This is a genomic window from Pedobacter sp. B4419 (assembly GCF_059693725.1).
This window is the reverse complement of record NZ_JCASSL010000002.1, coordinates 173,015-530,882: the sequence shown is the minus strand read 5'-3', so window position 1 is coordinate 530,882 and position 357,868 is coordinate 173,015. Positions and strand designations below refer to the sequence as shown.

Annotated in this window: 320 protein-coding genes, 1 tRNA gene and 1 pseudogene (1 of these 322 only partly in view); 177 read left to right on the top strand and 145 right to left on the bottom strand. The window is 41.7% G+C overall.

Features of this window, described 5'->3' with window-relative positions; all coding sequences use genetic code 11:
* From AC570H_RS13980 to AC570H_RS13955, 6 genes and pseudogenes are all read left to right on the top strand, one after another.
* Window positions 1-2,974: pseudogene (locus AC570H_RS13980) on the top strand (hypothetical protein); the annotation flags it as partial.
* Window positions 2,975-2,993: 19 nt separating this feature from the next.
* On the top strand, window positions 2,994-4,559 hold the full coding sequence (locus AC570H_RS13975; protein ID WP_497355824.1) for an L-type lectin family protein: 1,566 nt from the start codon (window positions 2,994-2,996) through the stop codon (window positions 4,557-4,559).
* 110 nt (window positions 4,560-4,669) lie between these two features.
* Window positions 4,670-5,872: a T9SS type B sorting domain-containing protein gene (locus AC570H_RS13970; protein WP_497355822.1), complete on the top strand. Its 1,203-nt coding sequence runs from the start codon at window positions 4,670-4,672 to the stop codon at window positions 5,870-5,872.
* Between the two features lie 37 nt (window positions 5,873-5,909).
* Window positions 5,910-6,890 carry a PorP/SprF family type IX secretion system membrane protein gene (locus tag AC570H_RS13965; protein ID WP_497355820.1) on the top strand — a complete coding sequence of 327 codons (981 nt, stop codon included), beginning with the start codon at window positions 5,910-5,912 and terminating at the stop codon, window positions 6,888-6,890.
* Between the two features lie 22 nt (window positions 6,891-6,912).
* Entirely contained in the window at window positions 6,913-8,874 is a 1,962-nt protein-coding gene (locus AC570H_RS13960; RefSeq protein WP_497355818.1) for an OmpA family protein, read from the top strand.
* 78 nt (window positions 8,875-8,952) lie between these two features.
* Window positions 8,953-9,258 carry a hypothetical protein gene (locus AC570H_RS13955; protein WP_497355816.1) on the top strand — a complete coding sequence of 102 codons (306 nt, stop codon included), beginning with the start codon at window positions 8,953-8,955 and terminating at the stop codon, window positions 9,256-9,258.
* A gap of 145 nt (window positions 9,259-9,403) precedes the next feature.
* On the opposite strand, the gene AC570H_RS13950 is transcribed toward AC570H_RS13955, so the two are convergent.
* Entirely contained in the window at window positions 9,404-9,838 is a 435-nt protein-coding gene (locus AC570H_RS13950) for a carboxymuconolactone decarboxylase family protein (RefSeq protein WP_497355814.1), read from the bottom strand.
* A gap of 84 nt (window positions 9,839-9,922) precedes the next feature.
* Window positions 9,923-11,386: a MocR-like pyridoxine biosynthesis transcription factor PdxR gene (gene pdxR / locus AC570H_RS13945; protein WP_497355812.1), complete on the bottom strand. Its 1,464-nt coding sequence runs from the start codon at window positions 11,384-11,386 to the stop codon at window positions 9,923-9,925.
* A gap of 76 nt (window positions 11,387-11,462) precedes the next feature.
* On the opposite strand from pdxR, the gene AC570H_RS13940 reads away from it, so the two are divergent.
* Both AC570H_RS13940 and AC570H_RS13935 read left to right on the top strand, forming a co-directional pair.
* Complete coding sequence (locus AC570H_RS13940; protein WP_497355810.1) at window positions 11,463-12,104, top strand: FMN-dependent NADH-azoreductase; 642 nt, start codon at window positions 11,463-11,465, stop codon at window positions 12,102-12,104.
* Window position 12,105: 1 nt separating this feature from the next.
* A complete protein-coding gene (locus tag AC570H_RS13935; protein WP_497355808.1) occupies window positions 12,106-13,002 on the top strand; it encodes an EamA family transporter in 897 nt (298 codons plus the stop codon).
* Window positions 13,003-13,340: 338 nt separating this feature from the next.
* On the opposite strand, the gene AC570H_RS13930 is transcribed toward AC570H_RS13935, so the two are convergent.
* Window positions 13,341-14,351, bottom strand: coding sequence for a bestrophin family protein (locus AC570H_RS13930; protein ID WP_497355806.1), 1,011 nt, complete (start codon window positions 14,349-14,351; stop codon window positions 13,341-13,343).
* Window positions 14,352-14,495: 144 nt separating this feature from the next.
* On the opposite strand from AC570H_RS13930, the gene AC570H_RS13925 reads away from it, so the two are divergent.
* From AC570H_RS13925 to AC570H_RS13905, 5 genes are all read left to right on the top strand, one after another.
* Window positions 14,496-14,720, top strand: coding sequence for a hypothetical protein (locus AC570H_RS13925; RefSeq protein WP_497355804.1), 225 nt, complete (start codon window positions 14,496-14,498; stop codon window positions 14,718-14,720).
* Window positions 14,721-15,188: 468 nt separating this feature from the next.
* Window positions 15,189-15,896, top strand: coding sequence for an RNA ligase family protein (locus tag AC570H_RS13920; RefSeq protein WP_497355802.1), 708 nt, complete (start codon window positions 15,189-15,191; stop codon window positions 15,894-15,896).
* Window positions 15,883-16,989 (top strand): AAA family ATPase, encoded by a 1,107-nt coding sequence (locus AC570H_RS13915; RefSeq protein WP_497355800.1) that lies wholly within the window; start codon window positions 15,883-15,885, stop codon window positions 16,987-16,989. The genes AC570H_RS13920 and AC570H_RS13915 overlap by 14 nt, the downstream gene beginning before the upstream one ends.
* Before the next feature lie 188 nt (window positions 16,990-17,177).
* On the top strand, window positions 17,178-18,623 hold the full coding sequence (locus AC570H_RS13910) for a sulfatase family protein (protein ID WP_497355798.1): 1,446 nt from the start codon (window positions 17,178-17,180) through the stop codon (window positions 18,621-18,623).
* Between the two features lie 215 nt (window positions 18,624-18,838).
* The gene (locus AC570H_RS13905) at window positions 18,839-20,683 is read left to right on the top strand and encodes an ATP-binding protein (protein ID WP_497355796.1); all 1,845 of its coding nucleotides are present in this window, start codon (window positions 18,839-18,841) and stop codon (window positions 20,681-20,683) included.
* Between the two features lies 1 nt (window position 20,684).
* On the opposite strand, the gene AC570H_RS13900 is transcribed toward AC570H_RS13905, so the two are convergent.
* Entirely contained in the window at window positions 20,685-21,281 is a 597-nt protein-coding gene (locus AC570H_RS13900; protein WP_497355794.1) for a YceI family protein, read from the bottom strand.
* A 50-nt stretch (window positions 21,282-21,331) separates the two neighbouring features.
* On the opposite strand from AC570H_RS13900, the gene AC570H_RS13895 reads away from it, so the two are divergent.
* Both AC570H_RS13895 and AC570H_RS13890 read left to right on the top strand, forming a co-directional pair.
* Window positions 21,332-22,297, top strand: a complete 966-nt coding sequence (locus AC570H_RS13895; RefSeq protein WP_497355793.1) for a winged helix-turn-helix domain-containing protein — start codon at window positions 21,332-21,334, stop codon at window positions 22,295-22,297.
* Between the two features lie 575 nt (window positions 22,298-22,872).
* A complete protein-coding gene (locus AC570H_RS13890) occupies window positions 22,873-23,757 on the top strand; it encodes a PorP/SprF family type IX secretion system membrane protein (protein WP_497355791.1) in 885 nt (294 codons plus the stop codon).
* A 59-nt stretch (window positions 23,758-23,816) separates the two neighbouring features.
* Here AC570H_RS13890 and AC570H_RS13885 read toward each other — a convergent pair whose 3' ends face one another.
* The 5 genes from AC570H_RS13885 to AC570H_RS13865 are packed head-to-tail and all read right to left on the bottom strand — an operon-like array spanning window position 23,817 to window position 28,378.
* On the bottom strand, window positions 23,817-24,494 hold the full coding sequence (locus tag AC570H_RS13885; RefSeq protein ID WP_497355790.1) for a MarC family protein: 678 nt from the start codon (window positions 24,492-24,494) through the stop codon (window positions 23,817-23,819).
* Window positions 24,495-24,525: 31 nt separating this feature from the next.
* A complete protein-coding gene (locus AC570H_RS13880) occupies window positions 24,526-26,934 on the bottom strand; it encodes a TonB-dependent receptor (protein ID WP_497355788.1) in 2,409 nt (802 codons plus the stop codon).
* Between the two features lie 31 nt (window positions 26,935-26,965).
* A complete protein-coding gene (locus AC570H_RS13875; RefSeq protein ID WP_497355786.1) occupies window positions 26,966-27,463 on the bottom strand; it encodes a DUF4252 domain-containing protein in 498 nt (165 codons plus the stop codon).
* 2 nt (window positions 27,464-27,465) lie between these two features.
* Entirely contained in the window at window positions 27,466-27,897 is a 432-nt protein-coding gene (locus tag AC570H_RS13870) for a PG0215 family putative anti-sigma factor (RefSeq protein ID WP_497355785.1), read from the bottom strand.
* A complete protein-coding gene (locus tag AC570H_RS13865) occupies window positions 27,878-28,378 on the bottom strand; it encodes a GFO_1088 family ECF-type sigma factor (RefSeq protein ID WP_497355783.1) in 501 nt (166 codons plus the stop codon). Before AC570H_RS13865 ends, AC570H_RS13870 begins: the two co-directional genes overlap by 20 nt.
* Window positions 28,379-28,455: 77 nt before the next feature.
* On the opposite strand from AC570H_RS13865, the gene AC570H_RS13860 reads away from it, so the two are divergent.
* Entirely contained in the window at window positions 28,456-28,827 is a 372-nt protein-coding gene (locus AC570H_RS13860) for an iron chaperone (RefSeq protein ID WP_497355781.1), read from the top strand.
* Here AC570H_RS13860 and AC570H_RS13855 read toward each other — a convergent pair whose 3' ends face one another.
* The 3 genes from AC570H_RS13855 to AC570H_RS13845 all read right to left on the bottom strand — a co-directional run bounded on the left by AC570H_RS13855 (window position 28,828) and on the right by AC570H_RS13845 (window position 31,840).
* On the bottom strand, window positions 28,828-30,006 hold the full coding sequence (locus AC570H_RS13855) for an MFS transporter (protein ID WP_497355779.1): 1,179 nt from the start codon (window positions 30,004-30,006) through the stop codon (window positions 28,828-28,830).
* 104 nt (window positions 30,007-30,110) lie between these two features.
* Entirely contained in the window at window positions 30,111-30,824 is a 714-nt protein-coding gene (locus AC570H_RS13850) for a LytR/AlgR family response regulator transcription factor (protein ID WP_497355777.1), read from the bottom strand.
* Complete coding sequence (locus tag AC570H_RS13845; RefSeq protein WP_497355775.1) at window positions 30,821-31,840, bottom strand: sensor histidine kinase; 1,020 nt, start codon at window positions 31,838-31,840, stop codon at window positions 30,821-30,823. The genes AC570H_RS13850 and AC570H_RS13845 overlap by 4 nt, the downstream gene beginning before the upstream one ends.
* A gap of 183 nt (window positions 31,841-32,023) precedes the next feature.
* Here AC570H_RS13845 and AC570H_RS13840 point away from each other — a divergent pair, with 183 nt between their 5' ends.
* Window positions 32,024-32,827 (top strand): DUF3108 domain-containing protein, encoded by an 804-nt coding sequence (locus AC570H_RS13840; protein WP_497355773.1) that lies wholly within the window; start codon window positions 32,024-32,026, stop codon window positions 32,825-32,827.
* A gap of 10 nt (window positions 32,828-32,837) precedes the next feature.
* Window positions 32,838-34,259, top strand: coding sequence for a hypothetical protein (locus tag AC570H_RS13835; protein ID WP_497355771.1), 1,422 nt, complete (start codon window positions 32,838-32,840; stop codon window positions 34,257-34,259).
* A 641-nt stretch (window positions 34,260-34,900) separates the two neighbouring features.
* Here AC570H_RS13835 and AC570H_RS13830 read toward each other — a convergent pair.
* Window positions 34,901-35,653 carry a hypothetical protein gene (locus AC570H_RS13830; RefSeq protein ID WP_497355769.1) on the bottom strand — a complete coding sequence of 251 codons (753 nt, stop codon included), beginning with the start codon at window positions 35,651-35,653 and terminating at the stop codon, window positions 34,901-34,903.
* Window positions 35,654-35,869: 216 nt separating this feature from the next.
* On the opposite strand from AC570H_RS13830, the gene lacZ reads away from it, so the two are divergent.
* From lacZ to AC570H_RS13805, 5 genes are all read left to right on the top strand, one after another.
* Window positions 35,870-39,031: a beta-galactosidase, LacZ type gene (gene lacZ / locus AC570H_RS13825; RefSeq protein WP_497355767.1), complete on the top strand. Its 3,162-nt coding sequence runs from the start codon at window positions 35,870-35,872 to the stop codon at window positions 39,029-39,031.
* Window position 39,032: 1 nt separating this feature from the next.
* Entirely contained in the window at window positions 39,033-40,238 is a 1,206-nt protein-coding gene (locus tag AC570H_RS13820; protein ID WP_497355765.1) for a glycoside hydrolase family 27 protein, read from the top strand.
* Between the two features lie 226 nt (window positions 40,239-40,464).
* Window positions 40,465-41,979 (top strand): M60 family metallopeptidase, encoded by a 1,515-nt coding sequence (locus AC570H_RS13815; RefSeq protein ID WP_497355763.1) that lies wholly within the window; start codon window positions 40,465-40,467, stop codon window positions 41,977-41,979.
* 12 nt (window positions 41,980-41,991) lie between these two features.
* Complete coding sequence (locus AC570H_RS13810) at window positions 41,992-44,262, top strand: glycosyl hydrolase family 95 catalytic domain-containing protein (RefSeq protein WP_497355761.1); 2,271 nt, start codon at window positions 41,992-41,994, stop codon at window positions 44,260-44,262.
* Between the two features lie 10 nt (window positions 44,263-44,272).
* Window positions 44,273-46,318, top strand: coding sequence for a sulfatase-like hydrolase/transferase (locus AC570H_RS13805; RefSeq protein ID WP_497355759.1), 2,046 nt, complete (start codon window positions 44,273-44,275; stop codon window positions 46,316-46,318).
* 421 nt (window positions 46,319-46,739) lie between these two features.
* Here the strand turns inward: AC570H_RS13805 and AC570H_RS13800 are convergent, their stop codons facing one another.
* The 4 genes from AC570H_RS13800 to AC570H_RS13785 all read right to left on the bottom strand — a co-directional run bounded on the left by AC570H_RS13800 (window position 46,740) and on the right by AC570H_RS13785 (window position 52,621).
* Complete coding sequence (locus AC570H_RS13800) at window positions 46,740-48,416, bottom strand: sodium/sugar symporter (protein WP_497355757.1); 1,677 nt, start codon at window positions 48,414-48,416, stop codon at window positions 46,740-46,742.
* Between the two features lie 234 nt (window positions 48,417-48,650).
* Window positions 48,651-49,979 carry a xylose isomerase gene (gene xylA / locus AC570H_RS13795; RefSeq protein WP_497355755.1) on the bottom strand — a complete coding sequence of 443 codons (1,329 nt, stop codon included), beginning with the start codon at window positions 49,977-49,979 and terminating at the stop codon, window positions 48,651-48,653.
* Window positions 49,980-49,998: 19 nt separating this feature from the next.
* On the bottom strand, window positions 49,999-51,477 hold the full coding sequence (locus AC570H_RS13790) for a xylulokinase (protein ID WP_497355753.1): 1,479 nt from the start codon (window positions 51,475-51,477) through the stop codon (window positions 49,999-50,001).
* Window positions 51,478-51,598: 121 nt separating this feature from the next.
* The gene (locus AC570H_RS13785; RefSeq protein WP_497355751.1) at window positions 51,599-52,621 is read right to left on the bottom strand and encodes a LacI family DNA-binding transcriptional regulator; all 1,023 of its coding nucleotides are present in this window, start codon (window positions 52,619-52,621) and stop codon (window positions 51,599-51,601) included.
* Between the two features lie 320 nt (window positions 52,622-52,941).
* Here AC570H_RS13785 and AC570H_RS13780 point away from each other — a divergent pair, with 320 nt between their 5' ends.
* The 10 genes from AC570H_RS13780 to fabF all read left to right on the top strand — a co-directional run bounded on the left by AC570H_RS13780 (window position 52,942) and on the right by fabF (window position 67,732).
* Window positions 52,942-53,676, top strand: coding sequence for a hypothetical protein (locus tag AC570H_RS13780; RefSeq protein ID WP_497355749.1), 735 nt, complete (start codon window positions 52,942-52,944; stop codon window positions 53,674-53,676).
* Between the two features lies 1 nt (window position 53,677).
* Entirely contained in the window at window positions 53,678-56,416 is a 2,739-nt protein-coding gene (locus AC570H_RS13775; protein WP_497355747.1) for a TonB-dependent receptor, read from the top strand.
* Between the two features lie 3 nt (window positions 56,417-56,419).
* Window positions 56,420-57,595: a DUF4249 domain-containing protein gene (locus AC570H_RS13770; protein ID WP_497355745.1), complete on the top strand. Its 1,176-nt coding sequence runs from the start codon at window positions 56,420-56,422 to the stop codon at window positions 57,593-57,595.
* A gap of 10 nt (window positions 57,596-57,605) precedes the next feature.
* Window positions 57,606-59,969: a hypothetical protein gene (locus tag AC570H_RS13765; protein ID WP_497355743.1), complete on the top strand. Its 2,364-nt coding sequence runs from the start codon at window positions 57,606-57,608 to the stop codon at window positions 59,967-59,969.
* Window positions 59,970-60,041: 72 nt separating this feature from the next.
* On the top strand, window positions 60,042-63,383 hold the full coding sequence (locus AC570H_RS13760; protein WP_497355741.1) for a caspase family protein: 3,342 nt from the start codon (window positions 60,042-60,044) through the stop codon (window positions 63,381-63,383).
* A 146-nt stretch (window positions 63,384-63,529) separates the two neighbouring features.
* A complete protein-coding gene (locus tag AC570H_RS13755; protein ID WP_497355739.1) occupies window positions 63,530-64,183 on the top strand; it encodes a GDSL-type esterase/lipase family protein in 654 nt (217 codons plus the stop codon).
* A gap of 342 nt (window positions 64,184-64,525) precedes the next feature.
* Window positions 64,526-65,113: a TetR/AcrR family transcriptional regulator gene (locus AC570H_RS13750; RefSeq protein ID WP_497355737.1), complete on the top strand. Its 588-nt coding sequence runs from the start codon at window positions 64,526-64,528 to the stop codon at window positions 65,111-65,113.
* A gap of 38 nt (window positions 65,114-65,151) precedes the next feature.
* A complete protein-coding gene (locus AC570H_RS13745; protein WP_497355735.1) occupies window positions 65,152-65,637 on the top strand; it encodes a PaaI family thioesterase in 486 nt (161 codons plus the stop codon).
* Window positions 65,638-65,661: 24 nt separating this feature from the next.
* Window positions 65,662-66,429: an SDR family oxidoreductase gene (locus tag AC570H_RS13740; RefSeq protein ID WP_497355733.1), complete on the top strand. Its 768-nt coding sequence runs from the start codon at window positions 65,662-65,664 to the stop codon at window positions 66,427-66,429.
* A 52-nt stretch (window positions 66,430-66,481) separates the two neighbouring features.
* Entirely contained in the window at window positions 66,482-67,732 is a 1,251-nt protein-coding gene (gene fabF, locus AC570H_RS13735; RefSeq protein WP_497355731.1) for a beta-ketoacyl-ACP synthase II, read from the top strand.
* An 85-nt stretch (window positions 67,733-67,817) separates the two neighbouring features.
* Here the strand turns inward: fabF and AC570H_RS13730 are convergent, their stop codons facing one another.
* The 5 genes from AC570H_RS13730 to AC570H_RS13710 form a co-directional block, all read right to left on the bottom strand.
* On the bottom strand, window positions 67,818-68,186 hold the full coding sequence (locus tag AC570H_RS13730) for a response regulator (RefSeq protein WP_497355729.1): 369 nt from the start codon (window positions 68,184-68,186) through the stop codon (window positions 67,818-67,820).
* A gap of 22 nt (window positions 68,187-68,208) precedes the next feature.
* Window positions 68,209-70,767 carry a PAS domain-containing protein gene (locus AC570H_RS13725; RefSeq protein WP_497355727.1) on the bottom strand — a complete coding sequence of 853 codons (2,559 nt, stop codon included), beginning with the start codon at window positions 70,765-70,767 and terminating at the stop codon, window positions 68,209-68,211.
* 264 nt (window positions 70,768-71,031) lie between these two features.
* Window positions 71,032-72,156: a fatty acid desaturase family protein gene (locus tag AC570H_RS13720; protein ID WP_497355725.1), complete on the bottom strand. Its 1,125-nt coding sequence runs from the start codon at window positions 72,154-72,156 to the stop codon at window positions 71,032-71,034.
* 148 nt (window positions 72,157-72,304) lie between these two features.
* Entirely contained in the window at window positions 72,305-72,940 is a 636-nt protein-coding gene (locus AC570H_RS13715) for a response regulator (protein ID WP_497355723.1), read from the bottom strand.
* Window positions 72,927-74,849: a sensor histidine kinase gene (locus tag AC570H_RS13710; protein ID WP_497355721.1), complete on the bottom strand. Its 1,923-nt coding sequence runs from the start codon at window positions 74,847-74,849 to the stop codon at window positions 72,927-72,929. The genes AC570H_RS13715 and AC570H_RS13710 overlap by 14 nt, the downstream gene beginning before the upstream one ends.
* A 148-nt stretch (window positions 74,850-74,997) precedes the next feature.
* Here AC570H_RS13710 and AC570H_RS13705 point away from each other — a divergent pair, with 148 nt between their 5' ends.
* The 4 genes from AC570H_RS13705 to AC570H_RS13690 all read left to right on the top strand — a co-directional run bounded on the left by AC570H_RS13705 (window position 74,998) and on the right by AC570H_RS13690 (window position 81,066).
* Window positions 74,998-76,896 carry an alpha-amylase family glycosyl hydrolase gene (locus AC570H_RS13705; RefSeq protein ID WP_497355719.1) on the top strand — a complete coding sequence of 633 codons (1,899 nt, stop codon included), beginning with the start codon at window positions 74,998-75,000 and terminating at the stop codon, window positions 76,894-76,896.
* A 1-nt stretch (window position 76,897) separates the two neighbouring features.
* Window positions 76,898-78,157 carry an alkaline phosphatase family protein gene (locus AC570H_RS13700; RefSeq protein ID WP_497355717.1) on the top strand — a complete coding sequence of 420 codons (1,260 nt, stop codon included), beginning with the start codon at window positions 76,898-76,900 and terminating at the stop codon, window positions 78,155-78,157.
* 170 nt (window positions 78,158-78,327) lie between these two features.
* On the top strand, window positions 78,328-79,908 hold the full coding sequence (locus tag AC570H_RS13695) for a S10 family peptidase (RefSeq protein WP_497355715.1): 1,581 nt from the start codon (window positions 78,328-78,330) through the stop codon (window positions 79,906-79,908).
* A gap of 192 nt (window positions 79,909-80,100) precedes the next feature.
* Complete coding sequence (locus AC570H_RS13690; RefSeq protein ID WP_497355713.1) at window positions 80,101-81,066, top strand: acetyl-CoA carboxylase carboxyltransferase subunit alpha; 966 nt, start codon at window positions 80,101-80,103, stop codon at window positions 81,064-81,066.
* Between the two features lie 485 nt (window positions 81,067-81,551).
* Here the strand turns inward: AC570H_RS13690 and AC570H_RS13685 are convergent, their stop codons facing one another.
* On the bottom strand, window positions 81,552-84,659 hold the full coding sequence (locus AC570H_RS13685; protein WP_497355711.1) for a glycosyltransferase family 117 protein: 3,108 nt from the start codon (window positions 84,657-84,659) through the stop codon (window positions 81,552-81,554).
* A gap of 373 nt (window positions 84,660-85,032) precedes the next feature.
* Between AC570H_RS13685 and AC570H_RS13680 the strand changes: the two genes are divergently transcribed.
* From AC570H_RS13680 to pth, 3 genes are all read left to right on the top strand, one after another.
* A complete protein-coding gene (locus AC570H_RS13680; protein WP_497355709.1) occupies window positions 85,033-85,974 on the top strand; it encodes a ribose-phosphate pyrophosphokinase in 942 nt (313 codons plus the stop codon).
* A 105-nt stretch (window positions 85,975-86,079) separates the two neighbouring features.
* Window positions 86,080-86,658: a 50S ribosomal protein L25/general stress protein Ctc gene (locus AC570H_RS13675; protein ID WP_497355707.1), complete on the top strand. Its 579-nt coding sequence runs from the start codon at window positions 86,080-86,082 to the stop codon at window positions 86,656-86,658.
* Between the two features lie 205 nt (window positions 86,659-86,863).
* Window positions 86,864-87,424: an aminoacyl-tRNA hydrolase gene (pth, locus tag AC570H_RS13670; RefSeq protein ID WP_497355705.1), complete on the top strand. Its 561-nt coding sequence runs from the start codon at window positions 86,864-86,866 to the stop codon at window positions 87,422-87,424.
* A gap of 14 nt (window positions 87,425-87,438) precedes the next feature.
* Here the strand turns inward: pth and AC570H_RS13665 are convergent, their stop codons facing one another.
* From AC570H_RS13665 to AC570H_RS13635, 7 genes are all read right to left on the bottom strand, one after another.
* On the bottom strand, window positions 87,439-89,025 hold the full coding sequence (locus AC570H_RS13665) for a hybrid sensor histidine kinase/response regulator (RefSeq protein WP_497355703.1): 1,587 nt from the start codon (window positions 89,023-89,025) through the stop codon (window positions 87,439-87,441).
* Window positions 89,026-89,029: 4 nt separating this feature from the next.
* Window positions 89,030-89,869: a CheR family methyltransferase gene (locus tag AC570H_RS13660; RefSeq protein WP_497355701.1), complete on the bottom strand. Its 840-nt coding sequence runs from the start codon at window positions 89,867-89,869 to the stop codon at window positions 89,030-89,032.
* A 7-nt stretch (window positions 89,870-89,876) separates the two neighbouring features.
* Window positions 89,877-93,320, bottom strand: coding sequence for a hybrid sensor histidine kinase/response regulator (locus AC570H_RS13655; protein WP_497355699.1), 3,444 nt, complete (start codon window positions 93,318-93,320; stop codon window positions 89,877-89,879).
* 139 nt (window positions 93,321-93,459) lie between these two features.
* On the bottom strand, window positions 93,460-94,137 hold the full coding sequence (locus AC570H_RS13650; protein WP_497355697.1) for a LytR/AlgR family response regulator transcription factor: 678 nt from the start codon (window positions 94,135-94,137) through the stop codon (window positions 93,460-93,462).
* Between the two features lie 96 nt (window positions 94,138-94,233).
* Window positions 94,234-95,742, bottom strand: coding sequence for a TlpA family protein disulfide reductase (locus AC570H_RS13645; RefSeq protein WP_497355695.1), 1,509 nt, complete (start codon window positions 95,740-95,742; stop codon window positions 94,234-94,236).
* A 3-nt stretch (window positions 95,743-95,745) separates the two neighbouring features.
* A complete protein-coding gene (locus AC570H_RS13640; protein WP_497355693.1) occupies window positions 95,746-96,558 on the bottom strand; it encodes an alpha/beta hydrolase in 813 nt (270 codons plus the stop codon).
* An 81-nt stretch (window positions 96,559-96,639) separates the two neighbouring features.
* Window positions 96,640-98,142 carry a sensor histidine kinase gene (locus tag AC570H_RS13635; RefSeq protein ID WP_497355691.1) on the bottom strand — a complete coding sequence of 501 codons (1,503 nt, stop codon included), beginning with the start codon at window positions 98,140-98,142 and terminating at the stop codon, window positions 96,640-96,642.
* Window positions 98,143-98,429: 287 nt separating this feature from the next.
* On the opposite strand from AC570H_RS13635, the gene AC570H_RS13630 reads away from it, so the two are divergent.
* The 11 genes from AC570H_RS13630 (at window position 98,430) to AC570H_RS13580 (ending at window position 107,572) form a co-directional block, all read left to right on the top strand.
* Window positions 98,430-98,777 (top strand): Spx/MgsR family RNA polymerase-binding regulatory protein, encoded by a 348-nt coding sequence (locus AC570H_RS13630; protein ID WP_497355689.1) that lies wholly within the window; start codon window positions 98,430-98,432, stop codon window positions 98,775-98,777.
* A 191-nt stretch (window positions 98,778-98,968) separates the two neighbouring features.
* On the top strand, window positions 98,969-99,364 hold the full coding sequence (locus AC570H_RS13625) for a DUF1573 domain-containing protein (protein WP_497355687.1): 396 nt from the start codon (window positions 98,969-98,971) through the stop codon (window positions 99,362-99,364).
* A gap of 171 nt (window positions 99,365-99,535) precedes the next feature.
* Window positions 99,536-100,264, top strand: coding sequence for a hypothetical protein (locus AC570H_RS13620; protein ID WP_497355685.1), 729 nt, complete (start codon window positions 99,536-99,538; stop codon window positions 100,262-100,264).
* Window positions 100,265-100,385: 121 nt separating this feature from the next.
* Window positions 100,386-102,638: a M1 family metallopeptidase gene (locus AC570H_RS13615; protein ID WP_497355683.1), complete on the top strand. Its 2,253-nt coding sequence runs from the start codon at window positions 100,386-100,388 to the stop codon at window positions 102,636-102,638.
* A 624-nt stretch (window positions 102,639-103,262) separates the two neighbouring features.
* Window positions 103,263-104,381: an adenylate/guanylate cyclase domain-containing protein gene (locus AC570H_RS13610; protein WP_497355681.1), complete on the top strand. Its 1,119-nt coding sequence runs from the start codon at window positions 103,263-103,265 to the stop codon at window positions 104,379-104,381.
* A gap of 29 nt (window positions 104,382-104,410) precedes the next feature.
* Window positions 104,411-104,626: a VF530 family protein gene (locus tag AC570H_RS13605; RefSeq protein WP_497355679.1), complete on the top strand. Its 216-nt coding sequence runs from the start codon at window positions 104,411-104,413 to the stop codon at window positions 104,624-104,626.
* Between the two features lie 141 nt (window positions 104,627-104,767).
* Window positions 104,768-105,178: an MmpS family transport accessory protein gene (locus AC570H_RS13600; RefSeq protein ID WP_497355677.1), complete on the top strand. Its 411-nt coding sequence runs from the start codon at window positions 104,768-104,770 to the stop codon at window positions 105,176-105,178.
* A gap of 59 nt (window positions 105,179-105,237) precedes the next feature.
* Entirely contained in the window at window positions 105,238-105,954 is a 717-nt protein-coding gene (locus AC570H_RS13595; RefSeq protein ID WP_497355675.1) for a peptidase associated/transthyretin-like domain-containing protein, read from the top strand.
* A gap of 26 nt (window positions 105,955-105,980) precedes the next feature.
* A complete protein-coding gene (locus AC570H_RS13590) occupies window positions 105,981-106,718 on the top strand; it encodes a ThuA domain-containing protein (RefSeq protein WP_497355673.1) in 738 nt (245 codons plus the stop codon).
* 274 nt (window positions 106,719-106,992) lie between these two features.
* Window positions 106,993-107,175: a hypothetical protein gene (locus AC570H_RS13585; RefSeq protein ID WP_497355671.1), complete on the top strand. Its 183-nt coding sequence runs from the start codon at window positions 106,993-106,995 to the stop codon at window positions 107,173-107,175.
* A gap of 184 nt (window positions 107,176-107,359) precedes the next feature.
* Window positions 107,360-107,572 carry a hypothetical protein gene (locus AC570H_RS13580; RefSeq protein ID WP_497355669.1) on the top strand — a complete coding sequence of 71 codons (213 nt, stop codon included), beginning with the start codon at window positions 107,360-107,362 and terminating at the stop codon, window positions 107,570-107,572.
* A gap of 54 nt (window positions 107,573-107,626) precedes the next feature.
* Here the strand turns inward: AC570H_RS13580 and AC570H_RS13575 are convergent, their stop codons facing one another.
* Complete coding sequence (locus tag AC570H_RS13575; protein WP_497355667.1) at window positions 107,627-107,944, bottom strand: MmcQ/YjbR family DNA-binding protein; 318 nt, start codon at window positions 107,942-107,944, stop codon at window positions 107,627-107,629.
* 77 nt (window positions 107,945-108,021) lie between these two features.
* On the opposite strand from AC570H_RS13575, the gene AC570H_RS13570 reads away from it, so the two are divergent.
* Window positions 108,022-108,204 carry a hypothetical protein gene (locus tag AC570H_RS13570; protein ID WP_497355665.1) on the top strand — a complete coding sequence of 61 codons (183 nt, stop codon included), beginning with the start codon at window positions 108,022-108,024 and terminating at the stop codon, window positions 108,202-108,204.
* Between the two features lie 8 nt (window positions 108,205-108,212).
* On the opposite strand, the gene AC570H_RS13565 is transcribed toward AC570H_RS13570, so the two are convergent.
* Window positions 108,213-109,436 (bottom strand): MFS transporter, encoded by a 1,224-nt coding sequence (locus AC570H_RS13565; protein WP_497355663.1) that lies wholly within the window; start codon window positions 109,434-109,436, stop codon window positions 108,213-108,215.
* Window positions 109,433-109,879 (bottom strand): MarR family winged helix-turn-helix transcriptional regulator, encoded by a 447-nt coding sequence (locus AC570H_RS13560; RefSeq protein ID WP_497355661.1) that lies wholly within the window; start codon window positions 109,877-109,879, stop codon window positions 109,433-109,435. Before AC570H_RS13560 ends, AC570H_RS13565 begins: the two co-directional genes overlap by 4 nt.
* A 248-nt stretch (window positions 109,880-110,127) precedes the next feature.
* Here AC570H_RS13560 and AC570H_RS13555 point away from each other — a divergent pair, with 248 nt between their 5' ends.
* The 4 genes from AC570H_RS13555 (at window position 110,128) to AC570H_RS13540 (ending at window position 117,907) form a co-directional block, all read left to right on the top strand.
* Window positions 110,128-113,445 carry a DUF5977 domain-containing protein gene (locus tag AC570H_RS13555; RefSeq protein WP_497355659.1) on the top strand — a complete coding sequence of 1,106 codons (3,318 nt, stop codon included), beginning with the start codon at window positions 110,128-110,130 and terminating at the stop codon, window positions 113,443-113,445.
* 10 nt (window positions 113,446-113,455) lie between these two features.
* Window positions 113,456-117,004 carry a DUF6443 domain-containing protein gene (locus AC570H_RS13550; protein WP_497355657.1) on the top strand — a complete coding sequence of 1,183 codons (3,549 nt, stop codon included), beginning with the start codon at window positions 113,456-113,458 and terminating at the stop codon, window positions 117,002-117,004.
* Window positions 116,992-117,342 carry a hypothetical protein gene (locus tag AC570H_RS13545; protein ID WP_497355655.1) on the top strand — a complete coding sequence of 117 codons (351 nt, stop codon included), beginning with the start codon at window positions 116,992-116,994 and terminating at the stop codon, window positions 117,340-117,342. Before AC570H_RS13550 ends, AC570H_RS13545 begins: the two co-directional genes overlap by 13 nt.
* A gap of 106 nt (window positions 117,343-117,448) precedes the next feature.
* Entirely contained in the window at window positions 117,449-117,907 is a 459-nt protein-coding gene (locus AC570H_RS13540) for a hypothetical protein (RefSeq protein ID WP_497355653.1), read from the top strand.
* 174 nt (window positions 117,908-118,081) lie between these two features.
* Here AC570H_RS13540 and AC570H_RS13535 read toward each other — a convergent pair whose 3' ends face one another.
* Both AC570H_RS13535 and AC570H_RS13530 read right to left on the bottom strand, forming a co-directional pair.
* Window positions 118,082-118,459, bottom strand: a complete 378-nt coding sequence (locus AC570H_RS13535) for a VanZ family protein (protein ID WP_497355651.1) — start codon at window positions 118,457-118,459, stop codon at window positions 118,082-118,084.
* A gap of 7 nt (window positions 118,460-118,466) precedes the next feature.
* Window positions 118,467-118,859 (bottom strand): RDD family protein, encoded by a 393-nt coding sequence (locus AC570H_RS13530; protein ID WP_497355649.1) that lies wholly within the window; start codon window positions 118,857-118,859, stop codon window positions 118,467-118,469.
* Between the two features lie 492 nt (window positions 118,860-119,351).
* On the opposite strand from AC570H_RS13530, the gene rpsL reads away from it, so the two are divergent.
* The 5 genes from rpsL to AC570H_RS13505 all read left to right on the top strand — a co-directional run bounded on the left by rpsL (window position 119,352) and on the right by AC570H_RS13505 (window position 123,538).
* Window positions 119,352-119,765: a 30S ribosomal protein S12 gene (gene rpsL / locus AC570H_RS13525; protein ID WP_008244597.1), complete on the top strand. Its 414-nt coding sequence runs from the start codon at window positions 119,352-119,354 to the stop codon at window positions 119,763-119,765.
* A 16-nt stretch (window positions 119,766-119,781) separates the two neighbouring features.
* The gene (gene rpsG, locus AC570H_RS13520) at window positions 119,782-120,249 is read left to right on the top strand and encodes a 30S ribosomal protein S7 (RefSeq protein ID WP_199141130.1); all 468 of its coding nucleotides are present in this window, start codon (window positions 119,782-119,784) and stop codon (window positions 120,247-120,249) included.
* 95 nt (window positions 120,250-120,344) lie between these two features.
* The gene (gene fusA, locus AC570H_RS13515) at window positions 120,345-122,459 is read left to right on the top strand and encodes an elongation factor G (protein WP_497355646.1); all 2,115 of its coding nucleotides are present in this window, start codon (window positions 120,345-120,347) and stop codon (window positions 122,457-122,459) included.
* A 135-nt stretch (window positions 122,460-122,594) separates the two neighbouring features.
* On the top strand, window positions 122,595-122,900 hold the full coding sequence (rpsJ, locus tag AC570H_RS13510; RefSeq protein ID WP_008244591.1) for a 30S ribosomal protein S10: 306 nt from the start codon (window positions 122,595-122,597) through the stop codon (window positions 122,898-122,900).
* A 137-nt stretch (window positions 122,901-123,037) separates the two neighbouring features.
* Window positions 123,038-123,538: a hypothetical protein gene (locus AC570H_RS13505; RefSeq protein ID WP_497355644.1), complete on the top strand. Its 501-nt coding sequence runs from the start codon at window positions 123,038-123,040 to the stop codon at window positions 123,536-123,538.
* An 80-nt stretch (window positions 123,539-123,618) separates the two neighbouring features.
* Here the strand turns inward: AC570H_RS13505 and AC570H_RS13500 are convergent, their stop codons facing one another.
* The 3 genes from AC570H_RS13500 to AC570H_RS13490 form a co-directional block, all read right to left on the bottom strand.
* Complete coding sequence (locus tag AC570H_RS13500; protein WP_497355642.1) at window positions 123,619-123,903, bottom strand: hypothetical protein; 285 nt, start codon at window positions 123,901-123,903, stop codon at window positions 123,619-123,621.
* A 62-nt stretch (window positions 123,904-123,965) separates the two neighbouring features.
* Complete coding sequence (locus tag AC570H_RS13495) at window positions 123,966-124,262, bottom strand: hypothetical protein (RefSeq protein WP_497355640.1); 297 nt, start codon at window positions 124,260-124,262, stop codon at window positions 123,966-123,968.
* A 230-nt stretch (window positions 124,263-124,492) separates the two neighbouring features.
* A complete protein-coding gene (locus AC570H_RS13490; RefSeq protein ID WP_497355638.1) occupies window positions 124,493-125,179 on the bottom strand; it encodes a hypothetical protein in 687 nt (228 codons plus the stop codon).
* 191 nt (window positions 125,180-125,370) lie between these two features.
* On the opposite strand from AC570H_RS13490, the gene AC570H_RS13485 reads away from it, so the two are divergent.
* The 33 genes from AC570H_RS13485 (at window position 125,371) to dnaK (ending at window position 145,457) form a co-directional block, all read left to right on the top strand.
* Window positions 125,371-126,207 (top strand): sulfite exporter TauE/SafE family protein, encoded by an 837-nt coding sequence (locus AC570H_RS13485; protein ID WP_497355636.1) that lies wholly within the window; start codon window positions 125,371-125,373, stop codon window positions 126,205-126,207.
* Complete coding sequence (locus AC570H_RS13480; RefSeq protein ID WP_497355634.1) at window positions 126,204-126,599, top strand: DUF1634 domain-containing protein; 396 nt, start codon at window positions 126,204-126,206, stop codon at window positions 126,597-126,599. The genes AC570H_RS13485 and AC570H_RS13480 overlap by 4 nt, the downstream gene beginning before the upstream one ends.
* A 269-nt stretch (window positions 126,600-126,868) precedes the next feature.
* On the top strand, window positions 126,869-127,486 hold the full coding sequence (rplC, locus tag AC570H_RS13475) for a 50S ribosomal protein L3 (RefSeq protein WP_497355632.1): 618 nt from the start codon (window positions 126,869-126,871) through the stop codon (window positions 127,484-127,486).
* Between the two features lie 4 nt (window positions 127,487-127,490).
* A complete protein-coding gene (gene rplD / locus AC570H_RS13470) occupies window positions 127,491-128,120 on the top strand; it encodes a 50S ribosomal protein L4 (protein ID WP_497355630.1) in 630 nt (209 codons plus the stop codon).
* 1 nt (window position 128,121) lies between these two features.
* Window positions 128,122-128,412, top strand: coding sequence for a 50S ribosomal protein L23 (gene rplW / locus AC570H_RS13465; protein WP_199141824.1), 291 nt, complete (start codon window positions 128,122-128,124; stop codon window positions 128,410-128,412).
* Window positions 128,413-128,435: 23 nt separating this feature from the next.
* Window positions 128,436-129,260, top strand: coding sequence for a 50S ribosomal protein L2 (rplB, locus tag AC570H_RS13460; RefSeq protein ID WP_497355628.1), 825 nt, complete (start codon window positions 128,436-128,438; stop codon window positions 129,258-129,260).
* Window positions 129,260-129,526, top strand: a complete 267-nt coding sequence (gene rpsS, locus AC570H_RS13455; protein ID WP_008244581.1) for a 30S ribosomal protein S19 — start codon at window positions 129,260-129,262, stop codon at window positions 129,524-129,526. Before rplB ends, rpsS begins: the two co-directional genes overlap by 1 nt.
* A gap of 7 nt (window positions 129,527-129,533) precedes the next feature.
* Window positions 129,534-129,896 carry a 50S ribosomal protein L22 gene (rplV, locus tag AC570H_RS13450; protein WP_012780780.1) on the top strand — a complete coding sequence of 121 codons (363 nt, stop codon included), beginning with the start codon at window positions 129,534-129,536 and terminating at the stop codon, window positions 129,894-129,896.
* 5 nt (window positions 129,897-129,901) lie between these two features.
* The gene (gene rpsC / locus AC570H_RS13445; RefSeq protein WP_497355625.1) at window positions 129,902-130,738 is read left to right on the top strand and encodes a 30S ribosomal protein S3; all 837 of its coding nucleotides are present in this window, start codon (window positions 129,902-129,904) and stop codon (window positions 130,736-130,738) included.
* A 35-nt stretch (window positions 130,739-130,773) separates the two neighbouring features.
* On the top strand, window positions 130,774-131,196 hold the full coding sequence (gene rplP / locus AC570H_RS13440; protein WP_199141819.1) for a 50S ribosomal protein L16: 423 nt from the start codon (window positions 130,774-130,776) through the stop codon (window positions 131,194-131,196).
* Window positions 131,197-131,268: 72 nt separating this feature from the next.
* Complete coding sequence (gene rpmC, locus AC570H_RS13435; RefSeq protein WP_497355623.1) at window positions 131,269-131,478, top strand: 50S ribosomal protein L29; 210 nt, start codon at window positions 131,269-131,271, stop codon at window positions 131,476-131,478.
* A 14-nt stretch (window positions 131,479-131,492) separates the two neighbouring features.
* Window positions 131,493-131,747, top strand: coding sequence for a 30S ribosomal protein S17 (rpsQ, locus tag AC570H_RS13430; protein WP_113638059.1), 255 nt, complete (start codon window positions 131,493-131,495; stop codon window positions 131,745-131,747).
* A gap of 1 nt (window position 131,748) precedes the next feature.
* Entirely contained in the window at window positions 131,749-132,117 is a 369-nt protein-coding gene (gene rplN, locus AC570H_RS13425; RefSeq protein WP_041878524.1) for a 50S ribosomal protein L14, read from the top strand.
* A 1-nt stretch (window position 132,118) separates the two neighbouring features.
* A complete protein-coding gene (gene rplX / locus AC570H_RS13420) occupies window positions 132,119-132,457 on the top strand; it encodes a 50S ribosomal protein L24 (protein WP_330108061.1) in 339 nt (112 codons plus the stop codon).
* Entirely contained in the window at window positions 132,457-133,023 is a 567-nt protein-coding gene (rplE, locus tag AC570H_RS13415; protein ID WP_497355620.1) for a 50S ribosomal protein L5, read from the top strand. The genes rplX and rplE overlap by 1 nt, the downstream gene beginning before the upstream one ends.
* Window positions 133,023-133,292 carry a 30S ribosomal protein S14 gene (gene rpsN / locus AC570H_RS13410; RefSeq protein ID WP_497355618.1) on the top strand — a complete coding sequence of 90 codons (270 nt, stop codon included), beginning with the start codon at window positions 133,023-133,025 and terminating at the stop codon, window positions 133,290-133,292. The genes rplE and rpsN overlap by 1 nt, the downstream gene beginning before the upstream one ends.
* Window positions 133,293-133,444: 152 nt before the next feature.
* The gene (rpsH, locus tag AC570H_RS13405; RefSeq protein ID WP_199141335.1) at window positions 133,445-133,843 is read left to right on the top strand and encodes a 30S ribosomal protein S8; all 399 of its coding nucleotides are present in this window, start codon (window positions 133,445-133,447) and stop codon (window positions 133,841-133,843) included.
* Between the two features lie 14 nt (window positions 133,844-133,857).
* Window positions 133,858-134,415, top strand: coding sequence for a 50S ribosomal protein L6 (rplF, locus tag AC570H_RS13400; RefSeq protein WP_497355616.1), 558 nt, complete (start codon window positions 133,858-133,860; stop codon window positions 134,413-134,415).
* Window positions 134,416-134,420: 5 nt separating this feature from the next.
* Complete coding sequence (rplR, locus tag AC570H_RS13395; RefSeq protein WP_497355614.1) at window positions 134,421-134,771, top strand: 50S ribosomal protein L18; 351 nt, start codon at window positions 134,421-134,423, stop codon at window positions 134,769-134,771.
* A gap of 17 nt (window positions 134,772-134,788) precedes the next feature.
* Complete coding sequence (gene rpsE / locus AC570H_RS13390) at window positions 134,789-135,307, top strand: 30S ribosomal protein S5 (RefSeq protein WP_199141332.1); 519 nt, start codon at window positions 134,789-134,791, stop codon at window positions 135,305-135,307.
* A gap of 4 nt (window positions 135,308-135,311) precedes the next feature.
* Window positions 135,312-135,491, top strand: coding sequence for a 50S ribosomal protein L30 (rpmD, locus tag AC570H_RS13385; protein WP_497355611.1), 180 nt, complete (start codon window positions 135,312-135,314; stop codon window positions 135,489-135,491).
* A gap of 108 nt (window positions 135,492-135,599) precedes the next feature.
* Window positions 135,600-136,046 carry a 50S ribosomal protein L15 gene (gene rplO / locus AC570H_RS13380; RefSeq protein WP_497355609.1) on the top strand — a complete coding sequence of 149 codons (447 nt, stop codon included), beginning with the start codon at window positions 135,600-135,602 and terminating at the stop codon, window positions 136,044-136,046.
* Window positions 136,047-136,049: 3 nt separating this feature from the next.
* Window positions 136,050-137,384: a preprotein translocase subunit SecY gene (gene secY / locus AC570H_RS13375; protein ID WP_497355607.1), complete on the top strand. Its 1,335-nt coding sequence runs from the start codon at window positions 136,050-136,052 to the stop codon at window positions 137,382-137,384.
* 8 nt (window positions 137,385-137,392) lie between these two features.
* Window positions 137,393-138,178, top strand: coding sequence for a type I methionyl aminopeptidase (gene map, locus AC570H_RS13370; RefSeq protein ID WP_497355605.1), 786 nt, complete (start codon window positions 137,393-137,395; stop codon window positions 138,176-138,178).
* A gap of 71 nt (window positions 138,179-138,249) precedes the next feature.
* Window positions 138,250-138,468 carry a translation initiation factor IF-1 gene (gene infA / locus AC570H_RS13365; RefSeq protein ID WP_010599888.1) on the top strand — a complete coding sequence of 73 codons (219 nt, stop codon included), beginning with the start codon at window positions 138,250-138,252 and terminating at the stop codon, window positions 138,466-138,468.
* Window position 138,469: 1 nt separating this feature from the next.
* Window positions 138,470-138,586, top strand: a complete 117-nt coding sequence (rpmJ, locus tag AC570H_RS13360) for a 50S ribosomal protein L36 (protein WP_107214554.1) — start codon at window positions 138,470-138,472, stop codon at window positions 138,584-138,586.
* Between the two features lie 74 nt (window positions 138,587-138,660).
* Window positions 138,661-139,038, top strand: coding sequence for a 30S ribosomal protein S13 (gene rpsM, locus AC570H_RS13355; protein WP_497355601.1), 378 nt, complete (start codon window positions 138,661-138,663; stop codon window positions 139,036-139,038).
* Between the two features lie 111 nt (window positions 139,039-139,149).
* Entirely contained in the window at window positions 139,150-139,539 is a 390-nt protein-coding gene (rpsK, locus tag AC570H_RS13350; protein WP_497355599.1) for a 30S ribosomal protein S11, read from the top strand.
* Window positions 139,540-139,605: 66 nt separating this feature from the next.
* Complete coding sequence (rpsD, locus tag AC570H_RS13345) at window positions 139,606-140,214, top strand: 30S ribosomal protein S4 (protein WP_497355597.1); 609 nt, start codon at window positions 139,606-139,608, stop codon at window positions 140,212-140,214.
* Between the two features lie 77 nt (window positions 140,215-140,291).
* The gene (locus AC570H_RS13340; RefSeq protein ID WP_497355595.1) at window positions 140,292-141,284 is read left to right on the top strand and encodes a DNA-directed RNA polymerase subunit alpha; all 993 of its coding nucleotides are present in this window, start codon (window positions 140,292-140,294) and stop codon (window positions 141,282-141,284) included.
* A 138-nt stretch (window positions 141,285-141,422) separates the two neighbouring features.
* The gene (gene rplQ, locus AC570H_RS13335) at window positions 141,423-142,019 is read left to right on the top strand and encodes a 50S ribosomal protein L17 (protein ID WP_497355593.1); all 597 of its coding nucleotides are present in this window, start codon (window positions 141,423-141,425) and stop codon (window positions 142,017-142,019) included.
* A gap of 98 nt (window positions 142,020-142,117) precedes the next feature.
* Window positions 142,118-143,308 carry a class I SAM-dependent methyltransferase gene (locus AC570H_RS13330; protein ID WP_497355591.1) on the top strand — a complete coding sequence of 397 codons (1,191 nt, stop codon included), beginning with the start codon at window positions 142,118-142,120 and terminating at the stop codon, window positions 143,306-143,308.
* A gap of 238 nt (window positions 143,309-143,546) precedes the next feature.
* Window positions 143,547-145,457, top strand: coding sequence for a molecular chaperone DnaK (gene dnaK / locus AC570H_RS13325; protein WP_497355589.1), 1,911 nt, complete (start codon window positions 143,547-143,549; stop codon window positions 145,455-145,457).
* A gap of 67 nt (window positions 145,458-145,524) precedes the next feature.
* Here dnaK and AC570H_RS13320 read toward each other — a convergent pair whose 3' ends face one another.
* The 9 genes from AC570H_RS13320 to AC570H_RS13280 form a co-directional block, all read right to left on the bottom strand.
* Entirely contained in the window at window positions 145,525-146,217 is a 693-nt protein-coding gene (locus AC570H_RS13320) for a TMEM175 family protein (RefSeq protein ID WP_497355587.1), read from the bottom strand.
* Between the two features lie 40 nt (window positions 146,218-146,257).
* Window positions 146,258-147,331, bottom strand: a complete 1,074-nt coding sequence (locus tag AC570H_RS13315; protein ID WP_497355585.1) for a phosphotransferase enzyme family protein — start codon at window positions 147,329-147,331, stop codon at window positions 146,258-146,260.
* A complete protein-coding gene (locus tag AC570H_RS13310; protein WP_497355583.1) occupies window positions 147,322-148,221 on the bottom strand; it encodes a nucleotidyltransferase family protein in 900 nt (299 codons plus the stop codon). Before AC570H_RS13310 ends, AC570H_RS13315 begins: the two co-directional genes overlap by 10 nt.
* 51 nt (window positions 148,222-148,272) lie before the next feature.
* Complete coding sequence (locus AC570H_RS13305) at window positions 148,273-149,844, bottom strand: helicase HerA-like domain-containing protein (protein ID WP_497355581.1); 1,572 nt, start codon at window positions 149,842-149,844, stop codon at window positions 148,273-148,275.
* A 54-nt stretch (window positions 149,845-149,898) separates the two neighbouring features.
* The gene (locus AC570H_RS13300) at window positions 149,899-150,300 is read right to left on the bottom strand and encodes a hypothetical protein (protein WP_497355579.1); all 402 of its coding nucleotides are present in this window, start codon (window positions 150,298-150,300) and stop codon (window positions 149,899-149,901) included.
* Between the two features lie 488 nt (window positions 150,301-150,788).
* Window positions 150,789-151,415 carry a CatA-like O-acetyltransferase gene (locus AC570H_RS13295; protein WP_497355577.1) on the bottom strand — a complete coding sequence of 209 codons (627 nt, stop codon included), beginning with the start codon at window positions 151,413-151,415 and terminating at the stop codon, window positions 150,789-150,791.
* Window positions 151,412-152,104 (bottom strand): HAD family hydrolase, encoded by a 693-nt coding sequence (locus tag AC570H_RS13290; protein ID WP_497355575.1) that lies wholly within the window; start codon window positions 152,102-152,104, stop codon window positions 151,412-151,414. The genes AC570H_RS13295 and AC570H_RS13290 overlap by 4 nt, the downstream gene beginning before the upstream one ends.
* A gap of 509 nt (window positions 152,105-152,613) precedes the next feature.
* On the bottom strand, window positions 152,614-153,345 hold the full coding sequence (locus AC570H_RS13285; RefSeq protein ID WP_497355573.1) for a LytR/AlgR family response regulator transcription factor: 732 nt from the start codon (window positions 153,343-153,345) through the stop codon (window positions 152,614-152,616).
* Window positions 153,338-154,387 carry a sensor histidine kinase gene (locus AC570H_RS13280; RefSeq protein ID WP_497355571.1) on the bottom strand — a complete coding sequence of 350 codons (1,050 nt, stop codon included), beginning with the start codon at window positions 154,385-154,387 and terminating at the stop codon, window positions 153,338-153,340. Before AC570H_RS13280 ends, AC570H_RS13285 begins: the two co-directional genes overlap by 8 nt.
* 201 nt (window positions 154,388-154,588) lie before the next feature.
* Between AC570H_RS13280 and AC570H_RS13275 the strand changes: the two genes are divergently transcribed.
* Window positions 154,589-156,967 carry an outer membrane beta-barrel protein gene (locus AC570H_RS13275; protein ID WP_497355569.1) on the top strand — a complete coding sequence of 793 codons (2,379 nt, stop codon included), beginning with the start codon at window positions 154,589-154,591 and terminating at the stop codon, window positions 156,965-156,967.
* Between the two features lie 236 nt (window positions 156,968-157,203).
* Here AC570H_RS13275 and AC570H_RS13270 read toward each other — a convergent pair whose 3' ends face one another.
* From AC570H_RS13270 to AC570H_RS13210, 13 genes are all read right to left on the bottom strand, one after another.
* Window positions 157,204-158,967 carry an SGBP N-terminal domain-containing protein gene (locus tag AC570H_RS13270; protein WP_497355567.1) on the bottom strand — a complete coding sequence of 588 codons (1,764 nt, stop codon included), beginning with the start codon at window positions 158,965-158,967 and terminating at the stop codon, window positions 157,204-157,206.
* Between the two features lie 5 nt (window positions 158,968-158,972).
* Complete coding sequence (locus tag AC570H_RS13265) at window positions 158,973-161,792, bottom strand: M16 family metallopeptidase (protein ID WP_497355565.1); 2,820 nt, start codon at window positions 161,790-161,792, stop codon at window positions 158,973-158,975.
* Window positions 161,793-161,803: 11 nt separating this feature from the next.
* Window positions 161,804-162,271 carry a hypothetical protein gene (locus tag AC570H_RS13260; RefSeq protein WP_497355563.1) on the bottom strand — a complete coding sequence of 156 codons (468 nt, stop codon included), beginning with the start codon at window positions 162,269-162,271 and terminating at the stop codon, window positions 161,804-161,806.
* Between the two features lie 85 nt (window positions 162,272-162,356).
* Complete coding sequence (locus tag AC570H_RS13255) at window positions 162,357-163,808, bottom strand: RagB/SusD family nutrient uptake outer membrane protein (protein ID WP_497355561.1); 1,452 nt, start codon at window positions 163,806-163,808, stop codon at window positions 162,357-162,359.
* A 17-nt stretch (window positions 163,809-163,825) separates the two neighbouring features.
* Complete coding sequence (locus AC570H_RS13250) at window positions 163,826-167,014, bottom strand: SusC/RagA family TonB-linked outer membrane protein (RefSeq protein WP_497355559.1); 3,189 nt, start codon at window positions 167,012-167,014, stop codon at window positions 163,826-163,828.
* A 228-nt stretch (window positions 167,015-167,242) separates the two neighbouring features.
* On the bottom strand, window positions 167,243-168,400 hold the full coding sequence (locus AC570H_RS13245) for a FecR family protein (RefSeq protein WP_497355557.1): 1,158 nt from the start codon (window positions 168,398-168,400) through the stop codon (window positions 167,243-167,245).
* Between the two features lie 63 nt (window positions 168,401-168,463).
* Window positions 168,464-169,012 (bottom strand): RNA polymerase sigma-70 factor, encoded by a 549-nt coding sequence (locus tag AC570H_RS13240; protein ID WP_497355555.1) that lies wholly within the window; start codon window positions 169,010-169,012, stop codon window positions 168,464-168,466.
* Between the two features lie 523 nt (window positions 169,013-169,535).
* Complete coding sequence (locus AC570H_RS13235; protein WP_497355553.1) at window positions 169,536-170,654, bottom strand: M42 family metallopeptidase; 1,119 nt, start codon at window positions 170,652-170,654, stop codon at window positions 169,536-169,538.
* 165 nt (window positions 170,655-170,819) lie between these two features.
* Window positions 170,820-171,236, bottom strand: coding sequence for a GNAT family N-acetyltransferase (locus AC570H_RS13230; protein WP_497355551.1), 417 nt, complete (start codon window positions 171,234-171,236; stop codon window positions 170,820-170,822).
* Window positions 171,237-171,833, bottom strand: a complete 597-nt coding sequence (locus AC570H_RS13225; RefSeq protein ID WP_497355549.1) for a hypothetical protein — start codon at window positions 171,831-171,833, stop codon at window positions 171,237-171,239.
* A 15-nt stretch (window positions 171,834-171,848) separates the two neighbouring features.
* Entirely contained in the window at window positions 171,849-173,012 is a 1,164-nt protein-coding gene (locus AC570H_RS13220; RefSeq protein WP_497355547.1) for an MFS transporter, read from the bottom strand.
* Between the two features lie 95 nt (window positions 173,013-173,107).
* Window positions 173,108-174,649: an acyl-CoA carboxylase subunit beta gene (locus tag AC570H_RS13215; protein ID WP_497355545.1), complete on the bottom strand. Its 1,542-nt coding sequence runs from the start codon at window positions 174,647-174,649 to the stop codon at window positions 173,108-173,110.
* A gap of 32 nt (window positions 174,650-174,681) precedes the next feature.
* Entirely contained in the window at window positions 174,682-175,917 is a 1,236-nt protein-coding gene (locus tag AC570H_RS13210; protein WP_497355544.1) for a porin, read from the bottom strand.
* Between the two features lie 199 nt (window positions 175,918-176,116).
* Between AC570H_RS13210 and AC570H_RS13205 the strand changes: the two genes are divergently transcribed.
* The 3 genes from AC570H_RS13205 (at window position 176,117) to AC570H_RS13195 (ending at window position 178,789) form a co-directional block, all read left to right on the top strand.
* Window positions 176,117-176,455 (top strand): hypothetical protein, encoded by a 339-nt coding sequence (locus tag AC570H_RS13205; protein ID WP_497355542.1) that lies wholly within the window; start codon window positions 176,117-176,119, stop codon window positions 176,453-176,455.
* Window positions 176,456-176,546: 91 nt separating this feature from the next.
* Window positions 176,547-178,148 (top strand): SulP family inorganic anion transporter, encoded by a 1,602-nt coding sequence (locus AC570H_RS13200; RefSeq protein WP_497355540.1) that lies wholly within the window; start codon window positions 176,547-176,549, stop codon window positions 178,146-178,148.
* 5 nt (window positions 178,149-178,153) lie between these two features.
* Entirely contained in the window at window positions 178,154-178,789 is a 636-nt protein-coding gene (locus AC570H_RS13195; RefSeq protein ID WP_497355538.1) for a carbonic anhydrase family protein, read from the top strand.
* A gap of 70 nt (window positions 178,790-178,859) precedes the next feature.
* Here AC570H_RS13195 and AC570H_RS13190 read toward each other — a convergent pair whose 3' ends face one another.
* Window positions 178,860-179,894, bottom strand: a complete 1,035-nt coding sequence (locus AC570H_RS13190; protein WP_497355536.1) for a DUF2157 domain-containing protein — start codon at window positions 179,892-179,894, stop codon at window positions 178,860-178,862.
* Window positions 179,895-180,072: 178 nt separating this feature from the next.
* Between AC570H_RS13190 and AC570H_RS13185 the strand changes: the two genes are divergently transcribed.
* On the top strand, window positions 180,073-180,978 hold the full coding sequence (locus tag AC570H_RS13185; protein ID WP_497355534.1) for an AraC family transcriptional regulator: 906 nt from the start codon (window positions 180,073-180,075) through the stop codon (window positions 180,976-180,978).
* Window positions 180,979-181,069: 91 nt separating this feature from the next.
* Entirely contained in the window at window positions 181,070-184,303 is a 3,234-nt protein-coding gene (locus tag AC570H_RS13180; protein ID WP_497355532.1) for a DUF8487 domain-containing protein, read from the top strand.
* Between the two features lie 58 nt (window positions 184,304-184,361).
* Here AC570H_RS13180 and pruA read toward each other — a convergent pair whose 3' ends face one another.
* Both pruA and AC570H_RS13170 read right to left on the bottom strand, forming a co-directional pair.
* Entirely contained in the window at window positions 184,362-185,996 is a 1,635-nt protein-coding gene (gene pruA / locus AC570H_RS13175) for an L-glutamate gamma-semialdehyde dehydrogenase (protein WP_497355530.1), read from the bottom strand.
* A 487-nt stretch (window positions 185,997-186,483) separates the two neighbouring features.
* Window positions 186,484-187,623 carry a sterol desaturase family protein gene (locus tag AC570H_RS13170; protein WP_497355528.1) on the bottom strand — a complete coding sequence of 380 codons (1,140 nt, stop codon included), beginning with the start codon at window positions 187,621-187,623 and terminating at the stop codon, window positions 186,484-186,486.
* 228 nt (window positions 187,624-187,851) lie between these two features.
* Here AC570H_RS13170 and AC570H_RS13165 point away from each other — a divergent pair, with 228 nt between their 5' ends.
* The 5 genes from AC570H_RS13165 to AC570H_RS13145 all read left to right on the top strand — a co-directional run bounded on the left by AC570H_RS13165 (window position 187,852) and on the right by AC570H_RS13145 (window position 193,386).
* Complete coding sequence (locus tag AC570H_RS13165) at window positions 187,852-188,460, top strand: hypothetical protein (protein WP_497355526.1); 609 nt, start codon at window positions 187,852-187,854, stop codon at window positions 188,458-188,460.
* Between the two features lie 11 nt (window positions 188,461-188,471).
* Window positions 188,472-189,236, top strand: coding sequence for a leucine-rich repeat domain-containing protein (locus AC570H_RS13160; protein WP_497355524.1), 765 nt, complete (start codon window positions 188,472-188,474; stop codon window positions 189,234-189,236).
* A 292-nt stretch (window positions 189,237-189,528) separates the two neighbouring features.
* Window positions 189,529-190,590, top strand: coding sequence for a tetraacyldisaccharide 4'-kinase (gene lpxK, locus AC570H_RS13155; protein WP_497355522.1), 1,062 nt, complete (start codon window positions 189,529-189,531; stop codon window positions 190,588-190,590).
* On the top strand, window positions 190,553-191,368 hold the full coding sequence (locus AC570H_RS13150; RefSeq protein ID WP_497355520.1) for a purine-nucleoside phosphorylase: 816 nt from the start codon (window positions 190,553-190,555) through the stop codon (window positions 191,366-191,368). Before lpxK ends, AC570H_RS13150 begins: the two co-directional genes overlap by 38 nt.
* Window positions 191,368-193,386, top strand: a complete 2,019-nt coding sequence (locus tag AC570H_RS13145) for a putative porin (protein ID WP_497355518.1) — start codon at window positions 191,368-191,370, stop codon at window positions 193,384-193,386. The genes AC570H_RS13150 and AC570H_RS13145 overlap by 1 nt, the downstream gene beginning before the upstream one ends.
* Window positions 193,387-193,607: 221 nt before the next feature.
* Here the strand turns inward: AC570H_RS13145 and AC570H_RS13140 are convergent, their stop codons facing one another.
* Window positions 193,608-194,789, bottom strand: a complete 1,182-nt coding sequence (locus AC570H_RS13140; RefSeq protein WP_497359153.1) for an asparagine synthetase B — start codon at window positions 194,787-194,789, stop codon at window positions 193,608-193,610.
* Window positions 194,790-195,051: 262 nt separating this feature from the next.
* Here AC570H_RS13140 and AC570H_RS13135 point away from each other — a divergent pair, with 262 nt between their 5' ends.
* Together AC570H_RS13135 and AC570H_RS13130 are read left to right on the top strand one after the other, a co-directional pair.
* A complete protein-coding gene (locus AC570H_RS13135; RefSeq protein ID WP_497355517.1) occupies window positions 195,052-195,510 on the top strand; it encodes a peptidylprolyl isomerase in 459 nt (152 codons plus the stop codon).
* A 136-nt stretch (window positions 195,511-195,646) separates the two neighbouring features.
* Complete coding sequence (locus AC570H_RS13130) at window positions 195,647-196,189, top strand: DUF5606 family protein (protein WP_497355515.1); 543 nt, start codon at window positions 195,647-195,649, stop codon at window positions 196,187-196,189.
* 269 nt (window positions 196,190-196,458) lie between these two features.
* Here the strand turns inward: AC570H_RS13130 and AC570H_RS13125 are convergent, their stop codons facing one another.
* Genes AC570H_RS13125 through rlmH form a run of 3 tightly spaced genes read right to left on the bottom strand, consistent with a single transcriptional unit; the run spans window position 196,459 to window position 197,820 of the window.
* Window positions 196,459-196,593, bottom strand: coding sequence for a hypothetical protein (locus AC570H_RS13125; RefSeq protein WP_497355513.1), 135 nt, complete (start codon window positions 196,591-196,593; stop codon window positions 196,459-196,461).
* A gap of 50 nt (window positions 196,594-196,643) precedes the next feature.
* Window positions 196,644-197,354 carry a tetratricopeptide repeat protein gene (locus AC570H_RS13120; protein WP_497355511.1) on the bottom strand — a complete coding sequence of 237 codons (711 nt, stop codon included), beginning with the start codon at window positions 197,352-197,354 and terminating at the stop codon, window positions 196,644-196,646.
* Window positions 197,347-197,820 (bottom strand): 23S rRNA (pseudouridine(1915)-N(3))-methyltransferase RlmH, encoded by a 474-nt coding sequence (gene rlmH, locus AC570H_RS13115; RefSeq protein ID WP_497355510.1) that lies wholly within the window; start codon window positions 197,818-197,820, stop codon window positions 197,347-197,349. Before rlmH ends, AC570H_RS13120 begins: the two co-directional genes overlap by 8 nt.
* A 131-nt stretch (window positions 197,821-197,951) precedes the next feature.
* Here rlmH and AC570H_RS13110 point away from each other — a divergent pair, with 131 nt between their 5' ends.
* Window positions 197,952-199,769 (top strand): MutS-related protein, encoded by a 1,818-nt coding sequence (locus AC570H_RS13110; RefSeq protein ID WP_497355508.1) that lies wholly within the window; start codon window positions 197,952-197,954, stop codon window positions 199,767-199,769.
* On the opposite strand, the gene AC570H_RS13105 is transcribed toward AC570H_RS13110, so the two are convergent.
* Window positions 199,766-202,309 carry a PKD domain-containing protein gene (locus AC570H_RS13105; protein WP_497355507.1) on the bottom strand — a complete coding sequence of 848 codons (2,544 nt, stop codon included), beginning with the start codon at window positions 202,307-202,309 and terminating at the stop codon, window positions 199,766-199,768. The two genes, AC570H_RS13110 and AC570H_RS13105, sit on opposite strands and share 4 nt — an antisense overlap.
* Before the next feature lie 70 nt (window positions 202,310-202,379).
* Between AC570H_RS13105 and AC570H_RS13100 the strand changes: the two genes are divergently transcribed.
* The 7 genes from AC570H_RS13100 to AC570H_RS13070 all read left to right on the top strand — a co-directional run bounded on the left by AC570H_RS13100 (window position 202,380) and on the right by AC570H_RS13070 (window position 211,690).
* Complete coding sequence (locus AC570H_RS13100; protein ID WP_497355505.1) at window positions 202,380-203,747, top strand: GH1 family beta-glucosidase; 1,368 nt, start codon at window positions 202,380-202,382, stop codon at window positions 203,745-203,747.
* A gap of 200 nt (window positions 203,748-203,947) precedes the next feature.
* Window positions 203,948-206,683 carry a DUF1553 domain-containing protein gene (locus tag AC570H_RS13095; protein ID WP_497355503.1) on the top strand — a complete coding sequence of 912 codons (2,736 nt, stop codon included), beginning with the start codon at window positions 203,948-203,950 and terminating at the stop codon, window positions 206,681-206,683.
* Window positions 206,684-206,688: 5 nt separating this feature from the next.
* Window positions 206,689-208,200: a DUF1501 domain-containing protein gene (locus tag AC570H_RS13090; RefSeq protein WP_497355501.1), complete on the top strand. Its 1,512-nt coding sequence runs from the start codon at window positions 206,689-206,691 to the stop codon at window positions 208,198-208,200.
* Between the two features lie 58 nt (window positions 208,201-208,258).
* Entirely contained in the window at window positions 208,259-209,191 is a 933-nt protein-coding gene (locus AC570H_RS13085; RefSeq protein ID WP_497355499.1) for a sugar phosphate isomerase/epimerase family protein, read from the top strand.
* A 1-nt stretch (window position 209,192) separates the two neighbouring features.
* A complete protein-coding gene (locus AC570H_RS13080) occupies window positions 209,193-210,599 on the top strand; it encodes a c-type cytochrome domain-containing protein (RefSeq protein ID WP_497355497.1) in 1,407 nt (468 codons plus the stop codon).
* Between the two features lie 322 nt (window positions 210,600-210,921).
* Window positions 210,922-211,335 (top strand): hypothetical protein, encoded by a 414-nt coding sequence (locus tag AC570H_RS13075; RefSeq protein WP_497355495.1) that lies wholly within the window; start codon window positions 210,922-210,924, stop codon window positions 211,333-211,335.
* A gap of 118 nt (window positions 211,336-211,453) precedes the next feature.
* Complete coding sequence (locus tag AC570H_RS13070; protein WP_497355493.1) at window positions 211,454-211,690, top strand: hypothetical protein; 237 nt, start codon at window positions 211,454-211,456, stop codon at window positions 211,688-211,690.
* A gap of 163 nt (window positions 211,691-211,853) precedes the next feature.
* Here AC570H_RS13070 and AC570H_RS13065 read toward each other — a convergent pair whose 3' ends face one another.
* Both AC570H_RS13065 and AC570H_RS13060 read right to left on the bottom strand, forming a co-directional pair.
* Window positions 211,854-214,136 (bottom strand): aconitate hydratase, encoded by a 2,283-nt coding sequence (locus AC570H_RS13065; RefSeq protein ID WP_497355491.1) that lies wholly within the window; start codon window positions 214,134-214,136, stop codon window positions 211,854-211,856.
* Window positions 214,137-214,587: 451 nt separating this feature from the next.
* On the bottom strand, window positions 214,588-215,262 hold the full coding sequence (locus AC570H_RS13060; RefSeq protein ID WP_497355489.1) for a polysaccharide deacetylase family protein: 675 nt from the start codon (window positions 215,260-215,262) through the stop codon (window positions 214,588-214,590).
* A gap of 83 nt (window positions 215,263-215,345) precedes the next feature.
* Between AC570H_RS13060 and AC570H_RS13055 the strand changes: the two genes are divergently transcribed.
* From AC570H_RS13055 to AC570H_RS13035, 5 genes are all read left to right on the top strand, one after another.
* Window positions 215,346-216,707, top strand: a complete 1,362-nt coding sequence (locus AC570H_RS13055; protein WP_497355487.1) for a TolC family protein — start codon at window positions 215,346-215,348, stop codon at window positions 216,705-216,707.
* Between the two features lie 30 nt (window positions 216,708-216,737).
* Complete coding sequence (locus AC570H_RS13050) at window positions 216,738-218,099, top strand: efflux RND transporter periplasmic adaptor subunit (protein ID WP_497355485.1); 1,362 nt, start codon at window positions 216,738-216,740, stop codon at window positions 218,097-218,099.
* A gap of 136 nt (window positions 218,100-218,235) precedes the next feature.
* Entirely contained in the window at window positions 218,236-219,234 is a 999-nt protein-coding gene (locus AC570H_RS13045; protein WP_497355483.1) for an NAD(P)H-dependent glycerol-3-phosphate dehydrogenase, read from the top strand.
* 3 nt (window positions 219,235-219,237) lie between these two features.
* Entirely contained in the window at window positions 219,238-220,062 is an 825-nt protein-coding gene (locus AC570H_RS13040) for an alpha/beta fold hydrolase (protein ID WP_497355481.1), read from the top strand.
* A gap of 1 nt (window position 220,063) precedes the next feature.
* Window positions 220,064-220,702, top strand: coding sequence for a lysophospholipid acyltransferase family protein (locus AC570H_RS13035; RefSeq protein ID WP_497355479.1), 639 nt, complete (start codon window positions 220,064-220,066; stop codon window positions 220,700-220,702).
* Between the two features lie 148 nt (window positions 220,703-220,850).
* Here the strand turns inward: AC570H_RS13035 and AC570H_RS13030 are convergent, their stop codons facing one another.
* Window positions 220,851-221,936 (bottom strand): sulfatase-like hydrolase/transferase, encoded by a 1,086-nt coding sequence (locus tag AC570H_RS13030; RefSeq protein ID WP_497355477.1) that lies wholly within the window; start codon window positions 221,934-221,936, stop codon window positions 220,851-220,853.
* A 134-nt stretch (window positions 221,937-222,070) separates the two neighbouring features.
* Between AC570H_RS13030 and AC570H_RS13025 the strand changes: the two genes are divergently transcribed.
* Window positions 222,071-222,412, top strand: coding sequence for a hypothetical protein (locus tag AC570H_RS13025; RefSeq protein ID WP_497355475.1), 342 nt, complete (start codon window positions 222,071-222,073; stop codon window positions 222,410-222,412).
* A gap of 52 nt (window positions 222,413-222,464) precedes the next feature.
* On the opposite strand, the gene AC570H_RS13020 is transcribed toward AC570H_RS13025, so the two are convergent.
* From AC570H_RS13020 to AC570H_RS12990, 7 genes are all read right to left on the bottom strand, one after another.
* Window positions 222,465-224,339 carry a DEAD/DEAH box helicase gene (locus tag AC570H_RS13020; protein WP_497355473.1) on the bottom strand — a complete coding sequence of 625 codons (1,875 nt, stop codon included), beginning with the start codon at window positions 224,337-224,339 and terminating at the stop codon, window positions 222,465-222,467.
* Window positions 224,340-224,712: 373 nt separating this feature from the next.
* Window positions 224,713-225,261 carry a hypothetical protein gene (locus AC570H_RS13015; RefSeq protein WP_497355471.1) on the bottom strand — a complete coding sequence of 183 codons (549 nt, stop codon included), beginning with the start codon at window positions 225,259-225,261 and terminating at the stop codon, window positions 224,713-224,715.
* Between the two features lie 111 nt (window positions 225,262-225,372).
* Complete coding sequence (locus AC570H_RS13010) at window positions 225,373-225,831, bottom strand: DoxX family protein (protein WP_497355469.1); 459 nt, start codon at window positions 225,829-225,831, stop codon at window positions 225,373-225,375.
* Between the two features lie 15 nt (window positions 225,832-225,846).
* Window positions 225,847-226,536, bottom strand: a complete 690-nt coding sequence (locus AC570H_RS13005) for a hypothetical protein (RefSeq protein WP_497355467.1) — start codon at window positions 226,534-226,536, stop codon at window positions 225,847-225,849.
* Between the two features lies 1 nt (window position 226,537).
* Entirely contained in the window at window positions 226,538-227,332 is a 795-nt protein-coding gene (locus tag AC570H_RS13000) for a hypothetical protein (protein WP_497355465.1), read from the bottom strand.
* 212 nt (window positions 227,333-227,544) lie between these two features.
* Window positions 227,545-227,994 carry a VOC family protein gene (locus tag AC570H_RS12995; protein ID WP_497355463.1) on the bottom strand — a complete coding sequence of 150 codons (450 nt, stop codon included), beginning with the start codon at window positions 227,992-227,994 and terminating at the stop codon, window positions 227,545-227,547.
* A gap of 8 nt (window positions 227,995-228,002) precedes the next feature.
* On the bottom strand, window positions 228,003-228,461 hold the full coding sequence (locus AC570H_RS12990) for a DUF4293 domain-containing protein (protein ID WP_497355461.1): 459 nt from the start codon (window positions 228,459-228,461) through the stop codon (window positions 228,003-228,005).
* Between the two features lie 106 nt (window positions 228,462-228,567).
* Here AC570H_RS12990 and truA point away from each other — a divergent pair, with 106 nt between their 5' ends.
* Entirely contained in the window at window positions 228,568-229,371 is an 804-nt protein-coding gene (gene truA / locus AC570H_RS12985) for a tRNA pseudouridine(38-40) synthase TruA (protein ID WP_497355459.1), read from the top strand.
* Between the two features lie 85 nt (window positions 229,372-229,456).
* Window positions 229,457-231,250: an ABC transporter ATP-binding protein gene (locus tag AC570H_RS12980; protein ID WP_497355457.1), complete on the top strand. Its 1,794-nt coding sequence runs from the start codon at window positions 229,457-229,459 to the stop codon at window positions 231,248-231,250.
* Window positions 231,251-231,311: 61 nt separating this feature from the next.
* On the opposite strand, the gene AC570H_RS12975 is transcribed toward AC570H_RS12980, so the two are convergent.
* On the bottom strand, window positions 231,312-231,743 hold the full coding sequence (locus AC570H_RS12975; protein ID WP_497355455.1) for a hypothetical protein: 432 nt from the start codon (window positions 231,741-231,743) through the stop codon (window positions 231,312-231,314).
* Between the two features lie 177 nt (window positions 231,744-231,920).
* On the opposite strand from AC570H_RS12975, the gene dctA reads away from it, so the two are divergent.
* From dctA to AC570H_RS12940, 7 genes are all read left to right on the top strand, one after another.
* Window positions 231,921-233,216, top strand: a complete 1,296-nt coding sequence (gene dctA / locus AC570H_RS12970; protein WP_497355453.1) for a C4-dicarboxylate transporter DctA — start codon at window positions 231,921-231,923, stop codon at window positions 233,214-233,216.
* 22 nt (window positions 233,217-233,238) lie between these two features.
* Window positions 233,239-234,009, top strand: a complete 771-nt coding sequence (locus tag AC570H_RS12965) for a hypothetical protein (protein WP_497355451.1) — start codon at window positions 233,239-233,241, stop codon at window positions 234,007-234,009.
* 147 nt (window positions 234,010-234,156) lie between these two features.
* Entirely contained in the window at window positions 234,157-235,029 is an 873-nt protein-coding gene (sucD, locus tag AC570H_RS12960) for a succinate--CoA ligase subunit alpha (RefSeq protein ID WP_199139227.1), read from the top strand.
* A 368-nt stretch (window positions 235,030-235,397) separates the two neighbouring features.
* Window positions 235,398-235,877: a methionine-R-sulfoxide reductase gene (locus AC570H_RS12955; protein ID WP_497355449.1), complete on the top strand. Its 480-nt coding sequence runs from the start codon at window positions 235,398-235,400 to the stop codon at window positions 235,875-235,877.
* 569 nt (window positions 235,878-236,446) lie between these two features.
* Window positions 236,447-236,830, top strand: a complete 384-nt coding sequence (locus AC570H_RS12950; RefSeq protein WP_497355447.1) for a septal ring lytic transglycosylase RlpA family protein — start codon at window positions 236,447-236,449, stop codon at window positions 236,828-236,830.
* Between the two features lie 438 nt (window positions 236,831-237,268).
* A complete protein-coding gene (locus AC570H_RS12945; RefSeq protein WP_497355445.1) occupies window positions 237,269-238,246 on the top strand; it encodes a ribonucleoside-diphosphate reductase small subunit in 978 nt (325 codons plus the stop codon).
* Between the two features lie 125 nt (window positions 238,247-238,371).
* Window positions 238,372-240,756 carry a ribonucleoside-diphosphate reductase subunit alpha gene (locus AC570H_RS12940; protein ID WP_497355443.1) on the top strand — a complete coding sequence of 795 codons (2,385 nt, stop codon included), beginning with the start codon at window positions 238,372-238,374 and terminating at the stop codon, window positions 240,754-240,756.
* Between the two features lie 101 nt (window positions 240,757-240,857).
* On the opposite strand, the gene AC570H_RS12935 is transcribed toward AC570H_RS12940, so the two are convergent.
* On the bottom strand, window positions 240,858-241,613 hold the full coding sequence (locus AC570H_RS12935; protein ID WP_497355441.1) for an SDR family oxidoreductase: 756 nt from the start codon (window positions 241,611-241,613) through the stop codon (window positions 240,858-240,860).
* A 217-nt stretch (window positions 241,614-241,830) separates the two neighbouring features.
* Between AC570H_RS12935 and AC570H_RS12930 the strand changes: the two genes are divergently transcribed.
* The 7 genes from AC570H_RS12930 (at window position 241,831) to fabG (ending at window position 249,680) form a co-directional block, all read left to right on the top strand.
* The gene (locus AC570H_RS12930) at window positions 241,831-242,046 is read left to right on the top strand and encodes a cysteine-rich CWC family protein (protein ID WP_497355439.1); all 216 of its coding nucleotides are present in this window, start codon (window positions 241,831-241,833) and stop codon (window positions 242,044-242,046) included.
* A 106-nt stretch (window positions 242,047-242,152) separates the two neighbouring features.
* Complete coding sequence (locus tag AC570H_RS12925) at window positions 242,153-243,532, top strand: TlpA family protein disulfide reductase (RefSeq protein WP_497355437.1); 1,380 nt, start codon at window positions 242,153-242,155, stop codon at window positions 243,530-243,532.
* 463 nt (window positions 243,533-243,995) lie between these two features.
* The gene (locus tag AC570H_RS12920; RefSeq protein ID WP_497355435.1) at window positions 243,996-245,954 is read left to right on the top strand and encodes an SPFH domain-containing protein; all 1,959 of its coding nucleotides are present in this window, start codon (window positions 243,996-243,998) and stop codon (window positions 245,952-245,954) included.
* A gap of 410 nt (window positions 245,955-246,364) precedes the next feature.
* Complete coding sequence (locus tag AC570H_RS12915) at window positions 246,365-247,240, top strand: carbon-nitrogen hydrolase (protein WP_497355433.1); 876 nt, start codon at window positions 246,365-246,367, stop codon at window positions 247,238-247,240.
* A gap of 94 nt (window positions 247,241-247,334) precedes the next feature.
* Window positions 247,335-248,411, top strand: a complete 1,077-nt coding sequence (locus AC570H_RS12910) for an agmatine deiminase family protein (protein WP_497355431.1) — start codon at window positions 247,335-247,337, stop codon at window positions 248,409-248,411.
* A gap of 180 nt (window positions 248,412-248,591) precedes the next feature.
* Window positions 248,592-248,891 carry a GIY-YIG nuclease family protein gene (locus tag AC570H_RS12905; protein WP_497355429.1) on the top strand — a complete coding sequence of 100 codons (300 nt, stop codon included), beginning with the start codon at window positions 248,592-248,594 and terminating at the stop codon, window positions 248,889-248,891.
* A 45-nt stretch (window positions 248,892-248,936) separates the two neighbouring features.
* Window positions 248,937-249,680: a 3-oxoacyl-[acyl-carrier-protein] reductase gene (fabG, locus tag AC570H_RS12900; protein WP_497355427.1), complete on the top strand. Its 744-nt coding sequence runs from the start codon at window positions 248,937-248,939 to the stop codon at window positions 249,678-249,680.
* A gap of 142 nt (window positions 249,681-249,822) precedes the next feature.
* Here the strand turns inward: fabG and AC570H_RS12895 are convergent, their stop codons facing one another.
* Entirely contained in the window at window positions 249,823-250,476 is a 654-nt protein-coding gene (locus AC570H_RS12895) for a L,D-transpeptidase family protein (protein WP_497355425.1), read from the bottom strand.
* A gap of 106 nt (window positions 250,477-250,582) precedes the next feature.
* Between AC570H_RS12895 and AC570H_RS12890 the strand changes: the two genes are divergently transcribed.
* Entirely contained in the window at window positions 250,583-252,667 is a 2,085-nt protein-coding gene (locus AC570H_RS12890) for a hypothetical protein (protein ID WP_497355423.1), read from the top strand.
* Complete coding sequence (locus AC570H_RS12885; protein WP_497355421.1) at window positions 252,667-253,278, top strand: trimeric intracellular cation channel family protein; 612 nt, start codon at window positions 252,667-252,669, stop codon at window positions 253,276-253,278. Before AC570H_RS12890 ends, AC570H_RS12885 begins: the two co-directional genes overlap by 1 nt.
* Here AC570H_RS12885 and AC570H_RS12880 read toward each other — a convergent pair.
* Both AC570H_RS12880 and AC570H_RS12875 read right to left on the bottom strand, forming a co-directional pair.
* A complete protein-coding gene (locus AC570H_RS12880; RefSeq protein WP_497355419.1) occupies window positions 253,275-253,775 on the bottom strand; it encodes a hypothetical protein in 501 nt (166 codons plus the stop codon). The genes AC570H_RS12885 and AC570H_RS12880 overlap by 4 nt on opposite strands.
* A 122-nt stretch (window positions 253,776-253,897) precedes the next feature.
* The gene (locus AC570H_RS12875; RefSeq protein WP_497355417.1) at window positions 253,898-254,200 is read right to left on the bottom strand and encodes an FtsB family cell division protein; all 303 of its coding nucleotides are present in this window, start codon (window positions 254,198-254,200) and stop codon (window positions 253,898-253,900) included.
* 244 nt (window positions 254,201-254,444) lie between these two features.
* Between AC570H_RS12875 and AC570H_RS12870 the strand changes: the two genes are divergently transcribed.
* On the top strand, window positions 254,445-256,598 hold the full coding sequence (locus AC570H_RS12870) for an alpha-N-acetylglucosaminidase (protein WP_497355415.1): 2,154 nt from the start codon (window positions 254,445-254,447) through the stop codon (window positions 256,596-256,598).
* 61 nt (window positions 256,599-256,659) lie between these two features.
* On the opposite strand, the gene eno is transcribed toward AC570H_RS12870, so the two are convergent.
* From eno to carA, 5 genes are all read right to left on the bottom strand, one after another.
* The gene (gene eno / locus AC570H_RS12865; protein WP_497355413.1) at window positions 256,660-257,955 is read right to left on the bottom strand and encodes a phosphopyruvate hydratase; all 1,296 of its coding nucleotides are present in this window, start codon (window positions 257,953-257,955) and stop codon (window positions 256,660-256,662) included.
* Window positions 257,956-258,405: 450 nt separating this feature from the next.
* Window positions 258,406-258,963: an NADPH-dependent FMN reductase gene (locus AC570H_RS12860; protein ID WP_497355411.1), complete on the bottom strand. Its 558-nt coding sequence runs from the start codon at window positions 258,961-258,963 to the stop codon at window positions 258,406-258,408.
* A 335-nt stretch (window positions 258,964-259,298) separates the two neighbouring features.
* Window positions 259,299-260,390, bottom strand: coding sequence for an ABC transporter permease (locus AC570H_RS12855; protein WP_497355409.1), 1,092 nt, complete (start codon window positions 260,388-260,390; stop codon window positions 259,299-259,301).
* Window positions 260,391-260,550: 160 nt separating this feature from the next.
* Window positions 260,551-261,318: an ABC transporter ATP-binding protein gene (locus AC570H_RS12850; protein WP_497355407.1), complete on the bottom strand. Its 768-nt coding sequence runs from the start codon at window positions 261,316-261,318 to the stop codon at window positions 260,551-260,553.
* Between the two features lie 219 nt (window positions 261,319-261,537).
* A complete protein-coding gene (gene carA / locus AC570H_RS12845; protein ID WP_497355405.1) occupies window positions 261,538-262,650 on the bottom strand; it encodes a glutamine-hydrolyzing carbamoyl-phosphate synthase small subunit in 1,113 nt (370 codons plus the stop codon).
* A gap of 311 nt (window positions 262,651-262,961) precedes the next feature.
* Here carA and panB point away from each other — a divergent pair, with 311 nt between their 5' ends.
* Window positions 262,962-263,777: a 3-methyl-2-oxobutanoate hydroxymethyltransferase gene (gene panB / locus AC570H_RS12840; protein WP_497355403.1), complete on the top strand. Its 816-nt coding sequence runs from the start codon at window positions 262,962-262,964 to the stop codon at window positions 263,775-263,777.
* Between the two features lie 77 nt (window positions 263,778-263,854).
* The gene (locus AC570H_RS12835) at window positions 263,855-264,541 is read left to right on the top strand and encodes an RluA family pseudouridine synthase (RefSeq protein ID WP_497355401.1); all 687 of its coding nucleotides are present in this window, start codon (window positions 263,855-263,857) and stop codon (window positions 264,539-264,541) included.
* Window positions 264,542-264,543: 2 nt separating this feature from the next.
* Here the strand turns inward: AC570H_RS12835 and AC570H_RS12830 are convergent, their stop codons facing one another.
* The 15 genes from AC570H_RS12830 to AC570H_RS12760 form a co-directional block, all read right to left on the bottom strand.
* Complete coding sequence (locus tag AC570H_RS12830; protein WP_497355399.1) at window positions 264,544-265,284, bottom strand: DUF2185 domain-containing protein; 741 nt, start codon at window positions 265,282-265,284, stop codon at window positions 264,544-264,546.
* A gap of 36 nt (window positions 265,285-265,320) precedes the next feature.
* Complete coding sequence (locus tag AC570H_RS12825; protein ID WP_497355397.1) at window positions 265,321-265,791, bottom strand: hypothetical protein; 471 nt, start codon at window positions 265,789-265,791, stop codon at window positions 265,321-265,323.
* 117 nt (window positions 265,792-265,908) lie between these two features.
* Complete coding sequence (locus tag AC570H_RS12820; protein ID WP_497355395.1) at window positions 265,909-267,372, bottom strand: glycoside hydrolase family 30 protein; 1,464 nt, start codon at window positions 267,370-267,372, stop codon at window positions 265,909-265,911.
* Window positions 267,373-267,375: 3 nt separating this feature from the next.
* A complete protein-coding gene (locus tag AC570H_RS12815; RefSeq protein ID WP_497355393.1) occupies window positions 267,376-269,688 on the bottom strand; it encodes a glycoside hydrolase family 3 N-terminal domain-containing protein in 2,313 nt (770 codons plus the stop codon).
* A gap of 286 nt (window positions 269,689-269,974) precedes the next feature.
* Window positions 269,975-271,393 carry a RagB/SusD family nutrient uptake outer membrane protein gene (locus tag AC570H_RS12810; protein WP_497355391.1) on the bottom strand — a complete coding sequence of 473 codons (1,419 nt, stop codon included), beginning with the start codon at window positions 271,391-271,393 and terminating at the stop codon, window positions 269,975-269,977.
* 11 nt (window positions 271,394-271,404) lie between these two features.
* The gene (locus tag AC570H_RS12805; RefSeq protein WP_497355389.1) at window positions 271,405-274,317 is read right to left on the bottom strand and encodes a SusC/RagA family TonB-linked outer membrane protein; all 2,913 of its coding nucleotides are present in this window, start codon (window positions 274,315-274,317) and stop codon (window positions 271,405-271,407) included.
* Window positions 274,318-274,560: 243 nt separating this feature from the next.
* Window positions 274,561-276,465, bottom strand: coding sequence for a 7TM diverse intracellular signaling domain-containing protein (locus tag AC570H_RS12800; protein ID WP_497355387.1), 1,905 nt, complete (start codon window positions 276,463-276,465; stop codon window positions 274,561-274,563).
* Window positions 276,466-276,599: 134 nt separating this feature from the next.
* Window positions 276,600-277,337 carry a DNA alkylation repair protein gene (locus AC570H_RS12795; protein ID WP_497355385.1) on the bottom strand — a complete coding sequence of 246 codons (738 nt, stop codon included), beginning with the start codon at window positions 277,335-277,337 and terminating at the stop codon, window positions 276,600-276,602.
* Entirely contained in the window at window positions 277,318-277,902 is a 585-nt protein-coding gene (locus tag AC570H_RS12790) for a DUF1572 domain-containing protein (protein WP_497355383.1), read from the bottom strand. The genes AC570H_RS12795 and AC570H_RS12790 overlap by 20 nt, the downstream gene beginning before the upstream one ends.
* Before the next feature lie 44 nt (window positions 277,903-277,946).
* Window positions 277,947-278,663, bottom strand: a complete 717-nt coding sequence (locus AC570H_RS12785; protein WP_497355381.1) for a DUF1028 domain-containing protein — start codon at window positions 278,661-278,663, stop codon at window positions 277,947-277,949.
* 9 nt (window positions 278,664-278,672) lie between these two features.
* Window positions 278,673-279,413 carry an ankyrin repeat domain-containing protein gene (locus AC570H_RS12780; protein ID WP_497355379.1) on the bottom strand — a complete coding sequence of 247 codons (741 nt, stop codon included), beginning with the start codon at window positions 279,411-279,413 and terminating at the stop codon, window positions 278,673-278,675.
* A gap of 56 nt (window positions 279,414-279,469) precedes the next feature.
* The gene (locus tag AC570H_RS12775; protein WP_497355377.1) at window positions 279,470-279,934 is read right to left on the bottom strand and encodes a VOC family protein; all 465 of its coding nucleotides are present in this window, start codon (window positions 279,932-279,934) and stop codon (window positions 279,470-279,472) included.
* A 66-nt stretch (window positions 279,935-280,000) separates the two neighbouring features.
* Window positions 280,001-280,798: an AraC family transcriptional regulator gene (locus AC570H_RS12770; RefSeq protein WP_497355375.1), complete on the bottom strand. Its 798-nt coding sequence runs from the start codon at window positions 280,796-280,798 to the stop codon at window positions 280,001-280,003.
* Window positions 280,799-280,810: 12 nt separating this feature from the next.
* The gene (locus tag AC570H_RS12765) at window positions 280,811-281,260 is read right to left on the bottom strand and encodes a nuclear transport factor 2 family protein (RefSeq protein ID WP_497355373.1); all 450 of its coding nucleotides are present in this window, start codon (window positions 281,258-281,260) and stop codon (window positions 280,811-280,813) included.
* A 136-nt stretch (window positions 281,261-281,396) separates the two neighbouring features.
* A complete protein-coding gene (locus AC570H_RS12760) occupies window positions 281,397-282,050 on the bottom strand; it encodes a class I SAM-dependent methyltransferase (protein WP_497355371.1) in 654 nt (217 codons plus the stop codon).
* A gap of 151 nt (window positions 282,051-282,201) precedes the next feature.
* Between AC570H_RS12760 and AC570H_RS12755 the strand changes: the two genes are divergently transcribed.
* Entirely contained in the window at window positions 282,202-282,666 is a 465-nt protein-coding gene (locus tag AC570H_RS12755; protein ID WP_497355369.1) for a hypothetical protein, read from the top strand.
* A gap of 52 nt (window positions 282,667-282,718) precedes the next feature.
* On the opposite strand, the gene AC570H_RS12750 is transcribed toward AC570H_RS12755, so the two are convergent.
* On the bottom strand, window positions 282,719-283,066 hold the full coding sequence (locus AC570H_RS12750) for a hypothetical protein (RefSeq protein ID WP_497355367.1): 348 nt from the start codon (window positions 283,064-283,066) through the stop codon (window positions 282,719-282,721).
* 209 nt (window positions 283,067-283,275) lie between these two features.
* Between AC570H_RS12750 and AC570H_RS12745 the strand changes: the two genes are divergently transcribed.
* Complete coding sequence (locus AC570H_RS12745) at window positions 283,276-283,620, top strand: single-stranded DNA-binding protein (RefSeq protein WP_497355365.1); 345 nt, start codon at window positions 283,276-283,278, stop codon at window positions 283,618-283,620.
* 40 nt (window positions 283,621-283,660) lie between these two features.
* Here the strand turns inward: AC570H_RS12745 and AC570H_RS12740 are convergent, their stop codons facing one another.
* Both AC570H_RS12740 and AC570H_RS12735 read right to left on the bottom strand, forming a co-directional pair.
* A complete protein-coding gene (locus tag AC570H_RS12740) occupies window positions 283,661-285,715 on the bottom strand; it encodes a TonB-dependent receptor (protein ID WP_497355363.1) in 2,055 nt (684 codons plus the stop codon).
* Between the two features lie 180 nt (window positions 285,716-285,895).
* Entirely contained in the window at window positions 285,896-286,333 is a 438-nt protein-coding gene (locus tag AC570H_RS12735; protein ID WP_497355361.1) for a hypothetical protein, read from the bottom strand.
* Window positions 286,334-286,547: 214 nt separating this feature from the next.
* Between AC570H_RS12735 and AC570H_RS12730 the strand changes: the two genes are divergently transcribed.
* From AC570H_RS12730 to AC570H_RS12720, 3 genes are all read left to right on the top strand, one after another.
* Entirely contained in the window at window positions 286,548-288,488 is a 1,941-nt protein-coding gene (locus tag AC570H_RS12730; protein WP_497355356.1) for a sensor histidine kinase, read from the top strand.
* Window positions 288,478-289,113, top strand: a complete 636-nt coding sequence (locus AC570H_RS12725) for a response regulator transcription factor (protein ID WP_497355354.1) — start codon at window positions 288,478-288,480, stop codon at window positions 289,111-289,113. The genes AC570H_RS12730 and AC570H_RS12725 overlap by 11 nt, the downstream gene beginning before the upstream one ends.
* 62 nt (window positions 289,114-289,175) lie before the next feature.
* A complete protein-coding gene (locus AC570H_RS12720) occupies window positions 289,176-291,143 on the top strand; it encodes a sensor histidine kinase (RefSeq protein WP_497355352.1) in 1,968 nt (655 codons plus the stop codon).
* Window position 291,144: 1 nt separating this feature from the next.
* On the opposite strand, the gene AC570H_RS12715 is transcribed toward AC570H_RS12720, so the two are convergent.
* The 6 genes from AC570H_RS12715 to AC570H_RS12690 form a co-directional block, all read right to left on the bottom strand.
* Window positions 291,145-291,948, bottom strand: coding sequence for a DUF1444 domain-containing protein (locus AC570H_RS12715; RefSeq protein ID WP_497355350.1), 804 nt, complete (start codon window positions 291,946-291,948; stop codon window positions 291,145-291,147).
* 45 nt (window positions 291,949-291,993) lie between these two features.
* A complete protein-coding gene (locus tag AC570H_RS12710; RefSeq protein ID WP_497355348.1) occupies window positions 291,994-292,707 on the bottom strand; it encodes a hypothetical protein in 714 nt (237 codons plus the stop codon).
* A 39-nt stretch (window positions 292,708-292,746) separates the two neighbouring features.
* Window positions 292,747-293,253, bottom strand: coding sequence for a GNAT family N-acetyltransferase (locus AC570H_RS12705; RefSeq protein WP_497355346.1), 507 nt, complete (start codon window positions 293,251-293,253; stop codon window positions 292,747-292,749).
* Between the two features lie 7 nt (window positions 293,254-293,260).
* On the bottom strand, window positions 293,261-293,752 hold the full coding sequence (locus tag AC570H_RS12700) for a DinB family protein (protein ID WP_497355344.1): 492 nt from the start codon (window positions 293,750-293,752) through the stop codon (window positions 293,261-293,263).
* A gap of 196 nt (window positions 293,753-293,948) precedes the next feature.
* The gene (locus AC570H_RS12695) at window positions 293,949-296,030 is read right to left on the bottom strand and encodes a M48 family metallopeptidase (protein ID WP_497355342.1); all 2,082 of its coding nucleotides are present in this window, start codon (window positions 296,028-296,030) and stop codon (window positions 293,949-293,951) included.
* Between the two features lie 188 nt (window positions 296,031-296,218).
* Complete coding sequence (locus tag AC570H_RS12690) at window positions 296,219-296,617, bottom strand: GNAT family N-acetyltransferase (protein ID WP_497355340.1); 399 nt, start codon at window positions 296,615-296,617, stop codon at window positions 296,219-296,221.
* Window positions 296,618-296,848: 231 nt separating this feature from the next.
* Here AC570H_RS12690 and AC570H_RS12685 point away from each other — a divergent pair, with 231 nt between their 5' ends.
* Entirely contained in the window at window positions 296,849-299,068 is a 2,220-nt protein-coding gene (locus tag AC570H_RS12685; RefSeq protein ID WP_497355338.1) for an NADP-dependent isocitrate dehydrogenase, read from the top strand.
* 114 nt (window positions 299,069-299,182) lie between these two features.
* On the opposite strand, the gene AC570H_RS12680 is transcribed toward AC570H_RS12685, so the two are convergent.
* From AC570H_RS12680 to AC570H_RS12670, 3 genes are all read right to left on the bottom strand, one after another.
* Complete coding sequence (locus AC570H_RS12680; RefSeq protein WP_497355336.1) at window positions 299,183-299,587, bottom strand: hypothetical protein; 405 nt, start codon at window positions 299,585-299,587, stop codon at window positions 299,183-299,185.
* A gap of 482 nt (window positions 299,588-300,069) precedes the next feature.
* Complete coding sequence (locus tag AC570H_RS12675) at window positions 300,070-301,194, bottom strand: helix-turn-helix domain-containing protein (protein ID WP_497355334.1); 1,125 nt, start codon at window positions 301,192-301,194, stop codon at window positions 300,070-300,072.
* A gap of 64 nt (window positions 301,195-301,258) precedes the next feature.
* The gene (locus tag AC570H_RS12670; protein ID WP_497355332.1) at window positions 301,259-301,783 is read right to left on the bottom strand and encodes a hypothetical protein; all 525 of its coding nucleotides are present in this window, start codon (window positions 301,781-301,783) and stop codon (window positions 301,259-301,261) included.
* A gap of 98 nt (window positions 301,784-301,881) precedes the next feature.
* Here AC570H_RS12670 and AC570H_RS12665 point away from each other — a divergent pair, with 98 nt between their 5' ends.
* Window positions 301,882-302,295, top strand: coding sequence for a hypothetical protein (locus AC570H_RS12665; RefSeq protein ID WP_497355330.1), 414 nt, complete (start codon window positions 301,882-301,884; stop codon window positions 302,293-302,295).
* A gap of 9 nt (window positions 302,296-302,304) precedes the next feature.
* Here the strand turns inward: AC570H_RS12665 and AC570H_RS12660 are convergent, their stop codons facing one another.
* From AC570H_RS12660 to AC570H_RS12645, 4 genes are read right to left on the bottom strand one after another with little or no spacing between them, the layout of a single operon-like run.
* Entirely contained in the window at window positions 302,305-302,949 is a 645-nt protein-coding gene (locus AC570H_RS12660; RefSeq protein ID WP_497355328.1) for a response regulator, read from the bottom strand.
* A 1-nt stretch (window position 302,950) separates the two neighbouring features.
* Window positions 302,951-303,727 carry a sensor histidine kinase gene (locus AC570H_RS12655; RefSeq protein ID WP_497355327.1) on the bottom strand — a complete coding sequence of 259 codons (777 nt, stop codon included), beginning with the start codon at window positions 303,725-303,727 and terminating at the stop codon, window positions 302,951-302,953.
* Window positions 303,703-304,413, bottom strand: coding sequence for a hypothetical protein (locus tag AC570H_RS12650; RefSeq protein WP_497355325.1), 711 nt, complete (start codon window positions 304,411-304,413; stop codon window positions 303,703-303,705). Before AC570H_RS12650 ends, AC570H_RS12655 begins: the two co-directional genes overlap by 25 nt.
* Window positions 304,364-305,008: a hypothetical protein gene (locus AC570H_RS12645; RefSeq protein WP_497355323.1), complete on the bottom strand. Its 645-nt coding sequence runs from the start codon at window positions 305,006-305,008 to the stop codon at window positions 304,364-304,366. The genes AC570H_RS12650 and AC570H_RS12645 overlap by 50 nt, the downstream gene beginning before the upstream one ends.
* Before the next feature lie 507 nt (window positions 305,009-305,515).
* On the opposite strand from AC570H_RS12645, the gene AC570H_RS12640 reads away from it, so the two are divergent.
* The 4 genes from AC570H_RS12640 (at window position 305,516) to AC570H_RS12625 (ending at window position 308,186) form a co-directional block, all read left to right on the top strand.
* Window positions 305,516-306,190 (top strand): hypothetical protein, encoded by a 675-nt coding sequence (locus tag AC570H_RS12640; RefSeq protein ID WP_497355321.1) that lies wholly within the window; start codon window positions 305,516-305,518, stop codon window positions 306,188-306,190.
* Window positions 306,191-306,341: 151 nt separating this feature from the next.
* Window positions 306,342-307,256 (top strand): HTTM domain-containing protein, encoded by a 915-nt coding sequence (locus AC570H_RS12635; RefSeq protein ID WP_497355319.1) that lies wholly within the window; start codon window positions 306,342-306,344, stop codon window positions 307,254-307,256.
* On the top strand, window positions 307,240-307,755 hold the full coding sequence (locus AC570H_RS12630) for a hypothetical protein (protein ID WP_497355317.1): 516 nt from the start codon (window positions 307,240-307,242) through the stop codon (window positions 307,753-307,755). The genes AC570H_RS12635 and AC570H_RS12630 overlap by 17 nt, the downstream gene beginning before the upstream one ends.
* A gap of 32 nt (window positions 307,756-307,787) precedes the next feature.
* A complete protein-coding gene (locus AC570H_RS12625; protein WP_497355315.1) occupies window positions 307,788-308,186 on the top strand; it encodes a thiol-disulfide oxidoreductase DCC family protein in 399 nt (132 codons plus the stop codon).
* A gap of 21 nt (window positions 308,187-308,207) precedes the next feature.
* Here the strand turns inward: AC570H_RS12625 and AC570H_RS12620 are convergent, their stop codons facing one another.
* Both AC570H_RS12620 and AC570H_RS12615 read right to left on the bottom strand, forming a co-directional pair.
* On the bottom strand, window positions 308,208-310,103 hold the full coding sequence (locus AC570H_RS12620) for a DNA polymerase III subunit gamma/tau (protein WP_497355313.1): 1,896 nt from the start codon (window positions 310,101-310,103) through the stop codon (window positions 308,208-308,210).
* Between the two features lie 226 nt (window positions 310,104-310,329).
* The gene (locus tag AC570H_RS12615; RefSeq protein WP_497355311.1) at window positions 310,330-311,202 is read right to left on the bottom strand and encodes an AraC family transcriptional regulator; all 873 of its coding nucleotides are present in this window, start codon (window positions 311,200-311,202) and stop codon (window positions 310,330-310,332) included.
* Window positions 311,203-311,374: 172 nt separating this feature from the next.
* Here AC570H_RS12615 and AC570H_RS12610 point away from each other — a divergent pair, with 172 nt between their 5' ends.
* From AC570H_RS12610 to rplI, 4 genes are all read left to right on the top strand, one after another.
* Window positions 311,375-311,965, top strand: coding sequence for a hypothetical protein (locus AC570H_RS12610; protein WP_497355309.1), 591 nt, complete (start codon window positions 311,375-311,377; stop codon window positions 311,963-311,965).
* Between the two features lie 215 nt (window positions 311,966-312,180).
* The gene (gene rpsF, locus AC570H_RS12605) at window positions 312,181-312,543 is read left to right on the top strand and encodes a 30S ribosomal protein S6 (protein WP_497355307.1); all 363 of its coding nucleotides are present in this window, start codon (window positions 312,181-312,183) and stop codon (window positions 312,541-312,543) included.
* Window positions 312,543-312,806: a 30S ribosomal protein S18 gene (gene rpsR / locus AC570H_RS12600; RefSeq protein WP_199140649.1), complete on the top strand. Its 264-nt coding sequence runs from the start codon at window positions 312,543-312,545 to the stop codon at window positions 312,804-312,806. The genes rpsF and rpsR overlap by 1 nt, the downstream gene beginning before the upstream one ends.
* Before the next feature lie 10 nt (window positions 312,807-312,816).
* Entirely contained in the window at window positions 312,817-313,260 is a 444-nt protein-coding gene (rplI, locus tag AC570H_RS12595) for a 50S ribosomal protein L9 (RefSeq protein ID WP_497355305.1), read from the top strand.
* A 193-nt stretch (window positions 313,261-313,453) separates the two neighbouring features.
* Here the strand turns inward: rplI and AC570H_RS12590 are convergent, their stop codons facing one another.
* The 3 genes from AC570H_RS12590 to AC570H_RS12580 form a co-directional block, all read right to left on the bottom strand.
* Entirely contained in the window at window positions 313,454-314,254 is an 801-nt protein-coding gene (locus tag AC570H_RS12590; protein ID WP_497355303.1) for a 3-keto-disaccharide hydrolase, read from the bottom strand.
* A gap of 71 nt (window positions 314,255-314,325) precedes the next feature.
* On the bottom strand, window positions 314,326-314,730 hold the full coding sequence (locus AC570H_RS12585) for a DUF1801 domain-containing protein (protein WP_497355301.1): 405 nt from the start codon (window positions 314,728-314,730) through the stop codon (window positions 314,326-314,328).
* Between the two features lie 5 nt (window positions 314,731-314,735).
* On the bottom strand, window positions 314,736-315,023 hold the full coding sequence (locus tag AC570H_RS12580) for a DNA-directed RNA polymerase subunit alpha C-terminal domain-containing protein (protein WP_497355299.1): 288 nt from the start codon (window positions 315,021-315,023) through the stop codon (window positions 314,736-314,738).
* Between the two features lie 116 nt (window positions 315,024-315,139).
* Between AC570H_RS12580 and AC570H_RS12575 the strand changes: the two genes are divergently transcribed.
* Entirely contained in the window at window positions 315,140-317,791 is a 2,652-nt protein-coding gene (locus AC570H_RS12575) for a glycoside hydrolase family 3 protein (protein WP_497355297.1), read from the top strand.
* A 9-nt stretch (window positions 317,792-317,800) separates the two neighbouring features.
* On the top strand, window positions 317,801-319,120 hold the full coding sequence (locus AC570H_RS12570) for an alpha-L-fucosidase (RefSeq protein ID WP_497355295.1): 1,320 nt from the start codon (window positions 317,801-317,803) through the stop codon (window positions 319,118-319,120).
* Between the two features lie 103 nt (window positions 319,121-319,223).
* Here AC570H_RS12570 and AC570H_RS12565 read toward each other — a convergent pair whose 3' ends face one another.
* Together AC570H_RS12565 and AC570H_RS12560 are read right to left on the bottom strand one after the other, a co-directional pair.
* Complete coding sequence (locus AC570H_RS12565; RefSeq protein WP_497355293.1) at window positions 319,224-319,580, bottom strand: MmcQ/YjbR family DNA-binding protein; 357 nt, start codon at window positions 319,578-319,580, stop codon at window positions 319,224-319,226.
* 62 nt (window positions 319,581-319,642) lie between these two features.
* Complete coding sequence (locus AC570H_RS12560; protein WP_497355291.1) at window positions 319,643-320,170, bottom strand: STM3941 family protein; 528 nt, start codon at window positions 320,168-320,170, stop codon at window positions 319,643-319,645.
* A 75-nt stretch (window positions 320,171-320,245) separates the two neighbouring features.
* Between AC570H_RS12560 and mtgA the strand changes: the two genes are divergently transcribed.
* Window positions 320,246-320,974: a monofunctional biosynthetic peptidoglycan transglycosylase gene (gene mtgA / locus AC570H_RS12555; RefSeq protein WP_497355289.1), complete on the top strand. Its 729-nt coding sequence runs from the start codon at window positions 320,246-320,248 to the stop codon at window positions 320,972-320,974.
* A gap of 228 nt (window positions 320,975-321,202) precedes the next feature.
* On the opposite strand, the gene AC570H_RS12550 is transcribed toward mtgA, so the two are convergent.
* Complete coding sequence (locus tag AC570H_RS12550; protein WP_497355287.1) at window positions 321,203-323,629, bottom strand: AsmA family protein; 2,427 nt, start codon at window positions 323,627-323,629, stop codon at window positions 321,203-321,205.
* A 75-nt stretch (window positions 323,630-323,704) separates the two neighbouring features.
* Complete coding sequence (locus AC570H_RS12545) at window positions 323,705-324,190, bottom strand: ABC transporter ATPase (protein WP_497355285.1); 486 nt, start codon at window positions 324,188-324,190, stop codon at window positions 323,705-323,707.
* Window positions 324,191-324,241: 51 nt separating this feature from the next.
* Between AC570H_RS12545 and AC570H_RS12540 the strand changes: the two genes are divergently transcribed.
* Complete coding sequence (locus AC570H_RS12540; RefSeq protein ID WP_497355283.1) at window positions 324,242-324,724, top strand: hypothetical protein; 483 nt, start codon at window positions 324,242-324,244, stop codon at window positions 324,722-324,724.
* A 225-nt stretch (window positions 324,725-324,949) separates the two neighbouring features.
* On the opposite strand, the gene AC570H_RS12535 is transcribed toward AC570H_RS12540, so the two are convergent.
* Together AC570H_RS12535 and AC570H_RS12530 are read right to left on the bottom strand one after the other, a co-directional pair.
* On the bottom strand, window positions 324,950-325,738 hold the full coding sequence (locus tag AC570H_RS12535) for a (Fe-S)-binding protein (protein ID WP_497355281.1): 789 nt from the start codon (window positions 325,736-325,738) through the stop codon (window positions 324,950-324,952).
* 92 nt (window positions 325,739-325,830) lie between these two features.
* Window positions 325,831-327,126 (bottom strand): 4Fe-4S dicluster domain-containing protein, encoded by a 1,296-nt coding sequence (locus AC570H_RS12530; protein WP_497355279.1) that lies wholly within the window; start codon window positions 327,124-327,126, stop codon window positions 325,831-325,833.
* A gap of 235 nt (window positions 327,127-327,361) precedes the next feature.
* Here AC570H_RS12530 and AC570H_RS12525 point away from each other — a divergent pair.
* From AC570H_RS12525 to AC570H_RS12515, 3 genes are all read left to right on the top strand, one after another.
* Window positions 327,362-327,434: transfer RNA gene (locus AC570H_RS12525), tRNA-Phe, on the top strand.
* A gap of 103 nt (window positions 327,435-327,537) precedes the next feature.
* Window positions 327,538-328,158, top strand: coding sequence for a hypothetical protein (locus AC570H_RS12520; RefSeq protein WP_497355278.1), 621 nt, complete (start codon window positions 327,538-327,540; stop codon window positions 328,156-328,158).
* Between the two features lie 92 nt (window positions 328,159-328,250).
* Entirely contained in the window at window positions 328,251-328,931 is a 681-nt protein-coding gene (locus AC570H_RS12515) for a hypothetical protein (protein WP_497355276.1), read from the top strand.
* Between the two features lie 190 nt (window positions 328,932-329,121).
* Here AC570H_RS12515 and AC570H_RS12510 read toward each other — a convergent pair whose 3' ends face one another.
* Window positions 329,122-329,652, bottom strand: coding sequence for a ferritin (locus AC570H_RS12510; RefSeq protein ID WP_497355274.1), 531 nt, complete (start codon window positions 329,650-329,652; stop codon window positions 329,122-329,124).
* Between the two features lie 99 nt (window positions 329,653-329,751).
* Window positions 329,752-330,117 carry a hypothetical protein gene (locus AC570H_RS12505; protein ID WP_497355272.1) on the bottom strand — a complete coding sequence of 122 codons (366 nt, stop codon included), beginning with the start codon at window positions 330,115-330,117 and terminating at the stop codon, window positions 329,752-329,754.
* A gap of 219 nt (window positions 330,118-330,336) precedes the next feature.
* Between AC570H_RS12505 and AC570H_RS12500 the strand changes: the two genes are divergently transcribed.
* Together AC570H_RS12500 and AC570H_RS12495 are read left to right on the top strand one after the other, a co-directional pair.
* On the top strand, window positions 330,337-330,942 hold the full coding sequence (locus AC570H_RS12500; RefSeq protein ID WP_497355270.1) for a magnetosome magnetite crystal formation protein family: 606 nt from the start codon (window positions 330,337-330,339) through the stop codon (window positions 330,940-330,942).
* 33 nt (window positions 330,943-330,975) lie between these two features.
* The gene (locus AC570H_RS12495) at window positions 330,976-332,247 is read left to right on the top strand and encodes a hypothetical protein (RefSeq protein WP_497355268.1); all 1,272 of its coding nucleotides are present in this window, start codon (window positions 330,976-330,978) and stop codon (window positions 332,245-332,247) included.
* Window positions 332,248-332,261: 14 nt separating this feature from the next.
* Here AC570H_RS12495 and AC570H_RS12490 read toward each other — a convergent pair whose 3' ends face one another.
* From AC570H_RS12490 to AC570H_RS12480, 3 genes are all read right to left on the bottom strand, one after another.
* Window positions 332,262-332,708: an SRPBCC domain-containing protein gene (locus AC570H_RS12490; protein WP_497355266.1), complete on the bottom strand. Its 447-nt coding sequence runs from the start codon at window positions 332,706-332,708 to the stop codon at window positions 332,262-332,264.
* An 81-nt stretch (window positions 332,709-332,789) separates the two neighbouring features.
* A complete protein-coding gene (locus AC570H_RS12485) occupies window positions 332,790-333,203 on the bottom strand; it encodes a VOC family protein (RefSeq protein WP_497355264.1) in 414 nt (137 codons plus the stop codon).
* Between the two features lie 228 nt (window positions 333,204-333,431).
* Complete coding sequence (locus AC570H_RS12480) at window positions 333,432-334,007, bottom strand: thymidine kinase (protein ID WP_199139772.1); 576 nt, start codon at window positions 334,005-334,007, stop codon at window positions 333,432-333,434.
* A gap of 94 nt (window positions 334,008-334,101) precedes the next feature.
* Between AC570H_RS12480 and AC570H_RS12475 the strand changes: the two genes are divergently transcribed.
* Complete coding sequence (locus AC570H_RS12475) at window positions 334,102-335,193, top strand: DUF8457 domain-containing protein (RefSeq protein ID WP_497355262.1); 1,092 nt, start codon at window positions 334,102-334,104, stop codon at window positions 335,191-335,193.
* A 147-nt stretch (window positions 335,194-335,340) separates the two neighbouring features.
* Here the strand turns inward: AC570H_RS12475 and rodA are convergent, their stop codons facing one another.
* From rodA to AC570H_RS12425, 10 genes are all read right to left on the bottom strand, one after another.
* Window positions 335,341-336,603: a rod shape-determining protein RodA gene (gene rodA, locus AC570H_RS12470; RefSeq protein ID WP_497355260.1), complete on the bottom strand. Its 1,263-nt coding sequence runs from the start codon at window positions 336,601-336,603 to the stop codon at window positions 335,341-335,343.
* Window positions 336,587-338,578, bottom strand: a complete 1,992-nt coding sequence (gene mrdA, locus AC570H_RS12465) for a penicillin-binding protein 2 (protein WP_497355258.1) — start codon at window positions 338,576-338,578, stop codon at window positions 336,587-336,589. Before mrdA ends, rodA begins: the two co-directional genes overlap by 17 nt.
* Entirely contained in the window at window positions 338,578-339,093 is a 516-nt protein-coding gene (locus AC570H_RS12460; protein WP_497355256.1) for a rod shape-determining protein MreD, read from the bottom strand. The genes mrdA and AC570H_RS12460 overlap by 1 nt, the downstream gene beginning before the upstream one ends.
* On the bottom strand, window positions 339,083-339,922 hold the full coding sequence (mreC, locus tag AC570H_RS12455) for a rod shape-determining protein MreC (RefSeq protein WP_497355254.1): 840 nt from the start codon (window positions 339,920-339,922) through the stop codon (window positions 339,083-339,085). The genes AC570H_RS12460 and mreC overlap by 11 nt, the downstream gene beginning before the upstream one ends.
* A 79-nt stretch (window positions 339,923-340,001) precedes the next feature.
* The gene (locus AC570H_RS12450) at window positions 340,002-341,024 is read right to left on the bottom strand and encodes a rod shape-determining protein (protein WP_055132282.1); all 1,023 of its coding nucleotides are present in this window, start codon (window positions 341,022-341,024) and stop codon (window positions 340,002-340,004) included.
* 278 nt (window positions 341,025-341,302) lie between these two features.
* On the bottom strand, window positions 341,303-342,829 hold the full coding sequence (gene purH / locus AC570H_RS12445; RefSeq protein WP_497355252.1) for a bifunctional phosphoribosylaminoimidazolecarboxamide formyltransferase/IMP cyclohydrolase: 1,527 nt from the start codon (window positions 342,827-342,829) through the stop codon (window positions 341,303-341,305).
* 103 nt (window positions 342,830-342,932) lie between these two features.
* Complete coding sequence (locus AC570H_RS12440) at window positions 342,933-343,595, bottom strand: ATP-binding cassette domain-containing protein (RefSeq protein ID WP_497355250.1); 663 nt, start codon at window positions 343,593-343,595, stop codon at window positions 342,933-342,935.
* Window positions 343,592-343,936 (bottom strand): hypothetical protein, encoded by a 345-nt coding sequence (locus tag AC570H_RS12435; protein WP_497355248.1) that lies wholly within the window; start codon window positions 343,934-343,936, stop codon window positions 343,592-343,594. The genes AC570H_RS12440 and AC570H_RS12435 overlap by 4 nt, the downstream gene beginning before the upstream one ends.
* Before the next feature lie 22 nt (window positions 343,937-343,958).
* Complete coding sequence (gene purN, locus AC570H_RS12430) at window positions 343,959-344,537, bottom strand: phosphoribosylglycinamide formyltransferase (protein ID WP_497355246.1); 579 nt, start codon at window positions 344,535-344,537, stop codon at window positions 343,959-343,961.
* A 249-nt stretch (window positions 344,538-344,786) separates the two neighbouring features.
* Window positions 344,787-346,412 (bottom strand): DUF4139 domain-containing protein, encoded by a 1,626-nt coding sequence (locus tag AC570H_RS12425; protein ID WP_497355244.1) that lies wholly within the window; start codon window positions 346,410-346,412, stop codon window positions 344,787-344,789.
* 304 nt (window positions 346,413-346,716) lie between these two features.
* Between AC570H_RS12425 and rpsT the strand changes: the two genes are divergently transcribed.
* The 10 genes from rpsT to AC570H_RS12375 form a co-directional block, all read left to right on the top strand.
* Entirely contained in the window at window positions 346,717-346,971 is a 255-nt protein-coding gene (gene rpsT / locus AC570H_RS12420; RefSeq protein WP_497355242.1) for a 30S ribosomal protein S20, read from the top strand.
* Window positions 346,972-347,025: 54 nt separating this feature from the next.
* Window positions 347,026-348,072: a redoxin family protein gene (locus tag AC570H_RS12415; RefSeq protein ID WP_497355240.1), complete on the top strand. Its 1,047-nt coding sequence runs from the start codon at window positions 347,026-347,028 to the stop codon at window positions 348,070-348,072.
* Between the two features lie 5 nt (window positions 348,073-348,077).
* On the top strand, window positions 348,078-348,776 hold the full coding sequence (radC, locus tag AC570H_RS12410; RefSeq protein WP_497355238.1) for a RadC family protein: 699 nt from the start codon (window positions 348,078-348,080) through the stop codon (window positions 348,774-348,776).
* Window positions 348,777-349,014: 238 nt separating this feature from the next.
* A complete protein-coding gene (locus tag AC570H_RS12405) occupies window positions 349,015-349,854 on the top strand; it encodes an endonuclease/exonuclease/phosphatase family protein (protein WP_497355236.1) in 840 nt (279 codons plus the stop codon).
* Window positions 349,855-350,034: 180 nt separating this feature from the next.
* On the top strand, window positions 350,035-352,431 hold the full coding sequence (pheT, locus tag AC570H_RS12400; protein ID WP_497355234.1) for a phenylalanine--tRNA ligase subunit beta: 2,397 nt from the start codon (window positions 350,035-350,037) through the stop codon (window positions 352,429-352,431).
* A 112-nt stretch (window positions 352,432-352,543) separates the two neighbouring features.
* Entirely contained in the window at window positions 352,544-352,834 is a 291-nt protein-coding gene (locus tag AC570H_RS12395) for a hypothetical protein (RefSeq protein WP_497355232.1), read from the top strand.
* A gap of 31 nt (window positions 352,835-352,865) precedes the next feature.
* Complete coding sequence (locus tag AC570H_RS12390) at window positions 352,866-353,156, top strand: cell division protein ZapA (protein ID WP_497355230.1); 291 nt, start codon at window positions 352,866-352,868, stop codon at window positions 353,154-353,156.
* Window positions 353,157-353,413: 257 nt separating this feature from the next.
* Window positions 353,414-354,976 carry a ribonuclease Y gene (gene rny, locus AC570H_RS12385; RefSeq protein WP_497355228.1) on the top strand — a complete coding sequence of 521 codons (1,563 nt, stop codon included), beginning with the start codon at window positions 353,414-353,416 and terminating at the stop codon, window positions 354,974-354,976.
* 102 nt (window positions 354,977-355,078) lie between these two features.
* Window positions 355,079-355,591, top strand: a complete 513-nt coding sequence (locus tag AC570H_RS12380; RefSeq protein WP_497355226.1) for an Mpo1 family 2-hydroxy fatty acid dioxygenase — start codon at window positions 355,079-355,081, stop codon at window positions 355,589-355,591.
* A 151-nt stretch (window positions 355,592-355,742) separates the two neighbouring features.
* Window positions 355,743-357,868, top strand: partial view of a TonB-dependent receptor gene (locus tag AC570H_RS12375; protein ID WP_497355224.1) — the 5' portion only. 640 nt of this gene lie beyond the right edge of the window; 2,126 of the gene's 2,766 nt are visible here — the first part of the coding sequence; the start codon lies at window positions 355,743-355,745; its stop codon lies off the right edge, out of view.

Here is a 357,868-nt window from a genome sequence, read left to right as displayed (position 1 = left end):
CATTACTGTGGTGACCAACGACAGCGGCACCTGGGTATACAATCCGACAACAAATACATGGACGAACATCAACGGCGCGAAAGGCGACAAGGGAGATAAGGGCGATGCGGGCGTAGTGGGCGTTCAGGGTCTTCCCGGCACTTCGGGTACACCTGGTACACCTGGTTCGGGCCAGCCTGGCGCACCTGGAGCGGGCATCACTGTGGTAACCAACGACAGCGGCACCTGGGTTTATAATCCGACAACCAATACATGGACGAACATCAACGGTGCCAAGGGCGATGCGGGCGTAGTGGGCGTTCAGGGACTTCCGGGTACATCTGGTACTCCCGGCACTCCGGGTTCTGGCCAGCCCGGCGCACCTGGCGCGGGCATTACTGTGGTTACGAATGACAGCGGCACCTGGGTTTATAATCCGACAACAAATACATGGACGAACATCAACGGTCCAAAAGGCGACAAGGGCGATAAGGGTGATGCGGGAGTAGTGGGCGTTCAGGGGCTTCCGGGCACATCTGGCACTCCGGGCACACCTGGTTCAGGCCAGCCTGGCGCACCTGGCGCGGGCATTACTGTGGTTACCAACGACAGCGGCACCTGGGTTTATAATCCTACAACGAATACATGGACCAACATCAACGGTGCAAAAGGCGACAAGGGCGATAAGGGCGATGCGGGAGTAGTGGGCGTTCAGGGGCTTCCGGGCACTTCTGGTACTCCTGGAACACCTGGTTCAGGCCAGCCTGGCGCACCTGGTGCGGGCATCACTGTGGTAACCAACGACAGCGGTACCTGGGTGTACAATCCGACAACAAATACATGGACCAACATCAACGGTGCAAAGGGCGATAAGGGTGATGCGGGAGTAGTGGGCGTTCAGGGGCTTCCCGGCACTTCCGGTACTCCTGGAACACCTGGTTCAGGCCAGCCTGGCGCACCTGGCGCAGGCATTACTGTGGTAACCAACGACAGCGGCACCTGGGTTTATAATCCGACAACAAATACATGGACGAACATCAACGGTGCAAAAGGCGACAAAGGAGATGCTGGCGTGGTAGGCGTTCAGGGGCTTCCGGGCACTTCCGGTACTCCTGGAACACCTGGTTCAGGCCAGCCTGGCGCACCTGGTGCGGGCATTACTGTGGTTACGAACGACAGCGGCACCTGGGTTTATAATCCGACAACGAATACATGGACGAACATCAACGGTGCAAAAGGTGATAAGGGGGATATTGGTTTAACCGGTGCAACAGGCCCTGCTGGTGCTACTGGTTCGCAAGGCTTGAAAGGTGACAAGGGAGATAAAGGCGATGCTGGAGCAATCGGTGCAACAGGTGCTACTGGTGCTCAAGGCTTAAAAGGCGATAAAGGAGATATTGGTGCAACCGGAGCGGTAGGTCCTCAGGGTCCGATCGGATTAACCGGTGCAACAGGCCCTGCTGGTGCAACTGGTTCGCAAGGCTTGAAAGGTGACAAGGGAGATATTGGTGCAACCGGAGCTACTGGTGCTCAAGGCTTAAAAGGGGATAAGGGCGATAAAGGAGATATTGGTGCAACTGGAGCTGTAGGTCCTCAAGGTCCGATCGGATTAACCGGTGCAACAGGCCCTGCTGGTGCAACTGGTTCGCAAGGCTTGAAAGGTGACAAAGGAGATAAAGGCGATGCTGGAGCAATCGGTGCAACAGGTGCTCAAGGCCTAAAAGGGGATAAGGGTGATAAAGGAGATATTGGTGCAACCGGAGCGGTAGGCCCTCAGGGTCCAATCGGATTAACCGGTGCAACAGGCCCTGCTGGTGCAACTGGTTCGCAAGGTTTAAAAGGTGACAAAGGAGATAAAGGCGATATTGGTGCAGCCGGAGCAGTAGGCCCTCAGGGTCCAATCGGTTTAACTGGTGCAACAGGCCCTGCAGGTGCTACTGGTTCGCAAGGTTTGAAAGGCGACAAGGGAGATAAAGGCGATATTGGTGCAACCGGAGCAGTAGGTCCTCAGGGTCCGATCGGTTTAACTGGTGCAACAGGCCCTGCTGGTGCAACTGGTTCGCAAGGTTTGAAAGGCGACAAAGGAGATATTGGTGCAACTGGAGCGGTAGGTCCTCAGGGTCCAATCGGATTAACTGGTGCAACTGGTTCGCAAGGTTTAAAAGGTGACAAAGGTGATGCTGGAGCAATCGGTGCAACAGGTGCTACCGGTGCTACTGGCGCTCAAGGTTTAAAAGGTGACAAAGGCGATACGGGTGCGGCAGGTCAAGGCGGTGCATCAAAGGCTGGAACAGGTATTTCAATTAGCGGTACCGGAACAGCTGCAGATCCTTACGTAATCAATAACACCGTAATCGACACCGATAAACAAACCATTACCGATTTCAGCTATAATTCCACAACCAATGTATTAACGCTTACGCTAGAAAGAGGGAATACCAAAACAGTTGATTTAACTGCTTTGTACTCAACAAGTACCGCTGATAACGGTTTAAGCAAGTCAAGTGCTGCCAACACCCAGTTGGGAGGTGCATTGAACAAAGCCACTACCATTACCACTACTTCGGCCTTTACATTGGCCATCCCAGGTTTGCAAACCGGTTCAGAAACTGATAAGGTAGTAACTGTTACTTCTACGGGAGTGTTGCAGGCACTTAAAGGTGCATTGCCAAAATTCTTTTATGCACCATCGGTGGTGGTACAAACACATGATTCGAATGGCAATCCGCTTACAGGCAGTCAGACATTAAATATCTATAGCATGTATGCACAGCAATTTGGTTTTAGCGGGGGCATCGGACAGGCCAGAAGCAATACATCTTCTACCTTACCGGTATTGCCAGCAAACGAGTTGGATTATTTCATCACCTATTTCGATAACACGGTATTTAACACCGTAAGCATTTCGGCAGCAGGTGTAATTACCTATACCGTTAAATCAACCGCTGTAGCTACAGAGGCATCTTTCATGAACATTGTATTTAAGGTTAAGTAGCAAGATGATGATAAAGAAAATGAGCAATAAGCTATTTAATTCAAGTATTTTAGGTAAAGGCGTTAAGCTAGGGCTAATATTTTGCTTCATTCTTTTAAACAAGGAATCGGCAAAGGCACAATCTTTATATGGCGATTTTCCCTACGCGCAGTCATTTACATCGGGCACTAAACCTGCCGAAGTATCTGTGCCAACAGGTGCTGGTACCAACGACGTTGCCTTTACCACCAGTGGCTTAAGGTTAACACGAGCTGTAAATAGCCTTTTCGGAGCTGTATTTATTAACAATAGGCAGTTTTCCTCTAAAAACGGGATCAAGATTGCTTTTGAATTTGGCATGTATGGAGGTACTGGTGCCGATGGGATTTCAATGTTTTTATTTGATGCGGCGGTCACCAATCCAGTAATTGGATCACAAGGTGGAGGTTTGGGCTATAACTTTGCCCGCGCCAACGATTCTTATGCTTCAAACCGAAAAGCAGGTCTTACCGGTGCTTATTTGGGTGTAGGTATCGATGCCTTCGGAAACTTTAAGGTAAAGCAATTTCAAACGGATAAAAGATCCAATGGCGTTAACCTGACCGGAGCGAGCCATGTGACCTTAAGGGCAGCACCTGGACCGTTTATCAACAATACAGGTCAAGGCTCAGGCTTTACGGGCTACCCGGTAATGATTACCCAATCTACCCTGGCAGTACCATCTGGAAATGGTGGCGCGGTGTTGAACCAAACTGGTGGGGGCTATACTTTTTCTACTGGTCCATCTACTGGTTTTGATCTTAAAACAACAAGCGTGGGCACTAGTCCAACCGATGCAAACTATAGAAAGGCATTTATCGACCTGATCCCAAACAACGATCTGCTGGGAAACAACAACGGTTTTTATGTTACGGTTAAGATACAGCACGGAAGCACGGTTACTACAATTATAGACAGGTACCTCTATCGTACATCTTTCACCTATACGGAAAATGCCAACGCAGCTAACAATACTGATTTTAATACAAGCAGTAGTGCAGGAGCCGATGTCCAAAAGACCTTAACCGCTACTGTGCCCAGTTTTTTACGCATCGGTTTTGCTGCGAGTACAGGAGGTTTCAATAACACGCACGTGATTAAAAACCTATCAATTACCCTGCCTTATGCCGCAGAAACAGCAGACGATGTGGCTTCAACCTGTAGAAATTCAACAGTAGTGATAGATCCTTATGATAATGATGTGGCTTATGCCGGATTGATCATTCTATCGCCAGTGCCAACTGCATCAAAAAATAATATTGATGCCAGCCAATTCAGGTTTTTGAATAGCGATGGTACTACGGCAACCAATCCCTTTTCGGTAACCAACAGCCAAGGCACCTTTACCTATAGCGCTACTACAAAGAAAGTTACATTTAAGCCTGCCCTAGGTTTCGTGGGCACAGCTTCCATCAATTATAACATCAAAGGGATAACAGTTCCGATTGTGGGCGGACCATATGGGGATGAGGCTTATCGTTCGCAAGATGCGACCATCAGTGTGCGGGTTTCCAAATGCCAGGTCATTACCAATCCATCAATGCCTACAAAAAGTAACAATCAATAATTATGGATGCTGCTATGTTTTTATCTCGACTTTTTAAACGGCTGATTGGCTTATTGCCGATAGCATTTTTAGCTATTAATAGCCTCTACGCCCAAACAGGCGCAAGAAGCATGACTACAGACAATTCTGAAGTATATATTGCCAGCGGTACTACCGAAACGCGCTTTGCCGAAGGCAGCTATTTTGGTCCAAAGGCCAACTGGACCATCGATGGTACCTTGGAAATCTACAGCAGAAACATCTGGATTGCCAATGGTGCAACTTTTAGTGGCAAAGGCAAAATTATCATCTATAATCCTGGCGACAATCCATTCTATGTGGATATGACTGCTGGACCAACCCGTATCGACGGAAATAATAGTGCTTTTATTAACCTGATTGTTGAGCATCGCAATAACAACAATGCGGTACTTACCGATGTAGAAGATCCAGGCTATAACAGCAATGAGCCAACAGGGGCCGAATCGGCTGCGCTAAACATTGGCGGCAACTTGGATTTGGCCATTGATGGAGCCAATATTATCCTTAACAACCATAACCTGGGCTTTAATGCCGCAGGAAAAATCAGCAGCTACAATGCAAATAGAATGGTAGTAACCGGCAACAGTAGCGGTGGGCATATGATCAAAGAATATTTAGCTCCTGGTTCATTTGTATTCCCTATTGGGATTGCCGAAAAGGATTATACGCCGGCAACAATCGCTGCCAAGATGGCAGGAAAGATATTTGTAAGTGTGGAAGATTTTTCAGAATCAAGCGCAGGCATTGATCCAAACAAAGGGATGAACCGCAACTGGCAGATTTATGCCCAGGCCCCTATCCGCGTAGACCTTACCCTGCAACATAACCAATCTACCAACGGTGCCTTGTTCAGAGATGCCAATGCAGGTATTGCACAATTTGTAGGAGGCAGCAAATGGGACGTAGTTAAAGGCGCCAATCCAAGTATGGGCGTACATACCCGTTTCAATGTAGATCTGTTGGCCAATAATATTGCCAATGGCATCTGGTTTACCAAATTGGCGGTTGCTGGGTCTGCCTTGCAAATCCCTAACCTGTTTACGCCAAATGGCGATGGCACGAACGACACCTTCGAAATCAGAGGGCTTGACCTTTTTGCCCAAAACGACCTAGTGATCGTTAACCGCTGGGGCAATGAGGTATTTAGAGCCAACGGCTACCAGAACAACTGGACAGGCGAAGGCCTGAACGAAGGCACCTACTTCTATGTATTGCGTGTAAAAGAAAGCGCTGGTTCAGAATGGCAGGTATTTAAGGGCGCTGTAATGTTTGTCAAATCATTTAAAAAGTAAGCACGAGCCGATGCCTTTTAATCATAAAAAGAGTACAATGAAATCAGCTATAAAGAAAATATTAATGTCCATTGTGTTGTTGCAATTTGCAGCGATCGCAAGCTATGGGCAACAGGATGCGCAGTTTAGCCAATACATGTTCAACGGTATTTACATCAATCCGGCCTATGCCGGCTATCGCGAACAGCTGAATATGCATGCCTTTTACCGTAACCAGTGGACAGGTATTGAGGGTTCGCCCAAAACATTGTCGGTAGCTGTAGATGCCATCGCCAACAATGGCAATGTGGGACTTGCCCTGCAAATTTCTAGCGATCAGCTGGGTGCACAGCGCAACCTTGCTGGCTATGCCAATTATGCCTACCGTTTACGCACCAATGCAGATGGTACCTCGAGGTTGGCTTTTGGTTTCGGTGTTGGAGCAGTGCAGTTGGGCATAAATGGCGCCCTGCTTAATCCAAACGATCCGGAAATTTCGCAACCCATCGGCATGCAAACTACCGTTGTGCCCGATGCAAGGGTAGGGATCTATTTCTCGAACGATCGGTTTTATGCCGGCATCAGTGCAGATAACCTGGTTTCTCAATACATCGACATAGACAGGTATGCGCTCATTCCACAGCCTAAGCCACATTATTATGTAACAGCTGGAATGTTGGTGCCTCTTTCTCAAGATATGTTGATCAAGCCTTCCTTTTTGCTAAAAGACGATAGGGGCGGACCAACCAGCTTAGACATTAATGCCTTTCTGATTATGGGCGATAGGATTTGGCTGGGAGGCTCGTACCGTACGGGTGTAAAGCTTTACAATAAAGATTACCTGCAAAAGGATTTGAGTAGCCTTAACTCTGTAGTAGCCGCTGCGCAATTTCTGCCAACTGAAAACTTTAGGATCGGTTATGCCTACGATTTCTCAATCGGACCCTTGCGTGGCTACAGTGGCGGTACCCACGAAATTTCATTCAGCTATTTCTTTAACAAGAAGAATACAAGAATGCTAAGCCCAAGATATTTTTAAGATCAAAATAGAATTTATTCAAATGAAAAGAGCCTTATTTATAGGTGTTATAATTGTTTTTTGGAGCTGTTCGGCAGCAAAGGCACAATATGTAGTCAATGAAGCCGATAAGCAGTATGCCCTGTTCAACTTTGCAAAAGCCATTGACCTTTACGAGCAGGCCTGGAAGAAAAAAGAAACCCTTCATACTGCCGAGCGTTTGGGCGAATGCTATTTAAACCAGAACAACTACCGCGAGGCCGAAAGCTGGTATGCCATTGCATCGGCTATGCCCGAGAGTGGCCCAAAAAATACCCTTTATTATGCCAATGCCCTGCGTAGCAATTCTAAGTACCTGGAGGCAAAAGCCCAATACCAAAAGTATACAACCTTGGATAAATCGGTTACTCCATTGCAACAAAATCTGTGGCTCGCAGGTTGCGATTCGGCCATGCGCTGGATGAAAAGCCCAACAGCATCGCTGATCAGCAATGAAAAAGCGCTCAATACCGGCCAATCAGACTGGGGTGCCGTTAAGTTGGGCAATGCCACTATTTTTTCATCAGACAGGGGAATGGAAACAAGTGATGTACAGGGCGAAAGCCGTCCTTTTTTGAAGTTCGATGGAGCCAATGTTCCCGATAAAAAGATATATGGATGGACTGGAAATCGTTACCTGCGCCTTTACCAAAAGAATGAAAACGAGGAGATCAAATTGTTTCCGATCGCAGTTGGTACCGATTACCATATCGGGCCGGCAAGTTTCACTGCCGATGGCAAGCAACTGTATTTTACCTTGACCCGGATCCCAAAAGATGCCAAATATGAAAAAGTGAAGGGCCTAAAAGGAAAATTGGCTACCATTAATATAGAAATCTATTCAAGCGTTAAAGATGCAGATGGAAAGTGGAGCGAACCGGTAGCGTTTAAATACAATGATGTAAACAACTTTTCGGTAGGCGACCCTTTTATTGCGCCTGATGGGCAGACCTTGTATTTTGCCTCGAACAAACCGGGTGGCAAAGGCGGAACTGATCTTTACGTTTGCCATAAAACAAGTGCTGGAGACTGGGATGCGCCTATCAATTTAACAGCTGTGAATACCGAAGGAAACGAACGAAGCCCATCGGTTGCAAACGATAAATTTTATTTCAGCAGCGATGGCTTGATCGGTATGGGTGGCTTGGATATCTACAGTGCAACATTTTTGGCTGGACAAATAGGTAAGCCGCAAAACCTGGGTTATCCCACCAATTCGCCACAAGATGATTTTGCTTACAACAGAACTACTTCCACCAATGGCTATCTATCTTCTAACAGAACCGATGGGCTTGGTGAAGATGATATCTATAGCTTTGCAGAACAGCTGATCCTTGCCTTCAAGCTGAGTGGCACGGCATATAACAAAAAAACCAATGAGCCTTTAGGCAATGTATTGGTAACGTTAGGCAATGCAAAGGGCAACACTTTAAAAGTGCAGACAGATGCAGACGGAAAATTCAGCTTTAATTTGGAAAAGGAAACCGATTATGAACTTATTGGTGATAAAACCGATTTCAGAAGCGACAAGGCAAGCCTGAGCACCAAAAACCTCCTGGCCTCAACCGCGTTGAAGCAAGACCTTTACCTCGAACAGATTGAAATGAATAAGGGAATCAGGTTGGAGAACATCTACTATGATTTCGACAAGTCGAACATCCGGGCAGATGCGGCCATTGAGCTGAATAAATTAGTTAAGATTATGCAAGACAATCCAACCATTTGGATAGAACTGGGCTCGCATACCGATAGCCGTGGCAACGATCAATATAACCAATGGCTGTCGCAAAGCAGAGCCAATGCGGCTGTGCAATACATCATTGACAGGGGCATTGCCAAAAACAGGATTACAGCCAAAGGCTATGGCGAAAGCCAGTTGCTGAACCGCTGTGCAAATGGGGTAAAATGTACCGAGGCCGAGCACCAGCTGAACCGCAGAACCGAGTTTAAAATTGTAAAACAATAAGATTAAAACCATGCCCTGTAGGATGAGAACCATCTAAATTTCCGCTCTCCGCTCTCATAAATTCAAACTACCTTGAAAATGGAAGAGATTTCAGTAAAACAAATTATAACAGCCATTGAAAATTATTACAATGGCAAACAGATCGAGCAAATTTGCGGCGAGTACGAGATAGAACGATTTGTTTTCGATAACTGGTTAAAGGAGTTTAAGCAGATCGCTCTAGAATTGATGGAGATGAAGAACGAGAACGAGCGGCTGCGAAAACTCTTTGTAGATGCGAGCCTTAAAAACGAATCGCTGAGCCAGCGCCTTGAAAAACTTGTTTTGTTAAGACGGAATAGGGTAAGGCATAGGTGTATTGTCAAATCGGCCAAAAAAAAGTAGTTGCACAGCCCCTATCAAAGAACAGGCTGGTACAACAAGACTAAATAAAAAAGAACCACGAAAAGATTTTAAATTCCGTGGTTCCATAGATCACCCAGTGGTGTTCAATCACTGAGATTTTTTCTTGGCAATTGCCCTACAAATGTTAAGCGGGTATCAGTTTCGTAGTGATCCCAATCCTATTCCATACATTGATGGTAATGATTGCCAAGATAACTTGTGCAAGGTAGCTTTCGTCGAGAACGCTAGCCGCACGGTCATAAGTCTCATCGCTCACATGGTTGCCAATCAAGGTAACTTCTTCGGTTAAAGCTAATATGGCCTGCTCTTCGGGCGTAAAAAACGGAGTGTCTCTCCAGGCGTTTAAGGCATAAATACGTTGTTCTGTTTCTCCGGCTTTGCGTGCCTCCTTGGTATGCATATCGATGCAAAAAGCACATCCATTAATTTGTGATGCCCTGATTTTGATCAAATTTTTATGTGTTTTGGTCAGCGGAGTACTTTCTATAAATTTCTCCAATCCAAGTACGGCGGCATATCCAGCCGGTGCAACCTGGTCAATTTTAATTCGTGTTTTCATCTGTTTAAAAATCTGCCACAAAATTAAGCCAAGTTTGGGTGCCTAAATTAGACCAGCTTTTAAATAATAGATGGCCCAGTTGGGCTAAAGAATTAAGCTTTGGAGAATAGCCAATGCTTTGGTCATTTCGGCTTCGTTAAGCGAAGCAAAACCCAGCCTCATGGCATTGGTATGAAAGGATTCGTTCTTGTAAAAATTACCGTTGTCGATGTAAAGCCCTTTCTTGGCGGCGTTTTCCGATAGCTTGATCAAGTCTATTCTTTCCTCAAAATTGGCCCATACCGCAAGTCCGCCTTCAGGTACCTTAAATTTGATGGCATCCTTAAAATCAGACTTCAGTATCTCGCAAAAAAGGTCTCGCCGTTGTTTGTAGATTTTGAGCGATTTTCTAAAATGCCTTTCCATTTCACCACTGTTGTACAGCGACGCAAATGCTTCTTCCAATGGCGTATCACCTTGTTTGTCGATCAGTTGTCTCAAAGAAGCCGCCGCTTCGATAAATGCCGGTGGCCCAACCATAAACCCGATCCGCAACGCAGGCGCAAAGGTTTTGGTAATCGAGCCGATGTAAATTACATTTTGGTTATGATCTATGCTGGCCAGTGGCAGATAGGGTTTGTTATTGTAGTGGAAATCAAAATCGTAGTCGTCTTCTATAATGGCAAAGCGATGTTCTTTGGCCAGATTCAATAATTTGAGCCTCCGCTCCATGCTCATGGTTACCGTGGTGGGGCAATGGTGATGGGGGATAATGTATACCGCTTTTATTTTTTGATGTTGCAACACGCCCGCCAAAAAATCTATGTCCATGCCGTGGTCATCAACGGGGATGCGTATAAGTTTGGCTCCAGCATGTTTAAAACTATCGTCGGCCAGGGCATAATTCGATAAGCCAACGGCAATATGATCCGATGTACCCAATAAGAGTTGCGAAGCAAGGTATATGCCCATCTGGCTCCCTTTGGTAATCAGGATATTTTCAGGCGAAACAGTTAATCCCCGCGTGGTGGAAAGGTAGTGGCAAACGGCTTGGCGCAAATGTGCAGAACCTTTCGAAGTGCCATACTTAAGAAAATTTTTTCCGTAAAATTTTCTTGATAAGCTTCGGTATTCCCGCATCAGCTGATCAACAGGCGCCAAACGCACGTCGGGAAAGCCATCGTCTATGCCCAGCATGGTGTTTTGCAGGTCGATACTAGGTGTTGCATTTTCAAATTCGTTGGCCCAGGAAAAAGCTTCGCCCTGTTTAACAGTCTTATTGGTTTCGGGCAGTTTCCGCTTCGAAATAATGGGAAGCTTTGACAGCACAAATATCCCTTTTCGTTCCAGGGATTCGGCCCAGCCCTGGCTCATCAGTTCCTCAAAGGCCAGCTTCACCGTATTTCTGTTAATGCCGATCAGCTGGGCCAGTACCCGCGAGCTGGGCAGGGCATCAGATGGCTGCAAGGTACCATTGGTAATCAGTGCAATGAAGCTGTTGCAAACCTGGATATGCAATGATACCGACGCGTTTCGATCAAGTTGGATTAACGATTTATAAGGTAACATCTGGGCCGTTGTTTTTGTGTAAACTGGTATACAAATATAATCCAAATCGCCTCTACTTTTGCCTAAAATTATTGAAATGAAAAAAGTACTCATCATCAATTCAAGTGCGAAAACGCTTGATTCTCATAGCAGAAAGCTCACCAGCCTATTTTTGGAACAACTGAAAAAAGTACAGCCCGATACACTGTTTAGCTTTCGCGAACTGACCCCCGCAAAAGTCAATCATATTAATGAAGATTGGATTGCGGCTGCTTCTAAGCCCAAAGCCTCGCGATCAGAAGAAGAAACAGAAACTTTAAGGATCAGTGATGCCTATATTGCCGAGCTGCGCGAAGCGGATGTGATTGTTTTGGGTGCGCCAATGTATAACTGGTCTATCCCGAGTACGCTAAAAGCTTACGTTGACCATGTGCTCCGCGTAAACGAAACATTTAAGGTAGATCCGAGCAACCAAGCGCAACCTTATGTTGGCTTATTGCCAAACAAAGCCTTGTTTCTGTTGCTCTCGAGGGGCGGACAAGGTTATGAAAAAGGCGAACCTAACGAGCACATGAACTTTCAAAACACGTATTTGAAGACCATTTTCAATATGATGGGAATCAGTAATATCCAAACGGTGGCCATTAATGGGGCATCTTCGGCTCCCGAAAGGCTCAAAAATTCGATGGAAATAGCCGAGCAAAGCATCAAAGAGCTGATCGATACAACAGCTTGGTAAGGTGAAAAACGGCATACTCAAAGGAAGTATTTTTATTGCGCTTGGGGCTTCAAGTTACGGAATGCTCGGCACTTTTGTGAAAATGGCTTATCGCGAAGGCTATTCTACAGCCGAAGTAACCATTGCCCAGTTTGTGTTGGGTTTTACAGGTCTCTTGCTTTTAAACTTCATCTGCAAAAAAGGAAAAGAACCGAAAGCCTCCAAGTCCAGTTTTAAAGGCAGAGCCAAGTTAATGGCAGCAGGAATATCCTTGGGCTTGACCAGTATTTTTTACTACAAAGCGGTTCAGTACATTCCGGTGAGTGTTGGCATCGTATTGCTGATGCAAACGGTGTGGATGGGAGTAGTACTGGAAATGATCTTGCATCGAAAGGCTCCAAGTTTGAGCAAAATAACCGCTGTCTTTATCGTACTTGTAGGAACGGCATTGGCTGCCAATCTGCTTGGTCAATCCATCCGCATCAATTGGCTTGGTATGGGCTGGGGGCTTTTAGCAGCATTTACCTATACGGCAACTTTATATTCTTCAAAGCATATCGAAGCCCATCAGCCTCCGCTTACCAGAAGCTTGTACATGATATTGGGAGGCTTATTGGTGGTTTGTGTTAGCTTTCACTCGGCCCTGAACAGCAATTTTTCATTTGGCATATTGTTGCATTGGGGTTTGTTGATCTCCATATTCGGAACAATTTTGCCACCTATTTTGCTCACGCGTGGCATGCCTTTAACTGGTATTGGATTGGGCTCTATTTTGGCATCCATAGAAATTCCAATAGCGATTTTAACAGCTTATGTTGTGCTTAAAGAGCCAACAAGTCTATTCCAATGGATAGGTGTCGGGCTTATTCTTTTTGCGGTGGTACTCCTGAACAGGAGCAAGCCAGAAAAAAATAATTAACGCTCTCCAACTTCGTAGGCAATTCAATTTGTCGTATGAAATCAGATTGATGCGTTTTAAACGGAGGAGCATCGAATAGGCAGGATTGCCTATGATCCCTTTTGTTGCATCAATATACTGAATTTTTTTGTTTAAGTAACCGGGCCTTGATGGCCTGGTTACTTTGTTTATTGGTTCCCGTCAACCATAAGGATAGATTTGAGGATTCAATTGTAATCGGAGTGTCACAGTAGAAATCAACTATTTAGAATTATTCTAAACAATGTATATTTGATCAGTTTTCTTACAAAGTCCTGTTTACCCATGCCAGCTGTAGGCATGGGTGAATCAGGCACCAATTACAATACAATATTGTTTTTAGGCTGTAGCGCCGGTGGCAAAACAGTTTCTCCCAGCATTTCTCGCATATCTATTTCTATGGTCCGGCTCATTTGAGAGATGGGTACATCGTTGGCATTGCCCTCAAACGGATTTTCTGTACTCTCGCCAACTACTTCAAGCGAAGTATAAACCCAAGAAATCAGCACGCTGAAAGGCACGACCAGCCAAACCATATGGCCTTTCATCAGCCCCTCTACATTGGCATTGAGTTTATCAAATTCGGCCAGCATGCCAAAAGGCAATAGGAAGCAGAAAATTTTGATAAAAAAGGTATTGATGGTAGCAAATTGCCTCGGATAAGGAAAGTTTTTGATCCTTTCACTTTTGCCTTGCTGATCGTACAAATCTTTAACCATATTTTGCATGGCTACCAATTGGTTGCTGTCTATTTCTTTGGCAAGGTAGAGCTCCTTGATTGTCTTTGATTGCAGGCTGATTACCTGTGCGGCCCTGTTTTTGGTCGATAAAATATATTCAAGCTCTGTGGCCGAAAGGTATTTGGCCAGTTCGTTTTCGAGCGGGGTCTCTTTTTCGGGAATGGAATAGAACTGTTTGTATTCTTCATTGGGTGCCTTGCCGCTATTTTCCCAAACCCTGCTTTCGCGCATCTGGTAGCGGAGTGCAGTAAGCCAGGCAAAATGGCGATGGAATAAAAGCTGTACGGTTTCTGGTTTGCGATGGGCAAAGTCTCGACACATGGTGCCCCAGGCGCGGCTGCTGTTGAGGATGGAGCCCCATATTTGCCGGGCCTCCCAGGTTCTGCTATAGGTTTGCGTGTTCTTAAAGCCCACAATAAAGGCAGTGGCCGTGCCGAGCAGGGCTACAACCGTCCATGGAATAGCTAGCCACTTGAAACCGAATGCCTGATATAAAATAGGTGGGGCAAAGCCGATGATGAGCAGTGCGTAAATGGTACGTCTGGTCCAAACCAGAAATTCTTTTAATCTATAGGAGGTGCCTACGTGCATAGCAAATGTTTTTTAGGGGGTAGAATAGGGAATACGATAATAATAAAAATTAAGCTAAAAAATTAAAACTTTTTTGGTCGATAACTGCTTAATAGTTAGGTAATAATATAAGAGGCGATTTTGCCTTTTTTAAATCTAAATGTTATGAACAATCAAGAACAACCTGGCGCAAACCAACGTTCAGAAGAAGATAAAAAGAAAAGCAATCAGGCCGAGATTGATAGTGCTACCCATTTGGAAGATGAGGAAACCAATGGGGTAACCACAACGCCTACGCCAAAAGCGGTAGAAGGTTCACAACCTTCAATCGAAACCCCAAAACAAGACGATCCGAACCATGGCAAAACTGTTGCTTCGGATGAAGATTAGACTAGAAAATTGATGAGAGAAAATGTAAGATGAAATCGTCATTGCGATCCCGATTTTTCATCGGGAGAAACCATCTTTTTCGATAAGTTTCTGTCAATAATCAGCCATTGCCTTAACAAAAGAAGTATGCTCTTGTCTGCTAAACCTTAAAGAATAGTTGCTAAGATTTGGAGCGCTTGTTTATTGCAACTATCAAAGTCAGTCCCGCTATCCGCTATAGCCCTCGTACCTCGGGGCTGTCGCTCTTATCGGGGCTAAAGGGCAACGCTTCAGTTAACAATTAAGCAATTCGGTATTTCAGCTTTAATCGCTAACAATTAGCAATTCAATTAATTATATTATATTTGCATCAAATCAAACGCATTAAGTCTTGAGCCATGTAATCGCTAGCGCATAAAATTATTTATGATCTTTCCCAGCTCTGGGGAGGAAGCGAAATTCTATTTTCTTAATTTTAATATTGAAAACATGGCTATATCACAAAAATATGGTCGTACCTATCATTACCCGTTTTCGCCTGGCACAACCAGCGACGACAGGATAGCGCACGACTACTGGGAACATATACAGGCAATTCCCAACTTAATACATACAGAAAAACTGGACGGCGAAAATAACTGCCTGTCAAAGCTAGGCGTTTTTGCGCGTTCGCACGTGGCGCCCACTACTTCCCCATGGACAGAAAGTCTCAGGCGTTTTTGGCAATTGGTCAAATTCGATTTGGGCGACTTGGAAATCTTTGGCGAAAATTTATATGCAATCCATTCTATCGAATACCGTAAGCTCGATCATCATTTTTATGTGTTCGGCATCCGGGAGCATGACCACTGGCTAAGCTGGGAGGAAACCCGGTTTTATGCGAATATGTTGGAACTGCCAACCGTTCCGGTAATTAAAATGGAACAAACACCCTTAGACAGGCAGGCGTTCGAGGCCGAGATGCTCGGGCTTGTAAAGGGTTCGGGTGCTTTTGACCCCTATGATGCAATGGAGCAAAAGCCGGCAACAATGGAAGGCATCGTAACCAGAAATGCCAATAGCTATCCAGTAGCTGATTTTGCCCAGAACGTATTTAAATACGTAAGAAAAGGGCATGTTAAAACTGATGAACACTGGACGCGCAGCTGGAAGCGTGCGCCATTAATAAACGAAGGAGGTAAACATGTGGACCTTTAGCAAAAATAAAGAATGGACTTACCTGGAAGAGCAATTTGACTGGGTAAAACGAATGCAGGAAGTACCACAGGATTCTCGTTACCATGCAGAGGGCGACGTGGCCATCCATACCCAAATGGTGCTAAAAGCCTTACAGAACGAGCCTGCTTTTCAAGGATTGTCTGAAGAGGAGCAGGAGATTCTGTGGACTGCTGCCTTGCTTCACGATGTGGAAAAATACAGCACCACGGTACACGAGCCTGATGGGAGCATAACTTCGAACGGACATGCACGTAAAGGGGCGCAGTTTGCTAGACGGTTGTTGTATATTGACAAACCGGCCCCTTTTGCCATCCGCGAACAAATCGTTGCTTTGGTAAGGTACCATGGCTTGCCGATATGGCTGTTTGAAAAGCCAGATCCCTTAAAGGCCTTAGTAAAAGCAAGCATGGAAGTAAATACACAGTGGTTAGCTTTGTTGGCCCGGGCTGATATGCTGGGCCGGATATGCGATGACCAAGAAGAGATGCTTTACCGCATCGATTGTTTTGAAATGTGTTGCAAAGAAAACAACTGTTGGGGAAAATCACGCGAGTTTACAGTTGGCGAAGCTAAAATGTATTACCTCCAACACGAGGATGCTTATTTGGATTATGTTCCATTTGAACAGCCAAAGGTTGAAGTAGTGCTGCTCAGTGGGCTACCGGGTGCCGGTAAGGATACTTTTGTCAAAAAGAACTATCCAGATTGGTCGGTAATTTCTTTAGATGCCATTAGGACTGAAAGAGGTATTTCGCCAACAGATAAAGCAGGCAATGGACAAGTGATCCAAGAAGCAAAGGAACAAGCCAGGGTTTATTTGCGCAAGCAGGAATCTTTTGTTTGGAATGCAACCAATACCACCAGTCAGATGCGCATGCAACTGATCGAATTGTTCATGACTTACAAAGCCAAGGTCAAAATTGTCTACATCGAAATGCCTTACCAGCAATTGCATGGACAAAATAAAAACCGTGATGCTGTTGTTCCCGCAGCAGTGCTGGATAAACTGGCCTACAAATTGGAAATTCCAACCTTGTGGGAAGCGCATGAAGTCGCTTTTCATGTTGGCTAAACAAAACCGCTTCCCTAAAAGAAGCGGTTTTGTTTTTATTCGCAGGGCGGGCGGGTTAAACAATTTAGCAACAGCAACAATTGAAACTTCTTACAAGCAAACCTTTGCTAACGAAATCATTACACAGCCGAAGATCTCTTTTTTAAATGCTGTTTTATATTTGAGCTGTACATCAATCGAATAGCGTTATGAGAAGAATCCTCCCCGTTTTGTTAGTGCTCCTTGCTATTACTGTGGCTAATGCCCAAACCAAAAGACCTCCAAATGTAATCATTGTCTATTTCGACGATATGGGCTATGGCGACATCGAGCCCTCTGGGATGACAGGAATCCCGACGCCCAATTTTAACCGTTTGGCCAAACAAGGTACCCGATTTACACATTTCAATGCCGGTCAGCCTATTTGTACCGCTTCGAGAGCGGCATTGCTAACGGGTTGTTATCCGAACCGTATTGGTATCTCTGGCGCAATTTTGCCGGGCTCTACTATGGCTTTAAACCCGAAAGAAGAAACCATTGCATCGATGTTAAAAAAAGCAGGCTATAAAACAGCTATGCTAGGCAAGTGGCATTTGGGCAATCGGCCACCTTATTTTCCGATTCATTATGGCTTTGATAGCTTTTTGGGAATTCCTTATTCCCATGATATTTGGCCTCGCGATTACCAGGGCAATAAAATAACCGATCCAAAAGATACACGCTATAGCTGGCCCGAACTGGTATTGTTAAATGGCGATCAGGCCGTAGATACCATCAAAACCCACGAACAGCAAAGCAAATTCACCGAACTGTTTACCGATAAGGCCGTATCGTTTATCAAGGAAAACAAAGCCAAGCCTTTCTTTTTGTACATCGCCCAGCCTATGCCACATATTCCTTTAGCACCTTCGGCCAGGTTTAGAGGCAAGAGCGAGATGGGGCCATTTGGCGATGTAATTATGGAAATGGATTGGTCGATTGGTCAAATCCTGAATACCTTGGCAGCCTTGAAACTAGATAAGAATACTTTGTTGATTGTAGCCAGCGACAATGGCCCGTGGCTAAACTTTGGTGATCATGCCGGTTCTTCGGCTGGCTTTAAAGAGGGCAAGGCCACTACTTCAGAAGGTGGAACCCGTGTACCCATGTTTATGCAATGGCCAGGAAAAATAGAAGCTGGAGGTATTTATAGTCAGCTGATGACCAATATGGATATCTTACCCACTATTGCTTCGGTTACTGGTGCTTCGCTCCCAAAAAACAGGATCGATGGATTGAATTTCTGGCCGTCCCTACTGTCGCCATCCACGAAAAAAAGCCCTCGCGATGTATTTTACTATTATTTTAAAAAGAACAATTTAGAGGGCATCCGCTATAAGAATTGGAAACTGGTACTGCCACATCCGTCAAGTTCGTACGATCTTGTTCACGGCAAAGATGGGAAGGGTGGCAAAATATTAAAAATCGAGGTGCCTCAGGCCTTATATGACTTGGCCCACGACCCAGGCGAACGCTATGATGTGCAGACCTTGTATCCAGAAATCTTGCAAAAATTACTGGCTATTGCCGAGGATGCTCGAAACGACCTTGGCGATGACCTTACGAACAGGCCGGGAAAAAATACTAGGGAAGCAGCTGTGGTGCCAAAGCCCTAATCGCATGCTAGCAGATACAGGTAAAGCCACTCCAATGAGCGAGGCTTTAATCTATAGTTAAATTTCAAAAGCTTCTTTATTGCCGAAACTAATTTAGGTATTCAATAGATAAATACTTAAATTGGTTGTATATCAACATTAGTAGAGACTGAGACGAGAGTCTTCAGGCAAATTTCATCTGTCAAGATTAATTTTAGAGAAACCTATTGGACGATATGAAAAAAGGGCTGCTGTTTATTTATTTGCTATTGCTTTCGTGGAATTTATGTGTTGCACAGTCGACAGAATTAAAGAGCATTCAAGTTGCTCTTCCTAAAATCAGCGATAGCCTGCGCTATGTAGATGCCCTGAATCGAATGGCCATGTTGCTTTACGAAAAGAATGTTGATAGCACTTTTTATTACACCAAAATAGCCCGAGAAATTGCCAATCGCCACCACTATGAAAAGGGCAAGGCTGATGCTATGAATAATTTGGGTGTTTTTTTCGATATCAAAGGCAATTTTCAGCTGGCATTGCGCTATTATAACGAAGGGTATTTGGGTTACAAGAAATTGAAGGATTCGGCCAATTGTGTACAGGCGCTCATGAATATTGCTATGGTTTACCAGGAAATGGGCAAAGATGATCGCGCCATCCAACGCTACGACCAGGCATTTAGCCAAGCAAAACAGTTACAGCGAGACTCCATTAGGTCTTTTGCCATATATAATTACCTGCTTTCATATCCTGCCAAGTTCACCAGGGATTCTACCCAATATTATATCGCCATTGCCAAGCGTATTGCTACAAAATACAAAGACGAAAGGCTGTTGGTCGCCTTAGATCAATTAATAGCGGATGACATGATCAGCCACGGTAAGCGCAGCGAGGGATTGGCTTTACTGAAACAGGCAATTACAACGGCACTTAACAAAAAGCTGTACTATGTATCGATGGATATGCTCATCGATATGGCCGAACAGCTTCAGGCTACAGCGCCCCAGCAAACGGTGATCTACTATAAACAAGCTTTAGCAATAGCAGACCGCAACGATTACCTGTTCTATAGCGAAATACTGACCCGCAAATTGTTTGATTTTTACGATTCTCGAGGCGAACATGCAACAGCAGCGATCTATAGCAAAAAGCTCATCGGCATACATGATAAAAAGGCTGAGCAAAACAATGCTTCGGGAATAGATTATATCGATTATGCGCTCAAAGACGAACAGGTAAAATCGTTGGAAAGCCGTTATTCCTATCAGGTAGCGCTAACTATATTGTCTTGTATCGCTTTCTTGCTGGCCATTTCTACCATCATTTCTATTCGCAAACACCTGCGCCGCACCAAACAACAAAATAGCCAGATGAAAGAGGCCTTGGGTGCGCTGGAGCAAAGTCAGGCAGACAATACGCGCATGATGCGGATTGTGGCACACGACCTGCGCAACCCGATTGGAGGCATGTATTCTATTGCCTCGATGATGCTGGACGAGCCTGGCAGGTCGGAAGAAGACCGGGTAATGCTCGATTTGATGAAAACATCTGGACAGCACTCGCTAGAGCTGGTTGATAACCTGTTGCAAATTCAGTTTAGCAGCGAAGAATTGAAGAAAGAGCCAGTTGATATTGCAGAGATGCTTCAGTATTGCGTTTCGTTGTTAAAAAGCAAGGCCGAAGCCAAGGAACAGCAATTGAGTCTAGAAATTGTGCCGGCAGTATTGGCTGCCAGTCGCGAAAAGCTCTGGAGGGTAATCAGCAACCTCATTGCCAATGCCATTAAGTTTAGTCCTGTAGGCGCCAAAATTAAAGTCAAGATGATGCAAAAAGAGCAGGGAGTGCGAATTTTGGTGAAAGACGAAGGGATTGGCATACCCGCCGAAATGGGTGAGAAGATATTTGATTTGTTTACCGAAGCCAAAAGACCGGGCACTGCTGGCGAACAGCCTTTTGGCATGGGGTTAGCGATCTCCAAACAAATTGTTGAAGCCCACAATGGCAAGATCTGGTTTGAGAATAACAAAACCAATGGGACGACATTTTTTGTAGACCTGCCCTTTAAATCGGACGGGAATTAGCCTACTGAAATACCAGATTTAAGGAAACTGGAAACTCATCGGCAATGACTTGATTTTTTACCGCAGTGAAAAAGTCCCAATCTTTTGGCCTATGGTGGATGTTCCATTTGATTCTATCTATGTTCAAATCGGCCTTTGCAGTAACTATATTTCCGGTTTTTTTGATGGTCGCCATAAATTCAATAGGGTTGGTAATGCCCCTAATGGTTAGGTCGCCACTTACTTTATAAACATTGGCTTGTTTGGTCTTTACAATTTGCTTTACGATCATTACGGTAGTGGGATGTTTGGCTGCCGAAAGAAAATCCTCGCCCTTTAACAAATCGTTTACTTCTTTTCTGTCGGTAGGCGTATCCCGGTCTATGCTGTTCATGCTGTTCATGTTGATGCTGAATGCGCCGGTTGAGGGTTCGCCTGTTGCCGCATAGCTCAGGCTGCCCAAGTTGAAAGATAAATAGCCATAATGTTGTTTGCCCATGCTTTTTGGCGATTTCCAGAACAGTTTACTTTTTTTAACATCTAATTGATAGGTTTGCTGGGCGAGGCTTGCTAGTGGCAAGAGGGCCATTAAAAAGATAAGAATAGGTTTGTTGATCATGATTGTGAATATTTGTTGCGGTAAACCTAGCTATCCATCAAAAGTTTGTCATGCTAATTATTGTAAATAAAATTGTAAACTTTGTAAAATCAAACAATCAGCATATGGGCGCTTATCAAACAATATTCGGTACGTCAGGCAAATACCTATTTGGCTTGCTTGCCTTGCTATTAACCACTATCATCTGCACCGCCTTTAGTTTAAGCGAAAACGATGATTTTGACCTGGTTAAGCAAGAAATTCTGTTGCGTAAGATCGGGCACGAAATATTGCTGCATGCAGGCGACAGTACCTCAAGGGTCTTGCCTGTAAAGAAAATAGCCAAGAACGAATACCAGCTGAGGTTTGAAAATGAATTTACTTTTCAGCCAGATTCGTTGGTTAAGATCATCAGGCGTTCATTGGTTAATGACGAACTGGCATCCAATTACATTGTAAATGTACGGAATAGCTATGCCAACGAAGTGATATTCGGTTATGTGGTTTTTAAGAACGAAGCCAAGAATATCATGCCTTGCTCGGGCAGGGTGCAACCTAAAGGAAGCTATCTGATCGATATTAAGTTCGAAAGTCCGGTTATTTCTGCTTCACAAAAGAATTATCTAATCGGCGGACTGCCGATGCTGGCTTTTATAGGATTGTTGCTTGTACGCTCTGCGAAAACAAGAACGAAGCAAATCGCCGCTACAAATGCTGAACAAAACCATTTTAAAATAGGCAAAACCTTATTTGATGCGCAGAAGAGACAATTGCTTTTAGGCGAAACACTTACCGATCTTACGCTTAAAGAAAGTAAGCTGTTGCTGATTTTTGCGGCTTCGCCAAATCTCATTATCGAAAGGAGCAGGTTACAGAAAGAAATTTGGGAAGACGAAGGGGTAATTGTAGGCAGAAGCTTAGATATGTTCATTTCCAAGCTTCGGAAAAAGCTTGAGCATGATGATACCGTGCATTTGATCAATATTCATGGCAAAGGTTATAAACTAGAAATCATCGAACCTCATTTGGCCAATTAAACCAGGTGATAGGATCCCTTTTAAATTTGTAATGGTTTTTTTACAAAGCCGAAAAAGCCTTAGGCATAAATGGATTGCGGATCTGTTGACATCTTAAAGCCTAGGATTGATTAAACTATAAATTTCGATTTGACCTGCCTTTATTTTCGCTGAAGGCTATTTTTTGCAATGATCAAAACAAATCACGAAAATTTCATCATTTAATTTGCCACAACTTAAGGTTGTCTCGTTTTTAAGGTTTCTTTTTTGGTGTTTAACTGATTGTAAAAATGTTGCACATTTACTTGCATTGGGGTTGATTCTCTTGCGTTAAAGTTAATTTTTATTTAGGTTTATAGGGTCTTAGCCTAATTTGATGCTGTTTAAATCGGGTTAAAAAAAAGATAAACTTAACGCGTACTCTCATGAAAACAAGTCGCCTCACGACTTTGTCGTTCCCTTCCTTAAGCCAGTGGTCTGATCACTTAAAAGCAAGATTGCTGCATGGAATTCAAAGAATTTATTTCGCTTTATTTTTTAATGTTCATCTTTTAAAACCATCATTGGTTCGGGCTTAAGATTAAATTATTTTCAAAATGAAGAAACTACATATTTTAACAGTTTTAGGATTTGTTTGCTGTGCCCTAAGCAGCAAGGCTCAATTAGATCCTATGTCGTCCCAGTACTATTACAACCGCTACCAGACCAATTCGGCCTTTGCCGGATTTGAGCAGGGCGTAAACCTGAACGTAGGTTTCAGGAGCATGTGGAACAATATTCCCGGCGCTCCGGTAACCCAGGCCATTACCCTCGATTATGGCTTCCAGCGCTCTGGAGTGGGCCTGAATGTGTACAATGACAAGGCCGGCCTGCAGCGCCAGACCAAGGTGTTGGCCAGCTATGCCTACCACTTGCCCCTTAGCGAAAAGAACAAGCTGAATTTTGGGGTATCGCTAGGCTTCACCAACGAGCGCCTGAGCACTTCCGATATCAATGGCAACCCCAACGATGTATTGGTAGGGCAGTACAACGACCGCGAAACCTATATCGATGGAGAATTTGGGGTAGCTTTTACCAACGATCGTTTAACGGTAAGCGCATCGTTGCCAAACCTGAACAAGCTTTTCAAGAGAGACGATTCCAATGTGGCAGATATTTCCCGCTTTTATTCGGCAGCCAGCTATAAAATCTCGCTAGGCGGTGGTGGACTTGAAGGTTCTTTGTTAGAGCCCTTGGTGGCTTACCGCATGGTAGAAGGTTATAAGGATATTTGGGATGCAGGTGCACAGGTTTCGGTGCTCGACCAGCAGATCTTGCTATCAGCCATTTACCACAGCACCGAAAATGCCACCTTTGGGGTAGGGATGGACTATAAAAAGAAATACCTGATTAGCGGGATGTATACCTCTAACACTTCACAACTCAATACCTATACCAACGGTACTTTTGAGCTTCACCTTAGGATAAAATTTGGCAAATAACAACAGCTACTAAAATAAAAAGGCAAGCAGAAATCACCTGTTTGCCTTTTTTTATGCCCTTATAATTTGAAGAGTTCCTTCAATCCCGTAAAAGCAATTTGTAAGCCCACGCAGAAAATAAGGAAAGCAGAAATGCGGTTAACTATATTTTCGCCATTCTCGCCCAAAAAATGGATCAGTGTTTTGGTATTGAGGTAAAACAGGTAAATCAATATGCACATGGCAATGATCGACACCAAGATGGCTGCGGTATTTACATAATAATCCATGCTGCCCACCGTGGCGCTATGTGCGCTGAGCGTAAACAGTACCGAAATGGTTCCTGCTCCGGTAGTGGCCGGAAAGGTAATGGGATAAAATAATTTATTTTTAATGTGCCTAAAAGCCGAAAGAGGTTCGCCGTCTTTTGCCTCTTCTTCCTCATCGGGAGTTTTTTCCTGATCGGCAGCCAGAAATTCCCAGCCCATTTTACAGATCATGATTCCTCCGGCAAGCTGCACAATAGGTATGGAAAGCCCAAACAGTTGCAAAATCCAATGCCCTGCAAAGAGCGATACCGTACAGATCAGGAAAGCATAAAAAACGATCCAGTTTACTGCTTTTCTTTTTTCTCTGGCGCTGAGGTGCTCAAAATACGGACTTATTATGAACGCCGATCCTATGGGATTAACCACAGGAAAAAGCGCAATAATCCCTATAAAAACCAAGTGGACAAATGAATCGAAGAAAACTGGCATAATTGTTCGGCGGTTGTTGTACCCAAATATACTAATCGATCCGTGAATCTTTTTTCAAATCTTTGGTGCTTTTGTTGTTGAAGTTTTTCCCAAAATTAAAGCTCAGGCCCAAACGCAAATACCGTGATTGAAGCTTGTTGAGCGAGTAGATATATACATTTGGCGTATTAACCGTAACAGGATATTGATTGAGGTTAAACAGGTCTTCCATGTTTAGCGAAGCCGTAAGTTTGTTTTTGAACAATTTGTGTTGCATCGCCAAACTGATGTTGCCATTGCTGCCATTATCTAGTTGAAAATATTTGTTTCGGCTAATCAGATAGCCATAAAGCTGGATAGGAGTGTTTTTGATCAGGTTAAAATTGAGACTTAAATTGCCCGTAACCGAAAAATTATTGGCATGCAAAATATCGTTTGCCAGTTCGCTCGAAAAATTAGTTTGCGTGCCTGCCAAGTAGGCGTTAAAATTAAACCACTTGCTCAAACTATGCTGCATCACAAGGTAGGCGCCAAATTGCGTATTGCTTCTAAAGTTGTCATAAGTATCAACGTTCATTTGACTGATTTCTTCATGTTTGAGCACCTGGCTATACATATTATGTGCTTCGCTGGCAAAAAGCGAAACCATCAGGAAATTGCCAGTACCGTAGTTTTTAGTCAGCCGAAGCTCGATTTTGTTGACAAAATAAGGTTTGAGGTAGGGATTCCCCACATGGTATTGGCCCAACGAAAGCACATTTAAAAAAGGATTGAGCATGGCATAGCCTGGGCGTTGGATGCGTCTGTTGGCATTAAACGTAAACGTAGATTTGTTGTGCGTGTAAGCTAAATTAAGACTGGGAAAGAAGCTAAGGTAACTGTTATGGTAATTCGTAGCCAGTGTGGGCGAGTTTAAATGGTAGCTGAAATCTTCTAGCCTCAAGCCCAGCTGATAACTTAGTTTTTTAAGCTTGCCCGATAAAAGTCCATAAGCTGCTATTGTAGATTCGCGATAGTTGAGGCTATTGGATAAATTGGGGTCGTTGATATAACCATTATCAGTTGCCAGCTGATTATTGAAAATACTGCTGGTTTTAGCCTGGATGTACTTGGCCCCAAGTTCTAGCTGAGTAGATGGGCTCAGGTTCAGTGCAAGATCGCTGTTTGCCGTTAACAGTTGATAGGGCCTAATGGTGCTGATCTTTCTATTGGCCGCATAGTTATCCGCAAGCACTTCGCCAGCTGCATTGTAAAATGTTCTGTTAAAAACCTGATCAAGCTGATTTTGATAATTGGCATAGTTAAGGCCTAAATTGAAAAGATTTTTATTGGCGAAAGTTTGCTTATAGAAAAGATCGTAAATGTAAAAATTGTTATCGGTATGGTTGTTTTCGTTTTGCTGATAGCGATTTTGGAATAGCTGTTCGCGATTAAAAACCTTGCTGTTTAATATAGTTGGCGCATTTTGCCTAAACCAGGCACCGAAGAAGTTAAAGCCCAACAAACTCGTCGAATCCGTTTGATAAGCCAAGCCTGCCTTTAAGAAACTGCTTTTTTGAACCTGGTCTGCCCGTTGTACCTGCTCAAAACGGAAGAGCGAATCGGGCAGGTTGCTGTTTTCGTAAATATTGTTCCTTTTGTAATAGCCTTCTCGATAGCTGTAGCCATAATTGGCCGATAAATCCCACTTGTTTTTTCTCAAATTTACACTGGCATTCTGATCCGTACTTAATAGTGTAGAAACAGTACTTGATAGGCTGCCGAAAAATCCCTGAACTTGGTTTGCTTTAAATTGGATATCGATTAAGCCACCTTCGCCGTCGGCATCAAATTTGGCACTGGGACTCATGTTTACCTCAATTTTAGCCACTTTGTTGGCTGGGATGCTTTTAAGGTAAGAAGCCAACTCATCACCGCTCATCTGCAATTTTCGGCCATTTACGAGTACGGCAATGCTTTTGCCCTGTAGTCTGATGTTGTTCGAGCCATCAACGGTTAGGCCCGGAACCTGCCTCAGCATATCGAAAATAGGTCCGGTAGCTGAGGGCACTTTGCCCACATTAAAGCTATAGCCGCTGTTGGTGGCTTCAATGATGTTTTTGCTACTGGTAATACTAACTTCCTTCAGTGTTTGGCTTGCTGTGGTTAAGGCAATAACAAGTGCGTTGGGGTTTGCAGCAAGGCTGATGTTTTGATTGGCATCGAGGTAGCCCAGCAGTTTGATCCTGAGCAGATAAGTTCCAGCTTTGAGCCGGAAGGAGAATTTGCCATCCGCATTGCTCAGCCCTGTGGCTACAAGTATCGAATCTTTTTTAAGATCGAAAATATTTACCGTGGCAAAAGGCAAGTGCGCCTTGGTTTCCTGGTCTATCACCTTGCCATCTAAAGTTAAAAGGTCTTGTTGTGCCATCGAAAAATAAGGCAATAGGATTCCCATAAAGATAAAAATGTATCTTTTCATATGTAAATAAGGTTAGGCTAAAAGAAAGAAACTATTTGTTTTGGGCCAGCGAGCGGATGCTCTCTAAGTCAATGTCGTCGCCAATAAAGCAGCTCACATTGATGCCTTTTTTGTTAACGGTTAAATTAACGAGTTCAACCACTTTATTGCCATTGTTTCGGGTATAGATAATAGAAGAAACGGTATCATTCATTTCCCATTTGAAGTACTCGTTGTATACATGGGCTTTTTTGGTTGTGGCTTCTATTTGTGCGATAATTTCTTGCCTGCGATCGCTATTAAAATTCAGGGTTTTGAAAAGCTTTACCTGTTTCATAATTCTGGCAATACTAGGGTGGGTCCACATGCCCATCTCATTGCTGCGTTTCACCATCGCTTCGCCCATGGTATTAACCTGGTATTTGGCTTCGTTGCTGTAAGGTTTAAGGTACAGATCTATAAAAGTTTGTTCCTGCGTGGTATTTTTGCTTTGGCCAAATAAGCTGCCAACTGTAAAAAATAAAAGTATAGCGAGTAGGGTCGTTTTCATGATTATTGTTTTGAAAATTGTTGTTTAGCCATCATTTCGGCTGTTTGGTTAAGGGTTTGGTAGCCTTGGTTAAGGTCTTGGGCAATGGCCTGTAAGCTGGCTTCCGCTTTTTGCCTCATGACGAATTCTTTTTCTTCCTGCATTTTTTTGCTGTAGCTGATGGTTAATAAAGCCATGGTGCCCACCACCACAATGGCCGCGGCAACTTTCAAGAAAAAATATCGTTCTGGAAGTCTAGCCGGAGGTATCACATCGGCAAGTACCACTTCCGTATCCAGTGCTTTAAAATCGTTGATCGGTCCGAACCAGGCTTGGGCCAGTTCTTCATCGGCCGTGTTGTTGGCAAAATAGGCCTTCAAGAGCGCTTCTTCTTCAATGGTAGTTGTGGCGTCCCAATATTTTTCCAACAAGTGCTTAATGTTGTCCTTTTCCATATACTTTGTTTTTGATGTACTGTCGGCCTCTAAAAAGATAGACCTTTACTTGCGATTCGCTGAGCTCCAATACCTCGCCAATTTCCTTGTATTCGAGTTCTTCAATTTCTCGGAGATACAAAATATCACGCTGCACTTCCGGTAGTTTAGCAATCAAAGCCAAAAAGCGCATTTTTAAATCCCTGAGGTCTGCTTGCTTTTCAATATCGTTTAAAGTTGCAATTTCTGGCAGCTCGGCTAAATCTATATGTACATGATTATTGTTTTTCTTTTTATAGTTGAGAAACACGTTTCGCAACATGCGCATGGCATAGGCCTCAAAGTTTTCCCAAGTAGTCCAGCTGGTTCTTAATTGCCAAATTTTAAGCAGGGTTTCCTGAAAAATATCCTGTGCATCGGCCTCATTTCTGGTGAGCGATAATGCAAAGCGATAAAGCTTCGGGCGACATTGCAAAAAAGTTTGGTCTAACTCGGGTTTCATGTATTTGATAGGGAGACAATATAGCCAAACCAAAAGTTACAATTATTTTAAAATGCATCAATTCCTTATATTTAGCTATGCAAAATAAGATAGCCAAAAACATAGACGAATACATCGCTGGTTTTCCTGTAGCTGTACAAGAATTGTTGCAACAAGTGCGTTCAACTATTCAAGAAACAGCACCTGAGGCTACAGAAGCCATCAAATATGCCATTCCTACTTTTGTATTTCACGGCAACCTGGTCCACTTCGCAGGATATAAAAACCATATCGGCTTTTATGCCACGCCCGGCGCACACGAAGATTTTGCCCAAGAGCTGGCCCAATATAAACAAGGCAAGGGATCGGTCCAATTTCCAATAGAAAAGCCAATGCCTTTAGAACTGATTGCCCGAATGGTAAAATACCGGATGCAGCAAAACTTAGAAAAGAATAGCAAGAAGAAGTAGTTAATTCTTTCTAAGCAGGGCGATTAAACCAAAAATTGGTCCAATGGCTAGAAGCATATAAATATACCGTGCATTTTGGGTATTGAGCAATGTGTTGATCAGCTGGACGCTGGCAATGGTAGTGGCAAAGCCGATGCAGTTGACAATGGTTAGTGCCGTCCCTTTTGATTCTTCGTTTACATTTTGGGCCACAAGGGTTGAGAACAAAGGCGAATCGGCAATTACCGCCATCCCCCAAATCAACAAAAATGCCAAAAGTAAAGGTAACGAGGGGTTTAGCAACAGCAGGGGAGAGAGCAAAGCGCAGGTGCAGGAAATGCTCAAGGCAATGACTGCTGTTTTTTTGGTTCCCAGGCGTAGCGAAACGATGCCACTGCCTACACAGGCTAAACTCCCTATGGCGATAATGCAAAAAGAAAGCCACGAAATAGGCAAGTGCTGCTGTGGATAATGTTGCTGATAATTGGCCAGGATAACAGGAACAAATACCCAAAATGCATAAAGCTCCCACATATGGCCCACATAGCCAAAAGCAGCAGCCCTGAATTTTGGCTGTGCAAAACCTTTTAGGAAAGCAGCCCAGTTTAATTTTTGTGCAGGCTTGCGATAAGGTCCATCAGCAACCAATAGCCGAATAGCTAAACCACCTGCAACCGAAAGGAGCGAAGTAGCATAAACTACATAAGGCCATGGAAAAGAAGGCAGACTTTTAAGCAGGTGCGGAAAAGCAGTGCCTAAAACCAAGGCGCCCACCAAAAAACCCAAGGATTTACCCAACCTTTGTTGGTAGTAATCGGCAGCTATTTTCATACCTACCGGATAAATGCCAGCCAGAAAAAAACCAGTAATCGCCCTGAATAAAATTAAAGTGCCGGCACCAATATTGCTCATTCCCATGACTAAATTGGCCAAGGCGGCAATAAGGGCACAAACAAAAAATACCTTGGCAGGCGAAAAGCGATCGGCAATACTGAGTACGGCAAAAACCAAAGTGCCCAAAATGAAACCTAATTGTACTGCGCTAGCCAAATGTCCTAAATAACTAGGCTCAACTTGGTAGGCCTTGGCGATATCCGCAATAATGGCATTGCCCGCAAACCATAAAGAGGTACAAAAGAACTGTGCAATTACAATGGTAGGCAAAATCCATTTTGGAATCTGCGTAGGAGTAGGAGGCATTCGTATTGGATATTTGGTAGAGGTAAAGTTAGGGAAATTATCAGTTCGCTAATGTCACTTGTTCATTAGGTATGCTTAGAATCATCATCCAGAAATGTAAGCAATTAAAAAGTCCTCAGCTTGATCAAGGCCATGAAATGTTCCCTAAACTTATCGCTTATCGGGATTTGTTTGGCGCCCAAGTATAAATGGTTGTCCTGTATTTTGTCAACCTGTTTAATGTTTACAATATAAGAATTGTGTACCCTCACGAAAGGAAGGGCCAACTGGCTCTCTACTTCTTTTAAGCGTTTATAAACCAGCAATTGCTCATTTGAGGTAGCTAAGCGCACATATTCTTTTTCGCCCTCAAAATAAAGGATTTCTTCCAGACGGATTTTGCTTAAGGTCTTGCCAGATTTTACAAAAAAGAATTCATCCTGTAAGCCGGTGTTTTCTGGAGCTTTAACCGTTTCTACCTTGCCAAAATAAAACTCTATTTTCTGAATGGCCGATAAAAAACGTTTCAAGGTAATGGGTTTGAGCAGGTAATCGATGGTTTGGTAGCTGTAGCTTTCGGCCGCGTGTTCAGAATAAGCCGTAGTAAAAACGATTTTGATATGGGGAGGCAAGAGCCCAGCCAGTTCCATGCCATTGAGCATAGGCATATTGATATCCAGAAATACAAAATCAACCTTGTTTTCTTTGAGGTAAGCCAAAGCCTCTAATGCATTGTAGCAGGTGCAGGCCAAAGTCCAATCGGTGGTTTGTTTCACCAGTACCTCGAGCAGGTTTACCGCATTCGGCTCATCGTCAATAATCATGCAGGTTAAGCTCATTGGATCGGAATTTTAAAATACGCCATAAAATAGCCCTCGGCTTCCCCCGTACGCAGTTCAAAACGATCATTGTATAGAATAGCCAGTCGCTTGCGAAGGTTCTCAATGCCCGAACCCGAGGTGTGATCTGTTTTTACAGACATATTGTTGAGGGTTTTGAAAATGAGTTCGTTGCCGTGTTGGATCAAAGAAATATCGATGCGGTTGTTGGCACTTGTTTTATCAATGCCATGCTTAAAGATATTCTCTACAAAAGTCATCATCAACATGGGTGGGATCTGATAGTCCTCTTCATAGTCCTTCATGAAATTTAAGGCAATTTGATGCTTCATCCTGATTTTTTCGAGCTCAATATAGTTTTCCAAAAAGTTAAGTTCCGTAGAAATAAAAACCTTTGCCTTTGGACTTTCATCTACAAAGTAACGCATCATATCAGCTAAGCGCTCAATCAATCCGGCAGTGCGAGGGGCCTCGATGTAGGCCTCATAATAAATATTGTTAAGGGTATTGAACAAGAAGTGGGGCTGTACTTGCGATTTGAGCAAATTAAGCTCGGCCTGTGTTTTTTGCAGCAAAATCTCTTCAGTTTGTTTTTTTAGTCCAAAATAGGCCAGGGCAATCCTGAAAATAAAACTCAGCAAAAAAATAAGTACGCCGCTAATGCTTACGTAGAGTACACGCAGGAAAGTGATTTTTTCGGGCATGTCGCTGCCAAAAAAATTATTGTACACATAGCTGGTCAAGTGGGCTTTTGCAAACCCGTAGGCCAATAAAAAGAAAATAACCAGCAGCACATAAAGTGTTTTTTGGTTACGTTCATAGAGACGGGGAAACAACCAGTTGATATTGCCATAAATAATGAGCCCATAAAACACGGTGTTCATCAGGTTGAAAACAAAAGATTGCCCGACGGTTGTTAATGGCAGCGTCGAAAAGAAAGAAATCAGGAAAATGGCAATCCATACCAACCATTGGAATTGCGTAGTATTTATCTTTTTGAGGTTAGGGAAATCCATTGTTAAATATACAAGCTTGCCTCCATACCAGATGTGAGCTCTTCAATCAATTGTCAATAATTTTAAACCAATGCCCGAAATGGATAAAATGTGCAAGAGGTTAAAAATAGCTTTGCATTGGTTGAATAGATTGAAGCTAAAAGCATTGCTATCGCCAAATTTAGGTTCAATTAAACCCAAATTATGAAAAAGTTGATCCCTACACTCTTGATTGTAATGATGCTTGCCGGACTAATGCACGTTGCCCATGCCCAAAAAGTAGATACCATTCGCCTAAAAGACCAGCGCCTGCTCACCTCAGCCCTGCAACTCGGATTAAAGCAATACCTGGTTTATTTCCAGATGCCGAAAAGTCCGAAAGACCTAAAGTACTGGCTTTGGCTGCGCGATGTAAAACGCGAAACCAAAAACGGCGAAAACGTATTCTCGATTACGCAGCATTGGTATGGCAGCGACAGTACAAGCTACCGCGAAGTACGTTCACTCAATCGGGCCAAAGACTTTGCACCGATTTACCACGCAGAAAGTTTGGCTGGTAAGTTAAAAGCCTTTAATTGGAGTACAACCGGCATTAAGGGCGCAGATACGGTTGCCCAAAATGTCCAAAAGGCCTTCAAGCTCGATTTCAATGCGCCTTGCTTTAATTGGAACCTGGACATTGAAACTTTCGAAATGTTGCCATTGGCGGCAGGAAAGACCTTTGCCATTAATTTTTACGATGCAGGTTTCGATGTGCCGAAATATGTCAATTACTCGGTAGTGGGCAGCGAAATGTTGGGCACCTTAGATGGCCAGAAGATTGATTGCTGGCTCCTGCGTACAGAAAGCGAAAACAGGGGAGCCAAATATGTACAGACCTTTTGGATCAGCAAAAAAGGCCATGAGTTTTTAAAGGAGGAAGATGCCTTTCCGGGTGGTTACCGCTACAAAGTGAAGTTGCCTGCCTTGGCGCCAGATGTGTATACGCGTTTTGTTAAAAAGCCATAAAACTTGTGCTATGAAATTAAATTCCTTAAAACTGCTATTACTGGTTTTGGTAAGCCCTTTATTGACCACTGCACAGCAGCAAACGCCACAAGCCATTTTGGAAAAGTCAAAATCAGCGCTAGGTCTGGAACAATTGAAAAAGCCGATTCTGCATTTCTATTACAATGAAGTGAGCCTAGGACGCGAACAATCAGATCGTACGTATGCCCCCTTCTTTACCACCTCAACAAATGCAGAGGTTTGGTATAGTCCGCAACACAATGCCCAACGCATAGAGCAAAACAGCATTCGGGTAGGCACTGGCCCAGCCAAGAATCCAATTGTGTTATACAAGGCCATTGGCAAAAGCTATTTTGCAAGAGATACCGTTTACAGGCCTTTTCATTTTGAATATGACAAGCTGAACGCTTGGATGGTATTGCTCGATTGGCTTGGCGATCCAACTGTAAAGCAAGTCAAAAACGAACGTTACCGTGATTTTGACCGTTTGGTATTGGCACGCAAGGCTGCGGTAGGCGAAGAAAAGTTGTTTATAGATCCCAAAACCTATTTCCCCATCAAGCTAGATTATGACGAACTGCATAATTTGTGGGGACAACAGCATATTGAAGTCGTTTACAGCAATTGGACGCTTACCGAAAACAGTTTTTATCCAAATTCGGCTTTTAGGCTAGAAGATGGCGAACCCATGTATTACCGCACACTTGGCAAAAGCAAGCTTTCTGATTCGCTCAGCTTGTTCAATAAAATTGGAAGTCTACCCACCACAGGACCTAAGAACGTAAACATAGAATGGTATCCTTCTGAACAGCCTGTATTAATTAAGGTCAGCGAAGACACCTATTTGAGCAAGAACAGGATGTATACCGAAACCTTTACCCGAATTGGGAATACAATTTACCTGTTAGATGCTACGATTAACGAGGAACGTGCCAAACAAGATGAGCAATTGATCAAAAAGACCTTTCCGGAGGCGAAAAATTTTGTACTGGTGGTTACCGACTTGGCTTGGCCACATATAGGAGGCATACGCTATTGGGTAAGCAAAGGCGCAACGGTGATCTCACATTCGGCTTCGCAAAAATTTATTGAGAAAATAGTGAATAGAAAATGGACTTTACAACCAGATGAATTACAAAAACATCCTATAAAATTGAAATTTATTGCTGTTGATAAATTTACGCTACTAGCTAATAACCGGTTGAAAATATTTCCAATTAACGGAATTGGAAGCGAGGGTGCTTTGGCTTGTTACCTGTCTAAAGACCAGTTGCTTTGGGCCAGCGATTACATCCAAACGGCACAAGCTCCATCGGCCTATGCCAAAGAGGTAATCAATGCGGTAAACCGCGAAAAACTAAAGCCCTTGAAAATGGTGGCACAACATGTAGGCCTAACCGATTGGCAACAGGTGCTTAAGGTAAATCCATAATTGGTTGATAAAGTTTCTCGCTCTTGTTGGTGTTCTTCACCAGCAAGCTATTTTATGTTTTGAAGCGCAGGGTTCCCGAGACCTATTAAAGCCGGTCCAGCTTTCCGCTGTATCTTTTTTGCCTTGATTGGCAACAAAGGATGCCGCTTCAATCTGGGCTATTTTGTATGGGCCAGTGCAACAAACAATAGGAGCAGAGAATATAGTTAACTAAACCTGATGGAAGCGGGCACGAAGTAAAGCGGACAGCAGGACTGAATTTGCCATGAAAAACTGTTTCTGCTTTTCAAAAAGAAAGATATAATCACTAGCTCTTGTTGGTGTTCTTCACCAGCAAGCTAGTTTCAGTTTTTATAATCATTTGTTTTGGAGCGCAGGGTTCCCAAGACCTATTAAAGCAGGTCCAGCTTTCCGCTGTATCTTTTTTTGCCTTGATCGGCAACAAAGGATGCCACTTCAATCTGGGCTATTTTGTATGGGCCAGTGCAACAAACAATAGGAGCAGAGAATATAGTTAACTAAACCTGATGGAAGCGGGCACGAAGTAAAGCGGACAGCAGGACTGGATTTGCCATGAAAAACTGTTTTGGCTTTTCAAAAAAAGATATGGTCTGCTCTTGTTGGTGAAGACACCAACGGAACTACTGCTTCAGCCAATGCCAGGTGCCGTGTTTTGCCGGATCAAAAAAAGCTTCCTGCAAAGGCACATTGGTTTTAAAATCATGGTATTCTTCTGTCTGGATCAGTTTATTATTGGCAAAAATCTTGATTTCGGTTTCATGCCAGATTTTGTTGACCAGCTGGTGCTTGGCAAAATGGCATTCGAGCTTGCTCTTTTCTTTTTGTTGGATCATCCGCACCAAATAATGGTCTTTGGCATCGAACCATAACTGGCTTTTGCTGCTATCGGCATTGGCTACCCCAAAAACCAGGGCTTGGCGTCCGTTCCAAATTGTTTTGTAGCTTTTACTCAGGTCAAAGCCGTCAGCGCCCAGTTTTTTAAATACCTCATCAGCCGTATCATAATACATGCCGCCTAAAAGGTAGATGAGGATATTGGGGTTTACCACAGGTTTCACGGCCTGCGCCTGTCTAAAGCTATAAGCCGTATCGCCCCTATAAATTACCGAATTCCCGTCTTTGGGTTCTCCAAAATCAATACGGAAAAGACGCGGAAAAATTCCTGCTTCATACCAGGTTTGCGTCCGGTTTAAGGTATCGGCCTTATAAAATCCGGTTTTCTGCATAAACGTAATGGTCTTTGGCCATTTCCCGTAAAATTTTTGATGGATTTCCCTAAACTCCTTGTTTAAAGTTTGGGCGCCTGTACTCATCGCCAAAAAAATTAGTGGCATAACTGTACAGAACAAACGTGTGCGTTGAGATTTCGACATGTTGAGTGATTGTTTAGCCTTAAATTACGAAATAAACTGAACGGTTGTGTATTTACAGGAGAATGATGAAATTGACCACGCATCTATCAAATTCCTATTTCATGAAAAACAAATTACCCGCTTTTGGTCCTCCTGGGCTTATTTGGCTATGGCCAATCGTTGGGTCTGCAACAAAATCCGAACAACACAAATAACCTAATATATCCTCAAAAATTTATGAAAAAAAGTCTCCTTATCTTTTGTTTCTCGCTCCTTTTCTTAAACCTAACCAAGGCTCAAGAACTGCCATCTGAACTGCAAACGCCAGAGGTAGTTTCGCTGAACCGCATGCCGATGCGTGCCTCGGCATTTGCTTACGAAAGCGCAGCATTGGCCAGCAAAAGAAGCAAAGAAAAATCAAATTATTTTATCTCTTTAAATGGCACCTGGAAGTTTAACTGGGTGCAGGATCCACGCAAGCGACCTCTGGATTTCTACAAAACCGATTTCAACGATTCAGGTTGGGACAATTTTAAAGTGCCTGCCAATTGGGAAGTAAACGGCTATGGCTTGCCTATTTATGTAAACCAGCCTTATGAATTTGCAGGTAGAAAACTAACTGGCAACAGGATGAATCCTCCTTTTGATATTCCGGAAGACAATAATCCGGTGGGTTCTTACCGCAGAAAGATTACCATCCCCGAAAACTGGAAAAACAGACAGGTATTTATCAGTTTGGGTGCGGTTAAATCGGCTTTCTTTATTTGGGTAAACGGCAAAAAAGTTGGCTACAGCGAAGACAGCAAACTGGCCGCAGAATTCGATATTACCAATTATGTAAAACCTGGCGAAAACGCCATCGCCTTGCAGGTTTACCGTTGGAGCGATGGCAGCTACCTGGAGTGCCAAGACATGTGGCGCATTTCGGGGATCGAACGTGATGTTTACCTGTACTCGACCCCAAAAATAGATGTACGTGATTTCAAGGTAATCGGAAACTTAGACCCAACTTATACCAACGGCCTATTAGATGTAAACCTAACCGTAGAAAACTATAAAATAGACCAACGTACCAACCACAGCAGACCAGATAGCTTTTATGTAGCGCTCGATTTGCAGGATGCCAAAGGTAATACCGTGTGGAAAGACGCCACTGGAGCCAAAGCAGTTTTGGGCAATTACAAAAGCAATGTAGCTTTTAAGACACAAATCAGCAATATCAAAACCTGGTCGGCCGAAATTCCTTACCTCTACACGCTGTACATTACCTTAAAAGACAAGAGTGGCGAAGTACTCGAAGTGATTCCGCAACGTGTGGGCTTCCGTTCGGTAGAAATTAAGGGAAGCGACTTGTTGGTAAATGGCAAACGTGTTTTCTTGAAAGGCGTAAACAGGCACGAACACAATGCTACTCAAGGCCATACTTTGAGCCACGAAGACATGCGTAAGGATATGGAAATGATGAAAAAGCTGAACGTAAATGCTGTTCGCCACTCGCATTATCCGCCAGACCCATATTGGATGGAGCTTTGCGATGAATATGGCTTATATGTAATTGACGAAGCCAACATCGAATCGCATGGGCGTTACTACAGTTTGGAAACCACTTTTGCTAACGATAAAAAATGGCGCGTGCCTCATCTGGAGCGCATCACCAGAATGTACGAACGCGATAAAAACCATGCTTCGGTAATCACCTGGTCGCTAGGCAACGAAGCAGGAAATGGCGTTAACTTTTACGAAGCCTACGAATGGTTAAAACAAAAAGATTTTCGTCCGGTACAATACGAACGTGCTGAAAACGATTTCAATACCGATATGATCGTGCCACAATATCCTGATCCAAGTTGGTTGGCCAGGTATTCGAAAAGCAAGAGCGAGCGCCCGATGATCATGAGCGAATATGCACACATTATGGGCAATAGCTTAGGCAATTTCAAAGAGTACTGGGATGCCATTGAAAGCCACCCGAAACTACAGGGCGGTTTTATTTGGGAGTGGATAGACCAGGGTATCGATACTGTTAAAAACGGCAAGCGTATTTTGGCCTACGGCGGAGATTTTCCTTTACAGGGCCCGGTTAACGAAGATTTTAGCGACAATAATTTCTGCGTTAAAGGCGTAGTAACGGCTTACCGCGGCTTAACGCCAATGGCTATTGAAGCCAAAAAAGTATATCAATTTATCAAGACTACCTATTTGGGCAACAACCAGGTAAGCGTAAACAACAGCTACTTTTTCCGCAATATTGCCAATATGCAGTTAGACTGGCAATTGCTCGAAGATGGAAAGGTGATAGAAAGTGGTACCAATGCGAACCTGAACATCGAACCGCGCCAATCGGCCACTTTGGCCTTGCCAATCAAAGCCAAAGTCAAGGCCGGAAAAGAATATTTCTTAACGGTTCGTTACCGTTTAAAAACAGAAGAGCCCTTTTTAGAGAAAGGCTACGAGATTGCCACCGACCAGTTTGCCTGGGCAGGTACGCCAAAAACAGCAGTTTATGCCGAAGTGAAAAAAGCATTGAAAGTGGAGCAAACTGCTGATCAAGCGGTGGTAAAAGGAAGTGATTTTACCTTGACTTTCGACCTGAAAAAAGGCACCTTGAGCAGTTACATCGCTAAAGGGAAAGAACTATTGGTTCAAGGACCTCAGCCTGGATTTTACCGTGCCCCAACGGATAACGATATCGGTGCTGGCTTAAACAGGTCTTTGCGCATGTGGAGAAACGTGTATCAGGATACCGATCCAACGCAGAAAAAAGCAACTGTAAATGCAACGGCAGACAAATTTGTGTTAACCGTTCAATCAACCTTGTTAAATGGCGATGCCAATACCACCCAGGTTTTTGAGGTGCTGGCCGATGGCAGTATTTTAGTGAAAAACAAGTTCAATGCGGTTAAGGGAAAGTATAAAGCCATGATGCGCATTGGCAACGATTTGCAGTTGAACAAAGCCTATGGCAATATCGAATGGTACGGCAGAGGCCCGGGAGAAAACTATTGGGATAGAAAAACCGCTTCGCTCATTGGTACCTATAAACAAACTGTAGACGAGCAGTATTTCCCTTATGCGCGTCCGCAGGAAAGCGGCAATAAAACTGATGTACGTTGGGTTGCTTTTACCGATAAACAGGGCAAAGGCCTGCGATTTGAAGTGGCTGATAGCCTATTGAGCTTTGGTGCCTTGCCTTATGCGGTTGAAGATTTGGACCCAGAAGCCGAAAAGAAACAATATCACTCTGGCGAATTGGTTAAGCGCAACCAGATTTATGTACACATGGACATGAAGCAACTCGGCGTGCAGGGCATAGACAGTTGGGGCTCATTGCCTTTAACCGAATACCAAATTCCTTATAAGGACCAAGAATACAGTTACTGGATTAAACCAATCAAATAAGATGAAGAACAAATTATTTGGCCTGCTCGCGCTTTTTTTAAGCACGATAACACAGGCTCAAGAAGCAAAACTGGCACCCACACCACCCATGGGCTGGATGAGCTGGAACCTCTTGTCGAACAAGGTAAATGAAAAAGACCTGCGCGAAATGGCTGATGCCATGGTGGCCAACGGATTGGTAAAGGCAGGCTATCAATATATTTTTATAGATGATTGCTGGCAGGGCGGACGCGATTATAAGAACAACATTATCGCCGATCCTAAGAAGTTCCCATCGGGCATTAAGGCATTGGCCGATTACCTGCATGGAAAAGGCATGAAGCTGGGCATTTACTCGGATGCGGCACCTTTAACCTGTGCGGGCTATACCGGAAGTTTGAATTTTGAAGAACAAGATGCCAAAACCTTTGCTTCTTGGGGCGTAGATTATCTGAAATATGATTATTGTGGGGCACCCGAAGATGTAGAAACAGCCAAAAAGCGCTATGCAAAAATGGCCAGCGCACTTCGTAAATCAGGGCGTGATATTGTGCTTGGCGTTTGCGAGTGGGGCCCACGTAAACCATGGGAGTGGGCAGCTGCAGCCGGCGGACAAAGCTGGCGTGCTACTTTCGACCTGCGCGACAAATGGAAAGACAAAGGCAATGGCATTGATGCGGTTGGCGTAATGGATGTGGTAGATCGGATTTCGGAACTTGGCCAATATGCTGGTCCAGGCAGGTGGAACGATGGTGATATGCTCATTATTGGCTTAAAAGGCTATAAAGGGCCATCAGGCGATTTGGGCGGTAAAGGTTGTACCGATATCGAGTACCAAAGCCAGATGAGCTTATGGTGTATGCTTAACTCGCCATTGTACATGAGCAACGATTTGCGCAACATGAACGATGTAACCAAGAAAATCCTCTCTAACGAAGAAGTGTTAGCCCTTAACCAAGATCCATTAGGCAAACAGGCCGAACGCAAAATCAAGAACGATACCTGGAATATATTTGTAAAGCCTTTGACCAATGGCGATTTCGCTGTCGCGGTGTTAAATCGCTCGGAAACAGCTCAAAATGCACAAATCAACTTTGCAGAACTGGGCCTAACAGGCAAATATGAAATCAGAGACCTTTGGCAACACCAAGTGCTGGGCAAAGACAAGCAGTGGAAAGGAAAAGTAGAAACGCACGAAACCAAGGTTTTTAGGTTAAAGAAGATATAATCCAAAGACTCGTTCCTCGTACAGAGATTCGTCATGTTGGACACCGATCCGACATCTTTTAAATTAAGGATTTGTCATCCAGAACGAAGTGAAGGATCTATTCTCGAGTTAGATTCCTCGGTGCACTCGGAATGACAAATTTAAGTTGCTAATAGAAAATGCTATTCAAGCTTGTTGGCTCGAACACCAATAAGTGAACCACCAATGAACCAATGATATAACCCAAATGAAAAAACAAGCATCCCTCACACTTGTCGCATGCGCCTTCGCGTTGTTGGCAAATGCGCAAACCGAACCTAAAGATCCAGCAACGGTGCTGATTTCGCCACAGCACACTTTGTCAAAAACCGATACGGCTTTTAGAAAAGCCATCAGCCAATGGAGCGACAATACGCTGAAAAGTACCGATTATAAAAACATCAAGGCCCATCCATCGGCCGCGGTATTTCCTGGTGCACCAAAAACCGGCTATAAATTTACAGATCGGGAAGTAGCCATCGACCATAAAAAAATAGCAGACAGCCTGGTCGACATTGTTTCTACCCTAGGCTATTCTGGTCCATGGGCCAATAACCTGTACAGCACAGGTCTATATGCTGTTGCTGGAGAATATATCGACGTGGTATTGCCAAAAGAAATCGATGCCAAAGAAGTAAGCGTACAGATTGGTTCGCAGTCAGACCGCTTAAATACTTGGGTGGCCGGTAATGAAGACTGGCGCCGTATGCCCATCATTACCAAAAGACAAGAACTAAAGAACGGCAGCAACAAAATGGCTACGCCTTTTGGCGGTTTGATCTATATTGCCATCTCTCCAAAAAGCACCAACAAAAACTTTAAGATCAATATCAAGCATGCCATTTCATCGCCTTTGTTTGTATTGGGCAAAACCAGCGACGAAGAATGGGCTGAGCAATTAAAGAACAACAAGGCGCCATGGGGCGAAATGGCAACAGAAAACGTAATTTTAACCTTACCAGATTCAGTATTGCAAACCATTAAAAACCCTACAGAAGTAATGAAGCTTTGGAATTTGATTGTAGCAGGCGAAATGGAATTGGCCCAGATCAACCTGCCTTTTTACAGGGCACAGCGATTAGTGGTCGATGAGCATATTGGTGGGGGGTATATGCATAGTGGCTATCCGATTATGATCCATCATTCGCCAACCAAAAAAATGTTGTCTAACGAGATCATGGCCAATCCACTTTTGCTCATGAAACCGAGCAAAGGCGGTGCCAACTGGGGCTTTTTTCACGAAATTGGCCACAACATGCAAAACCTCAACTGGGTGTTTGGCGGTACTACCGAAGTGAGCAATAATTTCTTCTCGCTGTATATGTTCGATCGCCTAATGGGCGGGCATGACGATTCGCATTCAGGCGTTTCGAGCGAAAACACCCAGAAACAAATGAAGAAATATTTTGCCGAAGGTCCGAGTTACGAAAAATGGAAAAAAGATCCGTTCCTAGGCCTGATCATGTTCCGTCAGATGCAGGAAGGCTTTGGCTGGGAGAGCTTTAAAACCTTTTTTAGGGAATACCAAAAACTAGGGCCAAGCATTGGCAGGATGAAAGACCAGCAAAAAATCGATCTTTGGGTAAAGACTTATTCCAATATCGTAAAACGAAACCTGGCGCCATTCTGGAAAACCTGGGGTATTCCGGTAAGCGATTCGATAGCGCAAGAATTAGCTGCTTATCCAAATTGGGCACCTTTTAATTTTCCTCCTCAGAACTAACCTCACCTACCTATGAAAACACTATTGATAAAAAAAATTACCTGTTTGCTTGTGCTCTTTGGCTCATTTCAGGGCGTATGGGCACAGAATGAAAACAAACATAACCTGGTTTTTACCAAGCTGGCCAATAAATGGGATGAAGCCATGCCTTTAGGCAACGGCATGCTGGGTGCCTTGGTTTGGCAAAAGGGAGAGAAGCTCAGGCTTTCTTTAGACCGTGCCGATCTTTGGGACGAACGCAAGGCGCTAGATATCAGCAAGCTCAATTTTAAATGGGTAAAGGAACAGGTGCTCAAGAAAGATTATCGTCCGGTTCAAAAAATCGGTGATGCACCTTATGACAATACGCCATATCCTACCAAATTGCCTGCAGCGGCTATCGAATTTAATGTAAGCACTTTAGGAAAAGTGGTTTCTAACATATTGAGCATTAAAGATGCGCTGAATACGATTAAATTTGAGAATGGTGTTGTGTTCAATTGCTATATCCATGCCACCAAGCAAGAAGGCTATTTTGGCTTTGAAAACCTAAAATCTGCCGCTATTTTGCCCGAACTGATCGTCCACAATTACAATACAAGCGTAAATGGCGATGCCGATAACAGCCACGCCGGCCAAGGCTTGGGTAAATTGGGCTATGCCAAAGGCACAGTGAAAAAAACGGCCAACAGCATTACCTATCATCAGCCAACTGCGAACGGCAATTATTTTGAAGTGCTCATTAAATGGCAAAAAGTTCCGGGTAATAAAATCATCGGCTCTTGGACCATTAGCAACAACAAGCCTGCGATAATGGCTAACCTTTCAACCAAGTTAAAAGAGCCAACAGGGTGGGATTCGCATCAAACGTGGTGGAAAAACTACTGGAAACAATCGTCGGTTTCCCTGCCCGATACTTTGATAGAAAAACAATATTACCTAGAACTGTATAAATTGGGTTGCGTATCGAGAAAAGGAGCGCCAGCCATTACGCTACAAGCCGTTTGGACTGCAGATAACGGAAGCTTGCCACCATGGAAAGGCGATTTTCACAACGATTTGAATACCCAATTGAGCTATTGGCCTGCTTATACCGGAAATCGATTGGCCGAAGCCGCTACGTTTACCGATTGGCTTTGGAAAATAAAAGATAAAAGCACGGCCTATACCAAGCAGTATTTTGGGGTGGAAGGCTTAAATGTACCCGGCGTAGTTACTTTAAGTGGCGATCCCATGGGCGGATGGATCCAGTATGCCTTATCGCCAACGGTAAGCGCTTGGGCATCGCAGCATTTTTATTGGCAATGGAAATATTCGATGGACAAAAACTTTTTGCAAACGAGAGCTTACCCTTACATCCATCAGGCCGCCACTTACCTCGAAAACATCACTTATTTAGAAAATGGAGTGCGTAAACTGCCTTTGAGTTCTAGTCCGGAGTATAACGACAACAGCATCAATGCCTGGTTTTTAAACTGGAGCAATTTCGATTTGGGCCTGAGCAAATTTTTGTTCAAGGCAGCGGCCGAAGTAAGTCGAGCCAACGGACAAACAGCAGAAAGCCAGCACTGGCTAACCATATTGAAACAGCTTCCGGATTTTGAAGTAAACGAAACTGGCTTTACCGTTGCCCCTGGTCAGAATTTGAATGATTCCCACCGACATTTCTCGCAATACATGGCCATTTATCCTTTGGCATTGCTCGATGTAAATCGCGAACAGGATAAAGAACGCATCAGCAACTCGTTAAAGCGCATTGAAGAAAAAGGAACGCGTGCCTGGTGTGGCTATTCGTTTAGCTGGATGGCTTCCCTCTATGCACGTGCCTACGAGGCCGACAAGGCGGTAAAGCAATTGCAGATTTTTGTCAGTAATTTCTGTTCGCCAAATAGTTTTCACTTGAATGGAGATCAAAAAGGCGGTCAATATTCTGGCTTTACCTATCGTCCATTTACCTTAGAAGGCAATTTTGCTTTTGCCCAAGGTGTTAACGAACTGTTGTTGCAAAGCAGGGAAGGCTACATTGAGGTTTTTCCGGCAGTGCCCCGCGATTGGAAAGATGCATCATTCGAGAAATTGAGAGCCGAAGGTGCCTTTATCGTGAGTGCCCAAAAGGAAAACGGAGTGCCTACAAAAGTTCGGATCACGGCAGAACAAGGTGGACTGTTGGCCATCAAACTTCCTTTTAAAACGCACATCGTAAAAAATATAGATGCGAAAAGAGTAAAATTTGGCCAAGATGGCATTGCAAGAGTAACTTTGAATAAAGGCGAAAAGATTACCTTCGAAAACGGCTACGAATAAACAAACAACAATGAAGAGAAACATTTCCATACTCCTAGGCTTTTTAGCAGTATTTTTTGTACAACCGGGTTTTGCCCAGCAAAAAGCCAAGAAACCAAACATCATTTTTATTTTAACAGATGATTTGGGCTATGGAGATGTGGGGGTCTTTTTTCAGAACCAAAGGGCAAAGCAGCACAATAAGGCATTGCCCTTTGCGTTCACGCCAAGCTTAGACCAAATGGCTGCCAATGGCGCGGTTTTAACGCAGAGCTACTGTGCGGCTCCAGTTTGCGCACCTTCTAGGGCTTCTATACTTTTGGGGCAAAGCCAGGGCCATGCTAACGTTCGCGATAACCAGTTCGATAAGGCGTTGGCTGATAATTATACCCTCGGAAATGTATTGCAAAAGGCAGGCTATAAAACAGCCGCTATTGGCAAATGGGGTTTGCAGGGTACTGGAAAAAATTGGCCGGCACATCCTTTAAACAGAGGTTTCGATTATTTTTATGGTTACATGCGCCACTCTGACGGCCATGAGCATTACCCTAAGGAAGGCATTTACAGAGGGAAGAAAGAGGTTTGGGAAAATAAAACCGAAGTGTCTGCAGGTTTGGATAAATGCTATACTGGCGACCTGTGGACGGCGAAGGCCAAAGATTGGATCATTGAGCAAGCAAGGAAACATGCCGAACAGCCCTTTTTCATGTATTTGGCCTACGATACGCCACATGCGGTTCTGGAACAGCCTACCCAGGCTTATCCTACCGGTGGAGGTTTAGCAGGAGGCTTAAAGTGGCTGGGAAAAACCGGAGAAATGATCAATACGGCTAACGGAACTCCCGATAGCTGGACAGACCCCTTGTATGCCAATGCCACTTATGACGATGATAAAAATCCAGCTACCGCAGAAAAACCCTGGCCCGATACCTACAAACGTTTCGCTACCACCACCAAACGTTTGGATGATGAAATTGGAGACCTGTTAAAGCTGTTGAGCGATTTAAAAATAGACGACAACACCTTGGTGGTTTTCAGCTCAGATAATGGTCCATCCATCGAAGCTTATTTGCCAAAGCCGAATGTGCCTTATGAAGCAAGTTTCTTTGATAGTTTTGGCCCTTTCGATGGCATTAAAAGAGATGTGTTGGAAGGTGGAATGCGTATGCCGGTAATTGCCCAATGGAAAAACCATATTGCTCCAAATACGGTGGTGGCTTCTCCAAATATATCATACGATTGGCTGCCAACTTTCGCCAATGCGGCAGGTTTGAGTATCCCAGCAGTTGCCGATGGCGTTTCGTTGTTGCCGTCGCTTTTGCAAAAAGGCAAGCAAGAGCCCAGCTTAATCTATTCAGAGTATTTTGAAGGGGGAAAAACACCCAATTATCCTGAATATTCGCCCAACAATAGGGGCAAGCTACGTAACCAAATGCAGATGATCCGCTTTGACGATATTGTTGGACTGAGGTACAACGTGAAATCGGCTAATGATGATTTTCAATTGTTCAATGTAGTGAGCGATACCCATCAGGCTACCGATTTGGCAAAGGAGAATGCATCGCTGCAGCAAAAAATGAAAGACAAGGTATTGCAACTGAGAAGGAGCGATGCGAGTGCCAAAAGACCTTATGATGATGAATTTGTGCCAGCTGTGGAAATTGCAACACCAAAACCTGGTATTGCCATCATGGCTTACAGCGAGAAGAGCAGTTGGGTGCCCAAAACAAAAGAGCTTAGCGCTTTGAATAAGGCAATAAGCGACAATATTGTACTCAAACTCCAGGCTAAAGCCAATGTGTACGAGTTCTCGGGCTATATTAAAGTTGAAAAAGACGCTAATTATACTTTTACCTTTAGTACCAACGGCAAGGCTTTTTTGAGGTTGCACGATGCCGTAATCATTGACGCCGATTATGGTTATACTTCCGATAAGCAATTGCAGAGCAACATTAGGCTTAAGGCGGGCTACCATCCGTTTACGCTTACTGTAAAAGACGCGAAGCGCATTAAACTTTTGTTTGGTGAAGAAGGTGGCCTTGGCAAACCGATAGCTCAAGCGAGCTTGTTCCATTAACATTAGCCCCGTAGAAAATCACTTAACTGGCTGGTCGGGATTTGCAATCTCGACCCAATAACTCTGAATTTGCAATCTAGCTAAATTTTGCGATTATTATTGCACCTCGCCAACGGTTGAACACAACACAAGCATCAGCAAGCAGTTTTTAGTTTTGAAAAGCAAAGGCAGTATTTCATGGCAAATTCTGTCCTGCTTTCCGCTTTGCTTTGTGCCCGCTTCCATCGGGTTTATCGAACAGCGTTTGTGCAAAATATAAAGTACTTGATTGCAGTGGCCCGAGTAAAATAGCCCAAATTGAAGCGACATCCTTTTAAGGGTCTTGCGCTTCAAAGCAGATAAACGCTATACATAAAGGCTTGCTAAAAGAAAAAGCCCCGATCACATTAATAATCGGGGCTTATTATAGAATAAATTTTATTTACCAATAAACAGTATAAAGGGCAACTAAAATTCCCACAATAATCAATGCGCCAACGGCAAAGCTTGTTGAAGTTTTGAACATTTTAGCATCAATTTCAAGTCCTTTGGCCTCTGCTTTGGTTTTATTGCTCATCATGCTGATAATATACATACCAATTACACAAATCAAGAATACAAAACCCATCCTGTCGATAAATGGAATTTCGTAAATGCCATCAGCGTTCTTAACAGAGAAGCCCGAATTGGCCAGAAAAGAAAGATCTGCCCATGATGGCAGGAACTTTAGAAAAATAGAAAGTGCAAAACCCCCAATTGTAGCAAATAGGGCAGCGGCTGATGTAGTCCTTTTCCAAAAGAAACCCAAAATAAACATGGCAAAGATACCCGGAGATACAAAGCCGGTATATTCTTGAATATATTGGAAACCACCTTTTTTATCGATGCCTAAATGAGGAGCAATTAAAACGCCCAAAACCATCGCCACAATAATTACGATTTTGCCAGTAACTACTTGATTTTTTTCTGTGGCTTCTGTATTGATCACTTTTTTGTAAATGTCTAAAGTAAAGATGGTTGCGATACTATTGGCCTTGCCGGCTAATGAAGCTACTACGGCCGCGGTAAGCGCTGCAAACGACAATCCTTTTAGGCCCGCTGGTAATAGATTAAGCAATACTGGATAAGCACGATCTGGATTTACAGAGCCATCTTGCAACATCTCCGTTTGAAAAGCCCCTTCTTTATATAAGACATAAGCAGCAATACCGGGCAATACTACGATGATAGGCATCAATAATTTTAAGAAAGCCGCAAATAAAATACCTCCGCGTGCGGTTTTTAAATCGGCTCCCAAAGCACGTTGGGTAATGTATTGGTTACAGCCCCAATAGTTTAGGTTTACAATCCACATACCCCCAACAAGGACGCTTAATCCAGGCAAGTCGATATAGTTGGCATTGTCGGGTTTTAAGATCATATGGAAATGCTCAGAAGCCTTTTGGGTCATTACGCTATAGCCTTCTAAAATACCTTTTGTGCCATAGTGGTCAGAAACAAGATTTAGCGCCAGATAAGTTGTGGCCAAACCTCCCAATATCAAGAAAAACACTTGAATTACATCTGTGTAGCCAATTACCTTCATCCCGCCAAGGGTAATAATAATGGCAAAAGCGGCTATGGCATACATACATAAGCTAAGGTCGAAACCAGAAATACTGCTTACAGCAAGGGCACCCAAATAAAGAATAGAAGTTAAGTTTACAACTACATAAAGCAATAGCCAGAATACCGCCATAATCATTGCTACCGTGCTGTTATAGCGCTGGTGCAAGAACTGGGGCATGGTAAAGATCTTGTTTTTGAGGTATACCGGAATAAAAAATACGGCAACCACAATAAGCGTGGCCGCAGCCATCCATTCGTAAGTGGCAATGGCAAGGCCCATTTTAAAACCCGAACCGCTCATGCCGATAAACTGCTCGGCCGAAATATTGGAAGCAATCAAAGAAGCGCCGATTGCCCACCAGGTTAGGGAGCCTTCAGCCAAGAAATAATCTTTAGAATCGCCGGTTTTAGATTTCTTTTTGTAGTAGATGTAAAAGCCGTAAGCCGCTACGATAACGAAATAGATTAAGAATACAATATAATCCTTAAAATCCAACAGGTTGTTTTTCATTAAATATATTTGGTTTAAAGTTTGGGTTTTCTAAATGTACAAAATCAACATCTATCATTTTTAATTCTAACAAAATTAATAGCGAACAAACGTTTGCGGCTGAGCGGATTAGTCAATAGTTGGCTACAAATCGTCGCCAGTCTTGGATGATGCGCTAGCAACTAACTAATGAACTTACTCAACCAACAACCAAATTACCAATTCAACCCTACGGAAATTCAGCAATTTTAGCTTTTAAATATACCTGTTCACCAAATTTTCCAGATACTCTTGCCTGCCGCTGCGTTTTTCTGGCTCACCATGCGTTAGGGCATGGTTCCTCAGGTCTGCTAAGCTTAATTTGCCCTGCTCAAAAGCGGCACCCTGACCATTGTCGAAAGAGGCATATCGATCTGTTCTGATTTGCTTATAGTCGGACTGTTGCAAAATGGCGTCTGCTGTGACCAGCGCACGTGCAAAAATGTCCATCCCACCGATGTGCGCATAAAATAAATCTGCCGGATCTGTTGAATTACGACGGATCTTTGCATCGAAATTTACACCGCCTCCTTGCAGGCCACCGCCCTCTAAAATAATGAGCATGGCTTCTGTAAGTTCGTTGATGTCATTCGGGAACTGATCGGTGTCCCAGCCGTTCTGGTAATCGCCACGGTTGGCATCAATAGAGCCTAGCAAACCATTATTTGTTGCCACCTGTAGTTCATGCTGAAAGGTATGGCCAGCTAATGTGGCATGGTTTACTTCGAGGTTCAGTTTAAAATCTTTGAGCAGGTCGTATTGCCTTAAGAAGCCAATTACGGTAGCTGCATCGTAATCATATTGATGTTTGGAAGGTTCGCAAGGTTTCGGTTCGATAAAGAAAGTGCCTTTAAATCCCTGTTTACGTGCATAGTCTTTGGCCAGATGTAAAAATTGAGCCATATGTTCTTGTTCACGCTTCATGTTGGTGTTCAACAGACTCATGTAACCTTCTCTGCCACCCCAAAAAACATAATTTTCGCCACCCAAGGCAATGGTGGCATCTAGGGCTGCCTTTACCTGCGCACCGGCATGGGCCAATACATTGAAATCAGGGTTGGTGGCTGCACCGTTCATGTAACGTTCATGACTGAACAAGTTTGCTGTGCCCCAAAGCAGCTTTATCCCACTTTCGGACTGCTTTTGCTTGGCATAAACGGTTAATTCCTGTAAGCGACGCTCATTTTCGGTTAGATCGTTGGTGTAATCAACTACATCTACATCGTGAAAGCAGTAGTAAGGCAACTGCATTTTGGTCATGAACTCAAAAGCCGCATCCATTTTGTCTTTGGCACGTTCTACGGCATCTTTTTTCTCATCCCATGGGAAAATATGCGTAGGTACGCCAAAAGGATCTGCTCCGCTTCCAGTAAAAGAGTGCCAATAGGCACAAGCAAATTTAAAATGCTCGGCCATGGTTTTCCCGGCCACCACTTTATTGGCATCGTACCATCTAAATGCCAAAGGATTGTCGCTTTGTAGACCTTCGAATTGGATTTGTTCAATCCCTTTAAAAAATTCCTTTTCTCCTTTTACTACTTTCATGATGTTCGTGTTTATATACTTATTTCAAAGCCTGTTTCAGCAAGGTTTTCCACTCTTGATAAATAGGCTCATATGCTTGCTCGTTTTGGGGTTCGATGTATTCGAGTAATTCGTGTTTCCTGAAAGCATCTGCCGGACTCGAAAAAATACCTGCGCCAATGCCAGCTCCTAAGGCTGCACCAACACTGCCATTGTTTTCATAAAGCTCTACCGGAATTCCGGTTACATCAACAAAGGTTTGGGTAAATGTTTCGCTTAAAAACAGGTTGGTTTTACCGGCTCGGATTACCTTAGGCTGCATGCCGTTTTCACGCATGATGTCTAATCCATACCTAAAAGAAAAGGCGATGCCTTCTTGTACAGCTCTAAAAATATGCATTTGGTTGTGCAGGTTAAGGTCGATGCCCAGCAATTGTGCACCCGTATACTGATTGTTTAACATTCGCTCTGCGCCATTGCCAAATGGCAAAACTTTTAACCCTAAGCTGCCAATAGGCGCCTGTGAAGCCAGTTGGTTCAATTCTGAATAAGTTGAAGCAGGTGCAAAAGTCTGTTTGGCCCAGCGGTACATGCTGCCCGTGCCATTAATGCAAAGCAATACGCCGGTGTATTTTTGTTCCTGTGTATAGCTTACATGGGCAAAGGTATTGACCCGCGACTGCAAGTCATAGACGAGTTCGTTGCCCACCCCGTAAATAACACCAGAAGTACCCGCAGTAGCCGCTACCTCGCCAGGCTGAAGCACATTTAAAGAAAGTGCGTTGTTAGGCTGATCGCCAGCTTTATAGGCAATTGGAATAGCAGGACTGAGTCCTAAAAGCTCGGCAACATCATTTTTTAGCAAGCCATGGACCGAAAACAATGGCCTGATTGGCGGAATGAGTTCGGGAGAGAAGTCATAGTGCGTTAACAGTTCCTTTGACAATTCATTGTTGTGAAAATCCCAAAATATGCCTTCTGATAGGGCCGGGATGCTGGTCGTAATCTCTCCAGTGAGCTTCATGGCAATAAAATCGCCGGGAAGCATAATTTTATCGATTTGTGCATAAATGGCGGGTTCGTTTTGCTTAACCCAAGCCAATTTGGAGGCGGTGAAGTTGCCAGGTGAGTTGAGCAGGTGTTTTAATGAAAATTCGTGACCAATGCTGTCGAAAGCTTCCTCGCCAAGTTCAACTGCACGGCTGTCGCACCAAATGATACTGTCGCGCAATACCTGTTGCGCTTTGTCTACCACCACTAAACCATGCATCTGATAGGCAATGCCGATGGCTTTGATGGCTTTTGGATTGAACAAGCCCGTAGCATTCAGCTTCAGAATGGCCTGTTGGGTATGTTGCCACCAATCTATGGGCGATTGCTCGGCCCAGCCCGCCTGAATAGATTTAATAGCCGTTTCTTCTTCAGGGTATTGAGCCATTGCCACATGCTTTTGCGTGTGGATGTCAACTACGGCAACTTTAATAGACGAAGTGCCTATGTCAATCCCTAATAAATACATTGAACTATGGTTTTTGATTTGGTTATGCAAACGGTTGCATAAATATAGATCGTAAATTAGGCAATGTCAAATTTTTTCAAAAGTTTTTGATTATAAGGCTGCCCCGAAGCAATTTTCGGTTTTAATGGACCAGGTTTCCTGTAGATTGTCTTTCTACAACTTCTGGCTCTAGTACGATGTGGCTGATGTTGTGGTAAGGATTTTCCTGCTGGATCATTTTAAGGAACAGCTTGGCACATTCGGCTCCCATTTGATTGGCGTGCTGATCGATGGTAGACAGGTTAGGGCTGATGTAAGCCGAAAAGGCCTCGTTGGCAAAACCTATTACACCAATGCTGGGAGGTGTTTCGTTAATTTCTATCAGCTTTTTGATTACACCCAATGCCGTAAAATCATCGCCAGCAATAATAGCATCTGGCTTTTGGTGGCAGCGCATCAACTTTCCTGCTCCAAACCTGCCGTCTTTGATAGAAAGTCCTCCAAAAATAATATGCTCTTCAACAAAGGGCAAGCCATTGGCTTTTAGCGCGGCCTTATAGCCTTTTAATCTTTCGTTAAAAATCCTGATCTGATGTACCGTAGTGATAAAAGCAATGTGTTTATAGCCTTGGTCGATTAAGTGCTGCGTAGCCAAATAACCTGCTTTAAAGTCGTTTAGGGTTACTGTCGGCACCACCAAGTCATCATGAACACGGTCGAAGAGAATGAGTGGCTTGTTCTGTGTAATGATTTCGGCAAAATGCGATACGTCTTCGGTTTCTAATGACATCGATGCAATAATGCCATCTACCTGTGCCTCGAGTAGCGTTCTTACACCGTTGATTTCGTTTTCTACAGATTCGTTTGATTGATAGAGAATTACCCGATAGCCTTTTCCTTTCAAACCTTCTTCTATGCTGTGTATCACGGAAGCAAAAAAATGGGCCTGTACGCTGGGTACGATCACGCCTATAATATGGGTTTTGCCAGATTTGAGGGCCGAAGCCAAACGGTTCGGACTGTAATTTAAACGCTGTGCAGTAGCAATAACCGCCTTACGGGTTGTTTCGCTGATTGCGGGAAAACCACTAAGCGCCCTCGATACAGTAGATACTGTAATGTTAAGCTCTTTGGCAATGTCATATATGGTGGTTTTCTTTTTCAACAAGTTAAAGTAAAGTAAAATCTATGAAACTTTTTAGCAAACTTCTTAAAAAAATAGTCGCCTTTTTGAGCTGGTTTTTGTGGGTTAAATCCAATTAATGCAACCGATTGCAAATTGCCAACTAGATTTAACTAAAGATTAAGCTTTTGGATGGCCTGATTTTTACGGAAGATGTTGATCTTAAATATAAATACCACCTATTGCAAAAACATAAGTCGAATGGGGTAAAAACTATCCATGAAAACAGGGATTTATGAGAAATGTCTTGCAACTTATAGTTAAAAATTGCTATTATTAGGTACTATTAACTTCCTCAACTAATGACTAAACAAATCAAGCTCCTCCTTTTGATGGGCTCACAGGTATTTGTGCTCAATGCCATTTATGCCCAAAATCGGCAAGTCGATACGGGCAATGTGGCCCTAAACAAAGTCGAAGCTTTGTTTCTTGGGGCTGTTAAGCAACAATCGCTGCTCTATAATGGCAAATTATACCAAACTTATGGCTCAAATGTAGAAGGCTTGGCTACCTTCATGAATTTGGGCCTCGAAAACGGCGACGTAACCTATAATAATGTTCGTTACAGCAACGTACCCCTTCAATACGATTTATATATAGATAAGGTAGTATCGGTTTTATACGATCAACGCTCTATGTTCAGCCTCAATAGCGAACAGGTAAAGGACTTTTACATCAAAGACCATCATTTTGTTTTTTTGAATGTAGACAGTAGCGGCTTGGCAAGCGATATCAAAACAGGTTTTTTTGAGGTAATCCATGATGGAGGAATTAAGATCTACGCCAAACGCCTCAAAAAACTGCAGTTCACCACAAATAAAGAGGTGCCTTATTATTTCAATCCCAAAACCAGTTATTTTTTATGGAGGGACAACAAGTATAATGAATTTAGCAGCGAAAGCGCCTTGCTCAACTTGTTTAAAGACAAAAAGAAAGAGCTTAAAGAGCAGCTATCTGCCAATAAGGTGAAATACAAGGATAATCCTGAACAGGCAATGGCCATTATAGCCAGTTATTATGAAAGCTTAACCAAATGATATGCGGATTATTTACTTATTAACCTGTTTTTTCCTTTTGTTGAGTTCAATAACGGCTATGGGCCAAAATGGAGCCAATAAAATAATCAATGTAGATTTTTCGCAGGCCAAAATCAAAGAAGTGGTTAGCGACCTTGAACAAAAGACCGGAGTGCATTTTTATTATGACGAGGTGCAGCTTGACAGCTTAAGGTTTACGGTAAAGGTCAATCAAAAGCCCCTCGACTTTATATTGGGGCAACTATTTGAAAACACCAATTGCTACTTTGCCATTTATAAGAATACGGTTTTCCTAACTAAAAGCAATGCAATAAGCTTAGTCCCAGTTAATGGGGCTCAGGTCGCTCCTGTTGCTCCTGTCTTAGCTAATACTGGCGGACAAACCATACAAGATGCGGGTACACCCAATAAGTTGTACGTGGTAGGCATCAAAAGCGGTGCATCAAAGAAAACTACGGTTACGCTAACGGGGTTTTTAAAGGAGGTCTCAGGCAAGCCTATTGCCGGCGCCAGTGTGGCAACCGCAAATCCAAAGGTAGAATCTGTTTCAAATCAATCGGGATTTTATAGCCTCACGTTGCCAAAAGGACAACATGTGTTAGTTATAAAAGCGCCAGGCAAGAATGAAACCCAGCGCCAAGTGTTGCTCAATAGCGATGGACAGTTGAATATCGAAATGCGCGATCCGGTACATACGTTGCGCGAAGTAGAAATTACAGCCACCAAAGCCTCCAATACAAAAAGTGTAGAGATGGGGGTAAGCAGGCTTGATCTGAAAGCCATTAAAAAAGTGCCCTCTTTATTTGGAGAACCAGATATTTTGCGCGTGATTTTAACTTTGCCGGGTGTACAAACCGTAGGCGAGGCCACCACTGGCTTTAATGTGCGTGGAGGTTCTACAGATCAAAACCTCATCTTGCTAAATGATGCTACCATTTATAATCCATCGCACTTTTTTGGGTTTTTCTCTGCTTTCAATCCAGATATTGTAAAGGATGTAGAACTCTATAAAAGTACCATCCCTGAGAAATTTGGTGGCCGTTTATCGTCAGTACTCGAAGTGACGAATAGAGAAGGCGATAAGAAGAAGTTTACGGGCTCTGCAGGTATTGGCATTATTACCAGCAGGTTAAATATCGAAGGGCCTATAGACAGTGGTAAAACTTCGTTTATTTTTGGGGGTCGGGTTACCTATTCTAATTGGCTGCTCAAGCTCTTGCCTGATGATTATAAAAACAGCAAGGCTTCTTTCTACGACCTTAACCTGGGCATTAATCATCAGTTTAACGAAAAGAACGAACTTTCTTTCTCTGGATACTACAGCAAGGATGCCTTTAAGCTCAACAGCGATACTAATTATAATTACAGCAATAAAAACGCATCCATCAAATGGAAGCATGTATTTAATCCGCAATTGAGCAGTTCCTTTACTTTAGGTGCCGACCGTTACGAATATCAAATCAAGAGCGATGCCAATCCTGTAAATGCCTATGGATTGAGTTTTGATATCAATCAGTTTAATTTTAAATCGGATTTTACCTATAATTTGAGCGCACAGCACAAGCTTAATTTTGGACTTTCTTCTATCTATTACAAACTACATCCAGGATCTTATCGCCCTGTGGGTGGCGCTTCTTTGGTTACCGAAGATATTGTGCCTGGCGAACAGGCATTAGAGAGTGCTTTGTACCTTGGCGATGAGTTTAAGGTAAGCGAGCAGTTTTCGGTGAATGCAGGTATCCGCTATTCTATTTATAACTATTTGGGGCCACAAACCGTGAACAGTTATGCGCCAAATCTGCCGGTTACCGAAGACAACCAGACGGGAACAACCAGCTATGGCAAGAATAAGCTGATTAAAACCTATCAAGGGCCTGAGTTCAGGATTTCGGCCCGTTACAGTTTGGCAAGCAATCTTTCCATTAAGGCGGGATACAATACTTTGAGGCAATATATTCACCTCTTATCCAACACTACAGCAATTGCACCAACAGATATTTGGAAGCTCAGCGACCCTAACATCAAGCCTCAATTGGGTGAGCAGGTTTCTTTGGGCTTGTACAAAAACATCAACACTAAAAGCATAGAAACTTCGGTAGAGGTTTATTACAAAAAATTGAAAGACTACCTCGATTATAAAAGCGGAGCAAACCTGGTGCTGAACCATCACATCGAAACCGATGTAATCAATACCAAGGGCCGTGCTTACGGAGTGGAGTTTTTGCTGAAAAAGAATGCCGGAAAACTAACAGGCTGGATGAGCTATGCCTATTCGCGCACCGAGCTTAAAATGACCGACGAAAACAATGGGCCAATTGTTAATTCGGGCAATTACTATCCGGCAAACCAAGATAAGCCCCATGCCTTTAATTTTACGGGAAACTATGCCTTTAAACAAAGGTACCATATCTCGCTTAACGTAACTTATAGCACCGGTAGGCCAATCACCCTGCCTATTGCCAAGTATTATTATGCAGGTAGCGAACGTGTTTATTATTCAGAAAGAAATGCCTATCGTATTCCTGATTATTTCCGTACGGATCTTTCTTTTAACATCGAAGGCAACCATAAATTGAACCAGACCTTTCACAACTCCTTCACTTTTGGCGTATATAACCTTACAGGCAGAAAAAATGCTTATTCAACTTATTTTACGCAGGAGAACGGGGTAATTAATGGCTACAAGCTGTCTATTTATGCAGCGGCATTGCCTTTTGTGAGCTATAATATCAAATTTTAAACCATGGAAAAGGATCAGTTATTATATCATATGCCTCGTACCAAGCTAGCTGGCTTTTGCCTGTTGTTAGCACTTTGCTTTGTATTTGGGTGTAAAGACAAGTATACACCGGTTTTAGATAACAACGTTACGAATTTGTTGGTTGTTGAAGGATTTATCAATGCTGGGGGCGATTCGACCATCATTAAATTAAGCCGAACCGTTCAGGTAAGCAGCGCAAGCACCTTAAGTCCCGAAACCAATGCTACGGTAAGCGTAGAAAGCGAAAGCAATGAAAACTTTCCCTTGGGCGAGATTAAGGCCGGTGTTTACAGCGCTTTGCCCCTAAGCTTGAATGCCAGCAAAAAGTATAGGCTAAAAATAAGAACCAGCAATGGTTCAACCTATCAATCTGACTTGGTAGAAGTGAAGTTATCGCCAGTGATTGATAAAATAGGCTGGTCGGCCAAATCAAACGGCCTACAGATTTATGCCAATACACACGACGCCAGCAAAAAATCTATCTATTACCGTTGGGAATTTGAAGACAGCTGGATTTTTTTCGCCAAGTACCGTTCGCAGCTGATCTATAGGCCCGGTAGCGGGGGGCTGGATAGCCGCGGACAATTGGAAGATATCTACAAATGCTGGTCTAGCGGTATTTCTACAAGAATTGCATTGGGTTCTTCGGCCAAGCTCAACGACGATGTGATTAACGAAGGTCAGGTACTACTGATTCCGCCTACTTCAGAAAAACTGTCTGAAACCTATAGTATATTGGTAAAGCAATATGTGCTCACTAAAGAGGCTTATGCTTTTTGGGATAACCTCAGGAAAAATACTGAAAGCTTGGGTTCTATTTTCGATGCCCAGCCATCGCAACTCACTGGAAATATCCACAATGTGGCCAATGCCGCAGAGCCTGTGCTGGGCTTTATCAGTGCGGGTAGCGTGCAAAAGCAGCGCATTTTTGTCAATAAAAGCGATTTGCCTAACTGGACGCCTACCTATCCCTACAATACCTGCGTGGCGCCAGATATTGTGCGAACCGGTGGCGAAGAGAGGTTTAGAGACGGAACGCTTATTCCGTTGGAATATGAATATGTTGGCGGCGTGCCGATAGGAACCCGCGCTGCTTCGAGAGAATGTGCTGATTGTACCATTAGAGGAACCACAAAAAAACCATCATTTTGGCCATAAGTATTGAAATATGAATAGAATATACCCTAGATTAATTCTTGTAGTACTTTTTGCCACGGTACAATTTACAGTAAAGGCACAGGTGCTCAATACCGTGCGCAATGCTTTTGATGCTTATCAGCAAAATCATTTGCAAGAAAAACTGTTTGTGCACACAGACAAGGAAAAATATATAGGTGGCGAATTGTTGTGGTTAAAAATCTATGATGTAAATGCGGGCAACAATCAGCCGATCACTTTAAGTAAAATAGCTTATGTAGAGGTTTTGGAAGCAAATAACCAGCCTTTGGTACAGGCGAAGGTAATGCTGGATCAAGGTAGAGGAAGCGGTTCGATTATGCTTCCGGCCGAATTGACTACCGGTGCCTATAAATTGAGAGCTTATACCAATTGGATGCAGAATTTTGGACCCGCTTCGTTTTTCGAAAAGCAATTGGTACTGATTAATCCACTGGAAAACAAAAGCAGGCAACAAAACGAAAAGGCAGGTACAGACCTGCAGTTTTTTCCAGAAGGTGGCGATATGATTGAAGGACTGCCCGCTACAATTGCATTTAAGGCTTTAGGTGCAGATGGTAAGGGCAAGGCCTTAAAAGGAGCGGTAATCAACCAGAAGAACGACACCGTTGCCAGGTTCGAAACCCTGAAATTTGGAATGGGCCGATTTGCCTTTACGCCACAGGCTGGCCAAAATTATAAAGCAGTAGCAAGTTTAGGGAATGAAAAGATCGTAAAAGACCTGCCGGCTGCCAAAGCGCAAGGCTATGCGCTGATGCTAGAAGATAAAGATGCTGGACAATTGAATTTAACCATCAGTACCAACCTCAACGTTAACGAAGTTTATCTCTTTGTGCACAATGGCCAAACTACTAGCTTAGCCGAATTGGCTCCTGTAAGTGGCGGAAAAGCATCGATCCAGATTGACAAGGCAAAACTTGGTGATGGATTGGCTCATTTTACTGTTTTTGATGCCAACGCACAAGCTGTGGCAGAGCGATTGTATTTTAAAAGACCCAGCCAAAAGCTAAAACTCGATGCCAAAAGCGATTTGTCGGTTTATGAGCAACGCAACAAGGTGAACATCGATTTTATCGCTCAAAACGAAGCTGGCAAAGGCATTGGGGCCGATGTATCGGTCTCGATCAGGAGATTGGATTCTTTGCAAGGCCTAGACCTGCAGGATATCCAAAGTTATTTATGGCTGAGTTCTGAACTAAAGGGCGCTATCGAATCTCCAGGCTATTATTTTCAGGACGGAAACAACGAAGCCAATACCGCGTTGGATAATTTGTTGCTGACCCAGGGCTGGCGCAGGTTTGCTTGGCCAGAGCTAATGCAAAAAGGCCTGCCTACTTTTAAATTTACTCCCGAATTGCAAGGCCATCTCCTTAGTGGCAAGCTCAGCAAAAATGGAGCTGCGGTAAAATATACCAACGTTTATTTGAGCATTCCTGCCAAGGGGCGTCGCTTTTATGAAAGCCTTAGCGATGTTAATGGCAACTTTACCTTTAATGTGCCCTATTTGTACGGAACAAATGAGCTGGTGATCCAAACCGATAGAACAGATACTACTTCGTTAATTTCGATAGCCAATCCTTTTGCCGAACAATTTACCAGCACTATAACATCCGGTTTTCAGTTGCAGAACAGTGCAAGCGAAGATCTTGAGCTATATAATTTGAGCACACAGGTGCAAAATAGTTTCTCGGCCCAGCAGCTTAGGCGTTTTTATGCTGCTGCTATTGATACAAGCCGTTTTTATGGCAAACCGTTTAGAACCTATTTTTTAGATGATTATACTCGTTTTAGAACCATGGAGGAAACCTTGAGGGAATACACTACACAGGTTTTCGTGTCTAAAAACCAAGGAAAATTTAACCTGAGGCTGTTGGGAAGCGATGTAGCTTTAAACGACAACCCATTGGTGCTCTTAGATGGCGTTCCCTATTTCGATATGAACAGGGCGATGGACATTGACCCTAATAAGATTCAAAAATTTGACATCGTTCCAGAAGCTTATTTTTATGGTTCTTCGGTTTTTCAGGGACTGTTGAGCTTTAGCAGTTTTAAAGCCAGTTTGGCCAATATCGATATCAACCCCAATGCAGTGGTGCTAGACTATGATGGGATGCAGCAGCAACGGGAGTTTTATGAGCCTAAATATGAAAATGCCACGCAGCAGCAAAGCCGGATTCCCGATTTTAGAAATGTACTTTATTGGTCGCCTTCGGTTTATATAGATAGCCAAGGTAAAGGCAGGGCAGAATTTTACACCTCTGATTTACCGGGAACATACATTGGAATTATTAACGGCCTGTCGCAAACTGGCATACCTGGAACAGGGACCTTTACTTTTCAGGTAAAAGCCAAGTAGGCAAAATACCGATTATTAGGTATTTCTTAAGCTGTCGATTTGCAATAACTTGTGCCTTTGTACAAGTTGATTATGGCTAAGCAACAGTTGCTGTTCCTCATTTTCTCTTTTTGGAGCTTTTTGGGCTTTGCCCAGCAAGCAAAAAACAGCATTTCTCCCATTATTCAGAAAAGCCATGCCGATAAGATCGAATACTTCGATTTTTGGAATGAAAAGCACTTGCTTTTATCAGCTAGCAAGCATGAGGTAATTTTATGGAATACCCAAACCGGTATGCAGCTGCGCGCTATCCCTTTGCCCTATAATGTGGTTGGCGCAAGCTTTTGCAAGGAGGGCAACGAGATTGCGGTGTTGCTTTATGAACACGCAAAAGATGCCTCGCTTCGTTTTTTCGATTCCCGCACAGGAAAGTCCTTAGATACACTGGCTTATTACACCAAGAGTTTTAACGATGTTTATTACAAAACATTTGATCGTTTAGAACGCAACAAAATCGGTACAGAATTGCTTTTGAAGGCCTTTGATGAGGTGTTTCTGGTAGATGCCCTGAAGAAAGCCAAAACTGCAAAATTTAAATTGCCGGATTATAACGCTAAATTCGCCTTTACCGCAAAACCTGGGCATTATTTGATGGCCTATAAACAGGATGCCCAACATAAACTGGCATTAATAGATGATAAAGGCATAATTGTTAAAGAATCAAAACCTTTAGCCGAAGAAAGCCGATCCATAACCACAAATGGAAAAACAGCTTATGTGCTAGGGAAAAGCGGACGTATCAGGATTTTTGCGGAAGACTTGACCTTAAAAGACAGTATCCTTGCCGAAACCAAAGCCAGCATGTATACCGAGCTCAAGATGAGACTGAGCGACGATGAACAGCATCTCGTCGTGCCCTTAAACGACAACGCAATAGTTTATAGTTTGGTTCAGCAAAAATGGATCAACAAAGCCATGAGCAGTTACGAACCTGTTGTTGCGATTGCTGCCGATGCCAGTCAGTTGGCAAAGCTGGGCAAGAACATAGAATTTGTTCAGGCAGCTACAGGCAAGAAGATATTGGAACAGGATGCGATGGCCTCTACCTTACGCGGATTGAGTTTTTCGCCAAAGGGAAACGTACTTACTACAAGCAACAGTTCTTCTTTTTCTACATTTAGCCGTGGTATCAACTTGCATAATGCGGCGCAATTTGAGCAAAACGTAGCAGTAGAAAGCTGGATTTCTGATTCATTGGTGCTTTGCATCAAACAGGAATACCTAAATACAGGCGATTCGAAACATAGTGTACAGATCAGGAATATTTATTCGGGTAAAGTGCATCAATCGATCAGCAAAGAAGGCTATGCCATTAGTTCGGCGTCCATATCGCCCGATGGCAAAACATTGGCTTTCTTGTCGCCCTTAAAATACCGTTTGTTTATCGCTACCGGACCAAATTTTACGGACGTAAAAGCAATTGAGCTCAAGCAAATAACCAATACCAAAATATTGTTCTCCCCAAATTCGAAGTACCTCGCTCTCGGTGGCGAACAGGCGATCAAGGTTTACGACCTCGAAAGCAAAAAGTGGATCGTTGGAAAAGACGAACTTTCGGGCTACGGCATCACCGAATTGGCATTTACCCCAGATAGCAAGGCCTTGTGGTATGAGTACAGCGATTTCCATGAGAAAGGCGTAGGAATCAATTATATCGGCTTTCAATTGAAAAGCTTTGATGTGGCTACTGGAAGCTCTTCTCTCAAAATGAAACTGCTGAACGGTCCAATAGGCGATATTAAATTCAATACGGCCAATAGCCTTGTATGTTTGGCTTACCTCGATGGCTTGGTAGAGCTGAGAAAAATAGCGGATACAAGTTTAATCTTTGGTAGAAAACTGCACAGCGGGGTAGTGGGCGAAGTGATTTTCCATCCCAACAACAAGTGGCTGTTTACCTCAGGCGATGACAATCAATTGTCTGTACTCGATTATGAAACAGGTAAAATTGTGCTCAAAGCAGTTCAGCTCTATGCCAACGGTAAATCGGGGATTGCCCTTTTTGAACCGAATAATTATTACATGGTGCCGGCTAACAACGTTTCAGGCTTGCATTATGTACAGGAATTCAATACCTATTCTTTTAAACAGTTCGATTATAGGTTTAATCGGCCGGATAAAATATTGCAAGCACTCAAAAGTCCAGATACGGCATTGATCAGTTCCTATCGAAAAGCCTATGAAAAACGCATCAAGAAATTGGGCATCGATACCAGTCTTTTTACGGCGAATTACAGTGTGCCACAGGCAGATTTTGCCAATAGAAACCAAATTGCCTTCGAGCAAAAAGCCAGTCAATTGAATTTGCAGATAAAGGCTGGCGATATGGAACTTCCATTAGACCGGCTGAATATTTGGGTTAACGAAGTTCCGGTGTATGGTTTGAAGGGAATCAATCTCCAAGCTGGCAAAAGAAAAAATATCGATACGCTGATCTCAGTAGCCCTGAATAACGGGACCAATAAAATAGAAGTTTCGGTAATTAATGCCAGTGGTATAGAAAGTTATCGCTTGCCCTTATTGGTGAACTATAGTCCGACAGAAAAAATACCAGGGAAGCTGTATTTTGTAGGCATTGGCATCAATAATTTTGAACAGCAGAGCCATAACCTGCAATGGAGCGTAAAGGATATTAGAGACTTGGCCGCAAAACTGAAAGAAAAATATGCCGCCCAGCTAGAAATTGATACGCTTTTTGATGAACAGGTTAGCAAGGCTGCGGTTTTAGCCATTAAGCAAAAACTTAAGCAGAGCAAGGTTGACGACAAGGTAATTGTGGCCTACTCTGGCCATGGATTGTTGAGCGATCAATATGATTATTTCCTTTCAACTTATAAAGTAGATTTCAATAAGCCTGAAAAGGAAGGCCTATCTTATGATTCGTTTGAAGATTTGGTAGACAATATCCCCTCACGGCAGAAGCTGGTGCTGATTGATGCCTGCCACAGTGGCGAAGTAGATAAGGAAGAACTGCAACAATTAAATCAGGCACAAGTCCAATTAGCCAACAATGGCGTACAGGCTAATGCTGATCAAGTAAGTAAGGGCATTAAAGTAATCAATACAGGCAAAAATGGTAAGGTTGGAATGAAAAACAGCTTTGAACTGATGCAGGATCTGTTTGCCAATATCGGCAAGGGCACTGGGGCTACCATTATTTCGGCTGCCGGTGGCATGCAATATGCCTTGGAGAAAAACAGCCTCAAAAACGGGGTTTTTACCTATAGTATTTTAGAATACATGCAGCAACGCAGTTCTACCGGCATTAAGGATTTAAAGAAAAGGATAAACGAAAGGGTGGTCGAATTGACCTCGGGCATGCAACAACCCACTTCCAGATCGGAGAATAATGTAGTAGATTGGAAAGTTTGGTAGGCTTTTTGGATTATTTATACACAAGCCTTATGCTTGAAATAGAGCTAAAATAAAGATAGCCTAGCCGAAGGAATTTTGAAGAAAACAAATGAGTAGCTTATCTTCGCTTTAAGTAAGTCAATCCGAACCAATTAAATGAAATCCCCATGAGAAAGTTATTGCTGTTTTTCCTTTTCGTTAGTTTATTGTTGAACGCTAATGCGCAAACCGACCCATTTATTAATGAGATCAACTATTTTAAAAAGCAAGACAGCCTTAACTTCCCGCCAAAAAAGGCCGTTCTCTTTATTGGCAGCTCAACCTTTACCAAATGGAAAGATGTACAGGACTATTTTCCCGGGCATACCATTATTAACCGAGGTTTTGGCGGTTCGTCATTGCCCAATGTAATTCAGCATGTTGGTGATATTGTGTTTCCCTACAAGCCAAAACAGGTGGTAATTTATTGCGGAGAGAACGACTTTACGGGAGGCGACCAAGTTACAGCAAGTATCGTAACAGAACGCGTAAAGCAATTGATCGATCTCATCAGGACTAAATACCCGCGAGTACCTATTGCCTATATTTCTATTAAGCCAAGTCCTTCCCGACTAAAATATCAGCCTAAAATGATTGAAGCTAATCAAATGATTGCCGAAATGGTGAAAAAGATGAAGAAAGTCACTTTTATCAATACCTACAATTCGATGCTCAATGCCGATGGCAGCATTATGCAGGATATTTTCCTATCGGATAATTTGCACATGAATGCGAAGGGTTATGCCATCTGGCAAAAAATAATGGAACCTTACTTAAAGTAGGCAGTTAGCAGTTTTCAGGAGGCAGTTTATAATTTAACCGTAAGGCGAAGTTTTCAAAAAGAATAAAAGCGTTCGTCATTGCGAGGAACGAAGTAATCTCTTTCAATAGGTTCTTAGTTTTTGGCTGTCTGCTTAACCACAAAGTAAGTTCTCGGTACTCTTAGTGTCTTGGTGGTTCACCTCACTAGGTGTGCTTTGTTTTTATGTGGTAAACACGCTACACGTAGTCCTTCTTTTTCATAATGGCTAAATAACCAATGTCTCCTCAAAATCATAATCAGCAAAAAGATTTGTAAAATTATACCAATCGGTATATATTTGTATCGTCAATTCAGCATCATCATGTCAAAGGCAGAGCGAACAAAAGCTTATATCATTGAAAAAACCGCGCCAATCTTTAATAAAAAAGGATTTGCAGGTACTTCTTTGGCCGACATGACCGAAGCCACAGGATTAACCAAGGGCAGCATCTACGGTAATTTTGCCAATAAAGACGAAGTAGCCTTGGCTGTTTTCGATTATAACTTTAAGAGGGTGAGCTCGGCAATTGGTCGCGAAATGGCCAAGAGGACAAAAGCAAAAGAAAAGTTGATGGTATTTGCCGAGTTTTATTCACAGGTTTTCGAACCGCCATTAGATGCAGGTGGCTGTGCGGTACTCAATACCGCGGTAGAATCAGATGATACGCATGCGGGTTTAAAAAAGAAGGCCAGTCAGGCAGTTTTATCGTGGAAGGCCAACATTGTGCAGGTAGTAGAGCAAGGCATCGCCAATAATGAATTGAGCAAAACATTAAATCCAGAACAAGTTGCATTAACCATTATTGCCTTATTTGAAGGTGGGATCATGATTGCCAAATTATTGGAAAGCAAAACAGCAATGAAACTGATTATGGATTCGATGCGAAAAATGATCGAAGGGCTGAGCTAAATTTTTTTAACCTAAAATATACCAATTGGTATTAAATTATGAAAAGAACGAAACAAATTACTTGGGAAGATCCGGCACCAGGCGCCAAACAAGCCTTGCAAATGAATGGCATCGATTACCTTAAAGCCATGAGTGCAGGTCAGCTGCCTTTGCCACCACTGTTATACACGCTTGATTTTCAGGTTGGAGAGCTTAAGCCTGGCAACGTATCTTTTTCTTTTGTACCTCAAGAATTTCATTATAACCCAATAGGATCGGTACATGGCGGAGTGATTTCGGCCATATTGGATTCGGCCATGGGCTGCTCGTTGCATAGCTTGCTCGAAGCGGGAAGGGCCTACACCACTTTAGAACTGAAGGTAAATTTTTTAAAGGCGGTAACCATTCAAACCGGAGAATTGCAGGCAGTAGGAAAGGTCATTCATTTGGGCGGACGTACGGCTTTAGTGGAAGCACAATTATTGGATGATAAAGGTCAGGTGTATGCGCATGCCACCAGTACCTGTATGATCTTTAAATTTTAAGAAACAATTAAAAATCAGAATAAAATGAAAACAACAAACAACACCATATTAATTACCGGCGGCAGTGCTGGCATTGGTTTCGAATTTGCCAAATTATTGATTGAAAACGGCAACAAGGTGATCATTATCGGCAGGGATCAAAACCGATTGGATGAAGCTGCTCAAAAACTGGGCAAGGTAACGGCCATCAAGGCTGATGTAAGCAACGCATTGGATGTAGAGCAGTTGGTGGCTACGCTGAAACAGGATTTTCCAGAACTGAATATTGTGATCAATAATGCTGGCAGTGCTTTTTATTACAGCTTGAACGACGACCAACAAAACACTTTTGACAATGCATCGACCGAAATGTTGACCAACTATTTGGCCATTGCTAGGCTGAACCAATTGCTGTTGCCTGTGTTAAGGACACAAGAAGAAGCAGCCATTGTAAACGTATCGTCGATAGTGGCTTATGTACCTGGAGCCAGCTTGCCTACCTATTCGGCCAGTAAGGCAGCGCTGCATTCGTACAGCAAATCGCTGCGCATGACTCTAGAGAATACACCGGTTAAAGTTTTTGAAGTCTTGCCTCCATTGGTAAATACCACTTTCTCGGTAGAAATTGGTGGAGAGAATGGCATCCCGCCATCGGTAGTTGCCGATGATTTATTAAACGGCTTGGCCAACAATGAATTTGAGATCAGGGTAGGTGATACGGCAAAAATCTATGAGCTTTTCCTATCTTCGCCCTCTGAAGCACTAAATGTAATGAATGCCAAAAGAGCCGAACAGCTCGATTCGATCAGTTAGTTTGCTGATTGGATTCATTTGCAGATAGGGTTTTGTCAATAAAACACATTTTATGAAAAGAGTAGTTGTAACCGGGCTTGGAGCCATTACGCCTTTAGGCAACACGGTAAACGAATTTTGGGAAAATATCTTGGCAGGAAAAAGTGCTGCCGGCCCAATTACAAAATTCGACAGTTCGAAATTTAAAACACAGTTCGCCTGCGAGGTAAAGGATTTCGGCATTGAAGCCTATCTTGATAAAAAAGAAATCAAGAAGTACGATATGTTTACCCAATACGCCATTGCAGCCAGTGATCAGGCCATTACAGATGCCGGGCTGGACTTTGGACAAATGACTGAAGAAGAGCGCTATGATGTTGGCGTGATCTGGGCTACCGGAAACGGAGGCATCAGCACCTTCGAAAATCAGTTGAAGGAATTTAACGGGGGCGATGGAACACCTAGGTTCAATCCTTATTTTATTCCGAAAATGATTGTTGATATCGCTGCGGGTGTAATTTCAATCCGCCATAAGTTGTATGGACCAAACTATTGTACTGTTTCGGCCTGTGCCTCTTCTAATACGGCCATCATCAATGCCTTCGATACCATTAAAATGGGCAAAGCCAAGATTATGGTTGCCGGTGGTTCTGAAGCTGCGATTACCGAGGCTTCGGTGGGAGGCTTTAATGCCGCACAGGCCCTGTCAAAAAACAATGAAGATCCGCAAGGTGCTTCACGTCCTTTTGATAAGCTACGCGATGGTTTTGTGATGGGCGAGGGTGCAGGTGCATTGATTTTGGAAGATTTAGATCATGCTTTGGCCAGGGGTGCTAAAATTTATGCCGAACTGGTAGGTACTGGCATGGCAGCCGACGCTTATCACCTTACGGGTACACACCCAGAAGGCTTGGGCGCCGCCTTGGGTATGAGCAAAGCCATTAAAGAAGCCGGCATCGAACCAAAAGATATCGATTATATCAATGCGCACGCTACTTCAACCGGTATAGGCGATATCAGCGAATTGGTAGGTATGAAACGTGTATTTGGCGATCACCCTGTTAAGGTAACTGGTACCAAATCTATGACTGGACATTTATTGGGCGCAGCTGGTGCGATAGAAAGCATCATTTCGGTACTTTCTGTACAGAATGATGTTATTCCACCAACGATTAATACCACTGAGTTGGACGAGGCTGTTCCTGCAGGATTGGAAATTGTATTGGGCAAGGCACTTTATCAGGAAGTGAATTATGCACTGAACAATACCTTCGGTTTTGGAGGCCACACGGCGACCAGTCTCTTTAAAAAGTATAAAGGTTAAATAAAAGTTCATTAGCTGATCAGTTCATTGGTGTTGGTGGCTGAGAACTGAAAACTGTGAATTGTGAACTGAAAACTGCCTTCAATTAATTTTGGAGGCAGTTTTTTATTTTAGATAAGAGGCTGTCTATTTCAAAAGGCTTAGCCAAAAAGTCGTTGGCCCCGGCACTTTCTGCTGATCGTTGCAGGTCGTTGCTGGCCGAGATCAAAATAACGGGAATATTCTTGGTCTTTTCGTCGGTTTTTAATTTCTTGCACAGTTCTCTGCCATCAGAACCCGACATCCAGATGTCAAGCACATAGATATCCGGCAGTTCGCCATCAAAATTCAAAACCGTATTTCCGTTTAAGGTAGTGCTTACTTCATAGCCTTCCATCTCTAACATCATGCCTATCGCATCTAAAATTCCGGGATCGTCATCGGCAAGTGTTACCCTTTTGTTTTTACTGTTCATCAGGTTGTATTTTTGGCTTGGTTTAATAATCGTTTGTACGTGTTCTCGGAATAGAGAAACAAAATTTAGAGCCTTTGCCTTCCTGGCTGCTTACCCAAATTCTGCCACCTTCCCGCTTAATAATTTCAGATGATATAAACAGTCCCAAGCCAAGGCCTGGAAAAGTATGCTGCATATTGCCGCTTACCCTATAAAACTGCTCAAACACCTTGTTGAGCTTGTCTTCTGCTATTCCAATGCCAAAATCCTCTACACAAACCACAATGTTTTCGCCCTCAATGCTGCTGTGCACTACAATTTGTTCGGCATCTGGCGAGTATTTAATGGCATTGGTAATCAAATTGGTGACCACTTGGCTTAGCCTTTCCCTATCAGCAAAAACAAGCCCTACTTCCTGTAGGTTTTCACTGATCTGGTGTTTTTCTGAGGTGCGTTGTAGTTCTTCAATGGCAAAATGCATCATTTCGTTAAAATCGAAATAGGCATGGTTGTATTGCAGCTTGCCAGAGTTTACCTTGGTTACGTCCAATAAATCGCCAATTAAACTGGTCAAGCGGTTCAGTTGGGCATCCATCTTTCTCATCAGCCCCGCTTCAACGATATCTCCTTTTTTTAGCAGCATCCTTTCCAATACCTGCCCATAGGCCTTGATACTGGTTACCGGCGTTTTGAGCTCATGGCTGGCAATGCCGATAAAATCGTCTTTTTGCTGTTGGAGCTGCTTCGTCTCGCTTATATTTAATGATACGCCAATAAAGCTGATAGGGTTGCCTTGCTCGTTGTATAAAGCCTTGCCCGATTCCTTGATCCAGTGAATGGAATGGTCTTTCCAATGGATCTGGTACTCGGCATCGAAGACGGTGCCATTTAGAATTGCCGAATCTACGGCCTTAACAACCGCTTCTTTTTGGCTAGGTTCTATAAAGTCGAGCAATTGTTCGTAGGTAAGTTCGGTTTCTGATTTGAAGCCATAGTTTTTGCAGAACTGCTCAGACAGTTTTACTTTTTTGGTTTTGAGATCAAGCTCATAAGAACCCAGTTTTCCAGCTTCTAAGGCAATGGCTAAGCGCTGGTTGATTTGGATCAGCTCTTCCTTGGCCTGACGCTGTTGAGTAATATCCATTGCCGTACCCAGCATGCGCAGTGGCTTATGGTCGGCATCGTAGTAGATTTTTCCCTCAACCTTAACCCAATGTATAGACTTGTCTTTCCAAATTACCCGAACTTCATAATAGATCTGCCCTATGTCTAAGGCCCTTCTATGGGCATTTATCCTAATGCCACGATCGTCTGGATGGATTACATTGGCATATTCCGAACGTACAACGTGATGGTCGAAGCCAAAAATCTCATCAAAACGTTCTGAAGTTGCCATTTGCCCGCTGCGCAAGTCTAAATCGAAAGTGCCCAATCCGGCAGCAACCGTAGCCAACCTGGCCCGTTCTTCCGCATCTTGTATCTTCAACCTGTTTTCAAGCATATCGGTAATATCAATGGCTACCACCATAATGCGGTTAATACTGCCATCAACATCCTTTAAAGGCTCATAAACGTAATTGATATAGGTGGTTTCTTTTTTTCCGTTTTTGATAATGGTGATGTTTTGCTCGTTGCCATAATGCGCCACGCCGGTTTTCATCACTTTTTTAAGCACATGTTCAAAGCCTAAAGACTTGGCTTCGGGCAAGGCATCCCACAAGGGCCTTTCTACAAAGTCTTTTCTTGCTTTATCCGCCAGTTTCAGGTAGGTGTCATTCACCTCCTCCACAAAGAAATTTTCCCCTTTCAAAATGATCATGCCTACAGGCGCCTGTAAGATGAGTTTTCTAAAGTTTTCTTCGCTTTCTTTAAAGGCATTTTGGGCAACAATTTCGTCGGTAATATCCTGGAGTGTTCCATTGAGACGATAAGCTACGTTGTCCGCATCAAACAAGGCCTTGCCTCTGGCTTTGACTATCCGCTCTTTGCCAGTTTTGATGTTTTTAAGGGCGTATTGGATGGTGTAATGGCCTCCGGTTTCATGATCTAACGACTTTTGAATGGCTTCCCTAACCTTAGGTAAGTCTTTTTCTGAAACGGCTTGCAGTGCCAAATCAAGATCTATATCTGTCTCTGAATCTAAGCCGAACCATTTTCTTAAACGGTTGTTGCAGGTAAATTTGTTGGTTTGCGGATCAAGATCCCAGGTGCCCAACTCTGCCGCATTAATGGCAAACTCGAGTTCTTTTTTGTTTTGCTGCAGTTCGTTTAATGTATGAATGCTGTTGGTGGTTTCTACAACGGCTACAAATATCCCAGCTACTTTTTCGCTTTCGTCTTTAACGGGGCTATAGCTAAATGTCCAATAAACATCTTCAATCTGTCCGTTTCTGAAAATTGGCAACAAGATATTTTCGCTCCAGGTAGGCTCGCCTTTTTGCAATACATCATTGAGCATATCGCCAATTTCATCCCATATTTCTGCCCAGCATTCTTTGCCAGGCTGTCCCATGGCTTTGGGATGCTTGCCATCATTGCCTAGGCTTTTTCGGTAGGCGTCATTATAAAAACAGATGTATTCTGGTCCCCAAAATAAAAACATGGGAAACTTAGAGTTGATGATAATACTGAGGGTAGTCCGCAAACTTTGCGGCCATTGGGCGATAGGGCCAAGGATGTTTTTGGACCAATCAATAGAGCGTATAAGGGCACCGCATTCGCCACCCCCACTAATGAAACCATCGGTCATGCCAAGCAGTAATTATCTGTTTGTAAGCTAAAAAATGATTATATCTTGATTAAACAAAGAAATGGTTTTTTTGTTGGAGTTAAAAAAATTATTTAGCAAGATAATTAGCTTCGATCGTCAGTTGACCTCAACTACCAAATTTTTAAGTTTTTCTTGTGTGCGGTAGGCATCCCGGCCCAATTTTCTTAACATGCGATAATGGGAGCCCAATGCGCTGATAAAGGTTGGACTTTCGATATAAGGGAGATTGAACTCCAATGCCGTAGCTTTTACAATCTTGCCGATTGCAGGATAATGGATATGGCAGATTTTTGGAAACAGGTGATGTTCTACCTGTCTGTTAAGGCCGCCGCAAAAGAAACCGGCTAGCTTACTGTTTACCGCAAAATTAGCAGTGGTCATCATTTGATGGGCTGCCCAGGCCTCTTCAATGTTGCCATCGGTGTTGGGGTGCGGGAAACTGGTTCCTTCTACCACATGGGCCAACTGAAATACCAAGCCCAATACAAGCCCCTGTGCCAGCTGCATGCTTAAAAAGCCGATCAGGAATTGCCACCAGGTTACATCCAATACAATTAACGGAAGGATAATAAACAAAAAGTAGTACAAAAACTTGAAAAAGAAAAGGTTAAAGTATTCGATTTTCGGGTGGTCGGCAATTTGACAGCCGATTTTGGTCTGGAAAAATTTTTTGTAGTCTTTTCTAAAAACCCACGAAAGCATGGCAAAGCTGTAAAGACCAAATGCATAAACATGTTGAAAGCGTTGGATTTTGTTTACGGGCTCTTTTTCGCAAAAACGGATCAAGCCAGGTGCAACGTCTATATCTTCATCATGCCCCGAAATATTGGTATAGGTATGGTGAACAATGTTATGGCAAATACTCCAAACGTAAGCACTGGCACCGATTAGGCTAAACAGAAAACCAAAACTCTTGTTGATGATCGGCTTGTTGGAAAAGGCCTTATGAATGGCATCATGGCAAATGTTAAACCCTACAAAAGCACCAAAAATGCCTAATAAAATCCCTAGACCCAATAAGACAAGCGGATGCAGGTTAGCCAACAGAATTGTTAAATACAATGAAATAAAGGTTCCTAAAAAGAAAACTGCTTTGACCCACATCGAAGCATTTGCATTTATGCTAAGATTTTGATCTTCGAAATGGTCATCAACACGTTTACGTAGGGTGGCATAAAATGTGGATTTATTGGCATTGGTAAACTTGACTTTCTTTGTCATATTTCGTTTAAAACGTGCTGAGCGTATTTTGTATATTAAGCTAATGTACCTTAATAAACGGCTTATGCACCATGAAACTTGATTTAATTTAAGCGCTTATACTTATGTACGCAAAATGGACAGCAAAAGATGTTCGGATAGGGAAGTTTTAAGCAATGCCATGCTGCTTGGCAAAATTGATGAGCGCGGCTGTGTTTTTAAGTGCAAGTTTGCTTAATATGTTGCGCCTGTGCGTGGTAACGGTAAATTCTGCAATAAATAGTTTTTCGGCAATTTCCCTGCTGCTCATTTCGCTGCAAACCAATCTGATGATTTCGACCTCCCTTTTAGTAAGATGGTGCTTTTTTGTAAACTCGTCTGTAAAAACAGATTTGGCAGTTGTTGAGCTGTCTTCTTCCTCCGGAAAATAGAAACGGCCTTGCTGGGTTTGATCAATGGCGTTAAGAAGGTCGCTTTTAGAGCCGTTTTTGAGTACATAGCCATTGGCACCCATGGCCTTGGTTTCTTTGATCAGCTGCGATTGATGGTAGTTCGAAAGCACGATCACTTTAACCTGCGAATAATTTTCTTTCAGGTGCTTGAGCGTAACCAAGCCATCCATTTTGGGCATGTTTAAATCCAACAATACGATGTCTGGCCTTTTGGTAGCGATTTCCTGTAACAGCACGAGGCCATCATTGGCGTATCCAATAACTTCAAAGCCTTCCAATTCATTAAAAAAGGCAATTAGACCATCAATCAGGATCTGATGGTCGTCTGCAATAAATAGTTTAAGAGTTGCCATTGTTCGGTTCTGTTTTCATATAGCCTGTGGGAATATCAATCACAATCAAGGTGCCTTTACCAGATTGCCCTTCAATGCTGATTTTGCCATCGTAGTAGTCTATTCTGTTGGCCAAAAGCTTAATGCCTTTTCCTTTTTGCTCCTGTGCATCGGCCATGCCCTGGCCATTGTCTTCCACATAAAGGTTAATCGAATCGCTATGTTCTATCAACTGAAAAAAGGCATTGCTGGCTTTGGCATGTTTCACGATGTTTTGGAAAAGCTCCTGTACAATTCGGTAAAAGCTCACCTGAAAATCTTCTGGGTATTTGGCAAGGTCGCCAAAGCCATGGATCAAGTGTTCGATATAGATTTTGCCCGAAGTATTGATGTCTGCAATCAATTGTTCGATGGCCTTGACCAGTCCATATTGCCTAATGGCCACCGGCATTAATTGATGGCTCATTTCACGAACGGTATCGGCAAGGTCGCCTAAAATGCGATTGGCCGTTTCGAGCTTTTCGGGAGCGATGGTCTCTTTTTTTTGAGGGTTTGCCGAAAGATTTAGCCTCACCACCGAAATCATCGACCCTACTTCATCGTGCAGCTGATCGGCAATGCGCCAGCGCTCTTCTTCCTGCGAGGTGGCTAGTGCCTTGATCACTTGGCTGCGGTGTAATTGCTTTAGTCTTTCCATTTCAGTTAAATGAAGCTGTTTAGCCTGTCTGCGTCTTTGGAAGAGTAGGGAGATGACGATAATGCCCGAAACCAAAAGCAAGCCAAGGCAGGTGATGATCCAGTTGTTGCGTTGCCTGTTTTTGGCAAAGCGGAGTGCCTGTAAATCCTTTTGCTGCTGGAAGAGCGTTGCCTTCTGCTTGTCTTTTTCAATTTTGTATTTATAGCTCAGTTCTTTGGTTAGGGCAATCAATTCGTTCTTGTAGCTGAAATCTTTTTGTAATAGAACTTTACTAAACACCGTTGGAGACAAGGAATCGAACCGTTTAAGGTGCAGCTGGTAAGCTTGAAGGTAACGTACGCCAATGGCGCTTGTATTGAGGGGTTTAGGCAATGCATTAGCCAATAGCCTAAAGAAATAGCTGGCACTGTCTTTTTGCAGCTGCTTGCTTTTGAGCTGTGCCAATTGCAATAGGGCGTCGAGGTAAACAATTTCGCGCTTTCCTTTTTGGAATGCCCCAAATAGCAAACTGTAATTTTTAAAGGCCCGCAAATATTGTTGCTGATGCTCCAAATACATTCCCTTGGCCAAAATGATATTGGGTGTAGCCGGCACGCCAAGCTGTTCGAGCTCTCTAAAATACTGGCTGAGCAACTGCGATTGGTTGAGCTTGATTGAGTTAATGAGCAACAGACTTAAAATTTCTGCCTGCTCCTTGGCCGACATCGGCGTATCTGAATAAAGCTCGGTAAGGAGGTTAGCTGCTTTTACATTTTCATCCACACCAAACAAGCCATTTACATAGGCAATTTTAATGTCCCTTTGCTGAGTTGCTGGCGCTGAATGAAGCGCTTTATCAAACATCTGTCGCAAGCCGGTGCTGTTTTTAGTCAAGCCATAGCTTTGGGCCAGCAAGCTGAGGCTATTGACGGCCAGTGTAGGCTTGCCACGGCTAATTGCCGTTGCCTGTTGCTGATAAAAGACCGTTTTTTCCACTTTCCCTAATCGGGCATAAGCCAAAGCCAACTGAGCCTGTGCATAACTGAGCTGGGAGCCATGATATTGAGGCAGCATCGCCTCGGCCTCGGCTAAATAAGTCGCTGCTTTTATGTTTTGGGTATTGATAGCCTGATTTGCCATTTGTAGTCGTTCCTCGAATGGAGAGGCATAAACCTGTCTATTGGCCATTGGTGCTGCCTTCGCTGTGCAGACAACGAAAAAGGCGAACCCCAAAAAGAGCAGTAGCTTATACATTTAGATTTTATAATTGGCTTGAACAACAAAATATGAGCTGATAAGCCAGCAAATGAATCATTGCAAACAGACAGCTGAAAATAACAGCTAATTTTATCGATATAAATACCTAATAATAAGTATTTTTGAATCTGATGTGTCTTTTGCGATGAGAAAAATAATATACATTTTGTTGTTTGCAGTAGTGGCGATGGCCGCTTGTAAAAAAGCTAAAAACAATCCTGACCCTACGCCACCAACACCGGTTACGCCAACGCCTACCAACGAACTTCCAGCAGGCGCCAAAGATGGGGTGGCTTTTATCAACGGAGGTACTTCGGCCATTGTAACCTTATATGCACCTGGTAAAACCTCGGTTGCATTGATTGGCGATTTTAACAATTGGCAGGCCTCGGCAGCTACACAAATGAAGAATACCGCCGATGGCAATACCTGGTGGATACAACTAGATGGCTTAAATCCAAGTACCGAATATGCCTATCAATTTTTGGTAAATGGAACTTTAAAAGTGGCCGATCCTTATTGCGAGAAGGTTTTAGATCCAGATAACGATCCTTATATCACTGCAAGTGTTTATCCGAGCCTGAAGGCTTATCCAAGTGGCAAAACAACTGGAATTGTGAGCGTAATGCAGGCGAATCAGCCCAGCTACACTTGGAAAAACATCAGTTTTATCCGGCCCGACAAGAATAATTTGATGATTTACGAATTGCTCATCCGCGATTTCACCACAGAACATACTTATGCATCGACCCTGCAAAAATTGGATTACCTGGTTAGTCTTGGCGTTAATGCCATAGAACTCATGCCCGTAACCGAGTTTGAAGGCAACTTGAGCTGGGGTTACAATATCTCTTATTACTTTGCTCCCGATAAGTACTACGGCACCAAAACGGCCTTGCAGAATTTTATTGACGAATGCCATGGCAGGGGCATTGCCGTAATTATGGACATGGTGTTGAACCATTCATTTGGCCAATCCCCAATGGTGCAACTGTATTTTGATGGCAACAAACCCACAAGCAACAGCCCTTGGTTTAATGTAGATGCCAAACACCCCTATAACGTGGGTTATGATTTTAACCATGAAAGTCCAGCAACCAAATATTTTGTAAAAAATGTGGTGAAGTTCTGGATGCAACAGTATAAAATTGATGGCTTTAGGTTCGATTTATCTAAAGGCTTTACCCAAAACTATACCACAGGGGATGCTGCTTTTGCGGCTTATGATGCAAGCCGAATTGCCATTTGGAAAGAATACAACAATTACATCAAAAGCATTGATGCCAATAATTTCTATGTGATTTTAGAGCATTTTGCCGATGCCACCGAAGAAAAGGTATTGGCCGATGAGGGTATGATGCTTTGGGGCAATTTGAACCACGATATGAACGAGGCGACCATGGGCTGGCTGGACAAGTCTGATTTCTCATGGGGATTTTTTGCCAAGCATGGTTTCGCCAAATCTGAAAACCTGGTCGATTATATGGAAAGCCACGACGAAGAACGGATGAACTATAAAAATATCAGTTTTGGCAATTCATCCGGCAGTTATTCTACTAAAGATCCCGCTACTGCATTGAAGCGCCAGGAAATGGTCGCTGCTTTTCTGTTTGCCATGCCTGGTCCAAAAATGGTTTGGCAATTTGGGGAGCTTGGTTATGATATCAATATTGATTACAATGGTCGTACAGGCGAGAAGCCAATTAAGTGGGATTACTACGATAACGCGCAAAGGAAAGCGCTGTACAATGCCTTTGCTAAATTTATCAGGCTTAAAAAGAACAATGCTATTTTCGCAGGTCAAAATCCAACCTATGGCTTAACAGGAGGTGTAAAATACATCAAATTAACCAATGGAAACAATACGGTTATCGTGTTGGGCAATTTTGATGTGGTAAGCCAAACCGCTAATATCGACTTTGGTTCAACCGGTACTTGGACAGATGCAACTGGTGGTACCAATTTAAATCTGCCACTTAGCATTTACTCAGGTACCTTGGCTCCAGGAGAATATCATATCTATAGTAAACAAGCCTTGAATTAAGATGTTAAAGAAGTTAGCTGCCGTATTTGTCTTATGTTACGGCATAGGTGTGTTGCATGCGCAAGATACTCTACAAAATGTAATTCCAAATAGGGTAAACAGTGTTGAACAACAAAAGAAGCCCTATATAATTCTGATTTCTATCGATGCTTTTAGGTGGGATTTGGCTGATAAATATCAAGCTAAAAACCTCATCCGCCTAAGAGAAGCAGGCGTACAAGCCGATTATTTGAAGCCATCTTTTCCCTCGTTGACCTTTCCTAACCACTATGGTATTGTCACCGGACTTTATCCTTCGCACCACGGCATAGTAGATAACATCTTTTACGACAAGCAAAGGGCAATAGTCTACAAAAAATCGGACAAGAAAATGGCGGTTGACAGCTCTTGGTACAACGGGAAGCCGTTGTGGGTGTTAGCGGAACAGCAAAAAATGCTGAGCGCCATCTTCTATTGGCCGGGTTCCGAAATTTCGATGGATGGCATCAGGCCGACTTATTTTTTCAATTACAATGAAAGCATTCCCATAAATAGGAGAGTAGCCATTGTTAAAGATTGGCTGCAGCTGCCGGCTGAGAAAAGGCCACATTTTATTGCATTGTATTTTCCGCAGGTTGATCAGGCTGGACATAAATTTACTGTCGATTCTGAACAGGCCAAAAAAGCCGTTGAACAAGTTGATGATGCCATAGGGCAGTTAGTAGATGCCGTAAAAGCTACGGGGATCGATGCTAATTTTATATTGCTCTCTGATCATGGCATGACGAGCATCGATAATGAAAACACCATTTCGCTTCCCAAATCAATTAGCTTAGACCAGTTTACGGTAACTCCAGGTAATGCATTGTTGCATCTCTATGCCAAAGACGAGTCTTTTATCAAACCAACTTACAAGGCTTTGAAGGCCGAAGCCAAAGATTATGAGGTATACTTGAGCAAAAAGGTGCCCAAGGCTTGGCATTACAATAAAAAAGAAGATAAATACAATCGCACCGGAGATATTTTGTTGGTACCGCATTTGCCTAAAGTGTTTAACATTAACGGCGTGAAGCCAGATTTTGGCCAACATGGATTTGATCCAGCCATACCTGATATGCATGCCATTTTTTATGCCTGGGGTCCGGCTTTCAAATCGGGAATGAAAATTCCAGCCTTCGAAAATGTACATGTCTATCCGCTTATCGCACGCATCTTGGGCCTAACTTATACGCAACAAATTGATGGTAAGAAAAAGGTATTAAATTCAATTGTGAAGGAATAAAGGGCTAAAATTTAAAGTCTTGGCGGTAAGCTCGAAAACATTTCGCAACTATCGGCATAATTAAACCTAAAGTCAGTTGATATAGAGATTAAAGTAGTAACAATTTCGTGTTTTTGCTAAATATAACTTTCAAATCTTGATATTTACTTTATCAACCAACCAAAAACTATATGAAGAAAATTTTTACTACAACCTTACTTGCTTTAACCTTTATTGGTTTTGTCCAGGCACAGCAACGTCAGGCAGGCCAAAACGGTCCTCGTCCGGCAACTGCGCCAGCTGGCACAACCCCTGCGGCAAAAGAAGAGCAAGCGCCACGTGCAGCTGCGACCTCATCGAGAACAATTAATCCCGAAAGTTCGGTAGTAACCAACCATACCGTAACCATTAAAGGAAAAGCTGTCCCTTACAAAGCTACTACAGGCACTTTGCCGGTTTGGGATGAAGAAGGCAAGCCAATCGCTGGTTTGTTCTATACTTATTACGAACGTTCTGATGTTCAAAACAGAGACAGCAGACCTTTGGTGATTTCATTTAACGGTGGCCCAGGTTCGGCATCGGTTTGGATGCACATTGCCTATACGGGTCCTGTAGTACTCAATATTGATGATGAAGGCTATCCAGTTCAGCCTTATGGCTATAAAGACAACAGTTCGTCTATTTTGGATATTGCCGATATCGTTTACATCGATCCTGTTAACACGGGCTATTCTCGTGCAACAAACAAAGATGTACCCGGAAGCAAATTCTTTGGAGTAAGAGCTGATATCCGCTATTTGGCTGAGTGGATCAATACTTTTGTAACCCGTAACAACCGTTGGGCATCGCCTAAGTTCCTTATCGGCGAAAGCTATGGCACTACCCGTGTTTCTGGCTTGGCTTTAGAACTGCAAAGCAACCAATGGATGTATTTGAATGGCGTAATTTTGGTATCGCCAACAGAACTGGGTATCGAAAGAGGAACCGTAATGGATGCTGCCTTGCGTTTGCCATACTTTGCGGCTACTGCTTGGTACCATAAAATGCTGCCAGCCGATTTGCAAGGGAAAAAATTGCAGGACATGTTGCCAGAAGTAGAGAAATTTACGGTAGATGAACTTATTCCAGCCATTACCAAAGGCGGTTTCCTGCCAATGGATGAGAAGAAAAAGATTGCGACCAAAATGGCCAGGTATTCAGGCATTTCAGAAAAAGTAATCTTGCAAAATAACCTCGACGTATCCACCAATTTATTCTGGAAAGAACTGTTGCGTGATAAAGGCTATACTGTTGGCCGATTGGATTCGAGGTATAAAGGGATTGATAGGGCAGATGCCGGCGATGGTCCAGACTATAATGCAGAGCTTACTTCATGGCTGCATTCGTTTACGCCAGCCATTAACATGTATCTTCGCAATGAACTAAACTATAAAACCGATTTGAAATACAACATGTTCGGTCCGGTTCACCCATGGGACAATACCGGCGACCGCACCGGCGAGAACCTGCGTGCAGCCATGGCCCAAAATCCATATTTACATTTGTTGGTACAATCTGGCTATTATGATGGTGCCTGCGATTATTTCAATGCCAAATATGACATGTGGCAAATGGATCCTAGCGGAAGATTAAAAGATAGAATGACCTGGGAAGGCTATGAAAGTGGCCACATGATGTACCTGCGCAAGCCAGATTTGTCAATGGGCAACGACCACATCAGGGATTTTATCCAAAAAGCTTTGCCTAAACCAGGAGTTCCTGCTAAGTTCTAAACTATTAACTAACCTAAATAAATCGAGAGGCCTGCGTTTACGTGGGCCTTTTTTATCAGTACTAATTAAGGAGAAACGACACATTTTTTTGCTATTTGCCCAAGTGCAAAACCTTTTGGAATAAAAAGAAAACCAACGTGAAATTTTGTTGTATTATGTTTCGGGATAATTACTTACTTTTACAGCCCGCTTATGGAACAGATTAAAACATCATTTGATTTCGAAAAGCCTTTAGCTGATTTAGTACAGCAGATAGAAAAGGTGAAACAAGTTGCCGAAAAAACCAAAGTAGACATGTCTGCAACTTTGGCCGAGCTTGACGAGAAATTAGCCGAAACCCGCGCAAATCTTTATACAAACTTAACAGGCTGGCAAAAAGTTCAGATGTCGCGTCACGCCGAACGTCCGCAAACTTTAGATTACATCAGCCTGATTTGCGATGATTTCATCGAATTGCATGGCGATAGAACGGTAAAGGACGACAAGGCAATTATTGGTGGTTTCGCCACCATTGATGGACAAACGGTAATGATTATCGGCCATCAAAAAGGCAAGAACACCAAAGAGCGGCAATACCGCAATTTTGGTATGGCCAATCCTGAAGGTTATAGAAAAGCATTGCGTTTAATGCGCCTGGCCGAAAAATTTAACAAGCCTGTAATTTCTTTTATCGATACCATGGGTGCTTACCCGGGTTTAGAAGCTGAAGAACGCGGACAGGGTGAAGCCATTGCGCGTAACTTATTGGAAATGTCGGTACTTAGAGTGCCTATTATTTGCTTTGTAGTTGGCGAAGGCGCTTCTGGTGGTGCTTTGGGAATTGGTATCGGCGATAACGTTTACATGTTAGAGCATACCTGGTATTCTGTAATCTCTCCCGAATCATGCTCTTCAATTTTATGGAGAAGCTGGGATTTCAAAGAGAAGGCTGCCGAATGTCTTAAACTGACTTCAGAGGATATGTACAAAAACCATTTGATTGATGGGATAGTGAAGGAGCCATTGGGTGGGGCGCATCAAGATCCATCACTGATGGCACAAACCTTAAAAGAACAGATCCTAAAAGACCTCAAAGCTTTAAAGAAACAAAGCCCTGATAAACTGATTGCTGCCAGGATCGACAAATTCTGCTCGATGGGTGTAGTAAACGAAGGTTAACAGAAAAATATACATTAAATGAAAGGCCATCTAAGCAATTTAGATGGCCTTTTTTGCGAAAGAGACCTCGGCTCAGCATCAGATCTTTTATTGGCTGGTGTCTTCACCTGCCAAAATAGTTTATGGATTATCGCTTGTTCTTTTATTGTTTCGGTTGGTGAGGACGCCAACCGATAAAAAAATGGTTTCGGTTGATGAGGACACCAACCGATAAAAAAAAATGATTTTGGATGTTGTTTATTCTTTTATTGGCTGGTGTCTTCACCTGCCAAATAATTATAGACCATCACCTGTCATTTCATGGTTTCGGTTGGTGAGAACACCAACCGATAAAGAAAAATCATGACTTATATGCCATCGTTGGTGTTCCTCACCAACGATTTGGATAAATGCCTATAAAAGCTTGTTGGTGAAGAACACCAACAAAAGCGGCATAAAAAAAGCCAGGATAGTGTTTCCTGGCTTCTTAATGTTGTTATTGAAAATTATCTTCCCTGTGGCGGACCAAAAAATTGGCTAAACCTGCCATACAGTTCATTGTACTGCTTGTTCAAATCATCGGCTAACTTGGTCTGTTTGTATTGTGAGGCCACCCTAGCCATTGGCTCTAGCCCATACATTAAGCCCATCTGAACATTTTGTCCGCCAACCAATTGGTCTTTGCTTTTTGAAACATCTGCCAAATAGCTGATTTCTTTTTGGATATAGTCCGCCGATTTCTTGATCAGGTTATTTGCTTTTTCGGTTTCGCCTAAAATATAAAGATTCTGCGCCATGGTAGGCATGCCCATCATTAAACGGAGACCGTAAATTTTGGTAGGCATTACTTCATCGTACCTGCGCATTACTTTTTTAGCGTCTTCAATTCTGCCCGCTTTGATCAATCCAGTAGTTAAGCTGTTGAAGATGTTATTGAAAATCGAAATATCGTCTGTAGATTGAGAATCCAAGTAGCTGGCAGTTTTAATATTGCCCCATTTGAATTTATTCATCACATGGTTATACATCGGATCCAAATTAATAGCTTGCTCCCCAGTACTTGCCAAAGCCGTATCAGGTTGCAATGGCAATAGCCTTAAGGCCAAGCCTTCGCTATACAAGTAATTGTCTAAACCATTAAACTGCTCTGAAGGCACTGTGCTACAGAAGTATACTGGTCTTTTCCAATTGTTATGGGCCAAAATATCGAACATGGCCAATGTGCCTTTGGTTACATAGCCTTTGTTGAACTTCCATACTAGCTCAGGCGTAATCTTGGATGCTTCGCCAGCTGGTACAGTACCTGTGCTGATGACGTCTTGTGGATTTACCGTTAATTTGAAATTTTTTGTTGGAATGATGTTGGTATAAGAGCCATCTGATAAAGCCATTTTATCGTCTTTGTCTTCAGACAATAACAAATCAACAATTTGTTTTAGCTCTACCGGATCTTTAATCTGGTAGTCTTTATAATACATCACGTCTCTTTCTCCAGAAACATACTGCGATTCTTTCATGGTGATAGGCAAAGGCTCAGATTGATGAACTTTTTTACGCATGCCATTAATGTACCAATCTGTATCGAATAAGCTCAGGTTTACCAAGCGGATATCCGGACGAATGTTTTCTACTTCTTGTGCATACCACAGCGGGTAAGTATCATTGTCACCATAAGTAAACAAGATGGCATTAGGCGCACAAGATTCAAGGTAGCTTACCGCAATATCGTGGGCTACCATTTTGGTAGAACGATCGTGGCCTCGCCAGCCTTGAGCACCCATGAGCACAGGAGCACAGCCCAAAGCAATCACTGTAGCACCAATGGCACCAGTTTGTGGAGTTAATTTTTTAAATACCCATTCTTTAAGGGCCAATACACCTAGGCCAATCCAAATGGCAAAGGCATAGAAGGAACCCACATAGGCGTAATCCCTTTCCCTTGGTTCCATTGGCTTTTGATTAAGGTAAAGCACAATAGCCAAACCTGTACAGAAGAACAATAACGCAATGATGCCACCATCCTCTGGTTTGCGTTTAAAGTGCCAAATCATCCCTAACAAGCCCAATATCAATGGCAAGAAGAAAAAACGGTTATAAGAAGTACTTTCTGTAATTGATGGAGGCAAGTTGCTTTGATCGCCCAAATTAATGGCATCGATAGCTTTAATGCCACTTAATGAACGACCTTCGTACAAGCTGCCCTGTCCTTGGTCTTCATTTTGGCGGCCTGCGAAATTCCACATGAAGTAGCGGAAGTACATAAAAGAAGACTGGTAGCGCAAGAAGAAACCAATATTGTCTATCGTACTTGGGAAACGCTGGTCGTCAAAGCCCATAAAGTCTTTATAATAATTGATATGGCGCTGCTCGTCGCTGTACATCCTCGGGAACAAAACTTCGTGTTGCAGGCGACGGATACTGTCTGGGAAGATTTCGTTTTCTCCATAAACATGTTTGCTTTTTGTGCCCGCGATCTCGTATTTGGTAGCGCCTTTTCTATAGATGTTTCCTTGTTCTACGCTGATTGGCTGTGAACCATCGTCCTTGTATTTTGGAATAGAGTTATAGTTGGGGCCAACCAATAAAGGCCTGTCTCCATATTGCTCACGGTTCAAGTAGCTCAAGAAAGAGAAAGCGTTATCAGGATCGCTATTGTTGAGGTTAGGCTTGGCTTGGGCCCTGATCAAAATCATGGCGAATGAGCCATAACCGAAAATGATCAATGTAGCCGACAACAAAGCAAGGTTTAAGATTTTCTTTTGGCGTTTGATCGAATACCTGATTCCGAAAACCAATCCGCCAACCAATAAGATGATAAAGAAAAGTACGCCGCTTCCGAAGCCTAAGCCTAAAGTATTCACGAAGAAAAGGTCGAAATAGGCGCCGAAAGAAACCAAGTATTGGATGATGCCATATTGAACGGCAGCTAAAATCAGTACACCAACACCAAAGGTTTTAAGGATACCAGTGGGAGTAGGTTTGCTGTTTTTTCTGAAATAATAAACAAAAGCGATAGCCGGAATGGTTAACAAGTTGAGGATGTGGATACCGATAGATAAGCCCATAATATAGGCAATGAAAAGCAGCCAACGATCGGCACGAGGCTCATCGGCAATGGCATCCCATTTTAAAATGGCCCAGAAAACAATGGCAGTAGCCAAAGAAGAAAGGGCATATACCTCGGCTTCAACTGCCGAAAACCAAAAACTGTCTGAGAATGTATAGGCGAGCGCACCTACAAGACCTGCGCCCATAATGCTGATCAATGTAGCATTGCTGATGGTTTCGCCTCCTTTAACCAATACTTTTTTGGCCAGGGCTGTGATGGTCCAGAATAGGAACAGGATGGTGGCGCCACTGGCAATTGCCGAACCTAAATTCATAAAATAGGCTACTTTGGTATTATCGCCCATGGCAAAAATTGAAAAGAAGCGCTCTATCATTAAGAATAAGGGAGCACCTGGCTGATGCACAACCTGCATTTTTAAGGCCGAGGCAATAAACTCGCCACAGTCCCAAAAACTAACCGAAGGTTCTAAGGTTAAAATATAGGTTAACGTTGCTATAAAGAAACAGATCCAGCCAACGATGTTGTTTATTTTCGAATAGTTCATTTTATAAATGGGATAAAATAAATGCCTTAGCACATCATAAGGCTGCCGAAAATAAAGAAATAGATTGGAATAAGCATAAACATTTAAGGTCTTTTAACAAAATTTATACGTTGAATTGGGCTTTAGAGGAGGTTGGAAAAATATTTTCACTTTTTTTCAATTCGCACTTGCAGATATAAAAAATGTGCGTAAATTTGCATTCCATTTCGGAACAAACGATACGAGATGGCAAATTGTCCGATAGTATAAGGGTAGTACAACGGTTTTTGGTACCGTTTGTCTTGGTTCGAATCCAGGTCGGACAACAAGTTTTTTCGGATTGTGAATAATTCGCAATCCGATTTTTTTTAACCAGCATTGATACCCGCAAATCATGCCATTGCAATTTAACCCAGTTAAAATTTTTGCCGGAACGGGCACTAAAGATTTAGCTAAACAAATTGCCGACGCTTACGGCAAACCACTAGGAGACGTAACTTTAAGTCGGTTCAGCGATGGCGAGTTTCAACCTTCTTTTGACGAATCGATTAGAGGTTGCGATGTGTTCCTGGTTCAGTCTACCTATCAGCCTTCCGACAATTTAATGGAGCTTTTGCTCATGGTCGATGCCGCCAGAAGAGCTTCTGCGCATTACATTACTGCAGTGGTTCCCTATTATGGCTTGGCCCGTCAAGATAGAAAAGATAAGCCACGTGTAGCCATTGGCGCCAAGTTGGTTGCTAATTTATTAAAGGCCGCAGGTATCCATCGCATTATGACCATGGATTTACATGCAGCCCAAATTCAAGGTTTTTTTGATATTCCGGTTGATCACTTGGATGGTTCGGTGATTTTTGTGCCTTATATCAAAAGCTTAGGCCTTGAAAATTTAACCATTGCATCGCCAGATATGGGCGGTTCCTACCGTGCCCGTACCTTCGCCAAGTTTTTTAATGCGGAAGTGGTCATTTGCGATAAACGCCGTAAACGTGCCAATGAAATCGAATCGATGTCGATTATTGGTGATGTAACCGGACAAGATATTGTATTGATCGACGACATTTGCGATACTGCCGGAACATTGGCCAAAGCAGCTGCCTTGATTATGGAAAACGGTGCCAAAAGTGTGAGAGCAGTTTGTACACATCCGGTACTTTCGGGTAAGGCATACGAAACCATCGAAAACTCTGTTTTAGAAGAACTGATCGTAACTGATACTATTCCTTTGAAACAGCAAAGTGATAAAATAAGAGTGCTGAGCACTGCCAAGTTATTTTCAAAGGCTATTGCCAATGTAAATGAACATGGTTCAATCAGCGATTTGTTTAGAGTATAGGGCGATATGCGATTAGCGTATTGGGATATGCGTTTGAACGCGAAACACTGAACGCGAAACACTAAACAAAAAGGAAAGCATTTTACAAATTAATATATATCAAAAATGAAAACAATCGCAATTAGCGGTTCTCTTAGAGAGAACGTAGGGAAACGCGATGCCAAAGAACTTCGCTACGAAGGTAAAGTTCCTGCGGTATTGTATGGTGGTAAAGAACAAGTACACTTTTCAATTACCAGAACTGACTTAAACGACGCTATCTATTCACCAGAAGCTAGTTTTGTTGAAATCGCAGTAAATGGCAACAAAGTAAAAGCTATCGTAAAAGATACGCAGTTTCACCCACTAACCGACTTATTATTACACGTAGATTTTCTTCAGTTGTTCGACGACAAAGAAATCATGATGGAAATCCCAGTTAAATTAACCGGAACTTCACCAGGCGTTAAAATGGGTGGTAAATTGGTTCAAAAACTACGTAAGCTACGTGTAAAAGCATTGCCTAAAAACATGCCACAAGTAGTAGAGGTAAGCATTGCCAAATTGGAAGTTGGTAACTTATTCCGTGTTCGCGATTTACAATCTTCGGATTATTTCGTAACCAACACACCAGAAGATACTATCGTTTCTGTAGGTATGTCAAGAGCATTGAAACAAGCAGAAAACGACGCTAAAGGAAAATAATCAACAGATTATCCCAAGCGGTATTAAAGAGCGGTACAAAAGCAATTTTGTACCGCTTTTTGTTTTTATTAGTTCATTACCTGATGAATTCATTTGCCCCTTTGCCCCATGGACTATCAACTATTAACCATCAACTATAAACTTCCGACTTCGGACTACGGACTTTGGACTTTAGACTTGTCTCAAGGATTATTATCTTTACACCATGAAGTACCTAATTGTGGGCCTAGGAAATATTGGGCCAGAATATGCCGATACACGCCATAACATTGGTTTTAACATTGCCGATAAGCTGGTAGAGGAATTAGAGGGGAGTTTTGAACTGCTTAAACTGGCCTATTATGCAGAAGTTAGTTTCAAAGGCAAAAAACTGCACGTGATTAAGCCTACTACCTATATGAACCTGAGCGGGAAAGCAGTGAACTACTGGATGAAAGAACTGAAAGTTGTTCCAGAGAACGTATTGGTACTGGTTGATGATTTGGCATTGCCTTTAGGGAAGCTTCGAATGAAACTACAGGGGAGCAGTGCAGGCCACAACGGACTGAAGAGCATTGAAGAGCTTTGTGGCGGACAGAACTATGCCCGTTTGCGTTTTGGCATCAGTGATAATTTTAGGAAAGGCCAGCAGGCCGATTATGTATTGGGCCGGTTTGATAAAGACGAACAAAAGGAGCTGCCAACACTGATCAACCGTGGGGTAACGATGATCAAAAGCTTCGCTACCATCGGTGCGGCGCAAACGATGACCCTTTATAACAAATAAACTAAAATCACGTATTACCTTGTAAATCGGCTTATTTTCTGGTGAAGCACGCTAGGCTTGAACGGTTTGCCAACAATATCGTTGGCACCGGCCTCAATGGCGGTTTCCCTGTCCATATCCAACACGCCTGCAGAGAAAGCAATAATTGGAATGTATTGCTTGCCAGGTATAAAGCCCGATCTTATTTTTTTTGTGGCTTCTAAACCATCCATTACCGGCATATAAGTATCCATCAAAATAAGGTCGTAGTCGTTCTCCCTCAACGCATCCAAGGCTTCTTGGCCATTGGTTACCACTTGAGTAGTTACTTTCCAGTCTTCCAAGATCTTAACCACCAAAAATTTATTGATCGGGTTATCTTCGGCAATCAGTATACGAACCCCATCTAAATCTGGTAGGGCAGTAGTTACTTCAACTTCTTTCATGTTTTTCTTGCCTTCTATAAATTCGTACCATTTGGTAAAGCTAAAGGTGCTTCCTTTGCCTTCTTCGCTTTCTACTTCGAGCACTCCCCCTTTCAATTCTGCCAGTTTTTTAACAATGGAAAGGCCAAGACCCGTGCCGCCGTATCTCGAAATGCGATGGTCTTCTACCTGTTCGAAAGATTCGAATATTTTGTCTCTGAAATTAGCCGAAATGCCTATTCCGGTATCTGAAATAGAGAAACGGATATGGGCATTGTTGCTTTTTTTGTTGAGTACCTCTGCCTTGAACCTTACTTCGCCCTGATTGGTAAACTTAATGGCATTGCTCAACAGGTTCATGAAAATCTGGTTGAGCCTCAGCGAATCGGCAATGATGATATCCGGTAAATTCTCATCCAGGTCGAGTATGAGTGCTATGCTCTTTTCCTTGGCCCTGATGTTGAGCAGGTTTGTAGCCTGTGTAGTCAGCAAGCGGATATCGGTTTCGGCAAAATTCATCCTGAATTTTCCAGCCTCGATTTTAGAAATATCCAAAATATCATTAATCACTCCCAAAAGCGATTCAGAAGATACTTCGAGCAATTGCAGCATCTCTTGCTGCTGTTCGTCGAGTTTGCTTTTTTTGAGCAAATGGGTGAGGCCGATAATGCCGTTAATCGGCGTACGGATTTCATGGCTCATGTGCGCCATAAAATTTTCTTTGGCTCTTTTTCCCTGTTCAGCTTCTTCCTTTGCCTTGATCAGGTCAGCCTGAAAATGCTCGAGCTGCAGGTTTTTTTGTTTGATCTCCCTTTGGCTGCGCACTACTTGTATAAAAGAATCGACCTTGGCGGAGGTAATATAAGGATCTAGTGGCTTGTAAAGGTAATCGATAGCACCTACGTTCAGGCCTTTGATGGCGTATTTGGTTTCTATAGAGATGGCGGTTACAAAAATAACCATGATCTCCTGTGTACGGGGATTATCTTTTAATATTTCTACCAGTTCAAAACCATCCATACCGGGCATTTGCACATCCACTAAGGCAATGGCAATGTCCTTTTCCCAGCAGATGCGCAAAGCTTCGTTGGGAAGGGTTGTAGTAATGATATTAATGTCTTCTTGGTGCAATAGGGCTTCTAGCGCAACAATATTTTCAGCTTTATCATCTACAATAAGAAGATTAATTTTATTCATAGCGCTATATTATTTTTTGATAGATATTGTTTTTTTTGTCAATGATTTTAAAATTCTTTAGGAGGGATGTGTTTCTGATGGTTTCTTTACTGCCGAGGCATAGGAAACCGAATATAGCCAAGCTGTTGTAGAAGAGTTCGATGACCTTGGTCTGTAGTTCTGCGTTGAAATAAATGAGTACGTTGCGGCAAACAATAACCTGAAATTCGTTAAAAGGCCCGTCTGATACGAGGTTGTGTACAGAAAAAAGTGTATTTTTTTTCAGTGCGCGTATCATAGATGCGGCATCATACTTGGCTGTATAGTAGGCGCCAAGCGAATGGCTGCTGCCCATTGCCCGGTAATTTTCTGAATAGAGTTTCATTTGGTGCAGGTCATAAATCCCTTCTTTTGCCTGTTCAAGGGCATTTGGATTGATGTCTGTACCATAAAAGAAGCTGCGTTGATATAAATGGTGCTCTTTGAACAAAATGGCAAATGAATATAATTCCTCACCCGTTGAGCAACCCGCGTGCCATATTTTTAAATGTTGGTAAGAACTGAGGTAGGGGATGGCATTGTCAATGAACGATTTGTAAAAAGAAGGATCTCTGAACATTTCGGTAACGTTCACGGTAATCTCCGCCAAAAAATGATCAAAATAATGCTGATCGTTGGTTAATATGTTCACCAGATCGGGATAATCCAGCCTTTCCAGTTGCATAATCCTGCTTACCCGTCTTTTGAGAGAGGCCGTACTGTAGTTTTCAAAATCAAAACCATGCACTTTTTTGATGAGGTGAATCAGCGATTGCAGCTCTTTTTCGGTGATGGTTTCTTCCGTAGGGTTAGGTAAGCCTCTCATGGTTTAATTAGCTAAGCCAAACACGCATCATCGACAATAGTTTGTCAACGTCAACAGGTTTGGAAATATAATCGTTGGCACCTGCTTCTATGCATTTTTCCCGGTCGTTTTTCATGGCTTTGGCCGTGAGCGCAATAATCGGCAACTTGCCAAACTGTTTGTCTTGCCTAATGCGGCGCATCGCTTCGTAGCCATCCATTTCTGGCATCATAATGTCCATCAATACCAAATCAACCTGCGGATTTTCTTCCAGCTTTTTCAATGCCTCCACACCCGTATTGGCAATCACTATGTTAATGTCGTAAAATTGCAGCGCACTTGAAAGGGCAAAAATATTGCGCATGTCATCATCGGTGATCAGGATGGTTTTATTCTTGAGCGCTTTTTCTAATGTTGTCGCTCTTTTTTTGCCAGTAGGAGCAGGAATGGCACTTGGCAATGGCCTGTTGCCCTGCTTTTGCAACCTATTCATAAACAAGCTTACTTCATCGAGCAACCTGTCATTAGACTTGTTGCTTTTGAGAACCATGGCTTCGGTATATTTCATAATCTGAGCCATCTTGTCCTTGTCGAGCTCCATCGCCGTATTAATGATCACTGGAATATGTGTCCACTCAGGGTTGGATTTGATCTGGTCTAAGAGGTCGAAACCCGAAATATCAGGTAGTTTTAAATCGAGGATGATACAATCAAAAGTCTGCTCTTCCAATATGGCCATGGCTTCTTTGCCCGTGTAGGCCTGCGAAACCTTCACCCCTTTTTGAATCAGCTGTTCTTTGAGCGTATTGCTTTGCATCACCTGATCTTCTACCAAAAGCACATTGCTAAAAGTAAATGAATGTTGCTGGCTCAGCAATTCGAAGGCATGGTCTAGTTTTTCCTTTTCTACAGGTTTCTTTAAAAAGCCAATGGCCCCTTCTTTTTCGGCTTTGGCTACCTTTTCATCGCCAGCCGACATCATGTGCACCGGAATATGTTGCGTAGCAGGGTTTTCTTTTAGCTTTTTAAGAATGGTCCAGCCATCCATTACCGGAAGCATTACATCCAACACAATGGCATCTGGCAATAATTCGGTGGCCATTTCCAAACCCTTGTCTCCACTATGCGCTACCATTGGTGTAAAGCCTTTTTCTATGGCGTAGGCTTTTAATATCTCGGCAAAATTCTCGTCGTCTTCTACAATCAGCAGGCTGTGTTTGCCTTCGGGATTGCTTACGTAAATTTCTGTAAGAAGAGTCTTTGGTACCTCTCTAGGTGCACTAATGGTGGCTGCTTGCTGTATAAATTCGCTTTTAGCCTCTTTGTTTGCCGTAAGATTTTGTGGCAGGAACAAAGTAAAGGTACTTCCAATGTCTGGCTCGCTCTCAATGTGGATTTCGCCACCTAACAAATTCGCCAACTCGCGACTAATGGACAAACCAAGTCCCGTGCCGCCATATTTTCTGCTGGTTGAACCGTCTTCTTGCTGAAAAGCCTCGAAAATAACACGTTGCTTATCTTTTGAGATCCCAATGCCACTATCGTTAACGGAAAAGTATAAAGGCGGATTGGTTTGATTGATTAACCTGCTGTGAGGCCCAAATTGCGTTGCCTTGGCCAATCCAACTTCCAGTTTTATTTTTCCATGTTCCGGTGTAAACTTAAAGGCATTGGACAAAAGGTTTTTGATGATCTGTTCGAGCCTGCCTTGGTCGGTAATGAACTCTTTTGGAAGGTCTGTGGCCAAATCTATCGTAAAATTGATTTTCTTGTTGTTGGCCACTTCTGCAAATAAAGCTTCTGTGTTGTGCTTTACCTCGGTGATATCGGCGTTTTGTAGGTTGATGTCGATGTTGCCCGATTCGATTTTAGAAAGATCAAGGATATCGTTGATCAGTGTGAGTAGGTCGGTACCTGCATTATGGATTACACCGGCATACTTGATCTGTTCTTCCTGTAGGTTGTTTGGCCTGTTTTCCTTTAAAATCCTAGCCAAAATCAAGATGCTGTTTAAAGGCGTTCTTAACTCGTGGCTCATGTTGGCCAAAAATTCAGACTTGTATTTGCTGCTCAGTTCCAGTTCTTCCGCTTTTAGGCTAATGGCTTCTTTGGCCTGGTTGATGGAGGCATTGCGTTCCTCTAATTGCTGGGCTTTTTCTTCTAGTTCGGCATTGGCATGCTGCAGTTCTTCCTGTTGCACCCTTAACTCTTCTTCCGATGCCTGTAAAGCTTCTGTTTTATACACCAGTTCTTCATTAGTGGTGCGCAGTTCTTCCTGCTGACTGGCCAGTTCTTCGGCCTGTTGCTGTGTTTGTTCAAAAAGCTGTTTCAGTTGCAAATGTGCCAGAGCACTGTTTAGCGCAATGCCAATGTTCTCGGCAATATTATTGATCAGCTCCAATTTATTCGCTTGTGGCTCTACTAAAAAGCCCATTTCTGCTACGGCAATAGCTTTGTCTTCGAAAACTATCGGAACCAGAAAGAGATAGTTGGGTGCAGTTTCGCCCAGTGCCGAATTGATCTTTACATAGCCATTCGGAACTTCTTTAATGTATTTCGTTCTTTTTTCAACTGCTACCTGGCCAACCAAGCCTTCGCCAAAGCGGATACTGTTTTTGCCACGGGTTTCATAAGCATAAGAACCACTTAAATAAAGCGACTGCTTTTTATCGTCAACCAAAAATAGGACCCCAATATTTGCATCGATATAGTTGCAAAGGGAAGAGATGATATTGTTGGCCAAATCATCAACCTCTTGTTCGCCACGCATGGCCTCATTAATTTCGGCCGCGCCGCTTAATAGCCAGTTGTTATGTTTGTTTTGGGCAGATATTTCGGCCAGCTCTCGATTGGTATCCAGGATTTCTTTTTCGGTTTCCTTTTGCTGGTCAAAAGTACGCCTGATGTAGCGCAACAAGAATAAAATAAGGCCAAAAATAACTGCAGCACTTAAAATCACTACAATATTGGTAGTTTGGCTTTTCTTTTCATTGTTGATCTTGCGTTCGTTAAGCAAGGCCAATTCGTTATTAACAAAAATATCATTGACCCTTAAAAAATTCTGCTTTGCAATTTGGCCCCTGCTCTCCAGCGCATGCTCTTTAGCGGCTTCAAAGCCCTTATTGTTTACTGTTTGGATCGTTACTTTCATGTCGTCAACTTTTATTGACGCATAAAACTCCAAGCTATCTACCAGCTTGCGCTGTTGCGGATTGTCTGTAACCTGTTTTTTTAACTGATCAAGATTAGGTAAAATCTTGTTGATGCTGTTATTGTAAGGATTTTTGTAATGATCGTTTTCTGTAATCAGATAGCCCCTCAGTCCAGTTTCGGCATTTAGCAATTCGATTTCGGTTTTTTCGGCAAGGCTGATAACTGCATGCGAATGGGTTACCCACTCAGAACTTTCTGTAAATGCCTTGATGCTGAAATAGGAGGTCAAAGCAGAAATAAATACAAATATTAAGGACACAACAAACCCCGTAAGGACCTGTTGTTTGAAAGACAGCTTAATCATCGATAATAAATTATGAATCTAAGATAGGATTAAAACATGCACAATCGCAAGCATATGCCCTAAGAGAAAGAGTAGACGTATGATAAGGCCAGTTTTAAGGCTTTAGGCAGTCGTAATAAGTAGTGCCGATGGGGATAATGTTTTCGCCGATCCAAACCTGGGAGCGGTCGTATTTGCTGATTTTGTCTTTAGCGATGATAAATGCACGGTGCGTGCGCAAAAACTGAGAAGTCGGCAATATTTCGGCCAGCTCGTTAATGGTAATCCGAGAGCTGATGAGCCTATTATCTAAAAGGTGAAATTGAGTGTAGTTGCCCGAAGCTTCTATGTACCTAATGTCTTTGAGCAATACCTTTACCTGTTCGTAGCCGTCTTTTACGAAAATAAAATCGCTTTGTGGCTGAGGTGTTTGGGTACGTAGGTCGAACAGCTCTTTGGCTTTGTTGCAGGCCTTCAAAAACCTGGAGAGCGAAAATGGTTTTAGCAGGTAATCAACTGCGTCGAGTTCAAAACTCTGTACCGCATGTTCGCTATAGGCTGTGGTAAAGATCACCATCGGCGGTTTGCTCAATGCCTTTAAAAAATCGATGCCACTAATGTCGGGCATTTTGATATCGAGAAAGATGAGGTCGACCTTGTTTTGCTGCAGGTAGGAGATGGCCTCAAAAGCATTGTTAAAGCTTGCCCTTAAGTCTAAATAGGGTACTTTGGATGCATGGCTGGCCACAATATCCAGTGCAATGGGTTCATCATCTATAGCAATGGCAATCATTTAGTGTTTTTCTTGTCTTGGATAAAGTTGCAAAATATTCTTTCAAAAAAACTAAAGAAAGTCCTGCGAAGTTTTAAAACTCGCAGGACTTTTATTTTATTTCTGGTTTAAAACGCTTTCTATTTGTTGGTAGAGCCTATTGCCGTCGCTAGGTCTCAAAGCATTGGGTATAGAAAGTTCGCCTTCTTTATTAAAGATGAAATACTTGGGATAAGTTTGAGATTTATCTTGGGCATTGGCCAAGAGCTCTTTCCAAAAAGGATCGATTGTCTCTCTGTTTTTACGAAAATGTAGGCCTTCCATTTCATTAACCTTAATGAATTCGCGCCAAACGGTATCCTTGTCGTCTTCGTCCATGTCAAGGTATACAAATGCCACATCCTTGCCTTTAAATTGTTTTTTTAAGTCGGGTACATTTCTAAGCTCTTCTTTGCAGGGACCACACCAGGTGCCCCAGATATCCAGATAAACTACCTTCCCTTTTAAAGGTTTGATGATAGCGGCGATGGAGTTTATTTTTTCGAAGCCCTCCACTATTTCAATCTTTTTATTGGCAACATTTGCTGAAAGCATTTTTTGCAGGCTTGAAACTTTGGCATTCACCTCTTTGTAATAAATACCATTGGGGAATTGGCTGTTAAAGGCATTTGCCAAACTAGATAAATTGGCAAGGTGTTTCTCGCTGTAGAGGTCGGCTATTTGCTGATAGATAAAAGGCTCGACTACCGCAGGTGGAAGAAATTTTGTAGCGCCAATCCACAGCCAATAAGGCTTCCCATATTTTTTAATGGTTGCAGTTGCACTATCCATGCTCATTCCATAATAAGGTAGTGGCGCCGAGCTAGGGATTTTATTCTGTTTAACTTTGATAAAGACCTTGGTTTCGATGTATCTCAAATAACTGTTCGCAAAATCATAATAATACGATCCTGCAGGCAATGTCTTCGGTTCTAGCGGAGCGTTATCGAATATTTTGAGAATCAGACTGTCCATGGTCGGTTTGCCCAAGCCCGCAGTTCGGGCATACATGTCTAACAGGTAATAGCCTCTGTAGTTGATTTCGTTGATGATAATTTGCTTGTCTTTGCCGTTTAATTTTGAAGCATTCACTTTTTTAATCTTTTCTTCTTGCTCTAGCTTAAATGGCTTGGCCACATTTTCTAATAGACCGTTTAAAAAGAGTTTGTTAAATGCACTTCCATCGTCGTTTAAGAAGAAGGGCGACTCTTTAAATCCAATGTTAAACAATAAGTTGTTTTCTGGCAATGCCGTGCCCTCAAAGAAAACAAGGCTCTTGTCTGATGCATTGATGTTCAGGCTTAAGGTCTTTGACGGATGCAGGAGCAGGTTGTATCTTTTGCCATCGAAAACGAGGGTGGCCAATTTTGTTTCTTTAACGGGTAGCGTCGTGTTAAAAGTGCCATCTTTGGCAATTTGTGGCGAAATAGAGTTTTCTTCGTGATAGCCGTAAAGCAATGGAATGTTGATGGCTAATTTTTCTGTGCCTTTATAGCCGTTTATCTTTCCGCTGAGCTTAAATTGTGCAAAGCAATTAGCTGAAATAAGGAGTGCCAATAGCAGTAAACTAGATTTTTGGATTTTCATAAGTTATGGTTTTAAATAGTTAGCTGACAAATAATTTCCCCATAAGGCCAGGCCTTTGGCAGTTGCCGTTAAAGGGGTTTGTTGATGGTTGGCAAGAGGCGTTAGGTAGCTGTGCCAAGTGAGGAAGGAATTTCGGTTTTTTTGGAGCACAACCTCTAACCTGGCAAATCCGCCTTTTATATTTTCGGTTTCATCAGCTCCGGCACTCCAAAAAAGAAATGTTTTGTTGCGAAGTTTTTTTGCTTTCAAAAAGCCATCTACCTGTTTAATCAGCAAGTCGTTAAAGCGCCACGCCGGAGTACTGTAGCAGAAACGGGCATTAAACAGTTCAGGTTTTGCGATGAGCGAGTACAACACAAATAATCCACCCCTTGAATGTCCACTAAGCGTTTGGTAGCCATTTGTTCGGTAGTTGCTGTCTATTTTTGGGATGATTTCTTTTTCGATAAAAGCCAAGAATTTATCTCCTTCACCATTTGGACTTTTGGCATCTTCGGTTTCTGTTTGCATAAACGGAGGAGTCTGGTCGCGGTTTCTGCTGGTTTTGGTATTCAAAATGCCTACCACAATACACTCAGGCAGCAACGTTGCAGCAGCCAAAACGGTTATTTTATCAGCAGTATGCACATCTTGCGAGCCACCATCCAATACATACATTACTGGATACTTTTTGGTAGGCTCTTTAGTATAATTTAATGGCAGATGTATAATCAGGCGCCTTTTTTCGGCCAATAACTGCGATTGAAATTCGGTAAACACCAAGCTGTCTGTAGCAGGCCTCGTTTGGGCTAATGCATTGGTGGAAAGAGCAAGCAATAGAATAACAAATTTTAAAAATTTAGGCATAGCGGTTCCTCCTTCTCGGTTTGAGCAGTAAATGGTTTGGGTTTAATTGGGCTAAAGCTGTATGGTTAAATGGATAAAGAACTCTTTGGCGCTTTCCCTAATAATCAGTTCGTGCTTTTTGGGATAGAAGAGCGCCAGGCGTTGCTTAACGTTAAGGAGCCCAATGCCGCTTTTTAGTTTCTCGGGATCATTATCGGCCTTGAGATGAATGCTGTTGTGCACATCAAAGTACAGCGTATTTTCCTTGGTTTGCAAGGTAACCTTAATGTGCGAAGGATATTGCAGGCTAATTCCATGCTTAAAGGCATTTTCTACAAAGGGAATAAGCAACATGGGGGTGATCTGCAAATTGTTGAGTTGCTCTTCAATTTGGGTATCGATTACAATATTCGCCGATCTTGAAGTCCTCAGTTTTTGCAGCGAAATGTAATTCTCCAAGTAATCTACATCTCTGGTAAGCGATATTTTATCCTGCACATTTTCATGAAGCATGAACCGCATCATATCGCCCAATTTCTGGATGCCTTCTCCGGTTCTTTCGGCATTTTCCTGCAAAGCTGTTCCATATAACGTGTTTAAGGAGTTGAACAAAAAGTGCGGATTGATCTGCGATTTTAAAAAGCTCAGGTTCGCATCAGATTTGCCCAGTTCCGTTTTGAGCGTAGTCAACTCTGTTGAATTGGCTACCCGCCTTTTATAGATAAACCAAGCCAGTGGACCGCTCAGCAACAACTGGGTAGGAAGATGGAAAGCCAGTGTTACGCCAATAATTTCGCCTCTCGTACCAATCAGCAGGAAAACGAATAAGCACATCGGGATAGCCAGTAAAATCGATAAGAGTAGAAGCTGACCAAAAAAGACACTGAATTTTCTGCTTTTTTGATAAAGTTCCGGAAGCAGGTAATACAAGGAATAGATGAATACGGTTATAGAAGAGAAAATAATCAAGGTCCACATGATAATAATGTTAGAATGGGCATTGCTGGCCACCCATAGCATTAGTCCAACAAACCAAAATGCAATACCAAAGCCGGTATCGATCTTCATTTGGTTTTTATAGGCTTTGTCATGCTTGTTCTCAATGAAGTAATTAACAAACTCCTTTAAAAGCACGTAGCCCGCAATGATGACAATAATCCATAGCTCATTGGTAAAACCGTCAAAAAACAAGCGGTTGTAGGCATTCTGGATATCATCGTATTGCACTAAGGTGTAGGCCTGCGAATAGGTTTTGCAGATACTGATGGTTAGTCCAGAGCCCAATAAGATAACAAAGGTAAGCAAAGCATTGAGTACGATATTTTCCTTTTTGAGAAAGGACGGAATGATATAAAAATTGAGAAAGAGAAAATTAAAGTAAAGGATAGAATACCTGAACAGTTCAGGCACAAAATAATTGGAGAAAAAAGAGTAGCTAAGCTGTTCGCCTTTAAAATTATAGTAGTTTTCATTGTGAAAACGGCCACCTACAGAGGTGATCAGCATTAAAACGGCAAAGACATATAAAATTGTAGAAATCCAGAATTCTGCTTTTTGTAGCTCTTTTAGTTTCATTGGAGGTATTATTTTAGTTTGATGCCACAATGTTAAGAAGCACCAAGTTACCGATTTTAAAAATGTGACCAATGCCTAGATAAATGTGATGAATCCTCGAGATTGGTCTTAGTTGATAGTCCATGGTCAATAGTTTGAGGCGGATTTTTAAATGCTCGATTGCCAAATTGCTTACTGCCAACCAACAATAAGAAACCAATAACTAATAACTAGCAACTAACAAGGAGCAATTGAAAACTTTAAACCAAAAAACCTAACTTTAGCCCTTTATCAAAATTGATCAAAACATGACCCTTTACGGCATACCAAATTGCAATACAGTAAAAAAAGCCCAAGATTGGCTTAAGGAAAACCACATTGGTTTTGAATTCCACGATTTTAAAAAGAAAGGCGTTACTGCCGAAAAGCTCACCGAATGGTTCAATCAGTTTGGCTGGGAAAAGGTGATCAACAAAAACGGGCTGACCTTTAAAAAGTTGAGTAAAGAGGAACAGGCCGACATTAATTCCGCAGCTAAGGCCATTAGCTATCTGATCAATAATACCAGTGCAATTAAACGCCCTGTTGTAGAGCAGAATGGCAAAGCCATCTTAATTGGCTTTAGCGAAGATGCTTACCAAGAGCGGCTTAAATAAAAGAACAAGCCTGAACAAAGATGAAGATTTGATGAATTTTTTGTTCATTCATATCTAAATTTTTGGATTTTAGGTCGTTTTGTTCGTACGTTTATGCTTAGAAAATTAAAAACTTTATGATGAAGCCGCTATGATTTTATAATGCTTAAAATTAGGAGAGCTTCATTACCGTTAAACTAAATTAAAAACAGATGAAAAAATTAATCGTTCTATTTGCCGCAGTAGTGAGCTTTGTAGCGGTAACTGCTATGAAGGCAGCCGTACAGCCAGAATTCAAATTCGAAAAAGAAACACACGATTTTGGTAAAATCCCTCAAGGAAAACCAGTTAACGTGACCTTAAAATTTAAAAATGTTGGCGATCAGCCATTGATTATTTCTGCAGTAGAGCCAGCTTGTGGCTGTACTGTAGCAAAATACACGCAAACTCCTGTTAAAAAAGGCGAGAGCGGTTTTGTTGAGCTGACTTACAATGCAGCTGCGGTTGGTGTTTTTACAAAAGCCACTACCATTAAATCAAATTCAAAAGATCCGGTAAAAACAATTATCATCAAAGGCGAAGTAGTTGCTGGTACCGCTTCAAAATAACAGAAGAAACAACCTAAAAGAAGAGGGGATAAATGATTATTCCCTTTTTTTATTTTCTTTGTGGCGTATACGTTCTTTTTTTGATCGATGTATTTTCAAAAACAAAAATCAGTTTTCTGTTAAATTTTGTTAAATACAAGAGCTTCCATTAAAAGAGCCTTAAATTTGAATATGATTAAAAAGTTAATCCTACTGCTCCTGCTGGCCATTCCAGTTCAACTATTGGCGCAAAATAATACCCTTACCGGCAATGTTTTCGATAACGACAATAGGACTCAGGCAATGGAAAATGCAACCATCAGGAATTTGACTACCAAAACGCTTACCCTGAGCGATAAGGAAGGCCATTTTGCCATTGCAGCAAAGATTGGCGACCTTGTTTCTATTGGTTTAGCAGGTTTTCAAACCGATACCATTTACCTGACCAATCTTTTCCCTAAAAATATTTACCTAAGGCAAGTAGTTAACAACCTGAAGGCAGTTGACATTACAACGGCTAAGGTATCACCATTCCTAGATGCCCGCGATCCAGACGCCAAACCCGCAAGACAGGTTGATTACAGCAAGGAAAGAGGGGGGATGAGGTTGACTTTGGGCTATGGCAAGTACCGCAGGCAACAAGCCAAAATCGCGGCTTTAGAAGAAAACGATCGTTACAACGAAGAAATATCCAAGAATTTTACGCCAACCTATATCAAGAGCGTAGTGAAGTTTGAGGGTACAGACGAAGACATGAGGAACTTCATGGATATGTACAGGCCTACAGTTGATCAGATTAAAGCCGAACGTCCTTTTAATTATGCCTATTATACTGTTCGCGCCTATAGCACCTGGAGCAAATTGCCGCCAGATCAGCGCAAGTTGCCATCCCTTCCTAAGCTAAAAGCCAATAATCCCTAATGTGGCGTAACAATATTGCTTATCTATTTGAATTTAGTGAATTAGCTTTTACCTTTAAACAAACAAAATTGGGCCACAGGCTCATTAATGTCGATAAAAAATATACAAATCAATAATAACCATGCTTAAATTTCTAACCAAACATGTTGCATGTGCGGTGGTGCTTTGTTTGTTTGGCCTAACCAGCTTTGCACAACAAACCACTACACAGCCAACAACCAATTATGTTCCGGCCGATGCCTTTGGCCCACTGTTCTATACGCAAAACGGAAACGAATTTCGTTCGGCCAATGGAGCGCCAGGTGCAAAATACTGGCAAAACCGAGTTGATTACAATATCTCGGTAAGCTTAGATGAAGCCAAAAACACGGTAAGCGGCACAATCACGCTGACTTATAAAAACAACAGTCCGGATAAATTGCCGTACCTGTGGCTGCAATTAGACCAAAACACTTTCAAAGAAACCTCACGCGGTTATGCCGTAACTCCAGCGCGTAGCCGTTATGGTGCGCAGGGCGAAAAATTTGATGGTGGCTATAAAATCCAAAACATTAAGGTATCGCAAAAAGCAGGTGCCGTGAAATTTACTTCTTTGGTAGAAGATACACGCATGCAGATCCGTTTAGATCAGCCTATGGCGCCAAATGGCGATGTGATTACCATCAGCATGGACTATTCTTATACGGTGCCTAAAGAAGGTTCAGACAGAACTGGCCACTTGACCACCAAAAACGGCGAAATCTTTGCTATCGCACAATGGTTCCCACGCATGTGTGTTTACGATGATGTAATTGGCTGGAATACTTTGCCTTATTGGGGCGGAGGCGAGTTTTATTGCGAATATGGCGATATTACTTTCTCGGTTACTGCACCTGCAAGCCATATCGTAATGGGTTCTGGCGAATTGTTGAATCCGCAAGAAGTTTTCACGCCAGAGCAATTGAAAAGATGGAATGCTGCCAAATTGAGCGATGCAACCGTACACATCCGTTCTGAGGCTGAGGTAACAGATCCAAAATCGCGCCCGGCAAAAGACAAACTAACTTGGAAATTTAAAATTACCAATGCCCGCGATGCGGCTTGGGCTTCATCAAAAGCCTTCGTATTGGATGCCGCACGTATCAATTTGCCTAGTGGCAAAAAATCATTGGCCGTATCTGCCCATCCGGTAGAAAGCAATGGTGCTGATGCTTATGGCCGTGGCGTAGAATATGTAAAAACAACGATCGAGCATTACTCAAAAATGTGGTTCGAATATCCATATCCAATGGCCGTTAACGTAGCGACCAATATTGGCGGTATGGAATATCCAGGCATTGTGTTCTGCGGTTGGACTGCTAAAAAAGGCAGTGCATGGGGTGTAATCGATCACGAGTTCGGTCATACCTGGTTCCCGATGATTGTAGGTTCAAACGAGCGCAAATATGGCTGGATGGACGAAGGTTTCAATACGTTCATCAACGGAATCTCTTCGCAAAACTTCAATAATGGCGAATACAAACAGCGTCAGGCTAATATGAATGCCATTGGCAAGTCGAGCATCGGTAACCCACGTTTTGAAAACATCATGTTAATGCCTGATGGAATGGCTGAAGCCAATATCGGGATCAACTTGTATAGCAAACCAGGATGGGGGCTTAACATTTTGAGAGATCAGATTTTGGGTCAAGACCGTTTTGATTACGCTTTCAGACAATACATCAAAAACTGGGCTTATAAACACCCAACGCCTTTCGATTTCTTCCGTTCTATGGAAAATGGCAGCGGCGAAGATTTGGCTTGGTTCTGGAGAAGCTGGTTCTTAAACAGCTGGAAAATGGACCAAGGCTTAGGCGAAGTTAAAGAGGTGATGAAAGAAGGCAAATTAACAGGTTATACCATTCGCGTAAACAACCTGGAAAAAATGCCAATGCCAATCATTCTGCAGATTAAAACTAAGAGCGGCAAAACCGAAATTGTTAAAGTACCGGTTGATGTTTGGATGAAAAACACCACTTGGTTGGTACGTTTCCCAACAACCGAGGAAATTACCGAAGTACAGTTGGATCCAGAAAGAGTATTGCCAGACAGCAATCCAGACAACAACAAGTGGGTTTCTAGCGGTGCGCCGGTTACTTCTACACCACCGGCAAATTTAGATGTGTATGTAGGTACTTATTCATCTACCACTGTTCCGGTAAAAATAATCATCAGCAAAGCCGATGGCAAGTTAATGGCTAAGGCAGGTGCACAGCCAGCTTTCGAGTTATCTTTCGTAAACGGCAATAAATTTGCTTTTGAAGAAGGCGGATTAGAGATGGAATTTAATCCTACTAAAAATGAAATGACCTTAAGTCAAGGTGGCAACAACTACACCTTTACCAAAGATAAATAAGCAACAAGTTTTTAAAGAAAGCCCGGCAATTCAGGTTGGCCGGGCTTTTTTATGGGGCAAAAATCTGCTCATCTTCGGCTTTTATTTAGCAAATGCAGCATTTTACGGCAAGTCCAGTCTGTCGTCCGCCTTAATCTTGCCCTTTTCCATCAATCAACAGGAGCCTAACTTATCTTACATTAAGCCAACGGTTTAGGTTATTGATGGCAATTATTATATCAATGTCGGCAACCATTTCGGCATACCGCTCAAAATAAAAGGATTATGCATAGGCTATGGCTTAAATTTCTACACTTCGCGTGCTACGAATTTTATCCATAAGGATTAAATTGCATGGGACCGGATGGAGGTTTTTAACCGAAATCTGGCTTTGTGCTTTTTTCGTTTATGAATTTAAACGGCTACTGAAAACCGGCAACTATTGACTAACTGAAAACAGTAAATTGAAAACTGGTTAATTCAGTTTTTTTCAGCATATTCATGTAATGAAACCATTATGCGCATGCCACGAAAAGATGTAATGAGCCGAGCCTTAGTGAGTTCTTGAACAGAAAAACAAAACAACAAATTGTGAAAAACATGCTCGTGGTAGCTTTATGACGATTAAAAAACTATACTATCCTGATGAAAGAAGAGTTTGACTATACCACCTACGCCCGAAGGTTTGCCATACGCTTCCCTTTGGCGAGCCAATTGCTTATTCAAATCTACTTTTGGGTAATAGCGAACATCTTTATCGCCAGCATTGTCCATCTGGTTGAGCTTTCTGTTCGAAAAACCTATAACCTGACTTTACACAGGGGCTATTTGCCCGTGCTTTTGATCGCCGTGGTGCTTGGTATTTTGTATGGCTTGATTTCGGGACTGATCAATATTCTTTTTGATCGGAAGCCTTTTAAGGATAGGCCTGTGATCATCATCATTATCTTAAAAGGCTTGTTCTTCCTGTTTGCCTTTAGTATTTTCTTTTACCTCACCAGAAACCTTTTGTATGAGCCAACGGTACAGGAGTTTGTGCCTTTTAATAAGAATACGTGGATCTATATCTATTATCCATTGCTCACTTTCTATGCTTTTATGACCCTCCTGATCAATTTTATCAATCAGGTGAACAAGAAGTACGGGCCGGGCGTATTGGTGCCTTTGCTGCTGGGCAAATACAGGACGCCAAAAGAAGAAGAACGGATTTTCATGTTCATGGATCTGAGCTCTTCTACTACCATTGCCGAGCAGTTGGGGCATATCAGGTACAGTGAGTTTATTCGCGATAGCTTTATGGACATCAACCATGTACTGTTGCGTTTTGGAGCCGAAATCTATCAGTACGTAGGCGATGAAGTAGTTGTAACCTGGCTTTTGGGCGAAGGCATGCAAAAACTAGCCTGTATCCAATTCTTTTTTGCCTGTGAGCGCGAGTTTAAAAAACGCAACGACTATTACCTGCAGAAGTATGGGGTTGTGCCACAGTTTAAGGCAGGTTTGCATTTGGGCAAGGTTACTGCAGTAGAAATTGGGGAGGTGAAGCGTGATATTGCCTACCATGGCGATACCCTGAATACAACTGCCCGCATACAAGGCATGTGCAAGGAATTGGGTAAAACATTCCTGGTGTCTGATTATGTAGTTAAGATCAGTCGTTTAGACAAGCGCTTTGTGGTAGAAGACATGGGGTCGATTTTGTTAAAGGGCAAATCAGAGCCTACCACCATTTTTAGCATCGATAATGTAAAGCTCGATTTGTAATCCTAACAGCGGTTCGCTACTTTTGGCGCATGGCCATACAAAAAAATAATCCCTTGCATGGATTGACCCTCGAATTTATCATCAACCAGTTGTTCCAGCGCTATGGATGGGAAGAGTTAGGCCGGATGATCAATATCGGCTGCTTCAAAAAAGATCCCTCTGTTCAATCGAGCCTTAAATTTTTGCGTAAAACCGATTGGGCCCGCAAAAAGGTAGAACAGCTCTACATCGATACCTTTTGCTAAGCCAGTTTCATTTGGCAGTTTTCAGTAACAATTAAACAGTTAAGCAATTTTAACGATAAGTTAACCCGTCTTGCAACCAAATCCACCAAGCCATCGTCTTGTTTATAGAAGAATATACACCCATTATCTTAATCCCAACTCATGAAAAAATACATTGTCCTGCTTTTGTCTCTGCTCGTATTGAGCAGCTGCTCTATCTATTCCGTTAACAAAGGAACACTCAAATCTGCTCGAAAAGATAGCTATCAGGTTACTTACCAAGCCGATTTAGGCGAAGGCCTAACAGCCAGGATAAGTTATGTGGATGCCAACAATCAAACGGTAAAACTAAAAAACGTAAGCGGAAACTGGGAACAAACGGTAAGGCTGAGCTCTGGAACGGCAGTAAAACTCAAAGTAGTTGCCAAAGGGAAGGATTTATCGGCCACGCCTAAAATTAAAGGCCAATATGCCCCGGCATCATTTAAGATTAAGGTAGATGGCGAAGTGGCTTCGGAATACGTGCTTAAAAACAAAAAGGTAAAATACAATGTAGGCTTTGTGCTGCCTTAGCCAAATGCTAAAAAGTGTTAAAGAAAATCCGGTGTTAGGGTCAATCATTATATTTGATCATGAACAAAAGGGTTTTTATGATATTGATGCTGTGCCTTTTAGGCATTGGTTGGGCAAGTGCGCAAAGCCAGGTGAAAGGCGAAGTATTTGCACAATCGTCCAGAAAGCCCATTAATCAGGTTGAAGTATTTAACCTGAACAACAAAGAGCAGACCGTAAGCAATACCAAAGGAGAATTTGTAATCAAGGCGGCCTTAAATGATTTGCTGGTATTCAGATCGCCAGGTTATAGGCCAGATACCTTGTTGCTCATTAACCTCAAGCCGCTAAGAAGGTACTTGGCCTTAGAAATCAATACTTTGAGTACGGTTTCTATCAAAGGCATGAGGCTCAGAGAGCAATATGCGCGAGAGATCAACAAGGGTGAGGCCATACATCTCAAGCAAGGAAGGGGCTTACTGTTCTATCCATCTGCCCTTTTTAGTAGAGAAGGCCGCAATGCCCGCAGGTTTAAGCGCATGTTAAAACGAGAAGAATTAGAGCTTCCAATAGACCGGCGATTTAATGCAAAGACCATAACGGCCGTTTTGCCCATCAAGCAGCCCGAGTTGGACGCCTTTATCATGTTGTACAGGCCAAGCCTAAAATTTGTTAAGCGAGCAGATGTAGAAGATTTTAAATCCTATCTTCTTGATTCGTACCGTAAGTTTAAATTGTTGCCCCCAGAGAAAAGAGTATTGCCATCCTTAAAATTGCAAACAGATTCCTTAAATTAGTTTTTTATTGCCAAACCAATTTTTTTATGATGAAGATGCGTCCCTCCCTAGCCCTGGTATTGTTAAGCATTATGCTTTCTTTTGGCTTTACCACCAAACCCGTAAAATCTAAAAAGCCTGCCGTATTGGTTTTTTCGTTAACCAGAGGCTACAGGCATGCCTCTATTGCCGATGGCATCGTGGCCATTAAAAAACTGGGCGAAGAAAATGATTTTGAGGTAGATACAACCGAAAACGTAAAAGCCTTTAACCTCGAAAATCTCCGCAGGTATAAAACATTGATTTTCTTAAGTCCTACAGGTACCAATGTATTTAACGACGAGCAGAAAAAGGCCTTAAAAAAATACATCAACAAGGGCGGCGGCTTTGTAGGCATCCATGCCGCTACCGATTTTAGCTTTGAGTGGGAATGGTACGGCCAAATGGTAGGCGGTTTTTTCGAGAGCCATCCGAAGGTACAGCAGGCCAAATTGCTGTTGGTGGCGCCAGAAAATAAGATCGTAAAAGAGCTTCCCGAAGTTTGGATGCATACAGATGAGTGGTATAATTTCAAGTCGTTTAACAACTCCGTTAAGGTAATTGTCAAGGTTGATGAAACTTCTTATCAGGGTGGCAACATGAAGAACGACCATCCCATTACCTGGTACCATAATTTTGATGGTGGCAGGGTTTTTTATACCGCATTGGGCCATACCAAAGAATCATATAAAGACCCTTTGTTCCTCAAGCAAGTACTGTCCGGCATCAAATGGACGATGAAATAGGCTTTGGATAATTTATTTAAGTTTTTTGTTGAAAAGCAAGAACACGATTTCATTTGATCGTTAACCCCGCTTTTTGCTAAAGTTTTTCGCTTTGCTCAAAACTATCGCTGTCAATCGGGTTTAAGAAACCGTGGCCGCTGCAACCCAAAAGACGAATGAACTATTGAGCCAATTGACCCAAAATGCCGTTCGCAATTCGTTCACGAAATCTTCATATTCAATATGGACATTAGTACTGTTAAACGATTTTAATAATCACTAAATCATAAAGAACATGAAAGCAATTAAAGTATTAATGATCGCCTTAGTAGCCGCTTTTACCGTAAATACCGTAAGCGCACAAACTGCACCTGCTAAACCAGCAGCAAAAACCGAAAAACCTGCTGCAAAAACAGAAAAGAAAGCAAAAAAAGGCCATAAAAAACACCATGGCAAAAAAGCAGTAAAAAAATCATAAGCAATTGAATGCCATGGAGCGTTTCTTGGAAGAGAGACCAAGAGATGCTTCACTCGGCATTTAGATCCCTTTTATCCCAGATTCCTACTATTAATTTACCCGCAATAAATGTTCATCAAATCTTCATGTTTGATGAGGAGATTAGCATTAAATAAGTTTCAAAATCTAAAACGTAAATAAAAACATGAAAGCAATTAAAGTATTAATGATCGCGCTAGTAGCTGCCTTTACTGTAAGCACTGTTAGTGCACAAACTGCACCTGCTAAAGCTGCAAAACAAGCTAAAGTAGAAAAACCAGCTAAAGAAGCTAAAAAAGCAGCAGATACCACTGCAAAAAAAGCAAAGAAAGAAGCTAAAGCAGCAAAAAAAGCAGCTAAGAAAGCTGCAAGCAAATAGTTAAAGTTTATAGAGTTGATAAGCGCTCTGGTTGTACAACAGCCAGGGCGTTTTTTATGCCCTGCCGATCACCAATGCATAGGCGGTTTGCAAGGCGTCGGCAAAGATATCCTCCCTTGTATGCGCCAAACAAAAGGTGGTCATGCCTGTCTGGCCCCATTTATTGGGAATCGGAAAAATATTTGCGGGATCGAATTTGCTGAATACGTCCTGGGCAATAAGCGTCAATTTGAGGTTGGCCTGGTTTCTTTTGGGATCATAAGTGGCAAATATTCTTTTGCCCGCATAAAATGCGATACGATCGAAGTGGGGCTTCTCAAAGGTCTCTGGATAGGCAAGCGCCATTCGCCTGAAAGTTTCTAAATCAATCATAGATTAGTACTTAAATTCTTCTTTCGTGCCGTATTTCCATCTAAAATAGTCATTTTTGAGGATTAATTTTCAGGCAGATGATCAGGATAAACGACGAAACCTCTGAAGAGACCCTTCAGGATATCAAAATAGGCGATATGGTTACCGATGGGTTTAGCAAAACCAGTTTGGTAGAAAGCATCAATATCAGCGATGATGGCCTGTATAAGATCTACGAATTTAACTTGATTACCGGCAGGGTGATTGTTACGAAGAGGTAGTAATTGGCTTAATTAGCTGAATAAGCCTGTTTGGCAACTCTTCCCTTGTTATAAAAATAATAGCCCGAAATAATCAGGATGGCAAAAATGCCTTCTACAAAAACAATAGCTTGGGCACTGTACAAATGTGCAAAATAACCGATTACCAAAGTGCCGATGGGCAATACGCCTTGGTAAGCCATCAAATAGTAACTGATTGCCCTGCCCCTCAATTCGTTCACCGAATGGGTTTGGATATAGGTATTGATGGCTGCGGTTTGCATCATCATGCCTACACAGGCAAGTCCGGTGCTGATCAAAGCCATCCAAACACTTGGTGCAATAGCCAATAAAATCAATCCGGCACCAAATACAAAGGCCGATGAAATGACAATGTTCTGCATGTTTTTTGCCGTTCTGAGCGAAGCCATATAAATAGCACCTACCAAAGCACCTAATCCTCCTGCACTTTCGAACCAGCTAAAAGTAGTGGCGTTGCCATGAAAAACATCTTTGGCAAAAACGGGAAGTAATGTAGAAAAAGGGATAACCATGAGGCTAGACAGGGCCAATACAATAATGAGCGAAGAAATGTCTGGCGAATCTTCAAGGTAATGGTAGCCTTTTTTCAGTCCGGTCCATATATCTTCTATAGCGGCTTCCGATTTTTTCAGGTTCAATTTCATCAGCAACAAACAAATGATAACTGGAATGAAGCTCAAAAAGTTGATGATGAAACAAGCATCTTCGCCGTAGGTACTCAAAATAATACCCGCCATAGCAGGACCTATCAAACGGGCAGCATTAAAGGCTGATGAATTGAGCGCTACTGCATTGGGCAAATCTTCTCTATCGTCAACAAATTCGACTACCAATGATTGCCTAGCCGTGGTTTCGAAAGTGGCCACAATACCTTGGATCAGGCTTAGCATAGCAATCAATGTAATGTTGTAGTATTTGAGCCAGATGAGCAGGGCCAGCAGGCCTGCCTGCACCATAAAAATAACCTGACAGGTCAATACGATTTTGAATTTGTTTCTCTTGTCTACAAAATTTCCGGCAATAGGTGCCAGCACCAAAGCAGGAATCAAAGCAAGGAAGCTAACCAAGCCAAGCATAAAGGCCGAACCAGTGATTCGGTAGATGAGCCAGCTTATGGCCACACGCTGCATCCATGTGCCCACTAAAGAAATAGATTGTCCGGTAAAATGTAAGCGGTAATTGTAGTACTTAAAGGAGCGAAACATGGTCATGGCAATGTGGGTTTGGTTTCGTTAGCGGTTATTTTTTCTAGTAAGGGGATCAGTTGAAAGAGCGTGTCGATTTCCTTGGCATCCAGTCTTTCGTCTATTGCTTTTTTGAGCCATCCGTCTCTTAAGCTTTTGATTTCAGAAAGTTTGGTTTTGCCATAGTCCGATAGCGTAATGAGGGTTTTGCGCTTGTCGTTTTGGTCGGTAATGCGATTGATGAAATTGGCATGGGCCAAATTGTTGAGGCATTGAGAAATGGCCTGGGCCGAGATGTGCTCCAATTCGGCAATGGCCGAAGGAAGCAGTTCTGTGTTTCTGTCGAGGTGGCCAATGATATTCATTTCGGTGGCAGAGAAAGGGAACTCGTGGGGCTGTTTTTTGGCCACGCGGGTGATCTTAAAAATCAGGCCCCTTAATTTCGAAACTTCTTGAATTGGAATTGGCATGTACAAAAGTACTAAAGTAAATTAATTAAGTAGCTTTAGTATTTGTAATTATTTTGTCAATGATTTTGTTGTAAGGTGGCTATTTTAAAAATTAACGGACTCAGATCTTATTTTTTTAATTATTGTGAATGGAAATATTTCTTATTACGATAAAATGGATATATCTTGTATTAAGATTTGACAGGTAACAACAGCGGTAAATTATTGGGGGAGAGGTATGCCTAAGCTTATCTTTTAGCTACAAAATAATGAAAAAACTTCTTTTAACGCTGATCATCGGCTTCTTTATCAAAGGAGCGATTGCCCAAAGTATTGTAAAATTTAATTCTCCCATTTCTCCTTCGCCAACAGCGGCGAGTTTAGGCAAATATGGAGATATTCCTGTGTCAACCTACACAGGGATTCCTAATATCCAGATTCCCTTATATGAAATTAAGGTGGGCTCAAATACATTGCCCATTGCTTTATCTTACTACGCAGGAGGAATTAAGGTTGCTGATGAGGCTTCTGCTGTAGGCTTGGGCTGGTCGTTAAACGCTGGAGGTGTAATTACGAGAACTAAGAAGATGAAGGATGACCTTTCGTCTATTGGCTATTATAAAAATAGCGTACATACAAACCTTGATGGAACAGATAAGGAGCCAGATATATTTTATTTCAATTTCGCCAACTTCTCAGGAAAATTTTTGATTGACTACTCAGCAAATCCAGCACAGCCTTATGAAATCAAAAGGATCGGCATTTATAACGACGATGATTTAAAGATCATCCTCAATTCAAACCAAACTTGGTCTATTATTGACAAATTAGGGATAAGGTATGATTTTAATGCTACTGAAACTCAAAACGACCGAGCGGTACCTGAGGGAGACAACCCATCGCCAATTGAGGTATCTGACTATATCTCTTCTTGGTTTTTGAGCAAAATAACCTATGTTAATGGTGAGGAGATTGTTTTTAATTATACTCCAGGTGCGGGCATCGAATGTGTTCCTGTGGTAGATCAGGTATTTGGAGTTGGAGAGGGTTATATCCATGCTATTCCCTCTACTTGTTACACGGCTCCAATGCCAAGAAACAGTCTCTCTAAAACAACTTATAATGTAAAAACAAATACAGTAGATTTAACAGAGATTATATTTCCGGGCGGTAAAGTCGAACTACTTTATCTAGCAGATAGGATTGATCAGAGAGCCTTAAGCTGGGTCGCGAAGAGACTAACGACCATAAGAGTCTATAATTCATTGCAATCTGGGCCTAATTTGTTAAAAACATTCCTATTTGACCAAAGCTATTTTAGCTCATCAAATAATGCCAATTACCTTTCAAAACGGTTAAGATTAGATAGGGTATCAGAGTTAGGCAATCTAGATAATACCTCCAAGGAGCATAAACTACTTTATTCTAGTCCTAGCCTGCCAGATAAAGATTCAAAAGATATAGATCACTGGGGCTATTATAACGGCCCCAAGAACAATACGAGTCTCTTCCCTGCAAGCGGAGGCGCTTTTAGCATTACTGGTAATTCGAGGAATCCAGACCCCAATGCCATAAAGGCCGATATGTTGAGAGGTATTGAATATCCAAGCAAGCTCGTTACTTCGTTTGATTTTGAAATGAATGATTTTTCCAATCTGGGAACCGGTTTATTCTGGTCTTCGGCAAATGCAACAAATACTGGGATGATCGGTGGTGGCGTAAGGATAAAAGCGATCAACAATGATGATATGGTAAATTTTGATGGATTTCTCAACTTATCTTCTCGCAAAGAGTTTGAATACATTTCCAGTAATGGTTCACAGTCTAGTGGAAAAATCATGTCAAAGATTAATTATTGGGCTCCTTATGATGTTGCTTTCACTGTTGGTTTTTCTGGCTCTTGCTCAATGTATAATGCTCATATAATTAGAGAGATAGGAAAAACATTTTATACCAGCTCATCTATCCCAATTAGTGGAGATGCCCAGGGAAATGTAATAGGTTACGATCGTGTAGTAATCAAAAATATTGGCCTAACAGAAACGAATCGGACTGTGGATGAATATTATAATTATTCATCGGCCTCATTAAACCTGTATCCGCGTCTTCCTCAGATTAATAATAACAGCAATGGTCTTTTAAGGCTTAGAACTGATTATGTAAATGTTGGAGGAACAGAAGTTCCTTTGAAGCAAACAGAGATGACTTACACTACAAAAAGTGCAAATACTGTTAAGGGCTATGTTTTTACAGCAAGCTGGCAGGCAAATCATATGGATTTAGTGAGCTACGATATCTTGAACGAGTGGATTGTAGGCAATACCGTTACGGAGAGAATGTTTGAGCCCAATCTCAACAATGCCAGCACCGCCAAAACAGTAAGTCTCACATTTGATAGTACTAATAAACAGAAAACCCAAGAGAGTTATACTGATAGTAAAGGAGATGTTTATGCATTGAAATACCTTTATCCAAGGGATTTAGTGGCCTTAGGTCAGACAGAGCCATATCAGGAAATGGAGAACAGGCACATGACTGGCTTTGTTATTCAAACCGAAAAGTATAAAAATGCTGTTCTTTTAGAAAAAACATATAGCGACTATGTAAGGAACTGGCCAAGCAATCCAACTTTGATTTTGCCAAGTACCACAAGAACACAATATGCATCAAAACCAATTGAAAATAGATTAGCTTACAATGCATACGATAAAAAGGGGAATATCCTGACAACGTCTTACCCAAATGGGATGAAAACAAGCTATTTATGGAGCTATAACTATCAGCATCCCATTGCGGAAATAAAAAATGCAGACTATAGCGCGATTGAGAATATACTAGGAGGACCAGCTATTGATAATTTTGCCGCTTTGCTCAGTCCTGACAAATCTGCAGTTGATAATTTTATGGTGCCATTAAAAACTAGCCTGCCAAATGCACAGATCGCAACTTATGTTTACAGTCCCTTGATTGGTCTGTTAAGTTATACAGATGCCAAAGAACAAAGTATATATTACGAGTATGATGGATTTCAAAGATTACAGGCAATAAAAGATCAAAATGGCCATATTATAAAAACCTATAAATATAATTATTCAACGCCTGGTCCTCATGTATATTATAGCGCAATGATGAGTCAAAATTTTAATAAAGTATGCCCCTCTGGACAAACAGGTTCTACAGTTACTTACACTGTAATGCCTCATATTTATACTTCAATAATAAGCCAAGCAGATGCCGATCAAAAAGCGATTGACGATATGGCGCTTAATGGACAAAATTATGCAAATACAAATGGAGTATGTACGTCTACAAATACGGCTACGATTGATTATAGTTTAGCTTCTGGACGAGAATTTAATGTGCACCTGTCGAATACAGCAACTAATCAGACTTTTGATTATTTACTTTCAGGCTATGGTACCTTAACGGGTATTCCTGAGGGTACTTATTATATTTCTATTAATGAAATAAGCTATAGTGGGGCCTTCAATTTTTACATCGATTCCTTAATGGAAAATGGAGTTTATGTGCATTTTTACTCCGTTCCATTAAATGGCACTCATCAAATTTATGTTCAAGAGCTTTAATCAAACGTATATGAAAAACTGGATTTTAATTTCTGATAACAAAAGAATGAGCTGGAAAGCATATGCTTGGCTAATGACGCTCCTGTTGCTGAATGGTTTGGTAAATGCTCAAACACTATCTACAACCAAAAATTTTATTGCCGAAACCGTAGTTAAGGTCGGCGGTAAAACAAGCTTGTCTCAATTAAATGGGCTAACTAAAGAAGAAGTCAATACTAATGTGCAATATTTGGATGGTTTTGGCCGACCACTGCAAACCATTAACATACAGGCTAGCCCAGGTGGTAAAGATATTGTACAGCCCTTTGATTTTGACAGGTTGAGCCGGGAACAGTTTAAATATCTACCGTATGTTCCTTCTGGTGGCAATGTAGGCCAATTTAGAGAATCGGCAAAAAATGAAGTATACCAATTCTATGCGCCAGGCGTAGGAATTCCAATAAGTGACGGGGTTACTCGAATAGCCAATCCTTATAGCGAAAATGTATTTGAAGTATCGCCTTTGGGTAGGGTAATTGAACAAGGAGCGCCAGGCCAAACTTGGACTGTCCCTTATGGGCGTACAATCAAAGTAGGTTATGGGTTAAGCAATACAAATATAAATTATGCGGTTGACGGTTTTGCAGCAAGAAAATATAACTCGGTTACAGTAAATACGGCTGGGTTGGAGCATCAGCGCACGCTAAGTACATCGGGATATTACAATTCAAAAGAGCTCTATCTTACCATAAAAAAAGATGAAAATTGGACCGTCGCAGATGGCAAAGCCGGAACAGTAGAAGAATATAAGGACAAAAATGGAGCAGTTGTATTAAAACGAACATTTAATAAAAACCCGAGCAATGTTATTGAAGTATTAAGCACCTATTATGTTTATGATGATTATGGGCTATTAAGCTTTGTTTTACCTCCTGCTACGGATCCAGATAATGGATCAATCACTCAGGCGGTCTTAGATAATTATGCTTATCAGTATTATTATGATAGCCGTGGCAGGTTAATCGAAAAGAAAATTCCAGGTAAGGGTTGGGAATATTCGGTTTATAATAATTTAGATCAACCTGTGTTTTCACAAGATGCCAACCAAAGAGCAAAAAGCCCTAAAGAATGGAGTTTTGTAAAATACGATACATTTGGCCGAAACATTATAACAGGTATCGTTCAAGACAATAGTAGTCGTGGTGATCTGCAAGCTTCATTAGATAATGTTGCGCTAACCAATGCGCCATTGTTTGAACAGCGAGATAATTCTAATAGCAACGGAACTCAAACTGGCTATTCAAATGTTGCTCTGCCTAACCAAAATATATTAGCCTATTATTCAATTAATTATTATGACGACTACAATTTTTATGGCAATAGCTTTGGGGCGCCAAGCGGTAGTAATTTTGTTAATGGCAATAGGGTAAAATCTTTACCAACAGGATCTAAAATAAACACAATTGGTCCTAATGGCGCGCAACTTAGCGTGCCAAACATGCTGCTTCAAGTAAGCTATTACGACAATGAGGCTCGTGTGCTGCAAAGCAAGGCCCGAAATCATTTAGGTGGTATAGATATTTTAGACAACACCTATAGTTTTATTGATGAACTTCAAAGCAGTACACGTACACATACGGTAAGCACTTCGAGCGTGACTACAACTGTAATAAAAGAGTATTTGTATGATCATGCCGGTAGAAAGATCAAAACCTACCAGAGAATAAATACCAATTCGACTATTGGTCCAAAAGTACTTTTGAGCGAATTGGTCTATAATGAGATAGGTCAGGTTATGGTGAAAAAACTTCATGACGGACTGCAGTCAACAGCCTATGCTTACAATGAACGGGGCTGGTTAAAAAACAGCACGAGTAATCAATTCAGCTATCAGCTTAACTATAATGATGCTGTTAATGGAGCCGCTTCTCAATACAACGGTAATATTGCCAATCAGCTCTGGGACTATGGCAACAATCCAAATGTAAATACCTTTAACTATTCCTATGATAAATTAGACAGGCTCACTCAGTCAGTTTCGCCTAATTTGGGAGAAAGCGTGACATACGACTTGATGGGCAATATCCAAAGTTTAGCCCGGGATGGAAAAGGCACAAATAATTATACGGCTTATAATGGTCATCAATTAACACAAGTTCAGGGCTTTACTAATGGAAATTATGGCTATGACCAGAATGGAAATTTAAATAGCGATAGTCAAAAGAATATAAACATCAGTTATAATTCGCTTGATCTCCCTGCCCAAATAACAGGTAGCCAGAATATAACCTATACTTATGATGCTTTAGGCAATAAGTTGCAAAAGCAAAGTAGTTCTGGCGTAACAGACTATATTGCCGGTATACAATATAAAAATAATGGAACAGAGATAGATATTATTTTAACAGACGAGGGCAACGCCAGAAATAGTGGGGGGACCTATAGCTATGAATATACTTTAAGAGATCAGATAGGAAATAGCCGTTTAAGTTTTAAGCAAAACCCAATTACCTCCCAATTAGAGGTGTTGCAAAAGGACGATTATTATGCCTTCGGTTATAGGAAACCGATACAGGCAAGTTCTAATGATAATAAATACCTATATAATGGCAAAGAACTTCAAGACGAACTAGAGGAATACGATTACGGAGCTAGGTTTTATAATCCAGTTCTGGCTAAATGGAGTGCAATAGATCCAATGGCAGAAAAGATGCGTAGCTTTTCGCCGTATAATTATGCATTCAATAACCCAATAACCCATAATGATCCAGATGGAATGATGCCAGTTCCGATTGGTGGCATTCCAGGGATGACTATTTCTGTGCCTACTTCCAAAGCAGAGGCCGCCAGCATGATGGCATCTCTACACTCAATGCAGATTCAGCTTTTGAAGGACATTTCCATGATGACTACCATGAAAAATACCATGGATCACCTTCAGGAATATGCCATTAACGAACTGAATTATGGCATGCATAGAGGCAGGGGCTACGAAGCTATGTTAAGGTCTGGCCAGGATCCAGCGCTGATTGACTTAGAGTACAACCTAAATAAGGCCGTTGCAACTGCGAAATTAGTAGGAGATGCCATGGAGTGGCTGGCTTTTGGAGCGGGTGGTGGAGAAATGATGCTGGCCGCATCAGCCATAAAGGCACCTGCGACACAGATTGTAAAGGAGGCCGTAAAGGAGGTTGCTGAAGAATCGGTTAAGACTGTAGAAAAGAAAATAGTTGAAAATTCAGCTCATCATTTGAAACCAAACAATATTGGAGGTTTTGAAAGCTTTTCGGCGTTTAAGAAAGAAGTTGGAAAAGCAGGAGAAGGGTATGCATGGCATCACATTGTTGAGCAACATGGTGGGAACATAGAAAAATTTGGAGCAAAAAACATCCATAATTTAAATAACGTTATTAGATTAGAGCACGGCGCAGGCTCTATTCATTCCAAAGTTACTGGACATTATAATTCATTAATGCCAGGTACAAATATGAGAGTAAGGGATTATGTGAAAACCCTAAGTTTTGGAGAGCAATATCAGTATGGAATAGATGCATTAAACCGATTTGGATGGCAACGATAATGACTAAAGAAAAGATAAAAGAGAAATTTTTAAATGAGGCTATTGAGCATGGTAATGCCATATCTGAAGGTAATAGTACTAAAGCTAATAAAATTCATAAGAGAATACAAGCTTTATATAATCGAGCAAAAGAGTTGGAAGAAAATGGTATGTTTTGTGAGTTACTTGACAATTCTAATGAAAATATCAGGCTTTGGGCCGCGACTTTTACTTTGAAGACCTTTCCCGATTTAGCGGAGCAATGTTTGGAAAATCTATCAGATTCAGCTACCATAACAGGGCTTTCGGCAAAAACAACTTTAGTTCTATGGAAGCAGGGAAAGTTAAATTTATTGTAAGGTTTTAACTGTTTAGTGGGTCTCTAGTTGGTATGTTTTTAATTTGTAGCATTTTCGGATCCAGTTACGTATTAGAACTAACTTGGTTTAAAAACCAAAACAACCCATGAAAAAATATTTAATGCTTTCAGGCCTAATTGCACTTTTCCTTTCTTTTTCGGCATGCGAGAAGAAGAGCTTTGAAAATGTAGACAGCATCAGCTATGGCACTTCTTTTGGCATGTGCGTAGGCTATTGCCACAACGAGCTTTCCATCAGTGGTAATAAAACCACAATGACTAAACAAAAGAATGGAGAACCTTCGGCCACCAAAAAATGCAACAGCTCTGTGAGCGAAAGCGAGGTGAATGAGATCAAAAAACTGTTAAACACAGACGAGGTTTACAAATTGCCAGAAGTAATCGGTTGCCCGGATTGTGCAGATGGAGGAGCAGAGTGGGTGGCGTTTAAATCAGGTGGCAAGGCATATAAAATCACCTTCGAATACGGTAAGGCACCCGAATCGTTGAAAGTTGCGGTTGCGAAGTTGAAAGCTATCAGTGAGACCTTTAAAGATTGTAAATAGAATTATTGGTTCATTAGTTCAATAGTTCATTGGTGTAATTAGTTCATTGGCTGATTAGAAGAATTAGCTCGTTAGCTGAAACACCCCTCCGGACAAAGTAATTGTTTAATTGCTAAACTGTTGAATTGCAAACTGAGAACTGCCAACTGAAAACTGCCAACTAATAACTCCCGACTATTCCTCTTTAATTGGCGTTAATTTATTAATAGCCAATATCCAAGCATAACCAAACAAACCACCTAAAACGGAAGCGATAATATCGTTGCTATCGAAAACCCTACCCGGCATAAAAAGCTGTGCCAACTCGTAAATGATGAGGCCAACTATAAAAGACACCGTGCTTCTGAATGGCTGATTTGCTGTTTGGTGCCTTAAAAGCAACGAGCCGAAAAGCAAAATTATAGGCGCCAAGAAATTGGGAAGGGAACCTGCAATGCCAAAATCAAAGATACGGTTCTTGAAAAGATATGGCCTTAATTTTAGCTCTTCGAAAGCCGTGAAAGCTAGGATAAAAATAAAAGAAATGAGGTAAAAACGCTTTCTGGTGGTCATGTACTGATTAGTTTATTTTGATCATTACGCTTCCTGAGGCCATGTCATGAATAGCACGATTCTTTAAATCGCCATAGATAGATACGAATGAGATCCAGCCTAACGAAAGTTTAACCACATACCTAACAATGGCCTGGAACAGATTGATTCTTTGAGTCGAGTCGTCGTTTTTGCGTACCCTTATTTTTTTGATGTAGTTGCCCAGTGCGCAGGCTTTCGCCGTGCAAAGAGGTTCGTAGACAATAAATAGCAAAGCAAATAAAACGATTCTTAACCAGTCTGCAACTTGACCAAAGTTCTCGAGAATACCGGAAAAAACGAACATTAAAATGATGATCAAAAGGGTGTCAATAAAAGTAGATTGGAAACGTGTAGCTAATGACGGGTATTCTTCTTCCATGAGCATGAGTAATTTAGATAGGGCAAATTACATATTTTTTTGAGTTGGACAATCGGTATCTACCCTAATAGCAGCACTTGCCCAGCCTCAATAAACCTGATAGGAGCGGACACGGAGTAAAGCGTATAGCAGGACTGCCGTAACCGAAATGCGCTACCTATTGCTTTTCTAATCAAAACATTGGCTGATTAACCTATTGATCATTTGTGAGGTGCGGTGTTGCTAAATTGTTGAACTGTTAATTGTAAACTGTAGACTATTGTTTCATTGCGAAATCGTTTAACTGCAAACCGATAACTGCCAACTAAGACGATGGACTATCAGCCTCTTTATTAACCAAAAATTAAGAAATGCAGCATAAATTAAAAAACTCGTGCAAAGGCTTGATTATCACAAAATAAGTTCCTACTTTTGCAGTCCCTTAATGTAGCCTAGTTGTCAGCTAGCCATTAAGTATTTAAAAACAAAAAGCAAAAACACAAAAAGCAGAAAATGCCAACCATTCAACAATTAGTTAGAAAAGGTAGAGTAGCACTGGAGTTCAAGAGTAAGTCTCCAGCGTTGGACAGCTGTCCACAGCGAAGAGGTGTATGTACACGTGTATATACTACTACCCCTAAAAAACCAAACTCAGCAATGCGTAAAGTTGCCCGTGTACGTTTAACCAATGGTAAAGAGGTGAATGCCTACATTCCAGGAGAAGGTCACAACTTGCAAGAGCACTCAATCGTGTTAATTCGTGGTGGTCGTGTTAAGGATTTACCAGGAGTACGTTACCACATCATCCGCGGTGCATTAGATACCTCAGGTGTAGCTGGCCGTAACCAACGTCGTAGTAAATATGGTACTAAGCGCCCTAAACCAGGACAAGTAGCTGCAGCACCAACAAAAGGTAAAAAGAAATAATTAGGGGGAAACAGAAATGAGAAAATCGAAACCAAAAAAGAGAATTATTCTTCCTGATCCTAAATTCAACGATGTTCAGGTAACAAGATTTGTAAACAATATGATGTTCGACGGTAAAAAATCTATCGCTTACTCTATTTTTTACGATGCCGTAGAATTAGCTGAGAAAAAAGCTGGCGAAAATGGTTTAGAAGTATGGAAACGTGCTTTGAGCAATGTAATGCCTTCGGTAGAGGTTAAATCTCGCCGTGTAGGTGGTGCCAACTTCCAAGTGCCAACAGAAGTAAGACCAGACCGTAAAATTGCCTTGGGTATGAAATGGTTGATCTCTTACGCTCGCAAACGTGGCGAAAAAACCATGAAAGAGAAATTAGCAGGCGAAATCGTTTCGGCAGCTAAAGGCGAAGGCGCAGCTGTTAAAAAGAAAGAAGATACGCATAAAATGGCTGAGGCTAACAAAGCGTTCTCACACTTTAGATTCTAATAATTAAATGATTGAATGATTGAATTTTGAGTGGATAGAATGGGTTTTTAATCCTTCTTTCATTCTCTAATTCAATCATTCGCTAATTATAAACAATGTCAAGAGATTTAAAATTTACTAGAAATATTGGTATTGCTGCTCACATCGATGCGGGTAAAACCACTACAACAGAGCGTATCCTTTATTATGCTGGTGTAAGCCACAAAATTGGCGAGGTGCACGAAGGTGCAGCTACCATGGACTGGATGGCGCAAGAGCAAGAACGTGGTATTACCATTACTTCTGCTGCAACCACTGTAAACTGGAAATACAGAGGCCAAAACTACCACATGAACATTATCGATACACCAGGACACGTGGATTTTACCGTTGAGGTAAACCGCTCGTTACGTGTATTGGATGGTTTGGTATTCTTGTTCTCGGCAGTTGACGGTGTAGAGCCTCAATCAGAAACCAACTGGCGCTTAGCAAATAACTATAACGTAGCCCGTATCGGTTTCGTTAATAAAATGGACCGTTCTGGTGCCGACTTCCTTAAAGTTGTAAAACAAGTTAAGGATATGTTGGGTTCTAACGCAGTGCCTTTGCAATTGCCTATCGGTGCTGAAGACGGCTTTAAAGGTGTAGTTGATTTGATCAATAACCGTGGTATCGTTTGGAACGAGCACGATAAAGGTATGACCTTTACCGAAGTTCCAATTCCAGAAGAAATGGTTGACGAGGTAGCTGAGTGGAGAGAGAAATTGCTTGAATCAGTAGCTGAGTATGATGAGACCTTGATGGAGAAATTCTTCGATGCTCCTGAGACCATTACTGAGCGTGAGGTGTTAGATGCATTGCGTCAGGCAGTATTAGATGCTAAAATTGTTCCTATGGTTTGTGGTTCATCTTTCAAAAACAAAGGTGTACAAACCATGTTGGATTATGTAATGGAATTATTGCCTTCGCCAATGGATAGCAAAGGTGTAACCGGAACTAACCCTGATACTGGTGCTGAAGTATTGTTGAAGCCAGATGTAAAAGAGCCTTTTGCAGCTTTGGCATTCAAAATTGCAACAGATCCATTTGTGGGCCGTTTATGCTTTATCCGTGTTTACTCAGGTAACCTGGAAGCTGGTTCTTATATTTACAATACCCGTTCAGAAAATAAAGAGCGTATTTCTCGTATCTTCCAAATGCACGCCAATAAGCAAAACCCAATTCCTAACGTAGGTGCTGGTGATATTGCTGCGGTAGTAGGCTTTAAAGATATCAAAACTGGTGATACACTATGTGATGAGAAACACCCTATCATTCTTGAATCTATGGATTTCCCTGAGCCGGTTATCGGTTTAGCTATTGAGCCTAAAACTCAAGCTGACATTGATAAATTGGGTATGGGCTTGGCAAAATTGGCTGAAGAAGATCCAACCTTTAGGGTTCAAACAGATCAAGAAACTGGTCAAACAGTAATCTCTGGTATGGGTGAGCTTCACTTGGATATCTTGATCGATCGTTTAAAACGTGAGTTCAAGGTAGAAGTAAATCAAGGTGCACCACAAGTTGCTTACAAAGAGAATATCAATGGAACTGTTCAGCACCGTGAGGTTTATAAAAAACAATCTGGTGGTCGCGGTAAATTTGCCGATATTCAGGTAATCATTTCTCCAATTGATGCAGATTACGAAAAAGGTGGTTTGCAGTTTGTGAACGAGATTACAGGCGGTTCAATTCCTCGCGAATTTATTCCTTCGGTAGAGAAAGGCTTTGCAGCTTCAATGGCTAATGGCGTATTGGCTGGTTATCCACTACCTGACATGAAGGTTCGTTTAATTGATGGTTCATTCCACGCGGTCGATTCAGATGCTTTGTCATTCGAACTTGCTGCTAAAATGGCTTATCGTGAGGCATTGCCTAAATGTAACCCTGTGTTGATGGAGCCAATCATGAAGATTGAAATCCTTACTCCAGAAGAAAACATGGGTGATGTAATGGGTGATATGAACCGTCGTCGTGGCCAACTTCAAGGTATGGACACCCGTAATGGTTCTCAAGTAATCAAAGCGTTGGTGCCACTTTCGGAAATGTTTGGTTATGTAACTCAATTGCGTACCATTACTTCGGGCCGTGCAACTTCTACAATGGAATTTGACCATTATGAAGCCGCTCCGCGTAACGTACAAGATGAGGTTATTGCCAAAGCAAAAGGTAAAATTAAGTCTATAGACTAGTATCAAGATAAAAGTATCGAGTATCAGGACAAATAATCCATCTTGATACTTGATACTCACTACTCGATACTCTTCAAGATAAACCCGGCCTTTGTTATAAATAGCTCTAACACTGGCCTTAATTAAATAAATAACATGAGCCAAAGAATCAGAATCAAATTAAAATCTTACGATTATAACTTGGTAGATAAATCTGCCGAGAAAATCGTAAAAACTGTAAAGCCTACAGGCGCAGTAGTTAGCGGACCAATTCCGTTGCCAACAGAAAAGAAAATCTTCACTGTTTTGCGTTCACCACACGTAAACAAAAAAGCACGTGAGCAGTTTCAATTGTGTGCCTATAAACGTCTTTTAGATATTTATAGCTCTAACTCTAAAACTGTAGATGCATTGATGAAACTTGAATTGCCTAGCGGCGTTGAAGTAGAAATCAAAGTTTAACGATTTTATAACATGAAAAAGGCCCTTAGAAGAAATTCTAAGGGCCTTTTTTGTTTTTATGACTACATATAGCTTAGCCTGGCTATCAGAAATGTAAAATCAGATCCTTAGCTTTATAAGTACTATAGCCAAATTATATGAAGAAAAGCCTGTTCTCTATTCTGTTCCTGCTTGTCAGTTTAAATCTTTTTTCGCAATCTCTATATCCAATTGAGCAAAAAACAAGTAATATTATTAATGTAAACGATACTGCTTATCTGCGGATAGTAAACGGCATCATCGTCAAGAATGATTATCTGCTAAAAAATTTCGAAAGAACGAGCATTAGATCCAGAGAAAGCGTAAAAGAATTGGGAATCAAGGGAAATAAGCGCGTAATGATCATTACCATCGAGGTTCCCGATATAGAATATAAAATTGACAGCATATTATATTCAAGACCTGATTTCATAAAGAACTATAAATACCCCCTAGATATTCGATTGCCAATTTCGATTAACAACAAGCTCGTATCTGATGATGAAAAGGAAGGCTTGTTCTCTAAATTAACTTTGGCTGCTATTGTAAAAATAGAATACATAGCTCATCGAAACCCGAAGATCACACCCTTTGGAGTAATTAACATTAATGTAAAATAGATCAAGGTCAACAATTTTATGACGTGGAAAGGCCCCGAGAATTCTCGAGGCCTTTTTATTTCGCCTTGTTTTGGCTTCGGCTAAGGAATGTATTCTTCTACGCGCCAGCAGGGAATGTTCTCTACATAGCTAACCCGGTAAGGAGTGCCAAAATGATGGGTGGTAATGCCCGTAGGACCATCCCAGCTGTCTAAGTAACCCACAACCTGCCAATTAGGGCTAGATTCGGTGCCGTAGTTAAATTCGAACTGATAGGCTGGCATGGTACAGAGGTTAACCTTTGCTACAGCAGGCCTTGCCGAACTCATAGACATTGTGCCACAGGTAATCAGGGCCAATGCAAAAATTAAACTTACTTTTTTCATGGTATTGTATTTGGTTAAATGATTTTAAGCTTTTGTAATGCAATCAGATCTTTTCATTGCATTTAGGGCTGGATAGGGCCTGGGCCGTCGCCATTATCAAATTCGTCGAGCTTGCTGCAACCGCGTGCACAACGGCCAATGGCTTCAGAACCATACTTCTGTTTACAGTAGCTGTCTACAAACATCGACCCACAGGCATCATACCAAGTTGCCTCTTTTACCACGCCATAAACTACGCACTCCAAGCATCCGCCACCTGCTGGTCCACCTGGACCGCCACCTAATACTCTTTTCAATTGTTTCCTGTTAAGCTGCTCGCCTTTCTCAAAGCATAAGCCAGCAGAATCCATTTTTTCCATTGATTTGTTGTTTAGTTAAGGTTTTTTATTTTAAGGTCTATTGCTGTACAATTACCTTATAATGAATATATTAACTAAAAATCAGATTCTGAAAATTTAATGGCGAATGTAAAATTTTAGAGCATTTTACGTAGTGGAGATTAGCCAACAAGGATCTGAAGCCATATTGCAGGCTTCTAGGCTATAACAAAGAATTATGGATTCAATACTACCGTCGACTTAAGACTAATCTATTTGCCTCGAGTTCTCAGTTCCTCCATCGCATTGCGCTCGTCTTGAAGTTCTCTGGCTAATTTGCGTTCTTTTTCACTGGCCTTTGCCTTGTAGGCTTGGTATTCTGCCGAAACCTCATCGTAAAGCTGGGTACGGTGTTTGGCTTCCAAAATGTTTTTGGTAGATCGGGCAATCACTACAAATAGGGCAATAGCCAATACTGCGATGATAGACCAAACGATGATATTATAGGTGCCTTTGGTAAAAGAGATGCCCAGGAAATTGATTTCGTTCACCTTGGCGTCGGCAGTGTTCAGCGAAGTTTCTTTGCCAGTGATATCTGTCTGCAAGCCACTGATGGTTTTTTCCTGCTCGGCGATTTTGCTTTTGGCCTTGTTCAGCTCTACGCGTTCTTTGCGGAGGGTATCGTTTACGCTTTTCCAAACCGTGGTTAAACGATCCGGATTGATCAATTTATAGCCATTGATAGACTTAGACCTCGAAAGCATAAATTGATATTGGCCATTTAAGCTGAAATCTGTGTTTTTAACCGTATCAACTCTTCTGGTTTGGTATTGCTTTTTGAAGGCAACCGGAGTTTTTGTAGCCGAAGTCTGAGGTTTAACAGGCGCTTGCGCCCATAAATTTGGTGTAGTTAAGCTTAAAATGAGAACGGCAGCAAAAGAAAGTAAACTTGGTTTCATGTCAATAATATCGTTTTAAGTTTAACAATTATAAACAAAATTTATTGTATTTCATCTCGGTTGTTCTATCCTAGGTTAAACCGATTTGGGATCAAATACTCCTCTAATACCTATAAAATACACCTTTTTTGTAGTCTACTAAATACAAATATTTTGAAGTTTAACCAGCTAAGGAAGGTATATTTGCCGGCATGACGGTATTGCTGTTTACCTTGATTGTTTTAGCCGGAGCCTTTTTGGCGGGCCTATTGGGCTCTCTAACAGGCTTGGGTGGGGGCGTGATCATCATCCCTTTGCTCAACCTGGGATTAGGAGTTGATATCCACTATGCCATAGGCGCTTCAATCATTTCGGTTATCGCCACTTCTTCGGGTTCGGCCGCTGCTTATGTAAAGGAAGGCATTACCAATGTGCGCATCGGTATGTTCCTGGAAATTGCCACCACGGCCAGTGCCATTGTAGGGGTAATCATTGCAACGTACATCAAAGCAGATTATATCATCGTCATTTTCGGACTCATCCTTTTGTTTTCGGCGGTAATGATGCTGCGCAAGAAGGTAGACCATTCCAATAACGAACAAACCAGTGTATTGGCCAATTACTTTAAGCTGAATGGCAGCTATCCAACAGCAGATGGCGTAAAGCAGTATGCCGTGCACCGTGTACTAGGCGGCTTTGCCATGATGTTTGTAGCCGGCACGCTCTCAGGCTTGCTGGGGATAGGCTCAGGCGCCTTAAAGGTGATTGGTATGGACAACATCATGCGTATTCCTTTTAAGGTCTCTACCACTACCAGCAACTTCATGATAGGCGTTACGGCAGCAGCCAGCGCACTGGTTTACCTGCACAAGGGACAAATAGATCCAATGATCGCCATGCCGGTAACCATTGGCGTAATTGCTGGGGCAACCTTGGGTGCGAAGATATTAATCAAAACCAAAACCGATAAGCTGAAAGTTGTTTTTGCCATTGTAGTTACTTTTTTGGCACTGCAGATGATTTATAACGGATTAAGTGGGCAGGCATGAGCAAAGAAATTAAACATTATTTAGGCGATAGGGATGTACAGGTAATTTTGGGCACCTTATTGCGTGTTGGTGTATTGGTTTCTACTGCGGTGGTGATTTTGGGTGGTATCATTTACCTTTTTTCGCATAGCCAACAAACCGTATCGTTTAAGAACTTCAAGCCGGAAGACGTCCGTTTCTCCTCGATTGCCGAAATCTTAAAGGGATTAAAGACTTTTGATGGACTGGCCATCGTTCAGTTTGGTGTGCTTTTGCTTATTTTTACGCCGATTGCGCGTATCGTTTTCTCTATTTTCAGCTTTCTGATGGAGAGAGACTACATGTATGTGCTCATCGGCACCCTGGTTTTGATCATAATTATAGCCAGCTTGTACCTGGATATTGCCCATTAAGCCTCTGATTCTGAGTTTAGAAGGAGAAGCTGTCGCTAAATAGCATTGAGTTGAAACCATCATGATTTTACAGAAACACAGATTATGACTACAAAATCATGATCGCTTCATCCGCCATGAAGAGAAAACTATAAAATAGATGAAAAAATAATTAGCTAACTATTTGAAAATTAAGAATTCTTTCCTATTTTTGCCGTCCCTTAACGGGGATGTATCCCACCTTGAACGAAGCCCTACTGCTTCGATGGGTGTTAAATTTAAAATAGAAAATGTCAGGTATTATTGGAAAAAAAGTAGGAATGACCAGCATTTTTGACGCCGATGGAAAAAACATTCCATGTACGGTGATCGAAGCTGGACCTTGTGTGGTAACACAAGTTAAGACCGAAGAGAAAGATGGTTACGTATCGGTTCAATTAGGATACGACGAAGCCAAAGAAAAAAACACTACCCAACCTTTAAAAGGTCACTTTGCGAAAGCAAGCACTACCCCAAAACGTAAATTGGTTGAATTTGAGCAGTTTGAAGAATCGTTGAACTTAGGTGATACGGTAACTGTGAACATTTTCAACGAAGGCGATTTTGTTGATGTAGTTGGTACTTCAAAAGGTAAAGGTTTTCAAGGTGTTGTAAAACGTCATGGTTTCGGTGGTGTTGGAGGTCAAACTCACGGTCAGCACAATCGTTTAAGAGCGCCAGGTTCATTAGGTGCTTCATCATGGCCTTCACGTGTATTCAAAGGTATGCGTATGGCTGGAAGAACTGGTGGCGACAGGGTAAAAATTCAAAACTTGCAAGTTTTGAAGGTTTATGCTGAGCAAAACTTGGTAGTAGTTAGTGGTTCCGTACCGGGAGCTAAAGGTTCTTACGTAATCTTAGACAAGTAAGCAGATGGAAGTGAAAGTATTAAACATTTCAGGAAAAGAGACAGGTGCCAAGGTGCAGCTTCCTGAAGCGGTATTCGGTGTAACTCCGAATGATCACGCGATTTATTTAGATGTGAAGCAGTATTTGGCTAACCAACGTCAAGGAACGCACAAATCTAAGCAACGTAACGAAATTGCAGGTTCTACCCGTAAATTATATAAACAAAAAGGTACTGGCGGTGCACGTGCCGGAAGTATCAAATCTCCATTGTTCAATGGTGGTGGCCGTATCTTCGGTCCTCAGCCAAGAGACTATAGCTTCAAATTGAACAAGAAATTGAAATCATTGGCCCGTAAATCGGCCCTTTCTTACAAAGCGCAGGATAACAGCGTAGTTGTATTGGAAGACTTCAATTTCGATACCATTAAAACCAAAAACTTTTTGAATTTGGTGAATGCGTTGAATTTGGCTGGAGAGAAAACTTTATTGGTTTTACCTGAGCAAAATAATAATATCTATTTATCAAGCAGAAATATCCAGAAAGCAAAAGTAACTACTGCTGACCAGTTGAATACTTATGATGTATTGAACGCCGGCAAACTTTTGTTAACTGCTAACTCGCTTAAAACATTGGAGGAGGCATTTGCCAAGTAATATGGAAATCTTACAAAAACCAATCTTAACCGAAAAAGCTTCTGCATTAACTGAAAAAGCTAACCGTTTTACTTTCAGAGTAGACCACAGAGCTAACAAATTGCAGATTAAATCGGCTATCGAGAAAATGTACGGCGTAACAATCGTTGCCCTTAACACAATGATAGTAGATGGCAAAGCCAAATCAAGAAACACCAAAGGTGGTATTGTAACAGGCCGTAGCCCTAAATATAAAAAAGCTATTGTAACATTGAAAGATGGCGAAACAATAGATTATTACGCGAATATTTAATCAGAATTGAATAATTTATAACTATGGGCTTAAGAAAATTTAAACCAGTCACTCCGGGTACCCGCTTTAGAGTTGGTGCTAGTTTTACGGAGATTACAGCAACCAAGCCCGAAAAATCATTGGTTGTATCTTCTAAGAAATCGGGAGGTCGTAACAATACAGGAAAAATGACGATGCGCTATATCGGCGGTGGTCACAAAAGATCTTTCCGTTTAATCGATTTTAAACGTGATAAGTTTGATATCCCTGCAACAGTAGCTACTGTTGAGTACGATCCTAACCGTACAGCACGTATCGCATTATTGCATTATGCTGATGGAGAGAAGCGCTACATTATTGCACCAGAAGGATTGCAAGTAGGACAAACCGTGCTTTCGGGCGACAAAGCTACTCCAGAAGTAGGAAATACATTGAAATTGGCTAACATTCCTTTGGGTTCGATTATCCACAACTTGGAAATCCACCCAGGAAAAGGTGCTCAATTGGCTCGTAGCGCAGGTGCTTATGCACAATTGGCTGCAAGAGATGGCAAATATGCTACCATTAAAATGCCATCAGGCGAAACCAGGTTGATCTTGGTTACCTGTTTAGCAACTATCGGTACAGTTTCTAACTCAGACCATGCAAACGAAGTACTAGGTAAAGCAGGCCGTAGCCGTTGGATTGGCCGTCGTCCTCGTACGCGTCCAGTAGCAATGAACCCTGTTGATCACCCAATGGGTGGTGGTGAAGGCCGCTCTTCAGGAGGTCAGCCACGGTCAAGGAATGGTGTTTATTCGAAAGGATTCAAAACACGTTCGCTTAAAAAATACTCAAATCGTTTCATCATAGAGAAAAGGAAAAAATAATGGCTCGTTCAATTAAAAAAGGACCTTATATTGACCATAACGTAGAGAAGAAAGTAGTCTCTATGAATGATTCAGGCAAGAAGTCTGTGATCAAAACATGGTCTCGTAGATCAATGATATCACCAGATTTCGTAGGTCATACATTTGCAGTACATAACGGTAATAAGTTTATTCCGGTATACGTAACAGAAAACATGGTTGGTCACAAGCTGGGAGAGTTTGCTCCAACCAGAACATTTAGGGGTCACTCTGAAAAGAAAAAATAATTAAGAGATGGAAGCAGTAGCGAAATTAAACAATTGCCCAACCTCACCGCGTAAGATGCGTTTGGTTGTAGATCTGATCAGAGGTGAGCGTGTAGAGAAAGCTTTACATATTTTGAAATTCACCAACAAAGATGCCGCCATAAGAGTTGAGAAACTTTTATTATCAGCTATCAAAAATTGGGAAACCAAAAATGAAGGTTCTCGCCCTGAAGAAAACCAGTTATACGTGAAAACGATAATGGTAGGCGGTGGTCGTCAGTTAAAAAGATTAAGACCAGCCCCACAAGGCCGTGGTTACAGAATTCGTAAACGTTCGAACCACGTTACCTTAATAGTAGATAGTAAAAACGTTGAAACTCAAACTAATTAACAGAAATGGGACAAAAAGCACATCCAATAGGTAACAGGTTAGGAATCATCAGAGGCTGGGATTCTAACTGGTTCGGAGGCAACAACTATGCTGATAAATTAGTTGAGGACGAAAAAATAAGAAAATACCTTTCAGCACGTATCGCCAAAGGTGGTGTAGCCAAAGTAGTAATCGAGCGTACCTTAAAACGTATCACCGTTACTATTCACACTGCCCGTCCGGGTATCGTAATTGGTAAAGCAGGCCAAGAGGTTGACAAGATCAAAGAAGAGTTGAAAAAATTGACTAAAAAGGAAATTCAGATCAACATCTTCGAAATCAAACGCCCTGAGCTTGATGCACAATTAGTAGCAGAAGGTGTAGCTAAACAATTAGAAGCTAGGATTTCTTTCCGTAGAGCCATGAAATCAACCATCGCATCAACGATGCGTATGGGTGCCGAAGGGATCAAAATCATGACTTCTGGCCGTTTAGGTGGTGCCGAGATGGCACGTACCGAGCAGTACAAAGAAGGAAGAATTCCTTTGCATACTTTCCGTGCGGATATCGACTATGCATTAGCAGAAGCGTTAACCACTTATGGTAAAATCGGAGTGAAAGTATGGATCTGCAAAGGCGAAGTTTACGGTAAACGTGACCTTTCTCCAAACATCGGCGCAACGAGCAATGCTCCAGGCAAAGGTGGCGACAGACCTCAAGGCAACTTCGGTGGCAGAGATGGCGGCAGAGATAATAGAGGCGGCGGCGACAGAAGGAACGACAAACGCGGTGGCGGTGGTCGTCCAGGTCAAGGCGGAAGAGATAATAAAGGCGGCGGCAACAACAGAGGCCCACGCAAATAGTTAACCAATCGTTTAACGATAATATTTAAAATAAAATGTTACAGCCAAAAAGAACGAAGTTCAGAAAGATGCAAAAAGGCAGAATGAAAGGTTTAGCAACTCGTGGTGCTGAATTGTCATTCGGATCTTTCGGGATCAAGTCTTTAGAAGCAACTTGGATCACAAGTCGCCAGATAGAGGCAGCCCGTATTGCGGTAACTCGTTTCATGAAACGTGAAGGCCAAGTTTGGATCAGAATTTTCCCGGATAAACCGGTAACAAAGAAACCAGCTGAGGTACGTATGGGTAAAGGTAAAGGTGCACCTGAATATTGGGTAGCCGTTGTTAGACCCGGACGCATTATTTTTGAAGCAGAAGGCGTGCCTTTGGAAGTTGCCAAAGAAGCGTTGAGATTAGCCGCTCAGAAGTTGCCAGTTCAAACCAAGTTTGTAGTACGTAGAGATTACGTAGAAGCATAAAAAAGTTTTGGATCAATGTTGCAAGTGAACTTGTTATTGCAACCGCTAGACCAGACATAAAAATTTAATAAAATGAAAAACTCAGAAATCACAGGGCTTTCAAAAGAAGAATTAGTAGCAAAGATTGCAGAAGAAAAAGAAAACTTAACCAAGTTAAAATTCGCACACGCAATTTCGGCTATCGAAAACCCTTCTCGTATCCAGAAGGTGAGAAAAGACATAGCCCGATTAAATACTGAATTGACTAAGCAAAATGCTCAGTCAGCTACTGAAACTAAATAACTTTTAGAGTCGAAATGGAAAGACAATTAAGAAAAACAAGGACCGGGTTGGTGGTAAGCAATAAGATGGATAAATCTGTTGTTGTAGCAGTTGAGCGTAAAGTGAAACACCCGATTTATGGTAAGTTCGTTAAGAAAACTACCAAATTTATGGCTCATGACGAGAAAAACGAATGTGGTATCGGTGATACGGTATTGATCATGGAGACTCGTCCGCTGAGTAAAAACAAGAACTGGAGATTGGTACAAATTTTAGAAAGAGCTAAATAAGATGGTACAGCAGGAGTCAAGATTAAACGTAGCCGACAATAGCGGCGCAAAACAAGTATTGGTTATCCGCGTACTTGGTGGTACTGGCAAAAGATATGCTTCTATCGGTGACAAAATCGTTGTAACCGTAAAAAGCGCTTTGCCTTCAGGTAACATTAAAAAAGGAACAGTTTCTAAAGCAGTTGTAGTAAGAACTAAAAAAGAAATCCGTCGTAAAGATGGTTCTTATATTCGTTTTGACGACAATGCAGCCGTATTGTTGAATGCACAAGATGAGCCACGTGGTACACGTATTTTTGGCCCGGTAGCAAGAGAGCTGCGTGAGAAACAATTCATGAAGATTGTATCATTAGCACCGGAGGTATTATAATATGAAAAATAAAGTAACACAAGCCAAGGTAAAGATCCGCAAAGGAGATTTAGTAAAGGTTATAGCTGGCGATTCAAAAGGCCAACAAGGTAAAGTACAAGAAGTGCTTGTTGCCAAAAACAGAGTTGTAGTAGAAGGTGTAAACCTTGTATCAAAACATACAAAACCAAATGCCGCTACTCCAAATGGTGGTATCATTAAAAAAGAGGCTGCTCTTCATATTTCTAACGTACAGTTAATTGATCCAAAATCAGGTAAAACTACCCGTGTTGGTAGAAAACTGAATGCTGACGGAAAATTAGTGAGAGTTGCTAAAATATCAGGGGAGGAAATCAAATAATGGCTTACGTACCAAGATTAAAAAGTAAATATAAAGAGGAAATTGTAACTGCTCTTAAAGATAAGTTCAATTACAAAAGCGTAATGCAGGTTCCTAAATTAGAGAAAATTGCCATTAACCAAGGTGTTGGCCGTTATGCTGTAACTGATAAGAAAATCATGGACAGCTCGATCTTAGAAATGTCTACCATTGCCGGTCAACAGGCAGTAGGTGCAAAATCTAAGAAAGATATCTCTAACTTTAAATTGCGTAAAGGTATGCCGGTTGGTGTAAGAGTAACTTTACGTGATAATAACATGTATGAGTTCTTAGATCGATTAATTTCCGTAGCTTTGCCGCGTATCCGCGATTTCAAAGGTATCAATGACAAAGGATTTGATGGAAAAGGTAACTACACATTGGGTATTACCGAGCAAATCATCTTCCCAGAGATCAATATCGACAAGATCAGCAGAATTTTAGGTATGGATATTACATTTGTAACATCTGCTACCACTGATGTTGAGGCATTGGAACTTTTAAAACAATTTGGATTACCGTTTAAAAATCAAAAAACAGAGCAATAATGGCAAAAGAAGGTGTAAAAGCTCGCGAAATTAAGCGCCAAAGATTGGTAGCTAAATATGCAGAGAAACGTGCGGCTTTAAAAGCGGCAGGTGACTATGAGGCGTTAGACAAATTACCTAAAAATTCGTCAGCAGTACGTTTGCACAACCGTTGCAAATTAACTGGTCGTCCTCGTGGATATATGCGTACCTTTGGCATTTCAAGGGTGTTGTTCCGCGATATGGCTTTAGCAGGAAAAATTCCTGGAGTAAGAAAAGCCAGCTGGTAATATAAAAGTATCAAGTATTGAGTATCAGGTATCGAGATTTATAGATCTTGATACCTGATACTTATGTCTTTATACTAGCAAAATGAATTTTAACCGATAGCAGGTCCGGAGGCCGGGTGGCCAAGAGATACCACTATCACAAATCAACAATAATGAATACAGATCCAATTGCAGATTATCTTACAAGGGTAAGAAATGCCATCAAGGCAAATCACAGAATTGTAGAGATCCCTGCATCAAACCTTAAAAAGGAAATTACTAAAGTACTTTTCGACAAAGGTTACATCGCAAACTACAAGTTTGAAGACACTACAGCTCAAGGCATCATCAAAATCGCTTTGAAGTACAACGCAATTACTAAAATCTCGGCTATCCGTACCTTAACCCGTATCAGCAAGCCAGGTTTGAGACAATATGCAGGTGTAGAAAACATGCCAAGAGTATTAAATGGTTTAGGTATCGCAATCTTATCTACTTCTAAAGGTGTAATGACCGATAAAGAAGCAGCCAAATTAAACATTGGCGGTGAGGTATTGTGTCACGTTTATTAATAGGAGATAGCAGAATGTCAAGAATAGGAAAAAACCCAATTAATGTGCCTGCTGGAGTAACTATTACTGTATCTAACGATAACGTAGTTACTGTTAAAGGTCCTAAAGGTGAACTAAGCCAAGCCTTAGATCAAGATATTACCGTTAGCCAAGAAGATGGCGTGTTAACTGTAAACCGTCCATCGGATCAAAAAAGACACAAAGCCTTACACGGCTTGTATCGTTCATTGATCAACAACATGGTTATAGGCGTAACAGATGGTTATAAATTAGAGCAAGAACTAGTAGGTGTGGGTTACCGTGCCACTAACCAAGGTAATACTTTGGACTTGGTTCTAGGTTATTCTCACCACTATGTATTCCAGTTACCACAAGAAATCAAAGTAACCACCACATCAGAAAAAGGTCAAACTCCTAAAATCATTTTAGAAAGTATTGACAAGCAATTGATTGGCCAGGTAGCAGCAAAAATCCGCTCGTTACGTGCACCAGAGCCTTACAAAGGTAAAGGTATCAAGTTTGTTGGTGAAGAGTTAAGAAGAAAAGCAGGTAAATCAGCTTCTAAAAAATAATTAAAATGGCAAAGAAAATATCGCGTAGAGAGCGTATCAAAAAAGGCATCAGAAAAAGACTTACTGGATCTGAGAGCCGTCCACGTTTATCAGTTTATAGAAGCAATAAAGGTATTTATGCTCAAATCATTAACGATGAAACTGGTAGTACAATAGTTTCAGCATCATCTTTATCTAAAGATTTTACTGGTAAAGGAACAAAATCTGACCAATCAATCGCAGTAGGCAAGCTAATTGCCGAGAAAGCAATTGCAGCTGGTGTAAAAGAGGTTGTTTTCGACAGAAATGGTTATTTATACCATGGTCGTGTTAAATCGTTGGCAGATGGTGCCCGCGAAGCTGGTTTAGTATTTTAATCTGAAAAAAAGGTAAGATGTCAACTATCAATATAAAAAGAGTAAAGACTAGCGAGATCGAATTAAAAGATCGTTTAGTTAGCATACAACGTGTTGCCAAGGTAACCAAAGGTGGCCGTACCTTCAGCTTCTCAGCTATCGTAGTTGTAGGAGATGAGCAAGGTGTTGTTGGTTACGGTTTGGGCAAGGCGAAAGAGGTTACAGAAGCCATTGCAAAAGGTGTAGACGATGCAAAAAAGAACTTGGTAAAAGTTCCTGTTTTGAATGGTACCGTACCTCATGAGCAAATCGGCAAGTTTTCTGGCGGTTTCGTTTTGATCAAGCCTGCAGCTGTAGGTACCGGCGTAATTGCTGGTGGTGCAATGCGTGCCGTATTAGAGAGTGCCGGTATCCATAACGTATTGGCTAAGTCAAAAGGTTCATCAAACCCACACAACGTGGTAAAGGCAACAGTAGATGCCCTAACCAAAATGCGTGATGCGTATACCGTAGCTCAGCACCGTGGTGTGGATTTAAACAAAGTTTTTAACGGATAATATCATGGCTAAAATTAAAATAACCCAAATAAAAAGCATTATCGATAGAAGCGAAAGCCAAAAAAGGACCATGAAAGCCTTAGGTTTAACTAAAATGAACCAAAGCGTACAGGTTGAAGCTAACGCTGCCATTATTGGGATGGTAAGAAAAGTTAATCACTTAGTAGCTATAGAGACTGTTTAATTATTAAAATCTGCTTAGGATGCAGCAAAATGCCCTAAGCAGATTTTCTATTTATTTATCGTTGTTCCTGATTAGTGAAAGCGAAGGGCAACACAACAAGTTTTAAAAATGAACTTAAGTAATCTAAAACCTGCAAAAGGTTCTGTAAAAAGTAGCAAAAGAATTGGTCGTGGACAAGGTTCTGGTCGCGGTGGTACTTCAACCCGTGGTCACAAAGGTGCTGGTTCACGTTCTGGACACTCAACTAAGGTTGGTTTCGAAGGTGGTCAAATGCCATTGCAACGCCGTGTGCCTAAAGTTGGTTTCAAACCAATCAACCGTACCGAATATGTAGGCGTAAACTTAGACGTACTACAAGGCTTGGCAGAGAAACACAACTTGTCGAGCATTGATTTCGCTGCTTTGCAAGAGCATGGTTTGGCTTCTAAAAACGACTTGGTAAAAATCCTAGGTCGTGGCGAAGTTAAAGCGAAGTTAGAAGTTACAGCTCATGCTTTTTCTGCAAGTGCGCAAAAAGCAATCGAAGCTGCTGGAGGCTCAATCGTAAAATTGTAATTAATGAAGAAGCTATTTACTACTTTAAGTAATATTTGGAAAATACAGGAATTAAAAGAGCGTATTCTATATACGCTCATGATTCTTGTAATTTACAGGTTCGTTTGTCAAGTTGTACTACCGGGTGTAGATCCAACTCAGTTAAGCAATACTCAAAAAACCGGTCTGTTAGGCTTATTGGATATGTTTGCAGGTGGTGCCTTTTCTAAGGTGTCTATCGTAGCATTGGGCGTAATGCCATATATCTCTGCGTCTATCGTAGTTCAGTTGTTGGGCATTGCAGTACCTTCTTTCCAAAAAATGCAAAAAGAAGGAGAGAGCGGCAGAAAAAAATTAACGCAAATCACCCGCTACCTAACCGTAGCAATTACTGCTGTGCAGGCCGTAGGATATGTTAAAACACAGGTTCCTACCAATGCCATCATGATCGATCACTTTACTTTCTATGTACTTTCTGGTTTTGTTTTAACCGCTGGTACCTTGTTTGTAATGTGGCTAGGTGAAAAAATAACAGATAAAGGTATTGGTAATGGTACGTCATTGATCATCATGGTAGGTATCATCGCCCGTTTACCAATCGCAATCCAACAAGAGATCAGCTCTGTATTTGCAGGCAACGACGGTGGATTGATTAGATTGGTATTAGAGATCGTAGCTTTATTTGCAGTGATTATGTTTACCATCCTTATTGTTCAAGGGGTACGTAAAGTGCCTGTACAATATGCCAAAAGAATTGTTGGCAACAGACAAGTAGGGGGCGTAAGGCAATATATTCCTTTAAAAGTTAATGCGGCCGGCGTAATGCCGATCATCTTTGCCCAGGCATTGATGTTCATCCCGAATGCATTGATTGGAATATTCCCTAAGCTAACCGATAGCTGGTTACACTCGTATACAGATATTACTTCGGTAACGTATAGCTTAACATTTGCGTTTTTGATCATTGCCTTCACTTTCTTCTATACAGCCATTACAGTTAACCCAACTCAGATGTCTGATGATATGAAAAAGAACGGTGGTTTCATTCCGGGCATCAAGCCAGGTTTGGCAACTTCAAGCTTCATTGATGATGTAATCTCTAAGATTACCTTCCCTGGATCGTTGTTCTTGGCCATCATCGCCATTCTGCCTTCGTTTGCTGTAAGATTGGGTATTCAACAAGAATTTGCCCATTTCTTTGGAGGTACATCATTATTGATTTTAGTAGGTGTAGTATTGGATACTTTACAGCAGATCGAAAGTTATCTATTGATGCGCCACTATGACGGTTTGATGAAAACAGGAAGAGTTACTGGCCGTACGGGTATCCCGGCTGCTGGTGGCACTGCTGCGTTGTAAGATTAAACATGTCGAAAATATTTTATAAATCTCCGGAGGAGATCGAATTAATAAGAGAAAGTTCTTTACTGGTTTCCAAAACTTTGGCCGAAGTGGCCAAAGTTATTGGACCAGGCATTACTACGCTTGCCCTGGATAAACTGGCCTATGAATTTATTCATGACCATGGAGCCATTCCCGCTTTTTTAAACTATGGCGGTTTCCCTAATTCGTTGTGCATTTCGCCAAACGAACAAGTGGTACATGGTTTCCCTAGCGAGTATGTAATTAAGGAAGGAGACTTGATCTCTGTTGATTGCGGTGTCATCAAAAACAATTTCTTTGGAGATTCTGCCTATACTTTTTCTATTGGAGAAGTAGACGCAGAAAAACAAAAACTAACCAAGGTAACTCAAGAGTGCCTCAACTTGGCTATAGAAAAAGCGGTTGTGGGCATGCGCATCGGCGATATTGCCTTTGCCGTGCAAAACCATGCCGAAACCAATGGCTTTGGGGTAGTTAGAGAGCTTGTGGGGCATGGTGTTGGCGTTCAGCTACACGAGAAGCCAGAAGTGCCTAACTATGGTAAGAGAGGAAGCGGAATTAAACTGGAAGAGGGAATGGTTATTGCCATCGAACCAATGATCAATGCTGGTACTGCCGGGATTAAATTTTGGTCAGACGGCTGGACCGTAACCACCAAAGACAACAAACCTTCCGCACATTTTGAACATACGGTTGCAGTCAAAAAGGGCAAAGCAGATGTTTTATCTACCTTTTCTCTGATTGAAGAAGTTTTACAAGAAAAAAAGTAAAAAATTAAAAATTTTTATTTAATTTTGCAACCCTGTTTAATAACAGCTAATTAAGTAAAAATCAATATTATATGGCTAAACAAGCCTCAATTGAACAAGACGGAGTAATAAGGGAAGCATTATCGAATGCGATGTTTAGGGTTGAACTCGAAAACGGACATGAAATTATCGCCCACATTTCAGGAAAAATGAGGATGCACTACATCAAAATTTTACCTGGAGACAAAGTTAAATTAGAGATGTCGCCTTACGACTTAACGAAAGGCAGAATTACTTATAGATATAAATAAAATGAAAGTTAGATCTTCAATTAAAAAACGTAGCGCTGATTGCAAGGTTATTCGTCGTAAAGGTAAACTTTACGTAATTAACAAGAAAAACCCTAAATACAAGCAACGTCAGGGATAATTAAAAACATTGGAACGAGATCCGTACAACGGTGGCCCGCCGTTCGGTCGTTCATTTAAAAGCAATATATAAATATGGCAAGGATATCAGGTATTGATTTACCAAGAAACAAAAGAGGTGAGATCGGTCTAACCTACATCTACGGAGTAGGCAGATCAACTGCTCAAAGCATTTTGACCCAAGCAGGGATCGACCTTAACAAAAAAGTACAAGATTGGTCAGACGACGAATTGTCGGCGATCCGTACCATCATCAACGATACCATCAAGGTAGAAGGTGCTTTGCGTTCTGAGGTTCAATTGAACATCAAACGTTTAATGGACATCGGTTGTTATCGTGGTCTTCGTCACAGAAAAGGCTTGCCTGTTCGTGGCCAACGTACCAAAAACAACTCTCGTACCCGTAAAGGAAAGAGAAAAACAGTTGCTAACAAGAAAAAAGCTACTAAATAGTAATTGATAGACAACCGGTAGCGGTTGTTTGGAATATAAAATTACAAGAGTTGATGGGTCCAGGTTATTCGTTAATCTAGTAATTCATCTCCTAAATAATTAAAACATAAAATGGCTAAAAGTAAAAAAGTTACCAAAAAACGTATCGTTGTAATTGAGCCTGTTGGTCAGGCACACGTTAACGCTACGTTCAACAACATCATTATTACCCTAACCAACAACAACGGTCAAACTATTTCTTGGTCGTCTGCAGGTAAAATGGGCTTCAAAGGTTCTAAAAAGAACACTCCATATGCAGCAGGCCAAGCAGCTTCAGACTGTGGTAAAGTAGCATTTGATTTAGGTTTGCGTAAAGTTGAAGTATTTGTTAAAGGTCCAGGTTCAGGCCGTGAGTCTGCCATCAGAACTTTGCAAGTAGCTGGTATTGAAGTATTGTCTATCAAAGACATCACTCCACTTCCGCACAACGGCTGTCGTCCACCTAAGAAAAGAAGAGTTTAATCAATTAATTTTTAAAGCTAAGAGTCTGCAGCTACAGGTTGTATGATACTTTAAAATCAAAAACAAATGGCAAGATATACCGGACCAAAGTCCAAAATAGCCCGTAAGTTCAGAGAGCCAATTTTCGGCCCTGACAAAGTATTAGATAGAAAAAATTATCCTCCAGGCCAACACGGTGCTTCAAAAAGAAGAGGAAAACAATCTGAGTACGCTATCCAGTTAATGGAGAAGCAAAAAGTGAAATACACTTATGGTGTATTGGAAAAACAATTCCGCAACTTGTTCACTAAAGCATCGTCACGTCAAGGTATTACCGGTGATAACTTATTGCAATTGCTTGAGGCACGCTTAGATAACACAGTATACAGATTAGGTATTGCTCCAACCCGTTCAGGTGCACGTCAATTGGTTAGCCATAAGCACATCACTGTAAACGGAGAGGTTGTTAATATTCCATCATATCAATTAAGAGCTGGCGACGTGGTAGCAGTACGTGAGAAATCTAAAACATTAGAAGCCATCACCAACTCTGTTGCAGGCAGATCAATCAACAAATTCAATTGGTTAGATTGGAATGCTGGCGAGTTAACAGGTAAGTTCTTAGCTTATCCTAACCGCGACGAGATCCCAGAAAACATTAAAGAGAACCTTATAGTAGAGTTGTACTCTAAGTAATAGATTTGGTTAAAGCCCTTGTGGCTTTAACTTTTTTTACGTTACACAACATTAATAAAAATCTAAAAACATTATAAATGGCAATTTTAGCATTTCAGAAACCAGATAAGGTAATCATGCAGAAATCAACAGATTTCGATGGTCAATTTGAATTTCGTCCTTTAGAGCCCGGTTTCGGTGTAACAATTGGTAATGCCCTAAGAAGAATCCTACTTTCTTCATTAGAAGGTTTTGCCATTACAAGTATTCGTTTTTCAGGCGTTTCTCATGAGTTTTCTACCATTAAAGGTGTTGTAGAAGATTTAACAGAGATCATCTTAAACTTGAAACAAGTTCGTTTCAAGAAAGTAGGTGAGTCTGGCGATTCAGAAAAAGTATTCATCATTGTAAATGGTCAAGAGCAGTTCTTGGCTGGTGATATTACCAAATTCTCTAACAACTTCGAGGTGTTAAACCCTGAGTTGGTAATCTGCAACATGGAGAAATCAGTAACTTTAGAGGTAGAATTGACTATCAATAAAGGTCGTGGTTACGTTCCTGCAGAAGAGAACAAAATTACAGATACAGTAGTTGGCGTGATCGCTATCGACTCTATCTTCACCCCAATGAAGAACGTAAAATACACGATCGAAAACTATCGTGTTGAACAAAAAACCGATTACGAGAAATTGATTTTGGATATCTCTACCGATGGTTCGATCCACCCGGAAGAAGCTTTGAAAGAAGCAGCCAAAATCTTGATCCAACACTTCATGCTATTCTCTGACGAGAACTTGGTATTAGAATCTCAGGCTAAAGAAGAAACCAAAGAAGTTGACGAGGAAATCTTGCATATGCGCAAAATCCTTAAAACTGAACTGGTAGACCTTGACCTTTCTGTTCGTGCCTTGAACTGTCTAAAAGCTGCCGATATCCGCACTTTGGCTGATTTGGTTTCTTATGATGTAGCAGATATGTTGAAGTTCAGAAACTTCGGTAAAAAGTCATTAACTGAAATCCAGGAGCTGGTAAAATCTAAACAATTATCGTTTGGAATGAACCTAGCCAAATTCAAGTTAGACGAAGAATAAGCAAGTTCTCAGTTTTGAGTTACCAGTTGTGAAACTGTAGATTAAAGCTAGCACTAGATAAGAATAATATCATATTCACAGTGTATAATTCCCTCAGATTAAGTTCAAAGAGACGGTATACACTTTACAAAACAAAAAATGAGACACGGTAAAAAATTTAACCATTTAGGCAGAACCACATCGCATAGAAAAGCAATGTTGGCAAACATGGCCTCATCGTTAATTAAGCACAAGAGAATTTCAACTACTTTGGCAAAAGCAAAAGCTTTGCGTATTTATGTTGAGCCTCTAATTACAAAATCTAAAAACGACACTACTCACTCACGTCGTATCGTTTTCTCTTATCTTCAAGATAAAGAAACCGTTACTGAATTGTTCCGTGACGTAGCAACCAAAGTAGCTAACCGTCCAGGTGGTTACACTCGTATCATCAAATTGAACAATCGTTTGGGTGATAACGCAGAAATGGCTTTGATCGAATTAGTAGATTACAACGAAGTTTACGGTAAAGATGCCGCAGCTGCAGAGAAGAAAACTACTCGTAGAGGTAGAAGCAAAGCTAAAAAAGCTGATGCCCCTGCAACTGAAGCAAAAGAAGAAAAAGCACCTAAAGCTGAGAAAGTAGAAGAAGCAGCACCAGCTGTTGAAGAAACTCCGGCAGTAGAAGAGGCTCCTGCTACAGAAGAGGCAGCTCCAGAAGCTCCTGCAACTGAAGAAGAAGCACCAAAAGCTTAATTCTTTTACCCAAAAGATAAGAACCCCTTAAGGAAAGCCTTAAGGGGTTTTTTATTTGACAAAGAAACGGTTTAATTTATTTGCCTTAATTTTGCCCCATGACAAGTGTTACCGCCTTAACCAGATTTGAAGAACTTTTAAACGACAGCCTAAGTGCCAACCAGTTTGTGAAACTATCCTTGGGCAATTACCAAGGCCAGGAAGAGGCGTTGAAAAATATTTATGTAAAGCAGGTACTTATTAAAAGGCAGGCTATGCTCTCTTTTAACTACCGTTACAAAACGAGGGATATTTTTAAGAACCATCCAATTGCGGGAGGTGTTGCGCTAATTTTGAAGCTTATTGAAAACGACTTTAAGATCGCCACTTTATTCACCGAGCAAAAGGAGTTTATCTTAGAACACCGCAAAAATACCATTGATATCAGGGAAAAAGAGCTGCAGGTTAAATTGGAGGCTAAGGTTGGGCATAACAAAGAGAAGAAGCGGTTAATTAAGCCAAACGGCTCTTACCTGCATGAGCTTAAGATTACCGATGCCGAAGGCAATGTATATAAGAATGCGCAGGATAAGTATAAACAGATTAATCAGTACATCGAGATTTTAAGTTCGCTGATTAAGGAGCTGCCTGAAGGTACGATCAAAAATGTAGTAGATATGGGTGCTGGAAAGGGCTATTTAACCTTTGCGCTCTATGATTATTTGCATACACAACTCCAATTGCCGGCCCATGTAATTGGGGTAGAGTACCGTGAGGATCTGGTGGAACTCTGTAATGGTATTGCCAAAGAATCTGGTTTTGAACAGTTGCAATTTGTACAGGGTACGATTGAAGATTATAAAGTTAGCGAAATCAATTTGCTGATTGCCCTACATGCCTGCGATACAGCTACAGACGATGCGATTTACAAAGGCATCAAAGCCAATGCAGAGCTGATTGTAGTTGCACCTTGTTGCCACAAGCAGATCAGGCGGGAAATAGAACAACACAAAGTGAAGAATGAGGTGTCTTTTTTAACCAAGTATGGTATTTTCCTGGAGCGCCAGGCAGAAATGGTTACCGATGGCATAAGGGCGCTGATATTAGAGTATTTTGGCTATAAAACCAAAGTGTTCGAATTTATATCTGATGCGCATACGCCAAAGAACGTGCTGGTGGTAGGGGTGAAGCATAAGGATAAAGGAACAAAGAGCAAAGAAGAAATATTGCAAAAGATAAAAGAGACCAAGGCTTATTTTGGCATCGGGTACCATCATTTGGAAAGGCTTTTAGAGCTGGCTACGCAGTAAAGCGTACAGCAGGACTGTTTGGGCCAAGCAGCACTTCCATTCGCTTACCTAAGCCTTAGCCTTTTAATCCTTCAGCCTTTCTACCTTAACCCTTAATTCTGCCAAGCTGTCAGCCGAAAAATGGCTGTTTCATTACATTTTAGCAGAGTTTTGAGGACTATTTCTGCCAAAACCTAATTGGCACATTGCTTGTTATTAGGCTATGTAAACATTAAAACTTTAAGAAATATATAATAAAATGGGAAAAATAATTGGTATAGACTTAGGAACAACAAACTCTTGCGTTTCTGTAATGGAGGGTAACGAACCTGTAGTTATAGCAAACAGCGAGGGCAAACGTACTACGCCATCTATTGTTGCTTTTGCAGAGAACGGCGAGCGTAAAGTGGGCGAGCCTGCAAAACGTCAGGCAATAACAAACCCAACCAAAACAATTTATTCGATTAAGCGCTTTATGGGCAGCAGCTATGCTGAAGTGGCAAAAGAAATTGCCAGGGTACCATATAAAGTGGTTAAAGGCGACAACAATACACCACGTGTAGAAATTGACGACCGTAAATATACTCCACAAGAGATCTCGGCAATGATTTTGCAAAAAATGAAAAAAACTGCAGAAGATTTCTTAGGCCAAGAAGTAACAGAAGCGGTAATTACCGTTCCTGCTTATTTTAACGATGCACAGCGCCAAGCAACCAAAGAAGCTGGCGAGATTGCTGGCTTAGCCGTAAAACGTATCATTAACGAGCCTACTGCAGCTGCTTTGGCCTATGGTTTAGACAAAGCCCACAAAGACATGAAAATTGTGGTATTTGACTGCGGTGGTGGTACGCATGACGTTTCGGTATTGGAGTTGGGTGATGGCGTTTTCGAAGTAAAATCAACCGATGGCGATACGCACTTGGGTGGTGACGACTTTGACCACATCATTATCGAATGGTTGGCAGAAGAGTTCAAAACAGAAAATGGCATGGACTTGCACAAAGATCCAATGGCCTTGCAACGTTTAAAAGAAGCTGCTGAGAAAGCTAAAATCGAGCTATCGAGCACTACTTCTACAGAAATCAACTTGCCTTACATTACTGCCGATGCTAGCGGTCCTAAACACTTGGTTAGAACCCTAAGCCGTGCGAAATTTGAGCAATTGGCTGGTGATTTGATCAAACGTACAATCGATCCTTGTAAATCGGCCTTGAAAAATGCTGGTTTGAGCGTAGGCGATATCGACGAAATTATCTTGGTAGGTGGTTCAACCCGTATTCCTGCTATTCAGGATGCTGTTAAAGCCTTCTTTGGCAAAGAGCCAAGCAAAGGTGTGAACCCTGACGAAGTGGTTGCCATTGGTGCAGCTATTCAAGGTGGTGTATTAACCGGTGAGGTTAAAGACGTATTGTTATTGGATGTTACTCCGCTTTCTTTGGGTATCGAAACCATGGGTGGCGTAATGACCAAATTGATCGAAGCAAATACAACCATTCCTTCTAAAAAATCAGAAACTTTCTCAACTGCAGCTGATAACCAGCCATCGGTGGAGATCCATATTTTGCAAGGCGAGCGTCCAATGGCTGCTCAGAACCGTACAATTGGCCGTTTCATTTTAGACGGAATTCCACCAGCACCACGTGGCGTGCCTCAGGTAGAAGTTGCTTTTGATATTGATGCCAACGGTATTTTGCATGTAAGTGCTAAAGATAAAGCAACTGGCAAAGAACAAAAAATCCGTATCGAAGCTTCATCTGGCTTAACCGATGCCGAAATTCAGAAAATGAAACAAGAGGCAGAAGCTAACGCTGAAGCTGATTTGAAAGCAAAAGAAGAAGCTGATAAAATCAATAGTGCAGATGCTTTGATCTTCTCAACCGAGAAACAATTGAAAGAGTTTGGCGAAAAACTATCAGCCGATAAAAAAGCTCCAATTGAAGAAGGCTTGAAAAAATTGAAAGATGCACATGCAAGCCGTAATTTTGCCGATATCGATGCTGCACAAGCCGAATTGCAAAATGCATGGAATGCTGCTTCTGAAGAAATGTACAAAGCTGGTCAAGAGGGCCAACCTCAAGGTGAAGCTCCTCAGGCTGATGGACAACAACAAGGTGGCGATACCGTAACTGATGTTGACTTTGAAGAAGTAAAAGACGACGATAAGAAATAGTCTTAATTCCGAAGAACGATAAATAAAAAAGCTCCCGAGTTAATTCTTGGGAGCTTTTTTTTATGCTTTATTTTTTGTGTTTGGGATGTGCAGTCGCCGTAGTGTATTCCAATTCCTTCTTTTTGCCAAAAAACCTGTTTAAGGTAAACAATGCCGGCCAAATCAATATCGGCACCATCCGGCTATAATAACGGATGCCTTCTGGTAAGACCCAACTGGCCAAAGCACCCAATAAGAAAATACCGGGCACGATCAGGGTTCTGCACCTGGCCAATTGCCTGGCCTTCATATCGTCGAAGCCTTCGGAAACGCGGCCTCGATGTTTAATGATATAGCTTAAAATGGCATAATTTAACAATCCTGTTGCGGCTACATTGAAACAGTAGAAATAGAATGGCAAATGATATTCGAAATTTTCGCTATAGTACGCCGAACTAAAAGGCATGAGGATAATGGTGAAAAGAAAGAAAAAATTTAGCCAGATCAGCCTGTCATCGTAATCCTTAACAAAAGAGAAAAGCCGATGATGGGAACGCCAATAAATGGCAATGACAAAAAAACTGATGATAAAACCAATAAACAAAGGGGTGAGGTTCAACAATTGATCGGTAATTTGACCAGCGGTAAAGCCGTGTGGAATGTGGGGAGCCTTAATTTCGATAACCAACAAGGTGATGGCGATAGCAAATACGGCATCTGTAAAAAGGATCATCCGCTCAATCTGGAATTCCTTTTTAATTTCATTGCTAATTTGAGACATGTTAATAGTTGATAGGGGTGATTTGAATTTAAAATACGATTTAAGGTAAGCATTCTTCAATAATATCCTGCAATACCTTTTCCTTGTCGAACAACTCTTTTAAAAGCTTAAACTGGTTTTTAGCCCTGTCTAGGTTCTGGTGAGGATAAGAGATGGGATAATAAATGCTTCCGTTAAGGTAATCGGTTAAGAAGCGAAGTGCCTGCATGTACACCATGTACTTCCCAGAAAATAAAATCAGCTCTTTTTCGGTGGGAGTAAGAATTTGTCCCATTTCCGAAAGATAACCTTCTATGGTTGCCTTAAAATAGGGCAAACGGATCTTGATCAGTTCAAGGTTGGTTTCGTTCTCAGAGAAGGCGCAAATATAGGTTCGTAACATATCGCCCAAGTCTGAAATGAATTTTCCGGGCATGAGGGTATCCAGGTCTATTACACAAACACCATCGTGGGTAACAGCATCTAACAGTACGTTGCTTATTTTGCTGTCGTGGTGGATCACGCGATCTGGAAAATCTTTCCGATGTTCGTAAGAATGATAATAGTTTAAAATGAACTCATACTGCAAGGCCATTTCAATGGCTGGTTTGGCTTCGTTTTTGAAGTGGGAGCTGGTTTGGCTTAGGGCAAAGGTAAACTGCTCATAACGCAAGGCCAAATTATGAAAGCCTGGAATGGTAGGTTTTAGTACAGTCGTATCAAAAGCATTGAGCAACAAACTCAACTTGCCAAATTGCTTTGCGGCTTCGTAGGCTTGTTTGGGCTCGTTCAACGTATCGAAGGCAACCGTATCGTTTACAAAGGGCAGCAGGCGCCAATATTCGCCGTTGTGCTTTGCCATGAGCTCGCCATGAATGGTCGCGATTGGTGCGGGGAATAAGTAAGCTGGATAATGAACCTTCAAGTAATCGGCTACGGCATTGATGTTGTTCGCAATGGCCGAGGGCTCATGAAAAACCTGGGCATTGATGTTTTGAAGGATGTATTTTTGCTGGTTTGGCGCCAAAAGCAAATAGGTTCGGTTAATGTGTCCCGAACCTATTTGTTGTAATGTTACGGCGTTTTGATCAAATCCGTAAGCTTTTAGAATACTACCGTCAAGGTTTAGCTCCATAAATTTTCTGGATAGGCACCGTCTTTGATCAACTGATCGATACTGGCCTGCACAATTGGCTTGTCTTCTTTATAGGTAACGCCAAACCATTGGTTTGCTGTAGGTATATTTTTAAAGTTGGCGATATTGTTTTTCACTAGGTATTCGCCTACCAAAGGAATAAAAAATTCTGCTTTAGGCTTTTCTTTGTTAGCCAAGGCAAATTTTACAAATTGCTCTTCGGTAGTTTTGAAAACCGCTGGCGTAAAGCCCCAGAAGTTCATCGATACCGGTGTTTCAAAGGCTAAAGGATATTCTTTATCGTCTTCTTCGTAAACAATGCTGTCGTCTTTTTTATAGATTTTGGTACGCTCGTTGATTTCGGTAATATTTCCGGCTTCATCTACTTGGCAAACGCCACGAGATACCGACCCAAAATCAGATAAGGTTTTGCCTATTTGGTAGCCTACAATAGCATATTGGCTATCTGTAACTTCGTTGGTCAGGAAATCGACCATTTTTTTAAAGGCATCGTAGCCATAAAAATCGTCGGCATTGATGATGCAGAATGGTTCTTTGATCACTTTTCTTCCAGATAGCATGGCATGGGCAGTACCCCAAGGCTTTTCTCTATAAATCTCTTCATCTATACCAAATTGTTTGAGATCGAAATTTTGGAAAACATAATCAGTTTCGATTTTGCCTTTTAGTTTAGGCTCAAATATGCCTTTAAAATTATCTAAAAACTCTTCTTTAATGATGAACACCACTTTGCCAAATCCGGCTTTCATAGCGTCGTAAATTGAATAGTCGATAATGGTTTCACCGTTTGGTCCAAAACCATCAATTTGTTTCATGCTTCCGTAGCGGCTGGCCATCCCAGCTGCCAGTATTAATAAGGTTGGTTTCATTAAAAATTAAATAAAAGATTTAGGTAAATAGATGAACCCCAAAGGTAAGTTTTAAAAGCCAAAAATACCACCGCTTTTAGCTCTCGGTTTTTTGCCAGTTAGCATGCCAAATATTCCTCGCACAATCTCTTTGCCAATTTGGCGAGTAATGGTAGCACCCATTACCTGTTCTACAATGCTTTTCTCGCCAGGTTTTGGTTTGCTTTCTTCTTCTTGTCTTTTTTGCTCTTCGGCAGCCGCTTTGGCTTCGTTTTCTTCGGCCAATTTGAGGTTGATCCTATCGGTAAGCATTTCAAAAGCACTCACAGGATCGATGCTTTCCTGGTATTTTGTAAAAAGCGGACTCGCTTGCATCAGTTTTTCGCAGTCGATGGCGGCCATTGGACCCATCACGGCTCTTGGCGGCGTAAGCATGGTGGCCGAAACCTCGGTTGGTATGCCCTTCTCGTTCAGTACAGTGACCAATGCCTGACCCGTGCCCAAAGAAGTTAATACCTTATCGATTTCGTAAAATTCCGACTTTGGATAAGTATTGACCGTTTTCTTTAAGGCATCTACATCATTTGGCGTAAAGGCCCTTAAGGCATGCTGCACACGATTGCCCAATTGTGCCAATACGCTTTCTGGAACATCCATTGGCGACTGGGTGCAAAAGAACACGCCAATGCCTTTAGAACGGATGAGCCTAATGATGGTATTTACCTGATCTAAAAATGCTTTTGGTGCGTCATTAAATAATAAATGGGCCTCGTCAAAAAAGAAAACCAATTTTGGCTTGTCCAAATCGCCGGCTTCTGGCATGGCCTGATAGATTTCAGCCAATAAGCTCAACAGAAAAGTAGAATACAGCACCGGCTGATTTTGTACATCGGCGATGTTGAGCAGACTGATGACGCCTTTCCCATCAACTCTGTTAAAAAGGTCATCTATGTCATAAGATGTTTCGCCAAACATGCCGGCCAAACCTTGCTGTTCTATGGCTACAATTTTTCTTAAAATAGTGCTTGAGGTAGCAGTAGAAATCGAGCCGTAACTGCTTTTGATTTCGGCTGCGCCAGCTCCTTCGGCCAAATAGCCTAATAATTTTTTAAGGTCGTTCAAATCAACGATCGGCATTTTGTTGTCGTCGGCATATTTAAAAATAACTGCCAAAACGCCTGTTTGTGTTTCGTTCAATTCGAGGATTTTAGCCAAGAGCACTGGTCCGAATTCGGTTACGGTTGCGCGCATCTGCGCGCCCAACTTGCCACTTAGCGAATAAAGTTCGATAGGAAAGCCGCTAGGGGTAAAAGGCTTTTTAAGCTGTTGCGCCCTTTCTTCTATTTTCGGATTGCTAGCTCCTGCTTGGTTAAGTCCAGAGAGATCTCCTTTTACATCGAGCATAAAAACAGGCACGCCTGCATCTGAAAGCTGTTCGGCCAAAAGCTGCAATGTCCTGGTTTTACCAGTTCCTGTTGCACCGGCAATTAAGCCATGGCGGTTCATCATCCGCAGAGGCAGGTTTACTTCGGCATCGCCTAATACCTCGCCATTTAAAATTCCTGCTCCCAAATAGATGGATGCACCTGTTGGCGCATAAGAGGCTTTGATTTTTTCGATGAATAGTGCTTTTTGATCGCTCATAGTATAGCTGTTTGATGGCTTTAAATTAAGAAAGAAATCTGCAAAAGGGAAAGATTAATTTTTATTCAGTTCATATTGATTGTTCATCTTTAAAGAGAGCACAAAATGAAGAAGAAGTGCCACTGAAAAAATGGCTTCTAAGCCTAAAAGGATAGCTGTCGTTTTTTCATGCGCTAAAGGAAGTAGGGCCCTTCTTGTAATGACAAATACAGAAAATGTGATATAAACTAAGGTGGTAATTGCTGTTAAGTATTGCCAAATCCCTCTCTTGAACTGCTTTAGCTTAAGATTTTGTAGTACTCTCCAATTAAAAATTAAAGGGAATAAAAGTAGGATAAAAGCAACCCAATCGTTGTGAAATTTGGCCAAGGTTAAATAAATTAAGCATGAACCAAGGTTAAAATAACTCAATTTTTTAAGAAAGCCGTGAGTTGTTTCTTTTTCCTGTTTAATCATGTTTTGGTAGATTTTTAATTAGAGTGACCTACGCCAATATAAATAAAGGTTCTTTTATTTAAGAATTTATTGATTTGATTAATATTTGGTCAATCGAGTCAAGAAAATGTTAAGCAAATATTAATTTAATGTTAAGCATTGTTAACAATATAATAACTTGCCCTTCTCAAGAGTCATCGCTAGCTTTGAAATATGAATTACCCTGTATTTATATTTCACGAATTGGTATTTAGATTTGCGGAAGCTAATAAGAAGATTGGTAGATACCTATCGAATTCTATTCAAGATAACGAATGCTTGATCAGGACTTCTGCCGGCCAAATTAAAATTTCTTTGGGCTTGCTAGAAAAGCAATATCTAAATCCACGATCGATCTCGCAAGAAGAGGTATTAAGCTTAGCAGACGCATTTGAGTTAGATTATCAAACTGCCTAACCGAATCTTCTTGATTTGCTTAACAAGGCTGTTCAAATAATGGCCTATAACTGTTATTGCCTATTCATTAGGGATTGAAACCCATCTACAAACAAGCTGACATGGTAGCCATCGGCCAAGGCATGGTTTACATGGATAGAAACAGGCATGGTTTTGCTGCCATTGCTTTCGGTCATCTTGCCAAAAGAAAATTTCGGGCAGCTGTCTTTAAACGAAAAGCTGCGCGCATGTGATAGCGAAGTAAATTTAAGCCAGGGTATGGCCGAAATATGGATCACATTATCGCCAGAGCCGGCTGGAACCAAACCTGTTGAATTTTGCACTCGCTCTATTTCTTTTTTGGCTCCAATTTGAAATTCTTCAAAACCAGGTGAATAGTCGATATAAGAAAAGCCAAAGGTGCCATCAGGGCGATTGATTACTGCCGAAGCATTGACCTGATCGTATATGTAAATCTGGTTGTCCTCTATTCTTAGCCTAAAATTCTCTACCGAATTGGCGGCCACTAAGGCACTATGCAAATAATACAAGAAAAATCCTTTTCCTTCTTTTTTGCACTTATCATAGGCAACGGTACAGTCGATGTCGACAACTACGCCAAAAAACGGTTCTTCAAAGCGGTTAAAGAAATTGAAATGGTCTTTTCTGGGCCAGTTTTCTAAGTCAAACAATTGTCTCATCGTTTCAAAAGGCTTAAGATATCTGTTATGGTTTCTGCAGCAGTAAAGTTTTCGTGCGCTACGTTGTTCTCTACGGTTTCGTGCTCCCAGGTAATATGGTAGGGTACATGCACGGCATGGCCACCCAATTGCAGTACGGGCAAAATATCAGATTTAAGCGAATTGCCGATCATCAGGAAATCGTTGGGTTGACAATCTAGGTGTTTTAAGAGCTTCAGGTAGTCTTTTTCTTTCTTATCACTCATAATTTCGATGTGATGGAAGTATTTTTCCAAGCCTGATTTCTGCAGTTTTCTTTCCTGATCCAATAGATCGCCTTTGGTAGCCACCACCAAACGGTATTGGCCTTTGAGGCTTTGCAGCACTTCTTCTACGCCATCCAACAGCTCTACTGGCTTGTTTAGCAGTTCTTTTCCAAATTCAATAGCCTTATTAACCATTTCTATGCTGGCTGTGTTTTCGGTTATGCTAGCAATGGTCTCCACCATAGACAGCATAAAGCCTTTGATGCCATAACCATATAGCGGCAGGTTCCTGATTTCAACTTTAAACAGCTCTGCAGCTGTACTGTGCAGAGGCAGGTAATCTTGCAGCAATGCACAAAACTTGTCTTCAGCTTCTCTAAAATAAGGTTCGTTTACCCAAAGGGTGTCGTCGGCATCGAATGCGATGACTTTGATGTGTTTCATTGTGTTGGTGCTTTTTCGCGTGGTAAATGTATAAATAAGATGGTAGAGGTAAAAATAGAAGAAGGAATTTAAATGAAAGTTCACAGTTGGCAGTTTGCAATGAGCAGTTGAGCAACCCCGGCATGTATTCTATAATTTAGAGCGCCCATTGCCGCTGCTATGAAAGCCGGTCCCGCTATCCGCTATAGCCCGCGTTCCTCGGGGCTGCCGCTGCTATCGGGGCTAGTTGGCAAAAGCAGCCCATAGCTGGCAGGTTGCAATGAGCAGTTAACCGATTTAAAAATTCAACGATTAACACCCTACATTAACAAAAGAACTACGGGCCTTTATTAACTAAACCTTATTGGAGCGAACACGGAATGTAATGGAGTAAAGCGGAAAGGAGGGCGACAATTGCCGATGAGCATTGCCATTGTTTTTCAAAACTACGGTTTTCACTTGGAGCGGTGCCCACAGGTCGGGGTGGTTAAACAGTTCAACAATTGAGTAGTTGACTTAAAAATGCTTTACTAGCGTGGAAGCCTCAATTTTTCGAGCAGTCGATCTTTGTGCATATCGCTGATGGGGATCAGTTGCTTGTTGATGGCTACCCGGCCACGCTCTATGAAACTGATCTTGTTGAGCGAAATGACATAAGATTTGTGCACACGCATAAACTGGTCATCGGGCAATTGGTCTTCTAACGATTTCATGCTTTGCAAGGTGAGCAATTGTTCGGTAGGGGTATGGATAATCACATAATCTCGCGCGCCTTCTAAATAAAAAATATCATCTAAGGCCACTTTAACTAACCTGTAGTCGGTTTTTACAAAGATGAACTGGTTGGCTGCTGTAGCCTGATTGGAAACCGGACTCTGAACAACAACACCATTGAAACGCTCTTGTGCTTTTTCTATCGCCATCCAAAAGCGCTCAAAAGTAATGGGCTTGAGCAGGTAATCCACTACATGATGGTCATAACTCTCCAATGCATATTCGCCATAAGCCGTGGTGACGATAACGAGGCTTTTCTTTTGCAGGATCTTCATGAACTGAATGCCCGAAAGTTCTGGCATCTGCATGTCTAGAAAAACCAGATCTGCCATGCCGTTTTTAGCCAGTTTTAGGGCTTCCAGCGGATCTGAAGTAGCTTTGGTGAGCGTTAATCCAGGTGTTTTTTCAATATAATCGGCCAATAAGGCCAAGGCCAAAGGCTCGTCGTCTACCACTAAACAGCTGATTTCTTTCTCCAGGTTATTCATGTAGCTTCATCTGTAGGTTAATGGCATATTGTGTTTCGGAATCGGAGATTTGCAAGGTATGTTGGCCAGTATACATCAGTTCGAGCCGTTTTTTTATATTTTCTAAGCCAATTCCACCGGTTTCGTCTTTGTTAAAGTTACCCTTTTTATTGTTCACCCTAAAATTGATGGTATGACCTGTTGCGGTCAATTCAATCGTTAAAGGCATTTGATTATCCTTTAAATCTCCATGTTTAAAAGCATTTTCTACAAAAGGGATAAGGGTAAGGGGAGCTATTTTTAAGGTACAGTTTGCGGGCAAATCGATTTTAACCTTATAGTTTGGTACAAAATCGTAGCGCATCAGCTGCAGGTCGATAAAATTGCGCAGGTACTGCACCTCTTTGAGCAATGGCACCCATTCTTCTTTTTCATACAGCATATAGCGCAACAATTCAGACAGCTTGCTAATGGAACCCAAAGCCTTTTCGGAGCCCTGATAAACCAGCGTATACACATTATTAAGACTGTTGAACAGGAAATGCGGATTGATCTGCGAACGGAGAAAAGAGAGTTCTGCCTGCCGGTTCTGCAGCAAAAGCTCATTCTGTTTTTTCTGGTTATAACCGGAATGCTGGATAAAGAAAAACACAATGCCGAATGCGCTGTAATAAATGGTGAAGAAGATGTTGTCTAAAAAATAGCGAAAAGGTGCCCGCATGCCTGCGCTATAATTATGCTTGCCAGTAAGTTCGAAGTATATGATTTCCTGCATCAGGTAGCGAAAACAGATCATCAACGGGATAGCTACGACCAAAAACACGGCAACAGCGAATATTTTCTGTTGCTTTTTATAGAAGAAAATGTAAAAAATAGCATAGGCGAAGGTGGTGCAAACCAGCCAGGTAATAAAATAAAAGGGATAAGAAATGATCCTGTTGCCAAAAATGAATTTTAAAATAGGCGTACCGCTGCCAATGTAATTGCCAATGGCCCAGGCAATTTCCTGAAAATTATAGAAAACGAAAAAGCCCAAACAGAGCCAAAGCCATTTGAATTTCATGTTTAAAGGTAATAGCTTTTATCCGAGTTTAAATGGCTAATCGACCATAACTGCCTATTCATCTGCCAAAATGCTGATCCCGTCTGCAAAGGTCTTGCCGTTGAAATACGAGGCTTGGCAGAGCAAAGCTGGGCGTTCAGGGATTTTGTGCCTTTGTTGTGAAATGTGAGGGTATTTTCGCATCAACCAATCAACTAACAAATGAAACAAATCTTATTAGCCTTATGGCTTTTTCCTACAATGCTTTGGGCACAGCAGGGAATTTTAACAGGGCAGGTTACTGGAAAAGATAACTTGGCATTACCTGGTGCATCAATTCAGCTATACAAAGAAAATAGCGACAAATCTTTGCAACAGGTATTTACAGATGAAAAAGGACAGTTCAAACTTCAACTGCCCGATGGACAAACTTATTTTGTGGTTTCTCACGTTGGTTACATCGCTTACAGGGACAAGGCCTTGGCGGGAGCCGATTTAAAAATCCAGTTGCAAGAAGAAACCCAACTGCTTAAAGCGGTAGCCATACAAGGAAACAGGCCCTTTTTGGAACAACAGTTTGACAGAACCGTAGTGAATGTAGATGGCAACCTTAAAGCTGGCAGCAATGCGATCGACATCCTCAAAAAACTGCCGGGTGTGGTACTGCTCAATGAAACCGAGCTGAAATTGGAAGGAAAAAGCGTGGAGGTAATGATAGACGGCAGGTTGACCAGGCTCAGCGGACAAGAGCTGATCCAACTATTGTCGACTACCAGTCCGGCCACCATTGGTAAAATTGAACTCATCCCTATGCCTTCGGCCAAATACGATGCACAGGGTGGAGGGCCGATCATTAACATTAAAACCTTAAAACGCGATAAACCTGGCTACGATCTGATTCTCGGTTTGAGTGCTGGGCATGGCTGGAAATATTTTAACGGCAATGGTGCATCTTTTGGGTTTAATGTGAGAAGAAAAAACGATTATTTGTACGGTAGCTACAGTTATTCATTTGGCAGGCAATCGCAACAAATAGACCGTAATACTTATCTGAATGAAATTGGCGTTGAACTGCGTGATAAGGAAGTGTATCGCACACCATGGCAAGGCCATAACCTAAGATTGGGATGGGATCATTTTTTAAATAAGAACGATGTGATAGGGGTGTTGGTTACTGCTAACAGCGGACAGAATAATCCCGAACTGACAACTGAAACTCGCATCCAGCAACTGCAGCGTGAAATGGTTGATTCGTTAAGGCTGAACAATGCCAATAATAAAAGATTGGGCAAAGGAATCAACTTCAACCTCAATTATAAAAACCTATTGGACTCTGCCAAAAAGCAAGAGCTGAGCATGGATTTGGATGTAGGTTTGTTTGACCTGAATACTGATAACCGCTTAGATTTGCTGCTCCAAGCACCTAACGGAGAGCAATTGGCGCCTAGCCAGCTCTTTTTGCAGGATGGCCGAACTTTATCAGGCATTTATAGCTACAAGGCCGATTATAGCCAAAAACTTTACAATGGAAGCCTAGAGCTGGGTGTTAAGGGAAGCTATGTCAACCTCGACAACGAGTTTAGTTCGCTGTATAGTACTGATGGCGGTTCTTTTGCCGATTTGGGCAGCAATGATTTTCGTTACCGAGAAACCTTATTGGCAGCCTATGCCAGTACCAGACAAACCTGGGGCAAATTTACAGTTCAGGCAGGGCTGCGTGCCGAACAGACTTTTACCAATGGACATTCGGTTACGCTAGATAGTTTGGTGAAACGGAGCTATATCAATCTATTCCCTAATATTGCCTTGGGCTACAAATTGGGCAAGCAAAGCCTGTCTCTATCTTATGCGCGCCGTATCGGCAGGCCAAGCTATAGTTACCTCAATCCATTTGCCATTTACCGCAATGCCTATTCTGTTTCGAGAGGCAATCCTTATTTGAATCCTTCCTTTTCAGACCAGTTGAGGCTGGGGCTTAACCTGTCCAATGGGCTTTCTTTTGCCTTATCCTATAGCTATGTGAGCGATGTAATCAAAGATTTGCAAGTAGTAGATAACCAAACAAAAATCACGACCAATCTGAAAGCCAATTTGCATACCAATAACAATACTTCGCTATATGTAACTTATGCCCGACAGTTTTTTAAGCTGTGGGACTTTAATTTGAGTGTGGGCTCATCTTTGAATAGTTACCGGTTCGACTATCAAAACGAAATGGTAGAAGTTAAACAATTGGCTGGAACGGCCAGCATGAACAGCCACTTTAAGCTTTCTAGCCAATGGTATGCCGATGTAAATTTTTATGGAAGCACCAAGGTAACTTATGGCAACCAGGTTAACCTGCCTTTTTATACGGTGGGCATGGGATTTGGCAAAAGCTTATGGAAAGACAAGGCTACTTTATCGTTAAACGTAAATGATATCTTTTTCAGTTCCATTCAAAAGGGCGAAACCAATTATGGAAACTACCGAAGTGATTATTCAAGCCGTTACGATAGCAGAAGTTTTAGGCTGAGTTTCAATTATCGCTTTGGCAATTCGAAAGTTGATATACGCAAAAGAAACTCTGGATCGGCAGAGGAACAGGGGAGGAATCAGTAATTAAAGTCTTTAGTCCTTAGTCTGGAGTCTGAAATTAGAAAGGATGTAAAATGTGAGAGGTAAAATGGAAGATGGGTTTAGCTTTATAGGTTCACAATTGACAGAGTTTTAAGGTGCCGAAGGTGGTAAAATTTAGATGCAAAGTGCTTTCTTGGTTGTTTAAAGGGATAAAAGTAAAAAACCCATCCGAAATTATTCGAGATGGGTTTTAACCAAATTGTTAACTAACCTTTAATCTATTTGGCATATTTGTAAACAACCGTTCTGTTGTCGCTTGCAATGCTCGCAACAATGTAAACCGTTCCGTCGCCTGCAACCTGCATGTCGAATTCGTTTACTTTTTCGCTGATTACCCTTCTTTCGGTATTCCAGTTGTTGGTATTCTTGTTAAATGTTTTTACCAGAAGTGATGAAGCATTGGTATAGGCAAAATACAAGGTGCCATCTCCATCAACGCCTAAGGCAAATTTGTCTTTTTCACTGCCACTAAAAGCCGGGTTGCCCAGCTCTTGCCAAGTGTTGGTTGCCTTGTTATACTTCATGATATGATTTAGCCTGCCTGCTGATGGAGCCACTTGATAGGCGAGGTAAGCTTCGCCATTTTTGTCGACTGCAACACTCACCACTTGGAAACCGACCATTAAATCAGGAGCGGTAAACGAAGTTGGTCCTACAGCGGCCCAAGTATTGTTTTCGTATTTGTAGAGCGAAGGCTTATTGGCGCCGGTGCCTCTATCCATGATACCCACATAGATTTTCCCATCCAAGCCTTTAATGATCTGGTCATAGAAAACAACGATTCCTCCCGGAGGCGTGATCGAATTCCATGTTGATCCATTGAAACCAGCTACATATAAACCCCTTGCCGGAATGCCACTGTTATCTGTTCCATTTTTGGCCATCGAAACAATTGGCATGTCATCTTTAGCAATAGCAAGCGAAAAGTAATCTGTTTTTACAGCAGAAAAACGGCTCGTACCAACTACAGACCATGCAGTGCCATTATATTTGAGCACTGTAGCTTTGTTTTCGCTGTTCATGTAATCCTTATAGCCTACATAAAGCGTGCCTTCACTGTTAAAGGCTATGCCCGCCACATCGCCCCTTTGCTCTGAAATACCGGTAGCATTGCCCAAGTTTGCCCATGTGGTGCCGTTGAAACCCATCACGGCTACCTTTTTATTCTCATTTGAAATCGTTGCTCCGGTTTCGTCTTTTCCTGAACGTGTATAAACAAAGAAAGGATTATTGTTAAATGGATTAATCGCCATTTTAATTCCTGTTGCGGTTACCTGTCCGGTTAATTTATCTGCAAATAACTCCCACTGGCGACCCAAGAAATAAGTAGAAACCGTGAAGTTTACCACTGAAGGCAAGCTGGCATCGGTAAACGAATAAGTGATCGGATTAGTAAAATCATTGGCTGTTTTCTTGCTTTCTTGTGCTACAGCTCCCACTTTTAATGTGGCACCAGTTGTAGTTTCGAAACGGGCCACCAATGTAGTAAGGTTTACAGTTTCAGGAAGTCCGACTTCGATAACTGTCCCTTTAATTACACCGATGTAATTTTGGGCTAAGCCTGCATTGTCTTCTACGTAAAAGCCAAAAGATTTAATGGCTACCTTTTTAGTTACGCGAACGCTATAGCTGCGTGTACTTTTGTCTTCTGCTTTAACCGTGTAGCTAACCGGTTGGGTAAAGTCGTTTGTGCTTACGCCGTTTTCCTGCACTGTTTTGCCTACCTGTACAATGGTACGGGCGTTGTCTAGAGAAAAGCTTGCCTTAAGGCTGGTTACATCAACTTCGATAGGCAGCTCTACTACGATTTCGACGTCTGAGATGTTACCAACGAATTCTTTTTCAGTGCCTGATGCGTCTTTAGCCAAGAACTTGAAGGCGGTAAATCCCTTGCCATACATTACAGGATCTTTTTTACAGGCTCCCAGTAAGCCAACGAGAGCAAACAAGAACAACCATGCGATTTGCTTTATATTTTTCATGTCTGTTAATTTAGTTTCTTAAAGTCTTCTGGCATGAGTACTGCTTTGATGCCAGGGGTTTCTATCAAATATTTTTTGGCATAGGCCGAAATCATTGCTGGTGTAATTTTGTTGATCATGTTCTCATAATCATTAAAAAAACTATAGTCTTTAAAGCCAAAATAGAATTGGTTTCTTAAAGATGAGCTCCAGAACAAATTCTTGCCTGCCTGCTTTTTATAACTGTCTATCTGTTGGATTTTGATGTTGGTCAAGTCGCTGATGAAATAATTTGGATCATAGGCCACTTTTTTAACCTCGATCTGTGCCTGCTTGATCAAGAAATCGGCAGATTCTGGTGCGCAGCTAAACGAAATTCGTGACCTGATCAAGGGTGAAGGAATACTGGTTGAAGAGATGGAAACACCCACGCCATATACACCAGAATTTTCTTCGCGCAGGTTAAGGCGCAATTTTACTTTCAGCACTTCCTGCAAAAGGGTTTGGACCAAGATCTCCGGATAATCGTAATTCACCTTATTGCTTTGATAGAAAAGGTTAACGGTGCTTTTTGGTGCCTGGCCCGCATAAACCAAAATGTCTTTGGCCGTATTGCCACCCACAGGTCCATTGTAAGCAAATTTGTTGTTGTAGTTGCCAGCTGGAAGGCCACCAATGTACTGCTCAATCAAAGGTTTAATACTATCGAGGTTAAAGCCGCCGACAATGACAAACTGGAAATCTTTGGCAGAACCAAAACGACTTTTGAAAATTGGCAAGATGTCTTTAAAACGCAGTTCTTTGTTGATGCGTTCTGCAGAAACATCCGAAGCGTAGTCATCATCTCCCTTCAGCAGTTCTGCAATCGCTTTATTGTATTCGTAAGTAGGAGAGAGCTTGTTGTTGTCTAGCCTTTCGATGGTTTGGCGTTTAGCTTGCTCATAGGTCAACGAATCGGCATTTGGATATACCCATTTCAGGTACATGAGCTGGAACATGGTTTTGGCATCTTTCCAATCGGCACTACTCACTACACCTTCCCTGGTAGTCGACAAAATGAGGGTGGATGAAGCCGAATTACCCGCCAGAAATTGGGTCAAAGCCCTTCTGCTAAACTCGCCAGCGCCACTTAAGCCAGTAACCGGCTTTACAAATTGTGAGGTAACAAACTGGGTGGAATCAAGTGCGTAAATACCGCCGGCCCTAAAGCCCGAAAGCGAGATGTAGTTTTTCTTCTCATCCGTTGTTTTAAGATATACCGTAGTTCCGTTCGATAAGGTCCATTTGGTTACGCCAACGGCATCTATCTTCTCTTCCTTAACAACCTTTCCTGTCTTTGGCTCTTGTGCCAATAGTGTTTTTGGAATGGTAATACTGTCTTTCCAAGGTTCCACTTTTTGATTTGCTGCCGCTGCAAACATAGTTTTAAGCTGGGCTACATTTGGCAGGTTTTTGGCATCTTTTTCTGGCGCGGTTAACAAAACCACGGTATTGCCTTTTTGGCCCACGCCTTTCAAAAAGCTAATGATGGCCAACGAATCGATTTGTGGCGCATACTTTAAGGCTAATCGGTTTCTTTCGGCCTTTGCCAACATGGCGGTACCGTTATAAAAAACATCGTGTATTTCGTTTACATAAGTCTCCGATTCTGTTTTGTCTTCGGTAGCCATTGCACGTTTAATGGTAGCGATGTATTCGTCTCTCATCTTTACTACTTCATCGCTGGTAAAACCGTAGCGCGTAATTCTTTGGGCCTCGCTCAGGTATTTGGTTATGCCTTCGTTAATCTGGTCGTGAAATAGAGAAACGCCACCTGATACGATACCATTCTTCAATACCAGGTTGCTTACCGAGAAACTGCCTTCTTTAAAGTTATTCTGCAGCTGCGATACCCTGCTGAAGCGGTTTTTAGCCAAAGCATTAAAAAATGAACGGATCAGTTGGTTTTTATAATCGGCTTCCGTTTGGATGCCCTTGAAGGAACTGATTTTATTAAAAATGCTCAAATCGATTGAAGATGCTTCCTTATCAGTAATGATAGAAAAAAGCGTGTCTTTATGTGCCGGAAGTTCGTAATATACTCTTGGCGCTTTGCTTTTGGCCTTGTACTGGCTAAACTCTGCCTTGATATAGGCTTCTACTTTTTGAGGGTCGATATCGGTTACCACAGCAATTGACATCAAATCTGGGCGATACCATTTCTCATAAAAATCTACAATACGTTGGCGGTCAAAGCTTTTTAAGATATCAACCTTCCCGATAGGCAAGCGCTCTGCATACCTTGATTTATTGAAAAGCACAGGCAAATATTGCTCTCTCAAGCGGTTATCTGCACCTTGCTTGCTGCGCCACTCTTCAATTACTACGCCCCGTTCTTTATCGATTTCATTCTTGTCAAATGTTACCCCAAAAGCCCAATCGCCCATAATGTCTATCGATTTTTCCAGGTTCTTTTCATCTTTGGTATTGATACTGATCTTGTAAACGGTTTCGTCAAAACTGGTATGCGCGTTTAAATCGGCACCAAATTTTACACCTTTGGATTCCAAGAATTCGATCACATCATTTTTTGAATAATGTTTGGTTCCATTAAAGGCCATGTGCTCAATAAAATGAGCTAGTCCCTGTTGGTCGTTCTCTTCCTGGAGTGAACCGGCATTCACAAATAACCTTAATACCGAGTTGCCTTGTGCCTTGCTGTTTTTATAAATGTAGTAGGTAAAGCCGTTTTCGAGCCTTCCGGTAATGAGGTTCGGATTTTGCTTGAGCTGCTGCGCGGAGGTGGCCGTAGCTATGAAAATCAATAACAGTCCCAGTAATCCTTTAAAATTCTTTTGCTTCGTCATCTGTTCTTTCTTTATTTTTTAATGATTACCAATTGTTTTTGTAACTGGTCTGGACCTGGTAAGCCCAACGTATAGTTTTTTGTATTGCTAATGAGTTTAATAATGATGCGGTTGTCTTTGCTAGGATCAACCGGCGATTCTTTCCATTGAATGGTGATCGGGCGCTCGAAAATCCCCTGTGGAAAAGTGAGTTTGTTGCCTTTGGTAATCAGGTCGAAGTCGCGGCCTTCCAATAATCCGTTGCCTACCGTAATTTCATAGGTTACATCAATCGGCTCGAATTGAAGTTCGGCACTGAGGTAAACATTATAGTTTACGATATCCTTGCGGTTCGAAAGTACATCTACCGCACTAAGATTGTCTACCATAATGTGAAAAAACGGGTGGTTGTATGGCGTAGTTTCTTTTTTGCAAGACGAGCTCAGCATTAAAAACAGCAATGAGAGCGTGGTGGCAAAGTAGGTTATAAATTTTTTCATCTGTTTATATTTTTTCTCAATGGTGATGAAGCCTCTATGATTTTGAACATTCTGTTGTACGATTGTAAATCATAGGGTTTCATGATTAATAGCCAGTATTTTGAATAATCGATCTATTGGCTTCTATTTCCTTGGCAGGGATTGGCAACACATATCTATTGTCTGGATAGGTGAAGCTGCACACATTGGCATTGCAATCTGCACTTCGCTGCAGGTTTTCCTTACGGCGTGCCAAATCAAAAAAGCGGTGGTTTTCAAAGCAAAGCTCTCTATTTCTTTCGTTGGCAATCTGTTTGTACAAATCGTCGTTCGAGCTGTAGGTAATCGTAATTGTACGACTAGGATGTGCTCTTTGCGAGATGATACGCAAATCTTCTGCGGCCTCGGTATAACGTTGCAATTGCCATTTGGCTTCGGCACGGTTCAAATAAAGCTCCGATAACCTGATCACCTGAATGACTTGCGGTGTATTAGCGGTAACTGTGCCATCACCATATTTTTTGGTTAATGATTTGCCACCATTATCGCCAGACGTTGGAATGGTAAACATCTTAGTTAGCCTGATGTCATCATTGTCGAAAAAGTTGATCAACTTTGTTGCCGTAGCATATTGCGCGCCAATGGCATCAGAATAAACCGTATAAATGTTGCCTGTACCAGGTGTAAGACCTTTATTGGTAAGCTGGAAGATGGCTTCCAATTTAGGAGTAGCGTTGTCGGCCTGATAGGTGTTAAAAACCGAGAAATATTCACTGGCAGTAGCCAATTTGTAATTCGTATCGTTGATGATCATGTTAGCATAGGTAATGCTTTGTTCCCAATCGCCTTTGTATAAATACACCCTCGAAAGCAGTGCAAGTGCCGCCTGATAGCTGATGGTAGCCTGTGTGGTATGGTTGGCGTACTGTTGCAGTAAAGGCAGTGCAGCGCCCAAATCGGTGATGATCTGTGCATAGGTTTCCTTCATGGTTTTACGTGACACAGGATCACCCGGACTAGGCGTTTTAAGCAATACCGGAATGCCCAAATGAGAGGCATCTGGCGTAAAATTATAGGGTTGTGCATAAATGCGGCTCAGGTCGAAATGGCACCATGCCCTTAAAGCCAAGCTTTGGGCATAAATCAAATCGAGCGTTTTGGTTTCCTCCGGGAATTTTGATTTGAGGGTAGGAACGGCATCTATAATGTTATTGACATTGTTGATAGTGCCATACACATTGAGCCAAATATCGCCTACGGCCAAAGCATCATCGCTGGCAACGCTCTGAAAATTAAACTGTGGCAAAAGTGTATTGGCCTTGGTGCCACGGATCACATTGTCTGACGCTACATCGGCATAAAGCCCAAATGAAGTCTTGTAGTAGGAAAGCATCGAATTGTAAGCTCCGTTCATGGCCTTATTGGCACCATCTACGGTTTCGAACAAAGTGATTTTTCCGGTTTTTCCGATCGGCTCTTTCTCCAGAAACTTTTTGCAGGAAGCAAAAGCTATACAGGCAACGGCCAACAGGGTGAGGATATAGGTATTTCTTTTCATTTCAGTATCTTAAAATCTTATAAGCCCATATTTAAACCAAATGACAAGATCAATGGCTGCGGGTAGGCGTTAAATGAATTTTTGTAATCGTTTCTGTTCGATGGCGTTGAATAAGGTGTCCAAAAACCTACGTTGTCTGCCTGGAAATAAACATTGGCCCTTTGCAACTTTATTTTGCTTAACCATTCTTTTGGCAAGCCATAATTTAAGCTGATGTTTTGCAGGCGCAGACTGGTTTTTTTGTGCAAGAAACGGGTAGAGTTACGGCCATTGTTGGCGTTTTCAAACAATACCGATTTTGGGATATTGGTCAAATCGCCTGGTTCTCTCCAACGATCGAGCAAGTTGGTTGATTGGTTATCATCGGCCAGGTTACGTCCGTCTGATTCGGCATCGCGCTGCAGATCGCTAAAGGCATAGCCACCCACATTGTAAATCATCAATGCCGAAAGCGTAAAGCTTTTGTATTGGAAAGAGTTGGTCATCCCGCCAAAAACATCTGGTGTACTAGAGCCAACAATTACGCGATTGTTAAGGTCAAAAACCTTGGTAATGTTGTTGTTCTTGTCATACCAAAGCGGACCGCCATCACGTGGATCGACCCCAGCCCAACGAATAAGGTAAAATGCATTGGCATCTTCTCCTTCGCGTCTCATGGTGAGGTCGAGCACTTTATCGTTGCCGTTATACAATTTTAAAATCTTGTTTCTGTTGTGCGAAATGTTGAAAGAGGTATTCCATTGGAAGTTGTCTTTAACAATGTTTTGGGTGTTTAATGTGACCTCGATACCACTGTTCCTTACCGAACCGATGTTTTGTAAAATACGGGTAAAACCGGTTGTACGGGTTACATCTACCGCATCTAATATTCCTTTGGTTGTATTGCGGTAAAACTCTACCTCCATCGAAATGCGTTTGAACAAGCCTATGCTCAAGCCTCCGTTAATGAGGTAGGTGGTTTCCCAAGAAAGCACTGGATTTTCACCAGAAGTCATAATGGCACCTTCTTGGCCGTTGTAAATGGTAGAATTGGTAAAGGTGTAAATACCTTTCGATTTGTAAGCTCCGATCCTTGAGTTGCCATTGGTGCCATAGCTGAGTTTAAATTTGGCAAAATCGATGGCCTTGATGTTCCAGAACTTTTCGTTGCTAATGGTGTATGAAGCACCAACAGATTGGAAGGTAGCCCATTTTACGTCAGAGCCAAAGTCGGAATTGGCATCTCTACGGAAACTTCCCAAAATACTGTATTTATCAGATAAGGTATACCTCAATTGTCCATAGTAGGAAACGCCGGTTTTTTCTGCTCCAGAAACCAGAGCGGTTGCTCGGGTAGCATAATCTACATTTCTAATCAAATCGTCTGAAAAGCCATAACCTGTAATCGAAAAAGAATTACGGTCTTCGCTTCTGGCCTCGGCGCCTAATAATGCCGAAAAAGCATGTTGCTTAAAGCGTTTCTCGAAATTAAGCCTTTGCTGACTGTCCCAGTTAAAGCCTTTGCTATGGCCTCTATAAGCCATACCATCGCCACGTTCGCTAAAGGTGTACATCGAACCATAAATGTTTTCTCTGGTTTTGCTGTAATCGATACCGTTAGTGCTGGTAAAAGTAAGCCAAGGCCAGAATCTAACGGTTCCGCCAATGTTTCCGGTTACGGCTACCGTACGTTGCCTATCGTCGTTCAGCTTGGCTTCTGCATAGGCATTGTAAGGCTTCAGCACAAAAGTGCCATCGGGGTTGTAAATGCCATCAATTGGCCTATTGTTATAATAGGCATCGCCAGGCGAAAACATGTTGTTCACATTGTAAGAAGCGCCTACTCTTAAGAAAAGATCGATTGATTTATTAACTTTCTGATCGATGTTGGCCCTAGTGGTGAACCTTTGGGTTTCGTTGGCGATCATGATTGGTTTTTCACTGAAATAGCCTGCTGAAACGTAATACCTGGTTTTTTCGGTGCCTCCAGAAAAAGATAAGTCGTGTTGCATGTTAATGCCGTTGCGGAAAAAGGTATCATACCAATCCACATTAGCGGTCCCTAAGTCGGGCATCATTTTAGGATCTAAAGCCGTATTGTTTAAATAAGATTCGCGGTACAACTCACGATATTGATCGGCATTCAATACATGGAAACGGTTATTGGTCAATACGTTAATGCCCGTTCTGAAGCTGTAGTCTAATGATTTAGTACCCGGCTTCCCTTTTTTGGTGGTGATCAGGATTACTCCATTAGAACCGTTGGCGCCATAAATAGAAGTTGCTGTAGCGTCTTTAAGGATTACGATTGATTCGATATCGTTAGGATTGATGAAAGTTAAAGGGCTGATACTGGTTTGGGTACCTGGAATCATATTGGTTTCGTCGCCAGTATTTAATGGGATGCCATCAATTACCCAAAGCGGGTCGTTTGAAGCACCAAACGAGGCCTCGCCGCGAATCCGGGTTTGCATCCTTGGGCGTGCACTGCTCAAAGCCGCACCTTGTGCCTCGTATTGTACGCCAGCTACCAAACCTTCTAGTAAAGCATCTATTCTGTTTGAGGGTTTACGCTGCAATTGTTCGCTGTTTACCTGAGCTGCACTTCCAATTTGGTTTTCCTTTTTCTCAGAAGTTCCGTAGGCGGTAATGATCACTTCCTGCAGGTCGCTGGCGGTTTGCAGCAATACTGCATCAATGTTGGTTTGGCCGTTTATGGCAATTTCCTTGGTGCCATAACCAATCAGCGAGATCACCAATGTAGCATCGGCAGGAGCCTTGATGGTATAATTGCCATCCCCGTCGGCAACTACCGCTCTCTTAGTGCCTTTTATGCTGATCACGGCACCGGGTAAAGGCAAGTTGGCTTGTCCGGGACCTTCCTTAGATTTTACAGTCCCTTTAATCGTAATATCTTCAAGTTGGCTTGTCGTTTTGGCTTCGGTAATGATTACCGTTTTATCGATAATGCGATAGTTTAAGGCCTTGCCTGCGGTCATTTGTTTCAATGCCTCTTCAAGGGCAGCATTTTTAAGCTCCAAGCTTACCGTACCCGATTTTTTAAGTACGGCTGCATCATACAGAAAAGAAAATCCGCTTTGCTTTTTGATGTCGGTGCATACGCTCTCAATACCCGCATTGCGTACAGATAGGGTTATCTTTTGTGCAAAGCTCGAAGCATGTACGCCAAGGCACCCGGCAATCAACAAGAAAATAGTTAACTTCATAACTAATAGTGTGGTTCTATTAAATAGCTTATACTTTCTCGGATACTTGCCGAGAAGGAAATGTTTCATATTTTTGTTTGTGTAGTTTTTAAATCGGTTTATTTCAATAATTTGTCGAGAGAACAAACACAAATTTTAACCGGGGACATGGCAGTGTTCCCGGTTTTTTTTGTGCCTGTGCTGTAATAGTTTGTTTGGTTTATTACATAAGTTGTTTGTTTGGTTTGGTTAAAAATTTACAGTTACAGTTCTTTCTTTAAGGGTAAAATCGGCACCGCTTACCGCATTGAGCATTTCGAGTACCTGATTTAAGGTAGCCTGCCTGCGGATATCGCCACTATATTTTTTGGTACTAGGTTCTCCGTTGTATTCGATCTTTACATCGTACCACCTGGCTATCTGGTCGAGTATTTCTTTAATGCCATCTTCATGGAAGTAGAACATGCCTTCTTTCCAGGCAATCGATTTATAGGTGTCTACTTTCTGTACGTTAAGCAGGCCATCGGCTATGCTGGCTTCGTCGCCAGGTTTAAGCAAGCCCTGGTCTTTGTCGGTTCTGATTTTAATTGCACCTTCCAAAAGGGTGGCTTTGGCTTTTTCTCCGCGGTAAGCGCTGATGTTAAAGTGTGTTCCCAATACTTCAACCTCGGTATTGTTGAATTTTACAATGAAAGGCAGGTCTTTGTTATGGGCAACCTCAAAATAGGCTTCGCCATAAAGTTCAACGCGCCTGTCGCCTTTGTTAAAATTGTTGCTGAACCTGAGAATTGAAGCCGAGTTCAGAAATACTTTGCTGCCATCGGGCAAAATCATTTTGTATTCTCCTGCTTTTGGCGTTTTGAGCAGGTTATAGCCTTTTTGACTTCGATTGGCATTGTTAACTACCAAGAAACCATCTTTGTTGGCCAATATCGGGTTGGCTTGTGCCACTGCATGTCCATCCAAGTTTACGGATGAGCCATCTGCTGATGTAAATATGGCTTTTAGGCTTCCAGGTTTTATGTCATAAGCCTCAGATTGCAATGCCAAAACTGGCGACTGGGTATTCTGGGTTGAGGTATATTTGTAGACGCCAACACCAACTACCACTAAAAGAATAGCGGCTGCGCTGTAGCTGATGAGCTTGCGCCAAGCAATTTTTGGAGAAGGCTTTAAATTCAGTTTATTCGCCAGTTTGTTCCAGTCTCTATCTGTATCAATAGAATCGAAGTAGTTGATTTCTTGTTGTACGTTTGCCGTATCGCGAAAGGATTCTAAAAGCGCACTGTTATTTGGATCGCTGGCTAGCCATAGCTCAAAATCTTTACTTTCTTGTTCAGAAAGCTCGTTCTTTAAGAACTTGGTAATCAGTTTGGAAATTAATTCGGGGTCTTTTTGCGTTTTCATATTCTTAGGTAAGAAACCTGAAAAGCAAAAAAGGATGAAAAGAAAATGAACTTTTTTTTAAAATTATTTTTGGTGGGCCAGGAAAATTAAAATCAGCGCTAAAAAATCTGGATTAACGCGCATTTTTAAGAGTTGCAGTCCGCGTTTTTTCTGTGTTTTTACGGTGTTGATGCTAATACCTAATTCGGCAGCAATCTGGGGATTTTTTAGACCTTCTAAATAGCCCATTCGAAAAATTGCCTGACAGTTTTTAGGAAGGGTAGTGATTACTTTATGCAATTCGGCAATTACTTCAGAGCGGATCATTGAATTAAGGCCAATGGCTTCTTCGGCAGGATCTGCCTCTTGTTTGTTCAAATAGCCAGTTTCCAGTTTTTGCCTGCGTAACTTGTTTAGACAGGCGTTTTTAACCGACGAATATAAAAAAGAGCTAATCGTTGCCGGATCTAACTCCAGCTCGGCTTGCTTATCCCAAAAGCTTACAAAGGTTTCCTGTACAATATCTTTGGCCAGCTCATCGTCTTTCAAAAACTGCATGGCAAAGTGGCACAACTTTGCATAGTTGTTTCTGAACAATTGTTCAAATGAGTTGGTATGTACGTTATTGGACAAGTTTGGGTTATTGATGTTGAAACATCAAAAATAATGTTTGTTAAGGAGCAAAGCAAACGTTAAGCTATTGATTCACTGATTAAAACGATTTTGTTGCGAAAATTAATGTAAAATATGTGAACATTTTAGGAACGAGTAGGAGAGATGGAAGATGGAAAATGTAAAATGGAAGAGGAGGTGGTTCATAATCAAACAATTCTATTAATTTGTATTTGGAGCGCTTATTTCTGCTGCTATTAAAGCCAGTCCCGGTATTCGCTATAGCCCTCGTACCTCGGGGCTGCCGCTTCTATCGGGGCTATGGAGCAGGGCCGGTTCTCAAGAACATTGATAAGTCGTCCTTGCGATGAACATAACGAAGAAGCAGTCTTTCTTACCAATGAGATGCCGGATAGGTGTGCAGCATGACGTGTAATAAAAAATCCCGAGAAAAATTAATTCCTCGGGATTTGTTCATTCTATGCTTTACGAAAGCTTTTGTGTTCTTTGCGGTTCACTTTTAACTTCTATTTTTAACTTTCAACTATTTAAACTCCCTAAAATCCTGATCGGCTTTAATGTTCAATAAGCTTTCGTAAATGAGGCTGATTACGTTGTCAACATCTTCTTTGTGCACCATTTCTACCGTAGTGTGCATGTAGCGCAAAGGCAGGGAAATTAATGCCGAAGGCACGCCACCGTTAGAATAGGCGAAAGCATCGGTATCGGTTCCTGTTGAACGCGAAGAAGCCTGACGTTGGAATGGGATTTCGTTTTTCTCGGCTGTTTTGATCAACAATTTGTTCAGGTTGGTTTGCACGGCAGGCGCATAAGAAACCACCGGACCTTTGCCACAAGCTAAATCACCTTGGGTAATCTTGCTGATCATTGGAGTAGTGGTATCATGGGTCACATCGGTTACGATAGCTACATTAGGCTTAATGCGTTGGGCAATCATTTCGGCACCACGCAAACCAATTTCCTCCTGTACCGAATTCACGATGTATAAACCAAAAGGCAATTTTTTCTTGTTCTCTTTTAGTAAACGGGCCACTTCGGCAATCATAAAGCCACCGGCACGGTTATCTAGGGCACGACCAACATAATAGCGATCGTTCAATACCATAAACTCGTCCTCATAAGTAATTACGCAACCCACATGTACGCCTAAGACTTCTACTTCTTCCTTGCTGGTGCAGCCACAATCTAAAAAGATGTTCTTTAATTCTGGAGCCTGTTCTTTTTCTCCATGACGGGTGTGGATTGCAGGCCAGCCGAATACTGCTTTTACATAGCCTTTTTCGGTATGGATATTTACACGCTTCGAAGGTGCGATCTGATGATCTGAACCTCCGTTACGGATCACATAGATCAAACCATCGCTGGTGATATAGTTCACATACCATGAAATTTCATCGGCATGTGCCTCGATAACTACTTTATAACTGGCTTTTGGATTGATTACGCCTACTGCGGTGCCATAGTTATCAATAAAATGCTCGTCGATATAAGGTTTTAAATAATCCAGCCAAAGTTTTTGTCCGCCCCACTCGTAACCGGTAGGCGCTGCATTGTTAATGTATTCTTCGAAAAACTGTAGCGATTTTTTGGTCACCACAGGAACGTGTTTTTTCTTTTTTTCTTCGTCTTTTTTCTTTGCCATAATATATAATATGATTACAACGATTAGATGATTAAACAATCATCTTGCTCATGGATTTGTATTGTTATTTATCTTCTTTGCCACGGAGAAATTTAAGTTTTGGTAAAGAACCTTAAGCTAAATTTGATGTTCCGTGTACTTTGTACTTTCTTCTTTTCTTTGCGGTTAACTATTTAATTCCAATTCCATAACCACAAAATCGTAACCGGCTGCGGTATAGGTCTGGTCAGTTTCGGTGAAGCCAAATTTAAAGTAAAATTCTTTGGCATTCACCCTTGCGTTGCACCATAATTTGGTCAGTTTTTGCACTTGGCAGAAATCGATCAGGTATTCCATCAGTTGTTTGCCGAGGCCTTGCCCCTGTGCTTCGGGCAAAACAGCCAACTTGCGAAACTGTCCAACGGTACCTTCGGTAAACAAAGACACCACGCCAGTAAGTTCATGAGCTAGGTAAATGCCAAAATGGATGCCTTCGAAATCGTTTTCCAGTTTTACAAAATCGTAAGGCTGATCTGGATACATGGCAATGTGCCTAATGCGCCAAGTTAATGAGGGAAATATCTGTTCAACTACTGCTGTCATCTATAATAAAAAGGTAAAGCCTATCCTGGCATCAATGCCGTAATAGGTTTCAAATTCGTTGATGCGCACGGTAGGGCCTAAGGAAAGCTCAAAGCTCGACTTTTTGCCCATGGCATGCTGAAAGCCCCATTGTGGCGTAATTCCAATTTCCCAATCGGGGGTAAAATAGCCATCGTGATTAAACAATGGAGAAAAATAACCAGCTACATCCAAGCCGAAATAACTACCCGAATTGTTGATGGTCCTTTTTCCCTTTTTTATACGGTTTTCAAAATTGTAATATTTTCTGATGCCCGCATAAACACTTGGGCTCAGGTTAAAATATGTTTTGCTGTTGTCGTCGTTTGTAAAAGCGCCATCGTAATATTCTATCAAAAGAGTACCAGCCAAGCCACCGCCTATATAAAGCGTGGTTTGTTTCCCGATTTTTTGTTCGTTTTCGTAATACAATCCCAGTAGGTTAAGCCTAATTTTATTAAGCGATTTTACCTCTGTTGGTTGCTCTACCTTGGCCGTATCCTGAGCCATTGCCTTGTTAAAACCTAGTGTAATTACCAAGAGGATGACAAATGTTTTGAAAGCGTGTTTAGGGTTCATAAATAGTTTTTTTGGTTAGGGAGTGAACTTCTTTCTGCTATAAAATTGATAAATTAAAACATTGATTACTACAATGGCCGTCATTCCATAACAGAACAAGTTCCAGCCACCTTGGTCCCAAAGTAATAAACCTAAAGCAGAACCACAACTGGCGCCCACAAAACTTACCGACATGAAAATGGTATTGAGCCTGTTTCTGGCTTCAGGAATTAAAGTATAAATACGGGTTTGGTTGGTCACATGGATCGCTTGTTGACCGATATCAATTAAAATAATGCCAATGATAAAAGGAATAACCGCCGTGCCGATAAAATAAAACAAGGCCAAGCTCACCAATTGCAAAATAAAGCCCTTCATTAGGTTTTGACGTGGATTGCCACCATCGCTCAATTTGCCTACCAACGGAGCGGCCAAAGCACCTGCTGCTCCTGCAATACCAAAAAGGCCTATTTGCAGGGTTTGAAAGTTATAGGGCGGATTGGCCAAGAAAAGTACCATCACCGTCCAGAAACCACTAATAATGGCAAAGGCCAAAAAATTGATGATTGAAGTTTCACGCAATACAGGCTGCGATCTAATGTAGCCAAACATGGAACTCATCAGCTCTTTATAATTGCCCCTAAACGAAGGATAGCTTTTAGGAAAGCGTTTGGCCATTAAAGCAATCAATAATACACAGATGCCGGCCGCCATGTAATAAACTGCGCGCCAGCCTAGCCAAAAGCCGATGCTGCCGCTTACCGCCCTCGAAGCTAAAATACCTACGAGCAAGCCACTCATTACAATGCCAATGTTATGTCCGCGATTGCTGTCATCGCTTAAATTGGCGGTTAAAGGTAAAATAAGCTGGGGTACGATGGAACATACGCCAATTAAGAAGCTGGCTATTTCTAAAAGGAAAAAGCTTTTGGAAATCGCTGCCAAGAGCAAGGCCAAAATCGCCAATCCCGTGATCACCAAGATTTGTTTCTTGCGTTCGAACATATCGCCCAATGGTACCAGTAAAAAAAGCCCCAAGGCATAGCCTGCTTGGGTAAGGTAGGTGGTTTTGCCGGCCACTGTTTCGCTCACACCAAAATCTTGGGCAATTAAGATTACTAATGGCTGGCAATAATAAATATTTGCCACAATGAGGCCAGTACAAAAGGCCATTAATAAGACGTCGGCTCGCTTTAACATGGGAAAAGGGTTTAAGGTGGGGGTTAGAGGGTGGAAGGCAGAAGATTTTAAGACTGCATAATGCGCCCCAAACCTTTTACCTTCTGCCTTCTACCTTAAAGGGGTATATTGCCGTGTTTTTTACGTGGACTGTTCACCACTTTATTTTCGAGCATTTTAAATGCTTTGATCAATTTAAGACGCGTTTGCGATGGCTCGATTACTTCATCAACAAAACCGCGTTCTGCCGCACGGTAAGGATTGGCAAAGATTTCTGAATAAAGCTTTTCTTTCTCCAGCCATTTCTCCTGTGGATTTTCGGCACTGCCAATTTCTCTTTTGAAAATGATTTCTGCGGCACCTTTTGCACCCATTACCGCAATTTCGGCACTTGGCCAAGCGTAATTCATATCCGCACCGATGTGTTTTGAGTTCATTACATCATAGGCGCCACCATAAGCTTTACGGGTAATTACCGTAATTCTTGGTACAGTGGCTTCACTAAAGGCATATAATAATTTAGCACCATTGGTAATAATTCCATTCCACTCCTGATCTGTGCCCGGCAAAAATCCTGGTACATCTTCAAAAACGAGTAAGGGAATGTTAAAGCAATCGCAGAAGCGAACAAAACGGGCTGCTTTTACCGAAGCGTGGTTATCTAGCACACCCGCCAAATAAGCAGGTTGATTCGCTACGATGCCGATGCTTCTTCCTGCCAGGCGCGCAAAACCTACTACAATGTTTTCGGCATAGGCTGCATGTACTTCTAAAAAGCTGTCGGCATCAACTACGTTATTCACTACGTCCCTGATGTCATAAGGTTGTGTGGCGTTTTGAGGCAACAGCTCGTTTAAAGCCGGCCTGCTTTCGTCAGAGCCTTCATAAGCCAAACTGGTTGGAATTTCTTCGCAGTTTTGAGGCATGTAGCTCAACAATTTTTTAACATGGCTAATGGCATCGAGTTCATTGGCACAGGCAAAATGCGTAACGCCCGACTTCGTGGCATGGGTAGTCGCTCCGCCTAGTTCTTCAGAACTTACCTCTTCATGCGTAACTGTTTTAACCACATTTGGTCCGGTTACAAACATGTATGAAGTGTTTTCAACCATTAAGATGAAATCAGTAATGGCAGGCGAATATACAGCGCCACCCGCACAAGGACCCATTATGGCCGATAACTGAGGGATTACCCCAGAAGCCTGTACATTACGGTAAAAAATATCGGCATAACCGCCCAAAGAAACCACGCCTTCTTGGATACGGGCACCGCCACTATCGTTCAAGCCGATAAGAGGCGCGCCATTTTGCATGGCCATTTCCATTACCTTGCAGATTTTCTCTGCATGTGTTTCTGAAAGAGAGCCACCAAAAACAGTAAAATCCTGAGAAAAGACATAGGTTAAACGGCCGTTAACGGTGCCGTAGCCCGTAATTACGCCATCGCCCAAATATTTTTCCTGCTCCATCCCAAAATCGGTGCTGCGGTGGGTAACCAACATGCCGATTTCTTCGAAGCTGCCTTCGTCCAATAGAAAATGAATACGTTCGCGGGCAGTTAATTTGCCTTTTTTATGTTGGCTGTCGATACGCGCTTGTCCGCCACCTAAATGGGCACTTTTTATTTTATCCTGTAAGATTTCAATCTTGTTTTTCATATTCAAAAAATGGATTTTTTTAAAATTAGAAATTACCAACGGTATTGCAAACGCGTAGTAAACACATTGTCCTTTAAATCGCTTTGATAGCCTGATAGGGCCGTACCATCGTTTGTCACATGTTCGTTGTACACGGTCAGTTTTAGGCGTGAGCTTAAAGCACAGGTCACACCATAACCCAAAGTTCCGTATTTGATATCGCCTGCGGTAGTGTTATTGCCGGCTAAGCCAATTTCGTCTTCATCGATATCGGTGTTTGGATCGTAAACATCGTAAGCCATGATAACGCTGAACCTCGTTTTGGCAATCTGTTGGGTAAGCCAAAAGTAATAGCCGTTAAAGTGGCGCAGGTAAAGGTTCGTGGTTGGCTGTGCTGCAAAGCTCTGACTGGTATAAGGGCCGGTCAAACTTGCGCTACTGGCCACGCCTGGTTGGGTGCCGGCAATATATTCGGTCTTGAAACTGGTGGCCCCAAACGAATTGTCGTATTGCAACTGGAGGTTGGCGCCAAAATAATCGCGCTTAAGGTTATTGCCTACGTTGCTTGCACTGGTATTGGCGGTAAAGCCATTTGCATTGTTGGTGTAATAGGTCTCGGTATTGCTGCGCACCGATCCTTTATAAAAAGAGCCTCCAAAGCCGATGTGCAGTTTTTTATTGGCCAGGCTGTCAAATTTAAAGTTGAGGCTGCCTACCATGTCTTTTTTTGAATCGTAATCTCTGGCCGATAGTCCGCTGCCATTAATTACAGCAAAATCGGCAGTTAAAAACTTGGCTATTTTTTGGGGATGAAAAGAAACCATCGCTCCTAAATCTCTTTCCCTAGGCATTAAGGTCTGAAATACGCGTGCCCTCTCCGGAAAATCGCGATAGCCAGAGGAATAAATGATCGAATAGCCAAACGGACGGTTGAAAAGACCTGCAGTAAACAAAAACTCCGGAATCGATGGCGCATGCAATTGGATGAAGGCGTCCATTAAATTAACTCCATTTTGCGTAGCATCGATCTGAAAAACGATATTCGAATATTTATCTACCCTGTCTATTTTTAAACGGCCCCTTCTAATGATGAAACGGCTGTCGCTATTGGCAGAGAAATCTCCGCCAGAGAAAGAAGTAATGCCCGATGATTGTGCTTTTTGGAATTGGGTTTGAAGGTAGCCGGTAATTTTAATGTCGTGGATATCAATAGAAGATGGGGCATTGTTATTTTGCGCAAGGGCCAAAAAAGGACTTAAACAAAGAAACAAAAACAGACTTTTTTTCATAGCAAAGGGTGGAGCTCGATTAGGGCGGTGAAATTACGGTTAATCCACAGCTTTTGGAACAGAAATTATTTTTTTAACGGTGCTTATCCTACTGGTTTTAAAATGTTAATGATTTAATTACATTTTTTTTACTAATTTATTTGCCATTTTGGTGCTTTTGGAACTATTTTTGGAGAAATCGAGAAAATAAAAAAGATTTATGTGGCTTAGAAAATACCGTATACTTATCGTAATTGCCTTCATGGGCGTATTTACGTCTAAGATGGTGATTTCTGGCGCGCCGGTATTTTTTGCGCATTTAGACAAGTGTCTGATGAATGCTGTAATTATGCAGCTTGAGGCAGAAAACCATGGCGATGATACGGCCAAGGGCAGCGTAAAGTTTGCCGATCATAAATTGATGTTTTATCGCTATGATTTGACTTATGTTCCCCTCGAAATCGATTATGGGGTAACCAATAGCTTTATAGAACATTCTCGACGGTATGTAGATCCATATCATCCATCTGTACCAACACCACCTCCTAACTTTTCATAGGCTTTTTACGCTGAATTGCTAAATTTTACCGCAGTAGAATACTGTGGGGCAATTTCTTATGGAAAAAATAAAATTTTAACGCAAGTTTATTATGGAAAATGTGGGTTCGACCTCAGGGTCGGGAATAAATAAGTATTTCTTAAAAAAGAATTTAAAACGCGACATACCTTCGAGTCTCGTGGTATTTTTAGTGGCATTGCCCCTATGTTTGGGTATTGCATTGGCCTCTGGCGCGCCATTATTTGCCGGCTTAATTGCCGGTATTGTAGGTGGCGTGGTTGTAGGTGCTTTTAGTGGTTCGCAACTGAGTGTGAGCGGACCGGCAGCGGGTTTAACCGCAATTGTATTGGGTGCTATTGCCTCATTGGGCAGTTATCAAATCTTCTTACTTGCTTTGGTTTTGGCGGGTGTTATCCAATTGGTGCTCGGCCTGATCAAGGCCGGCACTATTGGAAATTATTTTCCGTCGAGTGTAATCGAGGGGATGCTGGCCGGTATTGGCGTATTGCTGATTTTAAAACAGCTGCCACATGCAGTTGGTGTAGACAAAGATTTCTTTGGCGACGAGGGCTTTTTTCAAAAAGATGGCGACAACACCTTCTCGGCCATTCTGCATGCCGCTAATGGATTGAGTTTGGCAGCCGTAGTCATCAGCTTGATTTCTATCGCTATTCTTGTCTTCTGGCCAAAAATCAAAAAACTGAATGCCGTACCTGCTCCTTTTTTAGTGGTGATACTAGGCGTGGGCTTGGCTTTGGCTTTTCAGGGTACCAGCTATCAGCTAAGGGCCGATCAAATGGTAAACATTCCGCTGTTTAACGGTTGGGAAGAGTTTAAGAACTTGTTCAGCACGCCAGACTTTTCGGCCATCAGCAATAAGCAGGTTTGGGTAGTTGCCGTTACAATTGCCGTTGTAGCCAGTTTAGAAACCTTGTTGGGTATTGAAGCGATTGATAAAATCGACCCAATTAAAAGGGTAACGCCAACCAACCGCGAGCTGATTGCCCAAGGTATTGGTAACATGACCAGCGGGATGTTGGGCGGTTTGCCGATGACTTCGGTAATTGTGCGCAGTTCGGCCAACGTAAACGCCGGGGGCAGAACCAAAATGTCAACTATTATCCACGGTACTTTGCTGCTGTTGTCGCTGCTGTTTATCCCGAGGTTGATCAATATGATTCCTTTAGCCTGTTTAGCCGCAGTACTTTTGGTAACCGGTTACAAACTGACACGCATTTCGCTGTTCAAACACATGTACCACAAAGGTTGGGATCAGTTTATTCCATTTGTGGTTACCGTGTTGGCCGTAGTGCTTACCGATTTGTTAAAAGGTGTTGCCATTGGTATGGCATTCTCTATTTTTTACTTGTTGCGTACCAATATGCGTAACCCTTTCTTTTACAAGGTACAGGAAGAGGGAAACAAGAAAAATATCAGGATTAAGCTGGCCGAAGAGGTGTCGTTCCTAAACAAGGCTTCTATTCAGGTATTGCTTACCAATATTCCGAAAGAAACCAACGTAATTATCGACGGCTCTAATGCCAGGTACATTGATCCCGATGTGTTGGAAACCATTTTTAATTACAAACATAATGCTTATACTAAAGGCATTATCGTAACTTTAGAGCACATTAAAAGTCATTACACCGTACCTAAATTAACTAACAAAATTGTAGAAGAAATTAATAAATAAGAATAATGAAGGCACATACTTTAGAAACACAAGCAACAATTACCCCTGAAAAGGCATTTGAAATACTAAAAGAGGGTAATGAAAGATTTGTACAAAATTTAAAAGCCAATAGAGATTTATTAGCACAAGTAAATGATACCAGAGCAGGGCAATGGCCATTTGCGGTAATATTAAGTTGCATAGACAGTCGTACTTCTGCCGAATTGATCTTTGACCAAGGTTTAGGAGATGTTTTTAGTGTGAGAATTGCTGGCAATTTTGTAAACCAAGATATTTTGGGTTCTATGGAATTTGGCTGTAACGTTGCAGGATCTAAATTAATTGTTGTTTTAGGACACTCAAAATGCGGTGCTTTAAAAGGAGGATTAGATGCTGTTGCAATCAGAGAAACGGGAATGGAAAATCTTAGTCATTTAGTAGATCATTTTACTCCAATTATTGATGAAATTATTGCCGATGGAGAAGAACGTTCTTCTAAAAATAGTGATTTGTTGGAAAGATTGAACCTGCAAAATGTAAAACAAACCATACAGGATATCCGTAGCCAAAGTGCTACGTTAAACCAAATGGAAAAAGATGGAAAAATAAAAATAGTGGGCGCCAATTATAATGTAGAAACTGGTGTTGTAAGCTGGTTGTAGTATTTTAACACCATCAAAAAAGCCTCCAATTTGGAGGCTTTTTTTTGAATGGCTGTGCGATTTAATGATTTTATTTAAGAAACTCGAGGTTCCAGATTTTTTCGGCCTTGCGGCCAATGAGCCAGAAAGAAGCCGCTAGCACCAAAAAGAAAAGCGCTTTGTGCCAGCTGTCCCAAAAATATTCGAAATAGCGCGTGTAAAGGTTTAGAAACAAAAAAGTGATGCCAAATTCGCGTGCAATTCCATCTCTGTACTTAAGGCCTACCCAAATGCTGAGAAGGCAAACCAGGGCCGAAATAATGGCGTAGTAGAACAGGCTCAGTTGTTTGATGCCATACCAGGCTTCCAAAGTTCCGTAATTGCCAAAAACCGATAAAAACCATAGGGATACAAACAGGTATACCATACCGCAGACATAGCTGACCTCAAAAAAGTAGTTCCATTTTTTGTTGTTGCGCAGCAAGAACGACATAGCCGTTACGGCTACGCCAAAGCAGACAAAGCGCAAAGGGTAGTTCATCCCCAAGAAATAATAATTGCTCCGGCTCAGGTAGCCTGTTTCTGTTCCAAACCAGGCTGCCAATGAAATAAGTGCGAAAACCCAGGTCAGCTTGGAGCGATACAGGTAACCGATGGTACCATAAACAAATACAGAAATGAGGATGAGGATGGAGAAATGCCTGCTGCCGTTATCAATGGTTTTGCCAAAATAGGCGAGTGCATTGGCAGTTAACAAAATGGCACTAAAAAGAATGGCCTCATTGCTAAATTTGAGTTCGCTGTTGTGTTTTTTTCTTTTAAAGCCTATATAATATAGCCAAGCAGCGCCGGCTGCAGATAATAGGCTAATAAGAATATTAGGTGTATCGTATATTTTTTTGAGGTAATTGAGTACCGAATCGTCAATCAAAAATGCACCTAGGGAGATAAAGCCACAGGCCATGGCAATCCAAAAAGAATATTGAGCCAGCCTTAACCAGTCAAAAGCCTTGGTTTCGTAGCTTTTCTTCAATTTAGTTTCGGTGTCGGCATCTATCAAACCATCGGTTTTCCATTGCTCGATCACCTCGTCTAAAAACTCGCTTTTGTCTTTGTCGATCTTCATCTGTGTGCCTAAAGATAGCATCGCTATTTAAAAGAAGCAAATAAAACCATGATCTTCGTTTGCTAACAGGCCTTTGTTGTGGGCATCTTTTAGTATCTTTCGGCAAATAAACCAAATATTGCCTCATCCAATTGCACGTGTTATCCCCATACGTTTGAGATGAGGTTTGATGCTTGCCATGAGAAAACAACGACTGCCTGTTGAAATCAAAAAGAAGGAAGGCTTTGAGGGCCAAAGACATATCATACTGCCTAAGAAGATCGAAAGTGCTTTTTTAAAGAAAGATCCCATTACCAAACAGGTCTATATTACGGATATAGGACATTTTCCCAAAGCCAAAAACCATTTTGTAAAACGAGACGAAGGCAGCGATCAGCATATTTTGATTTATTGTGTAGATGGCAACGGATGGATAGAAGTAGAAGGACAAAGGATCGTGATTTCGCCCTCTACGTTTTTTATCATTCCTTTGGGTGCCAAGCATAGTTATGGCTCAGATCAGGATAATCCCTGGAGTATTTATTGGGTTCATTTTAAGGGAAAGCTATCCGGTCATATCATCAATCTCATATCTGAACAGACCAGCAAGCTGGAACCCAAGATTATCTTTAACGAAAACAGGATCAAGATTTTCGAAGAGATCTATCTTACGCTCGAAAACGGGTATAGTGATGATAACCTGAGGTTTATTACCATGGCATTTTACCACTTTCTCTCTTCTATTCTTTATGAAGACAAGTTTGGGAGGGTAGAACTGAAAAACAGCAACCAAATGGTCAATTTGGTGATCAGGTTTATGCAACATAACCTGGGCTCAACTTTTAGCCTTAAAGATTTCGCCGATAGGGCCAATCTCTCTGTTTCGCATTTTTCTGTGGTGTTCAGGTCGGCCACCGGTTATTCGCCCTTAGATTATTTTAACCACCTTAAAATACAGAAGGCTTGCCAGCAATTACTGTACTCTGATTTGTCCATCAAACAGATATCTAATGCCGTTGGTGTAAAAGACCCCTATTATTTTTCGCGCCTATTTACCAAGTGGATGGGAGTATCGCCTTCGGCCTACCGCAAAAGAAAACAGTAAAATAGTACATCTTTTTAAGCATATCCTCAAGTAAATTGCCTGATTAGGAAAGGGAATATTAACGAACTTCGTTAGCTTAAATATCCCTAAAATGAAGTTGCGTTTACCTATTCTCCTTTTGTTTCTGATTGCCGGTTTAATGTTGTGCCCGATAATAAAGGCCCAAGAGCATATTGCACTGGCAGGCAAATGGTCTTTTGCACTTGATACCGATAGCAGTAATTACAAACAAAACAAGCCACCAAAGCAATTGACTCAGCTTATCTCGTTGCCAGGAACTACCGATCAGGCAGGTTTTGGCAAAGTCACGCAAGGTTCGGATTACGGCATTTTAACAAGGGCACACAAGTATATTGGTCCGGCATGGTACCAGCGTAGCATTCAAATTCCGGCATCTTGGGCCAACAAAGTCGTAAATCTTTATTTAGAACGGGTATTATGGGAAAGCAAGGTTTTTATAGACGGCAAGCTCGTATCAACGCTTTCGCCTTTATATGTTGCCCATCAGCATCAACTGGGCAAGCTTAAACCGGGGCCTCATGTATTGACCATTTGTATTAATAACGACCTGATCCACCAGATTGGGGACAAGGGACATGGCTACTCTGAATATACCCAAAGCATTTGGAATGGTATTGTAGGCAAGATCGAACTTCAAAAGGTTGAAAATTTGGCCATTCAGGAAGTGAAAACCTATTCGGAAGCTGACAAAAAGCAACTCAGGTTTGAGGTACAGCTGACTAACGGAACAGCAAAGCCAATCAGTTACCAGCTTGTTGCATCGCTTAAGGATAAAGCTAGCGGAAAGGTCATCAAAACGATGAGTAAAAGCCAAAAGGCCACAGTAGGAAGCCAGAAAACAACATTAACGTTAAGCAATCTAGAAAATATAAAAAGCTGGGACGAATTTGACCCTCACCTTTATACGGTTACATTAAGTGTGGTACAAAATAAGGTGAGTGACACTTGGACCGACGAAGTGGGCTTTAGAAAACTAACTACTAATCAGCATAAAATACTGATCAATGATAAAGCTACTTTCATCAGGGGCAATTTAGATTGCATTCATTTTCCTTTAACTGGCTATCCATCGTGCAACGAAAAGGATTGGGAAAAGATTTTTCAAAAATACAAAGACTACGGCCTAAATACGGTGCGTTTCCATTCTTGGTGCCCACCAGAAGCTGCCTTTAAAGTAGCCGATAGAATGGGTATTTACATCCAAGCCGAAATTATATGGCTGGATTGGTGGATGGCAACCAGCGAAAACGTGAGGCCAGAAATGCTCACCAAAGGCTTGCCACAGGGGCTAGGAAAAAATCCAAGTGCCGATGCTTTTGTACAGGCCGAAATGAGCAGGGTACTCAAGGCCTACGGCAATCATCCATCGTTTATGTTCTTCTGCATTGGCAACGAATTGGGAAATTCAGATTTTGAGGTGATGCAATCTTGGCTTAAGAAAGAAAAAGAGGCCGATCCGCGAAGATTGTACTCGGTTTCTACTGCACGTAAGATCATGCCCTTAGACGACTACAGCGTAACGCATAACATTCCGGGCATTGGTGGCACCTATGGTTACAGCATGAATAAAACCGATGCCGGACTAGAGAAAAATTACAGCAAAGCTAATCTTCCAATCATTGCACACGAGGTAGGCCAGGCACCTGTTTATCCAGAATGGAGCGAAATCAGCAAATATAAAGGGGTGCTGAAAGCACGTAATTTCGAAGAATTTAAAGCCGTAGCCACTAAAAATGGAATTGCAACTCAGGATAAGGATTTTCATCAGGCCAGTGGCAAACTGCAGGAATTGCTTTATAAAAACCTGATTGAGAATGTTTTCTTGGCACCATCAAGTGCCGGCTACCAATTGTTGAGCATGCAGGATTACCAAGGACAGGGAGAAGCGCTAGTAGGTTGGCTAGATGCATTTTGGGAGGATAAAGGCATCACCAAGCCTGCAGATTTCAGGCAGCACAGTAATGCCGTAGTACCTTTAATTCGTACAAAAAGTTTTACCTACAGCCGTACCGATACCATTAAAATAGCAATGGAATTGGCCAATTACCATAATTTTACCATCAAGAAGGCTCTAAAATGGGAATTTAAGGATGAAGCAGGCATTATCATCAAGGCCGGTACTTGTAAGGAAAATCAATTTGAGCAAGGCAAGCTGACCAAAGCAGATAGTGTTGCCCTTGCCGCTACATCATTTCCAAATAAAGCAGGGGCCTACACTTTTCGCTTATATTTTGCAGATCAGTCTTACCAAAACTCATGGACTTTCTTTGTGGTACCACATCAGGATGCCATCGAAAAAAGAGATGTTTTTGTTGCAAAAGAATGGGATGCCAAAGTAGACAGCGTACTGAACCAAGGAGGCAAAGTACTTTTATTGGCCAATCAGCTTGGTACAAAGAGCAACTCGCATGCACTTTCCTTTACGCCTTTGTTCTGGTCGGCCAGCTTTTTTCCTGGACAGGGCAACGAAACATTAGGCTCACTGATAGATTCTAAAAGCGGCGCCTTTAAAGATTTTCCAACCGCCAACTTTACCAATTGGCAATGGTATCGAATTACGCCGGGCGCAAAATATTTTAAGCTGAGCACCATGCCGGCCAATTATAAGCCTTTGGCACAGCCTGTATCAGATTTTCACTATAACGAGAAACTGGGCAGTATTTTCGAGACTATGGTGGGTAAAGGCAAATTATTGGTTTGTGGCTATAACCTCGACCAGCCTAAAAACGATTATGCGCAACAGCTGTATTTAAGCTTGCTCAATTACATGAATGGCGAAGCATTTAATCCAACATTCGCCTTGCCCGCTCAGGAGCTTAAAGCCCTGTTGGCCAAGACCAAAATAGCAGACAATGAGGTTCCATTGCCTACACAATTTAAGGAGGCGTTTTTGTTTGTAAAGGCTGGGGCAAATGCAACTGGCAATGCGCCATGGAAAGGCAATCTAGACTCTGTGCTGGTTAATAAAGGCTATCAATTTACAGTGGCTGATGCCGATATTGTCAAAAGCAACAATGAGCTAGGTTGGAAAGGCAAAAACATGCTCCTTAAAATAGAACCGCCAAGAGGCGTAAAAGGCTACGTCTATTTGCATTTGGCAAACCCTAAACAGTTAAAAAATAAGGGGACCATCACCTTAGAAAGTAGGGAGATTAATACTGGAGATATACCAGTTGGGGGTAAATGGATCAAGGTATTGATGATGCGGGAAGATACCAATGATGGCAAGCTGGAAATTCAGGTATTGTCTGATCACAATGAAGCATTGCTGATAGACCAGTTGGTCATCATGCACGAAGATTAAATTCGCTCTACTTATGAAAGAGAAAGGTCGGGTTTTGCGCCCGACCTTTTCTCGTTTATTAACTTTCCGCTAAAAACGGATAACGGTAATCTTTTGGTGGATCGAAGGTTTCTTTAATGGTACGTGGAGAAACCCAACGCAACAAATTGATCATCGAACCGGCTTTGTCGTTGGTACCGCTTCCTCTGGCACCGCCAAATGGCTGTTGGCCAACTACGGCACCTGTACATTTATCGTTAATGTAGAAGTTGCCTGCTGCATTGCGCAAGCGTTGTGTGGCTTTTTCCAAGGCATAACGATCTTGGCCAATTACTGCACCGGTTAAGGCATAAATTGAAGTACTGTCAATGATGTCAAGCGTTTTATCGAAATCTTTGTCGTCGTAAACATAGATGGTTAAAACAGGACCGAACAACTCTTCGCACATGGTTGTGTACTTAGGATCGTTGACCACTAAAACCGTAGGCTCAATGAAATAACCTTTAGATTTATCGTAATTGCCACCAGCGATAATTTCTACGTCTTTGTCTTTTTTGGCCGCATCGATATATTTAGCCAAGCTATTGAATGATTTCTCATCGATAACTGCATTAATGAAATTGCTGAAATCTTCGGTTGGACCCATTTTGAAGGTAGCCAAATCCCTCACCATCAATTCCTTGATTTTTGGCCATAGGCTTTTGGCAATGTAAACCCTCGATGCTGCAGAACATTTCTGACCTTGGTATTCGAAAGCGCCACGGATGATCGCTGTGCTAGAAACCTCGGCATCGGCAGAACCATGGATCAAGATAAAGTCTTTTCCGCCAGTTTCGCCCACAATGCGCGGGTAAGTTTTAAACTTATGGATGTTGTTTCCAATGGTTTTCCAGATATCTTGGAAAACACCGGTCGATCCGGTAAAGTGGATGCCTGCAAAATCTGGGTGAGAGAAAATCACATCGCCAGCATCAGGACCAGAAACATAAACCAAGTTGATTACGCCATCAGGCAAACCAGCTTCGCGGAAGATCTGCATCAGCACATTTGCTGCATAAATTTGGGTATTGGCAGGTTTCCAAACCACTACGTTGCCCATCATGGCTACCGAAGTAGGCAAGTTGCCGGCAATAGCGGTAAAGTTGAATGGAGTTAAGGCAAATACAAAGCCTTCTAAAGGGCGTTGCTCTACACGGTTCCAGCTGCCACGAGGCGATACCGGAGGTTGTTGCTTGTAGATTTCGGTCATGTAGCTCACGTTGAAACGCAAGAAGTCAATCAGCTCGCAAGCCGAGTCGATTTCTGCCTGAAAAGCATTTTTGCTTTGTCCCAACATCGTAGCCGCATTTAATTTATAACGGTACGGACCCGCAATTAGATCAGCAGCTTTTAAGAAGATGGCCGCACGGTGTTCCCATGCCAGGTTTTCCCAATCAGCCTTGGCTGCCAAAGCAGCATCAATAGCTTGGCTTACATGGTTTTTGTTGCCCTTGCTATAATTGGCCAACAAATGTTGATGATCGTGGGGAGGCGTAATTTTTCCTTTGTCTGCTGTATGCACTTCTTCGCTGCCGATATACATGGGTATATCGATCACTTGTGAGCGGCTTTCAGCTAATGCCGCTTTCAATAATTCGCGTTCTTTACTTCCTGGTGCGTAACCCAAAATGGGCTCGTTTACCGGAGGTGGTACGTTAAAAAATCCTTTAAGCATGATGTTTTGTGTATGATTTGCACAAAGATAGGATTTTTGCACAAAGGCTTCCCTATAATTTGGTCAAGAAAACCTCATCTCAATATCAGATTTTTAGGGTCTTAAGCCCGAGTTTTTTATTTCACCACCTTAGGCACCTAAGTACAGCATGGCTCATTATAGAAGAAGCATGGTAGAAGTAGTTTTTTTATGCCACCCCTCTACCTTTTCATTGAACATTAACGCCCAGTTTTGCTATTTGATCATTAAGACCATCTTCCATCTTCCATTTCCCGTCTTCCATTAGTTGAAAAACAATGGTAATGCCCATCGGCAATTGTAGTCCTTCTTTCCGCTTTACTCCATTTCATTTCGTGCCCGCTCCAATAAGGTTTAGCTAACAAAGGCAGCGATTAAAAACCGTAAATGTTTTAAGGTTGAAAGGTTGTAATGTTGTAAAGTTCAATTGTTAAACTGCAAATTGCCAACTAACAACTGCCAGCTAAAACTAGCGATCGCTCCGTTCTTCCATTTTCAGGTCGGTATCAAAAGGACTTTTGGTAAAGGGATAAATAGACTGCTTGATGAAACCTTTCGGGTACTGCGATTCGCGCACGCCAGTGCCTTCGGGCCACTTTTTGTCCGGCAGGTAATAAGTCCCAAAAATCATGTCGATAAAAGGGAAAATCGATGCGAAATTGTGCCCATAATATTTGGGATCTTCGCAATGGTGCCAGTGATGATACTGCGGCGTGGTAAAAATGTACTTGAGGAAGCCAAAATTAACCCTGGTGTTGGCATGGATCAATACGGCATGTATGGCGATAAAAATAATGTACACATTAAAAACAGCAGGTGAAAATCCCAGGATATACAAAGGGATAAAAGTCATGGCCCGGGTAAAAAAGATGTCAATAAAATGGGTACGGCTGCCCGCCAGCCAATCCATGTTTTGTGTAGAGTGGTGTATCGAATGAAAACGCCACAGGTATACGCGGGTATGGAAAAAACGATGTGCCCAATATTGAAACAGATCGGTACTAAAAAAGGCAAGGAACAGCGCCAGGGCAAAAGGCAGGCTCTGCACCCAAAGGTGGATTTTTTCCAAGCCCATCCATCCGAAAAACAAGATAGCCGGCTTTTGTGTCACAATGCCAAAAAACTGGATAAACAAATGGCTAACGATAAAATAGGTCAAATCAGTTCTCCATTCTTCGTGAAACTTGGTCTGTGATTTGTTTCTTGGAAAAAACAGCTCCAACGGAATAAAAATCAGTGTCATTAAAAACAGGTCCAACAACATCCAATCCAGTCCAAAATGCCAATTGGTACGTTCTACATCACGGCCCTGTACGCTAAGGGCGCCAAAAAGAATGGCTAATCCGGCAATGCCCGAACCAATTAATGCCCATTTGATCTTTTTGCTCAACAGGAGGCTCAAGGCGGCAAAAAAGAAAGAAGCAATGATCACGATCGTCATGAGGGCTTCCATGCTCTCTTTTGTATAAACTTCTCTAAACTCTGGAGTGGTCAGTTGTTCTGGATAGCGAAAACACAGGATGCCCAAAAGCGCTGAGGTAGCTAAAAAGATAGAGATGTAGCCACTGATTTGGCCCTGGCCAATTTTTAAACGTTTGTTTGGTGCCATTAAAATAATTTTGTTGCCAACAATAATAGCTAAAATATTAAAATGTCTGCTTTTTAAAATAGCAATCCAAAGATTTAGTGCCAAATAATACCCGATTCCCCTCTTTAAAATTGGGTGCTTTTCGCACAAGAAAAGAGGCTTTTTGGACTGATTCTTGACGGATCAAAGAGAATTTTGACAATCACAATCGTGTCGCTTCATGATGCGGTTGAACCTATTAGCTAAAAAATGATGAACATTAAATTACTGCTCAGGTCTACGGGCCTGATTTGTTTTGTGCTATTTGCCCAGGCAGCTTATGGCCAAAAAACAACCTATGTGTTGCCAACTTCGGCTTTTGACGAAGCAGGCACTGCCAAATTATTGGAACAAGGCGATTGTACCATCCGTGGCAAAGCCTTCCTCAATAAAAAAGGCAAGGCAAACTATGTAAGAAAAGGAGGAAAAGTGATCCTTTTTCCGGTAACCCCTTATTTCAGCGAGTTTATGGAGCTGAAAAAGAAATATCCGAAAGGCAAGAAAGAAGCCACCATGACCAATAATGCTTTTGCCTATCGCGTGGAAGGCAAATACCTGGATGACCAGGGAAGCTTTGAATTTTCGGGCCTAAAACCTGGAAAATACTGCGTGATGACTTGGGTGCCTTTTGAGAAAAACAAAAATGTAACCCTCAGAACAGGCACACGAACCTATTACAATGTCTACTCTGGAAACGAGGTGGGTTCAGAGGCCATTTACACCAATTACAAGCAGAGCTATAGCGATGAGGAAGAAGTTATCGGCTATGTAGAAGTAAAAGGAAACGGGCAGGTAGTTAACGTAACGGTAAGCAATTAAATTTTAATAAGATGAAAGCAAAATATATATACATTGTCGGTTTGGCAATGAGTTTTTTTTGGTGTACCGTGGCGAGTGCACAGAACGTAAAAATTATCGATCCTAACTTTAAGCTGGCTTTGGTGGCTAACGGTGTAGATTTAAATGGAGATGGAGAAATACAGTTGTCTGAAGCCACAAAAGTAACCAAGCTCTATGTGAATGGGGCCAAAATTACTTCGCTGTCTGGCATCAAAAGCTTTACCAACCTGGTAGAGTTTGGGTTTTACGATAACCAGATTAAAATGCTCGATTTGGAAGGCATGACCAAGCTTGGCCGTATTTATGGTTTCAATAGCCAAATAGAAGTGCTCAACGTAAAAGGCCTCACCAACCTTTCGGTCATCTACCTGCACCAGAATAAGCTCAAAATGGTAAACCTGGCAGGACTTAAAAACCTAAAAGAGGTGAAATTAGATGAGAATATGCTGAGCAAGGTAGACCTGAGCAATTTGCCAAACCTAGAAGAAGTACAGCTTCAGAAAAACAATATTACCGAATTTAAGGCCGATGGCTCATTGGCGATCAAATCGATTAACCTGAATTTTAATTGGCTGTCGCGATTAGACCTTAGCCCGTTTAAGAAACTGGAGAAGGTATCGGTTTCGGATAACGAGTTTTTATCCTCGCTCAACATCAGGGGCTTAAAATCGCTAACTTCTTTATCCTGCTCCACCAACAGGCTGGTGAGTTTGAACATGAGCGGTACCACCAGTTTGACCGAATTTGATTGGTAATTTGATTGTTGAAAGGTTAAAAGTTGCAATGTTGTAAAGTTCAGCTGTTGACTGCCAACTGGTGGTTAGCTAGCAACTTTCCAAAGTCTATAGCCCTGATAGGAGCGGCAGCCCCGAGGTACGGGGGCTATAGCGGATAGCAGGACCGGCATTGATCATAGCCACAAAGAAGCGCTCCAAATTAATAATTAACCATCCCTCCCTAAAAAGGAGGAATGGTTAGTTGCCAACTAAAAACTGTCAGCTAGAAACTGACTATACGGGTAATTATAGCTATTTTTGAAAATCGAATATGCTTAAATACCTGCGCCTCTTGCTTTTTCCTTTTGCCTTGCTCTATGGCATTGTGGTTATGCTTAGAAACAAGCTGTACGATTGGGGTGTTTTTAAATCGGTCAAATTCGATCTCCCGGTAATCTGTATTGGCAATGTGGTGGTTGGTGGGGCAGGCAAAACGCCTACTACAGAATATTTGGTAAGACTTTTGGCCGATTACAAGGTAGCCATCTTGAGCAGGGGCTATGGCCGTAAAACAAAAGGATTTTTATTGGCCGATGCCAGCGCAACTGCAGCCAGCATTGGCGACGAACCCATGCAGTACCATCAGAAATTTCCTGCGGTAACCGTTGCGGTTTGCGAAGATCGCGTAAAAGGAATCAGCCAGTTGAAAGATACGCATGATGTCATTCTATTAGACGATGCCTTTCAGCACCGCGCGGTAAAAGCCGGCTTTAATATCCTGCTTTTCGATTTTGCTTCTTTTATGGATTGGCAGTTCTTGTTGCCAATGGGTAACCTGCGCGAGCCTTTTAATGCCTACAAGCGCGCCCAAGCCTTGCTGGTTACCAAAGCGCCAGCTGCATTAAACGAAGAAGTAAAAGCAGATATCAGAAAAGGATTTAACCTGAACGGTAACCTGAGCCTTTCTTTTTCGGCCATTAAATATGGGGAATTGATGCCTTTGTTTGGTGGCACAAAGCAAGAATTAACTGCTTCAACAACAATTTTTTTGCTCACTGGCATTGCCAATCCCAAGCCTTTGGCAAAATATCTCGAGCACTTTTCGGCAACGATAGAGGCATTTGAGTTTCCGGATCACTATGAATTTAGTAGAGAAGATATTAAAAAGCTCGTAAAAGCGTTTAATGAGCATTCTTCGGAAGAAAAGATTATAATTACAACAGAAAAGGATAGTCAGCGTTTATTAGGAGATAATTTAAAAGATTTACTCTTAAATTTGCCGATATTCTACCTGCCAATTCAGATAGATTTGGCAACAACAGATAAGCAAACCTTTGATAAAAATATATTAGACTATGTTGCAGGCACTAAAAGAGTCGATAGAGTATCTTAAGCGTAAAATAGGAGATTTTGAGCCAGAAGTTGGCATTGTATTGGGCACAGGCCTTGGCGGCTTGGTTAAGGAAATAGAAGTAGCGCACAGCGTGCTTTATGCCAGCATTCCAAATTTCCCTATTTCTACCTTGGAGTTTCATTCTGGCCGATTGATTTTTGGTACTTTGCAAGGCAAGAAAGTAGTGGCCATGCAGGGCAGGTTGCACTATTACGAAGGTTATAGCATGCAACAGATCACTTTCCCCATCAGGGTGCTTAAAGCCTTGGGCATACAAAACCTATTGGTGTCAAACGCGGCAGGTTCCTTAAATCCAGACTTTAAAAAAGGCGATTTGATGATCATCAACGACCACATTAACCTGCAGCACGAAAGTCCGTTACGCGGCATTAACGATTCTGATTTGGGTCCGCGTTTTCCGGATATGAGCCAGCCGTACAACCGCGATTTGATCACAAAAGGCTTGGCCATTGCCAAAGAAGCCAATATCACCTGTCACCAGGGAGTTTATGTGGCTGTTACCGGTCCGAATTTAGAAACCAAAGCCGAATACAAATATTTGCGCATCATTGGTGGCGATGCCGTTGGGATGAGTACCGTTCCTGAAGTAATTGTGGCCAATCATGCAGGCTTGCCGGTTTTTGCGATTTCGGTACTAACCGACGAAGGCTTTCCCGAAGACCTGAAGCCAGTGAGCTTGGAAGAGATTTTGGAAACGGCCACACATGCAGAACCTAAAATGACACAAATCCTTAGCCAGCTTATCTCTGTTCTATAATGCAAAAACTTATTGCTTCCCTTCTTTTTTGCTGCTTGGCCTTTTGCACTTCGCAATTATTTGCGCAAGATCTAAAAACCAATGTAACCAATAACAAGGAACTCGATTCGTTGCGCAAAAAAGAAGAGGGACAAAAAGACTCGATCGTATTCGACTCGAAGTATATCCGTTATACAACACTACGCTTAACCAAAGACAGCATACAGACTTTGCCCATAGATACTGGGTTAACGGGTATTCAGAATTTTAGCGTGTTGCAACAACCACGTAGGCCTACAATAGGTACTGGCGTGATGGGGCTTTCCGCTACTTCGCTATTGTTTGATCCCAGGAAGAACATCGGTTTTGATGCGGGTTTTCATGCCATGGATTATTATGCGCTCAATTATGATGATGTCAGGTTTTACCGTGCCCGAACTCCTTTTACCAGTTTGTATTATGTAAATGGTTCTGACAAGGAACAGGTGCTAAAAATCGTACACTCGCAAAACGTAAATAAGAACTTTAATTTTGGAGCCAACTTTAATCGTATCGGGGCCAATGGCGCTTATACGCACCAGCGTGGCGATGTGCTCAATGCGGCTTTGTTCATGTGGCTCCAATCTTCAAATAAACGCTATAATTTATGGACTGATGCTGTTTTTAATACCTTCAAGGCGCAAGAAAACGGCTCTATCCTAAAAGATACCATTTTTACGCAAAGTGGTTCGCTGGTTGATAAATTGGCAGAGTCGGTTAGGCTGAATACTGCCAAGCAGCTCTGGCGGAAAAACTCCTTTATGTTGCGCCAAAGTTATTTTGTGGGCCGTATAGACAGTACTTCGAATGCCAATAACCAAAATATACTTCCTACCAATAAATTAACCCATACCCTGGTGTATACCAATAGTTCCTATTCCTTTAAGAAAGATGAAGTAGATACCTATAAGGCTATTGTGGTGGGTGAACAATTTCTGGATAAATTCCATCCTGTTGATTCGGTATTTACCAACGATTCGACCAGTGTAAAACATTTGCAGAACGATTTTGTCTATACTTTTTTCTTGAGGGGCAAGGGTGGCAATTCCATTATTAAGAACGAATTGAAAATTGATGCGGGGATCAGGCACGATTACTATTCTTATGCCCAATATGGCATATTAAGAGACCTGACCAAGTATTATGAACATACTTCTTCTTTTCAGAACATTAGTTTATTGGGTGCCTTGGGCTATCGCTTTAGCAACAAGGTTGATATCAATGTGAACCTGCAACAGGTTTTTCAGGGAGAAAATACAGGCGATTTCCTTTACGAAGCCAAGAGCAATGTTTTCTTGAGCAAAAAAGCCGGGCAGATTGTGTTGGGCGCCTATATGCAAAACAAATCTCCAGAAGAAATCTATACGCGCTATTTCGGCAATTACTATAACTGGACCAATAATTTTGATCGGACAAAAACAATCAATTTTTCTTTCAATTATATCAATGAAAAGTATGGCTTGGATGCTTCTGCAGCCTATTACTTGATAGACAATTACCTTTATTTCGCATCCGATATAAAAAACGGCATAGCTCCACAACAGGCAAATGGCAGCATTAACCTGTTGCAGATAAGCGTGGGCAAGAAATTTACCTACAAGAGCCTGCATTTGGATGCCTATGTGGTTTATCAAAAAACCGACAGCAAGAATATCCTGAGAACGCCTGAGGTTTATACCTTTAACAGCATTTATAAAGAACAAACCTTGTTTAAGGCACTGAAAACACAAATAGGTGTTGATATCAGGTACAACACGGCATATTCGGCACTTTCCTATGCACCGGCAATTGCCCAATTCTATAACGGACCAGATGTAAAGCTAGGCACGAAGCCTGTAATGGATGTTTGGATCAAAGCCGGTTTGCGCAGGGCTAATCTTTTTGTCAAATACGACTACGTAAACCAAGGTTTGTTCAGCGGTGGCTTCTATACGGTAAACAGGTATCCAATGCCCGATCGCCTCCTGAAATTTGGCGTAACCTGGAACTTTTATGATTAGACCACAGGCATATCCTAGCGCCTAGAGCGGAAATTTATCATTCAACTTAAGCCTTGTCATCCAGAGCAAAGCGAAGGATCTATGGAGAAGAATTCTGTATCAGATTCCCCTTGCCGTCGGAATGACAAAAGGGATTAGATTGACGAAGCAATTTCGACCGTGCACTAGAAACCACAACGATCAACTAATAACTAATAACTGTCAACTAATAACTCTCGAGGCTAGGTCTTCTGCGGTTTCTTTTTGGCGGCAGGGAAGAGCACATTGTTCAAAATCAGGCGGTAGCCCGGAGAATTGGGGTGCAGGCTTAAATCGGTAGGTGGATCGTTTACTTGGTGCTGGTAATCTTCGGGATCGTGTCCTCCATAAAAAGTAAACTGTCCTTTGCCAATTTCGCCATGCAGGTAACGCACTTCGCCGCCACCTTTGTTTTCGCCCAAAATGGTAACGCTGGGTTTAACCAAATTCTTTCTAAAAGCAGTAGTTTGCCCCATAAAGCCTTTAATTACCTTGTCGTGGTCTTGGGTTAGCATGGTAGGTACCAGATCCCATTTGGCAGAGAAATCAAACAAAGTGAAAAAATCGTTGCTGGCGTTAAAATTACGGGTTTGGGTAACATCAATATCCGAAAATTCATAACGCTCAGGGTTCATGTCTATCTTGAAATTCTGAAAGGCTACGCTGTTGTTGTAGTTAAGCTTGTTTTGTGCATTGGCATCGGTGCCATCGCCATCAAACATGCTTTCGGCAATGTCTACGCCTTCTGCGGCCAAGGCGATATCAAAACTGTCAGTACCCGAACACATGGCAAATAAAAATCCGCCGCCTGCACAAAACTCTTTAATGTGCTTGGCAACCGCCAATTTCATTTCAGATACCTTTTTAAATCCGTTCCTTTTGGCTGCGGCTTCTTGGTATTTCACATCATCCTGGTACCAGGTGGCATTTCTGAATGAGTTCCAGAAGCGCCCGTACTGCCCCGTAAAATCTTCGTGGTGCAGGTGCAACCAATCGTAGCTGCTGAGTTTGTCTTTTAATATTTCGTCGTCATAGATAACATCATAAGGAATTTCGGCATAGGTAAGCACTAAAGTCACCGCATCATCCCAAGGCAATTTGCTTTTGGGCGAGTAAACAGCAATTTTAGGTGCCTTTTCCAATTTCACCATTTCCATGTTTACATCCGGATTGTTGATCTCGTTTAAAATGGCACTGGCTTTTCCATCAGCTATCACCTCATAAGAAACACCACGGATTTTGCATTCGTCTTCAACGGGCTTGGCATACTTTACCAAAAAACTGCCGCCCCGATAGTTGAGCAGCCATTCTACCTCTACCTGTTGCTTAATGCTCCAATAGGCAATGCCATAGGCTTTAAGATGGTTTTTTTGGTCTTCATCCATGTAAATCAAGATAGAAGAAGCCCTGCTTGCTATAGAAAGCAACAGCAAACAAACGATTAAACAATATTTATTTAAAGCCATATGGATACGTACTATGCGAATGTATATTTTTTGGAGGCTAATCTAAAATTATTACGTTCATAAAAACGTTAAAATGGCAGGTTTCATATCAAATTTGAATTTCTTTGCAACGATTTGTGGCAGAGATGTAGGGCTAATCGTTTCAATTTGTTAAATTTGTCTCTTCACAATAAAATATAAAATGAGCAAAGCAATAATAAAGACTGAAAAAGGTGATATGACCGTGGAGTTCTATGATAAAGATGCCCCTAATACTGTTGCCAATTTTAAAAAATTAGCTAAAGAAGGCTTTTATGATGGCGTTACTTTTCACCGTGTAATTCCAAATTTTGTTATCCAAGGCGGTTGCCCTAATTCTAAAGATGGTGCAACTGGTATGCCTGGTACAGGTGGTCCTGGCTACAAAATTGATTGCGAGCTGGATGGAGAGAACCAATATCACGACCGTGGCGTATTATCTATGGCACATGCCGGAAGAAATACAGGAGGCTCACAATTTTTTGTTTGCCACAGCAGAGACAATACTGCACATTTAGATCGCAATCACACTTGTTTTGGCAAGGTGGTTGAAAATGTTGATCTTGTTGACGATATTAGACAAGGCGACAAGATTTTAGGTGTAGAAGTTATAGAAGACTAAGCGTTGAGCGATTAGGGTTAAGCGCAAGCATTAACCCGCAACGTCCACGTAAAATAATAAACAACAGCGTACAGCGAATAGGGTTAAGCAATAAATACACGCCACCCTCCAAACGCTGAGCGCCAAACGCACTGATATGAATTTAAGAGGAATTGTAGCCGTATCTGGCAGACCAGGCTTGTTCAAGCTGGTTGGACAAAACAAAGTAGGCTACGTTTTAGAAAGCCTAGACGAACAAAAGTTAAAGATTGTAGCTAATATTTCTACAACCAAATTGGCTTCGTTAGAAGATATAACCATTTATGGTGAAGACGAAGAATTGAAATTGGTTGATGTATTGGCTAACATTGCAGCTAGCAAGAGCGCTGTTCCCGATAGCAAAGCAGATGGCAAGGTATTGCGTGGCTTCTTTGTTGAAGTAGCGCCTGGCCACGATCAGGAAAAAGTATATGCTTCTGACATGAAGAAAATCTTGACTTGGTATCAATTGCTAAAGGACCTGCCTTTGTTTACAGAGCAGCCTGAAGGCACTGAAACAGAAGCAAAAGCTGATGAAAAAGTAGAGAAGAAAGCTAAAACCGTTACGCCTAAGGCCAAGCCGAGTAATGCAAAAGCACCAACTACCAAAACATCGGCGCCAGCCAAAAAGGCCAGCATGACCAGCAAAAAAGGCGTTTAATTAACGTTTTTAACGATATGAAGGCATCACTCGAAAGAGCTGGTGCTTTTTTTGTTATGTACTCGTTGTCCTGAACCTAATCCGGGACCTATCTTGAAATAGATCCTTCGCTTTGCTCTGGATGACAAATCTTTATCCTAAGTATTTTAATTATTAGCTTCTTTTCTTCACGTCTTTGCAGTTAAACGAACAACTAATAACTAACAACGGGCAACGAACAACTAAAAACCAGCAACGAATAACTAACAAACTGAAAACGAACAAAAAAACTAAGCAAAATACTTATAAGCATACCAGGCTACCACCATTATAACCAATATGATAATGGTAATATTCATTACTTTTTTCTCTTTGGAATTATCGGTTCTGAACTTGTATTTCCTTTTATAATCACTCGGTAACATAAATCCTCCTTTTTGTTAAAACGATGAAAATGCTAAAACATTTCCATAAATTATTTGCAATACGAGGCCAACATTTGTTTGGCATTAGTATGGCCTAAAGCTATTGCTTTTTTAAAATCGCTGCAAGCTTCTTCCTTTTGTTTGTTGTTGAGTCTGGCCAAGCCTCTGTTCACATAAGCATTGGCATTTTGTGGATTAAGGGCAATGGCTTTGGAAAAATCGGCCACAGCCCCAGCAAAATCTTTTTGGTAGCCCAATAAAACCCCTCGCTGAAAATAGGCTTCCTCTTCCTTTGGATCTGCCTTAATTGCCTGACCATAATCGGCAATGGCTTCTTTGTTTTTCTTAAGCTCCCTATTTGCATTTCCCCTAATCAGGTAAGCAGCTGGATAATCACGATCGAGACTAATCAATTTATCCAGGTCGGCAATGGCGCCAGCAAAATCCTTGAGCATGTATTTGGTAATGCCGCTGCTGTAAAAAAGGATTTCATTTGCAGGGGCCAATTTAATAGCATGGGTGAAATCGGCCAAGGCAGCTGTATAGTTTTTCAGGTCTTTTTTGGCAAGGCCCCGATTGTAATAGAGTTGCCAATCGGCAGAGTCCAGTTCAATAGCTTTGTTGTAGGATTGGATCGCACCCACATAATCTTTTTGTCGCGCTTTGCCTATACCCGTATTGAAATGATCGGCGCTAGTGTCCTGAGCACAGGCATACCCAAAAATAAAAAAAGCAACAATAATAAATAGGATGCTACGCATGGTGGTATGGTTCGTTTTTTAAGATGGTAAAGGCTCGGTACAATTGTTCAACAAAGAAAAGACGCACCATTTGATGTGAAAAAGTCATGTCTGAAAGCGATACGCTGCCATTGGCACGTTTGTAAATGCTTTCATCGAAACCATAAGGACCGCCAATTATAAACACGAGGTGCTGTACGCTTCCAATCATCTGCTTGTTTAAATATTCGGCAAAAGAAACAGAACTGTGCTTCTTTCCTTTTTCGTCCAAAAGCATCACTACATCGCCTGGATTGATTTGTTTGCTGATCAGTTCTGCTTCCTTGCTCTTTTGCTGTGCCTCGGTCAGGTTTTTGGTGTTCTTTACATCTGGAATGATGGCAAAACTAAAGTTGATATAATGCTTTAGTCGATTGAGGTATTTTTCAATGCCTTCGATCAAGTACTTGTCTTCTGTTTTGCCAACGGCTATTAGCGTTATCTTCATCTGTAATAATTTTGAACGATCGAGTTTTGAATGAGAGAATGATAAGGTAGAGCTAGGCGTTTGGTCTTTTTTACCTTCTGCCTCTCATTCTTTTCTTAGTATCTTTGGCGCGCAATCAAACCACAAATATAATGTTAAAAAGCCAGCAAGAAATTGAAAACAAATATAAGTTGGGTGCAACAGAGCTGATCGGTATCATCGATGGCCTCAAAAAAAGCATCGACAAGCTATCCATGGTTCGCATTGCATTGTTGCTGGTAGAAATCGCATTTTTTGTGCTTTTTGTGAAATCGGTTAGCGATACGGAAACCTGGTTGAGGGGGATGCTTTTACTCTTGCCTATCGCTGTTTTTATATTAACGGTTAAAAAGCAAAATGCCCTGAGCAAGAAGAGAGATTACCTGAGCAACCTTTTATGGGTTTATGAAAATGAATTGGGGCTGTTAAACGGCAACGAAAACAAATATAACGATGGCGAGGCTTTTAAAGACGAATTGCATCCCTATACTTCAGATCTTGATGTTTTTGGAAGAGGCTCTCTATATGCCCTCCTCAATAGATGTGTTACCAAGATAGGTACAACTCGCTTGGCAAAAAGCTTTTCCTTAACCGATACCAAAGAAGGCATACTAGCGAGGCAAGAAGCTGTTCAGGAAATGGCCAGCCATATTGACCTTACTTTTGGATTTCGGGCCAACCTAAAGGGTCACGATGTAGACAAAATCGAACAGATTAAACAAAAACTGAAAGGCCAATTAACCAAACAGCTGGTATTTACCAAAAAACCTTTGTTGAGACTTTACATCAAGGTTTTGCCTTATATCGCTACTGTTTTAACGCTTGCGGCAATACTGTTAGGCGGTAAGTTGTGGACGATCCTGATCTTAATCGCTTTTATCAATGCAACGCTCAGCTTTTATTTTGCTAAGCAAATAAATATGGTTTATTATGGCTTTAGCGGGAGTTCAGCTTTGCTTAACGATTACGCCACGGCAATTAAATGGACTGAAGAACTCAACTGGAAAAGCAATTATATCAAAAACCTCTTTTCTTCGGAAGAGAAAGTAAGCGCACAGATTAAAAAGCTGTCGAAGATTATACAGGCCTTCGATGCCAGGCTAAACATATTGCTGAGCGGCATTCTTAATTTCTTCTTGTTGTGGGATTTGGATTGTTGCATTAAACTAGACCAATGGAATGCTACTGCCGAAGTGGAAAACGGCTTAGATCGGATCGGCTATTTTGAAGAACTGATTTCGGTGGCAACCTTGATGCACAACGAGCCTGAATGGACTTTTCCGACAATCGAAGCTAATTTCTCGCTAAGTGCAAGCCAATTGGGCCATCCCTTAATCAAGCCACAGGGAAGGGTGTATAATGATTACGAGGTAGGTGGGCAGGCTACTGTTGATATTGTAACCGGCTCTAATATGGCTGGGAAAAGTACTTTTTTAAGAACCGTTGGCATAAATATGATACTAGCCTATGCCGGCGCACCGGTTTGTGCAAAGGAAATGAAACTGTCTATTTTGAAATTGGTGACCTATATGCGTATCGTAGATTCGCTAAAAGAAAGTACATCTACTTTTAAGGCAGAGCTGAACAGGTTAAAGATGATCTTAAACACGGTAAAGGCTACCGAAAATGCCATGGTTTTAATTGACGAAATGCTGAGGGGTACCAACAGTCGTGATAAATATTTGGGTTCAAAGGTGTTTATCGAGAAAATGATTGAACTCCAAACACCAACCCTGTTTGCCACGCACGACCTGCAACTGTCTGAACTCAAAGAAATCCATCCAGAAAAGGTACGGAACTTCCATTTTGATATCCAACTCAGCCAAGGCGAGATGAACTTTGATTACAAACTGAAGAATGGGTCTTGCAGTACTTTTAACGCGGCTATCCTGTTAAAAGAAATCGGTTTGGAACTGGAAGAGCAAAACTAGCGGATCAAGGTAATCGACCCTGTATATTTTACATCCTGATTGGTAAGGTTCTTGCCTAAAACTACATAGTAATATACCCCAACCGGTACCGCTTTGTTGTTATAGGTGCCTTTCCAGTTTTCGAAGATACTAGTAGTCTGAAACAGGTTTTCACCCACTCTCGAGTAAACAAAAAGATGGTATTTTTTGAGATTGGTAATACTCACCACAAACTCGTCGTTAATGCCATCTCCATTTGGCGAAAAAGCATTGGGTACAAATAAAGAAGCATTTTTTAAGATCACCAAATCGCCTTTGGTTACCGAATTTGAACAACCCTCGTCTGCATAGGCGGTTAAGGTAATTTTAAAAGTACCACTTTGCGTATAGGTATGTGTTGGACTTGCTTCGGTTGATTGGCTGCCATCGCCAAAGTTCCATAAGTAGGTATCGGCTTCCTTAGAATTATTGGTAAACACTACGGGTAGCGGAGCAGAAAATTTGGCATTAAATTGAGGCTCGGTATTAAAAATGGCTACAGGTATTTTGGCAATCGGTGGCACTACAAACTGTACGGGGTCGCTTTGGCAGTTGCCAATCTTTAGGATGATCTGATAAATGCCTGACTGGTTGAAATTAGTTAAGGAGACTTCTAATTTAGGCGTATTGGCAGTAAAGCCGTTTGGTCCGGTCCACTCGTAAGTAACGCCAACTGCCTCGGCAATTTCCAATTTCATTACGTCGCCAATACAAAATTTAGTCTGATTCGAAGCAATTACCGGCGTTGCAGGCTTGAATTGCACATTGATCTCTTGGGTCGTACTCACTGCGCAACCGTTCGGATTTTCTACGGTAAGGGTAATGGTCTTGGTACCCACGCTGGTGTAGGTTAAAATCCTATCGCCATTGGCTGCGGTTGTAAATGTGCCAACGTCGCTGCCTACATTCCAGGTTGCAGTGGTAAAATTGGTCGATTTATTAACCAAAGTGAAGCTCTGGTTAGGCAAACAAGGATTGCTGGCTACAATTTCAAACAAAGCTTCAGGCTTTAAAAAAATGGGAGGAATAGTTAAGGTAGTTACTGCACTTGCGCAATCGCCAACCTGTACAAAAAGTTTGTAATCGCCGGCGTTTTCAGGTCCGGTAATGGCAATTTCAGGGTTTTGCTGATCTGAGGTAAAGCCATTTGGCCCTGTCCAATGATAGGTAGCCAAGTCGAGCTCAGGCGTACTCAGTTTCAAGGTTTCTCCAACACAAAGTTTTAGGGCCGATGGCGTAATTACGGGTGGCGCAGGTGTGTTGGCCACGATAAACTTAACCGTACTGTACACCGTGCAACCATTGGCTCCCTTTGCTTCGAGTACCACCGTTTTCTCTCCCGGAGTGGAGTAGGTAATGTTAAATGGACCTTCGGTAGTGGCGTTGGCTATATTGGCGCCATCTCCAAATGTCCACTTCAAAGTATTGTAATTAGAAGAAAGGCTGGTAAAAGTATAATTTTGCTGCGTGGTACAAGGATTGATCTTGTCTATTTTGATTTCGGCTGTTGGACCAACAAATTCCGTTGTGCCCCCAAATTCGATATGAAAGCCATTGTTGCCAGCTGAAAAATTATCTACAATCAAGGCATAGTTGTGGCCCGCTATCATATCTACATACTTTACGAAACCATTTTGGCCAGGCACGCAGCCCAGCTCTTCCCGCAAATCGGTTTCCGTCATGCTTAGGCCGGTTTGGTTATAAAACGGATTACAGGTAATGCCATGGCCAGCAGCACACCGGATAGCATTTGCTGCGGTTACCTGACTACAATCTCCGCCAGGGCCAAGGTCAAATAAAACCCAGTCAATATCATTATCCCGAACGGTAGGCGTAATGGTAAAGGTAAATGCGCCATCTTTGCCTGCGGTCCACATGTACCAAGCCGAATTCGATTCAATGTTCAAACAGGTTCCGGCAGCCTCATTGTTTCTGGTGCCGGCTCCAGTAACGTTGTTTTGGGTAAATTCTTCCATTTTGCAAAGAATAGAAACCGTCCCACAATCTTGTCCGGGTTTGAGCGGGGCGAAGAAATTATTCACGCAGATCTTAAATGTGCCTTCATTATCCTGGGCCGCACTTACCCTGATGAAAAGAATCTGGCCGGGGATTAATCCGCCTTTGGTTATACTCGTTACATTGCTGTTAGAGGTCAACATGTTGGTGTTGAGTTCGCCTATTGAATTGGTGGCCGGATCAAAAGTATAAAGTGCAATGAGCGGATTGGTGAGTGTATTTGGGCTTGAGGGATTATCTTTGCCGCTTACCGTAATATTGACATCGAACTTGGTTACGGTGAATTTAAACCATACGTCTTTGCCAACGCTTCCATTCCAGTTGAGTGGCGTACCTCTTGGGCTACTGGTTGCTTCGATGTTGCTGAACTTGGCTTCTTCGCTGCAAAAAGCATCGGTATTGGCTAGGTTGATGGCTTTTTCTATATCATCGTTGCTTGGTGGAACGCGAGTGGCGCGGGCCGCAAAAGCCCATAAACATAAACAGATGATAATCAAGCGCGTCATTTCATAAAAATAGAAAAAAAAGCTTTGCTTGGGCAAAACATAAATGTTAATATTAAATTAACAGAAATAATTGACCTTAGCTAAAATTATAGATAAGCAGATGATTAAAGCCAGCGATTTTGGTGATGATTTTTTATGGGGAGTAGCTACAGCAGCAGCCCAAATAGAGGGCGCGGCCAGCAATTATGGAAAAGGGGCTTCTATTTGGGATACCTTTGCCAAAAGAACAGGAAAAATCAAAAAAGGGGCTCATCTCGAAATGGCTTGCGATTTTTATCATCGCTATCACGAAGACATTGCATTGGTAAAAGCTTTGGGTTTTAAGGTTTTTCGCTTTTCTATTTCCTGGCCTCGATTGTTGCCCTTGGGCAAAGGGCCTATCAATGAAGAAGGAATCAGGTTTTACCATAACGTAATTGACGAATGCCTGGAGCAGGGGCTTATTCCTTATGTAACCTTGTACCATTGGGATTTGCCCGAAGCTCTCTCGCAGGTGGGCGGATGGACAGTATTTAGCATCAATGCCGATTTTAACGAATTTGTAATGCTTTGCGCCAAAACCTATGGCGATAAAGTGAAAAACTGGATCGTAATTAACGAGCCCTTTGGGTTTACCTCCTTAGGTTATATGTTGGGCATCCACGCACCTGGCGAAACTGGGCTCACCAATTTTCTGGCAGCCACACAGCATACGGCCATCGCGCAGGCAGATGGTGGCCACATTTTACGCGCTGAAGTACCCAATGCCCGTATAGGAACCACGTTTTCCTGCTCAGAAATTATCCCTTATTCGCGTAGCGCCAATGATCTTTTGGCCGCTAAACGGGTAGATTGCCTCATGAACCGCTTGTTTGTAGAACCTGCTTTGGGCATGGGTTTTCCTACGGCCGATTGGGACGTGCTAGAAAAATTTGCCGTAAGCCACTCCACTTGGCGACATGCACAGCGCATGACTTTCGATTTTGATTTCATCGGATTGCAGAATTATTTTCCATTGGTGGTTAAGTACAATGCATTTATTCCGGTTGTACAGGCCTGGGAAGTAAAGGCAAAAAATAGAAACAAGCCACATACGGCAATGGGATGGGAGATTAATGCCGATAGTTTCTACAATATCATCAAGCAGTTTGCCAGCTACCCGAATGTAAAGGAGCTGATCATTACAGAAAATGGAGCGGCCTTTAACGATAAATTAATAGACAACAAGATCGCTGATGAGGATCGGATCGAGTTTTTTAAATTATACCTAGAGGCCTTGCTCAAAGCCAAAAATGAAGGCATCCCTATTACAGGTTACATGGTTTGGACATTAATGGATAATTTCGAATGGGCCGAAGGTTATCAAGCCAGGTTTGGGATTGTGCACAACGATTTCAAAACCCAACAACGCACCATTAAAGATTCCGGTCACTGGTGGCAAAGTTTTCTCAAGGCTTAATACAACTTTTTTACCCTATACTCCAACTTTCTCACCAATCTTTAGGATGTTGGCTTCTTTGCGAGGTAAATTCCATAAAATAGTCCATTTTTAACATAATATTGGATATTGTTATTGTGCTTTAGTTTGAGGAAATTTAAGTATCTACCTATACTGTTTTAATTATTTCGGTATAGCACTTTAACAACAAAAAATTGTTTATGCTATCACAAAAAAAAATCCTTGTGGCAACGGTCTTTGTAATTGCCACGGGTTTGGTTGCTTTTTCCTTATTTTCTGCCGAAAAGCAGATCGACTTCAATGCTGAGGTAAAGCCCATTCTCAATAAGAAATGCATATCCTGCCACGGAGGCGTAAAGCAACAGGGCGGATTTAGCGTCTTGTTTAGGGAGGAAGCTTTGGCGCCTACCAAAAGTGGAAAAGCGGCAATCATTCCTGGGCATCCCGAAGACAGCGAGTTTATCAAGCGCCTAACCTCAAACGACCCTGAGCAAAGAATGCCTTATAAACACGAAGCCCTCAGTCAAAACGAAATAGATATTTTAAGCACTTGGGTTAAACAGGGTGCAAAATGGGGCAACCACTGGGCCTATGTTTCCGTAAAAGAAGTGCCTGTACCTGATGTTGAAAATGACTGGACACGCAACAACATCGATAAGTTTATTTATGCGAAGCTGGAAGAAAATAAGTTAAAGCCATCGCCACAGGCAGATAAAGCCACTTTGTTGAGACGGGTTAGTTTAGATTTGATCGGCACGCTTCCTTCAGAAAAATTAGCCAATTTATACCTGAACAATAAAGATGAAGCAAAGGGTTATCAATTGTTGGTCGATTCGCTCATGGCTTCTCCGCGTTTTGGCGAGCGTTGGGCTTCGATGTGGCTCGATATTGCCCGTTATGCCGATACCAAAGGCTATGAATCGGATCCAAACAGAAACATATGGGCCTATAGGGATTGGGTGATTAAGGCTTTTAATGCAGATATGCCTTATAACCAATTTGTAACTGAGCAGGTGGCCGGAGATTTATTGCCCAATCCTACAGATGCGCAGTACATCGCTACCGCCTTTAGTCGCAATACGCCAACCAACGACGAGGGCGGAACCAATAATGAAGAATTTAGAACGGCTGCGGTCCTCGATCGCGTAAATGCGACTTGGGAAGGATTAATGAGCACCACTTTTGCCTGTGTGCAATGCCATAGCCATCCTTACGACCCTTTTAAGCATGATGAGTACTATAAATTCATGTCTTATTTTAACAATACCCGCGATGAAGATATCGCCTCAGAATATCCATTGCTTAAGCAGTTTAACGACTCGCTAAGCAACGAATTAAAAAAACTTAATGCCTGGGTAGCTCAGGCCGAATCGCCGGAAAGGGCCAAAGCAATTAATCTTTTCTTAAAAACCGGACAGCCATCCATCAATTCTACTACTGCCGACGAACTCAAAAATGCCGTAATCGGAAACAACAATATTGCCTTGTTTTTTAAGAATAACGCAGTGGCTCGTTTAAAAGCGGTTGACCTGAACAAGGTTGATCAGCTCATTTTCAGGTATAATTGCAATAAGCCAGGGGGAAAGATGAGTTTACGTGTCGACTCGCCTAATGGACCACTACTTGCCTCTTGGCCATTGGCTGTTGGACCTAGCTATCAAAATGTATACGTCGATTTTAAGGTGCAAAGCGGTATTCATGATGTTTACCTCACTTATACCAACCCAAGCATTAAAAATCCAGATGAATTTTTGGTGTTTTTCGACTGGTTTCACTTTGCGCCTCAATTTCCTGGTAAAGGAAGGCCAGGATACGCCGCTTACAAAAAAACATTTAACGACTTGCTCAATGCTTCGGTACCTACCACGCCGATCATGATTGATAATCCTACGGCCATGCAACGTAAAAACTTTGTGTTTGAGCGCGGTGCCTGGACCTCAAAAGGAAAAGAAGTAAAAGTAGGCGTGCCTAACTCCTTGGCCTATGCCATGCCCAAAAACGCACCTAACAATAGAATGGGTTTGGCCATGTGGCTAACCGATAAGCGAAATCCCTTGGTTTCAAGAACGATGGTAAACCGGCTTTGGGAACAGCTGTTTGGTGCAGGCTTGGTCGAAACACTCGAAGACATGGGAACACAAGGCATGGCGCCAACCCATCAAGAGCTTTTGGATTACATGGCCTACCAATTGATGAACCAATACAACTGGAGCGTAAAGAAAATGCTCAAGGAGATGGTGCTGACAGCTACTTACCGACAAGATTCGAAAGTTTCGGAAGAACTGAAGGAAAAAGACATCTTTAATAAGTTTTATGCAAGAGGGGCAAGGGTAAGGCTCAGCGCCGAACAAGTAAGAGATCAGGGATTGACCATTAGCGGGGTATTGAGCACTAAAATGTATGGCCCGCCGGTAATGCCTTGGCAGCCAGAAGGCATATGGTTTTCTCCCTACAACGGAGCCAAATGGACTAAGAGCAGTGGCGAAGACCAGTATCGCAGGGGAATTTATACCTATTGGAAGCGTACAGCACCCTATCCTTCGGCAATTGCCTTTGATGGTGCATCGCGTGTAGTTTGTAGCCCAAGAAGAATACGCACCAATACCCCTTTGCAGGCATTGGTTACATTAAACGACTCTGTTTATGTAGATATGGCAAGGCATTTTGCTTCCCGCATGCAGCAATTGGGCGGAAATAGTGTCGCAAATCAAATTTCAAAAGGATATGCAGCCATTTTATATAAGCCAATTCCGCAAAACCGCTTAAAGATCTTCGAAGATTTATATGCAAAAGCATTGCAAACTTTTAAAAAAGATGCCAAGGCAACGGCTGCATTTATGGGCGATAAGCAAAAAATGTATAGGCCCGAAGATGCCTCATTGGTATTGGTGGCTAATGCCATGCTCAATTTGGACGAAGTGGTAACCAAAAACTAAAACAGATGACCAGAGACGAATTAAATGCACATAAATTGGCTAAAGAAGCTCAAGAAGCCCAATTGAACGGTATTACCAGGAGACATTTCCTCAAAGAGAGCGCTATGGGCTTAGGAGGCTTGGCCATGGGTTCTTTATTGGGTAGCTGTGGCGGATTATTCAGCAAGCCACAAACCAAGATCAGCTATGATCCGGCGCATCCCTTATTACCAAAATCGCCACCCTTTGTTGGCAAGGCCAGGAGTGTGATCTACCTGCACATGGCTGGTGCCCCATCGCAACTAGAATTGTTTGATTATAAACCAGAGTTGATGAAAATGGATGGACAAGATTGTCCTCCTTCTCTTTTGGCCGGTAAAAAATTTGCCTTTATTACCGGAGTACCAAAAATGTTGGGCCCACAAGCCAATTTTGCACAACACGGACAAAGTGGTGCGCTGATTAGCGAAAACCTGCCACATTTTTCTACAATGGCCGATGAGGTAAGTTTTTTAAAGGCCGTAAAAACAGATCAGTTTAATCATGCGCCGGCGCAACTGCTAGTGCATACCGGTAGTCCCCGCTTGGGCCGACCAAGTATCGGCAGTTGGGTAACCTATGGTTTGGGAACCGAAAATCAGAATTTGCCTGGCTACGTGGTTTTAACCAGTGGAGGCAGTTTTCCAGATGCAGGTAAAAGCGTTTGGGGAAGCGGATTTTTGCCTTCTGTTTACCAAGGCGTACAATGCCGAAGCGAAGGCGATCCTGTACTGTTTATAAAAGATCCAGATGGCATGAACCGCGATTTGCGCAAGGCATCGATCGAAGCCATCAACAAAGCCAACGAACAGCAATACCAAGAATATAACGATCCGGAGATTTTATCGCGCATCGCTCAATATGAAATGGCCTATCGGATGCAGATCGCTGCGCCAGAAGTGATGAACATCAATGATGAGCCAGCCTATATCCACGAAATGTATGGCACAGAGCCTGGAAAAGCCTGCTTTGCCAATAACGTATTGTTGGCCCGTAAACTGGTAGAAAAAGGAGTACGCTATGTACAATTATTCGATTGGGGCTGGGACACTCACGGCGACCATGCAGGGGGTTCGTTAAATATAGGCTTTAAAAACAAATGCAGAAGTATTGATAAACCCATCACGGCTTTATTGCTCGACCTCAAACAAAGGGGCTTGCTCGAAGAAACCCTAGTAGTTTGGGGCGGCGAGTTTGGACGCACACCGATGATGGAAAACCGAAACGGAGTGCAAAATCCGTTTAAGGGCCGCGACCACCATACCGAGGCATTTACCATTTGGATGGCCGGTGGAGGCGTTAAAAAAGGCTTCACCCATGGCGAAACCGACGAAATTGGCTACAGCGCCATCAGCGGAAAAGTTGATGCTTTTGATGTTCAGGCCACTATTTTGAACCAATTGGGATTTAACCATGAAGAATTTACCTATCCTTTCCAAGGCAGGCCATTTAGGCTAACCGACGTGAGTGGCAAAGTAATCAACGAAATTATTGCTTAAACAAATTCACACCCCCACCTTTAAACCCTCTACCTTTTACCTCAACCTCCATTTACCTATGTCTCAAACCAGAAGAAACTTTATTAAAAATACCACTGCACTTACGGCAGTGGGCCTGTTGAATCCATTGGCCGAATTAGCAGCCAAAGAAATACCGAGTATCAGGGCCAGAGCTGGCTATGAACTGTTGTTTATGCAAACCGATTGGGGCTTTGCTGGCAGCAGGGATGAATTTTGTGCGGCAGCCAAGAAAGAAGGCTATGAAGGCATAGAAGTGTGGTGGACAGATAAAGCCGAAGATCAAAAAGAATTATTCGATGCCGTTAAAAAGCATAACCTGCAAATTGGTTTTCTCTGTGGAGGCTATCAGGCTAATGCCGACGAACATTTGACCTTGTTCAAGAAAAACCTGGATGCCATTTGTGCTAATTCTTATCAGAAGCCAGTATATATCAATTGCCATTCGGGCCGGGATTATTTCACGTATGAGCAGAACAAAAAATTTATAGATTACACCACGGCTAAAACAAAGGCTTCTGGTATACCGATTTATCACGAAACCCATCGTGGCAGGATGATGTTTGCGGCCCATATTACTAAAGATTTTGCCGAAAGAAATCCCGATCTCCGCTTAACATTGGATATTTCGCATTGGTGCAACGTACACGAGAGCTTATTGAGCGATCAAAAAGAAACTATAGATTTTCTCTTGTCGCGTTGCGAACACATCCATTCTAGGATAGGACATCCAGAAGGACCCCAAGTAAACGACCCAAGGGCGCCAGAGTGGGAGAGTGCGGTAAAGGCGCATTTGGCATGGTGGGACAAAATCATAGAACGTAAAAAACAAAAGGGTGAGCGCATGACCATTCTTACAGAGTTTGGACCTGCAGATTACATGCAGACAATGCCCTATACACGTCAGCCAGTGGCCGATCAATGGGCCATTAACGTATATATGATGAAACTTTTAAGAAAAAGATACCAATAAGATGCTGGAATTTTTAGGACGCTTTCACCCTGTACTGGTGCACTTGCCTATCGGGATTTTATTAATTGCTTGCCTTTTTATCCTGCTCAGCCTAAGGCCAAAATTCGAGACATTGAAGCCTGCCATCGGCATCACTTTGTTTTTTGGTATGCTGGGCGCTATATTTTCTTGCATTACAGGCTATTTTTTGGCCAATAGTGGCGATTACGATGGCAAATTGGTGAGTAACCACCAGTGGATGGGGATTGCCACTGCGGCGATATCATTGCTATTGTTGCTGATTTATAAATACTCAAAATCGAATAAGCTATCTGGACTTACCGCATTGGCACTCATCGTGTTGATTTCTGTTACCGGACATATGGGCGGCTCGTTAACCCACGGCTCCGATTACTTAACGGCTCCGTTAAAGGAAGGGGGATCAAAAAACACGGCAGCCATCCCGCCGATTCCAAATATCCAAGAAGCATTGATTTACGAATCAGCCATTCAGCCTTTGCTTAAAAATAGATGCTACAGTTGTCATGGCAGCGAAAAACAAAAAGGCAAGTTAAGGCTCGATGCGCAAGAGTTCATTTTAAAAGGAGGAGAAGGTGGTCATACAGTTGTACCGGGCAAAGCCGATGAAAGTGAATTGATCAAACGCCTATTGTTGCCCATCAGCAATGAAGATCACATGGCGCCTAAAGAAAAGCCACAATTAACGACCAATGAAATAGAGCTTTTAAAATGGTGGATCAATAATGGAGCCCCATTTAACAAGAAAGTTAAAGAATTGAACCAATCCGGAAACATCAAACCAATTTTGCTCGCCCTTCAAAAAGGAATAGCAGCCACTTCCGAAAATAAACTGAACCTTATCCCCGAGAAGGAAGTAGGTGCGGCAGATGAGAAAGCACTGCAAACTTTGAAAAATGCCGGTATAATGGTTGTTCCTGTAGCGCAAAACAGCAATTATTTGAGTGCCAATTTTATCAATGCGGTTTCGCTGGCCGATACGGTAATGGACAAGATCAAGGCCATTAAAGAGCAGCTGATCTGGGTAAAACTTGATCATCCTTTAGCCAACGATGCCACTTTAAAAGGTTTGAAAGATTGCAAAAATATTAGCCGATTAAGTCTGAACAATACCAATATTAGCGATAAGGGCTTGCTGAGCCTCAAATCGCTGGATCAGTTGCAGTCGCTAAGTTTGGTAGGCACTAAGGTAACCGCAAAAGGAGTGGCCCAATTAAGCCAACTTAAAAAATTGGCATACATTTACCTTTACCATACACAAGTACAGCAAGCAGATTGGAATAGCTTGAAAAAAGCATTTCCACGCGTAAAAATCGATTCGGGCAATTACCAAGTGCCAACTTTGGCAAAGGATACCATCGAGGTGAAAGTTGCCGAAGTAAAAGAGTAGCAGTTTCGTCATTGCGAGGAGAGCAACGACGAAGCAATCTCTCTCGTGATGAGATTGCTTCGCCTGATCTGAGAGTCAGGTTCAATGATGTTATTGGTTAATCAGCTAACAGTTTACGCTTGTCAGTTCAATAATGAACAATAACCCAATCCTCTAATAAGCTAATCCTCTATGCAGTTAGTAGTTGCCAGTTCAACAAGATCAAAATGCGGCAATTGAACAATCAGCCAACAAACCAATGAACTAATGAGCCAATGAACAAATGAACCGATAATGTAGCGTTTACGTTCTTCGACACGTATGGTTAGGTAAACAAATTTTTATGAACAGATTATTATTCAAAAAATCATTGTTGGGCGCTGGCCTTTTCATTATGCTCTTTTCACTCAGTTACTGCAAAAAGGACAATTCTTTTGAGAAAGGACGTGATCAAAAAGAATTGGACAAGCTAAAGGATGAAATTCTGAAAATGTCGAGCCAGTTCAGTTGTGAAAACGCAGCAGAGTGGAAATTTGTGGCTCTAAATGAAGGTGCTTGTTGGGTACCAATGTATATTCCTTATTCTACAAAAATTAATGAAGCATTGCTTTTGGAAAAAGTAGCTTCGCATAACGAAAAGCAAAAAGCTTTTAATGCCACGTACAACAAGAACCAAATATGCACCTTGATTGGATATGTTCCGCCGACTAGGGTAGAATGTGTTAATGGCAAACCAACATTTGTCTATAATAATTAAGAACACAAAAGCCCCTGCTGTTAAATCAAGAGCAATAGCTGCTCACAGCTTAGCAATGCTTCCTAAAAGTGTGAGCTGTATTGATGGCAAAGCGAAGTTTGTTTACTAACTTTGTTGCATGGACGATAAAATTGTAGTGTATAAAACTTTCGAAAGCCCGATGGAGGCCAACATTGTAGCAGCTAAATTAAAGGATGCCGGATTTAACTGTTTCCTTACCGGCGAAAACGCAGCTTTGGTTTATCCTGTGTTTGACACTTCGATCAGCGGCATTCAATTGCACGTATTTGAAAACGAAGTACAAGCCATAACCGAATTCTTGGCCAATACCGATACATTAACAGAAGAAGAATAGTGGCTAGTCCACAGTAAATGGATATAGTACAAACATTCCTATAAAAAAAATCCCGCTTCGAAACCGAAACGGGATTTTTTATTTTGATAAAGTATTAAGGATCAATGAACAATGAGGGACTTTAACTTCAAACTTTGCTCTTTATCCTTGTTCTTTATTCCTCTTAGGCTTGAGCCGCTTTAGCTGCCGCTTCTTTACGGATGATATTTAACGCACCACCAGCTTTAAACCACTCAATTTGTTGCGCATTATAGCTATGGTTAACTGTAATGGTTTCCTGAGTGCCATCAGTATGGTGCAATACCATTTGCAAAGGAACATTTGGTGCAAATGTAGTAAGGCCAATAATATCTAAAGTATCGTCCTCTCTAATCTTGTCATAATCTTCCTTGTCGGCAAAAGTTAAGCCCAACATACCTTGTTTTTTCAGGTTGGTTTCGTGGATACGGGCAAAAGATTTTACCAATACTGCACGAACGCCCAAATGACGAGGCTCCATAGCGGCGTGCTCACGAGATGAACCTTCGCCATAGTTTTCGTCGCCTACTACTACCGAGCCTAAGCCAGCAGCTTTGTAAGCGCGTTGGGTAGCAGGAACCGGACCATACTCTCCAGTTAATTCATTTTTAACGGTATCTGTTTTATCGTTGAAGTAATTCACCGCACCAATCAACATATTGTTAGAGATGTTGTCTAAGTGACCTCTGAATTTCAACCATGGACCAGCCATAGAAATATGGTCTGTAGTACATTTGCCTTTTGCTTTGATCAAAAGTTTCAAGCCTTTCAGGTCTGTGCCTTCCCAAGCTGCGAATGGATCTAACAATTGCAAGCGGTGTGAAGTTGGAGAAACCAAAACCTGAACGCCAGAACCATCTTCGGCAGGAGCCTGGTAACCGGCATCATCAACTGCGAAGCCTTTAGTTGGCAATTCCCAGCCAGTTGGCTCATCTAGTTTAACCTGCTCGCCTTTATCGTTGGTTAAGGTATCGGTTAATGGGTTAAAGCTCAAATCGCCGGCAATAGCCAAAGCAGCTACAATTTCTGGCGAAGTTACAAAGGCAAAAGTATTAGGATTGCCATCGGCACGTTTAGCAAAATTTCTGTTAAACGAGTGTACGATGGTGTTTTTTTCTTGTTTTTCGGCACCTACGCGATCCCACATTCCAATACAAGGTCCGCAGGCGTTGGTAAAGATGGTTGCATCTAAGTTCTCGAAAGTGGCCAATAAGCCATCGCGGTTAGCGGTGTAGCGAACCTGCTCGGAACCTGGGTTGATTCCAAATTCTGCTTTCTTGATCAAGCCTTTATCAATGGCTTGTTGGGCAATAGAAGCAGCGCGGGATAAATCTTCGTACGAAGAGTTGGTACAAGAACCGATCAATCCCCATTCTACTTTGGTAGGCCAGCCGTTAGCAGCAGCCACTTCTTTCATTTGAGAAATAGGGGTAGCCAAATCTGGTGTAAAAGGACCGTTGAGGTAAGGTTCCAATTCAGAAAGATTGATTTCGATCAATTGATCAAAATATTTCTCAGGATCGGCATAAACTTCTGAATCGCCAGTTAGGTAATCTTTAATGTCATTGGCCAAATCGGCAACCTCTGCACGGTTGGTGGCGCGTAAATAACGCTCCATGCTGGCATCGTAGCCAAAAGTAGATGTAGTTGCACCAATTTCGGCACCCATGTTACAAATGGTACCTTTACCCGTACAGCTTAGGTTTTCTGCACCCTCGCCAAAATATTCAACAATAGCACCAGTACCACCTTTTACAGTTAAGATACCAGCTACTTTCAAAATTACGTCTTTGGCCGAAGTCCAGCCACTTAATTTACCGGTTAGTTTTACACCGATCAATTTTGGAAACTTAAGTTCCCAAGGCAGGCCAGCCATCACATCGCAGGCATCGGCACCGCCAACACCAATGGCAACCATGCCCAAACCACCGGCATTTACCGTATGGCTATCGGTACCGATCATCATACCACCCGGAAAAGCATAGTTTTCTAAAACTACTTGGTGGATGATCCCTGCACCTGGTTTCCAAAAACCAATGCCATATTTGTTTGATACAGAAGACAAGAAGTCGAAAACTTCTGCACTTTCAGTTTTTGCATGAGGCAAATCTATCTCGGCACCCGATTTTGCGGTAATTAAGTGATCGCAGTGTACCGTAGAAGGAACGGCAACTTGTGGTCTGCCGGCTTGCATAAACTGCAAAAGCGCCATTTGCGCAGTTGCATCCTGCATAGCCACTCTGTCTGGTGCAAAATCTACATAATCGGTTCCACGAACAAATGCCGTATTGGCATTGCCGTCCCAAAGGTGTGCGTATAATATTTTTTCTGAAAGTGTTAAAGGCCTGCCAACCACTTTACGAGCCGCCTCTACACGACTGCCAAAGTTTGCATACACCTTTTTAATCATTTCTATATCAAAAGCCATTGATAATTGGTGTTAAAAGGTAATCTATTCGTCTAATTGGTAGCGAATTTACAAAAAAAATAGGCTTAAAGGTATCATCTGTATCTCCTAATATTATTTGGAAATGTTCTAAATAATGGAAGGTGTAAAATGGAAGATGGAATAAGGCAGAGAGACCAGAATCTAAAACCCAAAGATTGATTACAGTTTCTGCCGATAGCTATGGAGTTACAATTTAGAGCTGCCTGTTTTCAGTTTACAAGATTGTAATAAAGGATTTGTCATCCAGAACGCAGTGAAGGATCTGATCTGGAGTTGGATTCCCGATAAACTAATGAATGGTGTCCATTATCGAACGCTTTTGTGCATTTATGAACAGTAAGGCAGAGATTTTAATAGGTAAATTACTGAAATACAGATTTTTAAGAATGTGTTTTGGCTTTGGCACAAACTTGGCGCTTGGCTGTTCGCTTCACAGGGTGCCAAATTGGTAGCCTCTCTCGCTCAAATACTGGATGGTTTTGGGTAAGGCAAATTGCAAACGGTCAAAGGCTTTTAAACTATCGTGAAAAACAATGATAGCGCCATTTTTTGTATTGTCGATTACATTTTGATAGCATTTTTCTGGACTAAGTGTAGTGTCGAAATCGCCACTGAGCACGTCCCACATTACAATAGTTAGTTCTGAGTTTTGAGTTTTGAGTGCTAAGTTTTTGGATAAGTAAACTTCAGCATCCCAATTTCGGACTTCAGATTGTATCTTGCGGATCTGGCTTTTTTTAATCCTACCATAAGGCGGACGGAAAAGAGTGGTTTGGGTAAGTTCTTGGCACTTCAGAAAATTGTCTACGTAGGTTTTGTCGTCGGTTTTCCATCCTTTTAAATGATTAAAGGTATGGTTTCCAATGGCATGGCCTTCGTCTTTTATTCGTTCAAAAATAGCGGGATGTTTAATAATATTGTCGCCAATGCAAAAAAAAGTGGCCTTTGCACCAAAGCTTTTTAAAGTATTTAGTACAAAGTCTGTAACATTGGGTATAGGTCCATCGTCAAAGGTTAAATAAACAGTTTTTTCCGAGCGGGATTTGTTCCATGTTAAAGACGGATAATACCATTTGAGTAGAAGTGGAGATTTAACGAGGTACATGTCCAAAAGTAAACATTTAGGCTGTACTTAAAAATTTACAAAATTCGATTAATTGTTTATTTATTATTGTGAAACAAATTTTTATGAAACAAGTTGCCAATTACAGCTCTTTAGCGAAGTTTACTTTTATTTTCTCTTTAACAGTCCTGCTCACTGTGGGCCAAAGAGTCGTTGCGCAAGAGGTAATTACCATTAAACAAGCGGTAGAAAATACCCTTAAAAATAACTTGCAGGTTAAGCAGTCGCAATTTACAGAAAGCCTATCAGATGTAAATCTTAAGCAATCTAAAATGGACTTGTACCCAACTTTGAACGCCAGTGCCAACCAAAGCATGGGCTGGGGCCGTAACCAAACCGCATCGGGTTTATACCAAAATACCCAAAACTATAACTTTAGCCCAGGTTTGAATACAGGGATTGACGTTTTTAACGGTTTTGCCAAACTAAATACCATCAAACAGAACAAACTGTTGCTGGATGCCGATAAAACCAATACTGAAAAAGTAAAGAACGACTTGATCTTGCAGGTGATTACTTCATACATGCAGATTTTGTATAACAAGGATTTTCTGAAAACAGCCGAAGAGCAATTAACGGTAGCCAAGCAATTGTTAAACCAGCAACAACAATTGTTGGATGTGGGCAATAAAACATTGGCCGATTTATCACAGGCGAAATCGCAGGTGGCAACTGCCGAGCTCAATGTAACCAATGCGCTTAATACACTTTCTATTTCCTATATCACCTTGGCACAATTGATGGATATCCCATCATCTACAAAATATGATGTACAGGCACCTTCAATTGATAATTTTACGCAACAGGGCGCTACTGAAGATGCAGAAGCAATCTATCAAAAAGCGTTAAACAATTTTCCGGATATCAAATTGGGCGCACAAAGAACGGCGGCTGCCAAAATTGGCGTAAACGTGGCCAAAGGAAGTCTGTATCCTCGTTTGGGTTTTGGTGCTAGCTACGGTTCAACTTATTTCTATAACTATAACTCTACCGTGCCAAACGAAACTTTTAGAGAGCAGTTGAAAAACAACCTTTCAAAAGGAATAAGCCTAAGCCTATCGATCCCGATTTTTAATGGCTTGCAGGCCAGGTATGGCGTAAAAAGGGCACGCATTAATTTGATGCAGACCGAAACACAGGAGCAGCTGACCAAAAACAACCTGAACAAGGTAATTTATCAGGCTGTTGCCGATTTGAAAGCTGCCCAAAGCCGTTTCGAATCTACAACCAATGCATTTCAGGCGCAAAAAGACGCTTATTATGTAATTGAGCAGCGCTACAATGTAGGTTTGGTGAACTCATTGGATTATAGCACTGCATTAACCAATAAAAACAAAGCCGAAATAGACATGATCCAGGCTAAATACGACTTGTTGTTCAGGTCTAAGGTGATCGACTACTATTTGGGCAAACAGATTATATTTTAACCCGAAAACAAACATTACTTATCCATAATTATGAAACTTAAGCACATTTTAATTGGCGTCGGTGTACTAATTGCACTCATTATCGTTGCAAAAATGACCGGCCTTATTGGTGGAAAACAAATCGAAAAGATAACCGTTGAGAAAGCAGGTGACAAAAAAGTTGTTGAAACCGTAACTGCTAGTGGCAAAATACAGCCAGAAATAGAAGTTAAGTTAAGTTCTGAGGTTTCTGGAGAGGTAACTGAGCTTTTGGTAAAAGAAGGCGATGTGGTTAAAAAAGGTCAATTGCTTTGTAAAGTAAGACCAGATGTATTACAGTCAGGTTATGAGAGGGCAGTTGCTTCTTACAGCTCACAAAAAGCAAGGGTAGCGGCTGCGCAACAGTCGTTAGCGCAAAATGAGGCTAACTTTGCAAATATCGAAGCCACCTACAAACGTAATGTAGAATTATACAACAAAAAAGTAATTTCTGCATCAGAATTTGATGCAGCCAAAGCATCTTACCTATCTGCGAAAGCTTTATTGGCTAGCGCTAGAGAAGCTGTTACAGGCGCTAAATTTGATTTGGAAGAATCAGGTGCCAATGTAAAAGAGTCAGGAGCGAACTTGGCTAAAACTACTATTTACTCTCCTGTTGATGGCGTAGTATCTAAATTGTCAATAGAATTGGGCGATCGTATCTTGGGTACTTCACAAAATGCGGGTACAGAGATCATGCGTATTTCTAACTTGAATACCATGGAGGTTAACGTAGATGTAAACGAAAACGACATTAACCGCGTGAACGTAGGCGATAGCGCTACTGTTGAAGTTGATGCCTTTGCCGATAAAAAATTCAAAGGAGTGGTGACAGAAATTGCCAGTTCATCAACCAGTGTGGGTACTACCACCTCATCATCTGTAGATCAGGTAACCAATTTCTCTGTTAAAGTACGCTTATTGCCAGATTCATATAACCAAGTTAAAGGTGGTGCCAAAGATTTGCCTTCGCCATTCAGACCAGGCCTTTCGGCTACGGTTGATATCGAAAGCGAGTCGGAAACTGCCTTGGCAGTTCCAATCCAGGCCGTATTTACCAGCGAAAAGGATAAATCAACCGATCCGATGACAAGTGGCAACGACCAAAACACCGATAAGCAAAAAGCAAAATTGGCCGATAAAAAAGTAAAACAATACGTTTATCTTTTTGATAGCAAAGCCAGCACGGTGAAGAAAGCCGAAGTAACTACAGGCATCCAAAATGATCAATATATCATTGTAAAAACTGGATTAAAAGCCGGTCAAGAAATTGTTTCGGGTCCTTATTCTGCCATCCAGAATAAATTGTCGGATGGCATGAAGGTGGAAAAAACCACTAAGGATAAGCTATTTGCAACCGACGGGAAAAAGTAAGTTCCCAAACTCATAAAAATTAGGTATTTTTGATACCGCATAAGGTTTAAGGTACATGCATTAGGCATTTACTTTAAACCTTTTGTCTTTAAAACAGTTTTGTTTAAGTTCGCTTATCCATAACCCTTAAATGCTTATGATACCTAAAATTGCAATGATTGGTGGCGGAAGTTGGGCAACGGCTATCATTAAGATGTTGGCCGATAACTTCTCTGAAAAAGAAATTTTTTGGTGGATGCGCAATGAAGAAGCCATCGCCCATATCAAGGCGTTTAAACATAACCCCAATTACCTGAGTTCTGTTGAGATCAAAGTGCCGGCGGATAATATTTCGTCGGATATACAAGCTATTGTTGAGCAAGCCGATTATTTAGTGCTCAATGTACCTGCAGCTTTTTTAAAGGACACGCTGAAAGGTTTAAGTCCTGCTTCTTTAAAAGGCAAAAAGATCGTGTCGGCTATCAAGGGGATTGTGCCCGATGAAAACCTCATCATTGGCGAATTCATGAACCAAAAATTTGAGGTGCCTTTGGAAGATATTTTGGTGATCAGCGGACCATGCCATGCCGAAGAGGTAGCACTTGAAAAGCTTTCATATTTGACCATTGCGAGCACAGATGTAGCAAAAGCCGATTATTTCGCCAAGTTGCTGAATACAAGATATATCAAAACCAATGTATCTGATGATATATTCGGAACGGAATATGCTGCGGTATTGAAAAATATTTACGCGGTAGCCAGTGGCATTTGCCATGGGGTAGGCTATGGCGATAATTTTCAGGCGGTGCTCATTTCGAACGCCATTAGGGAGATCAAGGATTTTGTAGATGCCGTTCATCCTATAGACAGAGATATCAAGGAATCAGCCTATCTGGGCGATTTATTGGTAACCGCCTATTCGCAGTTTAGCCGCAACCGTACTTTTGGCAATATGATTGGCAAGGGCTATACGGTAAAATCGGCACAGCTGGAAATGAATATGGTGGCCGAAGGTTACTATGCATCGAGCTGCATGCATTTCATCAACAAAAAATACAAGGTAGATATGCCCATCAGCAGGGCCGTATATGCCATTTTGTACGAAAAGCATTCGCCGCACATCGAAATGCGTTTGCTTACCGAAAAGCTGAATTAGTTTATGCCGATTTTTAAAACGGAATCAAGCAGCCTGCATTACCACCAATATGGGAGCGGTGATGAAATTCTCTTGGCTTTTCATGGCTTTGGTATGCGTGGTACGCAGTTTAAGGTGTTAGAGGAGGCTTTCGGAAAGAAATACAGCATCATTAGCTTCGATTTGTTTTTTCATGGCGAAACACGCCTAAACGACAATTCTGTTCACCATATCCGTAAAGGACTTGATGCCAAGAAATTCGCTGTTCAGATCAATCAGTTTCTCGAGGCAACGTATCCTCATGTCGATAAGGTATCGCTGTTGTCTTACAGCATCGGTACCAGAATGGCGCTCTGTTTGATTGAGAACTTGCCTCAAAGAATTGCCACAACATACCTCATTGCCCCCGATGGCATAGAGCCTAATAAGCTGTTAAGACTGGGAGGGGCTAACCTGTTGATCAATAGGCTTTTTTATAAACTGGTTTACAGTCCTAAAACGGTTAATTTTCTCTTAAATTCATTGCTCAGGCTTAATTACATCGATAAAGACATCCATCGGATTTTAAAGGCAGAGTTCGGTACAACCGAAACGAGGTTGACTTGCTACAATACGATTACCTATTATGCGCAACTCGAATTTAACAGGAAGCGAATTGCCGAAGCGATCAATCGCCACCAGATCGATTGCCATCTATATTTTGGGAAAAAAGACAAGCTCTTTCCAAGCAAAATTGGCGAACGGTTTAGTACCTTGCTAACCGATCCGAAAATACATGTATTTGATGGCGGGCACGAATTGGTAAACGTAGAAATGAATAACTATTTGGCTACCCAGTTGCAACAATAAAATGATTAAAGATAAACCTATCAAACTGGTTCAATGGCTGATGCTGGCTGCAGAAAAGTACTTGCTGTCTAAGTTTTCTAAGATAGCTTTCCTAAATGCGCCACCCATCAAACCTGATGTAGCGACCTTGTTGCTCATGAACCATTACAGCTTTAATGATGGCCCACTGATGCACCTGTTGTGCAGAAAGGTTTTAAAAAAAGAATTTAAGGTAATGGTGCTCGAAGAACAGATGCGCAACTTCAAGCCCTTAAAATATATCGGCTGCTTTTCGGTTAACAAGAAATCAAAATCAATTGTCGATTCGCTTAACTATGCAGCTTCTCTATTAAGCGATCCTAAAAACATGCTAGGCATTTTCCCGCAAGGCGGAGTTTATTCACAGCATTTAAACCAAATCCATTTTGAACAGGGATTAGACAGGATCCTCAAAAAGAACAAACAGCCCATTCAGGTAGTTTTTGCAGTTGTATTGTTAGATTTTCTGGCAAATTTTAAGCCCAAGGCCAATGTTTACCTCATGGATTATACTGGTCAGCAGGATTCGGCCCAAATGGAAGAAGCCTATAATGCTTTTTACCAATCGTGCAAACAAACCCAGCGCAAGCAGTACAATCCACCAGCGCATGTAGTGGATTAAAAACTAGTTATCTGGTTTATTTCAAGCCAAATTTGTCATTCCGAGTGTAACGAGGAATCTGTGTCAAGTAGATTCTTCGCGATGCTCAGAATGACAAGTTAAATAATTGTTCAATCGTTATTGAAAACTGTAAACTAAGAACTGATAATTATTTCTTCAGTACCGATGGAATAGGCTGGCCAATATCATGGTTGGCAGTAAAGGTAAATCCAAACAATTTGGCCATGGTTTGTGCCAGCTGATCCTGGTAAACTTGTCCCTCGCTTTTCATTTCGCCATTGGCCGGCGTATCTGGACCAATAACAGCCAGCCAGGTTTCGTTAGAGCCGGGGGCCGAAGTGCCGTGTGAGACCCACTTGCCATCAACTCCTCTGCCGTGGTCTGGACAAATTACAAAAGTGGTGTTGTCTTTATAGAAAGGATCGGCCTGCATGCTTTTCCATAAATTGCCAATCATGGCATCGATATAGTTTGCACAGTCTAAGTAATAGTCGTATTGCCCGGCATGGCCGAAATCGTCTGGATCAGCAAAATCGATGTATACAAATTTTGGATGGTTGGCCTTGATATAAGTCTTGGCAATGGCATAGGTATTGGCATCCCAACGTACTTCTTTACCAAAATAACTTGGCAGATAATCCTGCAACTCATTGGCCAGTTGCTGTGCTTCGGTAAGATTTGTGCCTGTTACCTTTTCGTAAGGATTAATCAATGGCATTTTGTTCCTGTCGCGGTTCACAATTTGGGCAACAGGTGCCCAGCCCGCGAAGGTAACTACCTTGCCTTGATAGCCCTTTTGTTGGTTTACAAATTCTAAAATATTTTCGTTCGGGTTATTGGGATAACTATTGCTGTTTACTTTCGGATCGGCATAACCTGTTATGGTTTCGCTTCGGCCAGGATAGCTGAACCAGTAAGGGTTTCGGACATTTACTTTATTGCCATGCGCCCTGTTGCCGTAAAGCTGTCCCTGTTTGGCAATCGTATTCCAGAAAAAGGGCATGAGCAACTCTCTTCTTTTTGTGGATGTGCCGGCCCAGTATTTTTTTACTACTTCGGCAGAATCCTGCGATCTATATTTTTTTTGCCTGATTAGCGCAGAATCGGCGCCATTAAAGAGTTCTTGCCAGCGATAGCCGTCGACAGAAATAAATACAATGTTTTTGGTTTTGGTACTTTGGGCAAACGCGCCGAAAGCAATGCAAGCCAATAATAAGGTTAATCTGAGTTTCATAAGGTGATTTTTTTGTTTAGTAAAATTAAACTTTTATTATAAATTTTAAATTAATTTTTAGGATTAGTTAGGTTAAGGCTACCGATTTTCAAAACAAAGCGTTTTTTATCTTGTTTCTAGTTAAAATAATTACCATGAAGAGAAAATTTTTAGTTGGCCTAGCGGCCATGGCAATGATCACCTCGGTTACTTTTACAGCTGTAGCGCAAGAAAAGAAAACAAAGGTGGGTAAAGCCCTTAACAAAACAGGAAAGGCTGTTGAAAAAGGAGCGAAGAGCGTGGGCAACAAAACCGCAGAAGTAGCTGTTAAAGGTGCTTCTAAAGTAGCCGACCAAACTTATAAAGGCAAAATGGCGCCAGATGGCACAAACGTTTATATAGACGGCAAGAACCAGAAATACTACATCAATAGTAAGGGCGCTAAAGTTTACTTAAAGGCCAGTGAAATTAAAGACAGGCCTAAAGAAAAAAATTAGTCAATAAAAAACCCCGATCATTGCTGGTCGGGGTTTTTTTATGTTTGTGTGCTTAAGATCTGCGTCTGCTTCCGCCTCTGTCTCCTCCGCCACGGCTGTCGCGACGATCGCCACGGCCTGCGCCGCTGCCACCACCTCTTTCTTCACGGCTACGTCCAGAGAAATCCCTGAAACCACCACCGCCGCTGCTGCCACCTTCGCGACGGCCACTGCCGCCTCTTCTGTCGCCACCACCACTATAGCCTCCACGGCCACCGCCACCTCTTCTTTCGCCACCGCCACCGAAACTGCGTTTCTCGCTACGGGCTTCTTCCGAAGTTTTTTCCAACCTTACTTCGCGTCCGTTGTATTGAACTTCCTTAAAGTTGTTGAACAATGAATCAACTGCGTCATTTTCTACTTCAATAAAAGAGAAAACGCCTTTAAGGTCGATTTTTCCTACAGATTTGCCGCTAATTTTACCGTTGTTACATACGAAGCCTAACAAATCGCCTCTGGTAAAATCATCTACAGAACCCACATTAATGAACAAGCGGGTGTAATCGCTGCTGCCAAAGCTTTTTGGTCCGCGATCGCCTCTTTCGCCACGATCATCAGCACTTGCATTTAAGTCTGGTGCATTTTTGTAGTATTCCAAGAAACGGTTAAACTCTAAAGAAGCAAAACGTTTGATTACTTCTTCTTTGCTCAATTCGGCAAACTCGTCCATAATCCTAGGGATGTATTGGTCGATCTGATCGGTATTTACTTCTACATTGTGAACCTTGTGTACCAAAGCAAACAATTGTTTTTCGCAAACGTCGAAACCAGTTGGCAATTCGGCCTTGGTAAACTGTTTGCCAATAATTCTTTCGATCTGACGGATTTTGCCAATCTCTTTTGAGTTAACGATACAGATAGAAATACCGGTTTTGCCTGCACGACCAGTACGGCCGCTTCGGTGGGTATAACTTTCAATCTCATCAGGCAATGCGTAATTGATTACGTGGGTTACGTTGTTTACGTCGATACCACGGGCTGCTACGTCGGTAGCAATCAATAGCTGCATGTGTCTTTCGCGGAAACGTTGCATTACCTTGTCGCGTTGTTGTTGCGAAAGGTCGCCATGCAAAGAATCTGCATTATAGCCATCTTTAATCAAATGGTCTGCCACTTCTTGCGTATCCATTTTGGTTTTGCAGAATACCACGGCAAAAATTTCCGGGTTAAAATCTACAATACGCTTAAGGGCGGCATATTTATCTCTGGCACGAACCACATAGTACTCATGTTCTATGTTTACGTTACCAGTGTTTTTGGTGCCCATGGTCAATTCTACAGGATTATCCATATAGTTTTTGGCTATACGGCGAACTTCTGCAGGCATGGTAGCAGAAAATAACCATGTTTTTTTATCGTCTGGAGTAGTAGACAAGATATCGTTGATGTCTTCTTGGAAGCCCATGTTCAACATTTCGTCGGCTTCATCTAATACTACATATTTCACGTTAGAGAAATCGATGGCTTTACGGCCAATAATGTCTAACATACGGCCGGGCGTGGCCACTACGATTTGTACGCCATTGCGTATTTCGCGTAGTTGTTGCATAATGTTCGCGCCACCGTAAACGGCAACTACGTGTGCATTAGGCGTGTTTTTTGAGAAATTCTTGATGTCGTTTGCAATCTGCAGACAAAGCTCACGGGTAGGGCACAAAATGAGTGCCTGTGGCTTATTGCTCTTAAAGTCTATCAATTCTAACAGCGGCAATCCGAATGTGGCTGTTTTTCCTGTTCCTGTTTGGGCCAAACCAACAAAGTCGTTACTACCTTCTAACAGTACAGGAATGGATTGCTCCTGAATAGGCGTAGGATTTTCGAATCCTAGCTCTTTTACGGCATTAACAACGTCATCACTTATCCCCAATTTACTAAATGGGTTTATCATTATAACATTTTTTAATTAAGCGGCAAAGGTACGGTTAATATTCCGTATTTCACAGATTTTCAGGTAAATAGTTTTTGAAAGCGCCTCTATATCAAATAGGTTGACTTTGAGTAGGTTAAGTAATTCTTGGTTCATCGGCTGATTAGTCATTGGTCAAGTAGCCTATTGGCTCATTGGTTGCTATTAAAGAGCAACTGTAAACTAATAATTGCGAACTGATTTGGAGCGCAGTGCCTTTGGCAAGGTTAAAGGCAGTCCGGCTTTGCGCTGTATCTTTTTTGCCTTCGCAGCAAAAAAGGATGCCGCTTCAATCCGGGCTATTTTACCCAGGTCCAGTGTAAAGAAGATAGCAGCAGTGACCTTGCTTAAAGCTTTAGAGCATTTCCCTATCAAGAATCACCTTCCCGTCTGGAAAACGGCTCTTTAATTTTTCGATATAGTGTTGTTTCATGAAACTCATATCGCAACAATAAGCTAAAATGTAACCTAAAATCCAGCATCCAAATAAATAAATAATTGATCCGTTGGGACCGACCGAAAAGAATAGCCCAATCATTACGAATGAAATGCCTAAAATAGAATAATAACGAGCCTGGCTAAGTCTGAGCAACTGGCCTTTATTTGCAAAATCTGCCCTAAGTGTTGGGCCTACAAAAGGGAAAGCAAACAGAAAGAAAAAGAGAGCTTTTAGCCAAGGGTCTAAATCAAGATCAAAATTGATCGTCGTAAATTTGCTTTCTCTTATGGTTTTGGCAACATCATAATGCTGATCCTGTACTTCTTGTGAAATATCTCTGGCCTTGATTTCGGCTTTAATGGCAGAAATTGCTATTGAGGTATAGTCTTCTTCATTAGCCTGAGCATGTAAAAGCTTAGAAGTAGGCCATTTGACATATGTTTCTCGTAATTCTTCTTCTGTCATTCTTTATCGAGTTTTTTGATAGTTAAAGAAACAAACTATCTGATCAACATCAAAGTAAAGACTTCGAAAGTCTAAAAATCAGAAACAGAAGAAACAAGCCCGGGTGGCACATTAACTCATTAGGCTGATGCAAAAATAATAAACCCAAGCCATGAAAAAGAACTGCAAGGGAATCCTGAACCATAAATATTTTGGTCCCGGGCCGTCAAATGTTCCCTTTTGGTAGTCGACATGTTCTAATGCTGCCTTGATATTGCCCGGGAGCATGATAATCAAAAAGACCAACAGTGCCCATGCCGTATAAACCCGCCAATCGTTAATAGCCAGTCCAACTGCAAAAGCAATTTCCAGTAGGCCAGTAAAATAAACCATACCTGTTTTAAAGGGTACAAAATCTGGCACCATCAAAGCCATCCCTTTGGTAAAAGCGAAATGCCCAATTGCCGTGAAAACCAACATGGCAGCCATGGCAATGCTGCCGGCTAGGATGAAATTGTAAAAGCCTTGGGCAAGCCTGGTGACTAAAAGGCTAATGATAAAGGTGCCAAGAAGTACAAATAGGGGTTTCACAGCAAAGTGTAGTTTTTATTTTTCTGTTATGAGATTCGTTTGCAAAAAATTTAGCGCAGTAAGTCTGAGCTCGTCTTTTTTTAGTTTTGCGCTTTCGAACTCTATAAAAAGCGAATAGCCGTTTTCTATAAAAGCCAAAGCAAAACCATTAAATACGAGTTTGTTTTTCGTGAGCTGATAAGAAATCATTTTTGCCTTCACTAACTTTTCTAATTTGAAATATTGCAGGTTTAAATTGCTTTTTAGTGATTTGAAATCATCGGCAACGCTGTTTTTGGACTCGAAATCGTGTACAAAAATGTTCAGATCTTTAGGGGTTTTGATAGCCATCCTCAGCTGGTCATCATGCAAGTTTTGAAAATAATAGCCTTTATTTATCTTTATCTTAGTGTTAAGGTCAAAAGTAACCAAGCTGTCTGCCATAAGCTTGTACATTTTATAGCTGGTTCTGTTTTTGAAAGAGAAGGTATCTAAATCGGCATATTTGGTATAGAAAATAGTCTTTCTGTTTGCATTAAGCACGGTTTCGTACTGTAGTTTTCTATCTTCAGAGAGCCTTTGCAGATTGGCTAAACCCAATTGATCTGTGTTTGGAGCTGAATAGCTGGCTGTAGGTGTAGAAACCTTTGCAATAAACCTAATGATGACAATGAAAAGGACGACAAGGCTCAATACCAATCTCCAAGGGGATGTTCTTTCGCTCATGCTATAAATCCGTTTCTGATATTGGAACTGTTATTAATTCACTGCCCTTTTCGTCTTTGTAAACATATCTAATCCTTACCAATCCCATAGTTTTGATTTTTGTGAGCAGCATTTTGATGTTTGAGCTTCTTAAGACTTCTTGTTTCATTACCTCTTCGATATTTTTGTTTTTGAACAAATGCACTGTTTTGTTCGGAACCTCGGTAATGTATACTAGTTCATTTGCTTTATTAACCTCAATCTTTAGCATTTTGAGCCCAAGTTCTTTATCTATCACGGCTGGTAGGCTTTGATTTAGGGTAGTTAATACCTGATTGATTTGAGAAGAAGAGCTGTTGTTGCTAAGGCTGTCTGGTTTTTTTTTCTCATTGTTTTTGGCAGTTATTTCTTGTAGCTTGGCCTTGTCAATTTCTATCATTTCTATAGATCGGCCTCTTTCGTCGCGAAGCTCAAATCGAAATTTTACTCCCTTCTCAATGAGATTGTTAGCAGATTTTTCACTTTTAATCATATTGCCACATAGATTGGGCAATAGTGCCTTGAAAATTTCGGTGTTGCTCTCGTTTTTGCTTAACTTGGTCCAAAAAACAATTTTGATGTCTTTAAGTCCATTCCCTGTTTCGTTGTCTATTTCTTCTGCAAAGGTTTGAGCGATAACAGGATCGTTGAGCTGTTTTGCGCTTTCGTTATAGCTTCCAACAAAATTTCTTACTTTTTCTTGTGTAGTAGGCTGGCAACTTGAAATAAATAAAAGCAATGCGAAGGCAATGAGTGGCTTGCATATAATTCTTGTCATGGCGTTAATTTTAGATTTGATGCCAAATGTAAGATAGTTTCCGAAGAAATCAGGGTTGTTTAATAAAATTTAATGTCTGATTCCAACCTGTTTAGCTTGAGAAGGGCTAAATTTAGACAGGCCCAAACAGTGAAAATTTTGATCACGTTTGTGCTGTTGGAAACTGCGATGTTGAAGCCTAGGGTTGCCTAGCTATAAAAAGATTTTAAAGTCTATCTTTCGGCCATCCATTGTGCATAAGAAACTACGCCCAATTCGGGTTTAGCCTCACCTTCCAAGATAGCAATAAATTCCAGCGAGTTGCCGTCGGGATCGTTAAAATAAACGGCTATCGCTGGCATCCAGGCAAAAACCATAGGTTCTTCTTTGCCATCCTTCAAGAAATTGTAAGGTCTCAGGTTCCTGTCTTTCAGAAAAGGAACGGCATGCTGCAAAATATCGTCTACTTCGCACCTAAAGGCAAAGTGTCTTTTCTGTACTTCGCCAGCAGGCTTTTCCCAAACGCCGAGCATGGCACTTTGGGGTTCGCCAATCCAGAAAAAGGCAATGCGACGGCCTTCTTCATAATGGCATTGGGTTAGGCCGAGCGTATTTTTATAAAAGTCGATGGCTCTTTCGAGGTTTTCGACTTCGATATGGGTTTCGTAAAGTCCTTTGATCATGTCCAAATCTACCGCAAACGGTCGGCAGATTTGATCAGCTTTTCGTCATTATTAATACCTCTGATGGCCAAAGTAGTAAAGAAAATTGCCACTACAGGCAAGAATAAGCCGACGTTGTAATTGGCATTTTCCAATCCGCCTGGTATTTGCTTGGCATATTGGCTGCACCAAAAAGACAAGCCGATGATCAACACGATGGTAACCAGTGCAATTCTTTTTTGCAGCTGCCTCTTGCGGAAATTAAAAACGTTAAAAAGCGACAATAAAGCAATGGCTATGGTGCTGATTAAAACTGGAAAAGAAGCTTCGATTTGCTTGCTTTGTTCGCCAACCTTTTCATAAATGCCCTGTGCGTTTACCACATATTGTACGCTGCCCACATTGGTATTCACAATAGGGAAAAAAATTAAGCAGGAGATGGTTACACAGGCCAATAGCAGCCAAATAGATTGTATTCTTTGTATCATATAATTGCAAATAATTTTAACAAACTTAGCTAAAAAATGCATTTAAAAGCAATAAATAAGAGTGCACTGTGGCCGAAAAAATATTTTAGGCAGATAGCCGATGCAAATGCAGATTGCAGAAAGGATAAATGCGCAGAAAAAAGTATTTTTGCAACAAGTGGACAAGAAGAGGTACTTTATAGAACTGAGTTACGATGGCACCAGCTATCACGGTTGGCAAACACAGCCCAATGGGCTTACTGTTCAAGAATGCTTGGATAAGGCGCTGAGCGTTTATTTGAGGCAAGAAATAGTAAGTTTAGGTTGTGGCCGTACAGATGCTGGCGTACATGCTACTCAGTTTTTTGCCCATTTTGATGTGGCCGACCTGCCCGAAGCAACAGTGCTGAATGCCGTGGGCGGAATCAATTCGCTTTTGCCATATACGATTGCCGTCAAACGGATTTTCAGCGTAGCCGACGAAGCCCACGCCCGTTTTGATGCAACTTCGCGCGCTTACAAATATTACCTGCATTTTGAGAAGGATCCGTTTAAGCTCGATCGTTCTTGGCTATATAAAGGCAAGCTTGATGTAGAAGCCATGAACCAGGCCGCAAAATTGTTGTTAAATTTTACAGATTTTTCTTGTTTCAGCAAGTCTAAAACACAGACCTTTACCAACAATTGCAAAATTACCGAAGCCAAGTTCGAGGCGATAGCAGGAGGCCTTGTTTTTAGCATCAGTGCCGATCGTTTTTTAAGGAATATGGTGAGAGCCATTGTGGGTACCTTGGTTTTGGTGGGCAAGGGAGATTTGGCGCCCCGAGAAGTAGAAGCCATCATAGCCAGCAAAAACAGGAGCAATGCCGGTCAGTCGGTACCAGCCTGCGGATTGTATCTGGTTAAAATAGAATACCCGTATGTAAATTGATTGAATTAGTGAATGATTGAATTAGGAAATGAGAAATAAACATTCAATCATTGAAGCCTTCAATCATTCAAAATTATAATAATATATGTCTAAAATAACTGGAGATGCCATTAATGTTAACCTGCTCAAGCGTGTTTTTGAGTATGTAAGGCCTTATCGTGCGGTTTTCAGGTGGTCGGTAGCACTAACGCTTTTACTGGCGGTAATTACGCCGATCAGGCCTTATTTAATTGGATATACTTTAGATAAATACATTTTACAAGGCGATTACAAAGGCTTGGTGGGGATGACCATTTTAATGATTGCGCTTCTGGCACTGCAAACCATCGTACAGTATAGCCAAACCTTATCAACCAATACCTTGGGCCAATCGGCCATTAGAGATTTAAGGATCAATATATTTAACCACATCAGTCGCTTGAGGCTTAAATATTTCGATCAGACGCCTATTGGGCAGTTGATTACCCGTACCGTATCTGATTTGGAAACCATTGCCGATATTTTTTCCGAGGGTTTGATTGCCATGGTGGGCGACCTTTTGCAGGTAGTGGTCATTATCGGATGGATGCTGTATATTGATTGGGAGCTGACCATCGTGGTGCTTTTGCCTATTCCGTTTTTGATTATCGCTACCCGTATTTTTCAAAAAGCCATTAAGGTGGCCTTTCAAGAGATCAGAACCGAGGTAGCCAACCTCAATACCTATTTACAGGAACACATCAGCGGTATTTCTATCATTCAATATTTTGCAAGGGAAGAGCAGGAATACAAGAAATTTAAAAAGATCAACTCGCGCTACCGCGATGCCAACATCCGTTCCAACTGGTATTATTCCATCTTTTTTCCGGTGGTCGAATTGATTTCGGCACTTTCTTTGGGCTTGCTCATCTGGTATGGCTCGAGGATGATATTGGAAAAACCTCTTGATGTAGAGCCGGGAACCATCACTACCTTCATCATGTTCATTAACATGTTGTTTAGGCCGATTAGAGAGCTTGCAGATAAGTTTAATACCTTGCAAATGGGAATGGTGGGTGCAGAACGTGTGTTTAAAGTGTTAGATACCGACGAAGCTACCGAAAACAAAGGCACTTACGTACCTGCCGAAATGAAGGGCGAAATCAACTTTGAGCAGGTTTGGTTCAGCTATAACCAAGATGGGCCGGTAGGCGATGACAACTATGTACTCAAAGATATTTCGTTTGAGGTAAAGCCGGGACAAACTATAGCCTTGGTTGGTGCTACGGGGGCGGGTAAATCATCTACTATTAATATTCTGAACCGTTTCTACGAAATCCAGAAAGGTACGATCAAGGTTGATGGTGTAAATATCAAAGATTACGAACTGGGTTATTTGCGCAGCCACATTGCTACGGTACTGCAGGATGTATTCCTCTTTTCTGATACCATTTTCAACAACATTACCCTCAATAACCCTTCCATTACTTTTGATGAAGTGGTAGCTGCTGCCAAAAAAGTAGGGGCGCATGATTTTATCGAGCGTTTGCCGGGTGGCTACCATTATAACGTGATGGAGCGTGGAGCTACGCTTTCTGCAGGGCAGGCACAATTGCTTTCGTTTATTCGGGCTTTGGTTTACCAGCCCTCTATTTTGGTGCTCGATGAAGCTACCTCATCGGTTGATACCGAGACAGAAATGCTTATCCAAAATGCGATCGATAAATTGATGCATGGCAGGACTTCTATCGTAATTGCCCACCGTTTATCTACCATCCAAAAGGCAGACCTGATTATTGTGTTGGATAAAGGCGAAATCAAGGAAAAGGGCACCCATCAGCAATTGCTCAAGATAGATGGTTATTACAAACGCCTTTACGAACTACAGTTTTCTTCGGCAGGAATTGCCAAGGGAGAATGATGAACCGTATTAAGTAGCAGGATGGCAGTCTCCCAGGCCTTTCGCCTTCTACCTTTCCACCTTATTTAATCAACTGCGTTTCTCTCACTGTTTTGGTAGTGCTTGCACCATTTTTCACAATGGTTTCGGTAATGATGCCAATGCTCTTAAACCGTACAAAACTTAATTTTTGTGGGGCTTGGGTCCCAAAAGTAATGTGCTGTCCCTCGGTATCGATGCTATAAGTAGTACTGTCTACGGCTATGCCACTTCTTCTGGTAATTACTTTGCCATCGGTTCTAAAAACGAGCGTATCTATCGGATTGTATATTATCGTGGTGTCTGGCCACATCGTAATATTGTCTACATAAACAGTGGTAATTTCGTATTTGCGTGGCCACCTGCCTAAAATCTGCTTTTGCACGGCCTGCTGCGGTTCAACCACCTCTTTTTTGCAGGCATAAATGAACAGCATGCTGACAGCAACGATCAATAAAAGACTCAATTTTCTCATGCTAACGGCGTTATGGGCGGTAAAGATAGGCATTAATCTAATAAATTGGGGTTCCAGCTCTTACAACGTACAAATTGTCTTTTTTTATCTAATGCCGATGCTTTTTTTTCCATTTGTTAAAAAATGGACTACTGCGCCAAAAAATAGTTTTATATTTCAACCTTAATTGCCGTTTTAATGAAGCCTGTATTTTTATTTTTAAAATCCATATTTGCCAACTTGACCTTTCAGGTTCTCCTAGCCATTATCCTTGGTGTTATTGTAGGTCAAGAATTTCCTGGTTTTGCGCCAAGTGCAGAACTCATCAGCAAATGCTTTATCAATTTGATCAGCATGCTGATTGCACCCATCATATTTTTTACCATTGTGTTGGGCATTGCACACATGGGCGATATGAAAAGAGTTGGGCGCGTTGGTGGCAAGGCATTGCTGTATTTCGAAATTGTAACAACGGCTGCTATTGCCATAGGCTTGGTGGTAGCCAATTTGCTGAAGCCCGGCGTTGGGGTGAAGGTGCCGGCTGGCGATGTAACCAAAATTGCCAAATACGCAGAGCAGGCAGGCGAAATCAAATGGCTGGAGTTTGTTACGCATATCATTCCCAAAAACATTTTTGAGGCTTTTACCAAGGGTGAGATCCTGCAGATTTTGTTCTTTGCCATTTTGTTTGGCTACGGATTGAGCAAACTGGGTACCACAGGCCAATCGCTGTTGGGCACTTTTGACAAGATCTCGAAAGTGCTCTTCAACATGATGAAAGTGGTGATGCGTGTGGCGCCAATTGGTGCATTTGGGGGCATGGCCTATAGCATTGGTACTTATGGCATTGGTACTTTAAAGCCAATGGCCAGTTTAATGGGTTCGGTTTACCTCACTTGTTTCCTTTTTATCTTCGTGGTGCTCAACCTTATCTGTCGTTATTATAAGTTCAGCTTGTGGGCTTACCTTAAATTTATCAGGCAGGAAATACTGATCGTTTTGGGCACTTCGTCTTCCGAATCGGTATTGCCAAGCATGATGAAGAAAATGGAAGACATCGGTTGCGACAAATCGGTGGTGGGGCTGGTGATCCCGACGGGCTATTCTTTTAACCTCGACGGTACCTCCATTTACTTGGCCATGGCCGTGATTTTTTTAACGCAGGTATTCAATATAAACCTTTCTGTTGGAGAGCAGATTTCTGTAATGGCGGTGCTGATGGTGACCTCGAAAGGCGCAGCAGGAGTGACGGGAAGCGGTTTTATTGTGTTGGCCAGTACATTAACAGCCTTAAAGATTATGCCGGTTGAACATATCGCCATTTTATTGGGTGTCGATCGTTTTATGAGCGAGGCCCGTGCCATTACCAATATGATCGGCAACGGAATTGCCACTATAGTGATTGCTAAAAGCGAAAACGAATTTGACGAAGAGAAATACCGGAATGCCATTAAGCCATTGGCGATTGCAAAGGCAGAGGGAGATCATTTTTAAGCCTATTAAATTACATACACCAATGAAAAGCACATTATTGTTGTGGCTTGTACTCTTAGGTTTGGGCTGTCAAAATGCCCAAATGGACAATACAACTGCGAAAATCGATAGTGCAGCAAAACAAAAACATGGGCCTGTTAAAGATACGGTAGGCCAACGCAAGATTCCGGTTGTGTTTTATGATGATACGATAAATTTCAATGAGCGTGATCTCTATCTCGCCAAAAAAACTATTCCCCAATTCAGTGAAGAATTTTTTCAAAATCCAGATGAAGCTTATGCAACTCGTGGCATGGGCTATGAACCTCAAACTGAAGAAGAGAAAGAATTTAACAGATTTGGGTGCGAAATTTGCCAAGACGATTATTACCTGATGTATACCTATTTTTTGAGGCAAAGAAATGGGGAAACCAAACATGTGAAAGAAAGACATGCATTGATTTCTATTTTTAGGTTAATTAATGCTTTGAACGGACATTTAAAATCTGGAGGTACCTATTTTGGCCATCAATACCAACGATTGTATGCTCATGCGGAGTATGCGGTTTATATTTATGGTAAGGAATATGACGAAAAAAAATATCCAGTAGCCAAAGAAAAGCACTTTTTTATTGCCGGATTGAAGCAAAAAGTACTAGATGACGAGCTTTATAATTTTGACGCAGTTGTTTCTCCAGCTGATAAAAAAGAAAGAAAAGAAGAACTATTAAAAATAGTCGATCAGCTAAATAAACTGATTACCAATCATTTTTATTTAAATGAAGCCCAAAAATACCAATATTCGAATTATTAGGGACTGGGACCTCTAAGGTTTGAGGTGCCTAATGCAGATTAAACCTGCAGGTCTATGTAATAAATAAAGATGTGACAAATTATCTGTCTTTTGCATTTGACATTCCATTTCAATTCACTTAGATTTGCACACAAAAAAATAGATATAATGAGTGTTTTAGTAAATAAAGATTCAAAAGTAATTGTTCAGGGTTTCACCGGAAATGAAGGTACCTACCATGCTGAGCAAATGATAGCTTACGGTACGAACGTTGTTGGTGGTGTAACCCCAGGCAAAGGTGGCCAAACACATTTGGATAGACCTGTATTTAACACTGTAAAAGATGCGGTTGATAAAGCTGGCGCCAATGTATCTATTATTTTTGTACCTCCTCCCTTCGCAGCCGATGCCATTATGGAAGCTGCAGAAGCAGGCATTAAAGTAATCGTATGTATTACAGAAGGTATCCCAACAAAGGATATGATCGCTGTAAAATCTTATATCACTGGCAGAGACTGCCGTTTAATCGGTCCTAACTGTCCAGGTATCATCACTGCCGACGAAGCTAAAATTGGTATTATGCCAGGTTTCATCTTCAAAAGAGGTACAGTAGGTGTGGTTTCAAAATCTGGAACCTTAACTTACGAAGCGGTAGACCAAGTAGTAAAAGCAGGTATGGGTATCACTACAGCTATCGGTATCGGTGGCGACCCTATTATCGGTACTACAACCAAACAAGCAGTTGAATTATTAATGAACGATCCAGAAACCGAAGGTATCATCATGATTGGTGAGATTGGTGGTGGCATGGAAGCTGAAGCTGCATTGTGGATCAAAGAAAACGGTACTAAACCAGTTGTTGGTTTCATTGCTGGCCAAACAGCGCCTCCGGGACGTAGAATGGGCCACGCTGGTGCAATTGTTGGCGGTGCCGATGATACAGCAGCAGCCAAAATGAAAATCATGGCCGAGTGCGGTATTACCGTAGTAGAAAGCCCTGCAGAAATTGGTGCGGCCATGGCTAACTTATTGAAGAAATAAGATCCGATTTATTCGGTTCAAATAAAAAAGCATTCTACATTGTAGGATGCTTTTGTTGTTTATAGCCATCATTGCAAACGTAATGATTTGACGCTTGAACTTTTCAACTTTCAACTTTCAACTTTCAACTTTCAACTTTTCAACTTTACAACCTTCAACCTAATAAGTGCAGTTGCAGTTTTAAGTAGCAATCCCAATCAGCTAATATCCTAATGAACTAATGACACCAATGAACCAATAGAATTATGACTTTCGCCTAACGACTCTCAACAAATAAAACAAAGCCGATTAATTATATTTGTATAAGGCTGTAAGTAAAAACCAAAAAACGCGACAAAGCGTATATAGTTTTGAAAACAACAGATAAAATGAGAGCAATGATCAATAAAACATTTATGGTGCTCAGCTTGTTGGTAATGACAAGTTTGGTGGCCTGCGCACAGCAGCAAGAAAAGAAAGCACCTTCAAAAACCACTAAAAAAATGGAATACAACAAATTAACCAAAGAAGAGGAAGATGTAATCGTACGTAAAGGAACTGAATATCCTGGTACAGGCAAATACGACAAGTTTTTCGAGAAAGGAACCTATACCTGCAAACGCTGCAATGCCGCTTTGTACAGATCTGATTCGAAGTTTGATGCACATTGTGGATGGCCGGCTTTTGACGATGAAATTAAAGGTGCCGTTAAACGTGTGGAAGATGCCGATGGACAACGTACAGAAATCATTTGTGCAAACTGTGGTGCCCACTTGGGCCACGTTTTTGTTGGCGAGGGCTTAACTGCAAAAAACACCCGTCACTGCGTAAATTCTATTTCAATGAATTTTGTGCCTGATAAAAAATAAATAGAAGAATCGTCATGCTGGACGCGATCCAGCATCTTTCTCGAGTATAATTCAAATGCCTGGCTAAAAGCCGGGCATTTGGTGTTTAAGGGTAAACTATTATGGGCATGCTAGTCTATGCGTTATATCAAGCCTTAGCAGAAGCTGTTGGTATGCTTAGAACCGACCTTGGCCTTTGCGACAGCACTAGTTTGCCCTTAGTACAGACTTTAAAGCAAAGGGCGCAGTCGGCGACTTTTCCTCCATTTTGGTCGCACAAAATGGAGTGCCAATGCCCGGCATGAGGGCAAGAAGGAATGTAGGGTGGTAAAAAGGTTTCTTTGTGTAGGATGTCAACAAAGAATGGAAAGCTGGGCATTTGTTGTTTAAGTTAAAATCTTATATGGATGATCTCCCGCTGGCGGATGAAAAAAGTGCGTGAAACGACCTAAATATGCGTAAGCTAAACGTATTTTGTATATTTGCCGTCCGCTTAACAAAAAGGTAATACACATTATCGTTTTTTGTAGCGTAAAGGAATGTATTTTGATCATGGCCGATTGAGGTTGGCCACAAACCAAAAACAATAGATGAAATATCATTTACAGCTGTTAGCGCTCCTCTGCTTTGCCTCTTTTGCCTTAAAAGCACAAGAAGTACCTGCCAAAGCGACCGATACGACCAAGCAGATTATATTGGCTACTTATTACGCCAAAAAATTCGAAGGACGCAAAACCACCAGTGGAGAAAGGTACCGCGGCAAGAAATTTACTGCTGCCCATCGTACCCTGCCCTTCGGCACCATTGTTAAAGTAAGAAACCTGGTTAGCGGCAAAACCATTGAGGTAAAAGTGAATGACCGTGGCCCCTTTAGCAAGAAGTTTTCTTTGGATATTTCGCAGGGAGCAGCCAAAGCCTTAGGCATTTACAAACTGGGTTATGCCCGTGTGGAAATTGCATATGTAATGCCTTAGCCAGCTACTCCAAAAAGGAGTGTTACGGCATGGTTTTTAAAATTATTAACACTCGTTTTAATTTACTAAGTCCTTAAAAAGAAATAATTAGCTTTTTTCTATGTCGTTTCTGACAAAAAACTGATGGAAATTTGCCTGTCTCCCAACAAGATGTTAACAACTTTGTGGCCTAAAAAAGGGGTCAACATTTATATTTGTTAAACAAAGTTCTTTAAAAAGAATCCACTCCGAATATTATTTAAGTACTTCATATTTAGTTGGTTAAAAAGCGCCAAAATCAAGTGTTTTTTAAAATTTTCCAGCTGGATGCGATTTGTCGGCGGTGGGTATTTGATAAGGCTTCTGGATAAGGAGGGCCACAAAATAGAAGAAGCGTTTAATAATGTAATTCTAAAAATGCTGGTCTGCAATTGATTGCTAACGTTAAAAATTGAGCTAATGGAGAAGGAACAAGAATTACTATTAAGGGAAAACAAAGATCGCTTTGTGCTGCTCCCAATTAAATACCCGGCAATTTGGGAAATGTACAAGAAGACCGAAGCTAGTTTTTGGACGGCTGAAGAAATCGACTTGTCTGATGACCAAAAACATTGGGATAATTTAAACAGCGGCGAGCGTCACTTCATTTCTCATATTCTAGCTTTCTTCTCGGCAAGTGATGGCATTGTGAACGAAAACCTGGCTGTAAACTTTATGAGCGAAGTGCAAATTCCAGAAGCACGTTGTTTTTATGGTTTCCAGATCATGATGGAAAACATCCATGCAGAAACCTACGCGCTGTTGATTGATACTTATATTAAAGATCCAGAAGAAAAAGACCGTTTGTTCCATGCCATAGATACCGTTCCTGCCGTTAAAAGAAAAGCAGAGTGGGCATTGCGCTGGATAGATAACGGAAACTTTGCCGAGCGTTTGGTGGCTTTTGCTGCGGTTGAAGGTATTTTCTTCAGCGGAAGCTTTTGCTCTATCTTCTGGTTAAAGAAACGTGGCTTAATGCCTGGACTGACGTTCAGCAATGAATTGATTTCGAGAGACGAAGGTTCCCACTGCGAGTTTGCCTGTTTATTGTACAGCATGTTGAGCAACAAGCTTTCTGAAAAGCAGGTGCACGATATCATCAAAGATGCAGTAGAGATCGAAAAAGAATTCATTACCGATGCCTTGCCGGTTGCATTGATCGGAATGAATGCCAAATTGATGAGCCAGTATATTGAGTTCGTGGCCGATAGATGGATCTCGGAATTGGGTTACAAGAAAATCTATAACTCAACCAATCCATTCGATTTTATGGAGATGATTTCGCTGCAAGGCAAGACCAACTTCTTCGAAAAAAGAGTAGGCGATTACCAAAAAAGCGGTGTATTGACCTCATCGGATAACAAAGCTTCGGCATTTTCGTTGGATGACGATTTTTAGTAAAGAGTTGAAAAACAAATAGCCAGGGTCTTGATACTTGATGCTCGCTACTTGATACTCAAAAATAATAAATTTTAAAACCTGGTGCCGCTATCGCAAGATACGCACCATTAATTAATGATAGGATGTTTGTAATAAAAAGAGATGGCCGCCAGGAAGCGGTAAAGTTTGATAAGATAACTGCTCGCATCGAGAAGTTGTGTTATGGTTTTAATGCAGAATTAGTAGACCCGATTGATGTTGCCAAGAAGGTAATCGAAGGGCTTTATGATGGTGTAACTACATCAGAATTAGATAATTTGGCGGCAGAAACGGCAGCATCTTTAACTACAAAGCATCCTGACTATGCTTTGTTGGCATCGCGTATTGCGGTATCTAACTTGCATAAAAACACCATCAAGTCGTTTTCTAAAACGATGGAGCTGTTGTACAACTATATCGACCCTAAAACAGATAAATCAGCTTCACTAATTGCTGATGATGTTTGGGAAGTGATTTCTAAAAACGCTGATATCTTAGATAGTACCATTATCTACGATAGAGATTTTGGTTTTGACTATTTTGGCTTTAAAACTTTAGAAAAATCCTATCTTCTAAAGGTAAACGGTCAGATTGTTGAACGCCCGCAACACCTGTTTATGCGTGTAGCCGTTGGTATCCACAAAGAAGATATCGAGAGCGCGATCAAAACCTATAACTTGATGAGCGAGCGTTGGTTTACACATGCTACGCCAACCTTGTTCAATGCTGCTACACCAAAGCCTCAAATGTCATCGTGCTTTTTGCTAACCATGCAAGACGATAGCATCGAAGGAATTTACGATACCTTGAAACAAACCGCTAAAATCTCTCAAAGTGCAGGTGGTATTGGTTTGAGCATCCACAATATCCGTGCAACTGGCGCTTACATTGGCGGTACAAATGGTACCAGCAACGGTATCGTACCAATGCTAAGGGTATTTAACGATACGGCTCGCTATGTAGATCAAGGCGGTGGCAAACGCAAAGGTGCCTTTGCTATTTATTTAGAGCCTTGGCATGCCGATGTTTTCGAATTCTTGGATTTACGCAAAAACCACGGTAAAGAAGAAATGCGTGCCCGCGATTTGTTCTATGCCCTTTGGATCTGCGATTTGTTTATGCAACGCGTAGAAGAGAATGGCGATTGGAGCTTGTTCTCTCCTGATGAGGCACCAGGCCTGGCCGATTGCCACAGCGAAGAGTTCAACAAATTGTACACCAAATACGAGTCGGAAGGAAGAGCACGTAAAGTAGTAAAAGCACAAGAATTGTGGTTCGCTATTTTAGATTCGCAGATTGAAACTGGTACGCCTTATCTATTGTATAAAGATGCCGCCAACAGCAAATCGAACCAACAAAACTTGGGAACGATCAAAAGCTCTAACTTGTGTACCGAAATTATCGAATATACTTCTAAAGACGAGGTAGCCGTTTGTAACTTGGCTTCATTGGCTTTGCCTAGATATGTAATTAACGGCGAGTTTGACCATCAGAAATTGTATGATGTAACTTACCAAACCACCTTGAACCTGAACAAGATTATAGATCATAACTATTATCCTGTTAAAGAGGCAGAAAACTCGAACTTGCGTCATCGTCCGGTTGGTTTAGGTGTACAAGGTTTGGCCGATGCTTTTATCTTGATGCGTTATCCTTTTGAGAGCGATGCCGCAAAAGAATTGAACAAAGATATTTTCGAAACCATTTATTTCGCTGCCATGACTGCTTCTGCTGATTTGGCCGAGAAACATGGTGCATACAAATCCTTTAAAGGTTCACCATTGTCAAAAGGTAAATTCCAATTCGATTTATGGGGTGTAACTCCAAGCAGCAATCGCTGGGATTGGGATAAATTGCGCAAGCGCGTAGTGAAAACCGGCGTATACAATTCTTTATTGGTAGCACCAATGCCAACTGCTTCTACTTCGCAGATTTTGGGCAACAACGAATGTTTTGAACCTTATACTTCTAACATTTATACCAGAAGGGTATTAAGTGGCGAGTTTGTGGTAGTGAACAAACACTTGTTAAAAGACTTGGTTGCTTTAGGCTTGTGGACACCAGCCATGAAAGACAGGATTATCTTGGCCAATGGTTCGATCCAAGACATTGCAGAAATCCCAGATTACATCAAAGAACTGTACAAAACAGTTTGGGAGATCAAGATGCGTAACATCATCGATATGGCAGCCGATAGGGGAGCCTATATCTGCCAATCACAATCGTTGAACTTGTTTATCAATGCGCCAAATACTTCAAAACTAACTTCAATGCACTTCTATGCTTGGAAAAAAGGATTGAAAACCGGTATGTACTACCTGCGTACACAAGCCGCTTCGCAAGCAGTGAAGTTTACGGTAGAGAACCAAGGCGGAAAAGCAATCGAAGCGGTAATTCCAGATGTGATTTCGCAAGATCAGGTTGCGGAAGAAATTACCGACGGACCAGTTTGCTCGATGGAAGACGGTTGCATCAGCTGTTCAGGCTAGTCGCAGCGAGTTGCTCCTGAACGAGACTTTTAATAGGATTTAAAAACCCCTCCAAATAGAATAAGCCCGGTACAAATTGTATCGGGCTTTTGTTTTTTATCTTATCGCTGATTTTCAGGAATCGCAATCCATTCTGTGTAGTGTGTTTTGCCTAGAAAGGTAGCGGCTTCCGGTACTAGTGTATCAGCATTTAATAATGCTCCCGAGTACGGAGCTTGGGCGTCAGAAATTACCTCATCGGTTTTATGGGTGGCCTGCAGGTACTGCTTTATCCAAACGGCCATGTCATATTTTTCAGGGCCGCCAATTTCAAGGATTTGACCAGCAGGTTTTTCTAATGCCGTTTTGGCCATAAAAGCGGCCACATCCTTACTCGCAATAGGCTGAATGTTGGCCGCTGGCAATACTATTTTTCCATCAGCCATGCTCATCTGAACAATGCTTCCTGCAAATTCAAAAAACTGCGTAGCATGAACAATGGTATAGGGAATACCTGAAGCCTTGATCAAATCTTCCTGTACTTGTTTTGCACGGAAATAACCGCTGGCCTGTAGTTTTTGGGTACCCACTACCGACAAGGCGATGAGGTGCTGTACACCAGCTGCCTTTGCTGCGGGCAAAAGGTTCTCGTTGGCGGTTTTAAAAAAGTTCATTACTTGATTGTCTTCAAAGGAGGGCGAGTTGGATACATCTACCACTACCTGCGCGCCTTGAAGCACTTCTTTTAAACCTTCGCCAGTAAGCGTATTTACCCCTTTGTTAGGCGAGGCGGCAATTACCTCATGACCGCTGTTTTGTAATTGATTTACGATTTGGCTTCCGATAAGGCCGGTGCCACCGATAATAACTATTTTCATCGTCTGTACTGTTTTAATGATTAATGATCATACAAAGATGGCCAATACGTTTTCTGAAAAACTTAAACTAGTTTAAGAAGCGAAGCGTCTGGCAGGCTAAAAGATAAACGGTGTAAAAAGCAATGTTAAAGTAAGGTTTTGGGCGAAAGTTCAAAACCTTGTTTTTTGTCCTTATTTTTGTGTCGAACAATTAAACGCTTTACGCTAATCGCCAACCATGTCATACGCACCACATAGCAAACACGAAATCATTCCCTGCGAAAGGTGCGGAACGGCTATCGAGTGCAAAGCCAATGCCTATACCAAATGCCAATGCAGTGCAGTACAGCTCACCATCAACGAGGTACAGCACATCAGCGAACTGTACGACGGCTGTTTATGTGCCAAATGCCTTTTCGAACTGCAGCAAGAATACCGAGAAAGTATTTTGTAGGAACTTAAGATTCATTGACCAGTATTTTGCCAAATGTTAAAATATCCTAAATAGTTGCAAGTAGAAAACTATATTTATAGTTTAGAGATAACCAATCAATTCAACCATGAAAAATTATCTCTTATTAATTGGCTTGTGGCTTGCTTCGGCTACAGCCTTTGCCCAAGATGTTAAAGTAAAAGGCATCGTTAAAAACAGCACGGATAGTGTTATTGTATTCCGTAAAAATGGTTTTAATGCAATAACAAGGGTCAGAGATGGCCAGCGCTACAAAGCCAAACTAAACAGCAAAGGCGAATTTGAAATTACCTTGCCCGAAAAGGCCATCCAGGAATGGCTCATTGAACAGGGTGATAAGTTTGCCATCCTGAATCTGTGTAGTGGCCACGATCTCAACCTTGTGATTGATTTAACCCAAGAGCGTAGCAACAAGGTGTCGGCTATAGGACCGAATGCGGCAGAGGTTAATTTTTTAGGCTATCTCGATAAAAAACAGAGCGAAAAATACGGGTCATCGTTTTACCAAACAGTAAGCACTTTAAATCCTGAAGAGGCATTAAAAATGCGCAAAGAAAGGGCTGAATTCCAATTGGCTGTGATGGAAGATTACCATAGACAAAATAAGTTGGGCGATGAATATTACAAATGGCTCAAAACATTATACAAGTACGAACCTTACGAAAGAACCTTGGTAGAACATTTAAGCTCAAACAATTTAAGGGAAGATCCTAAATATATTGCCTTGTTAACTACAAATGGCTTTAACGATGATTATGCAGCCAAAAACTCAAACGAGTACAACGACCTGGCCAATTATTATATGCATTTTAAAATCAATGGTTCCAAATATCCATTAAAAATTGCTGATTTCTTTGAGTTTGGTACGAAAGACAACCTAAGCGGCTTAACCAAACAAGTATTCTTAACCCGGCAAATGGTGCCCTTTACTAAAGGAAAAGACAGTATGTACAATGCCATGCTTCAAAAATTTAAAGCATCGGTAAATGACAGGGAACTGTTGCAAATCATTGCCGACGAACGCAACGACTATTTAGCCAAAGTGGAAATAAGCAATCGTTCTAAAGAAAACATTAGCCAAAGCGCTTCTTTGAACGAAATCTTTCAAAAATATAAAGGCAAGGTAATCTACCTCGATTTTTGGGCCAGCTGGTGCGCGCCATGTAGGGGAGAGATGCCTAATGCAAGAGTGCTTAAAAACAAGCTGAAGGGCAAAGATGTAGTGTTTCTGTACTTTGGTTATCAGGATCAAAAAGAAAACTGGCTGGCTGCGCGCAAGGAATTGGATATTGAGGGAGAACACTACCTGCTCAGTCCACAGTTGATTAAAGAAGCCAATGACCTGTTTCAGATTACAGGTATTCCGCACTATGTAATTGTAGGGAAAGACGGTACGATTATAGATAAAAAGGCAACGAGGCCCCTCGAGGCTTTTGAACAGCTGTCGAAACTTGCTGAAGGAAAGTAGACTTATGCTGATTTTTTAAAACTTCACAAATGTTGCTTTGCTAAACCGGATTGCAGCGGCATCCTTTTGAGCAATGCGAAAAAGATACAGTGTAAAGCCGGACTTGCTTTGTACCACACACTGCTCTTGCTTTTCTAATTACGAAGGATTTTTTGAGCTTATGGACTTACGAAATTTGACAAACTTCGTAAGTCTTGCTGAATTAAAATCCCATCAGTATTCGGCCCAAGCCAAATCGATTTTTAGCCCATTTCCGCCTCGTTTAAATCGCGATCTGTTGAAATGCCAACTGCAGTTGGTTCTTTTGCGAAAATCATGCCTAGGGGCTATTTCAGGCCATAAAATCGATAAAAATATTTATTGAAATAACACGAAAAAGTGGTAACAAAGCCTAATGTTTGGCATCTATATTTCGCAAGATAAATGGTTTATCCTGTATCAAAAAAATAGAAAAACAAATATTATGGAAACGCTGATTTTAAGTTATTGGTGGGTTTTATTGGCATTGATTTGCCTTGTGATGTATAAATATATTTTAAGGTTCTTATTCGGGATGGTGATTGTGCCCGAAGACAGGATTGGGTTGATTACCAAAAAATTCGTGCTCTTTGGTTCACAAAAAGAATTGCCCGATGGGCGTATCATTGCCTTAAGGGGCGAAGCAGGTTTTCAGGGCAAAACCTTGGCGCCAGGACTTTACTTTGGGATGTGGTTTTGGCAGTACAGCGTAACCATGGAGCAGTTTACGGTGATCCCACAGGGAAAAATCGGACTGATCATGGCCAAAGACGGTACAGAAATCCCGACAGGGAACATCCTAGGCCAGCGTGTTGATAGCGACAACTTTCAAGATGCGGTAAAGTTTTTGGAAAATGGCGGTCAGCGAGGTAGGCAGGCCACCTATATCACTTCGGGTTCTTACCGGATCAACACCTTGTTGTTCCAGGTATCTATTACGGATATGATCCGGATACAAGAGAGCATGGTGGGTATTGTAACCACTTTAGATGGTTTGCCTATCGAAGCCAATCAGATCGCGGGTAAATGGGCAGAAGGACACAATAATTTTCAGGATTTTGATGCCTTCATCAAAAATGGCGGCAACAGAGGTTTGCAACCACAGGTGATATTGGCAGGTTCGTATAACCTTAATCCCTGGGCCATCCAATTGGAAGAAACTCCGATGACGGAAATCCCAATTGGCTATGTAGGCGTGGTAATTTCTTATATCGGACAAGAAGGCAACGACTTGACCGGTGCCGATTTTAAGCATGGCAATATTGTGGCCAAAGGCTCGAAAGGGGTTTGGCTAGAACCGCTTGGTCCGGGCAAATACCCAATTAACAAATATACGATGAAGGTAGAACTGGTTCCTACCACCAACTTGGTGCTCAATTGGGCAAGTGCAAGGAGCGAGGCGCATAACCTCGACAAAAACCTCTCTACCATTACCGTGCGTTCCAAAGACGGTTTCCCATTCAATTTAGATGTGGCACAAATTATTCATGTACCTACAACAGAAGCGCCTAAGGTAATTGCCCGCTTTGGCAACATGGTGAACCTGGTTTCGCAGGTTTTAGAGCCAACTATTGGTAACTATTTCCGCAACTCGGCTCAAGATAGCGATGTAATTGCCTTCTTGAGCACCCGTAAAGAACGTCAGGAATCTGCAAAAGACCATATCCGTAAAGTGTTGGATGAATACAACGTGAATGCAGTTGATACCTTGATTGGCGATATTGTGCCTCCAGAGTCGTTGATGAAAACCTTAACCGACCGTAAGATAGCCGAAGAGCAAAAGGTTACCTACGACACCCAAAAGCAGGCGCAGGAAACCCGCCAAGGGATGGAAAAGGAAACCGCTATTGCCGATATGCAAAAAGACATTGTAAAAGCGCAACAAAGCGTAGAAATTGCCGAGCGTACCGCAAGTGCAACGGTTAAAAAATCTGAAGGTGATGCTGCAGGCGTAAAGCTGGCCGTTGGTGCAGAAGCCGAGGCTACCAAAATGCGTGCGCATGCAGAGGCCGAAGCGACCAAAGCCAGGGCACAGGCAGATTCTGAGGCCATCAAATTAAGGGCATCGGCAGAGGCCGAAAAAATCTCTTTAACAGGTAGTGCCGAGGCGGGAAAAATATTGGCTGTAGGTAAGTCAACCGCCGAAGCCTATGAACTGGCTGTAAAAGCCTTGGGAGGAGAAAACTTTACTCGTTATAAAATTACCGAAGAACTCTCAAAAGGGCACATCAAGTTAATTCCTGATGTATTGATTGGTGGTGGCGCAAATACAGGCGGTTCGGCAATGGATGGACTTTTAGGATTGAAACTGATGGAAATGATGGATCCAGAAAAGGGGAAAGGGTTGGCCCTTGCAACAACAGAAGTTGTAGAGATCAAACAAAAACCCAAAAAAGAGTTGTAAGCCTTCTTTGATTACAGACATGCGAGGTTCTAAAAACCTCGCGTGTCTTTTTATTTAGCTTACGCATGTCTATTCACCGACTTTTCTTTCTAAACCGGATTGCAACGGCATCCTTTTGAGCAATGCGAAAAAGATACAGAGTAAAGCCGGACTTGCTTTGTGCTGGGCACTGCTCTTGCTTTTCTAATTATACCAAGGAATTTTTTAGCTTACAGACTGATGAAATTTAACAAACTTCGTAAGTCTTCTCCTTTCTAGCCTCCCAGCTTTTTTGTACCTTTGCCCCGTAATTTCGAATGGTCAGATTAAATGATTGAATGATTGAATTTTGAATGATTGGATGGGTAGTGTTTATTGCTCGTTTCTTCATTCTCTCATTTCTTCATTCTCTCATTCTTTAATTAAAAAAGATGAGCAAAGTAAAAGTTGGCTTGGTGCAGATGAGCTGTACCAAAGATAAACAGGAAAACCTGGACAAGGCAATTGTTAAAATTAGGGAAGCAGCTGCAAAAGGCGCCCAAATTGTTTGCTTGCAAGAGCTTTTTACCTCGCTTTATTTTTGCGATGTAGAAGACTATGACAATTTTGACTTGGCAGAAGCCATTCCAGGTCCTTCTACAGATGCTTTAGCGGTGATTGCTAAAGAATTGAATGTGGTGGTGATCGCTTCATTGTTTGAAAAACGTGCACAGGGCTTGTACCATAATACAACGGCTATTTTAGATGCCGACGGTACTTATTTGGGTAAATATCGCAAAATGCATATCCCTGACGATCCAGCTTATTACGAGAAATTCTATTTTACGCCAGGTGATTTAGGCTACAAGGTTTTTCAGACGAAATATGCCAAAATTGGTGTTTTGATCTGTTGGGACCAATGGTATCCGGAAGCTTCGCGTATTACTGCGTTAATGGGTGCCGATATCTTGTTTTATCCAACCGCAATTGGCTGGGCAACAGACCAAGACGAAGAAACCAACAAAGACCAGTACAATGCTTGGCAAACCATTCAGCGTTCGCATGCAGTGGCCAATGGCGTACCTGTAGTGAGCGTTAATCGCGTAGGTTTGGAACAAGATGGCGCCATGAAGTTTTGGGGCGGCAGTTTCGCTACCAATGCGCAGGGCAGAATTCTGTACCTGGGATCGCACGATGAGGAAGAGACAGAAGTGGTAGAATTGGATATGCAAGAAACCGATTTCTTCCGTAAGCACTGGCCTTTTTTAAGAGACAGAAGAATTGATTCGTACCAGCCGATTACCAAAAGATACATTGATGGGGACTAAGGGTTAGTCCGTTCTTGCTTTCATCCTGAGCTTGGAGAAGAATAATTGCGTTTCGACAAGCTCAACGTGACAACAATTTATATAAAATTTAAATATGTCTTCTGACTCTTCGACTTTCGAACTTCCGACCTCTGACTTTAACCATACGCCAAAAAAACAAGGTTATGCTTTCCCTGCCGAATGGGCCAAGCATGAGGCTACCTGGCTGAGCTGGCCACATAAGGAGGCTTCATGGCCAGGCAAGATCGAAACTATTTATGCGCCGTATTGCCAATTTATTAAGGCGGTTGCCAAAGGTGAAAAAGTGCGCATCAACGTAAGGGATGAGGAAATGAAAGCTTTTGCCATTGCCGAATTGCAAAAAGCGGAAGCCGATTTAAGCCAGATAGAGTTCTATTTTAACGAAAGCAATGATGCCTGGTGTCGCGATCATGGTCCGGCATTTGTAGTAAAAGGTAACGAAAAAGCGGTGGTTGATTGGGGCTACAATGCTTGGGGTGGTAAATATCCTCCTTATGATTTGGATGATGTAATCCCAACCAAAATTGCCAAGCATTTTAACCTGCCTTTATTTACGCCAGACATTGTAATGGAAGGTGGCTCGGTAGAGTTTAACGGTGCGGGAACGATTTTAACCAGCACTGCCTGTTTGTTGAACGAAAATAGAAATCCACACCTGAGCAAGGAGCAGATCGAAGAATACCTTAAAGAGTTTTACGGTGCCGAGCAGGTGCTTTGGGTAGGAGATGGCATTGTAGGCGACGATACCGATGGACATATTGACGATATTACACGCTTTGTGAACGAGGATACCGTGCTGACCGTTGTAGAGAGCAATCCATTGGATGAAAACTACCTATTGCTACACGAAAACCTACAAGCATTAAAAGGCATGAAATTGTTAGACGGGAGGCCATTGAACATTATCAAGTTGCCGATGCCATCGCCGGTGATTTATGAAGATACGCGCCTGCCTGCCTCTTATGCCAATTTTTACATCGCCAATGCAGCAGTCATTGTACCTACTTTTAGAGACGTGAACGATAAGCTGGCGCTAGAGATCATTCAAAAGGCATTTCCAGACAGAGAAGTAATCGGCATTGATTCTACTGATATTATTTGGGGATTGGGCAGTTTCCACTGCTTGAGCCAACAGGAGCCAGCTGTTTAATTAGTTGCCAGTTGTCGGTTTTCAGTTTTCAGTTGCCGGTTAACAGTTTCGGCTTGAACTCTTTATAGGATTTAATACCGATTTTGTTATCAAGTTCCTATTGAGGTTTGTCATCCTGAGCCTGTCGAAGGATAACCTAGAAAGCTCGTTTTTATAGCGGCAATCCTTATCTTTAGTTTGATGGCAATTATTCATAATTATTTTGTTTACATATTAGAATGCTCAGATAAAAGCTACTATACGGGCGTAACAAATGATTTAGAAGTTAGGCTACAGCAACATAATGAAGGTTATAGTGAAAAATCATATACTCATAATCGAAGACCAGTAATTCTAAAATACTATAGACGCTTTGATCAAATTGAACATGCAATAGAATTTGAGAAACAGGTTAAGGGTTGGAGCCGAAAGAAAAAGGAAGCCTTATTTAAAGAAGACTGGGAAGAAATTAAAAGATTATCAAACCTTAAAAAGAAATAATAACTTTGGTCTTCGACAAGCTCAGACTGACATAAAATTTAAAGAATGAAATTATTAGAAGGAAAAACAGCCCTGGTTACAGGCGCATCAAAAGGAATAGGCCGTAAGATAGCTGAAAAATTTGCAGAGCAAGGCGCCAATGTTGCCTTTACCTACTTGTCATCTGTAGAAAAAGGCGAAGCTTTGGAAAAAGAACTGCAAAGTTTTGGTACGAAAGTAAAAGGCTTTCGCTCGGATGCTTCAAAATTTGATGAGGCCGAAAAACTGATCAATGATATTGTAGCCGAATTTGGTACGATTGATATTGTAGTAAACAATGCCGGAATTACCAAAGATGGTTTGTTAATGCGCATGAGCGAAGAGAATTGGGATGATGTAATGAACGTAAACCTGAAATCGATCTTTAACGTAACTAAAGCCGCTTCTAAAGTAATGATGAAAGCCCGTAAAGGCGTATTTATCAATATGAGCTCGGTGGTAGGTGTAACCGGTAACGCAGGTCAGGCCAACTACGCGGCTTCTAAGGCAGGTATCATCGGTTTTACCAAGTCTATTGCCAAAGAGTTAGGTTCTCGTAACATTCGCGCCAACGTGGTTGCACCGGGCTTTATTCGTACCGAAATGACAGACGTATTAGATCCGAAGGTAGTTGAAGGTTGGGAAGCAGGAATCCCGCTTAAACGTGCCGGCGAAACCGAAGACATTGCCAACGTTTGTGTATTCTTGGCTTCGGATATGAGCGCTTATGTAACCGGACAGACCTTATCTGTTTGTGGCGGTATGCTTTAAGTCTAGATATTTACAATATAGAACGGGCTCGATTCTCTGAAGAATCGAGCCCGTTTGCTTATAAACCTTGTGTTGTGTATTCGCCGAAATAGATTACAAATTCATAGTGATCAGGCACATCCCGACCAACTCGAAGAATAACCTAGCCTTTGTTTTGTTTGGTGTAAGTATTGTACAATCCTTCCCAAAAAACCTTCTGTGTTGGATAGGCCTTCAAATAGCGATCGAGGTTTGCCTTGGTCATCTTAAAAGGCAATATACTTACCGGAATATCTTTTTGTCCGCCGTTGCGTGCCTCTACAGCCAAAACGTATACTTCTTTAATCTTTTCATCGGTTAGCGGAATACAGCCTACGGTTACGCAGTTGCCATGGATATAAATATCGCCACCTGGCTTGCGGTCTTTACCCGTTCTTGCCAAATCTGTTGCATTAGGGTAGTCAACGCCAAGCGATAAGTGGAAATTGCTCATAGGGTTAAATACATTGATCTTGTAAAAGCCCTCCGGTGTTTGGCCATCGCCTTCAATAACCTTCGGACCGAGCGTGCCCGAATGTGCGCAGAAGTCGTAGGTCCTAAAAAGCTGATAACTATTCTGGGAAGTTGTTTTAAGCCAAAGTTCCAACTTGCCTTCGGCCTTATAAGCCATGATCTTTAATTTAAAGCCGCCTTTAAAACCTGCTTTGGAGAGGTCTTGTTGCAAGGTAGCCCACTTTTGGTCATAAGCCTGCCTCACGCGTTCAAATTTAAGCTGGCTCTGTTTAAAACCCGTTTGGGCCGTCGCCGTAGTTGTCATGGCTAGTAAGAGTAAAAGTTTGATCAATGTTTTCATGCATTCGCGCTATTTCGCAAACAAATTACGTTGATTTTTTTAGAATTTTAGCATCTTTACGTTTAAAGCTATGGGCAATTTCTTTACTGTATCCTCTATTTTTACTTTTTTGGCCTGCCTAGTCTTGGGTTGCCTTTATGCTTGGCTCCTTTACGGCGCAAACAAAAACCTTACTGCCAAATTAAGGTATGCGCTGGCTGCGTTTAGGATTTTGACCATTACCATTTTGGCCTGGCTGCTTTTTGCCCCCTTGGTTAAGCGTATTTCTTATACACCCGAAAAGCCAATCATTGTTTTGGCACACGATAATTCCATTTCGGTTGACCAAGTGGAGCCTGCAGGCTTTAATAAACAACAATACCAAAACGACTTAAAAAAACTGGCCGATCAGCTTTCGAGCAAATACGAAGTAAAAACCTACAGTTTTAGCGATAGTGTTAAGGCAGGGATTGATTTCTCTGGACAGGGCAAGCTGAGCAATGCATCGGCATTGGTTAATCAGCTGAACGACGAACTGCTGAACCGCAACGTTGGTGCCATTATTATCGCTAGCGATGGTATTTTTAATCGTGGTGGCAATCCGCTTTACGAACTGAATAAGATCAAGGCGCCGGTATACACCATTGCCATGGGCGATACCATTCCGAAGCGCGATGTACTGATTGCCAATGTGAATTACAATAACCTGGTTTATTTAGATAACGAATTTACGCTTGACGTAGAAGTACAGGCCTATGCCAGCAAAGGCGAACAAACCCGGCTAACCGTAGCTGAAAACGGCAAGCAGGTAAAGGAACAAAATGTTGACATCGATGCGAACAGTTTTGTGAAAAATGTTCAGGTAAAGCTCAAAGCCAATAAAATAGGCATTCAGCGTTATACCCTTAATGTTTCGGCAGTAAAGAACGAAGCTACCTCGAAAAACAATAGCCAAACCATTTTTGTAGAGGTAATTGATGCCCGCCAAAAGGTATTGTTGGCCAGCGCTTCGCCACATCCGGATATGGCGGTATTGAAACAGGCTATAGAGCAGAACAAACATTATGAAGTAACCACGGTTTTGGCCGACGATCTGAATGGCATTGATATCCAGAAATATAACTTGGCCATTCTTTATCAATTGCCCGCCAATGGCAATACGGCAGCTGGTTTGATTGCTAAGCTTCAAGAGGCTCGTTTGCCAATTTGGTATATCGTGGGTGCACAAAGCAACCTGACGGCATTGAGCCAAGCGCAGAAGATCCTCAATCTAAATAGGGCAACAGGTTCTCTGCAGGAAATCTTCCCTTATTCGGATCCCAATTTTACTGCTTTCAACCTCGATGCGACGGCTTTGAAGCAACTTAACGATTACGATCCCTTGCAGGGGCCTTTTGCCAATATGGCCATCAATGGCAATTATACCGCCGTTTTAAACCAGCGAATTGGAAGGGTAAATACCCAAAATCCGCTTTTGTTTTTTGTGGATGATAATGGTAAAAAAACCGGATTTTTATTGGGAGAAGGCATTTGGAAGTGGAAACTGGAAGAAGCCAAAAATGAGCAGAGTCTGCCTTTGGTAAATGAATTGGTCGCCAAAACCATCCAATACCTATCTGTAAAAGATGATAAACGCAAATTTAAGGTATATACCAGCAAAAGTACTTTCGAAGAAAACGAAAATGTGCTCTTGAATGCGACATTGTACAATGAGGCCTATGAACCTGTAAATACACCAGATGTAAAAGTGCAACTCAAAAATGCCGAAGGCAAAGTGTTCAACTATACCTTTTCTAAGTTTGGTGCTGGCTATAATCTTAATGCAGGTACTTTGCCACAGGGCAATTATACCTACGTGGCTTCTACGGCCTTGGGCGATAAGAAATATACAGCTTCTGGCGCTTTCTATGTCAATGCGCTGATTGCCGAATACCAGCAAACCACAGCCAACCATCAGCTATTGTACACCATGGCACAGCAGAGCAACGGCAAGCTGTACCAGCCGGCAAATTTGTTGCAGATAGCCGATGAACTAGAGAAAAGCGGACAAGTGAAAACCATCAGCTATGAAGACCGCAAATATGAAGAGCTGATTAGCCTGAAATGGATCTTCGTTTTGATTATATTAGTACTCACTACAGAATGGTTTTTAAGGAAACGTAACGGCGAAGTCTAATGGAATTGAGCAGCACCTATATCATTGAAACCTTAGGGACGGTTTCTTTTGCCATTTCGGGTACTTTTGCAGCCATGCAAAAGCGACTTGATCCCTTTGGGGTGCTTATTATTGCTTTCGTCACCTCAATTGGTGGTGGTACCGTTCGCGATTTGCTCTTAGGCGATACTCCAGTAGCCTGGATGCGAAACGTAAACTACTGTCTGCTCATTTTGGTCACTTCTATGGCGACCATTTTCTTCAAAACACACATCAAAAAGTTCAAGGTAACGTTGTTTCTGTTCGATTCTTTGGGTTTGGGCCTTTTTACCATGGTAGGGGTGCAAAAAGGAATAGTGTTTGGATTAAGTCCGGGTATTTGTGTGGCCTTGGGCACCATTACGGGTTGTTTTGGCGGTATTATCAGAGATACCTTGCTCAATACCATTCCGCTTATCTTTAGAAAAGAGATTTATGCCACAGCCTGTATTTTGGGTGGCGTGCTTTACTTCGCCCTGCTTTATTTTAACCTCAAGGCAGATGTAGCGAAAATCATTGTAATTGCTTTTATTTTCGCCCTAAGGATCGTTGTAGTGCGCTATAAACTGACCTTGCCTAAGTTCGGCTATTAGGGATATAGGTATTGTTCCAATGCGCCTTTTTGGTTAGCCTCATTCAGTTGCCATAAGGCTGCGGGCCAACTTTTTTTATTAGCCTGTTGGTTGAGATAGGGGAGCAAAATTTTCATGCTGCCCAATACAATTGTTTTTTGGTCTTTTGCTTCTTTGTTTTCGAGCATAAATTTGGTCATGCTGGCCATGTACATCAAGGTGAGGTCAGAATCGGTATTAAAGAAATCAGTTTCCTTTTCTTCGAGGTAAAAAGTATAATCTGGCGTACCGTTCATCCAATCGATCAAAAAACGGCCAGCCTCAATCCTCGATTTGTTCTTTTTATCGATAGGCGTTTGAAACAGGTAGTCGATCACCTTAAGGGCTACAGGTTCTGTATTTTTGAAATGTGCCTTTTTGTTAAGCTTAATGTGCTTGAGGTTGGGCAGGTCTTGCGCATAGGAGTAGCTCATGCAGGCCAGCAGTAAAAACAAAAATAGGCTTACTTTCTTCATCATACTTTAGCAGGATCGCAAATATTCCCTTTATAGCGAAGATAAGGCATTAGATTGAAAATATTAAATCTTTTGTTGTCCTGCGCAACCTCGGGCGCCAGACTAATGATTGCTGATTTTTGGGCCTAATCTTTCTTCTCGTTGCTTCGCACAATCACAAAAACATCTTCATTGTCTTTTTTCATGAAGTATTTTTCGCGGGCAAATTTTTCGGCGGTGCTCAGGTTGCTGTCGAGCTCTTTCAGGTCTTTTTTAACCGTGGCGGTTTCTTTGACATAGAAATCTTTTTCCTGCTGCAACTTGTTTACTTCTGTGCGGTATTCGTATTGCGCCAAGATATCATTCTTATCAAAGAACAACATCCAAGCTGCAAAAGCAACAATGGACAGAAAATATTTATTGCGCAAAAGCTCTATTAATTTCTTCATATCAAAATCCTTTGTAAATATAGGATTAAAAAAACATCCGAAGATTTAAAAACATTAACGGTTTTACAAATGCATTTATCCACTTGTTAACAGTTACCGGTTGGCAGTTATCAGTTTTCAGTTAACAGTTCTCAGTTACCAGTTTAGCGATATAGCAATTCGTACAATCACCCTAAAACATTCCGACTTTACAACAATGACGAGAATTTCGTAGCTTGCAGTACATTTATCACATCCTCTATTTATGAAACTGTCTATCAAATCTATTTTAATAGCCACTGCTTTGTGCTTTGGTGTTGCAACCAGTTCTGCACAAGATTTCAATTCGGTTAAGGCCATTGCCCAAAGGAGGGTTCCTTGGCTGGCTGCCCATCTCCAGTTTTCGAGCATCAAATCTAATGACGGAAACGAAGTTTTTAAATTAAGGAGCAATGGCAAAAAGGTTATAATTGCTGCCTCGAGCGTTAGTGCAGCCTCACAGGGATTGGGCTGGTACCTTAAATATTATTGCCATAGAAGCCTAAGCCATATGGGCGACAACCTATCGCCCCTCAAAGAACCGCCGGCTATTAAGGGAGAGGTAAGCATTGTTTCTCCCTATCAGTTCCGTTATGCCTTAAACTATTGTACCATCAGCTATTCGATGAGTTTTTATACTTGGGCCGATTGGGAGAAAGAACTCGACTGGATGGCGCTAAACGGCGTCAATTTAATGCTTGCCCCAGTAGGCATGGAAGCCGTTTGGCAAAATACATTGCAGAAAATCGGCTATACACAGGCAGAAGCACTGCAATTTATACCTGGCCCTGCTTTCTCGGCCTGGTGGCTCATGGGCAACCTCGAAGGTTGGGGCGGGCCAGTTTCACAGCAACACATCGATAAGCAGGCTAAGTTGCAACAGCATATTTTAAAACGTATGGCCGAGCTAGGCATAGAACCTGTAATGCATGGCTTTTACGGAATGGTGCCTACAACACTGAAAGAGAAACTCAAAGTTGACGTTGTTCCCCAAAATAAATGGGTGGGCGGATTTGTACGTCCAGATTTTCTAAAACCTAGCGATCCTTGGTTCGATAAACTGGCAACGATCTATTATGATGAAATGAAAAAGCTTTACGGAAAGGATTTACATTTTTTCGGTGGCGATCCTTTTCATGAAGGTGGCTCGAGTGCCGGATTGGATGTGAGCGATGCCGCAAGAAAAATTCAACAAGATATGCAAGCCAGCTTCCCTCAAAGCACTTGGGTGTTGCAGGGCTGGGGAGGCAATCCCTCAACCAAGCTGTTAGAAGGACTAGATCAGCAAAAAGCCTTAATCATAGAGTTGTTTGGAGAAAATACAAGCAATTACGAAAAGACGAAAGCCTATCAGGGAACGCCTTTCATTTGGAGCAATGTGAGCAATTTTGGAGAAAAGAATGGTATTTATGGTCGCTTGGAGCGTTTTGCTACCGAAGTTGATAAAGCAAGGAAGGGAGAATACAGGAGGTTTTTAAAAGGTATAGGCATTATTCCAGAGGGGATCAACAACAATCCGGTAGCTTACGACCTGATGCTGGAATTGGGCTGGCATAATGAAAAATTAGAGGTAGGCAAGTGGTTGGCCACTTATCAGCAATACCGTTATGGCAAAACAGACGCGAAAGTTTCAAAAGCTTGGCAGCAATTGCTGGCAACGGCCTACAATAGTCCAACCGTTTATCAGGAAGGCCCATCAGAGTCTCTTTTGTGCGCGAGGCCAGCTTTGGGAATTAAAACGGTGTCCTCTTGGGGAACTGTGGTTCGCAATTATGATACTTTGGCTTTTAAAGAAGCTGTTCGCTCCTTTAATCAGGCTAAAGCAAACTTTAAAGGCATTGAAACGTATCAAATTGACAGGCTGGATTTTGTAAGGCAGGTTTTATCTAATCGGTCGCTAGCAGTTTATCACCAGCTTACTGATGCCATCCAGCAGAAAAATACCACTCGGTTCAAACAAACGAGTCAGCAATTTCTACAGCTTATTTTGCAACAGGATTCTTTATTGGGCAACCATCAATTGTTTACCGTAAAAAGATGGTTGGATCAGGCTATCGCAATGGCTGGTAACGATGTCTCAGAAAGGAAAAATGCCTTGAAGAATGCCAAAGCTCAAATTACCTATTGGGGAGGTGATTATCCCAAAACAGATTTGCGCGATTACGCCCACAAAGAATGGAATGGTTTGCTCGGTTCTCTGTACTTGGAACGGTGGAAGAAATTTATGGAAGAGCAACTCGCATTGTTGGAAGGGAAGGAGGTCGTTGCTCCAGATTATTTCAACATGGAAAAGCAATGGTCTGAAAGAGCTGAGCTATACGCTCCGAAGAAGCTTTCGGAGAAAAAACTGGATGAACTGATTGCCAGAATCCTAAAATAAAGAAACAAAAAAAACGCCCAATAAATATTTATCGGGCGTTTTTTATATAGCTCTATTGTGCTTATTTTTTTAAGAATTTGAAGTCTTTGCCGATGAAACGAGCAGCAGATCCCAATTCTTCCTCAATACGTAGCAATTGGTTGTATTTTGCGATCCTATCAGAGCGTGAAGCAGAACCGGTTTTGATTTGGCCACAGTTTAATGCAACTGCTAAATCTGCAATGGTCACATCTTCGGTCTCGCCACTACGGTGACTCATTACTGAGGTATAGCCACTGTTTTGTGCCAAGCTTACTGCATTGATGGTTTCGGTTAAAGAACCAATTTGGTTTACTTTTACCAAAATTGAGTTAGCTGTGTGAGTATCAATACCTTTTTGTAGACGTTTAACATTGGTTACGAACAAGTCGTCACCTACCAATTGAACCCTATCGCCAATTTTTTCGGTCAATAGTTTCCAGCCGTCCCAATCGTTTTCGTCCATACCATCTTCAATAGAAATGATCGGATATTTAGTAGCCAATTGAGCTAGGTATTCTGCTTGTTCTGCGCTAGTACGGATAGCACCTTTATCACCTTCGAACTTGGTATAATCGTATTTTCCATCTTTGTAGAATTCAGAAGCTGCACAGTCAAAAGCCAAGAAAATATCAACACCTGGTTTGTAACCTGCTTTTTCGATCGCTTTCAATACAGTTTCCACTGCATCTTCGGTGCCATCGAAAGTAGGAGCGAAGCCACCTTCATCACCCACTGCTGTAGATAGACCTCTATCGTGCAAAATTGCTTTGAGGTTATGGAATACTTCGGTTCCCCAACGCAAAGCCTCAGAGAATGATGATGCGCCAACTGGCATGATCATAAATTCCTGGAAAGCGATAGGCGCATCAGAGTGCGAACCGCCGTTGATGATGTTCATCATTGGTATAGGTAGCGTATTGGCATTAACACCACCAATGTAGCGATACAAAGGTTGTCTGCTTTCTTGAGCAGCCGCTTTAGCTACAGCCAAAGAAACGCCAAGAATTGCATTTGCACCTAAATTTCCTTTGTTTTCAGTGCCATCTAGGTCAATCATCAACTGATCGATCAGGTTTTGTTCAAAAACATCAACACCTTGTAAGGCTTTGGCAATTTTAGTATTTACGTTCTCAACAGCCTTCAATACGCCTTTGCCCATGTAGGTTTTCTTATCGCCATCACGAAGTTCAACAGCTTCGTATTGGCCGGTGCTAGCTCCAGACGGAACTGCTGCACGACCCATTTGGCCATTTTCTGTAATTACTTCAACTTCAATTGTCGGATTTCCTCTCGAATCGAGGATCTGCCTTGCATGGACATCAATTATTAAACTCATTTTATTTTTGATTTGATTAAAAAATGCCCTTAGTGTAAAACATACAATTAGGTAGGGCGTATCCAAAGTTAAAATAATTTTTAAACTATCAGAATGTATCCGTTTATTTTTTAGCTGATTTGTGCTTATTTGTTTGAAAATGAGTTTTTTGGATGCGGAAAACTGTCTCAATAAAAAAGCCAACAATTGTGCAAACAATCCTTGGCCTCATTGAGAAACTGTTTAAAAATGACATAAAAATCTATGGTTTATAAGGTGGGTGGGATACCCATCTAGCGAGTGCTAGTGGGCGGTGGGAACACCGCCCATTTGATAGCTCATAGAAATTTAAACTATTTATGATAATAACTTTACACTCTTGTTGATGTTCTTCACTCACAAGCAAAGAAGATTTGATCATGTTCGTTGGTGAAGAACGCTAACGATAGCAATCTAAAAAAAGAAGCTGATTTAGTCCATTTTTGCTTTGGCTTCCATCCAATAAACTAATTCCTTGATAAAGATACTGGCGCGCTTATCTGTACCTTCTTTATCGGCCGGCTCGCCATTTTCGTTAAAGGTTTTATCTATGGTAGGCACGGGGAACATAGCTGGCACGACCAAAGCGCCTATTTTCCATAAGCTGAATTGCAGCGAAGTAATGACCTGAGAACCTGCGAAAGCGCCTGCCGAAACGGTGGCGATGCCAATGGGTTTGCGCTTCCACTCTGCATATAAAAGATCAATTACGTTTTTTAAGCTGGCGGGATAGCCTCCATTGTACTCTGGAGTTACGATGATCATGCCTTCTGCTTCGCTAACCTGTTTGGCAAAGCTCAGCATCGCCTCAGAAGGATCGGAAATAAAACGTAAACGTTCTTCAAAAATGGGGAAATTATACTCGTTGAGGTCGATAAGGTTAACTTCCGCTAACTGATGAGCTTCCAAGTAATTCTTAAAATATAGGGCTACTCGGTGACTGCTTCGACCGTTTCTTACACTGGCAGAAAGAATGGATATTTTTTTCATTCCCTAAGATAAGGGTTTGATGGAAGATGTAAAAGGGGAAATGGAAGATGGGGCAGTTTTGTCGGAGGTTGGTCGGGATGTGCCATCTCGACCCAAGTAAGGCTTTGTATTCAACATTAACCTATGAAAGCTTGTAAACGGATTGCAAATCCGTAGTTAGCAAAGTCGGGAAAGCATTTCCCGACTAACATATTGGCCTGTTGGTGAAGAACACCAACAAGGGCAATGAATTAATTTGTCATCCAGAACGCAGAGAAGGAGCTATTCTCGAGAAAGATTCCTCGTTGCACTCTGAATGAACCTGGCTAATGATTAATCAACCAATGAACTAATTTTTACTCCCACTTAAAGGTTTTCACTGCTACGGCGTAGATTCCGACACCCCAAATGAGCATGATCAAAATCTGGTGTTTTACGTCCCAAAGTCCAGCGCCTTCAAAGGCAACTTTTCGCATGGCATCGTTCAAATAGGTGAGTGGCAAAGCCCTACTGATCGGTTGCAGCCAACTTGGAAATGCGTCGATGGAAAAGAAAGTACCCGAAAGCAAGAATTGAGGCAGGGTGATGATATTGGAAATCGGCGGAATAGTGCTTTCGCTTTTGGCCAAACCTGAAACTACGAATCCAAAACCCATAAATATAACTACACCAATGAAGGAGAGGATCAGCATATTGAAGACTGTTAAAGCGCCATTGATGAGCGTAAAGTTAAAGGCAAAATGGCCAATCAGGATAATAAACAAGGCACCTAACAGAGCAAAGCCGATCCTAGCAATACCTTCGCCCAATACAATGCTCGAACGCCTAACCGGTGTAGCGAAGAAACGTTTGATCACCAAGTTTTGACGAAGACTGAAAAATACGAATGCCGTACCAAATACACCGGTACTCAATAGCGAGAAACCCAATTGTCCAGGCAGTATAAAATCGATGGTGCGATACAAACGGCCTTCTACCGTAGTTGCCCTGATCTCGGTTACCGTGGGCTTCATGTTTTGCGTATTCAGCTTGTAGGAAAGCTCGTTAAGGATCGAACGTAAAATATTGCCCTTGTCCATAGAAGCCGATGTATATTTGACATTGGTGATATACGCAGGTAAACCTTGCGGGTTTTTCTGTACGCTGATGAGCGCATCGTAATCGCCTTTTTCAAGTTTTTTATTGATGTCGTTGGCATCGTCATTGTTGGCCAGCCTAATGATATTGATGTTCTTCAATGCGCCAACAATTGGGTTTTGCAAATCGGAACCCGGGGCGATGGCCACATCCAATTTGGTGCCGCTTCCGCCTAAGAAACCGAAAATCAAAATAAAGATCAATGGAAACGCCAAGGTAAATACCACAGCAGATGGGCTACGCATAATCGACCTGAAACTGGCTTTGGCCAAGGCTAAGGTAGCTTTTGTATGATTGTATGTTTTTGACATTTTACGTTGTTAAAGTTGAAATGTTGTAAGGTTGAAACGTTATTGTTTAAATTGCTATATTGTTAACCACCTGTCCCTTGGGCACCCCTCCGCAGAAGGGAAATGGTTAATGATGTCTGGTTTTAGACTTTAAACTTTGTACTTTAAACTTGTACAAAGACTAATCTTCGCGCCACTCTTTTCCCGTTAGGTTAATGAATACGTCTTCTAGGTTGGCTTTTTTTACTTCTTTTTTGCGCTCAAAACCACTTGCAACCAGGTTGTCTATCAATTGGTCAGGCGTGTCGAGTGCGATGATCTGGCCGTTTTCTACAAAGGCAACGCGATCACACAGCTGTTCGGCTTCGTCCATATAGTGCGTGGTAATAACTACCGTAGTACCATTATTCCTGATTTCGGTAATCAAATCCCAAAGGTTTCTACGGGCTTGTGGATCGAGGCCAGTAGTTGGTTCGTCTAAAAAGATAATTTTAGGCGAATTGATAAGAGTAGTCGCAATGGAAAAGCGTTGTTTTTGTCCGCCAGATAAAGCTTTGTACTTGGCTTTGGCCTTATCTTGCAGGTTTACTTTTTCCAGCATTTCCATCGGCTTGATTTCTGCATCGTATAAGCCAGAAAAAAGCTCAAGCAGTTCTACCAGGTTGAGGTTGGGATAATAACCAGCTGCCTGTAGCTGTACGCCAATGATGCTTTTGATGGCATTTGGATCAGTATCTACCGAAAAACCATCCACCACTACCTCACCAGAAGTTTTTTTGCGCAGGGTTTCGATAATTTCCAGCGTAGTGGTCTTTCCGGCACCATTTGGACCTAACAAACCAAATATCTCGTTTTCGTAAACTTCAAAGCTCAGCCCTTTTACGGCCTTGAAATCGTCATAGTTTTTGACCAGGTCTTTTACGCTGATCATGACATTTTTATTTTCCACTGCTATTAATTTGTTTGGTTATCGTCTGGATTGTAGCGGTATCTGATACCTTCCATTCAATAAATGTAAGAAGCTTTAGATGAATTGAAAATGAATTTTATCCGAATGGTAGCAAAACGCCGACAAAATGACGTTTTTAACAGGTAAAGCCTCCTTTACTTCAGCCGAAACGAAGGTGGGGAGGCTTTATGATGCTTTAAATGCTATGTAAAAAGGGTATTACCAAGAAAGCTGGCCCTTTACCATTTGTACAAAATCATCGAACAAGTAGCGAGAATCGTGCGGACCAGGTGAAGATTCGGGGTGATATTGCACAGAGAATGCTTTCTTGTCTTTTACGCGGATACCTTCGATCGAATTGTCGTTCAGGTTCACGTGGGTGATTTCTACTTTATCCGATTTTTTAACTTCGTCTGGAATAACGCCGAAACCATGGTTCTGCGAAGTTACCTCACAATGGTTTTTGATAATATTTTTAACCGGATGGTTCAAGCCACGGTGGCCATTGAACATTTTCATCGTTCCAATGCCATTTGCTTCTGCCAACAACTGGTGGCCTAAACAAATGCCGAACATTGGTTTGTTGGCTTCTAAAATGGCTTTAACTGTTTCGATGGCATAAGGCATAGCCGCAGGATCGCCAGGGCCGTTAGAAATAAAGTAGCCGTTCGCACCCCATTTGTCCATTTCTTCGAAAGTGGTTTTTGCAGGGTAAACTTTTACGTAAATATCTCTATCGTCGAAATTGCGAAGAATGTTTTTCTTGATGCCAAGGTCTAAGGCCGCGATTTTGTAGGTAGCCTCAGGATTGCCATAGTAATAAGGCTCTTTGGTTGATACCTGTGAGGAAAGCTCCAAGCCATCCATTGAAGGTACGGCTTCCAGTCTTTTTTTCAGTTCCTGCAAATCGGTGATTTCAGAAGAAATAATGGCGTTCATCGCACCTTTATTGCGGATGTGGCGAACCAGTGCACGCGTGTCTACTTCAGAGATACCTACAATGTTTTCGTTTTGAAAATTGTCTTGGATAGATTCTGAAGCCTCTTTTCTGCTGTATAAAATGTTGTAGTTCTTGCAAACCAAGCCCGCTATTTTGATAGAACCAGATTCTATCTCGTCTCTGTGCATACCATAATTGCCGATGTGGGCATTGGTGGTTACCATAATCTGACCAAAATAAGAAGGATCTGTGAATACTTCCTGATAGCCGGTCATGCCCGTGTTAAAGCAGATCTCGCCAGTGGTGGTCCCGATTTTACCTGCCGCCTTGCCATAAAAAACGGTGCCATCGGCCAATAACAAAATTGCAGGTAACTTGGTGTAGTTAGTCATTTGAATTACAATAAGAATTAGTGGTGAAAAAAGATAAAAAAGAATGGATTTCTTTAACGGTTATGCCGTTTTTGAAGGAAGGCAAAGAAGTCTGACTGAATTCATTCATTTCAGGATACAAAGGTACAGTTTTCGCCAGCTTTTTTCAAGAGATTTTGTCAGTTTTTTGAGATATTTTATCCATTGGGTTTTTGCGGCTTTTTCGAGAGCTAGCTGCATAATGTAAGGATGGTGTGATATAACTCATAAAAAGCAATAAAAAAGAGATATCTCGGCTATAAAACCTAATTTTGTTTAACAAAACAAAAAACATGTCTGTAAACAAAGAAATTAAGCGCGTAACTACGCACATCTTGCAAGAGATGAAGCAACGTGGCGAGAAAATCGCAATGTTGACCGCTTACGATTATTCGATGGCTACCATTTTAGATGATGCTGGCCTGGATGTTTTATTGGTTGGAGATTCGGCTTCGAATGTAATGGCCGGACACGAAACGACCCTGCCTATTACCTTAGATCAGATGATTTATCATGCACAGAGCGTAGTGCGTGGTGCCAGTCGTTCTTTTGTAGTGGTCGATTTACCTTTTGGTTCTTATCAGGGCAATTCAAAAGAGGCCTTAAACTCGGCTATCCGGATTATGAAGGAATCAGGCGCACATGGCGTAAAGCTGGAAGGTGGGGCTGAAGTTGCCGAGTCGATACAAAGGATCATTACCGCAGGCATTCCCGTGATGGGCCATTTGGGACTTACCCCACAGTCGATCTATAAATTCGGTACTTATACCGTAAGGGCTAAGGATGAAGAGGAAGCGAATAAGTTGAAGACAGATATTTTGGCTTTGCAGGAAGCAGGCTGTTTTGCCGTAGTGCTCGAAAAAATTCCGGCAAAATTAGCAAAAGAAGTGACGAAAAGCCTGATCATTCCAACCATTGGCATTGGTGCTGGACCAGATTGCGATGGACAGGTATTAGTAATCAACGATATGATTGGATTGACCAAGGGCTTTAAGCCAAGGTTTTTGCGTCAATATGTGAATTTGTACGAGGGAATTAAAGATGCCGCACAAGCTTATATCAAAGATGTGAAAGCAGTTGATTTCCCGAACGAGAAGGAACAGTATTAACCCCAAAGCCCTAAAGTGGGTTTTAAACTTGGGAATAAAATAACTTAAATCATAATGCCCCTTTAGGGGTTTGGGGTATGCCAATAAACGAATCAGATATTTTATACGAAGACAACCATTTAATTGCCGTTAACAAACGTGCTGGCGATATTGTGCAGGTTGACGAAACCGGCGATGAGCCTTTGGACGAGCAGGTTAAAAAGTACATTGCCAAAAAGTACAATAAGCCTAATGGCGCTTTTTTAGGCGTGGTTCACCGTTTAGATCGGCCAGTAAGCGGAGTTATTCTGTTTGCCAAAACCAGTAAGGCACTCGAAAGGATGAATGCCGTTTTCAAGAACCGCGAAGTACGCAAAACCTATTTTGCCGTGGTACGCAACAAGCCTGCACGCCCCGAGGGTAATCTGGTTCATTGGTTGATTAAAAATCCACAGAAAAATTTGGTTACGGCTTACAATAAAGAAGTGCCAAATAGCCAGCGCTCCGAATTGGATTATAAATTATTGGCAGAAGTGGGTGGGTACTATCTTTTGCAGGTCAATCCATTAACTGGCCGCTCGCACCAGATCAGGGTACAATTGTCTACGATGGATTGTCCGATAGTTGGCGATAACAAATATGGCTATCCCCGTGGAAGCAGAAAAGGAAGCATCTGTCTGCATGCCAGAAAATTAGAGTTTATCCACCCTGTGCAGAAAGAACCTGTTTCTATCTTTGCCAAATTGCCGGTTGATGGTTTTTGGGAGAGATTCGAACAGTTTTAAACTCAGTCTTTCAGCTTCAGGTTTTTCCAGGTCTCTATGGCCCAATCTATATCAGCTGGTTCATCAAAGTAGAAAACCGCTTGCAGTACTTCATTGTCAATAAGGTTGAAGGTGTAGATGACATCATAGTTTTTATCCGCATCAGATTCTTTGATCTGGTAGCCCACTCTGGCAACACTATCATCAGAATAATCGAAAGTCTTAACCGTCTTGGCTATCGATTGATCCCGGGTTAATCCGACCTGCTCATAAAACTGCTTCAACTGCGGTTGTGATTGTCCCTCTTCGCGCCAAATATTCAATCTTACAGACTTATCACCCGTGGTATAAAGCAAAGAACCGCTTTCTTCAACATGGCGCTCAAATAAGTTATTGATGTCGATTGTCCAAGCCTCAGTGAGCTTGTGTTTGACCATGAAATCATCATTTAGCGGATAATCGCTCACCCTATACCAGTCTGAATGCTCAGTTTCGCGTTCATACACCGAACCCACGCCTTTGAGCAGTACCGGGGCTAAAGTAGGATCGATTTTTAACAGGGTAGAAGGATTACAAATGATAATGTTTTTCGGGTCGTCGGTATAAGCTTCGCTTTCAGATCCACAAAATATTCTCCAGCCACTGTCTTCTTTACGGGTGCTTTTTTCCCGATACATGAAACGAGGTTTGCTGTTCTCATCAAAGATCATTTTAGAAACCAATAATCCTCCTATAGGTGGGAAATTTTCAAAGTTTTTGTCCATAAAATAAAATATACCGGACTAAAATAATCATAAATTTTAATGGCAATCGGTTTTGTCAAAAATTATCGGCTGGCCAAATCGTAGGCTATCCAGATTTTTGAAGATCATTTTGCCGTCCTTTTCAACTACATCGCCAAAGCCTTCCAGCATCTGATCTCCTTTTTTTAAGAAAGCAACCTGTCTCACCGATTCCCTGCCCTCTGAACTGAAGGTATAATCGGCCACAAGGGTATCGCCACGCATTTCGCCTTTGATGATTCCTTTGTTGCTGTCTTTTTCGGCAAACCTGTAACTGAGCTCGCCGGTGGTTATTTTTCCACTGGTCATGAAACTCAGCTTGGCGGTATCCCTGTTTTTGATGTATTGAAAACAGTGCTGTGCCGTAGCACTTACTATATTCGTATCGAGGGTTGGGGTATCTGTTTCACCCTGTTCAGATTTGTTGCTCTGGCAGGCCGTGAATAGGGCAATTGCCGAAGTAAGCAAGACGATAAAATACTTTTTCATGATTGGAGTTGAATGATCAGCTTTTTTAACAAACCAGACCCACAGAATGTTTGTAAATAGAAAGCCCCACTCAAAGGCGGGGCTAACTAAATCAATCATATACAAATATGAAATCCTTTACCAAACATAAGTGCCTACTGCGCCTGCCGGCAGGGTAGTAGTTACGAGTTTGCCATTATGCTTGATGTTAAAAGTTTGTTCTGAATTGGCATTGTTGCAAACGATCAGTACTTTTTTGCCGTCTACGTTTTTAAATGCCACATTGGCTAAAGTGCCGTTTTGGGTAGACGCAATTCGGCTAGAACCTGGTCTTACAAATTTTGAGGCATGACCGATCACATAATAAGCTACATTTCTGCTTACGTCTGAGCCGCCAATCGTAAGCGCACCTAAACAGGTTGTACAACCTCCGTTTGGCGTGTGTGGATTGTAATTTGGATCTGCGGCTAGGTTCCATTCCAATACATTGCGGCTCCAGTTGCGGGTGGCACCAACAATCAAAGTTGAAACATGCCATTTAAGGTCGTTGCCGAAATTACCCGGACCACCAACCCATTGCTCGGTAAAATAGACGTGCTTATCAGGATATGCATTGTGTACATCGGTTAAGGCAGAAATGTTACCCCCATACAAGTGGAAGGCAGAACCGTCAACATAAGGATTGGCTTCTGTGTCGGCCAAAATAGTTAAAGGATAATCAGGACGATCGGCATTGTGATCATAAACAATGATTTTAGTGGCAAGGCCGGCAGTTCTAAAAGCAGGGCCTAAGGCCGATTTGATAAAAATAGCCTGGTCTTTAGCCTCCATGTACATGCTTGGCGTATTGCCCGGGTGCAAAGGCTCATTTTGGATGGTGATGGCATCAATGGTGATGCCCTGCGCCTTCATTGCTTGGATGTATTTTACAAAATAGGTAGCATATGACTGGTAATATTCGGGTTTTAAGCTTCCGCCTTTGTAGGCATTATTGGTTTTCATCCAGGTTGGAGCTGTCCAAGGCGAGCCCAGAATTTTGATGTTAGGATTGATAGCCAAGATTTTCTTCAGAATAGGCACTAAATCGGTCATTTCGGCTGAGATGGAAAAATTATCCTGGTTTACATCAGTTTGTCCGGCAGGTCTTTCATTGTAGGTAAATACATTCGCACTTAAATCAGAGGCGCCAATGCTTACGCGCAAATAACTTACACCTATGCCTCCGTCTTCGGCAGAAAACAATTCTTTAAGCAAGGCATCTTTGTTTGCAGCAGGCAGGTTGTTGATCAAGGTAGCGCTGCCCCCGGTTAGTGTATAGCCAAAGCCATCGATGCCTTGAAAAACTTGTGCATCATCTACTTCGATAGTAGTATTGGAATTGCTGGCAGTACTAAAGTTGAGCGCTACGTTCTGCTTTTCCAATAAAGCGGTCCTATCGCCTTTGGTTAGCCAAAAAGCCACATCACTGGCTACGGGATTGGTAGTTGGCGGTGGACCAGACGTATCTGTTTTAGGCGTTTTAGTGCCTTTTTTGCAGGCACATGAAATCAGTACAACAGTTAGGGTGGCAACGGCTAGGGATGAAAGTTTCTTGAAGTTCATAATTTAAGGAATATAGTTGAATTTGATTTTTTGATCGGCTAACTGGATAAGAAATTCGCCAGGTTCGGTTACTTTTTTAAGCTCAGCGTTTACATAGGCGATATCTTCAGGTTTGATGCTGAACTTTACGGTTTTGCTTTCTCCGGGTTGCAGTTCAATCTTGTCGAAGCCTCTTAAACGTTTAATATCTGGACTGATATCGCTGGCCAATAAATCGGAGATGAAAAGCAACACACTTTCTTTTCCGGCTACTTTGCCAGTATTGCTTACGTTTACGCTAATGGTTAAGGTCTGTCCTTTTTTAAGCGTTGCACTGCTTAGTTTTAAGCCATCGTATTTGAATGTGGTATAGCTCAAGCCGTGGCCAAATACGTATTGCGGATTGTAATCGGCATCGTAGTTATAAACCCCTTCTGTAGTTTCCCTTGCTTCTGAGGGTTTATGATAGTAGGTAAATAAGGCGTTCGGGAATTGCGGATAGGTGTAAGGCAGTCTGCCCGATGGGTTCACATCGCCGTAAAGGATATCCGCCAATGCATCCCCACCAAAATTGCCAGGTAAATAGGTTTGCACAATGGCGCTCATCTTTTTCTCGAATCTGCTGATGATGCGTGGCCTGCCTTCGTTCAATACCAGAATAACGGTTTTACCTGTCGAGGTCAGTTTTTGCGCCAGTTCTGTTTGCAGGTCTGAGAGGTATAAATCGCTCAAATTGCCAGGAGTTTCGGTATAAGAGTTTTCGCCTAGGCAAAGTACAATGGCATCTGCATTTTTGGCGGCCGAAATTGCTTCGTCCATCTTATCGGCATATTCTTCAAAATACTTGCCGTCCATTTTGTAGCTCACCCCTGGAACATAAGTTACATTGGCTTTGCCGATCTTGTTTTGGAGGGCTTCTAAAATGGTGTGGTACTGGCCGGCAAAGTCTTCTACCTTTTCGCCTTGCCAAGAGTAAGTCCAGGCACCGTTTAAGGTTCTCATCGAATTGGCATTTGGGCCAACCAATAAGATTTTCGACGATTTGTTTAATGGCAATGCATTATTGTTGTTCTTTAGCAAGGTAATTGATTCTGCTGCGGTGTTTTGGGCCGCCTGTTCAAACTCCTTGCTTCCAAATTTTGGATAGTCTTTGATGTTTGTGGTTGGCTTGTTGAATAGATCCAGCTCATATTTTACACGTAAAATCCTTCTTACGGCATCGTCAATGCGGGCTTGCTTTACTTTTCCTTCTTTTACCAAAGCAATTAAGTCGTCGCAGAAAGGCTCATAGTTGTAAGCAATCATCGACATGTCTATGCCTGCATTTATAGCAATCATTACCGCTTCTTTGTTGTCTTTGGCAATGTGGTCTCTTTTGTAAAGGTTTTCGATATCGCCCCAATCGGTAACCACTAAACCCTGAAAGCCCAATTCTTCTTTTAAAAGTTTGGTTAATATTTTATAGCTCGAATGTACCGGGACTCCGTTGATGAGGCCCGAATTGATCATGATGGTTTTAGCTCCGGCGTCTATGGCAGCCTTGAACGGAGGCAAATGATATTCCCTTAAAGCCTGATCTGAAATAATTGCTGGCGTTCTGTCTTTTCCAGAAATAGGAACCTGATAGCCCAAAAAGTGTTTGATCGAGGCCGCTACCTTAAATGGATTGCCAATATTATTATCGGTGCCTTGGTAGCCATAAATCATTTGTTTGCCCAGTTCGGAGATGAGGTACGGATCTTCTCCAAAGCTTTCCCACTGACGAGGAAAACGAGGATCGGCACCCAAATCCAATAGGGGAGAAAATGCCCATGGAATAGAACTGGCCCTGGTTTCATAGGCCGTAATTTCGGCACCTTTTAAAACAAGTGCCCTGTTAAAAGTGGCAGCTTGGCCAATTTGTTGCGGAAACATGGTTGCCCCAGCGGTATAGGTTTCGCCGTGGATGGCATCAATGCCATAAAGAACAGGAATGGCATTCTTGGTTTTCATGGCCACCTGCTGTATTTTGCTGATCACCTCCAACCAATGTTGCGGTGTTCTGGCTCTATTGTTAGAAGCGTTGAGTACAGATCCAAGTTTGTATTGTACCAATGCTTTTTCCATGGCTTTTTCATCGAGGCTAAAAGGTTCGTCGCTGGTGTAGCGATCTTTTCCTTTGCCAATTACATCTAAAGTAATTTGAGCCATTTGGCCAACTTTTTCTTCTAATGTCATTTTGGCCAAAAGTGCATTTACCTTTTGGTCGATAGGAGAGGGTTTAGGTTTTTGCTGTGCCGAAATTTGCACGCAGATTAAAGTAAGCAGTAGCGAAATGCTAAAGTTTTTTAGGTTCATATGTGTGTATTTGGAATGATTTGGAGCTCTAAAATAGGAGGAATATCGATTTAAACTAGCCCTTGGCTATGGTTGCTTTTGGACATTTGGAGCTTGGAAAAACTGAGGCCAAAACATTAATACGCTTTATTCACAAGCTATTTTTGACTATTTATTTGGTTGGCTGATCAAAAATCAAATTTTGTGCTAAGCCATGGATTTATTTTTGATACGCTTCGGTACCAAAGCTTTGTTGTGTAAAAATGCAGGGATAAAAATGAATTATTTTTTACCCCTGCAGGTATTTTTATTTCACATTAGGATTTCTGTCGATTTCTGCCTGCGGAATTGGGAAGTAAAGCTTAGCTGGAGTTACGTTGTAATTCAAGTTTATGCCACTACCGGTTTTTTGTGCATTCATTACCGTAATGGCACGATTGGTACGTAATAAATCGAACCAGCGGTGGCCTTCAAAAGCCAATTCCAACCGGCGTTCTTTCTCAATGGCCAAACGCATGCTTGCCTGGTCTGCTGCCGGAGTACCGCCCAAACTTACACGGTTCCTAATCTGGTCGACAATGGTTTTCGAAGAAGTCCAGCCAGATGCCGATGCTTCGTTCTGTGCCTCAGCTTTGAGCAATAAGATATCTGCCAACCTGATGATATAGCTATCGCTTTTATCATCGGCCCTGTATTTGTTGATGTACGGATAATTGGCTTTGCTCCAATAATCGTCGCTCCATCCTTCTGATGAGGCATTGTTGAATTTAATGCTCGAGTTTTTGCGAATGATATCACCTTCGTCATCAAAAGCTTTAACCAGATCGTTGGTTGGTGTACAGAATCTTTTCCAACCGGTACCTACAATAACGCTTGGCATCCAGTTGCCATGCAGGCCACCCCAACCATCGTATTGCATTTCCCAAATGGCTTCGCTGTTGTTTTTGTTGTTCGAATCGAATAAGCCATCGTAATTGCCAAACAGAGAATAGCCACTGGCAATGGTTGCATCGCAATACTGAAGCACCTTGGTCCAGTCTGGAGTAGGTTTTGAAGCATAAACTTTTGCCAGAAGTGCATTGGCTACCCCTTTTGTAATGATACCTTTATTGGCCGAGCTTGCTTTTGCATTGGCTACGGCATATTCCAAGTCTTTGATGATTTGGGTATAAATTGCATCAACGCTGGCTTTTGCAGGCTGCATTTCGCTCAAGTTGGCTGGTGTTTTGAGCACTAATGGCGCCGGACCAAATAAACGAACCAAGTTAAAATACATGTAGGCTCTCAAGGCACTGGCTTCGGCCAAAATTTCGTTTCGGCGGTTGCCCACATCAAGTGCTGCATCTTTAATGTTCGGAACATTTTCCAATACTTCATTGGCGTTTTTAATGTCCGAATAAAGCGCACCCCAATCTCTGCCCACATTACCATTGGTAGAGGTGGCCTCGAACAAATCGATTTGGATGTTGGCCTGGTTATCGCCGCCTGCATAGGCATTATCGGCAGTTACATCACCATTGATCATGTAATCCCAAATATGGTAGTCGTTGTACATGCCATCATAGGCCCCTTGCAAGAGCTTTTCAGCTGCTTCCTTATTTACAAATGCAACTTCTGCCGGAACTTGGTTAATAGGAGTTTTATCCAAGAAATCTTTTTTGCAGCCACTTTGAATAGTGAGTGCCAATGTGCCTGCTGCGAGTAATGAATATATCTTTGTTTTCATCTGTTTTTTCTTTAAAATCCAATATTAACACCAAATAAGAACGTACGCGATTGTGGATAGGTTCCATAATCAACCCCCATTGAAGGTCCGTTTGCACCATACTGGTTTACCTCTGGGTCAAATCCGCTATATTTTGTGAAGGTTAACAAGTTGTAACCTGTTGCAAATACATTGATCTTGCTCATTTTTAAACGACCCAAGGCTGCTTTGCCAAAACTGTAGGAAAGGGTAGCACTTTTTAATCGGAGGTAAGACCCGTCTTCAACAAAGCGGCTCGAGGTTTTGGTGTTGTCAGAGTTTTTAACCGCCTTTGGAATATCGGTCACTTGACCTACGGTAGTCCATCTTCTCAGTACGGCAGCAGATTGGTTTTTAGAATCGTTTAAGCTTTCTAAGTCGATGCGAGAAGCATTAAACAAATCGTTGCCCTGTACGCCTTGGAAGAAGAAAGAGAAGCCGAAATTGCCAAATGTCATACTGTTGTTAATGCCATAGGTGAATTTAGGCTGAGCAGAACCGATGAAGGTACGGTCGTTGGCATCTATGGTTTTGTTGCCATCTAAATCTGCATAAACGATCATCCCAGTAGCAGGATCTACACCTTTTGATACATAGCCGTAAAAACTGCCCAAAGGTTTACCTTCTACAATTCTAACCGCTGCATCACGCTCGTAAATGCCACCAAAATCCAATGATTTAGTCGTGATCCCCAAGCTGGTCACTTCGTTGCGGTTTAACGAGAAGTTGAGATCGGTATTCCAGGTAAACTTGTTTTTTACAAAGTTTTTGGTCGATAACACGAATTCGAAGCCTTTATTCTGCATCGAACCTACGTTAAGCGCCTGTGCGCCCAAACCTGATGATGGTGGCAATTGTACGCTTACCAAAAGGTCGGTTGTTTTCTTGATATAGGCATCGGCAGTAAAAGTTAAACGGCTATTGAACATGGTTAAATCTAAACCCACGTTGGTTTGTGTGGTTTTTTCCCAGGTCAGGTTGTCATTTGCAGGTTGCGATAAGCTGATACCACCCTGTGCGTTGATCTGGTACAATTTCATGTAGGCATAATCGCCAATACCCTCGTCGTTACCCACTTGGCCCCAACTTCCCCTTAATTTAAGGTCGTTAACGATCTTGCTGTCTTTCATGAAGTTTTCTCCAGAAATCCTCCAGCCTGCAGAAACAGAAGGGAAGTAGCCAAACCTGTTACCTTTTTTGAAACGAGAAGAACCATCGGCCCTAAAATTTGAAGAAAGCAGGTATTTGCCGTCGTATGAGTAAGAAATACGGCCCAAATAAGATTGTTTAGACCATTGTGCCCTCGATTCTGGTGGTGTTAAAGCAACGGCAGTTCCGTTTGGCAACAATGCATTGGTTACCGGATCTGTAAATTTGGTGATTTCGTAATTGCTGTATCTCCAATCAGATTCCTGAATGGTGTAACCGGCAGTTGCCGAGAAATCATGCTTGCCTACTTTTTTCACATAGCTGAGCAGGTTTTCGTTGAGCCATACATTGTCGTTGGTTCGGTTATTCCTAAACAGCCCTTTTTGGGTCCGGCCATAATCTGTAGAATAGGGGTCTATGAAATAGCTGTAGTAGTTTTTATTCACGTTCGTGCTGATCGTCGACCTGAACGAAAGGTCTTGCGTAAATTTAACTTCCGCTCCGAAAGCACCAATAAACCTTAAATTCCTATTGGCATTTTTGGCTGCAAAAGCATTGGCGATTGGATTTTCCCAGCCACCTGCATTGGGGTTTCCGGCATAAGAGCCATTAGGCAGGTAAATGCCGATATTAGGCGGCGTGGTTAATGCCGATAAAATTGTTCCGCCTCTGGCTACACCGGCGTTATCACTCACATCGATCGATTTTCCTGAAGTCAATGCGGCATTAGCCGTTAGTTTCAGCCATTTGGTGAGGCTTTGCGAACCGTTAAAGTTAAAGGTATAACGATCTAATTTCGCAGGTGCCACCACGCCTTTGTCTTGTTGATAGCCCGATGAAAAATAGTATTGTCCGCCTTTTACACCACCAGATAAGGAAACCTGATAGTTGTTTTGAGTGCCTGTGCCAAAAGTCAAATCTTGCCAATCGGTATTGGCCGTTCCAGTAGTTACGTAGCCACCCAATTCGTTTAACAGGGCCACATATTGATCTTTGTTCAGTACATCTTGGGTTTGCCATAAATTAGAAAAGCCTGTAAAAGCATTAAAGCCAACGCTCAATTTGCCTTCCTTGCCTTTCTTGGTCGTAATCAAAACCACTCCATTTGCACCGCTCGAACCATAAATGGCAGCAGCAGAAGCATCCTTTAAAATGGTCATGCTTTCTACATCGGTCGGATTGATGAAACTGGCATCTCTCGAAGTTACCCCATCAATCACATATAAAGGACTGTTGGAGGCAGTGATCGAGGTATTACCACGAATGCTTACCGCAATGCCGGCACCCGGCTTGCCCGATTGTGAAGTAACCTGAACACCTGCGGCCTTACCCTGAATGGCTTGCAAGGCATTGGTTACGGGTTGGTTTTCGATGTCTTTTGATGAAATGGCAACCACTGCAGTAGTCAAATCCTTTTTCACCTGTGTACCATAACCTACAACTACCACCTCGTTCAATTGGTTGTTGTCGTCTGATAAGGAAACATTGATTTGGGTTCTGTTGTTTACCGCTTCTTCTATGGTTTTAAAACCGATAAAGGAAAAGGTAAGGGTAGCATTTGCAGGAGCTTTTAAAACAAAGGTTCCCTCGGTAGAGGTCGAAGCCCCCAAATTGGTACCCTTTACTTTAACTGATACTCCAGGTATAGGCAGGCCTTGCTGATCTTTCACCAAGCCATTAATAGTAATGTCTTGTGCCATAGCGAAACCTATACCATAAAAAAGAAACACAATAAATAGCGTAAATTTTCTTCTCATGATTTTTTGGTTAGTTACATTTTTAATTAGTTGGTTAAAGTTAAGGCCATTTTTAGCCTATTTGCAAGAAAAAACCAATAAATATTTTTTGTAAATATCTGATATTTAGATAGTTATATTAAAAATGATACGCTATAATACCCCTAAAAACTAAAACGATTTAAGCTGATTTACAGCGCTTAAACTCTGTTTGTTTGAGTTGCACAGTACTCTACATGATACGCTTGGGTACCCTTACGGTTTTTAATCGAGAACTAACAGGCTCCAGCCGTTTTTGTTGGCTTTTTTGAGCTGTGATTTTCGTTCTTCCATTACAGCTTTGATCTTTGAACCAAAGGTCCAGCAGGTGCTTTGCCTAATGTTGAGCAGTTCGGATAGTTTGTGGGAAGAGATTTTTCCCTTAGATGAATAGATTAAAAAGACCATATAGAAGGCTTTGTTAATCGGAATACGGGTATTGTGGAAAATGGTATAGGTGGTTACCGATTCTTCATAGGCACAGCGGCTGCATCGGCGACTATCGGCAATGTGCCCATGATAGTAATGGGTATTCTTGCATTTTCTGCAGGTATAGCCGTTTTTCCATTTCATGTTGGCCAAAAAGGCATTGCAGCTTTCTTTGTCGGGGTAGATTTTGCTGAACTCCTCAAAGTCTACATCTGCGGACATCACGCGGTCCCGCGTTACCTTTTCTATGTTTACCTGCAACTCTTGATTGTCTTGGGCCAACAGCACATTCATTCTCGAAATTTCTTCGGCCTGCTGCTTCAATTGGTCATTGGCTTTCGACAATTCCTCATTTTGGGCTTCTATGATAATCGATTTGTGAAAAACCTCTTTGGTACGTTCCTGTACCTGTTTTTCCAATTCGAGATTGAGGGTGTCTTTCAGTTTTACGTTAACAGCCATCTGCTGGATGATCTGCCTTTGCGCCTTGTCTTTTTTCTTTTTAAGGATGCGCACCTTATCGCCTATGGCGAAGGAAAGGAAAATCATTTCAAGCACAAAGCAGAAACTTAAGCTGTAATAGGTGATAATGCCGAAATTGAGCCATTCGATGCCCAACATGATCAGGAATTTGAGGACAAAGCCAAAGAACAGAAAGCTGTAGCCCAATACGAAAAAACGGGCAGGCTGATAGCCTCGCCTAAAAATATAGATACCCGTAAAAAAGGCGATGGCCAAAGGAATAAACTCTAAAAACTTATAGCTGAAAAGCCTTTGGTCTATAAAAAGACAATAAAAGAAGAAGGCGCTCCGGCCTATAATCACCCAAAGTATAAGCTTGTTTAAACGTGGGGCTTTGGCCTTTACAAAAAGCAGTTCTTTGGTAAAGAAGAGCGCAAAAATGCTGGTTCCATACAAGAAAAAAGCATAGGCAATCTGGTTCCAATTTGGCGAATTGGGCCAGATGTACTGATAGGCGATGCCGTCTGAGCTCATCTCAAAAAAGCCAACGCTCAAGTTGTAGAGTACGTAATACAGGTATTGCTTTTGCCTAATGGCGATAAACATGATCAGGTTATAGAAGCTGAAAACGAGGATCATGCCATAAAAAATGCCGAAATAGAAATACTCGTCCAAGGCATAGCCGATAAAAAAGTCTACCGATCTGAGTACGATAATTACATCAGAAATTTGGGAAGAACGGATCTTAAAATAATAAATCTGCTCCTTATTGGTCTCATTGGTGAGGTTGAGTTCAAAGTTTTTATGACGGAGCTGGCGCTGTTCAAAATCCAGACGATCGCCCAGTTGTTTGATTTCATAGCTGCCATTGCTTTTGGGCATATAGGCCGTAATGTGATCGATCGTTTGATCAAAAAACTCCAAGAGGAATTTCTTTTTTGCTGCGGTATTATGTTTGATTTTGATTCTAAACCAGTAACTCGTATTCAGCTCTTTGGTTTGTGGGGTGCTGGTGCTGCTGGGCTCAAATTTTTTGGCAAAAGCCGTACTGCTGATCTGTTCGAAGGTAAAGTTATTTTCAGGATCCTTCAACAATTCGATTTCTCCCAAATTAAAGATGTGCTGTTCTACATCATCGCGAACCGTAACACTTTGTTGTGCGCCTGCCCTTTGAAAACATAAAATACCAAACAGAAAAAGTAAGAACGTATTTTTTAAATTCAAAAACGACCTGATCATTGAATGGGATAGAGATTAGCAATTGACAAATGTACAATAAAGCTTTTAAATCAGCTTTCCGTTCATCACGATATCCCTATTGGGAATGCTTATGAAGCAGATCGGATTAATTACGGTTAAAATAATAATATAACTCAGTTTTGTTTTTTAAGTCCCAGGTAATGTTCTCTTGTTGGTTTTTCAAATTTCTCTATTGCATTGCGTAAGGTAATCCTGGGCATGATGGAGGCATACTGATCTAGAAAGGTGCACAACCTTTTAAGGTCTTTGTCGCCTGCAAAACGCAACATCCAGCCGGTAGCCTTATTAACCAAATCTTCTTTGTCATGCAATAACAGTTCTGCAATTTGATAAGTATCGTTCAGGTCGTTTTTCCTGATGAAATAGCAGGTGCTTAAAATAGCGGTTCTTCTTTCCCAAAGATTTTCAGACTTGGCCAATTCGTATAAAATATTCCGTGGCTGATCAAATAGATAGAGACCAGTCATGTACAAACAGCCTAGATCTACCAAATCCCAATTATTGATGCGGTCGTGTCGCCTCATGTAAAGTTGAAAGAATGCTGCTAGGCGTTCAGTGTTGATTTTTTTTCTGGACGCTTTATCCATAATGCTCACTGCTCCGGCCCGTGCTTCATGAATCGGACTTTCGAGCAATAGCTCAATTTCTTTAATGGGCATTTCGGCAAAGGCTTTGGCCAGTTCGAATACCTGCCCCATTTTTACGCCAATAAACTCATCGCCGTAGCCATACTCGCCTGCTTCAGCTTTGAAATAACGTTGAATTTTTTTCCGTTCTTCGTCAGATTGATGGCTTTTCAGCTGTTCGATAAAAGCCTGTGCACTCAGTTCATCAGTCGGCTTCTTCGTCATATCTTCTTTCGTCTAGAAATTCATCCGTAAAATGTTGTCTGTGCTTTGGCTGTGCAAATTTAGCTGCATTAAAACTAGCCGAATTGCCTTTCGGGATCGAAAGCGACTGCCAATGGCCATTGCAAAGCATCTTGCCCAAAAACACAATTTGTCCTACGTGGTAAGGATAATGTGCCAACTGCCTGTTGATGGCTTCCATTACAGTATGGCCTTGGTTGCGGATAAAGATCTCCCGACTTAAATCGGCTTCGCTTAATGGGTCGATGGCATTGAAAAGGCATTGCCAACCTTCGTTCCACTTGCTGAGGAGCTCTTTCCGATCCCTGATGTCGTTTACAAACTCGGCGTCACGGTTGCGGTCGGGCTTTTCCCCGTCAGTGGTCAAGAAATCGGTCCACCTGGAGCGCATATTGCCCCATAAATGTTTAACAATAATGGCGATGCTATTGCTGTCCTCGTTGTATTGCCAAAACAATTGGGCTTCGGTCAGCCGTTCGAATGTTTTGTCGCCCAAAAGCTTATAATATTCGAACTGTTTTTTAACACTTTCTAAATAACCTTCCATTAGACTTGATTTATTATTCCATTGTTGGCACGGATTCCAACTACTTAAAATTTGCTCGGATCTTTTTTCCAGCTATCGAATTTTTTCCTCAGCTCATCTACGGCATTCAGGTCTTCGCTATTGCCTAAAACAACCAGGTTTATAGCCGGTTTTTCCTTGTCGTCGGTAGGTTTATAAACAGTCAAGAAAGCACTAAGGGCTTTCCTGTCTCCGCAACGTTTGTCTCCACCGTGTTTAGAGCCTGCCTCTAAAGCCAACATCAATACATTTTCGATGCTTAAGCCAGCTTTTTGGGCTTTAAGTGCGACCTGCATAATTTCTTTTACTTCGTTAGGGCTGCTGAGGATATTGCCCTGAACAGAAATTCCCTTGGCAGTTAGGGTACCTTTACTTTCATAGGCTAATTTGCCGGTATAGGTTGCCGCATTATTGATGTATTTCAAAGTGATAACGGCATATTGTTGCTCTTCGGGATCGAATTGAGGATCACGCAAGGCTTTTATAATTTCGTCAGGCGAGGCATCAGCCATGATCATTTCCAATCCTTTTGCCCGAGCCATGTCATTGCTCATGGCCTGTACGATAATGGCGCCCTGCCCAGGTGCAATGGCTCCAATTCCGTAAACACTGTAAGTACAGGAGGCACCCGCAATGCCAATTTCCTTGGTTTTTGGGTCGATTACAATAATTGACCAAGTAGCATGGGCATAAAGAGAGGCAAAGAGCAAAAATACGCTAAGGGTGAATTTTATTTTTTTCATTGAGAAGAGCTATTTAAGGTAAGCGCAAGGAACATTTGTTGGGGTATAATCTACATCGAAACCAACCTTGAGCAAAAGCGAAACCACTTTGGAAATGCTTGTTTCGTCTCTGTGCATCTGTGGCAAAAGCCCCATCATGGCATAGCTAATTGGATTTACTGCCGGAATAAATGTTTCCCAGTCGTAGCCTTTGCCCCAGATCAATCCGGTAACGGTTAATTTCACATCGGCCCCTTGGGCAATTAGGAAATTCAGCATGTTCCAAGAATTGTTTGAATTTTGATTGACGGTATGAAAAATGGGCGTTTGTCCACCAAATCCATTACTGTCTAATCCTGCTTTTGCATTTACATCGGCTCCGCATGCTACCAATGCCTGGGCACAGGTAAGGTGATTAAACTCGGCACAGATATGCAATAGCGAAGCTTCAAACAAAGGGGTATAGGCGCAGCGCAAAGCGTATTTATGATGTATGGCATCTCTGTTTTTGGCTAATTGCGAGTTGAGGTAGTGTGCATCATCCAACAATACGGCCAATAGCACTTCATCCTTAACAGAGAGCCCATAATCTACAAATGTTCTTACACAGTCCTTAAATCTTGGTGTTCGGGTATATTCGCTCGTCAGTTGATTGATAAGCGGTTCGTTCCTAAAATAATCGTTCGGACTTACGCCGTTCTCGAAACATTCTTTTATGCCTGCCACAGAATGGATTTCGATCTCTCCAATAAGGCGCTGTAGGTAGTCCATGGCTATTTTTTAGGGTAATTAAATTTACAAAAACTAATTTGCATTGAGCCAATTAATTATTGCCCCGCGTATTTTACCAAGTCTATGCCGATGCCGTTTGGATCTTGGATGGCGAAATGCCTATCGCCCCAAGGCTCGTTGCGCAGATCGATCTTGATTTCGACACCTTTCTTTTTTAATGCCTGATAGAGTTCATCCACATCATCCACCTCAATGGTGAGGTACATGCCCTGACCCTGAAAAGCCGGTTGGAAAAGCGGCTGTTGCGAAGGATGGTTAGGTAACAAGAAACTGATTTCTGCCTCTTTGTTCGGCGTATGCAATAAAAGATAGAATTCGTTTTCGAAGGTTACGCCGAAGCCAAGCGTGTTTACATAAAAAGCCTTTGTGGCTGCCAATTTTGAAGTTACAATACCTGCGTTGAGTTTCATTTTGCTTTGTTTTTTAAGGGTTGAACTGTTTTGTGAATAAAGACTGGTGCTTAGCAACACCAAGGCAATTAGGGTGGTTAACTTTTTCATGAGCTGTGATTTGTTAAGCCAAAGTTCCATGAAATGTAGGAGCCCGTATTGTAAAAAACGGACAACTTATCTTCCGAAAGCCTTGCTGGGAGTAACACCATACAGGGTTTTAAATTCTTTGATAAAATGGGCCTGGTCATAATAGCCCTGATTAAAAAAGAGCTTGTTTTGGCGCAGGCTTTGCGAAGAAGGCTTTGCCCTCAAAATGTTTTGGAAGCGCACCACTTTGCTGAAGGTTTTTGGCGTATCGCCGATATAGAACTCAAAAAGCCTGCGCAATTGTCGCGGACTAATGCCTGTATCCAAATCCTTTTCTACATCGAGCACGCCAAAGTTTTTCAAGATCAGGGCAATGGCTTGGTATAAACGCGGATCGTTGTTGAGGCTTAGGGTGGAGAGATGATTTAAAAAGTACCGGTCAAAGCTGGCTTTGAGCTGAGCCGGTGTTTGGTTGGGCTTAAAATGATTGGCGATGAATGTTGCTGTTGCAGGAACAACTGTACTCAGCTGTTCAAAACGGTTGCTCAATGTTGAAGCATCTACTTTAAAAAGTTGCGGAAAGGCGGCTGGTAAAAAGCGTACGCCTATATAGTTGAAGTTTTGCTGAAGCGGAAATTCAGTATATTTTTTGCAGAAACCCATTACAAAATTTTCTTCAGGCTGGTTAAGCTCGAAAAAGATGTCGATGCAGCCATCGGCCACAACACGATAACAAAATGGCTCATCCAGCTCTACAGTGGTTTTCAATTGCCAATAGCAATAAATGTAATCCTGCAATTTCAGATCGGGCAGAAACTCCTGGTAGGTTACATTTATTGCCGATTGTTTGATGCTGGGCTGAATAGGCGTGTACAGCTGCCTCATAATGCCTCGAGATTAATTGGCTTGCGAATTGTCGTAATAGGTAAAATCTTTGGTAATCAATCCGTTTTCGATGGTAAATATCGTACAGATAGGCAACTCAAATTTAGATTTGTCAGGAGCTGTGCCTGTAGAGATAAATTCGACAACGATATTCTTGTCGCCCGCTGGATAAATGTTGATAATGCTGTCTCTAACGTCTGGAAACATGTGCTGCAGCTCGCCATATTTTTTTATGGTTTGCTCTCGCGACTGCTTTATGATGCCTATGCCTAAAGACGGATCTTTAAAATCGGCGGTTTCTGTATACATTCCGGCCATTTTTGTCCAATCGTGTTTGTTGAAATGCTCAAAATACTGTTTGATTAGTGTTTCGTTGGTGCCGGCATTTGTGCTTGGCTGGTTTTTGTTGGCGCAAGAAAACAAGAGCGTACAAGCAAATAGAATAAAGCTTAGGGATTTCATGAAGTGGTTAGTTAGGTTTTTGGTTGTTTATCTTCTATAAAGATAATGGTGATTAATAGAAATACCATTTATTTTAAAGATAATCGAGTTGATGTTTGATTATTGCTATTCGTGAAAGGTATAACCAATATGCTCATCATTTGGACAACACCACCGTAGTAAATTTCCGATCAACCCAATCGCCCATTTTCGTCTTTACATTTTCTGTTTGCTCATCTACTTGGCCAATTTGGAAGGGAGTAGTGGCAATCAAATCCTTCATTTTCTGAATGCTATACAATTCGAAGCCAAATTGGGTAAAGGGCAAGGTTTCCATAAAATGCTTATCGATAAAAGTAAGGCAAAACTTTCCTCCAGGTTTTAAGACCTGATAGATTGATGCAATCAGTGTTTTAGGCTCCGCCCAAAAATAAATGGTATTAACGGTAAAAATTTTATCAAAACGATTTGCCGGAAAAGGGATATGCATACCATCATACAAGTCAAAACCAGCTTTGCCTTGGGCTATAAATTCCTCATGCGAAGCCTGTGCTTCCTGGTTCATCAACTCGGATAATTCTAGCCCATTGTAATGAAGATTGGTAGCCTGATCAAACAAATGGGCAAGGTGACCGCAATTGCCATGTCCCAATTCGAGTACCTGATCGCCATCTTCGAGCTGAAGGTTTTTGATGGCGTTTTTGGTCATTCCCATATTGGTTTCGTTCATCATACGGGCCATTTCGGTTCCCTTTTCGCCACTGGGTTGCCTCAATTGGGTTGCCATTTCTTTAAGTTCGTCGTTTTCCATAACGCTAAATATAAGAAGTATTCAATAGGGTTTTAAATAGAGTACGGGAAAACCAGTAGCTGAAAATACAGAATTACGAGGATTACAGGGGCGTTTTGTATGGGTTACCTTTGTAAGGATAAAAGATCTATAAATTAAATCTACAAATAAAATGAAAAAGTTAATCAACTTCTCAGTTGTGATCATGCTATTAACAACTACTATTTTAACTTCTTGCTCTAAGAAAAAGGATTCAACGCCTGCCGGGAAAAACATTAAATATACGGTTACGATGGCAGGTGTAACAGATGCCAATGGAAATGTTCAAGTGACGGTGGGTGGGAGTACAGGTTCAATTAATGATAAAACCTTATGGAAAATAAATGGAGCTACCCAAAACAATCAATCATTTGTCGATTTTGATGAGACTGACTTTTTTGGTGGTACTAAAACGTACGTAATCGAATCTGTAATGCCAGTAAACAACTCGACTTTAAATATCCTTTGCGGGGTTTTTAGTCAAGGCCAGACTTATACGGTTAGTTTGAAGGTAGAAGTAGATGGTAAAGTAGTTCTGGATGAGAGCAATTTTGCCGTGGCTTACAATAGAGACTACAAAAAAGCTTTACAGTATTAAGCTACATTTTAATTCCCTGAAAACCCAAAAGGCAAATGCTTTTTGGGTTTTTTTATTGCCGTTTAATGAGTAAAATTTCATCGTTCTCTAACGCCAGATAGCCATATTCATAGCAAAAGAAATAAGTGCCGCCGTTTGTGGTTACATGGGTGTGGGTGTAGTAATTGAAATCAAATCCTTTTTTGAGCAGCGCCAACCGGCCTGTTTTAACCATTCCATCGGCATTTTTCGTTTTCAGGATTTCACGGTTCTTTTTTAGGGTTTGATTGACCTGTTTCAGAAAGCTATAATCATCAGCCTTTAAATGGTTGTTGTAATTGCTGCGGCATTGATCGTCGCAAAATTTTTTATCAGCCCGCCCCTTAATCGGTGCGTTGCAGTCCAGGCACAAGCGTTCCATAGCGTTAATTTTTTGCTTGGGATGACTATCCAATTTACAAAAACAATTGAAGATTGTCCAGCGCGATATCCGATTATAATTTAATATCCGATTATACACGGATATAAATGCTTATCCTCCGATTATTGATTTGCCAAAGATCAATTTTGTTTTGTCGGCAGTGAATTGCTGCTGGTCGTTAATTATTTAGTCACTTTAATTTGAAGAACATGGAAAATGTAACAAACAAGGTAGTATTGAGTGGGTATGCCGGTGGCGATGCCGATGTGAAGGTCTTATCTGGCAATCAGAAATTGGCACGTGTAAATTTGGCGGTGAACGAGCATTTTAAAAATGCAATGGGCGAGGAGGTGAAGAAAGTCCAATGGTTTACTTTGACTTTTTGGAATGCCAAGGCAGACTTTGCCGAGGCTCAGATCAAGAAAGGTATGCACCTGCGCATTGAGGGCAGGTTACAGAGTGGCAGCTATGAAGCCAAAGACGGAAGCAAGCGCTATACTACAGAAATAGTGGTAACTGAGGTTAACACTAAGGAAACAACTGCCGAAAGTTAGTTTTGTTGCATGGGGGCGCCAGCAATGGCGCCCTTCTTGCCTATAATTTAAGGGCTACACTGGTATAATAGTTAATCCCTGCAGCCGAATTATAAAATCTATTGCTGGCTGCATTGAGGTCATTGCCTAAACTATAAGTACGGTCAAACAGGTTATTGATGCCAAAATCAATGCTTAAAAGCTTCTTGCCCAAGTTTAGATTTCTAGCGCCAATTTTAAAGTCGATGAGATGGTAACTGTTTGCTAAAAAAGTATTGGCATCATTTAGCGGAATTGAGGAAGTAAAGCTATGCTGAACAAAAAGATAAACATACTTTTTAACATCCAGCTCTACGCTATTCACCAAAACATGGTTGGGTACGCCAGTTAAACGATTTCCAGAATAATCTTGTGCTGCATTCTTGAAATTGGTAAACCTGTAGTGATTATAGGTATAGGCAGCATTTAATTGTAAGCTGTTTACAAAGCGGTTGCTATTGCTTGGCAATATAGCCCATGACGAAATCAGTTCTGCGCCCTTTTGCTTGGTGCCCCCTGCATTGATAAAGTACTCGATGTCGCTGGCATTCAGTCTCCTCACAATGGCACCGCTTAAACGGAACTCATAAAGATTGCCATCGATATAAAAACGTTGATCACTGGTCTTAAACCTCAAGCCAGCCTCGTAGTTCCAGCCTGCCTCGGCTTGTAGGCTCGTATTGATCACATTATCTGATGAGCGTACTTCTGCCAGTGTAGGGGGCGAATAGCCTCTGCTTACTGAAGCTCGAAGCGCCAATGCGGTGTTTATTAAAAAAGAGCTTGCTATTTTAGGCATCAGTCTTGCGCTAAAATTTCGATGCCTTTCGGCAATGCTGATGGGGTAATAGCTTTGATAGCTATACTTGAAAAAGTTAAGGCTCGAACCTAATTCAAGCAGCCATCTTTCATTTACATCAAAATTCATTTTCAAAAAGGCAAAGCGCTGACGGGCATCAAGGTCGTCAATCGCTTGTGGCGAAGTGTCTACCCCTTTATTATTATCGAAGTTCCGAACCTTGCTTTGGGTATTGGCCATTTCTACCCCAGCTTGGATATTGTATTTTAAGCTGGCGATTTTACTGTCGAACTCTACAAACGTTCTAAGCCCTACCGTATTCTCCTTGCGCTTCTCGTAATTGGTAATGAAAGGATTTTTAAAATCGGTATAAGTGCCGAATAACGCAATCAGATGTTTAAAATGTTGATTGAATTGGTATTGATGAGCCAATCCGCCAAAAATACTTTGGTTGTAAATGCCAGCCTGTTGGGCAATGGCGCCAGGTAGGGCAGGCGTTGCTGGTCTTGCCAATTTGGGATTGTCTGCCAATTGCTGTTGCGTTAGTCCGCCAGGTGTCTCGTACTCCAGGTCACTTAAAAAAACGAAGGCTTTTAATTGGCCTTTAGGGCTGTAATCCCACTGTTGTGTAGTTTGGATATATTTTCTTTGAAGAGCACTGTTTTGCCTATAGCCATCACTTCTTTGATAGCCTTGGGTTACATTGAGACGATAATTTTTATAAGCTTGGTTCACACTTGCCGTTTGATGGAAAAGGCCGTAAGAGCCTGCATCAATGCCAATTTCGATTTCGTTCTTTTGGCTCAGTGCTGGACTAATGAGCAGCGCACCGCCAGTATTGGCGCCAAAAGTGCTGGCTTCTGGACCCTTATAAACTTCCATCGTACCAACGCCTGCCAAATCAATTAAATTTAGATAAGTATTGCCACCCGCATCTGTTAAAGGAAAATCAGACAGATATATTTTTACATTCCGGATGCCAAATGGGGATCTCAATAAACTTCCGCGCAGGGAAAGACGATAGCTGCCTGGCGAACGTTCTTCCATTCTTGCTCCTGGCACTGTATTCATTAGGCTTACTAAAGAAGCCCTTGGCTGATTTCGGAATTGATTGCTGTCTAAAACATTTACAGCAGCTGTAGCTCTTAACAAAGTCTGTGGATTGTAATAACCCTTGACAATTACTTCATTTAGCTTTTTTGTGCTGTCTGGAGTCAAGGTCTGGGCATGGGCAATGGAAACAGCAAATAGAAATAGGGACGTGGCAATTAATTTCACTCGACTAGATTTAATAGGAACAATAGGTCAATGGCAATGCGTATGGTTAACGCCTTTTCAAAGGTATATTCAAATATAAACTAGTTTTGTCAATTTTTTGATAGGTGTTAAATAACAAAGGCTACCCCTCCGGGCAGCCCTTGAACTCACTAAGCTGTTTACTTTAAAAACAATCTTTAATTAGTTTATTTTAAGGCCAATTTCGCCTTCATCTATTCCGGTAATATTTTTATCGTTGAACAAGGTAGATTTTGCCTGTAGCATTTTCAGTAAGGCATCGGTAGTGCCTGCATGCTTAACGGTGATTTTTGAACCATTAGAATTGAATTTCATGGTGCTTTCGGTAACACCTTTGCAGGCTTCGATATCAGCTTTCATTTGCTTGATCGTTGATAAAGTGCCACCATTAATAGAAACAACGGTTGTGATGCCCTCTGCTTCTGCTTTTTTCTTTTTGCCAAACAGGCCAATCAGTTTATCCGCAGTATTTTTGGCATTATCTACTGTATTGCCCACTTGTTGAGCCTTTCCAATTCCACGGTCAACCGCATTTTGAGCAGAGGCGGTTGTTGCGCAAAACATTAACGCTGTAGCGCACATTAATAAGATGTTTTTCATAACTTGTTATTTAAATTTCTAACTGAAATAATTTTTTCGTGTTTAGAGGCGTTATTTATTTGTGTTTCGAGCGTTAAATTGTATAGTCAAACTTAAGGGCTAAAAACGCAATTTTAAATACCTGCATGTAGTGAATTTCATCTACTGGTTTTCATGGATTTTTACTGGTTTCCTTTATAAAAGCTTCGCAATTGGTTAATTTAACCTCTTAATTATGCGAAAAGCCTACCTCTTTTCATTGCTGGTTGTCCTATTTACCTGTCTATTCGTGCATAAAGGCCATTGCCAGTCGCTAAAATTGAAGCAAGACAGCCTTAAGGTGAGGATCGCATTGGCAAATTTTGAGCAAATACTGAACAAAGACCCTAAAAAAGCAAAGGCTTATTTGGATGAAGCTCAATCGCATGTCGGAAACAATGCCTTTTTGGCTGGGATCACTACCTTTTTTGAAGGAAAATACGAACAGCAGGTGAACAGTTCTTTAGATGGAGCACTTTATCTCAAAAGTTATTCGCTTTTACATTCCTATCACACTAAAGAAGCTTATTTTTTTAGTGGAAGAGCATTATACAATCGCGCAGTGCAGCTACAGTTTTCAGATGCCAAAAAATCTTTGGATTTTGCGCTTAAAGCCACTCCAATAGCGGCGAAAAGTGAAGACAGTACATTAATTAGTAGCGTTAACTCGTTCATTGGGGTTGTTTTTAGGAATAATGGCGACTACGAAAAATCAATACCTTACTTGGCACAGGCCAATCGATATACCAAAAAGAAAAATTATCAGGGACTAGTTGATTCGTACGTGAACTGGGCGGGTTCTTATAACTATTTGAATAAGAACAAAGAAGGCAAACGATTATTAGATAAAGCAAAATCGTATTTGCCTTTTTTGCCTGAAAACAGCCGAGAAGAAATATACTATTATCAGGGAGAAGGGCTGTATTTTGGAAGGAGTGGCGTTTATCAAGATGCTTTGGCAAGTTATGATAAGGGAATAGCAATTGCCAAGCGCACCAACGATAGGTATGCGGAACAAGGGCTGCTGAAATTAAAAAGCGTAACTTTTATTAAACTCAAAAAGTATCCAGAAGCCGTCGAAATTATGCTTTACCTAAGCAGGCAAAAAGAATTGATGGCGGTGGCAAATAATAAGAGAATGTTGTACCATGATTTGGCCGAAACCTACATGGGAATGAATAATATGGCAGCCGCTTTTGAATGGCAAAAAAAATATAGCCTGTTGAACGACAGTATCCATAATAGCCGATTAAAGAGCGAAATCAATGGTCTAGAAATCAAGTATAGAAATGTAGAAAATAAAAAGAAAATCGCTGCGCTTCAATTTGCCAATTCCGAAGCACAGCTCAATGCCAAAAACAATCGCTTATTGAGTTGGCTATTGGGTAGTATTTTGGTATTGTTGCTTTCTATCGGTGCTTTCTCTTTCATCCAGTTGCGGAACAAGAAAAAGCTGGCCGAGCAAAAAGAGCTTAACTATCAGCAAAAGATTATAGAAATGACCCAACAGCAGGAGCTGGCTTTAATGAAGGCCATATTGCAGGGCGAAGAAAAGGAAAGAAACCGGGTGGCAAGAGATTTACACGATGGTTTAGGTGGACTTTTGGCTGGCGTAAAACTCAATTTATCGGCCATTGCCGCAGATGATAGTTACGAGGTGCACCGGCATTTGCATGCCGTAATTAAGCAATTAGATGGCTCAGTAACCGAACTTCGGCGAATTTCGCATAACCTAATGCCAGAAACACTTACTAAATTTGGTCTCGATGCCGCGATTAGAGAATTGATAAGCGTTCTTTCTAAGCAGGAGCAACGCATAGATTACCAGTCTTTTGAAATCCATGAAGATATAGCACCCCAGGTACAAACGCATATCTATCGCATTGTGCAAGAATTGCTGGCCAATGCCGTTCGCCATTCGCAGGCGAACCATATTTTGCTACAGTGCAGCCAGAACGAAGCCATTTTTTTGATCACGGTAGAAGACAATGGTATAGGTTTTGAACCAAAGACAAACGTACAAGGCATGGGCCTGAAAAATATACGGAATAGGGTACAATACCTCAAAGGAAATTATGATATCCGTACCGCAAAAAATAAAGGAACAACTATAAATATTGAACTCAATGTTACCTGAAAAAATCACTTTGGCCATAGTAGACGATCATCCGATCGTGATTGAAGGCCTTAAACTTTTGCTCATCGATAAAGAATATATCGATATCGCCGGCTCTTTTAATACAGGTGCTGCATTTCTGAATTTTTTAACTGGAGTAAAAGTCAATATCGTATTACTTGATATTACTTTGCCAGATAAAAACGGACTGGATTTATGCAGAGACATTAAACAACTGAGCCCCGAAACCTATATCATTATGCTGAGCAACCATAGCGAGCGGAGCATTATCATGCAGGCTTTGCAAAATGGAGCAAGCGGTTATTTGCTTAAAAATGCATCAGCCGATGAGTTAATGGAATGCCTAAACATTGCTATTAGGGGGCAAATTGCACTTAGCGAGGAAGTAAAGGGGATTATGGCGCGTCCATCTACCATTATGCCACAGGGATTTCCTACGTTAACCGGTAGGGAAAAAGAAATCTTGCCCTTAATTGCCGAAGGCCTAACCACAGTTGATATTGGTACAAAGCTTTTTATTAGTCCGCTCACCATAGAAACACATAGGCGAAACTTAATGCAAAAGTTCGGAGCTAAAAATGTAGCCGAATTGATCAAGTTGGCAACTTTACACGGATTGACTTAGGTTTTTAAAGTAGGTTAGTTGATCCTGTTTTTTTGATCGCAGAGCCCAAATTTAGATGAAGTATGAAAAAAATAGCAATCATATTGTTGTTGTCGTTAGTGTTTGCAGGTGCAGGCAAGGCACAAGTGCCACTAAATGCCAAGCATTATGCAGATAGCTTAAGCGCATTGCTTAAGCAAAGTATAGCCAAGCAAGAAAGGGCAAAGACCAATTTTTTATTGGCAGAGTACTGGGCAGACAATGATAATGGTTTGGCTGTCCGCTACCTCAATCAAGGACGAGAGTTGAGTGTTGGGAATAGCTACTTACTGGCACTTGCCAGCTATTACCAGGGCATTGTATGGAGTTCAAACCGGCCAGAACAAGCTGCTCTGGCCTATCAAAAAGCCAACAGCTTGTTGCTAAAATTCAAAACAAAGGAAGCATTAATGTATCAGGCCAAAAGCTGGCGTAATTTTGCGGTACTGCAGAAAAGAAAAGATGATCATCAGTTATATGTAGATCTATTGCTGAACAAGGTTATTCCCCTGATCGTAAAGGTAGGAGATAGTGTTTACCTCGGCAAAAACTACCTCGATTTGGCCATTGGCTTTAAAAATATCCAAGATTTTTCGAAAGCAGAAACCTATCTCTTGCTGGCAATTAAAACATTAAAAGATAACCATGCGCCTGCCACTTTTTTGGCATCGGCCTACCATACCTTGGCAGAAAACTACGTGCTTACCGGAAAAATCAAAGAAGCAGGACCCTTGCTGGAAAAAATGAAAGCGCTTTTAGAACCTGATCCCGATTCTAAACTATGGCTTGATTATTATGCCGGACAGGCCATGTACCTGACCATGTCGGCCAAGTTTGAACAGACATTTGCGAACTTGGATAAAGGGATTTTATTAGCTCAAAAACTGAAGGATTCCTATGCCGAGCAGAGGCTTTTGCTCCAAAAGTTCTATGCGCTTTATAACCACAAAGATTATACGGAGGCCCGCGATTTGATGATCAGGCTCATGCAGCGAAAGGAAATTATGTCCCTAGCAAACAATAGGGTTCAAATGTATTATGGGTTGGCGCTCACTTATTCAGATCTGAAAGACATGACGAATGCTTTTTCGTGGATGAAAAAATACAGCGAATTGAGCGATAGCTTAAGCCAAAGCAAGATCAAGAAAGACATCAATGCCTTAGAAATCAAATTCCGCAATGCCGAGAACCAGAAAAAGATAGCGAAACTGCAGCTGGCCACTGTTCAGAATGAGCTGTCTCTCAAAAATAACCGATTGCTCAGCTGGTTCTTGGGAAGCATAAGCGTGCTTTTATTGGCTATTGCGATCTTGTCTTTTTTCCAGTACAGAAATAAAAAGAAACTGGCCGAACAAAAAATAAAAGACATGGAACAGCTTCAGGAGCTGATGGTGATGAAGGCTATTCTGCAAGGCGAAGAGAAGGAAAGAAACCGGGTGGCACGCGACTTGCACGATGGTTTGGGTGGTTTGTTAGCTGGTGCTAAACTGAGCTTGTCGGCCATGAGTGCCAATAGGGAATATGAACACCAGTTGGGTGGCCAGTTAGACAAGGTGATCAATCAGTTGGATATATCCGTAAAAGAGCTGCGGCGCGTTTCCAGAAACCTTATGCCCGAAACTTTGACTAAATTTGGTTTAGACGTAGCGATAAATGAACTTTGCGAAACTTTATCCGAAAAGGATCTAAAGATCAATTACCAATCCTTTGATATCAGTAAGAAAATTCCTTCGCAGGTACAGATCCATATTTATCGGATTGTTCAAGAGCTGTTAACCAATGCGGTTCGTCATGCCAAAGCAAAACAGATTATGTTGCAATGCAGCCAAAATGGCGATCGTTTTTATATTACCATCGAAGATGATGGCATTGGTTTTAACTCAAAAACAGTGAAGCACGGAATGGGGCTCAGCAATATTCAAAACAGGATCGAATACCTAAAAGGCAACTATGAAGTGAATTCAATAGTAAACCAAGGCACCAGTATCAATATTGAGCTGAATGCGGCTTGATTTAATTAACTGGAAATTTTCCAACAACTTCAACGCCATTATCGGTAAATTTTAAAAGCTCAGTTGTAATCGGATATCCGGAGTTTTTATATTCGTCTACTACTACTGAGCCTATTCTTTTAGAGAAAAAATCAAAATCCTTTTCCGAAAAAATATAGCAAAAATCACGGACTGGGATAACCGCGTAGAAGGGAAAGCCAAAATCCTTTTTTACTTTTTCTTTTATTTTTGGAGCAAATAACAATGCGCCCTTTAAGGTTTCATGCGCTGTTTCAAGTCGACCAAGCTTATGGTTTTCAATGGTGTCATAAGCTGTTTTAGCTTTAGTTAATAAATAATTGGCATTTTCATTGGCTTGTTTTTGTAGCTGGGTAACTGTGATGTTCCAATTTTTAAGATCATCCTTAGTAATCCAAGAGAATTTATCCTTTCCGCTATGTACGTAAACCTTGCCAAATTCGTCTGTTAATTTTTCATAGATAAATTCCTTAAAATTGTTGTCGCTTGGGAATAGGGAAACATAAATGTCTTTTTTAGCATCTTCCCATTTCTTTGGGATTTCGATATTGTAGGAAACTATATTTTGGACCAGGTCTGAGATAACCTTTTTATTTTTGTCTCTCGCATAATCTTTTCTAACGTTGTCAAGACTAACTTTTAGTGTCAGTTCTTGGTGTGAGATATAAATAAGCCCAGTTTGATCAACAGAATCAATTTTCATCCCGTGGTGTTCAAGCTGAGATTTAAACTCATCAAATACAAAATCTTTCTTTTGATCACTTTTGCAACCGAATAATCCAAACATAAGGAGCGACATTATAATGATAGAGAGACGCATTTATTGTTAATTCTATTTAAGAAAATAAGACACTCCAAATCGCCAAATCTGGGAAGACACATCATTGGTGCCTCCGCCAATAATGCCAGTTGTATAATTGCTCAAACCGTAAGAATAGCCTAAGTAAGCACCATAATTTTTGAGCTTAGCCGCTAATTGAACCCTTGGTCTTACATCGGTGCTCAAATTTTTACGGTCTACCTTTCCACTGAACTTGGTGCCGTTTTCTGCCGTGATTGTTCCATTTTCTTCGGCTTTTAAGATAAAACCGAAATCTATTCCGGCAGTTAAGTCGATAGCAACCGGATTAACATTTACCCGATAGCCAAAAGCCGGATTAACGTTAATGAAATCGAGGTTCAGCTTTCTATCGCCACTTGCATTGTAGGCTACGTTTGTACTGCCATTGTAAACAGCAACCTGTTCAATGGCTACTTTGCCAGTCATTCTTTCGTAGCCCGCATCAAGGCCAACCAGAAAATTGCCTTTGAGTATTCTTTTTAAATTTAAGGACAAGCCATAACCCAATCCGCTTTTAGTACCGTAGGGATCATTGGCGTATACCTTATTAAGCGTTCCGGTACTTGCGTTTAAAAAACTTACATCTACCGCCGATTGCCCTCTAAATGAAAAGAGACCTGAATTGAAAGAGATGCCAAATTCTGTTTGGGCAAGCGCAAAATGCCCGATTAGGAGGAGCAGCATTAATAGTTTGATGGATTTCATTGCTAATGTTCAAATATTTTACAATACCCCTAAAATACATTAACTTATAATTAATTTCCAATAAAAAAGATCATCGGCTTCGCCTACTTTTTCAAAATTGTTTTTAACGAGCACTGCAAAGGAAGCAGGGTTGTCTTTGGCGGTTTCGGCAAAGATAGATTTAACATCTTCTTGGCTTTTTATCCATTCGATAATCGCAGCTACGGCTTCGGTCATATAACCTTTGTTTCTAAAATCCTCATAAGTGGCATAGCCGATTTCTACTTCGCCCTCTTCATCAGGTTCGCCAACAAAGCAAAGATCGCCAATAATGCCATTGGCCGATTGGAGGATGATTACCCATAAAGTAGTAAAGAAGTGGTTTTTGCCGGTATCGGTAGCTTCGGGCAACAGGTTCTCTTGCAATGCCCTTTTCATGGCCGAAGAAATGCGCTCGGTGCGGGCACTTAAACCCAGCTCTAATTCTAAAGAACCGTCGTTGGCAATGTATTTGGCCAGTTGATTATGGGTAAGTGGCTGCAAAAGGAGGCGTTCGCTGGTAATCATTTTGATTTTATAAATCTATTGGAGCTCTCGAAACCCATTTTGGTGGCTGTGCATCACCTAGTTTCAACAACAAATTAAGTTGCCCAACATGGTGTTGCAGATGGCGCATGTTATAAATGAGAATTTCTAAGATACTGTAATCTCTGGCTACATTGATGAATCTTTGTTCGGCAATTTCAGTGGTCATTGTTAAGATCAGCTCATGACATTTCTTTCTGGAGAACTGCAAATAGTTTAATAGCTCTTCTTTGCTATAAACCCTTTCTGGAAGCGCACCCGAAGAATCGAATTCGGATAAAGTAAACGGAGGAGGGGGCGAAAAGTGATCAGGATCAAGAGATGAATAATAATCGAGATAAAACAAGGTATGGTAACTCCAATACCAAAATTTAGTTTCGGTGTCCCATAAATGTGGCGGACAGGCTTCTATTGCATTTTCTAACATGCTGATCGTTGCGCCAAACTGTTGCCACAAAAGCTGGCTAAAAGATAAATCCATTTTTAACAGCCAATAAGATAAGGTATTTCATTTCGGTTGACTTTAATGTGCTTAAATATAGAAAAAATATAAAACCCATCAGATTTTGTGATGGGTTAAGGTAACCAAACTTAATGATAAACAGGCTCGGATAACTGATCGAATGCGCTTTTGTTTTGATCCAAGGCAGTCATTAATGTCTCCATCAGATTATTGGTTAGCCCATTTGGGCAGAGGTATTTATAGCTTGTCCCTCCTGTATTTCTGCCTGATAGGCCAATAAATTTCTCTTGGTTAAGAAATAGCCTCGCATAAGCAGGTAGTAATAACTATCAAGCGCATTAAATAGAATATTAAGATGATCCTGGATGTAGGTAACACTCGAAAAATAAACCCAATCTTTAGATACATATTTTTCGAGATTTTCTTTTGTAATGCTGGTGAGTTCGGTTTGGTAAAGCTCATTCTCCAGCATTTTGCGGATTTCTCCTTTTAATTCGTTTTCTGTAGGTAACAAGTTCGAAAAATTAGCTTCAATTGTTGCATAAGGTGTTGTTGCGTTCACAAACTGGGTGTCTTGTGCAATTTTGGCGTAAAGCTTAAAATTGGTTTCATAAAGCTGGTCATATTTTAAGAAATCGTTGTATTTGGCCAAAAGGATCTCATCTTTCCCCTGCTCTTTTGCCAAGGCATAAAAATAGAGGAAAATGGCTTCATCGTTTTTGTCGAGCTCCATTTTAGCCTGTTCCTGTTCTTGTCTTAAATTGTCCAAAAGTGAAGCGGCTTCCTTAGCTTGGTATTTGTTGCCGTCATAATCGAAGGTTTTGATTTCGCTGGTATTTTTGCCGATCTCCGTAAGGGAATTGATGTCGTTTTCGAGGGCGATGCTACTGTATACCAAGTCAACTTTATCCTGCCCTAGAATTTCTTCAAGACTATGGCCGCTTGTTTGGTTGATCAGCTCAGCTGGTTTAAGGCCTACCGGATTTCTGTTGTCGAAATAGCCATTGTACAATTTGTGGAAGCTGTTTTTTTCATATTCTTCGCTGTATTGTTGCTTAAAGCTCTCAAAGCTTCCCGTTTGTGTACTCACTTTATATTCGACCGGTGCAAACAGCCTTTCCGTACATTGGAGCTGAATGGCTTCAAAATCGGTGAAGAGCTTTCCGGCAGGATGCTCATTGCCAATAGGATGATCGAAATTCAGTTTTTCAAGTGCTGCTATCCTGTCTTCAGTACTTGGATGTGAAGCCCATTGATCTTTAATGTTCAGTTTAGATTTGTTGTATTTGCTCAGGTAATCGGAAGTAACCAATGGCAAACCGTTTTCGATGGGAATATTTGTATCTGTAGCAACATAGTTCATTACAAAATGCTGCTCCTTAAATATATTCTCGCTTTTAATGCCATCATAAAACTTGCCGTCGTAAAAATTAAGTACGCGGTTATAGGCATGTTGCGCCAAGTCTAGCCTTAGCAAGGAGTTTTTAAGGGGTAAATAACCAGTGATACTGGCTGCTACTTCATCGGCATGAAATTCCATTTCCCTCGATAAGGCCATGTAATTGAGGTTCACCACCTGATACATTTTCCTAAGTATGTATTGAATGCCATTGGTAAGCTTAACTGCCCCAACTACAAATAATGCTAAATAGCTACTAATGCTGGCCCATTTTTGGGCAAGGGTTTCGTATGATTCGTTATCATAAAGCATATTGAAAATGACTTGGTTCACGTTGTAGACATAGCTGCCCACTTTCATGCTTTTTTGCGAAAAATGTCCAAACTCGTGGGCTAATATGGCCTTGAATTCTTGCTCGGAGATGGTATTGACAAGACCTATACCAATGTGTAAATTCTTTTTGATGGGCAAAAACATGCTCCAAAAATTCGAATCATAAAAAACACTGGCATTGATTTCATTGGAAATGTAGATTTTCTTTGGAAAATCGGTACCTACTTCGCTTACGATCTGTCTTACAAACTCAAAAAGCCTGGGTTCATCGCTTTCGTAGATTTCGGTAAGGTGCGACCTGTCTATTTCGTGTTTCTTAAAGATGAATTTAAACAGGAAGATGAGCACAAGGATGCCCAAACTCATTATTCCGGCACCTATTCCAATTGTAAGTACCATAGGCTTGGCAATGATCAAAAAACCACCACAAAAGGTGCAGGCGGCCGCCAGAGCCAATGCCAGTAGGGCCAAGATCGCGTAAACGACAATAAATAACACAATGGCGCCTATAGCCTTGGTGGTCTGTTTCTTAAAATTACTTGAAACTTGAATGTTCTTCTCCATATTGAATAGCAGTTTTCGGCATCCCTTATGCTTTTCAAGTTTTGAGAAACATTAAATTATGCTAGGCTAAAATATCAATTTATGGGTAAAACGGAAAGCAACATTAATCAAAATAAAAAATAGAGATCCTTATTGAAAACACAAAGAAAAGCGATTTTTTCGTTTGCATGCTGATTGTCTTCCAGCTTTTATTTGGTCCTGTTCATGATAAAACTGCTTTCCTGTTTTACAAATCCAACTTTTGGATAATATTCCATGGCGCTGGGTACCGAAAGCAGCAACAACATCGTCTCTTCGCCAATTTGTGCCTTGGTCAAATCGATCAGTTTTCGGCCGATGCCTTCTTTTTGGTAAGCCTGACTAATGGCCAAATCGGCGAGGTAACAGCTCCAGCACCAATCGGTAATCGATCTGGCTACACCAACTAGCAAAGCCCCATCCCAGGCACTGATGACCAGATTTGAGTTTTCATACATCTTTTTAATGCGTTCTTCATCATGCGTTGGTCTCGGCAGGCCGGCATCATTGTACAGCTCGATGATTTGTGCTGGTGTAGGTACAACATCAGATTTGTAAGTTATTTCCATGGCGCTATTGTCAGAATTGTTGCTAACGAAGATAAGGTTTTCTGCAGAAGGCTACTTGTCAAATGCGTTAAAAAGTTGGGTCTCTCCAAGTGTGGCAGCTGTTATTTTACCGGACAAATTAACAGTTAGATGTCTAAAATTTCATCTGTTTATTTTATCTTTAGCCGATTTAAAGGTCATGTAAGAACAAAACATGGCCAACATTAACATAAAAAGTATAATTCAATAAATATGTCAAATACATCAAAGATCATCTACACCAAAACAGATGAAGCGCCAATGCTGGCTACTTACTCTTTTTTACCTATTGTGCAAGCCTTTACTTCATCAGCTGGTATTGATGTAGAAACAAGAGATATTTCTTTGGCCGGAAGGATTTTGGCCAATTTCCCAGAATTTTTAAAAGAAGACCAAAAAATTGGCGATGCCTTGACAGAACTAGGCCAATTGGCTACTACGCCAGAAGCCAACATCATTAAATTGCCAAATATTTCTGCTTCAATTCCTCAATTGCTAGGCGCCATTTCAGAACTGCAGTCACAAGGTTATGCCTTGCCAGATTATCCTGAAAATCCTCAAACAGAAGAAGAAAAAAGCATTAAAGCCAAATATGGCAAAGTATTGGGTTCTGCAGTAAATCCGGTGTTACGCGAAGGCAACTCAGATCGCAGGGCGCCAAAAGCAGTTAAAAACTATGCAAAAGTAAATCCGCATTCAATGGGTGCTTGGTCTACCGATTCAAAAACTAAAGTAGTAAGCATGACCGAGGGCGATTTCTACAGTTCAGAAAAATCGGTTACCGTGCCAGAAGCTACCCAGTTTAAAATCGAATTTGTTGACGGCAGTGGCGCTGTTACCGAATTGAAAGGCTTGGCTAACCTAAAAGCCGGAGAGGTAATCGATAGCTCTACCATGAGTCTTAAAGCCTTGAAAGCATTTGTAGCCAAAGAAATAGAAGCAGCTAAGGCGGCAGGCGTTTTATTGTCGGCACATTTAAAAGCCACCATGATGAAGGTTTCTGACCCTATCATTTTTGGTGCTATTGTAGAAGTATATTTTGCTGATGTATTTGCGAAATATGCAAATCTATTTAAAGAACTAAACATAGATACACGGAATGGTTTGGGCGATGTTTATGCGAAGATTGCCGGAAGACCAGAGCAAGCTGAAGTAGAAGCTGCCTTAGCCGCTACGATTGCAAATGGTCCGGCTTTGGCCATGGTGAACTCGGATAAAGGCATTACCAATCTACATGTTCCTTCTGATGTGATTGTGGATGCTTCGATGCCAGCCATGATCCGTACTTCTGGTCAGATGTGGAATAAAGACGGCAAGGCGCAAGATACTTTTGCCTTGATTCCAGATCGTTGCTATGCAGGGGTTTACACAGCTACTATTAACGATTGCAAAGCCAATGGCGCATTCGATCCTACAACCATGGGTTCTGTTCCAAACGTAGGTTTGATGGCACAAAAAGCCGAAGAATATGGCTCACATGATAAAACTTTCCAGGCAACTGCCGATGGTACTTTCCGCGTAAGCGATGCCAACGGAAAGGTTTTCTTCGAACAAAAAGTAGAAACCGGAGATATTTTCCGCATGTGCCAAACCAAAGATGCCCCAATTCAGGATTGGATTAAATTGGCGGTGAACAGAGCTCGCTTATCGGCTACGCCAGCAGTGTTCTGGTTGGATGAGAACCGTGCGCATGATAGAGAAATTATTGCCAAAGTAAATAAATACCTTCCGGCATACGATACCAATGGCTTGGATATCCGTATCCTGGCACCAGTTGAAGCCACTAAATTCTCGTTAGAAAGAATTCGCAAAGGCTTAGATACCATTTCGGTTACCGGAAACGTATTGCGCGATTACCTAACTGATTTGTTCCCGATTTTGGAATTGGGCACTTCGGCTAAAATGCTTTCAATCGTTCCATTGATGAACGGAGGTGGTTTATTTGAAACTGGCGCAGGTGGTTCGGCTCCTAAGCACATCGAACAATTTATTGAAGAAGGTTATTTGCGTTGGGATTCATTGGGCGAATTTTTAGCACTTCAAGCTTCTTTAGAACATTTATCGCAAACCCAGAACAATGCAAAAGCACAAGTATTGGCTGATGCACTTGATGAGGCAAATGCTAAATTCCTCGCTACAGACAAATCTCCGGGCAGAAAATTGGGAACCATCGATAACCGCGGTTCGCACTTCTATTTGGCTTTGTACTGGGCTGAAGCTTTGGCTGCACAAACTAAAGACGCCGCGTTGCAGGCTAAGTTTGCACCTTTGGCTGATGCACTAAAATCAGCCGAGGCTCAAATTTCGCAAGAGCTGATCGGTGCGCAAGGCAAGCCACAAAACATTGGAGGTTATTACAATCCGAACGATGAGCTGGCCTCAAAAGCGATGCGCCCGAGTGCAACGTTAAACAATGCTTTGGCTAGCTTGTAGGCAGTTATAAGTTTTAGGCTTAATCACGTCATTCGACATACAGATAAGTTTTAAAGGAAAAGCCCCAAATTGCGAAAGCAATTGGGGCTTTTTACTTTTATCAAGGCTTCTTGCCTATCGCCATATATAAGAAACCCCCTCGTTAAAAGAACTTGATGCAGAGTTAGACGAGGCCGTTTTAGAGTCAACCAGTTTCCCATCTATGTAGATTTCACCTTTGATGCCGCCTGGGCCAAAAGCGGCAAATGATATGGAGGCATCATCATATGCCTTTACCGTGCGATTTACTGTCTTGCTAAAAGGCAAGGTAGCATTTGTCAAGCGTACAGTGCCTCCATTTTCATTGGTGTACCTTAGTTCGATATCGTTAGGAGTGCCAGATGAAACGCTGCATCTATATTCAACAGTTACATTTTTAGGGTAATTGTTGGTGCCACCCCCATCTTTTTTCTTACAAGAAGCTAAAGATAAAATCATGGTAGAGATAAGGAGGGCAAACAGAATCAGTTTTGTTTTCATAATAATGGATTTAAAATTTTAGTATTAGGCACAAAAGTGGAACATGGCAATAGGATCATCGCCCCACTAGACCTCGTGGCACCTTTTTTAGTAGGTAGCTGAATTAATCAAGAACCGTTTTTTGGAAGGGAGAGTGTCTCTAGGACCTTTTAATTCGCTTAAGGTGGCCGATGATTCGCTGCGTTTATGTCCAACTGTTATATTTTTAGAGTGGTTGTGGCCGGTTTCATCTTTCTTCTTGCAAAATTTTAAAGATAGAATCATAGTAGAAATAAGGACAGCAAACAAAATCGGTTTTGCTTTCATATTAATGGATCTAAAATCTTCATGGTTGACACAAAGGTGGGGCAGGGGTGATGTGATCATCGCCCTATTAGGGTTTGTGGCACCTCTTTTTTAGCGAATAGCGTTCGAAAGGACAGTTCCTTTTTGAGGAGAACAGCATCAAACAAGGCTTTTTAATCCTTCAATAAACGGATCTTTTACAAAAAGTGGGAAGGAGATTTACCTGTAAACTTTCGAAAGTTGCGATTGAAGGATGATTTAGAATTGAAGCCACAATCAAATGCAATGAAAAGCAAGGTGTAATTTTGGTTTCTTCCGTCGGCAATCATTTTTATACATTCATTTACACGAAGGGAGTTGACATAGTCGTAAAAGCTTTTGTTGAATTTGGAATTGATAACCTGAGACAAAACCGCATCTTTAACCTGTAAGGTTTCAGCTAATTTGCTTAGCGTGAGTTCGGCATTTTTGAACAGTTTTTCCTGCTCCATTACGCTGTTCAGTTGTTGCAGAATTTGTGTTGCTTCTTTTTCGGTAAGTGTAGACCATTCGTATTTTATCTTGCCTTGAACAGGTTCGCCAAAAAGGTGTGTTGGAGAATGAGCTCCGCTTTGCGCGCCATTGAAGGTATCATTGTCAGTAGGGAATTTTGGTGTACTAAAAATTTGTTGCTGGCGAACGCCAAAAAAACCAATGAAACAGATATATAAGGAAGCGCTGATATAAATACTCTGTGGCGTTTGGTAAAAGATAACAAATAACCAAATTCCGGCTATACCTACTATCAGGTAGCGCAGCCAGTTCAAACTGATTTTGTCGGTATTTGAAAATTCTTCATTTATTTTTTTCTTGTACCGCTGCAATAAAATGCTAGATGCAATGATGTAAACAACTCCTGAAAAGATAATGCCAATATTCGTGATGATGGCAAGAACCTTATAATAGGGTATAGAAAATCCATGCTCGTAAAGCAACAGTTTTTGCTCAGGGCTTTGCAACAGAAACGGTAGCCATAAAAGGTATAAGATGACAATCGGAGAAAAATGGAGCAATGTTTTTGCGTCATATTTTTTCGGTGCCGTTAAGTAAAGAATATATAGATACAGAAACGGTCCATGGACAAGTGCCAGCAAGTCGCCCCATCCAATTAAAGCCGGAATATGTAGATAGCCATCAGAAACCTGCAAATAAAGATTAGCCAGGTGAAATGTCGCTGCCAACTGCCAAATCATCAATAACCTATCGGCAGTTGTTTTGTTGGGTTTAACAGCAAATAAGATAAACAGGTAAATTGATATTACTACGCTGGCAAAGTATAACATATCATTCTTTGGTGAGAATTAGTTGGTTAGTGCGGCCAACATTAAGCAAAAATATGAAAATACATTACACAGAATTTAAGTTTCTATAAAAACCGGCCATAAAGCTCTTCCTGCTATAAGAGAAAGCATAAATCGTGATAAAACATAAACCTAAACAGGCAATGATGGCAAATAAACCTGTATTATTGCTGGGCTTTTTCGGTATTTCAAAAATAACCGCTCCATCTGATTCTATTTTATAGATTTTGGGACTTGTCTTTTTGAAGTCCGATTTTTTGATCCAGACAACGGTTACAGCTTTGGCAGTAAGAGAGAAATCTACCCCTTTAAGAGCCCTAGCGCCGTCATCAACGCCATCCACATTGAGCTTGATTACGTATTTGTGCTTGTCTTTGCTAAAGGCAAAAGTAAGATAAGCATAGTTGACCGCCTTCTTAAAAATATCGGTTTCGGTTTTTACGAATGTCGATTTTTGGATCAGATCGCCTTCTATCGCGATGAGGTTATTGTCGCCAAAAAGCACTTGGGTGAACACAAGATAGGCAACATAAAAAATCAGAAAAAGAAACAATACACGTAGCTTTTTCATAATCAATTAACTAAATTATTAGTTAATTTAAATAATTCTTCTGGATAAAACAAATTTTAGTTTCATAGAGTTATACCAGTAACTAAATCAAGAAGACCATGAGCAATTCAGCCAACGAGCCAAAAAAAGCTACAGATAAACTTCATCCAGACAGTTTGGGAGAAACAAAAGACCTCAATGAGCTTTCTTACGATAAGAACAAGAAGAGCTTCGAGTATGATATGAAAAGCACGGATAGCGAATATGACCATCCTTTAGATTATGATACGGTTCCGGCAGGAGCGATAAATGATGATTCGACCTATGATGAGGCCAACCCCTATGTAGGCGATGAATATGCGGGAAAGGAAGATATAGCGGACGATGAACTCAATGAATTGGCTATGCATGTAGATAATGAGGGAGAAAGCGTTTTGCTTAGTCCGGAAGATGAGATTTTGGGAAGAACGGAAGAAGACTACCGTGACGATTTAGACGAAGAGGGCTATCCGAAAAACGATTCGTTTAATTAAAAGCACAGTTTAGCTGTCGAATCCGTTTTTGATAGCATAAACGGCTAAGCCTACGCGCGTTTTTAATCCTAACTTATCAAATAAACTATCCCTATACCCTTCAACGGTTCTGGTGCTGCAGTTCATTTCATTGGCAATTTCCCTATAGCTCATTTCGGTAACGGTAAAGCGCAAAAATGTGATTTCTCTGCTGTTAAAAAGAGCCTTTTTATCAGGCTGTTTGGTTTCATTGCCGATGCATGAAAAAACCTTGCTGGCAGCCCATTCGGGATAGTAATATCCATTTTTTACCAAATGATTGAGGGCCTCGGCCAATGCAGTTGGGTGTACGTTTTTAAGTAGGTATCCCTTCGCACCACTTTTGATCATTTTGATCAGGCTTTGCTCGTCGTTTTGCATGCTTAGGGCCATAATCAGCACTTCTGGATAGGTTTCTTTGAGCCAGCTCGCCGTTTCAAAGCCATCCATTATTGGCATGCTAATATCTAACAGTACCACGTCAGGTATATTTCTGGGGTGCCGGCATTTCTCTTGCAGCTCTTTGCCGTTCTCACATTCGTATAGCACTTCAAATTGCTCGAAATTTGCCAAAATACCACTTAATGCTTTCGCAATTAAAATGTGGTCATCAACAATTACAATTCTAGTTTTCATCTTATATCGAAATTTCGATGGTTAATTTTGTTCCTGCCCCTTCCTTGCTTTCCATGTGGTAAGTGCCTCCAATCAGGGCAATCCTTTTTCGCATATTGCTCAAGCCGATGCCCTTGCCTACTAGTTTTTCGGTATTAAAGCCTTTGCCATCGTCGCTTAAAGTTAGGGTTAATTGCTCATCGTTTTTAATTAAGCTTGCCGAAATGGTTTTGCAGGCCGCATGCTTGATGCTGTTTTGTATAAACTCTTGTACTACCCTTAGCAATAGGCTTTTAGTTTGGTAATTGAGCGGTATCGACTTGAAGCCTACTGCCAAGTTGAGTTTGTATGCTTTTAAGATTTCAATTTTCGAAAATTCTTCTTTTAACAAGGTAGAAATATCGTTGGTATCTATATGGTTATCGGTTAAAGATTTAGAGAGGTGCCTTAATTCAGACAAAGCATCATTGATCAGTTCTCCTATGCCTGTAATTTTATCATTGATCAGCAAAGCCTTGTTTTCGAAGGCCAACTGTTGGGTATATAAACTTGCCAAAGTAAGTTTTTGGCCCACGTTGTCGTGTATTTCGCGGCCAATGTGCTGCATGGTTTGGGTTTGTATCTCTATTTGTGCCGCCAACAATTCTTTCTGGTGCAAAACCTGTTGTTGCTGCAGCTGCATTATACTCTCTTTTTTCTTGTTTTTGTATTGCACCACAAACAAAATCACGGCAACAATAAATGCCAACAAAAAAACATTGAAGAGAATAATAACTAATAAATATTCGGTTTGCCCCATATATAAGCTGCGGTAAATAACAGGTACATCAAATGGTTAGCTATCAAAAAAAACGTGTAATAATTGCTCCATAAGTTAGGCTCATTTAAAAGTAGGTTATAAAACGAAAAAAAAGGCAAGGTTCCTACATAAAATAATATAATCCCGATGTTGATATAGAACATGTAATTGGTGTGGAACAAGAGTATTTTTTCTGATTTTATTTGCTTAAAGATTTCTAAGATCACCAATAGCATAAGCAATACAGTGCCTACGGTATAGCTCAGGGAAAGCATCATGCCCGATTTCTGGATAATTGTAAAATAGGGGAGGAAAGACATGCAGAATAAGCCTGTAATTACCCAAAATAGTTTTGGCTTGTTTAAGGATTTTACGGCATACAGCCAATAAAAAAATATAAATTCAATGGGTATCACAAAATAATCGTAATACTTGCTTACATAAGACGGATGCTTTTTTAGTCCCCACTTAGCAAATACCTCCATCAGTAAAATAGCGCAACAATAAATAATAAACCATTTCCAATCAGTTTTTTTGAGGCGAGGCCAACGATATACGCCAACCAGCGCTGTTAAAAACTGCACCCAAATCAGTGTTTCGCCCAATACTTTTTGGGTATTGCTAAATACTACCATTTTATTGAAAAGCTTGTCCGTCAATCGTAGCCGGAGGGATGATCTGCCCATGGTTTAGCGCCATCACTTCAACTTCATCCCTTTCATCCTTCACCATGATGAAACTCATTTGTTTCTTGCCAATTCTCTTTTTAAATCCTTCATAAGTATTGATGTCGAGCGGGTTAAAATCGCTATAAACACCTCTCTTGTTTTTAATGGCCGGCAATAGGATCAGCGTGTGCTTTCTTTCATAGAGCTTCGTTATCCCATCCTTTAATAATTTCTCAAGATTTTCATAGCCTGGGCGAGACCATTTTGTATTTGTTGGATACGCGGCATAATACATCCTGATCGCTAGTTTTTTATCCGTACCTGGCTGTTGGCGCTTTACATTGATTTCGATATCGTTAATGAATTTTTTAAGGGTATCCAAATCAAACAAGATCGAATTAGCATCGTTAAGCACGCCATATTCTCCTCCATTTTCGATGGCTTTGAGTTGGTTTTGCTTGTAGTTGTCGGTCATTTCCTGTATCAAGCTAAACCGTAACGTACTCGGGTTGGTGCCAGACGAATCTGTTTTCTTGGGTGGAAAGCAATAAATGTATGCGCCAAAAGCCAGAACGAGCACTACAATAATGAGAGTTAAATGTTTCTTTTCCATTTTAAATAATTTGAGGTTATGAATTAAATATACTTTTTAATTATGCAAAATAGCGTATGGTTAGTGGATAAAACTAGCGCTATTCCCTCGGTTTTTATATCGTTAAACAACGGTAAAATTTACCGCTAAACGAACGTCGAGATTCAGTTTTATACACATTGATTGCGGGCTCATCGTATGCCAACTTTGTAATGTAAACGCCAGTTGATAAATAGGCAATTGGCTAAACTGATAAAATTGATGAGAAAAAGACTAAAGCAAATCGCAAGGTTTATCAATAGGGTACAACTGAAAATTGAGTTTTTCAAAACCATATTTTATAAACTATAAGATAGATCTCGGCAGAAGATGCCTTGAATAACCTTGGCGAGTTCAACCCTTTTCCAATCAAATTTCAGGCTGTTACGAATGGATTGAGCAACTATTATACCTCAACATATATTCAAACTAATGGAGTATTCCGAAAATCCCTAAAAGAGTAGGAGCAAAAACTAAAATCTAAATAAAATGAAAAAATCAGTTTTACTACTATTGGCAATCGCTTTTAGTACCGTTGCATTTGCGCAAAAGAAAACATTTACAAAAGCAGAGCAACAACAAATTCAAAGAGTTTTGGGCAAGGACTTTACCGCTGTATTGGGTAAGGAAGGACAATTGGCAGTTGTTACCCCCGACAAAGTTGGACAATTGAAATCTACCGCTAGGGGCAGTTTTAGTGGCATGCCTGGTCTTGCTGCCAATGCAGTTTTGGCCGCCAACGAAAAATGGTGGGTTTATAAACAAAGTGGCGATTTGCTCAAGTCTAAATTGGGAGAAGAACGTTTCAACCAATTGAACAAAATCCTGACTAAAAAAGGATTAGACATCAATGCAGTTGAAAAACCGGTAGAATTTACGAGGGCAGAGCAGCAGCAGATGCAACGAATTCTAGGTAGGGATTTTACAGCTGTATTGGGCAGCCAAGGACAATTGGCCGTTGTTACCCCCGACAAAGTTGGACAATTGAAATCGACAGTAAGAGGAGGCTTTAGCGGCATGCCAGGCCTAGCCGCCAATGCAGTTTTGGCCGCCAACGAAAAATGGTGGGTTTATAAACAAAGCGGCGATTTGCTCAAGTCTAAATTGGGAGAAGAACGTTTTAACCAATTGAACAAAATCCTTGTTCAAAAAGGATTGAACTAAAGCAATCTACTCTGGTGCAGCAAGCCTGTTGCACCAGTATAACAGAAGCTGTTTAAATTTCGACGGCCCTTTTACAGGTATAGCGATTTTATAAAATGGCTCTCCTATTTAAACAGCTTCTACCTATTATTTAAACCCAAAAAAGACAAAAATGGATTCATATAAAATTAAACGTGTTTTGAAGGATAATATCTTTTATAACATCAGCTATTGCTATAATACGAACCAATTAGAAGTATTTAGGATTTTGGTAGCCCTTTTTGCAATCGTTTCAATGTTTACACTGGTTTTGGATTATGATGTTTTTTTTGCGCCAAACGGTGTTGTCAATTGGGAGGTTTCCAATGCAAATGCACTTTGGTTTGAGTGTCATCCGCAAAAAATAGCCGATTTTTTAAATGTATCGCCCCAATATGTAATGGTTACGATTCTCGCGATATACTTTTTGGCGCTTGGTGCCTTATTGCTAGGCATTTGGACCAGATTATCAGCCATTGTTTGCTTGATTACCTTTACGCTTATCACCAATGTAATGGCTTCTTTTGCTTTCGGGGTCGATATTTATCAGTCGGTATGTTTTTTCTTCCTCACTATATTCCCAACTGGCTATAGCTTGTCGCTGCTCAAAAAAGAGAATTATCCCGACCTTACCCAAATCAAGCAAATTTGCATTAGGGTATTGCAACTCTATTTGATCATCACTTACCTATCGGCGGGGTTCGAAAAAGCATTTATGGTAAATTGGTGGAATGGCAGGTTTATCTATTTCCTCAGCAACGATCCAACCATCATGACCACCAGTTTTTTCCCAAAAGACCAAGGCATTCTTTTTTATACCTTTTTTGGGATCATGGTGGTGTTTATAGAATCATTGTATTTTATCCTCGTGTGGTTTAAAAAAACCAGGTTGTACATCGTATTTATCATTATATCAATGCATTTGTTCATTGCGCTTTTTATGGACCTGCTGTTTTTTGGACTGTTGCTCATCGTGTTAAATGTAGTGTGCTGGTATCCAGCATTTTTTGCTAACCTTAAAATGAAAGAAAATGATAAAAGCATATAAAATTACTTTTCGGATCATCCTGTTGATCGTTTTTTTGTCGGTAATGAAAGTGAGCGTATGGATTGATAAAAATATTGATTGCTATGCGCTTTCGGTTACACAGTCGTTTATTTTTAGGGTAACCCGATTAAACTGGCAATACGGCTTTTTTACAAGCAAATCGAGCAACTACCAATTTATTAAAAGCGATATCAGCCTAGTGGATCCTGACAATGCTTCGAGAAATATCATCATTGCAAAGGATAGCGGCTTGGATAAGCTGGTTTTGCCTATAAATGCGGTGAGGGTTAATTCTTCTATTCAACAAATGGTTAGAGATACCCTGTATTTGGAAGCAGGATCGAGGTCTATTGCCTTATACTTGTTTAAAAGGCATCCTTCCTACAGAAATATAGATTTTTCTATACAAACCTATAACAGGAAAATCAAAGTTGACCAGACCAGGTTTGCACTTAAAACCAAGCTCGACACCTTGTTTAACCGTAGGATTAGCTATTAGGCTTGCACTAGAAATAACGTAAACAATACTTTATGGAAGGGCCGATTATTTTATTCGATGGGATTTGCAACTTGTGCCATGGAGTGGTACAGTTCATCATCAAAATAGACAGCAGAAAAAAAATCAGGTTTGCTTCGCTGCAATCTGAAAGCGGACAAAAATTGCTAAGCGAACATGGTTTGCCAACCGCTGATTTTAATTCTTTTGTCCTGATAAAAGGAGAAAGTTATTTTGTCAAATCTATAGCCGTATTAAGTGTTTTGAAAGAGCTGGGAGGATTTTGGCGCATATTTTATGCATTTGTCCTGCTTCCGAAACCGTTTAGAGATTTTGTGTACGATATGGTGGCAAAGTCGCGATATCAGCTATTTGGCAAGAACAATACTTGCATGGTTCCGACACCCGATTTGCAGCAAAGGTTTTTGTCTTAAATGCAAATGCCGGGATCAGTATTAAGGGCTTACATCTAAATTAAATCTTTTGCGCATTTCATCAAGCTGCGGATTTTTATCAACCAAATAAGTGTACTTGTCCTTGTTGGTGTAAATCCGTTTTTTGATGGTATTTGTAGCTTTTTGAACCGTAATCTGGATATCGAAGTTTTTTAGTGCCGAACGCAAGAAATTGAGGATCTCCACTTTTTCATCTTGTAACGTGCTTTCTAAAGCCAGGTTTTCTACCAAAACGGTAATTTCTGTTCCGTTAATGATAGGGTCATTGCTCATTAAGGTGTAAAGGTGGATTTTATCGCTGTCTTTTGCCTTTTGCGTATAAACCCGCCATAGTTCCAAAAATTGTTCAGCCGTAAAATCCTGTTTTTCGCTTCCCGTAATGTATTTCGGACCTTTGTCTTCTTCGCCACTGGCTACACGCTCTAAATCTGTTAACGAGGGAATCAAAGACCCAACATTTGCTTTCATCGGCTGGATTTTGATCGAACCGGCAGATGGTGGTGGTCCTAATGGCTGGGGTTTATTGATAGGTGGAGGAACGGTAGGCAAGGCCACGTCTAAATGATCGGGCAGATCAGGCAGGTCTTCCTTTTCTATAAAATCCTGTAAATCTTGAATGGAGGCCTCTGCTACGTTACGCTTGGCTACCGGAGTTTCGGTTGCTGCCTTTGAGGCTTCTGGTTGGGGTGTTGGGTTTGCAGCTACAGCCTTAGGCCGCTCCGTTTCAACTAAAGTTTTTTTTTTATCCTGATCTGCGTCAGTTGCTGTATTGTTGCCGGAAGGTTGCTGTGCCAGTTGGATAACCGAAGGAATGTGGCACATTTTAATGAGCGAAAGCTCTACCTGCAGGCGTTGGTTTTTGCTGTTTTTATACACCAAATCGCATTGGTTGGCCAAATTGAGTGCGGTGAGTATAAAGCCAAGATCGGCCTGTTTGCTTTGGGCAAGGTATTTTTGCTTAATGGTTTCGCTTACTTCCAATAACTGAATGGTCTGTGCATCTTTGCCTACCAAGAGGTTTCTGAAGTGGCTAGCCAAACCGTTGATAAAATTGTTGCCATCAAAGCCGTTGTTCAAAATCTCATTAAAGAGGAGCAGGGCCTGACTCACATCTCCGGCGGTTAAAAAATCCGTCAGTTTAAAATAGTAGTCGTAATCTAAAATATTCAGGTTATCGATTACTGCCTTGTAGGTAAGGTTTCTGTTGGTGTAGCTTACAATCTGGTCGAACATCGACAATGCATCACGCAAACCGCCATCAGCCTTTTGTGCAATGATATGTAAGCCATCATTGTCGACAGCAATATTTTCCCTAACCGCAATTTTATTTAAATGTCCGGCAATATCTTCTACCTGGATACGGTTAAAATCGAAGATTTGGCAACGCGACAAAATAGTCGGCAAAATTTTATGCTTCTCGGTGGTAGCCAAAATAAAAATGGCATAAGAAGGCGGTTCTTCCAATGTCTTTAAAAAGGCATTAAAAGCACTGGCCGAGAGCATGTGCACCTCGTCAATGATATACGTTTTGAATTTTCCGGCCTGTGGTGGGATCCGTACCTGCTCGATTAAACTTCTGATATCGTCAACAGAGTTGTTCGAAGCCGCATCTAGTTCATGAAAGTTAAAGGAATGGCCAGTTTGGAAAGAAACGCATGATTCGCAAGTCCCACAAGCCTCTTGTTCGGCCGTTAGCTGCGTACAATTAATGGTTTTGGCCAAGATACGGGCACAGGTGGTTTTACCCACCCCTCGCGGACCGCAGAACAAAAAAGCCTGGGCCAACTGGTTGTTTTTGATGGCATTTTTTAAAGTACCTGTAATATGTTGCTGGCCAACTACGGTTTCGAAGGTGGCTGGGCGGTATTTACGGGCTGAAACGATAAAATTTTCCATCGCAACGAAAATAGGAATTTTTGTCGAGCTTGAAATGACGAAATTTTGGAATGTTGAAAAGTCAGTGTTGAAGAGTTGCTCGTTGTTCGTTATCAGTTACTAGTTGTCAGTTATCAGTTGTCAGTTTTCCGTTGTCGGTTGCTAGTAGTTGCTAGTTGTCAGTTGTTCGTTAATGCAATCAGGCTGTATAACAATTGAGCAAACAAACAAGAAGTATAAAAAGCCCCTACTTAATTACCGATTTTAATTCTTTTCGGTATTGCGAAGCACTCTTTCCGGTAAATTCTTTAAACAGCTTGTTAAAATGGCTGAAGTTATGAAATCCGCTATCTGAACTGATGTGTGCAATGCTCATGCGTTTTTCGGCCAAGAGCTTGCAGGCATGCACGATGCGGTATTCGTTTACGAAATGGGTAAATGTTTTTTTGGTTATCTTTTTAAAGTACCTGCAAAAGGAAGGAACCGTCATGTTGGCCATTGTAGCCACTGCTTCTAGACTAATCTGTTCTACAAAATGATCTTTTACATAATTAAAAACCATATTGATCCTGTCGTTATCCTGGATCTGCATCTCCATGGCAAAACCCGAAGCGTTTAATATTTTGTAATCGTTGCTGCTTTCCAGTTCTTTTAAAACGCCCAACAAGGTTAACAAACGTTCGAAAGGGGGCTGGTTTTCCATCATTTCTATACGGGCGCCAACTGCAGCCTTCATTTCGTTGCCAAACGCAATACCGCCTTTTGCCTTATCGAATAATTCGTGCAGGCACTTGGTTTCTTGCAATCCCAAAAAGCCTGAGCCCAGAAAGTCTGGTTTCATCTGGATCACGGTTTCGTTTTTGTTGCCGGTATTGGTATCCGTAAATCCGCAATGTGGCAAATTACTCCCAATCAGGATCAGATCGCCATCGGTATAATAGGATACATGGCTGCCAATCTGCCTCTTTCCGGCACCACCGTTTACGAACACCATTTCTATCTCCGGATGGTAATGCCATAAATGCGCCTTGTTGTTGGCGTTCTCTACATATTTAGAATAGTAGAAAGAACTGCCAAAGGAGGGCTCGACAACCTCAAAGCTTGGTCTGATATTTTTCATTTATAATACAAATATAGTCTAAAAAATATGCTTTATTATGATTTTTAATTCGATATGACGGATATGAGGGTAATATAGTATAGAAATTGGAAAATATGCAACCTAAATCATGCGTTTTCACCTCTTAACTTTGTTGTATTCAGATTATTAGAACTCTTTAATCCCTTTAGATATGAAAAATTTCTTAAAAATAACCTTAGTAGCTGCGCTGTTATTCGTTGCTTATGGTGCGCATGCAACAGATGATTTGTTGGTAAAAGTGAAAAACAGCAACGAAAAGTCGGTGAGCTTCTTTTTAAACGAGGCCAAGGTAATGAACGTTGCATTTTATACCTCAAGCGATGAGGTGATCTATCAGCAAAACGTACGTACTACCGGAGCGGCAATCAAAACTTATGATTTGAATGCTTTTCCTGATGGCGATTACAAGCTTAAAGTTGAGGCCGATCTAAAATTGACAGAATATCAGATCCATATCGAAAATGGCAAAGCGGTATTGTCTAAACCGGCGGTAACCAATCTTTTGAGCGCTGCTTTGACCAGAGAAAAATCAATCGTAACCTTAGACCTAAAAAATATTGCAAAAGAGGTGGTTGATTTGCAGGTTTTTAACGAATATAACGATCAGGTATATAGCGAAAAGATCTCTGAAAAATCTGAGCTTGTTAAGAAGTTTGATATTGCCCAGGCCAATGCCAGGGAACTGACCTTCGTAGTAAAGACAAAAAACAAAGAGTTTATGGAAACCTTTAAGGTGAAGTAAGCTTAATAATAAGATTATATTTGGTTTAAGGGAGGCTGGTTAGGGTCTCCTTTTTTATTGGAGTTTAGTGAAGCATCACCAAGATTGGGCCATGTGTTTTAAAAGGCCTTTTCTGTTTTTGCATTAAAGCTTTGATTTTAAGAAATATATTGCTACATTTGCGTCCCGTTTTAAAGCGGAAAAGAGATTAAATCACAAATCAATTAAAAACAACAATGAATCAGTACGAAACTGTTATCGTTCTTACCCCGTTGCTGTCTGAAGAGGTTGCGAAAGAGGCAATTGCCAAATTCACCAAGATCATCACAGATGGCGGATCCGAAATTATCGCAGAAGATAATTGGGGTTTGAGAAAATTAGCGTATCCGATTGAGAAAAAAGCAAACGGATTCTTTCACCTTACAGAGTACAAATCTTCAGGTGAGATTATTAACAAGTTAGAGCTAGAATTAAAACGCGACGAACGTGTTTTACGTTTCTTAACTGTAAGATTAGACCGTCATGCGGTTGCCTACAACGAGAAAAAACGCAGTGGCGCTTTTAACAAAAAACCTAAGAAAGAGGAGGCTGCAGCATAATGGCAAAAGATCAAATTCAATATGTTACCGCTCCAAAAGTGGACGATAACAGAAAAAAATACTGCCGTTTCAAGAAAAATGGTATCAAATACATCGATTACAAAGACGCAAACTTCTTGTTGAAATTTGTTAACGAACAAGGTAAAATTCTACCTCGCCGTTTAACAGGTACTTCGTTGAAGTTCCAACGTAAAGTGGCTCAAGCTGTTAAGCGTGCCCGTCACATCGGTTTATTGCCTTTTGTTACTGACCAATTAAAATAAGCGCAGAGAAATGGAAGTTATTTTAAAGCAAGATATCAAATCACTAGGTGAGAAAGATGATATCGTAACGGTAAAACCTGGTTACGGACGTAACTATTTAATTCCGCAAGGCTTTGCTCAATTGGCTACGCCATCTGCTAAAAAAGTATTGGCAGAGAATTTAAAGCAAGCGGCTTTTAAACAAGATAAAATTAAGAAAGATGCAGAAGGTATTGCTGAGCGTTTAGCTGATGTAAAACTAAGCATCGGTGCTAAAGCTGGCGAAACCGGTAAAATCTTTGGTGCAGTAAACACCATCATGATTGCCGATGCCTTGAAAGCTAAAGGCTTTGAAGTAGATCGTCGCAGAATCACTTTCGAAACTGAACCTAAAATGGTTGGCGAGTACATCGCAAACTTGAACTTGCACAAAGAAGTGAAAGTGAAAGTTCCTTTCGAAGTAGTAGCTGAATAAGCATTACAGATCATATAAAAAAGCCCCGGTAATTTACCGGGGCTTTTTTTTGCCCATTGCTGTTGTTGGTGTTCTTCACCAACAATAGCGGTAAATTTATTTCAAGGTACTTCAATCAGGATTCTAAGTTTGGTCCAGATTCTTGGTTCTTTTCTTGTTGGTGAAGAACACCAACAAGCGCTTTTGCCTCTAGTTATTTCTTTCGACCCTTGCTCAAGTCCAATAACTGGATATTTCTAAAGTCTACAGGTTGGCCTTCGCTCTGCAGGGCAATAAAGCCACTGCTTAACAATTTGCCATCAATTTTTATTTTGGGATCGTACCTGTTGGCTACACCTCCACCAATTTGTGGCTTGCTGTATTGCAACACGGTATCGCCATTAATGATGTGGGTAACGAGCGAATCGCCCAGTACAATGAGCTCTGCCTTTACCCATTGATCGCCATCGTAGGTTTTTGAACGCGAATCGATGCAATGCGAGGCTGCCAGCTTGCCTTGGTAAACTACATTGGTGCCTGGCGAACACATGTTGCCGGTTGGTCGAGGCTTGCCATCGCCCAAGCCACCCAAAAACTGCATCTCGATAGAAATTGGCCAATCTTGTTCCTTAGGCATCGTTTTAGGATCTTGGGAATGAAACATTAGCCCGCTGTTGCGTAAAGTATAATCTGGTGCACCTTTTTGCAGTTCGCCAACAAAGCGGTATTCCAGTTTTAAATGATAATAAGAAAAAGGTGTTTTGTAATAGAGGTGGCCAAATTGATCGTTAAAATCGCCATATTGGTCATAACGGACTTTGATCAAGCCATCTTCAACCCTAAAAGTATTTCCAAAATTCTCGTTGTACTCGTGGTGGTGGATTTTTACATTCCAGTCTTTAATGTCTTTTCCGTTGAATAAGGAAATCCATTTGTCGCTTTTTGGTTTTGCCGTTTTGCTAAAGCCGGAGCCAAGCATGAGGCAAATGCAGCCTAGGCCGATTAGTTTGTTCATAGGGATTAGCATTAGTTGTTTTTCGACAACAAAATACAATTAATGCCGTAGATATGCTACTCGGCATGTCTTTATTTTTCAACCAGGCTTAGCCATGTACTGACGATCTCCGTCAATTCTTTTTGGTTCGCCTCAATGGCTGCCAAGTCTTCGAAAACAATAGTGCGTCTACCATCCTTATAATCGCCAGCTAATAAAGGACTGCTGATTTTGCTTCCGCTTGGGAAAACCAATAAAATACGTCCTTTGTGCAGATTGAAAACTGCTATTTCGCGTTTATACTCCTTGGGATCAAAATCCTTCATCATGCCATTGTAGTAAAAGCTGGGGTGGTTCCATTTGATGCGTTCGCTAACATCTGGGCTTGCCGCTAGCATAATCTTTCTAATGGCGTTCATACACGCACCCATTTCAGATGCCAAATCAGCAATAAAAGTGTTAACCTGTTCTTTGTCACTAAGCTTAGCTTTGGCCATTGGTATCAAGATTTAAATTTTAATTGTGCATCGGCTAATGCCTGACGCAACTTGGGCAAAGACCCATGCCCAAAACCGTGCAGCTTTAAGAGCGTTGCTTCTGTAAAATCGGCCAATTTTTCCAGGCTGTTTATGTTTTGTGTTTCCAAGGCTCTTCTTGCAGGCGCACTGAGCAAAGCCAAAAAGCCATCTTTAGGTTTGTTTTCGCGTTCACAAATAGGGCAGCTAGGACAGTCGCTCGACTTATAAAACTGATGTCCCTTGCTACAGGTTTTGGGCTGAGGAGTTTTCATGCGCTTTGTTTAAGGAAGAAATAAATCGATTTAAACAGTTTTTAACGAAGATAATGTATATTTAGCAAACCTAAACCAAATTACAAGGGCATGTCTATTTCATGCTCTATTAATCTATGAAACGCATATTTATTCTTTTTTGCTCGCTCTGTTGTGTAATGCAATCGGTTGCACAGCCATTGCCTTATCGAAATAAAAATCTTCCAATTGAACAGCGGGTAAGCGACCTTTTGTCGAGAATGACACTTGAGGAAAAATTCTGGCAACTGTTTATGATCCCTGGCGATTTGGATAATGCCAAGCCTGACCAATACAAGAATGGTATTTTCGGCTTTCAGGTAAGTGCAGGTGCCAAGGGCGATGCTGCAGGGCAACTGCTCAGCTATAATACCAAAGAGAATGCACAGCTGGTCGCAAAGAAAATCAACAGCATCCAAAAATATTTTATAGAGCAAAGCAGATTGGGCATCCCTATTATAGCTTTTGACGAGGCTTTGCACGGCTTGGTAAGAGATGGTGCAACAGCTTTTCCGCAGTCTATTGGGCTGGCTGCCACTTGGGATACCACGCTGATGCAGCAAGTGGCTACTCAAATTGCGAAAGAAACCAAGCAAAGAGGTATTCGCCAGATTTTGTCGCCCGTAGTGAATATAGCATCCGATGTACGCTGGGGCCGAACAGAAGAGACCTATGGAGAAGACCCTTTCCTTTCGTCGGCGATGGGAGTAGCCTTTATGCGATCGTTTGAGCAAATGGGGATTATTACCACGCCCAAGCATTTCATCGCCAATGTAGGCGATGGGGGCAGAGACAGTTATCCTATCCATGCCAATGAACGTTTGTTAGATGAAATTTATTTGCCCCCATTTAAAGCGGCTATTCAAAAGGCAGGTGCGCGCTCAATCATGACAGCCTATAACTCTTTAGATGGAACTGCGGCCTCTTCCAACCATTGGCTGTTAATGGATAAACTGAAGAAAGAATGGGGCTTTAAGGGCTTTGTGATTTCTGATGCCAATGCCGTTGGTGGCGAAGTCGTATTGCATTACACGGCTAAAGATTATGCCGAAAGTGGGGAACATGCCATCAATAATGGTTTGGATGTTATTTTTCAAACGGATTTTGATCATTATAAATTATTCATTCCCGCCTTTTTGGAAAACAAAATCGATACAGCACGATTGAATGATGCTGTGAGCAGGGTTTTAAGGACAAAATTTGAACTAGGCCTTTTTGAAAATCCTTATGTAAGCGAAGATTTTAAGGGGAATGAACTGCGTCAAGAAAGCAAGAAGATGGCTGTAGAATCGGCCAAGTCTTCTTTTGTGTTGTTGAAGAACGAAAATCAGCTGCTGCCAATTACAGCTAAAACAAAAACCATTGCTGTTTTTGGAGCCGATGCCAGCGAAGCCCGTATGGGTGGCTATAGTGGCCCAGGCACCGATAAAGTAAGCATTTTAGCGGGCATTAAACAACGGGCAGGCCAACAGGCCAAAGTGGTCTATGCCATCGGAGCCGATCGTACTGCAACTGATCATGTGGTTGTGCCGGCTACTTTTCTCAAAACCGCTGATGGAAAGCAAGGCCTTAAAGCCGATTATTTTGGCGACCTCAACATGAAAGGCAAGCCGACCATGAGCAGGGTAGACCAGCAACTTGATTTTCACTGGACCTTGTTTTCGCCATCACCAGAGTTGGCACCAGATTTTTATGCCGTGCGTTGGACGGGAACTTTAACTGCTCCAGCAACTGGTCGCTTCAAAATTGGTTTGGAAGGTAATGACGGTTATCGCCTATACATTAACGATCGATTGGTGGTTAGCCGTTGGGAGAAGCAATCCTATCATACGGAGCTAAGCGATTATAGCTTTGAAAAAGGGAAAAACTATGCGATAAGAGTTGAGTTTTTCGAAGCCAATGGCGATGCAACCATTAAATTAGTTTGGAATGTAAATGTTAAAAATAATTGGAACGCAAAAATACAGGAAGCCGCTGCTTTGGCTAAAACCGCTGATATGGCCATTGCCGTTGTAGGCATTAACGAAGGCGAATTTAGCGATCGAGCCCTGCTTTCCCTACCTGGCCATCAGGAAGAATTGATCAAAGCTTTGGTCGCTACTGGCAAGCCTGTAACCGTAATTTTAGTGGGAGGCAGTGCCGTAACCATGAATGGCTGGGCCGACAAGGTCAAAGCGATTGGCTGTGCCTGGTATCCTGGCGAAGAAGGCGGGCATGCCATAGCCTCCGTGCTGTTTGGCGATTATAATCCTGCAGGGCGTTTGCCTATCACTTTCCCTCAGCACGAAGCCCAATTGCCATTGGTCTACAACCATAAACCAACAGGCAGAGGAAATGATTATAACAATCTTTCTGGTGTACCTCTTTTTCCTTTTGGCTATGGCTTGAGCTATACCAGTTTCGAGTATGGCAATTTCTCTCTGAGCAAAAAAGAGATCGCCAAAACCGATAGCACGACACTTTCTTTTACCTTAAAGAATACAGGAAGCAGAGATGGAGATGAAGTGGTACAACTGTACATCCGCGATTTGTTGTCCTCTGTAGCCAGACCGGTGATGGAGCTAAAAGGCTTTCAGCGCATTCATTTGAAGGCAGGTGAAAGCAAGCAGGTAACTTTTAACATCACACCAGAACTGCTGAGCATGCTGAACAAGGAAATGCAGACAGTGGTGGAGCCTGGCGACTTCAGGATTATGGTTGGCGCCTCTTCAAGAGATCTTAGACTGAAAGGAAATCTACAAGTAAAATAAACTATATCTATGAAAAAAATCATCTTCATCCTATGCTTAGTGCCTTTTGCAAGTTGGGCACAGCCAAAAATCAAACCTGCGGATATTGAAAAGAAAATGCAATGGTTTGCCGATGCCAAGCTAGGCATTTTTATCCACTGGGGGATTTATTCGGTAGGCGGTGTTGACGAAAGCTGGAGCTTTTACAACAAGAAAATCAGCTATGCCGATTACATGAAACAATTGGGCGGTTTTACGGCCAAGAACTATGATCCGCAGGCCTGGGCAGACCTGATTAAGGAAAGTGGTGCCAAATACAGCGTAATTACCACCAAGCACCATGATGGAGTGGCCTTATGGGATACCAAGGAAAAACACTATGACGTAGTGAACAATACGCCGGCCAAACGAGACTTGATCAAGCCTTTTTTCGATGCCTTGCGGAAAGATGGAATCAAATGCGGTGCCTATTTTTCAATCTTAGATTGGAGCCATCCAGATTATCCAGGCTTCCTAAAAGACAGCACCCGTTATAAAATAGAAGATGACTATTCGCGCTGGAACCGCTATCGTTCTTTTTTTCAAAACCAGTTGAGGGAATTGTCGCAAAACTATAATCCAGATTTATGGTGGTTTGATGGCGATTGGGAGCATAGTGCAGAAGAATGGGAATCACAAAAAGTGAGGCAGATTTTGCTGAAAAATAACCCAAATACGATCATCAATGGTCGCTTGCAGGGTTACGGCGATTATGAAACACCTGAACAGAATTTCCCGGTGAGCAGGCCAGCCTTTAATTGGTGGGAGCTGTGCATGACCACCAACGATAACTGGGGCTATCATTTGAACGACAGCAATTGGAAAACACCTTACGAGGTGATCAGTATTTTTGTGGATGCGATATCAAATGGAGGAAATTTGTTGCTGGATATTGGTCCAAAAGCCGATGGAACCATGCAAGAGGAACAAGTTCATATTTTAAAAGAATTGGGCAAGTGGAATAAAAAACACGGAGAAGCGGTATTTGGTACAGTAGCTGGCTTGCCACAGGGCCATTTTTATGGGCCTTCTACCTTATCAAAAGATTCCACTACGGTGTATCTGTTTCTGCCTAGCAAAGTATCTGGTCAAATTACCATTCGTGGCTTACAGAATAAGATAGAGAAGATTACAGTAGTAGGCAACGGAGCTACACTGAACCCTAAAATTGTGGGCAAAATTTCGTGGAGTGCCGTGCCAGGCTTGGTATATATTCCGGTTCCTACAAATGTGCAGGATGAGTATGTAACGGTGCTTAAGGTTAAATTAGACGGTCCTTTAAAATTATACAAAGGACACGGGGGATTATAAATTCAAAGACTTACGAAGTTTTAAAGGGCGTAGCCTTCAACTTTACCATTGAAAACAAGATGATTAAAGTTAAGCTTCGTAAGTTTGTTGACCACCTACAATCCTACAGATTTAACTCGCGTTGAATCTTTTTGCTGAGCATGGCCGCGGCTATCGCATATGATTCGTCTATCCATTGATAAATTTGTCGGTCGGGGATACTGCCATCTATTAAAATGCGGCTCCATTTCCGGTCGCTATAATAGGCTGGTTTTTGCAATGCCGGATATTTTTCGCGAAGGTCGTCTATGGTTTCGGGGTCGCACCTTAAACTGATGCTATCGAAAACTGTAATGTCTGTGATGGCAAATATTTTCCCCACCACTCTAAATATCAAATCATTGGGCACGTTGGGAAAAGAGAAACTTTCAGTTACCTGTTTCTTGTTCAAGCAATAATCGCGAAAGGTTTCGATATCCATATATTCTTATGCTGGTCGAGATATGCGTCCAATCTAAATAGACGGCACACATATAACTTAGTTTAGGCCTGCCTCTTGTGTTTTTTGAATTGCTTTACGATCGTTTCTTTCAACGTTTCAAAGTTGTATTGTAAAGCATTGGAAGAAATAGAGATGGGCGTGCCATACATTTTCATATTGCCCCGCATCATTTTTCGCTTAAATACATTGGCTCTTTCCAGGTATTTTTCAGGATTTGAAATATGAATGAGTATAAAATTGGTCGACATGACCTGCTCCGTCTTGATATCGGTAATATCTTCCCAATCGATTAACCCAACGCTCACACCGCTCGAATTATCGGTGATCCCTTCTTCATCCAGAATAAGTCCAGCTTTATGGTCTAGCAATTTTCTTAGCCCTATTATTCCGGTAGTTCCGAAAAAAAGTACACTAACGATACCCACTATCTTCATCCAGTAAGTCCTAAAATAGGTTTGTTTATCTGCTCCATAGAAAAAGATAAGCAATCCGGCAATGATAAAAAAGGCAGAACCCAAAATCATCAGCGTTATTTTCGCTTTGCTAAGAGGGATTTCAATTTTGTTCATTTCTCTATTAAATTAGCCTAATTTATAAAAATCAATCGATAAAATACTTTATTCAATTTCTTTACCTTTGTGCCCATGGCAAAAAGAAAAGCGAAACCTACTACTGGCCGAGGCAAGCCTTCGTTAACGAAGCGCATTGCTCTTATAACAGGAAAAATTGTGCTTTGGTTTATGTTGGTAACGGTAATTTGGGTCTTGGCCTACCGTTTTATCAATCCGCCAATTACTTTGCTCATGGTGCAACGCAATTGGGAACGCAAAGCTGACGATAAAACCGGTAAGATTGAAAAGAAATGGGTGAAATTCGAGGATATTTCAGATAACATGAAAAGGGCAGCCGTTTCTGCCGAAGACCAGCTTTTTTTAAAGCACATGGGTTTTGATATCAATGCCATAGAAAAAGCCTATGCAAGCAATGCAAAAGGCAAAAAGGTAAAGGGGGGGAGCACGATATCGCAACAGACAGCCAAAAACGTATTTCTCTGGCCTGGAAGATCATGGGTTCGCAAAGGGTTTGAAGTTTATTTTACCTTGCTGATCGAATTGTTATGGAGCAAAGAACGCATCCTGGAAGTATATCTTAACGTCATCGAGATGGGTGATGGCATTTATGGAGCTGAGGCTGCCTCACAGGCCTATTACCATAAATCGTGCAAAAACCTAAGCAGGGCCGAAGCAGCTTTAATTGCCGCCTGTTTTCCAAATCCATTGAGGTGGACACCTAAAAAGCCAACGGGTTACATCAGGCACCGTCAATATTTGATCATGCGTAATATGCGTAGGTTGGGACCGCTAGATTTTTAGGTAAGCGAATACTGCGTATTGCGTACGGCGTAGTGCGTATTGCGAAATGTAGAACGCATTAGATTTGGTTGTTAAAGATGAATAGTGTAAGCGGTCTATAAAGCGTCTCAGGATCTATACCTAATGCTTAGATTAACTTTTCAACATTACAACTTTTCAATTCCATCCCTCTTCCATTTACCCTCTTACCTCTTCCCTTTTACATTTTACCTCTTCCATTCTTCCCAGCTAGTCATGGTTCTTATTCCACCTGATTTTTAGCTTTCCTTCTTCATCAACTGCTTTGAGGTGCAATACAATTCCTTTCATCCGGTTTTGCTTTTTCTCGTCTGGGTCGGTTACATATTCATCTTTCTTTGGGTTTCTCAAAGGAATATCCATCGCAATGTCTGTTCCGGCACTTAAACCGTAAACGCCTTTAACGTTGAAATTGAGCACGCTGCTGTTTACTTCCATTGGGCTGATGTATATTTTATCGCCACTTAAGGTCAGAACACCATCCAGCTTGTCTATGGTTACATTAGACATATTTCGGTTTCTAAATGCAAATTTGCCTACTTTTTCAAGAGGCTCGAATCCAATCAGGGCGGCATTGCTCAGGTTATAGTTTACCTTGCCATACATGGAACGTTTAACAATGGTTCCTTTATCGGTAATGCCACCACTTGCATTTACCTTGGCAGACAAAAAGCCTTTTAGGTTGCTTGAAGTAATAGAAGTCTGTCCAAAATTTTCGAAGGCATAAAAGAAATCCTTCACGCTTACCCTGCTGATTTTCGAATCGATGGTAAACTTATTGATGGCACCTTGTTGCTTGATATTGCCGCTGAGGTTCAGGCTCCCGCCTGCATGGTTTACGCTGATTTTATTAAAGAAGACTCCATTTCCCTGCAAAGCGATGTTAGCCACCAGGTTTTTCGCGATAAAACGGTTATAAATGGCTTTATCTACATTGAGGTCTATCTGTATCCGCGCAGCTTCCAAAACGGCGCTCAGCTGGTCTGAAACTTCCTTAATCGAATTTTTGGTGACGGGTTTGCGCTTCACTGCTTTCCTTGGTCCCAAAAACGGCATAAACTCGCTGAGGTATAACTGCGGACTGCTCAGTTTCAGGTTTACTAAAATCTTCTCCGGATCTGTATAATAGAAGTTGAGGAAGTTCTGTATAGAGCAATTCATATTCAATATACTTTTGCCCAGCTGAAAGCGACTGTTCGTGATGTTCAAGTCCTTTTGGTTAAAGTTGAGCACCAAAGAACTATTTACCAATTTCATGTTGCGGGGGATATAGGTAATATCTGCATTCTTAATGGCCACGCTGCCGGTAAGTACAGGCTTGGTAAACCTGAAATTATCAATATCTGCTTGACAATATAGCCTCACATCGGCGGTGCCATTCTTAAAGCTAAAGGTCTCTCCGCCAATCGAGCTGTTTAGTTTTTCGAGCGGAAACTGCGAGGTCACAAATCCCGTAGCCAATGGCCTAGACAGATTGGCTACCGTAAAAGTATCTACTTTGATCGGAGCATTGTAGTAATCGGCGCTTAGCGCAAAGAACTTAATGGTCGAATTTTCATCGCCAATAGGTCCGTCAACCGTATCCTTATTGGTAAAGGTGCCGATGAAATTACAATTGGTCAGTTGCCCAGATGGGATGGTAACTGTATTGTTTTTAACCGTCATGCGTACATTGATCAGCGGATCTTTATTCACCTTATTGCCATCATCGATGATGTGTCCAATTACGCCAATAGGCTGGTCTATGGTAAATTTAAGCAGTTTAGAAGAAATATTTGGCGACAAGAGCATTGCGATATTCTTATACTGGATCTTATCAGCCCTGATGTCAATGGCAAAAGCAGACTCGTTTTTGGCCAGGTCTATTTTAGCCCCGATATAAAAGTCATCGCCACCAATTTTAAGCCTTTCGGGATCAATGGTTACCGCTTTGGTTTCGTTATTGTAATGGGCAATTAAGGTGCCTTCGAGCGCCTTGTCTTTCAAAAAGCTTCCTTTTCTTGTATTAAAGGCAAAGCTTTTGATCATTGTTTTTAATTTCAGGTTGCCGTTCCAGCCCGAATCCGGATAATCGATTCTGCCCTTCAGCTCATCTACCAAAAAGTGGAAAAGCTTAAAACGGCGCTGGTTATCGATTACTAAATTCACATTGTTAAAATCGACCTTTCTGATTTGAAAATCGGTCTGGTCTTTTTTGTCAGCGGTTTTAGGCTTGCCCTTTGATTTGAACATGCTGGTATTGCTATAGCCAGAACTATCGGTATAGAGATAAATGTTCGAGTTGTTGATGCCGATCTTGTTGATTTTGATGCTTCCCGCAATAAGCGAAAAGATATTTAGCGATACATCAATATCGTTGGCATTGAGCAGATCGTGTTTATGCTGGTTCCATAAACTGTCTCTCAGCTGTACTTTTTTAAGCGATACCGATACACCAGGAAAGCCTTTGAGCAGGGTAGTTTCCATGCTGCCCACATTGATTTTGCCATTCACATTGGAGTTGAGTTGCTTGAGAATGGTTGCAAGAATGCTTTTGTTGTTATGGTTGATGTAATAGGCAGCTCCTAACCATACCAAAATGATCAGAATAAAAAACACAGCCAATACCTTCAGGGAAATTTTGAGCCAGCGTGACATAGATAGATTTGTTGATTCTATTGAATATAACAAAAATATTCTGCAAATGTTTAAGAGGCTGGCTAATCGGGCTGTTTAAGCGCTCAGCTGTTCGGCAAAAATTGATTTGTGCCAGCTGTTTTCTAAAGGCACTTCCCATTTTTCATTAAACTCGGCCAAACTTTGAACGAGATTGTTAAAAACAATGGTTTGTGGACCTATTTTCTTGATGCTGATCAGGGTTTCGAAATCTTCCTTGGTGTTTACGTAAACCTGCTCGTCAATCTTGTAGGCCATGTTAAAACGGTCGAAAAGATCTACGCCATAGGTGCTTTCGATCTCTTTGATCACGCGAACTGACGAATCGATAGAACAACCAGTTGCCGAAGCGCTGTCTTGGTCTACTACCAAAATAATAAAGAAACCATAACGAATTTCTGCCTTAGCCTTAAGCTGATGTCCGTGTGCAGTCCACTGCGCGGTAAACTGATCCAGTTTTTGCTGAATTTCCGCAGTTTCATTTTCGGTAAACTGACGGTTGCTTTGGTAGATCCAAACTCTAGATTGTGGAGAAAAAGTCATAGCTCAAATTTATCATTTTATTTAATTTACTCAGGTTAAAACGTAACCACGATGAAAAAGTTTACATTGAGCTTAAAAAAGAGTGTTTTCTTTTCTTCTTGCCTTATCCTCTGCGTTTTTTCTGGCTTCGACAGTGCGGAAGATCAGACGGTAACCATTCAGCAATTGCTGACGAAATACCACGATAATGATGCTTTGGGAAAGGAAATCAAACGCTATGAAATCAATGTTACCAACACTGGTTTTTGTCGTTACCGTAAAGTTTATAACAATGGTAAGCAAGAGTATTTTGCCTTTAATCTTTCGCGCCTAAAAAGCATGGATTATTACGGAACTACCGATAAGGGCGAGCTTTACCTGCGTACCAAAAACGATGATGTAATTGTGCAGACCAGGAACGACAGGAAAGGGGATATCGACTCGATGGGCACTTATCTGGTTATTCCGCTTAAAAGCATCAATGTAGAACAGCTGAATGAGCTCTCCCTCAATTTTAAACAGCTAACTGGGAGCTTGGTGGCGAGCAATAAATAAGATGTAAGATGGAATAGGGAAGATGTAAGATGGGTATAGCGTATTGAGAATTGCGTATTGGTTTAAAAGTACTACTAGCCTTCCTGCCTTCAACCTTGGACTTTTAACTTTCAACTTTTAACCTTGAACCTTGAACTTTTAACCCTCAACCTTCCTGCCTTCAACCTTGGACTTTTAACCTTCAACTTTCAACTTTTTACCTTCAACCTTGAACCCCCTTCTCCACTATAACCCGTTCGCTCTTGCAGTAATCTCAGCAATATCCAACACTTTTACTTCCTGTTCTTTATCCTTGAGTTTTACGCCGTCGTTGAGCATGGTCATACAAAAAGGACAGCCTGCTGCAATAAACTGGGGCTCTGTAGCCAAGGCTTCTTCAATTCTTTCGATGTTGATGTCTTTATTGCCTTTTTCTGGTTCTTTAAACATCTGCGCACCACCAGCGCCACAACAAAGGCCATTGCTTTTGCAACGTTTCATTTCTACGAGTTGGGCATCCAGTACTTCTAAAGCCTTACGTGGGGCTTCATAAACGCCATTTGCCCTGCCCAAGTAGCAAGGATCATGATAAGTAATTTTCTTGCCTTTAAAACTTTCGCCGTTTTCGGCTTTCAGTTTGCCTTCGGCAATGAGGTCTTGGATCAGTTGGGTATGGTGGATGACTTCGTAAGTGCCTCCCAAACCTGGGTATTCGTTTTTAATGGTATTAAAGCAATGCGGACAACCAGTTACGATTTTCTTGATGTTATAGGCATTTAAAACCTCGATGTTGGCCATGGCCTGCATTTGGAACAGGAATTCGTTGCCAGCACGTTTGGCAGGATCGCCAGTACAGCTTTCTTCGGTACCTAATACTGCATATTTGATGCCTACGTGATGCAAGATCTTGCAGATATCTCGAGTAATCTTTTGCGCACGTTCGTCATAGCTTCCGGCACAGCCAACCCAGAACAATATTTCAGGCTCTTCGCCCATGGCCATCAGTTCGGCCATTGTAGGTACTTTAAATTCCATATCTCGTATTGCGTAGGGCGATATGCGTAAAGCGCCCTTGTAATTAATCTTTAATCTTTTAGCTCTTGCCTTTCGGCTTGATTCTTTTAGCTTTAATCTCCCTCGGCCCAGTTAAACCTGTCAGCTGGCGAATATTTCCAAGGTGCGCCATTGTTTTCTACATTGCCCAGCATGGCATTGATGCTTGCCGGAGCCACCGATTCTTCCATTACGGCATACCTGCGCAATTCCACAATAATAGCCAATGGGTCAATGTTGATAGGGCAGGCCTCAGTACAGGCATTGCAACTGGTACAAGCCCAAATTTCTTCTCTGCTGATGTAGTCGTCTAATAAGGCTTTTCCATCTTGATGCTCTGCTCCGTGTTTTTCGATGTTCTTACCCACTTCTTCCAAACGGTCGCGGGTATCCATCATAATTTTACGTGGGGAAAGAAGCTTTCCCGTAATATTTGCCGGACAAACCGAAGTACAGCGGCCACACTCTGTACAAGTGTAGGCATTCATCAGGTTTACCCAGGTTAAATCGTTTACATCTTTTGCGCCAAAGCGACCAGGAGCCACATCAGCGGGTACAAAAGAAGGGTCGAGCATGGCTTTCACTTCGTTTGTAACGCTGGCCATATTGGTGAATTCGCCTTTTGGCTCCAAATTAGAAAAATAGGTGTTTGGAAAGGCAAAAAGAATATGGAAGTGCTTAGAATAGGGCAAGTAGTTCAAGAAAGCGAAAATGCCCACAATGTGAAACCACCAACAAATGCGCTCGATCATGATCAAGCTGCTTGCACTTGTAGGCAACAAGTTTTGCAAGTAGATGCTTACTGGAAATGCACCTGCTGTCGTATAGTGTTCGGCCTTAAGTGTTTGAAGTTTGGCGTCGGCTGCATTCATCAATAAAAAAGCTGTCATTAACAGGATTTCAGTGATGAGGATATAGTTGGCATCAGATTTTGGCCAAGCTTTCATCTCTACTCCGCTAAAACGTTTCAACTTTAATATATTTCTGCGGACCAAGAAAAGCGCACAGGATACCCAAACGCCCAAAGCCAAGAATTCGAAAGAACCGATTAAAAAGTTATAAAGGCCACCCAAGCCAGAGAATACACGGTGGGTGCCAAAAATGCCATCGATCATGATTTCCAATACTTCGATATTGATGATCACGAAACCTACATAAACCAAGAGGTGTAGGACAAAGGGTACTGGCCTTACCGCCATTTTGGTTTGCCCGAAAGCCACTTTGAACATGGTAGCCCATCTTTTGGCAGGCTGGTCGGTACGATCTGCCGGTTTGCCGATTTTGATATTGCGGATCACCTTGCGGACATTGATGCTAAACAGCGCAATGCCTGCCAGGGTAAGGATAACGAATATGATTTGTGCTACCATTTCTGTTTGTGCTACTTGGTTAGGCTAAGTTAAAAGTTTTAAGGCTAAAAAATATTATTATGCAAGCATAAAATTTAAAATTTAGAATCGATATGGATAATTTTTGTTTTCTGTTGAAATTTAAGTGGCTGATTTTGAGTGGAAATGCCGTTTAGTTGCAGGAAACGTAAAAGAAATGTGAAAAAATGTTTTGTCTTTCAAAAAAAGAAACTACATTTGCAATCCCAAACGGGCTGGTGCCTTAGCTCAGTCGGTAGAGCAAAGGACTGAAAATCCTTGTGTCGCTGGTTCGATTCCAGCAGGCACCACTGGCAAAAGCCTCAACGAAAGTTGAGGCTTTTTTGATTCTTAAACTTTTCTTAAAAATTCTGGATAGCTTAGCTCTATCATAAATTAAATAAATCTTCATCAATGTTTCAGAACCGGGTAGATCCTTTTGGCAACCTCATTATCACCAAAGCTCGTGGTCGATGGCTTGGTAATAGAGGCCAATTGCATGGAACAGGAAAAACTATCTTAAGGCCATTTAAACATAAAGCTTGGATCATTTGCGAGTTGGAGTTTAAAGGAAGGCATAGAGAAATAATGGCGCCAAATTTATGGACCGAATTGTTTTTCTTTGATGAGGCTACGGCATTAGCCGCCGGACATAGACCCTGTTTTGAATGCAGGCGTGAAGCAGCGTTTCTTTTTAAAAAAGCTTGGCTTGGCGGTAATCCTGCTTTCGGATTTGATATTAAAACGCCTATCGGAAAAATAGATGAAGTAATGCAAGAAGAGCGGATTAGTAAAAATGGACAAAAACTTACATTTGAAGCCATTCTAAGAGAGTTGCCAACTGGCGTTTTTATTCAGTTGGCCGATCAGGCTTATCTCATTGCCAATGAAATGATTTATCTGTGGACACCATTTGGCTATACGACTAGTAAAAAACTGCCTTTGTCGACAAGGGTTAGCGTGCTAACCCCGAGGTCAATTGTAAATGCAATAAAAAATGGATATCCAGTACAAATCGGATTGAAAGACCAATAGTAGCAATCTGGTTGTATCTTTGTATTTTTATTAAGGATGTTGGCAGTTATAAAGCAAAGGCTTTACTTTTAGGAATGTATAAAAGAAGCTAGATGAGTATTAAAAATCCATTTGCAACTATTGATTCTGAAGATATTGAAGACTTGATACCTCAGATAGGAGATGTTTTTTCGATTAAGTTTGAGCATGGAGATTTCATCGATGTTAAGACTCTTGGGAACTTATGTGATGTTATAGTTGAAAAGATTAAGCTTGAAAACGTGGATGACTGTACTAATCAACAAGCTTTTTATAAGCTTAGGCGAGCTATCTCTCAAGAATTTGGATTGTCAATTGATATAATTTCTCCAAAACTTTTACTCGAAGATATTTTCCCCAAAGAAAATAGACGATCTAAAGTAAAGCAACTGGAAGCACATTTAGGATTTAACTTCGATCTTCTTATTGCTCCGCATTGGATAACTAACTCACTCATATTCTTGTTGCTGGCTTCATTAGCGATGTTCTTTTTAAGTTGGAAAATTGCAATTGTAGGGTTAAGTTCGACAATTTTTTTATTAATCGTTTCTCATAGATTGGGCAGTGTGCTGGATCTTAAAACCCTTGGTGAGTTGACGAAAAGAATTACAAAAGATCATTATTTAGAAGCTCGACGTTTACAGGGCACTTTTAATAAACGAGAAATTGAAGAAATTGTAAAAGATTGGTTTGTTGAAGCATTCGATATTGATAGAAACGACCTTGGTAGAGAGACTCGGTTGGTTAAACCATAGGACAATTCTTGCACCTCTTTCCACGGAGGTACTTTTCGCAGCACTCTTTTTTCTTCTTATCCTTCGACTTATGCTTGTCCTTCTTCTTTTTGTCTTTTTTAGACATGGCCTTTCAATTCGTAATCAATATAAAACAAAAAAGGCACATATTGTTTAAATACGTGCCTTTAAATTCGGTAACAGGTAGTGCTTAAGCTTCGCTATTGTAGCTGATCTGGCCTACATGTTTGTCTATCTGCCATCTGCCGGTGCCTTCTTCGCCGATTACTTCGAACAATTCTAGCGCACGACGAGCTTTGTATTCTTCTTCTCTCTGCTCTCTGAAGAACCAGTTCAAGAATTCTAAGGTTACAAAATCCTGCTCTTTGTGGCAACGGGCCGCAATATTTTTGATAGATTGGGTAATCGCAATTTCTTGGTCCAAAGCTTCTTCAAAAACCTCACGGAAAGAGTTGTATTCGCCTTTAACATTGGTTACTTCAGGCGAAACCGCATTGCCACCCATGTCTAAAACATATTTGAAGAACTTCAATTGGTGCTGTCTTTCCTCTTCTGCTTGTTTAAAAAAGTAGTCAGATGAGAAATCATAGCCGTTTTGGTTGCACCACGATGCCATCGAAAGGTAAATGGCCGAAGAGTGGGCTTCTTTTTTTATCTGTTGGTTAATGAGAGTTTCTATATCGGCAGAAAGCAAACATTTTACACGCATAATGTCTTTCATGATCTTTGTCTTTAGGTCTTAAATTATATAACAAAAATAGAGCTAATATGTTGGCTCAAAGAATTTAAAGACAATATGGAAAGATTCTAAGTCTAATAACTAAGAAGCCAATCGGTGCAGGCGATCGTAAATGATGTGGTTAAGCTCTAGCATGGTAAAGGTGCCTTGTAGCAATTCTTTCATTTTGATGATCTGCAAAAGCGATAGCACATAGCAATGATCGCAGGCACAGATAAAGATGATTTCTACGTCAGCTGTTTTTTCACTGTTGAGCAAAAGACCTTCGATGTCAATTTGGTAGACTGCTTTTTTGAGCTTGAGGAGATTTCGGTAATCGAAACGGGCTAGCTTACCTGCAAAATCAATATACCAGCAGTTTTCGCTGTCAGATTGATAGATAGCACCTTCGGCAGTACTAAATACTTCGGCAAATTTGATGGAAGGGACTACTAGTGTTTCCTGCATTTTTAGCGGACTGTTCAATTAACGGTTACAAAAATGATATTTATTTGGATTTATTCCAAATAAAAGGAAAATTAATTTAAACATTCTTCTACTGATCAATAGTCTCAAAACAATAGCTGTTGCGCAGTTGGCATTAATGTCGTAAATATGTCGTAAGCAAGACGCAAGAGAAATATTTTAGTCCAAATAGATTTGTAGCATAACTTAAACGCAATTCAAATGAAAAACACATTAGGACAAAAAATCAAAGAACTCCGTTTTAAAGAAGGTTATAGCCAAGAGCAATTGGCTAATTTGACCGAGCTTAGTTTAAGAACCATACAAAGAATAGAAAACGGAGAAACCGAGCCAAGGGGCGACAGCGTTATCAGGTTGGCCAATGCTTTTGGGGTAACACCCAACGATCTTATCGATTGGCAGGAACGGGAAGACCGGGGCTTTCTGGCTTTTATGAATCTGGCTGCGCTCAGCTTTCTTATATTTCCATTGTTTGGAGTTATCATCCCTTTGGCCTTGTGGATCCTTAAAAAAGAAAAGATAAAAGGAGTAAATGCAGTTGGCAAAAAGCTGCTTAATTTTCAAATCACCTTTGGCCTTTTTCTGTATGTATGGTATGCCATACCCGTAGTGAATCTCTTTCTGAAAATCCGTTCCATGCAAAACGAAGGGATTATTAACCCGCCTACATCAGGAATAATGCCACTTATGGTATTTCTTGGGCTTGTTTTTTATCTTTTCAATGTGGTAATGATCATCCTCAATGCTATACGCAGTTATAAAACGGGACAAGTTATTTACAAGCCCGCTATTCGGTTTTTGAAATAAAATCGGTTTCTTTAGGTTATCAACCAAATATTTATGGATAATAACCTACAAAAATGGACCTTCTTGGAAAAGCTGATTTTTCGTTTCGCTTTTTTGCTGCTGGGCCTATTCATGATTTTCTTTAACAATGGAACCTTGCCAATGGCTTACCTGCTGATGAAATATCCTTCGTCGCTATTGCAGGTTTTTATTCCATGGCTTGGTAAAACTTGGCTCAAACTTTCCTATCCCATTACAGAATTTACCAATGGTAGCGGCGATACTACCTATGATTATGTGGTGTTGCTTTGTGTAGCCGTTCTTGCTGTTGCTGGAACCCTAATTTGGACTTTATTAGATCGGAAAAGGCCCAGTTATAACCGTTTGTTCTACTGGCTCAGTGTAGCTGTTCGCTTCTATGTGGGTATTATGCTCATCAATTATGGGATGGTAAAAGTAATCCAGTTGCAGTTTCCATCACCAGGCCTGTATCGTTTGTTAACTACTTACGGAGAATCGTCGCCTATGGGATTGGCTTGGACTTTTTTAGGTTTTTCAAAAGGATATAACCTTTTTATGGGCATAGCCGAAGTATTGGCGGGCCTATTGTTTTTTAGGAAGACGGTTGCGCTTGGCGCCATTATTTCGTTGATGACTACAGCGAATGTAATGGCAGTGAACTATTTTTATGATGTGCCGGTTAAAATTGTATCCACTGCTTTGGTCGTCATGTGCCTTTTCTTATTGGCTTCAAATTTCATCCGTTTGTTTAACTTTTTTGTGAGGGGGCACGCAGCAACTTTAAGAACGTTGATGGCGCCAGTAGTTAAAAAGAAATGGAAAAGGATAGCCAAGTACAGTCTGAAGTATCTTTTAATCGCTTTTGTATTAACTACGAGTATTTGGCAGTCTTTGGCGATGCAGTCTAAATACGGACGTAAAGTACCGAAATCGCCACTTTATGGAGCTTATAGTGTAGATAGTTATGTCCGAAATGATAAAGTGGTGCCTCGAGAAGTAGGTAGCCATGACTTTTGGAAGGTGTTGATTTTGGATGGCCCAGAAAAAGGGGCAATTCAATTGATGGATGATAATTTTAAAACAGGAACCATCAAAGCCGATACCATTAAAAAGACCCTAACGATCATACTAGATGATGATCCAAAAACGACACAAGAATTTAGCTATGAGCGACAGGATCCTGCCCACTATACTCTAAAAGGTAAATTGAATGGAGATTCTGTTGAACTTTCCTTAACTAAAATCCGATTTGAACTTACCGAAAGAGAGCTGAACTGGATTAACGAAAGACCATTTAATAAATAATTTAAGCTGGCAGCTTATTTTTCTGCCAGCTCTTTTACTTTATTGAGGGCCTTTGGCCAAGTGTCTTTAAAATAGTCGAGCATTTTTGCATCGTTGTCGCCCATATCCATTTCAATCAGCAGATTTGTGCCGCCATTCGATGGCTTAAGGGTATAGTTTTCTTTTGCTCCAGCCCATTCCTTCACGCTAGGACTGTCATAATCTTCTACGCCATCTTTGTATTCGCCCAAATGTTCTATCGACATAAACTGATTGGGTACATTGTCCACAACGCGAGAAACCATCCCGCGGTTGTTGCCGTCTAAAAAGAGTACTTTGCTTCCTTTCTGCCAATCGGTTTCTGCACGAGAGCCTTCTGCAAAAGGGGCTGTCCAAACAGGGTAGCTTGTTTTGCCCCAAAGTATGGACCAAACTTTTTCTTGAGAGGCATTAATTTCGGCATTGAATGTCATCTTTTCCATAATTTTTAGTTTTTAGGTGAGCTATTAGACATGAGATCGCATAATTAGTGCCAAGTGCAATGCGCCATACGCTTGTCGAGGCTATCTTGGTAGTTTGCTAAAGTCCATGTACAGGACGCTCCAGCGGTGTCCATCGGGATCTACAAATCCGCCACCATACATCCAGCCATCTTTTTCACCGCCTTTGGCATAAATGCTTCCGCCGGCGTCTTCGGCTTTTTGCAATACTGAATCGACTTCTTCTTTGCTCTCGGCATCGATAGAGAACAATACTTCTGTTCCTGTTTTAGGATCGGCAATTTGATGCATGCTAAAACCCTCGAAAAGATCATTTGTGAAAAGCATGAGTACAAATTTCTTTTCTCCAACTAAAAAGGAAGCCATATTGTCGGTAGCTGGCTGGTTTTCGTTTAAACTAAATCCTAGCTGGGTGAAGAAGGCCACTGAGCGTTTGATGTCAGCTACGGGCAGGTTGATCCATATTTCTTTAGTCATGATTTTTGTCTTAAGTTTTGATAACCTAAAGTTCTAAAAATCTTTCCGAAGCAAAGCAGGCGGTATCAGACAAATTTAAGGTGCAAAGGCGACAGCTTGGGAGTTTGTTAGTCTATAGTCAATGGCTGATGGTCCATAGTTCAGTTCATGATCTTTCAGCTTGGGTGTTTAACCCTCAACTTACCACTCTTAACTTTCAACTTTTAACCTTCAACCTCTAACCTTACCCTATCCCAAGGCATGATAACAGGCACGGCAACGTGGCTCGTAGCTTTCTTTTTCGCCCAACAATACTTTGGCTTCGCTGGCTACGGTGCGGTAGGAGTAAACCGCCGGGCTGCCACATTGCATACATACGGCATTAACCTTGGTTACGTGTTCGGCAATGGCCATTAGCGCGGGCATGGGACCGAAAGGCTTGCCTAAGAAATCCATATCCAAGCCTGCGATGACCACCCTGATTCCTTTTAAAGCAAGCTTATTGCAAACTTCGGGCAGCTCATCATCAAAGAATTGGGCCTCATCTATTCCCACCACTTGCGTATTGGTACCCAAGAGCAAAATTGCCGAAGAACTGTCGACAGGAGTAGAAGGAATCGAGTTTAGATCGTGAGAAACTACGGCAGTTTCATCGTAGCGTGTATCGGTTTTTGGTTTAAATATCTCTACATTCAGCTTGGCTATTTGGGCGCGTTTTAATCTCCTGATCAATTCTTCCGTCTTTCCCGAAAACATGGAACCGCAAATTACTTCGATGCTCCCGCTAAATTCGCCTCTTCTAAAATTCTGCTCGCTGAATAACATTTGTAAAGGTATTTTAGCCAAATATAAAAGAATTTTATAGTACTTTTGATTGTCATTTACTAACATAAAACCTTTAATTTTTCGTTAAAAAGCTATGATGAAGCAAGAAGATCTTTTCAAGAAATTAGGATTGATATTGAACGAGTTAAATGAACAATATCAGTTTTTGGCGCAAAACCCACATCAACTCAATGAGTTAGAACTGGAACTTTTTCATGCCAATGCCAATTTCTTAGCCGATCATGTACAGATCATCAAAAAAATAAACCAAGCGCCCCAAGCACCTTTAGCCATCGGTGCTGCCGAAGAAACAGTTGTTGAAACACCTAAAATTGAGGCAACAACGGTAGATAACGATATGCAGGAAGAGCAACAAATAGAAACGGTTGCTTTTGCAGACGAAATTAAGGAGGAACCTATTGCCCAAGTGCAGGAAGAGCCTGAACTGGAACCAGAGCCTGAAATCGATACGATAGAACACGAAGTTTTTAAACTCGACAACGAACCTTCAACTTTTGAATTTATCCTCAACGATCACTCAGAACACGAAAAATTCGATTTTGAAGAGAAAAGCGTGGATGAAATCTTCGACAGGCCATTAAGTGAAGAGGAAGAACGCATTTTGGCTCAAAAGAGAAAACTTAATGAGCAGGTGATAGAAGAAGTGGCCGAAGAGGAAGCATTGCCTGAGGCTGAAATCATAGAGGAAGAGGATGATGAAATAGGTCCAGAGCCGTTTTTAGTGCATAAAGAGGAGGTAGTAGAAGAGGAGGAAGAAGAATTTCCCATCATTGCTGCCGATCTTGACCTCAAAGAAGCACCAGTAGCCGAAACCAAGGTGAATATGCAGGAACCAGTTGAAGATCCAGCATATAAGCCTACATTGAATGATATCCTGGCAGGTAAAACGGCATCCAGTAATATTAATTCTAACGTAAATACGACGGCTATCAAAGACTTAAAGCAAGCCATTAGCCTAAACGATAAACTGCTTTACATTAAGGATTTGTTTAATGGCTACAATTTGGCCTATGCCGAAGCTATAGACTTGGCCAATAAAATGTCGAGCTTTGAGTCTGCCGATTCTTTCTTCCAAAAAAATTATGCGGTGAAAAACAACTGGGCAGAGAAACAAGCAACAGTAGCTAAATTTTATGCATTGCTGAACCAGCGATTCAAGAGTTAGTTTGTTGGTTCATTAGTCATTAGTTCATTGGCTGATTGGTCACTGGAAGGTTAAGGATGTAAAATGTAAGAGGTAAGATGGAAGGGGAACTAAGGTGAAAATTTAGGCCTAAGCTTCCAACTTTTTAATCTCCCCAAACGCCAAGTACTAGATAAATCCCATTCGGTTCGAATCGAGTTTTAGGAAGATAAACAGCAACACTGTAAAGCTCCATAAAGATGAACCTCCATAACTGATAAACGGCAAGGGAATGCCGATTACAGGCATAATGCCAATGGCCATTCCGATATTGATAAATACGTGGAAGAAAATAATACAAGCCACGCAATAGCCGTATACCCTAGAGAAGGCAGATCGTTGCCGTTCGGCAATATTGATAATTCTTAGCAAGAGAAATACATAAAGGCCGATAACCACAAAACAGCCGATAAAGCCCCATTCTTCGCCTATGGTAGAAAAGATGAAATCGGTGCTTTTGGCCGGTACATAACCAAATTTGGTTTGGGTGCCTTCTAAATAACCACGTCCTTTAAACTGACCTGCACCAATAGCAATTTTAGATTGGATTACATTATAACCTACGCCTTTATTGTCGGTCTTGAGCCCTAAGATGAGTTCGATACGTGCGCGCTGATGCGTTTGCAATACATTGTTGAACAAGAATTTGGCTACAAACAGGTAACCAATTGCTATCAATGTAATGATGCCAATACTGATGATTTTTTGCTGGCGCTTCCTGTTGTTATAGGCAAACAGTCCACCTAATACAAGGATGGAGCCAATTAAAACTGCTGGACTTAAAAAGAGGTTCAGGATAAACAAAAGCACCATTCCCCAAAAGATAATCAACAAATAACCTGGCAGACCTTCTCTATACAAAGGAAACATGAACGACAGGAACACTAGAGTAGAACCTGCGTCGGGTTGCAACATGATCAGACACATGGGCAATACGATAATCGCGGCGCAGATCATGATGGGCTTAAACGAATTCAGCTTTACGTTAAAAGTACTGATATACCTGGCCAAGAGCAATGCCGTGCCAAATTTGGCAAATTCGGAAGGTTGCAAACGGAACGAACCAATCGGAATCCAAGCCTGGTTACCACCCACGTTACGGCCAACGCCCAACACTACCAAGAGCAAGATCATGGTTGCCCCATAAATAATAGGCGCAAATATGCTGAAGAACTTGGCATCAAACAGTAAAAGAGAAAAACCTAAAATCAAGCCCGCAAGCGTAAAGTAGAATTGCTTGCCATAAATGGTAGCAAAGCTGAAATCCATCGGTTTTGCCGGGTCATAAACGGTAGCATATACACTTATGCAGCCAATGGCGCACAAAGCCACATAGATCAGAATGGTTATCCAATCAACGTTAAAGAAGAAGCGATTACTTTGTTGCTGCATTGTTCTTTGGCTTGATGGCTGTTTTATTAAAAGGACTCGTCTTGGCTGCGGGTTGTTTTTGGCCTGCTTTTTTTAAGCTGTCTGCTTGGTGCAAGCTATCGGTTTTGGTGATTGTTTTAACAACGGGTTTCGCTGTTTTTAGCTCTGGCAACAAATTGTCAGCTTTATACATGTCAATCGTGCTGCCGTTTATTCTTCGACCAGATAATGAATCGGTCAAATATTTTTCGGTGATATAACTGGCTATAGGTGCGGCATAAACACCACCATAACCACCATTTTCGATAATTACGGCAATAGCTATTTTCGGATTGTCGCGCGGGGCAAAGCCGATAAAAACAGAGTGGTTTTTGCCATGGTTATTTTGCACGGTACCTGTTTTGCCACACATGATGATGTTTTGCAAACGCGATTCGGTTGCCGTTCCCCAAGAGGTATTTACCGCATCCTGCATACCATCAATTACGGGATCGAAGTACCTGGCGTCGATATCTACATAATGCTTTTCCTTGTACTTAGGGTCGATGTGTTTATCGTTGCCGATACTCTTTACCACATGGGGCTTGATGTAATAGCCTCTGTTGGCGATAATAGCCATGATATTGGCCATTTGCAATGGTGTGGTACTGATCTCGCCTTGCCCAATTGCAACTGACAAAATAGTGGTATTGCCCCAGTATTTGCCATGCATTTTGTTATAGTCTGCTGCTCTAAAAAGCTTGAAGGCCTTTTCTGCCGGGAGGTCGATTCCCAATGTATCGCCAATGCCAAATTTACGTACTCTATTTTGCCACTTTTCATAACTAGCCTGCTGACTGGCGCTCGAACCACCGTTTTTAGTCATTAGCTTGGCAAAAATATTATAGAAATAGGTGTTGCAAGAACGTGCAATTCCTCTTCTCAGGCTGATATTGCCATCAACGTGTTCGCATTTAAATTTACGATTGCCCGCCCAATAATAGCCTGGGCAGTTGAAAGTCGTATTGATGTCTACTACACCTTGGCTCAGCGCAATCAGGGCGTCCAGCGGTTTAAAGGCTGATCCAGGGGAGTATTTCCCTTGGAGGGGCCTAATTACGAAAGGTCTATAAGGGTTTGCACGTATTTCTTTGTAATTAGGACTAAAATTGCCACCAACTAGTTTGTTGGGGTCGTAACCCGGACTGCTTACAAAAGCCAATACTTCGCCTGTGCTGGGTTCAATGGCTACTACGCTGCCAACCTTGTTGGCCAAAAGCTGTTCGCCCAATTTTTGTATCCTGCTGTCGATGGTCGATACCAATTGATCTCCAGATACTGCCAAAGAATCGAGCTTGCCATTGGCGTAACTTCCCTGAGGTACGTTTTTGGCATTGTAAAGAATGTTTTTTACACCTTTTGTGCCCCGCAGTACGGGTTCGTATTCGCGTTCAATGCCACCTTTGCCGATATAGTCGCCAGGTCTGTAATAACCACCATAGCGATCAATGTCTTTTTGGTTAACCTCTTGCATATAGCCCAAAAACTGGGATGCAATGCTATCGGGGTAATACCTGATGGTCCTTTGCTGTACATAGAACCCCGGATAATTATAAATCTTCTCCTGTAGCGAAGCATAGGTTTCTACAGACAATAATTTCTGGAAGATAGAAGCTTGATACCTGGATTGCACCACCGCTTTGTGGAATTTCTTTCTGAAATCGTCCATGCTTATACCAATTACATTACAAAGCGACAAAGTATCAAAAGGCTTTACCTCGTTAGGTGTCACTAGCAAGTCGTAAGTAGGCTGATTCTGTACGAGTACCTTGTTGTTGCGGTCAACGATAACACCCCTTGCCGGGTACACATAAAACCTGCGCAAGGCATTGTTGTTGGCACTCGTAAAGTATTTGTCGGTTCCTACCTGGATGTAAAACAGGTTGCCTAACAGCACCAGTGCGAGTACGATAAAAAGGCCTTGGATAATGTATTTTCGGTTAAACAGCTGCTCCATTAATTTGCCTTTCTGTTATGGAAAATAAATTCGACCAATAGCACCAAAAAGAAAGTAAATGCCGAACTGATCAAGCAACGTGTAAGAGTATAGGAAATCTCATTGAGCTTAAAAGCCTCTAAGAAAAATACGACCAAGTGGTGTGCCAAAATACATAAGATGGCATAAATGCTGAACCATTTGATGCCCATATTGCCCAAAGAGGGTTCGGGTTCGTCAAAGGCATCGCGGGTTACACTCACAGAAATAAACAAAATCCGCACAAAAGCCAAAGTAATACAAGCCGAGATGTGCACGCCGAGCGTATCGTAAAAAGTATCGAGAACCAATCCAGTACCAAAGGCAATTAAAAACAAAAGCAGGTTCGGAATGCCAAAGGGCAAAACCAATAAGAACAATATGTATAAGAAAGGCGTAGAAAGGTCGTAAAAACCCATATTGCGCAACAGAAAAATTTGCACAAACAAAAGTACAAACCACCTAAAAATGTTAATGAATATGGCTCTACTGTTCATTGGGCAAATTGCTTTCTAAGGTTTTTTGTTCTTTGGCCAAGCGGTCTTTCACTACATACACATATTGTAGGGTACTGAAATCATTAAAAAGTTCAATTTCTAATGACATAAAGCTATCGCCACCGGCTACCCGAGTTTTACTGATCCGTCCTACCTCTATGCCTCTTGGAAAATCACCTGAACCCGAAGTAATAATGGTATCCCTCAGGTTTACTTTGATGTGGTTAGGAATTTCTTTTACATAGGCCTTTCTGAAATCAAAATTGCCATCGCCCCAAACCAGGGAACCAAACACATTGTTTTTTTTGAGGCTTACGCTAATTGACGTGCCTTTATGCAATAAAGAACGGATAGTAGCAAAGTTTGGCGACACATCCTGTATAAAGCCAACTACGCCTTTATTGGGCGATATCACCGCCATATCTTTTTCGATGCCGCTTAAGCTACCTCTGTTAATGGTAATGATGTTGTTTCGGCTGGTGATGGAATTCTTGATCACCTTGGCCGCCAATAGGGTATATTGCTCGTTGTTAACACTATCTTTTACCTGGGTGACTTTGTTGCTATCTACATTTTTTAATGCAATGAGTTCTGTTCTCAGCTTTGCATTTTCTTGCGCCAAGCTATCGTTTACCTGGCCAAGGTTCAAATACCTTTTCAGTACGTTTAAGCGTTCGTAGGCGCTGCCCACCACTTCGTTTGTAGAATTGAGCGCAATGCTGCGTTGATAGGCATTATTTTTTAAAGTTAAAACGATGCCAATTGCAAAGAAGATAATGAAAAAGAAAAATGCGTTGTATTTACTGATGAAAAGCCAAAGGTTACGCATTCTGGAGTTGAGTTTTGAGTAGGAAGTTTGGAGTGCTGAGTGGGAACGCCAAACTCAAAACCCCAAACTCCAAACCTGATTATTGCATTAAGAATTTAAAATTACCAATGTTTTTCAAGGCGATGCCTGTACCACGCACTACTGCACGAAGTGGATCTTCGGCAACGTGAACAGGCAGTTTAGTTTTGGCCGCTACACGTTTGTCTAATCCACGCAATAACGCGCCACCTCCTGTTAAATAAATACCAGTTTGATAAATATCTGCCGAAAGTTCAGGTGGCGTAATCTCCAGTGCTTTTAAGATCGCTTCTTCAATTTTAGAAATCGATTTGTCCAAGCAGTGGGCAATTTCTGTATACGAAACCGTAATTTGCTTAGGAACGCCGGTCATCAAATCTCTCCCTTGTACCGCAAAATCTGCAGGTGGATCAGAAAGTTCTGGCAAAGCCGCACCAACTTCGATCTTGATTTTCTCTGCGGTACGATCACCGATCATAATGTTATGCTGGCGACGGATGTAGTTTACGATGTCAGAGTCAAAGTTATCTCCGGCAACGCGGATAGACTGGTCGCAAACAATACCCGAAAGTGCGATAACCGCAATTTCTGTTGTTCCGCCACCGATATCGATGATCATGTTGCCCATTGGTTCTTCAACATCTATACCAATACCAACCGCTGCAGCCATAGGCTCGTGAATCAAATAAACTTCTTTTGCTCCGGCAATTTCGGCACTATCTCTTACTGCACGTTTCTCTACCTCTGTAATACCCGATGGGATACAAATTACCATTCTCAACGATGGGAACATCCATCCCTTGCCACCGTTCAGCATTCTGATCATCCCTTTGATCATGGCTTCTGCAGCGTTAAAATCTGCTATTACACCGTCTTTTAAGGGTCTTACCGTTCTAATGTTATCGTGGGTTTTACCTTCCATCTGCATGGCCTGTCTGCCAATTGCGATGATTTTGTTGGTCTGCCTGTCAAAGGCAACAATCGAAGGTTCGTCAACTACTACTTTATCGTTATGTATGATGAGGGTGTTTGCGGTACCTAAATCTATAGCTACCTCTTGTGTAAACCAATTAAATAAACCCATTTATGTCGTATGTTATCTTAATCTTGTTAATGTATACTATTTCAAATGTAAAAATAGTGTTTTTATTATATTTTAATTTAAAAAAATCCGAGGTACAGGGTATTTATTTTGTTCAAAATCATTTGAAAATCAATATCCTGTGTTCAGAGAGTTTTTTAGTGTTGCTAAACAACGCTCGACTAAAATTGAGCGACGTAGCAATAAGGCTTAACGTTTTCTAAAAAGGTTAGAAATCTATTTACAAGAACCTTATCGGCTTTGGACTTCTGACTCTTTTCCTAGTGTTTAAAGTGTCTTACACCGGTAGTCACCATGGCGATGCCTTTTTGGTTGGCCATCTCAACAGAATCCTTGTCTTTAATCGAACCACCTGGTTGTAATACGGCTATAATTCCGGCTTCGGCAGCTAATTCTACACAGTCTGGGAATGGGAAGAAAGCATCTGATGCCATTACCGCACCATTCAAATCAAAATTGAACGCCTTAGCTTTAACAACTGCTTGTTTAAGGGCATCAACTCGTGAAGTCTGACCTACACCACTTGCCAAAAGCACATTGTCTTTTACAAAAACGATGGTATTGGATTTGGTATGTTTTACAATTTTATTGGCGAAGATCAAATCTTGGATTGATTCCGCACTTGGCGCTTTTTCGGTAACCGTAGTCATTTGCTCGGCGCCTTCCAAGCTAAGGTCTTTGTCTTGCTCAATTACGCCATTTAACAAAGTCTTGAATTGCTTGTTGCTCAATTCAACTTCGTTGCGCTGCAAAATCACCCTGTTTTTCTTTTCCCTGAACAATGCTACGGCTTCAGGCTGATAAGAAGGAGCAATAAGCACTTCGAAGAAAAGGTTATTGATTTCTTGAGCAGTGGCCAAATCAATTTCGCGATTGGCAATTAATACACCGCCAAAAGCAGAAACCGGATCGCAGGCCAATGCGTCGATCCATGCCTGCAAAATGGTAGCTCTAGAGGCAACGCCGCAGGCATTGGTATGTTTTAAGATGGCGAAAGTAGGTTCGGTAAACTCATCGATCAAGCTCACAGCTGCATCCACGTCAACCAAATTGTTATAGCTCAATTCTTTACCGTTTAGCTTGGTGAACATCTCTTCCAGATTGCCGTAAAAAGTACCTTGCTGATGAGGATTTTCGCCGTAACGCAAAGTTTGGGCTTGTGCAATACTCTGTTTAAATACGTTTAGAGGCTCTTCGTTATTGAAATAGTTGAAGATGGCTGTATCGTAATGAGAAGAAGTATGGAAAGCCTTTTTGGCGTAAGCCTTGCGCTGTGCCAAAGTAGTGGTATTGTCTTGTTCTTGCAGTTGTTGCAACAACGTGCCATAATCTGCTTTTGAGGCAATGATTACTACGTCATTAAAGTTTTTGGCAGCCGCACGGATAAGCGAAATGCCACCAATATCAATCTTTTCGATAATTTCTTCATCAGTTCCGCCAGCTTTTACAGTTTCTTCGAAAGGATAAAGGTCAACAATGACCAGGTCAATCTCAGGAATTTCATATTGTGCAATCTGTTCCTGATCGCCTTCTAGGCCTCTACGGTTTAAAATTCCGCCAAATACTTTTGGATGCAGGGTTTTTACGCGGCCTCCTAGAATAGAAGGGTAACTGGTCAGGTCTTCAACCGCTGTTACGGGCAGGCCCAAATCCTTGATGAATTGCTCAGTGCCACCTGTCGAAAATAAGGTAACGCCTTGCTGGGCTAAATGTTGAACTAATGGTGCTAAACCATCTTTATAATATACTGAAATTAAAGCGTTTTTGATCTTTACTGGCTGGCTCATTGAAGGGTATTATTTTAAGCCGCAAAGTTAAGAAAACTTAGGTGTTTTTTGAAGGTGTTTTTGAATAAAATTAAGCTGACAAGAAAAGACGCTTTTTGACCTCCTAAACAAGCTTGTTTACATAGCCAAACCACTCAATATCAGCGGCGCTTTTGGCAAGATGGGTTTGCCCGTCTTTGAGAACGTACAGGGTATTGCTCATGGCTATGATATGTTGGTAATAATGGTCGCTGATTAAAAAGCCTTTGTGCTGTTTTTCTGTTTGCAACAGCTCCTTTATTTGTTCAATATGCAAGGGCATGATATGCGAGAAAGGCTCGTCGAGCATTGAAAACTGTGATTTGGACTTGATGATGAGGTATACTTCCAGCAAGCGGCGTTCGCCCCCTGAAAGCCTGCCTACTTTGCTCAACTCGCGACCAGCGAATTCGGTAAACGTGGCCTCGAAATCGCTAAATGGCAATTCAAAATCGTTAAATACTCTTTTTAGACTTAAGGAAGTGGGAATGAAATTGAATTGAGGCAAATAAGTAAGCAAGTCTGGTCGCTTAAAGGCTTCGAAAACAGAGGTGCCATCAAAACGAACAGAACGGCTGGTGGCCTTCAACGTTCCATATATAATGTTCATCAGGCAAGATTTTCCTTGTCCATTGAGCCCCAACAGTCCTGTAATGGCATTGGTTTCACATTTAAGGTAAACACCGTTCAGTATTTTCCGGGCCCCGAAATACAGCTCTATGCCATCGGCTTCTAATTGATGTGTCATTTCGCGCAAATCATTAATGCGATAAACAGCAAAAAATCAATGCCAAGCGTAATGCCCCAAAGCAGTTTTTTAGAAATACCAAGATTTTGGTAGTAAACAAACTCTTTCTTTTTTCGGGTATTAACCGCATAAAAGAAAATGCCCATGGTAATGACTTTGTACCAACAAATGATCGGAATGGCATGATTGCCTAATAAATTGTAAAGGTACATGCAGCTCAGGCTGATCAGCAGGCCTACGAAAAAGTGGTTAAGATAAAAAGTGTAAAGCGACCTTAAGTGTAGTTTGAAATTCTTCAACGGCTGTTTTCTGGTATAATAAACTCCAAACTCGGCACTCAAGACTACGGTTTAGCGCTTAAGGCTATTTCTTGATTTTTTTAATAATGCTTTCCACAATGCGCGGATAATGCAGGTGCTCCAATTGCTGCCCCTTAAATTTGATCATCTCCAAGCTATCGTCTTTGTCAATGCGGTATTTGGCTTGATAAATAAACTCTCCTTCGTCGTAATTTTCATTTACATAATGGATAGTGATACCGCCTTCGGTTTCTTTGGCTTCCATTACAGCCTGATGCACATGATCACCATACATGCCTTTTCCGCCAAATTTTGGCAAAATGGCAGGGTGGATGTTAATGATCCTGCCAGGATATTCCTGCAAAAGGTTTTTGGGGATGAGCCATAAAAAGCCGGCAAGTACAATCAGATCAACATCCAGGTTTTTAAGCAGGTCGAGGATATTGTCGGTTTTATAAAATTCTTGCTTGTCGAAAATATGTGAAGGTATTTCAAAGCTGTCGGCACGTTGCAGTACATAAGCATCTGGATTGTTGGTTAATACCAAGGCAACTTCCACTTCCGTATTGCGCTTAAAATGCTCCATAATCTTTTGCGCATTCGATCCTGAACCCGAAGCAAAAATTGCGATCCTTTTTTTCATTTATGTTTGAAGTCGTTTGTATTGGCTAGGCATTTAAATATGCCGAAGGCCTTTCCTTAATTTTAAACACTCACCGAACAAAAACTAAACCAAACCAATTGGCTAGTTCATTTTTGTTTCGAAATCCTGATGTTTCTTCAAAAATAACATTTTGCCCCTTTAAAGAAATAGTTTTATCGTTTTTTTTAAAGGAGAGCCAAAAATGAGCTCAGTTTGCCAATCTATATGCTGGAAGCGAAGATTAATAGACTATAAATTAGGGATGTATTTATCTTTTGGATAGCGGATGGAATAACTTATCCGAATGGTTTGTGTTTGTCCGGGCGGTATGCTCAGTTTCCAAGTTAAAATCCCTGTTTCCGTATTCACGCTTGCATTGCCCGATTCGAGCAGCTCCGTTTGGATGCTTTTGTCGGTTGATAAAGGATATTGATCTTTCAGTAACATGTTTACCGTTTGTTTTTTGTTGTTCCTAACCCGGAGCTCATAGGTAATTGTTTGCTTTTTGTTGCTGCCGATGGTTTGCGTGGTGGTTTGTTCGGCTAGCCTTTCGCGCTTAATCGTTAGCATTTTGTCGCGCCCCATGCTCAGGTTTAAAGTGTCTGTAGTGGCATAAGGGTTGATGAATGATTTGCCTACATACATGTTTTCAAAAATGATATTGGCCTCGCCAGGTACGAGATTTAGTTTTTCATAATTGGTGATTTCGGCAATCAGAAAAGCATCCGGATCAGATTTAGGCGCCGCATAGTATTTGAAGTTGGCCGGATGGCTGTATTCTTTCAGTGCAACACTGTGCGGTTTTCCGTTAGAAGCAATATCGTAAGGAATGTCGATATCAAATGTAGCGCTCAGCTGGTTTTCGGTTTGTGTGGTGTATTGATTTACTGTTGAAGGCGCTCGTTTGTTTGTGTCTTTAATGTCAATCACTTCTTCTGCCATTGCCGATCTGGTTTCCATGCCCTGCATGCGGTTTTGAATACGGCCAACAGTCTGTGAATAAGCCAAGTTGGGGTCCGAAAATTTCAAGAACCATGGCGATAACATTGGCGCGGTGCCGCTTTGCGAAGGATTGCCAGTAGATAATGTGAGTTTAACCTTTTCCCATGGGATGCCGGTATATTGGATCACATTGGCTTTGTAGATAATTTTAAGAGGGCTACTGGTGTTGTCAGCCCGTAGATCGTAATAAGCCGTCCATGATGCGCTAGGTGTCATATAGCTGATGTTGAAGTCGGCCTTGCCTGCAATGGTGCTCAACACTTGCAAAATCAGCTGTCCGCCTGTTCCGGTTTGCCCTGTATTGAGTTCTTTGAGTTGGTTTTGCAGTTTGGCCACTTGTTTGTTAAGCGCTTCTTGTTTGGTTTTCATTTGCATGATCCTACCTTTGATTTCCAATTGCTTGCTGCGGTAGTAGTCAACCATTTTACTCAATTCAGTTACGGTAATGCCTGTATTCAAGCCGCCAATGGCTTGGTTTTTATCTAATAATTGTAAGGTGCTTTCCTCCACAGAAATCTCATTAAGCAAGGTGGCCAAACTGGCATTCGCAACGCGCAGGCTTTCTTCTATCCGTAAATATTCAGGGCTTTTGTTTTCTATGTTCATGTAATTGGTAGCCGTTCGTACAGACATGATCGTTACATTGGCAGATGCACCGATTTGGATGCTGTTTTCGTCGAGCAGATTGGCTACGTTGTTAATTACGACTTCGCTGCTTCCCGCAGGCAACTGTACGCTGCTGCTATGGTTCAATTGGGCACTATTGCTAAACACTGTGGCAGCATCTAATTTAGCTTTGGCAATAATTGGGGCTTGGGCCATTGCTAAAATATTGGCCAATAGGCAAGCGGTAATTAAGTAGAGAAATTTCATTTTATGGATTTTAGAGGATGTTTTCAAGTTAACAATTTGTAAGCTTTAATTGGTAAGGCAGGTAAAATATTTAGGTGCTTTTCAAATGCCTTGATCATTCTTATGAGCAAATATAGGGGCGGGTATGGCAACAATAAATCCTTGGAAACCATTATTTATGATTGATTCGGGATGTTTTTTTATGGTTGGATCTGTTAAATAAAAGACTGACGAAAAATATTTTTAAAACCATTTTGGAATTTTAAAACAATAACTCTATATTTGCAGTCCGAAATAATAAATATAGCAAAAAGGCTGAAAAAGAATGGCAAATCATAAATCGTCTTTAAAGAGAATTAGAGCAAACGCAGCAAAACGTCTACGTAACAGATATCAAGCAAAAACTACACGTACTTTCATCAAAAGACTACGTGGTGCTGAAGATAAAAAAACTGGATTGGAATTACTTCCTAAAGTAATTTCTATGCTAGATCGTTTGGCTAAGAAAAATGTAATCCACAAAAACAAAGCATCTAACAATAAATCGAAATTAACGAAATTCGTTAACGGTTTAAAATAGTCGCTTTTTTTAACGATATTGAAGCGGTGTAGCCTAAGCTATACCGCTTTTTTTATGAAAAAATTTTGGGTTTTTATTCTTTTTCTCTCCTTTCTGAACCAATTGTATGCCCAACAAAGCTTTACTGTTCAGGGCAAGATCAATAACTACAGTGGCAAAGTTTACCTTTCTTATGGTAAAAGAGATTCCTTAATTACAAAAGACGGAACTTTCTTGTTTAAAGGCAAAGTAGACATGCCTGTCTTAGCCAGTATTTCTATTCCTTCTAATAAAATGGTTGGAGTTACCCCATTTTGGATAGATGCCGGCCAAACCCTACTTGAGTTAGATACAGCCTCTTTTAAAAACATCAGATTTAGTGGGATTGATGTGAAAGGAAAAATCATCGAATCTGGTATAACCAACAACGTTATAGATACCTCGATGAAACGGTTAGCTGAAATTGCTAAGTCATCGGCCACAGGTGATGAAAAGAAAAAGAAGATCAGGCAACGTGTTTCCGGGCTGTTGCAACAATATCCGAATTCTATAATTTCTGTGTACGTTTTAAGCGCTTATATAAAGTACTTTGATAACGATGAGTTACAAAAAATATACGCTGACCTTGGTTCAGAATTAAAAAGAACAAGCTATGCATTGGCCATAAAAAACAACAATATTAAAAAAGTTGATATTGTGATTGGCGAGAAGATAGCAAGTTTTGAACAGAATGATCAATTTGGGAAATCCATTTCGGTAAATGATTTTAAAGGCAAATACTTGTTGGTTGATTTTTGGGCTTCATGGTGCGTGCCGTGCAGACAAGAAAATCCAGCAGTAGTTAATGCCTACCAAAAATATAAAAATAAAGGATTTGAAATCTTAAGCGTTTCCTTAGACAATGACAAAAAAGCCTGGATTAAGGCCATAAAGGCTGATGGGCTGAAATGGACCCATATTTCGGATCTTGGTGGTTGGCAAAATGCCGTTTCTAAAATGTTCGATATACGGAGTATTCCAGATAATATTTTGATCGATAGCAATGGAGTAATTTTAGCCAAGGGTCTGCGTGGAGAAGATTTAGAGAAAAAGTTGGAAGAGATTTTTAAAGCAACTAAATAGATGCGATGAAAAATAGCGATGAAAAACTTGGCATCAAGGCTTGGGCAGAGGCCGATCGGCCAAGAGAAAAACTCGCCTCCAAAGGTCGCAAGCAATTGACCGATGCAGAACTGATTGCCATTTTGATCGGCTCGGGCAATAAGACCGAAACTGCTGTTGACCTGAGCAAGCGGATTCTTAAAACTTATCATAACGACTTGGCGAGGTTGGCCAAAATCGAGATCAACGAGCTTTCGAAGTTTAAAGGCATTGGAGAAGCAAAAGCCATTGCCATTATCGCTGCGCTCGAATTGGGCCGAAGAAGAAAAGAACTGGTAAGTGATAAGCCCCGAAAGATTGTTTCCTCAAAAGATGCCTTTGAAATCATGCAAAGCGAGCTTAGCGATTTGCCTCATGAAGAGTTTTGGGTATTGCTGCTTAATCGTGCACATTTTGTAATTGCCAAACAATTGGTGAGCAGGGGCGGTGTTGCTGGTACGATAGTCGATCCGAAGGTTATTTTTAAAATCGCTTTTGAGCATAATGCCAGCTCGGTCATCTTGGCGCATAACCATCCTTCAGGTCACCTCAAGCCCAGCATCTCAGATATCGAGATTACCAAAAAGCTCGCTGCGGCCGGACTGGTGCTAGAACTGCCGGTTCTTGATCACCTCATTATAGGAGATGGTGCTTTTCTTAGTCTAGCCGATGAAAGTTTGATGTAGTTTATTGCCTTAACCGCAAAGAATTGAAAGGTAAGAGGGAAAAGGTAAAATGGAAGATGGAAAAGGTAAAATGGAAAAGTTTGTTTGCACAAAGAAGAAAAACTTGGCGTAATACTTCTTTTCTTTGCGACTAAAAACTGTCAACCAACAACTGATAGCTAGCAACTGGCAACTGTCAACTGAAAACTGCCAATTGACTCACAACACTAATTTAACATAGGATTTGTAATTTAGGAGCATGATGAGAAGAACCTTATTGATGTTGCTGATTGGCCTAGGTTTGGCAAACGCAACTTTTGCCCAAAAAAACCAGCCGATCAATATCATTACCTATAACATCAGGCTCAATGTGGCTTCTGATGGAGTTAATGCCTGGCCCAACAGAAAAGAAAATGTAAAGGCGCTGGTGCGTTTTTACGATGCAGATATTCTTTGTGTGCAGGAGGCATTGCCAGATCAGTTTGACGATTTATTGGCCAATTCCAACTTCGATGTAGTGGGCGTGGGCCGGGATGACGGTAAGCGCAAAGGTGAATTTTCTGCTGTTTATTTTAACAAAGACCGGTTTGTGAAAAAAGATGGAGGCACTTTTTGGTTGTCTACCACTCCCGATGTGCCAAGCAAAGGCTGGGATGCAGCGCTGAACCGAATCTGTTCTTGGGTAAAGCTATACGACAAGTCGAACAAAAGAGAGTTTTTGGTCTTTAATACCCATTATGATCATGTAGGTGTGCAGGCAAGAATAGAATCTGCCAAGTTGCTTAAAAAGAAAATCCAGGAAATTGCCCCAACGTTGCCTGTGGTTTTTACTGGTGATTTGAACGTAACGCCAGAAACAGAGGCTATTGCCACGATCAAATCGTTTTTGATTGATACCAAAGATATTTCTATCGAACCACCTTATGGTCCAACAGGCACATTTAATGGCTTTAAATGGGATAGCCCACTAAAAGACAAGATTGATTATGTGTTTGTAAACAAGGCTTTTAAAGTGCAGAAGTTTGCAGTGTTGTCAGACAGTAAAGACCAGCGCTACTATTCGGATCACCTGCCGATTTTTGTAAGACTGTTGTTTTAGAAAAAAGATTGGATCGAATGCCATTTTTGTTTAATCAATTGAGCTGAGCCTTTCTGCTTTCGGCATTAAATAATATCTTTGCGTTTTTAATAGTATTGCGTAAAGCGTATAGTGTAGGGCGTTAATTTAATGCTCTATATCAATACTTGATACTCGATACTTAATACTCGATACTCCAACATGAAAATATCATACAACTGGCTCAAGCAATTTATACAAACCGAAAAAACTCCTCAGGAAATTTCGCTCATTTTAACCAACATTGGTTTAGAAGTAGAAAGCCTGGAAAAGGTACAGCCCATTATAGGCGGTCTCGAAGGTTTGGTAATTGGCCATGTAGTTGAATGTGCGCAACATCCAAATGCCGATCGTTTGCGCGTGACCAAAGTTGATGTAGGCGCAGGCGAGCTATTGCAGATCGTATGTGGCGCACCAAATGTAGCTGCCGGACAAAAAGTAGTGGTAGCCACCGTAGGTACAACGGTATACCCTAATGAAGGCGAACCTTTTAAGATCAATAAATCTAAAATTAGGGGCGAAGAATCTGAAGGGATGATCTGTGCCGAAGACGAAATTGGCCTTGGCAGTTCGCATGCCGGTATTATGGTATTGCCAGAAGATGTGGCCATCGGCATAGCCGCAAAGTCTTACTTCAAAATGGAAGACGATTTCATGTTCGAGATTGGCTTAACGCCTAACCGAGCCGATGCGGCATCGCACTTGGGCGTGGCCAGAGATTTGGCGGCCTATTTGCGTACTTCTTATCAAATGCCTGATGTATCAGCCTTTAAAACCGATAATGAGACGTTAAAAATCGAGGTAAAGGTTGAAGATACCGAGGCCTGCCCGCGTTACAGTAGCGTTACCATTAGTGGCGTAACGGTAAAAACATCGCCAGATTGGCTAAAAGATAAACTGAAAGTAATCGGCATCCGTCCGATCAATAATATAGTAGACGTTACCAATTATGTATTGCACGAATTGGGACAGCCTTTGCATGCATTTGACGCCGATCAAATTGAAGGCAAGCAGGTAATTGTAAAACAGTGTGCAGAAGGTACTCCGTTTGTAACCTTGGACGACGTAGAACGCAAGCTTTCGGCAGAAGACTTGATGATCTGCAGCGCAACCAAACCAATGTGCATTGCTGGGGTATTTGGTGGCAAAAACTCTGGGGTAAGCGAGCAAACTACTCAGGTTTTCTTAGAAAGTGCCTATTTTAATTCAGTATCGGTGCGTAAAACTTCGAAGAGACATGGCTTAAAAACCGATGCTTCTTTCCGTTTTGAGCGTGGTACAGATCCAGAAATTACCGTTACTGCATTGAAGCGTGCTGCATTGCTGATTAAGGAAGTGGCCGGAGGAGAGATTTCTTCGACAATTTCTGATATTTATCCAAATCCGGCACAGCCATTTGATGTAGAGGTAACTTATGAAGGCATCATTTCTTTGATCGGACAGGATATTCCAACAACGGAAATCAAATCGATCATTACAGCTTTGGGCATTACAGTCGCGGCAGAAACCGAAGCCGGATTGAGCCTAAAAGTGCCTGCCTATAAAGTAGATGTAACCCGCGAATGCGACATCACCGAAGAAGTATTACGTATTTATGGTTATGATAACATTGTTATTCCAACAAAGGTAAATGCTTCATTAGCTTATACCGCCAAGCCAAATAAAGAAAATATCCAGAACCTGATTGCCGATATGCTAACTGCAAACGGCTTTTTAGAAATCTGGTGCAACTCGCTAACCCGTGCTAGCTATTCTAAAAAACCAGAAGAAGCCGTACAGATTTTAAATCCGCTGAGCTCAGACTTGAACGTAATGCGTCAAAGTTTGTTGCAACCGGCTTTAGAAAGCGTAGTATATAACCAAAACCGTAGAAATACAGATTTAAAGTTCTACGAATTCGGCAAAACCTACCATTTAATCAATGGCGAGTACGTAGAGCGTCCACGTTTATTGGTATTGGTTACCGGAAGCAAGCAAAGCGAGCAATGGAACCAGAATGATGGCCCGTCAACTTTCTATAACCTAAAAGCTGCTGTAGATGCCATCATCGGCCGTTTAGGCATTGGCAATTTTCAATCAGAAGAGATCAGCGATGAAAATTTTGCCTATGGCTTAAAATACTTCAGAGGTCCGCAGGCTTTGGTTTCGTTTGGCGCAGCGACTGTAACCGATAGAAAGCAGGCTGGTGTGGATAAAGAAGTGTTTTATGCAGACTTTGACTGGGCTGCATTGTTGGATGCCGTTCGTAAAAACAAGATCATCAACAAAGAGGTTCCAAAATATCCATCGGTAAGAAGAGATTTGTCTATGTTGGTTGACAAGAAAGTTACTTTCGACGAATTGAAGACAATTGCCTTTAAAACCGAGAAAAAACTGATCAAGCAGGTTCAGGTGTTCGATGTGTACGAAGGTGATAAATTGCCAGAGGGTAAGAAATCATATGCCCTTAACTTTACTTTACAGGATGAGGAGCAAACCTTAACCGATAAGCAAATCGATGCGGTGATGCAAAAGATTATAGCTAACTTGGTCCAAAATGCAAAAGTAGAAATTAGATAATAAAAGAATGAGAGAAGGATGGAATGAGTGAATGTGGGAATGAATTTTTAATTGTAACTAACATTATTCAAACATTCAAAACTCTTTCATTCCATAATTAAAATTTAAAAGCATGTCTTCAGTTGCCGATCAATTAAATAATGTATTGCTAAAAACTGCTCGTTTAATAGAGCTTTGCAATGCCCTGCAAGAAGAAAATGACCTTTTAAAGTTAGAAAACAAGCACGTAAAGGCAGAATTGGATAAGGCAAAAGTTAACGAAGCCGATCTGGACGAAAAGCTCCGCGTGCTTAAATTAGCGAAGAGTATTGAAGGTACAAGTGAAAAGACACTTGATATAAAGCAAAAAATTAACGAATTTGTGCGTGAAATTGATAAGTGTGTGGTGTTGCTAAAAAAATAGCAGCATAAAAAATTGAAACAAAGCTTAAAAAATGGGAGAAATCTCGATTAAAATAACTATTTCCGACCGTATTTACCCCTTAAAGGTAAACATGGAAGAAGAAGAGATCGTGAGGCGGGCAGCTAAGATTATCAACGAGCGTATAAAAGACTATCAAGAAAATTATGCGGTTAGAGATAAACAAGATCTGCTTTCGATGGCGGTGTTGCACTATGCAACGGCGGTGTTGAGAACAGAGCATAAAGTGCAGCACCAAGATACTGCCGTTGCCGAAAAGGTAGAGGAGCTAGATAGTTTGTTAAACGGATTTTTCACGAAATAAAACGTTCTTATAACGGCCGTAATTGAAGATACATCTTCAACGGGAAGCCGTATAAGCTAACAGAATCTGGCCGTGGCTAAATTTTTATGTTTCAAAATTTCCTATCGATTGTCTTTCAGCGTTGCTGACGGACGAAAGAAGGCATACATGAGCATAATAATTTAGTGACGGTTTTTTTTTAACAAACAAATGGTGCCGGGATAATTTTTAACCGAAAATTATAATAACTCCGCCACCATTAAACGAAACAAAAACAAATGGAAATACTAGGAATAACGGGATGCGTGCTGGCCAGCTTGATTGTTGGTATAGCAATTGGCAGATACCTGTTGCGGAACCTGCTTAAACAACAAGAGGTAGCCGCGCAAAGCAAAGCGAAGAAAATACTGAAAGACGCAGAGAGCCAAGCCGAAATCATGAAAAAAGATAGGTTGCTAGAGGCCAAAGAGAAGTTCTTGCAAATGAAGGCAGAACACGAGCAACAGGTAAATGCGCGCAACAACGAAGTAAATCAACGCGAAAACAGTATCAAGCAAAAAGAGCAGTCGTTAAACCAAAAGATTGAAAACGCCACCCGTAAAGAGCAGGAACTAGATAGCCATCGTACTAATTTAGAAAAGCAAACCGCCGTTGCCGTTAAAAAGCAGGAAGAGGTAGATGTGTTGAAGCAACAGCACGTCAAACAGTTGGAAACCATTGCAGGATTAAGCGCAGAAGAAGCGAAAAACCAATTGGTAGAGAACATGAAATCAGAAGCCCGTTCGCAGGCACTGATGCAAGTAAAAGATATTGTAGACGAGGCCAAGCTAACTGCTAGCAAAGAAGCAAAGAAAGTGGTTATCCAAACCATTCAGCGTACAGCAGCCGAAGCAGCGATCGAAAACTCGGTATCTATTTTCCACATTGATAACGACGAGATCAAAGGTCGTGTAATTGGTAGGGAAGGTAGGAACATCCGTGCTTTGGAAGCCGCTACAGGCATCGAGATTATTGTTGATGATACACCAGAGGCCATTATCTTATCAGGATTTGATCCGGTAAGAAGAGAAATTGCCCGTTTGGCCTTACACCGTTTGGTTACCGACGGTCGTATACACCCTGCCCGTATTGAAGAGGTAGTGGCCAAAACCAAAAAACAGATCGAAGATGAAATTGTAGAGATCGGCGAACGTACCGTAATCGATTTAGGCATCCACGGCTTGCACCCAGAGCTGATCAGAATGGTTGGGCGTATGCGTTACCGTTCGTCTTACGGACAAAATTTATTGCACCACTCTCGTGAGGTAGCCAATTTCTGTGCAACCATGGCGGCAGAATTGGGTTTAAATGCCAAATTAGCCAAACGTGCCGGTCTATTGCACGATATAGGTAAAGTGCCTGATGACAATCCTGAATTGCCACACGCAATTTTGGGGATGCAATTGGCCGAGAAATATAAAGAACACCCAGAGGTTTGCAACGCCATTGGTGCCCACCACGACGAGATCGAGATGACTTCAATGATTTCGCCTATTATCCAAGCTTGTGACTCGATTTCAGGCGCACGTCCAGGAGCAAGGCGAGAGGTAGTAGAGAGCTATATCAAGCGTTTAAAAGAATTAGAAGAACTGGCACTTTCATACCCAGGCGTAGAGAAAACCTTTGCCATCCAGGCGGGTAGAGAGCTGAGGGTAGTGGTAGAAAGCGAAAGGGTAACCGATCAGCAGGCAGAATTATTGGCTGCAGATATTTCTAACCGTATCCAAACCGAAATGACCTACCCAGGTCAGATCAAGGTTACGGTAATCAGGGAAACCCGTTCGGTAGCCTTCGCCAAATAACAAGACTTGTCATTCTGAGCATCGCGAAGAATCTAAAAGAAAGTTTAAAAAGCGGTAGATTTGTCTATCGCTTTTTTTATTTTTATATCAAATTAGCCAGATATGAGCAAAACCCTTCCAACATCGGCCAAAAGACCAGTAGACATCTATTTTGATAAATATGCCGAAAGTCATCAAAATCATACCAACGAACTGATCCATTGGATTTGTGTGCCTTTGATCGTGTTTAGTTTATTAGGGCTTGTATGGCAGATCCCTTTTCCTCATTTAGAATTTTTGGGGCAGTATAATGGTTATTTCAATTGGGCTTCGTTTGTGATTGCCTTTGCCATGTACTATTACTTTACGCTTTCACCTGTGCTGTTCTTTTTAATGATCTGGATCATAGGCCTGATGAGCTATGGCATCGTAAAGCTGGAGCAGTGGCAAGGCGCTGGCGGACCAGCCGCCTGGCTGGTGTTTGCCATCATTTTTGTAGTGGCTTGGATAGGCCAATTCATAGGCCATAAAATAGAAGGGAAAAAACCTTCGTTTTTAGATGATGTTAAGTTTTTGTTAATCGGTCCAATTTGGTTATTGCATTTTATTTGCAAAAAAGTAGGGCTAAAATATTGATACAGCGGCCATTTAACAATTAGTTAACCTTTGCATAAACGAATGGTAATTTAGCGCTAACATAGAGCTAACATTGTGGTAATAGTTTTGCCTAAACAAATAATCAGGCAAATTGAACTCACAATTAACTCTTAAAAAAGCATTTTTCACATTGCTATTCTTAGTAATGGGTGCAGCTGTTTTCGCACAGGGAACAGGTAAAATTTCAGGAACCGTATCAGATAAAAAGACAGGCGAAACATTAATTGGTGTTTCGGTTAGGATTGCTGGCACTACTAAAGGTGTTGGTACTGATGTTGACGGAAAATATATCCTTCCGGGCCTTACAGAGGGTAAACATACCATCGAGATTTCTTATGTAGGCTATTCGACCAAACAAATTACAGATGTTGAGGTTAAAAATGGAGCCACCACTTCCTTAAACGTAGTGATGGAGGAAGCGAGCTCTCAAACCTTAAAGCAAGTTGTAATTACAGCGAACTTTAAGCAAGAGTCGGTTAATTCATTATATGCAAAGCAAAAAAATAGCGCAGTAATTTCTGATGGAGTATCGAGCGATCAGATTAAAAAATCACCAGATAGAAATACTTCTGATGTATTGAAAAGAGTGAGCGGTGCAACTGTTCAAGACAATAAATTTGTCGTAATTAGGGGCTTGAGCGATAGGTACAACAATGCAACCTTAGACGGTGCATCGCTACCAAGTACCGAGCCAAACCGTAAAGCTTTCTCTTTCGATATCGTGCCTTCGAATTTGGTAGATAACCTTATTGTAAGCAAAACCGCAACTCCAGATCTGCCAGCCGATTTTACTGGTGGCTCTATTCAGATTGTAACTAAAGACATTCCAGATAACAATTTTATTTCTTTTGCTGTAGGTGCTGGTTACAATACCGAATCTACATTTAAGGATTTTAAAAGTGGTGCAAGAAACGCAACTGATTATTTTGGATTTGATAATGGCGATAAGGCCTTGCCAGGTAGCTTTCCATCAACCAGGAGAATTGTAAACAGGCTGTTAACCCCAGAGCAGAATATTGCGGCAATGAAGAGTTTGTCTTCAGACTATAATATCTATACCAATACTGCCTTGCCTACACAAAATTATCAGTTTACCTTAGGCCGAGTGAAGAACTTTAAGGATAGCGACAAGAAGTTTGGTGCTTTGTTCTCGTTAACCTATCGTAATGCACAAAACATCAACAACGATGTAATTAGAGATTATGTGAACTACGATTACCATGATGACATTTACAAGTTCTCTACAAGCATAGGTGCATTGGCTAACTTTGCCTATACCTATGGCAAGAGTAAGATCACTTTTAAAAATATCTACAATAGAAACTATGACGATTCTTTCTTAACCAGATCTGGTTATAACAGCGAAAGATCAAATGATGTGAGGTTCTTCGCCTTTGATTTGATGCAGAAGTCATTGTTTAAATCAACGCTTGAGGGAACTCACCCATTAGGCGCTAATAATTCGAAGATCAATTGGTCGGTAAGTTATGCCAATATCTTAAATGATCAGCCAGATCAAAAGAAAGTATCTTATTCTCGTAACCCAGCGGATATTGGAACAGAGAACTATGCTTTCTTTGCGAACAATACCACAGCGGGAAAAGAAAACACGAGATTGTTTTCTAAGCTCAATGAAGATAACTTTAGCGGAGCTGTAAACTATACCTTGCCACTAAAAATGTTCAGCCAAACCGCAACATTCAAAGCAGGATTGAGCTCATTATATCGCAAACGTGATTTTACCGCAAGATTCTTGGGATTTGTTTTAGATCCAAATGCACCTGATGCAGATGAGATTAGAAAAAGACCATTAAATACACTATTTGGCAGAGATGTTTTAAACAGTGGAGTTTATTCTTTGGCGGATATCAGCGGAGACGCAGATAGCTATGATGCAAATTCTATGACCAATGCAGGTTATGTAATGTTGGATAATAAAATTGGAGAAAAATCGCGTGTGGTTTGGGGTGTTCGTGTAGAGCAGTTCGATGTAAAGCTGGATTCTAAGGTGAAAAATCCGCAAAATGCAGTTGATGACAATTATTTAGATATATTGCCATCGGTAAATTATACTTATAGCCTAACACCTAAAATCAACCTAAGGGCATCTTATTACCGCACTTTGGCTAGACCAGAATTTAGGGAATTGGCTGTGCCTTCAATTTATGATTATGAGTTATTGGCTTTGCAACAAGGTAACCCAGACCTAAAAGAAGCAAAAATCGACAATGCAGATATCAGGTTCGAATTTTATCC

Bases quoted from the DNA above. Each gene is read 5' to 3' on its own strand.
- AC570H_RS13975 (WP_497355824.1), top strand. From the start codon at position 2,994: ATGAGCAATAAGCTATTTAATTCAAGTATTTTAGGTAAAGGCGTTAAG.
- AC570H_RS13970 (WP_497355822.1), top strand. From the start codon at position 4,670: ATGACTACAGACAATTCTGAAGTATATATTGCCAGCGGTACTACCGAA.
- AC570H_RS13965 (WP_497355820.1), top strand. From the start codon at position 5,910: ATGAAATCAGCTATAAAGAAAATATTAATGTCCATTGTGTTGTTGCAA.
- AC570H_RS13960 (WP_497355818.1), top strand. From the start codon at position 6,913: ATGAAAAGAGCCTTATTTATAGGTGTTATAATTGTTTTTTGGAGCTGT.
- AC570H_RS13955 (WP_497355816.1), top strand. From the start codon at position 8,953: ATGGAAGAGATTTCAGTAAAACAAATTATAACAGCCATTGAAAATTAT.
- AC570H_RS13950 (WP_497355814.1), bottom strand. From the start codon at position 9,838: ATGAAAACACGAATTAAAATTGACCAGGTTGCACCGGCTGGATATGCC.
- pdxR (WP_497355812.1), bottom strand. From the start codon at position 11,386: ATGTTACCTTATAAATCGTTAATCCAACTTGATCGAAACGCGTCGGTA.
- AC570H_RS13940 (WP_497355810.1), top strand. From the start codon at position 11,463: ATGAAAAAAGTACTCATCATCAATTCAAGTGCGAAAACGCTTGATTCT.
- AC570H_RS13930 (WP_497355806.1), bottom strand. From the start codon at position 14,351: ATGCACGTAGGCACCTCCTATAGATTAAAAGAATTTCTGGTTTGGACC.
- AC570H_RS13925 (WP_497355804.1), top strand. From the start codon at position 14,496: ATGAACAATCAAGAACAACCTGGCGCAAACCAACGTTCAGAAGAAGAT.
- AC570H_RS13920 (WP_497355802.1), top strand. From the start codon at position 15,189: ATGGCTATATCACAAAAATATGGTCGTACCTATCATTACCCGTTTTCG.
- AC570H_RS13915 (WP_497355800.1), top strand. From the start codon at position 15,883: ATGTGGACCTTTAGCAAAAATAAAGAATGGACTTACCTGGAAGAGCAA.
- AC570H_RS13910 (WP_497355798.1), top strand. From the start codon at position 17,178: ATGAGAAGAATCCTCCCCGTTTTGTTAGTGCTCCTTGCTATTACTGTG.
- AC570H_RS13905 (WP_497355796.1), top strand. From the start codon at position 18,839: ATGAAAAAAGGGCTGCTGTTTATTTATTTGCTATTGCTTTCGTGGAAT.
- AC570H_RS13900 (WP_497355794.1), bottom strand. From the start codon at position 21,281: ATGATCAACAAACCTATTCTTATCTTTTTAATGGCCCTCTTGCCACTA.
- AC570H_RS13895 (WP_497355793.1), top strand. From the start codon at position 21,332: ATGCTAATTATTGTAAATAAAATTGTAAACTTTGTAAAATCAAACAAT.
- AC570H_RS13890 (WP_497355791.1), top strand. From the start codon at position 22,873: ATGAAGAAACTACATATTTTAACAGTTTTAGGATTTGTTTGCTGTGCC.
- AC570H_RS13885 (WP_497355790.1), bottom strand. From the start codon at position 24,494: ATGCCAGTTTTCTTCGATTCATTTGTCCACTTGGTTTTTATAGGGATT.
- AC570H_RS13880 (WP_497355788.1), bottom strand. From the start codon at position 26,934: ATGAAAAGATACATTTTTATCTTTATGGGAATCCTATTGCCTTATTTT.
- AC570H_RS13875 (WP_497355786.1), bottom strand. From the start codon at position 27,463: ATGAAAACGACCCTACTCGCTATACTTTTATTTTTTACAGTTGGCAGC.
- AC570H_RS13870 (WP_497355785.1), bottom strand. From the start codon at position 27,897: ATGGAAAAGGACAACATTAAGCACTTGTTGGAAAAATATTGGGACGCC.
- AC570H_RS13865 (WP_497355783.1), bottom strand. From the start codon at position 28,378: ATGAAACCCGAGTTAGACCAAACTTTTTTGCAATGTCGCCCGAAGCTT.
- AC570H_RS13860 (WP_497355781.1), top strand. From the start codon at position 28,456: ATGCAAAATAAGATAGCCAAAAACATAGACGAATACATCGCTGGTTTT.
- AC570H_RS13855 (WP_497355779.1), bottom strand. From the start codon at position 30,006: ATGCCTCCTACTCCTACGCAGATTCCAAAATGGATTTTGCCTACCATT.
- AC570H_RS13850 (WP_497355777.1), bottom strand. From the start codon at position 30,824: ATGAGCTTAACCTGCATGATTATTGACGATGAGCCGAATGCGGTAAAC.
- AC570H_RS13845 (WP_497355775.1), bottom strand. From the start codon at position 31,840: ATGGATTTCCCTAACCTCAAAAAGATAAATACTACGCAATTCCAATGG.
- AC570H_RS13840 (WP_497355773.1), top strand. From the start codon at position 32,024: ATGAAAAAGTTGATCCCTACACTCTTGATTGTAATGATGCTTGCCGGA.
- AC570H_RS13835 (WP_497355771.1), top strand. From the start codon at position 32,838: ATGAAATTAAATTCCTTAAAACTGCTATTACTGGTTTTGGTAAGCCCT.
- AC570H_RS13830 (WP_497355769.1), bottom strand. From the start codon at position 35,653: ATGTCGAAATCTCAACGCACACGTTTGTTCTGTACAGTTATGCCACTA.
- lacZ (WP_497355767.1), top strand. From the start codon at position 35,870: ATGAAAAAAAGTCTCCTTATCTTTTGTTTCTCGCTCCTTTTCTTAAAC.
- AC570H_RS13820 (WP_497355765.1), top strand. From the start codon at position 39,033: ATGAAGAACAAATTATTTGGCCTGCTCGCGCTTTTTTTAAGCACGATA.
- AC570H_RS13815 (WP_497355763.1), top strand. From the start codon at position 40,465: ATGAAAAAACAAGCATCCCTCACACTTGTCGCATGCGCCTTCGCGTTG.
- AC570H_RS13810 (WP_497355761.1), top strand. From the start codon at position 41,992: ATGAAAACACTATTGATAAAAAAAATTACCTGTTTGCTTGTGCTCTTT.
- AC570H_RS13805 (WP_497355759.1), top strand. From the start codon at position 44,273: ATGAAGAGAAACATTTCCATACTCCTAGGCTTTTTAGCAGTATTTTTT.
- AC570H_RS13800 (WP_497355757.1), bottom strand. From the start codon at position 48,416: ATGAAAAACAACCTGTTGGATTTTAAGGATTATATTGTATTCTTAATC.
- xylA (WP_497355755.1), bottom strand. From the start codon at position 49,979: ATGAAAGTAGTAAAAGGAGAAAAGGAATTTTTTAAAGGGATTGAACAA.
- AC570H_RS13790 (WP_497355753.1), bottom strand. From the start codon at position 51,477: ATGTATTTATTAGGGATTGACATAGGCACTTCGTCTATTAAAGTTGCC.
- AC570H_RS13780 (WP_497355749.1), top strand. From the start codon at position 52,942: ATGACTAAACAAATCAAGCTCCTCCTTTTGATGGGCTCACAGGTATTT.
- AC570H_RS13775 (WP_497355747.1), top strand. From the start codon at position 53,678: ATGCGGATTATTTACTTATTAACCTGTTTTTTCCTTTTGTTGAGTTCA.
- AC570H_RS13770 (WP_497355745.1), top strand. From the start codon at position 56,420: ATGGAAAAGGATCAGTTATTATATCATATGCCTCGTACCAAGCTAGCT.
- AC570H_RS13765 (WP_497355743.1), top strand. From the start codon at position 57,606: ATGAATAGAATATACCCTAGATTAATTCTTGTAGTACTTTTTGCCACG.
- AC570H_RS13760 (WP_497355741.1), top strand. From the start codon at position 60,042: ATGGCTAAGCAACAGTTGCTGTTCCTCATTTTCTCTTTTTGGAGCTTT.
- AC570H_RS13755 (WP_497355739.1), top strand. From the start codon at position 63,530: ATGAGAAAGTTATTGCTGTTTTTCCTTTTCGTTAGTTTATTGTTGAAC.
- AC570H_RS13750 (WP_497355737.1), top strand. From the start codon at position 64,526: ATGTCAAAGGCAGAGCGAACAAAAGCTTATATCATTGAAAAAACCGCG.
- AC570H_RS13745 (WP_497355735.1), top strand. From the start codon at position 65,152: ATGAAAAGAACGAAACAAATTACTTGGGAAGATCCGGCACCAGGCGCC.
- AC570H_RS13740 (WP_497355733.1), top strand. From the start codon at position 65,662: ATGAAAACAACAAACAACACCATATTAATTACCGGCGGCAGTGCTGGC.
- fabF (WP_497355731.1), top strand. From the start codon at position 66,482: ATGAAAAGAGTAGTTGTAACCGGGCTTGGAGCCATTACGCCTTTAGGC.
- AC570H_RS13730 (WP_497355729.1), bottom strand. From the start codon at position 68,186: ATGAACAGTAAAAACAAAAGGGTAACACTTGCCGATGACGATCCCGGA.
- AC570H_RS13725 (WP_497355727.1), bottom strand. From the start codon at position 70,767: ATGTTTTTATTTTGGGGACCAGAATACATCTGTTTTTATAATGACGCC.
- AC570H_RS13720 (WP_497355725.1), bottom strand. From the start codon at position 72,156: ATGACAAAGAAAGTCAAGTTTACCAATGCCAATAAATCCACATTTTAT.
- AC570H_RS13715 (WP_497355723.1), bottom strand. From the start codon at position 72,940: ATGGCAACTCTTAAACTATTTATTGCAGACGACCATCAGATCCTGATT.
- AC570H_RS13710 (WP_497355721.1), bottom strand. From the start codon at position 74,849: ATGTATAAGCTACTGCTCTTTTTGGGGTTCGCCTTTTTCGTTGTCTGC.
- AC570H_RS13705 (WP_497355719.1), top strand. From the start codon at position 74,998: ATGAGAAAAATAATATACATTTTGTTGTTTGCAGTAGTGGCGATGGCC.
- AC570H_RS13700 (WP_497355717.1), top strand. From the start codon at position 76,898: ATGTTAAAGAAGTTAGCTGCCGTATTTGTCTTATGTTACGGCATAGGT.
- AC570H_RS13695 (WP_497355715.1), top strand. From the start codon at position 78,328: ATGAAGAAAATTTTTACTACAACCTTACTTGCTTTAACCTTTATTGGT.
- AC570H_RS13690 (WP_497355713.1), top strand. From the start codon at position 80,101: ATGGAACAGATTAAAACATCATTTGATTTCGAAAAGCCTTTAGCTGAT.
- AC570H_RS13685 (WP_497355711.1), bottom strand. From the start codon at position 84,659: ATGAACTATTCGAAAATAAACAACATCGTTGGCTGGATCTGTTTCTTT.
- AC570H_RS13680 (WP_497355709.1), top strand. From the start codon at position 85,033: ATGCCATTGCAATTTAACCCAGTTAAAATTTTTGCCGGAACGGGCACT.
- AC570H_RS13675 (WP_497355707.1), top strand. From the start codon at position 86,080: ATGAAAACAATCGCAATTAGCGGTTCTCTTAGAGAGAACGTAGGGAAA.
- pth (WP_497355705.1), top strand. From the start codon at position 86,864: ATGAAGTACCTAATTGTGGGCCTAGGAAATATTGGGCCAGAATATGCC.
- AC570H_RS13665 (WP_497355703.1), bottom strand. From the start codon at position 89,025: ATGAATAAAATTAATCTTCTTATTGTAGATGATAAAGCTGAAAATATT.
- AC570H_RS13660 (WP_497355701.1), bottom strand. From the start codon at position 89,869: ATGAGAGGCTTACCTAACCCTACGGAAGAAACCATCACCGAAAAAGAG.
- AC570H_RS13650 (WP_497355697.1), bottom strand. From the start codon at position 94,137: ATGATTGCCATTGCTATAGATGATGAACCCATTGCACTGGATATTGTG.
- AC570H_RS13645 (WP_497355695.1), bottom strand. From the start codon at position 95,742: ATGAAAATCCAAAAATCTAGTTTACTGCTATTGGCACTCCTTATTTCA.
- AC570H_RS13635 (WP_497355691.1), bottom strand. From the start codon at position 98,142: ATGAAACTAAAAGAGCTACAAAAAGCAGAATTCTGGATTTCTACAATT.
- AC570H_RS13630 (WP_497355689.1), top strand. From the start codon at position 98,430: ATGACCCTTTACGGCATACCAAATTGCAATACAGTAAAAAAAGCCCAA.
- AC570H_RS13625 (WP_497355687.1), top strand. From the start codon at position 98,969: ATGAAAAAATTAATCGTTCTATTTGCCGCAGTAGTGAGCTTTGTAGCG.
- AC570H_RS13620 (WP_497355685.1), top strand. From the start codon at position 99,536: ATGATTAAAAAGTTAATCCTACTGCTCCTGCTGGCCATTCCAGTTCAA.
- AC570H_RS13615 (WP_497355683.1), top strand. From the start codon at position 100,386: ATGCTTAAATTTCTAACCAAACATGTTGCATGTGCGGTGGTGCTTTGT.
- AC570H_RS13610 (WP_497355681.1), top strand. From the start codon at position 103,263: ATGAAAGAAGAGTTTGACTATACCACCTACGCCCGAAGGTTTGCCATA.
- AC570H_RS13605 (WP_497355679.1), top strand. From the start codon at position 104,411: ATGGCCATACAAAAAAATAATCCCTTGCATGGATTGACCCTCGAATTT.
- AC570H_RS13600 (WP_497355677.1), top strand. From the start codon at position 104,768: ATGAAAAAATACATTGTCCTGCTTTTGTCTCTGCTCGTATTGAGCAGC.
- AC570H_RS13595 (WP_497355675.1), top strand. From the start codon at position 105,238: ATGAACAAAAGGGTTTTTATGATATTGATGCTGTGCCTTTTAGGCATT.
- AC570H_RS13590 (WP_497355673.1), top strand. From the start codon at position 105,981: ATGATGAAGATGCGTCCCTCCCTAGCCCTGGTATTGTTAAGCATTATG.
- AC570H_RS13585 (WP_497355671.1), top strand. From the start codon at position 106,993: ATGAAAGCAATTAAAGTATTAATGATCGCCTTAGTAGCCGCTTTTACC.
- AC570H_RS13580 (WP_497355669.1), top strand. From the start codon at position 107,360: ATGAAAGCAATTAAAGTATTAATGATCGCGCTAGTAGCTGCCTTTACT.
- AC570H_RS13575 (WP_497355667.1), bottom strand. From the start codon at position 107,944: ATGATTGATTTAGAAACTTTCAGGCGAATGGCGCTTGCCTATCCAGAG.
- AC570H_RS13570 (WP_497355665.1), top strand. From the start codon at position 108,022: ATGATCAGGATAAACGACGAAACCTCTGAAGAGACCCTTCAGGATATC.
- AC570H_RS13565 (WP_497355663.1), bottom strand. From the start codon at position 109,436: ATGACCATGTTTCGCTCCTTTAAGTACTACAATTACCGCTTACATTTT.
- AC570H_RS13560 (WP_497355661.1), bottom strand. From the start codon at position 109,879: ATGCCAATTCCAATTCAAGAAGTTTCGAAATTAAGGGGCCTGATTTTT.
- AC570H_RS13555 (WP_497355659.1), top strand. From the start codon at position 110,128: ATGAAAAAACTTCTTTTAACGCTGATCATCGGCTTCTTTATCAAAGGA.
- AC570H_RS13550 (WP_497355657.1), top strand. From the start codon at position 113,456: ATGAAAAACTGGATTTTAATTTCTGATAACAAAAGAATGAGCTGGAAA.
- AC570H_RS13545 (WP_497355655.1), top strand. From the start codon at position 116,992: ATGGCAACGATAATGACTAAAGAAAAGATAAAAGAGAAATTTTTAAAT.
- AC570H_RS13540 (WP_497355653.1), top strand. From the start codon at position 117,449: ATGAAAAAATATTTAATGCTTTCAGGCCTAATTGCACTTTTCCTTTCT.
- AC570H_RS13535 (WP_497355651.1), bottom strand. From the start codon at position 118,459: ATGACCACCAGAAAGCGTTTTTACCTCATTTCTTTTATTTTTATCCTA.
- AC570H_RS13530 (WP_497355649.1), bottom strand. From the start codon at position 118,859: ATGGAAGAAGAATACCCGTCATTAGCTACACGTTTCCAATCTACTTTT.
- rpsL (WP_008244597.1), top strand. From the start codon at position 119,352: ATGCCAACCATTCAACAATTAGTTAGAAAAGGTAGAGTAGCACTGGAG.
- rpsG (WP_199141130.1), top strand. From the start codon at position 119,782: ATGAGAAAATCGAAACCAAAAAAGAGAATTATTCTTCCTGATCCTAAA.
- fusA (WP_497355646.1), top strand. From the start codon at position 120,345: ATGTCAAGAGATTTAAAATTTACTAGAAATATTGGTATTGCTGCTCAC.
- rpsJ (WP_008244591.1), top strand. From the start codon at position 122,595: ATGAGCCAAAGAATCAGAATCAAATTAAAATCTTACGATTATAACTTG.
- AC570H_RS13505 (WP_497355644.1), top strand. From the start codon at position 123,038: ATGAAGAAAAGCCTGTTCTCTATTCTGTTCCTGCTTGTCAGTTTAAAT.
- AC570H_RS13500 (WP_497355642.1), bottom strand. From the start codon at position 123,903: ATGAAAAAAGTAAGTTTAATTTTTGCATTGGCCCTGATTACCTGTGGC.
- AC570H_RS13495 (WP_497355640.1), bottom strand. From the start codon at position 124,262: ATGGAAAAAATGGATTCTGCTGGCTTATGCTTTGAGAAAGGCGAGCAG.
- AC570H_RS13490 (WP_497355638.1), bottom strand. From the start codon at position 125,179: ATGAAACCAAGTTTACTTTCTTTTGCTGCCGTTCTCATTTTAAGCTTA.
- AC570H_RS13485 (WP_497355636.1), top strand. From the start codon at position 125,371: ATGACGGTATTGCTGTTTACCTTGATTGTTTTAGCCGGAGCCTTTTTG.
- AC570H_RS13480 (WP_497355634.1), top strand. From the start codon at position 126,204: ATGAGCAAAGAAATTAAACATTATTTAGGCGATAGGGATGTACAGGTA.
- rplC (WP_497355632.1), top strand. From the start codon at position 126,869: ATGTCAGGTATTATTGGAAAAAAAGTAGGAATGACCAGCATTTTTGAC.
- rplD (WP_497355630.1), top strand. From the start codon at position 127,491: ATGGAAGTGAAAGTATTAAACATTTCAGGAAAAGAGACAGGTGCCAAG.
- rplW (WP_199141824.1), top strand. From the start codon at position 128,122: ATGGAAATCTTACAAAAACCAATCTTAACCGAAAAAGCTTCTGCATTA.
- rplB (WP_497355628.1), top strand. From the start codon at position 128,436: ATGGGCTTAAGAAAATTTAAACCAGTCACTCCGGGTACCCGCTTTAGA.
- rpsS (WP_008244581.1), top strand. From the start codon at position 129,260: ATGGCTCGTTCAATTAAAAAAGGACCTTATATTGACCATAACGTAGAG.
- rplV (WP_012780780.1), top strand. From the start codon at position 129,534: ATGGAAGCAGTAGCGAAATTAAACAATTGCCCAACCTCACCGCGTAAG.
- rpsC (WP_497355625.1), top strand. From the start codon at position 129,902: ATGGGACAAAAAGCACATCCAATAGGTAACAGGTTAGGAATCATCAGA.
- rplP (WP_199141819.1), top strand. From the start codon at position 130,774: ATGTTACAGCCAAAAAGAACGAAGTTCAGAAAGATGCAAAAAGGCAGA.
- rpmC (WP_497355623.1), top strand. From the start codon at position 131,269: ATGAAAAACTCAGAAATCACAGGGCTTTCAAAAGAAGAATTAGTAGCA.
- rpsQ (WP_113638059.1), top strand. From the start codon at position 131,493: ATGGAAAGACAATTAAGAAAAACAAGGACCGGGTTGGTGGTAAGCAAT.
- rplN (WP_041878524.1), top strand. From the start codon at position 131,749: ATGGTACAGCAGGAGTCAAGATTAAACGTAGCCGACAATAGCGGCGCA.
- rplX (WP_330108061.1), top strand. From the start codon at position 132,119: ATGAAAAATAAAGTAACACAAGCCAAGGTAAAGATCCGCAAAGGAGAT.
- rplE (WP_497355620.1), top strand. From the start codon at position 132,457: ATGGCTTACGTACCAAGATTAAAAAGTAAATATAAAGAGGAAATTGTA.
- rpsN (WP_497355618.1), top strand. From the start codon at position 133,023: ATGGCAAAAGAAGGTGTAAAAGCTCGCGAAATTAAGCGCCAAAGATTG.
- rpsH (WP_199141335.1), top strand. From the start codon at position 133,445: ATGAATACAGATCCAATTGCAGATTATCTTACAAGGGTAAGAAATGCC.
- rplF (WP_497355616.1), top strand. From the start codon at position 133,858: ATGTCAAGAATAGGAAAAAACCCAATTAATGTGCCTGCTGGAGTAACT.
- rplR (WP_497355614.1), top strand. From the start codon at position 134,421: ATGGCAAAGAAAATATCGCGTAGAGAGCGTATCAAAAAAGGCATCAGA.
- rpsE (WP_199141332.1), top strand. From the start codon at position 134,789: ATGTCAACTATCAATATAAAAAGAGTAAAGACTAGCGAGATCGAATTA.
- rpmD (WP_497355611.1), top strand. From the start codon at position 135,312: ATGGCTAAAATTAAAATAACCCAAATAAAAAGCATTATCGATAGAAGC.
- rplO (WP_497355609.1), top strand. From the start codon at position 135,600: ATGAACTTAAGTAATCTAAAACCTGCAAAAGGTTCTGTAAAAAGTAGC.
- secY (WP_497355607.1), top strand. From the start codon at position 136,050: ATGAAGAAGCTATTTACTACTTTAAGTAATATTTGGAAAATACAGGAA.
- map (WP_497355605.1), top strand. From the start codon at position 137,393: ATGTCGAAAATATTTTATAAATCTCCGGAGGAGATCGAATTAATAAGA.
- infA (WP_010599888.1), top strand. From the start codon at position 138,250: ATGGCTAAACAAGCCTCAATTGAACAAGACGGAGTAATAAGGGAAGCA.
- rpmJ (WP_107214554.1), top strand. From the start codon at position 138,470: ATGAAAGTTAGATCTTCAATTAAAAAACGTAGCGCTGATTGCAAGGTT.
- rpsM (WP_497355601.1), top strand. From the start codon at position 138,661: ATGGCAAGGATATCAGGTATTGATTTACCAAGAAACAAAAGAGGTGAG.
- rpsK (WP_497355599.1), top strand. From the start codon at position 139,150: ATGGCTAAAAGTAAAAAAGTTACCAAAAAACGTATCGTTGTAATTGAG.
- rpsD (WP_497355597.1), top strand. From the start codon at position 139,606: ATGGCAAGATATACCGGACCAAAGTCCAAAATAGCCCGTAAGTTCAGA.
- AC570H_RS13340 (WP_497355595.1), top strand. From the start codon at position 140,292: ATGGCAATTTTAGCATTTCAGAAACCAGATAAGGTAATCATGCAGAAA.
- rplQ (WP_497355593.1), top strand. From the start codon at position 141,423: ATGAGACACGGTAAAAAATTTAACCATTTAGGCAGAACCACATCGCAT.
- AC570H_RS13330 (WP_497355591.1), top strand. From the start codon at position 142,118: ATGACAAGTGTTACCGCCTTAACCAGATTTGAAGAACTTTTAAACGAC.
- dnaK (WP_497355589.1), top strand. From the start codon at position 143,547: ATGGGAAAAATAATTGGTATAGACTTAGGAACAACAAACTCTTGCGTT.
- AC570H_RS13320 (WP_497355587.1), bottom strand. From the start codon at position 146,217: ATGTCTCAAATTAGCAATGAAATTAAAAAGGAATTCCAGATTGAGCGG.
- AC570H_RS13315 (WP_497355585.1), bottom strand. From the start codon at position 147,331: ATGGAGCTAAACCTTGACGGTAGTATTCTAAAAGCTTACGGATTTGAT.
- AC570H_RS13310 (WP_497355583.1), bottom strand. From the start codon at position 148,221: ATGAAACCAACCTTATTAATACTGGCAGCTGGGATGGCCAGCCGCTAC.
- AC570H_RS13305 (WP_497355581.1), bottom strand. From the start codon at position 149,844: ATGAGCGATCAAAAAGCACTATTCATCGAAAAAATCAAAGCCTCTTAT.
- AC570H_RS13300 (WP_497355579.1), bottom strand. From the start codon at position 150,300: ATGATTAAACAGGAAAAAGAAACAACTCACGGCTTTCTTAAAAAATTG.
- AC570H_RS13295 (WP_497355577.1), bottom strand. From the start codon at position 151,415: ATGAGACAATTGTTTGACTTAGAAAACTGGCCCAGAAAAGACCATTTC.
- AC570H_RS13290 (WP_497355575.1), bottom strand. From the start codon at position 152,104: ATGAAACACATCAAAGTCATCGCATTCGATGCCGACGACACCCTTTGG.
- AC570H_RS13285 (WP_497355573.1), bottom strand. From the start codon at position 153,345: ATGAATAACCTGGAGAAAGAAATCAGCTGTTTAGTGGTAGACGACGAG.
- AC570H_RS13280 (WP_497355571.1), bottom strand. From the start codon at position 154,387: ATGAAATTCAAATGGCTTTGGCTCTGTTTGGGCTTTTTCGTTTTCTAT.
- AC570H_RS13275 (WP_497355569.1), top strand. From the start codon at position 154,589: ATGAAACAAATCTTATTAGCCTTATGGCTTTTTCCTACAATGCTTTGG.
- AC570H_RS13270 (WP_497355567.1), bottom strand. From the start codon at position 158,967: ATGAAAAATATAAAGCAAATCGCATGGTTGTTCTTGTTTGCTCTCGTT.
- AC570H_RS13265 (WP_497355565.1), bottom strand. From the start codon at position 161,792: ATGACGAAGCAAAAGAATTTTAAAGGATTACTGGGACTGTTATTGATT.
- AC570H_RS13260 (WP_497355563.1), bottom strand. From the start codon at position 162,271: ATGAAAAAATTTATAACCTACTTTGCCACCACGCTCTCATTGCTGTTT.
- AC570H_RS13255 (WP_497355561.1), bottom strand. From the start codon at position 163,808: ATGAAAAGAAATACCTATATCCTCACCCTGTTGGCCGTTGCCTGTATA.
- AC570H_RS13250 (WP_497355559.1), bottom strand. From the start codon at position 167,014: ATGAAGTTAACTATTTTCTTGTTGATTGCCGGGTGCCTTGGCGTACAT.
- AC570H_RS13245 (WP_497355557.1), bottom strand. From the start codon at position 168,400: ATGAAAACGCAAAAAGACCCCGAATTAATTTCCAAACTGATTACCAAG.
- AC570H_RS13235 (WP_497355553.1), bottom strand. From the start codon at position 170,654: ATGGCAAAGAAAAAAGACGAAGAAAAAAAGAAAAAACACGTTCCTGTG.
- AC570H_RS13230 (WP_497355551.1), bottom strand. From the start codon at position 171,236: ATGACAGCAGTAGTTGAACAGATATTTCCCTCATTAACTTGGCGCATT.
- AC570H_RS13225 (WP_497355549.1), bottom strand. From the start codon at position 171,833: ATGAACCCTAAACACGCTTTCAAAACATTTGTCATCCTCTTGGTAATT.
- AC570H_RS13220 (WP_497355547.1), bottom strand. From the start codon at position 173,012: ATGTTAAAGCGAGCCGACGTCTTATTAATGGCCTTTTGTACTGGCCTC.
- AC570H_RS13215 (WP_497355545.1), bottom strand. From the start codon at position 174,649: ATGAAAAACAAGATTGAAATCTTACAGGATAAAATAAAAAGTGCCCAT.
- AC570H_RS13210 (WP_497355544.1), bottom strand. From the start codon at position 175,917: ATGAAAAAAAGTCTGTTTTTGTTTCTTTGTTTAAGTCCTTTTTTGGCC.
- AC570H_RS13205 (WP_497355542.1), top strand. From the start codon at position 176,117: ATGTGGCTTAGAAAATACCGTATACTTATCGTAATTGCCTTCATGGGC.
- AC570H_RS13200 (WP_497355540.1), top strand. From the start codon at position 176,547: ATGGAAAATGTGGGTTCGACCTCAGGGTCGGGAATAAATAAGTATTTC.
- AC570H_RS13195 (WP_497355538.1), top strand. From the start codon at position 178,154: ATGAAGGCACATACTTTAGAAACACAAGCAACAATTACCCCTGAAAAG.
- AC570H_RS13190 (WP_497355536.1), bottom strand. From the start codon at position 179,894: ATGAAGATCGACAAAGACAAAAGCGAGTTTTTAGACGAGGTGATCGAG.
- AC570H_RS13185 (WP_497355534.1), top strand. From the start codon at position 180,073: ATGAGAAAACAACGACTGCCTGTTGAAATCAAAAAGAAGGAAGGCTTT.
- AC570H_RS13180 (WP_497355532.1), top strand. From the start codon at position 181,070: ATGAAGTTGCGTTTACCTATTCTCCTTTTGTTTCTGATTGCCGGTTTA.
- pruA (WP_497355530.1), bottom strand. From the start codon at position 185,996: ATGCTTAAAGGATTTTTTAACGTACCACCTCCGGTAAACGAGCCCATT.
- AC570H_RS13170 (WP_497355528.1), bottom strand. From the start codon at position 187,623: ATGGCACCAAACAAACGTTTAAAAATTGGCCAGGGCCAAATCAGTGGC.
- AC570H_RS13165 (WP_497355526.1), top strand. From the start codon at position 187,852: ATGATGAACATTAAATTACTGCTCAGGTCTACGGGCCTGATTTGTTTT.
- AC570H_RS13160 (WP_497355524.1), top strand. From the start codon at position 188,472: ATGAAAGCAAAATATATATACATTGTCGGTTTGGCAATGAGTTTTTTT.
- lpxK (WP_497355522.1), top strand. From the start codon at position 189,529: ATGCTTAAATACCTGCGCCTCTTGCTTTTTCCTTTTGCCTTGCTCTAT.
- AC570H_RS13150 (WP_497355520.1), top strand. From the start codon at position 190,553: ATGTTGCAGGCACTAAAAGAGTCGATAGAGTATCTTAAGCGTAAAATA.
- AC570H_RS13145 (WP_497355518.1), top strand. From the start codon at position 191,368: ATGCAAAAACTTATTGCTTCCCTTCTTTTTTGCTGCTTGGCCTTTTGC.
- AC570H_RS13140 (WP_497359153.1), bottom strand. From the start codon at position 194,789: ATGGATGAAGACCAAAAAAACCATCTTAAAGCCTATGGCATTGCCTAT.
- AC570H_RS13135 (WP_497355517.1), top strand. From the start codon at position 195,052: ATGAGCAAAGCAATAATAAAGACTGAAAAAGGTGATATGACCGTGGAG.
- AC570H_RS13130 (WP_497355515.1), top strand. From the start codon at position 195,647: ATGAATTTAAGAGGAATTGTAGCCGTATCTGGCAGACCAGGCTTGTTC.
- AC570H_RS13125 (WP_497355513.1), bottom strand. From the start codon at position 196,593: ATGTTACCGAGTGATTATAAAAGGAAATACAAGTTCAGAACCGATAAT.
- AC570H_RS13120 (WP_497355511.1), bottom strand. From the start codon at position 197,354: ATGCGTAGCATCCTATTTATTATTGTTGCTTTTTTTATTTTTGGGTAT.
- rlmH (WP_497355510.1), bottom strand. From the start codon at position 197,820: ATGAAGATAACGCTAATAGCCGTTGGCAAAACAGAAGACAAGTACTTG.
- AC570H_RS13110 (WP_497355508.1), top strand. From the start codon at position 197,952: ATGTTAAAAAGCCAGCAAGAAATTGAAAACAAATATAAGTTGGGTGCA.
- AC570H_RS13105 (WP_497355507.1), bottom strand. From the start codon at position 202,309: ATGACGCGCTTGATTATCATCTGTTTATGTTTATGGGCTTTTGCGGCC.
- AC570H_RS13095 (WP_497355503.1), top strand. From the start codon at position 203,948: ATGCTATCACAAAAAAAAATCCTTGTGGCAACGGTCTTTGTAATTGCC.
- AC570H_RS13090 (WP_497355501.1), top strand. From the start codon at position 206,689: ATGACCAGAGACGAATTAAATGCACATAAATTGGCTAAAGAAGCTCAA.
- AC570H_RS13085 (WP_497355499.1), top strand. From the start codon at position 208,259: ATGTCTCAAACCAGAAGAAACTTTATTAAAAATACCACTGCACTTACG.
- AC570H_RS13080 (WP_497355497.1), top strand. From the start codon at position 209,193: ATGCTGGAATTTTTAGGACGCTTTCACCCTGTACTGGTGCACTTGCCT.
- AC570H_RS13075 (WP_497355495.1), top strand. From the start codon at position 210,922: ATGAACAGATTATTATTCAAAAAATCATTGTTGGGCGCTGGCCTTTTC.
- AC570H_RS13070 (WP_497355493.1), top strand. From the start codon at position 211,454: ATGGACGATAAAATTGTAGTGTATAAAACTTTCGAAAGCCCGATGGAG.
- AC570H_RS13065 (WP_497355491.1), bottom strand. From the start codon at position 214,136: ATGGCTTTTGATATAGAAATGATTAAAAAGGTGTATGCAAACTTTGGC.
- AC570H_RS13060 (WP_497355489.1), bottom strand. From the start codon at position 215,262: ATGTACCTCGTTAAATCTCCACTTCTACTCAAATGGTATTATCCGTCT.
- AC570H_RS13055 (WP_497355487.1), top strand. From the start codon at position 215,346: ATGAAACAAGTTGCCAATTACAGCTCTTTAGCGAAGTTTACTTTTATT.
- AC570H_RS13050 (WP_497355485.1), top strand. From the start codon at position 216,738: ATGAAACTTAAGCACATTTTAATTGGCGTCGGTGTACTAATTGCACTC.
- AC570H_RS13045 (WP_497355483.1), top strand. From the start codon at position 218,236: ATGATACCTAAAATTGCAATGATTGGTGGCGGAAGTTGGGCAACGGCT.
- AC570H_RS13040 (WP_497355481.1), top strand. From the start codon at position 219,238: ATGCCGATTTTTAAAACGGAATCAAGCAGCCTGCATTACCACCAATAT.
- AC570H_RS13035 (WP_497355479.1), top strand. From the start codon at position 220,064: ATGATTAAAGATAAACCTATCAAACTGGTTCAATGGCTGATGCTGGCT.
- AC570H_RS13030 (WP_497355477.1), bottom strand. From the start codon at position 221,936: ATGAAACTCAGATTAACCTTATTATTGGCTTGCATTGCTTTCGGCGCG.
- AC570H_RS13025 (WP_497355475.1), top strand. From the start codon at position 222,071: ATGAAGAGAAAATTTTTAGTTGGCCTAGCGGCCATGGCAATGATCACC.
- AC570H_RS13020 (WP_497355473.1), bottom strand. From the start codon at position 224,339: ATGATAAACCCATTTAGTAAATTGGGGATAAGTGATGACGTTGTTAAT.
- AC570H_RS13015 (WP_497355471.1), bottom strand. From the start codon at position 225,261: ATGACAGAAGAAGAATTACGAGAAACATATGTCAAATGGCCTACTTCT.
- AC570H_RS13005 (WP_497355467.1), bottom strand. From the start codon at position 226,536: ATGAGCGAAAGAACATCCCCTTGGAGATTGGTATTGAGCCTTGTCGTC.
- AC570H_RS13000 (WP_497355465.1), bottom strand. From the start codon at position 227,332: ATGACAAGAATTATATGCAAGCCACTCATTGCCTTCGCATTGCTTTTA.
- AC570H_RS12995 (WP_497355463.1), bottom strand. From the start codon at position 227,994: ATGATCAAAGGACTTTACGAAACCCATATCGAAGTCGAAAACCTCGAA.
- AC570H_RS12990 (WP_497355461.1), bottom strand. From the start codon at position 228,461: ATGATACAAAGAATACAATCTATTTGGCTGCTATTGGCCTGTGTAACC.
- truA (WP_497355459.1), top strand. From the start codon at position 228,568: ATGCAGATTGCAGAAAGGATAAATGCGCAGAAAAAAGTATTTTTGCAA.
- AC570H_RS12980 (WP_497355457.1), top strand. From the start codon at position 229,457: ATGTCTAAAATAACTGGAGATGCCATTAATGTTAACCTGCTCAAGCGT.
- AC570H_RS12975 (WP_497355455.1), bottom strand. From the start codon at position 231,743: ATGAGAAAATTGAGTCTTTTATTGATCGTTGCTGTCAGCATGCTGTTC.
- dctA (WP_497355453.1), top strand. From the start codon at position 231,921: ATGAAGCCTGTATTTTTATTTTTAAAATCCATATTTGCCAACTTGACC.
- AC570H_RS12965 (WP_497355451.1), top strand. From the start codon at position 233,239: ATGAAAAGCACATTATTGTTGTGGCTTGTACTCTTAGGTTTGGGCTGT.
- sucD (WP_199139227.1), top strand. From the start codon at position 234,157: ATGAGTGTTTTAGTAAATAAAGATTCAAAAGTAATTGTTCAGGGTTTC.
- AC570H_RS12955 (WP_497355449.1), top strand. From the start codon at position 235,398: ATGAGAGCAATGATCAATAAAACATTTATGGTGCTCAGCTTGTTGGTA.
- AC570H_RS12950 (WP_497355447.1), top strand. From the start codon at position 236,447: ATGAAATATCATTTACAGCTGTTAGCGCTCCTCTGCTTTGCCTCTTTT.
- AC570H_RS12945 (WP_497355445.1), top strand. From the start codon at position 237,269: ATGGAGAAGGAACAAGAATTACTATTAAGGGAAAACAAAGATCGCTTT.
- AC570H_RS12940 (WP_497355443.1), top strand. From the start codon at position 238,372: ATGTTTGTAATAAAAAGAGATGGCCGCCAGGAAGCGGTAAAGTTTGAT.
- AC570H_RS12935 (WP_497355441.1), bottom strand. From the start codon at position 241,613: ATGAAAATAGTTATTATCGGTGGCACCGGCCTTATCGGAAGCCAAATC.
- AC570H_RS12930 (WP_497355439.1), top strand. From the start codon at position 241,831: ATGTCATACGCACCACATAGCAAACACGAAATCATTCCCTGCGAAAGG.
- AC570H_RS12925 (WP_497355437.1), top strand. From the start codon at position 242,153: ATGAAAAATTATCTCTTATTAATTGGCTTGTGGCTTGCTTCGGCTACA.
- AC570H_RS12920 (WP_497355435.1), top strand. From the start codon at position 243,996: ATGGAAACGCTGATTTTAAGTTATTGGTGGGTTTTATTGGCATTGATT.
- AC570H_RS12915 (WP_497355433.1), top strand. From the start codon at position 246,365: ATGAGCAAAGTAAAAGTTGGCTTGGTGCAGATGAGCTGTACCAAAGAT.
- AC570H_RS12910 (WP_497355431.1), top strand. From the start codon at position 247,335: ATGTCTTCTGACTCTTCGACTTTCGAACTTCCGACCTCTGACTTTAAC.
- AC570H_RS12905 (WP_497355429.1), top strand. From the start codon at position 248,592: ATGGCAATTATTCATAATTATTTTGTTTACATATTAGAATGCTCAGAT.
- fabG (WP_497355427.1), top strand. From the start codon at position 248,937: ATGAAATTATTAGAAGGAAAAACAGCCCTGGTTACAGGCGCATCAAAA.
- AC570H_RS12895 (WP_497355425.1), bottom strand. From the start codon at position 250,476: ATGACAACTACGGCGACGGCCCAAACGGGTTTTAAACAGAGCCAGCTT.
- AC570H_RS12890 (WP_497355423.1), top strand. From the start codon at position 250,583: ATGGGCAATTTCTTTACTGTATCCTCTATTTTTACTTTTTTGGCCTGC.
- AC570H_RS12885 (WP_497355421.1), top strand. From the start codon at position 252,667: ATGGAATTGAGCAGCACCTATATCATTGAAACCTTAGGGACGGTTTCT.
- AC570H_RS12880 (WP_497355419.1), bottom strand. From the start codon at position 253,775: ATGATGAAGAAAGTAAGCCTATTTTTGTTTTTACTGCTGGCCTGCATG.
- AC570H_RS12875 (WP_497355417.1), bottom strand. From the start codon at position 254,200: ATGAAGAAATTAATAGAGCTTTTGCGCAATAAATATTTTCTGTCCATT.
- AC570H_RS12870 (WP_497355415.1), top strand. From the start codon at position 254,445: ATGAAACTGTCTATCAAATCTATTTTAATAGCCACTGCTTTGTGCTTT.
- eno (WP_497355413.1), bottom strand. From the start codon at position 257,955: ATGAGTTTAATAATTGATGTCCATGCAAGGCAGATCCTCGATTCGAGA.
- AC570H_RS12860 (WP_497355411.1), bottom strand. From the start codon at position 258,963: ATGAAAAAAATATCCATTCTTTCTGCCAGTGTAAGAAACGGTCGAAGC.
- AC570H_RS12855 (WP_497355409.1), bottom strand. From the start codon at position 260,390: ATGTCAAAAACATACAATCATACAAAAGCTACCTTAGCCTTGGCCAAA.
- carA (WP_497355405.1), bottom strand. From the start codon at position 262,650: ATGACTAACTACACCAAGTTACCTGCAATTTTGTTATTGGCCGATGGC.
- panB (WP_497355403.1), top strand. From the start codon at position 262,962: ATGTCTGTAAACAAAGAAATTAAGCGCGTAACTACGCACATCTTGCAA.
- AC570H_RS12835 (WP_497355401.1), top strand. From the start codon at position 263,855: ATGCCAATAAACGAATCAGATATTTTATACGAAGACAACCATTTAATT.
- AC570H_RS12830 (WP_497355399.1), bottom strand. From the start codon at position 265,284: ATGGACAAAAACTTTGAAAATTTCCCACCTATAGGAGGATTATTGGTT.
- AC570H_RS12825 (WP_497355397.1), bottom strand. From the start codon at position 265,791: ATGAAAAAGTATTTTATCGTCTTGCTTACTTCGGCAATTGCCCTATTC.
- AC570H_RS12820 (WP_497355395.1), bottom strand. From the start codon at position 267,372: ATGAACTTCAAGAAACTTTCATCCCTAGCCGTTGCCACCCTAACTGTT.
- AC570H_RS12815 (WP_497355393.1), bottom strand. From the start codon at position 269,688: ATGAACCTAAAAAACTTTAGCATTTCGCTACTGCTTACTTTAATCTGC.
- AC570H_RS12810 (WP_497355391.1), bottom strand. From the start codon at position 271,393: ATGAAAACAAAGATATATTCATTACTCGCAGCAGGCACATTGGCACTC.
- AC570H_RS12805 (WP_497355389.1), bottom strand. From the start codon at position 274,317: ATGAGAAGAAAATTTACGCTATTTATTGTGTTTCTTTTTTATGGTATA.
- AC570H_RS12800 (WP_497355387.1), bottom strand. From the start codon at position 276,465: ATGATCAGGTCGTTTTTGAATTTAAAAAATACGTTCTTACTTTTTCTG.
- AC570H_RS12795 (WP_497355385.1), bottom strand. From the start codon at position 277,337: ATGACGAAGAAGCCGACTGATGAACTGAGTGCACAGGCTTTTATCGAA.
- AC570H_RS12790 (WP_497355383.1), bottom strand. From the start codon at position 277,902: ATGGAAGGTTATTTAGAAAGTGTTAAAAAACAGTTCGAATATTATAAG.
- AC570H_RS12785 (WP_497355381.1), bottom strand. From the start codon at position 278,663: ATGAAAAAAATAAAATTCACCCTTAGCGTATTTTTGCTCTTTGCCTCT.
- AC570H_RS12780 (WP_497355379.1), bottom strand. From the start codon at position 279,413: ATGGACTACCTACAGCGCCTTATTGGAGAGATCGAAATCCATTCTGTG.
- AC570H_RS12775 (WP_497355377.1), bottom strand. From the start codon at position 279,934: ATGAAAAAGTTAACCACCCTAATTGCCTTGGTGTTGCTAAGCACCAGT.
- AC570H_RS12770 (WP_497355375.1), bottom strand. From the start codon at position 280,798: ATGAGGCAGCTGTACACGCCTATTCAGCCCAGCATCAAACAATCGGCA.
- AC570H_RS12765 (WP_497355373.1), bottom strand. From the start codon at position 281,260: ATGAAATCCCTAAGCTTTATTCTATTTGCTTGTACGCTCTTGTTTTCT.
- AC570H_RS12760 (WP_497355371.1), bottom strand. From the start codon at position 282,050: ATGGAAAACGACGAACTTAAAGAAATGGCAACCCAATTGAGGCAACCC.
- AC570H_RS12755 (WP_497355369.1), top strand. From the start codon at position 282,202: ATGAAAAAGTTAATCAACTTCTCAGTTGTGATCATGCTATTAACAACT.
- AC570H_RS12750 (WP_497355367.1), bottom strand. From the start codon at position 283,066: ATGGAACGCTTGTGCCTGGACTGCAACGCACCGATTAAGGGGCGGGCT.
- AC570H_RS12745 (WP_497355365.1), top strand. From the start codon at position 283,276: ATGGAAAATGTAACAAACAAGGTAGTATTGAGTGGGTATGCCGGTGGC.
- AC570H_RS12735 (WP_497355361.1), bottom strand. From the start codon at position 286,333: ATGAAAAACATCTTATTAATGTGCGCTACAGCGTTAATGTTTTGCGCA.
- AC570H_RS12730 (WP_497355356.1), top strand. From the start codon at position 286,548: ATGCGAAAAGCCTACCTCTTTTCATTGCTGGTTGTCCTATTTACCTGT.
- AC570H_RS12725 (WP_497355354.1), top strand. From the start codon at position 288,478: ATGTTACCTGAAAAAATCACTTTGGCCATAGTAGACGATCATCCGATC.
- AC570H_RS12720 (WP_497355352.1), top strand. From the start codon at position 289,176: ATGAAAAAAATAGCAATCATATTGTTGTTGTCGTTAGTGTTTGCAGGT.
- AC570H_RS12715 (WP_497355350.1), bottom strand. From the start codon at position 291,948: ATGTTTGGATTATTCGGTTGCAAAAGTGATCAAAAGAAAGATTTTGTA.
- AC570H_RS12710 (WP_497355348.1), bottom strand. From the start codon at position 292,707: ATGAAATCCATCAAACTATTAATGCTGCTCCTCCTAATCGGGCATTTT.
- AC570H_RS12705 (WP_497355346.1), bottom strand. From the start codon at position 293,253: ATGATTACCAGCGAACGCCTCCTTTTGCAGCCACTTACCCATAATCAA.
- AC570H_RS12700 (WP_497355344.1), bottom strand. From the start codon at position 293,752: ATGGATTTATCTTTTAGCCAGCTTTTGTGGCAACAGTTTGGCGCAACG.
- AC570H_RS12695 (WP_497355342.1), bottom strand. From the start codon at position 296,030: ATGGAGAAGAACATTCAAGTTTCAAGTAATTTTAAGAAACAGACCACC.
- AC570H_RS12690 (WP_497355340.1), bottom strand. From the start codon at position 296,617: ATGGAAATAACTTACAAATCTGATGTTGTACCTACACCAGCACAAATC.
- AC570H_RS12685 (WP_497355338.1), top strand. From the start codon at position 296,849: ATGTCAAATACATCAAAGATCATCTACACCAAAACAGATGAAGCGCCA.
- AC570H_RS12680 (WP_497355336.1), bottom strand. From the start codon at position 299,587: ATGAAAACAAAACTGATTCTGTTTGCCCTCCTTATCTCTACCATGATT.
- AC570H_RS12675 (WP_497355334.1), bottom strand. From the start codon at position 301,194: ATGTTATACTTTGCCAGCGTAGTAATATCAATTTACCTGTTTATCTTA.
- AC570H_RS12670 (WP_497355332.1), bottom strand. From the start codon at position 301,783: ATGAAAAAGCTACGTGTATTGTTTCTTTTTCTGATTTTTTATGTTGCC.
- AC570H_RS12665 (WP_497355330.1), top strand. From the start codon at position 301,882: ATGAGCAATTCAGCCAACGAGCCAAAAAAAGCTACAGATAAACTTCAT.
- AC570H_RS12660 (WP_497355328.1), bottom strand. From the start codon at position 302,949: ATGAAAACTAGAATTGTAATTGTTGATGACCACATTTTAATTGCGAAA.
- AC570H_RS12655 (WP_497355327.1), bottom strand. From the start codon at position 303,727: ATGGGGCAAACCGAATATTTATTAGTTATTATTCTCTTCAATGTTTTT.
- AC570H_RS12650 (WP_497355325.1), bottom strand. From the start codon at position 304,413: ATGGGCAGATCATCCCTCCGGCTACGATTGACGGACAAGCTTTTCAAT.
- AC570H_RS12645 (WP_497355323.1), bottom strand. From the start codon at position 305,008: ATGGAAAAGAAACATTTAACTCTCATTATTGTAGTGCTCGTTCTGGCT.
- AC570H_RS12640 (WP_497355321.1), top strand. From the start codon at position 305,516: ATGAAAAAATCAGTTTTACTACTATTGGCAATCGCTTTTAGTACCGTT.
- AC570H_RS12635 (WP_497355319.1), top strand. From the start codon at position 306,342: ATGGATTCATATAAAATTAAACGTGTTTTGAAGGATAATATCTTTTAT.
- AC570H_RS12630 (WP_497355317.1), top strand. From the start codon at position 307,240: ATGATAAAAGCATATAAAATTACTTTTCGGATCATCCTGTTGATCGTT.
- AC570H_RS12625 (WP_497355315.1), top strand. From the start codon at position 307,788: ATGGAAGGGCCGATTATTTTATTCGATGGGATTTGCAACTTGTGCCAT.
- AC570H_RS12620 (WP_497355313.1), bottom strand. From the start codon at position 310,103: ATGGAAAATTTTATCGTTTCAGCCCGTAAATACCGCCCAGCCACCTTC.
- AC570H_RS12615 (WP_497355311.1), bottom strand. From the start codon at position 311,202: ATGAAAAATATCAGACCAAGCTTTGAGGTTGTCGAGCCCTCCTTTGGC.
- AC570H_RS12610 (WP_497355309.1), top strand. From the start codon at position 311,375: ATGAAAAATTTCTTAAAAATAACCTTAGTAGCTGCGCTGTTATTCGTT.
- rpsF (WP_497355307.1), top strand. From the start codon at position 312,181: ATGAATCAGTACGAAACTGTTATCGTTCTTACCCCGTTGCTGTCTGAA.
- rpsR (WP_199140649.1), top strand. From the start codon at position 312,543: ATGGCAAAAGATCAAATTCAATATGTTACCGCTCCAAAAGTGGACGAT.
- rplI (WP_497355305.1), top strand. From the start codon at position 312,817: ATGGAAGTTATTTTAAAGCAAGATATCAAATCACTAGGTGAGAAAGAT.
- AC570H_RS12590 (WP_497355303.1), bottom strand. From the start codon at position 314,254: ATGAACAAACTAATCGGCCTAGGCTGCATTTGCCTCATGCTTGGCTCC.
- AC570H_RS12585 (WP_497355301.1), bottom strand. From the start codon at position 314,730: ATGGCCAAAGCTAAGCTTAGTGACAAAGAACAGGTTAACACTTTTATT.
- AC570H_RS12580 (WP_497355299.1), bottom strand. From the start codon at position 315,023: ATGAAAACTCCTCAGCCCAAAACCTGTAGCAAGGGACATCAGTTTTAT.
- AC570H_RS12575 (WP_497355297.1), top strand. From the start codon at position 315,140: ATGAAACGCATATTTATTCTTTTTTGCTCGCTCTGTTGTGTAATGCAA.
- AC570H_RS12570 (WP_497355295.1), top strand. From the start codon at position 317,801: ATGAAAAAAATCATCTTCATCCTATGCTTAGTGCCTTTTGCAAGTTGG.
- AC570H_RS12565 (WP_497355293.1), bottom strand. From the start codon at position 319,580: ATGGATATCGAAACCTTTCGCGATTATTGCTTGAACAAGAAACAGGTA.
- AC570H_RS12560 (WP_497355291.1), bottom strand. From the start codon at position 320,170: ATGAACAAAATTGAAATCCCTCTTAGCAAAGCGAAAATAACGCTGATG.
- mtgA (WP_497355289.1), top strand. From the start codon at position 320,246: ATGGCAAAAAGAAAAGCGAAACCTACTACTGGCCGAGGCAAGCCTTCG.
- AC570H_RS12550 (WP_497355287.1), bottom strand. From the start codon at position 323,629: ATGTCACGCTGGCTCAAAATTTCCCTGAAGGTATTGGCTGTGTTTTTT.
- AC570H_RS12545 (WP_497355285.1), bottom strand. From the start codon at position 324,190: ATGACTTTTTCTCCACAATCTAGAGTTTGGATCTACCAAAGCAACCGT.
- AC570H_RS12540 (WP_497355283.1), top strand. From the start codon at position 324,242: ATGAAAAAGTTTACATTGAGCTTAAAAAAGAGTGTTTTCTTTTCTTCT.
- AC570H_RS12535 (WP_497355281.1), bottom strand. From the start codon at position 325,738: ATGGAATTTAAAGTACCTACAATGGCCGAACTGATGGCCATGGGCGAA.
- AC570H_RS12530 (WP_497355279.1), bottom strand. From the start codon at position 327,126: ATGGTAGCACAAATCATATTCGTTATCCTTACCCTGGCAGGCATTGCG.
- AC570H_RS12520 (WP_497355278.1), top strand. From the start codon at position 327,538: ATGTTTCAGAACCGGGTAGATCCTTTTGGCAACCTCATTATCACCAAA.
- AC570H_RS12515 (WP_497355276.1), top strand. From the start codon at position 328,251: ATGAGTATTAAAAATCCATTTGCAACTATTGATTCTGAAGATATTGAA.
- AC570H_RS12510 (WP_497355274.1), bottom strand. From the start codon at position 329,652: ATGAAAGACATTATGCGTGTAAAATGTTTGCTTTCTGCCGATATAGAA.
- AC570H_RS12505 (WP_497355272.1), bottom strand. From the start codon at position 330,117: ATGCAGGAAACACTAGTAGTCCCTTCCATCAAATTTGCCGAAGTATTT.
- AC570H_RS12500 (WP_497355270.1), top strand. From the start codon at position 330,337: ATGAAAAACACATTAGGACAAAAAATCAAAGAACTCCGTTTTAAAGAA.
- AC570H_RS12495 (WP_497355268.1), top strand. From the start codon at position 330,976: ATGGATAATAACCTACAAAAATGGACCTTCTTGGAAAAGCTGATTTTT.
- AC570H_RS12490 (WP_497355266.1), bottom strand. From the start codon at position 332,708: ATGGAAAAGATGACATTCAATGCCGAAATTAATGCCTCTCAAGAAAAA.
- AC570H_RS12485 (WP_497355264.1), bottom strand. From the start codon at position 333,203: ATGACTAAAGAAATATGGATCAACCTGCCCGTAGCTGACATCAAACGC.
- AC570H_RS12480 (WP_199139772.1), bottom strand. From the start codon at position 334,007: ATGTTATTCAGCGAGCAGAATTTTAGAAGAGGCGAATTTAGCGGGAGC.
- AC570H_RS12475 (WP_497355262.1), top strand. From the start codon at position 334,102: ATGATGAAGCAAGAAGATCTTTTCAAGAAATTAGGATTGATATTGAAC.
- rodA (WP_497355260.1), bottom strand. From the start codon at position 336,603: ATGCAGCAACAAAGTAATCGCTTCTTCTTTAACGTTGATTGGATAACC.
- mrdA (WP_497355258.1), bottom strand. From the start codon at position 338,578: ATGGAGCAGCTGTTTAACCGAAAATACATTATCCAAGGCCTTTTTATC.
- AC570H_RS12460 (WP_497355256.1), bottom strand. From the start codon at position 339,093: ATGAACAGTAGAGCCATATTCATTAACATTTTTAGGTGGTTTGTACTT.
- mreC (WP_497355254.1), bottom strand. From the start codon at position 339,922: ATGCGTAACCTTTGGCTTTTCATCAGTAAATACAACGCATTTTTCTTT.
- AC570H_RS12450 (WP_055132282.1), bottom strand. From the start codon at position 341,024: ATGGGTTTATTTAATTGGTTTACACAAGAGGTAGCTATAGATTTAGGT.
- purH (WP_497355252.1), bottom strand. From the start codon at position 342,829: ATGAGCCAGCCAGTAAAGATCAAAAACGCTTTAATTTCAGTATATTAT.
- AC570H_RS12440 (WP_497355250.1), bottom strand. From the start codon at position 343,595: ATGACACATCAATTAGAAGCCGATGGCATAGAGCTGTATTTCGGGGCC.
- purN (WP_497355246.1), bottom strand. From the start codon at position 344,537: ATGAAAAAAAGGATCGCAATTTTTGCTTCGGGTTCAGGATCGAATGCG.
- AC570H_RS12425 (WP_497355244.1), bottom strand. From the start codon at position 346,412: ATGAAATTTCTCTACTTAATTACCGCTTGCCTATTGGCCAATATTTTA.
- rpsT (WP_497355242.1), top strand. From the start codon at position 346,717: ATGGCAAATCATAAATCGTCTTTAAAGAGAATTAGAGCAAACGCAGCA.
- AC570H_RS12415 (WP_497355240.1), top strand. From the start codon at position 347,026: ATGAAAAAATTTTGGGTTTTTATTCTTTTTCTCTCCTTTCTGAACCAA.
- radC (WP_497355238.1), top strand. From the start codon at position 348,078: ATGAAAAATAGCGATGAAAAACTTGGCATCAAGGCTTGGGCAGAGGCC.
- AC570H_RS12405 (WP_497355236.1), top strand. From the start codon at position 349,015: ATGATGAGAAGAACCTTATTGATGTTGCTGATTGGCCTAGGTTTGGCA.
- pheT (WP_497355234.1), top strand. From the start codon at position 350,035: ATGAAAATATCATACAACTGGCTCAAGCAATTTATACAAACCGAAAAA.
- AC570H_RS12395 (WP_497355232.1), top strand. From the start codon at position 352,544: ATGTCTTCAGTTGCCGATCAATTAAATAATGTATTGCTAAAAACTGCT.
- AC570H_RS12390 (WP_497355230.1), top strand. From the start codon at position 352,866: ATGGGAGAAATCTCGATTAAAATAACTATTTCCGACCGTATTTACCCC.
- rny (WP_497355228.1), top strand. From the start codon at position 353,414: ATGGAAATACTAGGAATAACGGGATGCGTGCTGGCCAGCTTGATTGTT.
- AC570H_RS12380 (WP_497355226.1), top strand. From the start codon at position 355,079: ATGAGCAAAACCCTTCCAACATCGGCCAAAAGACCAGTAGACATCTAT.